417 protein-coding genes, 1 tRNA gene, 14 pseudogenes and 3 riboswitches (2 of these 435 running past the window's edge) are annotated in these 446,708 nt (G+C 64.5%); of the genes and pseudogenes, 238 read left to right on the forward strand and 194 right to left on the reverse strand.

Annotated features, from left to right (window positions below; genetic code table 11):
• Together gmd and P6U27_RS11825 are read left to right on the forward strand one after the other, a co-directional pair.
• Positions 1–199: the 3' portion of a GDP-mannose 4,6-dehydratase gene (gene gmd / locus P6U27_RS11820; protein ID WP_407194084.1), read on the forward strand. It extends 872 nt beyond the left edge of the window; only the last 199 of its 1,071 coding nucleotides appear in the window; the start codon falls outside the window, past its left edge; the stop codon is at positions 197–199.
• Positions 180–1,157: a GDP-L-fucose synthase family protein gene (locus P6U27_RS11825; protein ID WP_407194085.1), complete on the forward strand. Its 978-nt coding sequence runs from the start codon at positions 180–182 to the stop codon at positions 1,155–1,157. Before gmd ends, P6U27_RS11825 begins: the two co-directional genes overlap by 20 nt.
• Before the next feature lie 223 nt (positions 1,158–1,380).
• On the opposite strand, the pseudogene P6U27_RS11830 reads toward P6U27_RS11825, so the two are convergent.
• The 5 genes and pseudogenes from P6U27_RS11830 to tnpA (P6U27_RS11850) form a co-directional block, all read right to left on the reverse strand.
• Positions 1,381–1,916, reverse strand: a pseudogene (locus P6U27_RS11830) (YqaJ viral recombinase family protein); the annotation flags it as partial.
• A 317-nt stretch (positions 1,917–2,233) separates the two neighbouring features.
• Entirely contained in the window at positions 2,234–2,476 is a 243-nt protein-coding gene (locus P6U27_RS11835) for a hypothetical protein (protein ID WP_209296668.1), read from the reverse strand.
• 2 nt (positions 2,477–2,478) lie between these two features.
• Positions 2,479–4,128, reverse strand: coding sequence for an IS66 family transposase (tnpC, locus tag P6U27_RS11840; protein ID WP_407121193.1), 1,650 nt, complete (start codon positions 4,126–4,128; stop codon positions 2,479–2,481).
• Positions 4,129–4,173: 45 nt separating this feature from the next.
• Positions 4,174–4,518 (reverse strand): IS66 family insertion sequence element accessory protein TnpB, encoded by a 345-nt coding sequence (tnpB, locus tag P6U27_RS11845; RefSeq protein ID WP_407194086.1) that lies wholly within the window; start codon positions 4,516–4,518, stop codon positions 4,174–4,176.
• Positions 4,515–4,922 carry an IS66-like element accessory protein TnpA gene (gene tnpA / locus P6U27_RS11850; protein WP_209296671.1) on the reverse strand — a complete coding sequence of 136 codons (408 nt, stop codon included), beginning with the start codon at positions 4,920–4,922 and terminating at the stop codon, positions 4,515–4,517. The genes tnpB and tnpA (P6U27_RS11850) overlap by 4 nt, the downstream gene beginning before the upstream one ends.
• 85 nt (positions 4,923–5,007) lie before the next feature.
• Here tnpA (P6U27_RS11850) and tnpA (P6U27_RS11855) point away from each other — a divergent pair, with 85 nt between their 5' ends.
• The 5 genes and pseudogenes from tnpA (P6U27_RS11855) to P6U27_RS11875 all read left to right on the forward strand — a co-directional run bounded on the left by tnpA (P6U27_RS11855) (position 5,008) and on the right by P6U27_RS11875 (position 8,204).
• Positions 5,008–5,388, forward strand: coding sequence for an IS66-like element accessory protein TnpA (gene tnpA / locus P6U27_RS11855; protein WP_407194087.1), 381 nt, complete (start codon positions 5,008–5,010; stop codon positions 5,386–5,388).
• Positions 5,388–6,262 (forward strand): annotated as a pseudogene (tnpC, locus tag P6U27_RS11860) (IS66 family transposase); the annotation flags it as partial. The gene tnpA (P6U27_RS11855) and the pseudogene tnpC (P6U27_RS11860), both read left to right, overlap by 1 nt.
• 297 nt (positions 6,263–6,559) lie before the next feature.
• The gene (locus tag P6U27_RS11865) at positions 6,560–7,123 is read left to right on the forward strand and encodes an HAD-IIIA family hydrolase (protein ID WP_129144117.1); all 564 of its coding nucleotides are present in this window, start codon (positions 6,560–6,562) and stop codon (positions 7,121–7,123) included.
• 62 nt (positions 7,124–7,185) lie between these two features.
• A complete protein-coding gene (locus tag P6U27_RS11870; RefSeq protein ID WP_407194088.1) occupies positions 7,186–7,581 on the forward strand; it encodes a hypothetical protein in 396 nt (131 codons plus the stop codon).
• A 257-nt stretch (positions 7,582–7,838) separates the two neighbouring features.
• Positions 7,839–8,204 (forward strand): hypothetical protein, encoded by a 366-nt coding sequence (locus P6U27_RS11875; protein WP_407194089.1) that lies wholly within the window; start codon positions 7,839–7,841, stop codon positions 8,202–8,204.
• Positions 8,205–8,392: 188 nt separating this feature from the next.
• On the opposite strand, the gene P6U27_RS11880 is transcribed toward P6U27_RS11875, so the two are convergent.
• From P6U27_RS11880 to P6U27_RS11895, 4 genes and pseudogenes are all read right to left on the reverse strand, one after another.
• Positions 8,393–8,575 (reverse strand): hypothetical protein, encoded by a 183-nt coding sequence (locus tag P6U27_RS11880; RefSeq protein WP_129144115.1) that lies wholly within the window; start codon positions 8,573–8,575, stop codon positions 8,393–8,395.
• Between the two features lie 165 nt (positions 8,576–8,740).
• Positions 8,741–8,929, reverse strand: coding sequence for a hypothetical protein (locus tag P6U27_RS11885; protein ID WP_407194090.1), 189 nt, complete (start codon positions 8,927–8,929; stop codon positions 8,741–8,743).
• A gap of 54 nt (positions 8,930–8,983) precedes the next feature.
• Positions 8,984–9,244 carry a hypothetical protein gene (locus tag P6U27_RS11890; RefSeq protein WP_129144114.1) on the reverse strand — a complete coding sequence of 87 codons (261 nt, stop codon included), beginning with the start codon at positions 9,242–9,244 and terminating at the stop codon, positions 8,984–8,986.
• A gap of 44 nt (positions 9,245–9,288) precedes the next feature.
• Positions 9,289–9,439, reverse strand: a pseudogene (locus tag P6U27_RS11895) (single-stranded DNA-binding protein); the annotation flags it as partial.
• A gap of 578 nt (positions 9,440–10,017) precedes the next feature.
• Here P6U27_RS11895 and P6U27_RS11900 point away from each other — a divergent pair.
• A pseudogene (locus tag P6U27_RS11900) lies at positions 10,018–10,653 on the forward strand (helix-turn-helix domain-containing protein); the annotation flags it as partial.
• Between the two features lie 60 nt (positions 10,654–10,713).
• On the opposite strand, the gene istB (P6U27_RS11905) reads toward P6U27_RS11900, so the two are convergent.
• Together istB (P6U27_RS11905) and istA are read right to left on the reverse strand one after the other, a co-directional pair.
• Positions 10,714–11,577, reverse strand: coding sequence for an IS21-like element helper ATPase IstB (gene istB, locus P6U27_RS11905; RefSeq protein WP_407120139.1), 864 nt, complete (start codon positions 11,575–11,577; stop codon positions 10,714–10,716).
• Positions 11,574–12,833, reverse strand: coding sequence for an IS21 family transposase (gene istA, locus P6U27_RS11910; RefSeq protein WP_122402137.1), 1,260 nt, complete (start codon positions 12,831–12,833; stop codon positions 11,574–11,576). The genes istB (P6U27_RS11905) and istA overlap by 4 nt, the downstream gene beginning before the upstream one ends.
• A gap of 146 nt (positions 12,834–12,979) precedes the next feature.
• On the opposite strand from istA, the pseudogene P6U27_RS11915 reads away from it, so the two are divergent.
• Positions 12,980–13,888 (forward strand): annotated as a pseudogene (locus P6U27_RS11915) (Mu transposase domain-containing protein); the annotation flags it as partial.
• Between the two features lie 11 nt (positions 13,889–13,899).
• A pseudogene (gene istB, locus P6U27_RS11920) lies at positions 13,900–14,644 on the forward strand (IS21-like element helper ATPase IstB).
• Positions 14,645–15,157: 513 nt separating this feature from the next.
• Here the strand turns inward: istB (P6U27_RS11920) and P6U27_RS11925 are convergent.
• The gene (locus P6U27_RS11925) at positions 15,158–16,381 is read right to left on the reverse strand and encodes a phenylacetate--CoA ligase family protein (protein WP_129145992.1); all 1,224 of its coding nucleotides are present in this window, start codon (positions 16,379–16,381) and stop codon (positions 15,158–15,160) included.
• 86 nt (positions 16,382–16,467) lie between these two features.
• Between P6U27_RS11925 and P6U27_RS11930 the strand changes: the two genes are divergently transcribed.
• The gene (locus P6U27_RS11930; protein ID WP_407194091.1) at positions 16,468–17,619 is read left to right on the forward strand and encodes an AGE family epimerase/isomerase; all 1,152 of its coding nucleotides are present in this window, start codon (positions 16,468–16,470) and stop codon (positions 17,617–17,619) included.
• An 11-nt stretch (positions 17,620–17,630) separates the two neighbouring features.
• Here the strand turns inward: P6U27_RS11930 and P6U27_RS11935 are convergent, their stop codons facing one another.
• From P6U27_RS11935 to P6U27_RS11960, 6 genes are all read right to left on the reverse strand, one after another.
• A complete protein-coding gene (locus P6U27_RS11935; protein ID WP_122402325.1) occupies positions 17,631–18,470 on the reverse strand; it encodes an ABC transporter ATP-binding protein in 840 nt (279 codons plus the stop codon).
• A gap of 133 nt (positions 18,471–18,603) precedes the next feature.
• Positions 18,604–19,887, reverse strand: coding sequence for an ABC transporter substrate-binding protein (locus tag P6U27_RS11940; protein WP_129145990.1), 1,284 nt, complete (start codon positions 19,885–19,887; stop codon positions 18,604–18,606).
• Between the two features lie 43 nt (positions 19,888–19,930).
• Positions 19,931–21,004 carry a branched-chain amino acid ABC transporter permease gene (locus P6U27_RS11945; protein ID WP_122402327.1) on the reverse strand — a complete coding sequence of 358 codons (1,074 nt, stop codon included), beginning with the start codon at positions 21,002–21,004 and terminating at the stop codon, positions 19,931–19,933.
• A 3-nt stretch (positions 21,005–21,007) separates the two neighbouring features.
• Entirely contained in the window at positions 21,008–21,901 is an 894-nt protein-coding gene (locus P6U27_RS11950; protein ID WP_122402328.1) for a branched-chain amino acid ABC transporter permease, read from the reverse strand.
• A gap of 223 nt (positions 21,902–22,124) precedes the next feature.
• On the reverse strand, positions 22,125–24,056 hold the full coding sequence (locus P6U27_RS11955) for a long-chain fatty acid--CoA ligase (protein WP_122402329.1): 1,932 nt from the start codon (positions 24,054–24,056) through the stop codon (positions 22,125–22,127).
• Positions 24,053–24,895, reverse strand: coding sequence for an ABC transporter ATP-binding protein (locus P6U27_RS11960; protein ID WP_245163316.1), 843 nt, complete (start codon positions 24,893–24,895; stop codon positions 24,053–24,055). Before P6U27_RS11960 ends, P6U27_RS11955 begins: the two co-directional genes overlap by 4 nt.
• A 314-nt stretch (positions 24,896–25,209) precedes the next feature.
• Between P6U27_RS11960 and P6U27_RS11965 the strand changes: the two genes are divergently transcribed.
• On the forward strand, positions 25,210–25,884 hold the full coding sequence (locus tag P6U27_RS11965; RefSeq protein ID WP_122402330.1) for a Crp/Fnr family transcriptional regulator: 675 nt from the start codon (positions 25,210–25,212) through the stop codon (positions 25,882–25,884).
• A 12-nt stretch (positions 25,885–25,896) separates the two neighbouring features.
• On the opposite strand, the gene P6U27_RS11970 is transcribed toward P6U27_RS11965, so the two are convergent.
• Positions 25,897–27,159: an MFS transporter gene (locus P6U27_RS11970; RefSeq protein ID WP_407194092.1), complete on the reverse strand. Its 1,263-nt coding sequence runs from the start codon at positions 27,157–27,159 to the stop codon at positions 25,897–25,899.
• Positions 27,160–27,451: 292 nt separating this feature from the next.
• Between P6U27_RS11970 and P6U27_RS11975 the strand changes: the two genes are divergently transcribed.
• Positions 27,452–30,778, forward strand: a complete 3,327-nt coding sequence (locus P6U27_RS11975; RefSeq protein WP_407194093.1) for an adenylate/guanylate cyclase domain-containing protein — start codon at positions 27,452–27,454, stop codon at positions 30,776–30,778.
• Between the two features lie 21 nt (positions 30,779–30,799).
• Positions 30,800–31,480, forward strand: a complete 681-nt coding sequence (locus P6U27_RS11980) for a redoxin domain-containing protein (protein ID WP_122402333.1) — start codon at positions 30,800–30,802, stop codon at positions 31,478–31,480.
• 12 nt (positions 31,481–31,492) lie between these two features.
• On the opposite strand, the gene P6U27_RS11985 is transcribed toward P6U27_RS11980, so the two are convergent.
• Positions 31,493–32,332: a uroporphyrinogen-III synthase gene (locus P6U27_RS11985; RefSeq protein ID WP_407194094.1), complete on the reverse strand. Its 840-nt coding sequence runs from the start codon at positions 32,330–32,332 to the stop codon at positions 31,493–31,495.
• Positions 32,333–32,503: 171 nt separating this feature from the next.
• On the opposite strand from P6U27_RS11985, the gene purU reads away from it, so the two are divergent.
• The gene (purU, locus tag P6U27_RS11990) at positions 32,504–33,367 is read left to right on the forward strand and encodes a formyltetrahydrofolate deformylase (RefSeq protein WP_122402335.1); all 864 of its coding nucleotides are present in this window, start codon (positions 32,504–32,506) and stop codon (positions 33,365–33,367) included.
• 112 nt (positions 33,368–33,479) lie between these two features.
• Here purU and P6U27_RS11995 read toward each other — a convergent pair whose 3' ends face one another.
• Complete coding sequence (locus tag P6U27_RS11995) at positions 33,480–33,773, reverse strand: hypothetical protein (protein WP_129145983.1); 294 nt, start codon at positions 33,771–33,773, stop codon at positions 33,480–33,482.
• A gap of 561 nt (positions 33,774–34,334) precedes the next feature.
• Between P6U27_RS11995 and P6U27_RS12000 the strand changes: the two genes are divergently transcribed.
• The 6 genes from P6U27_RS12000 (at position 34,335) to P6U27_RS12025 (ending at position 40,206) form a co-directional block, all read left to right on the forward strand.
• Positions 34,335–35,513, forward strand: coding sequence for an ABC transporter substrate-binding protein (locus P6U27_RS12000; RefSeq protein WP_122402337.1), 1,179 nt, complete (start codon positions 34,335–34,337; stop codon positions 35,511–35,513).
• 187 nt (positions 35,514–35,700) lie between these two features.
• Positions 35,701–36,570 carry a branched-chain amino acid ABC transporter permease gene (locus P6U27_RS12005; protein WP_407194095.1) on the forward strand — a complete coding sequence of 290 codons (870 nt, stop codon included), beginning with the start codon at positions 35,701–35,703 and terminating at the stop codon, positions 36,568–36,570.
• 8 nt (positions 36,571–36,578) lie between these two features.
• Positions 36,579–37,607 (forward strand): branched-chain amino acid ABC transporter permease, encoded by a 1,029-nt coding sequence (locus P6U27_RS12010; RefSeq protein WP_407194096.1) that lies wholly within the window; start codon positions 36,579–36,581, stop codon positions 37,605–37,607.
• Complete coding sequence (locus tag P6U27_RS12015) at positions 37,604–38,359, forward strand: ABC transporter ATP-binding protein (RefSeq protein WP_407119700.1); 756 nt, start codon at positions 37,604–37,606, stop codon at positions 38,357–38,359. The genes P6U27_RS12010 and P6U27_RS12015 overlap by 4 nt, the downstream gene beginning before the upstream one ends.
• Positions 38,352–39,068: an ABC transporter ATP-binding protein gene (locus P6U27_RS12020; RefSeq protein WP_407194097.1), complete on the forward strand. Its 717-nt coding sequence runs from the start codon at positions 38,352–38,354 to the stop codon at positions 39,066–39,068. The genes P6U27_RS12015 and P6U27_RS12020 overlap by 8 nt, the downstream gene beginning before the upstream one ends.
• A 19-nt stretch (positions 39,069–39,087) precedes the next feature.
• Complete coding sequence (locus tag P6U27_RS12025) at positions 39,088–40,206, forward strand: cobalamin-independent methionine synthase II family protein (RefSeq protein ID WP_407119698.1); 1,119 nt, start codon at positions 39,088–39,090, stop codon at positions 40,204–40,206.
• Between the two features lie 135 nt (positions 40,207–40,341).
• Here P6U27_RS12025 and P6U27_RS12030 read toward each other — a convergent pair whose 3' ends face one another.
• On the reverse strand, positions 40,342–42,060 hold the full coding sequence (locus P6U27_RS12030) for a caspase family protein (protein WP_407194098.1): 1,719 nt from the start codon (positions 42,058–42,060) through the stop codon (positions 40,342–40,344).
• Positions 42,061–42,260: 200 nt separating this feature from the next.
• Positions 42,261–43,223: an IS110 family transposase gene (locus P6U27_RS12035; RefSeq protein WP_244607735.1), complete on the reverse strand. Its 963-nt coding sequence runs from the start codon at positions 43,221–43,223 to the stop codon at positions 42,261–42,263.
• A 319-nt stretch (positions 43,224–43,542) separates the two neighbouring features.
• Here P6U27_RS12035 and P6U27_RS12040 point away from each other — a divergent pair, with 319 nt between their 5' ends.
• The 3 genes from P6U27_RS12040 to ahcY all read left to right on the forward strand — a co-directional run bounded on the left by P6U27_RS12040 (position 43,543) and on the right by ahcY (position 47,699).
• Positions 43,543–44,898 carry a hypothetical protein gene (locus P6U27_RS12040; RefSeq protein WP_122402344.1) on the forward strand — a complete coding sequence of 452 codons (1,356 nt, stop codon included), beginning with the start codon at positions 43,543–43,545 and terminating at the stop codon, positions 44,896–44,898.
• 60 nt (positions 44,899–44,958) lie between these two features.
• On the forward strand, positions 44,959–46,155 hold the full coding sequence (gene metK / locus P6U27_RS12045) for a methionine adenosyltransferase (protein WP_122402345.1): 1,197 nt from the start codon (positions 44,959–44,961) through the stop codon (positions 46,153–46,155).
• Positions 46,156–46,277: 122 nt separating this feature from the next.
• Positions 46,278–47,699, forward strand: a complete 1,422-nt coding sequence (gene ahcY / locus P6U27_RS12050) for an adenosylhomocysteinase (protein ID WP_122402346.1) — start codon at positions 46,278–46,280, stop codon at positions 47,697–47,699.
• Between the two features lie 100 nt (positions 47,700–47,799).
• On the opposite strand, the gene P6U27_RS12055 is transcribed toward ahcY, so the two are convergent.
• Entirely contained in the window at positions 47,800–48,969 is a 1,170-nt protein-coding gene (locus P6U27_RS12055; protein ID WP_407194099.1) for an IS481 family transposase, read from the reverse strand.
• 123 nt (positions 48,970–49,092) lie between these two features.
• On the opposite strand from P6U27_RS12055, the pseudogene P6U27_RS12060 reads away from it, so the two are divergent.
• The 7 genes and pseudogenes from P6U27_RS12060 to P6U27_RS12090 all read left to right on the forward strand — a co-directional run bounded on the left by P6U27_RS12060 (position 49,093) and on the right by P6U27_RS12090 (position 55,112).
• A pseudogene (locus P6U27_RS12060) lies at positions 49,093–50,309 on the forward strand (flavin-containing monooxygenase).
• A gap of 138 nt (positions 50,310–50,447) precedes the next feature.
• A complete protein-coding gene (locus P6U27_RS12065; protein ID WP_407194100.1) occupies positions 50,448–51,104 on the forward strand; it encodes an AAA family ATPase in 657 nt (218 codons plus the stop codon).
• Entirely contained in the window at positions 51,073–51,738 is a 666-nt protein-coding gene (locus P6U27_RS12070) for a hypothetical protein (protein ID WP_407194101.1), read from the forward strand. The genes P6U27_RS12065 and P6U27_RS12070 overlap by 32 nt, the downstream gene beginning before the upstream one ends.
• A gap of 181 nt (positions 51,739–51,919) precedes the next feature.
• Positions 51,920–52,075, forward strand: a complete 156-nt coding sequence (locus tag P6U27_RS12075; protein WP_007612486.1) for a hypothetical protein — start codon at positions 51,920–51,922, stop codon at positions 52,073–52,075.
• 131 nt (positions 52,076–52,206) lie between these two features.
• Positions 52,207–53,136 carry an aspartyl/asparaginyl beta-hydroxylase domain-containing protein gene (locus tag P6U27_RS12080; RefSeq protein WP_122402349.1) on the forward strand — a complete coding sequence of 310 codons (930 nt, stop codon included), beginning with the start codon at positions 52,207–52,209 and terminating at the stop codon, positions 53,134–53,136.
• Positions 53,137–53,146: 10 nt separating this feature from the next.
• A complete protein-coding gene (locus tag P6U27_RS12085) occupies positions 53,147–53,605 on the forward strand; it encodes a YybH family protein (RefSeq protein ID WP_407194102.1) in 459 nt (152 codons plus the stop codon).
• Between the two features lie 166 nt (positions 53,606–53,771).
• A complete protein-coding gene (locus P6U27_RS12090) occupies positions 53,772–55,112 on the forward strand; it encodes an MFS transporter (protein ID WP_122402351.1) in 1,341 nt (446 codons plus the stop codon).
• 63 nt (positions 55,113–55,175) lie between these two features.
• Here the strand turns inward: P6U27_RS12090 and P6U27_RS12095 are convergent, their stop codons facing one another.
• The 3 genes from P6U27_RS12095 to galE all read right to left on the reverse strand — a co-directional run bounded on the left by P6U27_RS12095 (position 55,176) and on the right by galE (position 58,849).
• Positions 55,176–55,877, reverse strand: a complete 702-nt coding sequence (locus tag P6U27_RS12095) for a fumarylacetoacetate hydrolase family protein (protein ID WP_122402352.1) — start codon at positions 55,875–55,877, stop codon at positions 55,176–55,178.
• Positions 55,878–55,914: 37 nt separating this feature from the next.
• Complete coding sequence (locus tag P6U27_RS12100) at positions 55,915–57,717, reverse strand: ABC transporter ATP-binding protein (protein WP_407194103.1); 1,803 nt, start codon at positions 57,715–57,717, stop codon at positions 55,915–55,917.
• 118 nt (positions 57,718–57,835) lie between these two features.
• Positions 57,836–58,849, reverse strand: coding sequence for a UDP-glucose 4-epimerase GalE (galE, locus tag P6U27_RS12105; RefSeq protein ID WP_407194104.1), 1,014 nt, complete (start codon positions 58,847–58,849; stop codon positions 57,836–57,838).
• Positions 58,850–58,975: 126 nt separating this feature from the next.
• Between galE and P6U27_RS12110 the strand changes: the two genes are divergently transcribed.
• Positions 58,976–60,013: a glycosyltransferase family 4 protein gene (locus P6U27_RS12110; protein WP_407194105.1), complete on the forward strand. Its 1,038-nt coding sequence runs from the start codon at positions 58,976–58,978 to the stop codon at positions 60,011–60,013.
• Between the two features lie 180 nt (positions 60,014–60,193).
• Here P6U27_RS12110 and waaF read toward each other — a convergent pair whose 3' ends face one another.
• Positions 60,194–61,264, reverse strand: a complete 1,071-nt coding sequence (waaF, locus tag P6U27_RS12115) for a lipopolysaccharide heptosyltransferase II (RefSeq protein ID WP_407194106.1) — start codon at positions 61,262–61,264, stop codon at positions 60,194–60,196.
• 173 nt (positions 61,265–61,437) lie between these two features.
• On the opposite strand from waaF, the gene rfaD reads away from it, so the two are divergent.
• The 5 genes from rfaD to P6U27_RS12140 all read left to right on the forward strand — a co-directional run bounded on the left by rfaD (position 61,438) and on the right by P6U27_RS12140 (position 68,191).
• A complete protein-coding gene (gene rfaD, locus P6U27_RS12120) occupies positions 61,438–62,418 on the forward strand; it encodes an ADP-glyceromanno-heptose 6-epimerase (RefSeq protein ID WP_407194107.1) in 981 nt (326 codons plus the stop codon).
• A 13-nt stretch (positions 62,419–62,431) separates the two neighbouring features.
• Complete coding sequence (rfaE1, locus tag P6U27_RS12125) at positions 62,432–63,916, forward strand: D-glycero-beta-D-manno-heptose-7-phosphate kinase (RefSeq protein ID WP_407194442.1); 1,485 nt, start codon at positions 62,432–62,434, stop codon at positions 63,914–63,916.
• Positions 63,913–65,199 carry an O-antigen ligase family protein gene (locus P6U27_RS12130; RefSeq protein WP_407194108.1) on the forward strand — a complete coding sequence of 429 codons (1,287 nt, stop codon included), beginning with the start codon at positions 63,913–63,915 and terminating at the stop codon, positions 65,197–65,199. The genes rfaE1 and P6U27_RS12130 overlap by 4 nt, the downstream gene beginning before the upstream one ends.
• Positions 65,200–65,283: 84 nt before the next feature.
• Positions 65,284–67,194 (forward strand): SDR family NAD(P)-dependent oxidoreductase, encoded by a 1,911-nt coding sequence (locus P6U27_RS12135; RefSeq protein ID WP_407194109.1) that lies wholly within the window; start codon positions 65,284–65,286, stop codon positions 67,192–67,194.
• A 49-nt stretch (positions 67,195–67,243) separates the two neighbouring features.
• Entirely contained in the window at positions 67,244–68,191 is a 948-nt protein-coding gene (locus P6U27_RS12140) for an NAD-dependent epimerase/dehydratase family protein (protein WP_407194110.1), read from the forward strand.
• On the opposite strand, the gene P6U27_RS12145 is transcribed toward P6U27_RS12140, so the two are convergent.
• Positions 68,179–69,198 (reverse strand): MraY family glycosyltransferase, encoded by a 1,020-nt coding sequence (locus tag P6U27_RS12145; protein WP_407194111.1) that lies wholly within the window; start codon positions 69,196–69,198, stop codon positions 68,179–68,181. The two genes, P6U27_RS12140 and P6U27_RS12145, sit on opposite strands and share 13 nt — an antisense overlap.
• Positions 69,195–70,154 (reverse strand): lysylphosphatidylglycerol synthase transmembrane domain-containing protein, encoded by a 960-nt coding sequence (locus P6U27_RS12150; protein ID WP_407119686.1) that lies wholly within the window; start codon positions 70,152–70,154, stop codon positions 69,195–69,197. The genes P6U27_RS12145 and P6U27_RS12150 overlap by 4 nt, the downstream gene beginning before the upstream one ends.
• Before the next feature lie 206 nt (positions 70,155–70,360).
• Between P6U27_RS12150 and P6U27_RS12155 the strand changes: the two genes are divergently transcribed.
• From P6U27_RS12155 to P6U27_RS12195, 9 genes are all read left to right on the forward strand, one after another.
• Positions 70,361–71,350 carry an SDR family NAD(P)-dependent oxidoreductase gene (locus P6U27_RS12155; RefSeq protein ID WP_407194112.1) on the forward strand — a complete coding sequence of 330 codons (990 nt, stop codon included), beginning with the start codon at positions 70,361–70,363 and terminating at the stop codon, positions 71,348–71,350.
• A gap of 7 nt (positions 71,351–71,357) precedes the next feature.
• The gene (locus tag P6U27_RS12160; protein WP_407194113.1) at positions 71,358–72,770 is read left to right on the forward strand and encodes a mannose-1-phosphate guanylyltransferase/mannose-6-phosphate isomerase; all 1,413 of its coding nucleotides are present in this window, start codon (positions 71,358–71,360) and stop codon (positions 72,768–72,770) included.
• A gap of 183 nt (positions 72,771–72,953) precedes the next feature.
• Complete coding sequence (locus tag P6U27_RS12165; RefSeq protein ID WP_122402364.1) at positions 72,954–73,958, forward strand: Gfo/Idh/MocA family protein; 1,005 nt, start codon at positions 72,954–72,956, stop codon at positions 73,956–73,958.
• Positions 73,959–73,994: 36 nt separating this feature from the next.
• The gene (locus P6U27_RS12170) at positions 73,995–75,146 is read left to right on the forward strand and encodes a DegT/DnrJ/EryC1/StrS family aminotransferase (protein WP_407194114.1); all 1,152 of its coding nucleotides are present in this window, start codon (positions 73,995–73,997) and stop codon (positions 75,144–75,146) included.
• Positions 75,147–75,259: 113 nt separating this feature from the next.
• Positions 75,260–76,786: a murein biosynthesis integral membrane protein MurJ gene (gene murJ / locus P6U27_RS12175; protein ID WP_407194115.1), complete on the forward strand. Its 1,527-nt coding sequence runs from the start codon at positions 75,260–75,262 to the stop codon at positions 76,784–76,786.
• A gap of 361 nt (positions 76,787–77,147) precedes the next feature.
• Positions 77,148–77,423, forward strand: coding sequence for a hypothetical protein (locus P6U27_RS12180; protein WP_407194116.1), 276 nt, complete (start codon positions 77,148–77,150; stop codon positions 77,421–77,423).
• Positions 77,424–77,662: 239 nt separating this feature from the next.
• Positions 77,663–79,972, forward strand: coding sequence for a xanthine dehydrogenase family protein molybdopterin-binding subunit (locus tag P6U27_RS12185; protein ID WP_122402368.1), 2,310 nt, complete (start codon positions 77,663–77,665; stop codon positions 79,970–79,972).
• Between the two features lie 188 nt (positions 79,973–80,160).
• A complete protein-coding gene (locus P6U27_RS12190) occupies positions 80,161–80,607 on the forward strand; it encodes a cytochrome c (RefSeq protein ID WP_122402369.1) in 447 nt (148 codons plus the stop codon).
• Positions 80,608–80,829: 222 nt separating this feature from the next.
• Complete coding sequence (locus P6U27_RS12195) at positions 80,830–82,113, forward strand: cystathionine gamma-synthase family protein (protein WP_122402370.1); 1,284 nt, start codon at positions 80,830–80,832, stop codon at positions 82,111–82,113.
• A 75-nt stretch (positions 82,114–82,188) separates the two neighbouring features.
• On the opposite strand, the gene P6U27_RS12200 is transcribed toward P6U27_RS12195, so the two are convergent.
• The gene (locus P6U27_RS12200; protein ID WP_407194117.1) at positions 82,189–82,605 is read right to left on the reverse strand and encodes a CHRD domain-containing protein; all 417 of its coding nucleotides are present in this window, start codon (positions 82,603–82,605) and stop codon (positions 82,189–82,191) included.
• A 155-nt stretch (positions 82,606–82,760) separates the two neighbouring features.
• Between P6U27_RS12200 and P6U27_RS12205 the strand changes: the two genes are divergently transcribed.
• Entirely contained in the window at positions 82,761–83,687 is a 927-nt protein-coding gene (locus tag P6U27_RS12205) for a cytochrome c (RefSeq protein ID WP_122406558.1), read from the forward strand.
• A gap of 313 nt (positions 83,688–84,000) precedes the next feature.
• Here P6U27_RS12205 and P6U27_RS12210 read toward each other — a convergent pair whose 3' ends face one another.
• Together P6U27_RS12210 and P6U27_RS12215 are read right to left on the reverse strand one after the other, a co-directional pair.
• Positions 84,001–84,246: an Lrp/AsnC family transcriptional regulator gene (locus P6U27_RS12210; protein ID WP_018642903.1), complete on the reverse strand. Its 246-nt coding sequence runs from the start codon at positions 84,244–84,246 to the stop codon at positions 84,001–84,003.
• A gap of 220 nt (positions 84,247–84,466) precedes the next feature.
• The gene (locus P6U27_RS12215) at positions 84,467–86,410 is read right to left on the reverse strand and encodes a PAS domain S-box protein (RefSeq protein WP_407194118.1); all 1,944 of its coding nucleotides are present in this window, start codon (positions 86,408–86,410) and stop codon (positions 84,467–84,469) included.
• A 341-nt stretch (positions 86,411–86,751) separates the two neighbouring features.
• On the opposite strand from P6U27_RS12215, the gene thiD reads away from it, so the two are divergent.
• The 4 genes from thiD (at position 86,752) to P6U27_RS12235 (ending at position 90,817) form a co-directional block, all read left to right on the forward strand.
• Entirely contained in the window at positions 86,752–87,552 is an 801-nt protein-coding gene (gene thiD / locus P6U27_RS12220) for a bifunctional hydroxymethylpyrimidine kinase/phosphomethylpyrimidine kinase (protein WP_122406559.1), read from the forward strand.
• A 252-nt stretch (positions 87,553–87,804) separates the two neighbouring features.
• Complete coding sequence (locus P6U27_RS12225) at positions 87,805–88,617, forward strand: UDP-2,3-diacylglucosamine diphosphatase (protein ID WP_122402372.1); 813 nt, start codon at positions 87,805–87,807, stop codon at positions 88,615–88,617.
• Positions 88,617–89,675, forward strand: coding sequence for a glycosyltransferase family 1 protein (locus tag P6U27_RS12230; RefSeq protein ID WP_122402373.1), 1,059 nt, complete (start codon positions 88,617–88,619; stop codon positions 89,673–89,675). The genes P6U27_RS12225 and P6U27_RS12230 overlap by 1 nt, the downstream gene beginning before the upstream one ends.
• 158 nt (positions 89,676–89,833) lie before the next feature.
• Positions 89,834–90,817, forward strand: coding sequence for a threonine/serine dehydratase (locus P6U27_RS12235; RefSeq protein ID WP_122402374.1), 984 nt, complete (start codon positions 89,834–89,836; stop codon positions 90,815–90,817).
• A gap of 388 nt (positions 90,818–91,205) precedes the next feature.
• On the opposite strand, the gene P6U27_RS12240 is transcribed toward P6U27_RS12235, so the two are convergent.
• Positions 91,206–93,008 (reverse strand): caspase family protein, encoded by a 1,803-nt coding sequence (locus P6U27_RS12240; RefSeq protein ID WP_162500201.1) that lies wholly within the window; start codon positions 93,006–93,008, stop codon positions 91,206–91,208.
• Between the two features lie 167 nt (positions 93,009–93,175).
• Between P6U27_RS12240 and P6U27_RS12245 the strand changes: the two genes are divergently transcribed.
• Complete coding sequence (locus P6U27_RS12245) at positions 93,176–93,616, forward strand: RbsD/FucU family protein (protein WP_122402376.1); 441 nt, start codon at positions 93,176–93,178, stop codon at positions 93,614–93,616.
• Between the two features lie 59 nt (positions 93,617–93,675).
• On the opposite strand, the gene P6U27_RS12250 is transcribed toward P6U27_RS12245, so the two are convergent.
• On the reverse strand, positions 93,676–95,364 hold the full coding sequence (locus tag P6U27_RS12250) for a Na/Pi cotransporter family protein (RefSeq protein ID WP_122402377.1): 1,689 nt from the start codon (positions 95,362–95,364) through the stop codon (positions 93,676–93,678).
• Between the two features lie 293 nt (positions 95,365–95,657).
• Between P6U27_RS12250 and P6U27_RS12255 the strand changes: the two genes are divergently transcribed.
• On the forward strand, positions 95,658–96,017 hold the full coding sequence (locus tag P6U27_RS12255) for a hypothetical protein (protein ID WP_407194119.1): 360 nt from the start codon (positions 95,658–95,660) through the stop codon (positions 96,015–96,017).
• A gap of 196 nt (positions 96,018–96,213) precedes the next feature.
• Here P6U27_RS12255 and P6U27_RS12260 read toward each other — a convergent pair whose 3' ends face one another.
• On the reverse strand, positions 96,214–97,608 hold the full coding sequence (locus P6U27_RS12260) for a hypothetical protein (RefSeq protein WP_162500202.1): 1,395 nt from the start codon (positions 97,606–97,608) through the stop codon (positions 96,214–96,216).
• Between the two features lie 75 nt (positions 97,609–97,683).
• Between P6U27_RS12260 and P6U27_RS12265 the strand changes: the two genes are divergently transcribed.
• A complete protein-coding gene (locus P6U27_RS12265) occupies positions 97,684–98,880 on the forward strand; it encodes a major facilitator superfamily domain-containing protein 6 (RefSeq protein WP_122402380.1) in 1,197 nt (398 codons plus the stop codon).
• On the opposite strand, the gene dgcA is transcribed toward P6U27_RS12265, so the two are convergent.
• On the reverse strand, positions 98,850–99,845 hold the full coding sequence (dgcA, locus tag P6U27_RS12270) for an N-acetyl-D-Glu racemase DgcA (protein ID WP_122402381.1): 996 nt from the start codon (positions 99,843–99,845) through the stop codon (positions 98,850–98,852). The two genes, P6U27_RS12265 and dgcA, sit on opposite strands and share 31 nt — an antisense overlap.
• Positions 99,846–99,979: 134 nt before the next feature.
• Between dgcA and P6U27_RS12275 the strand changes: the two genes are divergently transcribed.
• From P6U27_RS12275 to P6U27_RS12305, 7 genes are all read left to right on the forward strand, one after another.
• Positions 99,980–101,113, forward strand: coding sequence for an ABC transporter permease (locus P6U27_RS12275; RefSeq protein WP_122402382.1), 1,134 nt, complete (start codon positions 99,980–99,982; stop codon positions 101,111–101,113).
• Positions 101,114–101,115: 2 nt separating this feature from the next.
• Entirely contained in the window at positions 101,116–101,886 is a 771-nt protein-coding gene (locus tag P6U27_RS12280; RefSeq protein ID WP_162500203.1) for an ABC transporter ATP-binding protein, read from the forward strand.
• A 39-nt stretch (positions 101,887–101,925) separates the two neighbouring features.
• Entirely contained in the window at positions 101,926–102,795 is an 870-nt protein-coding gene (locus P6U27_RS12285; RefSeq protein WP_122402383.1) for an MlaD family protein, read from the forward strand.
• A 234-nt stretch (positions 102,796–103,029) separates the two neighbouring features.
• A complete protein-coding gene (locus P6U27_RS12290) occupies positions 103,030–103,206 on the forward strand; it encodes a DUF3311 domain-containing protein (RefSeq protein WP_122406560.1) in 177 nt (58 codons plus the stop codon).
• Complete coding sequence (gene mctP, locus P6U27_RS12295) at positions 103,196–104,686, forward strand: monocarboxylate uptake permease MctP (protein WP_407194120.1); 1,491 nt, start codon at positions 103,196–103,198, stop codon at positions 104,684–104,686. The genes P6U27_RS12290 and mctP overlap by 11 nt, the downstream gene beginning before the upstream one ends.
• Before the next feature lie 149 nt (positions 104,687–104,835).
• Positions 104,836–108,381, forward strand: a complete 3,546-nt coding sequence (locus P6U27_RS12300) for a NahK/ErcS family hybrid sensor histidine kinase/response regulator (protein ID WP_407194121.1) — start codon at positions 104,836–104,838, stop codon at positions 108,379–108,381.
• Positions 108,378–109,031 carry a response regulator transcription factor gene (locus P6U27_RS12305; RefSeq protein ID WP_122406561.1) on the forward strand — a complete coding sequence of 218 codons (654 nt, stop codon included), beginning with the start codon at positions 108,378–108,380 and terminating at the stop codon, positions 109,029–109,031. The genes P6U27_RS12300 and P6U27_RS12305 overlap by 4 nt, the downstream gene beginning before the upstream one ends.
• 72 nt (positions 109,032–109,103) lie before the next feature.
• Here P6U27_RS12305 and P6U27_RS12310 read toward each other — a convergent pair whose 3' ends face one another.
• Positions 109,104–114,878 (reverse strand): negative regulator of septation ring formation, encoded by a 5,775-nt coding sequence (locus tag P6U27_RS12310; RefSeq protein ID WP_407119670.1) that lies wholly within the window; start codon positions 114,876–114,878, stop codon positions 109,104–109,106.
• A gap of 396 nt (positions 114,879–115,274) precedes the next feature.
• On the opposite strand from P6U27_RS12310, the gene P6U27_RS12315 reads away from it, so the two are divergent.
• Entirely contained in the window at positions 115,275–115,649 is a 375-nt protein-coding gene (locus P6U27_RS12315) for an Hpt domain-containing protein (protein WP_122402387.1), read from the forward strand.
• Positions 115,650–115,814: 165 nt separating this feature from the next.
• Positions 115,815–116,135, forward strand: a complete 321-nt coding sequence (locus tag P6U27_RS12320) for a 2Fe-2S iron-sulfur cluster-binding protein (RefSeq protein WP_008143731.1) — start codon at positions 115,815–115,817, stop codon at positions 116,133–116,135.
• Between the two features lie 15 nt (positions 116,136–116,150).
• On the opposite strand, the gene P6U27_RS12325 is transcribed toward P6U27_RS12320, so the two are convergent.
• Positions 116,151–116,618, reverse strand: coding sequence for a thioesterase family protein (locus P6U27_RS12325; protein WP_122402388.1), 468 nt, complete (start codon positions 116,616–116,618; stop codon positions 116,151–116,153).
• 182 nt (positions 116,619–116,800) lie between these two features.
• Between P6U27_RS12325 and P6U27_RS12330 the strand changes: the two genes are divergently transcribed.
• The 3 genes from P6U27_RS12330 to P6U27_RS12340 all read left to right on the forward strand — a co-directional run bounded on the left by P6U27_RS12330 (position 116,801) and on the right by P6U27_RS12340 (position 119,176).
• Complete coding sequence (locus tag P6U27_RS12330; protein WP_122402389.1) at positions 116,801–117,829, forward strand: NAD(P)/FAD-dependent oxidoreductase; 1,029 nt, start codon at positions 116,801–116,803, stop codon at positions 117,827–117,829.
• A 105-nt stretch (positions 117,830–117,934) separates the two neighbouring features.
• On the forward strand, positions 117,935–118,525 hold the full coding sequence (locus P6U27_RS12335; RefSeq protein ID WP_122402390.1) for a DUF2147 domain-containing protein: 591 nt from the start codon (positions 117,935–117,937) through the stop codon (positions 118,523–118,525).
• Positions 118,526–118,822: 297 nt separating this feature from the next.
• Positions 118,823–119,176 carry a hypothetical protein gene (locus P6U27_RS12340; RefSeq protein WP_122406562.1) on the forward strand — a complete coding sequence of 118 codons (354 nt, stop codon included), beginning with the start codon at positions 118,823–118,825 and terminating at the stop codon, positions 119,174–119,176.
• A gap of 182 nt (positions 119,177–119,358) precedes the next feature.
• Here the strand turns inward: P6U27_RS12340 and garD are convergent, their stop codons facing one another.
• The 8 genes from garD to P6U27_RS12380 form a co-directional block, all read right to left on the reverse strand.
• The gene (gene garD / locus P6U27_RS12345) at positions 119,359–120,900 is read right to left on the reverse strand and encodes a galactarate dehydratase (protein ID WP_122402391.1); all 1,542 of its coding nucleotides are present in this window, start codon (positions 120,898–120,900) and stop codon (positions 119,359–119,361) included.
• 95 nt (positions 120,901–120,995) lie between these two features.
• Complete coding sequence (locus tag P6U27_RS12350) at positions 120,996–122,444, reverse strand: aldehyde dehydrogenase family protein (RefSeq protein ID WP_122402392.1); 1,449 nt, start codon at positions 122,442–122,444, stop codon at positions 120,996–120,998.
• An 18-nt stretch (positions 122,445–122,462) separates the two neighbouring features.
• Positions 122,463–123,806, reverse strand: a complete 1,344-nt coding sequence (gudD, locus tag P6U27_RS12355) for a glucarate dehydratase (protein WP_122402393.1) — start codon at positions 123,804–123,806, stop codon at positions 122,463–122,465.
• Positions 123,807–123,830: 24 nt separating this feature from the next.
• Positions 123,831–124,775 (reverse strand): 5-dehydro-4-deoxyglucarate dehydratase, encoded by a 945-nt coding sequence (gene kdgD / locus P6U27_RS12360; RefSeq protein ID WP_129145035.1) that lies wholly within the window; start codon positions 124,773–124,775, stop codon positions 123,831–123,833.
• A 124-nt stretch (positions 124,776–124,899) separates the two neighbouring features.
• On the reverse strand, positions 124,900–125,805 hold the full coding sequence (locus P6U27_RS12365) for a LysR substrate-binding domain-containing protein (protein ID WP_122402395.1): 906 nt from the start codon (positions 125,803–125,805) through the stop codon (positions 124,900–124,902).
• Between the two features lie 122 nt (positions 125,806–125,927).
• The gene (locus P6U27_RS12370) at positions 125,928–127,280 is read right to left on the reverse strand and encodes an MFS transporter (protein WP_407194122.1); all 1,353 of its coding nucleotides are present in this window, start codon (positions 127,278–127,280) and stop codon (positions 125,928–125,930) included.
• Between the two features lie 320 nt (positions 127,281–127,600).
• The gene (locus P6U27_RS12375; RefSeq protein ID WP_122406563.1) at positions 127,601–129,550 is read right to left on the reverse strand and encodes a hypothetical protein; all 1,950 of its coding nucleotides are present in this window, start codon (positions 129,548–129,550) and stop codon (positions 127,601–127,603) included.
• 82 nt (positions 129,551–129,632) lie between these two features.
• Complete coding sequence (locus P6U27_RS12380) at positions 129,633–130,715, reverse strand: YbhN family protein (protein ID WP_122402398.1); 1,083 nt, start codon at positions 130,713–130,715, stop codon at positions 129,633–129,635.
• Between the two features lie 426 nt (positions 130,716–131,141).
• Here P6U27_RS12380 and P6U27_RS12385 point away from each other — a divergent pair, with 426 nt between their 5' ends.
• On the forward strand, positions 131,142–131,648 hold the full coding sequence (locus P6U27_RS12385; protein ID WP_122406564.1) for a ferritin-like domain-containing protein: 507 nt from the start codon (positions 131,142–131,144) through the stop codon (positions 131,646–131,648).
• A gap of 57 nt (positions 131,649–131,705) precedes the next feature.
• Here the strand turns inward: P6U27_RS12385 and P6U27_RS12390 are convergent, their stop codons facing one another.
• Positions 131,706–132,926: an MFS transporter gene (locus P6U27_RS12390; protein ID WP_122402399.1), complete on the reverse strand. Its 1,221-nt coding sequence runs from the start codon at positions 132,924–132,926 to the stop codon at positions 131,706–131,708.
• A gap of 271 nt (positions 132,927–133,197) precedes the next feature.
• Here P6U27_RS12390 and P6U27_RS12395 point away from each other — a divergent pair, with 271 nt between their 5' ends.
• Complete coding sequence (locus P6U27_RS12395) at positions 133,198–135,597, forward strand: EAL domain-containing protein (protein WP_122402400.1); 2,400 nt, start codon at positions 133,198–133,200, stop codon at positions 135,595–135,597.
• A gap of 195 nt (positions 135,598–135,792) precedes the next feature.
• Here P6U27_RS12395 and P6U27_RS12400 read toward each other — a convergent pair whose 3' ends face one another.
• Entirely contained in the window at positions 135,793–136,227 is a 435-nt protein-coding gene (locus tag P6U27_RS12400; RefSeq protein WP_122406565.1) for a hypothetical protein, read from the reverse strand.
• A gap of 55 nt (positions 136,228–136,282) precedes the next feature.
• Here P6U27_RS12400 and P6U27_RS12405 point away from each other — a divergent pair, with 55 nt between their 5' ends.
• Complete coding sequence (locus P6U27_RS12405) at positions 136,283–136,873, forward strand: hypothetical protein (protein WP_407119664.1); 591 nt, start codon at positions 136,283–136,285, stop codon at positions 136,871–136,873.
• An 8-nt stretch (positions 136,874–136,881) separates the two neighbouring features.
• Here P6U27_RS12405 and P6U27_RS12410 read toward each other — a convergent pair whose 3' ends face one another.
• Positions 136,882–138,225: a PLP-dependent aminotransferase family protein gene (locus P6U27_RS12410; RefSeq protein ID WP_122402401.1), complete on the reverse strand. Its 1,344-nt coding sequence runs from the start codon at positions 138,223–138,225 to the stop codon at positions 136,882–136,884.
• A 186-nt stretch (positions 138,226–138,411) separates the two neighbouring features.
• On the opposite strand from P6U27_RS12410, the gene P6U27_RS12415 reads away from it, so the two are divergent.
• Positions 138,412–138,648 carry a DUF1127 domain-containing protein gene (locus P6U27_RS12415; RefSeq protein WP_122402402.1) on the forward strand — a complete coding sequence of 79 codons (237 nt, stop codon included), beginning with the start codon at positions 138,412–138,414 and terminating at the stop codon, positions 138,646–138,648.
• Positions 138,649–139,039: 391 nt separating this feature from the next.
• Here the strand turns inward: P6U27_RS12415 and P6U27_RS12420 are convergent, their stop codons facing one another.
• The 3 genes from P6U27_RS12420 to P6U27_RS12430 all read right to left on the reverse strand — a co-directional run bounded on the left by P6U27_RS12420 (position 139,040) and on the right by P6U27_RS12430 (position 141,683).
• Positions 139,040–140,044, reverse strand: a complete 1,005-nt coding sequence (locus P6U27_RS12420) for an IS110 family transposase (protein WP_407194123.1) — start codon at positions 140,042–140,044, stop codon at positions 139,040–139,042.
• 621 nt (positions 140,045–140,665) lie between these two features.
• Positions 140,666–141,091, reverse strand: a complete 426-nt coding sequence (locus tag P6U27_RS12425) for a universal stress protein (protein WP_122402404.1) — start codon at positions 141,089–141,091, stop codon at positions 140,666–140,668.
• 55 nt (positions 141,092–141,146) lie between these two features.
• Positions 141,147–141,683, reverse strand: coding sequence for a histidine phosphatase family protein (locus P6U27_RS12430; RefSeq protein WP_122402405.1), 537 nt, complete (start codon positions 141,681–141,683; stop codon positions 141,147–141,149).
• Positions 141,684–141,907: 224 nt separating this feature from the next.
• Here P6U27_RS12430 and P6U27_RS12435 point away from each other — a divergent pair, with 224 nt between their 5' ends.
• From P6U27_RS12435 to P6U27_RS12480, 10 genes are all read left to right on the forward strand, one after another.
• Positions 141,908–143,383 carry an NAD(P)/FAD-dependent oxidoreductase gene (locus tag P6U27_RS12435; RefSeq protein ID WP_407194124.1) on the forward strand — a complete coding sequence of 492 codons (1,476 nt, stop codon included), beginning with the start codon at positions 141,908–141,910 and terminating at the stop codon, positions 143,381–143,383.
• Between the two features lie 82 nt (positions 143,384–143,465).
• Positions 143,466–143,978, forward strand: a complete 513-nt coding sequence (msrB, locus tag P6U27_RS12440) for a peptide-methionine (R)-S-oxide reductase MsrB (protein WP_407194125.1) — start codon at positions 143,466–143,468, stop codon at positions 143,976–143,978.
• 228 nt (positions 143,979–144,206) lie between these two features.
• The gene (locus P6U27_RS12445; protein ID WP_122402408.1) at positions 144,207–146,459 is read left to right on the forward strand and encodes a flagellar hook-basal body complex protein; all 2,253 of its coding nucleotides are present in this window, start codon (positions 144,207–144,209) and stop codon (positions 146,457–146,459) included.
• Positions 146,460–146,494: 35 nt separating this feature from the next.
• Positions 146,495–148,378: a flagellar hook-associated protein FlgK gene (gene flgK / locus P6U27_RS12450; RefSeq protein WP_122402409.1), complete on the forward strand. Its 1,884-nt coding sequence runs from the start codon at positions 146,495–146,497 to the stop codon at positions 148,376–148,378.
• 21 nt (positions 148,379–148,399) lie between these two features.
• Entirely contained in the window at positions 148,400–150,283 is a 1,884-nt protein-coding gene (locus P6U27_RS12455; protein ID WP_129145040.1) for a flagellar protein, read from the forward strand.
• Between the two features lie 72 nt (positions 150,284–150,355).
• Positions 150,356–151,141 (forward strand): hypothetical protein, encoded by a 786-nt coding sequence (locus P6U27_RS12460; protein ID WP_122402411.1) that lies wholly within the window; start codon positions 150,356–150,358, stop codon positions 151,139–151,141.
• Between the two features lie 53 nt (positions 151,142–151,194).
• The gene (locus P6U27_RS12465) at positions 151,195–152,448 is read left to right on the forward strand and encodes a hypothetical protein (RefSeq protein WP_122402412.1); all 1,254 of its coding nucleotides are present in this window, start codon (positions 151,195–151,197) and stop codon (positions 152,446–152,448) included.
• Positions 152,445–153,944, forward strand: coding sequence for an aspartate aminotransferase family protein (locus P6U27_RS12470; protein WP_122402413.1), 1,500 nt, complete (start codon positions 152,445–152,447; stop codon positions 153,942–153,944). Before P6U27_RS12465 ends, P6U27_RS12470 begins: the two co-directional genes overlap by 4 nt.
• 591 nt (positions 153,945–154,535) lie before the next feature.
• On the forward strand, positions 154,536–154,901 hold the full coding sequence (locus tag P6U27_RS12475) for a hypothetical protein (protein WP_407194126.1): 366 nt from the start codon (positions 154,536–154,538) through the stop codon (positions 154,899–154,901).
• A 180-nt stretch (positions 154,902–155,081) separates the two neighbouring features.
• On the forward strand, positions 155,082–155,618 hold the full coding sequence (locus P6U27_RS12480) for a group II intron maturase-specific domain-containing protein (RefSeq protein WP_244607952.1): 537 nt from the start codon (positions 155,082–155,084) through the stop codon (positions 155,616–155,618).
• 96 nt (positions 155,619–155,714) lie between these two features.
• Here P6U27_RS12480 and flbT read toward each other — a convergent pair whose 3' ends face one another.
• Positions 155,715–156,155, reverse strand: coding sequence for a flagellar biosynthesis repressor FlbT (flbT, locus tag P6U27_RS12485; protein WP_122402414.1), 441 nt, complete (start codon positions 156,153–156,155; stop codon positions 155,715–155,717).
• A gap of 323 nt (positions 156,156–156,478) precedes the next feature.
• Here flbT and P6U27_RS12490 point away from each other — a divergent pair, with 323 nt between their 5' ends.
• The 4 genes from P6U27_RS12490 (at position 156,479) to flaF (ending at position 164,448) form a co-directional block, all read left to right on the forward strand.
• The gene (locus P6U27_RS12490) at positions 156,479–158,749 is read left to right on the forward strand and encodes a DUF1522 domain-containing protein (protein WP_407194127.1); all 2,271 of its coding nucleotides are present in this window, start codon (positions 156,479–156,481) and stop codon (positions 158,747–158,749) included.
• Positions 158,750–159,069: 320 nt separating this feature from the next.
• Complete coding sequence (locus P6U27_RS12495; RefSeq protein ID WP_122402416.1) at positions 159,070–161,334, forward strand: DUF1522 domain-containing protein; 2,265 nt, start codon at positions 159,070–159,072, stop codon at positions 161,332–161,334.
• 219 nt (positions 161,335–161,553) lie between these two features.
• On the forward strand, positions 161,554–163,794 hold the full coding sequence (locus tag P6U27_RS12500; RefSeq protein ID WP_122402417.1) for a DUF1522 domain-containing protein: 2,241 nt from the start codon (positions 161,554–161,556) through the stop codon (positions 163,792–163,794).
• Positions 163,795–164,079: 285 nt separating this feature from the next.
• A complete protein-coding gene (gene flaF / locus P6U27_RS12505; protein WP_122402418.1) occupies positions 164,080–164,448 on the forward strand; it encodes a flagellar biosynthesis regulator FlaF in 369 nt (122 codons plus the stop codon).
• An 85-nt stretch (positions 164,449–164,533) separates the two neighbouring features.
• Here flaF and P6U27_RS12510 read toward each other — a convergent pair whose 3' ends face one another.
• The 4 genes from P6U27_RS12510 to P6U27_RS12525 form a co-directional block, all read right to left on the reverse strand.
• Positions 164,534–164,893 (reverse strand): hypothetical protein, encoded by a 360-nt coding sequence (locus P6U27_RS12510; protein ID WP_122402419.1) that lies wholly within the window; start codon positions 164,891–164,893, stop codon positions 164,534–164,536.
• A 159-nt stretch (positions 164,894–165,052) separates the two neighbouring features.
• Positions 165,053–165,550, reverse strand: a complete 498-nt coding sequence (locus P6U27_RS12515; RefSeq protein ID WP_122402420.1) for a hypothetical protein — start codon at positions 165,548–165,550, stop codon at positions 165,053–165,055.
• Positions 165,551–165,561: 11 nt separating this feature from the next.
• A complete protein-coding gene (gene flgJ / locus P6U27_RS12520) occupies positions 165,562–165,933 on the reverse strand; it encodes a flagellar assembly peptidoglycan hydrolase FlgJ (RefSeq protein ID WP_407194128.1) in 372 nt (123 codons plus the stop codon).
• Positions 165,933–167,057 carry a flagellar basal body P-ring protein FlgI gene (locus tag P6U27_RS12525; protein WP_122402422.1) on the reverse strand — a complete coding sequence of 375 codons (1,125 nt, stop codon included), beginning with the start codon at positions 167,055–167,057 and terminating at the stop codon, positions 165,933–165,935. The genes flgJ and P6U27_RS12525 overlap by 1 nt, the downstream gene beginning before the upstream one ends.
• A gap of 271 nt (positions 167,058–167,328) precedes the next feature.
• Here P6U27_RS12525 and P6U27_RS12530 point away from each other — a divergent pair, with 271 nt between their 5' ends.
• Entirely contained in the window at positions 167,329–167,742 is a 414-nt protein-coding gene (locus P6U27_RS12530; protein ID WP_407194129.1) for a flagellar assembly protein FliX, read from the forward strand.
• A gap of 184 nt (positions 167,743–167,926) precedes the next feature.
• On the opposite strand, the gene P6U27_RS12535 is transcribed toward P6U27_RS12530, so the two are convergent.
• On the reverse strand, positions 167,927–168,298 hold the full coding sequence (locus P6U27_RS12535; RefSeq protein WP_027552655.1) for a helix-turn-helix domain-containing protein: 372 nt from the start codon (positions 168,296–168,298) through the stop codon (positions 167,927–167,929).
• A gap of 141 nt (positions 168,299–168,439) precedes the next feature.
• Between P6U27_RS12535 and P6U27_RS12540 the strand changes: the two genes are divergently transcribed.
• The 3 genes from P6U27_RS12540 (at position 168,440) to P6U27_RS12550 (ending at position 170,874) form a co-directional block, all read left to right on the forward strand.
• Entirely contained in the window at positions 168,440–169,051 is a 612-nt protein-coding gene (locus P6U27_RS12540) for an NAD(P)-dependent oxidoreductase (RefSeq protein WP_122402424.1), read from the forward strand.
• A gap of 217 nt (positions 169,052–169,268) precedes the next feature.
• Complete coding sequence (gene dksA / locus P6U27_RS12545; protein WP_085966600.1) at positions 169,269–169,634, forward strand: RNA polymerase-binding protein DksA; 366 nt, start codon at positions 169,269–169,271, stop codon at positions 169,632–169,634.
• A gap of 460 nt (positions 169,635–170,094) precedes the next feature.
• Positions 170,095–170,874: a 2-keto-4-pentenoate hydratase gene (locus P6U27_RS12550; RefSeq protein ID WP_407194130.1), complete on the forward strand. Its 780-nt coding sequence runs from the start codon at positions 170,095–170,097 to the stop codon at positions 170,872–170,874.
• Positions 170,875–171,142: 268 nt separating this feature from the next.
• Here P6U27_RS12550 and flgH read toward each other — a convergent pair whose 3' ends face one another.
• The 4 genes from flgH to flgF are packed head-to-tail and all read right to left on the reverse strand — an operon-like array spanning position 171,143 to position 174,624.
• Positions 171,143–171,904 (reverse strand): flagellar basal body L-ring protein FlgH, encoded by a 762-nt coding sequence (gene flgH / locus P6U27_RS12555; RefSeq protein ID WP_122402426.1) that lies wholly within the window; start codon positions 171,902–171,904, stop codon positions 171,143–171,145.
• Positions 171,905–171,907: 3 nt separating this feature from the next.
• A complete protein-coding gene (flgA, locus tag P6U27_RS12560) occupies positions 171,908–173,047 on the reverse strand; it encodes a flagellar basal body P-ring formation chaperone FlgA (RefSeq protein WP_407194131.1) in 1,140 nt (379 codons plus the stop codon).
• Positions 173,048–173,057: 10 nt separating this feature from the next.
• Positions 173,058–173,846 carry a flagellar basal-body rod protein FlgG gene (flgG, locus tag P6U27_RS12565; protein WP_129145426.1) on the reverse strand — a complete coding sequence of 263 codons (789 nt, stop codon included), beginning with the start codon at positions 173,844–173,846 and terminating at the stop codon, positions 173,058–173,060.
• A 16-nt stretch (positions 173,847–173,862) separates the two neighbouring features.
• On the reverse strand, positions 173,863–174,624 hold the full coding sequence (gene flgF, locus P6U27_RS12570) for a flagellar basal-body rod protein FlgF (RefSeq protein WP_407194443.1): 762 nt from the start codon (positions 174,622–174,624) through the stop codon (positions 173,863–173,865).
• Positions 174,625–175,007: 383 nt separating this feature from the next.
• Between flgF and fliL the strand changes: the two genes are divergently transcribed.
• The 7 genes and pseudogenes from fliL to P6U27_RS12605 form a co-directional block, all read left to right on the forward strand.
• Positions 175,008–175,505 carry a flagellar basal body-associated protein FliL gene (fliL, locus tag P6U27_RS12575; protein ID WP_407194132.1) on the forward strand — a complete coding sequence of 166 codons (498 nt, stop codon included), beginning with the start codon at positions 175,008–175,010 and terminating at the stop codon, positions 175,503–175,505.
• A 19-nt stretch (positions 175,506–175,524) separates the two neighbouring features.
• Complete coding sequence (gene fliM / locus P6U27_RS12580; RefSeq protein ID WP_209296368.1) at positions 175,525–176,727, forward strand: flagellar motor switch protein FliM; 1,203 nt, start codon at positions 175,525–175,527, stop codon at positions 176,725–176,727.
• Positions 176,724–177,170, forward strand: coding sequence for a DUF6468 domain-containing protein (locus tag P6U27_RS12585; protein WP_407194133.1), 447 nt, complete (start codon positions 176,724–176,726; stop codon positions 177,168–177,170). The genes fliM and P6U27_RS12585 overlap by 4 nt, the downstream gene beginning before the upstream one ends.
• Before the next feature lie 9 nt (positions 177,171–177,179).
• Positions 177,180–177,941 carry a MotE family protein gene (locus tag P6U27_RS12590; protein ID WP_407194134.1) on the forward strand — a complete coding sequence of 254 codons (762 nt, stop codon included), beginning with the start codon at positions 177,180–177,182 and terminating at the stop codon, positions 177,939–177,941.
• 602 nt (positions 177,942–178,543) lie between these two features.
• The gene (locus tag P6U27_RS12595; RefSeq protein ID WP_122402432.1) at positions 178,544–178,741 is read left to right on the forward strand and encodes a hypothetical protein; all 198 of its coding nucleotides are present in this window, start codon (positions 178,544–178,546) and stop codon (positions 178,739–178,741) included.
• A 307-nt stretch (positions 178,742–179,048) separates the two neighbouring features.
• Positions 179,049–182,789 carry a tetratricopeptide repeat protein gene (locus P6U27_RS12600; RefSeq protein WP_407194444.1) on the forward strand — a complete coding sequence of 1,247 codons (3,741 nt, stop codon included), beginning with the start codon at positions 179,049–179,051 and terminating at the stop codon, positions 182,787–182,789.
• Positions 182,790–182,870: 81 nt separating this feature from the next.
• Positions 182,871–183,104: pseudogene (locus tag P6U27_RS12605) on the forward strand (hypothetical protein); the annotation flags it as partial.
• A gap of 21 nt (positions 183,105–183,125) precedes the next feature.
• Here the strand turns inward: P6U27_RS12605 and P6U27_RS12610 are convergent.
• The 3 genes from P6U27_RS12610 to P6U27_RS12620 form a co-directional block, all read right to left on the reverse strand.
• Positions 183,126–183,776: a hypothetical protein gene (locus tag P6U27_RS12610; protein WP_407194135.1), complete on the reverse strand. Its 651-nt coding sequence runs from the start codon at positions 183,774–183,776 to the stop codon at positions 183,126–183,128.
• Positions 183,777–183,946: 170 nt separating this feature from the next.
• Positions 183,947–184,702, reverse strand: coding sequence for a flagellar type III secretion system pore protein FliP (gene fliP, locus P6U27_RS12615; RefSeq protein WP_407194136.1), 756 nt, complete (start codon positions 184,700–184,702; stop codon positions 183,947–183,949).
• Positions 184,699–185,673, reverse strand: a complete 975-nt coding sequence (locus P6U27_RS12620; RefSeq protein WP_129145423.1) for a flagellar biosynthetic protein FliO — start codon at positions 185,671–185,673, stop codon at positions 184,699–184,701. Before P6U27_RS12620 ends, fliP begins: the two co-directional genes overlap by 4 nt.
• Positions 185,674–186,024: 351 nt before the next feature.
• On the opposite strand from P6U27_RS12620, the gene flgB reads away from it, so the two are divergent.
• The 9 genes from flgB (at position 186,025) to P6U27_RS12665 (ending at position 194,438) form a co-directional block, all read left to right on the forward strand.
• On the forward strand, positions 186,025–186,429 hold the full coding sequence (gene flgB, locus P6U27_RS12625) for a flagellar basal body rod protein FlgB (protein WP_407194137.1): 405 nt from the start codon (positions 186,025–186,027) through the stop codon (positions 186,427–186,429).
• A 39-nt stretch (positions 186,430–186,468) separates the two neighbouring features.
• Positions 186,469–186,894, forward strand: a complete 426-nt coding sequence (flgC, locus tag P6U27_RS12630; RefSeq protein ID WP_122402437.1) for a flagellar basal body rod protein FlgC — start codon at positions 186,469–186,471, stop codon at positions 186,892–186,894.
• A gap of 17 nt (positions 186,895–186,911) precedes the next feature.
• A complete protein-coding gene (fliE, locus tag P6U27_RS12635; protein WP_407194138.1) occupies positions 186,912–187,220 on the forward strand; it encodes a flagellar hook-basal body complex protein FliE in 309 nt (102 codons plus the stop codon).
• 168 nt (positions 187,221–187,388) lie between these two features.
• A complete protein-coding gene (gene fliQ, locus P6U27_RS12640; protein ID WP_060736542.1) occupies positions 187,389–187,652 on the forward strand; it encodes a flagellar biosynthesis protein FliQ in 264 nt (87 codons plus the stop codon).
• 17 nt (positions 187,653–187,669) lie between these two features.
• The gene (gene fliR, locus P6U27_RS12645; RefSeq protein WP_122402439.1) at positions 187,670–188,440 is read left to right on the forward strand and encodes a flagellar biosynthetic protein FliR; all 771 of its coding nucleotides are present in this window, start codon (positions 187,670–187,672) and stop codon (positions 188,438–188,440) included.
• 13 nt (positions 188,441–188,453) lie between these two features.
• Entirely contained in the window at positions 188,454–189,533 is a 1,080-nt protein-coding gene (gene flhB, locus P6U27_RS12650) for a flagellar biosynthesis protein FlhB (RefSeq protein ID WP_122402440.1), read from the forward strand.
• Positions 189,534–189,687: 154 nt separating this feature from the next.
• Positions 189,688–192,273, forward strand: a complete 2,586-nt coding sequence (gene cckA / locus P6U27_RS12655; RefSeq protein ID WP_407194139.1) for a cell cycle histidine kinase CckA — start codon at positions 189,688–189,690, stop codon at positions 192,271–192,273.
• Between the two features lie 325 nt (positions 192,274–192,598).
• Positions 192,599–193,600, forward strand: coding sequence for a Tim44 domain-containing protein (locus tag P6U27_RS12660; protein ID WP_407194140.1), 1,002 nt, complete (start codon positions 192,599–192,601; stop codon positions 193,598–193,600).
• Between the two features lie 130 nt (positions 193,601–193,730).
• A complete protein-coding gene (locus P6U27_RS12665) occupies positions 193,731–194,438 on the forward strand; it encodes a glutathione S-transferase (protein ID WP_407194141.1) in 708 nt (235 codons plus the stop codon).
• 28 nt (positions 194,439–194,466) lie between these two features.
• Here the strand turns inward: P6U27_RS12665 and P6U27_RS12670 are convergent, their stop codons facing one another.
• Positions 194,467–195,141: an isoprenylcysteine carboxylmethyltransferase family protein gene (locus P6U27_RS12670; protein WP_209296373.1), complete on the reverse strand. Its 675-nt coding sequence runs from the start codon at positions 195,139–195,141 to the stop codon at positions 194,467–194,469.
• A gap of 119 nt (positions 195,142–195,260) precedes the next feature.
• Positions 195,261–195,434, reverse strand: coding sequence for a hypothetical protein (locus tag P6U27_RS12675; protein ID WP_164937146.1), 174 nt, complete (start codon positions 195,432–195,434; stop codon positions 195,261–195,263).
• 210 nt (positions 195,435–195,644) lie between these two features.
• On the opposite strand from P6U27_RS12675, the gene P6U27_RS12680 reads away from it, so the two are divergent.
• Positions 195,645–196,634, forward strand: coding sequence for an integrase core domain-containing protein (locus P6U27_RS12680; protein WP_407194142.1), 990 nt, complete (start codon positions 195,645–195,647; stop codon positions 196,632–196,634).
• Between the two features lie 153 nt (positions 196,635–196,787).
• On the opposite strand, the gene P6U27_RS12685 is transcribed toward P6U27_RS12680, so the two are convergent.
• On the reverse strand, positions 196,788–197,261 hold the full coding sequence (locus tag P6U27_RS12685; RefSeq protein ID WP_209296374.1) for a hypothetical protein: 474 nt from the start codon (positions 197,259–197,261) through the stop codon (positions 196,788–196,790).
• 97 nt (positions 197,262–197,358) lie between these two features.
• On the opposite strand from P6U27_RS12685, the gene P6U27_RS12690 reads away from it, so the two are divergent.
• Both P6U27_RS12690 and P6U27_RS12695 read left to right on the forward strand, forming a co-directional pair.
• Complete coding sequence (locus P6U27_RS12690; protein WP_245163300.1) at positions 197,359–197,742, forward strand: hypothetical protein; 384 nt, start codon at positions 197,359–197,361, stop codon at positions 197,740–197,742.
• Positions 197,743–197,950: 208 nt separating this feature from the next.
• Positions 197,951–199,606, forward strand: a complete 1,656-nt coding sequence (locus P6U27_RS12695) for a fumarate hydratase (protein WP_407194143.1) — start codon at positions 197,951–197,953, stop codon at positions 199,604–199,606.
• A 254-nt stretch (positions 199,607–199,860) separates the two neighbouring features.
• On the opposite strand, the gene P6U27_RS12700 is transcribed toward P6U27_RS12695, so the two are convergent.
• From P6U27_RS12700 to P6U27_RS12725, 6 genes are all read right to left on the reverse strand, one after another.
• Positions 199,861–200,775 carry an SH3 domain-containing protein gene (locus P6U27_RS12700; RefSeq protein WP_129145428.1) on the reverse strand — a complete coding sequence of 305 codons (915 nt, stop codon included), beginning with the start codon at positions 200,773–200,775 and terminating at the stop codon, positions 199,861–199,863.
• A 117-nt stretch (positions 200,776–200,892) separates the two neighbouring features.
• Positions 200,893–201,189, reverse strand: a complete 297-nt coding sequence (locus P6U27_RS12705) for a hypothetical protein (RefSeq protein ID WP_122402448.1) — start codon at positions 201,187–201,189, stop codon at positions 200,893–200,895.
• Between the two features lie 104 nt (positions 201,190–201,293).
• The gene (locus tag P6U27_RS12710) at positions 201,294–201,848 is read right to left on the reverse strand and encodes an inner membrane-spanning protein YciB (RefSeq protein WP_209296525.1); all 555 of its coding nucleotides are present in this window, start codon (positions 201,846–201,848) and stop codon (positions 201,294–201,296) included.
• Positions 201,849–201,860: 12 nt separating this feature from the next.
• Positions 201,861–202,436, reverse strand: a complete 576-nt coding sequence (locus P6U27_RS12715) for a hypothetical protein (RefSeq protein WP_129145416.1) — start codon at positions 202,434–202,436, stop codon at positions 201,861–201,863.
• 75 nt (positions 202,437–202,511) lie between these two features.
• The gene (locus P6U27_RS12720) at positions 202,512–202,775 is read right to left on the reverse strand and encodes a hypothetical protein (protein ID WP_122406572.1); all 264 of its coding nucleotides are present in this window, start codon (positions 202,773–202,775) and stop codon (positions 202,512–202,514) included.
• A 121-nt stretch (positions 202,776–202,896) separates the two neighbouring features.
• Positions 202,897–204,294: a carotenoid oxygenase family protein gene (locus tag P6U27_RS12725; protein WP_407194144.1), complete on the reverse strand. Its 1,398-nt coding sequence runs from the start codon at positions 204,292–204,294 to the stop codon at positions 202,897–202,899.
• A 104-nt stretch (positions 204,295–204,398) separates the two neighbouring features.
• Between P6U27_RS12725 and P6U27_RS12730 the strand changes: the two genes are divergently transcribed.
• The gene (locus P6U27_RS12730) at positions 204,399–205,127 is read left to right on the forward strand and encodes a TetR/AcrR family transcriptional regulator (RefSeq protein WP_129145414.1); all 729 of its coding nucleotides are present in this window, start codon (positions 204,399–204,401) and stop codon (positions 205,125–205,127) included.
• Between the two features lie 13 nt (positions 205,128–205,140).
• Here P6U27_RS12730 and P6U27_RS12735 read toward each other — a convergent pair whose 3' ends face one another.
• Positions 205,141–205,746 (reverse strand): hypothetical protein, encoded by a 606-nt coding sequence (locus P6U27_RS12735; protein ID WP_407194145.1) that lies wholly within the window; start codon positions 205,744–205,746, stop codon positions 205,141–205,143.
• Between the two features lie 164 nt (positions 205,747–205,910).
• Here P6U27_RS12735 and P6U27_RS12740 point away from each other — a divergent pair, with 164 nt between their 5' ends.
• Positions 205,911–206,489: an SET domain-containing protein gene (locus tag P6U27_RS12740; protein WP_407194146.1), complete on the forward strand. Its 579-nt coding sequence runs from the start codon at positions 205,911–205,913 to the stop codon at positions 206,487–206,489.
• A 204-nt stretch (positions 206,490–206,693) separates the two neighbouring features.
• On the opposite strand, the gene P6U27_RS12745 is transcribed toward P6U27_RS12740, so the two are convergent.
• Complete coding sequence (locus P6U27_RS12745) at positions 206,694–207,092, reverse strand: hypothetical protein (RefSeq protein ID WP_407194147.1); 399 nt, start codon at positions 207,090–207,092, stop codon at positions 206,694–206,696.
• A 29-nt stretch (positions 207,093–207,121) separates the two neighbouring features.
• Entirely contained in the window at positions 207,122–207,352 is a 231-nt protein-coding gene (locus P6U27_RS12750) for a hypothetical protein (RefSeq protein WP_174221571.1), read from the reverse strand.
• Between the two features lie 101 nt (positions 207,353–207,453).
• Between P6U27_RS12750 and P6U27_RS12755 the strand changes: the two genes are divergently transcribed.
• Together P6U27_RS12755 and P6U27_RS12760 are read left to right on the forward strand one after the other, a co-directional pair.
• Complete coding sequence (locus P6U27_RS12755) at positions 207,454–208,275, forward strand: helix-turn-helix domain-containing protein (protein WP_122402453.1); 822 nt, start codon at positions 207,454–207,456, stop codon at positions 208,273–208,275.
• A gap of 80 nt (positions 208,276–208,355) precedes the next feature.
• Entirely contained in the window at positions 208,356–209,021 is a 666-nt protein-coding gene (locus tag P6U27_RS12760) for a DsbA family oxidoreductase (protein ID WP_122406575.1), read from the forward strand.
• 6 nt (positions 209,022–209,027) lie between these two features.
• On the opposite strand, the gene P6U27_RS12765 is transcribed toward P6U27_RS12760, so the two are convergent.
• On the reverse strand, positions 209,028–210,197 hold the full coding sequence (locus tag P6U27_RS12765) for a GNAT family N-acetyltransferase (protein WP_129145410.1): 1,170 nt from the start codon (positions 210,195–210,197) through the stop codon (positions 209,028–209,030).
• Between the two features lie 190 nt (positions 210,198–210,387).
• Between P6U27_RS12765 and P6U27_RS12770 the strand changes: the two genes are divergently transcribed.
• The 3 genes and pseudogenes from P6U27_RS12770 to P6U27_RS12780 all read left to right on the forward strand — a co-directional run.
• Positions 210,388–210,816, forward strand: coding sequence for a YeeE/YedE family protein (locus tag P6U27_RS12770; RefSeq protein WP_407194148.1), 429 nt, complete (start codon positions 210,388–210,390; stop codon positions 210,814–210,816).
• 5 nt (positions 210,817–210,821) lie between these two features.
• Complete coding sequence (locus tag P6U27_RS12775) at positions 210,822–211,289, forward strand: DUF6691 family protein (RefSeq protein WP_122402456.1); 468 nt, start codon at positions 210,822–210,824, stop codon at positions 211,287–211,289.
• A 14-nt stretch (positions 211,290–211,303) separates the two neighbouring features.
• Positions 211,304–211,443, forward strand: a pseudogene (locus P6U27_RS12780) (carboxymuconolactone decarboxylase family protein); the annotation flags it as partial.
• 74 nt (positions 211,444–211,517) lie between these two features.
• Here the strand turns inward: P6U27_RS12780 and P6U27_RS12785 are convergent.
• Both P6U27_RS12785 and P6U27_RS12790 read right to left on the reverse strand, forming a co-directional pair.
• The gene (locus P6U27_RS12785; protein WP_122402457.1) at positions 211,518–211,850 is read right to left on the reverse strand and encodes a hypothetical protein; all 333 of its coding nucleotides are present in this window, start codon (positions 211,848–211,850) and stop codon (positions 211,518–211,520) included.
• 104 nt (positions 211,851–211,954) lie between these two features.
• The gene (locus tag P6U27_RS12790) at positions 211,955–212,359 is read right to left on the reverse strand and encodes a hypothetical protein (protein ID WP_407194149.1); all 405 of its coding nucleotides are present in this window, start codon (positions 212,357–212,359) and stop codon (positions 211,955–211,957) included.
• A 151-nt stretch (positions 212,360–212,510) separates the two neighbouring features.
• Here P6U27_RS12790 and P6U27_RS12795 point away from each other — a divergent pair, with 151 nt between their 5' ends.
• Together P6U27_RS12795 and P6U27_RS12800 are read left to right on the forward strand one after the other, a co-directional pair.
• On the forward strand, positions 212,511–212,735 hold the full coding sequence (locus tag P6U27_RS12795; protein ID WP_407194150.1) for a hypothetical protein: 225 nt from the start codon (positions 212,511–212,513) through the stop codon (positions 212,733–212,735).
• Positions 212,736–212,745: 10 nt separating this feature from the next.
• A pseudogene (locus tag P6U27_RS12800) lies at positions 212,746–214,781 on the forward strand (pyrroloquinoline quinone-dependent dehydrogenase).
• A gap of 123 nt (positions 214,782–214,904) precedes the next feature.
• Here the strand turns inward: P6U27_RS12800 and P6U27_RS12805 are convergent.
• Positions 214,905–215,369 carry a PaaI family thioesterase gene (locus P6U27_RS12805; protein ID WP_129145405.1) on the reverse strand — a complete coding sequence of 155 codons (465 nt, stop codon included), beginning with the start codon at positions 215,367–215,369 and terminating at the stop codon, positions 214,905–214,907.
• Positions 215,370–215,752: 383 nt separating this feature from the next.
• On the opposite strand from P6U27_RS12805, the gene P6U27_RS12810 reads away from it, so the two are divergent.
• A complete protein-coding gene (locus P6U27_RS12810; RefSeq protein ID WP_407194151.1) occupies positions 215,753–216,049 on the forward strand; it encodes a hypothetical protein in 297 nt (98 codons plus the stop codon).
• A 107-nt stretch (positions 216,050–216,156) separates the two neighbouring features.
• Positions 216,157–216,411 carry a hypothetical protein gene (locus P6U27_RS12815; RefSeq protein WP_122402461.1) on the forward strand — a complete coding sequence of 85 codons (255 nt, stop codon included), beginning with the start codon at positions 216,157–216,159 and terminating at the stop codon, positions 216,409–216,411.
• A gap of 25 nt (positions 216,412–216,436) precedes the next feature.
• On the opposite strand, the gene P6U27_RS12820 is transcribed toward P6U27_RS12815, so the two are convergent.
• Together P6U27_RS12820 and P6U27_RS12825 are read right to left on the reverse strand one after the other, a co-directional pair.
• Positions 216,437–216,670, reverse strand: a complete 234-nt coding sequence (locus tag P6U27_RS12820) for a DUF6894 family protein (protein ID WP_122402462.1) — start codon at positions 216,668–216,670, stop codon at positions 216,437–216,439.
• Positions 216,671–216,776: 106 nt separating this feature from the next.
• Positions 216,777–217,026, reverse strand: a pseudogene (locus tag P6U27_RS12825) (hypothetical protein).
• 279 nt (positions 217,027–217,305) lie between these two features.
• Here P6U27_RS12825 and P6U27_RS12830 point away from each other — a divergent pair.
• Positions 217,306–217,614 carry a DUF2798 domain-containing protein gene (locus P6U27_RS12830; protein ID WP_407194152.1) on the forward strand — a complete coding sequence of 103 codons (309 nt, stop codon included), beginning with the start codon at positions 217,306–217,308 and terminating at the stop codon, positions 217,612–217,614.
• A gap of 47 nt (positions 217,615–217,661) precedes the next feature.
• Here the strand turns inward: P6U27_RS12830 and P6U27_RS12835 are convergent, their stop codons facing one another.
• Positions 217,662–217,814, reverse strand: coding sequence for a hypothetical protein (locus P6U27_RS12835; RefSeq protein ID WP_164937144.1), 153 nt, complete (start codon positions 217,812–217,814; stop codon positions 217,662–217,664).
• A gap of 453 nt (positions 217,815–218,267) precedes the next feature.
• Positions 218,268–218,438 (reverse strand): hypothetical protein, encoded by a 171-nt coding sequence (locus P6U27_RS12840; RefSeq protein ID WP_164937143.1) that lies wholly within the window; start codon positions 218,436–218,438, stop codon positions 218,268–218,270.
• A 592-nt stretch (positions 218,439–219,030) separates the two neighbouring features.
• On the opposite strand from P6U27_RS12840, the gene recA reads away from it, so the two are divergent.
• From recA to P6U27_RS12860, 4 genes are all read left to right on the forward strand, one after another.
• Positions 219,031–220,119 (forward strand): recombinase RecA, encoded by a 1,089-nt coding sequence (recA, locus tag P6U27_RS12845; RefSeq protein WP_129145402.1) that lies wholly within the window; start codon positions 219,031–219,033, stop codon positions 220,117–220,119.
• Between the two features lie 174 nt (positions 220,120–220,293).
• A complete protein-coding gene (locus tag P6U27_RS12850) occupies positions 220,294–220,449 on the forward strand; it encodes a hypothetical protein (RefSeq protein ID WP_160118816.1) in 156 nt (51 codons plus the stop codon).
• A 733-nt stretch (positions 220,450–221,182) separates the two neighbouring features.
• Positions 221,183–221,464, forward strand: a complete 282-nt coding sequence (locus P6U27_RS12855) for a hypothetical protein (protein WP_245509643.1) — start codon at positions 221,183–221,185, stop codon at positions 221,462–221,464.
• Positions 221,465–221,522: 58 nt separating this feature from the next.
• Positions 221,523–222,497: a hypothetical protein gene (locus tag P6U27_RS12860; protein ID WP_244607957.1), complete on the forward strand. Its 975-nt coding sequence runs from the start codon at positions 221,523–221,525 to the stop codon at positions 222,495–222,497.
• 123 nt (positions 222,498–222,620) lie between these two features.
• Here the strand turns inward: P6U27_RS12860 and gcvP are convergent, their stop codons facing one another.
• The 3 genes from gcvP to gcvT form a co-directional block, all read right to left on the reverse strand.
• Positions 222,621–225,488, reverse strand: coding sequence for an aminomethyl-transferring glycine dehydrogenase (gcvP, locus tag P6U27_RS12865; RefSeq protein WP_407194445.1), 2,868 nt, complete (start codon positions 225,486–225,488; stop codon positions 222,621–222,623).
• A 154-nt stretch (positions 225,489–225,642) separates the two neighbouring features.
• Entirely contained in the window at positions 225,643–226,011 is a 369-nt protein-coding gene (gene gcvH / locus P6U27_RS12870) for a glycine cleavage system protein GcvH (protein WP_122402466.1), read from the reverse strand.
• Between the two features lie 10 nt (positions 226,012–226,021).
• Complete coding sequence (gene gcvT, locus P6U27_RS12875) at positions 226,022–227,167, reverse strand: glycine cleavage system aminomethyltransferase GcvT (protein WP_122402467.1); 1,146 nt, start codon at positions 227,165–227,167, stop codon at positions 226,022–226,024.
• 145 nt (positions 227,168–227,312) lie between these two features.
• A riboswitch (glycine riboswitch) is annotated at positions 227,313–227,401 on the reverse strand.
• A gap of 220 nt (positions 227,402–227,621) precedes the next feature.
• Between gcvT and alaS the strand changes: the two genes are divergently transcribed.
• The 4 genes and pseudogenes from alaS to P6U27_RS12895 form a co-directional block, all read left to right on the forward strand.
• Complete coding sequence (gene alaS / locus P6U27_RS12880) at positions 227,622–230,303, forward strand: alanine--tRNA ligase (protein ID WP_407194153.1); 2,682 nt, start codon at positions 227,622–227,624, stop codon at positions 230,301–230,303.
• A 6-nt stretch (positions 230,304–230,309) separates the two neighbouring features.
• Complete coding sequence (locus P6U27_RS12885) at positions 230,310–231,542, forward strand: cyclic nucleotide-gated ion channel (RefSeq protein ID WP_209295453.1); 1,233 nt, start codon at positions 230,310–230,312, stop codon at positions 231,540–231,542.
• A gap of 186 nt (positions 231,543–231,728) precedes the next feature.
• The gene (locus tag P6U27_RS12890) at positions 231,729–232,895 is read left to right on the forward strand and encodes an IS110 family transposase (RefSeq protein WP_407119947.1); all 1,167 of its coding nucleotides are present in this window, start codon (positions 231,729–231,731) and stop codon (positions 232,893–232,895) included.
• A gap of 454 nt (positions 232,896–233,349) precedes the next feature.
• Positions 233,350–234,222, forward strand: a pseudogene (locus P6U27_RS12895) (IS110 family transposase); the annotation flags it as partial.
• Between the two features lie 526 nt (positions 234,223–234,748).
• Here P6U27_RS12895 and P6U27_RS12900 read toward each other — a convergent pair.
• Positions 234,749–235,963 carry an NADP-dependent isocitrate dehydrogenase gene (locus P6U27_RS12900; RefSeq protein ID WP_122402470.1) on the reverse strand — a complete coding sequence of 405 codons (1,215 nt, stop codon included), beginning with the start codon at positions 235,961–235,963 and terminating at the stop codon, positions 234,749–234,751.
• A gap of 327 nt (positions 235,964–236,290) precedes the next feature.
• On the opposite strand from P6U27_RS12900, the gene P6U27_RS12905 reads away from it, so the two are divergent.
• Positions 236,291–237,490 (forward strand): TrmJ/YjtD family RNA methyltransferase, encoded by a 1,200-nt coding sequence (locus P6U27_RS12905; RefSeq protein WP_407194154.1) that lies wholly within the window; start codon positions 236,291–236,293, stop codon positions 237,488–237,490.
• Between the two features lie 219 nt (positions 237,491–237,709).
• On the opposite strand, the gene P6U27_RS12910 is transcribed toward P6U27_RS12905, so the two are convergent.
• Positions 237,710–238,681: an IS110 family transposase gene (locus tag P6U27_RS12910; RefSeq protein ID WP_122400484.1), complete on the reverse strand. Its 972-nt coding sequence runs from the start codon at positions 238,679–238,681 to the stop codon at positions 237,710–237,712.
• A gap of 413 nt (positions 238,682–239,094) precedes the next feature.
• Between P6U27_RS12910 and P6U27_RS12915 the strand changes: the two genes are divergently transcribed.
• Entirely contained in the window at positions 239,095–239,397 is a 303-nt protein-coding gene (locus P6U27_RS12915; RefSeq protein ID WP_407194155.1) for a hypothetical protein, read from the forward strand.
• A 199-nt stretch (positions 239,398–239,596) separates the two neighbouring features.
• Here P6U27_RS12915 and P6U27_RS12920 read toward each other — a convergent pair whose 3' ends face one another.
• The gene (locus tag P6U27_RS12920) at positions 239,597–240,244 is read right to left on the reverse strand and encodes a TetR/AcrR family transcriptional regulator (protein WP_407194156.1); all 648 of its coding nucleotides are present in this window, start codon (positions 240,242–240,244) and stop codon (positions 239,597–239,599) included.
• 247 nt (positions 240,245–240,491) lie between these two features.
• On the opposite strand from P6U27_RS12920, the gene P6U27_RS12925 reads away from it, so the two are divergent.
• From P6U27_RS12925 to P6U27_RS12935, 3 genes are read left to right on the forward strand one after another with little or no spacing between them, the layout of a single operon-like run.
• Positions 240,492–241,034 carry an OsmC family protein gene (locus P6U27_RS12925; RefSeq protein ID WP_407194157.1) on the forward strand — a complete coding sequence of 181 codons (543 nt, stop codon included), beginning with the start codon at positions 240,492–240,494 and terminating at the stop codon, positions 241,032–241,034.
• 35 nt (positions 241,035–241,069) lie between these two features.
• Positions 241,070–242,182, forward strand: a complete 1,113-nt coding sequence (locus P6U27_RS12930; protein WP_407194158.1) for an acyl-CoA dehydrogenase family protein — start codon at positions 241,070–241,072, stop codon at positions 242,180–242,182.
• Between the two features lie 52 nt (positions 242,183–242,234).
• Positions 242,235–243,113, forward strand: a complete 879-nt coding sequence (locus tag P6U27_RS12935) for a sulfurtransferase (RefSeq protein WP_407194159.1) — start codon at positions 242,235–242,237, stop codon at positions 243,111–243,113.
• An 8-nt stretch (positions 243,114–243,121) separates the two neighbouring features.
• Here P6U27_RS12935 and P6U27_RS12940 read toward each other — a convergent pair whose 3' ends face one another.
• Complete coding sequence (locus tag P6U27_RS12940; protein ID WP_407194160.1) at positions 243,122–245,047, reverse strand: sigma 54-interacting transcriptional regulator; 1,926 nt, start codon at positions 245,045–245,047, stop codon at positions 243,122–243,124.
• Between the two features lie 160 nt (positions 245,048–245,207).
• On the opposite strand from P6U27_RS12940, the gene P6U27_RS12945 reads away from it, so the two are divergent.
• The 4 genes from P6U27_RS12945 to cynS all read left to right on the forward strand — a co-directional run bounded on the left by P6U27_RS12945 (position 245,208) and on the right by cynS (position 248,931).
• Positions 245,208–246,587: a CmpA/NrtA family ABC transporter substrate-binding protein gene (locus P6U27_RS12945; protein WP_407194161.1), complete on the forward strand. Its 1,380-nt coding sequence runs from the start codon at positions 245,208–245,210 to the stop codon at positions 246,585–246,587.
• 9 nt (positions 246,588–246,596) lie between these two features.
• Positions 246,597–247,436: a nitrate ABC transporter permease gene (gene ntrB, locus P6U27_RS12950; protein WP_122402478.1), complete on the forward strand. Its 840-nt coding sequence runs from the start codon at positions 246,597–246,599 to the stop codon at positions 247,434–247,436.
• 5 nt (positions 247,437–247,441) lie between these two features.
• On the forward strand, positions 247,442–248,374 hold the full coding sequence (locus P6U27_RS12955) for an ABC transporter ATP-binding protein (protein ID WP_122402479.1): 933 nt from the start codon (positions 247,442–247,444) through the stop codon (positions 248,372–248,374).
• Positions 248,375–248,442: 68 nt separating this feature from the next.
• Positions 248,443–248,931 carry a cyanase gene (cynS, locus tag P6U27_RS12960; RefSeq protein WP_122402480.1) on the forward strand — a complete coding sequence of 163 codons (489 nt, stop codon included), beginning with the start codon at positions 248,443–248,445 and terminating at the stop codon, positions 248,929–248,931.
• Here cynS and P6U27_RS12965 read toward each other — a convergent pair.
• Positions 248,918–249,745, reverse strand: coding sequence for an oxaloacetate decarboxylase (locus P6U27_RS12965; protein WP_122402481.1), 828 nt, complete (start codon positions 249,743–249,745; stop codon positions 248,918–248,920). The two genes, cynS and P6U27_RS12965, sit on opposite strands and share 14 nt — an antisense overlap.
• A gap of 11 nt (positions 249,746–249,756) precedes the next feature.
• On the opposite strand from P6U27_RS12965, the gene P6U27_RS12970 reads away from it, so the two are divergent.
• The gene (locus P6U27_RS12970) at positions 249,757–250,818 is read left to right on the forward strand and encodes a LysR family transcriptional regulator (protein WP_244607961.1); all 1,062 of its coding nucleotides are present in this window, start codon (positions 249,757–249,759) and stop codon (positions 250,816–250,818) included.
• A gap of 5 nt (positions 250,819–250,823) precedes the next feature.
• Here P6U27_RS12970 and P6U27_RS12975 read toward each other — a convergent pair whose 3' ends face one another.
• Entirely contained in the window at positions 250,824–251,147 is a 324-nt protein-coding gene (locus P6U27_RS12975; protein WP_122402483.1) for a DUF1476 domain-containing protein, read from the reverse strand.
• A gap of 320 nt (positions 251,148–251,467) precedes the next feature.
• Between P6U27_RS12975 and purC the strand changes: the two genes are divergently transcribed.
• Both purC and purS read left to right on the forward strand, forming a co-directional pair.
• Positions 251,468–252,235, forward strand: a complete 768-nt coding sequence (gene purC, locus P6U27_RS12980; RefSeq protein ID WP_008974302.1) for a phosphoribosylaminoimidazolesuccinocarboxamide synthase — start codon at positions 251,468–251,470, stop codon at positions 252,233–252,235.
• Positions 252,236–252,248: 13 nt separating this feature from the next.
• Positions 252,249–252,491 (forward strand): phosphoribosylformylglycinamidine synthase subunit PurS, encoded by a 243-nt coding sequence (gene purS / locus P6U27_RS12985; RefSeq protein WP_063682443.1) that lies wholly within the window; start codon positions 252,249–252,251, stop codon positions 252,489–252,491.
• A gap of 177 nt (positions 252,492–252,668) precedes the next feature.
• On the opposite strand, the gene P6U27_RS12990 is transcribed toward purS, so the two are convergent.
• Entirely contained in the window at positions 252,669–253,685 is a 1,017-nt protein-coding gene (locus P6U27_RS12990; RefSeq protein ID WP_122402484.1) for a magnesium and cobalt transport protein CorA, read from the reverse strand.
• Between the two features lie 165 nt (positions 253,686–253,850).
• Here P6U27_RS12990 and purQ point away from each other — a divergent pair, with 165 nt between their 5' ends.
• Both purQ and P6U27_RS13000 read left to right on the forward strand, forming a co-directional pair.
• A complete protein-coding gene (gene purQ / locus P6U27_RS12995) occupies positions 253,851–254,552 on the forward strand; it encodes a phosphoribosylformylglycinamidine synthase subunit PurQ (RefSeq protein ID WP_122402485.1) in 702 nt (233 codons plus the stop codon).
• Positions 254,549–255,538 carry a tripartite tricarboxylate transporter substrate binding protein BugD gene (locus P6U27_RS13000; RefSeq protein ID WP_407194162.1) on the forward strand — a complete coding sequence of 330 codons (990 nt, stop codon included), beginning with the start codon at positions 254,549–254,551 and terminating at the stop codon, positions 255,536–255,538. Before purQ ends, P6U27_RS13000 begins: the two co-directional genes overlap by 4 nt.
• Positions 255,539–255,735: 197 nt before the next feature.
• Here the strand turns inward: P6U27_RS13000 and P6U27_RS13005 are convergent, their stop codons facing one another.
• Both P6U27_RS13005 and P6U27_RS13010 read right to left on the reverse strand, forming a co-directional pair.
• Complete coding sequence (locus tag P6U27_RS13005; RefSeq protein WP_122402487.1) at positions 255,736–256,701, reverse strand: DMT family transporter; 966 nt, start codon at positions 256,699–256,701, stop codon at positions 255,736–255,738.
• A gap of 75 nt (positions 256,702–256,776) precedes the next feature.
• Complete coding sequence (locus P6U27_RS13010; RefSeq protein ID WP_407194163.1) at positions 256,777–257,256, reverse strand: PaaI family thioesterase; 480 nt, start codon at positions 257,254–257,256, stop codon at positions 256,777–256,779.
• A gap of 184 nt (positions 257,257–257,440) precedes the next feature.
• On the opposite strand from P6U27_RS13010, the gene purL reads away from it, so the two are divergent.
• Complete coding sequence (purL, locus tag P6U27_RS13015) at positions 257,441–259,651, forward strand: phosphoribosylformylglycinamidine synthase subunit PurL (protein ID WP_407194164.1); 2,211 nt, start codon at positions 257,441–257,443, stop codon at positions 259,649–259,651.
• 158 nt (positions 259,652–259,809) lie between these two features.
• Here purL and P6U27_RS13020 read toward each other — a convergent pair whose 3' ends face one another.
• Positions 259,810–260,997 (reverse strand): acyltransferase, encoded by a 1,188-nt coding sequence (locus P6U27_RS13020; protein WP_122402489.1) that lies wholly within the window; start codon positions 260,995–260,997, stop codon positions 259,810–259,812.
• A gap of 177 nt (positions 260,998–261,174) precedes the next feature.
• Here P6U27_RS13020 and P6U27_RS13025 point away from each other — a divergent pair, with 177 nt between their 5' ends.
• Positions 261,175–261,348 (forward strand): DUF1328 domain-containing protein, encoded by a 174-nt coding sequence (locus P6U27_RS13025; protein WP_007612121.1) that lies wholly within the window; start codon positions 261,175–261,177, stop codon positions 261,346–261,348.
• A 97-nt stretch (positions 261,349–261,445) separates the two neighbouring features.
• Here the strand turns inward: P6U27_RS13025 and P6U27_RS13030 are convergent, their stop codons facing one another.
• A complete protein-coding gene (locus tag P6U27_RS13030) occupies positions 261,446–261,805 on the reverse strand; it encodes a DUF427 domain-containing protein (RefSeq protein WP_122402490.1) in 360 nt (119 codons plus the stop codon).
• Between the two features lie 184 nt (positions 261,806–261,989).
• On the opposite strand from P6U27_RS13030, the gene P6U27_RS13035 reads away from it, so the two are divergent.
• Both P6U27_RS13035 and P6U27_RS13040 read left to right on the forward strand, forming a co-directional pair.
• Entirely contained in the window at positions 261,990–262,226 is a 237-nt protein-coding gene (locus P6U27_RS13035; protein WP_027525381.1) for a BolA family protein, read from the forward strand.
• A 24-nt stretch (positions 262,227–262,250) separates the two neighbouring features.
• Positions 262,251–263,444 carry a low temperature requirement protein A gene (locus P6U27_RS13040; RefSeq protein ID WP_407194165.1) on the forward strand — a complete coding sequence of 398 codons (1,194 nt, stop codon included), beginning with the start codon at positions 262,251–262,253 and terminating at the stop codon, positions 263,442–263,444.
• Between the two features lie 170 nt (positions 263,445–263,614).
• Here the strand turns inward: P6U27_RS13040 and egtD are convergent, their stop codons facing one another.
• On the reverse strand, positions 263,615–264,586 hold the full coding sequence (gene egtD / locus P6U27_RS13045) for an L-histidine N(alpha)-methyltransferase (protein ID WP_162500214.1): 972 nt from the start codon (positions 264,584–264,586) through the stop codon (positions 263,615–263,617).
• A 50-nt stretch (positions 264,587–264,636) separates the two neighbouring features.
• Positions 264,637–265,935, reverse strand: a complete 1,299-nt coding sequence (egtB, locus tag P6U27_RS13050) for an ergothioneine biosynthesis protein EgtB (RefSeq protein ID WP_162500577.1) — start codon at positions 265,933–265,935, stop codon at positions 264,637–264,639.
• Between the two features lie 237 nt (positions 265,936–266,172).
• On the opposite strand from egtB, the gene grxD reads away from it, so the two are divergent.
• The 4 genes from grxD to P6U27_RS13070 are packed head-to-tail and all read left to right on the forward strand — an operon-like array spanning position 266,173 to position 269,651.
• Positions 266,173–266,499 carry a Grx4 family monothiol glutaredoxin gene (gene grxD, locus P6U27_RS13055; protein ID WP_122402493.1) on the forward strand — a complete coding sequence of 109 codons (327 nt, stop codon included), beginning with the start codon at positions 266,173–266,175 and terminating at the stop codon, positions 266,497–266,499.
• Between the two features lie 3 nt (positions 266,500–266,502).
• Complete coding sequence (locus P6U27_RS13060; RefSeq protein ID WP_122402494.1) at positions 266,503–267,057, forward strand: O-acetyl-ADP-ribose deacetylase; 555 nt, start codon at positions 266,503–266,505, stop codon at positions 267,055–267,057.
• Between the two features lie 43 nt (positions 267,058–267,100).
• Positions 267,101–268,387 (forward strand): serine hydrolase, encoded by a 1,287-nt coding sequence (locus tag P6U27_RS13065; protein ID WP_162500215.1) that lies wholly within the window; start codon positions 267,101–267,103, stop codon positions 268,385–268,387.
• A gap of 1 nt (position 268,388) precedes the next feature.
• The gene (locus P6U27_RS13070) at positions 268,389–269,651 is read left to right on the forward strand and encodes a serine hydrolase (protein WP_162500216.1); all 1,263 of its coding nucleotides are present in this window, start codon (positions 268,389–268,391) and stop codon (positions 269,649–269,651) included.
• Positions 269,652–269,773: 122 nt separating this feature from the next.
• On the opposite strand, the gene P6U27_RS13075 is transcribed toward P6U27_RS13070, so the two are convergent.
• The 5 genes from P6U27_RS13075 to murI form a co-directional block, all read right to left on the reverse strand.
• Positions 269,774–270,841 carry a low specificity L-threonine aldolase gene (locus tag P6U27_RS13075; RefSeq protein WP_122402497.1) on the reverse strand — a complete coding sequence of 356 codons (1,068 nt, stop codon included), beginning with the start codon at positions 270,839–270,841 and terminating at the stop codon, positions 269,774–269,776.
• An 88-nt stretch (positions 270,842–270,929) separates the two neighbouring features.
• A complete protein-coding gene (rpsD, locus tag P6U27_RS13080) occupies positions 270,930–271,547 on the reverse strand; it encodes a 30S ribosomal protein S4 (protein WP_122402498.1) in 618 nt (205 codons plus the stop codon).
• 199 nt (positions 271,548–271,746) lie between these two features.
• Positions 271,747–272,514 carry an acyltransferase gene (locus P6U27_RS13085; protein ID WP_122402499.1) on the reverse strand — a complete coding sequence of 256 codons (768 nt, stop codon included), beginning with the start codon at positions 272,512–272,514 and terminating at the stop codon, positions 271,747–271,749.
• A gap of 229 nt (positions 272,515–272,743) precedes the next feature.
• Entirely contained in the window at positions 272,744–273,517 is a 774-nt protein-coding gene (locus P6U27_RS13090; RefSeq protein WP_407194166.1) for an HpcH/HpaI aldolase family protein, read from the reverse strand.
• Positions 273,518–273,592: 75 nt separating this feature from the next.
• Positions 273,593–274,390, reverse strand: coding sequence for a glutamate racemase (murI, locus tag P6U27_RS13095; protein WP_122402501.1), 798 nt, complete (start codon positions 274,388–274,390; stop codon positions 273,593–273,595).
• A gap of 173 nt (positions 274,391–274,563) precedes the next feature.
• On the opposite strand from murI, the gene P6U27_RS13100 reads away from it, so the two are divergent.
• A complete protein-coding gene (locus P6U27_RS13100) occupies positions 274,564–275,205 on the forward strand; it encodes a glutathione S-transferase family protein (protein WP_407194167.1) in 642 nt (213 codons plus the stop codon).
• A gap of 10 nt (positions 275,206–275,215) precedes the next feature.
• Here P6U27_RS13100 and P6U27_RS13105 read toward each other — a convergent pair whose 3' ends face one another.
• Complete coding sequence (locus tag P6U27_RS13105) at positions 275,216–276,022, reverse strand: Crp/Fnr family transcriptional regulator (RefSeq protein ID WP_162500217.1); 807 nt, start codon at positions 276,020–276,022, stop codon at positions 275,216–275,218.
• Between the two features lie 257 nt (positions 276,023–276,279).
• The gene (locus tag P6U27_RS13110) at positions 276,280–276,516 is read right to left on the reverse strand and encodes a hypothetical protein (protein WP_181956135.1); all 237 of its coding nucleotides are present in this window, start codon (positions 276,514–276,516) and stop codon (positions 276,280–276,282) included.
• Between the two features lie 234 nt (positions 276,517–276,750).
• On the opposite strand from P6U27_RS13110, the gene P6U27_RS13115 reads away from it, so the two are divergent.
• Positions 276,751–278,658: an acyl-CoA synthetase gene (locus P6U27_RS13115; protein WP_407194168.1), complete on the forward strand. Its 1,908-nt coding sequence runs from the start codon at positions 276,751–276,753 to the stop codon at positions 278,656–278,658.
• 104 nt (positions 278,659–278,762) lie between these two features.
• Here P6U27_RS13115 and P6U27_RS13120 read toward each other — a convergent pair whose 3' ends face one another.
• Complete coding sequence (locus tag P6U27_RS13120; protein ID WP_407194169.1) at positions 278,763–279,935, reverse strand: M20 aminoacylase family protein; 1,173 nt, start codon at positions 279,933–279,935, stop codon at positions 278,763–278,765.
• Positions 279,936–280,048: 113 nt separating this feature from the next.
• Positions 280,049–281,356, reverse strand: a complete 1,308-nt coding sequence (purB, locus tag P6U27_RS13125; protein ID WP_122402506.1) for an adenylosuccinate lyase — start codon at positions 281,354–281,356, stop codon at positions 280,049–280,051.
• Positions 281,357–281,949: 593 nt separating this feature from the next.
• Between purB and P6U27_RS13130 the strand changes: the two genes are divergently transcribed.
• Positions 281,950–282,537, forward strand: a complete 588-nt coding sequence (locus tag P6U27_RS13130) for a TetR family transcriptional regulator (RefSeq protein ID WP_162500218.1) — start codon at positions 281,950–281,952, stop codon at positions 282,535–282,537.
• A 452-nt stretch (positions 282,538–282,989) separates the two neighbouring features.
• Here the strand turns inward: P6U27_RS13130 and P6U27_RS13135 are convergent, their stop codons facing one another.
• Together P6U27_RS13135 and P6U27_RS13140 are read right to left on the reverse strand one after the other, a co-directional pair.
• A complete protein-coding gene (locus tag P6U27_RS13135; RefSeq protein WP_122402511.1) occupies positions 282,990–283,643 on the reverse strand; it encodes a response regulator transcription factor in 654 nt (217 codons plus the stop codon).
• Positions 283,644–283,650: 7 nt separating this feature from the next.
• Positions 283,651–285,021, reverse strand: coding sequence for a sensor histidine kinase (locus P6U27_RS13140; RefSeq protein WP_407194170.1), 1,371 nt, complete (start codon positions 285,019–285,021; stop codon positions 283,651–283,653).
• A 199-nt stretch (positions 285,022–285,220) separates the two neighbouring features.
• On the opposite strand from P6U27_RS13140, the gene P6U27_RS13145 reads away from it, so the two are divergent.
• The 5 genes from P6U27_RS13145 (at position 285,221) to P6U27_RS13165 (ending at position 289,567) form a co-directional block, all read left to right on the forward strand.
• Positions 285,221–285,991, forward strand: a complete 771-nt coding sequence (locus P6U27_RS13145; RefSeq protein WP_407194171.1) for a MotA/TolQ/ExbB proton channel family protein — start codon at positions 285,221–285,223, stop codon at positions 285,989–285,991.
• Positions 285,988–286,674 (forward strand): hypothetical protein, encoded by a 687-nt coding sequence (locus P6U27_RS13150; protein ID WP_122402514.1) that lies wholly within the window; start codon positions 285,988–285,990, stop codon positions 286,672–286,674. The genes P6U27_RS13145 and P6U27_RS13150 overlap by 4 nt, the downstream gene beginning before the upstream one ends.
• Entirely contained in the window at positions 286,667–287,272 is a 606-nt protein-coding gene (locus tag P6U27_RS13155) for a hypothetical protein (protein WP_122402515.1), read from the forward strand. The genes P6U27_RS13150 and P6U27_RS13155 overlap by 8 nt, the downstream gene beginning before the upstream one ends.
• 117 nt (positions 287,273–287,389) lie before the next feature.
• A complete protein-coding gene (locus tag P6U27_RS13160) occupies positions 287,390–288,130 on the forward strand; it encodes a metallophosphoesterase (protein ID WP_122402516.1) in 741 nt (246 codons plus the stop codon).
• A gap of 6 nt (positions 288,131–288,136) precedes the next feature.
• The gene (locus P6U27_RS13165; RefSeq protein ID WP_122402517.1) at positions 288,137–289,567 is read left to right on the forward strand and encodes a bifunctional serine/threonine-protein kinase/universal stress protein; all 1,431 of its coding nucleotides are present in this window, start codon (positions 288,137–288,139) and stop codon (positions 289,565–289,567) included.
• Between the two features lie 24 nt (positions 289,568–289,591).
• Here the strand turns inward: P6U27_RS13165 and P6U27_RS13170 are convergent, their stop codons facing one another.
• The 3 genes from P6U27_RS13170 to rpe form a co-directional block, all read right to left on the reverse strand.
• Positions 289,592–289,762: a hypothetical protein gene (locus P6U27_RS13170; RefSeq protein WP_164937160.1), complete on the reverse strand. Its 171-nt coding sequence runs from the start codon at positions 289,760–289,762 to the stop codon at positions 289,592–289,594.
• A gap of 144 nt (positions 289,763–289,906) precedes the next feature.
• The gene (locus P6U27_RS13175; protein WP_164937161.1) at positions 289,907–290,050 is read right to left on the reverse strand and encodes a hypothetical protein; all 144 of its coding nucleotides are present in this window, start codon (positions 290,048–290,050) and stop codon (positions 289,907–289,909) included.
• Positions 290,051–290,211: 161 nt separating this feature from the next.
• On the reverse strand, positions 290,212–290,913 hold the full coding sequence (gene rpe, locus P6U27_RS13180) for a ribulose-phosphate 3-epimerase (protein WP_100231273.1): 702 nt from the start codon (positions 290,911–290,913) through the stop codon (positions 290,212–290,214).
• Positions 290,914–290,969: 56 nt separating this feature from the next.
• Between rpe and P6U27_RS13185 the strand changes: the two genes are divergently transcribed.
• On the forward strand, positions 290,970–291,119 hold the full coding sequence (locus P6U27_RS13185; RefSeq protein ID WP_160118817.1) for a hypothetical protein: 150 nt from the start codon (positions 290,970–290,972) through the stop codon (positions 291,117–291,119).
• A 48-nt stretch (positions 291,120–291,167) separates the two neighbouring features.
• Complete coding sequence (locus P6U27_RS13190) at positions 291,168–291,944, forward strand: EF-hand domain-containing protein (RefSeq protein ID WP_122402518.1); 777 nt, start codon at positions 291,168–291,170, stop codon at positions 291,942–291,944.
• A 151-nt stretch (positions 291,945–292,095) separates the two neighbouring features.
• Here P6U27_RS13190 and P6U27_RS13195 read toward each other — a convergent pair whose 3' ends face one another.
• On the reverse strand, positions 292,096–293,094 hold the full coding sequence (locus tag P6U27_RS13195) for a P1 family peptidase (RefSeq protein ID WP_122406582.1): 999 nt from the start codon (positions 293,092–293,094) through the stop codon (positions 292,096–292,098).
• A 59-nt stretch (positions 293,095–293,153) separates the two neighbouring features.
• Positions 293,154–295,976, reverse strand: coding sequence for a PAS domain S-box protein (locus P6U27_RS13200; RefSeq protein ID WP_407194172.1), 2,823 nt, complete (start codon positions 295,974–295,976; stop codon positions 293,154–293,156).
• 233 nt (positions 295,977–296,209) lie between these two features.
• Here P6U27_RS13200 and P6U27_RS13205 point away from each other — a divergent pair, with 233 nt between their 5' ends.
• Positions 296,210–296,593 (forward strand): response regulator, encoded by a 384-nt coding sequence (locus P6U27_RS13205; protein WP_122402520.1) that lies wholly within the window; start codon positions 296,210–296,212, stop codon positions 296,591–296,593.
• Positions 296,594–296,672: 79 nt separating this feature from the next.
• Here P6U27_RS13205 and P6U27_RS13210 read toward each other — a convergent pair whose 3' ends face one another.
• From P6U27_RS13210 to P6U27_RS13230, 5 genes are all read right to left on the reverse strand, one after another.
• A complete protein-coding gene (locus tag P6U27_RS13210; protein ID WP_122402521.1) occupies positions 296,673–297,791 on the reverse strand; it encodes a branched-chain amino acid ABC transporter substrate-binding protein in 1,119 nt (372 codons plus the stop codon).
• Positions 297,792–297,941: 150 nt separating this feature from the next.
• On the reverse strand, positions 297,942–298,685 hold the full coding sequence (locus tag P6U27_RS13215) for an ABC transporter ATP-binding protein (protein ID WP_122402522.1): 744 nt from the start codon (positions 298,683–298,685) through the stop codon (positions 297,942–297,944).
• A complete protein-coding gene (locus P6U27_RS13220) occupies positions 298,682–299,515 on the reverse strand; it encodes an ABC transporter ATP-binding protein (protein WP_407194173.1) in 834 nt (277 codons plus the stop codon). The genes P6U27_RS13215 and P6U27_RS13220 overlap by 4 nt, the downstream gene beginning before the upstream one ends.
• On the reverse strand, positions 299,512–300,831 hold the full coding sequence (livM, locus tag P6U27_RS13225; RefSeq protein ID WP_122402524.1) for a high-affinity branched-chain amino acid ABC transporter permease LivM: 1,320 nt from the start codon (positions 300,829–300,831) through the stop codon (positions 299,512–299,514). Before livM ends, P6U27_RS13220 begins: the two co-directional genes overlap by 4 nt.
• A gap of 12 nt (positions 300,832–300,843) precedes the next feature.
• On the reverse strand, positions 300,844–301,761 hold the full coding sequence (locus P6U27_RS13230) for an ABC transporter permease subunit (RefSeq protein WP_122402525.1): 918 nt from the start codon (positions 301,759–301,761) through the stop codon (positions 300,844–300,846).
• Positions 301,762–302,017: 256 nt separating this feature from the next.
• On the opposite strand from P6U27_RS13230, the gene P6U27_RS13235 reads away from it, so the two are divergent.
• Both P6U27_RS13235 and P6U27_RS13240 read left to right on the forward strand, forming a co-directional pair.
• Positions 302,018–302,188 carry a hypothetical protein gene (locus tag P6U27_RS13235; protein ID WP_407194174.1) on the forward strand — a complete coding sequence of 57 codons (171 nt, stop codon included), beginning with the start codon at positions 302,018–302,020 and terminating at the stop codon, positions 302,186–302,188.
• Between the two features lie 294 nt (positions 302,189–302,482).
• A complete protein-coding gene (locus P6U27_RS13240) occupies positions 302,483–303,007 on the forward strand; it encodes a hypothetical protein (RefSeq protein ID WP_122402526.1) in 525 nt (174 codons plus the stop codon).
• Here the strand turns inward: P6U27_RS13240 and P6U27_RS13245 are convergent.
• From P6U27_RS13245 to P6U27_RS13255, 3 genes are all read right to left on the reverse strand, one after another.
• A complete protein-coding gene (locus tag P6U27_RS13245; protein WP_122406583.1) occupies positions 302,969–303,361 on the reverse strand; it encodes a carboxymuconolactone decarboxylase family protein in 393 nt (130 codons plus the stop codon). The genes P6U27_RS13240 and P6U27_RS13245 overlap by 39 nt on opposite strands.
• Positions 303,362–303,467: 106 nt before the next feature.
• Positions 303,468–304,250 (reverse strand): 3-oxoadipate enol-lactonase, encoded by a 783-nt coding sequence (pcaD, locus tag P6U27_RS13250; protein ID WP_122406584.1) that lies wholly within the window; start codon positions 304,248–304,250, stop codon positions 303,468–303,470.
• 98 nt (positions 304,251–304,348) lie between these two features.
• Positions 304,349–305,704: a 3-carboxy-cis,cis-muconate cycloisomerase gene (locus P6U27_RS13255; RefSeq protein WP_122402527.1), complete on the reverse strand. Its 1,356-nt coding sequence runs from the start codon at positions 305,702–305,704 to the stop codon at positions 304,349–304,351.
• Positions 305,705–305,875: 171 nt separating this feature from the next.
• On the opposite strand from P6U27_RS13255, the gene P6U27_RS13260 reads away from it, so the two are divergent.
• The 10 genes from P6U27_RS13260 (at position 305,876) to P6U27_RS13305 (ending at position 313,818) form a co-directional block, all read left to right on the forward strand.
• Positions 305,876–306,322 carry a carbon monoxide dehydrogenase subunit G gene (locus P6U27_RS13260; RefSeq protein ID WP_018645847.1) on the forward strand — a complete coding sequence of 149 codons (447 nt, stop codon included), beginning with the start codon at positions 305,876–305,878 and terminating at the stop codon, positions 306,320–306,322.
• A 135-nt stretch (positions 306,323–306,457) separates the two neighbouring features.
• On the forward strand, positions 306,458–306,943 hold the full coding sequence (locus P6U27_RS13265) for a (2Fe-2S)-binding protein (protein WP_014494194.1): 486 nt from the start codon (positions 306,458–306,460) through the stop codon (positions 306,941–306,943).
• Positions 306,944–306,970: 27 nt separating this feature from the next.
• On the forward strand, positions 306,971–307,777 hold the full coding sequence (locus P6U27_RS13270; protein ID WP_122402528.1) for a xanthine dehydrogenase family protein subunit M: 807 nt from the start codon (positions 306,971–306,973) through the stop codon (positions 307,775–307,777).
• A gap of 60 nt (positions 307,778–307,837) precedes the next feature.
• Positions 307,838–308,743: a MoxR family ATPase gene (locus P6U27_RS13275; RefSeq protein WP_122402529.1), complete on the forward strand. Its 906-nt coding sequence runs from the start codon at positions 307,838–307,840 to the stop codon at positions 308,741–308,743.
• Positions 308,744–308,852: 109 nt separating this feature from the next.
• Positions 308,853–310,055 carry a VWA domain-containing protein gene (locus tag P6U27_RS13280; RefSeq protein WP_122402530.1) on the forward strand — a complete coding sequence of 401 codons (1,203 nt, stop codon included), beginning with the start codon at positions 308,853–308,855 and terminating at the stop codon, positions 310,053–310,055.
• 10 nt (positions 310,056–310,065) lie between these two features.
• Positions 310,066–310,389: an XdhC family protein gene (locus P6U27_RS13285; RefSeq protein WP_008564652.1), complete on the forward strand. Its 324-nt coding sequence runs from the start codon at positions 310,066–310,068 to the stop codon at positions 310,387–310,389.
• A 2-nt stretch (positions 310,390–310,391) separates the two neighbouring features.
• On the forward strand, positions 310,392–311,093 hold the full coding sequence (locus tag P6U27_RS13290; RefSeq protein ID WP_122402531.1) for an XdhC family protein: 702 nt from the start codon (positions 310,392–310,394) through the stop codon (positions 311,091–311,093).
• Positions 311,090–312,694, forward strand: a complete 1,605-nt coding sequence (locus tag P6U27_RS13295; RefSeq protein ID WP_122402532.1) for an NTP transferase domain-containing protein — start codon at positions 311,090–311,092, stop codon at positions 312,692–312,694. Before P6U27_RS13290 ends, P6U27_RS13295 begins: the two co-directional genes overlap by 4 nt.
• Before the next feature lie 201 nt (positions 312,695–312,895).
• The gene (locus tag P6U27_RS13300) at positions 312,896–313,285 is read left to right on the forward strand and encodes a DUF4189 domain-containing protein (protein WP_122402533.1); all 390 of its coding nucleotides are present in this window, start codon (positions 312,896–312,898) and stop codon (positions 313,283–313,285) included.
• 122 nt (positions 313,286–313,407) lie between these two features.
• Complete coding sequence (locus tag P6U27_RS13305; protein ID WP_122402534.1) at positions 313,408–313,818, forward strand: DUF2000 family protein; 411 nt, start codon at positions 313,408–313,410, stop codon at positions 313,816–313,818.
• 153 nt (positions 313,819–313,971) lie between these two features.
• On the opposite strand, the gene P6U27_RS13310 is transcribed toward P6U27_RS13305, so the two are convergent.
• The 3 genes from P6U27_RS13310 to P6U27_RS13320 are packed head-to-tail and all read right to left on the reverse strand — an operon-like array spanning position 313,972 to position 315,194.
• A complete protein-coding gene (locus P6U27_RS13310) occupies positions 313,972–314,385 on the reverse strand; it encodes a GFA family protein (protein WP_122402535.1) in 414 nt (137 codons plus the stop codon).
• Between the two features lie 15 nt (positions 314,386–314,400).
• Positions 314,401–314,862 (reverse strand): SRPBCC domain-containing protein, encoded by a 462-nt coding sequence (locus tag P6U27_RS13315; RefSeq protein ID WP_122402536.1) that lies wholly within the window; start codon positions 314,860–314,862, stop codon positions 314,401–314,403.
• Positions 314,859–315,194 (reverse strand): helix-turn-helix transcriptional regulator, encoded by a 336-nt coding sequence (locus tag P6U27_RS13320; RefSeq protein WP_122402537.1) that lies wholly within the window; start codon positions 315,192–315,194, stop codon positions 314,859–314,861. The genes P6U27_RS13315 and P6U27_RS13320 overlap by 4 nt, the downstream gene beginning before the upstream one ends.
• A gap of 111 nt (positions 315,195–315,305) precedes the next feature.
• Here P6U27_RS13320 and P6U27_RS13325 point away from each other — a divergent pair, with 111 nt between their 5' ends.
• The 10 genes from P6U27_RS13325 (at position 315,306) to P6U27_RS13370 (ending at position 324,760) form a co-directional block, all read left to right on the forward strand.
• A complete protein-coding gene (locus P6U27_RS13325) occupies positions 315,306–315,998 on the forward strand; it encodes a TetR/AcrR family transcriptional regulator (RefSeq protein WP_122402538.1) in 693 nt (230 codons plus the stop codon).
• A complete protein-coding gene (locus P6U27_RS13330) occupies positions 315,995–316,783 on the forward strand; it encodes an HlyD family secretion protein (protein ID WP_407194175.1) in 789 nt (262 codons plus the stop codon). Before P6U27_RS13325 ends, P6U27_RS13330 begins: the two co-directional genes overlap by 4 nt.
• Positions 316,780–317,712: an ABC transporter ATP-binding protein gene (locus P6U27_RS13335; RefSeq protein WP_209295213.1), complete on the forward strand. Its 933-nt coding sequence runs from the start codon at positions 316,780–316,782 to the stop codon at positions 317,710–317,712. Before P6U27_RS13330 ends, P6U27_RS13335 begins: the two co-directional genes overlap by 4 nt.
• The gene (locus P6U27_RS13340) at positions 317,709–318,872 is read left to right on the forward strand and encodes an ABC transporter permease (protein WP_122402541.1); all 1,164 of its coding nucleotides are present in this window, start codon (positions 317,709–317,711) and stop codon (positions 318,870–318,872) included. The genes P6U27_RS13335 and P6U27_RS13340 overlap by 4 nt, the downstream gene beginning before the upstream one ends.
• A gap of 130 nt (positions 318,873–319,002) precedes the next feature.
• A complete protein-coding gene (locus tag P6U27_RS13345) occupies positions 319,003–320,310 on the forward strand; it encodes an adenylate/guanylate cyclase domain-containing protein (RefSeq protein ID WP_209295214.1) in 1,308 nt (435 codons plus the stop codon).
• A gap of 145 nt (positions 320,311–320,455) precedes the next feature.
• Positions 320,456–320,665 (forward strand): hypothetical protein, encoded by a 210-nt coding sequence (locus P6U27_RS13350; protein WP_209295215.1) that lies wholly within the window; start codon positions 320,456–320,458, stop codon positions 320,663–320,665.
• A 127-nt stretch (positions 320,666–320,792) separates the two neighbouring features.
• A complete protein-coding gene (locus P6U27_RS13355) occupies positions 320,793–321,521 on the forward strand; it encodes a GntR family transcriptional regulator (protein ID WP_209295216.1) in 729 nt (242 codons plus the stop codon).
• Positions 321,522–321,568: 47 nt separating this feature from the next.
• Positions 321,569–322,810 carry an MFS transporter gene (locus P6U27_RS13360; RefSeq protein WP_407194176.1) on the forward strand — a complete coding sequence of 414 codons (1,242 nt, stop codon included), beginning with the start codon at positions 321,569–321,571 and terminating at the stop codon, positions 322,808–322,810.
• A gap of 23 nt (positions 322,811–322,833) precedes the next feature.
• A complete protein-coding gene (locus tag P6U27_RS13365; protein WP_407194177.1) occupies positions 322,834–323,727 on the forward strand; it encodes an amidohydrolase family protein in 894 nt (297 codons plus the stop codon).
• Between the two features lie 118 nt (positions 323,728–323,845).
• A complete protein-coding gene (locus P6U27_RS13370; RefSeq protein WP_407194178.1) occupies positions 323,846–324,760 on the forward strand; it encodes a PhzF family phenazine biosynthesis protein in 915 nt (304 codons plus the stop codon).
• A 101-nt stretch (positions 324,761–324,861) separates the two neighbouring features.
• Here P6U27_RS13370 and P6U27_RS13375 read toward each other — a convergent pair whose 3' ends face one another.
• Together P6U27_RS13375 and P6U27_RS13380 are read right to left on the reverse strand one after the other, a co-directional pair.
• Complete coding sequence (locus tag P6U27_RS13375) at positions 324,862–325,323, reverse strand: DUF488 family protein (protein ID WP_129145759.1); 462 nt, start codon at positions 325,321–325,323, stop codon at positions 324,862–324,864.
• A gap of 9 nt (positions 325,324–325,332) precedes the next feature.
• On the reverse strand, positions 325,333–326,169 hold the full coding sequence (locus tag P6U27_RS13380) for a DUF72 domain-containing protein (RefSeq protein ID WP_129145760.1): 837 nt from the start codon (positions 326,167–326,169) through the stop codon (positions 325,333–325,335).
• A 103-nt stretch (positions 326,170–326,272) separates the two neighbouring features.
• Here P6U27_RS13380 and P6U27_RS13385 point away from each other — a divergent pair, with 103 nt between their 5' ends.
• The 4 genes from P6U27_RS13385 to P6U27_RS13400 all read left to right on the forward strand — a co-directional run bounded on the left by P6U27_RS13385 (position 326,273) and on the right by P6U27_RS13400 (position 329,822).
• Positions 326,273–326,653: a hypothetical protein gene (locus P6U27_RS13385; protein WP_129145761.1), complete on the forward strand. Its 381-nt coding sequence runs from the start codon at positions 326,273–326,275 to the stop codon at positions 326,651–326,653.
• A gap of 87 nt (positions 326,654–326,740) precedes the next feature.
• On the forward strand, positions 326,741–326,944 hold the full coding sequence (locus P6U27_RS13390) for a hypothetical protein (RefSeq protein WP_122402551.1): 204 nt from the start codon (positions 326,741–326,743) through the stop codon (positions 326,942–326,944).
• Positions 326,945–327,185: 241 nt separating this feature from the next.
• The gene (locus tag P6U27_RS13395; protein ID WP_122402552.1) at positions 327,186–328,313 is read left to right on the forward strand and encodes a glycosyltransferase family 2 protein; all 1,128 of its coding nucleotides are present in this window, start codon (positions 327,186–327,188) and stop codon (positions 328,311–328,313) included.
• A gap of 6 nt (positions 328,314–328,319) precedes the next feature.
• Positions 328,320–329,822, forward strand: coding sequence for a glycosyltransferase family 39 protein (locus P6U27_RS13400; RefSeq protein WP_407194179.1), 1,503 nt, complete (start codon positions 328,320–328,322; stop codon positions 329,820–329,822).
• 6 nt (positions 329,823–329,828) lie between these two features.
• On the opposite strand, the gene P6U27_RS13405 is transcribed toward P6U27_RS13400, so the two are convergent.
• Positions 329,829–331,715 carry a CHASE2 domain-containing protein gene (locus tag P6U27_RS13405; protein ID WP_407194180.1) on the reverse strand — a complete coding sequence of 629 codons (1,887 nt, stop codon included), beginning with the start codon at positions 331,713–331,715 and terminating at the stop codon, positions 329,829–329,831.
• 50 nt (positions 331,716–331,765) lie between these two features.
• Positions 331,766–332,290 (reverse strand): FecR domain-containing protein, encoded by a 525-nt coding sequence (locus P6U27_RS13410; protein WP_407194181.1) that lies wholly within the window; start codon positions 332,288–332,290, stop codon positions 331,766–331,768.
• 605 nt (positions 332,291–332,895) lie between these two features.
• Here P6U27_RS13410 and P6U27_RS13415 point away from each other — a divergent pair.
• Positions 332,896–333,996, forward strand: coding sequence for a DUF2778 domain-containing protein (locus tag P6U27_RS13415; RefSeq protein WP_407194182.1), 1,101 nt, complete (start codon positions 332,896–332,898; stop codon positions 333,994–333,996).
• 7 nt (positions 333,997–334,003) lie between these two features.
• On the opposite strand, the gene P6U27_RS13420 is transcribed toward P6U27_RS13415, so the two are convergent.
• Positions 334,004–334,633: a glutathione binding-like protein gene (locus P6U27_RS13420; protein WP_407194183.1), complete on the reverse strand. Its 630-nt coding sequence runs from the start codon at positions 334,631–334,633 to the stop codon at positions 334,004–334,006.
• Positions 334,634–334,645: 12 nt separating this feature from the next.
• Positions 334,646–335,236 carry a cysteine hydrolase family protein gene (locus P6U27_RS13425; protein ID WP_407194184.1) on the reverse strand — a complete coding sequence of 197 codons (591 nt, stop codon included), beginning with the start codon at positions 335,234–335,236 and terminating at the stop codon, positions 334,646–334,648.
• 128 nt (positions 335,237–335,364) lie between these two features.
• Between P6U27_RS13425 and P6U27_RS13430 the strand changes: the two genes are divergently transcribed.
• Positions 335,365–336,198 carry a LysR family transcriptional regulator gene (locus tag P6U27_RS13430; protein WP_209295224.1) on the forward strand — a complete coding sequence of 278 codons (834 nt, stop codon included), beginning with the start codon at positions 335,365–335,367 and terminating at the stop codon, positions 336,196–336,198.
• Between the two features lie 141 nt (positions 336,199–336,339).
• Positions 336,340–336,489, forward strand: a complete 150-nt coding sequence (locus P6U27_RS13435) for a hypothetical protein (RefSeq protein WP_407194185.1) — start codon at positions 336,340–336,342, stop codon at positions 336,487–336,489.
• Between the two features lie 214 nt (positions 336,490–336,703).
• Here the strand turns inward: P6U27_RS13435 and groL are convergent, their stop codons facing one another.
• Both groL and P6U27_RS13445 read right to left on the reverse strand, forming a co-directional pair.
• On the reverse strand, positions 336,704–338,344 hold the full coding sequence (groL, locus tag P6U27_RS13440) for a chaperonin GroEL (protein WP_057029537.1): 1,641 nt from the start codon (positions 338,342–338,344) through the stop codon (positions 336,704–336,706).
• Between the two features lie 46 nt (positions 338,345–338,390).
• Positions 338,391–338,705 carry a co-chaperone GroES gene (locus P6U27_RS13445; protein WP_122402560.1) on the reverse strand — a complete coding sequence of 105 codons (315 nt, stop codon included), beginning with the start codon at positions 338,703–338,705 and terminating at the stop codon, positions 338,391–338,393.
• 377 nt (positions 338,706–339,082) lie between these two features.
• Between P6U27_RS13445 and P6U27_RS13450 the strand changes: the two genes are divergently transcribed.
• Positions 339,083–339,370 (forward strand): usg protein, encoded by a 288-nt coding sequence (locus P6U27_RS13450; protein ID WP_027560138.1) that lies wholly within the window; start codon positions 339,083–339,085, stop codon positions 339,368–339,370.
• A gap of 7 nt (positions 339,371–339,377) precedes the next feature.
• Here the strand turns inward: P6U27_RS13450 and P6U27_RS13455 are convergent, their stop codons facing one another.
• Positions 339,378–341,507, reverse strand: coding sequence for a tetratricopeptide repeat protein (locus P6U27_RS13455; protein WP_407194186.1), 2,130 nt, complete (start codon positions 341,505–341,507; stop codon positions 339,378–339,380).
• Positions 341,508–341,717: 210 nt separating this feature from the next.
• Between P6U27_RS13455 and P6U27_RS13460 the strand changes: the two genes are divergently transcribed.
• Positions 341,718–342,245 (forward strand): cupin domain-containing protein, encoded by a 528-nt coding sequence (locus P6U27_RS13460; protein ID WP_407194187.1) that lies wholly within the window; start codon positions 341,718–341,720, stop codon positions 342,243–342,245.
• 125 nt (positions 342,246–342,370) lie between these two features.
• Here P6U27_RS13460 and P6U27_RS13465 read toward each other — a convergent pair whose 3' ends face one another.
• Entirely contained in the window at positions 342,371–343,621 is a 1,251-nt protein-coding gene (locus P6U27_RS13465) for a NupC/NupG family nucleoside CNT transporter (protein WP_122402563.1), read from the reverse strand.
• Positions 343,622–343,776: 155 nt separating this feature from the next.
• Between P6U27_RS13465 and P6U27_RS13470 the strand changes: the two genes are divergently transcribed.
• Entirely contained in the window at positions 343,777–345,015 is a 1,239-nt protein-coding gene (locus P6U27_RS13470; RefSeq protein ID WP_407194188.1) for an MFS transporter, read from the forward strand.
• 537 nt (positions 345,016–345,552) lie between these two features.
• Here the strand turns inward: P6U27_RS13470 and P6U27_RS13475 are convergent.
• From P6U27_RS13475 to P6U27_RS13500, 6 genes and pseudogenes are all read right to left on the reverse strand, one after another.
• Positions 345,553–346,718 (reverse strand): annotated as a pseudogene (locus P6U27_RS13475) (IS110 family transposase).
• Between the two features lie 201 nt (positions 346,719–346,919).
• Entirely contained in the window at positions 346,920–347,678 is a 759-nt protein-coding gene (locus tag P6U27_RS13480; protein WP_122402564.1) for an SDR family oxidoreductase, read from the reverse strand.
• Between the two features lie 26 nt (positions 347,679–347,704).
• The gene (locus P6U27_RS13485) at positions 347,705–348,463 is read right to left on the reverse strand and encodes a proteasome-type protease (RefSeq protein WP_122402565.1); all 759 of its coding nucleotides are present in this window, start codon (positions 348,461–348,463) and stop codon (positions 347,705–347,707) included.
• 86 nt (positions 348,464–348,549) lie between these two features.
• Complete coding sequence (locus P6U27_RS13490; RefSeq protein WP_407194189.1) at positions 348,550–349,392, reverse strand: transglutaminase domain-containing protein; 843 nt, start codon at positions 349,390–349,392, stop codon at positions 348,550–348,552.
• A gap of 196 nt (positions 349,393–349,588) precedes the next feature.
• Positions 349,589–350,533 carry an alpha-E domain-containing protein gene (locus P6U27_RS13495; RefSeq protein WP_122402567.1) on the reverse strand — a complete coding sequence of 315 codons (945 nt, stop codon included), beginning with the start codon at positions 350,531–350,533 and terminating at the stop codon, positions 349,589–349,591.
• A 4-nt stretch (positions 350,534–350,537) separates the two neighbouring features.
• On the reverse strand, positions 350,538–351,956 hold the full coding sequence (locus P6U27_RS13500; protein ID WP_407194190.1) for a circularly permuted type 2 ATP-grasp protein: 1,419 nt from the start codon (positions 351,954–351,956) through the stop codon (positions 350,538–350,540).
• Positions 351,957–352,238: 282 nt separating this feature from the next.
• On the opposite strand from P6U27_RS13500, the gene P6U27_RS13505 reads away from it, so the two are divergent.
• Together P6U27_RS13505 and gpt are read left to right on the forward strand one after the other, a co-directional pair.
• Positions 352,239–352,976 (forward strand): molybdopterin-binding protein, encoded by a 738-nt coding sequence (locus tag P6U27_RS13505; RefSeq protein ID WP_122402569.1) that lies wholly within the window; start codon positions 352,239–352,241, stop codon positions 352,974–352,976.
• Between the two features lie 36 nt (positions 352,977–353,012).
• The gene (gpt, locus tag P6U27_RS13510) at positions 353,013–353,540 is read left to right on the forward strand and encodes a xanthine phosphoribosyltransferase (protein WP_122402570.1); all 528 of its coding nucleotides are present in this window, start codon (positions 353,013–353,015) and stop codon (positions 353,538–353,540) included.
• Positions 353,541–354,098: 558 nt separating this feature from the next.
• Here the strand turns inward: gpt and P6U27_RS13515 are convergent.
• Positions 354,099–355,264 (reverse strand): annotated as a pseudogene (locus P6U27_RS13515) (IS110 family transposase).
• A gap of 148 nt (positions 355,265–355,412) precedes the next feature.
• Between P6U27_RS13515 and P6U27_RS13520 the strand changes: the two are divergent.
• Entirely contained in the window at positions 355,413–356,042 is a 630-nt protein-coding gene (locus P6U27_RS13520) for a hypothetical protein (protein WP_122402571.1), read from the forward strand.
• Between the two features lie 13 nt (positions 356,043–356,055).
• Here the strand turns inward: P6U27_RS13520 and P6U27_RS13525 are convergent, their stop codons facing one another.
• Complete coding sequence (locus tag P6U27_RS13525; protein ID WP_407194191.1) at positions 356,056–357,078, reverse strand: methionine synthase; 1,023 nt, start codon at positions 357,076–357,078, stop codon at positions 356,056–356,058.
• Between the two features lie 109 nt (positions 357,079–357,187).
• Between P6U27_RS13525 and P6U27_RS13530 the strand changes: the two genes are divergently transcribed.
• Both P6U27_RS13530 and P6U27_RS13535 read left to right on the forward strand, forming a co-directional pair.
• Positions 357,188–357,796 carry a 2-hydroxychromene-2-carboxylate isomerase gene (locus P6U27_RS13530; protein WP_122402573.1) on the forward strand — a complete coding sequence of 203 codons (609 nt, stop codon included), beginning with the start codon at positions 357,188–357,190 and terminating at the stop codon, positions 357,794–357,796.
• Complete coding sequence (locus P6U27_RS13535; protein WP_407194192.1) at positions 357,796–358,773, forward strand: NADPH:quinone oxidoreductase family protein; 978 nt, start codon at positions 357,796–357,798, stop codon at positions 358,771–358,773. The genes P6U27_RS13530 and P6U27_RS13535 overlap by 1 nt, the downstream gene beginning before the upstream one ends.
• A gap of 55 nt (positions 358,774–358,828) precedes the next feature.
• On the opposite strand, the gene P6U27_RS13540 is transcribed toward P6U27_RS13535, so the two are convergent.
• The 4 genes from P6U27_RS13540 to P6U27_RS13555 form a co-directional block, all read right to left on the reverse strand.
• On the reverse strand, positions 358,829–359,719 hold the full coding sequence (locus P6U27_RS13540) for a crotonase/enoyl-CoA hydratase family protein (RefSeq protein ID WP_122402575.1): 891 nt from the start codon (positions 359,717–359,719) through the stop codon (positions 358,829–358,831).
• A 139-nt stretch (positions 359,720–359,858) separates the two neighbouring features.
• Positions 359,859–361,280, reverse strand: coding sequence for an amidase (locus P6U27_RS13545; protein ID WP_407194193.1), 1,422 nt, complete (start codon positions 361,278–361,280; stop codon positions 359,859–359,861).
• Positions 361,273–362,445: a M20 aminoacylase family protein gene (locus tag P6U27_RS13550; protein WP_122402577.1), complete on the reverse strand. Its 1,173-nt coding sequence runs from the start codon at positions 362,443–362,445 to the stop codon at positions 361,273–361,275. Before P6U27_RS13550 ends, P6U27_RS13545 begins: the two co-directional genes overlap by 8 nt.
• 13 nt (positions 362,446–362,458) lie before the next feature.
• Positions 362,459–363,964: a M81 family metallopeptidase gene (locus P6U27_RS13555; protein ID WP_407194194.1), complete on the reverse strand. Its 1,506-nt coding sequence runs from the start codon at positions 363,962–363,964 to the stop codon at positions 362,459–362,461.
• A gap of 221 nt (positions 363,965–364,185) precedes the next feature.
• Here P6U27_RS13555 and P6U27_RS13560 point away from each other — a divergent pair, with 221 nt between their 5' ends.
• Positions 364,186–365,352 carry an IS110 family transposase gene (locus tag P6U27_RS13560; RefSeq protein ID WP_122406392.1) on the forward strand — a complete coding sequence of 389 codons (1,167 nt, stop codon included), beginning with the start codon at positions 364,186–364,188 and terminating at the stop codon, positions 365,350–365,352.
• A gap of 525 nt (positions 365,353–365,877) precedes the next feature.
• Here the strand turns inward: P6U27_RS13560 and P6U27_RS13565 are convergent.
• The 5 genes from P6U27_RS13565 to P6U27_RS13585 all read right to left on the reverse strand — a co-directional run bounded on the left by P6U27_RS13565 (position 365,878) and on the right by P6U27_RS13585 (position 372,535).
• Positions 365,878–367,527, reverse strand: a complete 1,650-nt coding sequence (locus P6U27_RS13565) for an ABC transporter ATP-binding protein (RefSeq protein ID WP_407194195.1) — start codon at positions 367,525–367,527, stop codon at positions 365,878–365,880.
• Positions 367,528–367,683: 156 nt separating this feature from the next.
• Positions 367,684–368,571 (reverse strand): ABC transporter permease, encoded by an 888-nt coding sequence (locus P6U27_RS13570; RefSeq protein WP_122402580.1) that lies wholly within the window; start codon positions 368,569–368,571, stop codon positions 367,684–367,686.
• Positions 368,572–368,590: 19 nt separating this feature from the next.
• The gene (locus P6U27_RS13575; protein ID WP_407194196.1) at positions 368,591–369,532 is read right to left on the reverse strand and encodes an ABC transporter permease; all 942 of its coding nucleotides are present in this window, start codon (positions 369,530–369,532) and stop codon (positions 368,591–368,593) included.
• 178 nt (positions 369,533–369,710) lie between these two features.
• The gene (locus P6U27_RS13580; protein WP_407194197.1) at positions 369,711–371,012 is read right to left on the reverse strand and encodes a D-amino acid dehydrogenase; all 1,302 of its coding nucleotides are present in this window, start codon (positions 371,010–371,012) and stop codon (positions 369,711–369,713) included.
• 68 nt (positions 371,013–371,080) lie between these two features.
• Positions 371,081–371,193: riboswitch (glycine riboswitch) on the reverse strand.
• A gap of 3 nt (positions 371,194–371,196) precedes the next feature.
• Positions 371,197–371,301, reverse strand: a riboswitch (glycine riboswitch).
• A gap of 106 nt (positions 371,302–371,407) precedes the next feature.
• Positions 371,408–372,535: a M20/M25/M40 family metallo-hydrolase gene (locus P6U27_RS13585; RefSeq protein ID WP_407194198.1), complete on the reverse strand. Its 1,128-nt coding sequence runs from the start codon at positions 372,533–372,535 to the stop codon at positions 371,408–371,410.
• Between the two features lie 267 nt (positions 372,536–372,802).
• Here P6U27_RS13585 and P6U27_RS13590 point away from each other — a divergent pair, with 267 nt between their 5' ends.
• Both P6U27_RS13590 and P6U27_RS13595 read left to right on the forward strand, forming a co-directional pair.
• Entirely contained in the window at positions 372,803–374,413 is a 1,611-nt protein-coding gene (locus tag P6U27_RS13590) for an ABC transporter substrate-binding protein (protein WP_407194199.1), read from the forward strand.
• A gap of 226 nt (positions 374,414–374,639) precedes the next feature.
• Positions 374,640–376,226: a glycosyltransferase family 39 protein gene (locus P6U27_RS13595; RefSeq protein WP_407194446.1), complete on the forward strand. Its 1,587-nt coding sequence runs from the start codon at positions 374,640–374,642 to the stop codon at positions 376,224–376,226.
• A gap of 9 nt (positions 376,227–376,235) precedes the next feature.
• Here P6U27_RS13595 and P6U27_RS13600 read toward each other — a convergent pair whose 3' ends face one another.
• The 3 genes from P6U27_RS13600 to P6U27_RS13610 form a co-directional block, all read right to left on the reverse strand.
• Entirely contained in the window at positions 376,236–376,376 is a 141-nt protein-coding gene (locus tag P6U27_RS13600; protein WP_407194200.1) for a hypothetical protein, read from the reverse strand.
• A 54-nt stretch (positions 376,377–376,430) separates the two neighbouring features.
• Entirely contained in the window at positions 376,431–377,681 is a 1,251-nt protein-coding gene (locus P6U27_RS13605; RefSeq protein ID WP_407194201.1) for a multidrug effflux MFS transporter, read from the reverse strand.
• Positions 377,682–377,924: 243 nt separating this feature from the next.
• A tRNA-Leu gene (locus P6U27_RS13610) sits at positions 377,925–378,013 on the reverse strand.
• A gap of 173 nt (positions 378,014–378,186) precedes the next feature.
• Between P6U27_RS13610 and P6U27_RS13615 the strand changes: the two genes are divergently transcribed.
• Entirely contained in the window at positions 378,187–378,606 is a 420-nt protein-coding gene (locus P6U27_RS13615; RefSeq protein WP_209296182.1) for a twin-arginine translocation pathway signal, read from the forward strand.
• 25 nt (positions 378,607–378,631) lie between these two features.
• Here the strand turns inward: P6U27_RS13615 and P6U27_RS13620 are convergent, their stop codons facing one another.
• The gene (locus tag P6U27_RS13620) at positions 378,632–379,834 is read right to left on the reverse strand and encodes an FAD-dependent monooxygenase (protein ID WP_129145786.1); all 1,203 of its coding nucleotides are present in this window, start codon (positions 379,832–379,834) and stop codon (positions 378,632–378,634) included.
• A 19-nt stretch (positions 379,835–379,853) separates the two neighbouring features.
• The gene (locus P6U27_RS13625) at positions 379,854–380,099 is read right to left on the reverse strand and encodes a zinc-finger domain-containing protein (RefSeq protein WP_008562814.1); all 246 of its coding nucleotides are present in this window, start codon (positions 380,097–380,099) and stop codon (positions 379,854–379,856) included.
• 306 nt (positions 380,100–380,405) lie between these two features.
• On the opposite strand from P6U27_RS13625, the gene P6U27_RS13630 reads away from it, so the two are divergent.
• Together P6U27_RS13630 and P6U27_RS13635 are read left to right on the forward strand one after the other, a co-directional pair.
• Positions 380,406–381,542 carry a hypothetical protein gene (locus P6U27_RS13630; RefSeq protein ID WP_209296183.1) on the forward strand — a complete coding sequence of 379 codons (1,137 nt, stop codon included), beginning with the start codon at positions 380,406–380,408 and terminating at the stop codon, positions 381,540–381,542.
• A gap of 166 nt (positions 381,543–381,708) precedes the next feature.
• Positions 381,709–382,464 carry an alpha/beta fold hydrolase gene (locus P6U27_RS13635; protein WP_122402588.1) on the forward strand — a complete coding sequence of 252 codons (756 nt, stop codon included), beginning with the start codon at positions 381,709–381,711 and terminating at the stop codon, positions 382,462–382,464.
• Between the two features lie 154 nt (positions 382,465–382,618).
• On the opposite strand, the gene P6U27_RS13640 is transcribed toward P6U27_RS13635, so the two are convergent.
• Both P6U27_RS13640 and P6U27_RS13645 read right to left on the reverse strand, forming a co-directional pair.
• On the reverse strand, positions 382,619–383,005 hold the full coding sequence (locus P6U27_RS13640; protein WP_122402589.1) for a cupin domain-containing protein: 387 nt from the start codon (positions 383,003–383,005) through the stop codon (positions 382,619–382,621).
• A 311-nt stretch (positions 383,006–383,316) separates the two neighbouring features.
• Entirely contained in the window at positions 383,317–384,675 is a 1,359-nt protein-coding gene (locus P6U27_RS13645) for a hypothetical protein (protein WP_407194202.1), read from the reverse strand.
• Positions 384,676–384,951: 276 nt separating this feature from the next.
• Between P6U27_RS13645 and cysE the strand changes: the two genes are divergently transcribed.
• Both cysE and P6U27_RS13655 read left to right on the forward strand, forming a co-directional pair.
• On the forward strand, positions 384,952–385,776 hold the full coding sequence (gene cysE, locus P6U27_RS13650) for a serine O-acetyltransferase (protein ID WP_122402590.1): 825 nt from the start codon (positions 384,952–384,954) through the stop codon (positions 385,774–385,776).
• A 128-nt stretch (positions 385,777–385,904) separates the two neighbouring features.
• Complete coding sequence (locus P6U27_RS13655) at positions 385,905–386,123, forward strand: DUF3126 family protein (protein ID WP_007602550.1); 219 nt, start codon at positions 385,905–385,907, stop codon at positions 386,121–386,123.
• A gap of 310 nt (positions 386,124–386,433) precedes the next feature.
• On the opposite strand, the gene P6U27_RS13660 is transcribed toward P6U27_RS13655, so the two are convergent.
• Positions 386,434–387,141, reverse strand: a complete 708-nt coding sequence (locus P6U27_RS13660; RefSeq protein WP_209296185.1) for a hypothetical protein — start codon at positions 387,139–387,141, stop codon at positions 386,434–386,436.
• A gap of 222 nt (positions 387,142–387,363) precedes the next feature.
• Between P6U27_RS13660 and P6U27_RS13665 the strand changes: the two genes are divergently transcribed.
• The 5 genes from P6U27_RS13665 to P6U27_RS13685 all read left to right on the forward strand — a co-directional run bounded on the left by P6U27_RS13665 (position 387,364) and on the right by P6U27_RS13685 (position 389,371).
• Positions 387,364–387,693, forward strand: a complete 330-nt coding sequence (locus P6U27_RS13665) for a DUF6949 family protein (protein ID WP_027576733.1) — start codon at positions 387,364–387,366, stop codon at positions 387,691–387,693.
• 83 nt (positions 387,694–387,776) lie between these two features.
• Complete coding sequence (locus P6U27_RS13670) at positions 387,777–388,307, forward strand: gamma carbonic anhydrase family protein (RefSeq protein ID WP_122402592.1); 531 nt, start codon at positions 387,777–387,779, stop codon at positions 388,305–388,307.
• 85 nt (positions 388,308–388,392) lie between these two features.
• The gene (locus P6U27_RS13675; protein WP_407194203.1) at positions 388,393–388,545 is read left to right on the forward strand and encodes a hypothetical protein; all 153 of its coding nucleotides are present in this window, start codon (positions 388,393–388,395) and stop codon (positions 388,543–388,545) included.
• 20 nt (positions 388,546–388,565) lie between these two features.
• Entirely contained in the window at positions 388,566–388,904 is a 339-nt protein-coding gene (locus P6U27_RS13680) for a hypothetical protein (RefSeq protein WP_407194204.1), read from the forward strand.
• A 104-nt stretch (positions 388,905–389,008) separates the two neighbouring features.
• Positions 389,009–389,371, forward strand: a complete 363-nt coding sequence (locus P6U27_RS13685; RefSeq protein ID WP_407194205.1) for a hypothetical protein — start codon at positions 389,009–389,011, stop codon at positions 389,369–389,371.
• 183 nt (positions 389,372–389,554) lie between these two features.
• Here P6U27_RS13685 and P6U27_RS13690 read toward each other — a convergent pair whose 3' ends face one another.
• From P6U27_RS13690 to P6U27_RS13715, 6 genes are all read right to left on the reverse strand, one after another.
• A complete protein-coding gene (locus tag P6U27_RS13690) occupies positions 389,555–390,049 on the reverse strand; it encodes a hypothetical protein (protein WP_407194206.1) in 495 nt (164 codons plus the stop codon).
• A 178-nt stretch (positions 390,050–390,227) separates the two neighbouring features.
• The gene (locus P6U27_RS13695; RefSeq protein ID WP_122402596.1) at positions 390,228–390,959 is read right to left on the reverse strand and encodes an aspartate/glutamate racemase family protein; all 732 of its coding nucleotides are present in this window, start codon (positions 390,957–390,959) and stop codon (positions 390,228–390,230) included.
• A 21-nt stretch (positions 390,960–390,980) separates the two neighbouring features.
• Entirely contained in the window at positions 390,981–391,859 is an 879-nt protein-coding gene (locus tag P6U27_RS13700) for an ABC transporter permease (protein WP_122402597.1), read from the reverse strand.
• 3 nt (positions 391,860–391,862) lie between these two features.
• Positions 391,863–392,822 (reverse strand): ABC transporter permease, encoded by a 960-nt coding sequence (locus P6U27_RS13705; protein WP_129145779.1) that lies wholly within the window; start codon positions 392,820–392,822, stop codon positions 391,863–391,865.
• Positions 392,822–394,111 (reverse strand): PotD/PotF family extracellular solute-binding protein, encoded by a 1,290-nt coding sequence (locus tag P6U27_RS13710; protein WP_162500223.1) that lies wholly within the window; start codon positions 394,109–394,111, stop codon positions 392,822–392,824. Before P6U27_RS13710 ends, P6U27_RS13705 begins: the two co-directional genes overlap by 1 nt.
• Positions 394,112–394,153: 42 nt before the next feature.
• Positions 394,154–395,140 (reverse strand): ABC transporter ATP-binding protein, encoded by a 987-nt coding sequence (locus P6U27_RS13715; RefSeq protein ID WP_407194207.1) that lies wholly within the window; start codon positions 395,138–395,140, stop codon positions 394,154–394,156.
• 260 nt (positions 395,141–395,400) lie between these two features.
• On the opposite strand from P6U27_RS13715, the gene P6U27_RS13720 reads away from it, so the two are divergent.
• On the forward strand, positions 395,401–396,108 hold the full coding sequence (locus tag P6U27_RS13720; protein ID WP_129145777.1) for a GntR family transcriptional regulator: 708 nt from the start codon (positions 395,401–395,403) through the stop codon (positions 396,106–396,108).
• A gap of 41 nt (positions 396,109–396,149) precedes the next feature.
• Here P6U27_RS13720 and P6U27_RS13725 read toward each other — a convergent pair whose 3' ends face one another.
• A complete protein-coding gene (locus P6U27_RS13725) occupies positions 396,150–396,377 on the reverse strand; it encodes a hypothetical protein (protein ID WP_407194208.1) in 228 nt (75 codons plus the stop codon).
• A gap of 127 nt (positions 396,378–396,504) precedes the next feature.
• On the opposite strand from P6U27_RS13725, the gene P6U27_RS13730 reads away from it, so the two are divergent.
• A complete protein-coding gene (locus tag P6U27_RS13730) occupies positions 396,505–398,052 on the forward strand; it encodes an FAD-dependent oxidoreductase (protein WP_245163232.1) in 1,548 nt (515 codons plus the stop codon).
• Between the two features lie 120 nt (positions 398,053–398,172).
• Here P6U27_RS13730 and P6U27_RS13735 read toward each other — a convergent pair whose 3' ends face one another.
• From P6U27_RS13735 to P6U27_RS13745, 3 genes are all read right to left on the reverse strand, one after another.
• Positions 398,173–398,799, reverse strand: a complete 627-nt coding sequence (locus P6U27_RS13735; protein ID WP_122402604.1) for a transglutaminase-like cysteine peptidase — start codon at positions 398,797–398,799, stop codon at positions 398,173–398,175.
• Between the two features lie 331 nt (positions 398,800–399,130).
• Positions 399,131–399,742 carry a PilZ domain-containing protein gene (locus P6U27_RS13740; RefSeq protein ID WP_122402605.1) on the reverse strand — a complete coding sequence of 204 codons (612 nt, stop codon included), beginning with the start codon at positions 399,740–399,742 and terminating at the stop codon, positions 399,131–399,133.
• A 296-nt stretch (positions 399,743–400,038) separates the two neighbouring features.
• Complete coding sequence (locus P6U27_RS13745) at positions 400,039–400,518, reverse strand: GNAT family N-acetyltransferase (protein WP_122402606.1); 480 nt, start codon at positions 400,516–400,518, stop codon at positions 400,039–400,041.
• Positions 400,519–400,697: 179 nt separating this feature from the next.
• Here P6U27_RS13745 and P6U27_RS13750 point away from each other — a divergent pair, with 179 nt between their 5' ends.
• The 4 genes from P6U27_RS13750 to P6U27_RS13765 all read left to right on the forward strand — a co-directional run bounded on the left by P6U27_RS13750 (position 400,698) and on the right by P6U27_RS13765 (position 403,463).
• Positions 400,698–401,849, forward strand: coding sequence for a zinc-binding dehydrogenase (locus P6U27_RS13750; protein WP_407194209.1), 1,152 nt, complete (start codon positions 400,698–400,700; stop codon positions 401,847–401,849).
• Positions 401,850–401,852: 3 nt separating this feature from the next.
• Positions 401,853–402,041 carry a hypothetical protein gene (locus P6U27_RS13755; protein WP_407194210.1) on the forward strand — a complete coding sequence of 63 codons (189 nt, stop codon included), beginning with the start codon at positions 401,853–401,855 and terminating at the stop codon, positions 402,039–402,041.
• Between the two features lie 139 nt (positions 402,042–402,180).
• Complete coding sequence (locus P6U27_RS13760) at positions 402,181–402,603, forward strand: VOC family protein (protein WP_129145775.1); 423 nt, start codon at positions 402,181–402,183, stop codon at positions 402,601–402,603.
• Between the two features lie 347 nt (positions 402,604–402,950).
• Positions 402,951–403,463, forward strand: a complete 513-nt coding sequence (locus P6U27_RS13765) for a hypothetical protein (RefSeq protein WP_407194211.1) — start codon at positions 402,951–402,953, stop codon at positions 403,461–403,463.
• Between the two features lie 23 nt (positions 403,464–403,486).
• On the opposite strand, the gene P6U27_RS13770 is transcribed toward P6U27_RS13765, so the two are convergent.
• Entirely contained in the window at positions 403,487–403,840 is a 354-nt protein-coding gene (locus P6U27_RS13770) for a cupin domain-containing protein (RefSeq protein WP_122402609.1), read from the reverse strand.
• Between the two features lie 126 nt (positions 403,841–403,966).
• A complete protein-coding gene (locus P6U27_RS13775; RefSeq protein ID WP_407194212.1) occupies positions 403,967–404,707 on the reverse strand; it encodes a metallophosphoesterase family protein in 741 nt (246 codons plus the stop codon).
• Between the two features lie 338 nt (positions 404,708–405,045).
• Here P6U27_RS13775 and P6U27_RS13780 point away from each other — a divergent pair, with 338 nt between their 5' ends.
• A complete protein-coding gene (locus P6U27_RS13780) occupies positions 405,046–406,974 on the forward strand; it encodes a DEAD/DEAH box helicase (protein ID WP_407194213.1) in 1,929 nt (642 codons plus the stop codon).
• A gap of 77 nt (positions 406,975–407,051) precedes the next feature.
• Here P6U27_RS13780 and P6U27_RS13785 read toward each other — a convergent pair whose 3' ends face one another.
• The 3 genes from P6U27_RS13785 to P6U27_RS13795 all read right to left on the reverse strand — a co-directional run bounded on the left by P6U27_RS13785 (position 407,052) and on the right by P6U27_RS13795 (position 408,639).
• Positions 407,052–407,348 (reverse strand): hypothetical protein, encoded by a 297-nt coding sequence (locus tag P6U27_RS13785; RefSeq protein ID WP_122402612.1) that lies wholly within the window; start codon positions 407,346–407,348, stop codon positions 407,052–407,054.
• Positions 407,349–407,471: 123 nt separating this feature from the next.
• Positions 407,472–407,978 carry a GNAT family N-acetyltransferase gene (locus P6U27_RS13790; protein ID WP_122402613.1) on the reverse strand — a complete coding sequence of 169 codons (507 nt, stop codon included), beginning with the start codon at positions 407,976–407,978 and terminating at the stop codon, positions 407,472–407,474.
• Positions 407,979–408,084: 106 nt separating this feature from the next.
• Positions 408,085–408,639, reverse strand: a complete 555-nt coding sequence (locus P6U27_RS13795) for a PAS domain-containing protein (RefSeq protein WP_122402614.1) — start codon at positions 408,637–408,639, stop codon at positions 408,085–408,087.
• A 582-nt stretch (positions 408,640–409,221) separates the two neighbouring features.
• Between P6U27_RS13795 and P6U27_RS13800 the strand changes: the two genes are divergently transcribed.
• Both P6U27_RS13800 and P6U27_RS13805 read left to right on the forward strand, forming a co-directional pair.
• Complete coding sequence (locus P6U27_RS13800; RefSeq protein WP_122402615.1) at positions 409,222–409,998, forward strand: rhomboid family intramembrane serine protease; 777 nt, start codon at positions 409,222–409,224, stop codon at positions 409,996–409,998.
• A gap of 191 nt (positions 409,999–410,189) precedes the next feature.
• On the forward strand, positions 410,190–410,618 hold the full coding sequence (locus P6U27_RS13805; protein ID WP_122402616.1) for a CBS domain-containing protein: 429 nt from the start codon (positions 410,190–410,192) through the stop codon (positions 410,616–410,618).
• A gap of 19 nt (positions 410,619–410,637) precedes the next feature.
• On the opposite strand, the gene P6U27_RS13810 is transcribed toward P6U27_RS13805, so the two are convergent.
• Positions 410,638–411,666 (reverse strand): patatin-like phospholipase family protein, encoded by a 1,029-nt coding sequence (locus P6U27_RS13810; RefSeq protein ID WP_129146395.1) that lies wholly within the window; start codon positions 411,664–411,666, stop codon positions 410,638–410,640.
• A 262-nt stretch (positions 411,667–411,928) separates the two neighbouring features.
• Between P6U27_RS13810 and P6U27_RS13815 the strand changes: the two genes are divergently transcribed.
• Both P6U27_RS13815 and P6U27_RS13820 read left to right on the forward strand, forming a co-directional pair.
• Positions 411,929–413,002, forward strand: coding sequence for a hypothetical protein (locus tag P6U27_RS13815; RefSeq protein WP_407194214.1), 1,074 nt, complete (start codon positions 411,929–411,931; stop codon positions 413,000–413,002).
• Between the two features lie 312 nt (positions 413,003–413,314).
• Positions 413,315–413,566, forward strand: coding sequence for a hypothetical protein (locus P6U27_RS13820; RefSeq protein WP_407194215.1), 252 nt, complete (start codon positions 413,315–413,317; stop codon positions 413,564–413,566).
• 573 nt (positions 413,567–414,139) lie between these two features.
• On the opposite strand, the gene P6U27_RS13825 is transcribed toward P6U27_RS13820, so the two are convergent.
• Positions 414,140–414,934: an IS110 family transposase gene (locus tag P6U27_RS13825; protein ID WP_407194216.1), complete on the reverse strand. Its 795-nt coding sequence runs from the start codon at positions 414,932–414,934 to the stop codon at positions 414,140–414,142.
• A 16-nt stretch (positions 414,935–414,950) separates the two neighbouring features.
• Positions 414,951–415,139, reverse strand: a complete 189-nt coding sequence (locus P6U27_RS13830; protein ID WP_407194217.1) for a hypothetical protein — start codon at positions 415,137–415,139, stop codon at positions 414,951–414,953.
• A 487-nt stretch (positions 415,140–415,626) separates the two neighbouring features.
• Here P6U27_RS13830 and P6U27_RS13835 point away from each other — a divergent pair, with 487 nt between their 5' ends.
• From P6U27_RS13835 to P6U27_RS13845, 3 genes are all read left to right on the forward strand, one after another.
• Positions 415,627–416,625 (forward strand): transposase, encoded by a 999-nt coding sequence (locus P6U27_RS13835; RefSeq protein ID WP_407194218.1) that lies wholly within the window; start codon positions 415,627–415,629, stop codon positions 416,623–416,625.
• A gap of 385 nt (positions 416,626–417,010) precedes the next feature.
• On the forward strand, positions 417,011–417,970 hold the full coding sequence (locus P6U27_RS13840; protein ID WP_122406484.1) for an IS110 family transposase: 960 nt from the start codon (positions 417,011–417,013) through the stop codon (positions 417,968–417,970).
• A gap of 687 nt (positions 417,971–418,657) precedes the next feature.
• Positions 418,658–421,120 carry a putative bifunctional diguanylate cyclase/phosphodiesterase gene (locus P6U27_RS13845; protein ID WP_407194219.1) on the forward strand — a complete coding sequence of 821 codons (2,463 nt, stop codon included), beginning with the start codon at positions 418,658–418,660 and terminating at the stop codon, positions 421,118–421,120.
• On the opposite strand, the gene P6U27_RS13850 is transcribed toward P6U27_RS13845, so the two are convergent.
• The 3 genes from P6U27_RS13850 to thrS all read right to left on the reverse strand — a co-directional run bounded on the left by P6U27_RS13850 (position 421,106) and on the right by thrS (position 425,137).
• Positions 421,106–422,374 carry a serine hydrolase gene (locus P6U27_RS13850; RefSeq protein WP_129145235.1) on the reverse strand — a complete coding sequence of 423 codons (1,269 nt, stop codon included), beginning with the start codon at positions 422,372–422,374 and terminating at the stop codon, positions 421,106–421,108. The genes P6U27_RS13845 and P6U27_RS13850 overlap by 15 nt on opposite strands.
• A gap of 63 nt (positions 422,375–422,437) precedes the next feature.
• A complete protein-coding gene (locus P6U27_RS13855; protein ID WP_162500224.1) occupies positions 422,438–423,001 on the reverse strand; it encodes a nitroreductase in 564 nt (187 codons plus the stop codon).
• 93 nt (positions 423,002–423,094) lie between these two features.
• Positions 423,095–425,137, reverse strand: a complete 2,043-nt coding sequence (gene thrS / locus P6U27_RS13860; protein WP_129145234.1) for a threonine--tRNA ligase — start codon at positions 425,135–425,137, stop codon at positions 423,095–423,097.
• Positions 425,138–425,322: 185 nt separating this feature from the next.
• On the opposite strand from thrS, the gene P6U27_RS13865 reads away from it, so the two are divergent.
• Positions 425,323–426,498, forward strand: a complete 1,176-nt coding sequence (locus tag P6U27_RS13865) for an MFS transporter (RefSeq protein WP_122402622.1) — start codon at positions 425,323–425,325, stop codon at positions 426,496–426,498.
• Positions 426,499–426,588: 90 nt separating this feature from the next.
• Positions 426,589–426,966, forward strand: a complete 378-nt coding sequence (locus tag P6U27_RS13870; protein ID WP_129145232.1) for a hypothetical protein — start codon at positions 426,589–426,591, stop codon at positions 426,964–426,966.
• 34 nt (positions 426,967–427,000) lie between these two features.
• Here the strand turns inward: P6U27_RS13870 and P6U27_RS13875 are convergent, their stop codons facing one another.
• Positions 427,001–428,284 (reverse strand): alpha/beta hydrolase, encoded by a 1,284-nt coding sequence (locus P6U27_RS13875; RefSeq protein ID WP_407194220.1) that lies wholly within the window; start codon positions 428,282–428,284, stop codon positions 427,001–427,003.
• 384 nt (positions 428,285–428,668) lie between these two features.
• Between P6U27_RS13875 and P6U27_RS13880 the strand changes: the two genes are divergently transcribed.
• Positions 428,669–430,036, forward strand: coding sequence for an APC family permease (locus tag P6U27_RS13880; RefSeq protein ID WP_407194221.1), 1,368 nt, complete (start codon positions 428,669–428,671; stop codon positions 430,034–430,036).
• Between the two features lie 2 nt (positions 430,037–430,038).
• Positions 430,039–431,253, forward strand: a complete 1,215-nt coding sequence (locus tag P6U27_RS13885) for a hypothetical protein (protein ID WP_407194222.1) — start codon at positions 430,039–430,041, stop codon at positions 431,251–431,253.
• Positions 431,254–431,274: 21 nt separating this feature from the next.
• Here the strand turns inward: P6U27_RS13885 and P6U27_RS13890 are convergent, their stop codons facing one another.
• Positions 431,275–431,832, reverse strand: a complete 558-nt coding sequence (locus P6U27_RS13890) for a helix-turn-helix domain-containing protein (protein ID WP_122402626.1) — start codon at positions 431,830–431,832, stop codon at positions 431,275–431,277.
• A 357-nt stretch (positions 431,833–432,189) separates the two neighbouring features.
• Between P6U27_RS13890 and P6U27_RS13895 the strand changes: the two genes are divergently transcribed.
• The 3 genes from P6U27_RS13895 to P6U27_RS13905 are packed head-to-tail and all read left to right on the forward strand — an operon-like array spanning position 432,190 to position 435,028.
• Complete coding sequence (locus P6U27_RS13895; protein WP_129145229.1) at positions 432,190–433,503, forward strand: MFS transporter; 1,314 nt, start codon at positions 432,190–432,192, stop codon at positions 433,501–433,503.
• A gap of 50 nt (positions 433,504–433,553) precedes the next feature.
• Positions 433,554–434,075: an MOSC domain-containing protein gene (locus P6U27_RS13900; RefSeq protein WP_129145228.1), complete on the forward strand. Its 522-nt coding sequence runs from the start codon at positions 433,554–433,556 to the stop codon at positions 434,073–434,075.
• On the forward strand, positions 434,072–435,028 hold the full coding sequence (locus tag P6U27_RS13905) for a PDR/VanB family oxidoreductase (protein ID WP_129145227.1): 957 nt from the start codon (positions 434,072–434,074) through the stop codon (positions 435,026–435,028). The genes P6U27_RS13900 and P6U27_RS13905 overlap by 4 nt, the downstream gene beginning before the upstream one ends.
• A gap of 1 nt (position 435,029) precedes the next feature.
• Here P6U27_RS13905 and P6U27_RS13910 read toward each other — a convergent pair whose 3' ends face one another.
• A complete protein-coding gene (locus tag P6U27_RS13910) occupies positions 435,030–435,236 on the reverse strand; it encodes a hypothetical protein (RefSeq protein ID WP_122402630.1) in 207 nt (68 codons plus the stop codon).
• Positions 435,237–435,327: 91 nt separating this feature from the next.
• Complete coding sequence (yidD, locus tag P6U27_RS13915; protein WP_122402631.1) at positions 435,328–435,666, reverse strand: membrane protein insertion efficiency factor YidD; 339 nt, start codon at positions 435,664–435,666, stop codon at positions 435,328–435,330.
• Between the two features lie 248 nt (positions 435,667–435,914).
• Between yidD and P6U27_RS13920 the strand changes: the two genes are divergently transcribed.
• Entirely contained in the window at positions 435,915–436,814 is a 900-nt protein-coding gene (locus tag P6U27_RS13920; protein ID WP_162500225.1) for a hypothetical protein, read from the forward strand.
• A 119-nt stretch (positions 436,815–436,933) separates the two neighbouring features.
• On the opposite strand, the gene P6U27_RS13925 is transcribed toward P6U27_RS13920, so the two are convergent.
• Positions 436,934–437,401, reverse strand: a complete 468-nt coding sequence (locus P6U27_RS13925; RefSeq protein WP_407194223.1) for an iron-sulfur cluster assembly scaffold protein — start codon at positions 437,399–437,401, stop codon at positions 436,934–436,936.
• 233 nt (positions 437,402–437,634) lie between these two features.
• On the opposite strand from P6U27_RS13925, the gene folE reads away from it, so the two are divergent.
• From folE to P6U27_RS13945, 4 genes are all read left to right on the forward strand, one after another.
• On the forward strand, positions 437,635–438,327 hold the full coding sequence (folE, locus tag P6U27_RS13930; RefSeq protein WP_122402633.1) for a GTP cyclohydrolase I FolE: 693 nt from the start codon (positions 437,635–437,637) through the stop codon (positions 438,325–438,327).
• 83 nt (positions 438,328–438,410) lie between these two features.
• Complete coding sequence (hisI, locus tag P6U27_RS13935; protein WP_209295898.1) at positions 438,411–438,833, forward strand: phosphoribosyl-AMP cyclohydrolase; 423 nt, start codon at positions 438,411–438,413, stop codon at positions 438,831–438,833.
• Positions 438,834–438,979: 146 nt separating this feature from the next.
• Positions 438,980–439,999: a lytic transglycosylase domain-containing protein gene (locus P6U27_RS13940; RefSeq protein WP_162500226.1), complete on the forward strand. Its 1,020-nt coding sequence runs from the start codon at positions 438,980–438,982 to the stop codon at positions 439,997–439,999.
• A 289-nt stretch (positions 440,000–440,288) separates the two neighbouring features.
• Positions 440,289–441,464: a DUF2336 domain-containing protein gene (locus tag P6U27_RS13945; protein ID WP_407194224.1), complete on the forward strand. Its 1,176-nt coding sequence runs from the start codon at positions 440,289–440,291 to the stop codon at positions 441,462–441,464.
• A gap of 110 nt (positions 441,465–441,574) precedes the next feature.
• Here P6U27_RS13945 and P6U27_RS13950 read toward each other — a convergent pair whose 3' ends face one another.
• A complete protein-coding gene (locus P6U27_RS13950; RefSeq protein ID WP_407194225.1) occupies positions 441,575–442,153 on the reverse strand; it encodes an Hpt domain-containing protein in 579 nt (192 codons plus the stop codon).
• Positions 442,154–442,182: 29 nt separating this feature from the next.
• Positions 442,183–442,728 carry a response regulator gene (locus P6U27_RS13955; protein ID WP_011088265.1) on the reverse strand — a complete coding sequence of 182 codons (546 nt, stop codon included), beginning with the start codon at positions 442,726–442,728 and terminating at the stop codon, positions 442,183–442,185.
• Between the two features lie 129 nt (positions 442,729–442,857).
• Between P6U27_RS13955 and P6U27_RS13960 the strand changes: the two genes are divergently transcribed.
• Positions 442,858–443,100 (forward strand): hypothetical protein, encoded by a 243-nt coding sequence (locus P6U27_RS13960; protein ID WP_407194226.1) that lies wholly within the window; start codon positions 442,858–442,860, stop codon positions 443,098–443,100.
• Here P6U27_RS13960 and P6U27_RS13965 read toward each other — a convergent pair.
• Positions 443,094–443,873, reverse strand: a complete 780-nt coding sequence (locus P6U27_RS13965) for an NAD kinase (RefSeq protein WP_122402638.1) — start codon at positions 443,871–443,873, stop codon at positions 443,094–443,096. The two genes, P6U27_RS13960 and P6U27_RS13965, sit on opposite strands and share 7 nt — an antisense overlap.
• Before the next feature lie 257 nt (positions 443,874–444,130).
• Here P6U27_RS13965 and P6U27_RS13970 point away from each other — a divergent pair, with 257 nt between their 5' ends.
• On the forward strand, positions 444,131–445,702 hold the full coding sequence (locus tag P6U27_RS13970) for a S10 family peptidase (protein ID WP_407194227.1): 1,572 nt from the start codon (positions 444,131–444,133) through the stop codon (positions 445,700–445,702).
• Here the strand turns inward: P6U27_RS13970 and P6U27_RS13975 are convergent.
• Positions 445,692–446,708 carry the 3' portion of a serine hydrolase gene (locus tag P6U27_RS13975; RefSeq protein WP_122402640.1) on the reverse strand. Its footprint extends 369 nt past the window's final position, so the window shows 1,017 of its 1,386 coding nt (coding positions 370–1,386); the start codon falls outside the window, past its right edge; it ends in the stop codon at positions 445,692–445,694. The genes P6U27_RS13970 and P6U27_RS13975 overlap by 11 nt on opposite strands.

The raw sequence follows: 446,708 nt of genomic DNA on the forward strand, positions 1-446,708 counted from the left end.
TGGCAAGACGGTGGTGCGGATCGATCCCACCTATTTCCGGCCGACCGAGGTCGATCTCCTTGTGGGGGACGCGAGCAAAGCGCGTCAGGTGCTCGGCTGGAAGCCGAAGCGGAGCTTTGCCAAACTCGTCGAGGAAATGGTAGCGAGCGATCTAGCCGAAGCAAAACGGGACGCCGGAAGTGGCAAGAGTACCCTTTGAGCTCAGAGGCAAGAGCGTCTATGTCGCCGGCCATCGCGGCATGGTCGGCAGTGCGCTCCTGCGCCGGCTCGCCCGGGAAGACGTCAGGCTCGTGACGGTCGAGCGGCACGAGGTCGATCTCCGCAACCAGGCTGCTGTGTTCGACTGGTTCGCGCAGATGCGGCCGCAAGTCGCGTTCCTCGCCGCCGCAAAGGTCGGCGGCATTGTCGCCAACGACACGTTGCGCGCTGAGTTCATCTACGACAACATCGCGATCGCGACGAACGTTCTCCATGCGGCGCATCAAAGCGGCGTCGAAAAATTGATGTTCCTGGGATCGTCCTGCATCTATCCGAAGCTCGCACCGCAGCCTCTGCATGAAGACGCCATGCTCACAGGCCCTCTGGAGTCGACCAACGAGCCCTATGCGATCGCCAAGATCGCCGGCATCAAGATGGCAGAGGCCTATCGTCACCAGTACGGGAGCGACTTCATCAGCGTGATGCCGACTAATCTCTACGGCCCCGGCGATAATTATCATCCTGAATTGAGCCATGTGGTGGCGGCTCTTATTCGCCGCTTTCACGAGGCGAAGGTGTCGGGCGCGAGAACCGTGGTGGTGTGGGGCACGGGCACGCCGCGGCGCGAGTTCCTATATGTCGACGACATGGCGGATGCCTGCGTGCACCTCATGAAGAGCTATTCAGGTGCGGAGTTGATCAACGTTGGCACAGGCATGGATATTACCATAGCTGAGTTCGCACATCTCGTGGCAGACGTCATCGGCTACATCGGCGAGATTCATTTCGACACCTCTCGCCCAGATGGGACGCCGCGCAAGCTGCTCGATGTCAGTCGTCTCACGAACCTAGGCTGGTGTGCGGCGACGTCGCTTCATGATGGTCTGAAGCGCACCTATGCGGCGTATCTGTCCCACGAGTACAATACTGAGATTGCGAGTAGCACGGGCTCCCTCTAGCTCTATCCAAGGAGGCGCCACAGGCCTCCTTTGAGGCGTTTTAGATCAAGCGTGATCTGATCCATATCCATCAGAGGCTCACATCCCGTGGCACCTATTCCGGAGCTGAGCAAGTAAGAAGTGAGAATTGGATTTGTAGCTTCGCCGCTCAGGACGCTGTAGCGCGTCGATCTGGAACTCTCTCACCTTGATTGACGCGCTCTTCCTGATCGGCGCGCGACAGGACGCAGCGCCAGAACTTCTTCTCGGCAGTGAGGAGGAGATGTGGTAGAGCGGATCGGCATGGATTTTGATCTCGACCCATTTGCCGCCCCCCGATGATGATCGAGAGCACCGCGTTGCGGGGAGCAATCACCCACATGTTGTGCTGCAGCTGCGCCATATGCTTCTCGGCCGCGGCCTCCTCCGAAGGCCCAGGGCCGCATGAATTTGGCTTCGAAAAGGGCGCCGGTCTGTTCGACGGTCCCGTCCAGCGTTGCCGCCATCCATCTGTGCACGGGATGGCGGACGCGCTTTTTGGATGTCTTTGATCGTGTGACCGCTTGCCCGCTGATACCACGCGCGGTTCAAGACCTCAGTAACCGTGCCGAGCTGGACAATGAGATTGTCCTAAAGATCCTCAGGCTCTGCTTCGCCGCGTTTTTCGCGCTAAAGGCGAATAAGGCTCTCCTGGTTGTCCCCGATGATGATGCGAGCGTCCGAGCCGCCGATGAAAAGGCGCCGATCGTTCGGGTTGAATGTGATGATTTGATTTGGCACGTCTGCGCCATTCGTTTGAACGGTTGTCACCGGTATCTCCTACGCAAGAACAAGCGGCTTTACATGCCGCACTGCCCGAAGCCCCGTGGCCGCGAGGCGAGATACCGGCGCTATAATCGCGTTGGCGCCCGGCCAACTCAGTAACGCTCCAATCGCGCCGGATCGCCAGTCCTTTCTGCAGCAACATTGTTGTTCGTTTGTATCCGCCCGGTGAGGGCCGCCTTGCCTAATGAGGCGTATTGTTGAGAACTGTCCTTATGGACAGTGATAGGCGCAGTGCCCAAGGTATCCATCCGGGCTAGACCGCGGACAGGAGCTCACCGATCCCAGCGCTTGAGGAGCTCGGGGTCGTCCTTGTGCATCCTGATGAGCTCGGTCAGGTTCTCGATGCCGAAGTCGGTGAACGCCATGACCTGGTCGTCACCTATGCCGTAAACCCAGATGACGCCATCCTCAGTGTCCATTCCGTTGGCCACGTCCCAGAGCCAGTCCTCGTCTTCGCCGAGGTCTTTTGCGACGCGAGCGATGGTGAAGACGGCGTGAACCTTGTTGACGTGCATGGCTACGCCGCCGGGGCGGAGGACCTCGGCGCAGGAGGCGTCCAGTTCCAGGGCAGCAACTCGCGCAGGCGGTTCTGCGGCATGTCGGCGATGCGCGCGAAGACGTCGGCAAGCCAGGCTTTCGGGTCGATGTCGTTGAGACGCGCCGTCATGAGAAGCGTGGCCATCACGGCAGCCCGCTCGGCGCCGCGATCAGAACCGGCGAACAGCCATGCCTTTCTTCCCAGAGCAAAACCGCGCAACGCTCGCTCCGCTGCATTGTTCGTCATGCAGATCCGTCCGTCGTGGACAAGGCGGGCAAAGCCCTCCCAGCGGTTGAGCAGATAGTTGATCGGCTTAATCACGTTGGACGAGCGTGAGAGCCGGGCAGATTCCGCTCGGAGCCAAGCCTCAAGGTCGGTCAGCAGTGGCGCGCTTCTCTCCCGGCGGATCTGCAGCCGCTCCTCAGCGCTCAGCCCATAGATGTCGCGCTCGATCTCGAACAATTGGTCAATCCGACGAACCGCTTCCAGCGCAATGGGCGAGATCGCGGTCGCCGATCTTCCGCGGCGAGCGTTCTGGGCGATGTCGGCAAGTTCGAAGAACGCCCTCCGTCCATGTGCCCAACAGAAGGCGGGCGTGGCCGGCAACGCCTTGCGTCCGGGATCGAAGAGAGCGTTGAACCCGCTATAGGCATCGGCCTGCAGGATGCCAGCGAAGTTCTGAAGATGCCGCGCGGGATGCTCGCCGCGCCGATCACGTGAGGCGTAGAACAGCGCCGCCGGTGGATCTCGCCCGCCGAATGGCCGATCGTCGCGAACATAGGTCCAAATCCGGCCGGTATCTGCTTTCCCTTTCGCCAGGATCGGTATCTTGGTGTCGTCACCGTGGAGCCTGTCGGCGGAGAGCACATAGGCTTCGATCAGTTCAAAGAGCGGCCTGACCGCAAAGGCTCCTGCGCCCACCTGGTCCGCCAGCGTCGAGACCGACAGGTCGATCCCCTCGCATTTGAAGCGCTGGCTCTGTCGGTTCAACGGCTGATGCTGACCAAATTTGTCGTACAGGATCGTCGCCAGAAGCTGCGGTCCGATATAGCCCCGGGCTGTGGCATGGAACGGCGCCGGCGGCTGCGTGATCGCCTCGCAATCCCGACAACTGAACTTCTCCCGGACTGTGTCGATCACCTTGAACCGGCGTGGGATCTCCTCCAGTGTCGAGGTCACGCTTTCGCCGAGCTTCGACAGCCGCGTCGACCCGCAGCAGGGGCATTGCGTCGGAGCCGGCAGGATGACGCGTTCTCGCTCGATGTCGTCGGGGAAGGGCTGACGCACCGGCCGCTTGCGCTCAAACGAACGCACCGTCTGCGTCTTCTCGGCCGCCTTCTCGGCGGCCAGCTCATCCTCGGTCGCCCCCGCCTCGAGTTCCTCAAGCTCTAGCTCCAGCTGATCGAGCAGCCGCGCCGACCGCTCGGAGCGTGCGCCATATATCGTGCGTCGTAGCTTCTCGATCTCGAGCTTGAGGTGGGCAATCAGCGCTTCGGTGCTCGATTGCTTCGCCTGGGCATTGGCCGCTTCAGCAAGCCTGGCTTCCGCCGCAAGCCTGGCAGCGCGCTCGGCCAGGATCATTGCATGCGCGGCGACAAGATCGGGCGGCAGGTCGGCGCTGGAGTCCATAGCCAGATGGAATCACATTCGCGGCCAAACTCAAATAACAAAGTCTCAGCCCACACTGGTCGGACGCCAGGACTCCTGGGGATTGCGCCAGTCGATGCCGGACAACAGATAGCTCATCTGCGCCTGCGAGATCGACACTACGCCGTCCGCCAGCGACGGCCAGACAAAACGACCTCTCTCGAGTTTTTTCGTAAACAGGCATGCTCCCTGGCCGTGCCAGATCACTTTCAATAGATCGCCTCTGCGTCCGCGGAAGCAGAACAAATGACCACTCAGCGGATCGCGGCGCAGCACCTCTTGCACCTGCAGTGACAATGAGGCGAAGCCTTTACGCATGTCGGTGTGGCCCGTCGCCAGCCACACCCGAACTCCCGTAGGAACCGGAATCATCGCGGATCCAAAACCTCGATGATCCGGCGAAGCGCCTCAACGTCAACGCCCGCATCAACAATGACCCGCCGCCTGCCGGTTAGCTCGATCTCGATCCGACGCTCCGTCGAATGTACGGTCGCGCTCTCCGATGACGCCGCCACCGACGCCGCGGGCACCCCCTCGGCCACAACTGCCCTGACAAAGCCAGCCTCGGATTTGGTCCCCGTCGCCGCGAAGGCTCTTCGCCAGGTCACCAATAGAGAACGCGACAAGCCGTACCGCCGGGCTGTCGCCGCAACCAGGCGCGGCTCGGATAGGCTCTCCAAAACAATCCGCGCCTTCTCTTCCTCAGACCAACGCCGCCGCCGGCCCGTATCAACCACTTCCAGTCGATTCAACGTACTGATCGTATGGCTGTCCATACGTACAGTTCTCAACCATCAGGCCAGCCCGCCGCAAGGCGTCTCTCCTCGGAGGCTTACTGCCCAAGTCGAACGGCTTGAGGTGGTGGACACGGGCCGGCGACGGCGCTGGTCCGAGGATGAGAAGCTCAAGATCGTCCTGGAGAGCTTACAGGGGCCGCGCCAGGTCGCTGCAACCGCGCGGCGGTACGGCGTTTCGCGCTCATTGCTGCTGCGATGGCGACGGTCGTTTCGGCCCGAGCCGAAGGATGCCGCCGATCAACCTGGCTTCGTACCGGCGGTAGTGGTCGCGGAAGCAGGACCGACGTCCTGTCCAGTCGCTCCGGCCAACGACGGCGGGTCGATCGAGATTGAGTTTACGGCCGGGGCTCGGATGCGGATCACGGGCGCGGTCGACGCGGCGCAGGCTCTTTGTGCATTGGCAACTCGGCGATGGCGGCAAGCTTGCCTGATGGGAGCAGGGTGAGGCGAGAGTCTCACGCCCGGTTCTGCGAGAGGCTGGAGGTGAAATCCCTCCGGCCTACTCACCCCACGGTGCCGGTCCTGGCCAAGAGCAAGACCAGGACTGGCCGGCTCTGGACCTATGTGCGCGACGACCTCCGTTTGCCGGCCCAAATCCGCCGGCGGCCGTGTTCTTCTACTCGCCCGACCGTGGCGGTGCGCATCCAGAGCAGCATCTGGCGGGCTATGCCGGACTGATGCAGGCCGACGCCTACGCCGGCTTCGGCAGGCTCTACGAGGCCAATCGCAAGGGCGGCCCGATCATCGAGGCCGCGTGCTGGGCGCACGGCAGGCGCAAGTTCTTTGACCTCGCGCGGCTCAGCAAGGCGCCGATCGCGGCCGAGGCGGTCAAGCGCGTCGATGTTCTGTTCGCCATTGAGCGCGAGATCAACGGTCTTACTGCGCAGGAGCGTTTGCGTGTGCGCCAGGAGCGTAGCCGCCCCCTGATCGTCGAGCTGGAGGCGTGGTTGCGCGAGCAGCGCGCCAAGCTCTCCAGGAACAACGACACGACCAAAGCGATCAATTACTGCCTCAGCCGCTGGGATGCATTTAGCCGCTTCATTGATGACGGACGGCTTTGCATGTCGAACAATGCTGCTGAGCGTGAGCTACGGGCGGTCGCCGTGGGGCGAAAAAATTGGATCTTAGCCGGGTCCGATGAGGGAGGACGGCGTGCAGCTGCCATCTACAGCCTCATCGCCACCGCCAAGCTCAATGACATCGACCCGCAGGCTTGGCTCGCCGACGTGCTGGCGCGCCTACCGGATCATCCCGCCAAGCGCATCCACGAACTCATGCCCTGGAACTGGCGACCTCAGAACGTCGCTCAGGCCGCATAAGCGCGGTCAGCCATGCGTTCAAAATGACCTAACTAGGGGGCCGTCACCGGACGCGTACGTTCGTTTTGGCTGCAAGAATGGCTCTTGTTCTCACGCGCTTAGGGCAGGGATGAGGGGAGGCGGACCAGCATCAAAGCGACAAAACGAAGCCAATTTACGCTTCAACAGCAAACAGCTGCATGCGCAAGAGGCGCAGCGCAGAGAAGGATCATGATGCTGTCCGACTGCGACTTGTTGAAATGGAGCAGTGATTGTCGGAAGATCAGCAGTATTCCTCCGAACGTGGGTGAGTGAGCTTTGAAGCGTCCAGCAGTTTTCTTTGATCGTGATGGCGTTCTCAATGAGGACGACGGCTATGCTTTTGATCCCAACAAAATCCGGTGGGTGGAAGGAGCCCAACAAGCCGTAAAGGCAGTCAATGACGCCGGATATTTTGCGTTTGTCGTAACGAATCAATCGGGTATTGCGCGGGGCTATTATGAGGAGCGGCATGTTCGCAATTTGCACGAATGGATGTCGCGTGAGCTGGCCATCGTTGGTGCGCATATCGATGCGTTCGAGTTCTGCCCACATCACCCTGATGGACTGATTGAGCGATACCGTGTCCTTTGCAATTGTCGCAAGCCGCAGCCGGGGATGATTAGAGCTCTGCTTGAGCGATACCCGGTGGATATCGATGTTAGCTTCATGATCGGGGACAAGCAGAGCGACCTTGCTGCGGCGCAGGCGGCCGGCATTGCAGCCTATCTGTTCAATGGGTCTAACCTCCATACCTTTATCGCTCCGCTGTTAACGACGCGATCCCATAATCGTCCGCATCAAGCACTGTCGCATCGTGGAGGCGCGGGAACAGAGGATTGATGCTGTCGGCTTCGCGATTAGAAGTTCGGTCGATTGCTAGCTGACGAAATCAAGGAGGGAATTTGGCGTCTAAGCAACAGATCGAAGCCAATCGGGCAAACGCAGCCAAGAGTACAGGCCCGCAAACGAGCGCTGGGAAAGCAATATCGAGCCGCAACGCTTGTCGGCATGGTTTGTCTCGTTGGAACGATTCCGATGCTTCTGATTTCGCCGGGTTCGATGCAGTGTTTGCGGAGGAGTTCAAAGGCGCGGGTATGGAGATCGCGCTCCAAGATCTGGCTCAAGCCAGGACTCGACAAGATCGCTTGCGAGCTATTCAGCTTGATCTGATCTTGGCTGTGATCGAGGGCGCCGAACCAAGACAAATGAGACTTCTGCACGGGTTGGAACGTTATGAGAAGGCTGCCCTGTTGCGGCAGCGGCGAGGATTCAAACACATGAAGCGGAACAATGGATGAGACCTCAAGCTTGGCTGGGTATCGAAGCAGGAACTCAAGCATTCCGAGCTCAGCTGGAGAACATCATCCCGACGGCTAGATGCATCACTGCTAGGCATTTAATCCGAAGACTTGGAGGCGGCATCTGCTGGCGGTGGCCGTCACCATCGGCCTTTTCCTGCTCTACGCGATGGTGCGGCCGAACCTGCGTCGATCCCGGCCCGGCGATGAGCTTCCTCGCTGGTCCCATTCAAGTCTGAGATAGGCGACTGAGCTACTTGGGTCGCATTTTTGATTGGCGACCAACTCTCTACCAGGCTCTAGCGGTCGGCGACCTGCGGCGTACCGAAAACCCGAAATGGGAACTTGCATCGTCGGGCAAAACAGTGGTTCATAGGGGGCTGGTTCAGCCGCAAATGGAGCCCAGCGCAATGGCCGAAGAATGTAAGCCGTTATCCGATCTGCCGGAAGTAACTAAGCTTAACGGAGAATTTCGAAAGAATTACGGAAAGATCCTCGGAGCCTTCCTGTATCTGCGCTCAATCAGCGCCGCCCGTGGGCGTTCCTGGTTTTGGACCGCATTGCTTTCGACCGCTTGCTCGACGGCGCTGGCGTGGCTCGGGAAGCGGGGTATGCTGCTGTAAGCTGCCGGCTGATAGCTTTCTGAGCAAGGCCATTGTCCCTCTGGAAGCGCATACGGACCCTCGCTGCCCCGGTCAATCTGGCATGATCTCCGTTTCGCAAGTTGCCAACGGAGGTCGGAATGGCTCAAGTCGCCTCAATTCTTGCCAGGCTGCTCGTCGAACCAGCACCTCGCGAAAGCACGAGAAGGCTAGTCGCGATCACGGCTCGTGGAGGTGAAGTCACGAGCGGCAAGCTCCAATTCGAGGTCAATAATCCGCTCGAAGATATGAGCAGCAATCCTCTCAGATTCCTGAACGGTCAATGACCGGATGCCGATGGACGTGAGTTCGTCTCTTAGGATTTTCGCGACAATCGACTTGACACCGGCCATTGTCGATCGCACCCCCGGACTGCGCTGCTCTGCGACCTGCCAAACTCACTTCGGCAATTTTCGAAATCTATATCGGTTGCTCGGCTAAGCGGCCTTCTTTGAGAAGAGTTTTGCGCAACCGAACGAGCATTTCCTCTTCAGCAAGATCAACGCCCCGCTCCTCGATCATCTTAACGCTGAAGAAGACCTCGCGATCAATGATGGGTTCGATGCAGCCCTCGCTTCGGATCCCTTGTTCAGGCGGATTTTTGACGCGGCCTGCCGTAGCTTCTGGGACTTTCGGTTGAAGATCAGGTTTCCGATATAGCTCTCATTTCTGGGAACAGTGCCAGCCGCGGCGCGGGTCCATGGCACGCCCGTACTTGAGACGAGCCCTTTTTGCTTGAGCTCCCAAGCGATGACTGTCTCCTACACCTCCAGGAACCTTTCGAACATCCACTTCACGACCACGATTTCCATGGGGTCACCTGGTCGAATGCGGATGTGGTCGGTCAGAAGGTACTTCCGTTCCCCCTTTTTCATCACTCGTCTCGTCTGCATTTTTTCGTCGACGAGCTCCCGCACGAGCGCGTAACCGGCACGTCCGCAAGGCTTGTAGCCGAGCCGCGCAAAGCGGCATTGACCGGCGTAGACCTTTGCTGACAGCTCGCGGCTGTACTCGGCGGCCATCACGCGCTTGATGTTCTTGACGATGCAAGTTCGCCCGCCAAAGTCTCATCGCCATGCCAATGCAGCCTGGTGGTGAAACCGGCAAAGTGGGACGGTGAACTCGTCGCTGACCTTGCGCCCGAGCGCCCGCGGCTGGGCGAATGTCAGATGATGGGCATCGCATGGGGTTTGCCGGCACACCCGGCAGGGCTGCGTCGGAGGCCAGTATCGATGCGGAGGCCTTTCGCCATTGCTTGCTTGAGCGGGTGAGATCCATCGCCGGTTGGCTGAACTGAGTTCGCGCCGCGACAAAAACCTGCGGCTGCTTGAGGACTACCGGGCCGGCTTGGCGAGACCAACGCATCCGGCCGAAGGCACCGCTGTCATGATTAGTGGCGACGATGGCGACTGAACGTCAGATCGCGGCCAACAGGCGGAACGCGCAGAAGAGCACGGGGCCGCGAACGGCGGCGGGTAAGCGGCGCGCGGTAGGCAACGCCCACCGGCACGGATACCGGTTTGAGCCGCTCTGGTTTCTGCCATCCTCTGATAGGAGCCGATGCACGACCGCGGCCTGGCGCTCAGCTTCCGTCGCGTGCGGATTCCGCTCGATGTCGCCCAGCATCCGAGATGATCTCGCCCACCTTTCCGATTTGAAGTCGCCCACCCATTCCGAGATGATGTCGCCCACCGTTCCGGGATGATGTCGCCCGGGTGACGAGGCCTCTTCTGGTTCCCTTAGGGTCCCCCTTTCGGCTTGCGAAGGGACCCTGGATGCCACGGAGAGGCTTGCGATGCGCCGTGTGCGCGATGTGATCAGGATGAAGGCGGCTGGGCTGCCGAGCCGCGAGATTGCGCGGCGAATGGGCGCGGCGCCCTCGACAGTGCGGCTGACCATCCGGCGGTTCGAGGCCGCAGGCCTGAGCTGGCCGTTGCCCGACGAACTCACGGACACGGCCCTGGAGGCCCGCCTGTTCGCCAAGACCGGCAACGGTAACCGGCAGGGTCATCGCCGCATCGCCGAGCCCGACTGGGCGGCGGTGCACCGCGAGCTCAAGCGCAAGCACGTGACGCTGTCGATCCTGTGGGAGGAATACGTCGGCGCCGCGCCCGGCGGATACCGGTACTCGCGCTTCTGCGAGCTTTACCGCGCCTGTGAGGGACGCCTGTCGGTGACGATGCGCCAGGCGCACGCGGCCGGCGACAAGCTGTTCGTCGACTACGCGGGCGACGGCGTGCCGGTGGTGGTCGACCGCCTCACCGGCGAGCGGAGGACGGCGCAGATCTTCGTCGCCGTGCTCGGCGCCTCGAGCTTCACCTACGCGCAGGCGACGTGGACGCAGGGGCTCGCCGACTGGATCAGCGCCCATGTTGGCGCCTTCGCGGCGATCGGCGGCGTCCCTGCGCTCTTGGTGCCTGACAACTGTCAACGGCGCACGGAATCTCCTCAGAAGTGGCGCCGCAAAATTCCCCAGTTGGCGGGATGGCGATCAGCCGTCGACGTGATCAGCACCTCCGTCTTTTGGTGGACGGCCCCGCCGTTTCAGGGTCGGGGGAATGGGGTTCGCGGTTGCCTGCGTTTTGTGTCGGATCGTCTCGGGGACGAGATCAGCATGTTCGCGTAGGCGATAGCTCGAGCCCTCGATTTGGATGACGACGGCGTGGTGAAGCAGGCGATCGAGCAGCGCGGTAGCGACGACGGAATCGCCGAAGATCTCTCCCCACTCGGCGAAGCCGCGGTTCGAGGTTAGGATCATAGCGCCTTTTTCATATCGGGCGTTGACGAGCTGGAAGAACAAGTTGCCGCCACCGGGAGTGACCGGGAGGTAGCCGATTTCATCGACGATGAGCAGCGCGAACCGGCAGTAGTAGCGGATCCGCTCGCGCAGAGCGCCGTCACGTTCGGCCTTGGCGAGCGAGGCGACGATATCGGCGAGGGAGCTGAAGTAGACGCTGCGCCCTGCCTTAACGGCCTCCACGCCGAGAGCGAGGCTCAAATGGGTCTTGCCGGTTCCTGGTGGCCCGATGAGATGGACCGCCTCGGCCCGATTAATGAACTGCAATCCGGCGAGCGCCAGGACGCGGTTTTTGTCGAGCGACGGTTGGAAGGCGAAGTCGAAGCCGGCGAGCGTCTTGATGGCCGACAACTTGGCCATTTGAACCGCCATTTTGATGCGACGGTTCTCGCGCATCGTGAGTTCTTCGGTGAGCAAGGCATCGATGGCGTCGAGGGCGCTAATTTCGCCGCGTTCGAGGCCGCGCAGGGTGACATCGAGGATTTCCAGGGCGCGCGGCATCTTCAGACTGACCAGGTTGGTCTTGACGCGCTCGATGACGGAGGAAGCACTCATCATACGATCTCCTGGGCTGCCAGGCGGCGACCGACGGCCGCGTAGAAGTCAAGCGAGCGACGAACGGCGTGGTCACCGGCGCGCGTGAGGGTGACGGGTTCTGCACTGCCTGGACGGCGTCGGCCGAAGCTGGCGAGCTTGCGATGTGCCGGATCGAGCCGCTTCTGGCCCCGACCTTCGAGCGGGGCATGACTTGCCACCAGCACGCTGCCCTCGAAGATGCGGATTTCGTCGGCGAGGACGTGGACGTCGAAGACCCGCCGCCGCGTCGTATCAGGCACGCTGTACAGATTGCCGCCGACGCTCACCATGCCTTCGTGCGAGGCCCGTCGCTCCAGATGCAACACCGCCCGGTAGGGCGCGCTCGGCAAGGCTTGCAGTGCCGCCTTTTCCTCGGCGAAGGCCTCATTGACGACCCGATGGGTCGTGGCATGCACCCGCGGATTGGCGACGGTATCCAGCCAATGGCGGAGCTGGCCGTTGAGGTCGTCCAGATTGCGGAAGACCCCGCCGAGGAAGAAGTCCTCGCGGATGTAGCGGAATGGCCGCTCGACCTTGCCTTTTGTCTTGGGCCGATAAGGCCGGCAAGCGCGCGGCTGGAAGCCATAATGGCGAGCGAGATCGACCAGCGCGCGGTTGTAGACCACGAGCCCCTCGGCGTCCTGGCCAAGGACAGCGGTCTTCATGCGGTCGTAGAGGATCTCGCGCGGAGCGCCGCCGATCGCTTCCAGAGCGGCGATATGGCAGCGAAGCACTGTTTGCAGGTCCTGATGGACAACGAACCGCGCCCAGATCAGTCGTGAGTAGCCGAGCACCATCGAGAACAGCCAGACGATGCGCTTGACTCCTGGCTCATCGACAAACTGGACCTCGAACCTGGCGAAGTCGACTTGCGCCTGCTCACCTGCTGGAGTTTCAAAACGCACTTCGAAGGCTGCCGGCTGGGCAGGCCGCAGCTCGCGCACGCGATCGCGTACGATGCTGTAGCCGCCGACGAAGCCGCGTTCCTTGAGCTCACGCCACAGCCGCACGGCGGTGAGCGCAGGATAGGCAGCCAGCCGCTCACGCAAATAAGCTTCGAAGTGGTCGACAATTCCGGGCCGCACCGCTCGCTTTTTGTAGACCGGCGGCTCCAATCCTTTGGCGATGTAGGCCCTGACTGTCTTTCGATCGACACCAAGTTGCCGGGCGATAGCGCTGACCGACAGACCTTGGCGATGCAAATCCAGGATCATGACAAGTTCCCCAAGTTTGAGCACCGCGCCCTCCCTTCCGCCTGCAGGAGGAACGTCGGCGATTCGACGCGACGGCCGACCGGCCAGGGCATGCCCTGGCCGGTCGGCCGTCGCGAAAACTGGGGAATTTTCAAATGCCATAAGTGGGGAGAATTACTCCGCCACTCACAGACAACACCAAAGTCGCAGTCATCAAGGCGAGCCTCTACGACCCGCAGATCAATCGCACGTATGCGGAGATGGCCGCGCATTACGGCACGGCCGTCTTGCCGGCGCGACCGCGCAAGCCGCGCGACAAGGCCAAGGTCGAGCAGGCCGTCCTCATCATCGAGCGCTGGCTGCTCGGCCGCCTGCGCCACCGCGTCTTCTACAGCCTCGCTGAGGTCAACGCAGCGATCGGCGAGTTGCTCACCAGGCTCAACGAGGAGCGGCCGATCCGACGGCTCGGCGTGACGCGCCGCCGGCTGCTCGAGGAGGTCGACCGGCCGGCGCTCAAGCCGTTGCTGGCAAGCCCCTACGTCCTCGCGGAGTGGCGGATCCGGCGCGTCAGCCTCGACTACCACGTCGAGGTGGAGAAGCATTATTACAGCGTTCCGCATCGCTTCGCGCGTGCCGAGGTCGAGGTGCGGTTCACCGCCCGCACCGTCGAGATCTTCCACAAGGGCGAGCGGATTGCCGCGCATCAGCGCATGAGTGGCAATCACAAGCACACCACTGTGCCGGAGCACATAGCCTCAGCCATCGCCGCTACGCCGGCTGGACCATCGTGCGCATCCGTCAGGACGCCGCCGCGATCGGCCCGGCGTCCAGCGCATTGTGCGACCTCATTCTCGACGAGCGCTCGCACCCCGAACAAGGCTTCCGCGCCTGCCTCGGCATCCTCAGACTCGCCGCCTCCTATGGGCGCGAACGGCTGGACGCGGCGGCTGCGCGGGCGATCGACATCGGCGCGCGCACCTATGGCTCGGTCAAGTCGATCCTCGCCAAACAATCTCGATCGGCGTCCTGCTCACCAGCGCTCCGCGGACGATGCGCCGATCCTGCATGCCAACATCCGCGGACCGCGCTACTACAATTAGGAGACCATCCCTTGCTCACTCATCCGACCCTCGACCGCCTCAACGCCCTCGGCCTCCACGGCATGGCCAAGGCCTTCGCCGACATCGAAGCCGCCGGCGAGGCTGGCAGCCTCGGTCACGCCGAATGGCTTGCTCTGCTGCTCGAATGTGAAGCCTCGCTGCGGCACGACAAACGGCTCGCCACTCGCCTGCGCTACGCCAAGCTGCGCCAGCAGGCGTGCGTCGAGGACATTGACTACCGCACCCCGCGCGGCCTCGACCGCCCACTGTTTGCCAAGCTTGTCGAGGGACGGTTGGATCGACGACCATGCCAACCTGCTGATCTGCGGCCCGGCCGGCGTCGGCAAGAGCTGGCTCGCCTCGGCGCTCGGCCACAAGGCCTACCGTGATAATCGCTCCGTGCTCTATCAACGTGTTCCGCGGCTGTTCGATGACCTCGCTCTCGCGCGCGGCGACGGCCGCCATCCACGCCTATTGCGCGGCCTCGGCCGTGTCGATCTGCTGATCCTCGATGATTGGGGGCTCGAGCCGCTCGATGCCGGCGCCCGTCATGACCTCCTGGAAATCCTCGAAGATCGCTACGGTCACCGTTCCACCATCGTCACCAGCCAGCTCCCCATGGACCAGTGGCATGTGCTCATTGGAGATCCCACCTATGCCGACGCCGTGCTCGATCGCCTCGTCCACAATGCCCATCGGCTCGACCTCACCGGCGAGAGCCTGCGCCGAACTCGGCAATCCGCCCGAAAGACCTGAGCCCGTAACGCTGTGGACATGCCGCTTCGCTTGGACAACGCCAGGCGTTGCCCACATGCCCACAGCAACCGCAACAGAAGCAGAAGAAGTTCAAGCCGCGATTCCAGGTTGACCAAGCGGCTCGCCAAATGCCAGAGAAGCTACCGCCAGAATGCCTCGTCACCGGGCGAGATCAAATCGGAAAGGTGGGCGACATCGTCTCGGAATCTCCGAGCGAATTCATATCGGTACACCCGGGCGACTTCGTCGGAATTCGCACGTCGCGGGGCTGAACAAGGTAAGGGAGCATCCTTGAAGCTACATGCCTGCGCAGAACGAACCCAATCAAGTCGACAAATCAGGCCTTTGAGGTGGGGCACCGCGCCATGAACCCGCTGCGGCGCGCTTCCACCCCGCGTGGTGCGCGCACCAGAAGCGTGCCAGAAATCAACGCTTGCTTTTATGCGATCGGCCGCTCCCCGCGCTGGCAGAAATCCCTGTTCACAAGAAACTGAGGTTTGGGGGTAGGGCCTCTTAGCGCTCGTCCGCGATCACCTTGCCATCGTTGGGCAGCACGCCGGGGCTGACCAGCTCGACGGTGCCGCCGAGTTTCGTCACGGCGCGCAAGGTGCCTGCGATCTCTTCGCGTAGCGCCTCGCTCGCCGCCGCCGTTTCCGCTTTCAGCGTCATTGCGTCGGTCTCGCCCTCTCGTGTGACGACGAGGCGTAGTCTGCCGAGCGCGGAATGACGCTTGCCGATCTCGGCGATCTGCTCGGGACGGACGAACATGCCCTTGACCTTGGTGGTCTGGTCGGCGCGGCCCATCCAGCCCTTGATGCGCATATTGGTGCGCCCGCAGGGGCTCGTGCCGGGCAAGGCCGCGGTGAGATCGCCGAGCGCGAGCCGGATCCAGGGATGGTGCGGGTCGAGCGAGGTGACGACGATCTCGCCGACGTCGCCCGGCGCTACCGGATCTCCAGTACCGGGCTTGACGATCTCCAGGATCAGGTCCTCATTCACGACCATGCCTTCGCGCGCCTCGGTCTCGAACGCGACAATGCCGAGATCGGCGGTGCCGAAGGCCTGATAGGCGTCGATTCCGCGCGCCTTGATCTGTGCCTGGAGCGAAGGCGGGAAGGCCGCGCCCGAAACGAGCGCGCGCTTGATCGAGGAGACGTCGCGACCCGAGCTTGCGGCGGCGTCGAGCAGGATCTTCAGGAAGTCCGGCGTGCCGCTATAGCCGACCGGCCGGTAGGCCTCGATCAGCTCGAATTGTTGTTCCGTATTGCCCGGGCCAGCCGGGATCACCGCGCAGCCGAGCGCGCGCGCCGACGCATCGAAGATGAACCCCCCGGGGGTGAGATGGTAGCTGAAGGTATTGAGGACGATGTCATCGGGACGGAACCCGGCCGCGAACAGCGCCCTCGCGCCGCGCCAGGGATCGGCCTGCCGCCCTTCCGGCTCGAAGATCGGGCCGGGGGAGGTGAAGAGGCGCGCGAACGAGCCGGGAGCTCCCGCGACGAAGCCTCCGAAGGGCGCAGACGCCTTGTGCATGGCGGGCAGTTCCGACTTGCGCAACAGCGGCAGGCCTGCCAGAGCCGCCCTGGAGGTCACGGCGGCGGGATCGAACCCTTTGAGCCGCTCGGCATAGGCCGGGGCGGCCATGGCGGCTCGCAGCACTTCCGGGAGGCGGGCGAACAGGTCGGCCTCGCGCGCGGCTTGCTCACGCGTCTCGCGCGCGTCGTAATGGGCGGTCATGGCTATTTTTTCCGTGTTGGCATCCGTTGCGCGCCGCCACCGGCATGGCTATCAGACCGCCATTGGCGAGGCTTGAAGGGGACCCGATGGCGGACGAAGGAATCATTGCGGCGGACGAGGCGTCGAACGTCGTCGCGCGCCTGAAGCGCCGCATGATCGACGAGGCGCTGCCGCTGTGGTCGACGATCGGCTGGGATCACGCCGCGGGCGGCTTCATCGACCGGCTGCACCGCGATGGCGCAGCGGATGCGGCCGCGCCCCGGCGCGTGTTTGTGCAGGCCCGCCAGATCTGGTGCTACGCCAAGGCGGCACAGATGGGCTGGTATCCTGACGGGCGCACCATCGCGCTGAAAGGGCTGGAGCATCTGCTGGGCAGAGCGAAATCGCCCGATGGCCGGCCCGGCTATGTGCACCGGCTGACGCCGGAAGGATCGGTGCTGGATGCCCGGCGCGATGCCTATGACCACGCATTCATCCTGTTTGCGCTCGCCAGCGTCTATGCGCTCGACCAGGATGCACAGGTCCGCGCCGAGATCGATGCGCTGCTCGCCTTCCTCGACGGCCATCTGCGCTCGCCGCATGGTGGCGTTCACGAAGGCCTTCCGGTCTCGCTGCCGCGCCGGCAGAACCCGCACATGCATCTGTTCGAGGCGATGATCGCGTGCTTCGAGGCGACCCACGATCTGTCGTTCCAGAACCGTGCCGGAGAATTCTTCGCACTGTTCCTGGCCAATCTCTACGACAAGCAGAAGCACGTGTTGTCGGAGTATTTCGAGGAGGACTGGTCGAAGATCGAGCCGGTCAGCGTCGAGCCGGGCCACCAGGCGGAATGGGTCTGGCTGCTGAAGGGATTTGAGCGCATGACGGGTTGTCCGACCGGGCAGCGGCGTGCGGAGCTGCTGGCGACCGCGCTGCGCTATTGCGACGGGGCGACGGGCTGCCTGATCGACGAGGGCGATGCGAGCGGCAACATCCGCCGCAGCACGCGCCGGCTGTGGCCGCAGACCGAGATCGCGAAGGCGTGGATCGCGCAAGCCGAGTCCGGCCAGGCGGGGGCGGCGGATGAGGCGCGCGCGGCGCTGGTGCGGCTCGAACGGCATTATCTCAGCCATCCCGTGAAGGGCGGCTGGTACGACCAGTTCGATCGCGACGGTAAATCGCTGATCGACACCATTCCTGCCTCTTCGTTCTATCATGTTCTCTGCGCAGTCACGGAAGCGGAGCAGGTGCTGGGCTAGGCTCTTGCGGATCACAGCCACCGCTTGCGCCGCTTGAAGCTCTTGAGATTCTTGAAGCTCTTTCGCTGGTCGCCGGCGCCGCCGAGGTAGAATTCCTTGACATCCTCGTTGTCGCGCAATTCGTCGGCGCTGCCATCGAGCACGACCTTGCCCTGTTCCATGATGTAGCCGTGGCTTGCCACCGAGAGCGCAGCGCGTGCGTTCTGCTCGACCAAGAGGATGGTGACGCCGAGATCGCGGTTGATCTTCTGGATGATCGAGAACACTTCCTTGACCAGCAGCGGCGACAGGCCCATCGAAGGCTCGTCCATCAAAATCATCTTCGGGCGCGCCATCAGGGCGCGGCCGATCGCGAGCATCTGCTGCTCACCGCCGGAGAGATAGCCGGCAAGGCCAGTGCGCTCCTTCAGGCGCGGGAAGTAATTGAAGACCATCTCGAGATCGGCATCGATCTCGCGGTCCCTGCGGGTGAAGGCGCCGAGCTTGAGGTTCTCCAGCGACGTCATGTCGGCGACGATGCGCCGGCCCTCCATCACCTGGAAGATGCCGCGGCGGACGATCTTGTCGGGGTCGATGCCGTTGATCCGCTCGCCTTCGAACAGGATCTCGCCGCGCGTCACCTCGCCGTCTTCGGTCTTGAGCAGCCCCGAGATTGCCTTCAGCGTCGTCGACTTGCCGGCGCCGTTGGCCCCCAGCAGCGCCACGATCGCGCCCTTGGGCACGTCGAGGCTGAGGCCGCGCAGCACCAGGATGACGTCGTCATAGACGACCTCGATGTTGCGCACGGCGAGGAGGGGCGGTGCGGGCACGATGCTGGGGGAGGGACGCTCGATGGGAGCCGTTTCAGTCATGCTTGAATACTCTCTCGGTGTCGTCACGGCTCTAGCCCGTCATTCCGGGGCGGTCCGCAGGACCGAACCCGGAATCTCGAGGTTCCGGGTCCGATGCTTCGCATCGTCCCGGAACGACGGACGCACTAGGGCCTCACCACCCCAGCAATTCCGGCTTGCGCGGCAGCTCGACGGTCTTGACCTTCTCGAGCTTGATCGTCCCCTTGGCCATGAGGTCGTTGAGGTCGCCGTCGGTCGCGCCGGAGACCTTGGTGCGATAGAGATCGACCTTCAGCGTGCCGCGGTGGTCCTTGTCGGTCCAGGTCGAGGGATTGCAGACGCCTTCCATTCCGGCCGGCACCCAATCCTTCTTCTGGTAGAAGCCTTTGGCGACGTTCTCGCCGTTGGCGCCACCATTCTTGGCGGCCCAGTCGATCGCCTCCTTCATGTACAGCGCTGAGCAGACGGCCGCGACGTAGTGCACGGGACGATAGACTTTGCCGGTGGGGTCGGACATCTTCGAGATCTCCATCACCGTCTTCATGCCGGGCGCATCGCCGCCCCAGCTCACCGCGGTGCGCAGCGGGAAGATCACACCATTGGCGGCATCGCCGGCGGTCTTGGCGGCGTTCTCGTCCATACCCCAGACATTGCCGAGGAATTGGATATCGACGCCGGCGGTCTTGCAGGCCTTCATCACCGAGATGTTGGAGGCGGCGGTGTTGCCGAGATAGGCGTAGTTGGCGCCCGAGGACTTCAGGCTCAGGCACTGCGCACTGTAGTCACCGGGCGCGAGCGCAAACACCAGCGGCGGCAGCACCTCGAACCCGAGCTCCTGCGCCATGGCTTCACCGGCGGCCTTCGGTGCGTTCGGATAGGGATGGTTGGCTCCCATGTGCACGAATTTGGGCTTGCCGGGCTTGCCTTTGGCCTTCCAGTCCTCGGCTGCCCACATCAACATCGCGCGCAGCGCGTCCGAATAGCTGGGGCCGTAGAAAAAATTGTAGGGAGCAGGCTTGGCCTTGCCGCTGACACCTTCGGGATCGGTGAGGGCGGCGGCATAGGAGCCGGACATGTCGGGGATCTTGTCCTGGGCGAGGAAGCCGGTCAGCGCCTCGGTGTCGGCGGTCCCCCAGCCCATGATCGCCGCAACCTTGCTGTCCGGTGCCGACCACTTCTTGTAGAGCGCGATCGCGCGGGGCACCTGGTAGCCGTAATCGTTGGTGTCGAGGCTGACCTGCTTGCCGCCGATGCCGCCGTTCTTGTTGACCCAGGCGAAGGTGTCGGCGACGGCCTGTCCATACGGCGTGCCGACGTCAGAGGTGCCGCCGGAATAATCGGCGAGATGCCCGATCGCGATCTGCGCCTGTGCGCTTGCCGAGAATGCGGCGATCGCCAGCGCGAGCGATGCGGTGCTCAAAAAGGTCTTCATCGTCATGGGTCGGTTCCTCCTGTTTATTGTTTAACTGCGTTGCCCGCGCTCAATGCGAGAACGGGTAGAGTTTCCAGTACGCCTTGATCTGCCGCCAGCGATGCGCGAGGCCGTCGGGCTCGAACATCAGGAACGCGATGATGATCACCCCGATCGCGATCTCGCGCAGGAATGTGATGTTGTTGTTCAGCGACAGCGCTTTGTCGATCGCGCCACCCTTCAAATACAGGCTGAGGAATTCCATCGACTCCGGCAGCAGCACCACGAAGGCGGTGCCCATCAGCGTGCCCATGATCGAACCGGTGCCGCCGATGATGATCATGGCCAGGAACAGGATCGAGCGCTCGATGCCGAAACCCTCCTGGGAGACCACGAGCTGATAGTGCGCGTAGAGCGCGCCGGCGATGCCGGCGAAGAAGGCGGCGAGGCCAAACGACAGCGTGCGGTACTTGGTGAGATTGATGCCCATGATCTCGGCTGAGAGATAATGGTCGCGTATGGCCACCAGCGCGCGGCCGTCGCGCGTGCGCATCAGGTTGGTGACGAGGATGTAGCTCGCGAGCACATAGGCCAGCACGACGTAGAAATACTGTCTGTCACCCCGCAGCGTGTAGCCGAAGATCGAAAACGGTTCGGCGCTCGCCGGCACCGATCCGCCGGAAAACCATTCGGCGCGGGAGAAGAAGTCGAGGAGGATGTATTGTGCGGCAAGGGTCGCGATGACCAGGTAAAGACCTTTCAGCCGCGCCGCGGGGATACCGAAGATCAGCCCGACCAGCGCGGTGATGACGCCGGCAAGGGGGATCGCGAAGAATACCGGGATCGGGGCGTTGTTGGAGATGTAGGCCGAGGTGAAGGCGCCGAGCAGAAAGAAAGCGGCGTGCCCGATCGAAATCTGGCCGGTGAAGCCGACCAGGATGTTGAGACCGAGCGCCGCGATCGAGAAGATGCCGATCTGGATCAAAATGCTCAGCCAGTAGCCGCTGAAGAATTGCGGCGCGAGGCAGAGCAGCAGAACGCCGGCGATGGCGAAGTTGCGGCTGGTCGTGGTCGGGAAGATCGTGGTGTCCGCCGCATAGGAGGTGCGGAAATCACCAGCAGGGATGAGGGCAGGGCCGGCCATGGGTCAGATCCGCTCGATGTCGTGGGTGCCGAACAGGCCGTAAGGCTTGATCATCAGCACTATGATAAGGACGTAAAACGGCGCGATCTCGTAGAGATTGCCCCAGTGCAGGTACTGGCTGTCGATATATTGGGCGACATTCTCGAGCAGTCCGATGATGATGCCGCCGAGTACGGCGCCGCCGACGGAATCGAGCCCGCCGAGGATCGCCGCCGGAAATACCTTGATGCCGTACGCGGCAAGGCCCGAGGACACGCCGTTCACGACCGCAACGACGACTCCGGCGACGGCCGACACCGTCGCCGAGATCGCCCAAGCCATCGCGAACACGCTCTTCACGGAGATGCCGAGCGACTGCGCGACCTGTTGGTTGAACGCGGTGGCGCGCATGGCGAGGCCGTATTTCGAGGCGCGGAAGAACCAGGCCATGCCGATCATCATGGCGACGGACACCACAAGACTCATGACATAGACGGTCTGGATCTGGAGACCGAACAGGCTGACCGACTGGCTCTCGAATACGCGCGGGAACGGTTGCGGGTTGACTCCGAACATCCACTTCAGCGTCGCCTGGAGCACGGTGGACAGGCCGATCGTCACCATGATCACGGAGATGATGGGCTCGCCGATCATCGGCCGCAGAATCAGGACCTGGATCGCGATGCCGAACACGAACATGAACACCAGCGTGATCGGCATGCCGATCCAGAATGGCACCTGGTATTTGGCGAGCAATGCCCAGCACACCCAGGCGCCGACCAGTAGCAGCTCGCCTTGCGCGAAATTGACGACCTGAGTCGCTTTGTAGATCAGCACGAACGACATCGCGACCACGCCATAGAGCGTACCGACCACGAGGCCGTTGACCAGAAGCTGGATGAGAAAGGCGGTGTTCATGTCGCGGCCCGCGCAAAATGCAAAAGCGATGACGGTGTACCCTCTCCCCTCGCGGGAGAGGGTGGCTTCGCGAAGCGAAGACGGGTGAGGGGGTGTCTCGGCCGGGGAGGCGTGGAGAGAGCACCCCTCACCCGAGTGAGGCCGCGGCTCCCGGCGGAGACGCCCTCTCCCACAAGGGGAGAGGGCACAGCAATCCGAATCACGCTCGTGATTGAAACGAAGTTCACTCCGCAGCCTCCGCCATGTGCCTCTGTCCGCCCAGATCCACGACGCGCAGCGTCGTTCGCACGCGCTGCGTGGTGCCGTCCTGGAAGCGGATCACGGTATCGACGGGGATGTCGGAAACGCCGCGGTAGATCGCGTCGATGATGCCTTCGTACTTCTCGTTGATGACGCCGCGGCGGACCTTTCTCGTGCGGGTAAGCTCGCCATCGTCGGCATCGAGCTCCTTGTAGAGCAGAAGGAAGCGCGAGATGCGCTGGGCCGGCGGCAGCGTGGCGTTGACGGTCTCGACCTCCTTCTGCAGCAGCGCATAGACTTCGGGCCGCGAGGCGAGGTCGCTGTAGGTGGTGAAGGAGAGGCGGTTCTTCTCCGCCCATTTCGAGATGATGGAATAGCGGATGCAGATCATCGCCGCGAGCGCGTCGCGGCCGGCGCCCAGCACCACGGCTTCCGCGATATACGGCGAGAACTTCAGCTTGTTCTCGATGAACTGCGGGGAGAAGCGCTCGCCGCGCGAGGTCTCGGCGAGGTCCTTGATGCGGTCGATCACAACGAGCTGCCCGTCGCCGTTGAAATAGCCGGCATCGCCCGAGCACATCCAGCCGTCCTTGATGTCGGCGACGCTGGCCTCGGGATTCTTGTAATAGCCGAGGAACATGTTGGGATGGCGCACCACGATCTCACCGACGCCGTGGACGTCGGCATTGTCGATGCGGATTTCGACGCTGTCGGCCATCGGCACGCCAGTGGTGTCAGGGTCGACCTTGCCCTCGGGGTGCAGCGTGTAGGCGCCCAAGAGCTCGGTCTGGCCGTAGAGCGTGCGCAGCGGCACGCCCATGGCCTGGAAGAACTTGAACGTATCGGGGCCGAGCGCCGCACCGCCGGTCGCGGCCGACCGCAGGCGGGTAAAGCCGAGGCGATCGCGCAGCGCGCGGAACAGGATCGCGTCGGCAAAGCCGGAGCGCTTGCCCTGTTCGAGTGCGGCGAGCCCGCTCTTCATGCCGACATCGAACAGCCGCTGCTTGAAGGGCGTTGCATCCATCACCTTGGCGCGGACGTCGGCGGCAATGGATTCCCAGACGCGGGGTGCGAACAGCACGAAGGTCGGCGCGATCTCGCGCAGATCGTTCATCATCGTGTCCGGCTCTTCGACGAAGTTGATCTTCATCCGGCACAAGAGGCCTTTGCCGAGCACGTAGACCTGCTCCATGATCCAGGGCAGCGGCAGCACCGAGACGTATTCGTCATCCGGTCCCTTCGGATCGAAGGCGAGATAGGTCGCGCAATGGCCGAGCACGCGGCCGGCTGCGAGCATCGCAAGTTTGGGATGCGAGGTGGTGCCCGATGTCGTGCAGAGGATCGCGACGTCCTCTCCCTTGGTGGCATCGACCAGCCTGTCGTAAAGCTCCGGTTCGCGCGCTGCACGGGCCCGGCCGAGCTCAGCAAATTTCTCGGCCGACATCAGCCTGGGATCGTCGTATTTCCGCATCCCGCGCGGATCGGAATAGATGATGTGCTTCAGCTTCGGCACGCGCTCGGCGAGGGTGAGCAGCTTGTCGACCTGCTCCTCGTCCTCGGCGAAGACCAGCTGTGCTTCACCATAATTCAGCAGATAGGAGGCCTCTTCATCCAGCACGTCGCGGTAGAGCCCGAGGCTGAGGCCGCCGATCGCATGCGTTGCGACTTCCGCCGCGACCCAGTCCGGCCGGTTGTCGCCGATGATGCCGATGACGTCACCGCGACCAAGGCCGAGCTCGACCAGGCCAAGCGCGAAATCGCGCACCCGTGCCTGGTAGTCGTTCCAGGTGAAGATGCGCCACAGCCCGAGATCCTTCTCGCGCAGTGCAATGTCGTTGCCGTGCTCCCTGGCATTGAGCCGGAGCATCTTCGGGTAGGTGTCGGCCTGCGCGACGCGGCCCGCATAATCCATCATGCCGCGCTCTCCTGCGCCTGAGGAGCATCGTCGGGATCGATCAGCACCTCGTCCTCTTCGCCGAGATAGGCGCGCTTGACGTGCGGATCGGCGAGCACGGTCGCCGGATCGCCCTCGGCGATCTTCTTGCCGAAATCAAGCACCATGACGCGATGGGAGATGTCCATCACCACGCCCATGTCGTGCTCGATCATCACCACCGTCATCCCGAACTCCTCGTTGAGGTCGACGATGTAGCGGGCCATGTCCTCCTTCTCCTCGAAGTTCATGCCGGCCATGGGCTCGTCGAGAAGAATGAGGTGCGGCTCCAGCGCCATGGCGCGGGCGAGCTCGACGCGCTTGCGCAGGCCGTAGGAGAGGGTGCCCGCAGTCGCCTTCCGCACCGACTGCAGATCGAGGAAGTCGATGATCTCCTCGACCTTGCGACGGTGCTCGAGCTCCTCCCTGCGCGCGCCGGTGAGCCAGTACAGCGAGCCCGTGAGAAAGTTGTTCTTCAAGAGGTGATGGCGGCCGACCATGATGTTGTCGAGCACGCTCATATGGTGGAACAGCGCCAGGTTCTGGAAGGTGCGGCCGATGCCGAGCGAAGCGCGTGCATTCGGCGTCAAACCGGTGATGTCGCGGCCCTGATAGAACAGCTGGCCTTCGGTCGGCTTGTAGCGGCCGGAAATACAGTTCACGATCGAGGTCTTGCCGGCGCCGTTGGGACCGATGATCGAGAACAGCTCGCCTTCCCTGATGGCGAAGCCGACATCGGTCAGCGCTCTGACGCCGCCGAATCGCAAGGACACGCCGCGCACTTCGAGACTGGTAGCCACCAACGAATCCCTCCCGGTCATGGCGCATTTTAGCGGCGCTCTTCGTCCGTTCTGTCGGGCGATCCTAGTACGGCGGTCGCGGCGAGGCCATGCAACAGATGGTCTCGACCGGAGCCGCACCGCTCTCGTTCCCCGTTTGGGATCAAAAGCCGCATCGCCCGAGGTGGTCCTCAATAGGGGAAAGCGCTATTTTGAAATGTCTCCCGGCTGACAATTCTGCGACAAAGTTTTCGGGCGGCAGCGGCTTTCATCTTTGGTCGAATGGCGGTCGAAACCATCATGTTGCACTGCAACAGAAGGCGGAGTGACGAAACGGTGCGGCTGGCCGCGAGATCATGATTTCAGAAGATCATCTGAAGCGCGTCGCCGCCTGGTCGCGGGAGCTCACACAAGCGGAGATCGAGGTCGCGCGTGCCGGAATCACGGAGCGGTCCTACGGCACCGGCGAGAGCGTGTTCATGCGCGGCGATATTTTTGCCTATTGGGCCGGCATGGTGAGCGGCCTTGCCCGTATGGGCGGGGTCTCGCGCGACGGCAAGGAGACCAGCCTTGCCGGGCTGACGGCGGGGGCCTGGTTCGGCGAGGGCAGCGTGCTCAAGAACGAGCCGCGCCGTTATGACGTTGTCGCGCTGCGCGACAGCCGCGTCGCACTGATGGAACGCAGCGCCTTCATGTGGCTGTTCGAGAACAGCGTCGGCTTCAACCGCTTCCTGGTGCGCCAGCTCAACGAGCGGCTCGGCCAGTTCATCGGTATGCTCGAGGTCAACCGGACGCTCGATGCCACCGCGCGCCTCGCCCGCAGCATCGCTTCGCTGTTCAATCCGATCCTCTATCCGGAATCGACCGCGCACCTGGAGATCACCCAGGAGGAGATCGGCGCACTCTCCGGCATGTCCCGCCAGAATGCGAACCGCGCGCTGAACCGACTGGAGAAGGAGGGGCTGCTGCGGCTGGAATATGGCGGCGTCACCATCCTCGATATCGAGCGGCTGCGCGGGTACGGGGATTAGTGCGGATATTCGTCACCGCGCATTGGCGGGGGCATGTACTGGCCAGAGGTCGGCGCGCCAGCGCACCGCGATCGCCATCATCGCGACGAACCCTGCGACCGCATAGAGCGACCCCGTCGCGGAATAGCCGATGATGTCGATCAGGCTGCCGGCTGCGAGCAGCCCGATCGGCAAGCCGTAGATCACCATCATGCGCACCCCCATGACGCGGCCGCGCAGATGTGCGCTCGCGGCGCGCATCAGGATCACGGCAGCCGAGATCATCGACATGCTCTGGGCGATGCCGGCGAGAACGAGGCAGGCCATGGCCACCGGTAAGGCCCTGATCTCGACGAACACCAGCAGCATGGCGTACCAGGCCAGCGTCGCGCCGATCAGAAGCCGGGCAATGCGCACGCCACTGACCAGGCTTAGCGTGATGGAGCCGATCAGAGAGCCAACGGCGAAACTCGCCGAGAGATAACCAAGGCCGGTCTGGTCGGTATGAAAGATCTCCCGCGCGATGTAGGGCAACAATCCGCCCGTGAAGGGAAATGCGGTAAGATTGGCCAGGAACGCGACGCACAGCGCCGCGCGCATTCCCGGGCCATTCCAGGCATAGACGATGCCTTCCTTCAGATCGCCCAGCAATCTCGAAACGGCGTCACTGTCCGCCGGGAGATCGCTCGTGGTGACAGGCCTTTTCGGCCGTGTCAGGCAGAGCATCAGAAGCGCAGCCGCGAGGTAGAGACCGGCGATCGCCACATACACGAGGCCAATGCCAAGAAGCGCGAACAGCCCGGCGCCCGTCAGTGCTCCGGCGATGCGGGCGCTGTCCTGGGTTGTGCGCGCAACGCTGATGGCGCCCACCAGTTGCTCGGGCGGCATGATCTCGGCCAGCAGCGCGCCCCGGACGCCGAGATCGGAGGGACGAATCAGGCCCATGATCGCGACGATCACCATGACGCTGAGCGGGGACAAATGACCGCTCAGCGCCAGGACCATGATGGTCGAAGAGAGTGCCGTATAGGCGAGACGCATCACGACCAGGAGATCGCGATGACCCATGCGATCGCCGATCATGCCGAACACGGGCGCGACCAGTGTTCCGACGAACTGGAGTGAAGCGAGCACGGTGAGCAGCAGCACCGAGCCGGTCTCTACGATGATGTACCAGCCGAGCACCAGCGTCTCGACCTCGAAGGCCCAGGAGGTGAGCAGGTCGGACGGCCACTGGAAGCGATAATTGCGGATGCGAAATGGCGCGAGCGCGGAAGGTCCTGCGGATGTGCTCAAGATGCGACGACGGGTTTCACGGCGATTCCCTGCCCTTATTCATTTGTTCTTCTGTTTGGGAGGGTAGCCCCGGCGATCGCCCTGTCAATTGACGCTACCGCATGCCACCATGCTTTGCCGACGACGTGCGGTGCGCCAGAGCGCCCGCAGCATTGCTTCGCCGCCCATACTGAGATGTAGGTTGCCGCCGCTTGCTCTTCCGGCGCGCAAAGCCCATGCTGGTCTGCATCCTGGGACCCATTTGGTAGGGCCAGCAGATTGCGCCATCGCGGCTTCCGCGAGGTCTTGAGCCATGAACTGCTCGGGTTGTGGTTTCGAGGTTCAGAGCGGCTTTGCCTTCTGCCCGAAGTGCGGCATGAAGCAGCCGAACGCGTGCCCCGGCTGCGGCTTTCCATGCGCACCGGATTTTGTCTACTGCCCGAAATGCGGCTCCCTCGTCAGCGGGTCCAGCAATGACGGCGGACAGGCATCGGCGCAGACGAGCCCGGCGACACTCAGATCGTCTTCGCCACCGCTCCTGCAGGCGGCTCAAGGCGAATTTCGACCGCCGTCGGACAATGTCGATAGCGAAGCAAACCGCCGCACCATCACCGTGCTGTTTGCCGACCTCAGCGGCTTCACTGCGATGAGCGAGCGGCTCGACCCAGAGGTCATGCAGACGCTTCAGAACCAGTTGTTCGAGGAGCTGACGGCCGCGGTGCAGAGCTTCGGCGGCTTCGTGGACAAGTTCATCGGCGATGCGATGCTCGCGCTGTTTGGTGCGCCGGCTGCGCACGAGGACGACCCCGAGCGGGCGGTCCGCGCTGCCCTCGACATGATCAGCCGAACAGCGCGCCTCAGCGAGCGCGCGAGGGCCTACGCCGGTTCACCGTTGCAGCTCCATGTCGGCATCAACACCGGCCATGTCGTCGCGGGTGGGTTAGGCGTGGGCGTTGCCAAATCCTATTCGGTGACCGGCGATACCGTGAATACGGCGCAGCGATTGCAGTCGATGGCGTCTCCGGACGAGGTGCTGGTCGGGCCGTTGACCCACCGTCTGACGCGACATGCGTTCTCCTATGACTCGCTCGGCGAGATCTCGCTCAAGGGCAAGATGGGCGGCGTGCTGGTCCATCGTCTAAAGGGACCGCTCGATACGCCCCGCACGGCACGTGGCCTCGACACGCTGGGGCTCGATGCACCACTGATCGGGCGCGACGCCGAGCTTGCGCGCGTGATCGGCAGCCTTGATCGCGCCTGCGGCGGTGCGGCTCAACTGGTACGGCTGGTTGGCGAAGCGGGCATCGGAAAAACGCGGCTGGTGAACGAATTCGTCGCCCGTATCCGCGATGAGGATCGCTTCGCAGGCGTAGCGATCCGACAGGCGGTTTGCTCGCCGCTCGGCGAACAATCCTACGGAGCACTCGCCGCCGTGCTGCGTAGCGCCTATGGCATCGCAAAGAAGGCCGGCGCCGCAGAGGCAGAGACGAAGGTTGCAGAAGCGCTATTGGAGCTTGGCCTCGCGGCCGAGGAGGCCGATCGCCTGATGCCTCTCTACTTGCACGTTCTTGGCCTAGGCGATCCCAACGCTGTGCTCAGGCATGTCGAACCGGAACAGCTCCGGCGGCAGATCTTTTTCGCGATCCGTACCATCTTCGAACGCCGCCTCGCCTTGTCGCCACTTCTGATCATCGTCGAGGATCTGCATTGGGCCGACGCGGTGTCGCTTGAAGCGTTGCGGTTCCTGATGGACCGGCTGGAGCGGACACGGCTGATGCTGCTGTTTACACATCGGCCGGTGCAGGTGGATCAGTTCGGTTCGAGCAGGATCAGTCACACGACCATTCGGCTGTCTCCGCTTGACGATGCTGACGGACGAAGGCTGCTTTCGGCGTATTTCAGTCATGGCTGGCGGGAACCGCCGGGACGTTTGTTCACCCGAATCCTCGATCGCGCAGGCGGCAATCCGCTTTTCCTTGAGGAGATCATCCGCGGCCTCATCGAAGGCGGGGCCCTGGAGCGTGATGGCACGCAGTGGCGGTTGAAATCGGATGAAGCCGCCGCCGATATCCCAGCAAGCATACAGGCGTTGTTGCTGGCGCGCCTCGATCGCTTGCCGCATCAGGTGCGCCAGGTGGCCCAGGAGGCTGCGGTGATCGGTCCGCGCTTTGATGCGTCTGTTTTAGGTGCGGCGGCAAACGAGCCGGCAAGGGTCGAGGCAGGGCTCGAACTTCTGTGCGACGCCGAGATCATCGAGGAGGTCGCGGGCTCGAACTCGATGTCGCTGCGGACCTATCGCTTCACCCAGACCATGCTTCAGGACGTGATCTATCAAAATCTGCTTTTGCAGCGTCGGGTCGAACTCCATGGACGGATTGGTGCCGCGCTGGAGCGGCTCTATGGCAAAGAACCCGAGCAGCTCGAAGATCTCATATTGCTCGGACATCACTTCAGTCTGAGCGCGAGCAAGTCGAGAGGCGCGCGCTATTTACGCGCGGCCGGCGATCGCGCACGTGCGAGCTATGCCAACGACGATGCCCTCCGTTTCTATCAGCAATCCCTCGCCGTGCTGTCGACCTCCGGCGAACAGGAGCCGGAACGCCTGATCCTATATGAGCGCGTCGCGGACCTCTGTTGCGTGACTGGCCGCCGAAGCACCGCCGAGGAGCACTATCAGAGTGCGCTGGAGGAACACCGCACGGCAGGGGACCGCATCGGCGAGGCGCGCATTCTTCGCAAGCTCGGTCGATTGTTGTGGGACGCCGGCAAGCGCGTCAAGGCAGAGATGCATTATGCCGAGGCGGCTGAACGGCTTGGCGGGACCGACGCGCCGATCGAGTGGGCACACCTCCTGGAGTGGGCTCATCTCCAGCAAGAGCGCGGCCGTCTTGCTTTCCGTGTGGGCGATCACGTCGGCGCCGCGCGGTGGGCGGACGACGCGCTCGGCTACGCGCAATCGGTGCCGACCGATGCGGACGAGCAAGCCGGGTTCGAGGCGGCGGGCGCTATTGCGGAGGCGCTCAACACCAAGGGAGTTGCGCTGGCGCGGCTTGGGCGACACCAGGAGGCGGTGAAAGAGGTGGAGCAAAGTGTCGCGGCCGCCGAGGCCGCTGGCCTCCTCAACGTGGCGTGCCGCGGCTACACCAATCTTGGCGTGCTCTACACGATCATCGACCCGGCGCAAGCCATGGCGGTTTGCCGGCGCGGTCTCGATGTCGCCAATCGTATCGGCGATCTCGGCTTCCAGGCGCGCCTTCTTGCCAATCTTGCCGTTGCCTGTTGCACCTTCACGGACAGATGTACCGAGGAGGGGGTGCCGGCTGCCGAAAAGGCGATCGAGATCGACCGCGCGCTCGATCAGCGCGAGCATCTCCCGGTACCCCTGATCGTGCTCGGGCAAATCCATCAGTGCCATTTCCGCCCCGACATGGCCGCGCGCTGCTACAAGGAGGCCATCGAGGTGGCGAGCGAGACCGGCGAGCCGCAGCAGCTGTTTCCATGCTATGATGGTCTTGCGACGCTGAACCTTGATCGAGGCGACATGCCCGAGGCGGAGCGATATTTCGCGCTTGCCCACGATGTCTGCGCCCGGCACGGGCTCGATCCCGCAGGGCTGATCGTACTGCCGTTCCTTGACTAGCCAATGTGAGGGAGTTCAACCATGTCCGAAAGTCATGTTGGTGGACCACTTCAGCCGGGTGATCGCGCACCGAACATCGTCCTGGAGGCCATCACACGCGAAGGAAAGATCGCGCTCGAGGATTATCGCGGGCATAGCCCGATACTCGTCGGCCTGTTTCGCGGCCTGCACTGCCCATTCTGCCGGCGCCATATCGCGGCGCAAGCGCAGCTTGATGGCGTGCTGCGCGGGAAGGGGATCGAAAGTCTCACGGTCGTCAACACACCGATCGACCGGGCGCGGCTCTATTTCCGCTATCATCCATTGCCCAATCTGCTGGCCGCGTCCGACCCCGATCGGGTCTCGCACCGCGCATTTGGCCTGCCCAATCTCGAGTTCACGGAGAACGAAACCGAGTGGCCACGCAAGGTCGGCATGGACGTGGTCATGAGCATGCAAGTGGACATGCCCGGCGAATTGCCCAGCCCGATGAACCGGCCGGCAGCCGCGGAGTACCTCAACAAGAAGGACGGTTACGAAATGACCGAAGCCGACCAGCGCATGGCGGCAACCGGCACGGGGCAGCTGTTTGGCCAGTTCCTGCTCGACCGGGAAGGGATCGTGCGCTGGACGTTCACCGAGGTTCCGAACGGCGGCCAGCGCATGTTCGGAGCGCCGAGCCCGCAGGAGTTGCTGTCGGCCGCCTCGCAGGTGGCTGGCTAGGCATCTTGGCGATTAACCCGCCGCGCTCGGTCGTTTCTCGGCGAGTGCCGCAGCCATCGCCGAGATCAGCGGACGCATGAAATACGCTTCATCTGCCGGCGAGACGTCGGTGCGCAGACCGTGCGCGGCGAGCTCACCGGAGACCGCCGGCCCCACCGAGGCGATCAACGTCCGTTCGAGACCTGCACGCAGTTTCGCTTCGCTGCCATGTGCTTTTGCGGCCTCGATCAGGCGGCGGACCTGGCCGAGATTGGTCAGCGCGAGCGAATCGATTCGTCCCTCCGCCATGTCGTCGATGGCGGCGACGATGTTGGCATCAGCGGCCTTGGAATCGTAGACGTAGGGCAGCACGGTATCGACCTCGGCGCCTTGCGCCGCAAGCGCACCGGTCAAGGCGCTGTGGTCCTTGTCCGGATAAAGCTGGAGGCCGAGGCGATGCCCCTTCAGGTCGAGCTTGGCCAGCATCTCGATCACGCCCTCCGTGGTCGGCTTCTCGGTGGTCTGCTGCGCTTCGAGACCGATCTCGCGCAGCGCCTTGCCCGGCTTCGGGCCCCGGGTGAATTTGCGCGCTCTGGCGAGCGCCGCGACAAGGGCGGCGTCGAGCTCGCGGGCGCGGGCAAGCTTCATGATGCGACGCAGGCCTTCGCCCGTCATCAGCACGAGATCGTCAAACGGCTTGTCGATGGCACGGCGAATCCAAGCCTCGACCGGAGTCGGGTCCGGCGCATCACGGATGGTGAACATCGGGCACTGCACGACCTCGGCGCCTTGCTCGAGCAGAAGCTTCGAAAACTGCGCCTCCTCCCGCGTTTCCAGGATCAAGATGCGGTAGCCGTTCAAGCGGTCGGCCATGGGTATGCTCCGGTCAGACAATCGCAATCGTCCGTTCATCCTGACTCCGCGCTTCATGTCGAAGCAAGTCTTGGGATTGGCGCAAGGGCGGGGGCGGTGCTAGAGCAGGGCGCAAATCGCGGATAGTTCCGTTGCACAAAGCTTCATCAAGAGCCAAGCCTGTTCATCAATATGCCCGATCATCAATATGTCCTGACCCTGTCCTGTCCGGATCGCCCCGGCATCGTCTCCGCGGTGTCGACGTTCCTTGCCCACAACGGACAGAACATCCTCGACGCCCAGCAGTTTGACGACGTCGAGACCGAGAAGTTCTTCATGCGGGTGGTGTTCACGGCGGCCGATCTTGCCGTGGAATTGTCGGCGCTCCAGACCGGCTTTGCCGCGATCGCCGAGCGTTTCGGCATGGAGTGGCAGATGCGCGACCGGGCTGCGCATCGCAAGGTGATGCTGCTGGTGTCGAAATCCGACCACTGTCTGGTCGACATCCTCTATCGCTGGCGCACCGGCGAATTGCCGATGATACCGACCGCGATCGTCTCCAACCATCCGCGCGAGGTCTATGCCGGGCTCGATTTCGGCGGTATCCCCTTCCACCACCTGCCTGTCACCAAGGAGACCAAGCGCGAGCAGGAGGCGCAGATCATGGATCTCGTCGGCGAGACGAAGACCGATCTGGTGGTGCTCGCCCGCTACATGCAGATCCTGTCGGACGATCTCTCGGCAAAGCTGTCGGGGCGCTGCATCAACATTCACCACTCGTTCCTGCCTGGCTTCAAAGGCGCAAAACCCTATCACCAGGCGCATGAGCGCGGGGTGAAGCTGATTGGCGCCACCGCGCATTACGTCACGCGCGACCTCGACGAGGGCCCGATCATCGACCAGGACGTCGAGCGCATCAGCCATCGCGACATGCCGGAAGATCTGGTCCGCAAGGGCCGCGACATCGAGCGCCGCGTCCTGGCACGGGCCATCCGCTATCATCTCGATGATCGCGTCATTCTCAACGGCCGCAAGACGGTGGTGTTCGTGGATTAGGGTACTGTCGTTCCGGGACGCGCGAAGCGCGAACGATGGTGCGCAATTGCGCACCAGAGAACCTCGAGGTGCCGGGTTCGCCTGTGAGGCGCCCCGGAATGACAGGTATCCATCAGCGCACCGCGCCAGCCGACGTCGTCCCCGTCGCCCCCTTCTGGGCCTGCTCTTCTTTCTCGCGATCGGCCGCCGGCATCAGCCGCTTGCGTTCGCGTTCCTTCATGTAGGCATCGTATTGCGGTGTGCCCGGTCGCGGCGGCGCATCGGCCGGCAGGCCGCCGGCCCATTGCGGGACGTAGTCGCCCATGCCGGCCGAGAGCTTCTCGTTGACCGTGCCGCAGCCTGCAAGGTTGGACGCGAGCAGGGCGACTGCAGCAGCGATCGAAAGCGAACAGGAACGCATGGACATCTTCTAGGTCGTGCCGATCGGGCGCGAATAAGGGGGGGCGCCGGATGGGCGTCAGCGGCGAACTATAACTTTCAATATGTAAAATTGGTTTATTCCAAGATTGGCGCCTCTGTATACAAAAAGGTATTATGGTGGGCATATTGCGGGCCTTGAAACGTTCAGTCTAGCTGATACGGTATACATCACGTATTCACTCGTGCTCATTCGGTGAGAGCCGCCGGATGTCTCGCCGCGAAGCACGTGAGATGTCCGGATTCTGCAAATGAGAGGCGGAATCTTCCATCAACGAGTTGCGCGGGGCTTCGTAAAATGGGGCATCACCCGACAAGGGCTTCTTCGTTGACAGGACCATGTTATTTGTACAAATGTACAAATCTCCTGCCGTCGTTGAGGCGGATCACGCGGCTTGCGCCGAATGGTCGCCCAACGTCCGATTGACAACGGGGTTGCAGAGGACGCCATGTGGCCGCGCGGCATGGCTTATCCGTGAGTCAAGCGCGGCAAGGACCGGGCACGCGGTCCGGCGCACAACAGGTCAGGAATGAAGGGGAGGGACATCCGATGTTCGAACGCAAGATTTTTCCACGAGCCGCAGCAGCGGCCGTCATCGCGGCCCTTGCGGCCGTCGCCTCCGCCAAGGCCGAGGACAGCATCAAGGTCGGCCTGATCCTGCCAATGACTGGCGGCCAGGCCTCGACCGGCAAGCAGATCGAGAACGCGATCAAGCTCTACATGCAGCAGAAGGGCGACACCGTCGCCGGCAAGAAGGTCGAGATCATCCTCAAGGACGATGCCGCGATTCCTGACAAGACCAAGACCGCCGCGCAGGAGTTGATCGTCAACGACAAGGTCAACTTCATCGCCGGCTTCGGCGTGACGCCGGCAGCCCTTGCCGCCGCGCCGCTGGCGACGCAGGCCAAGATCCCGGAAGTCGTAATGGCGGCCGGCACCTCCATCATCACGGAGCGCTCCCCCTACATCGTGCGCACCAGCTTCACGCTGGCGCAGTCCTCGACCATCATCGGCGACTGGGCCGTGAAGAACGGCATCAAGAAGGTGGCGACGCTGACCTCGGACTATGCGCCCGGCAATGACGCGCTGAACTTCTTCAAGCAGCATTTCACCGCCGGCGGCGGCGAGGTGGTCGAAGAGGTCAAGGTGCCCTTGCAAAATCCCGACTTCGCGCCGTTCCTCCAGCGCATGAAGGATGCCAAGCCCGACGCGATCTTCGTGTTCGTACCCGCGGGCCAGGGCGGCAACTTCATGAAGCAATATGCCGAGCGCGGCCTCGATAAGGCCGGCATCAAGGTGATCGGACCCGGCGACGTCACTGATGACGATTTGCTCAACAACATGGGTGATGCCGTGCTCGGCACGGTCACCGCGCACCTCTATTCCGCGGCGCATCCCTCGCAGATGAACAAGGATTTCGTCGCGGCCTACAAGAAGGCCTTCGGCAATCGTCCGGGCTTCATGGCCGTGAGCGGCTATGACGGCATCCACCTGATCTATGAGGCGCTGAAGAAGACGGGTGGCGACACCAACGGCGACAAGCTGATCGAGGCGATGAAGGGCCAGAAATGGGAGAGCCCGCGCGGCCCGATCTCGATCGACCCCGAGACCCGCGACATCGTGCAGAACATCTACATTCGCAAGGTCGAGAAGGTCGACGGCGAGCTCTACAATGTCGAGTTCGCGACCTTCGAGGCCGTCAAGGATCTCGGCAAGACCAAGAAGTGACGCGCTCTTCTAAACCTCTCCCGCTTGCGGGAGAGGTCGGCGCGCAGCGCCGGGTGAGGGTTCTCTCAATACGGGGATTGTCCCGTTGCGCAGATGCCCTCTCCCCAGCCCTCTCCCGCAAGCGGGAGAGGGAGCACAGTAGCCTACTCCGCTTGGCGTAATATTTTCTCGACAACGACTGTCATCGATGACCGCAATCCTCACCAACCTGTTCGATGGCGTTGCCTATGGCATGCTGTTGTTCGTGCTCGCATGCGGGCTCGCGGTCACGCTCGGCCTGATGAACTTCGTCAATCTTGCCCACGGCGCCTTCGCGATGGCCGGCGGCTATGTCTGCATGGTGCTGGTCAACCGGATGGGCTGGCCGTTCTTCGCCGCGCTGCCGCTCGCCTTCGTCTCGGCCGCCGCGATCGGCATCGTACTGGAGCGCTCACTCTACCGGCATCTCTATACCCGCAGCCATCTCGACCAGGTGCTGTTCACCATCGGCCTGACCTTCATGTCGGTGGCGGTGGTCGACTACATCCAGGGCTCCTCGCGCGTCTTCATCAATTTACCCGCCGCACTCCAGGGCCAGTTCGACGTGTTCGGCATCGGCATCGGCCGCTACCGGCTGATGATCATCGTGATCTGCGGCCTGCTCACCATCGGCCTGCAGATGGTGCTGGCCAAGACCCGCTTCGGCAGCCGTCTGCGCGCCGCGGTCGACGATCCCCGCGCCGCCAGCGGTCTCGGCATCAACGTGCCGCAAGTGTTCGCCTTCACCTTTGCGTTTGGTTGCGGGCTTGCCGGCCTCGGCGGCGCGTTGAGCGCCGAAATCCTCGGCCTCGACCCATATTTCCCGCTGAAGTTCATGATCTACTTCCTGATCGTGGTAACCGTCGGCGGCTCCTCCTCGATAACAGGCCCGTTCCTGGCGTCGCTGCTGCTCGGCATCGGCGACGTCGCCGGCAAATATTACGTGCCGAAGATGGGACCCTTCGTGATCTACACCATGATGATCGTGATTCTGATCTGGCGCCCGAACGGCCTGTTCGGCCGCACGGCCGCCCGTTGAGTTCGCCGATGACTGCTGCTTCCGACGTCGGGTACCACGCCCAGCGCCAGGCGCGCTGGCACTACGGCGAAGTCGCCTTCTGGCTCATCGTGCTGGCCTGTGGCTTTTTGTTTCCGTCGCGCTATCTGATCATGACCGACATCCTGCGCCTGGCGCTGTTTGCGATGTCGCTCGATCTGATCCTCGGCTATGCCGGCATCGTCTCGCTCGGCCATGCCGCCTTCTTCGGCGTCGGCGCCTATGCCGCGGGACTGCTTGCGCTGCACGGGATCATCAACGAGCCCGTGCTCGCGCTCGTCGTCGCGGGCCTTGCCGCGATGGTGCTCGGTTTCGGCACCAGCTTCCTGGTAATCCGCGGCGTCGACCTGACGCGTCTGATGGTGACGCTCGGCATTGCGCTGCTGCTGGAGGCGCTCGCCGAACGCTTCTCCAATGTCACCGGCGGCACCGATGGCCTGCAGGGCGTCGAGATGCAGCCGATTTTCGGCCAGATCCCGTTCGACATGTTCGGCAAGGCCGGCTTCTTCTATTCGCTGGCTGTGCTGTTCGTGCTGTTCCTGCTCGCCCGTCGTGTCGTCCATTCCCCGTTCGGCCTGTCGCTGCGCGCGATCAAGAACAATCCGTTGCGTGCCGCGGCCATCGGCATCCCCGTCAACCGCCGCCTGATCGCGATCTACACGCTGGCGGCGTTCTATGCCGGCATTGCGGGGGCGCTGTTCACCCAGACCACCGCGATCGCCTCGCTCGACGTGTTCGCTTTCGAGCGCTCGGCCGACCTGATGCTGGTGCTCGTCATCGGCGGCACCGGCTATCTCTATGGCGGGCTGATCGGTGCGGTGGTGTTCCGCATGCTGCAGGAATTGTTCTCGACGATCACCCCGCAATACTGGCAGTTCTGGATCGGCCTCGTGCTGGTCGTGATCGTGCTGGTCGGCCGCCAGCGCCTGCATCGCTGGGTGCTCTATGTGCCGAACCTGATCATCAGGCAGGTTGCGGGACGTAAAGCCGTCGTCGCCGTCCCGGAGAGCGACACATGACCATCGCGCTCGAAACCCGGAATCTCGAAAAACAGTTCGGCGGCCTGCGGGTCACCCGCGATCTCTCCCTGAAGGTCGAGCAGGGCGCCCGCCATGCGTTGATCGGCCCCAACGGCGCCGGCAAGACTACCGTGATCAACCAACTCACCGGTGTGCTGAAGCCGAACTCGGGCCGCATCCTGCTCGAAGGCCAGGACATCACCGATTTGCCCGTGCACAAGCGCGTGCTGCGCGGCCTGTCGCGCACCTTCCAGATCAACCAGCTCTATCCCGACCTGACCCCGCTCGAGACCATTGGTCTTGCGGTCTCAGAGCGCCTCGGCCATGGCGGCGACTGGTGGCGGCGGATGGGGACGCGCGGCGACGTCAACGGCGAGATCGCCGAGTTGCTCACGCGCTTCCATCTGCTCGACGTCATGAACGAGCAGACCGTGACGCTTCCTTACGGCAAGCAGCGCCTGCTCGAGATTGCCGTCGCCATTGCTGCCAAGCCACGCGTGCTGCTGCTCGACGAGCCCGCCGCCGGCGTGCCCGAGAGCGAGCGCCACGACATTCTCGCCGTCGTCGGCGCGCTGCCGCGCGAGGTCACCGTGCTCTTGATCGAGCACGACATGGACCTCGTGTTCTCCTTCGCCGATCGCATCTCGGTGCTGGTCTCGGGCGCGCTGCTGACCGAAGGCCCTCCCGAGCAGGTCGCGCGCGATCCGCAAGTGAAGGCCGTCTATCTCGGCGAGGAGGCTGTCAATGTCTGACCTGCTCGCGATCGATTCACTTCGCGCCGGCTACGGCGAGGCCGTGGTGCTGCCGAAGATGACGCTCCGCCTCGCGCAGGGGCAAGTGCTCGCGCTGCTCGGGCGCAACGGCACCGGCAAGACCACGCTGATCAACTCCATCGTCGGCGTCACCCGCCGCTTCGCAGGCAGCATCACGCTCGCCGGCACCGACGTCACGGCCATGCGGCCCGACCAGCGGGCGCGCGCCGGCATCGGTTGGGTGCCGCAGGAGCGCAACATCTTCCGCTCGCTCACGGTGGAAGAGAACATGACCGCGGTGGCGCAACCCGGTCCCTGGACGGTGGAGAAGGTCTACGAGATGTTTCCGCGGCTGAAGGAGCGGCGGAGCAACTTTGGCAACCAGCTGTCCGGCGGCGAGCAACAAATGCTGGCGATCGGCCGCGCGCTCACCCTCAACCCGAAGGTCCTGCTGCTGGACGAGCCCACCGAAGGCCTCGCCCCCATCATCGTCGATGAGCTTCTGAAGGCGATCGGGACCATCACCCGGGCAGGAGGCATCTGCTCGATCATCGTCGAGCAGAATGCCCAAAAGATTCTGGGGCTCGCGGACCGCGTTGTGATATTGGAGCGCGGAACGATCGTCCACGACGCTCCGAGCGCTGCCCTGAAGGCCGACGCCTCGGTCCTGGAGCGCCATCTCGGAGTGGCAGGGGCGGCGGCACACTAAAATTTGCAGGGAGTAATACATGCAGCGAACCAAAGCCCCCTTCCGTGCCGACGAGGTCGGCAGCCTTTTGCGCCCCGCCAAGATCAAGGAAGCCCGTGCAAAACTGGAGAAGGGCGAGATCTCGGCTGACGATCTGCGCAAGATCGAGGACTTGGAGATCGAGAAGGTCGTGCACAAGCAGGCCTCGATTGGGCTCAAGCTCGCGACGGACGGCGAATTCCGCCGCTCCTGGTGGCATTTCGACTTCCTGGCCAAGCTCACCGGCTGCGAGCTGTTCCACCCCGACACCGGCATCCAGTTCACGGGCGTGCAGACCCGTCACGATGCGGTCCGCGTCATCGGCAAGCTCGACTTCCCCGATGACCACCCGATGCTGGATCACTTCCGCTTCCTGAAGAAGGTCGCCGACCAGGCCCACGTCACCGCCAAGATGACGATCCCGTCACCGGCCGTGCTGCACTTCCGCGGCGGCCGGAAGTCGATCTCGAAGGACGTCTATCCCGACCTCGATGCCTTCTACGAAGATCTCGGTAGGACCTACCGCAAAGCGGTGAAGGCGTTCTACGACGCCGGCTGTCGCTATCTACAGTTCGACGACACCGTCTGGGCCTATCTCTGCTCGCAGGATGAATTGCAGAAGGCGCGCGAGCGCGGCGACAATCCGGACGGCCTGCAGCAGATCTATGCCCGCATCATCAACTACGCCCTGGCGGAGAAGCCCGCCGACATGGTGGTGACGACGCACGTCTGCCGCGGCAATTTCCGCTCGACCTGGATCTCCTCGGGCGGCTACGAGCCGGTGGCCGAGACCCTGCTCGCCGGCACCAATTACGACGGCTACTTCCTGGAGTACGACAGCGACCGAGCCGGCGGTTTCGAACCGCTGCGCTTCCTGCCCAAGGGCAACAAGGTCGTCGTGGTCGGCGTCATCACTTCGAAGTTCGGTGAGCTCGAGAAGAAGGACGACATCAAGCGCCGCCTGCAAGAAGCCGCCAAGTTCGCTCCCTTGGAGCAGCTCGCATTGTCCCCGCAATGCGGCTTCGCCTCGACCGAGGAGGGCAACATCCTCTCCGAGGAGGAGCAGTGGGCCAAGCTGAGCTTGGCGGTGGAAATCGCCAAGGAAGTGTGGGGTAACTAGGCCCCGCCGCCGACCTCGCTTGTGTCCCGGACGCGCTGCAACGCTCTTGCGTTGCTGCGCAGAGCCGCGATCCAGAACGCAACGAGCAGCGCACCGCTGAAGAAGCGCTGCGCTGCGTCTGGGCACGAGGCCATCTCACTTCTCCGCCAGATAGACCTCGCCCAGCAACGACGAATTCGACCACGGCACCTGCTTGTTCTTCGTGGTCGAGACCACCTCGGCCCGCACCCGCGTCAGCATCTGCTGCACCTCCAGCCCGGGGGTGCCGATATGACGCGAGAGGGCGGCGGAGAACGGCGAGTTGGCGCCTTCGCCGTCGAGCGCGACCTGGCCCGGCGCGGTCGCGAATGCGATCAGCGTGCCGGCCCCTAAAGTCGCACCGGTGCCGAGACTCGTTGGCGCGGCGAGGCCCGAGGCGCCCTCGATGCCGCGAGTATTTCCGGCAGCTGCGACCTGCTGCGCCATCGGGTTGTTGCGGCAGGCATCGAAGATCAGAATGTTGGTGCGGACCTGGTCGTCGAGGCCGGCCATGATCGTGTCCATGTCGATCATCGCCTCCGTCATGTTCGCGCCCGGTTTGAGCGCGACGTCGACGGGAATGAGATAGTTGCGGCCGTCGACCTGCACGCCATGGCCGGCATAATAGACCACCGCCACCTGCGCCCGCGCCGCCTCGCGCAGAAAGTCGCGCGTCATCTTCTGCATCGCGGCGCGATCGAGATCGACGCCCTCGGACACGCCGAAGCCGATGTCGCGCAGGCTCTTCGCGACCGCACGCGCGTCGTTGGGCGGATTGGGCAGCGCCTTGACGTGCGCATAGGCGCCGTTGCCGATGATCAGCGCCATGCGTGCACCGCGGACGGCCGGAGCTGGCGACGGAATCGGTGCTGAGCCGGTCTGCAGCGGGGTAGGGGATGTCGCCGGCTGCGTCGCAGGGGAGGGCGTATCGCGCCGGATCGGCGCGGCGGCGTCCGTCACCAGCGCCAGCCGAACCTTTGCTGTTGCCTGGCTAGCCTTGCTGCCGGCATCGGACGCAACGATAGCCAGCGTCGCCTTGTAGTCGTCGCGCGCGCGTGCGTAGTCGCCTTTGGCCTCATAGGCCAGCGCGCGATGGGTGTAGCCCGATATCAGCACGCTGTTCGGCGGCGTCATGATGTTGACCGGCGGCTTCTCCTTGGCGAGCTGGATCGCTTCGCTGCCGTCGGCGATGGCGCGATCGAAATCGCCCTTGGCCCGCCAGATCGAGGTACGGGTGATCAGCGGCTGCGGCAGCGAGGGATCAAGCCGGATCGCCTGGTTGACGTCGGCGAGTGCACCGTCGAGATCGCCGAGGGCTTCCTTCGAGATGCCTCGGTTCTGGAACGAGAACGCCGATCTCGGATCTGACTTGATCGCCATGTCGTAGTCGGCGATCGCCTTGGTGTAGTCGCGCTTGCCCCGCCAGGCGTTGCCGCGATTGTGGAAGATGATGCCGCTGGGCGGGCCGAGCTTCAGCGCGTCGTCGAAATCGGCGATCGCGATTTCGTAGTCGCCCTTGTCGAAATAGGCAGATCCCCTGAGGTTGTAGACAGCCTGGCTCGGCTTGAGCCGGATGGCTTCCGTGGTATCAGCGATGACCTTTGCGTAGTCGCCCTTCTTATTCCAGCCCACCGCACGCCAGAAATAGACGGTGGCGAGTTGTTCACCCTTGAAGACCTTCAGCGCGATGATCTTGGTGCAGGCGTCGACCATCTGGTCCGCCGGCGTGGTCTCGGTAGTGCAGAGCGGGCCGAGCTGACTACGCGCCTGTCCGAAGGCGGGCAGGGCTCCCGGCGCGACGGTGAGCAGGCAGAGTGCGACGAGCAGACGGCGCATGGCGATGGTCCCGTGAGGAGAAGCGCTTGTTTGTTGCCCAAGAGCAACTGTGGCGAAGTAGCCCGGCGATCGGCCGGCCTCAAGGCTGGCGCTGGCGCGCCCCCGCCTGCGGCGGCTGACGGCCTTGACCCCGTCCGCTCACCGGTCTGTTGGCTTTGCATGCGCTCGGCCGAGGTCCGAGCGCGAGATAGGCGCGCTCGTCAGGCCACCCTGTATTTCTTCGGATCCCACGTCTCGCCGCGCGCGATCATGGTGTTGAGGATGATGATCAGCTTGCGCATACAGGCGACGATCGCGACCTTTGGCGGCTTGCCCTTGGCAATCAGCCGTTCGTAGAAGGCCTTGAACACCGGATTGTTCAGCGTTGCGGCACCGACACAGGGCATGTAGAGGGCATTTCGCACCCAGCGGCGGCCACCCTTGATGCAGCGTTCACCTCGACGTTTGCCGCTATCATCGTCATAAGGAGCAACGCCCATCAACGCGGCGGCAACTTCGTCGCTCACCTGCCCCAGCTCCGGTAGTCCTCCAAGCAGCGCCATTGCGGTCCCCTCAGCAAAGCCTGGTACGCTCTGGATGATCTCGGCGCGTTTGGCAAAGTCCGGCGTTGTCTTGATCGTCGCCGCGATCGCGGTCTCGAGCGCGGCGATTTCGTCAGCCAGCTTCTTAAGAAGACGCGCGCGAGCCTTCTGAACAAGGGCCGGCGCCTCATGCTCCTTCTGCATTTCCAGGCGAGCCCTGACGTCAAGCAGGCCTTGGCGTCCCTTCACCAGTGCCTTCATCTCCTCGTGAGCGGGATTGTCGACTTGGCTGGGAGCCTCGCCGAATGTCTCGGCGAACCAGGAGATCATCTCCGCGTCGATCTTGTCATTTTTCGCAAGGCGTCCCGCCGATTCCGCAAAGTGGCGAACCCGTTTGGGATCGACGATCCGTACTTCCAGCCCTGCTTGGCGCAACGCCTTGGCCCATACCCGCTCGTAGCCGCCGCTTGCCTCCATCACTGCCTTGCCGACCTGATGCTTGCGAAGCCATGCAATCAAGCTCCGTCGCCCCGCCGCGGTTGTTGGGCAAGTCTTCCGCTCCGTTACGGTCCGAATGCACGCATCAATCTTGTCTTTAGCGACATCGATGCCGACGACAACCAGATCGTCTTGTGTCATCATCCACTCCCTTCCTTGCCTGGTACGGGCTCGCAGCCCTTGCAACTGTTCGGGTTCAGGAAGACACCGGAGCTGTCCCTTGCTCTTTAGCAGGCTCTGTCGCCTTTGGGCGCAACGGGCTCAGTTCCGGCAACGGGCGGTTCTGATCCAACCGCCCGTTGCCACATTCTGGCAGATTTCGGGGACACAAGGGCGTAGGGGTTCACCGCTCCGCCCGCCCTGGCTTGCCCAGGGAAACGCGGCGCCTCGATCCGCTATTCCCTGAGTGGGCAGAATTTGCTAAGAGGTGGGACCCAACCCAGCTGCCCACCGCTTCCCACTTATGAAGAACGACGAAATCCTGAGCCAGATCACCGAGTTCTGCCGCAAGGCTGACATGGCAGAATCGACCTTCGGCCGGCGCGCGGTGAACGATGGGAAGCTGGTGCATCGCCTGCGCGAAGGAAAGCGCATCACCATCGACACGCTGGAGCGGATCCAGGCCTATATGGCCGCATCGATGGCCGGCGGCGTGCCGCCGCCGCGGGGACTTCAGGTGCCGCCGGAAAAGCGCGATCCGCGCGGCAATTTCCGCTTCTTCGAGAACCGTCAGAAATATCTGCTGTTCGTTCACACCTGTAGCGAAAAGCGGGTGATCGCGGACCGGGTTGCGTTGGAGCTTTCATCCATCCACCCGCGCCCGCCGGCCCTGCGTTTGTTCGACGCGGGTGTCGGCGACGGCACGGTGCTGGCGCGGGTGCTGCGCGCAACGCACCAGCGTTTTCCACACATGCCGTTCTATGTCGCCGGCAAGGAGCTCAGCCTGGAGGATCTGCGGCTGACGCTGGAGAAGGTGCCGGACCGCATTTTCGAGCATCCGGCGTCGGTGTTCGTCTTCACCAACATGTTTTACGCGGAGGCGCCATGGCTCACCCCTGCATCGCCTGCGGCGGCGGCTGCCACCGTCTGGCACGAGGTGCCGCTGCGCGGCGCTTCGTCGGGCGAATTCGAGCAGCAGATCGTGGAGCTGAGGCCGTTCTTGGAGCAGAACTGGCGCGCTGCGATAAGCCCACGCACGGCTATGCCGCTCTACGAGCGGCCCGTCGTCCTCGTGCTCTATCGCGAGGACCACAGATTCCTGTTGGATTCGACCATTCCGCGGCCGGGCCAGGCCGAAGCCAATTTCGACCTCGTCATCGCGTCCCAGCCCTATCGGGCCCTGTCCTCGGTCAATTTCCGGGCCAAGCGGATCATTGCACCCCTGGCGCGGGCGCTTCGGCCGGGCGGCAGGCTGATCGGAATCCACTCCCACGGCCATGATCCCGGTATGGAAATGATCCAGGCGATCTGGCCCGGAGAAAATCCTTTCTCGGTCAGCCGCCATGAGCTACTGCGTGCAGTTAAGTATGAACTTGGATCGGTGGGCCGCGACTTAAATTTTAATGCCTATGCGGATAACCGTTCGATCTTCAGGTATGATATGGAAGCGCTGCCCAACGAGGTCACCGGCACCATCGGAACCTCTACGGCCTTTGCAGCGTGGAATGCGGCGGTGTATGTCGCTCAGATTGAGGACGACCGGTTGACGGAAATGACTCAAAACGGCCGCACTCTGGATGCCGCCAGGGACGTGCTGCGAAAGTACAATGGGCTCTGGTTTCTCGACGAATCCTACGTCATCTCGCGTCGGCGTGATTGACATCATCAAAAGTAAACATCGCAAAAGCCCGCCGGCTAGCGGCGGAACAAGGGGTTACTGATGCGCGCGTCCTATCTCTTCACCAGCGAGTCCGTGTCCGAGGGCCATCCGGACAAGGTCTGTGACCGGATCTCCGATGAGATCGTCGACCTGTTCTATCGTGAAGGGCCGAAGGCGGGCATCGATCCTTGGGCCATCCGCGCCGCCTGCGAGACGCTGGCGACCACCAATAAGGTGGTGATCGCCGGTGAGACCCGCGGTCCGAAATCGGTGACCAACGAGCAGATCGAGAGCGTCGTCCGCGGCGCGATCAAGGACATTGGCTACGAGCAGGAGGGCTTCCACTGGAAGACCTGCGATATCGAGATCCTGCTGCATCCGCAGTCGGCGGACATCGCCCAGGGCGTCGACGCACTTCAGCCGGGCGAGGTCAAGGAAGAAGGCGCAGGCGACCAGGGCATCATGTTCGGTTACGCCACCAATGAGACGCCGGATTTGATGCCTGCGCCGATCTTCTACGCTCACAAGATCCTGCGGCTGATCTCCGAAGCCCGACACTCCGGCAAGGAGAAGGTGCTCGGTCCGGATTCCAAGAGCCAGGTCACTGTGCAGTACGAGAACGGCAAGCCGGTCGGCGTGCGCGAGATCGTGGTGTCGCACCAGCATCTGATCGAGGACCTCACCTCCAAGCAGGTGCGCGACATCGTCGAGCCCTATGTGCGCGAGGCGCTGCCGAAGGACTGGATCACGCCGAAGACGATCTGGCACATCAACCCGACCGGCAAGTTCTACATCGGTGGTCCCGATGGCGATTCCGGCCTGACCGGCCGCAAGATCATCGTCGATACCTATGGCGGCGCGGCCCCGCATGGCGGCGGCGCGTTCTCCGGCAAGGATCCGACCAAGGTCGACCGCTCTGCGGCCTATGCCGCGCGCTACGTCGCCAAGAACATCGTCGCGGCCGGTCTTGCCGACCGCTGCACGCTCCAGCTCGCTTACGCCATCGGTGTGGCACGTCCGCTGTCGATCTACATCGACACGCACGGCACCGGTAAGGTGTCGGAAGACCAGCTCGAGAAGGCCGCCGCCAAGGCGATGGATCTGACGCCCCGCGGCATCCGCACCCATCTCGACCTCAACCGACCGATCTACGCGCGCACCGCAGCCTACGGTCATTTCGGCCGCACGCCCGACAACGAGGGCGGCTTCTCCTGGGAGAAGACCGATCTCGTCGAGCAGCTCAAGCGCGCGCTCTAGTTTTCTTGCGTCATTCCGGGGCGCCGCCACGGCGGCGAACCCGGAATCTTGATCCTCCAGATTCCGGGTTCGCTCGTTTTACGAGCGCCCCGGAATGACGAGCCAACAAACAGGAACCCCCTATGAACGCGAAGCCCGGCTTCACCGATTACATCGTCAAGGACATCTCGCTCGCCGATTTCGGCCGCAAGGAAATCTCGCTCGCCGAGACCGAAATGCCCGGTCTGATGGCCACCCGCGAGGAGTTCGGCCCGAAGCAGCCGCTGAAGGGCGCGCGCATCGCCGGCTCCCTGCACATGACGATCCAGACCGCGGTGCTGATCGAGACGCTCGCAGCCCTCGGCGCCGACATCCGCTGGGTCTCCTGCAACATCTATTCGACCCAGGACCACGCTGCGGCCGCGATCGCCGCCGCCGGCATTCCCGTCTTCGCCGTCAAGGGCGAGACGCTCACGGAATACTGGGACTACACCGCGAAGCTGTTCGACTGGCATGGCGGCGGCACGCCGAACATGATCCTCGATGACGGCGGCGACGCCACCATGCTGGTGCATGCCGGCGTCCGTGCCGAAAACGGCGACACCGCGTTCCTCGACAAGCCAGCTTCCGAGGAAGAGGAGATCTTCTACGCGCTGATCAAGCGCCTGCTGAAGGAGAAGCCGAAGGGCTATTTCGGCGAGATCGCCAAGAACATCAAGGGCGTCTCGGAAGAGACCACCACGGGTGTGCATCGCCTCTACGAGATGGCCAATAAGGGCACGCTGCTGTTCCCCGCCATCAACGTCAACGACAGCGTCACCAAGTCGAAGTTCGACAACCTCTATGGCTGCCGGGAATCGCTGGTCGACGGCATTCGTCGCGGTACCGACGTGATGCTGTCGGGCAAGGTCGCGATGGTCGCGGGCTTCGGCGACGTCGGTAAGGGCTCGGCGGCCTCGCTGCGCCAGGCGGGTTGCCGCGTGATGGTCTCCGAAGTCGATCCGATCTGCGCGCTGCAGGCCGCGATGGAAGGCTATGAGGTCGTGACAATGGAAGACGCCGCGCCCCGCGCCGACATCTTCGTCACCGCGACCGGCAACAAGGACATCATCACCATCGAGCACATGCGTGCGATGAAGGATCGCGCCATCGTGTGCAACATCGGCCACTTCGATAACGAGATCCAGATCGCGGCGCTCCGCAATCTGAAGTGGACCAACATCAAGCCGCAGGTCGACGAGATCGAGTTCCCCGACAAGCACCGCATCATCATGCTGTCGGAAGGCCGTCTCGTGAACCTCGGCAACGCGATGGGCCATCCGTCCTTCGTGATGTCGGCATCCTTCACCAACCAGACGCTGGCGCAGATCGAGCTGTTCGCCAACAACAAGGACGGCAAATATCAGAAGAAGGTCTACGTGCTGCCCAAGACCCTCGACGAAAAGGTCGCCCGCCTGCACCTCGCCAAGATCGGCGTCAAGCTCACCGAGCTCCGCAAGGACCAGGCCGACTACATCGGCGTGAAGGTGGAAGGTCCGTACAAGTCGGACCACTACCGGTACTGATTTTCGGCTAAGGGCAGGCTACGGACGTTGCGAGTTTCTGCTCGCAACGAGATTGACAGGGCCCCGCCACAACCCCCACTGTCATCGCCCGGCTTGATGTTCAGCCCGGGGACATGACCGACGGGTGTTCGGGGACATAGCCGACACATTCTCCGCTCGCCAAGTCGATGATAGCGACTTGGTGGGCGGCAAAGAAGATCCCGTATTGCGCATCGTTTGCCGAGGGGCGGATGGCGAGGCGCTCGCCACGGAAGGCCTGTGGCACTTTCCAAAGACGTCCCTTGAAGCTGACATAGGCTTTGGTCGTGGAGACGCGGCGCACGATCTCATGGCTGTCGTATTCGACCTGTGGCAATCGATCGGGCATTGGTCGCTGGCTGGGCCGATATCGACTGGCCGGGACCTGTTGTCCGAGCGCCTCGTGTGGCCGTTCGAAGTTGTAGACTTCCCGCCAGGCGTCGAAGGCACGCTGCGTCTCTGCGAGATCGCGGAACTGTCGCAGTGCGAACACCTCAGCCGCGAGGGTGCGGTGGAATCGTTCATTCTTGCCGCGGCTTTGCGGGTGATATGGGCGGCTGTGGATGACGGCGACGCCAAGCTTGAGCAGCCACACCGAGAACCGTGTCCATCGCTCGCCGGAAGGATCACCCCAGGGCGAACCATTGTCGACGAAGAAAGCCTCCGGGAGCCCGTAGTGGCGAAAGGTCTTCTCCAAGCGGCTGCGCACGGTATCTGTGCGTTGATCGGCACAGGCCTGCACGCACAGATCATAGCGGGAGTGGTCATCCACCACCGTCAGAGGATGGCACTGGGTATCATTGCCGAGCCGAACCCAGCCTTTGAAGTCCATCTGCCACAACAGATTGGGGGCCGGCATCTCGAAACGCTGGCTTGCCGTCGGGCCGCCGATCGGAGGCTTGATGCGGCCAGACCGACGCAAGATCTGATGAACTGTTGAGACTGCTGGCGAACGCAAGCCATTGCGCTCCAGGCAGTGAGCTATCTTGCGAGCTCCCCATGCCGGATGGGCATCGCGTACCGCGAGAATACGTGCCTCAAGCTCGCAATCGGTCTGTCCCGGGCTCGCATGCGGTCGGCGCGAGCGGTCGTCGACATTCTGATCCGCTTGCCATCGTGCAAGCCATTTGTAGCCCGTGTCGGGATGGATATTGAACCGCCGGCAGAGCTCCCGCCGGTTCGCTCCCTCCTGCATCGCAAGCCGCACGAACTCCCGCCGCTGATCCATCACCGACACCTCTCGCCAGGGCATGGACTTGGCCTCCTTTACTGCCAAATCCCTGCACTATGATGTGTCGGCTATGTCCCCGAACACCCGTCGGTCATGTCCCCGGGCTGAACATCCAGCCGGGGCATGACGACGGCGGGAGAGACGATGTCTCAAGAACATTTCGACGTGCTGATCGTCGGTGCCGGCCTGTCCGGCATCGGCGCGGGTATCATTTACAGACCAAATGCCCGGCCAAGAGCTACGTCATCCTGGAGGGACGGGACTGCATCGGCGGCACCTGGGACCTGTTCCGCTATCCCGGTATTCGCTCCGACAGCGACATGTTCACGCTGGGCTATTCCTTCAAGCCGTGGACCGACCCGAAGGCGATCGCCGACGGGCCGCAAATCCTGAACTATGTGCGCGAGACCGCGGTCGAGAACGGCATCGACAAGCACATCCGGTATCTTCATCGCGTCAAGCGCGCGGCGTGGTCGACACCAGACGCGCGCTGGACGGTGGAAGCTGAGCGCATCTCGGGCGAGGGCGCGACCGAGCTCGTGCGCTTCACTTGCAATTTCCTATTCATGTGCTCGGGCTATTATAAATACGAGGCGGGCTATACGCCGGAGTTCAAGGGCGTGGCGGATTTCGCCGGCCGCATTGTGCATCCGCAGAAATGGACCGAGGATATCGATTACGCGGGTAAGCGCGTCGTCGTGATCGGCTCGGGCGCCACAGCGGTGACGCTGGTGCCGGAGCTCGCCAAGAAGGCGGCGCAGGTCACCATGCTGCAGCGCTCGCCGACCTATGTGGTGTCGCGTCCGGCCCAGGATCCCGTTGCCAACAAATTGCGACGCAATCTCCCGACGCGCCTTGCTTATCATCTGATCCGCTGGCGCAACGTGATGTGGGGGATGTTCTTCTTCCAGCTCAGCCGGCGCCGACCTGCCAAGGTGAAGGACCTCATCCTCAAGGGCGTGAGAATCGCGCTGGGCCCCGACTACGATGTCGCCACCCATTTTACGCCACGCTACAATCCCTGGGACCAGCGGCTCTGCCTCGTGCCGAACATGGCCTCTGCCTTCGGCTACACCAATGCGTCCTGGACCCTGAAATGCGATCTCACCTGCGAATATGTCTGCCGGCTCATCAACTATATGGACCGGCACAATTTCCGGCAATGCATGCCGCACAATGACGATCCAACCATCACCGCGCAGCCCTCGCTCGATTTCACCTCTGGCTATGTGCAGCGCTCGATCGCCAAGATGCCGAAGCAAGGCTCGAAGCGGCCGTGGCGGCTCTACCAAAATTACGCGCTCGACATCCTCTCCTTGCGCTTCGGCCGGATCGACGACGGCGTGATGAGGTATTCCTGATCTCCGTATATTGAGGAACCCGCCGATCGCTTGAGGCGAACGGCGACTTGAAGTAGTATTGCTGCGTCGCATGCAATTTACTTCCGACAGCGCCTGAGTTCCGCGTCGCTGGCATTGATGGGAGCGCGGGACGTGCACGTGCTTGCTCTGGTCACGCAAAAAGGCGGAAGCGGCAAGAGTACGCTGGCCGTTGGGCTTGCAGTGGCCGCTATGGAACGCGAAGAGCGCGTCGCTCTCATTGAGGCTGACGCGCAGGGCACCATCTCGAAATGGAAACAGCGTCGCGAGAATTGCTTTCCCCGTGTCGAGTGCGTTGCCGATCCGGCGGAGATCGAGCCGGTGCTTTCCCGGCTCCGGGCCGAAGGGATTGGGCTCGCAATCATCGACACGGCCGCCACGAATAACGCCTTGGCGCTGCGCGCCATCACCAATGCCGACTTCTGTCTCATTCCGGCGCGTCCGAGCCCGGCCGATATCGAAGCTGCCATCCCTACGCTGTTGGCCATTCGCAGGGGTAACCGCCGGTTTGCCTTCATCCTCAATCAGACGCCCACACGGGGGTGCCGGCTGAGTGAAGCTGCCACTTCGCTCAACTCGCTGGGCGTGCTTGCGCTTCCCTTCATTGGACAGCGCAACGATCACCAGGACGCGCTCGGGGTAGGCTTGGGTGTCACGGAGTTTGCGCCGGACGGCAAAGCCTCGGACGAGATCGTTGGGCTGTGGCGGTGGATTTCGGAGCACATCTTCACGGAGTCGAATCATCATGGGCAAGGCGCAGTCGAGACAGCCTGCTGATGGCGCACGCGCCAGACGTCGGTCGCTGGTGGACCTGACTGCGGCGGCGAGCCGTAGCATCGACGAGAGCCTCTTGGAGATACCGCCCGATCCGGTCGCCGTCCCACGAGGCGATGAACTCCGGAGCGAGCGGGCAGCCAAGCGGCCTGCTCGAAAGACACCTGCGCGAAAGACACCTGCGCGAAAGGTGCCTGCAGAGACGACCGTTCCGGCGGCAACCGACAACGTCGCGACTTGCGCACCTACGAAGGTGGAGTTGGCTTCGACGCAATTCCAAAATGCCAGCAGCACCTCCGCTCTCGCCGTGGAGATCGCCAAAGAGATGCAGACGCGTGCCCTCGAGACAATGAAGCTGGGCGTGCATGTGTTCGAATATACGAAGGATATTGCCAGCCCGGAAAGCGACGTCCTGGACGGAGCTGCAGCCGAGTGTCACGCTGTCGTGCTCGAATTGATGAAAGTGAATGCAGGCGCCACCCTGCAGTATACGCGCGAGTTGAGCCGCGTGAGAACGCTCTCGCAGTGGGTCGAGTTGTCGAGCTCGCATGCGCGAAAGCAGTGTGAGTTGGTGCAACAGCAGGCCGAACTGCTAAAATCATTGACACGCAATGCGAGAACGTCCGGCGCCGAATAGCGGCATCGGAATCAGGATATTGCCGTGGTTGGGGCGGGTGGTGCGTCCCGCGCGCGCGAATGTTTCTTGCGTATTCGGCCGCCCGTCTGAATCAGCCATCCCGCCCGACGGTTAACGCCGGATTAACGGATGAGTCCTAGCCTCTCCCGGCCGGGTTACTCGCAAGGCCGAGGTGAGCCCAATGGAAGCCCAGAGAATCGCGGTCGACGCCGTCGTCGCGCTGACCGACTGTGACCGCGACGCCGTCATCGCCTTCATCCGCCGTCTCTACCTCGCCGGCGTCACCGACCCCAAACGTCTGACCTTCAAGGGGCTCCAGGCGCTATCACGGGCCTGATTCGGGCGGTTTCGGCCCAAGTTCCATCCCCTTGCTCTCTCGCGCGTGATTGCAACCCACCGGTGATATCTTGCCGGTGCGGCCCGGCCGGGCTACACGACACCCCGGCTGGGTCACTTGGGATTGGGGAAATGCTGAAACAGCTTTTTGCGCCGCAACTTGTCATTCTTTATGTGCTTGCGGCGTCGACGATCTACGTTCATTTCCGCGGCAAGCAGCGGCTGCGCTTCGCGCGCCAGCTCGGCGACCATTCGACCTATCTCGCGCCGTACAACGTCCTGATGTATGCAGGCTCGGCGGTGCCCAACAAGCCGGTGATCTCGGTCGATCAGTTTCCCGAGCTGAAGCCCCTGAGTGAGAACTGGGAGACCATCCGCGACGAGGCCGTGCGCCTGTTCGACGAGGGCTTCATCCGCGCCGCCGCCAAGAACAACGACTGGGGCTTCTATTCCTTCTTCAAGAGCGGCTGGAAGCGGTTTTACCTGAAATGGTACGACGACTTCCTGCCCTCGGCGCGCACGCTGTGCCCGAAGACGGTGGAGCTGCTCAATTCGATCCCCAGCGTGCATGGCGCGATGTTCGCGATGCTGCCGCCGGGCGGCAAGCTCGGCGCGCACCGCGATCCCTTCGCGGGCTCGCTGCGCTATCACCTCGGCCTAGTCACGCCGAACTCGAACAAGTGCCGCATCCTCGTCGACGGTGTCGAATGCGTCTGGCGCGACGGCGAGGCCTTCATGTTCGACGAGACCTTCATCCACAGCGCGGAGAATGCGACCGACGTCAACCGCATCATCCTGTTCTGCGACGTCGAGCGTCCGATGAAGTTCGGCTTCATGACCGCGATCAACCGCTGGGTCAGCCATCACATCGTCAAGGCGTCTGCGACGCAGAACGTCGACGGCGAGAATGTCGGCGTGCTCAATAAGGTGTTCGGCAAGCTCTACGAGATCCATCTCGCCAGCCGCAAGGTCAAGGAGTGGAACCGCAACGTCTACTACACGCTCAAATACTCGCTGACGGCGCTGATCCTCGGGCTGATCGTGCTGTCGGCGCTGCGGTGAATGGTCCGCGATGGTGTTCTTGCCGATTGCTAACGCGGAGATCACGCAGTTCTTCCGCCAGTGGCTGGAAATCTTCGCGGGCTATGTCCGCGAGGTCGACTACGCCTCGGCGAGGCCGCTCTTCCATCCGGATGTGCTCGCCTTCGGCACGCATAACGATGTCATCCCCGGCCTCGATCAATGGGTCTCGACGCAATGGGACAACGTCTGGCCCAAGACGAGTGACTTCCGTTTCGTCCTCGATCAAACCTCTGTTCTGGCATCACCAGACGGAGCGATGGCGACCGTGATCGCGCCGTGGACGAGTACGGGCTATCACCCTGATGGCAGCGCGTTTCCGCGGCCGGGCCGGGCGACGATGGTGTTTGCAAGAAACGGCGATGGATGGCTGTGCGTGCATTCGCACATGTCGCTCAATCGCGGCGTGCCGCAGGCAAGCCACGCCAATCGGCCGGTGAAGGCCTGGTAGAGCCAGGCCATCCCGGCAGCGGGCGCGGACGGCTTTGTAGGCCAACTAAAGTTCTAGCTTCTCGTTCCAGCTCGGCGGGGAACCCTTGGAACCCAAGCTCGTTTATTCCTCAGCAAACAACCGGTGAAAACGCGCAACCGGGGGGCTGTTCGAGGGAAACGCTCCCATGGCAACACTCGACCTTGATGCCACCCGACTTACTGCATCCGAGCATCAGCGCCAGCTTCGTCGCGCGGTCATCGCGTCCACGGTAGGGACCGCGATCGAATGGTATGATTTCTTCCTCTACAGCACCGTCACGGGGCTGGTTTTCGCAAAGCTGTTCTTTCCAAAGTCCGACCCCTGGGTTGGCACGCTGGAGGCGTTCGCGATCTACGCAGTCGGCTTCGTCGCGCGACCCATTGGCGCAGCAATCTTTGGCCATTATGGCGACCGCATTGGGCGCAAATCCACGCTGATTGCGACGCTGCTCTTGATGGGACTAGCGACCGCCGCGGTGGCCATAGTCCCGACCTATGCGAGCATCGGCATCTGGGGTGCCGTGATCCTGACCGTGCTGCGATTCATTCAGGGCGTCGGCGTCGGCGGCGAGTGGGGCGGCTCCGTGCTGATGTCGATGGAATGGGCCCGCAACGACCGATCGCGAGGATTGATCGCCTCATGGCCGCAATTCGGCGTGCCCTGTGGCCTATTCCTCGCCAACCTCGCCGTGCTGGCGTTCAGCCAGATGGCGGGCGATCAGTTCCTGGCGTGGGGCTGGCGCATTCCGTTCGCGCTCAGCATCATCCTGGTCGGCGTCGGCCTCTATATCCGGCTCGGCATTCTCGAAACGCCTGTGTTCTCAAAGCTCGTGGCCGAACGACAGGTCGACCGCACCCCGATGCTGACCGTGATCCGGGAGTATCCGAAGGAGATTCTGCTCTCGGCCTTCGCGCGGATGTCGGAGCAGGCGCCGTTCTACATCTTCACCGCCTTCGTCTTCTCCTACGGCATCGGTACCCTGCACGTTTCGCGCGACTTCCTGCTGACTGCGGTGCTCTCGGCTTCGGTGCTGTCGTTCGTCTCGATCCCGTTGTGCGGACATATCTCCGATCAGATCGGCCGCAAGAACATGTATATGATCGGCGCTGCCGTGACGGGCATCTTCGGCTTCATCTATTTCGCGATGCTCAACACCGGATCGTCAGTCATCATCTTCCTCGCGATCATCCTGTCGCTGATCCCGCACGACATGCAGTACGGCCCGCAGGCCGCCTTGATTGCCGAGAGCTTTACCGGACGCTTGCGCTACAGCGGCTCCTCACTCGGCTATCAACTTGCATCCGTGATCGCCGGCGGCCCGGCGCCGCTGATCGCAACATGGCTGTTCGGCACGTTCCACTCGGCGACCCCGATCGCGATCTACATCGCGATCTGCGCTGTCATGACGCTGGCCGCGACCGCGATGATGACCGATTACACCGGGAAGGACATCAACGCGGCGGGCGCCCATCAGCGGCGAGCTTGAGGCCGCAAAAAAGCCCCGGGCGCGACGTCCGGGGCTTCGCCTTTCTGTGATCTCGAGCTCAGCCTATTCCGGCTGGCCGATCGCGACCTTCAGCGTGCCGACGCCGTCGACGCCGCATTCGAGCTTGTCGCCCACCTGGAGCTGCGACACGCCGGCCGGGGTGCCCGTCATGATGATGTCGCCGGCGGCGAGCTTCACCTGCTGCGAGAGCTGCCAGATGATCTCGGGCACGTTCCAGATCAGCTCGGTGAGATCGCCCTTCTGGGCTTCCTTGCCGTTGACCGTCAGCCAGATCTTGCCCTTGGCGGGATGGCCGATCTTGGAGGCCGGCTGAATCGCGGAGCAGGGCGCCGAATAATCGAACGACTTGCCGATCTCCCAGGGACGCTCCTTCTTGCGCGAGGCGATCTGGAGGTCGCGGCGGGTGAGGTCGATGCCGACGGCGTAGCCGTAGACGTGATCGAGTGCCTTCTCGGCCGGGATGTTGAGCCCGCCGCTCTTCATCGCGACAATCAGCTCGACCTCGTGATGCAAATCCTTGGTCAGCGGCGGATAGGGGATGGTGGCGCCGTCCGGCACCAGCATGTCGGCATGCTTGGCGAAGAAGAACGGCGGCGCGCGCTCGTCATTGCCCATCTCACGGATGTGCTCGAGATAGTTGCGGCCGACGCACCAGATGCGGCGCACCGGATAACGACCGCTCTCGCCGACGACGGGAAGCGAAGCCTGGGGCGGAAGCGGGATGACGTAGGAGGCGGCGTTCATGAAGCGGTCTCGCGGCTCTTGAGGTTGATAAGGAACTCTATGCGGTTGCGCTGATCGGCGCCAGAGCGCCGGCGTCCCGATGTTGCAGGCGGAAGAACGAGGCGTAACGGCCGGCGCGGCGGAGCAGCTCGTCATGGCGGCCCTGCTCGACGATCTCGCCGCCCTCGACCACCAGGATGTTGTCTGCGTGCATGATGGTGTGCAGGCGGTGCGCGATCACGATGGTGGTGCGGTTCCGGCAGAGATGTTCGATCGCCTCCTGCACCTGCCGCTCGGATTCGGAATCGAGCGCGGCGGTGGCTTCGTCCAAGAGGATGATCGGCGCGTTCTTGAGTAGCGCTCGCGCGACCGCAATGCGCTGGCGCTGGCCGCCGGAGAGCTGCGTGCCGTGCTCGCCGACGGGCGTGTCGTAGCCGAGCGGAAAGCCCATGATGAAATCATGCGCGCAGGCCGCCTTTGCCGCCTCGATGATCTCGTCCTCGCTGGCGCCCGGCTTGCCGAAGGCGATGTTGCTCCGGATGGTGTCGCGGAACAGGTAGACGTCCTGGCCGACATAGGCGGTCTGCGCGCGCAGCGATTTGCGCGAGACCGAGGCGATCGACTGGCCGTCGATCACGATGTCGCCCTGCGTCACCTCGTAGAACCGCAAAAGCAGCGCCAGCACGGTCGACTTGCCGCCGCCGGAGGGGCCGACCAGCGCAGTCACCTTGCCCGGCTCGGCAATGAAGCTCATGCGGTTGAGCACGGTCTCGCCCGAACGATAGGCGAAGCTGACGTCGCGCAGCTCAATCCGCGCGTCGGAGAGCTTCAGCGCCGGCTTGTCGTCGTCGGACTGCTCGCTCGCGGGGCTGTCGACGACCTCGAGCAGCATGCGCGCGCCGACCAACTGGCTATTGAGGTCGATATTGAGTCGCGCCAGCCGCTTGGCGGGCTCGGTTGCCATTAGGAAGGCGGTCATGAAGGAGAAGAACGCGCCCGGAGTGGCGTTGAGCGCGACCACGGCGTAGCCGCCATACATCAGGCAGCCGGCGACGGCGAAGCCACCGAGCATTTCCATCAGCGGGTTGGAGCGGTTGGCGACGCGGGCCATCTTGTTGGCATTGCGCTCGACGATCGCGATGTTCTCGTCGATGCGCTTCTGCATGGTCTCTTCAAGTGTGAAGGCCTTGACGGTGCGGATGCCCTGCAGCGATTCCTGCATCGTCTCCATGATGTCGGCGGTGCCGGTGAACTGGTTGAAGGCGAGGCCCTTGATGCGCTTGACCAGCTTGCGCAGCACCAGCATCGCCGGCGGCACCGCGACGAGCCCGATGAACGACATCAGCGGGTCCTGCCACACCATCACGCCGATCATGGCGAGCAGCATCAGCAGATCGCGCCCGATGGCGTTGACCAGCATATTCAGCACGTCGGTGATCGATTTTGCGCCGGCGGTCAGCCGCGCCAGGAACTCGGACGAATGCCGCTCGGAGAAGAAGCCGACGCTTTCGCGCATCAGTTTTGCGAACAGCTGGCGCTGGTTGGTGGCGAGGATCGCGTTGCTGATCTTGGTCAGGATCACCATGTGGCCGTAGGTTGCCACGCCCTTGATGAAGAGCAGGAGCACCGTGATCCCTGAGAACATCGCGATGCCCGGGATGTTCTTGTCTACATAGGCCTGGTTGATGACCTGGCCGAGCACATAGGTCGCGCATGCGGTCGCGCCGGCGGCCAGCGCCATCAGCGCGAAGGCAACGAGATAGCGCCGCCAGTAGGCGATCCCCTGTTCCATGATCAGGCGGCGAATCAAGACCGCTGCCGCGTAGGGATCGTCGGTGATTTTCTTTGGAAACTGGGCCATCCGGTGTCCATTGACCGCGCAGGACAAAGCCTGCCCGCGCGTCAGGGATCGATGGGCCTCTGTGCCCGCTCAAGCCGGGTTTTTCAAGCCCAATTAAGGGCTTGCGCTTGGGACGATTCTAGGCCGAGGCGGCGTGGCGGAGCTCGCCGTGGCGCTCGCGGTACAGCTTGTCCTCCCAGGCCAGCGCATGGGCTGCGATCGTCTCGAGGTCGTCGTATTGCGGCCGCCAGTCGAGCAGGCTGCGGATGCGGCCGGTATCGGCGACCATGGTCATGATGTCACCGGGCCGGCGTGGGGCGTATTGCACGGCGAAGCTGCGGCCCGAAACCCGGCGCACCGCGTCGATGGTCTCCAACACCGAATAGCCGCGGCCATAGCCGCAATTCAGCGTGGTCGAGGCGCCACCGTTGCGCAAATAGGCCAGCGCGGAGCGATGGGCCTGCGACAGGTCGGTGACGTGGATGAAGTCGCGGATGCAACTGCCGTCCGGGGTCGGATAGTCGGTGCCGAACACGTCGATCTTGGCGCGCTGGCCGGTGGCGGCTTCCACCGCGATCTTGAGCAGGTGCGTGGCGCCGACGGTGGCAAGGCCGATGCGCGCCTGCGGATCGGCGCCGGCGACATTGAAGTAACGCAACGTCACGTATTGCATGCCGTAGGCGGCGGCGACGTCGTGCAGCATGATCTCGGTCATCAGCTTCGACGAGCCGTAGGGCGACAGCGGCCGCGTCGGCGCGTGCTCGGGCACCGGCATCTGGTCCGGATTGCCGTAGACGGCGGCGGTCGAGGAAAAGATGAAGCGGCCAATGCCGCGCTTGACCGCCACGTTGAGCAGGTTGCGCGCGGTCGTGAAATTGTTGCGGTAGTAGCCGAGCGGATCACGCATCGAATCCGGCACGACAACCGAGCCTGCGAAATGGATGATGCTCTCGATGTCGTGCTGGGCGATCACGCCTTCGAGCAGGTTTTCATCACCGGCATCGCCGATGAACAGCGGAACGCCTTCGGGCAAGTAAGCGGAGAATCCGGTGGAGAGATCGTCGATCACGACGACGTCCTCGCCGGCTTCCGCCAGCGCCAGGACCGTATGACTTCCGATGTAGCCGGCGCCGCCGGTGACTAGCACAGTCATGATCTCACCCGTCTTCGATCAACGCGCAAGGCTAGCGCTTGCGTGGTGAAGAGGGGGTATCGGCGGACCTGAACTGGTCACTATGCTTAATGTTGCGTATAGGGACTTTCCGAAACGGAGTGTGACGTGGCGAATTTCCCCGGCGATCTGGAAGTGATCGTGCCAAATCTGCACAGGCGTTATTCCGGGGTCACCGCGACCAACCGGATGGTGGCGCCGCGCCTGGCAAGGCTGTTTCGCGCCGCATGGTTCGGCTCGGACGCGCCGGAGGGGATCGCGCGGCTGAGCGTTGCCGATTTCCTGAAGCTGTGGGGCCGCAAGCGACCCGTGATCTGGCATGCACGCCGCAACAACGAGATGATCGCCGGTGTCGTGCTGCGCGCGCTCGGCTGGCCGCTGAGGCTCGTGTTCACCTCCGCGGCGCAGCGGCATCACAGCTGGATCACGCGCTGGCTGATCCGGCGCATGGACGCGATCATCGCGACGTCAGATCTCTCGGCCTCGTTCCTGAAGGTGAAGGCGACGGTGATCCCGCACGGCGTCGACACGGACGTCTATGCGCCGCCGGCCGATCGCGCTGCTGCCTTTGCCGAAAGCGGCCTGCCGGGCCGCTACGCCATCGGCTGCTTCGGCCGCGTGCGGGCGCAGAAGGGCACCGACGTGTTCGTCGATGCGATGTGCCGCTTGCTGCCGCGCTATCCCGATTTCACCGCCGTCATCGTCGGGCAGGTCACACCCGAGCAGACGGCCTTCGCGAACGACCTGAAGAAGCGCATCGAAGCTGCGGGCCTGCAATCGCGCATCGTCATCACCGGCGAATTGCCGATCGAAGCGGTGCAGCGCTGGTATCAGCGGCTGACGATCTACGCCTTCACCTCACGCAACGAAGGCTTCGGCCTGACGCTGATCGAGGCGATGGCGGCGGGGAGCGCGCTGGTCGCCGCACGCGCCGGCGCTGCCGAGCTCGTGGTGGAGGATGGGGTGAGCGGCGTGCTGATCCCGACGGGAGATGCCGACGCACTGGTCGCCGCGCTCGAGCCACTGATGCGCGATGTGGCTGCTGCGACGGCCATGGGCGAACGCGGGCGCGCGCGGGTGCTCGAACGATTCAGCCTCAATGCCGAGGCGGCGCGGATCGGCGCGGTCTATCGGCCGCTGCTCTGAGCACAGCTCTCGGGGCTGCGAAGCAAAAACTGCGAAAACAACCCCATGCACAGTAGCCGGGGCCAGCAAAATCAAGAACTTGGCGGACAGTCAGATCGACTACGGTTTTTTCGAACAGCGCTTTGACTCGTCGGGCAAAACAGTGGCAGGATGCCATCATCGGCGCGAGCCCCGATCGTCTCAGGTCGTAACCTTCGCCCCCGCCTCACCCAGCACCCTCTGCGCAATCCCCACCACCTCGCTCGCTGCGATATCCCGCATGCAGCGGTGGTCGTTCATCTTGCAGATCGTGCTCTGGCAGGGCTGGCAGGCGAGCGCGCTCTTGTCCTGCACCACCGTTGCCGCGAGGCCGTTCAGCGGGGCCCAGAGGTAGGGGCTGGTCGGGCCGAAGATGCCCATGGTGGGCGTGCCGAGCGCGGCGGCGATGTGCATCAGGCCGGAATCGTTGGAGATCGCAACGCCCGCCGCCGCCATGGCGAGGACGCCGTTGCGCAGATCGTTGCCGGTGAGGTCCCGCACCTTGGGGCCGCCCGCGGCGACGATCTCCTGGGCAAGGCTCTTTTCGGCGGGGCCGCCGACCACCCAGACCTCGAGCCCGCGCTCGACCAGCAGGCGGGCGGCCTCGGGATAGTAGGTCCAGCGCTTTGAGACGCCGACCGAGCCTGGGGCGAGCGCCACCGCGGCGCCGGCGCTGAGGCCATTGGCCTGGCGCCAGCGGACGATCTCTTCAGCCGGGACGCGCAGTTGCGGCACCGGCCATTCCGCCGGCAAGGGGGTGCCGTCGGGCTGGGCGAGGGCGGCGTTCTTGTCGATGAAGCGGGGCAGCTTCTTCTCGCCCCAGCGCCACCGATTGATCAGCCCGAAGCGGAACTCGCCGACGAAGCCGACTCGTTCGGGGATGCCGGCCAGCGTCGGCGCGATAGCCGCCTTCCAGGTCCGGGGCAGCACCAGGGCGGTGCCGTAGTTCCGCTTTCGAAGCAGTTTTGCCAGACCGAACTGCCGGCCCACGGCCAGCCGGCTGCGCGGAAGGTCCCAGACGATCCCCTGCCGGACGCCTGGCATGTAATCGATCAGCGGCGCGCACAGGGATGTGGTCAGCAGATCGACCGGCCGGTTCGGCCACCGCTCCTTCAGGACCCGCACAACGGTGTGATTCCGGACGAAATCGCCGATCCACATGTAGGGAATGATCAGGATCGGGCGCGTATCGTCCCGATCTGCATGTCCGCTAAGTTGCGAATCTCTGTTCATTCGTTAATAGGTCCGAAGGCGAGCTGATGTGGCGGTTCGGTTAGCCGCTCCGGGGCGGGACGTAAAGCAGGCAGAGCGCGAGTGCAAAAGCGGCTGCCCAAAATGCTTACACTTTGGCGGATGATGCGCTACGGCAGGGTCGGACCTTAAGAAAAATCGGGCAGGTAGGTGGAATGTTGCTGGTGACCGGCGGGGCCGGTTTTATCGGATCGAATGTCGTGGCCGCGCTGAACGAGGCCGGTCGCAGCGACGTCGTGGTCTGCGACCTGCTCGGCACCGAGGGCAAGTGGCGCAACCTGGCCAAGCGGCAGCTTGTGGATATCGTTCCCCCGGCCGAGCTGGAGGGCTGGCTGAAGGGCCGCAAGTTGGAGGCCATGATCCATCTCGGGGCGATTTCCGCGACCACCGCGATCGACGGCGACCTCGTCATCGAGACCAACTTCCGCCTGTCGATGCGCCTTCTGGACTGGTGCACGATGAACGCGGTGCCGTTCATCTACGCGTCCTCGGCGGCGACCTATGGCGACGGCACGGCAGGCTTCGACGACGACGCCTCGCTGCCGGCGTTGAAGAAATTGCGGCCGATGAATCTCTACGGCTGGAGCAAGCACCTGTTCGATCTCTCCGTCGCCGAGCGCGTCGCGCGCGGCGATCGGCTGCCGCCGCAATGGGCCGGCCTGAAATTCTTCAACGTGTTCGGCCCGAACGAGTATCACAAGGGCTCGATGATGAGCGTGCTGGCGCGGCGCTTCGACGACGTCAGGGCGGGCCGCGTCGTGCAGCTGTTCAAGTCGCATCGCGAGGGCATCGCGGACGGCGACCAGCGCCGCGATTTCATCTATGTCGACGACGTGGTGCGCGTCGTCCTGTGGCTGCTCGCGACGCCGTCGGTGTCCGGCCTGTTCAACGTCGGCACCGGCAAGGCGCGCAGCTTCAAGGACGTCATGCTGGCTGCCTATGCGGCGCTCGGCACCAGGTCCAACATCGAATACATCGACATGCCCGAGCAGATTCGCGACAGCTACCAGTATTTCACCCAGAGCGAGGTCGATCGTCTGCTCCGCGCCGGCTATAACGGCGGCTTCACGATGCTCGAGGACGCGGTGAAGGCCTATGTCGGGGATTATCTCGACCGGCCCGATCGCTTTCGTTGAGGCCCTTCAGACCATGCCGACGCCCATTCTCGATTTCGATGCCCTCGCGCAAGCCATCTCAGGCCGCACGGTGCTGTGCATCGGCGACATCATGCTGGATGAGTTCGTCTATGGCGAGGTGTCGCGGATCTCGCCGGAAGCGCCGGCGCCCGTGATCGCCGCCCAGCGCAGCGAGATCCACGTCGGTGGCGCCGGCAACGTCGCGCGCAACGTCGCTTCGCTCGGCGCGCGCTGTATCTTCGTCGGCCTCGTCGGCGAGGACGATGCGGGCAAGCGGCTCAAGGCGGCGATCGATGATCAAGCCGGCATCGAAAGCGTGCTGGTGTGCGACCCCTCGCGGCCGACCACGCGCAAAGTCCGTTTCGTCTCCGAGCATTTTTCGACGCACATGCTGCGCGCGGATTGGGAGCAGGCGCTGCCTGCGTCCGATGACGTCGAAACGAAATTGATCGACGCCATCCTGCCGCAGATCGCGCGCGCCGATATCGTGCTGCTCTCGGATTACGCCAAGGGCGTGCTGACGGCGCGCGTGATCCGCCACACCATCGATGCCGCGCGAAAGCTCGGCAAGCGCGTGATCGTCGATCCCAAGAGCCTGAACTGGGCGATCTATCGCGGCGCTACGCTGCTCACCCCCAACCGCAGGGAATTTTCGGAAGCGACCCGCAGCCGCGCCGAGACGGTGCAGAGCATCGTCGAGGCCAGCGAGGATGTGATGCGGCTCGCCGATTGCGACGCGATCCTGGTGACGCAGGGCGAGCACGGCATGACGCTGGTGCCGCGGCAGGGCGGGGCCGTTCACGTTCCGGCTTTCCCGGTGAAGGTGCGCGACGTCTCCGGCGCAGGTGACACCGTCGCCGCTGCGCTTGCGGTGTCGCTTGCGGCCGGCGCGGACTGGGACACGGCGCTGCGCGTGGCCAATGCCGCCGCCGCCGTCGCCGTCGGCAAGCAGGGCACCGCCAGCGTGAGCGCGGCCGAGCTGCGACGAAAGATCCTGCCGCATGCCACTCTCGCGGCGGAGGAGAAGATCGTGCTCGATCCGGCCGCGCTCGATGCGCAGCTCGCCGAGTGGAGGAGGCAAGGGCAGCGCGTCGGCTTCACCAATGGCTGTTTCGACATCCTCCATCCCGGTCACGTCAAGGTGCTGACGGCGGCGCGTGCCGCCTGTGATCGGCTGATCGTGGGGCTCAACAGCGACGCTTCGGTGCGGCGGCTGAAGGGCGCCGATCGTCCGGTGCAGGACGAGCGCGCGCGTGCCGAGGTGCTCGCCGCGCTGGAAGCCGTCGATCTCGTCGTCATCTTCGCGGAAGACACGCCGATCGACCTGATCACCAGGATCAAGCCCGGCGTGCTGGTGAAGGGCGGCGACTACACCCGCGAGCAGGTTGTCGGCCACGAGCTGGTCGAAGCCGCGGGCGGAACGGTCGTGCTGGTCGACATTCTCCAGGGCTTCAGCACGACGGCGCTGGTTCATCGCGCGCGGGGAGGGGACAAGTGACGGTACTCGCCCGGGAGACCCCCGGCCATATGTTGCGGCGACGCCTGCGCAGCCCGGCGGCCTGGCGCGACACAGTCGATCTGTTTGCGATCCTGACCGCGGCCTCGCTGCCCTGGTCGACGTCGCTTGCGGGAATCTTCAACGCGCTGATGCTGCTCTGCGTGGTGCCGTTCCTCGACTTCGGCGCCTTCCTGCAATCGCTGAAGCGTCCGATCTGTGCGGCGCCGATCGCGCTGGTGCTGCTCGCGCTGGTTGGAACGCTGTGGTCGGATGCGGCCTGGGGCGCGCGCTTCTATGCGGTCAATCCGACCGTCAAGCTGCTCGTGCTGCCCGTCCTGCTCTATCATTTCGAGCGTTCGCCGCGCAGCCAGTGGGTCTTCGTAGCCTTCCTGGTGTCCTGCGCCCTGTTGTCGGTGATGTCCTGGCTGGTTGCCTTCTATCCGAACCTCGCGCTCAAGACCGACCCCATGGAGCGCGGCATTTTCGTCAAGAACTACATCGACCAGAGCCAGGAATTCGCCCTCTGCGCCGTCGCGCTCGCCTATCCGATCGTGATGCTGCTGCGCGAGAAGCGCTACTGGTTCGCCGGGCTGCTGACGGCACTGGCGCTGACCTTCTTCATCAACATGGCGTTCGTGGTGGTTTCACGCACCGCGCTCGTCACCATTCCGATCATGTTCGGCGTGTTCGCGCTGCTTCACCTCAGATGGCGCAGTATCGCGCTCATCTCCGCCGCGTTGCTCGTCGGCGCCGTTCTCTCCTGGCAGGCCTCGCCGTATTTGCGCCATACCGCCGAGAGGTTTTCCGACGACTACACGCGCTACATGGAAAAGGGCGAACCGACCTCGGCGGGCCTGCGGCTCGAATTCTGGCGCAAGTCGCTCGGCTTCTTCGCGGAGGCGCCGATCAAAGGGCACGGCACCGGCTCGACCCGCGGATTGTTCGAACGCGTCGCGACGCCCGCCGGTCAGTACCAGGCATCTGCCGAGGTGATCGGCAACCCGCATAATCAGACGCTGAACGTTGCCGTGCAATGGGGCGTGATCGGCATCGCCATTCTCTACGCGATCTGGATATTGCATCTGCGCTTGTTTCGCGGCGACGGGCTTGCCAACTGGATCGGGCTCCTGGTCGTGGTGCAGAACGTCTTCACCTCGCTGTTCAATTCCCATCTGTTCGACTTCCATGAGGGCTGGATGTACGTCATCGGGGTCGGCGTCGCCGGCGGCATGGTGATCCGAGCACAACAGGTCGAGGCGAAGATGAGGGAAGCCGGTTCCTGAGCGGTCGCGCGGCTGGCAAGTCTTGTCCAGATGAGCTATCAGCGCGGTCAGGTTGCATCTAACTGGGTTTTCATCGGTCGGCGGATGACGCGTCTTTCGCATCTCACCTCGCGCAATTTCCTGATTGCGCTCCACGACCTGCTGGCGACCACGGCAGCGCTTTTTGCCGCCTTCTATCTGCGCTTCGAGGGCGGCGAAGGGTTCTTCGAACGCTTGCCGCTGCTGTTCCAGATTCTGCCCTATTTCCTCGCCTTCAGCGTGGTCGTGTTCTTCGTCCTGAACCTGACCACGACGAAATGGCGCTTCATCTCACTGCCGGACGCGCTGAACATCATTCGCGCGGCGACCGTGCTGACGGTCGGCCTGCTCGTGCTCGACTATATCTTCGTCGCCCCCAATGTCCGTGGCGCTTTCTTCCTCGGCAAGGTGACGATCGTCCTCTATTGGTTCCTGGAGATCTCGTTCCTCAGCGCGCTGCGCATGGCGTATCGCTATTTCCGCTATACGCGGGTGCGGCGTCATGCGCGGACCGATGGCGCCGCGCCGTCGCTGCTGATCGGCCGCACCGCGGATGCGGAGGTGCTGCTGCGCGGGATCGAGAGTGGGGCGATCAAGCGGATCTGGCCGGTCGGCATATTGTCGCCCTCGCGCGCCGATCTGGGCCAGCTCATCCGCAACGTGCCGGTGCTGGGCGGCATCGATGACATCGAAGACGTCATTGCCGATTTTGCCAAGCGCAACAAGGCGATCGCCCGTATCGTGATGACACCGTCGGCGTTCGAGCCGGAAGCCCATCCGGAATCGATCCTGATGCGGGCACGCAAGCTAGGTGTGATCGTGAGCCGCATGCCCTCGCTGGAGAGCGGCGAGGTGCCGCGGCTCACCGCGGTTGCCGTCGAGGACCTCCTGTTGCGGCCGAGCGAGAAGATCGACTATGCGCGCCTGGAAGCGCTGATCAAGGGCAAGGCGGTGATCGTCACCGGGGGCGGCGGCTCGATCGGATCCGAGATCTGCGAGCGCGTCGTCGCCTTTGGCGCGGCGCGTCTGCTGATCTTGGAGAATTCCGAGCCGGCGCTCTACGCAGTCACCGAGACGCTCGCTGCGCGCGCCTCCGGCGCTACGATCGAAGGGCGGATCGCCGACATCCGCGACCGCGAGCGCATCACGCGCCTGATGGCCGAATTCAGGCCGGACATCGTGTTCCATGCCGCGGCTCTCAAGCACGTGCCGATCCTCGAGCGTGACTGGAGCGAGGGGGTCAAGACCAACATCTTCGGCTCCATCAACGTCGCCGATGCGGCGCTTGCCGCCGGCGCGGAAGCGATGGTGATGATCTCGACCGACAAGGCGATCGAGCCGGTATCGATGCTCGGTCTGACCAAGCGCTTCGCCGAGATGTATTGCCAGGCGCTCGACCACGATCTTGCGGCCAGCGGTGGCGTCAAGCCGCCGATGCGGCTCATCTCGGTCCGCTTCGGCAACGTGCTGGCCTCGAACGGCTCGGTCGTGCCGAAGTTCAAGGCCCAGATCGAGGCCGGCGGCCCCGTCACCGTTACCCATCCCGAAATGGTCCGTTACTTCATGACCATTCGCGAGGCTTGCGATCTCGTCATCACGGCGGCGACGCACGCGCTCGGACCGGCGCGGCCGGATGTCTCGGTCTACGTGCTCAACATGGGACAGCCGGTGAAGATCGTCGATCTCGCCGAGCGCATGATCCGCCTCTCCGGCCTCGAGCCCGGCTACGACATCGAGATCGTGTTCACCGGCATGCGGCCGGGCGAACGCCTGCACGAGATCCTGTTCGCGTCGGAGGAACCGACCCGCGAAATCGGCGTCGCCGGGATCATGGCCGCGCAGCCGAACGAACCGCCGATGCAGACGCTGCGCAAATGGATCGCGGCGCTGGAGCAGGCGATCGCGCGCGACGACCGCACGACCATCAGAACCATCCTGAAGGATGCCGTTCCCGAATTCGGGTCGACCGCGGCGTGATCGTGCCGATCGACGGATTGTTGCGCAAAGCTCTTCTGTCGGAGCAACAATGAGCGAGACAAAGCCGGTCGCGCTGGTGACGGGAGCGAGTGGCTTCATCGGCCGTCATGTCGTGTGCGCGCTGACACGCGAGGGCTGGTCGATTCGCCGCACCGTGCGCCGCCCGGAAGGCACGGACGGAGAGGTCGTGATCGCGTCGGTCGGCCCGGAGACCGACTGGCAGGCCGCGCTCGAAGGCGTTGACGCCGTCATCCATCTCGCCGCGCGCGTGCATCACAAGAACGACGAGGGCGCGGTCGAGCTCTACCGCAACGTCAATGTCGAGGGCACACTGCGTCTGGCGCGCTGCGCAGCCGTCGCCGGCGTGCGCCATTTCATCTTCATCAGCACCGTTCTGGTGCATGGCCGCAGCAATGACGGTCGTGCGCCGTTCCGCGAGAGCGATGTCCCGACCCCGCGCGGCCTGTACGCCACGTCCAAGACGGCGGCCGAAGCGGGCTTGAGTGCGCTGGCGCACGACAGCGACATGAGAATCTCGGTGATCAGGCCGCCGCTGATCTATGGTGCGGGCGCCAAGGGAAATTTTGCGCTGCTGATGCGTGCGGTCAGGCGGGGGCTGCCGCTGCCGTTTGGCGCGATCCGCAATCGCCGCAACTTTCTTTCCGTGCAGAACCTGTCGTCGTTCATCCTGCACCGGCTCGGCCATTCCGACCCCGCGAGCAAATTCGAGATCTTCCTGCTGGCCGACCGGGAGCAGGTCTCGACGCCTGAATTCGTCAGGTGCCTGGCGAGAGCTTCCGGCAAGAGCGCCCGGCTGTTCGGCATACCGCCAAGCCTGCTCAGCGCGGTTCTCCGCGTGACGGGGCGCCAGGATATGCATGACGGCCTGATCGGCTCGCTCGAGCTCGACATCTCGAAGGCGATCGCAACCGGCTGGCAGCCGCAGGTCACCCTCGAGGAGGGATTGCGCCTGGCGGTGCCGGATCAGCAGCGCTGAGGCCGGGAGAAGCGGCGCAGCACGAATGCGACCGCGAGCGCGCCGGCAACGACTGCGAACGTGGTGATCGCCGGCGCGGCGGCGCGGATGGTGAGGATGGCGAGCCCTACCAGGACGAGGTTGACCAGGAAGACCTCACAGATCACCTGCCGCACCGTGAAGCCGTTGTCAGTGGCGCGCTGGTAGAAATGCGTGCGGTGCGCCGACCAGAACGGCTCGCGCCGCGCGATGCGTCGAAATAGCGTGATGGTGGAATCGGCGAGGTAATAGGCCGGCAGCAGCAGCGCCGCGGCCGTCTGTCCGCGAAACGCGAGCTCCAGCAGGCACCAGCCGAGCAAGAGGCCGATCGGCAGGCTGCCGACATCGCCCAGGAAGACTTTTGCGACGGGACGGTTGAACGGCGCAAAGCCGAGCGTGGCGCCGCACAGCGCGGCGGCGATCAGCACGGCCGGCCATGAGAGATCCCCGAGCATTCCCAGCAGCAGCAGCGCGGCGGTGACCGGCACGACTTCCGCCACCGTCATCAGGTCGAGCCCGTCCATGAAGTTGACGAGGTTCACGAACCAGACACCGGCAAGGACGATGAGGCCGCGCTCCAGCGGAAGCGGCAGCGCCGGCGCGATGCGCGCGGTCTCGGGCGCGGTGAACACCACTGCGCCGACGCAGGCAGCCTGCAGCACCAGCCGCACCAGCACCGGCAGCGATACGATGTCGTCGGCGAAGCCGACCAATGCGATCACGACCGTCGCGGCGACGAGCGCCGGCGGGATCGCGACATTGGTCGTGGCCCCCCAGAGCGAGGCGACGATCAGCGTCGCGGCGATCACGGCGATGCCCGCTCCCTGCGGGGTCGGGATGCGATGCGAGGACCGCGCGTTCGGCCGGGCCAGCGCGTAGCGCTGGAGCAGCGGGCGGCTGGTCCAGGTGACGAGCGCCGAGATCAGCGCGGCGAGCGCAACGGCAAGCAGCACGAGCGCGCCGGTGGGCGCATCGGCGGCCGAGCTCACTCCGGCACTCCGATCGGGGCCGATCCTTGCGCGGCTTTCTCCGCGCTGAGGATCCAGACGAGGCCGCCGAATGCGCCGACAATGAAGAACACGGCGCCGAACAGCAGCGAGACGTTGACACCTTCATTGGCGGCAAGCCCGGCGAAGCCGAACGCAAGGCCCATCGTGGCCTCACGCACGCCCCAGCCGGCGATCGAGATCGGCATCATCGTGATCAGCATCACCGGCGGCACGAGCAGAAAGACGTCGCTGAAGCGAACCGGGGCCGCAATCGACTGCACGACACACCAGGCGATGACGACGGCGAGCACGTGGACGAGGATCGACAGGATTGCGATGATCGGCCCGCGTGTACGGCTGAAGATGACGCGATTGGCGATCACGGCACAGGCGTGAATGTGATGGGTCCCCCACCAGGTCTTCAGCCAGCGCCATTTCAGCGCGCCGAAGATCAGGAAGCCGACACCGCCGGCGAGCGCGAGGAGATCGACGAGCAGCAGCGCGGAGCGCCCGTGTGGATCGGTGATGAGGGTGTAGCTCCAGGGCAGGCTTGCGACGATCACGATCGCGAGTGCGATGAGGCCGATCGCGCGGTCGACGAAGATCGAGTAGGTCGCCGCACGCCAGCCGGCGCCGGCGCGCGCGACCAGCCACAGCCGGACCGCGTCGCCGCCAATCGCCGACGGCAGCGTCTGGTTGAAGAACGAGCCGATCACGTTGTAGCGCATGGCGCGGCCGAGCTCGAGCGGCGCGCTGCAGACGGCGCTGATCTCGCGCCAGCGCAGCGCGCCGATGAAGATCTGCAGGAACGTGACCGCGATCGCGACGCCGATCCAGAACAGGCTGGTCACGGTGAAGCGCGAAAACAGTTCGGACAGGTCGATCTTGCGCAGCGCCAGATAGAGCAGCGCCGCGGAGATCAGGATTTTGGCCGTCGACAACAGGATTCGGCGCATCTCGCCCGCATGGACAGGGTTTGCGAAGATTTGAGGCAACCCGACGCGAGGCGCCGAATTCGGCCGCTTTGGTATGGTTTTGGCGCCGATCTTGCAATAGCCGTCGTTAAGGACGCTGCGAGGAGTCCTCGTCAGGAGCGGCGAGCCTATTGCGACCCCGTCAACGTGGCGGCTAAACAGGGTCGGCACGGATCCTAGGGAACAGGATGACAGATCAGGCGATTTTGGTTACCGGCGCGGCCGGCTTCATCGGCTTTCATGTCGCCCGGCAGCTCCTGGGCGAAGGCCGCGCCGTCGTCGGGCTCGACAATCTCAACAGCTATTACGATCCGGCGCTGAAGAAAGCGCGCCTTGCGCTGCTCAGGGATGCACCCGGCTTCTCCTTCGTCGAGGCCGACCTCGCCGACCGCGAGACGATGGCGGCGCTGTTTGCGCAACATCGTTTTGCCAAAGTCGTGCATCTCGCGGCGCAAGCGGGTGTGCGCTACTCGATCGAGCAGCCGCAGACTTACGTCGATTCCAATCTCGTGGGCTTTCTCAACGTGCTGGAGGGCTGCCGCAACAACGACTGTCGTCATCTCGTCTACGCCTCGTCATCCTCCGTTTACGGAGCCAACACAAAACTGCCATTTGCGGTCGCGGACCGTACCGATCATCCCGTGAGCTTCTATGCAGCGACGAAGAAGGCGAACGAGGTGATGGCGCAGTCCTACAGCCATCTCTATCGCCTGCCGGTCACGGGGCTGCGCTTCTTTACCATTTACGGGCCGTGGGGCCGGCCCGACATGGCCATGTTTCTGTTCGTGAACGCCATCATGGCCGGCAAGCCCATCCGGCTCTTTAACCATGGAAGGATGCGCCGGGACTTCACCTATATCGATGATGTGACCCGGGTCGTATCCAAGCTGATCGATCTCGTGCCTGCGGACGATCCGGCTGCCGCAAATGCGCCGTTTAAGCTCTACAATGTCGGCAATCACCATCCGGAGGAACTGATGCACGTCGTCGGTCTTCTGGAGCGGGAGCTGGGCCGGACGGCGATCAAAGAATTGCTGCCGATGCAGCCGGGAGATGTGCTGGAAACGTTCGCGGATGTCGAGGATTTGATGCGCGACACCGGCTTTGCACCGTCAACGCCGATCGAGCATGGGGTCCATAATTTCGTCACCTGGTATCGGGACTACTTCAAGGTTTGAGATCACGATGGACAAACGCATAATCCCCCTGATCATGTGCGGCGGTGCCGGCACGCGGCTGTGGCCCGCTTCGCGCGAGGTGCGGCCCAAGCAATTCCTGCCGCTGTTCGGCACACGCTCGACCTTCCAGGACACGCTGCTGCGCGTGTCCGATCCCTCGCTGTTCGATCGTCCTGTTGTCATCACCAATGCGGCCTACCGCTTCATGGTGCTGGAGCAGCTCGCCGAGATCGGCATCGAGGCGGACGTGATCCTCGAGCCGATGCGGCGCGATTCCGGCCCCGCGATCGCCGCCGGCGCGGTGTTCGCGCAGAACCGCGCCAGTGAAGCGATCGTGCTCGCGCTCGCCGCCGACCACGTGGTGCAGGACAATGCCGCCTTCGTCGCGGCGTGCCGCGAAGGCCTCACGGCTGCGAGCGCCGGTCGCATCGTCACCTTCGGCGTCAAGCCGGAGCGGCCGGCGACCGAATACGGCTACATCAATCCGGGCGAGGCGATCTCCGGCGAGGTGCATGCGGTGGCGCGCTTCGTCGAGAAGCCGGACGCGGTGAAGGCATCCGATTACGTCAATTCCGGCTATCTCTGGAACAGCGGCAACTTCATGTTCCCGGCCGCTGTGCTGCTCGACGAATATCGCAGGGTCGATGCGGCAAGCGTCGAGGCCGTCACCGGCGCCGTCAACAATGCCGGCCGCGATCTTGGCTTCGTCACGCTCGAGCCCGAGGCGTTCGGCGCGGCGAAGGCGATCTCGATCGATTACGCGGTGATGGAGAAGACCTCGCGCGCCGCCGTGGTGCCGGTGTCGTGCGGCTGGTCCGACGTCGGCTCCTGGCATGCGGTGTGGGAGCTCTCGGAGAAGGACGCGCTGGGCAATGCGGCGCACGGCACCGCCGTGTTCGAGGACTCCCGCAACTGCAACGTCACGACGGATTCCGCGCTGGTCGCGCTCGAAGGCGTCGACGATCTCGTCGTGGTCGCGACCGCGGACGCGGTTCTGGTCTCGCGCCAGAAGGATGCCAACGGACTGAAGCGTCTGGTGACGAAGCTGAAGGCGGTCGCGCCGAAGGTGACCGAGGAGCATCTGAAGGTGCACCGGCCCTGGGGCAGCTATCAGTCCGTCGACAATGGCGAGCGCCACCAGGTCAAGCGCATCGTGGTGAAGCCGGGCGGACGGCTGTCGCTGCAGAAGCATCACCATCGCGCCGAGCATTGGATCGTGGTGCGCGGCACGGCCCAGGTCACCGTCGACGAAACCGTGAAGACGGTGCATGAGAACGAGTCGATCTACATCCCGATGGGCGCCGTCCACCGGATGGAGAATCCCGGCAAGATCCAGCTGGAACTGATCGAGGTCCAGACCGGCTCTTATCTCGGGGAAGACGACATCATCCGGATTGAAGACGACTATCAAAGGTCGTAACCAGCAAACTCCGAATCACGCGACCCGGGCCGAGAAGCGGTATCTTTTTCGGCTTAAGGCCCGGGGAACGTGTAACTTTTTGAATCAAATCGTGTCCCGGCCCGCGGGGGCGGCATTCGCCACAAATGTGGCGTCCGTGCTAGAAGCGGCCCGGGGATTTGGGTTGAATCGGGGTTTGCTCAGATGAGTTCCAAAGGGTCTGCACCGGTAAAGGCCGGCTTGCGCGTCGGCGTCATTGGTGCCGGTGTGATGGGCAGCAACCATGCGCGCGTGCTCAGCGGTCTTCCCGGCGTCAGCCTCGTCGGCGTCGTCGATCCCTCGCCGGCGCATCGCGCGCGGGCCACGGAACTTGCCAATTGCGCAAGCTTCGAGACGCTCGACCAGCTCTTCGCCGAGGGCGTCGATGCCGTCACCGTCGCGGCGCCGACCCATTTACATCACGAGGTCGCGCTCGCCTGCATCGCCAAGAACATCCACGTGCTGGTCGAGAAGCCGATCGCGTCGACGGTGGAGGAGGGGCGCGAGATCGTCGCCGCCGCGCAAAAAGCCGGCGTGACGCTGATGATCGGCCATGTCGAGCGTTTCAACCCGGCGGTCGCCGCCGTCAAGCAGGCGATCGCAGGCGAGGACATTCTCTCCATCGCGATCACCCGCGTCGGCCCGTTCCCGCCGCGGATGTCCAATGTCGGCGTCGTCATCGACCTTGCCGTGCACGACATCGACCTGATCCGCTGGTTCACCGAATCCGACATCGTCGAGGTGCAGCCGCAATTGTCGAGCGCGGTCGCCGAGCGCGAGGACATCGCGCTGTTGCAGTTCCGCACCGAGAGCGGCGTGCTTGCCCACATCAACACCAACTGGCTGACACCGTTCAAGGCGCGCAGCGTCACGGTCGCCACGCGCGACAAATACGTGATGGGCGATCTGCTCACGCGCCAGGTCACCGAGTGCTTCGGCTTCAAGCCGGATGGCAGCTACTCGATGCGGCACCTGCCGGTCGGCCATGATGAGCCGCTCCGCGCCGAGCTGCTCGCGTTCTTGAAGGCGGTGCGTAACGGCGAGACGCCGGCAGTGACCGGCGACGAAGGCGTCGCCAGCCTCGAGATCGCGACGCAGTGCCTGGAAACACCGTCGCGCCCCGCCGCCGCGGCGCCCGCCCGCAAGGCTCCGCGCCGCGTCGCCGGCTGATCTCTCTTCTCCATGTCGACCACTCAAGAAGACGTCATGAACCAGCATCTGCGTTCCGAACCCATTCCCTTCATCGACGTCGCCTCGCAGCGTCGCCGGCTCGGCGCCTCGCTCGATGCCGCCGTCAAGCGGGTGATGGACCACTGCCAGTTCGTCAATGGTCCCGAGGTTTTCGAGCTCGAGAAGCAGCTCGCGGCCTACTCAGGCGCCAAGCATGTCATCGGCTGCGCCAGCGGTACCGACGCGATCCTGATGGTGATGATGGCCAAGAATGTCGGACCCGGCGATGCCGTGCTGTGTCCGTCCTTCACCTTCATCGCGACCGCCTCGCCGGTGGCGCGGACCGGCGCGACACCTGTCTATGTCGATGTCGACGAAGCCACATTCAACATGAGCCCGGAGTCGCTCAAGCGCGGCATCGCGACCGCCCGGAAAGCCGGCCTCAAGCCGGTTGCGGTGATTCCGGTCGACCTGTTCGGCCAGCCCGCCGATCACGACGCCATTGCCGAGATCGCCAGCGCCGAAGGCCTGTTCGTGCTCGACGACGCCGCGCAAGGCTTTGGCGCGAGCTACAAGGGCCGCAAGCTCGGCACGCTGTCGCATGCCACCGCGACCAGCTTCTTCCCGGCCAAGCCGCTCGGCTGCTTCGGCGACGGCGGCGCCATCTTCACCGATGACGACGAGCTCGCAGCCAAGCTGCGCAGCATCCGCGTGCACGGGCAGGGCGTCGACAAATACGACAACGTCCGCCTTGGCCTGACCGGCCGGCTCGACACCATGCAGGCCGCTGTCCTGATCGAGAAGCTGAAGATCTTCGACGACGAGATCGCCGCCCGCAACCGGGTTGCGGAACGCTATGCGCGCGGCCTGTCCAACGTTGTCACCGTGCCGCGCCTTGCGCCCGGCAACACCTCGGTCTGGGCGCAGTACACGATCCGCCTGCCCAAAGGCACCGACCGCGACGGCTTTGCCGCCGCGCTGAAGACCCAGGGCGTGCCGACCGCGATCTATTACGGCAAGTCGATGCATCAGCAGACCGCCTACAAGCACTACCCGGTCGCCGAGGGCGGCCTGCCTGCTTGTGAGAGCCTGTCGCAGGACGTCATCAGCCTGCCGATGCACGCCTATTTGACCGAAGCCGACCAGGAGCGAATCATCGCCGCTGTCCGCGGCGCGCTCGCGGGCTGATTTCTTCACCTCTCCCTACGGGTGAGGTGATCAGCCCCGAGCAGCCGTCTTTTTTGATCACATCGGACTTCAAAGCCTTATCGGCTGCCCGATAAGCCTCTAGAAGAGTCCGCATGCTCGGACGCATCTTCACGGTCGGTGGTTACACGCTGCTCTCGCGGCTGACGGGATTTGCCCGCGACATCATGCTCGCGGCGATCCTCGGCGCCGGTCCGGTGGCCGACGCCTTCTTCGTGGCGCTGCGGCTGCCCAATCATTTCCGCGCGATCTTCGCCGAGGGCGCCTTCAACGCCGCCTGGGTGCCGGCCTATGCCCATGTCCATGGCGAGAGGGGCGAGGCGGCGGCACACTTGTTCGCCGACCGCATCTTCACGCTGCTCTTGGCCTCGCAGGTGGTGCTGCTGATTCTCGCCTGGCTGTTCATGCCGCAGGCCATGAGCATTTTGGCGCCCGGCTTCAGTGAGGATGCCGAGCAGCGTAAGCTCGCGATCGAGCTGACCCGGATCACCTTTCCCTATCTCCTGTTGATCACGTTGGTCACGCTCTATGGCGGCATGCTCAACGTGATGCAGCGCTTTGCCAGCGCCGCGGCGGCCTCGATCTTCCTCAATGTCGCGATGATGACGACGCTGGCGGTTGCCGTCTGGTTTCCAACCGCGGGCCATGCCGCCGCATGGGGAGTCCTGATCTCCGGCTTCCTGCAATATTTCCTGCTCGCCGGCGATCTCGCGCGGCATGGCGGCCTGCCGCGCTTTGCGCCCTTGAAACTCGACGAAGACGTGCGCGGCTTTTTCAAAGCGCTGGGACCTGCGACGCTGGGCTCGATGGGCACGCAGGTCGCGCTGTTCGCCGACACCATCATCGCGACCTTCCTGCCCGCCGGCGCGCTGTCGGCGCTCTATTATGCCGACCGACTCAATCAGCTGCCGATCGGTGTCATCGGCATCGCCATCGGCACGGTGCTGCTGCCGGAAATGTCGCGGCGCATCACCGCCAACGACCATGATGGCGCGATGAAGGCGCAGCGCCGCGCTTTCGATTTCACGCTGCTGTTCTCGGTGCCGTTCGTCGCGGCCTTCATCACCGTGCCCGACGCGATCATGCGCGCGCTGTTCGCCCGCGGCGCGTTCTCCAAGGCCGATGCCGCGGCCGCCGGCGCCACGCTCGCGGCCTATGCCATCGGCCTGATCCCCTTCGTGCTGATCCGCAGTGCGGTCGCGACCTTCTATGCCCGCAAGGACACCGCAACGCCGGTCCGCGCCTCGCTTACGGGCATTGTCGTCAACGTCGCGCTGAAGGTCGCCTTGATGGGATCGCTGGCCCAGATTGGCCTCGCGCTGGCAACCGCCGTCGGCGTCTGGACCAATCTCTTGCTGGTGCTGTTCTTCGCCGTGCGGCGCGGCTTTCTCGTTCTGGACCGCGCCTGGCTGATGTCGCTCGGCAAATTCCTGCTGACCGGAATCATTCTCGCCGCCGCGTTCTGGCTGATCGCACGCTTCAGCGGTTCTTGGCTGGGCACGATGCCCTTCCGGGACGAAGTGACGCTGCTCCTGCTCGCCGTCGGCGGCACGATCGTCTATGCGCTCGCGATGCTCGCTCTGTTCGGCCGCAGCTGGCTGGTCTCGCTGGTGCGCGGCTAAAGCATGATCCGGAAAAGTGCGAAGCGGTTTTCCGGAAAGATCATGCATAAACAACAAGCTAAAGCGCGATGACGATTCATCCAAATCTCATCGCGCTTTAGGCGAGCAGGGTGCTCGCCTCCAGGATGCAGTCGACCTCCGCACATCTCTTGATTTTGTGCGATTGTCGTGCTAACAGCGCCCCATGATTAAATGCTCGCGCAAAGTCAACTTCAACCACATGACCCGCTTCGGCTGGGCCGTGGAAGGAGTCGTGCGCTAGGAATTCGACGACGACATCTTTTCCACCAGGCCCCGCCGGCATCGGACGGGGCCTTTTTCGTGGCCACGCTCCTTGCCGGCTCAACAGCAGGAGCATCCGATGCCACCACAATTGACGAACAGCGCAAGCGAGCCGGAGGTCGATGCCGCGCGGCTTCGCCTCGACTTCTCCATCGTCTTGAGCCTGCTCGATCGCTACTGGCGCGCCTTTCAGGAGCGGCGCCAGAGCCCACGAGTCAACTTGCACGATCTGAGTGACAGGGCGCTGATGGATATCGGCTTGACGCGAGCCGAGATCGACTACTTCACGTCTGCAAGGGCTCTCGACAGGCTGAGAGATCGCGCGATGGATCCGTGGAGGCGCGGTGGCATGTAACTTGTCAGGAGGCCTGGTGGGCTGCGTCTTCGTTGCTGATCCTTCGAGAGGCCCGCTTTTGGCGGGCTCCTCAAGTATGGAGGTGAGGTCCTGCTTCGCGGTGCAATCTAGACGCCGTGGTGACGGGTGCGCGGTGCTTTCCCGGCCTGCCACCAGTGTGCCCGCCTAAACCTGTTTGCCTTGCCACTTTTTCCACGGCAATATGGCTCGCAAAACAACCATGAGAACGGGAAAAGACAATGGCGGCTCCCATCAAGTTCGGCGTTGGCCAAAGCGTGCTGCGCAAGGAGGATGACGCGCTCATCCGCGGCAAGGGCCGCTATACCGACGATTACGCGCCGCAGGCCGCGCTGCGCTGCCTGGTGCTGCGCTCACCGCATGCGCATGCCAAATACACGATCGACGTGAGCCGCGCCCGCGGCCTGCCCGGCGTCGCGCTGATCCTGACTGCCGACGACGTCAAGGACCTCGGCAATCTGCCCTGCCTGTTCAATCTCGAGACCGATCCGTTCACCGGCCCGCCTTACCCGATCCTCGCCAAGGACGAGGTGCGCCACGTCGGCGATGCCATCGCCTTCGTGGTCGCCGAGACCATCGACCAGGCCCGGGATGCGATCGAGGCGATCGAGGTCAAATGGAGCCCGCTGCCGGCGGTGACCGGCGTCGTCAACGCCGTGAAGAAGGGCGCGCCGCAGGTCTGGCCGGACAAGCCAGGCAACGTGCTGTTCGACGTCTCGATCGGTGATAAGGCGGCGACGGAAGCTGCCTTTGCCAAGGCACATGCGGTCGCCGAAATCTCGATCGTCAATCCGCGCGTGGTCGCGAGCTTCATGGAGACGCGCGCGGCGGTGTGCGAATACGACGCCAAGCGCGACCATCTGACGCTGACGGTCGGCAGCCAGGGCAGCCATCGCCTGCGCGACATCCTGTGCCAGAACGTGCTCAACATCCCCACCGACAAGATGCGGGTGATCTGCCCCGACGTCGGCGGCGGCTTCGGCACGAAGCTGTTTCCCTACCGGGAATACGCTTTGATGGCGGTGGCCGCGCGAAAACTGAAGAAGGCGGTGAAATGGGCGGCCGATCGCTCCGAGCATTTCATGGGCGATGCGCAGGGCCGCGACAACGTCACCACCGCAAAGATGGCGCTGGCCGAGGACGGTAAATTCCTCGCGATGGATTGCGACCTGATGGGCGACATGGGCGCGTATCTCTCGACCTTCGGGCCTTACATCCCGCATGGCGGCGCCGGCATGCTGCCGGGCCTCTACGACATCCAGGCCTTCCATTGCCGGGTGCGCACCATCTTCACCCACAGCGTTCCGGTGGACGCCTATCGTGGCGCCGGGCGGCCCGAGGCGGCCTATGTGATCGAGCGTCTCGTCGATGCCTGCGCGCGAAAACTCGATATGACGCCGGACGCCATCCGCCGCAAGAATTTCATCCCGCCCAAGGCGCTGCCGTACAAGACGGCCACGGGCAAGGTCTATGATTCCGGCGACTTCGCCGCGCATCTGAAGCGCGCGATGGAGATCGCCGAGTGGAAGGAGTTTCCCAAGCGTGCCAAGGCGGCCAAGAAGCAGGGGCTGATCCGCGGCATTGGGCTCGCAAGCTATGTCGAGATCTGCGGCGTGATGGGTGAGGAGACGGCCAATGTCCGGCTCGATCCCAATGGCGATGTCACCGTCCTGATCGGCACGCAATCGAGCGGGCAGGGCCATCAGACCGCCTATGCGCAGATCGTCGCGGAGCAGTTCGGTCTGCCGCCGGAGCGCGTGCATATCCACCAGGGTGACACCAATGAGATCGCGACGGGCCTCGGCACCGGTGGCTCGGCCTCGATTCCCACCGGTGGCGTCTGCGTGGAGCGCGCTGCGGGCGATCTCGGCAAGAAGCTGAAGGAGCTTGCAGCGCAGGCGCTGGAAGCGAGCGCCGGCGACCTCGAGATCACCGACGGCGTGATCCGGATCGCCGGCACCGACCGCTCGATCTCCTTCGCCGATCTCGCCAAGCGCCCCGGCGCCGATCCGGCGAAGCTGAACGGCAGCGCGACCTTCGCCAGCGCCGACGGCACCTATCCCAACGGCACGCATCTGGCGGAGGTCGAGATCGATCCGGCCACCGGCATCATCAGAATCGTCAACTACGTGATCGTCGACGATTTCGGCAAGACGCTCAATCCGCTGCTGCTGGCGGGGCAGGTGCATGGCGGCGCCATGCAAGGCATCGGCCAGGCGCTGATGGAGCAAGTGGTGTATGGCGCCGCCGACGGCCAGCTCATCACCGCCACCTACATGGACTACGCGCTGCCGCGCGCGGCGGACGGGCCGGCCTTCGTGTTCGAGACCCACAACGTCCCCTGCAAGACCAATCCGATGGGCGTGAAGGGGGCCGGCGAGGCCGGCGCGATCGGCTCCTGTCCGGCCGTCGTCAACGCCATCGTCGACGCGCTCTGGCGCGAATACAAGATCGACCATATCGACATGCCGGCAACGCCGGAGCGGGTGTGGATCGCGATCAACGAGCATCACCGCCGCCATAGCCTGTGATTCCCCCAAGCAAACGCGGAACGCGTTTTGCGGGGCAAACGCAGAACGCGTTTGCGGGGACATCATCCTCAACGATCATGCAGAGCGCGACGATCTGTCGTCGCGTTCTGGATGGAATGAAATCTGCCAATCGGTGTTGGCCATCGAAGGGTCGGCACGATCCTGCATCATGAAAAGGGGTTTTGCGAATGAAGCGAGTGTTGGTTGTCGGGGGCGCGCTGCTGCTCGGTATGGGGGCGGTTTGGGCGGACCCGGATTCCATCAAGGAGGTCCAGACCCTGATGAAGGGCAATGGCAAGAACGCCGGCGCGATGTCGGCGATGGTCAAGGGCGAGAAGCCCTACGACCAGGCCACGGTGAACAGCGCGCTGGCGCAGTTCGAGGATACCGCCAGGAAGCTGCCGAACCTGTTTCCGGCCAGCGCCAAGGGCGTGAAGCTCGACGGTGACTACTCGACCTCGCCGAAGATCTGGGAGGACAAGGCCGGCTTCGATGCGAAGATCGCGAGCTTCGGCAAGATCGTCGGCGAAGCCAAGAGCAAGATCAAGGATCTCGACTCGCTCAAAGCGAATCTGCCCGCGATCGGCAAGGAATGCGGCGGCTGCCACGAAACCTATCGCGTGAAGAACGGCTGACGGCGAGACTCGTCGTCATCCGAACTACCGGAATCGAAGGGCGGTTGCGCAAGCAACCGCCTTTTTCCGTTCGCAAGGTCTGACGGATCGCGGTCCGAACAGCTATCTTTGAGTCAATGGCCGCGGCGTTGGTGCGAGTCGGCGCATCTCTTCCCGACTGCCTCATGAGATCAGGAGGTTCCAACCGCGGCGAGCACCTGCATCAAGACAGCGAGACAGGCCATGGCAAAACCCTTCCCGTCCAAGACCCATATCGGCAACCATATGCTGCATCCGGAAACGCTGATGCTGACCTATGGCTATGATCCACAATTGTCGGAAGGCGCCATCAAGCCGCCGGTGTTCCTGACCTCCACCTTCGTGTTCAGGACGGCCGAGGACGGGCAGGACTTCTTCGATTACGTCGCCGGCCGGCGCGAGCCGCCGGAAGGCATGGGCGCAGGCCTCGTCTATTCGCGCTTCAATCATCCCAACAGCGAAATCGTCGAGGACAGGCTGGCGATCTACGAGCGCACCGAAAGTTGTGCGCTGTTCTCATCCGGCATGGCGGCCATCGCAACCACGATCCTGGCCTTTGTTCGCCCCGGCGACGTGATTCTGCATTCCCAGCCGCTCTATGGCGGGACGGAAACCCTGCTGACGAACACGCTTGCGCGTCTGTCGATCGGCGCCGTCGGCTTTGCCGACGGTATCGACGAGACGGCAGTCAAGCAGGCGTCGGAGCAGGCCATGGGCAAGGGACGGGTTTCGATGATCCTGATCGAGACGCCCGCCAATCCGACCAACGGCCTGGTCGACATCGCGATGATCCGCCGTGTTGCCGACGCGATCGGAAAGGCGCAGGGACACACACCGATCATCGCCTGCGACAACACGCTGCTCGGACCGGTGTTTCAGCGGCCGATCGAGCACGGTGCGGACCTCTCGCTGTATTCGCTGACCAAATATGTCGGTGGTCATTCCGATCTGATCGCGGGGGCCGCGCTCGGCTCGAAGGCTGTCATGAAGGGCATCAAGGCGCTGCGGGGCGCGATCGGCACTCAGCTCGATCCGCATTCCTGCTGGATGATCAACCGTTCGCTCGAGACGCTGAGCCTGCGCATGGAGAAGGCCAACGACAATGCGCGCCTCGTGGCGGACTTCTTGCGCGGTCATCCCAAGGTCGCCAAGGTCCACTATCTCGGTCATCTCGAGGAAGCGTCACCGGCCGGGCGCGCGTTTGCGAGGCAGTGTTTCGGTGCCGGATCCACGTTCTCGTTCGACATCGCCGGCGGCAAGGAGGCGGCGGTCAGATTCCTCAACGCGCTGCAGATCCTCAAGCTTGCAGTGAGCCTCGGCGGAACGGAATCGCTCGCGAGCCTGCCCGCAACCATGACCCATTCCGGCGTTCCAGCCGACATCCGCCGCAAAATCGGCGTCCTCGATTCCACGATCCGGCTGTCGATCGGCATCGAGAACCCGTCGGACCTGATCGCCGATCTCACGCAGGCGCTGAACGCGGCTTGAGCGCCTCCGGAATCGAAAAGGCCGGGCGCGCCCTCCGTCGCACCCGGCCTTTCCATGACGAAGCAGCCTTGACGCTTACTTCGTCACCTGACCGCGGATCTCGCCGCCCGGGTTCGCCGCGGTGTGGATGTTGATGTAGTACTTGCCGCCGAGCAGATCGGCGGCCTGCGCGTCCGTGAGCGTCGCTTCGCCCTTGACCGGGCTCGAGGCCGCATTCGGGATGGCAACCGCCACGCCGGCGTTCTTGCCGGCTTCGGCAGGCCCATGGAAGTGCGCGGCGGTGGCGGGGCCGGAGAGGCCGGAATAAGTCACGGTCCAGGACAGCTTCTTGCTGGCGGCATCATAGTTCAGATCGGCCGTTCCGGTGCCGCTGGTTGTCGTTGCGGGCACCTCGGACTTGCCGTCGAGCGTTGCTTTCAGCTTTTCGGCACAGGCCGGCCCGGCAAAAGCGACGGCACCGAGCGCGAACACGGCGATGACGGTCTTGTTCATGGCATTCTCCCTGTTGAACCCGTTCGGGCTGGCAAACTTCCAACAGCCGGCATTTCAGTTTATTCCCGTCTCCGGCCAGGGCGGGCTAAATTCTTCGTGGCTGGAGCCGTGACGAGATCGGTCATAAGTTCGCCGCAACGAGTGAATGGGTGCGCATGTTGCAACGAACAATTCTGCTGGCGCTGCTCGCCACGATGGCTGCTTCCGGCATCTATTGGTGGCTCAGCGCGCCGGGGGTGGCGGCGGTGGGCAATTCACCGGCCCATGTGCCCGATCTCGCCAACGGGGAGGTGATGTTCAACGCCGGCGGTTGCGCGTCCTGCCATGCCGTTCCCAACCAGCCCGATCGTCTCAGGCTCGGAGGTGGCGTCGCGATCAAATCGCCGTTCGGAACGTTCTACGCGCCGAACATCTCGCCCGATCCGAACGATGGTATCGGCAAATGGACCGACGCCGATTTCGTCAATGCGGTGATGCACGGGGTCTCGCCGGCCGGACAGCATTACTTTCCGGCGTTTCCCTATACCTCCTATCAGCACGCCAGGCGCGAGGATGTGCTCGATCTCTTTGCTTATCTGAAAACGCTGCCGGCTGTTGCGGGCAAGGTGCGTGACCACGACGTCGGTCTTCCCTTCAACATCCGGCGCAATATCGGGATCTGGAAATTCCTGTTTCTGGACGAAAAGCCATTCATTGCCGATGGCAGCAAGTCGCGGGAATGGAAGCGCGGCGCCTATCTCGTCAACAGCTTTGGCCATTGTGCCGAATGCCACAGCCCGCGCAATGTGCTGGGCGGCATCATCGCCGGCCAACAATTTGCCGGCGGTCCCAATCCGGAAGGCGAGGGCTGGGTCCCGAACATCACCCAGAAGCACCTTGGCGAGTGGAGTGCGAAGGATCTCGCCTATTTCCTCAAGACGGGTGAATTGCCCGATGGCGACAGTGTCGGCGGCGCGATGACGCGCGTGATCAAGAACACCTCGCAATTATCTGACGGAGATCTCGCGGCGATGGCGGAGTACCTCAAATCGCTGCCGCCGGTGGATGGGCCGACGCCACCGAAACGCAAGCAGGGCAGCTAAGGTACGAACGTCGTCGCGGCGGTCCGTGTTCACCTCTCCCCGACGGGGAGAGGTCGGATTGCGCAGCAATCCGGGTGAGCGGCTGTAGCGCCCACTGAGACCTGGAGCCCTCACCCGGATCGCATCTTCGATGCGCTCCGACCTCTCCCTTCGGGAGAGGTGACCTCTTCGGCTTGCATCGGTCCAACCAACAAAACTTTAGTGTTGCAGGTCTAAAGCGCGATGAGATTTGGATGAATCGTCATCGCGCTTTAGCTTGTTGCTTACGCATGATCTTTCCGGAAAACCGCTTCGCACTTTTCCGGATCATGCTCTAGCCCGTGCCGAACGCCTTGAAGGTGATGATGGTGAGGGTGTCCTGGATGCCCGGCAGCACCTGCACCTTCTCATTCACGAAATGGCCGATATCGGTGTCCTTGTCGACGTAGAACTTCACCAGGAGGTCGTATTGGCCGGCCGTGGAGTAGATCTCGGAGGCGATCTCGGCTTCGGCAAGCGCATTGGCCACCGTATAGGACTGGCCGAGCTTGCATTTGATCTGAACGAAGAAAGGAACCATCGCGGGCACTCCGAAAGCGTATCTGGCGGCTAATAGGCCAAAACCAGCCGGATTTAGCAAGCAAACTTGCGGGCGTCCGGGGTGCATTCGGCTGCGGCGCTGAAGCGCGATGCGACCGAGCCAGCTCGTCATCGCGCTTCCGGTGTTGTTTGAGCATGATCTTTTCGGAGAACCGCTGCGAACTTTGCGCTAACGCGGCCCTCCGGGTCCGGATCAGGCTTTAGGACGTGACCACTGCTGTTGCCAACGCATCCCTGAGCCGCTCGGCGAGCTCGGCCTTGCGATAGGGCTTGGTCAGCACGATTGCTTGCGCCTGCGCGCGGCCCTGCTCGACCAGGGTCTCCAGCGCGTAGCCCGAGGTGAACAGGACCGGCAGACCGGGACGAACGCGCCTCGCCTGATCGGCGAGCTCCCAGCCGCTCATGCCGCCGGGCATCACGACATCGGTGAACAGCAAGTCGATGCTGGGATCGCTCCGCAGCTGCTGCAAGGCATCCTTGCCCTTGACCGCGGCAATGACGCGATATCCGAGCGCCTCCACCCTGCGAATGACGGAGGAGCGGACGAACGGATCGTCCTCGACGATCAGGATCGTCTCGTAGCCTCGCGGCGCCGCGGCCTCGCTGTCGGGAAGATCGGGCTGTGATTGTCCGGCGTTGGCGCGCGGCAGGTAGATCCTGACCGTGGTGCCAAGGCCCGCCTCGCTGTAGATCGCGACGTGGCCGCCCGATTGCTTTGCAAAGCCATAGACCATGCTGAGGCCGAGACCGGAGCCCTTGCCGACCTCCTTGGTGGTGAAGAACGGCTCGAAGACGCGTGCGGTGACATCAGCCGTCATGCCTTCGCCGTCGTCGGTGACCGAGATCAACGCGTAGGCACCGGGTGCGACTTCAGGGTGAAGGGCTCGATAGTCGTCGTCGATCGCAGCCAACTCCGTGCTCAGCGTCAGATGTCCTCCCGATGGCATGGCATCCTGCGCGTTGAGCGCGAGGTTCAGCACGGCGGATTCGAGCTGGGCGCGGTCGGCAAAGGCCAGGATCGTGCCGGGCCCGGAGGTCGTCCTGATCTCGATGTCCTCGCGCAAGGTGCGCTTGAGCAGCTTGAACATGGAGTCGAGCAGGCTCCGGCAATCGATCGTCTGAGGTTGGAGCAGCTGGCGGCGGCTGAAGGCGAGCAGTCGCTGCGTCAGCTCGGCTCCCCGTTCGCCCGACTGGCAGATGTCGTCGGCAAAGCGCCTGAGATCGGGCCTCTCCTTGAGCTGCTCGCTCAGGTGCTCGGCATTGCCGATGATGACGGTCAGGAGGTTGTTGAAGTCGTGCGCGATGCCGCCGGAGAGCTGGCCGACCGTCTCCATCTTCTGCGCCTGCTGAAGCTGCTGCTCGGTCAGCTTGCGCGCGGTCAGGTCGTGGACGATGCCGACGAAGATCAACTCGCCGTCCTGTCGCGCCTGGCCCACCGACAGGTCCACCGGAAAGGTCGAGCCGTCCTTGCGCAGGCCGATGGCCTCGCCGCCGGTCGCGAAATGCCTCGCCTGGCCGGCGGGTGCCGCATCAGCGTCGGGCATCAGCATGCCGACGTTGCGGTTCATCACCTCGTCGGCACGGTAGCCGAACATGCGCTCGCAGGCCGGATTGAACAGCAGGATGCGGTCCTGCGCATCGAACAGGAAGACGCCGTCGACCGCGGTCTCGACGATCGCGGTCAGGCGCGCAACGCTCTCGCGCATCGCGCGCTGGGCGTCCCGGACCTGTTGCAGCAGCAGCGTGGCGTCCCGGCTCTTGATTTCCTCCTCCTCGAGCGCGGCCTGGACCTGCCGCAGCTCGAATGGCGAGGGGATCGTCAGGATCTTCGGCAATAGCGGCCAGAGCGCAGCGGCGGTGAGGACCGACGCGACCGCCGTGGCTGCCTTGACGAGGCCCTCGATGCCGTAGACCGGAACCCAGAGCGTATAGATCGACAGCACATGGGTCAGGCCGCAGGCCATGATGAAGATCGCAAACGCCCAATAGACCCAGCCGAACTTGAGGTCGCGCCGCTTGGTGACGAGGATGGCAAGGGCAAAGGGGATCGAGAAATAAGCGGCGGCGATGCAGGCGTCGGAAACGACGTGAAGCCCGATCAGCTCCGGCTCCCATAACAGGCAGATGCCGTGCGGCGAAAGCATGGACGAGTCGAGGAGACGTTCGAAGAAGGCCCACATCGTTCCACCCCAAGGTTCTGTTCCAGGTGGTTTGCGGGCCGCGGCGGCCTGCAACGTCGGTGTCGCTGGACAGTTCCACCACCTGTGTCTCACGCAACCGGCGAAGCACGCTAAGGTTAGAGACTATACCAAGGGAGCGGCAAGGTTGCATTTTTCAAGCCCGCATGATTGCGGGCTCCTGGCCGCGCCTTGCCCGACTGATTCGCGCGCTGCGCGACGGGTTTGCGAATCGGCAACGCTTGCTGCTGTTCCATAGGCGCGCTAGGAGAGGCCATGGCGGCGTCCTCAAGCAAATGTATCCGGCGATGACGACCCCGGTCGCACTCACCATCGCCGGCTCCGATTCGAGCGGCGGCGCCGGCATCCAGGCGGACCTGAAGACCTTCGCCGCGCTCGGCGTCTACGGCGCCTCCGTGATCACGGCGCTGACGGCGCAGAACACGCGCGGCGTCACCGGCATTCACGCGGTGCCGGCCGAGTTCGTCACCGCACAGATGGACGCGGTGTTCTCCGATCTCGAAGTCGGCGCGGTGAAGATCGGCATGGTGGCCCAGGCCGCCAGCATAGATGCGATCGCGGCCGCGCTGTCGCGCTGGGCGTTCCGGCACGTCGTGCTCGATCCCGTGATGGTGGCAACGTCCGGCGACCGCCTGCTGGCCTCCGAGGCCGTCGACGCCCTGCGCACCAAGCTGATACCGCTGGCCACCGTGATCACGCCGAACCTGCCGGAAGCCGCGGCCCTGCTCGACGAGCCGATGGCCGCAAGCGAGGCCGAGATCGAAAGCCAGGGCCGCCGCCTGCTGTCGCTCGGCTGCCGCGCCGTCCTGGTCAAGGGCGGCCATGGGGAGGGCGCGGAGAGCATCGATTATCTGGTCGGTGCCGACACCACGATCGCGCTCGCCGCGCCGCGCCTCCCCACCAAGAACACCCATGGGACGGGCTGTTCGTTGTCCTCAGCCATCGCCGCGGGGCTGGCCAAGGGCGAGGGCCTGGAAAACGCCGTGCGCAACGCCAAGGCCTGGATCAGCGCCGCGATCGGCGCCGCCGACCGCTTCAGCGTCGGGCACGGCCACGCGCCGATCCATCATTTCCACAAGTTCTACTGACGCTGGGGCCCGCGGAAGCGCGCCCGTTCATCGGTTTAGCGCGGCTCGCGTGGGGCTAGTTCACCCTCCCGCTCCGGGGCTCCAGGGGAGGACAGGATTGCTGCCGGCACCGCCTGCGGCGCCATGTCGCCTGATTGTCGCATGCGACTGATATTCGCGGGGCAGGGCGAGGCGAAGTTTGATTCGTATCTGAGGTGCCTCAAGGTTCAATCGGTCATCCCCCTGTCACGGGACATTGTTACAGGCTGGCGCATGGGAAGTTACGATGTGAGTGACGAGAGCCCCGAGCGGCGCTTTCGCACGCTGTTCATCTCCGATGTCCATCTCGGAGCCCGCGGTTCTCAAGCCGATCTTCTGCTCGACTTCCTGCGCTATCATGATGCCGACACCATCTATCTCGTCGGCGACATCGTCGACGGCTGGGCGCTGAAATCGAGCTGGCACTGGCCGCAATCGCACAACGACCTCGTCCAGAAGCTTCTGCGCAAGGCGCGCAAGGGTGCCAAGATCATCTACATTCCCGGCAATCACGACGAGTTCCTGCGCAACTATTACGGCACGCATTTCGGCGGCATCGACGTGGTCGAGAACACCGTCCACACCGGCGTGGACGGCAAGCGTTATCTCGTCATCCACGGCGACATCTTCGATCTCGTGGTGCAGAACGCGCGCTGGCTCGCCCATCTCGGCGACAAGGCCTACGACTTCGCGATCCAGATGAATCGCTTCGTCAACTTCTTCCGGCGCATGTTCGGCGTGCCCTATTGGTCGCTGTCGCAATGGGCCAAGCAGAAGGTCAAGAACGCCGTCAATTATATCGGCGCGTTCGAGCAGGCACTCGCCGCCGAGGCACGGCGCCATGAGGCCGATGGCGTGATCTGCGGCCACATCCACTACGCCGTCATCCGCGACGAGGCCGGCATCCGCTACATGAATTGCGGCGACTGGGTCGAGAGCTGCACGGCCCTCGTCGAACATGATGATGGCCATTTCGAGATCATCACCTGGGCGGATCAGTTGCGGAAGCCGGTGCCGGTGCCACAGGTCGCGGCAAGGGCGGCCTGATGCGCATCCTGGTCGCGACCGACGCCTGGCACCCGCAAGTCAACGGTGTGGTTCGGACGCTGACCAAGCTTGCTGACGCCGCCAAGGCGCTTCGCGTTGAAGGTGTTGGCGTCGAATTCTCGTTCCTGACGCCGCAATCATTCCGCACCTTCGCGATGCCGAGCTATCGCGATTTGCGCCTCGCCATGCCGCGTCCGGCGCGGATCGCGCGGCTGATCGAAGAGGCGCGGCCCGACAGCATCCATATTGCGACCGAGGGGCCGATCGGTCTGATGGTCCGCCGCTATTGCCGCCAGCGCAGGCTGCCGTTCACCACCAGTTTCCACACCCGCTTTCCCGAATATGTCCGCGCCCGCGTGCCGGTGCCGGGTTCGCTGATCTGGCGGGCGCTGCGCCGTTTCCACAGCCCCAGCCGCGCCGTGATGGCGGCGACCCCTGCGCTCGCGCGCGAATTGACCGGGCGCGGTTTCGACAACGTCGTGCTGTGGCCGCGCGGCGTGGACACAAGGCTGTTCCATCCCCGCGTCATTGATCTCTGCCTGCCGGCGCCCGTATTCCTGTCGGTGGGGCGGGTCGCGGTGGAGAAGAATCTCGAGGCGTTCCTGGACCTCGACCTGCCCGGCACCAAGGTGGTCGTCGGCGACGGCCCGGCGCGCGCCTCGCTGGAAGAGGCCTATCCCGATGCGATCTTCCTCGGCGAGAAGCATGGCGAGGAACTGGCGGATATCTATGCGGCCGCCGACGTGTTCGTGTTCCCCAGCAAGACCGACACTTTCGGTCTGGTCCTGCTGGAAGCGCTGGCGAGCGGCCTGCCGGTCGCGGCCTTCCCCGTGAAGGGGCCGCGCGACGTGATCGGCGACGCGCCGGTCGGCGCGCTCGATCATGATCTGCGCAATGCCTGCTTCGCCGCACTCGACATCTCCCGGCAGGACTGCGTCGCGTTTGCCGCCAATTACACCTGGGAAGCCTCGGCGCGGGTCTTCATCGACAGCATCCTGGCGGTCGACGCGGTGCTGCCCGGCCGGACCGGCGCGGAACAGCCGCGCCAGGTCGCCTAGAGCTATTTCGATCCGATGGATCGAAATAGCTCTAGATTCTTGTTTTGACGCGTTTTCTTCACGCGAACCGGTAGCCACTTCGCTCGAAAACGCTGCGGAGAAAATCCTCTCGCGGAGGTGTCTTGCCCGGGCCTGACCGGCCGCGATAACATTCCGCCATGACCGAACAGGCCCTTCCGGTCGGCCCTGCCGACATCGATGCCGCGGCGCGCGTGATCGCGCCTTACGCCATCCGCACCCCGCTGTTGTCCTTCCCCGTGCTCAACGAGCGCGTTGGCGCAAAGGTGTTCCTGAAGCCGGAGATGCTCCAGCGGACCGGCTCCTTCAAGTTCCGTGGCGCCTTCAACAAGGTGTTCTCGATCCCGCAGGACAAGCGTGCCGGCGGCGTCGTCGCGTTCTCCTCCGGCAACCACGCCCAGGGTGTGGCGGCCGCGGCAAAAATTCTCGATATGCAGGCGACCATCGTGATGCCTGCGGATGCGCCGTTGTCGAAGCGCGAGCGCACCAAATCCTACGGCGCCGAGGTCGTGCTGTACGATCGCGACAAGGACGACCGCGAGGCGATCTCGCGCGGCATCGCCGAGAAACGCGGCGCAACACTTGTTAAACCCTATGACGATCCCTTCGTGATCGCAGGGCAGGGCACCGCCGGCCGCGAGATTGCGGAAGACATGGCAACGCTCGGCCTCAGCCCCGACATCGTGGTGGCGCCGGCCTCCGGCGGCGGCCTGATCGCGGGCGTCGCCACGGCGGTGAAGGCGCGCTATCCGTCAGCCGAGATCGTGGTGGCCGAGCCCGAGGCATTCGACGATCACGGCATTTCGCTGACCGCCGGCCATCGCGAGCCGCACCCGCCGGCAGGCCGCACCATCTGCGACGCGCTGATGGCCCTGATGCCGGGCGAGATAACGTTTGCGATCAACAGCAAGCTGCTCGCGCGCGGCGTCACGGCATCGGACAAGGAAGTCGGCGCGGCGGTGGCGTTCGCCTATCGCGAGCTGAAGCTGGTGGTCGAGCCGGGCGGTGCCGTCGGCCTCGCCGCGCTACTCGCGGGCCGGCTCGACGTCTCTGGGAAGAACGTCGTCATCGTGCTCTCCGGCGGCAATGTCGATGCCGATCTGTTCGCCGAGCTGGTGGCCTGATTTCTGACTGAACGTAGCGAGGGAGCTCGGTCCACCTCTCCCCGACGGGGAGAAGTCGGATTGCTATGGCGCGCAATTGCGCGCCTGAGCAATCCGGGTGAGGGGCCGCGGCATCCAGTGAGACCAGATCCCCTCACCTGGATCGCATCTGTCGATGCGATCCGACCTCTCCGTACGAGAGAGGTGGGCAGCTAAAGCATGATCCGGAAAAGTGCGAAGCGGTTTTCCGGAAAGATCATGCGTAAACAACAAGCTAAAGCGCGATGACGATTCATCCAAATCTCATCGCGCTTTAGCCCTTGGCGACCAGACCTGATTTCTACTCCCCACGTTAAGAAGGGGCAGAGCGTCGCCGCCCTGCCCCCTTTCTCATGCGCGCCTTGCGCAATCAGTGCATGAATCCGCCGCGACGGTTGCCGCCGTCATTCATGCTCGGCGCCTGGTTCATCGACTGCCGGAAGTTGTTGCTGCTGTTGGCCATGCGGTTCGGCATCGTGTTGAGCTGCGGACGATTGGTCTGCACGTTGTTCTGCACCTGCACCTTGTTCACCGGATTGCTGTTGAGCTTCACGATGCCGGTGTTGGCGTTGTTGACGCGGACCGGGTTGTTCTGCGTCTGGACAGGCTTCACGTCAACAGTCGAGCCGCCCTTGCCGACATTGACCGGCATGCTGACGATCTTGCCCGGGTTGCCGTTGGCGTTGCCTGCGTTCGGCGTGCTGATGGTCACGGGCAGCGTCACGATCTTGCCGGTGCCGCCAGTGTTGTTGGTCGTGTTGGTCGGCGCAGGCAGGGTGACGATCTTGCCCGGGGTCTGCGATGGCGTGCCGTTCGGCTGATTGTTGCCCGCCGGCAGGTTGACGATCTGGCCGCCATTGCCGAGCTTGCCGATGATGTTGCCGTCGACCGGCTTCTGCACGACCGGCAGATTGCCACTGATCTGCGCGCCACCATTGCCCTGCATCAGCGGCAGGTATTTGGGCTGGCCGAGATTGCCCATCTTGAAGACCGGGGCAATGTTCTGCGGCGCCAGGAACTTGGTCGGCTGCATCAGGGGGATCTGCTTCGGCTGGGCCTCGAGCTTCAGCGCGACCTGCGCATAGGGGCTGTTGCCGTAGCTGTCATAGAAGTTCTTGTAGCCGAGCGGCGAGTTGGCGAGCACTGCCATGTGCCAGGCCTGCGAGATCAGGAGGTTATTGAGCAGCCAGCGGATGTGGTCGCACAGCGGGTCGTGCGGATACATCCGGATGAACTCCTGATAGTACTCCGGCCGGCCCTCGGACACGACGTAGTCATAAGCCTGGCGGGTCGAGCGGCTCGGCAGGTTGGAGGCCATCTGCACCACGGGTGCATTCACCGGCGCACGGTTGGCCGCAACCGCGGTGTCACCGAAGAAGGTGAAGTCGCTCGTCAGCGACGAGCTCTCCCACGGGATCTGCGCGCCGCTGGTGGCCTGATTGACCTGCAGGCGCACGCGCTTGAACAGCTGCTCGATCGGCACGTTGGGTTCGCGAGCGATGTTCAGGAACGCCTGCGTATAAGGGCTGTGACCATTGGTGCCGTCCAACGCTTCGGCGCCCGGCGCGGTCGAGTAGCCGACGATCGAACCGTTCGGCGCATCGACGATGGCAAGGCCGCGGCCGGCGTCGTTGACTTGAGGGAAGGGGTTGTTGCGGCAGGCATCGAGGATGACGATGCGCATGCGGCTCGGGATCGTCTCCAGCGTCGACATCACGTCGACGAGGCGCACCGAATTGTTGACGAGCTCGGTCGGGCTGGAGACCTTCGCATCGACCGGAACGAGATAGTTCTCTCCGGCGAGCTGCACGCCGTGGCCGGCGTAATAGATCATCGCCACCGTGTTCGGACCGCGTGAGGCGACCTTCGCGGAAAAGTCCTGGACCACGCGGATCATGTCGTTCTGAGTCAGATCGGTCGCGGCGACCACTTCGAAGCCGGCGGAGTTCAGGAACTGCGCCATCGATTGCGCATCATCGTCGGGGTTCGCAAGTTGCGGCGCGTTCTGGTAACGCGCATTGCCGATCACCAGCGCCACCCGCTGCTCCGGGCCTTGCAGGGCGGTGGGAGCCGGCTGGGCCGGTGCGACTTGCGCGGAAACGGGCCCGCAGGCGAAACCGAACAGGCTTCCCAGGAGACCCGCAGTCATCAGGAAAGGCTTTAGGCGGAACATGGCGTGCTCCTCTGGCACTCATCTCGATGCGAGATTGGTCGCGAGGAAGCTTGGCCGCGTTCGAGCTTGCGGTCCGTGATCCCTGTCACCATGGTGGCCTTAAGTGATCTGAATCACGCTCGGAACCTGCTATGGTTACCGACTGATTGGGGAGGATAGTCCGTCACATGCTGAAATCGATCGATCCGATCCTGACGCCCGACCTGCTCTGGCTGCTCGCCGCGATGGGCCATGGCGACGACCTCGTTTTCGTCGACGCCAATCACCCCGCGACCCGCATCGCGCATGGCACGACGTCGCAGCGCCTGATCCAGCTGCCGGGCATGAACATGGAGACCGCGGTCCGCGCCATCATGTCGGTCTATCCGCTCGACGATTTCGATCCGGATCCGGTGCGCGTGATGATGCCGGTGGACGATCCCGATCGCGTGCCCGAGGTGCAGCGCGCGGTGCTGGCGGAGATCGCGCGCGCCGCCGGGCGCGCGGTCACGCCCGGCAAGCTCTCGCGTCCGGATTTCTATCGCGCGGCAGCGGCCGGGTTTGGCGTGGTGCAGGTCGGCGACAGCAGGGGCTATGGCTGCTTCCTGATCAGGAAGGGCGTGATCTGAATCGCGATGAGTGGTGCGAACGGTCATCGCGCTTCAGGCTGTTTGAACATATCTCCGCGCTAGCCCTGTCCCACCAGATGAACCGCCGAGCGCCAGGCGTGCTGCGATAGGGCTTCGAGGTTTCGCACCGCCTCGACACGAAGCAGGGCGGCGTCGGCGGTCAGGGTCCCATTGGCCACCGCACCGAGCGTCGCACTGCGATGGGCGCGCAGCATTTCGGCGAGCTGTGTCGTACAACGCTCGAGCTCGGCGATCGCCTCGTCGGGCGGGGCGGCGCGCGGACCGGCCATGGCGTCGCCGGCACGCGAGGCGGGTACGGAGTGCGGCGATCCGTCGGCGCGGGGCGGCGCCGCCACGCCACGCGCAATCGCAGCCGCGCTTCGCATGATTTCGGCACATAGCTCTCCGGCGCGGATGTCCTCCGGTCCGCCTGCCACCGAAGCGAAATTGTTTCCTCCACTTGCGAGGTCCGTCAGCCGGGACGCGTGGTCGAGGGCGTGCAGCGTGCTCGTCAGACGCTGTTGCTCGTCGTCGGTCTCAGGCGGTCCAGCTACATCCGACAGGAATATTTGTGCCTGGCGCACGGCATCGGCCGCCTCCTCTACGGATACAGCGTCCTTCCCCAGGCGTATCGATCCAGCGCGGCGGGCAAGTTTCGCCTCGACCGAACTGCACACCGTCAACAGCACGCGCGCGATCGTGCGCCGTACCGCTTCCACCGCCACGATCGGGGTCCCAAGCGCCGAAGGATCGAGACATCGCGTCAGCGGCGAGCCGCGCTCGGGCAGAATTCGTTCGACCAGTCGCGTGAACGGGTTGATCAGGGGCAGCAGGACCGCGACGCCGACGACGTTGAAGGCCGTGTGGTAGCCGGCCAGCAGGGTGACGCCGTCGATCGTGTCAGAGGCGCGCAGCAGCATGGGCGTTACTATGGGAAAAGCAACCAAAGCGATGAGTGCGGCAATCAGCTTGAAAAGAACGTAGGCGATGGCCAGCCGCTTCGCGGTCGGGCTCGCGCCGATTGCGGCCAGGGCGGAACTCGTCGCTGTTCCGATGTTCTGGCCGATGATCAGGGCGCAGGCCTGGTCCAACCCGATCGCGCCCGCGAAATAGGCGGACAGGGTCACCGCGATCGCGGCCGTCGACGATTGCATCAGCGCGGTCATGACCAATCCGATCACGACCAGCGCCAGCACGCCGAAGAGGCCCGACCACCATGACACCCCGGGACTGCCGAGGACTGCGGGCAGATCCGCCGGGTGCAATCGTTCAGCCAGCCCGCCCATGCCCTGCTGCAGGGTCGTCAAGCCGAACAGCACAAGTCCGAAGCCGGCGAGCGCGGCGCCGACCCCGGAGATTCGTCCGCTGCCGAGAAGCTTGGTCAGCGCGCCGACGAAGATCATCGGCAGCGCCGCGGCCGTGAGCGAGACGCGGACGCCGATCAGCGCGACCAGCCAGCCGGTCCCGGTGGTGCCGATATTCGCGCCGAAGACGAGGCTCAACCCTTGCTGGAAGGTCAAGAGGCCGGCGCTGACGAGACCGATCGTCGTCATGGTCGTTGCGCTGGAGGACTGCACCAGCAGTGTGACCAAGGCCCCCCAGAACGAGCCAACCAGCGGCGTCGACGCAGCCTTGCCGAGCACCGTGCGTAGCGCAGAGCCGGCCAGTGTCTTCAGGCCCTCCGTCATCACGGTCATGCCGAGCAGGAAGAGACCTACCCCGCCGAGCGTCGAGATCGCCGTGGACATGTGTGCTCCTTCCGACAGGGCACCACGAATAGCGAAGCAGACAGTACAGCAACGGAGTGCTGACAGGTCGGATCAATTCTAGCACGATGGTCGGGCTTCCCGCGTTTCGGATGAGCGCGATCAGCCGGGGGACGTCATCAGATCGGTCCAGCCGCCCGATCGCCGCGAGCCAACGCATAACGATTCCGCGAAAGCCGGCATGGCTGTGTGTGCGGGATATTGATCAAGGCGGCGAAAAGCCTCCCACTCGAATTTGAGTGGCCTTCTCGCATCCGCCTGTCTATGGTCGATCCATGTCTCGCCTTGTGTGTCTCTTCGTTGCTGTCATCCTGTCGCTGCTGCCCGCCGTCGCGCCCGCTGAGCCCGTGCAAAAGCGTCCCAAGCCGGTCTGGAAGGGCTACGGCTTCCTGCCGGGCTATCGCCAGCCGCTGAGCAACAGCATTCCGCTCTACAAGCAGAAGGACGCGATGCGGCGTCTCGCGCGCAGCGACCGCCGCCATTGGTACATCGACCCGGTTCCCCAGTATTACCGCTGGGATGGCGAGTGGCACTATTTCGGCCGCCCTGGCTTCGGCAGCGGCCGCTACAATGGCGGCAGCTTTGGCCCGTGCTGGACGCGCACGCCGATCGGTGCGGTGTGGAATTGCGGGTGAGTGGCTGATCGCCGTCATCGTGAGTACTCATCCACCACCGTTACCCCGCGCAACGGCGAAGCCGTTCTCGCGGGGATGACGGAATTGACACGCTCGTCATTGCGAGCGTAGCGAAGCAATCCAGAATCTTTCCGCGGCGGCAGTCTGGATTTGCTTCGCTGCGCTCGCAATGACGGTGTGGAGAGAGCGTAGTCTCTTACGAGAAGAACGCGATCTTCTCAGCCTGGGTCATGCGGCGGATCGGGGCGAGGGGATCGTTGGCCGGCGCGCGGGGCTTTTGCAAGATGCCGCTGGCGAGGATGGTGGCGCCGAGCGAGGGCTCGGGCGAAGACGTGGGCAGGGGCGAGGGCATCGGCAGCGTCGCGGTCGGCCCTGCGGCGAACGTTGCCGTCGCCGCCATGGCTGGGGCCTGCTGCTCCATCACTTCGGCGGCGGCTTCCGCGATGGCGTCGGTGAGGCGCGCGAGCGAGTCCATCGCGATCGGTGCGTCCGCTGCAGGCTCTTCCGCGACGGCCGCGACGACCCGCTGAGTTGCGATCGGCTCCGGAAGCTCGGAGGCAATGGGCGCTGCGACATCCGAGGGCATTGGTTCCGGCTTTACCGGGGCAATCTCGACCGGCTCGATGATCTCGTCGAACTGAGGATCGGGCGCCGCCATCTCCAGCGCGATGGCCTCGAGGATGGCTTCGTCCTCGGCTTCCGCGGCGGCGTCGAGCGAGAACTCGTCCGTGACCTCCAGGACCGCGGCGGGCCCTTCAAGAGCGACGTCTTCAACCGCGACCTCGTCCGGCGCTCGCTCGCTTCCAGCGATGTCCGGCGCGATGGTCGCATCCATGGCCTGCTCGGCCACTGCGAATGCTTCCGCGCTGCCGGCTTTCTCAAGCGCTGCTTCGGCCTCGCCAGCGGCCGCGACGTCCTGCAGCGCCTCCGTAAAGGCCACGGGAGCTTCGCTCGCCATCGCGGCGGGCGCGGCTTGCGCAGGCGCAGCTTCCGCCACGGCGGAGGGCGCTGACTGCACCGGCGCCGGCGAGGGATGCTCTGCCTGCGACGCTGCGCCGCCCTCGGTCTGCTCGATCCGCTCCCTCAGCAGATCGAACGCAGCCTTGAGCTCGGCGCGAGGGTCGAGGGTCGAAATCTGTCCGCAGGCGGCCTCGATCGAGGCGAGCTGCGAATCAATGAGGTCGCAGATTCGCCCGTCGGCGCCGATCTCGCGCCAGCGCCAGGAGATCTCCTTGATGATGCGAACCCCGCGCGGGATCGGCGCGAGGCTCGCCTCGATCGCGGCGGGATCGAATGCCGCGATTGCGATCGTCTCGGCCTCGCGGATGGCGCGGCGGATCTCGACCAGCGCCTCCGGCAGGCGGTCCTCGACAACGGGTTGCCGCTGTGCCGCAAGGGTTTCTTCGATTTTCGCGACCGCGTCCAGCACCATGCGGGTGTCCGCATTGCGGTTGCGCTTGGCATATTCGCCGAGGAACCAGCGGCCGCGCGCGGTCTCCATGAAGGCTTCGCGGATCGCGTCGTAATCCTGCTCGTTCGGCTCGGCCGCGCGGGCAGACATGGGCGAGAGGGCGAATGCTTCGTTGGCCATGACAATCTCGTCGCGCAAATCAGTGCGCGTTACTGTAACGATCACCACGATATCGACCGAATCGCAATTGGTTTGATGCAGCCCGAATCACAAATCCCCATCGCGGCAGCGAAGAAGCGGCGATTTGCCGTGAGCCTCGCGCTGTTCTATTCGGCGGTCTTCGCGGTTTCGGGCACGCATCTGCCGTTCTTTCCGGTCTGGCTGAAGGCGATCGGCGTGGACGCGGCCTGGATCGGTCTCATCAACGCGCTGCCGGCGATCACGCGCTTCACCACGCTGCCGCAGGTCACGGCGTTTGCCGAAAAGCGACGGGCCATTCGCGCCGCCATGATGGTGTCGGTGCTGGCGACCGCGATCGGCTTCACAGCGGTTGGACTACAACAGCAGCCGCTGGCGCTGTTCCTGATCTATGCGCTGACCTGCGTGCTGTGGACGCCGACGATGCCGCTGACCGATGCCTATGCGCTGCGCGGCGTTGCCCGTTATGGGCTCGACTACGGGCCCTTGCGGCTGTGGGGCTCGGCGGCCTTCGCCGCGGGTTCGCTCGCCTGCGGCTATCTCGTCGACGTCATCGCGGCGCGCGATCTGATCTGGGTCATCGTGGCCTGGGCGGTCGTTGCGATCCTTGCCAGCCTGTTGCTTCAGCCGCTCGACGACATCAGGCGCAAGAGCGCCGAAGCGCGCGCCAACACGGCGCTGCTGCGCGATGCCGGCTTCTGGGCCATCATCGCCTCGGCCGCGCTGATCCAGGGCAGCCACGTCGCCTATTACACCTTCTCGGCCATCAACTGGCAGCTCCATGGCATCAGCGGGCTGACCATCGCGGGCCTGTGGACACTGGGCGTGATCGCCGAGATCGTCGTGTTCGCGCTGTCGCCGCGCTTCTCGCTGCATCCCTCCACCATGATGGCGATCGGGGGCCTGGCCGCCGTGCTGCGCTGGACCGTCACCGCCAACGAGCCGCCGCTCGCGCTGCTCGCGATCGTGCAGCTCGGCCACGGCCTCACCTTCGGCATGACCATCGTCGGCACCATGAATCTGCTGGTGCAGCGCGTGCCCCCGCATCAGATCGCGCGGGGGCAGGGCTATTATGCCGCCTGCAACGGGCTCTTGGGCGCTGCGACCTCGATCGCGTCAGGCGCGATCTACGCCCGCATCGGCGATGGCCTGTACTACGTCATGGCGGCGATGGCCGCGGCCGGCGCGCTGGTGATCTGGTCGGCGCGGCACCGATTCTCGGCTCATCCCCAGAGCGAGGCGTCCGGCGGATAGACCAGGCTGCCGTCATAACGCAGGCCGTGGTCGCGGTCGCGCGCGAGCAGAAGCGGGCCGTCGAGATCGACGAAGCGCGCCTGCGGCGTCACCAGCATGGCGGGGGCCATCGACAACGAGGTCGCGACCATGCAGCCGATCATGATCTCGAAGCCGAGCGCCTGCGCGGCATCGGCCATGGCCAGCGCCTCGGTGAGACCGCCGGTCTTGTCGAGCTTGATGTTCACGGCGTCGTAGCGTTCGCGCAGCGGTGCCAGCGAGGAGCGGTCATGCACGCTCTCGTCGGCGCAGACCGCGAGCGGCCGCTTGATCCGCGCCAGCGCCTCGTCCTTGCCTGATGGCAGCGGCTGCTCCACCAGGGTGACGCCGGCGGCGGCGCAGGCGGCGAGGTTGTGCTCCAGATTGGCTTCGGTCCACGCTTCATTGGCATCGACGATCAGCTGGGATTCGGGGGCGGCCCTGCGCACGGCGGCGATGCGTTGGGGATCGCCGTCGCCGCCGAGCTTGATCTTGAGCAGCGGCCGGTGCGCCGCTTTGGCGGTCGCGGCGGCCATGGCCTCGGGGGCACCTAACGAGATCGTGTAGGCCGTGGTGCGCTCGCCCGGCACGGGGCGATCCAGCAGGTTCCAGGCGCGCAGGCCGGCCGCCTTGGCCTCCAGGTCGATCAGGGCGCAATCAAGGGCATTGCGGGCCGCACCGGGCGGCATGGCGGCCTGGAGGGCCTGCCGCGTCAGCCCGCCCGCTACGGCCCCCTGCATGGCCTGGATGGCGGCGAGCGTCGCCTCGGGCGTCTCGCCGTAACGGGGATAGGGCACGCACTCGCCGCGGCCGGTCAGGCCGCCGCGGCTGACCTCCGCGACGACCGTCACGGCCTCGGTTTTCGCCCCCCGGCTGATGGTAAAGCTGCCGGCGATCGGGAAGCGCTCGATTCGCGCCGCCAGAGCCACAAGTTTGCTGGAAGTCATTTTGAACTCTGGCGAAATCTGAACCTGCTAGTTACCTCTAGCAACTAACATTAACCACTTGGGGATACCTTCTCTGGGTAAGGGCGCGTGCGCAACCATCTGATTTTCTCCGCCCCGGCACGGGAGCGGACGTCTTGAGTAGCGATCCGAAGCTGGAGCGGATTGCGAAGGGCAACGCGCTGGCACTCCGCGCCACCGGAACCTGGACCGCGAGCTTTGCGCCGGTCCTGGAACGGATGGTGGCCGACGCCGAGAAGCTCGGCGGCAGTCCGCAAAGCATCTTCATCGACGTGTCCGAGATCGCCAAGCTCGACACGTTCGGAGCCTGGCTGATCGAGCGGCTGCGCCGCAGCCTGACCACGGGCGCGGTCGAGCCGCAGATCGCCGGGCTCTCCGCCAATTATTCGAGCCTGGTCGACGAGGTGCGGCGGGTGCGGGCGACCCCCGTGATCGACCGCAGCCCCATCACCATCACCGGCATGCTGGAGCAGATCGGCCGGGCGGTGGCCGGCCTCGCCGGCACGGTGGCAGGCCTCGTCGACATGCTCGGCGCGGTGCTCGCTGCGGGCTTTCGCGTCCTGATCCATCCGCGCTCGTTCCGCCTGACCTCGACGGTGCATCACATGGAGCAGGTCTGCTGGCGCGCGGTGCCGATCATCGTGCTGATCACCTTCCTGATCGGCTGCATCATCGCGCAACAGGGCATCTTCCATTTCCGCCGCTTCGGCGCCGACATCTTCGTCGTCGACATGCTCGGCGTGTTGGTGCTGCGCGAGATCGGCGTGCTCCTGGTCGCGATCATGGTCGCGGGCCGCTCCGGCAGCGCCTACACCGCCGAGCTCGGCTCGATGAAGATGCGCGAGGAGATCGACGCGCTGCGTACCATGGGCTTCGATCCGATCGAGGTCCTGGTGCTGCCGCGCATGATGGCGCTGGTGCTGGCGCTGCCGATCCTTGCCTTCCTCGGCGCGATGGCCGCGCTCTATGGCGGCGGTCTGGTTGCCTGGCTCTATGGTGGCGTGCAGCCGGAGGCCTTCCTGTTGCGCCTGCGCGACGCCATCTCGATCGATCATTTCATCGTCGGCATCGTCAAGGCGCCGGTGATGGCCGCCGTGATCGGCATCGTCGCCTGCGTCGAAGGGCTCGCCGTGCAGGGCAGCGCGGAATCGCTGGGACAGCACACCACGGCGTCGGTCGTGAAGGGCATCTTCTTCGTCATCGTCATGGACGGCGTGTTCGCCATCTTCTTCGCCTCGATCGGGATGTGACGATGGCAGGCGAAATTCAAAACCCCATCATCCGCGTCCGTGACATCACCGTCCAGTTCGGCGCAACACGTGTGCTCGACGGGCTCAACCTCGACGTCAAGCGCGGCGAGATTTTGGGATTTGTCGGCCCCTCGGGCGCGGGCAAGTCCGTTTTGACGCGGACCATCATCGGTCTGGTGCCGAAGGTCGCGGGCAGCATCGAAGTGTTCGGCGTCGACCTCGATTCCTCCAGCACGTCGCAGCGGCGCAACGTGGAGCGGCGCTGGGGCGTGCTGTTTCAGCAGGGCGCGCTGTTCTCCTCGCTGACGGTGCGGCAGAACATCCAGTTTCCGATGCGCGAATACTTGCGCGTCTCGCAGCGGCTGATGGATGAGATCACCATGGCCAAGCTGACCATGGTCGGGCTCAAGCCCGAAGTCGCCGAGCGTTTCCCGTCCGAGCTCTCCGGCGGCATGATCAAGCGCGTGGCGCTCGCCCGCGCGCTGTCACTCGATCCCGATCTCGTGTTCCTGGACGAGCCGACGTCGGGCCTCGACCCGATCGGCGCCGGCGATTTCGACGAGCTGGTCCGGACCCTCCAGCGCACTTTGGGACTGACGGTTTTCATGGTAACCCACGATCTCGACAGCCTTTACACAGCGTGTGACCGCATCGCCGTTTTAGGGAACGGTAAGATCATTGCGGCAGGGTCGATCGCCGACATGCAGGCCTCGCAGCATCCCTGGCTGAGGCAATATTTCCATGGCAAGCGCGCCCGCGCGGTCATGGGTTAAGTGGCTGGGTTGAGAGCTGGGTCGTAGCCGGAGCACCTGATGGAAACGCGGGCGAATTACGTATTGATCGGCTCGTTCACGCTGGCGGTGATCGCCGCGGCGATCGGCTTCGTGCTGTGGTTTCAGTCGCTGCACACCACCAAGCAGCGCAGCCCCCTGCGCGTCGTGTTCGAGGGGCCCGCAGCGGGCCTGCGCAACGGCGGCAGCGTCAATTTCAACGGTATCCGGGTGGGCGAGGTGGTCTCGGTGAAGCTGGACAACCCGCGGCGGGTTGTCGCACTCGCCATGATCGAGAACAACGCCCCGATCCGCAAGGACACCCTGGTCGGCCTCGAATTCCAGGGCCTCACGGGCGTCGCCGCAATCTCGCTCAAGGGCGGCGACGAGGCCGCGGCACCGCCGCCGCTCGACCAGGACGGCATCCCGACGCTGACCGCCGACCCCAACAAGCTCCAGGACGTCACCGAGGCGATCCGCGCCACGCTGCAGAACATCAACAAGATCGTCGCCGACAATCAGGAAACGGTGAAGAACTCGCTGAAGAATCTGGAGACCTTCACCAACTCGCTCGCCCGCAACTCCGAGAAGATCGACGGCGTGATGGCCAAGGTCGACGGCGTCATGCTCAAGGCCGACAATCTCATGCTCGGCCTCAACACGCTGGCGGGCGGCAAGGATGGCGGCGAGCTGTTTCAGGCGGTGAAGTCGATCCGCGAACTCGCCGAGGATTTCGACAAGCGCTCCGGCGCGCTGATGGCCGACGGCCGCCGCACCCTCGGCGACATCAGCCGCGCCGTGAACAATTTCGACCGCAACCCGACCCGCGTGCTGTTCGGCGCCAGCAACTCATCGCAACCCGCCCCGCCGCCCGAACCGCCGAAGCCGGCGGCGGCCGAGCGCAGGCGGTAGCAGGCGGACGCGTTCACGCACCCTGTGCGTTCGTCATCGTGGGTCTCGTGTCCCGGACGCGCGGCAGCCTGCAACGCTGCTGCGCAGATGTGGGGCCGCTGCGCCAGTACGAAAGTATGGGGGTCGGGCCGAGCCAAGGTAGGGGGAGGGGCCGTCCCTCGTTGTCAGCTATACCGCGCTCAAGGCGCGTCCACGAAAAGGCGCGTCGACTTCACTCACAGGGGAGGAGAGCGCGTGGTACGCCTGTTGCTGTTGTTGCCGTTCATCGGCCTGATGATCGTGCCGTTCTACAATGTCCGGGAGCCCCATCTATTCGGCTTCCCGTTCTTCTATTGGTATCAGCTCGCCTGGGTGCCGCTGACCTCTCTACTCACCTACATCGTCTACAGGAGCGTGCGCCGTGCTGACTGATGTCGATAGCGCGGCGTTCGCCGTATTCATCGCTCTCTTCGTTCTCGTTACCGGCATGGGTTTCGTCGCTTCGCGCTGGCGCAAGCCGGAAACGCTCGCTCATCTCGACGAGTGGGGCCTGGGCGGCCGCAAGTTCGGGACCTGGATCACCTGGTTCCTGGTCGGCGGCGATTTCTACACCGCCTACACCGTGATCGCGGTTCCCGCGCTGGTCTATGCGGTCGGCGCCTACGGCTTCTTCGCGCTGCCCTACACCATCATCGTCTATCCCTTCGTGTTCGCGGTGATGCCGGTGCTCTGGAAGGTCGCCAAGGAGCGCGGCTATGTCACCGCCGGCGACGTGGTGCGCGGTGCCTACGGCTCGCGCGGCCTCGAGCTCGCGGTTGCGGCGACGGGCGTGCTGGCGACAATGCCCTATATCGCGCTCCAGCTCATCGGCATGGAGGTCGCGATCAAGGCGCTCGGGCTTCACGGCGAGGTGCCGCTCGTTCTCGCCTTCCTGGTACTCGCGCTCTACACCTACTCGTCCGGGCTGCGCGCGCCGGCGCTGATCGCCTTCGTCAAGGACATCATGATCTACATCGTGGTGATCGCTGCGATCGCGATCGTGCCCTCCAAGCTCGGCGGCTATGGCGCGATCTTCACCGCGGCGGATGCGGCTTTTGCCGCAAAGGGCTCGGGCGGTATCCTGCTGTCGCCGGCGCAGATCGTGCCCTATGCGTCGCTGGCGCTGGGCTCGGCGCTCGCGGCCTTCATGTATCCGCACACGCTGACGGGCATCTTCGCGTCCTCGGGCGGCAACACCATCCGCAAGAATGCGATGCTGCTGCCGGCCTACACGCTGCTGCTCGGTCTCCTCGCGCTGCTGGGCTACATGGGCCATGCGGCCGGGTTGAAGCTCGCGAGCAACAACGACGTCGTGCCTGAGCTGTTCAAGACCCTGTTCCCGAGCTGGTTCGCGGGCTTTGCCTTCGCGGCGATCGCGATCGGCGCGCTGGTGCCGGCGGCGGTCATGAGCATCGGCGCCGCCAACCTGTTCACCCGCAACTTCTGGAAGGTGTGGGCCGATCCGAAGGTGACGCCGGCGGGCGAGGCGAAGGTCGCCAAGATCACCTCCATGCTGGTGAAGGTCGGCGCGCTGCTCGCCATTCTCCTGATGCCGACGCAGTTCGCGCTCGACCTGCAACTGCTCGGAGGGCTCTGGATCCTCCAGACGCTGCCGGCGCTGGTGTTCGGCCTCTATCTGAACTGGTTCTCGAGCACGGCGCTTCTGGCCGGCTGGGCCGTCGGCCTTGCAGGCGGCTCATGGCTCGCCTGGTCGGACGGGCTGAAGCCGCTGCACAGCATCGACTTCGGCGCCGGCAAAGTCGCGATCTACACCGGCGTCCTGGCGCTCGCGCTGAACATCGTGGTTGCCGTCGTGGTCAACCTGGCGGTCAAGCGCGTGCCGCAGGAGCGGCTGTCCCGCGAGGCGGCCTGAAGTGACCCTCAAGCGGCGGCCGACGATCCTCCGGCCGCCGCTTCTTCGGAGCGAAATAGCCTTCCATGCGATTGAAAACGCTATAGTATCCGCCCGCGATCCGGCCCCGCTCATCGCCGGCCGATCAGACGATCTCGGGTGAGGATGTCTTGCAGGCGTGGTTCGTTCTTGCGGTCGCTGCGGGCTATGTGACCACGTTGTTCCTGGTGGCCTGGTGGGGCGATCGGCGGAGCGCCGGTGGACCGCTGGTGTCGCCAAACTCCTGGGTGGCCGCGATCAGCTATTGCCTGACGCTTGCGGTCTACAACACCTCCTGGAGCTTCTACGGATCGGTCGGACGGGCCGCCACCAGCGGGCTGGACTTTGCCACGATCTATATCGGCCCGACCCTGGTGCTGCTGTTCGGCCAACGGCTCCTGTCGAAGGTGATCGCGATCGCGAAGGCGCAGAACGTCACCTCGATCGCCGACTTCATCGCCGCGCGCTACGGCAAGAGCCAGGCGCTGGCGGCCTTCGTGACGCTGGCATCGCTGCTCGGCGTGCTTCCCTATATCGCGCTTCAACTCAAGGCTGTCGGCAAGAGCTTTGACTATCTGATCCTCCAGCCCGAGCGCGCCGGAGGCGAAGCACTGCGATTCTGGCAGGACTCCGCCTTCGGCGTCGCCGCGTCGATGGCGCTGTTCGCGATCGTGTTCGGCGTCCGGCATGTCCATGCCAGCGAGCATCATCGCGGCCTGATGCTCGCGATCGCCTTCGAGAGCGTCGTCAAGCTGCTCGCATTCCTGATCGTCGCGCTGTTCGTGCTGTTCGGCCTGTCTTGCGGTCCCGCCGCCCTGCTGTCGCAGTTTCAATCGGAGCCGCAACTGGCGGGGATCCTCAGCTTCGATCCGACGCAGCCGGTGTGGCCTGCGACGATCGTCATCTCGGGCATCGCTTTCCTGTGTCTGCCGCAGGCCTTCCATGTCGCCGTCGTCGAGAACGAGGCGCCGGCGCACACGCGCACAGCGGCATGGCTCTACCCGAGTTACCTTGCGCTGTTCAGCCTGCTGATCCTGCCGATCGCCGCGGCAGGGCTTGCGAGGTTCGGCGCGATGATGGACCCCGACACTTACGTCATCTCGCTGCCGATCGCGGCGGATGCGGGCACCATCAGCCTGATCGCGTTCCTGGGCGGGCTCTCGGCCGCCACCGGCATGGTGATCATGACGTCGGTCGCGCTCAGCACCATGCTCTGCAACGACGTCATCATGCCGCTGCTGTTGCGCTCGCGCGTCTTCGGCCTGCGTGCGCAGAGCCGGCCGATGACCTCGGTGCTGGTGGCGGTGCGCCGGCTCTCGATTGTTGGCATCCTGCTGCTCGCCTATCTGATGCACCGCCTGGTCAATCAGTCCTATCCGCTGACCTTGATCGGACTCCTGTCGTTCGTCGCGGTCGCGCAATTCGGTCCGGCGTTCGTCGGAGGGCTGTTCTGGCCGCGGGCCAACAAGGCCGGTGCCTCGATCGGAATCGCGGTCGGCTTTTCCATCTGGGCCTATACGCTGCTGCTTCCCTCGGCCGCGCCGCTCTGGCCGGCGATCGAGGAGATCGTCCGCCAGGGGCCGTGGAAGCTCGCCTGGCTCAAGCCGAACGCATTGCTGGGTCTCGAAGGGATCGATCCGATCTCGCACGCCACGCTCTGGAGCCTCGGCGCCAATCTCGTCTGCTTCCTGATGATCTCGGCGTTGGGGCGGCAGTCGACCGTCGAGCGCAACCAGGCGGCCGCATTCGCCGATGGCGTCATCCGCGAAAAGATCCCGACGCTGTCCTCCCGCGTGGTGGTCCGGCTCGACGATCTCCGCGCGCTGGCGTTGCGTTTTGTCGGCGCGCAGCGCGGCGCAGCGGCCTTCGACAACTATCTCGCGGCGCGTAGCGCCGGCACCGGGCCGCGCCTCGATCCGTCGGGGCTCGTCGATCTCGACTCGATCCGCTTCACGGAGAATCTGCTTGCCGGTGCCATCGGTGCTGCATCGGCGCGCGTGGTGATCGCCGCATCCCTGGAGGGGCACTCGCTGTCGCGGCGGGCGGCGATGGCGATGCTCGACGAAGCCTCGGAGGCGCTGCGCTTCAACCGCAACCTTTTGCAGAGCACGCTCGAAAGCGTGCCGCAGGGCATTTGCGCCTTCGATGCCGATTTCAACATCACGGCCTGGAACGGCCGTTTCATCGCGCTCCTGGACCTGCCGCCGGATTTCGTGCGCGTCGGTCTTCCGCTGGCGGACCTCATTGCCTTCAACGTCGAGCGCGGCGAATATGCCGCGTCCGAATTCGCCGCGCTCCTTGTCAATCGTGACGTCGCCACCCAGAGCTGGCCGTATCTGTACGAGCGCAAGCGGCCGGACGGCACGGTGCTCGAGATCGTCTATGATCGCGTCGCCGAGGGCGGCTACGTATCGACCTACACCGACGTCACCGAGCGTCATCGCGCCGCGGAAGCCCTGCGCCGGGCCAACGAGGGGCTCGAGCTGCGCGTCCGGGAGCGGACCGAGGCGCTCGAGCTGGCGAAGGCGGAAGCCGAGCAGGCCAATCTCGGCAAGACCCGCTTCCTGGCGGCGGCCAGCCACGATCTGCTGCAACCGCTGAATGCGGCCCGGCTGTTCCTGTCCGCGCTCGACGAAAGCCTGCATGCCGCATCGCGATCCGGCGACGTCGACAAGGAGCGCAACCTGGCGAGCAGCGCGATCACGGCGCTGCGCTCGACCGAGCACGTGCTGGACAGGCTGCTCGACATCTCCTCCTACGATGCCGGCGCCGTTCGCGCCGAAGCGTTTGATTTTCCGATCGCGGATCTGCTCGTGCAGTTGAACGTCGAGTTCTCCGCGATGGCGCACGAACGCGGGCTCGTCCTCAACGTCGTCGATTGTCGTGTCGCCGTGCGCAGCGATCCGCATCTCCTGCGTCGCATCTTGCAGAACCTGTTGTCGAACGCGCTCCGCTACACGCCCAGGGGACGCATCCTGCTCGGCTGCCGGCGGCGCGGCGGCGATCTGCGCATCGAGGTCTGGGACACCGGCGTCGGGATCGCGGCGGAGGATCGGACGCGGATCTTCGAGGAGTTCCAGCGTCTGACCCCCGGATCGGAGAAGGGCCTGGGTCTCGGTCTTGCGATCGTGGATCGTATCTCGCGGCTCCTGGGCCATCTCGTCGACGTCCGATCGCGGCCCGGACACGGCTCGTGCTTCGCCGTCACGGTGCCGCTGGCGCGCGGAGCGGGAACGCCGCTTCAGCGCAAGGTGGCAGATGCGCCGCCCGCGGTCGCGGAGCGCACGCTGACGATCCTGTGCCTCGACAATGAGGCGGCCATTCTCGACGGCTTGACGGCATTGCTCGGTGGGTGGGGGCACCATGTGCTTGTCGCCACGGACGCCGATGGAGCGATGGCGGCGGCCGCGGCCCATCCACCGCACCTCGTGCTGCTCGATTACCACCTCGACGATGGTCGCAGCGGCTTGGACTTTCTCGACGATCTCAGGCAGAAGTCGGGGCGCGACGTCCGTGCGCTGATCGTCACAGCCGATCGCAGCGAGGCCGTGCGCGAGGAGGCAAGGGCGCGCGGCTGCGAGATCCTGACGAAGCCGATCAAGCCGGCCGCTCTGCGGCGCTTCCTCGGCAGCGAAGCCCTGAACCGGCAGTTCGAGACGAAACTGGAGACTTCCTGACGATGCGCATCCTGATCGGCGACGATCATCCGCTGGTGCAGGCGGCGTTGCGGAGCGCCTTGTCGAGCGTGCTGCCGGATCTCGACATCATCGCCTGCCAGTCGCTGGACGAGGCGATCGGCGTCCTGACCGCCCAGTCCGACGAGATCGACCTGATCCTCTGGGATCTGACCATGCCGGGCATTCAAGGGTTTGCCGCGCTGTTCATCCTGTCGGCGCAGTTCCCGACCGTGCCGGTGGCGATCATCTCGGCACGGCAGGACGCCGCCACGATCCGCCGTGCGATTGCCTACGGCGCATCCGGCTACATCCCGAAATCGCTCGGCCTGCCCGAGATGGCGGATGCGATCACGAAAATACTCGCCGGTGAAATCTGGATGCCGCCCAATGTCGGCGGGCGCGGCTCGATCCAGAGCGCCGACGTCGAGCTTGCCGCAAGAATGGCTTCGCTGTCGGCGCAGCAGCTGCGCATTCTCGCAATGATCGTCGAAGGCAAGCTCAACAAGCAGATCGCGGGCGAACTCGACATCGCCGAGCAGACCGTGAAGGGCCACGTCTCGACGATCCTGCGCAAGCTCGGCGTCGGCTCGCGCACCCAGGCCGCGGTCGTGGCCGAGCGGCTGTCATTCGGTCAGCCCAACGGCACCTGAGATCCCTCCCGCAAAACAAGACGGAGGCCGTGAGGCCTCCGTCTTCATTCTGTTGTCTTGGAATTCTGCTGCTTATCCCAATCGTCCCGCCGCGTGCGCCAGCAGCGTGTACACCAGCCCCGTCTCCGAGATCAGGTGGCTGCGCAGCTCCTGCGGGCCGCGGCCGTCGCGGGCGACTTCGTCGAGCAGGCGCTCGAACTCGGCGACGTAGCGGTCGACCGTGCCCTTGAAGTTGCGGTCGGCGCGGTACTTGCGGGCGACCTCGTCGAAGGCCTTCTGGCCGGCGGGCGTGTACAGGCGCTTGGTGAAGGCCTTGTTCTCGCCGCGCTGATAGCGGTCCCACATCTCGGCGGCGAGGTTGCGGTCCATCAGCCGGCCGATGTCGAGCGACAGCGATTCCAGCGGATTGCTGCCATCTTGCGGTGCCTGCGGCTGCGGCGCGGCGGCATTGCGGCCGCGCAGAGCCTCACGACCGGTCGGGGCGCCGTGATTGGCGTCCGTGCGGTTGAGCAGGTCCGACAGCCAGCCGTCGCGGCCCTGGTCGCTACCGCCAGGTGCGACCGGCGGCGCTTCGGTGCGGCGCGCGGCCGGCATGCCGAGGTCCGGCGGCGGCAGCGTCGAGGCGCTGCCGGTGTCGCGCATGCGGGTCTCGGGAGCCCGGCCGCCGACGGCCGCGGCCAGCACCGGCTCTTCCTGGCGATGGATGCTGGCGCGGCCCGCCGTAGTGACGTCGAGCCCGCGGCCATGCTGGGCCACGATGCGGTTGAGCTCGGCGAGCGCCTCGATCTGGTCGACGATCACCTTGCGCATCTGGGCCGTGCTCTCGGCAGCCTCCTGCGGCATCTCGAGCACGCCGCGGCGCAGCTCGTTGCGGGTGGCTTCGAGCTCATTGTGCATCTCGAGAGCCATCTGCTTCATGCTGCCGACGAGGTTGGTGAACTTCTCGGTCGACTGCTTGAACATCGCATCCGCCTCGTCCGTGGTCTGGCGGTAGATGTCGTGCATCGCCTCGATGGTCTGGCGGTGCTCCTCCTCGGACGCCGCGCGCACCGCCTCGAACTGGCGGGTGATCGCGGCGGAGCCTGCGCCGGCGGTCTCGGCGACGACGCGGGCGATGTCGCGGGCGCGCTCTTCGGCGGCCGCCAGCGATTCATCGAGGAGGCCGGTGAAGCGCGACAGCCGCTGGTCGAGATCGGCCGTGCGCAGGTCGATCGTGGTGACGAGCGATTCCAGTGCCTGCTTGCGCTCGGCGAGCGAGGCGGTGGTGTTCTTGTTGCTCTGCTCGACGACCTGCGCGGCCTCGACCAGCGCCTTGCCGTGCTTGTCGAACTGGGTCGACAGCTCGCCGAGATCCTGGAGCGCCTTCGTGGTCTTGCTGTTGAAGACGTTGAGCTGCTCTTCCAGGTTCTGAGTCGCGGCGCCGTTGCGCGAGGTGACGTCGTTCATCGCCGAGACGAAGTCGGCGACGCGCGTCACCAGCGCCCGCTCCAGCGAGTTGAGGTTGTCGTGCGCACCGGTCAGCACCTCCTGCAGCAGGATGTTGCCTTCGCGCAGGCGCTCGAACAGGGCGACCGTGTCGGTGCGCAGGATCTTGCTGGTCTCCTGCATCTCCGTGACGGCCGCGATCGAGACCTGGCGCGACTGGTCGATCGCCGAACGCGAGGCCTGCTCGAGGTCCTTCAGCGACTTGCCGACCGCGCTGGTGGCGATCTCGCTCGCCGCGTTGATGGTGCGGGCGACTTCCGAGCCGTTGCCCATCATGGTCTGCGAGAAGGCGTTGCCGCGCGTCTCGATCGACTTCAACGCGTCGGAGGTGACGCGGTCGATGTCGAGGGTGAGCTGGTTGGTCTTCGAGCCGATGGCATCGACCAGCGCGCCGCGCTTGGCGTCGATCATGTTCGACAGGCGGTCGGCCTGCTGCTGCACGTAGGTGACGATCTCGTCAGTCTTGCCGGTCATGGCCTGGCCGAAGCTGGAGGTGGCGGCGAGCACCGAGCGCTCGACGTCGGCCGAGCTCGTCTTGACCCGCGAGCTCGCCTCGTTGGAGGCGGAGATCAGCGCGTTCTGGGCGTTGAGCGCGCTGGTCTGGATGTCGTTGGTCGCGTTGGCGGTGGCCGCGCTCAGCGTGCGCTCGATCTCGGTCGAGATCGTGCGGATCTGGCTCGCGGCGTCGGCCGAGGTCGAGGTCAGCGAGATCTGCGCCTCGCGCGCGCTGTTGAGGATGGTCGAGGCGGTGTCGGCGCCGACCGCAGTCAGCGTGCGCTCGATGTCCGTCGTCAGCGACTTGATCTGGCTCGCCGCATCGCTCGAGGCGGAGATCAGCGAGCCCTGGGCCTCGCGGACACCGCTGGTGAGCGCCTCGATGGTGGCGCCGCCGGCGGTCGCCAGCGCGCGCTGCATCTCGGCCGCGAGCGAACGGACCTGGCTGGTCTGTTCGGCCGAGACCGCGAGCAGGGTGCTCTGGGCGTCGCGCGCGCTGGTGGTGATCGTCTCGGCCGTCGTCTGGCCCACCTGCGAGAGCGAACGATGCACTTCGGCCGCGAGCGACTTGACCTGGCTCGCCGCATCCGAGGACGCCGTGACCAGCGTGCTCTGGGCCTCGCGGGCGCCGCTCATGATGGTCTCGGCCGTCGAGGTGCCCGCCATCGTAAGCGAGCGCTGCACGTCCGAGGACAGCGCCTTGATCTGGTTGGCGGTCTCGGTCGAGGCCGCGATCAGCGCGTTCTGCGCGTCGCGGGCGCCGGCGGTGATCGATTCCGCCGTGGTGGTGCCCGCCATCGTAAGCGAGCGCTGCACGTCCGAGGACAGCGCCTTGATCTGGTTGGCGGTCTCGGTCGAGGCCGCGATCAGCGCGTTCTGCGCATCGCGGGCGCCGGCAGTGATCGATTCCGCCGTGGTGGTGCCGGCCAGCGACAGCGAACGCTGCACGTCGGCGGTGAGCGCCTTGACCTGGCTCGCCGCATCCGAGGACGCCGTGACGAGGGTGGTCTGCACCTCGCGGGCGCCGGCCAGGATGGAGGCCGCAGTGGCGGAGCCGGCCGCCGACAGCGTGCGTTCGACGTCGGCCGCGAGCCCCTTGATCTGGTTGGAGGCCTCGCCCGATGCGGCGACGAGCGTCGACTGGGCTTCGCGGGCACTGGTCAGGATCGAGTTCGCCGCACCGGTGCCGACCGCGGTCAGCGCCTGCTCGACCTCGGCCGAGGTCATCTTGAGCTGGGCGTTGACGTCGGAGGAGACCGTCAGCAGCGACTGCTGGGCCGCGCGCGCGCCGGTCTGGATGGTCTCGCTGGTGTTGACGACGAGGTTGGTGAGCGAGCGCTCGGCGTCCTCGACATGCGAACGGATCGCGGTCGAGATCATCTCGGCGCGGGACATCATGTCCTCGCTGGCCTGGCGTCCGCTGCTCTCGATGCGGCCGGCGACGGCCTCGACGCGCGAGCCGAGCAGGTCCTCGAACTGCGCCACGCGCACGTCGATGTCGCTGGCGACGGAGCCGATCTTGGTCTCGATGGCCTGCTGGATGTCCTGGAAGCGCGCCGTGACCGTGTCGGTCAGATGCGTGCTGCGGCCGTCGATGATCTCGGTGACGCCGGTAATGCGGCGGTCGACCGCCTCGATCGCCTGCGCGGTGCCGTCCGTGAGCGTCGAGGTCAGCAGCGTGAGGCGCGTGTCGATCGACTGCACGGCCTGCGAGGCGCCGTTGGTCACGGCGGTGGTCAGATAGGTGAGGCGGGAGTCGATGGATTCGAGCGCCTGCGACGCGCCGCCGGTGAGCGTCGTCGTGAGGTGCGTCAGCCGGGTGTCGATCGACTGGATGGTCTGCGATGCGCCATCGGTCAGCGAGGTCGTGAGGTGGGTGAGGCGGGAGTCGATCGACTGGATCGCCTGCGCGGCACCGTCGGTCAGCGATGTCGCCAGCGTGTTGATGCGCCCGTCGATGGTTTCGGTCATGGACTTCGCGCGGGTGTCGAACGACTGTTCGAGTGCGGCGACGCGGCCGACGAGCTGCTCGTCGAAGGTCCTGATGTGGCCTTCGATCGTGCCGTCGAGGCTCGCGATCTTGCCGTTCAGCGAGGTGTCGAGGTTGGCGACGCGTTCGCCGATCGTGGTCTCGAACTGCACGAGGCGCTGGTCGAGCACCGCCGTGATCTGGCCGCCGTTCGCCGTGAAGCGGGTGTCGAAATTGTCGACATAGGTCCTCAGCGTCTCGGCGATGTCCTGCGTGCGCTGGCCCATGCGCTCGACGATCTCGCCGCCGAAGGTCTTCACGGTGCGGTCGAACTCGGAGATGTGGCGCGTGATCAGCGCGCCCAGCGTGCCGGAGTCGCGGGCGAACTTCTCGACCAGCTCGGTGCCCTGGTTCCTCACCAGCTCGTCGAAGGCGCTCATCTGCAGCGACAGCGAGTCGTGTGCGGTCTCGGTCTGGCTGACGACCTTGGCGACCAGGGCGTTGACGGTGGCGTCGAGCGCCTCGCTCGCCTTGTCGCCGCTCGTCATGATCTGGCCGGCGAGGCGGTTGCCGGCGTCGTCGATCTTGGCGGAGATGTCGTTGGAACGCAGCTCGAGCTCGAGCAGCAGCGAGTCCGACGAGTTCTTCAGGGAATCGTGCACCTGCTCGGTGCGCTCGGAGATGCCGTCGACGATCGCGGCGGAACGCTGCTCGAATTCGCCGGTGATGCGGTCGATGCGCTCGTTCAGCATCTCATGGACGCGGTCGGCGAGATCGACGAACTCGTCGTGGACGTGGCCGGTCTTGAAGTTGAGGCTGGTGGTCAGCCGCTCGCTGGCGTCGAGCACGGCGCGCGTGGTCTCGTTGCTGGCTTCCTCGAGGCGGTCGAGCAGGTCGCCGCCGCGCTCGCCGAGCGCCAGGATCATGTTGTCACCGGCATTGCTCAGCGCCTGGGTGATGTGGGCACCGCGCTCTTCGAGCGCGCCGGTGATGGACTTGGCGACCTCGTCGACACGGGAGGCGATCGCGTCCGAGATCAGCGCGATGTCGTGGCGCAGGTCGATCTGCACGCCGGAGATGGCGCTGCGGACCTGCTCGGCCTGGCCGACCAGATTGTCGCGCTGATGCGCGATGTCCTGGAGCAGGGCGCGGATGCGCACCTCGTTGTCGGAATAGGCGCGTTCCAGCGCTGCGACCTCGTTGGCGACCAGCGTCTCGAGCTCGCCGGCGCGCGCAATCGCGCGTTCGATGCCGTCGCCCATCGCCGCGACCTCGCGACGGATGGCCTGGCCGACGGTGACCATGGAATCGGAGGCCGAGCCTTCCGGTTCGGAGAAGCGGATCGCGACCTGCGCCATCGCCTGCGCGATCATGCGCATTTCCTGGCCGCGCCAGACGAGGCTCGCCAGGAAGTAGAACAGCATGATCGGCGCGAAGAACATCGCGACGAGACCGGCGATGACGAGCACGCCGCCGCTCTGGCCCATGGCGGCCTGGATCGAGGGCAGGAAGCCGACGGTCAGCGCGGCGCAGGCGGCGAGCCAGATGCCGGCGAAGATGGTGGCGAAGGTGTAGACGCTGCGGGCAGGGCGGCCCTTCTGCAGCGCCTGGAGCAGCTGGCCGATGGTCTCGCGGTCGTCATTGGCGGCGCGGCGCGAGGGGCGCGGCTCCTCGACCGGGTCGAACACGGTCGCCCCCTCGTTGGCGGCCGGGCGCGGCTCGAAGCTCGGCTCATCGAAGATCGGAGGGGCAGGCGGCGGCACCGGGGGCGCCGCTTCGTTGCGCACGGAGACGTTGCGGCTGGTGTCCGCAGCCGTGTCGCTGATGTTGAGGGCTTCCTGGATCGCAGAAAGCGCGACTTCTGTGGGGTCTTTGACCTTTTTCGGAGTGTTCGCCATGTTCAGTCCGAGCCCTCGTTACGTGTACGCGTCCCCCCGCGAGCCCTGCGCGCGGCGCAAGCCCACAGACCGGATCATGCCGCTTGCGCGGATCCCCGAGCCGTCCCCACCCGGACGGCTTGTCCGCCAATTTCTGCAACATCCTATTTGCAGAGCGTCGCGAATGAAATGCCCGCGATTAAGACATTCTTAATCATCGTTAACAGGATCGTGGCGTAACGCCTTAGCAATAAATGCAATTCTCCACCGGACTCGGTCGATTGCGGCAACTTGTTGTCAATAAACAGGCAGATCTACGTCAAATAGCCCAAACATTTCGTTAACCATTTTCATGCTTGGGTGAGGGGAACCTGACCGCCGGACCGGCGGCCGCCGCGCGATGCCGGGGCCTGCGCCATGACGCCTGAACTGCAACGGATGGATTGGATGCCGTCGCCCCCGCTTGCACCCATCGATAGCCCGCTGGATCTCGATCACCTGTCCCGGATGACGCTCGGCGACACTGAACTGGAACAGGAAGTGTTGGCGATGTTCGCCGAGCAGGCGGTCCGCCTGCTGGCGGCGATGGCTGCGATGCCGGCCGAGACCGGCGCGCTCGCGCACAAGCTCAAGGGTTCGGCGCGAGGAATCGGCGCCTTTGCGGTGGCCGATGCCGCAGCCAGCCTGGAGACCGCGATCAGGACCGGCCGTGGCCGGCCCGATGCCCTCGCCGCGCTGAAACAGGCGGTGACGGAGGTCCGCGCCGCCATCGAGGCGATCCTGAAGCCGTAGGCCGATACGGTCAAAGCCGCGCTCTAGTCATTTGTTTTGACGCGTTTTCTTCCCGCAAGATGGGATTCATTTCGCATCAAAACGCTATGGCGCCGGGCTGACCGACCCGTTATAGGACAGCCCGGACCCTCCTTCCTTCCCAGCACCGCGGCAGCACGAGCAGATATGGCCAAGATTCACTTTGTCGACCACAAGGGCGAAACCCGCACGGTGGAAATCGAGAACGGCGCAACCGTGATGGAAGCCGCGATCCGCAACAGCATTCCCGGCATCGAGGCCGAATGCGGCGGCGCCTGCGCCTGTGCGACCTGCCATGTCTATGTCGACGAAGCGTGGCGTGAGAAGGTGGGCAGCCCGACGCCGATGGAGGAGGACATGCTCGATTTCGGTTTCGACGTGCGCCCGAATTCGCGCCTGTCTTGCCAGATCAAGGTTTCCGACGAGCTCGACGGTCTCGTCGTGGCGACGCCGGAACGCCAGGCCTGATCGTCTCCAAACAAACTAGATGCTCGGCGGCGCGACCTCGATGCCGCGCTTGTGCCAGGGTCTGAGCTTCTCGATCACCTCTGCAGTCAGCGGCGCGGGGCGTCGCGTCGCCTCATCGAGCAAGACGCCGACCGACGTCGCCGACGCGATGCACTTTCCTTGCGAGAACACGACCTGCTCGAAGGTCACCGACGTTCGTCCGAGCTTCACCACCCCGAGGCCGAGCTCGATCGTGTTCGGCCAGTGCAGCTCGGCACGAAAATGCATGTCGAGTCGCACCATGATCCAGGCGAGGCCCGGCGGGGTCAGCCCGTATTCGGGAAGCTTCATCAGCGTGACACGGCCCGTCTCGAAATAGGTGGCGTAGACCGCGTTGTTGACGTGCTGGTTTGGATCGAGATCGCCGAAGCGGACGTTGTCGCTGAGGCGGTAGGGATAGTCCTCAAGGCGCGGCGTCGTGTCGGGGCGGGCTGGCGCGTTCACCGATTGATCTCCGTCATATCCATCCTCGTTACAGCCCAGTTATTTTGGCCCGGCAAGTGGGCGCGACTGCGGGGCGATCCCGCTTTTATGCCTTCCCTGTTCCATCCCCGTTGGCTAGACAGGCAGGGTCACCTCAGCCCAAAGGGCTCCGTCTAACCGATAACGATCGATAAAGAGACGACATGAGCGACGTGATCAAAACCGATGTGCTGATTATTGGCGCCGGCCCCTGCGGTCTGTTCGCCGCCTTCGAGCTCGGCCTTCTCGACATGAAGGCGCATTTCGTCGACATCCTCGACAAGGTCGGCGGCCAGTGTGCCGAGCTCTATCCGGAAAAACCGATCTACGACATTCCCGGCATTCCGCAGGTTTCGGGGCAGGGGCTCACCGACGCGCTGATGGAGCAGATCAAGCCGTTTCATCCGACCTTCCATCTCGGCGAGATGGTCGAGACCGTGGAGAAGATCGGCGATCCCGCCTTTCGCTGCACCACCGACACCGGCAAGGTGTTCGAGTGCAAGGTGGTGGTGATCGCGGCCGGCGGCGGCTCATTCCAGCCCAAGCGTCCGCCGGTGCCGGGCATCGAGGCCTATGAAGGCACGTCGGTGCATTATGCCGTGCGCAAGATGGAGACGTTCCGCGACAAGAACGTGCTGATCGTCGGCGGCGGCGATTCCGCGCTAGACTGGACGCTCAATCTGCATCCGCTGGCCAAGCGCATCACGCTTCTGCATCGGCGCGACGAGTTTCGCGCCGCGCCCCACAGCGTCGAGCAGATGCGCGCGCTCGTCGCTGGCGGCAAGATGGATCTGCGGCTCGGCCAAGTCACCGCGCTCTCCGGCGCTGACGGCAAGCTCACCGGCGCGACCGTCAAGGGCAACGACAACAGCTTGAGCGAGATTGCCTGCGAGGCCATGCTGCCGTTCTTCGGGCTGACCATGAAGCTCGGCCCGGTCGCGAATTGGGGCATTGCGCTGGAGAACAACCTCGTGCCGGTCGAGACATCCGCGTTCGAAACCAACGTATCAGGCATCTTCGCCATCGGCGATATCAACACGTATCCCGGCAAGATCAAGCTGATCCTGTGCGGCTTCCACGAGGGCGCGCTGATGTCGCAAAAAGCCCATCGTTATGTCTATCCGGAGAAGCGGCTCGTGTTCCAGTACACGACCTCGTCCTCCAGCCTGCAAAAGAAGCTCGGTGTCAACTGACGGAACGCAGCGGGGAGGCGATGCCCCATGTTTCTGGTGCTGGAACCGTTCGCGAAATCGCCGTAGTCTGCGGCCATTCCGGTCGTGGAATAACAAGGTGATCTAATGCGGAATTTCTCCAGCTTTCGGCAGCTCTCCTTCCTCGCGCTCGCATTGTCGCTCGCGACGGTGACGCCGTGTGCGGCACAGACCACCGAGCCCACGGCGGCGGGCCTCTGGCAGAAGGTCGAAGACGGCAAGACGGTCGGATGGTTCCTCTTCATCGACCACAACGGCGTGTTCGAAGGTGTGATCGCCAAGACCTTCCCGCGGCCAACCGACAATCCGAACGAAGTCTGCTCCAAGTGCACCGACGATCGCAAGAACGCGCCGGTGCTCGGCATCTCCTTCGTCCGCAACATGAAGCGCGAAGGATTGAAGTACGAAGGGGGCAACGTGCTCAATCCGCGCGACGGCCAGATCTGGAAGGCCAATATGCGGGTCAGCCCCGACGGCCAGACCCTGACGCTGCGCGGCTATCTCGGCATCGCGCTGCTCGGCAAGGACGAGACCTGGACGCGCCTACCCGATGCCTACATTGCCCAGGTGGATCCTGCCATCGTCGCAAAATACCTGCCCGCGCAGGCTGCAGCCGCGAAACCGCCCGCACCCGCGGCGAAGAAGGGCGGCGCGATGATGGCCCCTGCGAAGCAGTAGGCGCGCCGCCTCAGCACTCGTAGCTTCGGTGCGTCCTCTTCCCGCTTAGGCTGGGAATCCAGGACGTGCCAGCTTCTCAACGTCATTGCACGGCCCGTGCGGCCACGTTCGCCGAAAGGCGAACACGCGCCGGACCCGCTCCAGTAGTTCCCCGGAATGCGCGCTGGCGCCGGATTTGCATGGCTGCCGGCAAAGCTGCTGGGGGAGCGAGTCGCCGTCTCCACGCCTGCCGCGCACCACGCGGAGGGCGGACGGCAGCGTTTGCCTCGCGGCGATCACTTCGACCGCGGAGACACCATGAAAGCAATATCGTGTGCCGCCACGCTGCTGGGATTGATCGCGCTATTGGCCACATCGGCGCTGGCGCGCGATGACGGCCGCTACGCCAACTCGCCATTAAAACCCTGGTTCGAGAGTCTGCATAGCGAATACGGACAGTGCTGCTCCGACGCCGACGGCTATGTCATCGCCGACGTCGATTGGGAATCCGATCGCGGCCACTACCGCGTGCGCATCGACGACGAATGGGTCGTGGTGCCCGACGGTGCGGTGATCACCGTGCCGAACAAGATCGGCCGCACCATGGTCTGGAAGCACTATGTCGACGGCCATCCGCGCGTGCGCTGCTTCATGCCGGGCAGCATGACTTAGACCCGCGTGTCATTCCGGTCTGCGCGCCAATGTTTCCGGACGGTTTCGCGGAAGCGCCGATGCACCCTGCCTAACGCTCTTGCAGATCAAGCTGCGGAGATTTGACCGGGGCGGCGGCCGCGGGAAAGCGCAAGGGGTAAGAGCGCCTGTCTGTGGAACAGGAGGTCGGTGGTTCGAGCCCCTCACGTCACCGGCGCGGGGTTGAACAGCGTGAGATCATTGTGGATGCCCCAGCGGTCCGACCACGGCTTGACGCGGCCGGAGGCGACATCGAGGATCAGGCGGAACAGATCCCAGCCGCATTCCTCGATGGTCTTCTCGCCGGTGGCGATGCTGCCTGAATCAAAATCGATCAGGTCTTTCCAGCGCCGCGCGAGCTCGCTGCGGGTCGCGACCTTGATGACGGGCGCGGCGGCGAGGCCATAGGGCGTGCCGCGACCGGTGGTGAACACCTGCAGGGTCATGCCGGAGGCGAGCTGGAGCGTGCCGCAGATGAAGTCGCTTGCCGGTGTTGCTGCGAACAGCATGCCCTTCTGCGTCGCCTTCTCGCCGGGCGAGAGCACGCCGGCGATGGCGGAGGAGCCGGACTTCACGATCGAGCCGAGCGACTTCTCGACGATGTTGGCAAGGCCGCCCTTCTTGTTGCCGGGCGTGGTGTTGGCGCTGCGGTCGGCGCCGCCGCGGGCGAGGTAGGAATCGTACCAGGCCATCTCACGCACCAGCGCGCGGCCGACATCCTCGTTGATGGCGCGTCGCGTCAGCAGCTGGATGGCGTCGCGCACTTCGGTGACTTCCGAGAACATCACGGTCGCGCCGGCGCGCACCAGCAGGTCCGCGGCGAAGCCGACGGCGGGATTCGCGGTGACGCCGGAGAAGGCATCGCTACCGCCGCATTGCAGGCCGATGACGAGATCGGAGGCCGGGCAGGTCTCGCGCTTGCGCGTGTTGAGCACCTTCAGGCGGGCTTCGGCCTGGGTCATGATCGCATCGACGATCGCGCCAAAGCCGTCGAAGGCTTCGTCCTGCATGCGCACGATGGCGTCGTTGATGCCTGCCGGCACCAGCCGCTCGGGCGCGAGCTTCTCGCAACCGAGGCCGACGACCAAAATCTCGCCGCCGAAATTCGGGTTGAGCGCGAGGTTCTGCAGGGTGCGGATCGGCACGACCGCGTCGGGCGCGGTGATGGCGACGCCGCAGCCGTAGGCATGGGTCAACGGCACGACGTCATCGACGTTCGGATATTTCGGCAGCAGCTCGGCGCGGATGCGCTTGACCGCATATTCCATCGTGCCCTTGACGCATTGCACGGAGGAGGAGATGCCGAGGATGTTCTTGGTGCCGACCGAGCCGTCCGGATTGCGATAGCCCTCGAAGGTGAAGCCTTCGAGCGGCGGCAGCGGTGCGGGGACGGCGGTCGAGATTTCCAGCTTGTCGAGGGCAGGGGCCTCCGGCATGCGGATGCGGGCCTCGTCCACCCACTCGCCGGCCAGGATCGGCGACAGCGCGTAGCCGATGATCTCGCCATAACGGATGATCGGCGCGCCTTCCGCGATATCGACCAGCGCGGTCTTGTGCCCTTGCGGCACGAAGGCGCGCAGCGTCAGTCCCGATGCAAAGCGCGAACCGGCGGGAAGCCCGAAATCATTGACCACGATCGCGACGTTGTCGCGCTCGTTGAGCTTGATGTAGCGGGGCTGCTCTTTCGCTGCGACGTCCTGGTCCATCTTCGCTTGCCTCAAGAACGGAAGAAACCGTGTTTTCGTTCACCTCTCCCCGGAGGGGAGAGGTGGACACCTGCGCCGCGGCACGACATCACTCGTCAACCCGGATTCGTGTAGGCCGTCTTCACCGTGGTGTAGAACTCGCGCGCGTAGGAGCCCTGCTCGCGGGCCCCGTAGCTCGAGCCCTTCCGTCCGCCGAACGGCACGTGATAGTCGACGCCGGCGGTCGGCAGATTGACCATCACCATGCCGGACTCGCTGTTGCGCTTGTAGTGCGAGGCGTATTTCAGGCTGGTGGTGCAGATGCCGGAGGCGAGGCCGAACTCGGTGTCGTTGGAGATCGCGAGCGCTTCCTCGTAGTTCTTCGCACGAATGACGGCGGCGACCGGACCAAAAATTTCCTCACGCGCGATGCGCATGTTGTTGTTGGCTTCGGTGAACAGCGCCGGCTGCAGGTAATGACCGGGGTTCTCGCGCTTGAGCAGCTCGCCGCCGAAGGCGAGCTTGGCGCCCTCGTCCTGGCCGATCTTGATGTAGCGGAGATCCTGGTCGAGCTGGCTCTGGTCGACGACGGGGCCGATATGCACGCCGGTCTTGAGCGCATCGTCCACCGACAGCCCCTTCAACCGCTCGGCCATCGCCGCGACGAAGCGGTCGTGGATGCCTTCGGTGACGATCAGGCGCGAGGAGGCGGTGCAGCGCTGGCCGGTCGAGAAATAGGCGCCGTTGACGGCGACCTCGACGGCGGTCTTGAGGTCGGCGTCGTCGAGCACGACCAGGGGATTCTTGCCGCCCATCTCGAGCTGGAATTTCTTCATCGGGTTCGAGAGCACGCAGGCCTGCGCGATCTTGCGCCCCGTCTGCACCGACCCGGTGAAGGAGATCGCGGCCACATCGGGGTGCTCGAGCAGGGTCTGGCCGACCACCGAGCCGGAGCCGACCACGAGGTTGAACACGCCGGCGGGAACGCCGGAACGGGTGATGATTTCGGCGAGTGCATGTCCGGAGCCCGGCACCAGCTCGGCCGGCTTGAACACGACCGTGTTGCCGTAGCACAGCGCCGGCGCGATCTTCCAGGCGGGGATCGCGATCGGGAAATTCCAGGGCGTGATCATGCCGACGACGCCGACCGGCTCGCGGGTGAGCTCGACGTCGAGGCCGGGACGGACCGAGGCGCCCTTCTCGCCGATCAGGCGTAGCGCTTCGCCGGCGAAGAACGCGAAGATCTGGCCGGCGCGGGCGACCTCGCCGATCCCCTCGGGCAGCGTCTTGCCTTCCTCGCGGGCGAGCAGGCGGCCGAGCTCTTCCTTGCGGGCGAGGATCTCGGCGGAGATCTTGTTCAGCGCGTCATAGCGCTCCTGCGGCGTCGAGCGCGACCAGGCGGGGAAGGCAGCCTTTGCGGCGGCGATCGCCTTCTCGGTCTGCGCCTTGTCGGCTTTGGCATATTCGCCGACGAGATCGTTGGTGTTGGAGGGGTTGATGTTCTTCGTGATGCCGGAGCCGTCGACCCATTCGCCGCCGATGAAGTTCTTCAGGATCGCAGTCATCGTTTCCTCCAGAGTATTTTAACGAACGAGGCAGGGACGCTTGTCGTCGAAGGTCCAGCCGGGGATCAGGTCCTGCATGGCAATAGCGTCATCGCGGGCGGCAAGTCCATGCTGCTTGTAGAGCTCATGCGCGGCGTCGATAGCGGCCCTGTCGATTTCGATACCCAGGCCCGGCCTGTCCGGGACCGCAATTTGGCCGCCCTTGATCTGCAGCGGCTCTCTGGTCAGGGCCTGGCCGTCCTGCCAGATCCAGTGGGTGTCGATCGCGGTGACCTTGCCGGGCGCGGCTGCGCCGACATGGGTGAACATGGCGAGTGAAATGTCGAAATGGTTGTTGGAGTGCGAGCCCCAGGTCAGGCCGTTGTCACGGCAGGTCTGGGCGACGCGCACCGAGCCTTGCATGGTCCAGAAATGGGGATCGGCGAGCGGAATGTCCACCGCCCCTAAGCGCACCGCGTGGGAGAGCTGCCGCCAGTCGGTGGCGATCATGTTGGTTGCGGTCGGCAGGCCGGTGGCGCGGCGGAACTCGGCCATGATCTCGCGGCCGGAGAAGCCGGCCTCGGCGCCGCAGGGATCCTCGGCATAGGCGAGGATGCCGTGCATGTCCTTGCAGAGGCTGATCGCCTCATCCAGCGACCAGGCGCCGTTGGGGTCGAGCGTGACGCGCGCGTTCGGAAAGCGCTTTGCGATGGCAGTGACGGCCTCGATCTCCTGCTCGCCGCGGAGCACGCCACCCTTGAGCTTGAAATCGGCAAAGCCGTAATGGTCGTGGGTGGCCTCGGCGAGGCGCACCACCGTCTCCGGCGTCATCGCCTCCTGATGGCGGAGGTTGAACCATTCCGCCCCGCCGGTCTCGCCTTCCACATAGGGCAGGCGGGACTTGCGGCGATCACCGACGAAGAAGAGATAGCCGAGCGTCTCGACGCTTGTGCGCTGCTGGCCTTCGCCGAGTAGCGCGGCGACCGGCAGCCCGAGATGCTGGCCGAGCAAGTCGAGTAGCGCGGATTCGATCGCGGTGACCGCGTGGATCATCACCCGCAGGTCAAACGTCTGCTTGCCGCGGCCGCCGGCGTCGCGGTCGGCAAAGGCGGTACGGACGTCGGCGAGGATGTTGTTCATCGCCCCGACGGTCTTGCCGATCACGAGATCGCGCGCGTCCTGGAGTGTCTGCCAGATCTTCTGCCCGCCCGGCACCTCGCCGACGCCGGTGTGGCCGGCATTGTCGGTGAGGATGACGATGTTGCGGGTGAAGAAGGGCGCATGCGCGCCGCTGAGGTTGAGGAGCATGCTGTCGCGGCCCGCAACCGGGATCACCTGCATCGATGTGACGACCGGTGCACCAGAAATCTCAGTCCGGGCCATCGCACGCTCCTCCCTGTCGTCTTGTTATTCTGCAGCCTGTTGTGACGATCGTGCGGCGGGCAGCTTCTTCACCAGCGCGGTCAGTTCGGCGATCTCCTGCTCCGTGAGGTCGGTCAGCGGCGGACGGACCGGGCCGGAATCGCGGCCGATCACCTTCATGCCGGCCTTGATGATCGAGACTGCATAGCCCTTCTTGCGATTGCGGATCGCGATCAGCGGCAGGATGAAGTTCTTCAGGCCGGCGTGGATCGTCTCATGGTCGCGCTTGCGCACCGCGGCGTAGAAATTGGTGGCGAACTCCGGCACGAAGTTGAACACGGCCGAGGAATAGGTCGTCACGCCCATGTCGAGATAGGGCAGCGCGAAAGTCTCCGCGGTCGGCAGGCCGCCGATATAGGTGAGGCGATCGCCGAGCTTGGTGTAGACGCGCGTCATCAGCTCGATGTCGCCGATGCCGTCCTTGTAGCCGACGAGGTTCGGGCAGCGCTCGGCGAGGCGCGCGAGCGTATCGGGCTGGAGGATGGCGTTGTCACGGTTGTAGACGATGACGCCGATCTTAACGGAGGCGCAGACCGCCTCGACATGGGCGGCAAGGCCGTCCTGCTCGGAATGGGTGAGGTAAGGCGGCAGCAGCAGCAGGCCGTCGGCGCCAGCCTTCTCGGCACCGATCGCGATCTCGCGGGCGATTGCGGTGCCGTAGCCGGTGCCGGCGAGCACGGGCACGCGGCCCTTGGTCTCCTCGACGGCGATCTTCACGATCTGCGGAACCTCGGTCGGGGTCAGCGAGAAGAACTCACCGGTGCCGCCGGCGGCGAACAGTCCGGCAACGTCGTAGCCGCAGAGCCAGTCCATGTTGGCGCGGTAGGTCGCCTCGTCGAAGGAGTAGTCCGCCCTGAACGGCGTGACGGGGAAGGACAGGAGGCCCGATCCGATCTTCTGGGCCATCTCCTGCGGGGTCATCTTGCTCACGGGCGCTGCTCCCTTTCGTGCGTGTTGTGGAGGACGCAAGCCTGCGCGTCCATGCGCCGTGGTTTAGGAGACCGTTCGATGCGCGTCCAAGCCAAAGCCTATATCGACCGATGCAGATTGAGCATCAATCCTCCGTCAGCTCCGCGGAGGACAATTCGCCGGCGATTTTGACCAGGGCCGACAGCAGCGGATTCTCGTCGTCGCGGCGCCAGACCATGAAGAGCTCGACGGGAACGCGGGTGCGCAGCTTCAGCGGGCGCAGCCGCACGTCGGAGATCTTCAGGCTCGCGGCTGCGGCCGGCACGATGGCAAGGCCGAGGCCGGCGCGCACCATGGCGAGGATGGAGTGGATCTGGCTGAGATGCTGGACGTAGCGCGGCAGCACGTCGGCCCGGGTGAAGAGAGCCACCAGCAGATCGTGGAAGTAGCGGCTCTCATAGGGCGAATACATCACGAAGGGCTGGTCGTCGAAATCCTTGATGGTGATGCCGTCGGCGTTGGCGAGCGGATGCTTCTTCGGGATCGCGGCGAGCAGGGGCTCGGCGACGACGCGGCGGCTGGTCAGCTCGGGCCGCGCGATCGGCGGCCTGAGCAGGCCGGCGTCGATCTGGCCCGAGGTCAGCGCCTCGAACTGGTCGCCCGACACCATCTCCTTCAGCGAGAAGTCCACCTCGGGCAGCTTGGCACGGCAGGCGGCGACGAGCTCGGGCAGGAAGCCGTAGGCGGCGGCCGCGGTGAAGCCGATCTTGAGCGAGCCGGTCTTGCCGAGCGCGATGCGGCGGGCAACTTGCGAGGCGCTTTCCGCAAGCTTGAGGATGCGCCGCGCCTCCGGCAGGAAGCTGCGTCCCGCAGGTGTCAGGCGCACCGAGCGGCTGGTACGCTCCAAGAGCGGCGCGTCGATGATGTGCTCGAGCACCTGGATCTGCCGGGACAGCGGCGGCTGGGTCATGTTCAGCCGCGCGGCGGCGCGGCCGAAATGCAGTTCCTCCGCCACCGTGACGAAACAGCGGAGCTGGTTGAGGTCGAACATCGATACATGCCTTAGATGAATAAGGCGTTTCGCCGGCACTTCTAGCATCGATCATCCCCAAAACAAAGACGGCGGCCGTGAAGCCGCCGTTGAGTTGCCTGGTCAAGCTCCCATGGGAGCCCTCAGGAGGAACGTTTCAGCGTCACCCGCTCGATCTTGCCGACGATGACGAGATAGGCGAAGACGGCCACTAGCGCGTTGAGGCCGACGAACACCAGCGCGCCGTTGAACGAGCCGGTCGCGGCCAGGATGTAGCCGATCACGATCGGCGTGGTGATCGAGGACAGGTTGCCGAAGGTATTGAACAGGCCGCCGGAGATGCCGCCGGCTTCCTTCGGCGAGGTGTCGGAGACGACCGCCCAGCCGAGCGCGCCGATGCCCTTGCCGAAGAAGGCGAGCGCCATGAAGCCGACCACCAGCGCCTGTCCCTCGACATAGTTGCAGGCGATGATCGACATCGACAGCAGCATGCCGCCCACGATCGGGATCTTGCGCGCCATGGTCAGCGAGCCGGTCCGGCGCAGGATCGCGTCCGAGATGATGCCGCCGAGCACGCCGCCGATGAAGCCGCACAGAGCGGGTAGCGTCGCGACGAAGCCCGCTTGCAGGACCGACAGCCCGCGTTCCTTGACGAGATAGACCGGAAACCAGGTCAGGAAGAAATAGGTCAGCGTGTTGATGCAGTACTGGCCGAGATAGACGCCGAGCATCATGCGATTGGAAAGCAGCTGGCGGATGTGGTCCCAGCCGGAGCCGGCCTCGGGCGCACGCGCGCGCAGCCGATCATCCTTGGGCGCGTCGAGATCGACCAGCGCGCCACCTTCCCTGATGTAGTCGAACTCAGCCTCGTTGATCGAAGGGTGCTCCTTCGGGCCATAGATGGTCCTGAGCCAGACGAGGCCCATGACGATGCCGAGCGCGCCCATCACGAAGAACACGAAGCGCCAGCCGTAGGTGTGCGCGATCCAGCCCATCAGCGGCGCGAAGATCACAGTGGCGAAGTACTGGCCGGAGTTGAAGAAGGCGGATGCGGTGCCGCGTTCATTGCCGGGAAACCAGGCCGCGACGATGCGCGCATTCGCCGGGAAGGAAGGCGCCTCCGCAATGCCGACAAGCAGGCGAAGCGCAAACAGCACGACGATGGCAGCGCCGGCGCTGAGGAAGCCGACCCAGCCCTGCATCAGCGTGAACAGCGACCAGATGATGATGCTGAAGGCATAGACGAGGCGCGAGCCGTAGCGGTCGAGCAGCCAGCCGCCCGGCACCTGCGCCACGACATAGGACCAGCCGAAGGCCGAGAAGATCCAGCCCATGGCGACGGGATCGAGATTCAGCTCTTTCGAGAGCGCGGGACCCGCGATCGAGAGCGTAGCGCGGTCGGCATAATTCACGGTGGTGACCAGGAACAACATGGTCACGATGAACAGCCTGACGCGAGACCTACTCACGTCCGCTGCGGACACCACTGCGCTCATCACGCGCCTCCTCGAAGTCGAAATGTTTTCCTCGACCCGAGTCCTAGAGGTGCGCGCGGCGGGGTGTCCAAGTTCAAGGGAGTATCGATCGATGCCGTTTTTGGATTGATGGAACGGCAGGTGAGGGGACGTTCGTGGTGATGGCGAACGCGCAAGCTTTGATGATGCGCGAGCTCGTGCTCCGCATACCGCTGTCATTCCCCGCAAAAGCGGGGAATCCAGTACGCCGCGGCCTCTCGATTGAATCACTGCTGTCACGGCGTACCAGATCGCCCGATCAAGTCGGGCGATGACACCGAGTAAGTGGAAGGAGCGTCGTGCTACTGCTGCGCGCTCGGCAGCAGCTGAGGCAGAAATCCTCGCGTCACGTTGGGAGGCACCGCGTCGAGCCCGAGCACGGCGCTTGCAGCCGGCAGTGCCGCATCCGCCATCGCGGCGTGGCCTTCGGCGCTCGGATGCACGGCGCCGCCATAAACGGCGGACAGCACGCCCCAGGTCGCGTCGTGGATGTCGGTCGGCTGGCTCGCCGCGGGCAGGCCCTGCGGATAGGTCATCGCAGCAAAATAGCTGTCGTTGGCATCGCGGATCCAGCGCGCGCGGGGCAGGTAGGCGCGATATTCCGAGGCGCCGCGACCGCACAGCATCGGCTGGCTCGCTGCGCTGACGATATCAGGATTGAAGCTCTGGCCGTTCTCGGCAAAGCAGCTGCGGTCGAATTCGGGATCGCTGCCGGAATGGGCGCAGAAGCCGTGATCGGCGAACGCGGCCTGGTGCCCGTCGACGAAGGTCATGCGGTCGGATTCGGGATCGCGGCACAGCGCGCCGCGGGTGCAGGTAGCGAGTCCCTTCAGTTGCGGCAGGAATTCCGTGTCGACGAAGGTGGAGACGCGGGCGAGGCGCTGCGGGTCGGCGTTGAAGGACGGATGGATGTCGAAGCCGGCGCGGCCGCCGCGGCAGGGCACGCCGCCGTCGGCGAGCGCAGGATTGGCATAGGAGACATAGACCACATGCGAGAGGTCGCCGCCGACGAGCGGCTTCAGCGCCTCGCGCAACTTGACGAAGTTCTGCGGCAGCTCGCGCTGCAGCGCATCGCGGGAATCATCGACGCTGGCCATCACGCCGGAGCGGCGGAACAGCGTGCGCTCGGTCGCAGTGTCGACGATGACGTCGGCGACGAGGCCGGAGAAATAGACGTCGTTGGCGCCGACCGACAGCAGCACGAGATCGAGCGTGCGGTCGGGCTGGCGTTTCTTTGCCGCGGTGAGCGCTTCGCGCAGCTCGGCGAGCTGCGCGTTCACGCTGGTGTTGCAGACACCGGTCTTGCCGGGCGGGCATTCGCGGGCGCGCTGTGAGCCGAGCAGCCCGTCGCCAATGCTGGCGCCGGTGCAGGCGAGCGGCAGGAAGGTCACGGCGATGTGGGTATAGCGCACGGCGAGCGCCAGCGCGGTACGCGCCTGATAGCTGTAGAGCGAGCGATGGCAAGGTGCGTTGAACCAGAGCGCGCTGTAACGTTGCCAGTTGGCGAGCGTATCCGGCGCCTCACAGGCGCGACCGCCCTTGAAGCCATGGCGGCTCGGCCGGTAATACTGCGCGCCTGCAGTGCCGAGATAGGAGCGGAAGCAAAATCCTTCATCTGCCAGTGCCAGCGGCCGATCCGGATTGCCTTCGCCGGAGGCGATGCTATCCCCTAGGCCAGCGACGAAGATGTCGCGGACCTGAATCTCGGTCTGGACCCGCTGGGTCGGATCGGAGCCGGCTGAGACGTCGACGGTCGCGACCGTCGGCTTGCCGTAGCGGACGCGCAAATTGATCGGCTCGGCGCAGTCGAAGGTCGAGGCTTGCGGTCCATCGCCATCATCGAACGACCAGGTGCAGATGGCGCCGACCGGCACCGCGCCGGTCAGGCGTACCGTCACCGGATGGTCGATCGGTGTAATGTAGTTCTCTTTGACGTTGTCGCGGGTGCAAGGCTGGTTGACCCGGCCCTGGAGGTCGATGCACAGGCGGTTGACCATGTTGCGGGCCCAGCCGCGGCCCTCGCTCTGGAGCTCCAGTGACTGCTCGGCGGCAAGGATGCTGCGGTTACGCGCGTTTTCGACATGGAGCAGGAAGTCGCGCTCCTCACGGAACAGCCGGAAGCGGTTACGTACCTCCCAGGTGATTTGCAAGGCATCGTCCTGTGCGGCAGCGGGCTCGGGCGGCAAAATCGTCAGCAACCCGACAAGCAGCAGGGCGCCTGCGGAGAGGGTTTTAAGCGATGATCGGAACATGGCCCGCGTCTTCAACGGCAAAGTTGAGGCGGAAATAAGAGAGCATTGCTCACCCGCCTGCAACCTTTGTCTCAGGGGAGACCTAGCGCTTGGCGACTTGGCGCAGCGACCGCTCACGTTCCATGGTCGTCACCTGCTTGGGCAGGTTGGCCTGCGCGCAGGCCTCCGCCAGCCGCCGTCGTTCCTGCCACGGCTTGACCACGTTCATCCAGAGCTCGCGCGCGCCCATGATGGAGATGGCAAGGGCGAACGGGATCACGAAATAGAGAAGACGGAACACCAGCAGCGTCGCCAGCAGCTGTTCGCGGCCGAATTCCGGCAGCGCCACCAGCATGGCTGCATCGAACACGCCAATCGAGCCGGGCGCGTGGCTGGCAAAGCCGATCAGGGTCGCCAGAATGAACACGACGGCGAGCGACATGAAGTCGATCGGCGGGCTGGCCGGCATCAAGAGGTACATGGCGGTGGCGCAGAAGCCGAGATCGACCACGCCGATCAGGATCTGCACCAATGTCAGCGGCGCCGATGGCAGCACCACCTTCCAGCCCTTCTGGCCGAGCTCGCGCCGCTTTGCGCCCATGCAGAGCCAGACCAGATAGGCGCCGATCGAGGCGAGGCCGCCGAGCGCGATCAGGCGGTTGAGCGGCGCGGGCAGCTGGTCCATCGCGGAGGCGGCATCCGGATGGATGGCCATGCCGATCGAGAGCACGAAGATGTTACCGAGCCAGAAGGTCAGGCCCGACAGGAAGCAGATCTTCGCGACGTCGATCGCGTTCAGCCCGTAGTCCGAATAGATCCGGAAGCGGATTGCCCCGCCGGTGAAGACGGTGGCGCCGATGTTGTGGCCGATCGAATAGGACGTGAAGCTGGACAGCGCCGCGATGCGATAGGGCACGTGCTTCTTGCCGATCGTTCGCAGCGCAAAAAAGTCGTAGAAGGTCAGCGTGCAGAACGCAAAGAAGACGCAGATCGCCGCCAGCCCGATACTGCCGCGCGGAATCTCGGTCAATGCGGTCAGGATGACCCCGGTATCGATGCCCTTGAGGGTCCGCACCAGCGTTGTGATCGCGAAGGCGATGATGAAGACGCTCGCGGCAATTCCGAGCCGTCGCCAGCCGATCCATCTTTTGAAGCCGCGCTTCAGCGCGGGCAGCAGTCCGTGCATTCATCCTCCCGGCGGGGGCAAAGACGACCGGGCCAGGCATTGGCCGGTCAGGCGCGATCACGGCCAAAGGCAAGCATCGATCGCTAGGCATGATCCAGCTCATTTAAGGCAAAAACAGCGGCTTGTGCAGCCCTTGACAACATTAGGTTCTGCGTTGGACCGGCCACTTTTGTCATACGCGGTTCACATCGGGTGCGCCTTAAGCATATGAGTCGTGAAACCGGCTCCGCTCGCGCGCTTAGTGTGCCAGCATGATTTCAAATCTTGGCGCCGTCCGCATTGTTCCAGCGCAAGTGGTCATCGGCCTTTTTGGAACGTCGATACCGCGTGCTCGTTAGGCTCGATCAGCAATCGAACATGGCGGAATATGCGGCTTTTCATGCAAGCCGACGCCTCCGTGTTCCCAAAACCGAGAGGACCGGAACGATGGGACTGTTCACAAAGGACATCAAGACCATGAACGATCTGTTCGTGCATCAGCTCCAGGACATCTATTATGCCGAGCAGCAGCTCACCAAGGCGCTGCCGAAGATGGCAAGCAGGGCCACCGATCCGCAGCTGAAACAGGGCTTTTTGACGCACCTAGAGGAAACCAATCAGCACGTCACCCGGCTCGAGGAAGTATTCAAGATGCACGGCGTCGCCGTGAAGGCGGTCGACTGCCCGGCCATCGACGGCATCATCGAGGAAGCCGACGAGACCGCGGGTGAGGTTGCGGACCAGGCGGTGCTGGATGCGGCCCTGATCAATGCGGCGCAGGCCGCCGAACATTACGAGATCGCCCGCTACGGCAGCCTGATCGCCTGGGCCAAGCAGCTCGGCCGCAATGACTGCGCGGCTGTGCTGGCCAAGACGCTCGAGGAAGAGAAGGCGACCGACAAGAAGCTGACGGCGCTTGCGGAGAGCAAGGTGAATCTGCGCGCGGCGAGCTGAGGCGAATGTAGCGGAACGATATCGGCAACGCCGCGCCGTCAGCGCGGCGTTCTCGATTCAGCGATCCGAATATCTGAGGCCGAAGCCGAGCGCGATCACGGCAAAGGCCGCGATCATCGCGGCGAAGACCAGGCTCGCAACACGCGGGCTTGCCAGGGTCGAGATCACGCCGATGCCGATCACCGGCAGGGCGTTGCCGAGAAAGCCGCAGATGAAATAGGCCGAGACCACTTCCGCGCGACGATCCTCCGGCGCGATCTGGTTCACCACCTGCAGGCTGCCGCGATAACCCAGTCCCACCGCGACGCCGCATAGCGCGGTCGCGGCGATCATCAGGGCGAGCGAGCCTTGGAACTGTGCGGCGACGATCAATGACACGCTCGGGAGCATGAGGCCCAGCGAGCACAGCATGGCCGTCCGGCTCGGCAGCGGCCGCGTCAGCGCGATGACGATGGCAACCGTCGCAGCGAGCTCGAGGAAGACGGCCCCCGCGATGGCGTGGCTGGTCTCGTGCAGCTCGTTGGCGAGCACACTCGGCACCAGCGCGGCAAAGAACGCCACCAGAGCCATCGCGCCGAAGCCAGTCACCGCCGGTGCGACGAACGCCGCGCGAATGGCGGTGGGCACGGCTGCGCGCGGACGGAGCGAGACCTGCCTGAGCGCATCGAGAGGCCGGGGAACGGTTTCGCCGGCAAAGGCGATCAGGATGACCGTCATCATGAGAGCCGCAAGATAGGCAATGAAAGGGGTCCGCAACGGATGTGGTGCGTAGTCGGCGAGCAGGCCCGCGATCACCGCACCGATACCGAGGCCAGCGAAGTTTGCGGACGTCGCGACGACGGTGGCGCGGGATTTGTCCGTTTCGTCGATCAACTCCGAAAGCCACGCCGTGCCGGTTCCCGCACCGATCCCGATCGCCAACCCGCTCAGCACCCGCCCCACATAGAGCGCCGCGATGCCGTGCGCGAACAGGAACACCAGCGCGCCGATGATGGCGATGGCCGTTGCGATTGCGGCCGTCCGGCGGCGGCCGATCTGGTCGGAGATGCGCCCGAACACCAGCAGCGCTGCCAGATTGCCGATCACATAGGCCGCGTAGATCAGCGTCAGGGTGACCTGCGCGAAGCCGAACTGCCGCTCGTATATCACATAGAGGGGCGTCACCACGGTGCTGCCGGCAAACAGCACCGCGATCAGGGCGGCGACGGTTGCAAGGGTCGCGGTCCTGCTGAACTCCGACTCGGCGCGTGATGGAACGGAGGTGTGCTTCGTCGCCATGCATGACCCCTGGATGTAGGTTCACGGCACCCAACTCGAAGCAATCATGCGCCGTTCCCTGTGCAGCCGGCGCGGCTGGCCTGCGCGCGTGAAGATTGACTATCCAGGCAGAGCCCATCCCCCGTTGAAAAGACGACAGCGAAGGACATTCGGACCGCAACGAACGGTTGATTCTGGAAGCGCCTGTTCACCATCCGGCAAGCCAGTCCTCCTCCGTTACCCAAAATCCACCACTTGCCCGCTCTGGTAATGGCAGGTTTGGGGAAAGCTCATGTACCAGGTGCTTTACTGTCTGACGGATGAACACGACTGGCGACTGGTCGCGCTTGGCGGCGCGGTTTGCCTGCTCGCCAGTTCGGCTGCAATCAGCCTGTTTCACCGGGCGCGCGCGACGCGAGGATCGGGGCGCCTGGTATGGTTAACGCTCGACGCAGTCGTTGCCGGCTGCGGCATCTGGGCGACGCATTTCATCGCCATGCTGGCGTACGGCCCGGGTGCCGTCGGCGCCTATAACGTGCCGGTGACGCTGCTATCGCTGATCTTCGCCATCGCCGTCACATTTGTCGGCTTGAGTGTTGCGGTTTCGACCATGCGACCCAGCCTCGTTGCACTCGGAGGGGCGATTGTCGGAGGCGGCGTGGCGGCGATGCACTATACCGGCATGATGGCCCTCGAGATCCCTGCGCGCGTCAGCTGGGCAACCGGCACCGTGGCCGCGTCGATCCTGCTTGGGCTCGTCTTCGGTGCATTCGCACTCCATGTCGCTGGACGACGCGAAAGCTTGTCCGGCGCGCTCGGCGCCACTGTGCTGCTGACGATCGCCATCGTCTCGCATCATTTCACGGCTATGGGCGCAGTGCAATTGACGCCGGATCCGGCATTGGCGATCAGCGGACTGTCGATCCCGCCGACATCGCTGTCGGTTTTCACCGCGAGTGCTGCGGCTGCGATCATCGTGATCGCACTGGTAGCAGCGCTGCTCGACCGCCGCGCCAAGGGCGAGCTGGGCCGCCAGCAGATCGTGTTGGACAGCGCGCTGGAGAACATGTCGCAGGGACTGTGCATGTTCGATGCGGACGGCAAGATCATCCTGTTCAACGAGCGCTATGCCGCGATGCTCCGCCGCACCGACATTGCATTGACCGGTCGCCTGCTGGTCGACGTGCTGCGGGAAGAGCAGGCCAAGGGCGAGTGGCAGGGCAATGCCGATGAATTCTTCGCACGTCTCGTCGCCGACGCGCGCGAGGGCCGCACCACGACCGAAATCGTCAATCGGTCGGGCCGTTCGATCCGGGTCGTCAACCAGCCGATGCAGGGCGGCGGCTGGGTGGCCACCTTCGAGGACATCACCGAATGGCTGGAGGCGCAGGCCAAGATCTCACACATGGCCCGCCACGATGCGCTGACCAGCCTGCCGAACCGGGTGCTGTTCCACGAGGAGCTCGAGCAGGGCCTGCGTCGCACCAAGTCGGGCGACCAGCTCGCCGTGCTTTGTCTCGATCTCGATCACTTCAAGGACATCAACGACTCGCTCGGCCATCCCATCGGCGATGCGCTGCTCAAGGAGGTCGGCCGCAGGCTCAAGGCCACCGTCGGCGAGAACGACACCGTGGCGCGGCTCGGTGGCGACGAGTTCGCGGTGGTCCAGATCGGACGTTCCGAGGAGACCGCTGCGAGGTCCCTCGCCGGGCGCCTCGTCGAGGTCATCTCGGCACCCTACGAGATAGACGACCATCAGATCGTGATCGGCGTCTCGATCGGCATCTCGCTGTCGCCGCAGGACGGCAGCAATCCGGATGAGCTGTTGAAGAACGCAGACCTTGCGCTCTATCGCGCCAAGGCGGACGGCCGCGGCACCTATCGCTTCTTCGAGACCGGCATGGATGCGCGCGCGCAAGCCCGGCGCCTGTTGGAAATGGATCTGCGCGCGGCGCTGCAACGCGACGAGTTTCAGGTCTATTATCAGCCGATCCGCGACGTCGCCAGCGGTCGCGTCGTTGCTTTCGAGGCGCTGTTGCGCTGGCACCATCCGCAGCGCGGGCTGATCGCACCCATCAGCTTCATTCCGCTCGCCGAGGAGACCGGGCTCATCGTTCAGCTCGGCGAGTTCGTGTTGCGCTCCGCCTGCACCGACGCAGCCACCTGGCCCGACGATGTCGATGTCGCCGTCAATTTGTCGCCGGTGCAGTTCAAGAGCCCGCACCTGATCACGTCCGTGACCGAAGCGCTGACCGCTTCGGGGCTTGATGCGCGCCGTCTCGAGCTCGAGATCACCGAATCGGTGCTGCTCCAGAACGGCGAGGCAACGCTGACGACCCTGCACGAGCTGCGCGCCATGGGCGTGCGGATCTCGCTCGACGATTTCGGCACCGGCTATTCCTCGCTGAGCTATCTGCGCAGCTTCCCGTTCGACAAGATCAAGATCGACCGCTCCTTCGTGTCGGAGCTGGCGACGCGCGAGGATTCCATGGCGATCATCCGTGCGGTGACCGGCCTCGGCCGCAGCCTCGGCATCATCACCACGGCGGAAGGCGTCGAGAACGACGTGCAGCTCGAGCTGCTCCGGCGCGAAGGCTGCACCCAGGCGCAGGGTTATCTGTTCAGCAAGCCGCGGCCGGCGTCCGATGTGGCGATGATGCTGGACCGCCCGCGGCTGCGCGCATCGGCTTGAGCGCGGTCCGCCGCCCTAGCTTCACCTCTACCCAGCGGGGAGAGGTCGGATTGCTATGGCGCGCAATTGCGCGCCTGAGCAATCCGGGTGAGGGGCCGCAGCGTTCAGTGCCACTGTAACCTCTCACCCGGATCGCATCTTATGATGCGATCCGACCTCTCCCTACGGGAGAGGTGAAGCTAGGCGGCAATCGTGTTAGCCGCGGCGCAGCGCGAAATGCGCGCCGCAGAACGCCATCACGGCACCGAGGCACAGGGCGGCGAGCCCGGCGAGCACGCCCGAGACGGTCGGGATCGGGCTCGGCGCCGAGGCCGCCTGGCCCGCTCCCGCAAGCAAGAGCACGCCGACCGCGATCAGGAATTGCCGCATCCGTTGCGGGATCTGTCCGGAAACGGCGCTCTGCATCAGGCTCGCCGTGAAATAGCCGCCGGAGAAGCCGACCGTGGCGATCAGCCACCAGGCGATCGCCGCGCCCGCGGGGATGAACTCATGCGTGTCGGAGCGCCAGAGCCCGCCGAGGTCGAGACCGTAGCGCGCGCCCAGCATGTGCACCGCGAGCGCCAGCAGCACGCCGGAGATCATTGCGGCGCCGAGAATCAGGTGGCGCGGAAAATAGGTCGTCTCAGCCATGCCTCGCTTGTAGGATGGGCAAGGGCGATCGCGCAAGCCGATCGCGAATGGGATCATGATCGATATGCAGCGAGCTGAAGCTGGTTCGGCCACGAGCTACGCCTACAAGGCCTCGCTGATCGGCTCGGCGCATCGATTCGAGCTGACGGAGCAGGGGCTGTCCTGGCACGTCGCCGGACGCTCCGGCCTGTGGCGCTACGACGAGATCTCGGCGATCCGGCTGTCGTTCCGGCCGGTCTCGATGCAGCAGCACCGCTTTCGCGCCGATATCAGCCGCGACGGCGGCGGCCGCGTCGCGATCCTGTCGACGAGCTGGCAGACCGCGGCCCTGATGGCGCCGCAGGACAATGGCTTTCGCGATTTTCTCATCGAGCTCCATGCGCGGATGGCGAAAGCGGGCAGCCGCGCGGAATTGACCGCAGGCCTCGGTCGCACGACCTATGCGGCGGTGCTGGCGTTCCTGTCGGTGCTGACGCTGGCCATGACGGGGCTGCTGATCAGCGCCCTGATGATCGGCGAGTTCGCGGGCGCGCTGTTCATTGTCGGCTTTGCCGCGCTGTTCGCCTGGCAGATCGGTGGCTTCGTCCGGCGCAACCAGCCGCGGAGCTACAGTTTCGATCAATTGCCCCGGTCCTTGCTGCCGTAGACCGATCGCTACTCCGTCGAATCAAAATCCTCTTCCTTGGTGCCGAGCAGCGAGACGATGGTGCGCAGGCCGGAATCGAGCTGCTCGGGTGAGGGCGGAGCAAGCGCAAGCCGTACGGCGTTCGGTGCATGTCCATGCGCGATCGCGAAGGTCGAGGACGGCGTCAGCGCGATGCCGCGCCTTGCGGCTGCGGCGACGAAGGTCTGCGAGCGCCAGTGCGGCGGCAGCGTCAGCCAGAGATGATAGGACCGCGGATCGGCGGCGAGCTGGTAGCCGGCGAGCAGCCTCGCCGCGGTCTGCTGGCGCCGCGCCGCATCGATGCGTTTCAGACGCGTCAGCTCGGCGACGGTGCCGTCGGCCATCAGCCGTTGCCCGGCCGCCAGCGCATGGCCGGAGGCGATCCAGCCACCGGTGCGGACCGCGCTCATCACACCTTCGCGCAAGTGAGGCGGTGCGACGAGAATGCCGAGCGCAAGGCCCGGCGCGACCTTCTTGGACAGGCTGTCGATCACGATGCAGCGGTCGGGCCCGAGTGCGGCCAGCGGTGTGTCGTCGGCGAGGAAGCCGTAGACGGCGTCCTCGATGATGGTGAGATCGAGCTTCTCGGCGACGCGCATGATGTCGGCGCGCCGCGTCGCGTTCATGGTGACGCCGAGCGGATTCTGGATGATGGGCTGGAGATACAGCGCCGACAGGTGCGCCTCGCGATGCGCCTTCTGGATGGCATCGGGACGCGCGCCGAATTCGTCCATCGGAATCGGGACGAGCGTCACACCGAGCCGCGCGGCGATGCTCTTGACGTAAGGATAGGTCAGCGCTTCGACACCGCAGCGGCCACCGGTCGGAACGAGCGCCGCAAGCGCGGCCGCGAGCGATTGCTTGCCGTTGGCGGTGAAGAAGATCTGCTCGGCCTGAGGCGCAAAATCCTTGCGCGCGAGATAGGCGGCGGCAGCGACGCGCGCGCTCTTGGTGCCGGTGCTGGTCGAAACGCGCAGCGCGGATTCGAGCGCGTCGATGCGCTCGAGCCCCGCGAGGCTCTTGGCGATCATCGCCCATTGCTGCGGCAACAGCGGATAATTGACCTCGAGATTGATGCGCGCATCGGCCGGCTCGCTCGTGGTTTCGACCTCACGCCTGACGTCGCCGGAGATGAACGTGCCGCGCCCGACCTCGCCGACCACTAGCCCGCGGCGGAGCAATTCGGTGTAAACCCGGCTCGCGGTCGAGACCGCGATCCCGCGGTCATAGGCAAAATTGCGCTGGGGCGGCAGCCGATCGCCGGGTCTTAACGTGCCGTTAGTGATATCGGCCGCAATGGCATCGGCAAGCTTCACGTACTCGAACTTGGACATTATTGCACCGAGAGCAATGTTTTACTTGCTCCGAGGAGTGTACTGGAGCATTTAAGTTCCATCAAGTTCCGCGATTGAGCCGAGGGGAGCGAGAGCAATCCGACGGCAAATGAGGTGCAGGCGCTGACAGCGTCCGCGCCAACGGCACCTGCTTCGCCGCGCGGGACAACAGGCCGGAGAAGAAAAATGACCACGATCTCGCAAACTGCCGGGCGGAGTTTACGCCCATCCTCAATGAGCGGATTTTTCACTGCGCTCACCCATAGCGTCTCTGCGTTGTTCAACCGTCTCGAGCGCCGCTCTGCCGTCAAGACGCTGAACGAGCTCGACGACCGCGCCCTGCGCGACATCGGCATCACGCGCAGCCAGATCGAGGATGCTGTTTACGGGCAGTTCAAGACCGAGCTGTCGCGGTATTTGTGAGTCGGCTCAATCACTGCTGTCTCGGAGTACTGGATCGCCCGGTTAAACCGGGCGATGGCAGCGAGCGTGTCGCCGCAGACATGCATATGCATCCTCGCGGCTCATCTCGCCCGAGCTTTGCCTTGATGCCTTCGGCGATCGGCCGGCCTCAAGGCTGGCGCTGGCGCGCCCCCGCCTGCGGCGGCTGACGGCCTTGCCCCCGTCCGCTCACCGGTCTGTTGGCTTTGCATGCGCTCGGTGGAGTACCGAGCGCGACGAGATGCGCTCGTTCAGTTCAGCGCGTAGCGGCTGGGATCCCACTTCTGCCGTCGTGCGATCATCGTGTTGAGGATGACGATCAGCTTGCGCATGCAGGCGATGATGGCAACCTTCGGTTCTTTTCCCTTGGCAATCAGGCGCCGATAGAGGCCTTCAGAACGGGGTTATTCAGCGTGGCTGCGCCGACACAGGGCATGTAGATGGCATTGCGGACCCAGCGGCGGCCTCCTTTGATGTGGCGCTCGCCGCGTCGCTTTCCGCTGTCATCGTCATAGGGAGCAACACCGATCAAGGCCGCGGCGATCTGGTTGCTCACCTCGCCAAGCTCCGGCATGCCTGCGACGAGGTTTGCGGCGCTCGTCTCGGCAAAACCCGGCACGCTCTCGATGATCTCGACGCGCTCGGCAAAATCCGGCGTGGACTTGATTTGGGCGCGGATGGCAGCCTCGAGCTTGGCAATCTCGCTGGCCAGGCTCTTCAAGATGCGGGCATGCGTTTTCTGAGCCAATCCCGGCGCAGCATGTTCGGTTTGGCCAACCAGGCGTATCCTGGAATCGATCAGATCCAGGCGCGCCTTCACCAACGCCTGCAACTCCTCACGTGCCGCATCGTAGGTCTGGCTCGGTGCATCGTTGAACGTCTCGGCGAACCAGGCGATCATCTCCGCGTCGATCGTATCGTTCTTGGCCAGCCGTCCGGCCGACAGCGCAAAACTGCGGACCCGCTTGGGATCGACGATCCGAACCTCAATGCCGGCCTCGCGCAGCACCTTGGCCCAGACGCGCTCATAGCCGCCACTCGCTTCCATCACCGCCTTGCCCACTTGGTGCTTGCGAAGCCAAGCGACCAGCTTGCGGTGGCCCTGGGTGGCGCTTGGGAAGACTTGCCTCGCTCCCAACGAACGAATGCACACATCCACCTTGTCCTTGGCAACGTCGATACCCATGACAACAACATCATTTTGTGCCATCATCCACTCCCTTCCTTGCTCGGTTCGGGCTAGAAGCCCCTGCAACTGTTCGGGTTGAGGAAGACACTGGAGCTGTCCCTCGCTCTCGCACAGGCTCTGGTCGCCTTTGGGCGCAACGGGCTCAGTTCCAGCAACGGGCGGTTCTGATCCAACCGCCCGTTTGCACATTCTGACAGATTTCCGGGACACAAGGGCGCAGGGAAGACCGCATAGGCGTTAAGGTAGCGCGAGCATCGATTGATACGGACGTATTCGAGGAGGCTCGCGCAGGTGCCGCCCAAGCGCTCGCTTTCTGCGGCGAAAGCAACGGATGGTTGGTTGTGGAATGACGCGTTGACCCACCGCTCGCGCGTTTTGCCCGTCAGGCAACACAAGGCCTCGTAGCAGATTGAAGCGAAGCGACATCCGGAATTCGCGGCACGAGCTGTCCCCACAGCGCATCGCCGATTGCGAGCGGGGCCTCGTAGGTCCATTTCCGCCAGAACTGCTTCACGACATTGCTCCGAGATGAGGGGCTGATTGCTACTGCGCGCGTTGACCCACCGCTCGCGAAAGCATCGGATTGCACTCTCCGCTCCATCCGGGCTGTGCAACGATCTGGGGCCTGGCTTGGATCAGACGCACACGAGTGCCAAATCCGGGGCGAGCCAGCGTGCGGAGTCTATTTCCGTTGCGTAAGCACGCTGCAGTCTCGGCAGGCCACTTCCGGATCTGGGGAATGAGCGGACATCTGGAGCACTCGAACCAAGCGCCTGAGTTATGACGGCGCGCCCTGGCGCCCGCCGACGCTCAGTGCCGCACCACCAGCACCGAGCATTTGGCGTAACGCACGACGTGTCCGGCATTCGAGCCGAGGAAGTAGGTGCGCATCGCCGGCCGGTGCGAGGTCATGACGATCAGGTCGGCCTTCATGTGTGCGGCTTCCTCCAGGATTTCGTGATAGATGCCGCCCTGGCGCACTACGCTGGAGATGCGGGAAGGCTCGATGCCGGATTCGCGTGCGACGATGGCGAGGGCTTCTTCCGAGGTCTGGCGCTGCTGCTCGTCGAAATCGGCCGGCACGTATTCGGCCAGCATCACCGGCGTCATCGGCAATACGTTGAGCAGGCGCACCGTGCTGCTCCAGGTCTGCGACAATGTCGCTGCGGTCGCGATCGCCGGCTTGGCGAGATCGGTATCGGCGAGGTCGATGGGCACGAGGATGGACTTGAACATCTGCGCCTCCCTATGAACCAAGCTGACCAACCGGTCGAGACGGCGCCCGCGCGTCTCAGGCCGATCGGAGCAGCTTGGGGCTGACGAACAGCACCAGCTTGCCGCGGCGGTAGGCCACGTCCTCCCAATCCTTGACGTCAAAGTCGAAGATCGCAAGCCCCGCGGTGGGTAGGTTGTTGGCGAGCGCCTCGGCGCCATCAGGATCGCCGCCTCCGATCAGCATCAGGGCGATCTCGTGCATGCCGGGATTGTGCCCGATCAGCAGCAATCGCTTCGGATCGGCCGGGGCGGTTGCAATGCGAATGGAGTCCAGGATCTGCGCGGGATCGGCGCCATAAAGTTCCGGCAAGATTTCGACCTGCGGCGCCGGGACGCGGTCCTTCATCGCCTCCCAGGCGATGTCCCAGGTCTGCCTGGCCCGCACGGCGTGCGAGACCAGCACGGTATCGGGGAAGGGTGGATGGCAGGCGATCCAGTCGCCCATCTGCGCGGCATCCCTGTGGCCGCGGTCGTCGAGCCGGCGGTCCTGGTCTCGGCCGCTCGGTGCGTCGGTCTCGGTCTTGGCGTGACGCAGCAGCATCAAACGGCGCATGGCATTCTCGAATCGTTACACGTCCAGGATAATCTACAGGCGCCTGTTGCGGACAAGGTGACAAGCGCCCGCACAGTCCTTTAAAGCGCGATGAGATCAGGGCAAACCCTCATCGCGCTTTAATTTTTCGTTTTGAGCTTGATCTCGCCGCAAACCCGATTTCCGGGTTTGCCGCCATAGAAAACCGCTGCACACTTTTCCGGATCATGCTCTAAGAAAACTGCATGAGCGAGACTTTCACAAGCGTGTCCCAGGAAGAAGCCGGCTTTCGCGACCGCGTGCGGCTGTCGTTCGATCTCGATGCCGACATTTGTGTGATCGGGGCGGGGCTTGCCGGGCTTTCCATCGCGCTGGAAGCCGCCCGGCTCGGAGCCAGTGTCGCAGTGCTCGAGGGCCGGCATGTCGGCTGGAACGCCTCCGGCAACCAGCTCGGCACCGTGATGCCGGGCTTTGCCCTGCCGCTCGCGGACCTGATCGAGCGCATCGGTTTCGAAGACGCCCGCGAATTGTGGGCGCTGTCGAAGGAGGGGGCCGAATTCGTCCGCGCCAATGCCACCGAGGAGAACATGCCGGGGATCGCCCCCAGCGACGGCGTGCTGGAGGTCTCCAACGTCGATGCGGGCGACCGCCTGATCAGCCGGTTGCAGATGCTGCACGAGGATTTCGATACCGAGGTCGAGGGCTGGCAGGTCGATCGGGTCCGCGAGACGCTGAAGACCGATCGCTACTTCCACGGCGTGTACTACCCCAGAGCGTTCCAGGTCGACGGCCGGAAATATGTGCACGGCCTTGCGGCGCTGGCGCGGCGGGCCGGCGCCCTCATCTTCGAGGAGACGCCGGTGGTCAGCATCGATCATTCCGGCATCCGCAAGCGCATCGTCACGCCCTCGGCGCGGCTGCGCGCGACCCACATCGTGCTCGCCGGCAACATCCATCTCGGCGCGCCCTTGAAGCGCCTGTCGGAAACGCTGCTGCCGGTCTGGCGCTATGCCGGCATCACTGCGCCGCTCGGCGAGCGCCTGCATGAGATGATCGCGTTCAAGGGATCCGTGATGGACTCGGACGGCGTCGACCACTTCCGGATCGTCGATGGCGACCGGCTGATGTGGGAAAGCCCGGAGACCACCTGGGCGGCGCGTCCGCAGCGCTTCGCCGGCGCTGTCAGGCGGCGGATCCGCACGATTTTTCCCGAGCTCGGCAATGTCGAGATCACCGAGATGTTCGGCGGCGCCACCGGCCAGACCGTGCACGGCATGCCGCAGATCGGTCAGCTGCGCAAAGGCCTGTGGGTGGCGAGCGGGTTCGGCCGCCAGGGCATGAACACCTCCGCCATGGCCGGGCAGATGATCGCGCGCAGCATTTTATGGGGCGATGACCGCTGGAAGCTGTTCTCATCGTTCGAACTGGTCTGGGCCGGCGGCACCACAGGGCGCGTCGCCGGCCAGCTGGTCGGGATCTGGGGCAGGGCGGGGTCCGCCGCCGCGGGCTTGCTCGCCCGCTATCGCGAGCGTGCCAGTATCAAGGACAGGGAACGCGAGGCGCGCCTCGCTGAAGCCAACCGGGCCGCCGGCACCGGACCGCGCCGTCCCCCGCCCGGCGTTCGGCCGCAGCCGGTCCCACCGCCGAAACCTGCGGCTCAAGACGCAGAGCAGGGCACGGAACCGGTCTCGCACGAAGTCGGCGTCTCGCAACAAGCCTGAGAAAAATCCCACCCGGACGTGTAACGTCGGTCGTCGGAAGCCCGTATCTCAGGGCGTGGACTCCTCCCGCACGGAGAATGAGATGTTTGACCGCCGCATCCTGCTAACGACTGTCGCCGGCCTGTTTGGTCTTTCGGCCTTCCGCTGGCTGAGGGCATCCCCCGCCGAGGCTGGCGAGAAGGCCGCGGAAAAGTTCGAGATCGTGAAGACGGAAGCCGAATGGCGCGCCCAGCTCACGCCGCAGCAATATGAGATCCTGCGCAATCACGGCACCGAGCGGCCCGGCTCCAGCCCGCTCTTGAAGGAGCACCGCAAGGGCATCTTCGCCTGCGCCGGCTGCGACCTGCCGCTGTTTTCGTCCGAGACCAAGTTCGAGAGCGGCACGGGCTGGCCGAGCTTCTATGCGCCGATCGAGGGCAATGTCGGCAAGACCGAGGACCGCACCTACGGCATGGTGCGCACCGAGGTGCGTTGCCGGCGCTGCGGCGGCCATCTCGGCCATGTCTTCGACGACGGTCCGAAGCCGACGGGCTTGCGCTACTGCATCGACGGTTTCGGGCTGGTCTTCCACCCGGCTGCGGCGTCGGCGACGTAGGTTCGCCGGAGTCATTCCGGATTCGATGCTTCGCATCGCTCCGGAACGACAATTTCTCCCGGCAATTGTTGCCGGTCCCGGCAAATGTGCCCCGGTCGTCAGGCCGGGGCTTTTTCATTAAGTCATTGATTTCCTGAAAATACCCGCATTGGCATAGCCCTTGCGACTGTCTCTTCCGACTGCGGCCATGGTCGACCGGCCGCCGAGACCGGATTTGGAGACAAAGTTATGGGTATCTTCGATGCAATGAACACCTCGGTGGGTGGCCTGCAGGCGCAGTCCTACGCGCTGCAGAACATTTCCGGCAACATCGCGAACTCATCCACCACCGGTTACAAGGGCATCGGCACCAGCTTCGTCGATCTCATTCCGGACGCCGCGGTGCCGAGCAAGCAGGTCGCGGGCGGCGTGACGGCCAACGCCAAGGCGACCATCACCACGCAAGGCACGATCTCCTCGTCCACCGTCGCCACCAACATGGCGATCACCGGCGACGGCTTCTTCTCGATCCAGAAAGCGACCAGCATCGTCGACAACCAGCCGGTGTTCAACGGCGTCACCTACTACACCCGGCGCGGCGACTTCCAGCTCAATGCCAACGGCAACCTGGTCAACGGCGCCGGCTATTACTTGATGGGCGTCACGGTGGACCCGAAGACCGGCAATCCGACCGGCAGCGTGGCGAACGTCCTGCAATTCCAGAACAACTTCATTCCGGCGCAGGCGACCACCTCGATCCAGTACGCGGCGAACCTGCCGACCCAGCCGAACACCGTGGCGAAAACGACCGCGTCGAGCGGCACGCTGCTGGCGGCCGGCGGACTGAACCCTTCCGATTTCGCGGCCAACCCGCTGCCGGTCGGCACGCCGCCGGCGCCCTATGCCAACGCAACGGTGTCAGGCGCGGCTGCAACCGGCAACGTCCGCTCGGCTTACTCTTCGACGACGGGCACGGGCACGGTTGCACTCCAGAACAATTCGTCGGCGGTGGCCTCGACAACCACCTCGCTTGACAATACCGCCGGCACCCATCTTGCCTCCAGCATTCTGACCGCATTGAGCGGTCAGACGCTCACCATCAACGGCAACACCATCACGTTCAACGGCGGCACCACGGTGACGACCGTCGGCAACAACACTACGATCGGTCTCGGCGCAGGCACCACGGCCACGGTGGCCAACATCCTGAACGCGATCCAGACTGCCGGCGGCGCCGGCGTCACCGCTTCGCTCTCGGTTAGTGGCAATATCCAGATCTCGACCGGCACCGGCACCGACGTGGCGATCGGCAGCGGCACGGCGGCCACCGCTCTCGGCATCAGCAGCGTGACGCGCGGCGGCAATGTGCTGTCCTCGCCCGCGATTTCGGGCGCGACGGTGCTGAGTGGCACTGCGACAGCCGGCGGCGCCCAGGTGCTCACATCCGGCTTCTCCGCCGGCGATACCATCACCGTCAATGGTCAGACGCTGACCTTCATGAGCTCGGGCGCTTCGGGCCCGAACCAGATCAACGTCACCGACAACATCACGACCCTGCTCGGTAAGATCGACGCGCTCTCCGGCGCCTCGGGGTCGTCGGTCAGCAGCGGCGGCGTGATCACGCTCAACACCGGCACCGTCTCGAACCTGACGGTGTCCAGCTCCAACAGCGCTGCCTTCTCGGCGCTCGGCTTCACCTCGACGATCACCAAGAATCGCGACGGTGGCGGCACGGCCGGCACCGGCGGCGTGATCGGCAACGACATCGCCACCTTCACCAAGGAATCGATCAGCGGCGGCGCGGTGACGGCCTACAATGCCGCGGGCACGCCGGTGAACCTGCAATTGCGCTGGGCCAAGACCGACAGCGCCTCGCTGGGCGCGGGTCATTCCGATAGCTGGAACCTGTTCTACCAGACCGACCCGAACGCGACCGGCACGACCGTCGGCTGGGTCAACACCGGTCAGACCTTCACCTTCGCGGCCGACGGCTCGCTGACCTCGCCGAGCGGCTCGGGCATCACCATCAACAATGTCACCGTCAGCGGCCAGTCGCTCGGCTCGGTCGCCTTCAACATCTCCTCGGGCGGGCTGACGCAATACGCCAGCACCAGCGGCGCGGTGACCATCAATACCATCACCCAGAACGGCTACGCCGCCGGTCAGCTCCGCTCGGTCGCCGTCAACAACAACGGCCTTGTGGTCGGCACCTTCTCCAACGGCCAGAACCTCGATCTCGCGCAGGTGCAGCTATCGCACTTCAACGGCACCAACTACCTGAAGGCCCTCGACGGCGGCGCTTACGCTGCGACCGAACAGTCGGGACCTGCCATCGACGGCGCCTCGGGCACCATCAGCGGCTCGTCGCTGGAAGGCTCCAACACCGATATCGCCGACGAGTTCACCAAGCTGATCGTGACCCAGCAGGCCTATTCGGCCAACACCAAGGTGATCACGACCGCGAATTCGATGGTGCAGGACCTCTTGAACGTGTTGCGCTGATCGGCGCGTGACGTAACCAAAGGCGGGTCAGTGATATGGGTTTGAGTTCAGCCCTTGCCAGTGCGATGAGCGGCCTGCGTGCCAACCAGGCCGCGCTCTCGATCGTCTCCTCGAACGTCGCGAACTCGCAGACGCCGGGTTATGTCGTCCAGACCCCGAACCAGATCGAGGTCACCACCGGCGATTTCGGCTCGACGGCGATGACGACCGGCGTCAGCCGCGAGCTCGACAGCTATGTGCTGAACCAGCTGCGGACCGAAACCGGCGGCAGCGGTTACGCCGACCAGATGGCCAACATCCTGAAGCAGCTTCAGAATGTCTACGGCACACCCGGCAACGACGGCACGCTCGAAAGCGCGCTGAACAAATTCACCACGGCGCTCCAGGCGTTGTCGACCAGCTCGGGCGCTTCGTCAGCGCAGACCGTCGCGCTCGGCGCGGCGCAGGCGCTGGCGCAGCAGCTCAACGTCACGACCAAGGGCATCCAGTCGCTGCGCTCCAATGTCGAGCAGGATCTTTCCACTTCGGCGCAGGCTGCCAACGCGGCGATGAAGCAGATCGCCGACATCAACACCAAGCTCCAGGGCCTGTCGGCCAACGACCCCTCGGCCGCGACGCTGATGGATCAACGTGACCAGGCCATCAACGCCTTGTCGAAATATGTCGACGTCCGCGTCACCACCGATAACTCGAACCAGGCCAACATCTACACCACGACCGGCATTCAGCTGGTCGGCGCCGGGCTCGCCTCGGAATTCTCCTTCGCCTCCGCGGGCGCATTGTCGGCGACCTCGCTCTACAACATCGATCCGGCCAAGTCCGGCGTCGGCGCGTTCAACATCAAGCTGCCGAACGGCTCGCAGGTCGACGTCGTCGCCAACAACGTGGTGTCCTCCGGCCAGATCGCCGCCGACCTGAAGCTGCGCGACCAGACGCTGGTGCAGGCGCAGAACCAGGTCGACCAGCTCGCCGCGACGATGGCGAGCGCGCTGTCCGACAAGACCGCGGCCGGCAGCACGGTCTCGGGTCCGCCGGCTGGATTCGATCTCGATCTTGCCGGCGCGCAGCCGGGCAATACGGTCAACATCACCTACACCGACACCGCGACCAACACCCAGCGCCGGATCACGCTCGTCAACGTGACCGACCCGGCCGCGCTGCCGCTCCAGAACGCGACGAACGCCAACCCGATGCGGATCGGCGTCAACTTCTCCGGCGGCATGGGAGCGATCGCCGCTGCGCTCAACACCGCCTTGTCAGGCGCGCATCTGTCGTTCTCCGCCGCGCCATCGCCGGCGACCGCCACGACGCTGCGGGTGACCGACGACAACACCGGCCTTGCCAAGGTCAATTCGGCCTCGACCACCAAGACGATCTCGTCGCTGACCTCGGGCAATCCGCAGCTGCCGCTGTTCACCGATGGCGGCCAGGCGCTCTACACCGGCGCGATCACGGCATCGGGTTCGCAGATGACAGGCCTTGCCGGGCGCATCGCCGTGAACACCCAGCTGGTTTCCGATCCGACCCGGCTGTCGGTCTATAACACCTCGCCGGTGACGCCCGCGGGCGACACCACGCGTTCGGACTATCTCTATTCGCAGCTCACCAGTGCGGTGTTCTCTTATTCGCCGCAGAGCGGCCTCGGCTCGGCGAGCCAGCCTTTCACCGGCAGCGTCTCGAACTTCCTCCAGCAGTTCCTGAGCGTCCAGGCCAATGCCGCGACCCAGGCGACGCAGCTCCAGCAGGGCCAGAGCGTCGTGGTCTCGACGCTCCAGGCCAAGTTCGACTCGACCTCCAAAGTCAATCTGGACTCGGAGATGTCGAACCTGATCCAGCTTCAGAATGCCTATGCCGCCAACGCCCACGTCATGTCGGTGGTGCAGAGCATGATGAACACGTTGCTCCAGGCTCAAATGTAACAAGTAACAGGGCTCTGAAAGATGTCGATCAGCAGCATCAACTACTCCTCGTCGGTTCTCGGCGCGCAGATCCGCAACATCAATCAGCAGCTCACCGACCTGTCGACGCAGCTTTCGACGGGCAAGCTGTCGCAGAACTATTCCGGCATGGGCACCAACGAGGGCTTTGCGATCGCCGGGCGCACGCAGCTCTCCAACATCGCCGCCTATACCGATACGATTACCAACGTCAACGTCAGCATAAACCTCGCCAATACAGCGCTGCAGTCCTTGACGACGATCCGCACCAACACGCAGACCGGCTCGGCGAGCACGGCGCAGGACCTCAACGTCAACGGCCAGACGGTCGCGCAGAACACGGCCGCGGCACAGTTCGGCTCGATGGTCGGCGTGCTGAACACGCAGTCCGGCAACCGCTATTTGTTCTCGGGAACGGCGGTCAGCACGCAGCCGGTCGCCGATGCCGGCGACATCATCAACGGCACCACGACGCAGGCCGGCTTCAAGACCGTGATGGCGGAGCGCCAGGCCGCCGACTTAGGGGCGAACGGCATGGGCCGGCTGGTGCAGACGCAACCGACGCCGAGCTCGGTGCAGGTGTCCGAGGACGTCGCGGGCTCGCCGTTCGGGCTCAAGATCAAGGCGGTGTCCTCGACGCTGACGGGCGCGACCGTGACAGGCCCGAGCGGCTCGCCGGTATCGTTCTCGGTCGATCTCAACGGCGTCAATCCGAACAACGGCGACAAGCTGAGTGTCCAGTTCACGCTGCCGGACGGCACCACCGAGCAGATCGATCTGACCGCGTCCTCGGCGACGCCAACGCCGGTCGGCAGCTTCGCGATCGATGCGAGCACCCCCGTCAATCCGAACAACACCGCGGCGAACCTCAACACCGCGCTGAACACCGCGATCCAGAAGCTCGCCAACACCTCGCTTGTGGCTGCGTCGGCCATGACCGCCGGCGACAATTTCTTCAACACCGCCAGCTCCGCGATCGGCACGCCTAAGACCAACCAGGCGGTCCCATCGGCACCGATCAGCGGTGCAACGGCGCTGTCCGGTACGAGCCCCTCGGACTCGATCTCGCCGGGCTTCGTCGCCGGCGACACCATCAACGTCAACGGCACCACGCTGACCTTCGTGGCCTCGGGCGCGACCGGCAACCAGCTCAACGTCACCGACAGCATCCAGACCCTGCTCGGCAGGATCGACCAGATCACCGGGACGTCGAAGCCCTCGACGGTCCATGGCGGCTCGATCACGATCAACACCGACGATGCGGCGAGTCTCAACATCACGACGTCGAACACCGGCGCGCTGAGTGCGCTCGGTTTCAGCTCGACGCCCGTCACCGCCACGCAGCCGCCATTGCGCGTCGGCTCCTCGCCTGCGAGCTCGGCGACCACGCTGGTGAACGGCTCGGCGAACACCGTGAAATGGTACCTCGGCAATGACGGGCCCGGCTCGCCGCGCTCGACAGCGATGGCGCGGGTCGACGATGCCGTCACGGTGCAGTATGGCGCCCAGGCGAACGAGGATGCGATCCGCCGGCAATTGCAGGCGATCGCGGTGTTCGGGACGTTTTCGACGACGCCTGGTGGGCAGTATTCCGGCGGGCAGGTCTCGGCGTTGAGCCTGCGGGTGACGCAGGCGCTGACCCAGCAGCCCGGCCAGCAGCGCATCGAGGACATCCAGACCGACATCGCGATGGCCCAGAACACGATGAAGGACGCGACCACGCGCCAGACCCAGGCCAAGGCGCAGCTGCAGACCATCATCGACCAGGCGGAATCGGCTTCGCCCGACCAGGTGGCGAGCGAGATCCTGGCGCTTCAGAACGCGCTGCAGGCGTCCTACCAGGTGACCTCGAACCTCGCGCAGCTCTCGCTCGTCAAGTTCCTGTAAGGGGACACGTTAAGACGTCGTTAACCATGCCTGTTTACCTCTTGGTGAGGATTGCAGGGGGCGGAGCGATCGATGTCGGACAAGATGCAGCTGGTGGTGGCCACGCCTTGCTTCGGCGGGCAGGTGTCGAGCATCTATGCGAGCTCGATCTTCGCGCTGCAGCGCGCCGTGCACGGCATGTCCAATCTCGAGCTCAAGGTACATTTGCGCGACGGCGATGCGCTGATCACGAGGGCGCGGGCCAACCTGGTCGCGATGTTCCTGGACGACCCCAAGGCAACGCATTTCCTGTTCATCGATGCCGACATCGGCTTCAAGCCGGAGCAGGTGTTCCGGCTGATCGAATGCGGCGCTGACGTCGTCGCCGGCTGCTATCCGATCAAGCGGGTCAACTGGGACAAGGCCGCGCGTGCAATACAGTCAGGTCGGGCCGACGTGCCCGCCGCCTCGCTCGACTACGTGCTCGAGATCGAGGATCCCGACCGCATCGTCGTGGTCAACGGCTTTACCCGCGTGCGTTATGCAGGCACGGGCTTCCTGATGATCCGGCGTCACGTGCTGGAGGCGATGTGCCGCCATCCCAACTACGCCGGCCTGCAATTCTTTCGCGAGCATTCGCATGACACGCTTGCCGCGAGCCAGAACCGGTTCGCGCTGTTCGAGTGCATGATCGATCCGGCGACCGGCACGTATCTCTCCGAGGATTTCGCCTTCTGCAAGCGCTGGACCGATATCGGCGGCGAGATCTGGGCCGACATTCAGAGCTCGCTCGATCACGTCGGGCCGTCGGTGTTCCGCGGCGACATCGCCTCGCAATTCGCGCCGGCGCCCGCGGCGGTGGCCGATGCCGCGGCGTGAGCGGTCCGGGATGAGCGGCTGCTTCGCGGTGAGCTCCGCGTTCGAGGTGTGAGATGCAGCATCCAGCTTCCGCGCCGATCGGTCTGACCGCGGCGAACTATGCCGACCGGGTCGGCTTTGCGCGGCTGACGCGCCAGGCCTTCGAGGGCGTCGATCTGCATCCGTTGCGCAACCAGCTCGTGGCACGGATCGCGGCAGGGACGGCGCTCGCGGGCGAAGGGCTAGATCTGTCGTTGATCACCCAGCTTCTGGGCGACAAGGATCGGGGGCTTGCGATCCAGTCCGAGGTGCTGACCTTCCATCAATTGTTCCGGACGCCCAGCGCCGCTCCGAAGCCGGGCTTGCGCCTGCTCGCGCTGGCTGCCGACATCGACATGGGCGGCAACACACCGATCGATTTCCTGCTCGAAGGCTCCGACGTCGAGCTATTGACCCTTTATGTGGTCAAGGGCGTCGGCCTGCCGGAAACCTTGCCCGAGCACGACGTTGCCATCGTGGTCGCGTCCGATTCGGAGGAATGCCGCGAAGCGCTCGCGCTGATCGAAAAAGCCGCGCCGCACTGGCCGCGGCCGCTGCTCAACCGCCCCGATCGGATCGGCAATCTCGATCGCGACAAGCTGTATCGGCTGCTGGCTGGTGTGCCGGGTCTGGACATTCCCGCGACCATCCACGCAACGCGCGCGCAATTGTCGGATCTTTCGCGAGGTCAGATCGCCTGCGAGGACATCGCAGGCGAACTGCACTTTCCGATCATCGCGCGGCCGCGCGGCTCGCACGCCGGCGTCGGCCTCGCAAAGCTCGATGATGCGGCGGCGCTCGCGGCCTATCTCGCCGGACGGACAGAGCAGGACTTCTTCGTCGCACGCTTCGTCGACTATGTGAGCCCCGACGGGCTCTATCGCAAGTATCGTCTCGCCATGGTCGACGGCAAGCCTTACGCCTGCCACATGGCGATCGCCGATCGCTGGGACATCTGGTATCTCAACGCCTACATGGCGTTCAGCGAAGAGAAGCGCGCGGAGGAAGCCCTCTTCATGCGCGACTTCGACCACGCCTTCGCCTTGCGCCATGGAAACGCGCTCGAAGCGATGAGCCGGCGCGTCGGGCTCGACTATTTCATCGTCGATTGCGCCGAGAACGAAAAGCGCGAGTTGCTGGTGTTCGAGGCCGACAACACCGCCGTCGTGCACAACATGGATTCGCCCGTCGTGTTTCCTTACAAGCCGCCGCAGATGCGCAAGATCTTTGCCGCGTTCACGACGATGCTGTCGCGGCATGCAAATTCGGGCAAGGAGAGCGCAGCATGAACGAGATCATCCGGGGCACGCAAGGCTCCGTCACGAGCACCTCGCTCGATCCGCAGGATTGGAGCGAATTTCGCGCGCTGGCCCATCGCATGCTGGACGAGACCATCGACGGCATTGCCAACGTTCGATCGCGCCCCGTCTGGCGTCCGATCCCCGACGACGCTCGTGCGGCATTCAAGGCCGACGTGCCGCGCGAGGCGAGCGAGCTCGCCGAGGTCTACCGCGAGTTCGCCGAGCATGTCGCGCCCTATGCGACCGGCAACGTCCATCCCGGCTTCATGGGCTGGGTGCATGGCGGCGGAACCGCGGTCGGCATGCTCGCGGAAATGCTTGCGGCAGGCCTCAACGCCAATCTCGGCGGGCGCGACCACATGCCGATCGAGGTCGAGCGCCAGATCGTCGACTGGATGCGCCGCCTGTTTCTCTTTCCGGACAGCGCGAGCGGCATCTTCGTCACGGGCACGTCCATGGCCAATCTGATGGCGGTGCTGGTGGCGCGCACGGCTGCGCTCGGCACGCTGGCGCGGCAGCACGGCATCGGCAATGACGGTGCGCTGCTCACGGCCTACACGTCGCAGGCCGCGCATGGCTGCATATCGAGGGCGATGGACATTGCCGGGCTCGGCACCGATGCGCTGCGCAAGATCGCTGTCGATGCCGATCATCGCATCGACGTTGCCGCGCTGCGTGCGCAGATCGCCGTTGATCGCGAGGTCGGCTTCAGGCCGTTCCTGGTGGTCGCGTCCGCTGGTACGGTCGATATCGGTGCGATCGACGACCTCAGGGCAATTGCTGAGCTGTGCCGCGAGGAAGGAATCTGGTTTCACGTCGACGGCGCTTTCGGCGCGCTCGCGATCCTGTCCCCCGAGCTTGCGCATCTGCTCGGCGGCATCGAGCTCGCGGATTCCATCGCGCTCGATTTTCACAAATGGGGGCAGGTGCCTTACGACGCAGGCTTCCTGCTGGTCCGCGACGGCGAGCAGCATCGGCAGGCCTTTGCGCAGCCGGCGGCCTATCTGCGCCGCGAGGCGAGGGGGCTTGCGGCGGGCGCGGTCTGGCCCTGCGATCTCGGCCCCGATCTGTCGCGCGGCTTTCGTGCACTGAAGACGTGGTTCACGCTGAAGACGTTCGGCACCGACAGGCTGGGAGCGGTGATCGCGCGAAGCTGTGCGCTGGCGAAATATCTGGAAGCGCGCATACTGGCCGAACCGCGGCTCGAATTGCTGGCGCCGGTAAACCTCAACATCGCCTGCTTCCGCTATCGTGCTGATGACGCTGTCAATCGCGAGATCGTGGCCGATGTCCAGGAGTCCGGCATCGCGGCGCCGTCGGCCACGACGCTGGACGGCCGGTTCGCGATCCGAGCGGCGATCGTCAATCACCGCACCGAGGAGAGAGATATTGACGCGCTGCTGGCTGCTGTGCTGGAGTTCGGGGCGCGGCGCAGCAGCGAGAGCGTGATCGAGGTCGAGGCGCCGCCGCTCGCCGCGTTGTGATATCCGGGACCATCTGAAGCAAAAACGCCCCAGACTTGTGTGCCGAGCATGAACGACAGCTTGGAGGTGGAAGTCCTCTATCCAGCCTGATGGCGGCGATGGATTGGCGAAGCGCGAGGGCGCTGCCGCGAGGTGGGGTCTGAAGGAAGCGTGGAGCAAAACCGCGGCTCCATGGACAAGAACCGGATAACGAGGCCTACCCCGTCGGACGAGCGAGCAAGGGATCGCGAAGTCCACAGTCATCAAGTGCCGGGGTGGTAAATCCGGCGAACGCGCTGTGAAGGCGATCGGTCTTACCTCGGGAGGTCTGCGCTGTGTCTCGGCAACGAGACTGAGATCTCCGCAAGGCGATCTGACCTCAGCGTAGAAGTCAGCGGAGGGCATAGTAGGCGGCGGCGCGCTGCCGAAGGCCCGAACGCTGGAAGTGGTCATTAGAGCGGTGATCTCGCGCGCAACATGCGGCAGAAAGACCAGATCGACCTGAACTTGGGAGCGGAGCGAAGGATGAAGCCCTGAATGCCGCCACCCAGGAGACCGAAGCGCGTGCGGCGAAAGCTAGCCTCGAACCCCCGGCGGTCGCAAGGCCGGTCGTTGGAAGCAGTGATCGAGCGTGAGAACCTGAAGCAAGCATTGGCGCAAGTGAAGCGCAACAAGGGCGCGGCCGGCATCGATGGCATGACCGTCGACAACCTGTCGGCCCATCCGAAGGAGCACTGGCCTGCGATCCTGGCTCAGCTGCTTGACGGCACCTACGAACCGCAGCCGGTGCGGCGGGTGGAGATACCGAAGGCGTCGGGTGGCACTCGTGCGCTCGGCCTGCCGACGGTGCTCGACCGCTTCATCCAGCAGGCGGTGATGCAGGTGCTGCAGGCGGAATTGGGACGGAATGTTCTCCAAGAGCGGGTTGCTGACAAGCGCATTCTGAAGCTCATCCGCAGCTTTCTAACGCGGGTGTGATGGAAGGCGGCCTTGTCAGCCCGACGGAGGAAGACACGCCGCAAGGTGGCCCGCTCTCGCCGCTGTTGTCGAACCTGATGTTGGACGTGCTGGACAGGGAGCTGGAGAAGCGCGGCCACCGCTTCGTGCGCTATGCCGATGACTGCAACATCTATGTGCGCAAAGGCCGGCGAGAGGGTGATGGCCGGCATCGAGAAGTTCCTCGGAAAGCGCCTCAAGCTGAAGGTCAACAAGGCGAAGAGCGCGGTCGCCAAACCGCGCATCCGCAAGTTCTTGGGCTTCAGCTTTACGGGCGAGAAAGAGCCACGACGGCGCATCGCGCCGCAGGCCCTCGCTCGCTTCAAAGCCAACGTTCGGGTACTGACGCGGCGCACGGACGGCAAGAGCCTCGCCCAGATCATCAAGGAGCTGTCCATCTACTTGATCGGCTGGCGCGGATACTTCGGCCTCTGCCAGACCCCGTCGGTGCTGCGCACATTTGACGAATGGATCACGCGGCGGTTGCTCGCCATCGACCTGGAAGCAATGGAAGCACGGACGGGCTCGTTTTGCCGAGCTGCGGCGCTGCGGCGTCGGCCGGGACTTGGCGGCACAAACCGCTGGCAGCCCACATGGCCCCTGGCGGCTCGCGAACAGCCCGCGCTTACCGAGGCTTTGCCAAACGGCTTCTTCGGTTCACTCGGCTTGGCTTCCGTCGTGGCCCAGCCGCCCGCATAATCCAGCGAACGGCCGGATACGGACCCGTATGTCCGGTGGTGTGGGAGGGGTCGAGCCGCGAGGCTCGCCCCTATCCTGATTCGGATGTGTGAAGCTTCAGGCGGCCGAGCTGACGTCGTCGCTCGTGACCTCACTCCTCGGATGCGTGGCTTCGTACTGCTCCCGCAGCTTCTCTTCATAGGCGATCAGCTTGCGGGCCTCCTTGAGGGCGCGGTAGAGGTCGCCGTTCATGATGTTGTTGTTGATGCCCTCGATGATCGGCCAGGAGCTCGGCACCGCGGTGACGATGTCGCGGACCAGATTGAAATAAGTGCCGTGCTGTGTCTGCGGATCCGGCGAGATGTACATGAGCTGAACCGCCAGATAGACCAGCTTAGCGGGCGTGTCGGCGGTCTCCGGCGTGAGGATATCGCGCTCGCGCAGGATCGGAACGTTCTCGCCGTCAATCAGAAGGCGGGCGCGCTGGTCGGTGTTGGTGATAACGCAGTTGCCTACGATGATGCGTTCGTGTGGTTTGAGCTCGACCTTGAGAGCCATGCCTGTTCTCCATTAACCCGCTTGTAACGAGCGGCGCGCGCTCCCCGGAACAACGGCTGCCAGCCCTGATTTGGGTCCGATCCTTGCTGAACGTGGTTAACGGGCCGTAAACATTCTCGCGGCGGCCGAAAAGCAGAACGTTGTCAACGCCTTGTCGTTCTGCAAAGGAGCTGGGCGGAACTTTGCCAAGAGCCGTTTCGTGTTCGACGCGGAGAAACCGGCGGTTTCATTTCACGGATTGTTAGAGGCTCGGAGGCACCGTCCGCCGGCCGTTTGATCAATGTCGGTCAAACAGGACGCGTAGCTACCAGAAAGGTAACAGTATGTCCGGTATCGTCCTCTCCGCCTCGGTTCGCCAGAACCTGCTGTCTCTCCAGTCCACCGCCGACCTCCTTGCCACCACCCAGTCGCGTCTGTCGACCGGCAAGAAAGTGAACTCGGCGCTGGATAACCCCACCAACTTCTTCACCGCACAATCGCTCGACAACCGCGCCAGCGACATCAACAACCTGCTCGATGGCATCGCTAACGGCGTGCAGGTGCTCCAGGCCGCCAACACCGGCATCACCTCGCTGCAGAAGCTGCTGGACTCCGCCAAGTCGATCGCCAACCAGGCGCTGCAGACCACGGTCGGCTACTCCACGAAGTCGAACGTCTCGACCACGATCGCCGGCGCGACGGCTTCCGACCTGCGCGGCACCACCACCTACACCAGCGCCAGCGCGCTCTCCAACGTGCTGTTCTCCGGTGCGGCGGGCGGCGTCACGGCGGCAACCAGTTCGACCACGCTCGGCGGCACCATCGGCACGGTGACCGGAACTGCAGTGAACGACAACCAGGGCACGCCTGCCGCCATCACGGCTTCGACCAAGCTCTATGACACCGGCGCGACCGGCGGTCTCAGCACGGCGGCTGCCACGCAGTTCACGGACGGCAGCAGCTTCACGGTCAACGGTCACACGATCACCTTCAAGGCTGGCGCTGCGCCGGCGGCGAGCGCAGCTCCGGCCGGTTACGGCATCAGCGGCAACATCGCTGCTGACGGCAATGGCAACTCGATCATCTATCTGGGTGCCTCCGCAACCAGCTCGACTGCCACGGTCGGTGACGTCCTCAGTGCGATCGATCTTGCCAGCGGCGTGAAGAATGCCGTGGTCTCGGCCGGTGCCGCGACCATCACCACCAACACGAGCCAGACCGCTTCGTCGATCACGGGCGGCAAGATCACCCTCGAGACTTCGACGGGTGCCGACCTCAGCGTCGTCGGCAAGGCCGATCTGCTCGGCGCCCTTGGCCTCACTTCGGCAACGGGCTCCGGCAATGCGACCGTTGCCGCGAGCCGTGTCACCGCTTCGGGCAGCCTCGGCTCCCTGATCGCCGATGGCTCGACCCTCAACGTCAATGGCAAGACCATCACATTCAAGAACGGCGGCACGCCCGCTGCAGCGAACGTCCCGAGCGGCTCGGGCGTCACCGGCAACGTCGTCACTGACGGCAACGGCAACTCGACCGTGTATCTCAACAAGGGCACCGTCGGCGACGTTTTGAACGCGATCGATCTTGCCACCGGCGTGCAGACCGCCTCGATCTCTTCGGGCGCGGCCACCCTCAGCACGGCGACGGGGCAGACCGCGTCCTCGATCGTCGCGGGCGCGCTGAAGATCTCGACCGGCGCCAACTCGGACCTGTCGATCACCGGCTCCGGCAATGCGCTGTCCTCGCTCGGCCTGACCGGCTCGACCGGCACCGGCACCGCCTTCACGGCGAGCCGTACGGCCGCGTCGGGTGGCATCTCCGGCAAGACCTTGACCTTCACCTCCTTCAACGGCGGCACGGCGGTCAACGTCACGTTCGGCGACGGCACCGGCGGCACTGTCAAGACGCTCGATCAGCTCAACACCGCGCTTCAGGCAAACAACCTGACCGCGACGATCGATGCCAACGGCCTGCTCACGGTTTCGTCCACCAACGATTATGCCTCTTCGACGATCGGTTCGGCGACCGCCGGCGGCACGATCGGAGGCACGATCACCACGGCCCTGAGCTGGTCGAACGCGACCGCGCCCGTTGCTGATGCTGTTGCCCAGGCGACTCGTTCGAACCTGGTCAACCAGTACAACAACATCATGACGCAGATCGATACGACCTCGCTGGACGCCTCGTTCAACGGCGTCAACCTGCTCAACGGCGACCAGCTCAAGCTGGTGTTCGACGAGACCGGCAAGTCGAGCCTGAACATCACCGGCGTGACCTTCAACTCGAAGGGTCTCGGTCTCGCCGCACTGGCGCAGGGCACCGACTTCATCGACAACGCAGCAACCAACAAGGTGCTGGCCAAGCTGAACACCGCGTCGAGCACGCTGCGTTCGGAAGCCTCCACGCTGGGTTCGAACCTCTCGGTGGTGCAGGTTCGTCAGGACTTCAACAAGAACCTGATCAACGTGCTGCAGACCGGCTCGTCCAACCTAACCCTGGCCGACACCAACGAGGAAGCGGCGAACAGCCAGGCGCTGTCGACCCGCCAGTCAATCGCCGTCTCCGCGCTCTCGCTGGCCAACCAGTCGCAGCAGAGCGTGCTCCAGCTGCTCCGCTAATAGCGGCTGACATCGCAAAGGAAATGCAGCGGCGGGGTTTCAGCCCCGCCGTTTTTCTTTTGTGGCGGTCATCGAGAGGCGAAAGCCCGCACCGAAAGGTAACTCTTGGTTATGGTTAACGAAGAGCAAACGCCAAAAAAGCTGTGAAATTACAGGCGGATCATTATTCTGTTTGAAGGCTTCGGCCCCTCTTATGGTGAACCGCCACTTACGGTTCGCGAGCGAGTTTCACCCTTTGTTAGCCATGTCCGCGCAGGCTCTGCGCGTCACTCGATCCGAAGCGATCGAACGAAGACGCGTAAACCAGAAGGGTAAGAGTCATGTCCGGTATCGTTCTCTCTGCGTCGGTTCGTCAGAACCTGTTGTCTCTCCAGTCCACCGCCGACCTCCTCGCCACCACCCAGTCGCGTCTGTCGACCGGCAAGAAGGTGAACACGGCGCTGGATAATCCCACCAACTTCTTCACGGCACAATCGCTCGACAACCGCGCCAGCGACATCAACAACCTGCTCGATGGCATCGCTAACGGCGTGCAGGTGCTCCAGGCCGCCAATACCGGCATCACCTCGCTGTCGAAGCTGCTGGACTCCGCGAAGTCGATCGCCAACCAGGCGCTGCAGACCACGGTCGGCTACTCCACCAAGTCGAACGTCTCGACCACGATCGCCGGCGCGACGGCTTCCGACCTGCGCGGCACCACCACCTACACCAGCGCCAGCGCGCTCTCCAACGTGCTGTTCTCCGGTGCGGCGGGCGGCGTCACGGCGGCAACCAGTTCGACCACGCTCGGCGGCACCATCGGCACGGTGACCGGAACTGCAGTAAACGACAACCAAGGCACGCCTGCCGCCATCACGGCTTCGACCAAGCTCTATGACACCGGCGCGACCGGCGGTCTCAGCACGGCGGCGGCGACCCAGTTCACGGACGGCAGCAGCTTCACCGTCAATGGCCACACGGTGACGTTCAAGGCGGGCGCGGTACCGACCACTGCTCCGGCCGGTTATGGCACAAGCGGCAACATCGCGACTGACGGCAATGGCAACTCGATCATCTATCTGGGCGCCTCCGCAACCAGCTCGACCGCCACGGTGGGCGACGTCCTGACCGCAATCGACCTCGCCGGCGGCGTGAAGAATGCCGTGGTATCGGCCGGCGCCGCGACCATCACCACCAATACGAGCCAGACCGCTTCATCGATCACGGGCGGCAAGATCACCCTGGAAACCTCCACGGGTGCCGACCTCAGCGTCATCGGCAAGGCCGATCTGCTCGGCGCGCTCGGCCTGACCACAGCGACTGGTTCCGGCAACGCGACGGTGACGGCAGCCCGTGCGACGGGATCTGGCAGCCTAGCCTCGCTGATCACCGATGGATCTACGCTGAATGTCAACGGCAAGACCATCACATTCAAGAACGGTGGCACCCCCGCCGCAGCGAACGTGCCGAGCGGCTCGGGCGTCACCGGCAACGTCGTCACCGACGGCAACGGCAACGCGACCGTGTACCTCAACAAGGGCACCGTCGCTGACATCCTGAACGCGGTTGATCTCGCCACAGGCGTCCAGACTGCATCTATCGCGTCGGGAGCAGCGACCCTCAGCACGGCGAGCGGCCAGACAAACTCCTCCATCGTCGCCGGCGCGCTGAAGATCTCGACCGGAGCGACTTCGGACCTGTCGATCACCGGTTCCGGCAATGCGCTGTCCGCGCTCGGCCTCACGGGCTCGACAGGCACCGGCACCGCCTTCACGGCAAGCCGTGCTGCGGCTCCTGGCAGCATCTCCGGCAAGACCTTGACCTTCACCTCCTTCAACGGCGGTACGGCGGTCAACGTTACGTTCGGCGACGGCACCGGCGGCACTGTCAAGACGCTCGATCAGCTCAACGCGAAGCTTCAGGCCAACAACCTGGCGGCGACGATCGACGCTAACGGCCTGCTCACGGTCTCCGTGATCAACGACTACGCGTCATCGACGATTGGCTCGGTCGCTGCCGGCGGCGTGATCGGCGGCACGATCACGACCGCCTTGACCTGGACGAACGCGACGACACCAACTGTCGATGCGGTCGCCCAAGCCACGCGTTCGAACCTGGTTGCGCAGTACAACAACATCATGTCGCAGATCGACACGACCTCGGTCGACTCGTCGTTCAACGGGGTGAACCTGCTCAACGGCGACCAGCTCAAGCTGGTGTTCGACGAAACCGGCAAGTCGAGCCTGAACATCACCGGCGTGACCTTCAACTCGAAGGGGCTCGGTCTCGCCGCGCTGGTGCAGGGCACCGATTTCATCGACAACGCCGCGACCAACCGCGTGCTCACCAGCCTGAATGCGGCCTCGAGCACCTTGCGCTCGGAAGCCTCCACGCTGGGTTCGAACCTCTCGGTGGTGCAGGTTCGTCAGGACTTCAACAAGAACCTGATCAACGTGCTGCAGACCGGCTCGTCCAACCTGACCCTGGCCGACACCAACGAGGAAGCGGCGAACAGCCAGGCGCTGTCGACCCGCCAGTCGATCGCGGTCTCCGCGCTCTCGCTGGCCAATACCTCGCAGCAGAGCGTGCTCCAGCTCCTTCGCTAACAAGTAGCTAAAATCAAAAGACAAAACAGAGCGGCGGGGCTTCGGCCCCGCCGCTTTTTTGTTGGTTGGGAAGGCGACGGGAGCCGCTAACCCGGCATTAACCCTATCCCTTAAGTCGCCGTTAACCATACTTTAAAGGACAACCTCTAAGACTCCATCAAAGCCCGCTTTCCAGATCGGCGAGCCCGATTCGTATCCGGTTCAAGAGGAAGACCGCCAATGTCCAACATCGTTCTCTCGGCGTCAGTTCGTCAGAACCTGTTGTCGCTGCAATCAACGGCGGACCTGCTCGCCACCACCCAGTCCCGACTGTCGACCGGCAAGAAGGTCAACACGGCACTGGACAATCCGACCAACTTCTTCACCGCGCAGGGCCTGGACAACCGGGCGAGCGACATCAGCAACCTGCTCGACGGCATCAACAACGGCGTGCAGGTGCTGCAGGCGGCCAACACCGGCATCACCTCCTTGCAGAAGCTGATCGACAGCGCCAAGTCGATCGCTAACCAGGCGCTGCAGACCACGGTCGGCTACTCGACTAAATCGAACATTTCGACCACGATCCCCGGTGCGACGCCGGCGGATCTGCGCGGCACAACCAGCTACACCTATGCAACGGCGACCGGCAATGTCGTCACCAATGGTACCGCCGGCGGTACCACCCCAATCACCGGCGCGACCACGCTCGGTGGCATCTCGCAATCCCTGACCGGCAACGCCGCTCCGGATGGAGCCGGCAACGCCGCGAGCCTTGCGACCAATCTCAAATTGCTGGGCACGCCGAGCGCCACCACCATCGCGGCCAACGGCGCTCCGTCCGATGGCGATGTGCTGATCGTTGACGGCAAGACCATCACCTTCAGGGCCGGGGCTGCGCCGGCTGTCGCCAACGTTCCCGCCGGCTCCGGCAAGAACAACAACGTCGTCACCGACGGCAACGGCAATTCCACGGTTTACCTCGGAACGAACGCCGCCCCGGCCGCAACCGTCCAGGACGTGATGGACGCGATCGATCTTGCAAGCGGCGTGCAGACCGCGGCGATCACGGGCGGCACGGCGACGCTGTCGAACTCCTCGGGTGCGAATGCCTCGATTGCCGGCGGTCAGCTCACCCTCACCACGGGTACCGGCGCCGACCTCAGCATCACCGGCAAGGCCGACTTCCTCAAGGCGCTTGGTTTGACGACCGCGACTGGCTCCGGCAACGTCAATGTGACCAAGGCCCGCCTCACGAACCCGACGACGCTAGGCACGCTGGTTCAGGACGGCTCCACGCTCAACGTCGACGGCAAGACGGTCACATTCAAGAATGCGGCGGTCCCTGCTGCCGCGCCGACGGGGTCGACCAAGATCGGCAATATCGTGACGGACAACAATGGCAACTCCATTGTCTATCTCCAGGGCGCAACCGTTCAGGATTCCCTGAACGCGATCGACCTGGCCTCGGGAGCCGGCATCGTCAGCGGCGGCGCCGTGGCCGCCGCGAGCGGCTCAACGCTGTCCTCGGTCGTCAACGGCGCTCTCAAGCTCAGCACCGGCACCACGGCCGATCTCTCCATCACCGGAACGGGTAATGCGCTGTCCGCGTTCGGCCTGACCGGCCCGACCGGTACCGGCACGGCCTTTACCGCGGGGCGCGCGCCGGGTCCCGGCAGCATCTCGGGCAAGACGTTGACCTTCACGTCCTTCAACGGCGGCAAGCCGGTGAACGTGACTTTCGGCGACGGCACCAACGGCACCGTGAAGACGCTCGATCAGCTCAACAACCAGCTCCAGGCCAACCACCTGACGGCGACGATCGACGCCAATGGCGTGCTCACGATCACCACCGTCAACGAATATGCGTCCTCAACGCTCGGCTCCGTGACCGCGGGCGGCGTCGTCGGCGGCACGATCACCGGCACGGTTGCCTTCACGACCGCCCAGCCGCCGGTGCAGGATCCCGTCGCGCAGACCGCGCGCTCCAACCTCGTCAACCAATTCAACAACATCCTGGCGCAGATCGACACCACTTCGCAGGACTCCTCGTTCAACGGCGTCAACCTGCTCAACGGCGATACGCTCAAGCTCGTGTTCAACGAGACCGGCTCCTCCACGCTCAGCATCAACGGCGTGGTGTTCAACGCGGCGGGTCTTGGCCTCAGCAACCTCGTCAACGGCGTCGACTTCATCGACAATGGCGCGACCAACAAGGTGCTGGCCAGCCTGAACGCCGCCTCCAGCACGCTGCGCTCGGAAGGCTCGGCGCTCGGCTCGAATCTCTCGATCGTGCAGGTGCGTCAGGACTTCTCCAAGAACCTGATCAACGTGCTGCAAACGGGTTCGTCCAACCTGACGCTCGCCGACACCAACGAGGAAGCGGCGAACAGCCAGGCGCTGTCGACTCGGCAGTCGATCGCGGTCTCCGCGCTGTCGCTGGCCAACCAGTCGCAACAGAGCGTGCTGCAGCTGCTCCGCTAATTTCGAGAGCGCAAGTTCGCTGCTCGAGATGTACGGCGGGGCTAACGCTCCGCCGTTCTTTTGAGGGAGATCGCTAAGGCTGGATTAGCCGAAATCGACACGCATCACGCCAGGCGAGTTTACTTGCGTGCATCTAGTGTTTGCGTCGACGAAGAGCTCCGCGCCCCGTAATTGTCCGGAGTGCTTCCAAGCACACACGTAAGCAAATCTTAAGCGGTGCTGCCTAGGGTTGGGAAAGAAATCCTTAAGCGCTTCCAAAGCGCTAGGTAACGTCCAAGGTGATTGATGTCGAATTCCGCTGCCTCGGCTTATGCGCGTGTTGCAACGACCACCGCATCTCCTCGCGACATCGAGGCGCAGACCCTGCTCAAGGCCGCCAACAAGCTCCAGGACGCGGTGAACAACGCCAATCCGCTCAGCGAGCAGACTATGCAGGCCCTGATGTTCAACCGCAAGCTCTGGACCATCTTCTTGAGCGAGGCGATGCGTGATACCAATCCGCAGCCGCTCGACATCCGGCAGAAGATCGCCAATATCAGCGTATTCGTGCTGAGCCAGACCGCCGCGCTGCAGATGAGCCCGCAGTTCGATCACTTCCGTCCGCTGATCGAGATCAACCGCAACATCGCTGCCGGGTTGTCCGGCCGGCCGTAAAGGGGACGTGACGGGGGAGGTCGGCGAACACGCGGCTTGCGCGAGCGGACTCGAGCACGGCCTCACGATGCCGAAGCAGTGATCGTCAGGCGCTGCGGTCCGTGCTGAGCGGGCGCGAAGGCTCGGATTTCATGTCCAGGGCATGGAAATAGGCGCGCCGGCGCAGCATCGCCTCGTCCGGGAACTGGTTCACCACCGTGTCGGTCTTCTCGTTGACGACTTGGAAGACGAAGGAGGCGGCCGCCTGATCGAACACGACCTGGCGTGAGATGTTGTCGTGGTTCGGCAAAGCATTGCGTACCGGCGCGCTCGTGTCGGCCGCGGCGACCGTCCGGCTCACCGGAAGATCCGTTTGCACAGCTTCATTCGCCGCCGCATTGGACGTCGGTACAATCTGCGTGGGCGCCGGAATCCCCACCGGCCTGATGCTGAAATCTGTACTCATGGCAGCCTCCTGGTTGCCTTGCTTGAGTCAAATCCCAACCCCTCTAATAGCGCAACCATGGAACACCAGGTTTGAAGACCCGGTAAGCAAACGTGCCTAACCGCGCGACGATATCGCCGCGCGGTTTTTCCTAAAATTGTCGCTTGTTCCCGTGCGCGCTCAGAGCGAGCGGCTGACTGCGAGCGGGGTGATGTGGCGCGGACCCGGCGCTGCGCGGCGTCCGGCGGCCGTATACGTGTTCGGCACGTTGCGCTTCTGGATCTCGGCATTGACGCCGCGCACGACGCTTTCGGAGACCGCATGCGCGGTCGCGAGCACGGTGAGATTGACCTGGAGCATCGCGCGAAACGCATCGTGGTGGCGGTGCAGCGTCGAAAGCAGCTCCGGCGCGGATTTCGCGAGCTGGGTCTGGTTCGCCTTCAACTGGCTGACGGCGCCGACGTAATTGCGCGACAACTCCTGCTTCTTGCTCTCCAGCGTCATCGCCTCGCGGACCTGGCCGGCGCGAACCAGCTCGGTCTCGCGCTCGATCAGTCCGAGCAGGGCGCTCATTGCGTCCATCAGGTCTTCGGCGAGCTTGCGCGCCTCGGTGCTGCCGGGTGCGATGTTCGGACGCTGGGCAGGCATCGGCTGACGTGAGGCGTTGAAATGGTTCATCTCGTTTGACCTTATGCCGTGCAGATCGTTTTGGCCTGCTGCAGGATGAGGGTGCGGTAGACCTCGGTGGCGACGCCGACGCCGCCGGCCTTGGCGAAGTTCTTCGAGTATTGCTCGGTCAGCATCGAGCGCCACACGCCGGTGCCGGGGGTGTCGCCGAACGGGCCCTCGCCCTTCACGCCCGAGGTCATCTGCGAGAACATGCTGTTGAGGAACATCGCCTCGAAATCGGTGGCGGTCTTCTGCGCCTTGGCCTGTTGCTGCGGCGAGACCTTTTGCAGCGCGGCGGCGAGCTCGAAGTCCGGCCGGCCGTTGCGGCTCTCGACGGAGAAGACCGGGGAGTAGGTCGTGAGGTGCGGGGTATTGATCGCGCCGGTCTGCATCACATCACCTCGATGTCGGCTTCGATCGCGCCGGCGGCCTTGATGGCCTGGAGGATGCTGATCATGTCACGGGGACCGATGCCGAGACCGTTGAGGCCGTCGACGAGCTGCTGGAGCGAGACACCGTCCTTGACGAGCGCCAACTTCTTGCCGTCTTCGCTGACGGTGACGCTGCTGCGCGGCGCGACCACGGTGCGGCCGCGCGACAGCGGGTTGGGCTGGCTGACCTGCGGGCTCTCGGAGATCGTGACGGTGAGGTTGCCCTGCGCCACCGCGACGGTGGCGACGCGCACGTCGCGGCCCATCACGATGATGCCGCTCCGTTCGTCGATGACGATCTTGGCGGCGAGATCGGGATCGACCTGGAGCTGCTCGATCTCGGTGAGAAAGGCGACGACGTTGCCCTTGAACTCCGGCGGGATCGACAGCTGCACCGTCGAAGGATCGATCGGCTCGGCGGTTTTGACGCCGAGATAGTCGTTGATTGCGGCTGCGATGCGCTTGGCGGTCGTGAAGTCGGCATTGCGCAGCGCCAGGCGGACATTCGGCAGCCGATTGAGCGCGAACTCGATCTCGCGCTCGATGATGGCACCGTTGGCGATGCGTCCGACGGTCGGGACGCCGCGCACGATCTTGGCGGCCTCGCCCTCGGCCTGGAAACCGGAGATCGCGAGCGAGCCCTGCGCCACGGCATAGACATTGCCGTCGGCACCTAACAGGGGCGTGACGAGCAGGGTGCCGCCCTGGAGATTCTTGGCGTCGCCGAGCGCGGAGACGGTGACGTCCATGCGCGTGCCCTGGGTGGCGAAAGGCGGCAGGTTGCCTGTCACCATCACGGCGGCGACGTTGCCGGTGCGGATGGTGGCGCCGCGAATGTTGACGCCCATGCGCTCGAGCATCGCTTGCAGCGATTGCTTGGTGAAAGGGATGTTGTTGAGGGTGTCGCCGGTACCGTTGAGGCCGACGACGAGGCCATAGCCGATGAGCTGGTTCTGCCGCACGCCCTCGATATTGGCGAGATCCTTGATGCGCGAGGTCGCGGCCGCTGACGTGACCGTGAGCACCAGCGCTGACAGCGCGGCGCAGGCCATCCCAACAATCCTCACCCAACGAACGCCTGGCATCCTCTGCTCCCCGAGGCCTCTCAAATCGAAAGGACCCTCTGCGACACTCCCATGACGAGCTGGTCCGACGCTGTCCTTGCGAGCGCTGTGCCAACGCGCGGCAGTGGGGTTAGCCGATTGAATAGGTTGAATAATCTGTTTCGACCGGTGCCAGTGGGCGTTGTCCGTGAGGAGCGAAACTGCCGCCTGTCGGCAGATTTTGCCGGGCCGTTTACGCGCCGTTAACCATAAAACGGCGAATGTGGCGCATCGATCACCCGGATTCCCTCCGATGCGCATCTACGGACCGAACGGCACCACGCTTGGAACGCCGGCCAGCCAGGCCAGGCGAACCGCCTCCGGCACCTTCGTGCTGCCGGATACCTCCTCGGCGCAGGAGACGCGGAGCGCTGCGGCACCGAAGGCAACCGCCAACATCGATGCGCTGCTGGCGCTGCAGGGCGTCGAGGAGGATCCGGTCGAGCGCCGCAAGCGCTCGGTTGCCCGGGGCAGGACCGCGCTCGACGTGCTCGATGATCTGAAGATGGGGCTATTGTCCGGCAATCTCGACGCCTCGACCGTGATGCGCCTGCGCGATGCTGCTGCGAATTTGAAATCGTCTTCGGGTGATGCCGGTCTCGATGCGGTGCTGTCCGAGATCGAGCTGCGCGTCGAGGTCGAACTGGCGAAGGCCGCGCGGGCTTGATAGTGATCCGTTACCCTGAGGCGCCGGAGCGTAGCGGAGGCCTCGAAGGCGAGGGTCCCGTCGCTTGCGCGAGGACATCAGTGTTCGGCGCGGCACCTCGGCCGTACATCTCCCGGCGCGATGCTTTGCATCGCGCCACTCGCGCCTCAGGATGACGGGACTCCCTCAGGAGTTCTTCGCGCACTTACGCCGCTTCCTCCTTCTGCTGCGCGTCGTAGCGACGCTGAGCGGCGAGCACGTCTTTCAGATTCTGCTCGGCCCAATCGCGTAAGGGATCGACCGCCGCCGCCAGCGTCAGCCCGAGCTGCGTGATGGAGTACTCCACCGTCACAGGCACGGTCGCGATGGCATGGCGCTTGATCAGGCCGTCGCGTTCAAGCGATTTGAGAACCTGGCTCAGCATCTTCTGCGAGATGCCCTCGATCGTGCGCCGCAACTGATTGAAGCGCATCGGCTCCTCGCGCAGCAACAGCAGGATCAGCACCGCCCATTTGTCGCCGACGCGATCGAGGATCTGGCGCGTCGGACAGTTCGCTGCATAGACATCGGGTTTCATCGTCGGGTCCTCTGAATCCTTGCGGTTGCCTGCCGGTTACTCCTGCGTAATCAGGTAAGCACAAAGTGCTCTCTTAACACCAGCATTCTTTACGATATCTAGTTTCCACTAGTTACCGAAAGTCAAGCAAAGGAACCTTCCATGAAAATCGCAATCGCCGGTGCCTCGGGTCGGGCCGGGTCAGAGATCACCAAGGAACTGTCCCGCCGCGGCCATACGGTCACGGCCATCGCCCGGAACCCGGAGAAGATTGCCGCACTGCCGAACGTGACGCCCACCAAGGGTGACGTGCTCGACCAGGCGGGCCTGGCCCGGCTGTGGGCGGGGCACGACGTCGCCATCAGTTCCGTGCACTTCCTGGCCAGCGATGCGCTCAAGCTGATCGGTGCGGCGAAGGAGTCCAAGGTGGGACGCTATGTCGTTGTCGGCGGTGCCGGCAGCCTGGAGGTCGCGCCAGGCGTGAAGCTGGTCACAACCCCCGGTTTTCCGGCGCAGTACAAGGCGGAGGCCGAAAAGGGTTCCGACTTCCTCGACCTGCTGCGGCAGGAAAAGGACCTGAACTGGACCTTCATCTCGCCCTCGGCCCTCTTCATCGAGGGGGAGCGGACCGGCAAGTTCCGGCTCGGGACCGATCAGCTTCTCGCAGATGCGAACGGGAAAAGCTGGATCACCTTCGCGGACTACGCAATTGCACTCGCCGACGAGATCGAGCGGCCGGCGCATCTGAGGCAGCGCTTCACGGTCGGCTACTGAGCCCGGCAGCTGCCCCCCGAGCCCTCCAGGATAAACCTTCCTGTGCAAGGGCTTGGGGGCGATCGCGGGACCATCAGGGAAATATTGTCTGTCACCGGAGGCCACTATATAAGGCCCGGCTCAACGGACCTCGTTCCGTTCGCGAGTCGTTGCTTAAAAAGATAGGCCGCCCTTGGAAAAGTTGAAAAACTACCGACCGACCGACAAAGAGCCTTTCATGAACGACCGGCAGAAGGAGTACTTCCGTTTGAAGCTCCTCGCCTGGAAGGATGAGATCCTCAAAGAGTCCAAGCTCACCCTGCAAGCTTTGCAGGAGGAGAACGTGAACCACCCCGATCTCGCCGATCGGGCATCGTCCGAAACCGACCGTGCCATCGAACTCCGCGCCCGCGACCGCCAGCGCAAGTTGATCGCCAAGATCGACGCCGCGCTCCAGCGCATCGAGGACAACACCTACGGCTATTGCGAGGAAACCGGGGAGCCGATCTCGTTGAAGCGGCTCGAGGCCCGGCCCATCGCGACGCTCTCGGTGGAAGCGCAGGAGCGCCACGAGAAACGCGAGAAGGTTTATCGCGACGAATAGAGCCCGAGCCGCAGAGTTGCGGCTCTTTGTTTTTGGGACGCAAGGCGCCGCTTGGCGCCGTGATCGGCGTTTGCCTATCGCTTCCCACGCGTGTGAGCACGTGGGTGCGATCGCCAAAAATGAATCGCGATCAACGGCCTAGGCCCGGCTGCTCCGAGCTCACGTGAGTTCGGATGATAAACAGCCTTCACTTCGGGTGCGGGCGATTTTGCGAGTCGCATCAACGAGATCGACTCCGGAGTTGAGACTTTGATCCAGCTGCATCAAGCATCGCCGTAATCACGTCTCGCGCGCATGTTGCGAGAGCTGCCGGTGGCGCGGCTTCATAAAGCCTCCACCCACTCAATATTTCCTTAAACGCGGGCAGAAGGCGGTTGTCCCCGGGCCGGGCGCGCTTGTCAGGGCGGAGCGGGGATGCTGAAGTGCCGCCTTCGACTGTGTAGCGTGGGAGGCGGCGTCGATGGGCAGGATTCTCGCATCCGCAAAGGCGATCGCGTTGGCGCGCCGCAATCGTGCGCCGCTCGCGGCGCTGGAGCGTCCTCCGGTTGATGAAGCGGAGGGCTATCAGGTGCAGCGCGCGCTGCACGATCTCCTGCTGCCGCATGTCGGCCCGCTGATCGGCTACAAGATCGGCTGCACCAGCCAGGTGATGCAGGAGTATATCGGCATCCCGCACCCTTGCGGCGGCGGCGTGTTCCAGAAGGGCGTCCATGACAGCGGCGCCAAGCTCGCCGCCTCCAATTATGTCCGGGTCGGCGTCGAATGCGAGATCGCGGTGCGGCTGCAGCGGGACCTCGCCGCCGGCGAGGCGCCGTTCACGGCCGAATGGGTCGGCGAGGCCGTCGAGGCCTACCACCCCGCGATCGAGATCGTCGACGACCGCTACGTGCAGTGGGAGACGATGGGCGCGCCGACCTTGATCGCCGACGATTTCTTCGCCGCCGGCTGCGTGCTGGGTCCCTCGGTTCCGCGCTCGTCGGTGCCGGACCTGAAGGGCGTCAAGGGCCGCGCCATCCTCAATGGCGAGGAGGTCAGCCATGGCACCGGCGCCGACGTGCTCGGCCATCCCCACAACGCACTCGCCTGGCTCGCCAACCATCTCGCCGCCGAGAGCAAGGGGCTGCACGCGGGACAGCTCGTGCTCACCGGCAGTCTGGTGAAGACGCTGTGGCTGAAGGCCGGCGACAAGGTGCGGATGGAGCTGGATGGGCTGGGGACGGTGGAGGCGGAGTTCAGCTGACCTCTCTCCGCCGGCATTGCGAGGCCCCCTTCGCGACGATGCAATCCAGAGTCTTTTTGCGCGGAGATAGTCTGGATTGCTCCGCTTCGCTCGCAATGACGGAGATCGGGGCGGCGCTTGAGTACGTAACTGGCCGCGAAGTCGAGTGTTCACAGTTGCTACCAGCAAAATACATGCGGCCTCCGGCAGGGGAGCTACCGGAGGCCGCGTCGTACACCGACGTTCGCGCCTAGGTTCGCGAACACGATGTGGGAGCTCTTAAAGAGGCTTAGAAGGGCAGCAGCACGTCCATGACCTGCTGGCCGTAGCGCGGCTGCTGCACGTCGGTGATCTGGCCGCGGCCGCCATAGGCGATGCGGGCCTGCGCGATCTTGGTGGAATCGATGGTGTTGTCGCTCTGGATGTCCTCAGGACGCACGATGCCGGCGACGATCAGCTCGCGAATTTCGAAGTTGACGCGGATCTCCTGCTTGCCTTCGACGACAAGGTTGCCGTTCGGCAGGACCTGGGTCACCACCGCAGCGACGTTGGTCTGCAGGGCTTCCTTGCGGTCGACGCTGCCCTTGCCCTCGCTCGACGAGGTCGAGTCGGCGGTCAGGATGCGGCCGGGCAGGATCTTGTTGGCCTGCGTGATGGTCTTGGCGCCGATGAAGTCGGAGATTCCCGAATCTTCCTTGTTGGTGCGGCTGCGCGAGGTGTCGTTCTCGATGTTGGCCTTGTCGGTGATGTTCACGGTCACGGTCAGGAGGTCGCCGACCTGGCGGGCGCGCTGGTCCTTGAAGAAGGCGCGGCTGCCGTTGCGCCACAGCGAGTTCGGATTGTAGGAAGCGACTTCCGGCTTCGGCATCGGCATCTGCACCGGCTTGTAGCCGGGTTGCGTCGTCGGATTATCGATTGCCGACAGCTTCGGCTGCTCGCCGATCTGCGACAGGCGGTCGATCGAGGAGCAGCCGCCCAATGCGCAAGTCGCCAGCAGCAGGGCAGAGATCGCGATGCGACGAAGATGGGAAGCCGAACTGAACGTGGACATGACTTACTCTGATTTGGCTGGAGCTTGCGAGAGGCGAACTTGCGGGATCTGGGCTTGTGCGACTTGAGCCGGCGGCGCGGGGCTCTGAATCAGGTTCCGGACGAGGGCTGCGGTGTCGACGGGGGCAGGCGCCTCGTCACGCTTGATCGACGAGGTCTGCTCGACCGCCGGCGCCGTCGGTGCGGACTGGCTGGCGCCCTGAACCGTGACCTGGCCGCGGCCGGTGACGATGCCGGTCAGCGTGCGCTTGGACTGCATATTGAGCACGCTGACGGTGTCGCCCTCGGCGCCGCTCTCGATCACCTTGCCGCGCGTGGTGAGATAGAGGCCGGGCACCTGGTAGATGATGGTGACGGCCTGATCGCGCACCACGAAGTCGGGCTTGACGATGTCGGCAACGCGGATCGGCGTGCCTGCCCGCATCGGCCGGCGCAGCTGCATGCCGATGCTGCGGTCGCGCGCGGCGGGCTCGCCGGCGACCTCGGCCTTCGGCCGGCGCTCCAACGAAAGGTCGGAGGATTTCAGAAGCTCGGCGCGGTCGACGTCGCGGGTCAGCACGGCCACTTCCACCGTCTCGATCGCGGTGCCGGTGAAGCGCAGCTTGGTCGGCGCGGGATTGCCGTCGTTGACGATCTCGAAGGCGATATCGAAACGGCCGCTGCGGGCGTCGTAGCGGGTTGCGACCGGCTGCAGCGCGCCGGTGTTGGAGGCGTCCAGCCGCATGTCGGCGACGCCGCGGTCGAACGTGATCGTGATGTTGGCGGCTTCTCCGAGGCCGAAGCGGCGCTCGAGCGTGGCGGCGACCGCAGTCTCGATATCCTTGCTCGCGAGGGTGCGGGCCAGGCGGGTGACCTGGACCTCCTTGATGTCGCCGGTCATGACGCCGATCACCTGTTTTGCCCGCAACACCGACAGCACTTGGCCGACCGTCAGCGTGCCGGTGGTGCCGAGATCGGGCGAGCGGTAGACCGGGATCAGCGCGGCGGATCCGGCGTTGTCGATGAGATCGCCGATCCGCACCACGTCCGAGGTCACGGTGACGCTTGCGCGCAGCGTCGGCGCGGCGATGAAATCGTCGGCGGCCGCTGCCGGCAATGCCAGCGCGAGAAGGGTGGAGATGGTGGCGAGGGTGGCACGGATCATCGTCATCACCTCAGCGGAACAGCGCCGTGGTCGATTGCATCATCTGGTCGGCGGCGCTGATCACCTTGGCATTCATCTCGTAAGCGCGCTGGGCGGCGATCAGGTCGCTCATCTCCGAGACGACGTCGACATTGGCCTGCTCCAGACTTCCTTGCGTGATCTTGCCGTAGCCTTCGGTGTTGGCGGTGCCGTCCTGCGGCGGACCCGAGGACGGCGTCTCGGTGAACTGATTGCTGCCGACCGGCTGCAGCCCCGCCTTGTTGATGAAGCGGGTCACGTTGATCGTGCCGATGATCGAGGAGGTCGACGAGCCCGGCAGCGTGACCGAGACCTGGCCTTGCTCGTTGACGGTCAGGCCCGAGGCGTTCTGCGGGATCGTGATGGTCGGCTGCACCGGGTTGCCCTGCGCGGTGACGACACGCCCCTGATTGTCCATCTGGAAGGTGCCGTCGCGGGTGTACTGGAAGGTGCCGTCCGGCATCAGGATCTTGAAGAAGCCTTCGCCCGAGATCGCGAGGTCGAGATCGTTGCCGGTCTGCGACAGCGTACCTTGCGTCATGCTGCGCGGCGTGCCGACGGTCTTGACGCCGCCGCCGATGTCGACGCCGACGGGCAGGATGGTGCCCTGGTCCGAGGCCTGCGCGCCGACGCGGCGCACGTGCTCGTAGATCAGGTCCTGGAACGCCGCGGTCTGCTTCTTGAAGCCGGTGGTGCGGAGGTTGGCGATGTTGTTGGAGATCACCTGAACGTTGAGTTCCTGTGCCGCCATTCCGGTCGCTGCGGTGTGAAGCGCCTGCATGTCAGTTCTCTCCCAATCAGGCCGGAACGTCGGCGAGCTTCTCGATCGCCGATTTGTGGAGGTCGCTCTGCTGCTGCAGCAGGCTGGCGATGGCGGTGTAGCTGCGCATGACCTCGACCATGCGGGTCATCTCGCCGACCGAATTCACGTTCGACTTCTCGATGTAGCCCTGGCGCACGTTGGATTTGGTGTCGGCCTGCTGGACCGCCGAGCCGGCGTCATAGAGGTTGGCGCCGAGCTTGGTCAGCTTGGCCGGATCGTCGAACGAGACCATGCGGATCTTGCCGCGGATCGAGTCGGTCCTGGCCGTGCCCTCGAGCACCGTGATGGTGCCATCGGGCGCGATGTTGATGTCGTGGTCGGTCGGCTGGAAGGTGATCGGGCCGCCGGTGCCGAGCACGAGGTTGCCGTCGGAGGTGACCAGCTGGCCGGTGCTGTTGAGCGAGAATTTGCCGTCGCGGGTGTAGCGCTCGGTGCCGCCAGCCTGCACCGCGAAAAACGCGTTGCCGTCGATTGCCATGTCGAGCGGGTTGTTGGTCGGCTCCATCGGCCCCAGGCCGACGTCGCGGAAGGTGCCGCGGTCCTGCACATAGGAGACCCGGCGGTCGGAACCGATGAAATTGTCCTCACGCGCGTTCGAGTTGAGGTACTCCTCGAACAGCGAATGGTCGGCCTTGAAGCCGTTGGTGTTGGCGTTGGCGACGTTGTTGGCGATGACATCCATCTGCCGCTCCAACGTCATCTGCCGTGACAAGCCGATCAGAAGCGCGTTCTGCATCGGAAATCTCCCCTGAGTGAGATCTGCCATTTCGCTCTCCCAAGCGCCTTGGCGGACCCCGTGACCGAGACCGTCAGGTTCTCCCAAACCGTGAGGTCTCGACCTCTCTCAGCGAAAGTCGTGCCAACTAAGAAAATGACATAATTTCAAGTACTTATTGATTTTTCGAGGGCGCGGGAGGGCGGCAGAAAGGTTCTGTTAGCCATGTTTGCCCGGCAGATTTTTCCTAGCTGAGGCCCAATCGAAAGATTCCGTTAACCATTATTACCGTAGCGTTTGCGCATCAGAGGAGCGCATTGCGCTGGGGCATTTGTATCGCGTCACTGTCTGCCAGGAGGCTTCGCTCTTTCGACCCCTTTGAGAGATGAACGAGCGCGGCAACCATGGCAGAGAATGAGGAAGGCGGCGCAGCCGCCGACGGCGCGGAAGCCGCTCCGCCGAAGAACAAGCTCAAGCTCATCATCATGGTCGTCGGCGTGCTCGCCGTCCTCGGCGGCGGTGCCGCGACCTGGTTCCTCTTCTTCCGTCACGGCGACGACGAGCATCATGCCGAGGCCGCGCCTCCGCCGAAGCCGCCGGCCTTCATCGACGTCCCCGACATGATGGTCAACCTCGCCGGCGCGCCGGGCGAGCGCGTGCAATATCTGCGGCTGAAGATCGTGCTGGAGCTGAAGGAAGAGAAGCAGATCGAGGCGATCAAGCCGACGATGCCGCGCGTCACCGACATCTTCCAGACCTATGTGCGCGAACTGCGCCCCTCCGACCTCAACGGTTCCGCCGGCATCTTCCGCCTCAAGGAGGAGCTGACCAAGCGCGTCAACGCGGCGGTCGCCCCGATCCAGGTCAGCGCGGTGCTGTTCAAGGAAGTCGTGGTCCAGTGAGCATGACGGACTAGGGATCATGGCGGGCAACGACCAAGTCGACCAGGATGCAATCGCCGCCCAGTGGGAGGCCTCGCTCGATTCCGAGGATCCCGCCGAGGCCGCAAAGGCTGCCGCCGAGAACGAGCTGTCGGAGACCATGGCCCTGCAATGGGCGGCCATGGTCGAGGACGGCAGTCGCGATCTCGGCAACGGCAAGAATTCCGGCGAGCGGGTGCTGTCGCAGGAGGAGATCGACAATCTCCTCGGCTTCACCGTCGGCGACGTCAATCTCGACGACCATTCCGGCATTCGCGCGATCATCGATTCGGCGATGGTCTCCTACGAGCGTCTGCCGATGCTCGAAATCGTCTTCGACCGCCTGGTGCGGCTGATGACCACGTCCTTGCGCAACTTCACCTCCGACAACGTCGAAGTCTCGCTCGACCGCATCACCTCGGTGCGTTTCGGCGACTACATGAACTCGATCCCGCTGCCCGCCGTCCTCACCGTCTTCAAGGCCGAGGAGTGGGAGAACTTCGGCATGGCGACGGTCGATTCCAACCTGATCTATTCGATGATCGACGTGCTGCTCGGCGGCCGCCGCGGCACCAGCCAGCTGCGCATCGAGGGCCGGCCCTACACCACGATCGAGACCGAGCTGGTCAAGCGGCTGGTCGAGGTGGTGCTGTCCGATGCCGAGCAGGCGTTCCGGCCGCTGTCGCCGGTGACCTTCACGATCGACCGGCTCGAGACCAACCCGCGTTTCGCCGCGATCAGCCGTCCCGCCAACGCCGCGATCCTGGTTCGCCTGCGCATCGACATGGAAGACCGGGGCGGCAATATCGAGCTGTTGCTGCCTTACGCGACCATCGAGCCGATCCGGGGCGTCCTGCTCCAGATGTTCATGGGCGAAAAATTCGGCCGCGACCCGGTCTGGGAGGGCCATTTCGCCACCGAGATCGTGCAGGCCGAGATCGCCGTCGACGCCGTGCTCTACGAGGCCGACATTCCGCTCAAGCAGCTGATGCGGCTCAAGGTCGGCGACACGCTGCCGCTGGAGATGCGCGCCGACGCCAACGTCACCGTGCGCTGCGGCGACGTCACGCTGACCGAGGGACGGATGGGCCGGGTCGGCGACCGCGTCGCCATCCGTGTGACGAAACCCTTGCGCAAGCCAAGTACGACACTTGCGATGTTCGAGAAGGTGGACGAGCAGAACAAGATGATGGAGGCCCCATGAACCACTCCCTGGGAATGGCAATCGAGACGCTGGTGGCTATCCTGCTGATGCTGACGATCGTCTACTGCGTCATGCTCAACAAGCGGCTGACGCGGCTGAAGGCGGACGAGCATTCGCTGAAGGCGGTCATTGGCGAGCTGATCACCGCGACCGAGATCGCCGAGCGCGCTATCGGCGGGCTGAAGCTCGCCGTGCGCGACGTCAACGAGAACCTGGGCAGCCAGCTCGCGGCGGCGACCCAGATGTCGGACCAGCTCTACAAGCAACTCGGCGAAGCCGACAACGTGGTGCGGCGCCTGTCCAAGATCGCGATTGCCGCGCGTCCCGTGACGAACCCGGAAACGGTCGCCGCGCCTACAGCAAAACCCTCGTCGGCGAAGGCGGTGGCGGCTGCGGCCGAAGCCTTCTCCGAGCGCCGACGATCCAACGGCCTTGCCGCATGAAGCCTGGGTATGAAGTCCTTCCGTAATATCCGCATCATTCCGGTCGTCCTGGTTGCCGTCGCAGGTCTTGCCACGCTGAAGGTGGCGGGCCTCGTGATCAACGGCGGCTATGTCTTCGACTACAAGCCGAACCAGACCAAGAAATCCTGGGCGCAGGAGAATCTGAATTTCCCGACCGGCCGCGAGGATCCGGATATCACCGGATCGACCCATGGCGCGCCAAAGGAGGCGCCCAAGCCCGCCGCGCCGGAGACCAAGCCCGATGGCATGGTGGTCAAGGTGGAGGAAGGCCAGCCGCAGGTCTCGGCCTCGGAGCGTGCGATCCTGGAACGGTTGCAGGCGCGGCGGCAGGAGATCGAGGCGCGCCAGCGCGAGATCGACATTCGCGAAAGTCTGCTCAAGTCGGCCGAGAAGCGCATCGAGACCAAGGTCGAGGAGATGAAGGCCGTGGAAACCCGCATCTCCGCGACGCAGGCCGAGCAGAAGGCGGCCGAAGCCCAGCGTATGAAGGGCCTCGTGACCATGTACGAGGGCATGAAGCCCAAGGACGCCGCGCGGGTGTTCGACCGGCTGGAGATGGGCGTGCTGATCGAGATCGCCTCGGCGATCGCGCCGCGAAAGATGTCGGACATCTTGGGGCTGATGTCGCCGGAGGCCGCCGAGCGGCTCACCGTCGAGATGGCCCGACGTGCCAATGGCGGCGGCGATCAGTCGGCCTCGGCCGGCGATCTTCCCAAGATCGATGGCAAGCCGACGCAAAAGCCGAATTGAGGCCGCGAGGCGAAGCGCGCCCTTGCGACCCGCGCGTTATCGCGTGGTCGCTCGCATCGGGCCCAGCGGGACGGTTCGTGCGCCTAGGTCGCGAAGGCCTGTTGCACCTTGCGAACAGGCGGACGCAGCTGCTTGTCCACCCGAGGGAGGATATCGAGCTGCTGCTTGATCAGCGCCGCCTTTGTGATGCGCGTCACGAGCTGCAGGGTGCTATGGCAACAAGAGCATTCATATGTTTTCAGGGCATATCCTCTGGCGATGGGAACGATCGCTATGACCGCTCTTGCCCTGCTACACACAATGCAACCGGCTTCTCCGCTCATTGATTACCCCCAAAGCTAACCAATGCGATTCGCATCGCCGAGTTCACATCTGATTCAGAGTCGCGCGTGAACCGCAACGCCCCGAAGGTTGTGAGTGCGCGTGCTCGGCAACTCGTCAAGGCGGCAAATCAGACTCCCGTGGCGGATGTAGCTGAGGCAGGCGGCATCCTCTGAGACTGCGATGAGTTGACGCGCGCAACTGTGAAGTGGCGTACAGTGGCGCTCACGGCACCATCCTACGCTTTCGGCCATTCGCAATCGGCAGCGCAGGAGGAGGCCATGAATTACTCGTCCGCCGCAGAACGAGTCATCGAGGCCGTCAACCGGCTGCTCATAGCGGCGATGACCTCCGCATGGACATCCGCGCTAAGCCACCAGCATGCAGCGCCGCCGGAAGGCGACGAGGGCAACGATCATGAATCTTGTCTCGACGAAGCGAGTTCCCCGGCGCCCGAAGGCACGGGGGAGCAACATTGAAGACGCACTCGGCTTGAGGGCGTCACACGATCAGATCAACACATGGCGGAGAGCTGCACGTGCTGCGCAAAGGGATTGACGAGCCGCGACCGGCACCGCTTGCAGGTGCTAACAACTCCTTAATCCACTGCGTCTCAAATCCGAAAGTTGCGGATCGTCTCCCGCTCGATCCGGCACGGCGCGCTGCCCGCAGCGCAAATCAAGATATAGCATTAAATTAACAAGTCCTTAATTGGCGGGACCTACAGTCGACGGCACCGCCGGCGCCATTGCCGGCATGACCGCCGAACTGGAAGAAATGCCGCCAATGGCGCGAGAGGCTGCCGCTGGATTTGTGTCGCGAGCCCGCGCATTGGCACGGGGCCTGTCGCGACATGTCCGCGGGGCCACCTTGCTGGCGGCCTGTTCCCTGATTGGCCTAGCGGCGCCGGCCCGAGCGGCCGATCCGATCAGGGGCGAGGCGACCTTTTCCGCCGGCGGCGGCTTTGCCCGTCTGGTCATCAAGCTCGGCGAGGACGTTCCCTCCGAGGTGACGACCGCAGGCTCCATCCTCATCATCCGCTTCGACCGGCCCGTCGACGTTCCCGTCGATCGGGTTCCGGAAGGCGCGCCCGACTACGTCAACTCCGCGCGCCGCGACCCTGATGGCGGCGCCATCCGTCTGTCGCTGGCGCGGCGTGTCACCGTCAACACCATGAACGCCGGCGAGCGCACCTTCGTCGACCTCTTGCCCGAGGGCTGGAAGGGCCCGCCGCCGAGCCTGCCCATGGACGTGGTCAAGGAACTCGCCGAGCGCGCACGCGTGGCCGAGCGCGCGCTACGCGCCCAGCGCGCCGCCGCCGAGGCCAAGAAACGTCCGCAGATCCGTGTGCGTGCCTCGGTGCAGCCGACCTTCGTGCGCTTCGCGTTCGAGATGCCCGATGGCGTCGGCGTCTCCTCCGTGCTCAACGAGCAGAAGCTCACGCTCGTCTTCAACGCCAACCTCAATTTCGATCTGGCGGACGCGGTGGTCGCGGCGCCGCCGAACGTCGCCTCGATCAAGCAGAAGGCCGACATCGACCAGACTAATGTCGAGATCGCGCTGATCGGCGATTCCGACGTGCATTCGTTCCGCGACGAGAAGAACTATGTCGTCGACGTCTCCTTCCAACCCGACAAGGGCAAGTCGGCCGCGACGCCCGAGGCGGCGATCGCGCAGATGAAGCCTGCCGGTCAGGGACCCGCGCCTGTGCCGGAAAACCCGGCGGCCGAGAAGCCGAAGGATGTCCATCGCGAGATCGCGCCGCCCACATCGGACACGATCGCACGCGAAGCCAAGATTGACGTGAAGTCCGAGGCGAAGCCGGACGCGCCCGCCGTAATGCCGGTCGCCGAAGCGCCGAGGCCGGCGCGCGCGACTGAGGCTGCGCACGTTGCGGAAGTGCCCAAGGAGACACCCAAGGAAGTCGCAACGCCCGCGCCGGCTGCTGCCGCAGCCCCGGCCGCGCCTGCCAAGCCTGTGGTTGCCGAAGCGCCCAAGCAGGCCGTGAACGAAGCGGCGAAGGAGCCGGTCAAGGAATCCCCGAAGGCACCCCCCAGCGAGACGCCCGCCGCTGCGCAGCAGGTCGTCGCCAGCGTCGATGCGCGCCGCGACAGCGACGGCTTGCGCGTGACGTTCCCGCTTCAGGTGGCAACGCCGGCGGCGGCGTTCCGCCGCGGCGATACTGTCTGGTTGGTGTTCGACACGCCGAAGCCCATCGATGTCGAGGCGATCCGCAGCAAGGGCGGCGCCATGATCGGCGAGGTCGGCCGTATCCCGCTCGACAAGGGGCAAGCGGTGCGCATCCGCCTCACGCGGCCGCTGGTCTACTCGCTGACGAGCGAGGAGGTCGGCAAGGAGACCAATTGGATGTTGACGCTCGCCGACAAGATCCAGGCGACGCCGCTGCCGTTGATGATGTCGCGCAACATCACCGATCCGGCGCTCGCCAATATCGCGATCCCCTTCGCCAATCCGGGCCTCCTGCACAAGCTCACCGATCCCGATGCCGGCGATACGCTCTATGTCGTCACTGCGCAGCGGCCGGTACGCGGCTTCATCAAGCGGCAGGACCTCGTCGATCTCTCGCTGCTGGAATCCGCGCACGGCATCGCGATCCGGCCGAACTCCGATGAGGTCGGCGTCGAGGTCGGCTCCGACAAGGTGATCCTCGGCAAGAAGGGCGGGCTGACGCTGTCGCCGGTCGACATCTCGGCCGAGCGGGCGCCGACCGCGGTGCGCCCGGTGTTCAGCCCCGAAGGCTGGCGCAAGGGCCAGTCGGAAAACTTCATGGCGCGCCAGAGCGAGCTGATGACGGCGATCGCAGCGGTCGAGCCCGCGCTGCGCTCGCTGCCGCGGCTCGACCTCGCGCAGTTCTACATGTCGCGTGCCATGTATCACGAAGCGAAGGCCGTGACCGACGTGATGCTGACCGATCCCCTGAACAAGGAGGAGAGCGGTGCGCTGATCATGCATGCGATCGCGAGCATCCTGATCGGCCGCCCGGCGCAGGGCTTGAAGGACCTCGCCAATCCCGTGATCGGCAACAGCCACGATTCCCAGCTCTGGAAGGCGCTCGCCTATGCGCGGCAGGGCAAGTGGGCGGACGCGCGCGAGAAGTTCAAGAACGTCGAATTCGCCATCGCCTCCCTGCCGCTCGACATCCAGCGCATCGTGACGATGGACGCGATGCGTGCATCGCTCGAGGTGAAGGACTATGCCGGCGCCTCCAAGCGCCGCAGCGAGCTCGAGGTTGTCGGCATCCCGCCTGAGGCTGCTCCGGCCTTCGCCGTACTGCGCGGCCGGCTCGCCGAGGCGCTTGGCCACGACAAGGACGCGCTCGACGACTACAAGTTCGCGGTCGCCTCGAACGACCGTCCGGCTGCGGCCGAGGCCAAGCAGCTCGAGGTCGCGCTGCGCCAGAAGCGCGACGAGATCGGCAAGGAAGAGGCGCTGCGCGAGCTCGAGACGCTGTCAATGACCTGGCGCGGCGACGCGATCGAGGTCAAGACGCTGCAGATGCTGTCGCAGTTGTATGCCGAGAACGGGCGTTACCGGGATGCGCTCATGGCGGCGCGCACTGCGACCAGGCTCCAGCCGAACGCCGAAGCCTCGCGCCTGGCGCAGGATCTCGCGTCCGACCTGTTCACGCAGATATTCCTGGGGCCGAAGGGGGACGAGCTGCCGCCGGTCGAGGCGCTCGGGATGTTCTACGAGTTCCGCGAATTGACGCCGATCGGCCGTCGCGGCGACGAGCTGATCCGCCGGCTCGCCGACCGCCTCGCCTCGATCGATCTGCTCGACCAGGCCGCAGAGCTGCTGCAGTACCAGGTCGATCATCGCCTTGAAGGCGCGGCGCGCGCGCAGGTCGCCGCGCGCCTTGCCATGGTCTATCTCGCCAATCGCAAGCCTGACATGGCGATCACCGCGCTACGCGCGAGCCGCATCAGCGATCTCTCCGGCGAGCTCCGGCAGCAGCGCCTGCTGCTCGAGGCGCGTGCGCAGAGCGACGTCGGCCGTCACGATCTCGCGCTCGACATCGTCTCCAACGTCTCCGGGCGCGAAGTGCTGCGCCTCCGCTCCGACATCTTCTGGGCCGCGCGGCGCTGGCGCGAGTCCGCCGAGCAGATCGAGCTCTATTACGGCGAGCGTTTCCGCGATTTCAAGCCGCTCAATGCGGTCGAGAAGAGCGATATCATTCGCGCGGCCGTCGGCTACGCGCTCGCCGACGACTCGATCGGCCTGTCGCGCTTCCGCGAGAAATACGCGCCGCTGATGAGCGAGAGCGCCGACCGTCTCGCCTTCGATATCGCCAGCAAGCCGGCCGCTGCCTCCAGCGCCGAATTCGCCGAGATCGCCAAGCTCGCCGCCAGCGTCGACACGCTCGACGGCTTCCTGCGCGAGATGAAGCAGCGCTTCCCCGACGCCACAGCGCGCGGACCCAGCACGCCGCAGGCCAAGGACGAGTCCGACCACACCGGCTCGCTGCCCACGATCCCGGTCGTGCGGCAGATCAAGACGACGCGGTAGGGACCCTGCTACCTCTGGATCTCTCGACAGGTGCCCGTCAGGCGGCAACCTAAAGCATCTTCATGCCGCGAGAGGGACGATATGAGCAAGCCTGCCAAGACCGAAGCCGAACTCATCGCCATGGCACGGGCCGAATTGAAGGCCCATGTCGATGGCCCGGATAGCTTCGCCATCTTGATCGTCCGTCACGGCGACAGCTGGAAGTTCCGCGCCGCCGCCGATCAGGCGACATGGGACAAGCCGGGCTTCCCCGAAAGCGTCGCCATGCTGGTCCAGATCGGCGACCACCTCAGCGAGCAGTATGACTTGAAGGGGCAGGGGCGGGTCCTAAGGCCATCAATTGCTGTGCTCAGGCGTGCCGGTAGCGGAAAGCTGTCTCAGAATGCCGATGAGCCTTTCCAGATCTTCAGCGCCAATATCGGTACCGAGATCGCCATGTATGAGCCGATTGCGCTTTTCTGAGAGCAGCCTCATTTGGTCGGCGTCGGTAGGGGTCAATAGCCCCTCTTGACCTAGAACTTCGACGAGGCGGCTAGGCGTCTGCGGACGGTCGAAGCGACCTGCGACCGACGCCCTGCCTTCGGCCTCGAACGTTGCCCATGCAAGCAAGAAGGCGGCACGCAAGGCGTCTATGTCGCGCAGCCTTTCGATCTCACTCAGAGCACCTTCGATTGCCTGACGCGACTGCACCGGAAGCGTTGTACCCAAAGATGTGGGGGCAACAAACAGCACCTTCAACTCCCACTCTCGCTGTTGAGCGAAGCGAGCGGCAACGTCTTTCAGACGTTCGTTCTGTCGCGTCGATGGTCTAGCGACCTCAAGAACGATTTTCTTTCCGTTTCCAGTTGCGACAGCATCGGGAACGAAGTCTCCGAGAAAGTCAGGAACCAGTGGAGCGCGGGGATGCACGAATACGTCGTATCCCTCCGACTCTAAGCGTGCGATCTCCCTCTGTAAAACCTGCTCCTCACTCCCAGATTCGGTCATCGCAGTTCCTCGAAGGGATCGTTGGATACCCTTACATATAGTAAAAACTCTAAGGGAAACTCGATTTCCATCCAGCGAACCCGCGCCCACGCCACGATGTTACCGAGGCGTGCGCCGGTGTCAATTTCACTTAGGGGTAGAAGGAGCCGCGGCCTATCTGGGTTTGCGCCTCACCCCCCGTAGCTCTGCACCAGACTTCCCGCCACCAGCGACCAGCCGTCGACCAGCACGAAGAAGATCAGCTTGAACGGCAGCGAGATCGTCGCCGGCGGCAGCATCATCATGCCCATCGACATCAGTACCGAGGCGACGACGAGATCGATGATCAGGAAGGGCAGGAACAAGAGGAAGCCGATCTCGAAGGCGCGCTTCAGCTCGGAGATCATGAAGGCGGGGACGAGAATGCGTAAGGCGAGATCGTCGGGCGTGGCTGGCGGTGCCTCGCCGGAGAGATCCAGAAACAGCTTGAGGTCCTTCTCGCGCACGTTCTTCTGCATGAAGCCGCGCAAGGGGACGGAGGCGCGCTGGAGCGCATCCTCGACGCCGATCTGGCTGGCGACGAGCGGACGGATGCCCTCGTCGTAGGACTTTTGCAGCACCGGTCCCATCACGAAGAAGGTGAGGAACATCGCCAGCGCTATGATCACCGAGTTCGGCGGCGCAGTCGCGGTGCCCATCGCGGTGCGCAACAGTGACAGCACCACCACGATGCGCGTGAACGACGTCATCATGATCAGGATCGACGGCGCGATCGACAGCACCGTGAGCAGCGCGATCAGCTGGATCGCGCGTTCGGTGACGCCGCCGCCAGCGCCGCCGCCAAGATTGATGCTGATGTCCTGGGCATGCGCCGGCATCGCGAGCGAGGCCGCGCTGAACAGGACAGAAAGGAAAAGAACTCTACGCGGGAGGGCCGGCAATCTCACGAAGACGGCTTCGGACGGCCGAGCAGGGAGGCCATCTCGTCTTCGAGATTTTCAAAGCTGGTCTTTTCCGCGGCCGGCTTTGCAGGCGGGGCCGGCGGCGCCGGCGGCTCGTTGCGTGCGGCGCGCGGGGGAGCGGGCGGCGGTTCCGGTGCAACCGGAGGCGCGACCGTTTCGCCGGCCGGGCGGCGCAGCGCAGCCTCCAACCGCTGCGCCATCTCGGCGAGGTTCTGCTCGGCGCTCGAGGGCGTAGCGGCAGGTGCCGTCGGCGGAACGGCCGGAGCCTGCGGCACGGGCGGAGGAGGCGGTGGTGCAGCGGCGCGCTCGGCGCGCACGGGCGGCATCTTCGTCGGCTCGTTCCCGCGCGGCGGGCGCGGCATCAGCGGCGGCTCGCCGCGGGGGATGCGCGGCGGCAGCGGCTCGGGCCGTGGTTCGCGATCCGGACGTGGCGCGACCGGCTCGGGCGTAAAGCCCCCCAGGGGCGGCTCGCTGCGGCGCTCGGCCAGTGCAGGAGCAGGCCGGCGCACCTCGTCGGCGAAGGATGGGCGCGCGGGCCGCGGCGGCGGCTCGGGCATTTGCGGCTCGGGATGATCGAGCAGTTCGGGGCGCGGTGCTTCATCCGCCCAGCCGCCGGCATCGGGCATGGGGGCGAGGCGCGGCGGTTCGGCGGCGCTCGGACGTTGCGGGAGCTGGTCGCGGCTGGGCGCGGCGCGAACGATATTGGGCTCGACCACGATGTCCGTGGGGCCGCCGATCATCAGCAGGTGCTCGACATTGTCACGCCGGACCAGCACCAGACGGCGGCGGCCATCGACCGCGGCTGCGTCGATCACGGCGAGGCGGGGCATCCGGCCGCGCTGTGTGTTGGCGCCCAGCCGGCTGCTGCCGAATCGACGAACCAGCCATGCAGCGACGCCGATCAACGCCAGAACGACGATGAACGCGACGATGAAGGTGATAGGGCTGCCTTGCATACTTGTCCCCGACAAATGGCGCTTTTCTCGTGCCGATGGTCAGATTCGCCAACCACGGCGGACGATGCCCCAAACTGCGATTAGTTAACGTTCCACGGCAAGTTTTGCCGTCCCCAACTCTTAATAACCCATGAATCGCCCGATCCAAAACGACTTCTTGCCCAGTCCATGCGCCGCCAAACGGTTGGGTTAATGCCACTTTTCGGGGCGTAGAATCACGGGGCCGCAAGATCGTGCCTCGCTTGGGGACATGCGTCACGAGCGTCCTTAACCAGCTGTTAACCATACAGGCGGCAAATTCTGCCTAGCTTCGGACCTCAAGGTCCGCAAGGGGCGGAAGGAGCCGCGACGATGTCCATCAACGACCTCCCGGTGCTGTCGGCGCTTCGTACCAAGATGCAGTGGCACCAGGAGCGCCAGCGCGTCCTGGCCGAGAACGTCTCCAACTCCGATACGCCCAAGTTCCGGCCGCGCGACCTGGTCGAGCCGAAGCGCGACAAGACCGGCGCCGTTACGGGCTCGATGGGCCCCCTGGCGCTGACCGTCACCAGCGCCTCGCACATGAAACCATCAGGCGCGGCCTCGGGCTTCGACCAGAACAAGAATGCCGGCTTCGAGACGCGCCCTGCGGGAAACGCCGTCAATCTCGAGGAGGAGATGATGAAGGCCGCCAGCAACCAGATGGACTACGCGGCGGCGACCTCGCTCTATTCGAAGAGCCTGCATCTGCTCAAGACAGCGATTGGCAAGGGCTAGCGCATGATCCGGGAACAGCAGAGCTAGCGGAGGCAGATCATGGCGAATGACAGCAGCGACTTTGCCCGCTCGATGGCGATCGCGACCTCCGGCCTGCGTGCGCAGGCCGGGCGCATGCGGGTGATCTCGGAAAACATCGCGAACGCGGATTCGACGGCGCAGACCGCCGGCGGCGATCCCTATCGGCGCAAGGTTCCGACCTTCTCCTCCGCGCTCGACCGCACGCTCGACGCGCAGGTCGTCACGCTCGGCAGAATCAAGCCCGACCAGTCCGCCTTCCGCGTCAAATACGAGCCGAACAACCCTGCGGCGGATGCGGGCGGCAACGTCAAGTATCCCAACGTGAACTCGGTGGTCGAGATGACCGATATGCGCGACGCGCAGCGGTCCTACGAGGCCAATCTGAACATCATCAGTGCGACGCGCCGGATGATCCAGCGCACGCTCGACATCCTCAAGAGCTGAACAGGACACCTTAAGCCATGGCATCACCGACAATCGCCGCCAATGCTTACGCCAATCTCGCCCGCGTGCTGGAGAACAGCGGCGCCGGCAAGGGCAGCGAGCCGAGTGGGCAATCCTTTGCTTCGCTGCTGAAGGACGCCGTCGGCAGCGTCATGGATTCCGGCCGCAAATCCGACGCGCAGACTGTGGCGATGGCAGCCGGCAAGGCCAACGTGATGGACGTGGTGACGGCGGTCGCAGACACCGACGTCGCGGTGTCCACGCTGGTCTCGGTCCGCGACCGCGTGATCGCAGCCTATGAAGACATCATGAAGATGCCGATCTGATTTTTCGCGCTGGCGCTCGCCCCAGGCGTCATCGCGAGCGCAGCGAAGCAATCCAGAATCTTTCCGCGGTGGCAGTCTGGATTGCTTCGCTTCGCTCGCAATGACGAGGAGGGAGCGTTCGTTCCTCGCCGTGGTGGCGGGATGAAGATTGAACAAGGAATTCTGACCATGACCGGACCCGAGACCCTCGACGTCGCACGCGATGCGATCTGGACCATCGTGATCGTGTCCTCGCCGCTGATGGTGGTCGGTCTCGTGGTCGGCGTCGTCGTGTCGCTGTTCCAGGCGCTGACGCAGATCCAGGAGCAGACGCTGATCTACGTGCCGAAGATCCTGGCCATCTTCGCCACGATGCTGTTGGCGCTGCCATTCATGGCCGACTCGCTCCACGCCCACATGCTGCGGATCTCGTCGCGAATCATCGGCGGCTGAGGCACAATGCGTGAACTATGCGCATCGACGTCTCGCTGCTGCCGGCGCTCGCCGCTTCCTTCATGCTCGCCTTCGCCCGGGTCGGCGCAATGGTGATGCTGCTGCCCGGCCTCGGCGAGACCAACATCCCGACGCGGATCAAGCTGTCGATCGCGCTGCTGCTCACGCTGATCATCCTGCCGCTGCATCGCAATGCCTATCATGTCGACATGGGGTCGCTGGCGCCGCTGCTGGTGCTGATGCTGCATGAGATCGCGATCGGTATCGTGCTGGGCGCGACCGCGCGCGTGACGTTGTCGGCGCTCCAGGTTGCGGGATCGGTGATCGCGCAGCAGATGGGGCTCGGCTTCGTCACTTCGGTCGATCCGACGCAGGGACAGCAGGGCGTGCTGGTGGGCAACTTCCTGACCATGCTGGGGGTGACGCTGCTGTTCGCGACCGACAGCCACCATCTGGTGATCGCCGCACTGAACGACAGCTATACGATCTTCTCGCCGGGCGAGACCGTATCGAGCGGCGACGTCGCCTCGCTGGCAACGCGCGCCTTCGCGGCCGCCTTTCGCCTCGGCCTGCAGCTCTCGGGACCGTTTCTGGTGTTCGGCCTCGTCTTCAACATCGGGCTCGGTGTGCTGGCGCGGCTGATGCCGCAGATGCAGGTCTATTTCGTCGGCGTGCCGCTGTCGATCTTCGCAGGCTTCCTGGTGCTCGCCGTGGTGCTCACCGCGATGATGGGCACCTTTCTCGACTATTTCATCGGTGTCATGCACCAGATGATGCCGCTCAAGTGACAGGGGTCGATCGATGGCGGACGACAACGATCCCGAAAGTCAAACAGAAGACCCGACGCAAAAGCGCCTCGACGATGCGCTCGAACGCGGCGACGTCGCCAAGAGCCAGGAGATCAACACCTGGTTCATGATGGCGGGCGGCACACTCGTCGTCTCGACCTTCTCGGGCTCGGTCGGCAGCGGGCTGCTGACACCGATGCGCAACCTGCTCGCCAATTCCTGGATGATCAAGACCGACGGGAAGGCCCTGCTCGCGCTGACCCAGCAGATCGAGTTCGCCGTCCTTGCCGCGATCGGCGTGCCCCTGTTGATGCTGGTGCTGGCGGCCATTGCCGGCAACATGCTGCAGCACCGTCTGGTGTGGTCGGCCGAGTCCCTCAAACCCAAATTCAGCAAGATTTCGCCCGGCGCCGGCTTCAAGCGCATCTTCGGCAAGCAGGCGGCCGCCAATTTTCTCAAAGGCATCGGCAAGCTGGTCGCCCTCAGCGTGGTCATGACCATGATCCTGTGGCCGGAGCGGCATCGCATGGAGGCGATGGTCAGGCTCGATCCGGCGGCCATGCTCGGCGCCAGCACCAGCATGACCATTCATCTGCTCGGCGCGGTGGTCGCGGCGCTCGCGATCGTCGCCATCGCCGACTATTTCTTCCAGTACCGCAGCTGGTTCCAGCGGCAGAAGATGTCGCTTCAGGAGATCAAGGAGGAGTTCAAGCAGTCCGAAGGCGACCCGCACATCAAGGGCAAGATCAGGCAGCTGCGGCAGCAGCGCGCCAAGAAGCGCATGATGGCGGCGGTTCCCAAGGCGTCCGTGATCATCACCAACCCGACCCACTATTCGGTGGCGCTGTCCTACGAGCGCGGCATGACCGCGCCGATCTGCGTCGCCAAGGGCGTCGACAACCTCGCCTTCAAGATCCGGGAGATCGCGCGCGAACACGACATTCCGATCGTCGAGAACGTGGCGCTGGCGCGCGCGCTCTACGCCACGGTCGACATCGACCAGGAAATCCCGACCGAGCACTATCATGCCGTCGCCGAAGTCATCGGCTATGTCATGCGGCTGAAGCGCGGATTCGGCGGCGGGCGGGGGTAAAAGACCCGAAAAGTACCGGAAATGGCCGTAATCTGGGAATCAGCGTACCTTTCGCCCCTGCTGCCCTTGCACCTCAGGGTCCGATTCAGGCAGGGAGGACCCCACGCGCCCCGCGGCGCGTTGATTCTCTGCCGACAGGCTGCGCCAGCTCGAGATGACTGCTGAGACCGACCACGACCTCACACGCGAGCCCGTTGCGACGCAAGAGCCGTCGCCGCGCTCGGGCAGCATCGCGCTGGTGCTGCTGGTGGCCGCGGGCCTCGTCGCGGTCGCCGTCGGGCTGATGACGCTCGGGCGCGCGCAGGCGCAGCCCTATATCCTCGGCATCCTCGCCGTGCTGGCGATGGTCGGCCTGTTCAACCTGTTCGCCTTTGCCGCCGGCATCATCCGCTTCGCCGACCGTAATCTCGACGACCCGATCATCGCCCGCATCTCCGATCACGCATTTGACGGGCTCGCCGTCACCGACGCGCGCGGACACGTGGTCTATTCCAACGCGGCCTATCTGACGCTGACCGGCGCCAGCGGCCCGCAGGACGTGCGGCCCGTGGAGCGCGTCTTCATCGGCAACCCCGACGTCTCCGAAGCCGTGTTCCGCCTGCTCAAGGCCGCCCGCGAGGGCAAGCGCCAGCAGGAAGAGGTACGCATCTCCGGCCACGACGGCAGCCAGGGCCGCTGGCTGCGCATGCGCGTGCGCCCCCTCGGCACCGGCAAGCGCGAGGCGAAATATGCGGTGTGGTCGATCGCCGACATCACCCGCGACCGCGAGCGCCAGGAGGACGTGTTCCAGGAGCTGCAGCACGCGATCGAATATCTCGATCACGCGCCGTGCGGCTTCTTCTCGGTCAATCCGGCCGGCGAGCTCGCCTACGTCAATGCGACGCTGGCGAACTGGCTCGACTACGACCTCGCCGAGATCGGCTCGGGCGGATTGAAGTTGACCGATATCGTCTCCGGCGACGGCGCCTCACTGCTGACCTCGATCGTGGCGGTGCCGGGCGAGGTGAAGACCGAGGTCTTCGACATCGACCTGCGCATGCGCACCGGCAAGACCATGCCGGTGCGGCTCTATCACAAGCTCGCCTTCGGCGCCGACGGCGCGCCGGGGCCGTCGCGCACGCTCGTGATCAGCCGCGCCCGCGACGAGCGCAGCGATCCCGACCGCGCCGCCGAAGTCCGCTTCATGCGCTTTTTCGACCATACGCCGATGGCGATCGCGACCGTCGACCGCGCCGGCAACGTCGTGCGCGCCAACGCGCGCTACGCCAAGCTCGGTCAGGCGCTGGGGCTGGACAGCGCCTCGAAGTCGATCTTCCGCGCGGTCAATTCGCGCGACCGGCACCTCTTGATCGCGGCCATCAACCAGGCCGCGGAAGGCCAGGCCGACATCGCGCCGGTCGAGGTGGCGCTGGAGGGGACCAAGGAGCGCTGGGGCCAGTTCTTCGTCACGCCGGTGGATGCCGCCGAGAACGAGGCGGAAGCCGCCATCGTGCACATGCTCGAGACCACCGAGCGGCGCGCGTTGGAGAACCAGATCAACCAGTCCCAGAAGATGGAGACGGTCGGCCAGCTCGCCGGCGGCATCGCCCACGACTTCAACAACGTGCTGTCCGCCATCATGATGGCGAACGACTTCCTGCTGAACGCGCATAAGCCGACCGACCCGTCGTTCCAGGACATCATGCAGATCAAGCAGAACGCGACGCGGGCCGCGACCTTGGTGCGGCAGCTGCTGGCATTCTCGCGGCGGCAGACGCTGCGGCCGCAGGTGCTCGATCTCGGCGACGCGCTTTCCGATCTCACCATGCTGCTGCGCCGGCTGATCGGCGAGAAGGTCAAGCTCGACCTCGTCCATGGCCGCGACCTCTGGCCGGTGAAGGTCGACGTCTCCCAGTTCGAGCAGGTGATCGTCAACCTCGCGGTGAACGCGCGCGACGCCATGCCCGATGGCGGCAAGCTGATCATCCGCACCGCCAACGTCACCACCGACGACGCAGGCAAGCTCGCCTACAAGGGCATGCCGGCTGCGGATTATGTCCGGATCGAGGTCGCCGACACCGGCACCGGCATTCCCGCCGACATCCGCGATAAGATCTTCGAGCCGTTCTTCTCGACGAAGGAAGTGGGTAAAGGCACCGGCCTCGGGCTCTCCACCGTCTACGGCATCGTCAAGCAGACCGGCGGCTTCATCTACGTCGATTCCGAGCCGGGGCAGGGCACCTCGTTCCACATCTTCCTGCCGCGCCATCTCGCCGAACCGGAGGTGCAGGTCGAGCAGCCCGCGGCTGTGGCCAGCGCGACCAATGGTGCCGCGAAGGAAGCAGCGCCTGCGGCGACGGAGGCCAAGCCCCGCACCGACCTCACCGGGCAAGGCACCATCCTGCTGGTCGAGGACGAAGAGGGCCTGCGCGCCTTGAACGCCCGCGGCCTGCGCTCGCGCGGCTACACCGTGGTCGAGGCCGAGAACGGCGTCGAGGCCATGGAGGTGCTGGAGGAGCAGAGCGGGGCGATCGATCTCGTCGTCTCCGACGTCGTCATGCCCGAGATGGACGGCCCGACGCTGCTGAAGGCGATGCGGGAAAAGAACCCCGACATCAAGTTCATCTTCGTCTCCGGCTATGCCGAGGACGCCTTCGAGAAGAGCCTGCCCGAAGGCCAGCAGTTCGACTTCCTGCCCAAGCCCTTCACACTGAGCCAGCTCGTGGCGGCGGTGAAGGAGACGATGACGAAGCAGGGGTGAGGCGAGGGCCGCTTCCGCATTCTCAGTCATTGCGAGCACAGCGCAGCAATCCAGAATCGTTCCGCGGTGGCAGTCTGGATTTGCTTCGTCGCAATTGCTCCTCGCAATGACGTGGCGAGAGAGCCACGCCTCCAATGACGAGGAAAAAGCGGAATTCCGGCCGTATAGCCGCCGGTATCCCTCGACCACCGTTCCCTCGCGCCCCCGGCCAAACCCCCGCGAAATATGGGCTTTTGCCACATCCCCGCGACTGAGGGCCGCAGCCATAAGTTCCGAAACCGGCTTCACTTTTCGGGAAGTCTGCCCATCTTAGGCGCACGTCCCCATGCCGGGGATTTGGGAAACGCACATGACTTTCTCGCTACGCTCCCGCAATCTCTTCAAGATGATCGCCATCGTGCTGGCGCTTGCGCTGCCGACCGCGCTGGCGATGTCGTCCGCCGACGCGCGCGTCGGTGGCGGCATGTCGTCGGGTTCGCGCGGTTCGCGCACCTATTCGGCACCGCCGTCGACCACGACCGCACCGGGCTCGACCTCGCAGTTCAACCGCACCTACACCCAGCCGGGTACGGGCATGAATTCGGCTGCTTCCGCGCCGGCGCGCGGCGGCCTGTTCGGCCGCGGCGGCGGCTTCCTGGGCGGCCTTGCGGCCGGCTTCCTCGGTGCCGGCCTGCTCGGCATGCTGTTCGGCGGCGGCCTGTTCGGTGGCCTCGGCGGCCTGTCCTCGATCCTCGGCCTGATCATCCAGATCGCGCTGGTGGTGCTCGTGGTGCGGCTGGCAATGTCCTGGTGGCAGCGTCGTCACGCCCCGCGGGCGGCCTATGCCAATGCTGACGCCGGCGCAGCGCCCGGACCGCAGACGAACTATCGCAGCGGCCTCGCCGGTGGCCTTGGCGGCTTCGGGTTCGGCGCCAACAACGCCCCGCTCGAGATCAAGCCGGATGACTACGAGGCGTTCGAGCGCCTGCTCGGCGAGATCCAGACCGCCTGGTCGAACGAGGATGTGGCCAAGCTGCACACGCTCGCGACGCCGGAAATGGTCTCGTATTTCGAGCAGGATCTTGCGCAGAACCGCGCGCGCAACGTCGTCAACAAGGTCACCAACGTGAAATTGTTGCAGGGCGACCTCGCGGAAGCCTGGCGCGAAGGCGAGACCGACTACGCCACGGTGGCGCTGCGCTTCGCACTCACCGACAAGACGATCGACCGCAACACCGGCGCGATCGTTGCTGGCAGCGAGCAGCCGGGCGAGGCGACCGAGATCTGGACCTTCGCCCGCCGGCCGGGCACCGGCTGGGAATTGTCGGCGATCCAGCAAACCAACTGATCGCAAGCGATCTAGCAAGGAGGGGCGTCGTGCTCAGGCACGGCGCCCTTTTCATTTGAGGCCACCACTCTCGCCACGCGTCGGCTGCGTGCTAGATTGGTCCGTCGCTCCACGCTCACGGACCACTTCCATGAAATACGAGCTCTACTACTGGCCTGAGATTCAGGGCCGCGGCGAATATGTGCGGTTGGCGCTGGAGGAGGCGGGGGCCGCTTACGTCGACGTCGCGCGCGGCCCGCGCGGAACGGCTGCGATGATGAAGATGATGGATACGCAGAAGGGCACGCCGCCTTTCGCGCCGCCGTTCTTGAAAGCGGGCAAGCTCGTCATCGGGCAGACCGCCAACATCCTGCTCTATCTCGGCGCCCGCCATGGGCTTGCGCCGAACACGGAAGCCGGCAGGCTCTGGGTGCACCAGCTTCAGCTCACCATCACCGACCTCGTGGTCGAGATCCACGACACCCATCATCCGCTCGGGCCCTCGCTCTATTATGAGGATCAGAAGGCGCCGGCGAAGAAGCGCACGGCCGAGTTCTGGGGCGAGCGCGTGCCGAAATATCTCGGCTATTTCGAGCAGCTTCTCGCCGGGGGCGGCGGCACCTATGTCACCGGTCGCCGCCTGACCTACGTCGACCTCTCGCTATTCCAGATCGTCGATGGACTGCGCTATGCCTTCCCCAAGCGCATGAAGGCGTTCGAATCCGATGTCCCAGGTCTTGTGGGTCTGCACGACCGCATTGCCGCGCGGCCGAACATCAAGGCCTATCTCGAAAGCGAGCGCCGCATTCCCTTCAACGAGCAGGGCATCTTCCGGCGCTATCGCGAGCTGGATCATTAGCCGCTTTCGTGCGGACCATGAGGTGCGCTCACCAGACGCCGGGGATGAGGCGATAGTGCACCCGCGCCGCATAATCGGTGTAGCCCGGCAGGCCCTCGCGCAGCGTGCGCTCCTCGATCAGGATGCGGACGGCGAGCAAGGCGATGAAGAGCGGCATCATCGCAAGTCCCCACCACGAGCCCAGCAGCAGCGGCAGGCCGGCGAAGAACAGGACCATGCCGCTGTACATGGGATGGCGGACACAGGCGTAGGGACCGGTCGAGATCACGCGCTGCGCGCGGTCGGCTTGCAGCTTCACCACGGGCGCGGCGAACGAGTTCTCGCGGAAGACCCACATGGTGAACAGCGCGCAGAGCAGGAACAGCAGGAAGCCGAGAATCAGCAAGGCAAGCGGCATCTCGGATGCGAGCGAACGCCGGTCCAGCCCCATCACGATCAGCCAGGCCAGCATCGCGACGATGAACGCGGTGATGAAGGCCTTGTCGGCCGGAGGCTGGTCCCTCTGGATGACCGGACGCAGACGCTCCGCCAACAATGCCGGATCCAGCCGGTAGAGCCACCAGCCGCAAAGCGGACCGAGCAGAGCGGAGGTAATGAGGAACGCCCACGCCGAAGGCCAATCCAGCGTGCCGGCGGCCCCGAACAACAGCGCGCCCATCGCGATGGTGAAGATCGTGTTCTGCAGCAAGAGACGTGCGATCATGCGCAGCTCCCAAGACTCGGGCGCGCATGATATTGGTCCGGCTATCCGGCAAAGATGCGGCCGAGACGCGCGCAACGGCCGATCGACCGGATCGGCCGCTTCGGCTTTGGCAAGCCTGATCAGGCGAGTTGATCGATCCGCGTGCCCTGACCCGGCGGCAGCGGCGCGGGCGGCTGCGGCTTAAAGGTCGGATCCTCGTCCTTGACCTTGGTCTGATCGTCCTGCTGCTTGGTCGTGTCGTAGCTCGGCACCACAATCGCGATCGGCGGCGGTGCAACGGTGGAAACCTTCATCCGCAAATCCTCACACATGAATACAATCGAGCGTGTCCTGCGATGAGCGAAATTTCCTTCAAGGCAATCGTTAAAATGCAAGGGATCGGGCATGGGATCCGTTTTGCTTCCGCAAGCATACGATCGGAGAGGACAACGGCTCTCTCCTCGTCATTGCTGTGCATGTTCAATAATTCGCTGATTGGATCGCTCCAGCGGAGGAACGATCCGATGCGAGACAACAGCTATGACCGAACGGTTGAACGCAACTATCTGCAGAAGTGGCGTTTTCTGATTTCGGAGTATGAGGCGGTGAAGGCTGGCCGATCGCCGCTGTTCAAGCGGGTCGGCGACTTCTACCGGCACCACGGGACCTGCTCGCAGACGTTCCGCAAGTATTACAATCGCTATCTGCAGAGCGGCGAGGACGCGGATCTGCTGCCGCGGCGGCGCGGCCCGAAGTGGCGGGAACGGCGCGAGCCGGAAGGGATCGAGGCGGAGATCGTCGCCCATCGCAAGCGGGGGATGAACCGTTATGAGATTCATGCCGTCTTGCGCGAAACGCGCGACACGGTACCTTCGCCGATCACGATCTACCGGGTGCTGAAGCGCCACCGCCTGAACCGCCGCACGCCGGCGATGCGCGAGGAGAAACGCCGTATTATCAAGGACAAGCTCGGGGAGCTGGGCCACGTCGATCTGCATCAATTGCCGCGCGATATGTTCCTCGCGCCACCCCCGGTCACGGCCTACATCATCAGCCTGATCGACAGCTGCTCGCGTCTGGCCTGGGCCGAGGTCCTGACATCCAAGAAGGCGCTGCCGGTCATGTTCAAGACCCTGAAGATGATCAACACCCTCAACGTCACCTATGGGCTCGTCTTCCAGGAAATCCTGTCCGACAACGGCGCCGAGTTCGCCGCCCGCACCAAGCCGGCCGAGCATCCATTCGAGGCCATGCTGCTCGAGCTCGGCATCAAGCACCGCTACACCAGGCCCTATCGGCCGCAGACCAACGGCAAGGTCGAACGCTTCTGGCGTACCCTCGATGACGACGTCATCGACGGCGCGACCTTCGACAACCTGGACCACTTCGCCAATGAACTGTTCGAGTACCTCGTCTACTACAACAACCACAGACCCCATCAGGCCTTGGCAGGACAAACTCCCAAGGCTTTCGCCGCTTCCAAGACCACCGCGATCCAATCAGCGAATTATTGAACATCGACAATTGCGAGCGAAGCGAAGCAATCCAGAGTCCCTCGGCGGAAAGATTCTGGATTGCTTCGCTGCGCTCGCAATGACCGAGTGTGTGGCGGCCGGCGAGGCGATGCCTCGCGTCGCGAGCGCGTGGCCGAAGAGAAGGCGAGTGTCCTATTCGTCCTTGCCGCGCGTGATGGCGATGGACGCCTCCGTCTTGGTGCGCGTGCATTCCATGTTGAGTCGCCGATAGCGCATGTTGATCTTGTCGCCGCGCAATAGGCCCATCCGCTTCAGGCAGCGCGTCGCGCCCGTCGTGGTGTCGTCCTTGGTCACGGTGAAGACGATCGCCGCCATCGATCCGACCAGCGCATAGAACTCCGGCTTCGGCTTGCGATCACTCTTGGCATAGAGCTCGATCGAATACTTGTCGCCACGGCAGCCCACCGACAGCTCCTTGGCGGCCGGGTGCGAAAGATAGACGATGTTGGCGGCGCGGAAATTCACCTTGAGGCGGTCGATCTGGTTCGCCAGCTCCTTGGCGCTGTCGTCACAGCGATCGGCGTGCGCAGGCGAGGAGAGGGTCACAAGACCGGTGATGGCGGCGGCGACCAGGATCGCGCCGCGGACGTTCAGTTTCAAAATCATGATGAAAAGCCCCTTAGGGCGCGCATTCAAGCGTCGCCGGGTGCGAAGCGCAAGGGCAGGGTCTTCCTTGCTGGCAGGTGCGTGACATAAAGAACACATGAGCAAGGAGCAGGTAAAGGCAATCCTGGACCGCGTTCTGACCTGGCCGCCCGAACGCCAGGAGGACGCAGCGAAGATTCTGATGCTCATGGAGTCGCAGGACTACAGCGTCTATCGGCTAACCGACGAGCAGGTCGAGGAGGTTCGCCGCCGTCGGTCGGATTCCGAATGCGCGACGGCTCACGCTCGAGGAGTTCAAGGAGCGCCTCAAGTAGTACTTCAAGCAGCACCCGGGCGAATGAAGGTCGTCAGTCACGAGTCGGCGGCTCGTGATCTCGATGAGATCATTGACTGGATTTCCCAGGGCAATCCCATTGCAGCCGCCCGTATAGCATCGGGGCGAGGATCGAGTGTCTTGCCGCTTCAGGCCTGCCCAACATAGGTCGTCCGGGTCTGCTTGAAGGGACGCGGGAGCTTGTGGAGGCTCCCTACGCGGTCGATCAGTCAGACCAGGTGGCGAGGGATCGTGAAATCCAGGGGTCCCCATGAGCCGGGCGGGCTTCCCGGGCGCTTCCCTTTGCGGCAAAAAAGCTTAGAACGCTTCTATGCTGAGAGGCCCGCCAGGGCCGCAAAACCCCGAGATTTGCCCCATGAACGCTCCCACCGCTTTCCCCGACCAGTCCAAGCCTGTTCCGCCCTACAAGCACACCCCGCTGTTCCCGCTGGGCAAGGACGAGACACCCTACAAGAAGATCTCGTCCGAGGGAGTCAGGGTCGAGAAGGTCCTCGGCAAGGACATGTTGGTGGTGTCGCGCGAGGCGCTGCGGGCGCTGTCGGAAGCGGCATTTGGCGACATCAACCATTATCTGCGGCCCGGCCATCTGAAGCAGCTCCGCTCGATCCTGGAGGACAGCGAGGCGAGCCCGAACGACAAGTTCGTCGCGCTGGACTTTTTGAAGAACGCCAATATCGCCGCCGGCGGCGTGCTGCCGATGTGCCAGGACACCGGCACCGCGATCATCATGGGCAAGAAGGGCTGCAACGTCATCACCGACGGCGACGACGAGGCGGCGCTGTCCGAAGGCGCGCGCGATGCGTATCTGCGCCGCAATCTGCGCTATTCGCAGGTCGCGCCGCTTTCGATGTATGAGGAGAAGAACACCGCCAACAACATGCCGGCGCAGTGCGAGATCTACGCCGAGGGCGACGACGCCTACAAGTTCATGTTCATGGCGAAGGGCGGCGGCTCCGCCAACAAGAGCTTTCTGTTCCAGGCGACGCCCTCGGTGCTGACCAAGGACCGGCTGCTCGCTTTCCTCAAGGAAAAGATCCTGACGCTGGGCACCGCGGCGTGCCCACCCTATCATCTCGCCATCGTGATCGGCGGCACCTCGGCCGAGCTCTGCATGAAGACGGTGAAGCTCGCCTCCGCCCGCTATCTCGATGCTCTGCCGACCCACGGCTCGCCTGATGGCAACGCCTTCCGCGACATCGAGATGGAGAAGGAAATCCACAAGATGACGCAGTCGCTCGGCGTCGGCGCGCAGTTCGGCGGCAAATACTTCTGCCATGACGTCCGCGTGATCCGCATGCCCAGGCACGGCGCTTCGCTGCCGATCGGGCTTGGCTTGTCGTGCTCGGCCGACCGCCAGGTGCTCGGCAAGATCACCAAGGACGGCGTCTATCTCGAGGAGCTCGAGCACAACCCGGCGCAATATCTGCCACAGGTCGAAGAGTCGCTCGGCGGCGAGGTCGTCAAGATCGATCTCAACCAGCCGATGAAGGACATCCTGGCGACGTTCTCGAAATATCCGATCAAGACGCGGGTCTCGATGACCGGCACCATGATCGTCGCGCGCGATAGCGCCCATGCCAAGCTGCGCGAGCGGCTGGAGAAGGGCGAGCCGCTGCCGGATTATTTCAAGAACCATCCGGTCTATTACGCTGGTCCCGCCAAGACGCCCGAGGGCTACGCCTCCGGCGCGTTCGGTCCGACCACCGCGGGCCGCATGGATTCCTTCGTCGACCAGTTCCAGGCCGCGGGCGGCTCGATGGTGATGGTGGCCAAGGGCAACCGCGCGCCGGCCGTGCGCGAGGCCTGCAAGAAATACGGCGGCTTCTATCTCGGCTCGATCGGCGGCGCCGCGGCGAACCTCGCCGAGCACTGCATCAAGAAGGTCGAGGTGCTCGAATATCCCGAGCTCGGCATGGAAGCGATCTGGCGCATCGAAGTCGTCGACTTCCCCGCGTTCATCATCATCGACGACAAGGGCAACGACTTCTTCAAAGAGTTGAATTTGGGCTAGCTGCTCCATCCGCGCTCATGTGCGGACGATGATGCCCGTGCCCTAACAATCGTCATGCCCGGGCTTGTCCCGGGCATCCACGTTCCTGGTGCGGCGAAGAAGACGTCGATGGCCGGGATAAGCCCGGCCATGACGGCAGGAAGCTGCGACGTTCTAAAGCATGATCCGGAAAAGTGCGAAGCGGTTTTCCGGAAAGATCATGCGTAAACAACAAGCTAAAGCGCGATGACGATTCATCCAAATCTCATCGCGCTTTAACTGCAATTCGTGACTTGATTCGAGCACAGCGCGCGCCACCAGCCGCGGACGCCATCGTGGCTCTCGACGAGACCCCAGAAGCCGCTGCAGGCCAAGATGCGTTTCGGTCCGCCGTCGCCATCAATCGGTCCGCCGAGTTCGCGTTGTGCTGGCGTCCATTTGGCATCGATGAAAGGCGCCTGGAACAGCCCGCCCGCGCGCGTGTAGCCATTGGCGTAATTCGCCCCGACCTTGTTCGACGCGACCCAGCCGCGTCCGGCATAGGGCTTTGGCGCACTGCGCGGATATCGCTTCTCGTCCTCGTAGTCCTTGCCCGGGGGCCTCGCGCCTTCGATCAGAAACCAGCCGCCCTTGAAACCGATGATGCGGAATTCGGTGAGCCAGCCGCCGTCGGGAGTGTTCTCGGCGCCGCCAAGCTTCAGCCGGTAGGGCGGCGGCAGAGTGCCGAGCACACGCGCCGTCGCTGACGGCTCGGCGCGCACGTTGAGGCCGTTGGGATCCTTGTCGATGGACCAGGCGCCGAGACTGCAGGGCTCGGTGCCATCAGGGAGCGTCGTGCGCCTGCCGGCGAGCTCGGCGTGCAGCTTTGCGAAATCGCTGTCGTCGTCATCGCGATCGTTGCGCGGCTTGATCTCGGCTGACACCGCGCGTGTAGCGTCGGGTGTGAGCGTGACGACGAGGGCCTGGCGCGCCGCGAACACGCTCGCCGGTGTCTTCGGATCGTTCGATGTCGCGGGATAGACGGCGAGATAACCGGTCGAACCCTCGGTTCGGTAGGCGGTGCCTGCAATATAGCCTGCCGGCACCATGGCGAGCGCACTTGCGCGCCACGCCGGTTCGGTGTCATCGGCGCGCGCGGCTTGTGCCGCGACAGACAGCACCGCCGCGGCGATGAGACGGAGCGGGCGCATCATGGGGCGCGCGGCGTTAAAGCGCGATGAAATTTGGATGAATCGTCATCGCGCTTTAGCTTGTTGTTTACGCATGATCTTTCCGGAAAACCGCTTCGCACTTTTCCGGATCATGCTTTAGGCCCGCGCGCCCGTGAACGGGAAGCTGCCCATCGGACCGATGCCCATCTCGCCGCTGATGCTGTCGCCGGAGACCGTGCCGGTGAATTCGAGCGTCAGCGGCATCGGGTTGGTGATCGAGACCTTCCAGGAGACGTTGTTGCCAGAGACGGTGCCGTCGAAGATCTCGGCCGTATTACCTTCCGCGCCCTGCGTGCCCGTGAGCGTGCCGTCCGCAGCGGTCAGGCTCAGCGTCGCCTGGCGCTCGCCCATCGGCGTCGTCATGGTCAGATTCCAGTTGCCGTCTACGGCCATTCCCGTCTCCCGAGCAAATTTCGGCGGTCCGCGACCATCCGCGGCCGTCCTGAGCGAGCCTATAGCTCAACTCGCAGTTCCTGCCCAACCCTGCGATAGGGCATTTAGGCGCGGGCGGCGGCGCGCCGCCGGCTGGTGACGACGAGCCGCAGCACCACATACTGCACGGCGAAGGCCAGGATCTTGGCGCCGCCGGCAACCACCGTGATGTAGAACGCCCACAGCTTCAGATCGCCCGTGGAGGCGACCACGATCATGCCGACGCCGATCACGAACATCAGCCCCGCCCAGACGTAGCCTGCAGCCGTGACATATTCCGGAACTGTATCGGCGACGATCGGCGGCATGTAGCGCAGCATCCAGCCGCGCTTGAGCATGATGAGGCCGATCGCGAAATGCGCGATCGAGGGTTTTGCCAGCATGAAGCGCGGATCGTTGGTCAGCAGCGTGACCGTGCCCAGCACGACGACGAGCGCGAGGCTCGCATAGGTCATGTAGTTGAGCGGCTGCCCCTTGACGCGGGCGTAGATCACCTGCGCGATCGCTCCGGCGATCGCCACCGACGTCGCCAGGATGACGTTGTCGGTGATGAGATAGACGGCCAGGAAGACGATAGCGGAGAGGAAGTCGGAGGCGAGGCGGGCGAATACGTCCTTCATCATCGATCCTGTTCAGCGGGCGTCGGGAAGAGCGCGGGCGGGCGTACCGTACTTGATCTGGCGATACTCGGGATACCACTTTGTGAAGTAGATCGCACTGTTGCGGGCGGCGAAGGCGACCGCAAGGCTCGACCAGAGCGGCAGGCCGGGGACGTAGAGCAGCACGAGATTGGCGGCCGCCATCAACAGCGCGGCCGCGGTCCACGCGCCGGTGATGATATAATTGGCGCGGAGAAAGCCGGGCATTGCCGCCGTCTCGGCCGGTACCGATTCGAGCGCATATTGCAGCGTGAAGGGATGGCGGACCAGCATCGAGCCGAGCGAGATCAGGAAGATGCCGATGTCGACCAACAGCTTGATGCGGAGCGTGTCGATTGCCGGGTCGAACAGCGCGAGGGAGAGGCCGATCGCGGCGAACATGACGGCCGAGCCTACCGCGAGGATCTTCACGGAGCGGCCGCGCACCACATCGATCGCGACGGTGACAAGACAGATCGCGCTGGCCGCGAACACGCTGATCATGGCCGAGGTCACCAGCGTCAGGAAAGTGAAGGCGCCGTAGGGCGCGAGGATCAGGAAAATCGTCATGGGCGCCTCGGTCATGCCAATCTTTACGATGTAAAGATCAATAATTCAGAGGCGAAGCCGGGTCAAGCGAAATCTTTACAGTGTCAAAATAACATAGGTAACTTCCAAGAGATGAAGTGCTGCAACGGCTTGGTCGGACACTTCGTCGGCCAATTCCGCCCAGGGCAGGCGCGACAGGAGTGGCAGCGCGGCGGCGGCCAAGAGGCCAAGGCAGAGCAGGACGCCGCCGTTGAAGACGACATGGCGGCTCCGCCGCAACCGGATCATCTGAAAGGCGAGTGCAGCGCCGGTCAAGGCGAGGACGGCAAGGCAGTCTGCGAAGATCGAGGGCATGTGCATGGAAAAGTCCTCTTTCGTCATTCCGGCGCGCGCGTCAGCGCGAGCATCCATCGGGCAGCAACACGTGTCGCGAAATGAATCCCGGGCTCGCGGCAATTGGCGCGCCACGGAATGACGGGAGCTACCCGGCTCCCACCCAATTGCCGTGGAAGCCGTCGGGCACGCGGTGGCCGAGCTGCACCAAGGCGGCGGGGCCAGCCTCGATGTCGGTGGCATTGAACACGGCGAGGTCGCTGCGGTTTTCCCGCGCGCGCCAGATCACCGCGAGCAGCCAGCCATCGCCCTCGGCCGCATCTTTCGACCGCTCGACGAACACCGGCTCGGAGATGGTGTCGCCGGCCGGCAGCAGATAGTGGCCGAGCCGCCTGCCATTGCCGTCGACATGAACGATGCCTGAGAGCGCGCCGAACATCGGCAGCTTCGGATTGGCGCAGGCGTACCAGCCGTGACGGCTCTTCAGCCCGGCGCGACGATCGTCGATACGCGGGAATTCGCCGGTGAGATCGTCGAGATATGTTTGCTGGAAACGGTCGGTATTGCCTGAGAGATCGAAGGTCCAGCGGCAGTGGCGCGCGCGCGATTTTTCCGGATCTGTCGGCCGGCCGTCGGGATGCGGAAACAGCGGCGCCTCCTCGAATTGCATGACGTCAGCGACGATGCGGTCGCCGTCCTCCCACGCATTCATGACGTGGAACACGTAGCAGGCCTCCGCACGAAACCAGACGATGTCCTTGGCCGTGCCGCTGCGCTTCATCACCCCGACATAGGCACCCTTGTCCGGCTCCCTGGCATAGGGCGGGCGTCCGCTCATCGCGCGCTCCATGCTGCCGGTGATGGGCAGGATGGGAAACAGCACATGGTTCGCGGTGACGATGAAGTCGTGCACCATGCTGGCATAGGGGGCCTCGAACCGCTCGAAGCGCGTCGCCTTGCCGGAGGCGTCGATCGATCCGTAGGAGAGAGCGGGCGTCAGCGGACCTGCGGCGTTGTAGCCGAAGAACACGAGCTCACCGGTGAGGGGGTCGATCTTCGGATGCGCGGTAAAACTGCCGACGACGCGGCCCAGATAGTTGTGATAGCCGCGCGTCGCCAGCGTGCCCGGCTCGATCTCGGTCGGCAGATGCGCTTCTTCCAGCGCCAGCAGCTTGCCGGCATGGAAGATGATGTTGGTGTTGGCGACGCCGCCGTCCGTGAGGTTGGCAGGGGCGTGCGGCAGCTTGCGGCCGAAGCCGCCGAACAGCGCGCGGCCGGCGTCGTGCTCGGCGAGCCATTTCGGCGTGCGGACCCAGCGGTTGCGATAGCTCGCACGTCCGTTCTCGATATGGAAGGCGTGCAGCATGCCGTCGCCGACAAACCAGTGCGCGCCGGGCGAATCGAACTGCGGATTGGGGCCGTTGCGATAGAGCGTGCCGTTCAGCTCTCGGGGCAATTCGCCGACGATCTTGAGGAATGGTGCGTCAGCCTCGAACGGGATCGGCGCGATATTGTTGCGGCGCTCGGTGATGGCGTCGTGCTGCACGGCGATCCCTCCTATCTTTACATCGTAAAGATCGAATAGAGCCGATCGCGGCGTCCGTCAAGTGAAATCTTTACACTGTCAATATTGCGTCATATAGCTTGCAAATGGCCAAGACCGACACCAAGAGCGAAACGGCGCGAAGCTCGCGTACCCCCAGAAGAACGATCTCGACCGCGGCATCGCATCCACCACGCCGCGCGACGAGCGCGAAAACCGAGACGCCGTATCATCACGGCGCCCTGCGCGAAGCGCTGCTCCTGGCCGCCGAACGCGTGCTCGAGCGCGATGGGCTTGCCGGCCTGACCTTGCGCGCGGTGGCACGCGAGGCGGGCGTCTCGCATGCCGCACCGACGCACCATTTCGGCGATCTCACCGGTCTGCTCAGCGAGCTTGCGGCGGTCGGCTTCCGCCAATTCAACGCGGCGATGGCGTCGGCCTGTGACAGCGCGACCACGCCGCTGGAACGCGCGCTGGCGCGGCCGAAAGCCTATGTCGCCTACGCGCAGGCCCATCCCGGCATGTACGGCATCATGTTCCGCACCGAGCGCCTCGATTATTCCAGGCCGTCGCTGCACGAGGCGGCCGAAGCCTCTTTCGCCGGGCTTGCGAATGCCATCGCCACCATGCGGCAGGAGCGGATCAGCGGCGATACGCTGACGCTGGAGCAGGGCGCCGCGATCGCGCGGGCCTGGTCGATGGTGCATGGCTTCACCATGCTGCTGCTCGACGGCCGGCTCGAGGATATTTTGCAGCGGCTGCCGGCAGGCACCACGGCGGAGCAGCTTCTGGAGGCGATCTTGAAGTCGACCTACGCCGCGAAATTTCCGACGTAGGGCCGCTGCTCGCTCAGTGCATGGTCGCCAGCTCGATCGCGCGGCCACGCGTGCCGACGATCTTCACCTCGTCCTTGCCGCATGTGAAGCTGCGCGCCAGTTCGTCGGCCGCCTTGCGCGCGAGCTCGTTGGCATCAGCATTGGCGGCGGCATCGACATAGGCGACGTGGCAGACCGGGCCCGGTGGTAGCCGCGTCACGACCAGCATGGCCTTGGTGTTCGGCCTTCCCTGCTTATCGGGATCGGCGTTGTCGGCGATGTGCCAACGCTGGATCATCGCAAACGGCTTTGCGCCGGCCGCGCGCCATTCGACGGTGGTCTCGGACGAATTGAACGGCGCGAACCAGGTCTTGGCCGCCGGTTCCTCGGCGGCTTGCTTGCGATTGCGGCCGACCGACACGGTCTCGCGAAGATCATCCTCGGCAATCAGCACCATCAGACCGTCCTTGCCCGGACACACCCGCATGGTGCTGCCGTCGAGCGTGCTGGGCTTGCCGATTTGGCGGCAATCTTTTGCTGCCGTCGAGGTGTAGGTGCTGCCCGCGGATTGGGCGCCGGCGCCGTTTGGGCCGACGCAAGTCATCAAGACAGCCAAGCCGATGCTGACAATGCGGTTCATATGCGGCTTTCGATGCAGCGGGAACTCGGTACCATCAGACGTCTTGATTGTGGGCAAGGTTCAAACAATGACAGGATATACCTGACAGCGGCGCGGAATCGTTCTAGAAGAGCGGCTTCGCTTTAAGCCGATCCGGCCTTGTTCGCGTTCTCATTCCCTTGATCATGCCAGTCACCTCCAACAAACCTTATCGCGTCGGCCGCTCCAAGACCGGGCTCGGCCTCTTCGCCACCAAGCCGATCAAGAAGGGCACCCGGATCATCCGCTATTTCGGACCAATCCTGGACTCGCGGATTCCCGAGCAGGACGAGATCGAGAACAAATATCTGTTCGAGCTCAACGGGCGCTGGACCATCGACGGCTCCGTGCGCAAGAACCTCGCCCGCTACATCAATCATTCCTGCCGGCCCAACGCCGAGTCCGACGTCCGCCCACGCGAGCGCAAGGTCTATATCCGCGCCATCAAGAACATCGAACCGGGCGACGAGATCAACTACGATTACGGCACCGACTATTTCAAAGCCTATCTGAAGCCGATCGGCTGCAAGTGCGACTCCTGCGAGAAGAAGCGCAAGAAGCTCCGCGCCGAAGCGCGGGCCGAACGGGCCAAGGTGAAGGCGCGCACCGAGCGTAAGGCGACCAAGAAGGCGCCGACAAAAACGGCGAAAAAGAAGAAGCTCAACGGCCACGCCGTCGGCAAGCCCAACGGCCGCGCGCGGGGTAGCCCGCGCTTGCACTTCTAGCTCCGCTGTCATGCCCCGGCTTGCCGCCTTCGCTAAAGCTCCGGCGTGCCGAGCACCTTTGTGGCCCGGCGTAGCCTGGGCGGACACGGGACCAGGGCATCCAGTACGCCGCGGCTTCTCCGCGTACGACTACGGCCTCTGGAATACTGTCGTCGCCCGGTCGAGCCGGGCAACGACAGCGCGTGGTGAAGGACGAGCCGGGTCTCACGCCGCCACCACATCCGCGCTCTTCCGCAATCCCAAAAATTGCAGCTCCGCAAACATGCCGGTCGCGATCGCCTGCGCCACGATCATTAGCGCGCCCGCAAGGTTCGGCGACACCGCGCCAGAGAGCAGCAGCGCGATGCTGCCGACCGTCCAGGCCCCGTTGCCGATCACGACCAGCAGGATGAGAGGTTTCGCGACTGTGGCCCGCGAGGCGAGCCAGCCCACCAGGGCGGTGTAGGCGATCAGGAACAGGCCGGTCTCGCGCAGCAGCGCTTCGGGCAGATTGAACAGCATTGCGACCGCGCTCGCGCCGAAGGCGAAGCCGAGAGCGGCAACGCCGCTGAAGATGGCGTCGGCGAGCAGGGCACGGCGCAGGAAGATGGATGCGTCGATCATCGTAGGTCTCCTTTGGGCTGGGGTGGAATTCAGTGCCGTCCGCGCCACCAGGCGCGGAGCAGGCGGGCGAGGCGGAATGGGCAGAGGCTCTTTCCGACGCCGTGCTCGAAAGCGATGACCTGCGCGAGGACATAGTCACCGGTCGAATGCACCAGCGGCTCGGGCATGTTGAGGCTGCGCGCCAGCATCCGGGCTGCGAACGCCATGGCCCAGGGCAAGACGTGGTCTGCGACGGTCCGATAGAGCAGCAGCGCGATCATGGGTCTCTCCTGTTGCGACCCAGGATGCGCGCGCCGGCGCCCCATTTCGATTACCTCGTGGGTAATGGAAGGACCGAAATCCGCATGTTAGGTTTTCGGTCATGAACGCACATGCATCCACGGCACGGACCGAACGCAGCCAGCCGATCCATATCGGCGATCACCTGCGCGAATGGCGGCAGCGCCGCCGCATGAGCCAGCTGGATCTCGCGGGCGAAGCCGAGATCTCGGCGCGGCATCTGAGCTTCGTCGAGACCGGCCGGGCCGCGCCCTCGCGCGACATGGTGCTCAGGCTGGCCGAACGCCTCGACGTGCCCCTGCGCGAACGCAACGTGCTGCTGGTCGCGGCCGGTTACGCGCCGGCCTTCCCGCAGCGACCGCTGGAGGATCCCGCCTTGAAATCAGCCCGTCAGGCGATCGACCTCGTCTTGAAAGCGCATGAGCCCAATCCCGCGCTTGCGGTGGACAGGCACTGGAACCTCGTCTCCGCCAACCGCATGGTGGCGCCGCTGCTCGACGGCATCCCGCAGCATCTGCTCGGGCAGCCCTTTAACGTGCTGCGGCTCGCCTTCCATCCCGAGGCGTTGGCGCCGCGCACGGTCAACCTCGCCGAATGGTGCGGGCATCTGCTGGAGCGGCTGCACCGCCAATGCGAGGCCACGGCCGACCCGGAGCTGATCAAGCTCTACAACGACTTGAAGAGCTATCCCGTCCCGGCGCGTTCGGCTCCGCTGTCGAGCGACAATGTCGCCATTCCATTCAAGCTGCGTCTTGGCGGGGAGATACTAAGTTTCTTCTCCACCACCATGGTGTTCGGCACGCCCGTGGATATCACGCTCTCGGAGCTGGCGCTGGAGACGTTCTTTCCAGCGGACGAGCGCACCGCCGAGCGGCTGAAGCAGATCGCGGCAGCCATGACGTAGCGCCCTCATCCGGCGCCCTTGCCTCGGCACGGGTTCGGCTTATGTTTGGGCCAACCTTTACCGCCAAGGAGGCGCCTGACATGAGCACGCTGAAGCCGCTGCAGATCGACGTCGTCTCCGACGTGGTGTGCCCCTGGTGCTACATCGGTAAGCACCGCATCGAGAGCGCGCTGGCGCTGGTGCCCGACGTTCCGGTCAAGCTCAACTTCCGTCCGTTCTTCCTCAATCCCTGGGTGCCGCGCGAAGGCATCAGCCGCGAGGAGTATCTCACGAAGAAGTTCGGCTCGGTCGAAGCCTATAAGGGCATTGCCGGACGCGTCGTTGCGGCCGCGGGCGAGGAGGGCCTCGTCTACAAGCCCGAGCTGGTGGCGCGCCAGCCCAACACGATCGACTGCCATCGCCTGATCCTATGGGCGGACGCGATCGGAAAGGCGCCCGAGATGAAGCAGCGCCTGATGGAGCTCTATTTCCGCGACGGCGGCGATCTCACCGACGTCAACGTGCTGGTGCAGGCGGCCGCTGATATCGGTCTCGACGCGGAGGATGTGCGTAAGCGCCTTGCCACCGACGAGGACGTCGCACGCGTTTCGGCGGACGCGCAGGAAGCCGCCGAGAAGGGCATCTCCGGCGTGCCGACTTACGTGTTCGCGCAGAAATACGCCGTCTCCGGCGCTCAGGATCCGAACCTGCTCGCCCGCGCCATCCGTCAGGTCTCGGAAGAGATCAACGCGCAGGCGGCGGAGTAGTTTTGGCTATTTGCGGAGCCGACGGACCACGCGTCGCGCGGTCTGGTGCGCGGCGTTTAGGCCGAGCAGCGCCGCATGAATGAGCGTCACCACCGGATCGTGCCGCCGCAGCGGGATCAGCACGTCGCCGATCGCGAAGCGTCCGCGCCAGATCGGGTTGATCATGGGGTGGTCGGCGCTTGCCGTCGAGTCCGCGCTGGCGATGGCGGGATCGGCGCAGAGATGGCGGGTGAGGTCGAGCGTGAGCTGCACGCCCGGCGAATATTTCGCGAAGCGCTCGTCGATGCCGAGCTTGAAGAAGAAGGCGCGGTCCTGATGGCGCAGCACGATGCCGCTGGCGACCGGCGTCGTGCCGGCGCGAAGCGTGACGATCTCGCACTGCGCGGTTTCTGCCAGCGCCGGCACGGCGCGACGGATGAAGGTCGCATCGCCCGCGTGCTGGACCAGCGCGGTACCGCGCTTGCCCTTCCAGCCGCTGGCTTCGAGCTGCAGGAAATTTTCGAGCGCCCGTCCGATCTCGCCGGAGCTGCGCGCAACCTCGAACGCGACGGGGCCGTGCTCTTCCAGGCGATGGCGCTGGCGGCGCAACTCCTTGAGCTTCTTGGCGCCGAGCGCGTCTCGTAACAGCGTTTCGCCATCCTGCGTCGCATCGAGGCTGGCACGGATATAGGAGCTGAGGATTTTCGGCTTCAGGCCGTCGCGGTTCAGGATCTGCTCGAGCGCCTTCATCGCAGCGCCGTCGAGCGCGACGTCGTTCAGCACGAGCGCATGCGCGCCGGCCTCGCGCGCCTGCTGCAACAGATGCGTGGCCGCCTCCAGCGGAGCGTCGCGGTCGAGCAGCGGGCTGCACAGCGTGCCATAGGGATGCGCGCTCACCAGCGCGGGCAGGGGAATCTTCCAGGCGCGCCAAAGCGAGATCACCGGCATCAAGCCGATCAGCCGGGTCGAAGATCCGTCGAATGCAGGCAGCGCCGAGGCATCCGTGCGGCCGCCCGCGGTTGCGCTGACGGCGAGCTCCCAGGCGGGCAGGTAATATCCGTTGGGCTCGATCGCGCGCTGTGCAAGCGCGCGCCATTGGCCGGTATCGACTGCGGCAAGCGGGATGCGCGCGGGCGCGGCTCCGGCGTGCCTTGCCGATGCCGGATGGATCGTCGCCTGCTGCGCGGTGTCGACCACGTCCCGTTGTCCCCAAGCACGCGGACCAAGCCCGTGCTGCCTAGTCATGCTTAGCGCAAAGAATGGAAAATACAGTTGGGACGCTGCTTCAATTCGAGTGGTAGTATTAACGTCTCGTTGAGCGTCCGGCTGGCAGATCGGCAGTTGGACGATTGATGCGCAGGATCGCTTCTCGACCCGGAGGATCTAGATGATCGCCACACCTTTCACACCGCTGGCCTCACTTCTGGGCGGCGCGATGATCGGCCTCGCCGCCGTTCTGCTGATGTGGGCTACGGGGCGGATTGCCGGGGTCAGCGGCATCGCGGCTCGACTGTTTCCGCCCTATGAGGACCGCGAATTCGCCGGACGCCTCGCCTTCGTCGCCGGTCTCGTCACCGCGCCCGTGCTGGTGCGGCTCGTCACCGGAGACCTGCCGGCGCAAACCATCGCGGCGGGGCCGGCCGTCCTGATCCTTGGCGGATTGCTGACGGGCTTCGGTTCGGTGTGGGGCAGCGGCTGCACCTCGGGACACGGCGTTTGCGGCTTGTCGCGGCTGTCGGTGCGCTCGCTGGTCGCGACCATGACCTTCATGGCGGCCGGCATGGCGACCGTCTTCGTGATGCGGCACTGGAGCTGATCGCGATGGTAATCCTCGTTCAATTCGCGATCGGGCTGATCTTCGGTGTCGGCCTCATCGTTTCCGGCATGTCGAACCCGGCCAAGGTGCTGAACTTTCTGGACATCGGCGGCATTCCGGCGGGGACATGGGATGCGAGCCTCGCCTTCGTGATGGCAGGCGCGGTGGCTGTGACCTTCATCGGCTTCAGCCGCGTCCTGAAACTCGCGCGCCCGTTCTTCGCCGATCGATTTTATCTGCCGACACGGCGAGACATCGATCCCAGGATCGTCGCAGGTCCCGCGATCTTCGGCGTCGGCTGGGGATTGGTGGGCTTCTGTCCGGGACCGGCGCTGACCGCGCTCGGATTCGGGTCGCTCTCCGCGGTCATCTTCGTTGCGGCGATGTGCGGCGGCATGGTGCTGGCCCGTTTCATTGCTCACCTGCCGCCAGTGTCTCGCTTCGTCACGCCGGCCGATCCGCTAGAAACCTGAAGGACAAGCGCTAGCTCGTCAAGCTCGGTGCGACGCGCCAAGAGATCGAGAGACGCTCGGCATGGCCGTCTACATGGACGGCGGGCCATCGCTGTATGCCGCCGACGCGATCGCGGCCTACGAGCAGTTCCAGCAGCACGCTGTGCCCGCCTGACGCTGGTCAGACCGCGCACGTGAACAGGACCGGGCGAATCCGCCCGGTCCCGCTCATCATTCGTCTTGGAGCGACTACCAGCGATCGTCGCCGACACCGACGCCCACGCTGACGCCCGGTGCGCGAATGCCGACACCGCCGCGCGGACCGTCGTCCCAATCGCGGTAGGTGCGGCGCTCGTAGTAACGGTCGCGCGGCATCGTCGCGTAGGAGTCGCGTACGATCACGCGCCCGCCGCGGCGACTGCGATAGCAATTGCCGGCATCGTCACAGACCAGCCGCACCTGCTGGACGAGATCGGGATTGGTGTATTCGCTGCTGGTATAGATATCGGAAGCCTTCGCCCCCGAGGCGGCTGCCAAGGCACCCACGCCCGCCAATAGCGCAACAGTCAACGTCCTCATCATGTCCTCCTCGAATCTGCCCTCGGCGGTAACAAGAAGGGCAGGCGGTGATCGTTCCCGGCCAGGACGCTGGTTTTTCCCGGAACCGCATCGTCAAGGGCAGGTTCCTAGATCGGCTCGTACGTCTCGGTCCCGCAGATGTCGTCGGCTTCCGCCCGCCGGCGGTCCACAACCTTCCCGCCGTTGATGGTCACGATGTAGGTCTGAGCGCCGAGCGGCGAGCCGGTCGCGGAGGTGAGCTGCGCGCGGACGCAGGCCGTCCAGCCCGGTCCTCGCACCTCACGATGGGGCGGCGCGACGTGCACCTCGCGCGGATAGGACGTTGCGAGAAAGACGAAGTCGATCTGCTCGCGCACCACGCGCTTGACGTCGGGAGGCGCCTCGGGCGGCGGCTGCTCCGCCTCTTTCATGCGCATGAACTCCGGCACCGGCGCGCGGCTGTCGGCAAAGCCGCAGCCAGCGAGCGCAAGGGCGCCGGCGAGCAGCGCCGCATGAACAACAATCCGCAACATCCGTGGAGGCCCCCTGCGGGCCAACACATAGGCACGAATGCGATCCGGCGAAGTCCCTGCCGATCAAGATTTGCTGAAGCCTTGGAGCCCGCGGCATTGCTATTCCGCGATTGCCGGCTAGTTTGTGCCCCAGATGAGGGGGATTGCACCAATGAGGATTCTGGTCATCGCGGCCGTGGTCTTGGCACTGACAGCGGCTTCGGCGCAGGCGCAGGGCCGGCGCCAGCCCAGCGACGGAGCCAAGCCGGCGGACACCACGCCCAAGATCGACGAAAAAGCCTACAAGGCCGCGCTCGAGCGCATTCCGGAGCCCAAGGACAAGTACGACCCGTGGGGCGGCGCCCGCCCAAGCGAACCCTCCAGGAAGCCGAAATGAAGTGATGTGGATGTTGCGGACCTGCCTGTGGGGTTCGGCCGCGCTCGCACTTCTGTTGTCTGCAGTGCGGCCGTGCTCCGCCTGGGAGAGTTGGGGCGGCGATATCGGCGGCTCGCGCTTCTCGCAATTGCGGGAGATCACGCCGGACAATGTCGGGCAGTTCGTCCGCGCCTTCGAATTTCACACCGGCGATCTCACCGCGCGCCCGCCTGAACTGATGCGGCGGACCAAATTCCAGGCGACGCCGCTGTTCGTCGAGGACAGCCTCATCTTCTGCTCCGCCTTCAACGAGGTGATCGCGCTCGATCCCGGCACGGGTGCGCAGAAATGGCGTTTCGATCCCAAGATTGCGACCAATCAGCGTCCTGCCAATCGTTATGTCTGCCGCGGTGTCACCTACTGGGTCGATGATCAGGCGCCTGCGAATGCCGCCTGCCGGTCGCGCATCTTCATGGGCACCAACGATGTCCGCCTCATCGCGCTCGATGCGAAGACGGGAATTCCCTGTACCGATTTCGGCAAGGGCGGTGAGATCAAGCTCGAGATCGACATGCAGCTGGAATGGCCTGGCGAATTCCAGATCACCTCGCCACCGGCCACCGGCCGCGGTATCGTTGTGGTCGGCTCCGCGATCGGCGACAACCGCCGTGTCGACGCGCCGAGCGGCGTCGTGCGCGCGTTCGATGCGCGCAGCGGTGAGCCGCGCTGGACCTTTGAACCGCTCCAGCGCGACGGCATTGAAGCCGGCCACGCCAACGTCTGGGCGCCGATGTCGGTCGACGAGACGCGCGGGCTCGTTTTTCTGCCGACGACCTCGCCGTCACCGGACTTTTGGGGCGGCAGGCGGCGGGGCAACAATGAGCATGCCAATTCGGTGATCGCGTTGCGCATCGAGACCGGCGAGCTGGTGTGGGCGTTCCAGACCGTGCATCACGACGTCTGGGATTACGATCTGGCGGCGCAACCGACGCTCACGCGCATCGACACCGGCGAGGGGCAGCGCGATGTCGTGATCCAGCCGACCAAGCAGGGCTTTGTCTTCGTACTCGACCGCGACACCGGCAAGCCGGTCTGGCCGGTCGAAGAGCGCGCGGTGCCGCAGGGCGGCGCGGAAGGCGAGGTGCTGTCGCCGACGCAGCCATTCCCGACGCATGTGCCGGCACTGATGTCGCAGACGATCTCGCCCGATGATGCGCTCTCGCTATTGCCGGGCCTCGGCCGTTCGTCATGCGAACGTCAATTCGCGGAAGCACGCAACGAGGGTCTGTACACGCCGCCCTCGGTGCAGGGCACGCTGGAATTTCCATTCACCGGCGGAGGTGTGAACTGGGGCAGCGCGGCCTTCGACCCGGTCAATCAGATCCTCTATGCCAACACCAGCCGCGCCGCTCATCTCATCAGGCTGATCCCGCGCGCTGAGGCGGCCGGATTCAATCCGCCGCCCGGTCACGATTTTGGCCAGCAGCGTGGCGCGCCCTTCGCGATGTCGCGTGCAGTGGTGATGTCGCCGCTCGGGCTGCTCTGCAACAAGCCGCCCTGGGGTGAGATGGTCGCGGTCGATCTGAGGGCCGGAAAGATCCTCTGGCGTTCGACCGTCGGCACCACCGAGGATCTGGCGCCGCTCGGGCTGCCGCTGCCCTGGGGTGCGCCGCTCGTCAACGGGCTGGCGGTCACCGCCGGCGGGCTCGTCTTCACCGGCGCGATGGACGCTTACTTGCGCGCCTTCGATGCGCGCAGCGGCAAGGAGCTGTGGCAGGGCCGGCTGCCGGTGCCGGGCGTCGCCAATCCCATGACCTATTTCTGGAAGGGCGAGCAATATGTCGCGATCGGCGCCGGCGGCCATTCCGAGGCAGGCACCTCGATCGGCGACAGCGTGGTGGCGTTCCGTCTGGCGCGCGCAGGCGAGGCGCCGTCGCTCTGGTCGCGTACGATCGATCGTCCAGGCGGACGATTTGTTCGGGTTCATCATTGATCACGCTCGCGATCATCACGCTCGTGATCGCAAGTCTGCGCTGGCGCCGCTCTCGTCGTACCACGCAATCATGATCGTGTTGTGCATGTGATGCGAACGCTCGTTCACATCGCGAATGCTTCCTGTCCCGACATGATTGCATCGAGAGCCGCGCTGCGTTTTGCGCTTCCGCGGTTCTCTCATTTTTCAGATCGCGTTCACCCCGGCAGCATCGCGAACGCGCTCGACACCATCGCGACCGGCTTGTTGTCGGCGGCGGAGAGCAGCGTAACACGGCCAAAGCTCATGGTGCGCCCGAGCCGCACCACGCGCGCGTCCGCCAGCACGTCCGTTGAAGCGACCGCGCGCATGAAATGCGTGGTCTGGTCGACCGTGGTCATGGGGCGGTAGCCGCGATTGGCGGCGAGGATCGCGATCACCATCGCGGTGTCGGCGAGCGCCATCAGGGCCTGGCCGCAGACCACGCCGCCGTTCCGGCACAGTCGCTCCGAAAACGGCATGCGCAGCAGCGCCCCCGGTTGCCAGTCCGCTACGTCTGCCGGCTGCGCGTGCTCGACGCGCTCGACCGCGAGGTCGAGGTCCTGGACCCAGGGCGCAAAAACCTCGCCGAGGATGCGTCGGGCGTCGGCGAGGCCGAACTCGGCTTCTGGCTGCATTTGCATTGCTGTCGCGCTCTCCTGTGTTGCCGGATGTTTCGCCTCATTGTGCGCCCATCGGCGCGGCAAAGTCACCCGGTCTCGCGCCGGCCCCCTCGGCTTGAAAATGCCTGACTTGGCCCGGTATGATGCCTCGCTTGGGTACGGGTGGATGATGTTGCGTCGGTGTGTCCTCGTCTTTTGCATGGCCACGCTCGGTCTCGCGCTGAGCGGGTGCACTAAATGCGGTCCGATCTGGGACGACTGGCTGCATGCGCCCAAATCGTGCAGATCGGATCGGCTCTAGCGTGCCCACGCGGCCTCGAGCGGCTCCGGATCGCGACCGGGCTGCGACAAGGATGACACGGCGCGGGACGGTCCGCGCCTCATGGATGATCAAGGAGTTGACGATGAAGCTTTTCCGTTTGGCCGCGGTGCTGGCCGTGCTGGCGGGACCTGCCTACGCGCAAATGCCCAATCTCAATTTGCTGCAGGAAGGCCCGGGCAAGACCCCCGAGGAGAAGGCTGCCGAAGCCGAGCGTGAAAAGGCCTACAAGGAAACGCTGAAGAAGATTCCGGATTCCAAGGCGTCCAACGATCCCTGGGGCGGCATGCGCTCCGATCCGCCGAAGCAGCCGGCGGCACCGAAGGCGTCGGCCGCAACCAGCGCGCCGAAGAAGACCAAGGGCGGCACGGCGGCCAACTGACCGTACGCGCCATTCGGGGGGCGACACACGCCTTTCGGACAGGACTCCTCTTGATCCGGCCCGCGCCCTACATGTGGCTGAGCGTAGCGCGTAGAGGAGGGCATGACATGGCCGATCGTCCGCGGGATCTCGCCGAGCGGATGGCGCGCCGGCGCAAGATGGCCGGCAAGCCGGGCCAGACGGCCGGCGACGGCTATCTGCGCGAGACCTTCACGCTGCCGCGTGCTGAGGCGCGGGAAAGGGCGCAGGCCTTCTTTGCCCGCTACCCCAAGGCCGGCTATATGAGCGCGGTCGAGACCTGGCGCGAGCTGCCCGGCGGCGATATCGAGTTCACCATGCGGCGGCTGCCCAGCGCGGACTGACGCGGGCCTGATCCGAAAGGCCTTGCTAGTCGAAGGTTTCGGCAACGATGCGGATCCGGAACACCGGCTCCTTGGCCTCGTCCAGCAGTTCCATGTGCCATTCGGAATTTTCCTGGAGCTTGCGGGCGATGCCGGCGCTCATGTCGGCGCAGACACTCGTCATCTCTTTCCAGGCCGCATTACGATCGGCAAACTCCGTCGCCTGCTCGGCGCAACCGGAATGACGGCCGTTGCGGATTCGGAAGAAATAGAGCGGCATGGCTGGCACCGATCGCGCACATGGTGCCTCGCCCCCAAGGCCCTGGGCGCGTACAGTGCAATCCCAAACCACCGTCAGATCAATTCCGGGTGGCTACGGACAAACCTCAGAAAACCGCGTGGCGCGCTGCTTCGCTTGGGAGCATTGCCGATCTCTCCCGGCCGGTTGAGGCCGTCTTTCGCGCGATCTCCTTCAGCTCCCGATCGATGCGCAGCTGCACGCGCCGGATCGCCAGCCGGTCAATCTTCGTCTCGGTCCTGCCGGTCTTGACCTGCTCGCCGATGCGGAACTGCCACTGCCAGACTCCGGGAATCGCTTGTCTTGGCCACGGTGAACTCGACGCCCCCGTGATTCATGGTCGCCTCCCACGATTTACCTTTCATGCCTGCAAACATGTTGGGCGTCACAATAGTCACAATATTCCAGAGACAAGCAAAATCTGCCGCAAGCCGCGAAGCACAGCCGGCTAGCGCTGGTATTCCGTGGTTCTCCGACCATGAACAGAGTTCCTGAAATCCGTCCAAAAGCATGCGGGCGCCGGGCAGGGCGTGCCTGCAAGGTGGCGTTCCAGAGCCGCTCGAGGTGACGGCATGTGCCTTGCTTGCCTGATCACGGCAAGCAACCGTGGACGCCTCATGCTCGGCATTCCCCGCCGCTATTCTCATTTCGTTTTCGGAGTCATCCAGTCCGGACTGACCTCGCTGATCGCGGCGGGCATCGCCAGCTTTCCTGCAGGCAGCCCGATGATCTTCGTTCGGCACTGGATGGTGTCGTGGCTGATCGCATGGGCCGCGATGCTGCCGATCGTGCTGCTGGCCGCGCCCGCGATCCGCGCCTTCTCGCTGCGCCTGACCCGGGAGGAGCGAGACCCGCGCGCCGCCGGCTGGCATGAAAAGGCCCCGCCTGGGGAGAGCCAAGCGGGGCAGAGAGTTATTGGAGGCTGAGGTGCTGGGCTGCAACACCATAGCCGGGCGACCCTAGCCGGTTCAGCTTACGGCAGCCTGACAGGCGGCGCGTCCGGATCTGGCCTGGTCTGGCGGCTGGCCGGATCGGCCGCCGTGAAGGTCGCGATCGAAAGGCCGCAGACAGGCCCCGCACCGGTCCCAATTTCGACATCCGCTCGCACCACTGCGGACACACGCATCGGCAAGATCTGATCCGTTCGGCGCAGCCATGGGGGAAACGTGGCGCGCCGAAAACGGGGTGGCATCATGGATAACGTAGAGCGGTCATTCGCCGCCGCGACGGCGGCTGGCTTCGTCGTGCTGGTCATCGGCCTGGTGCTGCTCGCGGTGCTGTAGAGGGGTACGCCCGCCGAGGAATGGAGGCCGCGCCTTCCAATGGACGGCGCTGGGCACAGCGCGACTTTCAAAAAATTGGAAAACAACCCCATGCACAGTAGGGTGCTGGGAAATTTCCTTGATCTGCCAATAGCTTGCAGGTAGTATTTAGATACCTTAAGTGTCCGCGCGCCCGTCTTTTCGACCATGCAGCCCGACGCGCGAGGCCGGATCGAGATCTGGCGATCCCCCTTTGGACCGGCCGCCTGCCGCCCCACCGCGGGGCGGGGCGCTCCGGAGGCCGGTCCTGGCGGAGCCTAGTGGATCTTGAATTCGTTCAGCGGAAGATGGAGCTCGGCGGCGCGCTCTTCACGGTCCTTCTTGCGGAATTCGTTTTCCTTGCGCTCGAACTTCACCATCTCCTCGCGCGCTGCCTCCAGCAGCGGATTGCGCCTGATCGCATCATTGTGCGTGTTGTCGTCGGTCATGGTTACGATCCCCAGAGTTGCGGTCCCATCCCCCAGAAGCCGGAGACCGCGAAAAGGTTCGGTGCCGTAGGATTACGGAAAGATGACGACACGCCGGCCGCGCATTCTTGATGCGGGTCATGGATCGAGCGCCGTCGGTGGCATTGAGGGGGGCCCAATCGGGTACTGTCCTAATTAGGACACCCGCGAGGGCAGACTAGGAGACCCCCACAGCAACAACGTCGCCCGCTTGCAATACGGCGGGCGACGTTGGTCCAGCCCCGGGAGGGAATCGCAAAATCCCGGATGCTGTCACTCTGGCTGATAGCTCCGGAATAGTCTGTTCGATATCCGACACCCGCAGAGGCGGATTAGGACAGTCCGTTATGCGCCAGTCTCTCTGGACTCGTTGTGAGAGGTTAGCCCATCCGTCAGATTTGCAAGACGTTCAATATTCTCGTCTGTTTTGCAGGCAGCATCAGAGTTTCCGAGTCAAGATCGCAAAAGAACATATTGCGAACCTGGAACAAATAGGGTACATTGTTTTTATCGCCGGCCCGCCTCTCAATCGTTTGTCCCCCTAGCGAATCCTCGCCATAAGGAGCACGACCCAATGTCCGCAACTGCCCTGCGTATCGTCGAAGGATCTTCCATGGACAAGAGTAAAGCTCTGGCCGCCGCGCTCTCTCAGATCGAGCGCCAGTTCGGTAAGGGCTCGGTGATGAAGCTCGGCAAGAACGACCGGTCCATGGACATCGAGGCGGTGTCCTCCGGCTCGCTCGGGCTCGATATCGCGCTCGGTATCGGCGGCCTGCCCAAGGGGCGCATCGTCGAGATCTACGGGCCGGAATCCTCCGGCAAGACCACGCTGGCGCTGCATACGGTGGCGGAAGCGCAGAAGAAGGGCGGCATCTGCGCCTTCATCGACGCCGAGCACGCGCTCGATCCGGTCTATGCCCGCAAGCTGGGCGTCAACATCGACGAGCTCCTGATCTCGCAGCCCGACACCGGTGAGCAGGCGCTGGAGATCTGCGACACCTTGGTGCGCTCCGGCGCAGTCGACGTGATGGTGGTCGATTCGGTCGCGGCGCTGGTGCCGAAGGCCGAACTCGAGGGCGAGATGGGCGATGCGCTGCCGGGTCTTCAAGCGCGGTTGATGAGCCAGGCGCTGCGCAAGCTGACCGCCTCCATCAACAAGTCCAACACCATGGTGATCTTCATCAACCAGATCCGCATGAAGATCGGCGTGATGTACGGCTCGCCGGAAACCACCACCGGCGGCAATGCGCTGAAATTCTACGCCTCCGTCCGCCTCGACATCCGCCGCATCGGTGCGATCAAGGAGCGCGACGAGGTGGTCGGCAACACCACGCGCGTCAAGGTGGTCAAGAACAAGCTGGCCCCGCCCTTCAAGCAGGTCGAGTTCGACATCATGTACGGCGAGGGCGTTTCCAAGATGGGCGAGATCCTCGATCTCGGCGTCAAGGCCGGCATCGTCGAGAAGTCCGGCGCCTGGTTCTCCTATGACAGCCAGCGCCTCGGCCAGGGCCGCGAGAACTCGAAAGCGTTCCTGAAGGCCAATCCCGATATCACCGCCAAGATCGAGACCGCGATCCGCCAGAACTCCGGCCTGATCGCCGAGCAGATTTTGGCCGGCACGCCCGAGCGCGACGCCGACGGCGAGGAGCCGGCGGACGAGTAAGCCTTAACGCGGAAAGTTTTTCGCGAGGAGCGGGCACTGAGGACGTTGAGTTGCCGACGTCTTCGGTGCCCGTTTTGTTTTGCAGTTCTAGTCCCCGATACATTCTCAGGTTGCATCGTCACGTCGACCAACACTAGGCTTGGTCAACGCTTGCTAGCGTCAGTTCATGAGTAAATGGGGCAGGTCATGCTTGTTGTTCAAACGCGGCACGCCAAGCGCACGCGCAAATATTCGATGCTGATGGCAATCGTTCTGTTGGGAATCAGTTCGCTCGCCGGGCTCGGCGCGCTTCTCACGCTGCGCTGGGATTCTCTTCCGGGGAAAAAGTAGGACCATCGGGGAGAGGGCAGCGTCATGACACGACGCATTGTCACGACAGACTCGTCCATCGCCGGCGCCATTCAACGAGCCGGCATCGCCGGCCTCGTGATCGCGATCGAGCGCCGGCTCGTTTGGGGACAATTGCCGTCTGATGCGGAGCTTGATGCGTTTTTCGCGCCACGCACGACGCAGTCGCACGGGCTTCATTGGCTTGACGATACGCCGCCCTGGCGCCTCGAGGAATCAGGTGCGAAGGATCGAGGATTCATCGAACTGCTGGGAGAATACGACTCGGTTGAGTTTTGGCGGGGACCAGGGCCAAATGGCCAATTAATCCTGCTCTGGCTGCTCGATCATTGGTGCCGCCGACGCGATGCGAATCCCGCCTTTGTCGTCCGCGCTCTGTTCTTGGGCGTCGGGGACGTCGACCCACCGCGAAGGGAATCCTACCCGCCGGTCGTCCGGATCACACCTCTCCAACTCAAATCGGCCAGCCGTGCATGGCGGGCCTATTGTGCGCCGACCCCGCAAAGCTGGTGCAATCTCACGAATTTGAGCTGGCTGCCTAACCTTGCTCCTGACAGGACAGCTCTTCTCGAAGAGCTGCCGCGCCCGGCTTCGGGCCTTGGAGCCACGGAGCTGCGGATACTCCAGCTCATCGCCCGGGGGCGGCCTGCAGCCCTTCGACGTCTTTCCGGGACATCACAAGCGCAACGAGCGTCGCGTCTTCGACTATTGGGAGGTGGGCGCGCTGCTCGACGGGCTCGCGCGCTGTCCGGTGCCGGCCGTATCCGGGCTGGAGGAGGGGCCGTTTACGCTCGACATGCACAACGATGCTGTCCGTCACGCCCGGTACAAGCAATCCCGCCTGTCACTTACGGATCTCGGGAATGCGGTGCTGGCAGGAGAGGCGGATTTCCTCCAGCACAACCCGATCCATCGCTGGTGGGGTGGGACGGAACTCACCAACGAAAAGCTTTGGCGGTGGGATCCTGAGACTCGCTCGTTGATCGCGCCTCGCTAAGGTGGGTGCGCGTGGCTCTCAGTCTTCGTGAATTGCGCATCAATTTTGAGAGGCGTCCGTGTCCCATTTGATCTTATCCACGAACCATCTTGACGAAGACGTGCTTCGCCAGTCGCGCCTCGCGAATGTCGTGCTTGGATTCTATCTACGCTTCGTGTGGAGGAAATTGCCTCCCGAGGAACAGCTCTTGATGGGGCTGGAGCGCCGTTCGGCAAAGCACGGCAATTCCGGCGATCATTGGCTCGATGATTCCTGTCGTGGTTCGCTCGACGGTTTCGGCACGCGCGATATCGGTTTCTTCGAGCTGTGCGCCAAGTTCGATTCAATTGAAATATGGGTCGATTCTCGCCCTAACGATCAGCTGGTGCTGGTCTGGTTGCTGGACCTACTTCGCCCGTACAAAGAAATCACGACGAAGCTGAGCCTAGTGCACACGGACGATCATGTTGCGCACTATGCTCCAGAATCCGTCGCAAAGTGGAAGCTGCCGGCCTTCGAGGTGACCGAGACCCATTTGGTGACGGCAAGCCGCGCCTGGCAAGCCTATCGGGCTGAAACGCCAAAGCCCTGTTTCGATCTTCTGATGACGGATCTGACGATCCTGCCGAGACTTCGGCCGGCACTCATCGCGTTGCTTGAAGAGCTTCCGGACAGTGTGACGGGCCTAGGTGCGAGCGAAATGGATATCCTGGACTTCGTGAACGATGGGCACACGGACCCAAGGCGTGTCACCGAGGCGTGGTGGATGCGCGATGTGTTCGACGAAAACGACGCGCGCGATGCCTTGCTGGAACTGGGGGCGTATTCGGCGCCGCCGGTCTTGTTAGGCGATCCGGCGTTCGACAATGAGGATCGTTACTTCGGCAGGAGCGAGTGGAAGGTCACGCTGACTGAACTCGGGCGCTCCATCTTTGCGCGCGAGGACGATATGTGGCGCCACAACCGAATCTATCGCTGGTGGGGCGGGACGGAGCTCACCAACGAAAAGCTCTGGCGATGGGATCGCGAAAGCCGATTGTTGATTGCGCCCTAGCGGCGCATTCGATGCCGTAGGGTAGGCAAAGGCGCACTTGCGCCGTGCCCACCATCGTCTAACGCGGCGAAAGGTGGTGGGCACGCTTGCGCTTTGCCCACCCTACGAGACCGCCGTCGCGTCCTACTCCGCAGCTTCCGCGTAGTCGCTCACCGGCGGGCAGGAGCACACCAGGTTACGATCGCCGTAGACGTTGTCGACGCGGCCCACGGGGCACCAATATTTGTCGGTGCGCGAGATGCCGTCCGGGAAGCAGCCTTCGCTGCGGGTATAGGCACGCTTCCAATCGTCGTCGGCGATGTCGTGCACGGTGTGCGGGGCGTGGCGCAAGGGCGAAGCCTCGATTTTGAAGCGGCCGGCCTCGACCTCGGCGATTTCTTTCCGGATCGCGATCATGGCATCGCAGAAGCGGTCGAGCTCGGCCTTCGATTCCGATTCGGTCGGCTCGATCATCAGCGTGCCCGGCACCGGGAAGCTCATGGTCGGGGCATGGAAGCCGTGATCGATCAGGCGCTTTGCGATGTCGTCCACCGTAACACCAGACGTCGTCTTCAGCGGACGCGGATCCACGATGCACTCATGCGCGACGCGGCCCCTCGCATTCTTGTAGAGCACCGGGAAATGCGGTTCGAGGCGCGCTGCGATGTAATTGGCGTTGAGGATCGCGATCTCGGTGGCGCGTTTCAGGCCTTCGCCGCCCATCATCAGGATGTAGATGTAGGAGATGGTGAGGATCGAGGCCGAGCCGACCGGAGCGGCCGAGACCGGGCCGACCGGTGCGGCGCCGTTCGTTGCCGGGTGGCCGGGCAGGAACGGGGCGAGATGCGCCTTGACGCCGATCGGGCCCATGCCGGGGCCGCCGCCGCCATGCGGGATGCAGAAGGTCTTGTGCAAATTGAGATGGCTGACGTCGGCGCCGTAATCGCCGGGCCGCGACAAGCCGACCTGCGCATTGAGGTTGGCGCCATCGAGATATACCTGGCCGCCATGGCCGTGCACGATGTCGCAGATCTCGCTTATATGCTCCTCGAACACGCCATGCGTCGAGGGATAGGTGATCATCACAGCGGCGAGATCGTTGGAATGCTTCTCCGCCTTGGCGCGGAGATCATTGACGTCGACGTCACCGTTCTTCTCGCAGGCGACCACCACCACCTCCATGCCGACCATCGCGGCCGAGGCGGGATTGGTGCCGTGGGCGGAGGAGGGGATCAGGCAGATCTTGCGGTGGCTTTCCCCGCGCGCCGCGTGATAGGCGCGGATCGCGAGCAGGCCGGCATATTCGCCCTGCGCGCCCGAGTTCGGCTGCAGCGAGATCGCGTCGTAGCCGGTGATGTCGCACAGCCATTTTTCCAGCCGCGCGAACAGCGCGTGATAGCCGGCCGCCTGCTCGCGCGGGACGAACGGATGCAGGCTGCCGAATTCCGGCCAGGTCAGCGGCATCATCTCGGTGGTCGCGTTCAGCTTCATGGTGCAGGATCCGAGCGGGATCATGGCGCGGTCGAGCGCGAGGTCGCGGTCACTGAGCTTGCGCATGTAGCGCAGCATCTCGGTCTCCGAGCGATGCGCGTGGAAGACGGGATGGGTGAGGAACGCGGTCGTGCGCTTCAAGCCGTCCGGCAGCGCCTCGCGCGTCGCTGCATCGATCTCGGCATAGGCGAGCGTGCCGCCGAAAGCGCGCCAGACTGCTTCCACGGTCGCGGGCGTCGTGGTCTCGTCGAGGGCGATGCGCAAGGTGCCATGGCCGAGGCCGAGATTGATCTTCTCGGCGGTCGCGCGCGCGATGATCTCGTCGCGCTTGCCGCCGGCATCGACCATCACCGTATCGAAGAAGCTGTCGGATTGCGGCGCGAAGCCGAGCTTGCGCAGGCCGGCCGCGAGCACGGCGGTGCGGCGATGCACGTTGCGGGCGATCTGCATCAAGCCTTCGGGGCCGTGATAGACCGCATACATCGAAGCGATGACGGCCAGCAGCACCTGCGCGGTGCAGATGTTGGAGGTCGCCTTCTCGCGGCGGATGTGCTGCTCGCGGGTCTGCAGCGCGAGACGATAGGCAGGTGCCCCGCGCGAATCCACGGAGAGGCCGACGATACGGCCGGGCAGCGAGCGCTTCAGCGCATCGCGCACCGCCATATATGCCGCGTGCGGCCCGCCATAACCCATCGGCACGCCAAAGCGCTGGGCAGAGCCGATCGCGATGTCGGCACCGAGCTCGCCGGGCGAGGCGAGCAGCGTCAGTGCCAGCAGGTCGGCGGCAACGATCGCGAGCGCGCCCCTGGCCTTCAACGACGCGATCGCGGGCCTGAGGTCGCGCAACGCGCCGGAAGAACCCGGATATTGCAGCAGCGCGCCGAGCACGTCTGATTTGTCGAGATCGGTGAGGGGATCACCGACCACCAGATTCCAGCCGAGCGGCTCGGCGCGGGTGCGCATCACCGCCAGCGTCTGCGGATGCACGTCCTTGTCGACGAAGAAAGCTTTTGCCTTCACCTGCGAGTGCCGCTCAGCGAGCGCCATCGCCTCGGCCGCCGCGGTCGCTTCATCGAGCAGCGAGGCGTTGGCGACGTCGAGCCCGGTGAGGTCGCAGATCATGGTCTGGAAGTTGAACAGCGCCTCCAGCCGGCCCTGGCTGATCTCGGGCTGGTAGGGCGTATAGGCCGTGTACCAGGCCGGGTTCTCCAGGATGTTGCGCTGGATCACCGCAGGCAGGATGGTGCCGGAATAGCCCTGGCCGATCAGCGAGGTGAAGACCTGGTTCTGGGCTGCGAGCTCGGCCATATGCGCGATCGCCTCGGTTTCGCTGAGCGGCTTGCCGAGATCGAGCGGCGATGCCTGCCGGATCGAGGCCGGCAGCGTCTCCGCCATCAGCGCATCGACGCTCTTGGCGCCGACCGTTTCGAGCATTGCGGTGACATCGCGCACTGAGGGGCCGATGTGGCGGCGAACGAAACTGGCGGCGGTGTCGCCATTGGATTTGCGGTGCGCGGTCATCATGGGTCCTCGCTAGGAGTTGCTGTCATGCCCCGCCAAGGCGGGGCATCCAGTAAACGCAGGCGTTTCGGCTAGGGCCGATGGGCCGCGGCGTACTGGATCACCCGCCTTCGCGGGTGATGACACTGAGAATGAGGTTAGAGTTCTCGTCATCTCACGCCGTATGCGCCTTGTAGGCGGCTTCATCCATGAGGCCGCCGAGCTCGCTTTTGTCGGCGATCCTGATCTTGAAGAACCAGGCCGCGCCTTGCGCGTCCGAGTTCACCAGCGCCGGTTCGGCGGCCAGCGCCTCGTTGGTCTCGAGCACTTCGCCGGTAACAGGTGCGTAGACGTCGGAGGCGGCCTTGACCGATTCCACGACGGCGGCGGCTTCGGCCTTCTTCAGCGCGCGGCCGACCTTGGGCAGTTCGACGAACACGACGTCGCCGAGCTGCTGCTGCGCGTAATCGGTGATGCCGACCGTGGCGGTATCGCCGTCGATGGCGAGCCATTCGTGGTCGGAGGTGTACAGCGTCGTGGTCATTGTCTCGTCCTCAGCGTTTGTAGGTGTTTTTCACGAAAGGCATGGCGGCGACTGCGAGCGGCAGTCGCTGACCGCGCACCTCGGCGAAGAGTTTTGTGCCGAGCGCGGCGAGGCTCGCAGGCACGTAGCCCATCGCGACCGGCGCGCTCAGGCTCGGGCCGAAACCGCCCGAGGTGACTTGTCCGATGGGCTCGCCGCCCGCAGCGTCGGCAAAAAGTAGCGCGCCCTCGCGCACCGGCGCGCGGCCCAGGGCGAGCAGTCCGACGCGGCGGCGGGGCGCGCCGCCATCGAAATGGGCGAGGATCTTCTCTGCGCCGGGAAAACCGCCGGCGCGCGTCCCGCCGCTGCGGCGGCTCTTCTGTACCGACCATTCCAGCGCGGCTTCGACCGGCGTGGTCGCGGTGTCGATGTCGTGGCCGTACAGGCAGAGCCCGGCTTCCAGCCGCAGGCTGTCGCGGGCGCCCAGGCCGATCGGCAGCACGTCCGGATTATCCAGCAGCATCTTGGCGAGGCGTTCGGCATCGGCGGCGGGAACCGAGATCTCAAAACCGTCCTCGCCGGTGTAGCCGGAACGCGAGACGAAGCACTTGATGCCGGCAACCTCATGCGGACCGGCGTCCATGAACTTCATCGCCGGGGCCTCTGCACAGAATTTCGCCAGCACCGTTTCCGCCTTCGGGCCCTGCAGCGCGATCAGCGCGCGGCCTTCCAGCGAATCGATGATGCAGTCGCCAGAGAGATTCGCGCGCAGATGCGCCTCGTCCTCAGCCTTGCAGGCGGCGTTGACGACCAGGAACAGGTGATCGCCGAAATTGGCGACCATGAGGTCGTCGAGAATGCCGCCATCGTCATTGGTGAACTGGGCATAGCGCTGCCGCCCCGCGGCGATCGCCACGATATCCTGCGGCACCAGCCGCTCCAGCGCGCGGGCGGCGTCCTCGATCCTCCCGGATTTCGGCCGGAGCGCGATCTGGCCCATATGGGAGACGTCGAACAGGCCGGCGGAGGCCCGGGTATGAAGGTGCTCCTTCAGGACGCCCGCGGGGTACTGCACGGGCATGTCATAGCCCGCGAACGGCACCATCTTGCCGCCCAGGGACACATGGAGGCTGTGGAGGGGTGTACGTTTCAGGGAGTCTTGGTTATTCGCTAGCATCTAAGGGGCCCTCGGCGGTTCCCGGGGAGGATTCCCCGATGGACACCGGTCGAAGCCCCATCTGTCGCTGTGCCTGAGAGTATTATCCCGTCGGCGGACGCAGTCCGGGTCTTATGCCCGTCGGCGCCTCTTTCCAGATGCTGTCAAAGCCACGCGGTCCTTTTGCCTGAGAGTTTCCGGGGCGGTTGCTCCTTCGGCGCCGGCACCAGTGCCGGTCTCTCCCGACGTGGCCGTACGATACAGATGGGTAGAGACCACAGGCCGGCCAAGCCTGTCAACGCGACTTCTGTGCCTTTCAACGGGATTGCGCGCCTGCGGCAACCCTCTGATCTCCTTGCACAGTTTCTGGACAGCGAAGCTGGCCTTGTCTAAAAGCGCTTTGGCCCGCAGATATCAGCCTTAATTTCCGGTTTGGACGGCGGCAGCGGGCCCAAGCATACCCGATTGGATGAACATGAGCGGCGTCAACGAGATCAGGTCGACCTTTCTGAACTTCTTTGCCGAGAACGGCCACGAGGTCGTGCCGTCCTCGCCACTCGTGCCGCGCAACGACCCGACCTTGATGTTCACCAATGCCGGCATGGTGCAGTTCAAGAACGTCTTCACCGGCGTCGAGAAGCGCCCCTATCAGCGCGCCACCACCTCGCAGAAATGCGTGCGCGCCGGCGGCAAGCACAACGACCTCGACAATGTCGGCTACACCGCGCGCCATCTCACCTTCTTCGAGATGCTCGGCAATTTCTCGTTCGGCGACTATTTCAAGGAGCGCGCGATCGAGCTCGCCTGGAAGCTGATCACCTCCGAGTTCGGGCTGAAGAAGGACAAGCTGCTCGTCACGGTCTATCACACCGACGATGAGGCGGCGGGCCTGTGGAAGAAGATCGCGGGCTTCGCCGACGACCGCATCATCCGTATCCCGACTTCGGACAATTTCTGGGCGATGGGCGACACCGGGCCGTGCGGCCCTTGCTCGGAGATCTTCATCGACCGCGGCGAGCACATCTGGGGCGGGCCTCCGGGCTCGCCGGAGGAGGACGGCGATCGCTTCCTCGAATTCTGGAATCTCGTGTTCATGCAATACGAGCAGGTGACGAAGGAGGAGCGCGTGGATCTGCCGCGTCCCTCGATCGACACCGGCATGGGCCTGGAGCGCATGGCCTGCATCCTCCAGGGCGTCGAGAGCGTGTTCGAGACCGACCTGTTCCGTAACCTGATCGACGCGACCGCGTCCGCGCTGGGCAGCGGACCGACCGAGCAGAATGCGGCCTCGTTCCGCGTCATCGCCGACCACTTGCGCTCCTCGGCCTTCCTCGTCTCCGACGGCGTGCTGCCTTCGAACGAGGGCCGCGGCTACGTGCTGCGCCGGATCATGCGGCGGGCGATGCGCCATGCGCAGCTGCTGGGTGCGAAAGAGCCCTTGATGCACCGGCTGGTCTGGGCGCTGGTGCGCGAGATGGGCCAGGCTTACCCCGAGCTGATGCGCGCGGAGAAGCTGATCGAGGAAACGCTGCGGCTGGAAGAGACGCGCTTCCGCAAGACGCTGTCGCGCGGCTTGGCCATCCTCGATGAGAAGAGCGCAGGTCTGAAAAAGGGCGACATGTTCGACGGCGACGTCGCCTTCACGCTGTACGACACCTATGGCTTCCCGCTCGATCTGACGCAGGACGCGCTGAAGTCGCGCGGCATCGGCGTCGACCAGGCTTCGTTCAACGACGCCATGGAGCGCCAGAAGGCCAAGGCGCGCGAGTCCTGGAAGGGGTCTGGTGAAGCGGCTTCCGAGGCAATCTGGTTCCCGCTGCGTGAGAAGCTCGGCGCCACCGAATTTCTGGGCTACGAGACCGAGAGCGCCGAGGGCGTCGTCTCCGCCCTGGTCAAGGACGGCCAGGAAGTTGCCAGCATCAAAGCCGGCGAGACGGGTTCGATCGTGCTCAACCAGACGCCGTTCTATGCGGAGTCCGGTGGTCAGGTCGGCGACACCGGCGTGCTGACGGGGGAGGGCGGCCTCAAATTCCGCGTCACCGACACGCAGAAGAAGCTCGGCGATCTCTTCGTTCACATCGGCGCGGTCGAGAGTGGAGAGCTGAAGCTCGGCGCTGCGCTGCAGCTCGAGGTCGATCATTCGCGCCGCTCCTCGATCCGCGCGCATCACTCGGCGACGCATCTGATCCACGAGGCGCTGCGCCAGGTGCTCGGCGACCACATCGCCCAGCGCGGCTCGCTGGTCGCACCCGACCGGCTGCGCTTCGACTTCGTGCATCCGAAGCCGATCACGGCCGAGGAGCTCGCTCGCGTCGAGGATATCGCCAATGACGTGGTGCTGGAGAACGACGAGGTCACCACTCGCGTGATGGGCGTCGACGAGGCGCGGGAGGCGGGAGCGCGCGCGCTGTTCGGCGAAAAGTATGGTGACGAGGTCCGCGTCGTCTCGATGGGCAAGACCGCGCGCGAGCGCGGCGCCAACGCGCTCGGCTGGTCGGTCGAGCTCTGCGGCGGCACCCATGTGAGGCGCACCGGCGACATCGGCCTGATCACGCTGACCAGCGAGAGCGCGGTCGCCTCCGGCGTGCGCCGCATCGAGGCGCTGACCGGCAATTATGCGCGCAGGCACGCCAACGAGACCATGGCGCTGGCGAAGACCGCGGCGAACGAGCTGCGCACCTCCCTCGACGACGTGCCGGCGCGCATCGCCGCGCTGATGGAGGAGCGCAAGAAGCTGGAGCGCGAGCTCTCCGACGCACGCAAGAAGCTGGCGATGGGCGGTGGCGCTGCCGCCGGCAGCAATGGCGCTGCCGCGAGCGTGCGCGAGGTCGGCGAGGTCAAGCTGATGGCGCGCGCCGTCGAGGGCATCGAGATGAAGGATCTCAAGAGCCTTGCCGATGACGGCAAGAAGCAGCTCGGCTCGGGGGTCGTCGCCATCGTCGGCGTCACCGAGGACGGCAAGGCCGGTGTCGTGGTCGGCGTCACGCAAGACCTCACCGCGCGCTTCAACGCCGTGAACCTCGTGCGCATCGCGTCCGAAGCGCTCGGCGGCAAGGGCGGCGGCGGCCGGCCCGACATGGCCCAGGCCGGCGGCCCCGATGGGGCCAAGGCGGCCGCGGCGCTGTCGGCGATCGAAAAAGCGATGGCGGGCGCTTAAAGCCTCATGTCCACCGTTCCGCGAGGACGTGGGCTTCGCGATCCGAACTTACGGGATCGCCTCTACGAATTGCTGGAGCACGATCCGCTGGCCTATTCGGTCGGGTCGCGCTTCATCCAGCTGATCATCGGCGTGGTCGTGCTCAATGTAGCCGCGATGATCCTCGCCTCGGTGCCGGAGCTCGACGCCCGGTTTGGCGCGCTGTTCGCAGGCATCTCCATCCTGTCCGTGCTCGTGTTCGCGCTGGAATATGCGGCGCGGTTGTGGACGGTGGCGGGGCATACCCAAGGCAGAGGATCGGCGCTGTCGGACCGGCTGGGCTATGCCTTTTCTGCGCTCGGCATCATCGATCTCATGGCGTTCCTGCCAGCGGCAATCGTGCTCGCGACCGGCCGGCACGCGACGCTGGCAGCCCTCGGCGTGCTGCCGTTCTTCAAGCTGATCCGTTATTCGCCGGCGATGCGCTCGCTGCTCGCCGCGGTGCATGCCGAGCGGCGGGCGCTGATCGGCTGCATCGTCATCCTGATCGGCGCGGTGCTGACCTTCGCCTCGCTGCTCTATGCCATCGAGCGCGACGTGCAGCCGGACAAGCTCGGCACCATCCCGCAGGCGATGTGGTGGGCGATCGTAACGCTCGGCACCGTCGGCTACGGCGACGTCGTGCCGCTGACGCCGCTCGGCAAGTTCATCTCCACCTTCGCCATCATCTCGGGCTTCGCCATGATCGCGCTGCCGGTCGCGATCATCTCGACCGCATTCGCGGAAGAGGTGAAGCGGCGCGATTTCGTCGTCACCTGGGGCATGCTGGCGCGGGTGCCGCTGTTCTCGCATCTGGCGGCCGCGGAGATCGCCGACATCATGCGGCTCTTGCGGGCGCGCACCATCGAGCAGGGCGAGATTCTGGTGCGACGGGGCGATCCGGCGTCGTCGATGTATTTCATTACCGCCGGCGAGGTCGAGATCGCGCTGCCGAGCCAGCATGTGCGGCTATCCGACGGCACCTTCTTCGGCGAGATCGCGCTGCTGCACAAAACCAAACGCAGCGGCACGGTAACGGCGACGCGCAAGACGCGCCTGCTGGTGCTCGATGCCCAGGATTTTCACGCCCTGATCGCGCGCATGCCGACGCTTGCCGCCCACGTCCACACCACTGCCAAGGCAAGGCTTGCCGACAGCGGCGATCTCGCGCTCGCCGAGCTGGCGCAGGCGGAGAAGGAAGGCGGGGGACGCAGCGAATAGCTTCGCTGCATTCCTATCAGCTGAGAACGGCGATGAACTCGCCAGTGTCCGTCATTGCGAGGAGCGCGCGACAAGATTGCAAGGCAATCTTGTCGCTGAAGCGACGAAGATTCCATGGGGAGTGGATAGCGACCAGGTCTGAGGCCAGACTGAGGGTTGCTGAATCCATTCAACCTGGAGACGACGATGTTGCTCGATCATCCTTCCGACGGACTGGCCGCTATCCGCACGCAGTTTGGCGCAATTTTTGTGTCATTGGAACTGAGCCGTTCGACATGGCTGGTCACTTCGCTGTCGCCCTGCAAGGGCGAGAAGATGTCCAAACGCAGCATGAAGGCCGGCGACCTTTCGGAACTGTTGAAGCTGTTTGCGGAGCTGAAGCGCAAGGCGCAGGCGCGAACGGGTGAGAGCTATCCGATCATCGCGATCCAGGAGGCGGGGCTGGACGGGTTCTGGCTTCACCGCGCCCTGCAGCAGGAAGGCATCGAGAGCCACGTAGTCGATCCGGCCTCGATTGCGACGCCGCGCCGGCGCCGGCGGGCCAAGACGGACCGGCTGGATGGCGAGACGCTGTTGCGGACGCTGCTGGCCTACAAGCGCGGCGAGGTACGGGTCTGCGCCATGGTCGTTGCGCCCTCTCCGGCAGAGGAGGACCGCCGTAGGCTGTGCCGCGAGCGAGAGACCTTGATCGCGGAGCGGATCGAGCATGTGAACCGGATCAAGGGTCTTCTGTTCGCGCAAGGGATCTTCGACTACGCGCCGCTGCGGCGAGACCGGCGGAAGCGGCTGGAGGCCTTGCGGACGGGCGACGGGCGCGCCTTGCTGGCGCATCTGAAGGCGCAGATCAGCCGCGAACTCGACCGGCTCGAACTGCTGCTCGACCAGATCACGGCGGTGGAGCGCGAGCAGGATGCGTTGCTGGCCGCGAGCAAGGCGGCGGGGGAGAAGACCGTATCGAACCCGGTGGCAATGCTGCTCGAACTGAAGAGCCTGGGCCCGAACTTCACGGCCGTTCTCTGGTCGGAGGCCTTTTACCGGCAGTTCGCCAACCGCCGCCAGATTGCATCCTATGCCGGCCTTGCAGCCACGCCATGGCGCAGTGGCGGCATCGAGCGCGAGCAAGGCGTGTCGAAGGCTGGCAATCCGCGCCTGAGAACCACGATGATCCAGCTCGCCTGGCTCTGGGTACGCCACCAGCCTCAATCGGCTTTGACCCAGTGGTTCAAGGTGCACAGCCAACGCGGCCGCAAGCGCGCGATCGTGGCGCTCGCGCGCAAGCTGCTCGTGGCCCTCTGGAAGTACGTGACCGCGGGCGTGGTGATCGAGGGAGCCGAGATAAAGGCCGCCGCCTGACACCACGCTCCTCAGCCTCAAAGCCAATCCGCCGAGATTGATCAGCCTCGGCCGATCCGGGTGGACGAACCGATGGATTGCATGGCTTCAAACGCCGTAACGAAGAATGGTCTCGTCCTCTCGAGCCTGCCCGCCGCAAGCGGAACTTGGTGCAGCCGCCGCCGCGCGGCGACCGAATGTGAGTTTGATCTGGCAAGCAAACCAGATTGCAAAAACCGGCTCGACCCTTGGATCGCCTGACGAAAAGGAGTTATCCGCCCGCTGCCCCGACTGCCAAAGCCTGATGGCGTGCTCGCTCGAGTCAAGGCCAAGTCGCTTCGCGACGGCCCTACGGGCCGACCTTGACTCGATCTGCGCGCGCCATCCTACGTGCTCCACGGTCGGGACGAAGAGCTGGCCTGCAATCGAACAAAGAGCTGAACAAACCGCCTTGACACACCAAATCCCCATGTGAGGCATCGAGAGCCACGTAGTCGATCCGGCCTCGATTGCGACGCCGCGCCGGCGCCGGCGGGCCAAGACGGACCGGCTGGATGGCGAGACGCTGTTGCGGACGCTGCTGGCCTACAAGCGCGGCGAGGTACGGGTCTGCGCCATGGTCGTTGCGCCCTCTCCGGCAGAGGAGGACCGCCGTAGGCTGTGCCGCGAGCGAGAGACCTTGATCGCGGAGCGGATCGAGCATGTGAACCGGATCAAGGGTCTTCTGTTCGCGCAAGGGATCTTCGACTACGCGCCGCTGCGGCGAGACCGGCGGAAGCGGCTGGAGGCCTTGCGGACGGGCGACGGGCGCGCCTTGCTGGCGCATCTGAAGGCGCAGATCAGCCGCGAACTCGACCGGCTCGAACTGCTGCTCGACCAGATCACGGCGGTGGAGCGCGAGCAGGATGCGTTGCTGGCCGCGAGCAAGGCGGCGGGGGAGAAGACCGTATCGAACCCGGTGGCAATGCTGCTCGAACTGAAGAGCCTGGGCCCGAACTTCACGGCCGTTCTCTGGTCGGAGGCCTTTTACCGGCAGTTCGCCAACCGCCGCCAGATTGCATCCTATGCCGGCCTTGCAGCCACGCCATGGCGCAGTGGCGGCATCGAGCGCGAGCAAGGCGTGTCGAAGGCTGGCAATCCGCGCCTGAGAACCACGATGATCCAGCTCGCCTGGCTCTGGGTACGCCACCAGCCTCAATCGGCTTTGACCCAGTGGTTCAAGGTGCACAGCCAACGCGGCCGCAAGCGCGCGATCGTGGCGCTCGCGCGCAAGCTGCTCGTGGCCCTCTGGAAGTACGTGACCGCGGGCGTGGTGATCGAGGGAGCCGAGATAAAGGCCGCCGCCTGACACCACGCTCCTCAGCCTCAAAGCCAATCCGCCGAGATTGATCAGCCTCGGCCGATCCGGGTGGACGAACCGATGGATTGCATGGCTTCAAACGCCGTAACGAAGAATGGTCTCGTCCTCTCGAGCCTGCCCGCCGCAAGCGGAACTTGGTGCAGCCGCCGCCGCGCGGCGACCGAATGTGAGTTTGATCTGGCAAGCAAACCAGATTGCAAAAACCGGCTCGACCCTTGGATCGCCTGACGAAAAGGAGTTATCCGCCCGCTGCCCCGACTGCCAAAGCCTGATGGCGTGCTCGCTCGAGTCAAGGCCAAGTCGCTTCGCGACGGCCCTACGGGCCGACCTTGACTCGATCTGCGCGCGCCATCCTACGTGCTCCACGGTCGGGACGAAGAGCTGGCCTGCAATCGAACAAAGAGCTGAACAAACCGCCTTGACACACCAAATCCCCATGTGAGCAATCCAGACTGTTTCCCCGGAGGGATCCTGGATTGCTTCGCTTCGCTCGCAATGACAGCGTGCAGGCGGCTTACGCCGCCAGCGCCTTGGTCAGGTTCTCGGCGACCTTATCGAGGAAGCCGGTGGTCGAGAGCCAGCGCTGGTCGGCGCCGACCAGGAGCGCGAGGTCCTTGGTCATGTAACCGGCCTCGACGGTGTCGACGCAGACCTTCTCCAGCGTGGCCGCGAACTTGGCAAGCTCGGGGTTGTTGTCGAGCTTGGCGCGGTGGGCGAGGCCACGGGTCCAGGCGAAGATCGAGGCGATCGAGTTGGTCGAGGTCTCCTTGCCCTTCTGGTGCTCGCGGTAATGGCGGGTCACCGTGCCGTGGGCGGCTTCGGCCTCCACAGTCTTGCCGTCGGGGGTGAGCAGCACCGAGGTCATCAGGCCGAGCGAGCCGTAGCCCTGCGCGACCGTGTCGGACTGCACGTCGCCGTCGTAGTTCTTACAGGCCCAGACATAGCCGCCGGACCATTTCAGCGCCGAGGCGACCATGTCGTCGATCAGGCGGTGCTCGTAAGTGAGGCCCTTGGCGTCGAATTCCTTCTTGAACTCGCGGTCGAAGATGTCCTGGAAGATGTCCTTGAAGCGCCCGTCGTAGACCTTGAGGATGGTGTTCTTGGTCGACAGATAAACCGGGTAATTGCGGAGCAGGCCGTAATTGAAGGAGGCGCGGGCGAAGTCGATGATGGAGTCGTCGAGATTGTACATCTCCATGGCGACGCCGGCGCCGGGGGCCTTGAACACTTCCTTCTCGATCACGGTGCCGTCCTCGCCGACGAACTTCAACGAGAGGGTACCCTTGCCCGGGAACTTGATGTCGGTGGCGCGGTACTGGTCGCCATAGGCGTGGCGGCCGATGATGATCGGCTTGGTCCAGCCGGGAACCAGGCGCGGCACGTTCTTGCAGATGATCGGCTCGCGGAAGATCACGCCGCCGAGGATGTTGCGGATGGTGCCGTTCGGCGACTTCCACATCTGCTTGAGATTGAACTCCTTCACCCGGGCTTCATCGGGGGTGATGGTGGCGCACTTGACGCCGACACCGACCTTCTTGATCGCCTCGGCGGCGTCGATCGTGACCTGATCGTTGGTGTGATCGCGGTACTCCATGCCCAGGTCGAAATAGAGCAGCTCGACATCCAGGAACGGGTTGATCAACTTGTCCTTGATGTACTGCCAGATGATCCGGGTCATCTCGTCGCCATCGAGCTCGACGACGGGATTGGATACCTTGATTTTTGCCATGATCGGGGAAGCCTCTTGGGAACGGCGCTTTTGTTGCGCCACGGGAATATCCGCCGCCTCTTAGCACCTGATAGCAGCGGGCGAAAGCCAAGGGATTATGCACTTTTAGCTCATCCAGCTTCCCCAGGTGGGGAGCGGGGGCGGTGGGCAGGGGCGAGGTTTCAGACGAGATTCAAAAGTCGAATCCAACCCGTTATTTCCCTTGAGAATTTTGTCAGGACAGGCAAACGACAGACCGCGAGGGCGGCCCGGTGCTGGGGACCGCTTGAATCAATTCCTCAGGTGGCCTTGCCAAGGCCTTGAGAGACAGTGTGAAAGCGAAGCGAGATGTCGGGGACTGACAAGAGCAAGGCGGGCCTTTCCCTCGACGGTCCCATCGTCATCCTGGTCGAGCCGCAGCTCGGCGAAAACATCGGCATGGCCGCACGCGCCATGGGCAACTTTGCCCTGAGCCGGCTTCGCATCGTCAATCCCAGGGACGGCTGGCCCAACATCGCTGCCCAGCGCTCCGCCGCGGGCGCCGACCACATTCTCGAAAAGGTCGAATTGTTCGGCACGGTGGAGGAGGCGGTCGCCGACCTCGACCTCCTGTTCGCCACCACCGCTCGCGCCCACGACCAGGCCAAGCCTGTGGTCGGGCCGGAGGCGGCAGCCGCCGAGATCTCGGGGCACATTGCCAGCGGGGGCAAGGCCGGCATCCTGTTCGGCAGGGAGCGCTGGGGCCTGACCAACGAGGAGGTCGGGCTCGCCAACCGCATCATCACCTTCCCGGTCAATCCGGGCTTTGCCTCGCTCAATCTCGCCCAGGCCGTGCTGCTGGTCGGCTATGAATGGTTCAAGCTGGCGACTTCGGGCGCGCTGCCGCACGCCATGCCTGAAAGATCCGAGCGCGCCTCGCAGCACCAGATGCAGGCCTTCTTCGACAATCTCGTGCGCGAGCTCGACAAGGTGGAATTCCTGCGGCCGGCCGAGAAGCGCGATACCATGCTGGTGAACCTGCGCAACATCTTCACGCGGATGGAGCCGACCAAGCAGGACATGCACACGCTGCACGGCGTGATCATGGCGATCGCCGAGGGCCGCAAGGGTCCGGCCAAGGGCGGCGTGCTCGACGGCGAGCAGGCCACGCGCCTGCGCGCGCTGCTGGCCGAGCACGGGCAGGGCGGCGGTGCGTCCGACAGCGCCTCGACGGTGCGCGGCCTCGCCCGCCTGCTTCGCCGCAACCCGACCGACGCCGAGCGGCTGCTCTGGCAGGCCCTGGCCCGCGACCGCCGCTTCGCCGGCCAATTCAAGCGCCAGACCCCCGTCGGCCGCCACATCCCGGACTTCGTCTCCTTCCCGCACCGGATAGCGATCGAGCTGGTGAACCCGGGCGAGGGCGAGGCGATCGCCGCCGACCGCGCGGGACGGCGGGCCTGGCTCGAGGCGCGGGATTATCGGGTGCTCGACATCCGGGCAGTGGATGTGGAGCGCGATCTGGAGGCGGAGCTGGTGCGGCTGCAGGGGATGATGGAGCGGGGAGCGTAGGTTTCGTCGGGTGGAGGTCTCGTAGCAACCATTAGATTCGCCCGATCGCTGAGGGTAGCATGACGCCGTGCTTGCGGCCGTCAAGGCGTGGCCTGGCGGCAGCGGAGATGGAGTTGAGGCCAGGGCGACGGCCAGCCTTTGACGGCCGCGGCGCGCGGCGTCTTTGTGACGGCAGGTCGGGACGAAGAAACGGTGCTTCGGCCGAACAAAGAAACGCCATCAGGTAGCCGGAGCCCTCGCGATCTCGGGCGGTTTTGTCTGCCAAGGCGTGCCGCGGGCGACCACTGTGTTGGCGAAGATTAATAGCTTTCTGGCGCAAGCGATCAATGCGCGCTTGTGTTCCTTGCCTGCTCCCATCAGCCTTCCATAGAGCGTGATGAGCTGCGGATTCCAGCGAAATGACGCCGGCAGCGCCGCAGTAAAGAGCGCACGTCGCAGCCGTTCACGCCCGCCGGCGATGTGACGAACGCCGGTGCGATCGCCGCTGTCGTCATCGTAAGGGGCAATGCCAGCCAGCGCGGCCGCTTGCTCGCGCGTGATCTGACCGATCTCGGGCATCCGCACCAGAATGACCATGGCGGTCTTTAGCCCGATACCATCGATGCTGTTGATCAAGTCGAGCCGCTCGGCAAGATCGCGATGCTCACGGATTGCGGCGGCCAGTGCCTTCAGTTCGACCTTCTCGCGCTTGGCCAGGCGAGCGATATCCTCCTTCCACAGCTTCTGGAGCCGCATATTGCGGCAGCTCTCGATCCGGTTCTTCAGCCGAGCAATGTCCTCGGTGATCTGGTCGATCATCGTCAGGTGCTCGGCAAATGGCAGCAAGCGGGGATCCGGAGCTGCGTGGATCTTCTTGACCGCGGCGGTGCAGGCCGCAATCAGCGCGGCATCGATCTTGTCGTTCTTGGCGCGCTGCAGCTGGAACACGGCATAAGCGCGCACCTGGGCCGGCTGAAATACGACGACCACAAACCGCTGGCGCCGCAACTCGGCGACGACAGCCTGCTCATAGCCGCCGCTCGCCTCGATCCCGACCCGTTTGACCTTGTGGCGCTGCAACCATTCCACCAGCACTTTATAGCCATCCGGCGTGTTATCGGCCTGAAGCCGCTCCAAACTGCCATCAAGTGCCACATCGAGCTTACGTTTACCGGTATCGATCCCGGCACAGATCGTGATACGCTTGGCCATCTTCGTCGACCCTCCCTTGTGTGTGCGAACCTAAAGTTCGTTCAACCATCCGGGTCCCGATGAAGTACCGATCGCGATCCTGCTACGAAAGGCAGCCCTCAAGGCTTCGGTGGGCATCGATCCGATCGATCGGCAGCCCAGCTCGGGCGGCCACCCGAGCTGGGCCATTCCTCACGGAACGAGGCCATTCTAGTCCGGTGCGCTAAAACAAGGGTGGGCAAAGCGAAGCGTGCCCACCATGTCTATCGACGACGCTGAGAGAGATGGTGGGCACGGCGCTGCGCGCCTTTGCCCACCTACGAGACCTTCATCCTCGCCCGAGTTGCGCCTTGTGCCGCAACCAAGGGCTGTGCAGACGCGCAATCGGTTGCTATGAAGTCCCCGGGAATTGAGATGGGGACTGCATGTTTGGAATGGTGGGCCGCACACTCATTTGTGCGGCAGCAGGCTTCGGTGTTTTGGCGCTGACTGCCTTGTTTGAAATATCCTGCGCCCGCGCGGAAATGCCCTTGACCTCCAAGTGCAACGCGGTCGGAAATTTCAGCGTCGATGACAGGATCGCAGGCTGCACGGCCATCATCCAGGCGGCGGGGACGAGCGGCTCCAGGGAAGAGGCGTTGAAACTGTTCGAGCAGGCGGCTGCCGATTGCCCGAGGACCTTTATCGAGAAGCCGGCCGCCGACGTCGAGCTTGCCGCGCTGCGAGCGAGCCGCTGATCGAATGCGCGGGGTCTCGCAGAGTGGGCAAAGCGGAAGCGTACCCACCCTGTCGATCAACGGAGCTGCGATGGATTGGTGGGCACGGCGCTTTTGCGTCTTTGCCCACCCTGGGAGCGTAGCCCGGATGCGCGAAGCGCAATCCGGGACAGTGTCCCGCATTCCGCTGCGCTACATGCGGGCTACGAGACCTGAGCGTTTACACCGCCTCGAGCTGGTCCGCCGCGCGCTTCTTCTTCGCCTTCGCCTGGCCGAGCAGGGGGCCGGCGGTGAGAGCTGCCGTATCGGCCACGCCCGGGTCGCGCGAGATCATCGCGGCGACGATGGCGCCGTCGATGATGAGTCCGAGCTGGTGCGCCAGCACCGCGGGCTCGGCGGAGCCGAGCTCGGCGGCGAGCTTCTCGATGTGGCCGAGCACGATCTTCTTGTGCTTCAGCGCGATGTTGCGGAACTGCTTGGCGTCCTTGTCATGCTCGCCGACGGCGTTGATGAAGGGACAGCCGTAGAACCGCTCTTCGGCGAACCAGCTCTTCAGCGCGGGGAAGATGCGCGCGAGTTTGGCCTGCGCATCGCCGCCGCCTTGCTCCATGGCGCCGATGAACCATTCGCGCCACTGCTTGCCTTCGCTCTCCAGCACGGCGTTGACGAGATTGGTCTTGGAGCCGAACAACTTATAGAGCGTCGTCTTCGCGGTGCCGGCCTCTTCGATGATCGCATCGATGCCGGTGGCGTTGATGCCGTTCTTGCAGAACAGATGCGTCGCGGCGCCCAAGAGGCGACCGCGTGCGGACTCGTCCTCGGCGGCGGCCGCGTGGGGCGAATTCTTTCTCGATGACGTCTTTGCCATGGACTCAAACTTACCCGCAGCCGTGCCGCATCAGCAAGCCGCATCTGTTTCGCGCTGAAAAGATTCGCAAGGGCGGGCCGCTCTGCATCGCGTTTGAGCAAGGACCGGCTGATCAATCCGCAGGCAGGGACGCTTAAGCGGCTCCAAAGCTTCGCCTTTTGTTTTTCGCGGGCTCTGGCACGCTCCATGCAAGGAAACAGACCGTTCGGTATCCTACCGGTTTCCACTTCTGCCAGGGAGAAGATTGATGACTGCCGTCGTTCAAAAGACCGTGCTGACGGGTTGCCTCGCGCCCATCGACAAGAACGGGCTCGAGCAACTGATTGCCAATGGCAAGGCGAACCCGAAGGTCATCAAGACCTTGAAGTGCAAGACCATCGCGGAAGGCAAATTCCGCCACGCCAACTACATCCGCAACCTGCCGCCCTACATCGTCGACGAGCCGCCGGGCCTCTTGGGCGACGACACCGCGCCCAATCCGTCGGAAGCCTCGCTGGCCGCGCTCGGCTCGTGCCTTGCGGTCGGCCTGCATGCCAACGCCGTGCATCGCGGCTGGATCGTCAACAAGCTCGAGCTCGAACTCGAAGGCGATCTCAACATCACCGCGGTCTGGGGTACCGGCGATATGTCGGACAAGCCGGTCGGATTCACCGACGTCCGCGTCAAGGTCGACATGGAATGCGAGGGCATCTCGCCCGACGAGATCAACGCGCTGGTCGCCCATGTGAAGAAATGGTCGCCGGTCGCGAACACCTTGACCCGGCCGGTCAATCTCGAGGTCGGCATTTAGCAGACGGCAATCAGGACAGGGTGCGGGAGACGATCATGGGTTCACTGGCTTTATCGCGGGCCGAATTTCTGGATCAGCCCGCACCGTCCATCGCGGGCGAGGTGGCGCGGATCGCGCGCGAAGAGCTCGCGCCGCTGGCCGCCGGCATCGACGACGGATCGGTCTATCCGGCCGGGGTGCTGCGCAAGTTCGGCACGGTCGGGGCCTGGGGCAGCCACGTGCCGCACGAAGGGCCGGCGGACCTGCGCTGTGCCATTCAGGCGATGGCCGAGATTGGCCAGGTCTGCGGGGCGACGGCGTTCATGGCGTGGTGCCAGAACACGCTGGTCTGGTACGCGGCGAATTCCACCAATATCAAGCTCGCAAAACGCTTCGGCGATGCCTTCTCGACCGGCCGCGTGCTCGGCGGCACCGGGCTCTCCAATCCCATGAAGAGCTTCTTTGGCATCGAGAAACTGAAGCTGAAGGGGCGCAGGGTCGAGGGCGGCTACAACGTGCGCGGCGCGCTGCCCTGGGTCTCCAATCTCGGCCCCGACCATTACTTCGGCACCATCTTTGAGCGCGAGGACGACCAGGGCACTGTCATGTTCCTGGCCGATTGCTCCGACCCCGCGATCACGCTGACGCCGTGCAAGCCGTTCCTCGCGATGGACGGCACCGGCACTTATGGCGTGCAGTTCCGCGAGGCTTTTGTTCCTGATGAGCTGATCCTCGCCGATCCCGCCGCACCCTTCGTCAAGAAGATCCGCGCCGGTTTCATCCTGCTCCAGGCCGGCATGGCGCTCGGTCTGATCAAGGATTGCATCAACATCATGGACGAGGTCGACAATCCCCTCGGCCATATCAACCGCTACCTGCCGCAGCAGCCGGTGCATTTCCGCGAGCTCGCCGCCGAGCTCGAGTCCGAGACCATGGCGCTGGCGCGCGATCCCTACAACGAGGAGGAGACCTATTGGCGCAAGGTGATCGCGCTGCGGCTTCGTGCAGGCGAGGCCAGCGTGGCGGCGGCGCATGCGGCGATGCTGCATTGTGGCGCGCGCGGCTATCTTAGGAGCCACCGCGCGCAGCGGCGCCTGCGCGAGGCCTATTTCGTCGCGATCGTCACGCCTGCCACCAAGCAGCTGCGCAAGATGCTCGCCGAGTCCTGAGTTTCACGAGTCCACCCCGGAAGACCACCCAACCTCAACGGAGAGGCTGCCAATGACGGACGTTCTGATCTCTGCCAGCGAACTTGCCGATCTCTTGAAGCTAGAGCCGTGTGTCGTGATCGACACCCGCAATCCCGATGCCTACGGCGCCGGGCACCTGCCGGGTGCCGTGAACGTGCACGAGATCTTCACCTTTCTCGCGACCTCGACGCCCGAGGGCATCACCGAACTCAAAACGAAATTCGCCGATGCGTTCGGTGCGGCTGGGCTGTCCGGTAACGAGACGGCGGTGATCTATGAGCAGTCGATGAACTCGGGCTTCGGCCAGTCATGCCGCGGCTATTACCTGCTCACTATGCTCGGCTATCCCAAGGTGAAGGTGCTGCACGGCGGCTTCGATGCGTGGTCGGCCGCAGGCTTCCCGGTGACGAAGGACGTGCCGACGCCGGCAAAAGCCACGTTTGCGATCGTCCCCGAAGCCGGCGATATCCTGATCGATGCCAAGACCATGCTCGCCGCCGTCGGCAAGCCCGGCATCGCCATCCTCGACGTGCGCGACGTCGACGAGTGGATCGGTGACAGCTCCTCGCCGTACGGCAAAGACTTCTGCCCACGCAAGGGCCGCATTCCCGGCGCCGTGTGGCTGGAATGGTATCGGATGATGAAGCCGACCGCCGAAGGCCCGCGCTTCAAGTCCAAGGACGAGATCCTGGCCGAATGCGCCACCGTCGGTATCTCGCAAGCGACGCCGGTCTATCTCTACTGCTTCAAGGGCGCGCGCGCCTCGAACACGTTCCTGGCGCTGAAGAACGCCGGCGTGAAGGACGTGCGGATGTATTTCGGCTCCTGGAACGAATGGTCGCGCGATCCCTCGCTGCCGATCGAGCAGGGGCTGCCGATTGCAACGGACGTCACCACCAAGGCGGCGTGAGCGCGCGATCACATGGCCCGCGGACGAGGCGCGATTCCCAGCGCCTTGATCCGCGAGGCGAGCGTTGTCGGCTTGATCTCGAGCATCTCGGCAGCGCCGCCGGGGCCGAACACCTTTCCGGCGCAGGCCTCCAGCGCGGCGAGGATGTTGGCGCGTTCGTGGTCGCGCATTTCCGAGGACGTCATGACGGAGGGGCGCGCGTCGGGCTTCTGGCGGGCGGCGCCGCTAGGCGCTTGCGCGCCTGAGGTGTCGGGCAGGTCGATGCGCAGGCGGCCGTTCTGGGACAGGATCGCGGCGCGCTCGATCACGTTCTGCAGTTCGCGGACGTTGCCGGGCCAGTCGTAGCGGGCGAGCCGCCGTGCATCACCCTCGGATAGGCGCAAGTTCGATTTGAGCGCCTTGCCCTCACGCGTGAGAAAATGCTGGGCGAGCAGCGGAATGTCCTCGCGCCGTTCGCGCAGGGGCACCGTCTCGATCGGAAACACGTTGAGGCGGAAATAGAGGTCCTCGCGGAAACGGCCGCGCTGGACCTCCTGCTTGAGGTCGCGGTTGGTCGCGGCGATGACACGAACGTCGACGGCGCGGGTGCGCGCCTCGCCGACACGCTCGAAATGGCCTTCCTGCAACACGCGCAGCAGCTTGCCTTGCAGTTCGAGCGGAATCTCGCCGACCTCGTCGAGGAATAGCGTGCCGCCATCGGCGAGCTCGAAGCGGCCGATACGGTCGCGGGTTGCGCCGGTGAAGGCGCCGCGGACATGACCGAAGAACTCGCTCTCGAACAACTCGCGCGGGATGGCGGCGCAGTTGACGCGGATCAGCGGCCGGTCGCTGCGGGTGGAGTCCTCGTGGATGGCGCGCGCGATCAGCTCCTTGCCGGTGCCGGATTCGCCGGTGATCATCACCGCCGCGGTCGTCGGCGCCACCAGCTTCACCTGGCGCAGCGTCTTCTGGATCGCCTCACTTTGACCGATGATCCCGCGCGGATTGGTCTCGATGCGGATTTCTTCCTGGAGGTAGGCGTTCTCCAGCTCCAGCCGCTCGCGTAGACGGTCGACTTCGGCGAGCGCGGCGTGCAGCTTCTCGTCGGCTTCGCGGCGCTGGCTGACGTCGCGAAACACCACGACGGCGCCGACCACGACGCCGCGGTCGCGGATCGGGGTGGAGGTGTATTCGACCCAGGCGGGCGAGCCGTCCTTGCGCCAGAAAACCTCGCCGTCGACCTGGTGCACGGCGCCGTCGCGGAACGCCGCATAGATCGGGCAATCATGGTTGTGATAGTGCCGGCCGTCGTGATGGGTGTGGTGAACGATCGGGTGGATCTCCTTGCCGACCAGCTCTTCGGCGGTCCAACCCAGCATGCGTTCGGCTGCGGGATTGACGAAGGTGGTCTTGCCTTCCGCGTTCACGCCATAGATGCCTTCGCCGGCGGCGCGCAGGATCAGCTGGTTCTCGCGCTCGATGTCCTGGAATACGCGCTCGACCCGCTGCCAGGTCGCAATGCCGCCGCGCATGTGGTCTTCGGCAGCCGCATCGACATTGCGGCGGCGGCGCGCTTGGAGATCGGTCAGCGTCAGCAGCAGCAGCGTACGGCCGTCATGCGGCAGCAGGCAGCCGGCATATTCGAGCTGGAGATTTTGCCCCGTCGCATGCCGGGGGGTGAGAGCCGTGGTCCAATAGGCGCCCTTGTGCAGCACGGCCTGGGTGAAGACGGTGAGGGCGGGGAGCTCGCCGGCGTGGAGCGTGCTGGCCCTGGTCTGCCGCAACAGCGCGCGGTCGTAGCCGAGCAGGGCGCAGGCGGCGGGATTGGCGTCGACGATCTGGTCGCCATAGGGATCGACCAGCAGTGTCGCCTCGACGGAGGATTCGAATGCCGCGATGCGCGGGTCGTTGGCGGCGGCCACATCATCGTGGATGGGCATTGGCGTCGTTGCCATTGCGAAATCTCGTAATTGAACTACGAAATCTCGTTTATCACGACTTTTCGTAGTGGCCAAGCGTGACTGAAAGTGGTGCCTTATCAAGGCAATGGCTGGGCTGAAGGCCGTGGCATGCTCCTTGCGTAATTGTTCTTCGCAATGACGCGCAGGAGGGCCGATGTCCACGTTCGACAATCCGTTTGATCCCGATCGCAAGCTTGGAGCCGGCTGCGCCTGTGGCCAGCATCGTTCTGCGGAAGAGCACGAGCAGGCGACGGCGCTGCGTTGCGATCCGTTCGAGAGCGAAGAGAAGCGCTACGAGGGCGTGGTCGCTTCCGCAGTGATGCGCGCGATGTTTCCGCAGGATGTGGCGCGACGCGCGTTCCTGAAGTCGGTCGGTGCATCCACCGCGCTCGCTGCATTGTCGCAATTCTTTCCGATCAAGACGGCGACCGAAGTTTTCGCGCAAGCCGGCACGCCCGAGAAAAAGGATCTCAAGGTCGGCTTCATCCCGATCACCTGCGCGACACCCATCATCATGGCGGCGCCGCTGGGCTTCTATTCCAAGCACGGCCTCAATGTCGAAGTGGTCAAGACCGCCGGCTGGGCGGTGATCCGCGACAAGACCATCAACAAGGAATACGACGCCGCGCACATGCTGGCGCCGATGCCGATCGCGATCTCGCTTGGCCTCGGTGCCAATGCCATTCCGTTCGCCGTGCCCGCGATCGAGAACATCAACGGGCAGGGCATCGTGCTGGCGACCAAGCACAAGGATAAGCGCGATCCGAAGGACTGGAAGGGCCTGAAGTTCGCGATCCCCTTCGACTATTCCATGCACAATTACCTGCTGCGCTATTATCTCGCGGAAGCCGGCCTCGACCCTGACACCGACGTGCAACTGCGCTCGGTGCCGCCGCCGGAGATGGTCGCCAACCTCCGCGCCGACAACATCGACGGCTTCCTCGCGCCCGACAATGTCTGCCAGCGCGCAATCTATGACGGCGTCGGCTTCATGCACCTGCTCTCCAAGGAGATCTGGGACGGCCATCCCTGCTGCAGCTTCGCCGCCAGCCGCGAGTTCAGCACCACGGCGCCGAACAGCTTTGCCGCGCTGACGCGCGCCATCGTCGATGCCACCGTCTATGCCTCGAAGGCGGAGAACCGCAAGCAGATCGCCGAAGCCATCGCGCCGGCCAACTACATCAACGCGCCGGTCACGGTGCTGGAGCAGGTCCTGACCGGCACCTATGCCGATGGCCTCGGCGGCGTGAAGACCGACGCCAAGCGCGTCGACTTCGATCCGTTCCCCTGGCAGTCCTTCGCGGTGTGGATGCTGACGCAGATGAAGCGCTGGGGCCAGATCAAGGGCGATGTCGACTACAAGGCGGTCGCCGAACAGGTGTATCTGGCGACCGATACCAAGAAGCTGATGACGGAGATGGGGCTCACGCCGCCGGCCAGCAGCTACAAGTCGTTCGCGGTGATGGGCAAGACGTTCGATCCGACGAAGCCGGAGGACTATTTGGCGAGCTTCAAGATCAGGAAGGCGTCGTGAGGTGAGGCGATGACCACCTCACTTCGCCTTCGCGCGGGCCTCGTCTCCATTGTGCTGCTCGCCGCTTTTCTCGGCATCTGGCATCTCGCCACGCGCTCTACGGCGCCGGTGGCGACGATGAGCCCGGAATACGCCAAGCTGATGGGGCTCACGGCGACGCAGGGCAAATCGGCGATGCCCGGGCCGCTCGACGTGGGCGCAAAACTCTGGGAGCATCTGAAGCGGCCGTTCTACGACAACGGGCCGAACGACAAGGGGCTCGGCATCCAGCTTGCCTATTCCATTGGGCGCGTCGGCACCGGCTATCTGCTGGCGGTGATCGTCGCAATCCCGCTCGGCTTCCTCATCGGCATGTCGCCGCTGCTCAGCAAGGCGCTCGATCCCTTCATCCAGGTCTTGAAGCCGATCTCGCCGCTGGCCTGGATGCCGCTGGCGCTCTACACCATCAAGGATTCCTCGATCTCGGCGGTCTTCGTCATCTTCATCTGCTCGATCTGGCCGATGCTGCTCAACACGGTGTTCGGCGTTGCCAGCGTGCGCAAGGAGTGGGTCAACGTGGCACGGACGCTCGAGGTCGGCACGATCAGGCGCGCTTTCACCGTGATCCTTCCCGCGGCGGCGCCGACGATCCTGACCGGCATGCGCATTTCGATCGGCATCGCCTGGCTCGTCATCGTCGCGGCCGAGATGCTCGTCGGCGGCACCGGCATCGGCTATTTCGTCTGGAACGAGTGGAATAACCTCTCGATCACCAACGTCATCATCGCGATCCTGCTGATCGGGATCGTCGGCATGCTGCTGGACCAGATCCTCGCGCGCTTCACGCGCATGGTCACGTTTCCGGAGTAAAGGTTGTGACCGACAAATTCATCTCCATCGAAGGCATCGCAAAGCGCTATCCCGGCGCGGGTGGCGCGATGACGACAGTGTTCGAGAACTTGTGGCTGTCGATGGCGCGCGGCGAGTTCGCTTGCGTGATCGGCCATTCCGGCTGCGGCAAGACCACGGTGCTCAACATCCTCGCCGGCCTCGATGCGCCGAGCGAAGGCGCCGTCATCGTCGACGGGCAGGCGATCTCGGGCACCAGCCTCGACCGCGCGGTGATCTTCCAGAGCCATGCCCTTCTGCCCTGGCGCACCGTGCTCGGCAACGTCGCCTATGCCGTGAGCTCGAAATGGCGCAGCTGGGATCGCGCCAAGGTGAAAGCACATGCGCAGACCTTCATCGATCTCGTCGGGCTCACCGGCTCCGAGCACAAGCATCCGTCGGAGCTCTCGGGCGGAATGAAGCAGCGCGTCGGCATCGCGCGGGCGCTGTCGATCACGCCGAAGATGATGCTGATGGACGAGCCGTTCTCGGCGCTGGATGCGCTGACGCGCGGTACGCTGCAGGACGAGGTGCGGCGCATTTGCCTCGAGACCGGGCAGACCGCGTTCATGATCACCCATGACGTCGACGAGGCGATCTACCTCGCCGACAAGATTTTCCTGATGACCAACGGTCCCGGCGCGGTGCTGGCCGAGGTCGTCGAGAACCCGCTGCCCAGGGATCGCGGCCGCACCGAGCTGCACCGCCATCCGCTCTACTATGTCTTGCGCAACCACATCATCGATTTCCTGGTGACGCGCAGCAAGACCTTCGCCGCCGAGACGCCGGATCACGATCCACGCAACGTGCCGATGGTGCACATCGGCAAGCCCGGGCTTTCGATCGCATCCGATGCCAGACCGGAGCCGTCACGGGAGACGTCATGGCCGGGCTTGTCGCGGCCATCCACGTCGTCCTGAGTTGCGACCAAGAACGTGGATGCCCGGGACAAGCCCGGGCATGACGCATAAACCAAGGAGACCCTGACATGAAACGCGAAGACCTCACCGAGAAGCTGCTCGACATCAAGCGCGAGAAGGGCTGGAGCTGGAAGTACATCTGCGAGAAGATCGGCGGCTATTCCGAGGTGCTGATCGTCGGCGCGATCATGGGCCAGATGAAGCTGACAAAGCCGCAGGCGGCGAACGCCGGTGAACTGTTCGGCCTCTCCAAGGCCGAGACCGCCATGCTCAACGAGGTGCCGATGCGCGGCACCGGCACGCCGATGCCGCCGACCGATCCCCTGATCTACCGCTTCTATGAGATGGTGATGGTGAACGGTCCGGCCTGGAAAGCGCTGATCGAGGAAGAATTCGGCGACGGCATCATGTCGGCGATCGATTTCGACATGGCGCTCGAACGTGTCGCCAATCCCAAGGGCGACCGCGTCAAGATCACGATGAGCGGCAAGTTCCTGCCGTACAAATATTACGGCGCCAGCGGCAACGTGCCGGAGTACGGCTTCAAGGAGGACTGATCGACGCGAAAGCGTCGCGCAGCTCCTTGATAGGTGCCATCTCGCGAACATAGGTGAAGGAGCCGTTCTCCTTCATCTCGCGTCCGCTCTTCAGGAACGCGGCCAGCGCATAGCGTGACATGGCTCCGCCGACGCTGATGCGCTTGACGCCGGCTGCCGACAATTGCGCGAGCGTCAGCGTCGGGTCGGCAAAACCCATCACGTGGTTGAACGGCTTGCCGAGCGAGGAGACGAATGTCCGGATCGTGGCGAGATCGTAAAGGCCGGGCGCATACAGGACATCGGCGCCTGCGGCCTCGAAGGCCTGCAGGCGGCGGATCGTGTCGTCGATGTCCCTGCGGCCATGCAGGAAGTTCTCGGCCCGCGCCGTCAGCGTGAACGGAATTGGCAGCGCGCGCGCCACTTCCACGGCGGCCTGGACGCGCTCGACGGCATGGGAAAAGTCGTAGATCGGGCGATCGCGATCGCCGCTGAAATCCTCGATCGAGCCCCCGACCGCGCCGGCCTCGGCGGCACGCCGTATCGCTTCGGCCGCGCGCTTCGGCTCGTCCGCGCCGCAATTCTCGAGGTCCACGCTGACCGGCAAGTCGGTGGCTTCGACGATCGCGCGCGCGTTGGCGAGGATGACGTCGAGACTGACGCCGCCGCTGCCGAGCGTGTTGGCCACCCCGAGGCTCGTGGTCGCCAAGGCCTCGAAGCCCATCGCCGCGAGCAGCTTGGCCGTACCGGCATCCCATGGATTGGGAATGATGAAGGCCCCCGGTCGCGCATGCAGCGCGCGAAATGCGGTCGCCTTGGCCAATTGGCTCGTCATGGTTTACCTCCGTGCTGTCGGTCTGGACAGCCTTAGGCGCATTCTCGTCATCCGCCAAATTTGTTATTCTTTTCAGCATCATCAGCTTTTTGCATGAGGTTGGGATGGACAGCGACGCCCTCAACACCTTTCTGACCATTCATCGCAGGGGCGGGATCTCGAATGCCGCAAAATTCCTGCATCGCTCGCAGCCGGCGATTTCGCGCCGTATCGCTCTCTTGGAGCAGGAGCTCGGCGTGCCGCTGTTCGAGCGGGTGGCAGGCCGCACCCGGCTCAGCGATGCCGGGCGCGTGCTGATCCCCTATGCCGAACGCGCGGTTGCCGCCGCGCAGGACGCCGACCAGGCGGTACGCGCATTGACCAAGCAGAATTCGGGGCCCGTTTCGCTGGCCGTGACCGGCACACTTGCCGACGGCCGCCTCTCGACCATCATGAAGCGGTTTGCCAGGGAGAACCCGGCCGTCACACTGAGCTTGCGGACGGCGACCAGCGCCGAGGTCAGCGGTCTCATCCGGCGCGGCGAAGCCACGATCGGCCTGCGCTACAACACCGACCGCTCCGGCGACCTCGACTGCGAGTTGGTGCTGCGTGAGGCGCTGCAGGTGGTCTGTGCGCCCGATCATCCTCTGGCCGGGCGCCGCGTGAAACACCTCGCCGAGCTTCGCGGCGAACGCTGGATCGCATTCCCGGAGACTCGCGGGCGTCGCGAGGTCGCCGCGGCGCACGTGTTCGCGCTGTTTCTCACGCAAGGGCTCGGCGACGTGGAATGGACGGCCGTGGACAGCCTGACCGCGCAGAAGCGGCTGGTGGAGTCGGGCTTTGGTCTTGCACTGTTGGCGCGAAGCCATTTGGCGGAGGAACTGCGTGCCGCCTCGATCGCGACGATTGCCGTGGGCGACCTTGCCGCCGACCAGGACATCGTCCTTGTCACACGCCGCGGCGGCTTTCTGAGCGCTGCCGCAGAGCGCCTGCTCGAAACCATCCGCCGCACCTATGGCGGGCTGGATGTCTCGGCCAGGCCCAGAAAGAAATCGCCGGCGCGCAAGGACATTGCGCGCCGGCGTGTCGGCTGAATCTATTATTTCCCCGCCTTCACCTCGGCGGCCGCCACCGCGAGCAGCTCGTTCATCTTGGCGCGAATCGTCTGCTCGGTGATGGCGACGTTCTTGGCGGCGAAATCGGCCGTGATCTTGCGCAGGACGTCGGCATCGCCGGCCTCCTCGAAATCGGCCGCGACCACCTCCTTGGCATAGGCGGTGGCGGCGTCACCGGTGATGCCGAGCTCTTCGGCTGCCCACAGGCCGAGCAGCCGGTTGCGGCGGGCCTCCGCCTTGAATTTCTGCTCCTCGTCCAGGGCGAACTTCTTCTCGAAACCTTCCTGGCGTTTGTCGAACTCGCTCATGCCTTTTCCAATTCCCTACTGACTGGACCCGGCGGCCCTCGTTGCGGCGACCCGGCTGCATGCCTAGATAGAGAGCAAGAATCGGCAAAACAACGAGCCGTTAAGCCGCAGGCAAGACGGTATAAGTTGGTGCCGGACGGCCGGATCGATTGTGCTGGGACAGCCAATCGGATAGGTTGCCTAAAGGTTTGGTTCCCGTTCTGTTTCCAAGGGTTATGAATGGGTTCCCGGCCGTTCACGGCAGCTCCGCTGTGGGTCGTAATCCTCGTCAACCGGAGCACACCAAATTCATGGATTTCAACAAAACACGGTACATCCCCATGAGCCGTCGGCGTCGCATTTATGAAGGCAAGGCAAAGGTTCTCTATGAAGGCCCGGAGCCCGGTACCCTGATCCAGCACTTCAAGGACGACGCCACCGCGTTCAATGCCAAAAAGCATCAGGTGATCGAGGGCAAGGGTGTCCTCAACAACCGGATCTCGGAGTACCTGTTTCAGCACCTCAATGACATCGGGGTGCCGACCCATTTCATCCGCCGTCTCAATATGCGCGAGCAGTTGATTCGCGAGGTCGAGATCGTGCCGCTGGAGGTGGTGGTGCGGAACGTTGCCGCCGGCTCGCTGTCGCAGCGCCTCGGCATCGAGGAGGGCACGCAGCTGCCGCGCTCGATCATCGAATTCTACTACAAGAACGACCAGCTCAACGACCCCATGGTGTCGGAAGAGCACATCACTGCCTTCGGCTGGGCGACGCCGCAGGAAATCGACGACATCATGGCGCTCGCCATCCGCGTCAACGATTTCCTCACCGGCCTCTTCCTCGGCATCGGCATCCGCCTCGTCGACTTCAAGATGGAGTGCGGGCGCCTGTTCGAGAACGAGATGATGCGGATCATCGTTGCCGACGAGATCTCGCCGGATAGCTGCCGTCTGTGGGACATCAAGTCGAACGAGAAGCTCGACAAGGACCGTTTCCGCAGGGATCTCGGCGGCCTGCTCGAGGCCTATACCGAAGTTGCAAAACGTCTCGGCATCCTCATGGAGAACGAGCGTCCGGCGGGCTCCGGCCCGGTGCTGGTGAAGAGCTGAGAGAGGATTTGACGTGAAGGCACGTGTTACCGTTACCCTGAAGACGGGCATCCTCGATCCGCAGGGCAAGGCCATCGAAGGCGCGCTGAAGTCGCTCGGCGTCGACGGCGTCGCCAGCGTTCGCCAGGGCAAGGTGTTCGACATCGAGCTCGCCGGCGCCGACAAGGCCAAGGCGGAGGCGGCTCTGAAGGAAGCGGCCGACAAGCTGCTGGCGAATACCGTGATCGAGAATTATCGGGTCGAACTGATCGGCTAAAGCGCGATGAGATTTGGATGAATCGTCATCGCGCTTTAGCTTGTTGTTTACGCATGATCTTTCCGGAAAACCGCTTCGCACTTTTCCGGATCATGCTTTAGGCCGGACTTGGTCGTAGCCCGGATTGCGCTGCGCTCAACCCGGGGTACGAAGTTATTGCCGAGCGGCTTTCGCAGCTCACAGCCATCCGGCGCGCCGAAAACGCCAGTAGAGCGCGCCGCACGCCGTCAGCATCACGCCGAGCAGAATGTAATAGCCGTACTCCCATTGCAGCTCCGGCATGTGCTTGAAGTTCATGCCGTAAATGCCGGCGAGTGCGGTCGGGATGGCGGTGATCGCGAGCCAGGAGGCGAGCTTCTTGGACACCGCGGTCTCGTGGGCCTGGCCGACCAGCAGGCTCGCCTCGAAGGCGAAGGCCAGCACCTCGCGCATGGAATCGATGCGCTCCTGGATGTTGCGGACATGGTCGGTGACGTCGCGGAACAGGGGCTGCATCGTCGCGCGCACCATCGACAGCTCATCGTGCTCGAGACGGCGGCAGACCTCCACCAGCGGCCCGATTGCGTTGCGGAGCCGCAACAGGTCACGCCGCAGCATGTAGAGCCGCTCGATCTGGGTCTTGGTGATCGCATGCGTGAGCACGTCGTCCTCGATCTCCTCGATCTCCTCGTGAATGCTTTCCAGCACGGGCGAGTAATTGTCGACGATGAAATCGAGGATGGCGTAGAGGATGTAGTCCTCGCCGCGCGCGAGCGCGCGCGGGCAGCTCTCGCAGCGTTCGCGCACCGGCGCGTAAGAGGTCGAGGCGCCGTGGCGCACCGAGACCAGATAGCCGTCGCCGACGAAGATGTGGGTCTCGCCGAAGGCGATCCGGCCCTCGATCAATTGCGCCGTGCGCGCGACGATGAACAGCGCCTCACCATATTGCTCGATCTTGGGCCGCTGATGGGCGTGGTTGGCGTCCTCGATGGCGAGCTCGTGCAGGTCGAACTGCTTCTGCACCGCGCCGAGCAGCGCCATGTCAGGCTCGTGCAGCCCGATCCAGACCACGTGGCCGGGCTTGGCCCGCCAGCTCGAGGCCTCGCTGATGGCGATGTTGGCGATGCGGCGGCCATCGACATAGGCGCCGGCGGCGACGACGCCCTCGGTGGACACCGGTTCGGAACGGGATGTGGACAGCGACGCGACGTTCATGACTTCAATCCCGGGCAATTCGAGCGGCCAAATCCGACCGGCTATGGCCTGTGTACAAAGGCGTTCCGCAACGCTAGCACTGGTAAAATTCCCGTCAAATGGTTATGTCTCTTCACGAATTGGCCCTTTGGCCAGCCCGATTCCCACCACCATCGGAACCCTGCCATGAAAGCCGCCATCCTCGTCTTTCCCGGAATCAACCGCGAGCGCGACATGGCGCGCGCATTGAGGCTGATCTCCGGCAGTGAGCCGGCGATGGTCTGGCACGCCGAGACGTCATTGCCGCCGGGCACAGATCTCGTGGTCGTGCCCGGCGGCTTCTCCTATGGCGACTATCTGCGCTGCGGCGCTATCGCCGCGCGGGCGCCGGTGATGGATGCGGTGCGCGACTATGCGGCCAAGGGCGGGCTCGTGCTCGGTGTCTGCAACGGTTTCCAGATCCTCTGCGAATCCGGCCTTCTGCCGGGCGTGCTGATGCGCAATGCGCGGCTGAAGTTTATCTGCAGGGATGTGCATCTGCGCGTCGAGCGGTCCGATACCCCGTTCACCCGCGGTTACAACGCCGGCCAGGTGATCCGGGTACCGGTCGCCCATGGCGAGGGCAATTACGAGGCGGACGAGGAGACCATCAAGCGGCTCGAAGGCGAGGGGCGCGTGCTCTATCGCTATTGCTCCGCCGATGGCGTGGTCGATGAGGCCGCCAACATCAACGGCGCGGCGCATTCCATCGCCGGCATCATCAACGACAAGGGCAACGTGCTCGGCATGATGCCGCATCCCGAGAACCACGTCGAAGACATCATGGGGTGCACTGATGGCCGCGGCCTGTTCGCCGGCCTCGCCCAGCATCTGGAAAAAGCGGCGTGATCTCGCTTGTGGTGAAGCGTGCTCTCGCCGCGATCGCGATGCTGGCGTTCGCGACATTTTCGATCGCGACTTGCGCATCCGCCCAGGATTATCCCAAGCGCCCGATCACCATGATCGTGCCGTTCGCGGCCGGCGGCACCTCGGACGTGATCGCGCGCGCGGTCGCCGAGCAGATGGGCATTGCGCTCGGCCAGACCATCGTGATCGAGAACGTTGCAGGTGCCGGCGGCTCGACCGCACTGGCGCGTGCCTCCCGCGCCGAGCCCGACGGCTATACCATCGCGATCGGCAACGCCGGCACCAATGCGGCGACCTATACGATTTATCCAAAATTGCCGTTCACGCCGGAATCCTTCGTTCCGATCGCCATGGTGGCGAAGACCTTCGGCATCATCGCGCTGCGCAAGGACTTTCCGGCAAAGGACCTCAACGAGTTCATCGCCTACGCCAAGGCCAATCCCGGCAAGATCAATCTCGGCCATGCCGGCGTCGGCTCCTCCAACTATCTGATCTGCAAGAGCTTCGTCAGCGCCGCCGGGATCGACGCGACGCTGGTCGGGTATCGCGGCGCCGCGCCCGCACTCACCGATGCCGTCGGCAGCCAGATCGACGGCGTCTGCGATGCGGCCGCCTCGGTCTCGCAGGCGATCAACGAGAAGTTGGTGAAGGGGCTGGTGGTCGGCTCGACCGTTCGCCTCGCCACGTTGCCGGAGCTGCCGACCTCGGCGGAAGCGGGCCTGCCCGAGTTCGAGGCACAGGGCTGGAACGGCCTGTTCGCGCCCAAGGGCACGCCGCCGGCCGTGATCGCCAAGCTGAATGCCGCGGCGCGCACGGCTGTGGAAACCGACGCGGTGAAGAAGCGATTTGCCGATCTGTCGACTGTCGCACCTGACGACAACGAGCATACGCCGGAGTTGCTGCAGCAGCTCGTCACGCGCGACGTCGAGAAGTACCGGAAGATGCTGGCGGACGACGCCAAGCAATAGCTGTGTTTGGACGTCGTCTTCAACGAGCTGCTGATCCAGATGCGCCGCACGCCATATCTGCGCAAGGCCCAGCCGAATGGCTATCGATCGCGGAGAAGCCGATTTCGTGGTGAGTGGAGCGGGTTCCTCGCCTCTCCCCGGCGGGGAGAGGTGAACCGAGCTATCTGCTCGCATCGATGCAACCAAATCTCATTCCACTACCGCAGCTTCAGCTTCTCCGCCGGCACTGTCATGGCCGCAACGCCAGCCATGACCAACAACAACCCCAGCGCCAGGTTCGACGGCACGCTCTCGCCGAGCAGCAGCACGGAGAGGCCGACGCCGATCGGGATGCGCAAATAGCCTTGCGCGTTGGTGGTCAGCGTGCCGAGCCGGCCGAGGCAGACGTAGAACAGCATCAGGCCTAGCGCGCTCGACACGATGCCCATGACGATGGTGGCGATGATGGCCGTCGGCGTCGGATGCAAAGTCCAGGGCTGGTCGATGATCAGCGAGGGAGGCAGCAGCACGAGGCCGCCGAACAGCAGGGAGCCGGCCGCAACCACCATCGGGTCGTACTCGGACAGCCTGAGGCCGAAGATGGTCGCGCAGGCAAAGGAGACGGTGGCGAGGAGGATTGCGATCTCTGCCACGATCTCGCTACCGAAGCCGCGCAGCGCATCGAGGCCGACAAGGGCGAGGGTGCCGGCGAGGCCGAGGATCGCGCCAACGAGCTTCAACAGCGTCGCCGGCTCGTGCCGCGTGATCAGGGAGGTGATCAGGAAGGCGAAGATCGGCGTCGTCGAGGCCAGCACCACCGTATTCGAGGCCGGCACATATTGCTGCGACCAGGTGATGATCAGGAACGGGAAGGTCGAGTTGATCAATTGCTGGGTCGCGAACAGCTTCCAGGCCTTCGCGTCGGTCGGGATCCTGACCCCGCGCATCCACAGGATGGCGAACAGGAAGGCGGCCGCGATCAGCGAGCGTGCCGAGATGAAGGTGATGGGTGGGATCGTATCCAACGCCAGCTTGGCCAGCGGATAGGTCGAGCTCCAGCAGCAGGCCAGCGCGAGCAGCAGTGCATAGTCGCGCCAGTTGCGCGCGCCGGTGGCGGCGATCGACGGCAACGGCGCTGATCCGGACGCCGTCATGCGACTCGCCTCGGATGTGCTCTGCGGCACCTTATCTCTGCTCCCCGGCGCGAAAGCGCTTAGGGCAACTGTGGGCGAGGGGGCGGCAAAAAGGAAGGTGCCGAGCTATGCGTTTGGCTGAGGTTGCGCCTTCCGCTTCACCCGCTTGATCGTGCCGGAAAAGGTGAACAGCTGCCTGTCGCCGGACATCATCCTGCCACGCATAAAAATCAGCGAACCGCCGGCCCGGCTGACCTCGCCGGTGCATTCGACCAGCTCACCCTCCCGGGCCGCGTCGAGAAATTCACAGGCAAAATTGGTTGTCACGGCCCGTCCATCCAGGACGTGGGTGGCGATCGCAAACAAGGAATAGTCCGCAAAGGCCATGTAGCAGCCGCCATGGACGTTGCCGGAGCCATTGAGGTGCTTCTTCTCGACCCGGAAGGCGCAGCGGACGCTGCCGTCCGGCTCGATCCGGTGCCAGAAGGGTCCGACATGGGACTCAAAACTGTCGCGAATCCAGGTCCGCCAGCCCTTGAATTCCCCCTCTGTCGCGACATGGAGGTCGGGGCGGCGGGGCGGGGGCGCTTTGGTCAATTCGTGCAAGGAAATAGGCCTTCAATTGCGGGTCTTTAGCCCTTAAATCCGATCCGTTCGCGCCGTGCAATTCCCGTTCCCGCGGGGCCCCCGGCGCAAAACGTGGGACAGCGGGAAAATGCGTCATAAAGGGCTTTTCGTGAGCCCCCGATGTTCCTAAGAACGGCCAACCGCCGCCGAAAGCCTCGAATCCATGAAGAATGAACCCAAGATCACCCCCGAACTGGTTGCCGCCCACGGGCTCAAGCCCGACGAGTATGAGCGCATCCTGAAGCTGATCGGGCGGGAGCCGACCTTCACCGAGCTCGGCATCTTCTCGGCGATGTGGAACGAGCACTGCTCGTACAAGTCCTCGCGCATCCATTTGCGCGGCCTGCCGACCAAAGCGCCTTGGGTGATCCAGGGCCCCGGCGAGAACGCCGGCGTGATCGACATCGGCGATGGTCAGGCCGTGGTCTTCAAGATGGAGAGCCATAACCACCCGAGCTACATCGAGCCCTATCAGGGTGCGACCACCGGTGTCGGCGGCATCCTGCGCGACGTCTTCACCATGGGCGCGCGCCCCATTGCCTGCCTCAATGCGCTCAGCTTCGGCGCACCCGAGCACCCGAAGACGCGGCATCTCGTCTCCGGCGTCGTGGCGGGCGTCGGCGGCTACGGCAATTCCTTCGGCGTGCCGACCGTGGGTGGCCAGGTGCGCTTTCACACCCGCTACGACGGCAACATCCTGGTCAATGCCATGGCTGTCGGCCTCGCCGACGCCGACAAGATTTTCTATGCGGCCGCCTCAGGCGTGAACATGCCGATCGTCTATCTCGGCTCCAAGACCGGCCGCGACGGCATCCATGGCGCCTCGATGGCCTCGGCCGAGTTCGACGACAAGTCCGAGGAGAAGCGCCCGACCGTGCAGGTCGGCGATCCCTTCGCCGAGAAGCTGCTGCTCGAGGCCTGTCTCGAGATCATGGAGAAGGGCTGCGTCATCGCGATCCAGGACATGGGCGCAGCGGGCCTGACCTGCTCGGCGGTGGAGATGGGCGCCAAGGGCGATCTCGGCGTCGACCTCGATCTCGATGCGGTGCCGACCCGCGAGACCGGCATGAGCGCCTACGAGATGATGCTCTCGGAGAGCCAGGAGCGCATGCTCATGGTGCTCAAGCCCGAGAAGGAGAAGGAAGCCGAGGCGATCTTCACCAAGTGGGGCCTCGATTTCGCGGTGGTCGGCTACACCACGTCGAGCAAGCGCTTCGTGGTCAAGCATGGCGGCGACGTCATGGCCGACCTGCCCATCAAGGAGCTCGGCGACGAGGCTCCGGTCTATGACCGGCCGCATGTCCCCTCCGCCGCGCTGCCGATCGTGCATGCCCGCGACGTGCCGACACCGATGACGCTTGGTGCCGCGCTCGAGAAGCTGATCGGCACGCCCGACATGTGCTCCAAGCGCTGGGTCTGGGAGCAGTACGACCACGTCATCCTCGGCAACACCATGCAGCGCCCCGGCGGCGATGCCGCCGTCGTGCGCGTACAGGACGGGCCGAAGGGCCTCGCGCTGACCGTCGACGTCACGCCGCGCTATTGCGAGGCCGATCCGTTCGAGGGCGGCAAGCAGGCCGTCGCCGAAGCCTGGCGCAACATCACCGCGGTCGGCGGCAAGCCGCTCGCGATCACCGACAATCTCAACTTCGGCAATCCTGAAAGGCCCGAGATCATGGGCCAGTTCGTCGGCTGTCTGAAGGGCATCTCGGAAGCCTGCCGCACGCTCGATTTCCCGGTCGTGTCCGGAAACGTCTCGCTCTACAACGAGACCAATGGCCGCGCGATCCTGCCGACGCCCTCGATCGGCGGCGTTGGTCTGCTCGACGATTTCACCAAGTCTGCTTCGCTCGCCTTCAAGGCCGAAGGCGAGGCGATCCTGCTGGTCGGTGAGACCCATGGCTGGCTCGGCCAGTCGGTTTACCTGCGCGACATCTGCGGCCGCGAGGAGGGCGCGCCGCCGCCGGTCGATCTCGCCGCCGAAAAACGCAACGGCGATTGCGTGCGCGGCATGATCCATGCGGGCACCGCGACCGCCGTGCACGACCTCTCCGACGGCGGTCTGCTGATCGCGCTCGCCGAGATGGCGATGGCGAGCGGCATCGGCGCCAAACTGCTGGCGGCGCCGAGTGCGCTGGTGCCGCAAGCCTATTGGTTCGGCGAGGACCAGGCGCGCTATCTCGTCACCGTTCCGGAAACGGAAGCCGGCCGCGTGCTCGCCAAGATGCGCGGCTGCGAGGTGCCGTGCGTGCGGATCGGCACCACCGGCGGCGATGCGATTGCGATCGCAGGCGAGGCGCCTGTTGCGATCGACGTGCTGCGGGCCTCGTTCGAGCGTTGGCTGCCGGAGTATATGGGCGGAAAGGCGGCGTGAGGCGCTGCCACGACCTCCGTCATTGCGAGCCAACGGGTCCGCGCGAAGCGCGGCCCGATGACAGGCTTTGCGAAGCAATCCAGGCTGTCTCCTCGGCGGCAGTCTGGATTTGCTTCGTCGCAAGGGCTCCTCGCAATGACGAGTGGAGAGGCCTGGCCTCACAACACCTGCGACGCGCCCGGGATCTGCCGCAACGCTCGCGTCAGCGCCCAGCTCGCCGCGACAGTCAGTACAAACCCGATCGTGGCCTTGACGATCGCCGGCAGGTCATAGTCGAACAGCCAGTATTGCAGCCACAGTGCGATCGGATAGTGCACCAGGAACATGCCGAACGCGTCGCCCTGCATTGGATCGAGCAGCCTGGCTGAGCCTGATTGCTTGAACCTCTGGAAAAAGGCCAGGATCAGAAACATGATGGCCACGCTGAAGACAGTGAAGCAGATGGCATAGAGCGCTTCATACCAGTCCGGTAACGGCGACGGGTTGCCCAGTATTTCGCGCTTGATGAAGATCAGCCCCCACAACAGGCAATACGGAACGATCGCCAGTACCATCCAGTCCCAACTGACCTTTGCCATGCGGCCGTCGACAGCGAGCAGCCCGCGATCCATTTGCGCAACGCCGATGCCGGCACCGAAAAAGAAGTAGGTCGCGTAGAGCATCACGCGCCCGTGCTGGACCGAGAATGGCCCGAACTCGAACCAACTGCTTGGTCCGAAGTGAACCCGCCCGGGAATGTAGAACGCCGCGGTGACGGCTAGCATGACCGCGAAGAACACGGCGGGACGACGGCGACCATGTAGCGAAAGGCGATTGATCGGATCGAGCAGATTGGGTGACAGCCGGTGCAGCAGGCAGGCAACCAGGTCGAAGGCGAACAAGACCCAAAGGAACCAAATCGGCCCGCTCGGCCACGGGCCCTTCGTGACCATATTCCACCAGAATTCCGAAAAGCCGATCTCGGGATGCTGCCGCAGGGAGATCGCGTAGTAGGCGAGCGGAATGACCGTAAGGGCACAGACCGCGAAGGGTAAGCCAAGCCGCAGCAGGCGATCTGCCAAATAGCTCCGCGCTCCCTTCCGGGCGATGCCAGACCAGGCGAACAGTCCCGACAGGAAGAAGAACATCGCCATGAAGAAACTGTCGGTGGCGAGCACGATCATGTCGAAGCCGAAGAAATACTTCGGATCGGTATGACCGAAATAAGTATAGGGGATCACCGCGTGATGCAGCAGCACCACCAGAGTCAGGAAGGTGCGGGCGCGATCAATCGCCAAATTGCGCGCCTTGCTCTTCGGCGCGGCATGCACCTCTGCGCCGATCGTCGCTGAATGTGACATCGTCATCGTGGCCGCCCCGATCCTGATCCCGGCTGGACTGTGCCGCCGGGAACTCGATTCAGCAAGGACAGTTTATTTGGAAGGGTCAGCCCCGACGACCTCTAGGAACCAGTTCCGCGCAGCGAAGTTAGCATCCGCCGAAAACGGCGAGGGCCGCAAGAAAGCGGCAGTTCGGAGCTGGTGATGACCATCCTGAAATGGGCGCTGATCTTCCTACTTGTCTCGATCGTGGCCGGCGTGCTCGGCTTTACCGGCATCTCGGCCGCCTCCGCCGACATCGCCCGCTTCCTGTTCTACGTCTTCGTCGTGATCTTCCTGGTGTTGCTGATCCTGGGGCTCACGATCTTCAGGGCGTAGCGCCGTCGTCATTCCGGGGCGATGCGAAGCATCGAACCCGGAATCTCGAGTTTCCGGGTTCGGTCCTGCGGACCGCCCGGAATGACCATCACCAGAACTACCCCACTTCCTCGATCTTCACCTTGTCCGGATAGAAGGCGAGATGGCCGGAAATCTCGGTCATCGCGGGGAAGGGCGTCTCGTAGGTCCAGATCGCGTTGTCCAACGTCTTGCCGTCGGCCTTGACGCTGTAATAGTTCGCGTCGCCCTTGTACGGGCAGTGGGTGATGCGGTCGGTACGCTCCAGCAGGGCCATGTTGGTGTCCTCTCGCGGCACATATTGCACCGCCGGATATTTGGCCTCCTTTAGGGTCAGCGCCTTGCTGGTCTCGGCGATCACGATGTCACCCGCCGTGACGCGGACGCGCCGGGGATTTGGGGTGATGGTGATGGGGTGGTCGGGCCCTGGAAGCTTCATGATTTCACGCCTTTTCGATCAATCTGCCGCGCACGGCACTTTGTCGTGCCTTTCTCCTGGTGGGATCACGGATATAGTGTCGGAAGACGTGACCTAGAAGGCCGTTCACGCTAAGTTTGAGCCTGCCGGCGAGGGGACCACTGGCCGTGATTCGAACGCTTAGACCAGAAGGAGCAAGACCCGAATGCCCATGGACGCCCACGATATCGAGGCGATGATCAAGGCAGCGATCCCCGATGCCGAGGTGACCATCCGTGACCTCGCCGGCGACGGCGATCACTATGCCGCGACCGTGATCTCGGAATCCTTCCGCGGCAAGTCGCGCGTCCAGCAGCACCAGATCGTCTACCAGTCCCTGCGCGGCCAGATGGGCGGCGTCCTGCACGCGCTGGCGCTGCAAACCGGTGTACCCGGCAGCTGACCTGATCGCGCCACGGGGACGATGATGGCTGCGGACAACCCGCGCGGCGCGATGTTTCGCGTCATCGTGCCGAACCAGCACAGCCGCGTCACCTTTGTCGAGCTGTTCTTCGACCTCGTCTTCGTCTTTGCCGTCACGCAAATCTCGCACACGTTGCTGCACCATTTCACGCCGCTCGGCGCGGTGCATGTCGTGGTGCTCTTTCTCGCGGTGTGGTGGGTGTGGGTCTACACCGCCTGGGTCACCAACTGGCTCAATCCCGAGCTGACGCCGGTCCGCCTCCTGCTCTTTGCGATGATGCTGGGTGGTCTCGTGCTGTCGACGACGATCCCGACCGCCTTCGAGGGGCGCGGCCTGTGGTTTGCCAATGCCTATGCGACCATGCAGGTCGGACGTACCGCGTTCTGGCTGTTCGCAACGCCGCGGCATCGAACGGCCGTGCGGCACAACGCGATCCGCATCCTGACCTGGCTGTCGATCTCAGCGGTGCTGTGGATCGCAGGCGGTCTGTCCGAGGGCGACACGCGGCTATGGCTGTGGATCGCGGCGGTGACCTGGGAATACATCTCGCCGGCGGCACGCTTCTGGGTCCCGAAGCTTGGATTCTCCTCGGTCGAGGCGTGGGCCGTCGAAGGCGGCCACATGGCCGAGCGCTGCGCGCTGTTCGTCATCATCGCGCTCGGTGAAGCCATCGTCGTCAACGGCGCGACCTTCGCTGAACTGGAGTGGACCGCGGGCAATATTCTCGCTTTCGTCGCGGCGCTGGTCGGCGCCATCGCGATGTGGTGGATCTATTTCCACAAGGGCGCGGAGGCGGGCTCCGGGCGGATCTCCAAGTCAGCCGAATCCGGCCGCCTGGCGCGGCTCGCCTACACCTATCTGCACATGCCGATCGTCGCCGGCATCATCCTGACCGCGGTCTCGGACGAGCTCGTGCTGAAGCATCCGACCGGCCATTCCGACATCCGCACGGTCGTGAGCACGATCGGCGGCCCGCTGGTGTTCCTGGTCGGCACCATCCTGTTCAAGCACACGATCCGCGGCTTCCTGCAGCTCTCGCACGGCATCGGCATCATCCTGCTGCTGGCGCTGTGGTGGTTCGCCGCCGATCTGTCGCCGCTCTGGCTGTCGGTCGCAACGACCGTGATCATGATCGTCGTGGCGGTGTGGGAGTCGGTGTCACTGGGGTCGGTGGCGGAAGGGGCCGAGGAGCATTGACTCTTGAGCGGCCTCTGAGCAAGCGCCTCGTCCTTCGAGACGACCGCGGAGCGGTCTCCTCAGGGCGAGGCTAACGGGACGTGGTGCTCCTTGATACTGCTGCCGCGCACTCCGTCCTCATCCTGAGGAGCCCGCCAAGCGCGGGCGTCTCGAAGGATGTCTCGGAGCGCTCACTCAGCGACTTCCAGCGCGTGCACCGAGAACATTTTGGCTGCATCCGTCCAGCTTTCGCGCACGCGCCAACCCGCGCCCTGCGCCAGCGCGGCGAAGCGCTCGAGGCTGTATTTGTAGCTGTTCTCGGTGTGGATGCTCTCGCCGGGGCGGAACGAGAAGCTGGTGCCGAGCAGGCGCACGGTCTGGCTCTTCCTGCTGATCAGGTGCATCTCGATGCGGTGCCGCTCGCGATTGTAGATCGCGCGATGAGTGAAGGCGGAGAGATCGAAATTGCCGCCGAGCTCACGGTTGATGCGCACCAGCACATTGAGGTTGAAGCGCGCGGTGACGCCGGCGGAATCGTTGTAGGCGTCGTGCAGCACGCGCTCGTTCTTCTCGAGATCGGCGCCGATGATCATCTGCGCGCCCGGGCCGAGGATCTCGCGGGCGCTCTTCAGGAAGGCCTGCGCTTCCTGCGGCTCGAAATTGCCGATGGTGGAGCCCGGGAAGAAGCCGACCTTCAGCATGGACGCGACCTGCTTGGGCAACTCGAATGGCGCGGTGAAGTCGGCGGCCACTGGATAGATGCCGAGTGAGGGAAAATCCCGCTTCAGCCCGTTCGCCTGCGCCGCCAGGAAGTCGCCCGAGATGTCGACGGGCACGTAGGCTGCGAATTTGCACTGACCCAGCAGCAGGCGGACCTTCGTTGTTGCACCCGCGCCGAACTCGACCAGTGCCGCGTGCTCCGGAATGATTTTTGCGATCTCGCTGCCGCGCTCCTTCAGGATCGATAGCTCGGTGCGCGTCGGGTAATATTCCGGCAGGTGCGTGATCGCCTCGAACAATTCCGATCCCGTCGCGTCGTAGAAATATTTCGGCGACAGTTTTTTCGGCTGGCGCGAGAGGTCCTCGATGGCCTCGCGGGCAAAGGCAGTGGTCTGCTCGTCGGGGAGATGGGCCTCGGCCAGAGCGCTGGCGTGCACATTCATGATGCTCTCCTGAACGCGCTGTCCGGCGCGCATTTGTCGTCGGATGAGAACTAGTCGTAATAGGCGAGCCGCACTCCGCTGAACTGCCAGCGGTGGTGCGGATAGAAGAAATTACGATAGGTGATACGGCTGTGGCCTTGCGGAGTTGCAAGCGAGGAGCCGCGCAGCACCAGCTGGTTGACCATGAACTTGCCGTTGTACTCGCCGAGCGCGCCTTCGACGGCGCGGTAGCCGGGGTAGGGTGAGTAAGAACTGCGGGTCCATTGCCAGACGATGCCGAAGGCGTCGTTGAGCTGGCCAGCGCGGGCCGCGACCTCCCATTCCATCTCGGTCGGCAGGTGTTTGCCGGACCAGCGCGCGAACGCGTCGGCCTCATAGTAGCTGACATGGCAGACCGGCGCGTCGGGATCGACCGGCTTGAGGCCCGCGAGCGTCATCACCTGCCATGCACCATCGACTTCGCGCCAGTAGCCCGGGGCCTGCCAGTCTTCCTTGCTGGCCGCGGCAAAGCCGTCCATCAGCCAGAGGGTTGCGGTCCGGTAGCCGCCATCCTGCATGAAGTCGAGCCACTCGGCATTGGTGACCAGATTGCGGGCGATCTTGACCGGACCGACGAGGGCGCGGTGCGCCGGCTTCTCATTGTCGAAATGGAAGCCGTCGTCGACATGGCCGACGGTGTGTATGCCTTCGTTGAGCGTCAGCCAGTCATCGCCGCTGCGCGTTGCGGCCGGGAAGCGCCAGTCCGGGTCATAGGACGGGTAGATCGGGTTCTGCGCAAAGGCATGCAGGATGTCGGTGAGCATCAATTCTTGATGCTGCTGCTCGTGGTTGAGTCCGACCTCGACCAGAGGCGCCAAGGCCCGGAGCTTGTCCGCGCTCGCTTCGCGGAAGAATTTGACGACGGCAGCATCGACATATCTGCGGTAGGCGCCGACCTCGTCCGCGCTGGGACGGGTGATGTCGCCGCGATGATTGCGGGCATGTCGCGGGCCGGCGCTGACGTAATAGGAATTGAACAGGAACGCGAAATCGGGGTGGAAGGGCCGGTAGCCCACGGCGTGCTCGCCGAGCAGGAATTGCTCCCAGAACCAGGTGGTATGGGCCCGGTGCCATTTGGTGGGGCTGGCATCGGGCATGGACTGGATCTGCTGGTCCTCCGGCGACAGCGGCGCTGCCCGCCTTTCGGTCTCATTGCGGACGGCGAGAAAGGCGTCCCCAAGCCGCTGGGCGAGGTTGCCCGGGTCCGAGGACCGTGACGAAAGCGGGGGGGCGGCCGTAGCGGAGGCTGGTTTCGTCACGTTTTTCTCCAGACAGGACAAGAGAACGTCGTTGGCGTTGCCCGGTTCCAAAACCAAGGTTCGTCCTAAATAGGGGCTCCGTTACGGTATGAAAGTCCTCTCCGGCGATGATATTGATGTCATCAGCCTATGGACCTGTTGGGCGCTGCACCGCCGCCAGGGGCCCGTCGCCGCCATTTTACTTTGGATGCACAACGGTTTGGGCTACATATATGGCAGGTATCGGGTTAAAACGGCTGAGCCGGCCCGAAGCAATTGGTGAGGGCTCTGCCCCAGAAGGACACGGATATGAGCATCGCGGAATTCATCGACAATGAAGTGAAGTCGAACGACGTGGTTCTTTTCATGAAGGGTACGCCGCAATTTCCGCAGTGCGGTTTCTCCGGCCAGGTCGTCCAGATCCTCGACCATATCGGTGTCGGCTATAAGGGCCTCAACGTCCTGGAATCCGCCGAGTTGCGCAACGGTATCAAGGAATACTCGAACTGGCCGACCATCCCGCAGCTCTACGTGAAGGGCGAATTCATCGGCGGTTGCGACATCGTCCGCGAGATGTTCCAGGCCGGCGAGTTGCAGCAGCTCTTCTCCGAAAAGGGCGTCGCCGTCGCGGCCTGACACGTGACCCTGCCGACGCGCCGGATTGGCAGCGCCGAGCTTGAGGTTATCGTTGCTGACATCACGACACTCGGCGTTGACGCCATCGTCAACGCCGCAAACAGGTCACTCCTCGGCGGGGGCGGCGTCGATGGTGCGATCCATCGGGCGGCCGGGCCCCAGCTTCTCGTTGAATGCCGCATGCTCCACGGCTGCAAGACCGGCGACGCCAAGATCACCAAGGGGTACCGACTCAAGGCCGCCCATGTGATCCACACCGTCGGGCCGGTCTGGAACGGAGGCACCCAGGGCGAGGACGACCTGCTTGCCTCTTGCTATCGACGGTCGATGGAGCTGTGCGGCAAGCACAAGCTGACCTCGGTGGCCTTCCCCGCGATCTCGACCGGCATTTATCGCTTTCCTGCCGCCCGGGCGGCCGATATCGCCGTGCGCACGACGATCGAAGGGCTCGCTTTAGCGCCAACCGTCGCTTGCGTGGTGTTCTGCTGCTTCTCCGAACCGAGCGCCAAGCTCCATGCTGATGCGCTTGCGCGACACAGCGGACCTTGTGCCGATTGAGCTGGCCGGTACACTCCGCCGGATCATGTTCCGGGGAGGGCGTATGATTTCACGATCTGGACTGCGCGCGCTAGCCTGCGGCGCGCTGGTGTCGCTTGGCGCGATCTCGATGGCGCGGGCGGAGGGCACCTACGAGATTCCGGCCGGCGCGCATTTCAATCAGGAGAAGCTCGGCAGGATCACCGAGTTCTTCAAGAACGAGGTCGCGACCGGCAAGATCGCCGGTGCAAACGTGCTGATCCAGCAGCATGGCAAGCCGGTCTATCACGAAGTCTTCGGCGTCCAGGACGTGGTCAGCAAGGCCCCGATCACGGACAAGACGATCTTCCGCCTGTTCTCGATGACCAAGGCGATCACCTCGGTGGTCGCGATGCAATTGATCGAGGACGGCAAGATCAAGCTGGATGATCCCGTCTCGAAATACATTCCGTCCTTCGCCAATGTGAAGGTCGGTGTCGAGAAGAAGGCCGAAGACGGCGTCAAGTCGCTGGAGCTGGTGCCGCCAAAGCGGGCGATGACCGTGCACGATCTGATGACGCACACCTCGGGCATCACCTACGGCTTCTACGGCGACAGCCTGGTCCGCAAGGCCTATCGCGAGGCCAACATCTATGCCGGCGATTTCGATCTTGCCGAGTTCGCCGAACGCATCGCCAAGCTGCCGCTGCACAACCAGCCGGGCGCGCTCTGGCAATACGGCCACTCCACCGATGTGCTGGCACGTGTGATGGAGGTCGCCGCCGGCAAGCCGCTGATCGACATCATGCGCGAGAAGCTGCTCGATCCTCTCGGCATGGTCGATACCGGCTTTTTCGTCACGGACCCCGAGAAGCAGAAGCTTCTGGCGCAGCCGTTGCCGAACGACGCCGATTTCCGCGTCGGCCGGATCAACGACCCGACGGTGAGCAAGAAAATCCAGTTCGCCAGCGGCGGCATGGTGACGACCATGGCGGACTATCGGCGCTTTGCGCAGATGCTGCTCAATGGCGGCACTCTCGAGGGCAAGACCATTCTCAAGCCCGAGACGTTCAAGCTGATGGTGACCGATCAAGTCGGCCCCGGCTCCGGCGTCGATCGTGATTATTTCTACTTCCCCGGCGACGGTTTTGGTTTCGGCCTCGGGCTCGCGGTGCGCACCGATCCCGGCAACGCCAAGCCGCCGCCGCCCGGCGATCTCGGCGAGCTGAAATGGGATGGCGCCTCCGGCTGCTATTTCGTGATCGACCCCAAACAGGACATGTTCTTCGTGCTGCTGGAGCAGACCCCGACCGAGCGCCAGCGCGTGCAGCGAACATTGAAGCAGTTGGTTTATGAAGCCATGGAGAAATGACATGCGCGCGCGCCGCGGGTTCATCGCGGCGCTCGTTGTTCTCGTCTGGGTCGTCGGTGCGCAGGCCGGCTCCGAGCGACGCGCAGTCCGCACACTCTCCACGGAAGGATTGGCGAAGGTTTCCGACTACATCCGGAGCGAGGTCGCGACCGGCAAGATCCCCGGTGCCATCCTGCTGCTCCAGCAACACGGCAAGCCGGTCTATTACGAGAATTTCGGCGTTCGCGACGTGGCCACCGAGATATCGATGGGCGCGGATACGATCTTCCGTCTCTATTCGATGTCGAAGCCGATCACATCAGTCGTGGCGATGATGCTGGTCGAAGAGGGCAGGCTTTCGCTCGACGATCCCGTGTCCAAATACATTCCGGCCTTTGCCGGCATGAAGGTGGGCATCGAGACGAAAGCAGGGGACGGCAAGGTTTCGCTGACGCTCGCGCCGCAGGAACGCCCAGTCACAATCAAGGACCTTTTGCGCCACACCGCGGGGCTGCCTTACGGCTTTTACGGCGGTGGGCCGGTGCGCGAGCTCTTTGCCGCGGCCGACCTCTTCAACAGCGATCTTTCCAACACCGACTTCGTCGCGAAGATCGCCACGCTGCCGCTCGCCGAGCAGCCAGGCACGGTGTGGGATTACGGCTTTGCCACCGATGTGCTCGGCCGCGTCGTCGAGGTGATCTCGGGCAAGACGCTGCTCCAGTTCGAGAAGGAGCGGCTGCTCGATCCGCTCGGCATGAGCGAGACTGCGTTCTACGTTGCCGATCCCGCCAAGTTTGCACGTATCGCCGAACCGATGCCGGAGGACCGCAGGATCAGCCCGACGACCGAAATCCGCGACATCAGGAAACCGGTGAAATGGGAATCAGGCGGAGCCGGCATGGTCGGCACGGTGGGCGACTACGCCCGCTTCGCGCAGATGCTGCTGAATGGCGGCACCATTGACGGCAGGCGCTATCTCAAAGCCGAGACGGTTGCGCTGATGGCGTCGGACCATATCGGCCCGGAGACTGGAATCGCACGCGACCAGAACTATTATCCGGGCGGCAGTTCCGGCTTCGGCCTTGGCTTCGCGGTGCGCACCTCTGTGCCGTCGGGAACGTCATGGCCACTGGGCGAATACCGCTGGGACGGCGTCGGCGGCACGTTCTTCTTCATCGATCCCGAAGACGATCTGTTCGGGATCTTCATGGTGCAGACGCCCTCGCAGCGTGGCCGAATTCAACTGGACCTAAAGACGCTGATTTATCAGGCGATGGGACGGTGAAGCGGTCGCCTCCGGAAGCCCGGATGGAGCGGCAGCGCAATCCGGGGTTCTCACCGATGAAAGACTATCCCGGATTACGCTGCGCTCCTCCGGGTGACGGGAACTCACCTCGGCTACGGGACCTACGCTCCCCGCACGATTTCTCGCACGTATCCGATCGTCTCTTCGATCTGGCTCGCATCGACATCCAGATGGGTGCACGCCCGAATGCGGCCGTCCATCATCGCCAGCGTGACGCCGCGCTGGCGCAGGGCTGAGACCATTTTGTCGCCGGGAATGCCGGCGCCGTCCGGTTTGAAGAAGACGAGATTGGTCTCGGGCTCCTGCACCTCGATTCCGGCGATCTGCGATAGTCCGCGGGCGAGCGCGCGTGCATTGGCGTGGTCGTCGGCCAGGCGTTCGACGTGATGATCAAGCGCGTAGATGCAGGCTGCCGCGCAGACACCGGCCTGCCGCATCGAGCCGCCGAGGCGCTGCTTCCATTGCCACACCGCGTCGATGAAGGCGCGCGAGCCCGCGAGTACGCCGCCGATCGGCGCACCCAGGCCCTTCGAGAAATCGATCCAGGCCGAATCCCATCCCGCGGTCATGTCGCGCGGGGAGATGCCGCTCGCGACGGTCGCATTGAGCAGGCGCGCGCCGTCCATGTGAGTGACGAGGCCGTGCTGCTTCGCGATCGCGACGATCTCGTCGAGCACCGCCTTCTTCCAGATCGTGCCGCCGCCGATATTGGCGGTCTGCTCGACGCTGACGACGGTCTGTGGCGGCTGGTAACGCGTGCGCGGGTGCAGCGCCTTGCGAAGAGTCTCCGGCGTGAACTGGCCATCGGGGCCCTTGAGCTGGGTGACCTGGAAGCCGCCGATCGCAGCATGCGCGCCGCCTTCGCGTGCGATGATGTGCGCGGTTTCGTGCGCGAGGATCTCGTCGCCGGGGCGGCAATGCACCAGCGTCGCGGTGACGTTGCACATCGTGCCCGAGGGCATGTAGACGGCAGCTTCCTTGCCGAGCAGATCCGCAACGCGCTCGCACAGCGCGTTCACGGTCGGATCGTCGCCGACCTGCTCGTCGCCGACCTCGGCGCGCGCCATCGCCTCGCGCATCGCCGCCGTCGGCTTGGTCTGCGTGTCCGAGAGCAGATTGATGCGCACCGGCGGCGCCTTGGGATCGAGAGGGGGAGGGGTGTAGAGCATGTAACGCCTCCTGAAGCAGGACGGCCACTGAAGTGTGGCTCTTAAGTAAAAAGGCCCCGGCGAACCGGGGCCTTTCGATATTCAGTTCTTAGCGCGAATAGAATTCGACGACCAGATGCGGCTCCATCTGCACCGGGAACGGCACGTCGGAGAGGCCGGGGATGCGGGTGTACTTCGCGGTCATCTTGCCGTGGTCGACTTCGAGATAGTCGGGGACTTCGCGCTCGGGAAGCTGGCTGGCTTCGAGCACATGCGCGAGCTGCTTGGAGGATTCCTTGACCTCGACCACGTCGCCGACCTTGAGCTGATAGCTCGAGATGTTGACCTTGCGGCCGTTCACCTTGACGTGGCCGTGGTTGATGAACTGGCGGGCGGCGAAGATCGTCGAGACGAACTTGGCGCGGTACACGACCGCGTCGAGACGGCGCTCGAGCAGGCCGATCAGGTTCTCGCCGGTGTCGCCCTTGAGGCGGCTCGCCTCGACATAGATGCCATGGAACTGGCGCTCGCTGATGTTGGCGTAATAGCCCTTCAGCTTCTGCTTGGCGCGGAGCTGCACACCGAAGTCGGAGAGCTTGCCCTTGCGACGCTGACCGTGCTGGCCGGGGCCGTACTCGCGGCGGTTCACGGGGCTCTTCGGGCGGCCCCAGATGTTCTGGCCCATACGGCGATCGATCTTGTACTTCGCCTCACTGCGCTTAGTCATCGCGTCCTCTTCGGTTGCATGGTTTGAGGAAACGCGCCCTCCTGTGTGACGGGATGATCCCGGCACCGACAGGTCCGATCCCCAAAGCTTAAGGGATTTGACCACGGGTCGCGAAACGCTTCGCGGGCCGAAATCGGCCCGCGAGCAGGCGGCTTTTAGGAGAGTTTGGGGCTGGCTGTCAATGCGATCGGCCCCGGAATCAGCCCCTCACCGCCCAGACGGGCTTGGGGACGGCTGCCTGCAATTCGGCAGCGATTTCAGTGTTCAGGACCTGTTCCAGCCGGGTCAGGACCCTCGCGATCGGGGCGGCGTCGGTGACCCGGTGGTCCCAGCGGATCACGACATGGATCGTCTGATCCGGCTCGACGAGCCCATAGCTGACGATAAAGGGGCCCGGTGTGATGGGGTGGAGCTCGCCGCCGCCATAGGCGGCCACCGAGCTCACCGCGAAGCTACCGAACCAGTTGCCGCGCTGGCGGCCGAAATTCAGGCCGATGGCCCAGGACAGGCGCCGCAGCGGCAGCGGCAGGCGGGTGGCCCGCATGATCTTGCGGAACATCGGGACATCAGCGACCGGGGCTGTCTTGCCGCGTCGGATTTCCGCATCGACCGCTGCCAGCGAAAGGGCCTCAGGAGCGGCGATTCGCTGAGGCAGCACGCATTCCTCGCCATTCTCGATCCGAGCGATCGCGACCGTCGCCACGCTCTTCGGCAGCTCGTAGAGGGCTGGCCAAGGCCATTTGGTGTAAACGGTGCGCAGGATCGGTTCGTCCCGTGCAACCAGGGCGAAAGCCTTGACGAATATCGCGGCCCACCCGGCGGGCGACGTTGCGCTTGCGCGCGCCTCCAGCACAGGACGGATATAGAGCGAACGGGATAGCGAAACGAAGGGCACGCCCATCGATGCATGCATGAGGTCGCAGATCAGACGGCGCCACGGTGAAATAGTCTTGGGCGTCCCGCGCATTGGTCTCCGGTTCCCAGGGATTAAAGATCAAAATATGTGCGGCGAGCGGGGGGCCCGCCCGCTCGCTCTAGCACGAACCAACCCGCTTGGGGCCGGTCGGTTCGCCGCATCAGGACATCGCCAGTCTGGTCTTGATGACGGCGTAAAAATAAACGATGTCAATGATTTAGCTCTTGATTGGGCGATCCCGGCGGCGCAGCAGGTCCCGGCAATGCGTCAATCGGCTTGTTCAGCGCCTGATCCCATCGAAAGCCGCCATGATGCCGCGCTGGAACAGTGACCAGTCGAAGCCGAGCGCGATCGCGCGGTAGCCACGGTCGATCAGGGCATTGGCCTGGTCGGCGGTACGCGCCACGCCGCCGATCGGCACGCCGCTTCGGAGGATGCCGGCCTCGGCGCGCGCGACCAGCTCCAGCAATTCCGGATCGTCCATCTGGCCGCGCTTGTTGATGGAGGTGGCGAGATCGCCGGGGCCGATCACGGCGACGTCGATGCCTGGTGTCGCCATGATCTCGTCGATGCGGTTGACGGCCTCGACATGCTCGATCGTGACCATGCAGATCATCTCGTCGTCGACGCTGGCCATGTAATCCGGCATCGACTGGCCCCAGCGGAACGGTGCGTGGAAGGGCCCCCAGAGCCGGTCGCCGCGTGGCGGGTAGCGTACGCTGCGTACCGCCTTCTCGGCTTCGGCGCGGTTGGTGATCATCGGGAAGTTGATGCCGAACGCGCCGATGTCCATCGGAGCTTTCGCGAGCCACGGCTCGTTCGCGGCGATCCGTACCAACGGCGTGCATGGCGTGCCCGTCGTCGCCGCGATCATCGCATGCGCTTCGGTGAGCCCGATCGGGCCATGTTCGAGATCGACGATGATCCAGTCGAGCGAGCGCGCCATGATCTGCACCATCTGCACGCTCGGGATGGTCGCGATCGCGCCGAAGGCGGGACGGCCCTCGCTCCACATTTGGCGGAGGCGATTGAGCGGCTTTGCGGGGACCGACATGTGATGACCTGCGCAGAGATGACGAGGGAGCCTAGCAGCGCGCCGCCGGGGCGCAAGGTTAACCGGAGCACAAGGTCAGGCGACCGCGCGTCCGCCGAAGAACGGCGTCAGCGTGGCGCTGAGGCCATGCACGCGGTTCGAGGTAAAAATCATCTCGGCGCCGGACTGCGCGATGCCGCAGCTGGGAGTACCGAGCAGGTCGGATACGCGGCGGGCGATCGCGGGCGCCGGATCGATCCAGTCGACCGGCCAGGGTGCCAGCCTCTTCAGCCGATCGAGCAGCAGCGGATAATGCGTGCAGGCGAGCACCACGGTGTCGGTGCGCGCGCCGGCGTCCTCGGCATCGCCGACGAAGCAGGGGGCGAGCTCGGCGAGGATGGCACCGTCGCTGATCGGGGTGCCGCCAAGCGCGGCCTCGGCGAGCGAGGCCAGCTCGGGCGAGCCGACCAGCGTCACCTCGCATCCTTGCGCGAAATCGCGGATCAGTGCCTTGGTGTATTCGCGTTTCACCGTGCCCTTGGTGCCGAGCACCGAGACGCGGCGGGTCCTGGACTGCGCGCAGGCCGGCTTGATCGCCGGCACCGTGCCGACGAAGGGCAGGGAATAAGCCGCGCGCAAGTGAGACAGGACCAGGGTGGACGCCGTGTTGCAGGCGATGACGACGAGGTCTGGATCATGGGTGCCGATCAGCTCCCCCATCAGCGGTACGACGCGGGCGATGATCTCGTCTTCGCTGTGGTGGCCATAGGGAAAAAAGGCGTCGTCGGCGACGTAGACGTAATGCGCGTCGGAGCGCGCCGCCACGACCTCACGCAGCACCGTCAGCCCGCCAAGGCCGGAATCGAACACCAGGATGGTCGGAGAATTGGTCACGTCATTACCCTAGCCCGCCATGGTTACCATTCGGTTTTTAGGGCGATTTTGCGGCGCGAGGCTGGCATCACGGGTCAAAGCGGCAAGGGGGCATCCGCTCGCAGGTTGACACCTCACCCAAGCCGCGGAACAAGACGGCGTCTCGCCGGCAGGCAATCCCGCGGGGAAGCAACATGCTCACAGTCCACCATCTCGGTAAATCGCAATCCGAACGCATTGTCTGGCTCTGCGAGGAGCTCGAAATTCCTTATGAGATGAAGCGCTACACGCGCGATGAGACGACCATGCTGGCGCCGTCGGAGTACAAGGCGCTGCATCCGGCCGGCACGGCGCCGGTCATCACCGACGGCGAACTGGTGCTTGCGGAATCCGGCGCCGTCGTCGACTACATCGTTGCAAAATACGGCAACCGCCGGCTCGTGCTCGGTCCCGATGATCCCGCCTTCGCGCAGTTTCTGTATTGGCTTCATTTCGCGAACGGCACCTTGCAGCCCGGCATGGGGCGGATGATGATCCTAAGCCGGCTCGATCTCGCCAAGGACAACCCGACCCTGCTCGCGATGAAGGGACGCCTCGACCGTGCCTACGATCTTCTCAACGCACGGCTTCGCGAGTCCGAATATCTGGCGGGCAGCGCCTTCACCACGGCCGACATCATGACGGTGTTCTCGCTGACCACGATGCGCTATTTCCAGCCCTATGATCTCGCGCGCTGTCCGAATGTGGTCAAATATCTCAGCCGCATCGGCGCCCGCCCGGCATACCGCCGCGCGATGGAGAAGGGCGATCCCGGCATGGCGCTGCTCTTGAGCTGAGCAGCAGCGATCACGCAATCCTGTTCGCGGTGGCCGCGCGCTCCGCTGCCAGCTGCTTCTGCAGGCGATCGATGTTTTGCAGCAGGCGCTGGCTGGTCAGCACCAGGAAGTAATAGCCGAACTGCGGATCCTGGAAGTAGATCTCGAGCAGCCTGTCATAGGTGATCGTCAGCACCTGGCCATCCTCGATGCATTCGATCGTACCGGTGCGCCGGTTGTCCGGCGTCAGGAAGCCGAGCTCGCCCATCAGCGCGCCCGGCAGGATCTCGACGTTGATCTCCTTGACCAGGAATTTGCCGGTCACCGTGAGCAGCATCTCCTTGGCCGGGTCGCCCAGTTTGAACAGCGTATCGCCGCAGCGGTATTTGCGTTCGGTCATGAACGGCTTGAGCCACTCGATCGACATGTCGCCCTCGGCGGCATGGCGCGCCTTCTTGACCAGCTTGAGCATCTGCCTCAGGCGAAGAGCGTTGATCGGGAGCAGCAAGAGATAGAGCAGGAACGTCGAGACGTTGGCCGAGAGCGCGCCGAACATGGCGAAGAACGCACAGCCGACCATGTTGGCGACGCGCAGCGGCACCATGGTCCGCATCAGGAGCGTGGCGACGAAGAAGACCGCACCGACCGCGGCGAACAGATTGGCCAGCGTGATGTTGTGGACGAAGATCTCCAGCAGGCGATTGAAGATCGCATCATAGGTGACGTTGTTAGGATCGAGCCCCATCTGGACCAGGATCTTCGCGATCCTGAGGTTATCCGTGGCCGCATCGAGAATGCGGTCGAGGATCGACGAAACGTCTGCGCTGCCGGACGGCATGGTACTAACCCCACATAAGGCCTTCAGTCCTGGTCGGCACTCGTATAACCGAAATCGAATGACGACCGCTTGAATGACGCTTCCGGCCGTCATGCCGCAAGAGGCAAATTCTAGCCTGATCGGGCGTTTCGGCAATTGCCCGTTGGTTGCGCGTCGGGCCACCGGCGCTGCCGTGATTCGGGGGCCGCCGTGCGGGCTTCGGTGTCGCGGATCCGGCCTGGACGAGCGATGCGGCGGGGGCGCGGGGCGAGCTTCGCTTACGGCTTGGCCGCGGGTTGCACGACCTGCTGCTCGACGAGGCCGGAGCGTCCCGGCAGCGAGCCGGCGCGCAGCAGCATGGCGACGCTGTTGGCCTCTTCCAGGGCGAAGACGATGCGTGATCCACCCAGCTTCTCCATCTTGTCGGTGATGAAGGCCGCGACCTTGACGCGCACCTTGTCGAGCTGGGTGTCGGCATCGAGAGTGGCAGAGGGCAGAGCGATTGCGGACACCATCGCGAACACGGCGATCAGCCGAATGATGCGGATCCGCAGGGCTTCGTCATCATGACCTCAAGTCTTGCGGCAGGGCGCTGGCGAACGAATTCACGCCACAGCCGGTAGGCAATGGACGAACGCCAAATCATCCATCATTCTGGTCCGGCTCGGCCGGTCATCGGCCGGCCTCGCCGAACCAAGATGTCAAAAGATACGGGGCGGGGACATGCATCTGAGGGAGGACGGAATTTCATGGCGGGTATCCACGCGCTCGATCGGTTGATCGGCAACGACTATCCGGATCTTTTGACGGACGAGGAGGTCCGGGCGTTCGAGCAGGTTCCCTATGCCGACCGCGTCGCGGCCGAGAGCACCTATGACGCCATCAGGCTTGGTGCTGAGCGCAACCTCGACGGCGCGGCGATCCAGTTCCTGCAAAATGCCGATCCCGCCGACACGCCGGTCGCGGTCACGTATCGCGATTTCATCGCGCGCGTCACGCAGGCGGCCAATATGTTTCACGCGCTCGGCGCCGAGAAGGGCGACGTCATCAGCTTCATGCTGCCGCTGGTGCCGGACGCCTTCGTCACTCTGTTCGGCGCGGAGGCTGCCGGCATCGCCAACCCCGTCAATCCGCTGCTCGAGCCGCACCAGATCGCCGAGATCCTGGAGGCCGCGAACACCAAGATCCTGGTGGCGCTCGGACCGATGCCGGGCACCGACATCTGGCAGAAGGTCGAGCAGATCCGCCCGCAGCTGAGGCATCTGAAGGCAGTCGTGCAAGTATTCGGCGGCGGCGATCCGGCCAATGGCATCTTTTCCTTCAGCGACCTCATCAAGCAGCAGCCGTCGGACCGGCTCGTCAGCGGACGGCAGATCCACGGCAGCGACATCGCCGCCTATTTCCACACCGGCGGCACCACCGGCACGCCGAAGCTGGTGCGGCACACCCACGCCAACCAGGTCTATCAGGCCTGGGCCCTCAATCTGCTGCTGAAGGCGAGGCCGGGTGCAAACCTGCTGTTCGGCATGCCGCTGTTTCACGTCGGTGGATCGCTGACGCAAGTGCTGCTGACGCTGTCGAGCGGCGGCTCGCTGGTCGTGCTGTCGCCGAGCGGCTGGCGCAACCCGAATGCGGTGAAGAACATCTGGCAGCTCGTCGAGCGCTTCAAGCCCGAGGCGCTGTCGAGCGTGCCGACGGTGCTCGCCGCGACCCTCGCGGTGCCGCCGGGGAATGCGGATATCTCGAGCCTGAAATATGCGGCAGGGGGCGGCTCGGCGATTCCGGTCGCGGTCGGCTCGGCGATTCAGGAGAAACTTAAGCTACCGGTGATTGAGGTCTACGGCATGACCGAGACCTCGAGCGTGCACACGCTCGCCTATCCCGGCCGGCCGATCCGGCTCGGCTCGGTCGGTCTTCCCATGCCTTACGCGCGGGTGCGCATCGTGCAGCTCGACGCCGAGGGACGCCTGATCCGCGACTGCAAGCCGGACGAGATCGGCGTCGTCATCATGGCCGGGCCCGGCGTGTTCGGCGGCTATCTCAACGACGAGCACAACAAGGGCGCCTTCGTCGACGGGCTCTGGGTCAATTCCGGCGATCTCGGCCGCCTGGATGCGGACGGCTATCTCTGGATCACCGGCCGCGCCAAGGATCTCGTGATCCGCGGCGGCCACAACATCGATCCGGCGCCGATCGAGGAGATCATGTTCAGACATCCCGCCGTCGGCTTCGCCGCCGTGGTCGGCCAGCCCGACGCCTATGCCGGCGAATTGCCGGTGGGATACGTGCAATTGAAGCCCGGCGCCAAGGTCGAGCCGGGCGAGCTCGAAGCATGGGTGCGCGAGCGCACGCCGGAGCGCGCCGCCGTCCCGGTGCAGGTCATTCCGATCGATCCGATGCCGGTGACGGGCGTCGGCAAGGTGTTCAAGCCGCAGCTGCGTTGGGACGCGGCCGAGCGCGTGTTCACCAAGGTGCTGGCGCCGCTGGTCGAGCGCGGCATCGACTGCAAGGTGAAGGTCGGTCCGCACGGCAGCCACGGCTCGATCGCGACCGTGACGCTCGCTGGTCTGCAAGCGGATCAACGCGAGGCGGTTGCGAGGGAGGTGCATACGCTGCTCGCACCGTTCGTGATGCGGCACGAGGTGGTGCAGGCGTAGGTGCTTGCGTGAATTGTAGATCCTACGGGTGACAGGTGGTCAGGGGTAAGTTGAGTTTGCGACCGCCAACTCACCCGGAGGATCTACGAGCGCAGCGTGCGGTCCTATCCCGCCGGCATTCGCGTCTCGACCAGACGGGCCCAGAACGAGGCGCCGTGGCCCAAAATGTTGTCGTTGAAGACGTAGGCCGGGTGGTGGCATTCGTTGCCGTCGCCCATGCCGACCAGCACCATCGCGCCGGGACGTGCTTCCAGCATGAACGAGAAGTCCTCGGCGCCCATCATCGGGATGAACTTGTCATTGACACGGTCGGCGCCGACGATGTCGCGGGCGACGTCGGCGGCAAGGCCGGCCTCGCGGGCATGGTTCATCGTCAACGGATACATCCGCGTGTACTTCGTCTCGGCCGAGCCGCCATAGGCACGGGCGATGCTGTCGGCGACTTCGCCGATGCGGCGCTCGACGAGGTCGCGCACTTCAGGGTCGAGCGTGCGCACGGTGCCGGCGAGTTCGGCGACCTCCGGGATGATGTTGAAGGCCGTGCCGGAATGGAATTGCGTGATCGAGATCACCGCGGACTTCAGCGGGTCGACGTTGCGCGCGACGATCGACTGTAGCGCACCCACGATCTGCGAGCCGATCAGCACGCTGTCGACCGACTTGTGCGGCCCCGCGCCGGCGTGTCCGCCCTTGCCGCGAACGGTGATCTGGATGTTGTCGGATGAGGCGAGCATTGGGCCAGGCGTGGTGGCGAAATGGCCCTCGGGGAGGTTCGGCATGTTGTGCATGCCGTAGACCTCCTGGATGTTCCAGCGCGTCATCAACCCGTCTTCGACCATGGCCTTGCCGCCGCCGCCGCCTTCCTCAGCGGGCTGGAAGATCATCACCGCCGTGCCATCGAAATTGCGCGTCTCGGTCAGGTACTTTGCGGCGCCGAGCAGCATCGCGGTGTGGCCGTCATGACCGCAGGCGTGCATCTTGCCAGGCACCTTGGAGGCATAAGGCACGCCCGAGGTCTCCATGATCGGCAGTGCGTCCATGTCAGCGCGCAAACCGATCGTCTTGCCGGAGGCGGACTTGCGGCCGCGGATCACGCCGACCACGCCGGTGCGGCCGATGCCCGTCACCACTTCGTCGCAGCCGAACTCGCGCAGCTTGTCGGCGACGATGCCGGCGGTGCGGTGGACTTCGTAAAGCAGCTCGGGGTTCTCGTGGAAGTCATGGCGCCAGGTGGCCATTTCGTCGGAGAGGGCGGCGACGCGATTGACGATGGGCATGGGGAATCCGTGTTTTGTGGGCCTTGGCGTCATTCCGGGACACGCGAAGCGTGAACCCGGAATCTCGAGATTTCCGGGTTCGATGCTCCGCATCGCCCCGGAATGACAGGAATTCAGCTCTCCCCGAACACCCGCTTGAAGATCGTGTCGACGTGCTTGAGGTGATAGCCGAGGTCGAACTGCTCCTCGATCTCGGCGTCGGTGAGATATTTCTTCACCTCAGCGTCCTTCTTCAGGAGCTGGAGGAAGTCGCCTTCGCCGCGCCAGACCGGCATGGCGTTGCGCTGCACGAGCTTGTAGGCGTCCTCGCGGCTGGCGCCCTTCTGGGTCAGGGCCAGCAGCACGCGCTGCGAATGCACGAGGCCGCCGAGGCGGTCGAGGTTCTTCTGCATGTTGGCGGGGTACACCAAGAGCTTGTCGATCAAGCCGGCGAGGCGCACCAGCGCGAAGTCGAGCGTCACGGTCGCGTCCGGGCCCATCATGCGCTCGGCCGAGGAGTGCGAAATGTCGCGCTCGTGCCAGAGAACGACGTTCTCCAGCGCCGGCGTCACATAGGCGCGCACCATGCGGGAGAGGCCGGTGAGGTTCTCCGACAGCACCGGGTTGCGCTTGTGCGGCATCGCGGAGGAGCCCTTCTGTCCTTCGGAGAAGAACTCCTCGGCCTCCAGCACCTCGGTGCGCTGCATGTGGCGGATTTCCACGGCAACGCGCTCGATCGAGGAGGCGATCACGCCGAGCGTCGAGAAATACATCGCGTGACGGTCGCGCGGGATCACCTGGGTCGAGATCGGCTCGGGCACGAGCCCCATGGCCTTGGCGACGTGCTCTTCGACGCGCGGGTCGATCTGCGCGAAGGTGCCGACGGCACCGGAGATGGCGCAGGTCGCGACTTCCTTGCGCGCCGCGATCAGGCGCTCCTTGGCGCGGGTGAATTCGGCATAGGCGTAAGCGAGCTTGAGGCCGAAGGTGACGGGCTCGGCATGGATGCCATGGCTGCGGCCGATGGTCGGCGTCATCTTATGCTCGAAGGCGCGCTTCTTCAGCGCGGCCAGCACCTTGTCGAGGTCAGCAAGCAGCAGATCGGCGGCGCGGGTGAGCTGAACGTTGAGGCAGGTGTCGAGCACGTCGGAGGAGGTCATGCCCTGGTGCACGAAGCGCGCCTCGGGGCCGACGATCTCGGCGAGGTGGGTGAGGAAGGCGATGACGTCGTGCTTGGTCTCGCGCTCGATCTCGTCGATGCGGGCCACGTCGAAGACGGCGTCCTTGGCCTTGGCCCAGACCGTTTTGGCGGCCTCCTTTGGGATGGTCCCGAGCTCGGCCAGGGCGTCCGCCGCATGCGCCTCGATCTCGAACCAGATCTTGAACCGGGTCTGCGGCTCCCAGATCGAGGCCATTTCCGGGCGGGTATAGCGGGGAATCATCTGACGGCTCCAGCTAGGTAGGCCGGCGACCCAAGGGGGCTTTGCCGGCCAAAATGCTTTTTACGCCGTGATTTAACAGAGCGGGCAGGGCGAAACAAACGGCTGAGGCAAGGTAGCGGGGGATGACTGGACCGGGCAGGCAGCTGAGTGCCGAAGTAGTGCCCCAAGCCGGCTGGCGGCGGTTGCCCCGCGGCTTGGCCGGCGGGCCGGAGAAATCAGCGGTCAATCACGGATCATTGACTGACAGATATTGAAATCTGTCAGCGAGACGTGTATATCCGTTTCCGGACGCTCCGATTGGGCGTCCCGCGACAGCCCCGGGAAGCCCGACATCCGAACCAAGCTCGGATCGGCGGGCAGATTGAAGAACGGGGACCGTGGACGAATGGAGACTTAAGACAATGACGACCGAAATCCTCAATTTCACCGGCGTGATTGGGCATTGGCTCAATTTGCTGGTGGCGCGACAGATCGCGGCGCAAGCTGCAAAACTGCCTCATTGAGGCATAGGCTTTCCGAACGACCGGCCAGGGCGCTTCGGAAGCAGCCCCAGTGCCGGGTAACTGAGCCCCAACCGGGAACATGGTGCTGGCATGAATGAAGCCGTTGTCTTGACGCCGGAGCGGATCCTCGAAGTCACCGAGGACGTGCTCAGGCGTTACGGACTTGCCAAGGCCACAGTGGTCGACGTTGCCCGTGCGCTCGATGTGAGCCACGGCAGCGTCTATCGCCATTTCCCCAGCAAGGCCTCGCTGCGCGAGGCCGTTGCCAAGCGCTGGCTCGACCGCATCGACGCGCCGCTACGCGCGATCGCCGAGGAGCACGGCCCGGCGCCTGACAGGCTCGACCGCTGGTTGCGCACGCTGTTCGCCGCCAAACGTTCGCGCGTGCTCGATGACCCCGAGATGTTCCAGACCTATCTGACGCTGGCGCGCGAGGCCTGTGCGGCCGTCAAATGCCACAAGGACACCATGATCGACCAGATCGCGGCGATCCTGACCGACGGCGTGAAGCGGGGGGAATTCGCCGTGGGCGACGTGAAGGCGACCGCGCGCGCCATCTTCGATGCCACCGTCCGCTTCCACCATCCGGCCCATGCCGACGAATGGAAGGATGCCGATCTCTCCGCGCGCGTCGATGCGACGCTGGCGCTTTTGCTGCGCGGGCTGAAGGCGGCCTAGATCCGCAGGACCCATTCAGTCCCAGGTGCGGCCAATCAACCTTTCGTCTTGTGGAGAGCGGCGCCATCGCGAAGCGAGGGCGAGGAAACCGAATGTCTTCGCGCGTGGAAGGCAGGATCGGACGATGGCACGACCGGCGGACTATCCGGATATGCATTGACTGCGATTTCGACGGCGTCCTTTGACCGCTTTCGAAGGCGGTAGAATGTGAGCTCCTGATCGAGCATGGGGCAGCGGAAGTGGACGACGGCTGTGTCCGGCAGACGGCAAAGTTCGTCGATGAGCTCGCCCACTGTGATGATCGGGGGGTGGTCGACGACCCTGTGATGATCCTTACGCATGGCGATTTACTCCTCCACTCCACTACTAACCGGGGCTGGATAGCCTCCGTTCCATCCCATTCAGCACATTTACGAGCGCCACCTCGCTCGCGGAATCCGTCAGCTCCGCTGCTAGATCCTCGTTAACCCACAGGTTGCGGCGAGCCGCACGAGCTGCGCATCCGTGCGCGCGCCGGTCTTCGACTTGATCAGATAGTGATAGTTCTGCACGGTCTTGACGCTGAGATTGAGATGGGTCGCGATCTGCTCGGTGGTGGCGCCGCCGGCGAACTGGCGCAGGATCTCGATCTCGCGCTCACCCAGCTGGTCCAGCACCGAGCCGGTTGGCGACAGGCTGTCCGCGGCGAGGACATGCGCGATGTCGTCGCTCATGGCGCGCTCGCCGCGCGCCACGCTGCGGATGGCGTGCACCACGGCTGAGGGTTCGCTGCTCTTGGTGACGAAGCCGCTCGCGCCCGCGCCGAAGGCTGCCTTCACCAGCACAGCCTCGTTGTGCATGGTGAAGACCAGAATCCGCGCTCGTGGGCTGCGCGCGCGGATGTTGCGGATCGCCTCGAGCCCGCTCGCGCCGGGCATCGAGATATCGAGTACGACCACATCAGGATCATGCGCCTTGAACGCGCCGTAGGCCTCCGCGGCGTTGTCGGCTTCCGCCACGACGTGCAGATCGCCTTGGCTCTCCAACACGCGCCGATACCCTTGCCGCACGATCGGGTGGTCGTCGACCAGCAGCACGGAAATGCCTGTTGCTGCAACCTCGCTCATTCCAGCCTCACGCAGCGAGCGGGATGGTGGCGGCAACGCTGAGGCCGCCGCGCGCAGGCATGATCGACAGCGATCCGCCGGCGGCCGTGACGCGCTCGCGGATGCCGGTCAGGCCGAAACCGGCCGATTGCGCGACGCGCTCCGCATCGCCGCCGCCGTCGTCCTCGACGCGGATCAGCAGCGCGCCGTCCTCGCCGGCACGCCGTTCGATGCGCAGACTGATCTCGTGCGCTGCACTGTGACGCAGCGCGTTGGTCAGGCATTCCTGCGCGACACGATAGGCCGTGGTGGCGGCCGGGCCGCTGATGTCGGTGAGGTCGCCCCTGAGATCGAGCTGGATCGTCGGCCGTGCCGCGCTGTGCGAGCGCCAGCTGTCGACGAGATTGACGAGGCTGGCCTCGAGCCCGAGCTCCTCGGGCAGCGGATTGCGCAGCCGCTTCAGTGCATCGCGAAGCGAAGCCATCAGATGATGCGTGGCCTGCGAGATCATGCGCGCATCCTGCGCGATCCCGGTGTCGCCGTTGTCCCTCGTGCTGGCTGTTTCGATTGTGTTGGCGAAGGCGAGGATGGCGGAGAGATTCTGCCCGAACTCGTCGTGCAGCTCGCGGGCGAGCGCGCGGCGTTCGTCCTCGCGGATCTCGATCAGGCGCCGCGTCAGCGCGGCGCGCTGTTCGGTGGCTTCCTCCAGCCGGCCGCCGAGCTCGCCGACGGCGCTGCCGATCATCGCCAGCTCCATCGAGCGGAAGCGCGGCAGCTTGGTGCGATACTGTCCGCGCGCCATGCGCTGCAATGCAGTGACGATCGCACGCGCCGGCGCCAGCGCATGTGCGATCGCGAGCGAGGCCAGCAGCGCGATTGCCGCCGCCATCAACAGCGCGACGTCGATCACGTTGAGGATGTACTCCCACGCCAGCGAGATGGCCGCAGCGCCGTCCGGCGTCGCCACCACCGTCCCGGCGGCCGCCGCGCGCGGGCTGACGGGCCGTACCACCTCGGCGTGGCTGCCGAGGAAGGTGGGTACAATGGCGGCGAACCAGCGCGGCGGCGTCTTGCCCAGCCCCTCGCTCTGGCCGCAGAGCGGCTTCTCGAACGCGGCGGCCGGCTGGAACTCGACGCAGACGCCGGGCGAGATCAGCTTCATCGTCTCCAGCGTGCGCCAATCTGGAACCGGCAAAAGGTGCTCGCGCGCTCTGCTGCTGCGCAACAAAAGCTCACGCCAATACAGCGCCTGGAGCGCCTGCGCGACCCGCTGCGCCGAGGCCGCAGTCGCCCGATCGACGCTGCGATAGGCGTCGAACGTGGCCCACACGGTTGCAGCTCCGAGGCAGAGCACGACGATGAGCAGCAGACGGGCGACAAGCCGAAGCACGAGGCGCATGCGATCATCCCCGACGTTTGGTAAGGTCAGCCTAACAACGCCGCCGCGCCTTGCCAATTGCAGGGAACGCCCGGGCTGCAGCTCGGGCAAATTTCCCGAGCCGGATTGGGCATGGGTCTTTGGACCGGGCGCGGCGTCTTTGATCTAATCGGGCAGGAATCTTTACAGGCCAATCGTTGCGAGCGAGGAGCGGTGCAGCATGAGTTCGATGACGATTGGACCAATCCCGAGCCAGGCTGCCGATCCATCCGAGCGCAGCGCGCTGCTGTTCTGGATGATCTTCACCGGACTGTCGGTCTTCGCCGTCGTGCTGTTGTGGCGCTTCGGCCTGATCCATCTGATGTTGACTTCGGACCGCACCTACATCTCGAGCGTCATCGCGGTGCTCTATGTCGTCACCTGCGGCCACTGCTTCCTGCGGACGCGGGCGATCGCGCGCGAAGGGGCGGCCGCGCGGCGTTGTCGCGCGGTGCTGTCGGCGACCGGTGGCAGCAAGGCGCTCGATGCGAGCGCGGCGGGGCTACCACGCGGTCTGGTGCGCGATCACATCGAGAGCCTCGTGACGAAGGCTGCTGCCCAGGACTATCGCCCGGTCGATCAGACGCTGCTGCTGCGGACGCTCGCCGATCGCTTGCGCGGCTCCAACGGATTCGGGGCCTTCGTCTCGGACACGCTGATGAAGCTCGGCCTGCTCGGCACCATCATCGGCTTCATCATCATGCTGGCGCCGATCGCAGGGCTGGATGCCGCCGACAAGGTCGCGATGCGCTCCTCGATGGGCTTGATGAGCGACGGCATGGCGGTTGCGATGTACACGACTCTTGCCGGCCTCGTCGGCTCGATCCTGGTCCGCATCCAGTACTACATGCTGGACGCCGCGACCCAGCGGGTGTTCTCGGACGCGGTGGTGCTGACCGAGACGTACGTGACGCCGGTGCTGGAGCGCAAGGGTTCTGGTGCGCGGTCATGATGGATGATTTCGGCCTCTATCCGCGTGAGGAGGCGTTCGATCCTCTGGGCGTGATGCTGTTCAAGGCGCTGCAGGTGATCGCGTTCCTGTTTTTCCTGGCGTTGCTCGCGGTGTCCCCGGATGCCAAGGACGGCAAGATCGACTCCAAGGCGGAGTTCATGATCACGCTGGACTGGCCGGACAATCACCCCGACGATCTCGACCTGTTCGTGCAGGATCCCGCGGGCAACATCGCCTGGTATCGCCACCGCGAGGCCGGCTTCCTCACGCTCGACCGCGACGACCGCGGCGGGGCCAACGACTTCATCATGGTCGCCGGCAAGAAGATCGCCTCGCCGATCCGCGAGGAGATCGTCACGGTGCGCGGCATCCTCGCCGGCGAATACACCGTCAACGTCTCGCATTTCGTCGCCACCACGGGCGAGCCCGTGACGGCCAATGTGAAGGTGCAGAAGCTCAATCCGACCGCGCAGGTGATCTTCGACAACAAGTTCACGCTGGACCACACCGGCGACGAGAAGACCGCGGTCAGATTCCGCATCGATGCGGAAGGCAAGGTCGTAAATGTCGATCAGCGGCCGAAATCGCTGCTGGAGACGTTCCGCAGCAGCTGGCGCAACGGCGCCGACGTCGACCCCAAGACCGGTGTGAGCAGGAACGCTGTGAGGGTGCGCCGTGAGTAATCCGCAAACGGTCATCCTGACGCTGTCGGTCGCTTATGCCGTCATCGGCGCGCTGCTGCTGGTCGTGTTGGTCTATGCGCGGCTCCACTGGTCGTTGAAGGCGGTCGCCGTGGTCGTGACCAGCGCGTTCTACGTCGTCAGCTTCACTGAAATGCGCGGGCTGCTCGGCTGGGCCAGCTCCGACCGGCTGCCTGTCACCTTCAAGCTGCTGAAGGCGCGCATCGTCGAGCCGCATTCGCTTCAGGGCGATCCCGGCTCGATCTATCTTTGGGTCGAGGCGTTGGACGAGGACAATCGCCCGAGCGGCATCCCGCGCGCCTTTCGGGTGCCCTACGATGACCGGCTGGCCGACAAGACCCACGCCGCGGAGAACGAGATCGCGGCGGGTCATCCGCAAGGCGGGCGCGCGGCGGATTTCGGCGGCGGCGACGGCAGCCTGATCGACATGGTCCGGGAATATGTGACGCCGAAGACCATTCTGGAGACCAGCGGCGGCGATTCCTCGACCGGCGAGTTCAATGCCCCGCCCGCCGGTGCGCAAGGCGCCGTCTTCACGCCGCTGCCGCCACCCCGGATGCCGCCGAAGGACGAGCAGTAGGCCTTTCACCATCAATGCAGGGCAGCGCTGGTAAACGGCCCAGTGCTGACGCATCTTCTTGACCTCCCTCAATTTGGCCTTATCGGCTTCCAATAAGAATTTGAGGGTGGAGGGTGCGTGCTTCTCGCTGTCTTCTCGGATATCCACGGTAACCGGCAGGCGTTCGAGGCCTGCCTGAAGCTTGCCCGCGCCAAGGGGGCGGAGCGGTTCGTCTTGCTCGGCGATTTCGTCGGCTATGGTGCCGATCCGGAATGGGTGGTGGATACGGCGATGGAGCTGGTTGCGCAGGGCGCCATCGCGGTGCGCGGCAATCACGACCAGGCGGTCAATTCCTCGGCCGAGACCATGAACGCGGAGGCGCAGATTGCGATCGAATGGACCCGCGGCCGCCTCGACGCCGCCCAGCGGCGATTCCTGGCCGAATTGCCGATGCAGGTAGCGGACGGCGATCGCCTGTTCGTGCACTCGGAGGCCTCCAGCCCGCAGCGCTGGCATTACGTGCGCTCGACGGCGGATGCGGCCAAGAGCCTGATCTCGACGCCCGCCCATGTCACCTTCTGCGGCCACATCCACCGTCCGGCGCTCTATTCGATGTCGGTGACGGCGAAGATGTCGAGCCTCGTGCCCAAGACCGATGTCTCGGTGCCGCTGCTGCGTGGACGGCAATGGCTGGCGGTGCTCGGCTCGGTCGGCCAGCCCCGCGACGGCGATCCGTCGGCGGCCTTCGTGCTGTTCGACACGGTGTCGTGCCAGATCACCTATTGCCGCGCGCCCTATGATATCGAGACGGCCGCGAGCCGGATCCGCCAGAACGGCCTGCCGCACTGGCTGGCCGACCGGCTATCGCAGGGACGCTAGAGGCCGATGCCGAAACCCCTGGTCAGGTCAGGCGCGGTGATCGACGGTTACACGATCGGCGAATGCGTGCATGCCGGCGGCATGGCGACGCTGTGGACCGTCACCCATCCCGGCATCGACGTGCCCTTGCTGATGAAGATCCCGCGGGTGTCTGAGGGCGAGGACCCCGCCGCGATCGTCTCCTTCGAGATGGAGATGATGATTCTGCCGCGGCTCGCCGGGCCACATGTGCCTGCGTGTTTCGGCACCGGCGATTTCGCGCACCAGGCCTATGTCGTGATCGAGCGCATCTCCGGGACCACGCTCTACAAGCGGCTGCCCGACCTGCCGCTGCCGTATGACGAGGCGCGGCAGCTCGTTGCGAAGATCGCGACCGCGCTCGCCGACCTGCACCGGCAGAACGTGATCCATCACGACATCAAGCCGAGCAGCATCATGTTCCGCGAGAGCGGCGAGGCGGTGCTGATCGACTACGGCCTCTCGCATCATAACCATCTGCCTGATCTGTTGCAGGAGGAGTTCCGCCTGCCTTACGGCACCGCGCCCTATATGGCGCCTGAGCGGCTGCTCGGGGTGCGCGACGACCCGCGCAGCGACCTGTTCTCGCTCGGCGTGCTGCTCTATTTCTTCACCACGGGCGAGCGTCCGTTCGGTGAGGGCGAGACCTTGCGCGCGATGCGGCGCCGGCTGTGGCGCGATCCGCATCCGCCGCGCGCGCTTCGCGCCGACTATCCGCCCTGGCTCCAGGAAGTCGTGCTGCGCTGTCTGGAGATCGAGCCGGTGTGGCGCTATCCGACGGCATCCCAACTCGCTTTCGATCTCGCCCATCCGGACCAGGTCAAGCTCACCGCGCGCGCGGAGCGGCTGAACCGTGACCCCTTAGGCGTTGTGTGGCGGCGCCGCTTCAATCAGGGCGTCATGCAGCCGCGTGCGAAATCGGACGTCGCGGCGCAGATCGCGTCGAGCCCAATCCTCGCCGTGGCGCTCGATACGGTGGAAGGCACACCGGAGCTGAACGAGGCTCTGCGCGTGACAACCGAGCGCATTCTCGCCACGCTGCCCTCGGCGCGGCTTGCCTGCCTCAACGTGCTCAAGCTGAACCGCATCGCGATCGATCGGACGCTCGACGAGCAGGGCTCCAACAAGCATATCGACCGCCTGGTCGCGCTCCGGCATTGGGCGACGCCGCTCAAGCTGGACGAGAGCCGGCTGTCGGTTCATGTGCTGGAAGCCATCGATCCCGCCGCCGCGATCCTGGAGTTCGCCGAGGCGAACCAGGTCGACCACGTCATCATCGGCGCGCGGCAGAGCTCGTTCAGGCGCACGCTGCTCGGCAGCGTCTCCGCCAAGGTGGCCTCGGAGGCGACCTGCACCGTCACCGTGGTGCGGCCGCCGCGGATGGCTGGGGACGCTGGCGGGTCAGAAATGGCGGGTTAGGCCGTCTGACGTCCTGCGCGTGGATCAGGCCGCTTGCTTGCGGCGGATTGGCCAGGAGAATTGCGGGCCGGGATCGCCGTGATCCGCGCTGCCAAAATACTGGATGATCTCGCGGCAGGGCTCGCAACTGAACAGGGTGTGCGACGCGGACCCCTTGGTCATTTCCTTCAGGCAGTTCGGGCAATGCGGTTTCATGGGACGGTCCGGGAAAAAGGATTCTGAGTGTCGGCCTGCGTGGCGAGGTCGGCCGAAGAAATAAAATCGAGGCTGGGATGCGGGCGGCGTGGAATGCGGCACCTGCGCTTCGGCTAACGCTTCACAGGTGCAAGCTGCATGGCATCATCCCCGGCGGCGATGAAGGTGGATGATGCGGGCAAAGGATGCGGCCTTTACCGGTCGCGCCACGTAGAGGCTGCGAGCTGCAATCGCTGCATTGAACCCGAACCACAACGCTACGGCAGTCCAAATCAGGGTCGTCGTCATGATGTGCTCCCGTCAAAAGCAGGCAGGATCACTTGCGATGATTTGCGCGAATCAGTGAAGTCCGGATGAGTACGGATCAGGATTGCAATTTTAACCTTTGCGCGCTGCAGCACCCGCAAATGCCACGGGTCATCTGCATCCGCTGTGTCGCTCGATCCAGATCAAATCGCTTCGCCGCGGGCCCCCAGCGCCGCGTTGCGGATCGCGGCGATGTTGGTCTTGTAGGATTCCAGCGTGCCGCCCCTGAACACCGAAGTGCCGGCGACGAAGGCGTTGGCGCCGGCCGCGGCGAGCGCGCCCGCAACATCGGGGCCGACGCCGCCGTCGACCTCGATGTCGATCGGACGGCCCGCCGTCATCGCGCGGATGTCGCGGATCTTGCCGATCGCAGAGGGGATGAAGGCCTGGCCACCGAAGCCGGGATTGACCGACATGACCAGCACGAGGTCGACGAGGTCAAGGACGTATTCGAGCGCGCTGATCGGCGTTGCCGGATTGAGCGAGACGCCGGCCTTCTTGCCGAGCGCGCGGATGGCCTGGAGCGAACGGTGCAGGTGGGGACCTGCCTCGGCATGTACGGTGATGTGGTCGCAGCCGGCTTTCGCGAAGGCCTCGAGATAGGGATCGCAGGGCGAGATCATCAGATGCGCGTCGAAGATCTTCTTGGTGTGCGGGCGCATCGCCTTGATGACGTCGGGACCATAGGAGATGTTGGGAACGAAATGCCCGTCCATCACGTCGAGATGGATCCAGTCGGCGCCGGCGGCGTCGACCGCGCGGACCTCCTCGCCGAGCTTCGAAAAGTCCGAGGCCAGGATCGAGGGCGCGATGGCCAGGGGGCGGGGGGCGAAGGCTTGGGTCATGGCGCGTTTTCCCGTGGCGGACGGACGACGAATGGCCTCGCCTAACATGGGCCTCCGTGGCGGGCAATGCAGGAGGGGCGGGCTTCCTGTGGGCGGAAATTTCTGCCGCCGGCGGCATGAATTGCCGACGTTCCCACGGCCTGCAAAGCGTGGTGAATGCGGATTTCATTGAACTTTTCGCGCTGGCACGTCGCTTGCTGATCTGACCTGACAGAACATTGGCCGCGGCATGCCGCATCGGTTGGAGTTGTGCAATGTTGTTCGCCCTTGGTGCCGTATCGAGCGCGCTCGATGCGATCCAGTCGCTGACCAACGCGAAATCGTCGTCGACGCAGAAGACGGGATCTTCGCAGAGCGCGCCGCTCAACCCGTTCGCGATCGACAGCGGCAGCAGCACGACGGGCGGGGCGAGTTCGTCGGTCAATGCGGGCAAATATCCGCAGATCTCGCCGGAGACGATGAACGCGTTGTTTGCTGCGCAGAGCCAGTCGGCGGACAGCTCGGTCTCGTCGAATTCGGCACCCTCGGCGTCGAACGGCCGGGATGCCGCGCTGAAGCACCTGTTCTCGCAAATCGATACCGACGGCGACGGCAGCATCACCAAGTCGGAATTCGAGGATGCGCTCGGCGCCGGCGGCACCAATCTGGCGCAGGCCGATGACGTGTTCTCGAAGCTGGATTCGAATGCGGACGGCAGCGTCAGTCTGGATGAGATGTCGAAGGCGCTGAAGAGCGGTCATCGCGGTCACCACGCCCATGGCGCGGGCGACGCCTCCGGCAGCGGCTCGGATTCCTCGTCGTCGAGCGGCGGATCGACCTCGACCACGACGACCAACGCCGACGGCTCGACCACCACCACCGTCACCTATGCCGACGGCTTCAAGATGTCGACCACGGTGCCGGGCGCCTCCAGCAGCTCGAAGGCGAACGGCGGCGGCAATTCGCCTTATGACTGGTTCGGGCAGATGATGCAGCGCCAGGCGCAGGCCGCCTCCGCGACCGCGTCCTCTTCGACGTCGATGAGCGTGTGAACGAAGAGCGCTCTCCCTCGGCAAATGACGCTGTCATGCCCCGGCTTGACCAGGCTTGACCGGGGCATCCAGTACGCCGCGGCCTTCCGGTTCAATCACAACCGTCTCTGGAATCGCCCGGTCGCCGGGCGATGACACCCGATGTGGGGCGCTAGCCGAACCTGTCCCTCCACGCCGGCTGCGCACCGGGGAACGGCAACGCCGTCGCGCTGTAGACACCGCGGGCGATGGCGCGTGCGACCACATTGGCTGCGATCGTGCCGAGCTCGGTGAGGCCGGCCAGCGGTTCGATCGGCTTTTCGCACGTGGCGGCGGCAAACAGCACGTCACCGTCGGTCGGCGCATGCACCGGATAGATCGCGCGGGCAAAGCCGGTGTGCGCGATCATTGCCAGCCGCTTGGCCTGGGGTTTGGTCAGCACCGCGTCGGTGACGACGGCGCCGATGGTGGTGTTTTCGCGCGCGGTCGCCGCGGGACCGCCCTTGATGCGCATGCGCAGCATGTCGTCGGTGAACTTGTCCGGCAGGCCGCGTCCGCCGAATTCGCCGCCCACCTCGAACGGTGCCGCCCAGAACCACGGCCCGTCGCCGACGGTGACAGTGCCGACCGCGTTGACGGCGACGATCGCCGCGACCTTCACGCCGTCAGGCGTCACGGCCGAGGCCGAGCCGAGCCCGCCCTTGAACGTTGCCGTGGTGGCGCCGAAGCCGGCGCCGACGCTGCCGAGCGCGAAGTCCGCGCTGGTGGCGGTGGCCGCCGCGGCGTAGCCGAGGTCGCGATAGGGCGAGAAGCGTCCCCAGGCCTTGTCACCGGCATTGAGCAGGTCGAACAGGATCGCCCCCGGCACGATCGGGATCAGCGCTTCGCGAACCCTGAAGCCGCGGCCCTGCTCGGCGAGCCATGCCTGTACGCCGCCGCCAGTATCGAGGCCAAAGGCGGAGCCGCCCGACAGCGCGATCGCGTCGACGCGCTCGACCGTGTTGGCGAGATCGAGCAGCGCATCCTCGCGTGTGCCGGGGCCGCCGCCGCGAACGTCGATCGCGGCGATCGCGGGAGAATCGAAGATGATCGCGGTCGCGCCGGAAGCGACTTTCGCATCTTCGGCATGGCCGACCCGGACGCCGGCGATATCGGTGAGAAGGTTCTTCAAGGCGACCCTCGTCGTTGAGAGCAATTCGCGATCTGCGATAGCGCAGCGATGCCGCAGGCTCAACTGGCGAGCGCGGTCCTCAGCATCTTGGCCAGCTCGGACTTGCGGTACGGTTTTGCCAATAGCAGCACGCCGGAATCCAGCCGGCCGTGATGGACGATGGCGTTTTCGGTGTAGCCCGAGGTGAACAACGTCTTCAGGTCGGGGCGGCGCCGGGCCGCTTCGTCAGCAAGCTGGCGGCCGTTCATGTTGCCGGGCATGATGACGTCGGTGAAGAGCAGGTCGATGGTCTCGTCGCTGTCGATGATCTTGAGCGCCTCGGCGCCGTTGGCGGCCTCGAGCGCGGTATAGCCGAGGCTCTTGACCTGCGTCACGACATACTGCCGCACCAGCGCGTCGTCCTCGACGATCAGGATCTTCTCATTGCCGCCGGTGATGGGCGCGTTCTGGAGCGCCTCGAACTCGGTCTCCTGCACTCCGGTCGAGCGCGGCAGGTAGATCTTCACGCTCGTGCCGTGCCCTTCCTCGCTGTAGATCTTGATGTGGCCGCCCGACTGCTTGACGAAGCCGAACACCATGCTGAGGCCGAGGCCAGTGCCCTTACCGACCTCCTTGGTGGTGAAGAAGGGATCAAAGACCCGGTCGATCAGCTCCGCAGGGATTCCGCTGCCGGTATCGCTGACCGCGATCATCACGTAATTGCCGGCCACGACATCGAGATTCATGCTGGCATAGCCGTCGTCGAGGAAGATGTTGCGGGTCTCCAGCACCAGGGTGCCGCCGTCCGGCATGGCGTCGCGCGCATTCAGCGCGAGATTGAGGATCGCGGTGGACAGCTGGCCCGGATCGACCAGCGTCGGCCAGGCATCCTCGGTGAGCTGCGGCATGATGGCGATCTGCTCGCCGAGGGTGGGATGCAGCAGCTTGGCGGCTTCGAGCACCAGCGCGTTGACGTCGATCTCGCGCGGCTGCAGCGGCTGCTTGCGCGCGAAGGCGAGCAGGTGCCTGGTCAGCTGCGCGCCGCGCTCGGCGGCATCGTCGATCAGCTTGGTGATGGCGGCAAGCTCGGGCCGGTCGGCGACCGCGTCGCTGAGAATGCCGATCGTGCCCGTGATGACGGTCAGCACGTTGTTGAAGTCGTGGGCGACGCCGCCGGTCAACTGGCCGATGGAGTCCATCTTCTGGACCTGCCGGAGCTGCGCTTCGGCGGCCTGCTTGTCGGTGAGGTCACGGCCGATGAAGTAGTGGCGCTTCACCGGCTCCGACCAGGTGCCCATCCAGTTCAGCGTGACCTCGTGACCATCGTAGTGGTAGTAGCGCGCCTCGAAACTGCGCTTGACCGCGCCACGACGGGCTGCGCGCATCTCGTTCCGGGTCTTCTCGAGATCGTCGGGGTGGATGAACTCGGTCGCGCTGTGCCCGACCATGTCCTCGGGGCTGTAGCCGAGGATGTTCTTCACGCTCGGGCTGACCTGGACGAAATTGCCATAGCCGTCGGTGACCAGGATCAGGTCCTGCGATGTCTCGAAGATGCGCTGGCGCTCTTCGGTTTCGCGGCGCAGCTTCTCTCTCGCCTGTTTCTCTTCGGTGATGTCATGGGCGATCTTGGAGACGCCGATGATCTCTCCCGTGTCGGTCCGCAGCGGTGAAATGTTCAGAACGACGTCGAGCGGGCGGCCGTCTTTCCGGAGACGAACCGTCTCGTGCTGGGCGATCGATTCGTTGCTGGCGACCCGGTTGAGAATGCTCCTGACTTCGCTCTTGCGATCCGGCGGCACGATGATGTCGATCGGCTTGCCGACCGCCTCCGCTGCGGAATAGCCGAACAGATGTTCGGCGGCCTTGTTCCAGCCGGTGATGATACCGTCGAGCGTTTTCGTGATGATGGCGTCATTGGACGACTCGACCACTGCGCCGTACAGCGCGAGGCGCTTGCCGTAGTAATCGCGTTCCGAGGCCGATTGCTGGCGCAGCCTCCCGACGAGGCCGACCGTATGCGCCTGAAGGCGGACGTTCTCGATGAGAAGCACCGCGAGCACCAAGGTCGCCGCGGCGAGGCCGTAGAGCCGGCCGGCGTAGAAGCCGAGATCGAAGCGCGCGACGTTGACGATCGCCGACAGCGCGATGTCGAACAGCCAGGCGCACATGACCACCATGAGCCAGACGTCGATCACCGTATGCGGCCTGCGGAACCAGAGCGAGACCAGCGCGGCGAAGCTGAGCGACCACACGAAGGACACGACCCCAATCATGGTCGCCGTGTAGTGACCGTCGCGCAACAGGACCGGCAACAGATCGTGCTGTGCAGTCACGATCCAGGCGAAGACGGCGATCGCGGCGATGACGCCGAGCACGCTGGCTGAAATCGCACTGCTTGCCGGACCGCGAATCTGCGGACCACCGTCCTTGTCCTTCAGCCAGGCGTAACCCATCACGCACAACGGAAAACCGGCATGCCAGATCATGTAGAGCCAGACCGTGGTCTGCCGGCCCGCGCCAAAGAGCCCGCTTGGTGCGAACAGTCCGGGGAAGGTGAGGGCGTGAACCAGGGCGGCAGCGGCGGTGAAGAGATAGCCGGTCGCGAGCCACAGCAGTGCGCGGGTCCGCATGACCGCAAATTGCGACAGCAGCAGCACTGCCGTGACGATGTCGCTTACGGCAAGCGCCGATTGATAACTCGCGACGAAGGCCGGGACCGGCTGCAGCGGGGTACCGGCGAACGGCGCGGCCGCTGCGAACAGGAGGGAGGACACGCCGACAATCGTCAATGCTGCGCTGCGGTCGGTCGAAGTGGCCGGCAGGGTCGAAAGAAATGTGCTTCGGTCGATCGTCGCAGGCACGTCCACCTCTCGCGGGTCCGTCTTGAGCAGGGTCTTGAGCATCTCCGCTGGTCTCATTCGGTCGGCAGTTCCGTCATGGTAGCGGGTTCTGGACGCAGCTTGTGAAGGAACCCGGTTACGACTCAACCAAAGGTTACAGCTTACTTAATTTCGGTGGGAACACGGAATTAGGGCAGGTAAGACGCGCTTTACTGGGACGGTGCCATAATGCCACTCTGCCGCGGCGGGTTCCAGGCTGGATCAGGCGATTTGATCAACATCGGGAGTTGTTCCCAATGCCTCGCGTCCTCATCATCGATGACCAGAAGGGCGTCCGCACGATGATGGCGATGGTGCTTCGGGTCAATCGTTTCGAGGTCGAGGAGGCCGAGAGCGGCGCAGCCGGACTGAAGGCCTTCGCGGAAAGCTCCTTCGACGCGGCGATCGTCGACATCTTCCTCGGCGACGCCAGCGGCGTCGACGTCATTGCGACCCTGCGCGAGCGCGCCCCGGCGCTCCCCGTCATTGCGGTGTCCGGGATGACGGCGCTCGATTTCATGGACCAATCGCCCCTCCTCGCCAACGTAGTCTGCCTGCAAAAGCCGTTTCGGCCGAACGATCTCCTGCAAGCATTGCGGAAGGCCCAGGCCGCGGCCGGCGAGCTGCCCGCAGTCGTCTGATCCCTGCCGCAAGAAGAAACGCCCCGGGGTAAGCCCGGGGCGCGGTGATGATTGAGGGGATTGAGGTCCAGGCCAGCGGCTAGGTGCCGCTGCCCGCGATCTCGGCGTAGCCGCCCTTGGCGTCCCACTTGTAGACGACGTAGTCGATCTGCTTGATGTCGCCCTTGGCGTCATACTCGATCGGGCCGATCACGGTGTCCCACTTGCCGGCCTTCATCGCCGCCATGACCTTCTTGGCGTCGGTGGTGCCCGCCTTCTTGGCCGCCTGCGACCACACCTGCATCGCTGCGTAGGTGTAGAGCGTGTAGCCCTCGGGATCGATGCCCTTCGCCTTGAAAGCCTCGACGATCTTCTTCGCGGTCGGCTTGTTGCGCGGGTCGGGGCCGAAGGTGAACAGCGTGCCCTCGCCGGCAGGGCCGGTGATGGAGGCGTACTCCTTGTCGGCCAGTGCGTCGCCCGCCATCAGCACGGTCTTGAGGCCCTGGTCGCGCATCTGGCGCAGGATCAGGCCGCTCTCCTGATGATAGCCGCCGACATAGACGAGGTCGATGTTGTCGCGCTTCAGGCGCGAGACGATCGCGTTGAAGTCCTTGTCGCCCTTGTTGTAGGACTCGTACATCTTCTCGGTGATGCCGGCCTTGTTGAGTGCCTTCTTGGTCTCGTCGGCAAGACCCTTGCCGTAGGTGGTCTTGTCGTTGAGGATGGCGATGTTCTTGCCCTTGAAGTTCTTGGCGATGTACTGCGCGGCGATCAGGCCCTGCTGATCGTCACGGCCGCAGACGCGAGCCACGTTCCAGAGCTTGCGCTCGGTGAACAGCGGGTTGGTCGAGGCCGGCGTGATCTGGAGCACGTTGCCATCGGCATAGGCTTCCGAGGCCGGGATCGACGATGACGAGCAGTAGTGCCCGGCCACGAACGGGATTTTCGCGCCGGCGATCTTTTCGGCGATCGAGCGCGCCTGCTTGGGGTCGCAAGCGTCGTCTTCGATGGAGAGCGCGAGCTTCTTGCCGTTGAGGCCGCCGGCGGCATTGATATCGGCCACGGCCATCTCGGCGCCGTTCTTCATCTGGCGGCCGAAGGCGGACTCGCCGCCCGTCATCGGGCCTGCGACTGCGACGGTGACATCCTGCGCGAATGCCGCGCTCGACAGCGCGATCGATGCGCCGAATGCCAGACCGATGAGCTTCAGTGATTTCATGAGATACCTCGCGGGTGGTCGCCTGTGGAAGTTGCCGGGAATGCCCGGTTCAAACCGCCGCCATTCTTGAATGAATCCGAGGAGAAGTCACCGGCAAAATACGGGCATTGGCGGAGATATCTCGCCACATTGCGCCGCAGATGGCCGGACTCAGCCGTGCCGGCCGCCTTCCAGATAGGCGGCGCGAATCTCGGGGCGCTGCAGCAGCTCGGCGCCGGTCCCCGCCAGCGTGATCAGGCCATTGACCATGACATAGCCGCGATGGGCGAGCTTGAGCGCATGGTTGGCGTTCTGCTCGACGATCAGGACGGTCAGGCCGTCCTGCCGGTTCAGGGTGCGGATCGCATCGAAAATCTGGCGTGCGATCAGCGGTGCCAGCCCGAGCGAGGGTTCGTCGAGCAGGAGCAGGCGGGGGCGGCTCATCAGCGCGCGGCCGATTGCCAGCATCTGCTGCTCGCCGCCGGACAGGGTTCCACCGCGCTGGGCATAGCGTTCCTTCAGCCGCGGAAACAGCGTGAACACGCGTTGCAGCATCGCCTCGCGTTCGGCATCGCTGCATTCGGTGGAGTCCGCCCCCATCTGAAGGTTCTCCGCAACGCTCATGCGCGGGAAGATGCGGCGGCCTTCCGGCGATTGCGCGATGCGCAAATGCGCAATCTCGTGGGTAGGCACGTCGGTGATGTCGCGGCCTTCGAAGAGGATCTGGCCGGCGCGGGCGCGCGGCTTGCCGAAGATCGTCATCATCAGCGTCGACTTGCCGGCGCCGTTGGCGCCAATCAGGGCTACGATCTCGCCGGCATTGATCTCGACATCGACGCCCTTCAGCGCCTCGATCTTGCCGTAGGCGGCGCGAAGGCCCCGGATCGCGAGCAGGGGAGTGGGCGCCGATGTCACGTCCCACTCTCCATCACGGCTACGGCCTCTTCCTCGTCGGCGCCGAGATAGGCGGCGATCACCTTGGGATCGTCGCGGACCTCGCGCGGCGTGCCTTCCGCGATCTTCACGCCATGGTCCATCACCACGATGTGGTCGGAGATCTGCATCACCACCGACATGTCGTGCTCGATCAGCAGGATCGAGGTGCCGAGCTCGTTCCGGATCGAGAGCAGGAGCTCGCTCAAGGCCGCGCTCTCGCGCGCATTGAGGCCGGCTGCGGGTTCGTCCAGGCACAACAGGGCGGGCTCGGTGCACATTGCGCGCGCGATTTCCAACCGGCGCTGGTCGCCATAGGCGAAATTGCCGGCGGCGTCGTCGGCGCGGTCGAGCAGGTTGACCCGCCTGAGCCAGTCGGTGGCGAGATCGATCGCGCGCTTTTCGGCGTCGCGGTAGCCGGGGGCGCCGACAAGGCCGAGCAAGGTGAAGCCGGAGGCGCGCATCAGCGCGTTGTGCTGCGCCACCATCAGGTTCTCCAGCGCGGTCATGCCGGGAAACAGGCGGATGTTCTGGAACGTGCGCGCCACCTTGGCCTGCTTGGCGATGCGGAAATCGTTCAGCCGCTCCAGCGCGATCACTCTGCCGTCGTCATGGGCGAGGCGAATGGCGCCGCCGCTCGGCTTGTAAAAACCGGTGATGCAGTTGAAGACCGTGGTCTTGCCGGCGCCGTTCGGCCCGATCAGGGCGGTGATCTTCTTCCGCTCGGCGTCGAAGGAGAGGTCCTGCACGGCGACGATGCCGCCGAAGCGCATGGTGAGCCGGTCGACGGTGAGAATCTTGTCGCCGCTCATCCGTGCCCTTCCTTGACGAGGTCGGAGGAGATCGCCTGCGCCTTGGTCAGAAACACCGTCGGCGCGCGATGGCCGATCAGGCCGCGCGGCCGCCAGATCATGATCAGCACCATCGCCATGCCGAACACGAGCATGCGATAGGTCTCGAGGCCGCGGAACAGCTCGAAGCCGCCGATCATGGCGAGCGCGGCGAGTGCGACGCCGAGCTGCGAGCCCATGCCGCCGAGAACGACGATCGCGAGCACCAGCGCCGATTCCTGGAAAGTGAAGGATTCCGGGCTGATGAAGCCCTGGCGGGTGGCGAAGAACGCACCGGCGAAGCCGCCGAACATGGCGCCGGTCGCGAACGCCGTGAGCTTGGTGGTCGTGGTGTTGATGCCGAGCGCGCGGCAGGCGACCTCGTCCTCGCGCAAGGCCTCCCATGCCCGCCCGATCGGCAGGCGGCGCAGGCGGATCGTCACCCAGTTGGTGAGGAGCGCAAGCGCCAGGATCAGGTAGAACAGGAAGACGATGCGGTGGGTCGGCGAGTACTCGATGCCGAGCCTGGCGGCAAACCCTTCATCGCTGTTGTCGAGCGGGATGCCGAAAAAGGTGGGGCGGGGAATGCCGGAGACGCCGTTCGGGCCGCCGGTGAGCTCCTGCCAGTTGATGATGACGAGGCGGATGATCTCGCCGAAGGCGAGCGTCACGATGGCGAGATAGTCGCCGCGCAGGCGCAGCACGGGGAAGCCGAGCAGCACGCCCCAGAACGCGGCGAGGATGCCGGCGAGCGGCAGGCAGATCCAGAACGACCAGCCGAAATTGGTGGCGAGCAGTCCGTAGGAATAGGCACCGACCGCATAAAAGGCGACGTAGCCGAGATCGAGCAGGCCGGCGAGCCCGACCACGACGTTCAAGCCCCAGCCCAGCATCACATAGGTGAGCACGAGGATCGCGAGATCGAGGATGTAGCGCTGGTCATAGAAGATCACGGGCACCAGCAGCGTGAAGATCAGTAGCGCCGGCGTGAGATAGCGGCCGATCAAGGACATGCCGCTCTGCAGTGCTGGCGGCACCAGCTTCTCGGCGCCAGTCGGACCGATCCATTGCCGCAGCAGCTCGATCACGATCGAGCCGCCGAACACGATCGCGACCAGGGAGGCGAGCTCGCCGAATCGGGTCCAGTAGGTGAGCTGGCCGGAGGAGCCTGCCTCGGTGCGGATGCCGACCATCAGCGAGAACAGCACCAGCGCGACGAGGGCGTTGATGAAGGCGGTTTTGAGGAGGGCGAGGATGCCCGTTGCAGGTTTGGCCGTATTGGTCGAGGGAGCTGTCACGCGGCCGGTCCGTCAGACTTTTTCGACTTCGGGACGGCCGAGCAGGCCGGTCGGCATGAAGATCAGCACGACGATCAGGATCGAGAACGCCGCGACGTCCTTGTATTCGACCGAGAAATAGGCCGACCAGAACGTCTCGATCAGGCCGATCGCGAGCCCCCCGAGCATGGCCCCCGGCAGCGAGCCGATGCCGCCGAGCACGGCCGCGGTGAAGGCCTTGATGCCGGCGACGAAGCCCATGAAGAAATCGACAAGGCCGTAATAGAGCAGGTACATCAGGCCCGCGACCGCAGCGAGGGCGGCGCCGATCACGAAAGTCATGGAGATGGTGCGGTCGACGTCGACGCCGAGCAGCGCCGCCATGGTCTGGTCCTGCTCGCAGGCGCGCATGTCGCGCCCGAGCCGGGTGCGCGAGACCAGCCAATTGAAGATCACCAGCAGCACGATTGTGGTGATGACCACCATGATCTGGATGTTGGAGAGCTGGATCACGAACCCATCCGGGCTCTCATGCAATGTGTAGCCGCCGGTGATGAAGGGCGGGATCGGCTTGACGCGGGCGCCTTGCGCAACTTGCGAATAATTGGTCAGAACGAACGACATGCCGATCGCCGACAGCATCGGGGCGAGGCGGAAGGAATGACGCAGTGGCCGGTATGCGATGCGCTCGATGGTCCAGCCATAGAGTGCCGTGATCGCCATCGACACTAGCAGCACGACGAGCAGGATCACGGGAATGGCCGTGAGGCCGAGCGAGATCAGGATCAGGAAGGTGATGAGGGCGATGAAGCCGCCGATCATGAAGATGTCGCCATGGGCGAAGTTGATCATGCCGACGATGCCGTAGACCATCGTGTAGCCGATCGCGATCAGGCCGTAGATCGAGCCGAGCACGAGGCCATTGATGAGCTGCTGGGCGAAATAATCCATAAGCTGCCGTTACCCAAACTTGTCGCGGCTCAAAGGGAGCTCTTGCAGAGTTCTTGGGCCCCGGCAGCCCTTGAGCGTTCTTCCCGTTTTGTAACAGGAGGGAACTGGCGGCCGCAACTGGCCAAGTCTCGGTACAAAGGCTTGTACAGAGATCATTTTGCTCGGGTTCCGGACGTGAACGGAACCGGTTCCGGGGCAACCAAAGTGAGTGCTGGCCGTTATCTTGCCCTGACGTCCAACAAGGGAGTTTCCCCGAATGACGAAGCAGCAGAACCAGAATCCGGGTCAGCAGAGTCAGAACACCGGGCAGCGCAACCCGCAACAGCAGCAGGGTGGCGGCCACAAACCCGGACAGCAGCAGCAGGATCCGATGCGCCAGGGCGATCGTCCCGGCCAGCAGCAGGGCGGCCAGCGCGGTCAGGAATAACGAGCCTGGGAGCCCAGGCGTGAAGGAGGCCCTGCCGAGAGGCGGGGCCTTTTTTTGCGCCTTACTCCATCATTCCGGGGCGGCTCGAAGAGCCGAACCCGGAATCTCGAGATTCCAAGGTGCGCAACTGCGCACCATAGTTCAATGCTGCGCATTGCCCCGGAATGAGGGAGGCCGTGGAGGGCAGTTAAGGTAAACAAAGGGTTTAAATTGCCGCCACAGTCCGATGCGAGTTAGCTCCGGCAAAGCCGCTGCCTTCCGTCGAAGGCCTCGGCAAACCAAGCGGGAAGCGGCATGTTCAGGAATTGGCGGATCGGTTCGGTCAACGGCGCGCTGCTGGCGGTTTATTTCATCCCGGCCTGGGCCCTGGTCGCCTTCAACATCTTCGTTGCACCGGTGCACGGCCTCTACGAGCGGCCGAGCGTCGCCGTGGCGCTCTTCCTGAGCGACCATCTGCAGATGGCGGGGATGGATACGGTGCGTGCCGCCTGGCTGTTGGCGCTCGGACGGCTGACGGTGGTGGCGTTTTTCGCGATCCACCTCGCGCAGCTCTGCGTCGCCCGAACCCGCAAGAACGGCGGCAGCGACGAGGCGCTCGGCATTGCGCTGGCGATCGGCAGCCTGATCTCGTTCGCCAGCATGGTGATGGCCTCGAAGGTCGGCGAGATGGCCGCGCTCCGGCTGCACGCGACCGAGCTGCTGCTTTTGCTCGGTGCCGCCATCGTGGTGGTGATCGAGAAGCCGGCGGCCGCGCCCAAGACGGCAGAGATTGCCGCACCGCTAGGTCTTGAGCAGGCCGAGCTCCTGCACAATCGCTGAGGCTTCCTTGACGGCGTGGTTCACCGCCGGCACGCCGCAATAAATCGCCTGCTGGAGCAGGATCTCCTTGATATCGTCGGGCGTGAAGCCGCCCTCGGCGAGCGCCGCACGCACGTGCAGACGGAATTCGTCCCATTGTCCGAGCGCGACCATGGTGCCGATCACCAGCACCCGTCGCGTGCGCTCGTCGAAATGCGGCCGGGTCCAGATCTCGCCCCAGGCATAGCGCGTGATCAGGTCCTGGAAATCGGTGTTGAAGGCATTGCGGTTCGCGATCGACTTGTCGACCCAGGCATTGCCCAGCACTTTGCGGCGCACGTTCATGCCGGCATCGCGGCGCTTCTGGTCGTCCATGGCGTCCTCCTTTTTCGTCATTGCGAGCGCAGCGAAGCAAATCCAGTCTGTCACCGCGGAGGGATTTTCTGGATTTGCTTCGCTGCGCTCGCAATGACGGCTGTGGCTAGCGCTGCGTCAAAAAGCCCACCACCGCATCCGTGAATGCGTGCGGCTGCTCGACGTTGGAAATGTGCGCGGCGTCGATGATGGTCATGCTGGCGCCGGGAATGTTCGCGCGGATCAGCTCGGCCGCCGAGATCGGCGTCGCCATGTCGTGGCGGCCGGCGATCACCAGCGTCGGGCTCTTGATCTTCGGCAGCAGCGCGCGCTGGTCGAGCGTTGAAAGGGCCTCGCAGCAGGCGAGATAGCCCTCGACGGGAGAGGCCAGCAGCATCGATTTCATCTTCGCAGTGATCTCAGGCTCGCGCTCGCGGAAGTCCTGGGTGAGCCAGCCAGCGATCACGGCATCGGCCACCGCTGCGATTCCGCCCTTCTTCACGGCGTCGATGCGCTCCAGCCATTTGGTCGGCTCTGCGTAATAGCAGGAGGTGTTGGCGAGGATGAGCTTGCCGAACCTTTCAGGGGCGTTGGCGCCCAGCCATTGCCCGACCATGCCGCCCATCGACAGGCCGCACCAATGCACCTTCGCGATGTTGAGGTCGTCGAGGATCGCGAGCACGTCGCGGCCGAATCGCTCCATCGTGTAGGGGCCGGGCGGAACGTTGGACTTGCCATGGCCGCGGCGATCGTATCGGATGACGCGGAACATCTGCGTGAGTGCCTTCATCTGCGGCTCCCACATCTGCAGCGTGCAGCCGAGCGAGTTGGAGAGCATCAGGGTCGGGCCGCCATCGCGGCCTTCAACGGAGACGTTGAGCAGGCAACCGTCGGCATCGATCATGGGCATGGCATGCTCCTCGTCATGCGCGGGCTTGACCCGCGTATCCATCTAAAAAGTGGATCTATCCAGGATGATGGATTGCCCGGTCAAGCCCGGCAATGACATCAGGAGAGATCCAATGAATCCAGCAGCCGGTCGATCAGCGCCTGCGACGCCCCTTGATAGGCCATCGGCTCGAACAATGCCGCAATTTTTTCCGGCGGCAGATGTGCGGTGACCTGCGAATCGCCTGACAGCACCTCGCGCAGATGCTTCTTCTCGGCGACCGCGCGCTTGCTGGCGGCCTCGACCAGATGATGTGCGGCGCTCTTGCCGAGCTTCTCGGCGAGCGCAAAGGTGACCGCCTCGGCCATGATCAGCCCGTGCGTCGCATCGAGATTGCTGCGCATGCGCGCCGCATCGACCTCGAGACCCTCGGCGATGTCGACGATGGCGGCCAGCGCGCCAGAGGTGACCAGCATCAATTGCGGCAGCGTCGGCCATTCCGCGTGCCACGGGCCGGCGCTGCGTTCATGGTCTTGCACCTGCGCGGCGAAAATCGTCGCGGCGAGCTGCGGCGCCATCGTGGCCGCGCCGAGCGCGCTCGCAGCGGCGACCGGGTTGCGCTTGTGCGGCATGGTCGATGAGCCGCCGCGGCCTTCGCCGGCGGGCTCGAACGCTTCGGCGACGTCGGTCTGCATCAGCAGCGAGACATCGCGTGCGATCTTGCCGCAGCTGCCGGCAAGGATTGCCAAGCAGGATGCAGCCTCGGCGATGCGGTCGCGATGGGTATGCCAGGGCGCCTCGGGCAGCGGCAGATCGAGCTCTTGCGCCAGCCGTTCGGCCACCGCGAGCCCGTTGTCCCCGAGCGCGGCGAGCGTGCCGGCGGCACCTCCGAATTGCAGCGCGAGGCCATCGCGGGAGAGTCGCCGCAGGCGGCAGCGCGCACGGGCGAGGCTTGACGCGTATTCCGCCGCCTTCAGCCCGAACGGCATCGGCAGCGCGTGCTGGAGCCAGGTCCGCGCCACCATCGCGGTGTTGCGATGGCTGCGCGCCAGTGCGGCAAAGCCCCTGATGGCGCGGCTGAGGTCGGCGTCCAGCGCCGCGATACCGGCGCGAAGCGTGAGCATGGTTGCGGTGTCGATGACGTCCTGGCTGGTCGCGCCCCAATGCACGTAGCGTGCGGCCTCCGCGTCTTTCTTGCCGACATCGGCGGTCAGCGCCTTGACCAGGGGAATCGCGAGATTGCCCGATCGCGTCGCGGCCTCGGACAGTGCGGCCACGTCGAAGGAATCGGCCTTGCACGCGGCCTCGATCGGGCCGACGGCAGATGCCGGAATCACGGCGGTGGCAGCCTCGGCGCGTGCCAAGGCTGCCTCGAAATCGAGCATGTTCTGCAGGGTAGACCGATCGTCGCAGATCGCGCGCATGGCGGAGCTCGACAGCATCGGCGCGAGCAGGGGGGAAAGAGATGTGCTCATCTTGCGCGCGACCTAATCATCATGGCCCGGCTGTGCCAATCCCCTACCGCCAGTACACGTCTTTTTGCAGTTGCGAATATGCATTGCACGTGACCTGGCGCCGCCCTTTCCTTTGCCGCGTCCCTGCGTTACTTGATCAGCACTATAGTTGCGCGATCCGGGAGGCACCTCATGGCCATGACGATGAACGGCGAAGTCCAGCTTGCAGCGCCGCGCGAAGCCGTGTGGGCCAAGCTCAACGATCCCGAGGTCCTGAAAGCCTGCATCCCCGGCTGCGAGGAGCTCGAGAAGACTGACGACGGCGGCTTTCGCGCGACGGCAAAAATGAAGGTCGGCCCGGTGTCGGCGCGCTTCAAGGGCAAGGTCATGCTGTCCGACCTCGACCCGCCGAACGGCTACAAGATCTCCGGTGAGGGCGAGGGCGGGGTGGCCGGATTCGCCAAGGGCGGCGCGGCGGTCAAGCTCGCCGAGAAGGACGGCGGCACGCTGCTCTCCTACGACGTCGAGGCGCAGATCGGCGGCAAGTTGGCGCAGCTCGGCCAACGCCTCATCAACGGCACCGCCAAGAAACTCGCCGACGAATTTTTCGCGAACTTCGCCAAGGCGGTACAGGGCTGAAACCTATCGCCTTTCGGCATGGCGGCTTGCGTCCGGGGTGATGTTGCCCCAGGCGACAATGGCCCATATGATGGGTTGGAATAATTATAAGAACGGCTTCGACGGGACCCGTCGGGGCTCTGATAGAGAGTGCTTATGGCAAAAATCTCCCTCATCGTGAACGGCAATCCTGTGACGGCCAATGTCGATCCCCGCACGCTTCTGGTGCAGTTCCTGCGCGAGAATCTGCGGCTGACCGGCACCCATGTCGGCTGCGACACCTCGCAGTGCGGCGCCTGTGTCGTGCATCTCGACGGCAAGGCCGTGAAGTCCTGCACCACGCTCGCGGTGATGGCCGATGGTCACGAGGTCAAGACGATCGAGGGACTGGCGGCCGACGGCGCGCCGCTGCATCCGATGCAGGAGGCCTTCCGCGAGCACCACGGCCTGCAATGCGGCTTCTGCACGCCCGGCATGATCATGACTGCGATCGACATCGTGCACCGCAAGGGCCACGAGCTCGACGACCATACAATTCGCGAGGAGCTCGAAGGCAATCTCTGCCGCTGCACCGGCTATCAGAACATCGTCGCTTCGATCTCCGCCGGCGCCAAGGCCATGGCGAAATCCGATCTCGCGTAATGCGCATCCCGCGATCAGGACATTCAGATGTACGAATTCAAATATCATCGCCCTGGGACCGTTCGCCAGGCGGCCAACCTCCTGGTGAAGAACGAAGACGCCAAGGTGATCGCCGGCGGCCACACGCTGATTCCCGTCATGAAGCAGCGCCTCGCAAGCCCGCCGCATCTGGTCGATCTCTCCCACATCGAGGGGCTCAACACGATCGAGATGAAGGGCCGCTCGCTCGTGATCGGCGCCACCGCCAAGCACGCCGACGTCGCGACCTCCGCGATCGTCGGTGAGGCGATCCCCGCGCTGGCGAACCTTGCCGGCGGAATCGGCGATCCCGCCGTGCGTCACAAGGGCACGATCGGCGGCTCGCTCGCCAACAACGATCCGACCGCCGACTATCCGGCCGCGGTGCTCGCGCTCGGGGCCACCATCGTCACCAACAAGCGCCGCCTCAAGGCGGAAGAGTTCTTCCAGGGTCTGTTCACGACGGCGCTGGAAGCCGACGAGATCATCACCAAGGTGATGTTCCCGCTGCCGAAGAAAGCGGCCTATGTCAAATTCCGCAACCAGGCCTCGCGCTACGCGCTGGTCGGCGTGTTCGTGGCGCGGCGTCCTTCGGACGTGCGTGTTGCCGTCACCGGCGCCGGGTCTGAAGGCGTGTTCCGTGTCACCGCATTCGAGGAGGCCCTGAAGAAGCGCTTCGCCTCGAAGGCGCTGGAAGGCATCACGGTGCCGGCGGAAGGCCTCAACAGCGATATCCACGGCAGCGCCGAATACCGCGCACATCTCATTGGTGTTCTGACGCGGCGCGCCGTCGACGCCGCCAATGCCAAGGAATGATGGGCCTCACTCATTGGCCCAAGGCTTGCCCGGTGAGGGCGTAAACGAGACTGGCCTTTCATGACTCTAGCGGCCCTGCCGGCATCGGTCGATGCGATGCTCGAACTCCTGACGTCGCGCGGCTATCTTGCCGAGCGATCGCTGGCGACGGTGACGTATCTGTCGCTGCGGATGGGCCGGCCGCTGTTCCTGGAAGGCGAGGCCGGAGTCGGCAAGACCGAGATCGCAAAGGTGCTCTCGGTGGCGTTGGGGCGGAAGCTGATCCGCCTGCAGTGCTACGAAGGCCTCGACGTCTCCTCCGCGGTCTACGAATGGAACAGCGCGGCGCAGATGATCGCGATCCGGATGGCGGAAGCCGCCGGCGACACCGATCGCGAGCAGCTTTCGAGCGACATCTTCGCCGATCGCTACATGATCAAGCGGCCGCTGCTCCAGGCGCTGGAGCCCGATGTCGCCGGCCCGCCGGTGCTGTTGATCGACGAGCTCGACCGCGCCGACGAGGCGTTCGAAGCCTACCTGCTCGAAATCCTCAGTGACTTCCAGGTGACCATCCCCGAATTCGGCACCGTGAAGGCGCCGTACCCGCCGATCGTCATCATCACCTCCAACCGCACCCGCGAGATCCACGACGCGCTGAAGCGGCGCTGTCTCTATCACTGGGTGGATTATCCTGCCGCCGAGCGCGAGCTTGCGATCGTCAAGACGCGCGTGCCCGGCATCTCCGCAAAGCTGTCGCAGCAGGTGGTGCGCTTCGTCCAGGCACTGCGCAACCAGGACTTCTACAAGTCGCCTGGGGTCGCCGAGACCATCGACTGGGCCACCGCGCTGTCGGAGTTGGATGCCCGCTCGCTCACCCCGCAAGTGGTCGGCGACACGCTGGGCGCGCTGCTCAAGTACCAGGACGACATCACCCGCATGCAGGGCGATACCTTGCAGAAGGTGCTGAAGGAAGCGACGAGCGATTAGGCGTCATTCCGGGGCGCGCGAAGCGCGAACCCGGAATCTCATGCCACAACCTCCGGATTCCGGGCTCGTCGTTTCGCGACGCCCCGGAATGACAGAGCGGGGATAGACCATGGCCATCAACCACCTTGCCCCCGAGCAGACAGGGCAATTCGCCGACAACATCGTCGGCTTCGCCCGCGCGCTGCGTGCGGCCGGCATGCCGGTCGGTCCGGGCGCCGTCATCGATGCCATGAGCGCCCTGCAGGTGATCGACATCGGCAACCGGTCCGATGTCTTCACCACGCTGGAGGCGATCTTCGTCAAGCGCCACGAGCATGCGCTGATTTTCAGCCAAGCCTTCAACCTGTTCTTCCGGGCCTCCGAAGAGTGGAAGCACATGCTGGATTCGGTGCCGCTTCCGGAGCAGGCCAAGAAAAAGCCGCAGGCCGGCGCCCGTCGCGTCCAGGAGGCGATGTTGCAGCCGCGCATGACCGAGACGCCGCAGCACCAGGAGCAGGACCTGCGCCTGTCGGTCTCCGACAAGGAAATCCTTCAGAAAAAGGATTTTGCGCAGATGACCGCGGCGGAGATCACCGAGGCGCTGCACGCCATCGAGCGGATGCACCTGCCGCAGGCCGAGCTGCTGACGCGCCGGCAACGACCCGATCCGCGGGGCCTGCGTCTCGACCTGCGCCGCACGCTGCGCGCCTCCTTGCGGACCGGCGGCGACATCATCGACATCCATCACCTCGGGCGGATCGAGAAGCCGGCGCCGATCGTTGCGCTGCTCGATATCTCGGGCTCGATGAGTGAGTACACCCGCCTGTTCCTGCATTTCCTGCATGCCATCACCGATGCACGAAAACGCGTCTCGGTGTTCCTGTTCGGCACGCGGCTGACCAACGTTACCCGCGCGCTGCGCCAGCGCGACCCCGACGAGGCGCTGGCGAGTTGCTCGGCCGCAGTCGAGGACTGGGCAGGCGGTACGCGGATCTCGGCCTCGCTGCACAACTTCAACAAATTGTGGGCCCGGCGCGTGCTGAGCCAGGGTGCCATCGTGCTCTTGATCTCCGACGGGCTGGAGCGGGAGGCCGATTCCAAGCTCGCCTTCGAGATGGACCGGCTGCACCGGTCCTGCCGGCGGCTGATCTGGCTCAACCCGCTGCTGCGGTTCGGCGGCTTCGAGGCCAAGGCCCAGGGCATCAAAATGATGCTTCCCCACGTTGACGAATTCCGCCCGGTACATAATTTGAGTTCGATCCAGGAGCTGATCACGACGCTCTCCCAGCCGCTGCCGCCGCATCACCGCAGCCTGATCCGCTCCGCAGCTTGAGAGGCGCCCCATGCTTGATCGCGACGAGGACATTCTGAAGGCGGCGGAGGACTGGCAGAAGGCCGGCCGTGGCGTCGCGCTCGCCACCGTCGTCGAGACCTGGGGCTCGGCCCCGCGCCCGGCGGGCTCTAGCCTCGTCATCAATGACGAGGGCACCTTCCTCGGCTCCGTCTCCGGCGGCTGCGTCGAAGGCGCCGTGGTCACCGAGGCTATGGACGTGATCGAGAGCGGCAAGCCGAAAATGCTTGAGTTCGGCGTCGCCGATGAGACCGCCTGGAATGTCGGGCTGTCCTGCGGCGGCACCATCCGAGTCTTCGTCGAGAAGGTTGGCTAGCCGTGAAGCTCGCAATCCTGCACGAACTCAACGCCGAGCGCGCCGCGCGCCGGCCCGTGATCCTCGTCACCGACACCGAGACCGGTGAGCAGCGTCTGGTGAAGGCCGCAGACTTTGCCAAGGACCCGCTAGGGGCCGAACTGGAGAAGCAGCTTCGCATGGGCAAGAGCGCCAATGTCGAGGCCGGCGGCAAGAAGCTGTTCCTGAATGTCTACGCGCCGACCGCAAAGCTCGTGATCGTCGGTGCGGTTCATATCAGCCAGGCATTGGCGCCGCTGGCGCGCTCGCTCGGCTATGACGTCACCGTCGTCGATCCCCGCACGGCCTTTGCGAGCCCTGAGCGCTTTCCCGACATTCCCCTGATCGCCGAATGGCCCGACACCGCGCTGCCGCCGCTCAATGTCGACGCCTATACGGCGTTCGTCGCGGTGACGCACGATCCCAAGATCGACGACCCCGCGCTGCTGCACGCCTTCGAGCGCAACTGCTTCTACATCGGCGCGCTCGGCTCGCGGAAAACGCATGCCAAGCGGGCCGATCGGTTGCGGGCGCAGGGCGCGAAGGAAAGCGACATCGCGCGCATCCACGCGCCCATTGGTCTTGCGATCGGCGCGGTCTCGCCATCCGAGATCGCGGTCGCGATCATGGCCGAGATTACGGCGGTGCTCCGCCTGCCTCCCAAAGAGAGAGAACAAGCGGCATGAAGTTCGGACCAGCGAGCCCCAGGGATGCGATCGGCGGGGTGACCGTCCACACCCTGCGTCAGGGACCGCTGGTGCTGAAGAAGGGCACGACGATCGGTCCGGCCGAGGTCGAAGCGCTGGAGCGCGCCGGCATCAAGGACATCGTCGTGGTGCGCATGGAGGAGGGCGACGTCTCCGAGGACGTTGCGGCCGCGAGCATCGCGCTTGCGGTCGGCGGCGAGGGCATCCATGTCGAGCGCGCCTTCACCGGCCGTGCCAATCTGTTCGCCGCGCGGCCGGGCGTGCTGGTGGTCGACCGCGCCGCGGTCGACCGCATCAACAATGTCGACGAGGCCATCACCTTTGCCACGCTCACCGCTTTCAAGCCGGTGGTCGAGGGCGAGATGGTCGGCACCGTCAAGATCATCCCGTTCGGCGTCGAGGGACGTTTGCGCGATGCCGCCGTGCAGGCCGCCGGCAAGGACGTGCTGAAGGTCGGGCCTTACGTGATCAAGCGCGTCGGCGTGGTCTCGACGCTGCTGCCGGGCCTCTCCTCCAAGGTGATCGACAAAACCCTGCGCGTCACCGCCGAGCGGCTCGCGCCGGCCGGCGCCAGCATCGTTGGCGAGCGGCGTGTCCCGCACGAGAAGCAGGCGCTGTCGGCAGCGATCAATGAGGTGCTGGGCCTGGGCGCGGAGCTCGTGATCGTATTCGGTGCATCCGCGATCGCCGATCGCCGCGACGTGATTCCGGCGGCCGTCACCGGCATCGGCGGCGAGATCGAGCATTTCGGCATGCCGGTCGATCCCGGCAATCTGTTGCTGATCGCCCGCGCCGGCAATGTGCCGGTGCTCGGCGCGCCAGGCTGCGCGCGCTCGCCGGTCGAGAACGGGTTCGACTGGGTGTTGATGCGGCTGCTCGCCGGCATCAAGGTGACGCGGTCCGAGCTGATGGGCATGGGTGTCGGCGGTCTTCTGATGGAGATCGTGACGCGGCCGCAGCCGCGCGCCAAGCCCGAGACCGAGGGCAACAGTCAGGTCGCGGCCATCGTGCTCGCGGCGGGCCGCTCGACGCGGATGGGCGGACCGAACAAGCTGCTCGCCGAGCTCGACGGCAAGAAGCTGGTGCGCCTTGCGACCGAGCAGGCGCTGGCCTCCAAAGCATCCGAAGTGATCGTCGTCACCGGTCACCAGGCCGAGCTGGTCGAGCAGGCGCTGCAAGGGTTGAAGGTGAAGTTCGTCCGTAATCCGGATTTCGCCGGCGGCATCGCCGGCTCGGTCAAGGCCGGCGTCGCCGCCGTGCCCGAGAGCTGCGACGGCGCGGTGGTGTGCCTCGGCGACATGCCGCTGATCGATGCAGGGCTGATCGATCGTCTCATCGACGGTTTTGCGCCGGACCGCGGCAATCTCATCGTCGTGCCCGTCAGCGAAGGCCGCCGCGGCAATCCCGTGCTGTGGTCGCGCCGCTTCTTCAAGGAGTTGATGACGCTCGACGGCGACGTCGGCGCGAGGCATTTGATCGCCAAGCATGCGGAGGCAGTCGCCGAAGTGCCGGTTGATGGCGAGAGCGCCTTCCTCGACATCGACACGCCGCAGGCGCTGGAAGCGGCCCGACGGGGATGACGTGTCGTAGGAGCGTAGGAGTGGCAAAGCGAAGCGTGCCCACCCTTTTCGATTTCGGTGGAGATAAATGGTGGGCACGGCGCTTCGCGCTTTTGCGCACTCTACCGCAGCTCCTAGCCTTCCGTTTTCAACTCCCCGTTCACCATCTGGAAACGACCGCCGCTTAGAGTTCTCCACCTGCCTTGGGGGGAGGGGTTTTCCATGGCTTCGAATGTCGTCGCGCGCCGTTGCGCGATGTTTTTCTTTGCGCTGTCGGTTTGTGTTTCCGGCGCCCGTTACATTACCGAAGCCCATGCGGCCGGTGCATTCGCCGTCGGCAAGTGTGGTGCCTATGGCCAGGCCTATGACTACAGCGCCGAGCACGAGGCGCGCGCCGCGGCGCAGAAGCAGTGCAAGGGCGATTGCACGACGGTGACGATGAAGCGTGCGTGCGCGGCGATGTCGGTCGATATGACAAACCCTTGCGGCGCTTACGGCTATGCCGTCAAGCCCAAGATCTCCGCCTCGCTCAATGCCGCCACACGCGAATGCTATAAATACGGCGGCAAGGAATGCGTGATCCGCGCCTGGGCCTGCGACGCCAAGGGTTGATTTTCTGCTCCGTCATTCCGGGACCTCGCGGAGCGACGAACCCGGAATCTCGTGCGATAATCTCCAGATTCCGGGTCTGCGCTTTAAGGCGCATCCCGGAATGACAATTTGTGGAGACATGCATGCAGTTCGACACCAAGATCGCCGTCGTGATCCGCACTGATCTTCAGGCCTGGCAGAAGCTCAACGTTGCGGCCTTTCTCACCAGCGGCATCGCGGCTGCGTTTCCCGAATGCGTCGGCGAGCCCTATGAGGACGCCTCGGGCACGGCATATCACGCGCTGATTGGCCAGCCGATCCTGATCTACGGCGCCGACGGTCCTGCCTTGTCGCGCGCGCTCGACCGTGCGCTCACACGCAACGTCAAGCCGGCCGTCTACACTGAAGACATGTTCAAGACCACGCATGACGCCGCCAACCGCGAGGCGGTGAGGGCGGTGGCGCGAAACGAGCTCAATCTCGTCGGTCTCGCCGTTCGTGCCGAGCGCAAGGTGATCGACAAGATCGTCGACGGCCTCAGGTTCCATGGCTGAGGCGGCCGCGGCGCCGCCATCGCCATGTCACGATGGCGCGAGCGCTTGCGTAGCGGTTTGTCTCTAATCAAGGGTGCGCGGCGAGTTGCCGCTAGAGGCCAAGCCCGGCGAATGGGCGGTGATTTCCGGCGTCGGTCGTCACTCCCTCGCTGCTCACCCCGGCGGCATCCCCTCGAACTTCGGCAAGTCCGGGTCGAGACGATCCCAGCCATGCCCGCGCGCTGCGTAGGTCACCGCCTGCGGCTTGTAGCGGGCGGGCTCGTCGAGGCTCGCGGCGCGGATGGTGAAGATGTCGGGCATCGCGGCGAAGGTCATATAGACGGGCAGGCCGCACTGCGGACAGAAGCCGCGCGTCTTCACGTTGCCGCTGTCGCCGACCATGTCCCAGTGCGTCGCCTCGCCGCTCAGCGTGACGCCGGCGCGCGCGAAGGTCGCGAAGGAGCCGTGGCCGCTGCCGCTCTCCCGCTGGCAGTCCCGGCACTGGCAGTGATTGCTGAACAGCGGCTCACCGACAATCGAATAGCGGATCGCGCCGCAGGCGCAGCCGCCGGTATAGGGCTTGTCCATCGTGATATCTCCCACTCACTTTTCGCCGCTGATCTCGTCGAGCTGACGGACGACCTTCTTCCAGCCGCCGCTCATGATTGTGTAGGCCGACTCGTTCCTGGGCAGGACGAAGCCCGCATGGACCAGGCGGAGCCGCGTGCCGGCTTCGACCGGGGTGAGGGACCACGTCACGACGGTGTCGAGCGGCGCGCCGTAACCGGTGTTGAGCTCATGGCCGCCTTTCCAGGCATAGACGAGACGCCTGAAAGCCACGACCTCGAGAACCCGGCAATGGATCACGCCGTCCCAGTTGCCGCCTGGGGTCGTCTGGAACGTGAAGGCTTTGCCTTCGACGGCTTCAAAGCCGGTCGGCTGCATCAGCCAGCGCGCGATCAATTGCGCGCTGGTCAGCGCCTTCCAGATCGTCTCCGGTGCATGAGGGAGCACCTCGTCGATGACGATGTCCTTTGTTTCGGCTTTCGACGCGGCAGTACTCACGGATCGATCTCCTTCAACAGGTCACGCAGGTTCTGGAAGCGCTCGCGCCAGAAGACGCCGTAGTGATCCATCCAGGTCACCAGCGGCTCGAGTCCCTGCGGCGCGGCGCGGTAATAGACATTGCGGCCCTCTGCACGCTCGGCGACGAGACCGGCCTGCTTGAGAGACTTCAGGTGCTGCGAAATCGCGCCCTGAGTGACGCCGCTGCCGCGCGTCAGCTCGGCGACGCTGATCTCCTTGCTCTCGAACACGCGCTCGAACACGGCGCGGCGGGTGGGATCGGCGAGGGCGCGCATCACGCTGGTGACGGGGTTTGGAGTGGCTTGGATCATGGCCTCAAATTAGCGATCACTAATGCATTAGTCAATACTAATTTGTCCGCGAAGCGGGGGAGCGCCTTTTGCAGACTTGACTATGACTGACCAGTCAGTCATAAATGTCGAATGACGAAGAAGCCGACCAAAGCCGCCTTGCCCTCTGCGGCCTCCCACGCGAACGGCCCTGAGGCTGCTGGCCCCGACGCGGCGCCTGCCTCGAACCGCGCCGCGCGCGCGGCGGAGCGGCGTGCGGCGATCGTGGAAGCGGCGATGGACGAATTCATCGCGCGCGGGTTTGCGGCGACGCGCCTTGACGACATTGCCAAGCGCGCCGGCGTGGCAAAGGGCACGATCTACCTGCACTTCAAGGACAAGGAATCGATGTTCGAGGAGCTGGTGCGCATCGTCATCGTCCCCGTGGTCGCGCGATTGACTACGCTGCCGCCGCCGGCAGGCTCGGTGCGCGACCTGATCGAGGCGTTCGCCGGTAACTTCCTGAAGGAGGTGATCGGCACGAGGCGCGGCGATCTGGTGCGCCTGATCGTGGCAGAGGGGCCGCGCTTTCCCTCGGTCGCCGACTTCTACTACCGCGAGGTGGTCTCGCGTGGGATCGCCGCCATGCGCGCGCTGATCGAGCTCGGTATTGCCCGCGGCGAGATCCGCGAAAAGGATCTTGCTCGCTATCCGCAGATCCTGGTCGCGCCTGCGATGATCGCGGTGATCTGGCAGAGCCTGTTTGCGCGGCATGCGCCGCTCGATGCGCAGGAGATGCTGCGCGTTCATCTGGATTTGATTTTTGGCGAACGGAGGACGACATGAGGTCGTCGCAAGCAATTTTCAGTCTTGCATTGACGATCGTCCTCGCGGCCGGGCTGGCCGGCTGCAACGAGCAGCGCGATCCCGGCTTCCAGGGCTGGGTCGAGGCCGACATGATCTTCGTCAGCCCGGACGAAGCCGGCCGGGTGATCAAGCTCAATGTCCGCGAGGGCGACGAGGTCAAGGTCGGCGATCACCTCTATTCCGTCGATGACGACCTCCAGCTTGCCGATCTCAACCAGAACAAGGCGACGCTGGCGAATGCGCAGCAGACCTATGACCGGGCCGCCTCACTGAGCAAGACCGGCGCGGGTACGCAGGCCAATCTGGACTCCGCCGTTTCGGCTTTGCGGGTGGCGCAAGCGCGGGTGGCGACGTCGGAGACGCGCTTGGCGCGGCGCAAGGGCTTCGCGCCGGTCGCCGGCACCGTCCAGCAGATCTATTTCCGCGAGGGCGAGATGGTCGCGGCGCAGCGGCCGGTGCTCTCGATCATGCCGCCGGGCAACATGAAACTGCGCTTCTTCGTGCCGGAGACCGAGCTGTCCAAGCTTGCGATCGGGGATACGGTGCGCGTCTCTTGCGACAATTGCGCCGCCGATCTCACCGCAAAGATCTATTTCATCGCGACCTCGGCGGAATACACTCCGCCCGTCATCTACAGCCTCGATGAGCGCAACAAGCTGGTCTACCTCATCCAGGCGCGGCCCTCGCGGCCTGACGCCTTGCGGGTCGGACAGCCGATCGATGTCCATCTCAATCCAAAGACCCCGGTGGCGGACAAGCGATGAGCAACGGCAACGGCATCGCCATCGACGTCAAGGGCCTGACCAAATCGTTCGGCGGCCGCGAGGTCGTGCACGATCTGTCGATGCAGGTGAAGCGCGGCTCGATCTACGGCTTCCTCGGACCCAACGGCTCGGGCAAGACCACGACCATCCGCATTATTTGCGGGCTGCTCACGCCGGACAGCGGCGAGGGCACCTGCCTCGGCTACGACATCCGCCGCGATGCCGAGAAGATCAAGCGCCAGGTCGGCTACATGACCCAGCGCTTCAGCTTGTACCAGGACCTCTCGGTGCGCGAGAACCTCGAATTCGTCGCGCGGCTCTATGGCCTCGCTGATGCGCGCGGCGCCGCACGTGACATGATCACGCGGCTCGGGCTCTCGGGGCGCGAGGATCAGCTTGCAGGCGAGCTCTCCGGCGGCTGGAAGCAGCGGCTGGCACTCGGGGCCTGCACGCTGCCCAACCCACAATTGTTGCTGCTCGACGAGCCGACCGCCGGCGTCGATCCCAAGGCGCGGCGCGATTTCTGGAACGAGATCCACGCACTCGCCGCCGACGGTCTCACGGTGCTGGTCTCGACCCACTACATGGACGAGGCCGAGCGCTGCCACGAGATCGCTTACATCGCCTACGGTCATCTCCTGACGCACGGCACCGTGGAGGAGGTGATCGCGAAGTCGGCGCTCACGACCTACACCGTCACAGGCGAGGATTTGAACGGGCTCGGGGCCGCGCTCACCGGCAAGCCGGGCGTCGACATGGTGGCGCCGTTCGGCACCTCGCTGCACGTCTCCGGCCGCGACGTCGCGGCGCTCGAAGACAGCATCGCGTCTTGGCGCAAGAAGGGTGGGCTGCACTGGCAGAAGTCGCAACCCTCGCTCGAAGACGTGTTTATCGAGCTGATGGGGCGCTCCAAGGATAATTTCCAATGAGCGTGGTTGATCTTCCAGCTCCAGCCCGGGAAATTCGCGAGCGCTTCGGCTTCCTGCGGCGCTCCTATGCGATGCTGATCAAGGAGTTCATCCAACTCAGGCGCGACCGCGTTTCCTTCGCGATGATCGTGATGTTGCCTGTGATGCAGCTCATGCTGTTCGGCTATGCCATCAACACCACGCCGCATCATCTGCCGAGTGCCGTGCTGCTCCAGGAGGATTCTGATCTCACCCGCTCGATTCTGAAGGCCCTGGAGAACACAGCCTACTTCCGCTTTCTCTACGAAGTGCACGACGTCGACGATTTCGACAACCTGCTGAAATCCGGCAAGGTGCTGTTCGGCGTCGAGATCCCGCGCGGCTTCGAGCGGGCGGTGCGGCGCGGCGACAGGCCGGCGCTGCTGGTCGCCGCCGATGCCACCGATCCGGTTGCGGCGAGCGCGGCGCTCGGCTCGCTCGGCATGGTCGTGCAGACCGCGCTCAAGCACGATCTCTTCATCGGCGATCCTCCGGAGATGCCGTTCGAGATCCGCGCGCATGCCCGCTACAATCCGGCCGCGGCCTCCAGCCTCAACATCGTGCCGGGCCTGGTCGGTACCATTTTGACCATGACCATGCTGATCTTCACCGCACTGTCGGTCACGCGCGAGGTCGAGCGCGGCACCATGGAGAGCCTGTTGTCGATGCCGATCAAGCCGGTCGAGGTGATGTTCGGCAAGATCGTGCCTTACGTGCTGGTCGGCTTCGTCCAGGCCTTCCTGATCATCGGCATCGGCGTCGGTCTGTTCGGCGTGCCCGTGCTCGGAAACCTCGTCCTGCTGGCGCTGCTCTCGACGCTGTTCATCACCACCAATCTGTCGATCGGCTATACGATCTCGACGGTGGTGCAGAACCAGCTCCAGGCCATGCAAATGTCGATGATGTTCTTCCTGCCGAGCATTCTTCTGTCCGGATTCATGTTCCCGTTCGCGGGCATGCCGACCTGGGCGCAGTATGTCGGCGAATGCCTGCCGCTGACCCATTATCTGCGCATCGTCCGCGCCATCATGCTGAAGGGCGCGACCATGCAGAATTTGCGCTTCGATACGCTGGCGCTGACGGCCCTGATGCTGCTCGCCATGACCATCGCCGTGACGCGCTTCCGCCGCACGCTGGATTGAGGCAAACTGGCCTTGATGTCATCCCGGGGCGATGCGCTAGTATCGAATTATGGTGCGCAGTTGCGCACCTGAGAATCTCCAGATTCCGGGCTCGCGACTGCTTCGCGCCCCGGAATGACCAGGGGGTGAAATGGTCAGGTTTGCGAGCAGGAAGGCGCGGCATCATACCGTGCTATCGGAGGACTTCGAGCGCGAGCTGACGCGGGAGGTGCTGCGCACCGAGCTGTTGCGGGTGCGCGCCCTGATCATGACGGGCTGCGTCATGATGTTGTTCCTCACCGCGATCTACTTGATTGATCCCGCCGTGGTGAACCGGGTTTGGCGCGGGACGAAAGGGCTGATCGAGGTCTACGGCCTTCTCGTCGGCTTCATCCTGTTCGAGGTTTGGGTCCATGCCCAGATCAGGAAGAACCTCCGCCTCGATCGCGACGTGCCGGTGATCAGGCGCTATATCGGCACGCTGATCGAGACGTCGCTACCGACGGTGATGCTCATCCTGCAAATCCGGACCATGGGCGCGAGCCAGGCGCTCGGATTCGCCGTGCCTCTGATGTACTTCATTTTCGTCATCCTCTCCACTCTGCGGCTCGATTTCTGGCTCTCCACTTTCACGGGTTTTGTAGCCGCAGCCGGGCTTCTGGCGATCGCGCTGTACTACAACTCGGCGGGGGAGGCCGACGAACCCCTGATCTATTTCCATGCCGTGCGCAGCATCATCATCCTGATCTGCGGGGTGCTGGCCGGCGCCGTGGGCGCGCAGCTGCGGCGGCAATTTGCCGCCAGCATCGCGGCGGCCACCGCGCGCGACCGGGTGACCAATCTGTTCGGCCAGCACGTTTCTCCGCAGGTGGTGGAGCAGCTGATGGCGACGGGAACGAGCACAAGCGGCGACGTCCGCCGCGTCGCGGTGATGTTCGTCGATTTCCGCGGCTTCACGGCCGGCGCGCAATCGCGCACGCCGCAAGAGGTGGTCGATCGGCTCGACGGCGCCTTCGCCGTGCTGGTCGATATCCTCGACCGTCAAGGCGGCATCGTGAACAAGTTTCTCGGTGACGGTTTCCTCGCGCTGTTCGGTGCGCCGCTGGAGGCCTCCGACGCCGCGCACCGCGCGGTCGCCGCCGGCCGCGAGATGCTGATGGCAATGGATCGCATCAACGCGGAGAGCAGCTGGCCGCTTCGCATCGGCATCGGCATCCATTTCGGCGAGGTCGTCGCCGGCAATATCGGCTCGCCCCGGCGCAAGGAATACACCGTCATCGGCGATACCGTGAACTTCGCCGCGCGCTTGGAGGCGCTGAACAAGGAGTTCGGCTCGCAGCTGCTGATCTCCGCGTCCGTGCGCGAGGCGCTGGGCGCAGACGGTAGCGATGCCGTCGCGCTCGGCGAAGTCGAGGTGCGTGGCTACGGGCAGAAAGTGCCGGTGTTTCAGCTCGGCTAGCCCGCCTTCAAATGTGAGTCGCGCGTCGTTGAAGCGCCGTCGCGCTGCGTTGATGACGCGTGATGAAATATCCCTGCTAGTTTTCGGGTCCTGCACGGTGGAAGCCGAAACGTCTCGGCTTTCATTCGTTATCCGGAGAAAGCCAATGACCCGATCGACCCTTGTTGCGGCCGCGCTGATCGCCACCGCCATCCTTCAAGCCGAAGCCGCAGCCGCGCGCAACGTCACGGCGCGGCACGCCGCAACTCACGTCACGACAGACTGCGTCAGGGCTCCGGCAGAGGGTGCGTTTGTATCTGATCCCTACAAGCAGCCGCCCTGTCTGCCCAACACGGCCTACGCGTCCCCGAACTAGTGCTCGCATTCAGATGAGCGGGCTGGCGAGGTCTGCCAGCCCGTGTCGGGCGGGCGACGGCAGCTTGCCTTCGCGGTATCCTGGTAGGGCCTTGACTTGCGCTTCATCTAGTCATCTATATGACTAAATGAATTCAACGCTCGACGACCGCTTGCCACGCTACCAGCGCCTGCGCGACGACCTCGCGGCGCGCATCAACCGCAATGAGTGGCGGCCGGGCGAGCCGATCCCTTCGGAAGCCGAGCTGGCTGCGCATTACGGCGTTGCCATTGGCACCGTGCGCAAGGCGATCGATCAGCTCGTCAGCGACGGCGTGCTCGAGCGGCAGCAGGGCCGCGGCACCTTCGTGCGCCGCGCGCGGTTCAATTCATCGCTGTTCCGCTTCTTCCGCTTCCAGTCCGAGAGCGGCGAGCGACGCGTGCCGAAGAGCCGGATCATCCGCCGCAAGAGCGTGTCGGCGACATCGGCGGTCGCATCCGCGCTACGCATTCCGGTCGGCGAGCCGGTGATCAGCCTCTCGCGCCTGCGCCTGATCGACGACGTGCCGCTGCTCGCAGAGGAGATCTGGCTGCAGCAATCACGTTTCGCCAAGATCCTCGAGATCGACACCGCCGAATTCGGCGACCTCCTGTATCCGCTCTACGAGGAGCGCTGCGGCGAGGTCGTGGTTTCGGCCGAGGAGATCCTCACTGTCGAGACCGCCAACGAAATGCAGGCGCGCCTACTCAGGCTCGCGCCTCATGCCCCGCTGATCGTGATCGAGCGCCTCGCGCTCGATCTCGAGCGCCGACCGATCGAATGGCGCAGGTCGCGCGGGCCGGCCGACCGCTTCCGCTATCACGTCGAGATCCGCTAGCGGCCTTTCTACGTCATCAAGCAATAACGAGTACAGGGGTAGGAAACATGTCGAACTGGTACAGCGAAAGCTCGCCGCTGGAGCGGCGCACGTTCTGGGCAAGCTTTGGCGGCTGGGCGCTCGATGCGCTCGACGTCCAGATGTTCGGTCTTGCCATCCCGGCGCTGATCGCCGCGTTCGGCATCAGCAAGGCCGATGCCGGTCTGCTCGGCTCCATCACGCTGTTCTTCGGCGCGTTCGGCGGCTGGTTCGGCGGTGCGCTCGGCGATCGCTTCGGCCGCGTCAAGGCGCTGCAGATCACGGTGGCCACCTTTGCGCTTGCGACCTTCGCCTGCGCCTTCGCAATGACCTACACCCAGCTCCTGGTCTTGAAGGGGATTCAGGGCCTCGGCTTCGGCGCCGAATGGGCCTGCGGCGCCGTGCTGATGGCCGAGATCATCCGGCCCGAGCATCGCGGCAAGGCGCTCGGCTCGGTGCAGAGCGCCTGGGCGGTGGGATGGGGCGCCGCCGTGCTGCTCTCGGCGCTGGTCTTCACCTATGCGCCGGCCGACATCGCCTGGCGGCTCTTGTTTGCGCTCGGCCTGTTGCCCGCGCTCCTGATTATCTTCATCCGCCGCGGTCTGAAGGAGCCGCCGCGCGCGGCCGCGGCCGAGAAGACGCCGTTCTTCGCAACGCTCTCGGGCATCTTCCACCGCGACGTGCTGCGCTCCACCCTGATCGGCGGCCTGTTCGGCATCGGAGCCCATGGCGGTTATGCCGCGCTGACAACCTTCCTGCCGACGTACTTGCGCGAAGTCCGGCATCTGTCGGTGCTTGGCTCCAGCGGCTATCTCGCCGTGATCATCGTCGCCTTCTTCTGCGGCTGCGTGACCAGCGGCATCATCAGCGATCGCATCGGGCGCCGGGCCAATGTCGCGTTCTTTGCCACCTCCTGCATCGTCACGGTGCTGATCTACATCTTCGCGCCGCTGACAGATGGGCAGATGCTGGTGCTCGGCTTTCCGCTCGGCTTCTTCTCCGCCGGCATTCCCGCCAGCATGGCGGCGCTGTTCAGCGAGCTTTATCCGGCCGGCGTGCGCGGCACCGGTGTCGGCTTCTGCTACAATTTCGGCCGCATCGTCTCCGCCGCGTTCCCCTTCCTTGTCGGCTTCCTCAGCGAACATATCGGGCTTGGGCCTGCAATCGGCATCGATGCGGCCTTTGCCTATTCGCTGGTCCTGATCGCGGTACTGCTGCTGCCGGAGACGCGCGGCAAAGTCTTCGAACAGACCGCCGCGACGCGCGCCTGACGTGCAGATGGAGAGCAAGTGCCATGACGTTCGTCTCGCGCGGCCTCACACGCCGCCAGTTTGGTGCGGGCCTCGGATCGCTCGCCGCAACGGCCGCCACCACAGCCAGGAGTGAGGCGGCCTTGCCGACGATCGATAGCCATGCCCACGTCTTCCACCGAGGTCTCCAGCTCGCGCCGGGCCGGCGCTATGCGCCCGGCTACGACGCGCCGCTGGCGCTCTATCTGGAGCAGCTCGACCGGAGCAGCATGAGCAATGGCGTGCTGGTGCAGCCGAGCTTTCTCGGCACCGACAATTCCTATCTGGTCGATTGCCTGAAGCAGGCGAGCGGTCGCCTGCGCGGCATCGCCGTGGTCGATCCCGCGGCGACGACGGACGAGTTGCGTGTGCTCGATCGCGCCGGCGTCGTCGGCATCCGGCTCAATCTCGTCGGCCAGCCCTTGCCGGATCTCGCCGCCGGCGAGTGGAAGGCGCTGCTCGGAAGCGTGAGAGCGATGGGGTGGCAGGTCGAGGTCCAGCGCAACGCCTCCGATCTTGCCGTGCTCGCGCCACAGCTGCTCGATCACGGCGTCACCGTCGTGCTCGATCACTACACGTTGCCGGACCCGAAGCTCGGCGTCGGCGATCCCGGTTTCCAGTCGGTACTGAAGCTGGGGGCGACGAAGAACGTCTGGGTCAAGATCTCGGCGCCCTATCGCAACGGTGCGGCCGGCGAAGACTTCGCGAAGCAAGCCTTTCCGCTGCTGCGCGGCGCTTACGGCCTCAATCGCCTATTGTGGGGCAGCGACTGGCCGCACACGCAATTCGAGGCGACGCAGACTTACGCGAAGAACCGGGAATTTCTCGATCTGCTAGTCGTCGACAAGAGCGAGCGTGCGCAAGTGCTCGCGGCGCCACGGCCGCTCTTTCGCTTCTGAATCTCTTCCGCGATTGCTCCGATTGCTCCGAATTTAGGGGCATGACGAGCGATGTTTTCGGCTTGTAGACTGCTGCGTGATGCGGCCCGTCGGCCGCGACTTGCATGGGGAAGTGACGATGCAGCGCCGCTACATCACCGTCGACGTGTTCACCGACCGCGCCTTCGGCGGCAACCAGCTCGCCGTGGTGCTCGATGCCGGCGGGCTCTCGACCGCGCAGATGCAGGCGATCGCGACCGAGTTCAACTATTCCGAGACGACGTTCGTGCTGCCGCCGCGCGACAAGGCCAATGATGCCGAGGTGCGAATCTTCACGCCGGTGAGGGAGCTTCCCTTCGCAGGGCATCCTAATGTCGGGACCGCCTTCGTGCTGGCGAGCCTTGCCAGGGAGCCGAAGTCGCGGCTGCTGTTCGAGGAGAAGGCGGGTCTCGTACCGGTGGACATTGTGCGTGAGCAGGGCCGGGTGGTCAGCACCGAGCTCACCGCTCCGCAGCCGCTGTCGCGGCTTGCACAATGTTCTGCCGAAGAGGTCGCGGCCTGCATTTCTCTGACTGCGGATGACATCAAGACCGATCATCATGGGCCGCAAGTCGTCGGCGTCGGAACGCCGTTCGTGGTTGCCGAGGTGCGATCGCGCGAGGCTGTGCGCCGGGCCAGGCCGGACGCCGCAGCGTTTGGCCGGATGCTGCCGCGCGACGGCGCTTTCTCGGTCTATTTCTACACCCGCGATGTGCCGGCAGCTGAGGTATCTTGCGAGCGTCAGGCGCGGATGTTCTTTCCTGGCGCCAGCGGGCTGATCGAAGACCCCGCGACCGGCAGCGCGACGGTTGCCGCCGCCGCCCTGTTCGCCGATCTCGATCCCGCGCCCGACGGCGAATTGAAGCTCACGATCGGCCAGGGTTTTGACATGGGCCGTCCAAGCATCCTTCTCACCCGCGTCCGCAAGCGGGACGGCAAGATCGTCTCCGCTCATGTTGGCGGCAGTTGCGTGCAGATGATGGAGGGGACGTTCCGGTTGGCTGGGGATTCCTAGCCCGGATGGAGCGAAGCGCAAGCCGGGGGTGCTGCGAGGGTCGAAGGTCCCGATTACGCTTTCGCGCCATCCGGGCTGCGGGATCGGGCTCGCGCGCCCAGCTACATCTGCCGTCCCGCCAAATTCTTCACCGTCACCCCATCGCGCTCCTCGATGATCTCCGCGATCATCCGGCGGTGGCAGTGGGTGTGGTCGCGTTCGTAGCAGAGCAGGCACACCGGGCCGGCCTTGTTTACGAGCGCCGACAGCTCGTCCATCTCTTCTTTCGCCTGCGGCGTCTTCAGGTGCTTCGAATAGATCGTCTCCAGCACGTCATATTGCCCGCTGCGGGCGGCGAGGCGACCTTCCTTGGGCGTGCCGAGCGCGGCGAGATGGACATAGGCGATGCCGCGCTCATCGAGCCCGGCGGATAGCTGCTTCTTGGAAAAGCCCGGCCGGCGCGACGACGTCACCGCGCGCACGTCGACCACGAGCTTGACGCCCGCAGCTTCCAGCTCGTCCAGCACGGCCTTGGGCGGCGTCTGCTCATAGCCGATGGTGAAGAGCGTCTTCGCCTTTGCCATGAACCATCCTCAGCTCACTCGCGCGATCAGTTCCATGGCGCCGTGAGGTGCGCGCACCTTGCCCTCGTGGATGACATAGGCGAACACGTCACGCGGCGCCTTCTTCGGCTTGGCCTTGTCAACCTTCGGCAGGTCATCCGGTTCACCGCCCGCAGCCCAATCCTTGAAGCGCTCCGCCCAGGCATCGAGCTGCTTCGGCGGATAGCAGGTCTTGATCTCGTCATTGCCTTTCTGAAGCCGCGCATAGACGAAATCGCCGGCGACATCGGCGATGGCGGGATATTTGCCATGCTCGGCGAACACCACGGGCGTCTCGAACTCGCGGATCAGTGCGATGAAGTCAGGCGTGCAAAAGCTGTCATGGCGGACCTCGACGACGTGGCGCAGCGCGCGCCCATCGAGCTTGCGCGGCAACAGCTCCAGGAACTTGCCGAAATCGGCGCCGTCGAACTTCTTCGTCGGCGCGAACTGCCACAGCACCGGCCCGAGATGGTCACCGAGTTCCAGCACGCCGGAATCATAGAACCGCTTGATGGAATCGCCGGCCTCGGCGAGCACGCGGCGGTTGGTGGCGAAGCGCGGTCCCTTCACCGAGAACACGAAGTCATCAGGCACCTCGCTCGCCCATTTGCGAAAGCTCTCCGGCTTCTGCGAGCCGTAATAGGTGCCGTTGATCTCGATCGAGGTCAGCTTCGAGGCGGCATAGGACAGCTCCTTCGCCTGCGCGAGCTTCTCCGGATAGAACACGCCGCGCCAGGGTTCGAAGGTCCAGCCGCCGATGCCGATGAAGATGTTGCCGGTTTTTTTGGACGCGGTTTTTGCTTTGGCCACGGGAGGATCTCGCATCGTCGGGGGAGGAGGGCTTCATCCTAATCAAACCAGATGTGATTGGCCAGTTGGCCCGTCCCGTCTAAGCTCGCGGCCGGACCCGCGAAGAAGGAGAACAACAATGCGGATGCTGTTGGTGGGAGCCGCGCTCATCACGATGACATCTGCTGCCATGACGTGTTCTGCCTTGGCAGATGACGACGACGCGAAAAGTGCACAGAAGCTCGCCCAGCAGGGCCGCGACGATTACTGGCATTGCCTGGCGCGGGAATATTCGCGCGACTCCAATCAGGGCCTGTCGGAGCAGGATTTCGGCCGCTCGGTTGCGGGCGCCTGTCCATCGGAGCGGCAATATTACCGCGTGGCGCTGCTCGATTATCTCACCACGCAGTATCCGGATATCGATGCCGGCGCCCATCTCGCTACCGCCAACAGGGCGGTGGAGGCGGCGCAGAAGGACATCGTGATCGCCTTCGTCAAGCACCGGCCGCCCCAGAAGTAGCAAGTCACCAAGGCTGGCTGGCAGCTCTTCCGGCCGCGCGCTCATCCATGGTATCAGTGGGCCCATCTGGAGCAGGGATGGGTTTCCATGTCGTCTGAGTCGGTGGGTGGCGTTCTGGGGGCGATCGTCGCGGCGATCGTGCTTGCGGTTGCCGTCGTGTTCGGGCCGATCGGCCAGTACGGCAAGCCGCCCAAGCCGGCGAAGGTCGAGCCGGCCCCGGCGGCTGCACCGCCAGCACCCGCCGCGCCCGCGCCGCGCGGGCCGATCATCCGGGAAGTCCCCAACCAATAGGGCGCGAAAAATGGGGTTTCCAGCCCCTTGCGAACCGCTTTTGCCGTCCCCATCTAGCCTCTAACGGCGACGTTGAGCGAAGAACTCCGTCGTTGGGACGACCTTGGAATAGCTCAGGCCTGCGCCGGATGTACGCGCGGTCCGCCATTCCGGGGTCGTTGGCATTTTGGGCCCCTTTTTGGGCCGTTCCCCAGAGACCCCGGCTTGGCAGCGCAGGACGCGGCGGATATACGCTGCCGTCATGAATGAAGCGATCAGACCGGGCGTCGACATCCAGGCTCAAGAGGGGCCGGAACTGTCGGTCATCGTCCCCACCTTCAATGAGCGCGATAACGTCACGGTGCTGTACCGGCGCCTGGAGGCGACCCTCGCCAACGTCGCCTGGGAGGTCGTGTTCGTCGATGACAATTCACCCGACGGCACCTGGGACGTCGTGCGCGCGCTGGCGCAGCGCGACAGCCGCGTGCGCTGTGTCCGCCGTATCGGCCGCCGCGGTCTGTCGGGCGCGTGCATCGAGGGCATCCTCGCCTCGAGCGCTCCCTATGTGGCCGTGATCGACGCCGACCTCCAGCACGACGAGACGCAACTGCCCAAAATGCTGTTGCTGCTCGCAAGCGATCAGGCCGACCTCGTGGTCGGCAGCCGCTACATCGAGGGCTACAAGAGCGAAGGTTTCAATAAGCAGCGCGCCGGCGCCAGTGCGCTCGCAACCGAGGTCGCCAAGAAGATGTTGCGGGTCGAGATTGCCGACCCCATGAGCGGCTTCTTCATGATCCGCCGCGACCGTTTCGAGCAGCTCGCGCCAAAGCTCTCCGTGCACGGCTTCAAGATCCTGCTCGATGTCGTCGCGACTGCGCACGGCAGCTTGCGGGCGGTCGAGATTCCCTACACCTTCGGCGCCCGCCAGCACGGCGAGAGCAAGCTCGATTCCATGGTCGCGCTCGACTTCCTCGGTCTCGTCTTCGCCAAGCTGACCAACGACATTGTCTCGCTGCGTTTCATCCTGTTCGCGATGGTCGGCGGCATCGGTCTCGTGGTGCACTTGACCACGCTGTTCATCGCACTTCAGCTGTTCAAGGCGCCGTTCGCGGAGGCGCAGGCCGCCGGCGCCATCGTCGCCATGACCAGCAATTTCATCCTCAACAACTTCCTCACCTATCGCGATCAGCGACTGAAGGGCTTTGCGCTGCTGCGCGGCCTGATCGCCTTCTACATCGTGTGCAGCGTCGGCCTGCTCGCCAATGTCGGCGTCGCATTCTCGGTGTACGACCAGGAACCGATCTGGTGGCTGGCCGGCATGGCCGGCGCGCTGATGGGCGTGGTGTGGAATTACGCGATGTCCGGACTGTTCGTCTGGCGCAAGAAATAGCGCGTGATGGGCGGAGCTGACGCGCGGATCGTCCGCAACACCGCGCTGACGATCCTCGCGCTGGTGGCCCTGCGGCTCGTCGCGGCCGCCTTCACGCCGATCACCTTCGACGAAGCCTATTATTGGATGTGGTCGAGGAACCTGGCCGGGGGTTACTACGACCACCCGCCAATGGTCGCCTATGTGATCCGCGCCGGCACCCTGATCGCGGGCGATACCGAGCTCGGCGTCCGCCTCGTCTCGATCCTGCTCGCACTGCCGATGAGCTACGCGGTCTATCGTTCCGCCGCAATCCTGTTCGGCGGCGCGCGCGTGGCTGCAACCAGCGCCATCCTGCTCAACGTGACGCTGCTGGCCTCCGTCGGCACGCTGATCGTGACGCCCGATGCGCCGCTGCTGGTCGCCTCCAGCTTCGTGCTGTTCTTCCTCGCCAAGGTGCTGGAGACCGGCCGGGGCGCATGGTGGCTCGCGGCCGGTGTCGCGGTCGGCACGGCGCTGCTCTCGAAATACACCGCGATGTTCTTCGGGCCGGCGATCCTGATCTGGCTCGCTTCCGTGCCGAAACTCAGGCGCTGGTTTCTCTCGCCCTGGCCGTATCTCGGCGGCATGGTCGCCTTGGCGCTGTTCTCGCCGGTGATCCTTTGGAATGCGGACCATCAATGGGTCTCGTTCGCAAAGCAGCTCGGGCGCGCGAAGATCGAGGACTTCCGCCCGGTCTTCATCGCAGAGCTGATCCCGACGCAGATCGCGTTCGCAACGCCGCTGGTCTTCATCCTCGGCGCCATGGGCCTGCACGCGCTGACCTGGCAGCGCGCCGGCGCGCTGGCCTCGCGCGTGCTGATCGAGACGATGTTCTGGACCATCGTCGCCTATTTCGTCTGGCACTCGCTGCATGCCCGCGTCGAGGCCAACTGGTTCGCGCCGGTCTATCCGCCCTTCGTCGTGGCCGCGGCCGCCGCTGCCAACCTTGCGCGGTGGAAGCCGCGCCAGCGGCGCCTCGTCGACTTCTGCCTGCGTTGGGCCGCGCCGGTCGGCATCGTGATGTTTGCAGCGTTGGTCGTTCAGGCAAATACCGGCTGGCTGTCGGGCTATCGTCGCGATGCCACCGTGCGCAGCGTCGGTGTCGGCTGGCGCGAGCTCGCCGCAGAGATCGAAGCGGTGCGCGTGCGCGTCGGTGCGACCTGTGTGCTCGCACAGGATTACGGCACCACGAGCTGGCTCGCGTTCTACCTGCCGCGCGGCACCTGTGTGGCACAGCAGAGCCAGCGCATCCGCTGGGTCAACATGGGCGAGCCGGATCCCAAGCTGCTCGCCGGCAAGCTGCTCTATGTCGACGAGCTGCGCCCGGACGGGCATCCCGTCCTCAACGAGCGCTTTGCAACGGTGACGCAAGTTGCGCAGTTGCAGCGCAAGCGCGGGCCGCTCGTGGTCGAGACCTACGGCATCGATCTGCTCGAAGGCGCGAAGCGTGAGGTGCTGGATCGCTCGCCGCCGCCGGAGGCGCGGTAGCGGACTTCAGCCGATCATCTCGGCCTTGGCAGCGTCGTGGCCTGGCCCGCTCTGATCGCGCCAGAACCAGACGGTCACGACACCAGAACGGCCGCGGACATGGGCCAGCAGGGGGCCTGACAGGACGCCGTCGGGAGCACCGTGGAAGTCGGCCGCATCCAGCATCGTATCGCTCAGTGCGAGCCGCGCATCATTCTGGGCGGCAACCTCCATCAGCCGGCTTGCGACGTTGACGGTGTCGCCTGTCGCCGTGATGTGCTGATGGCTTTCGCCGAGCCGCGAGGCGACGATCGGGCCGCAATGCGCGCCGATCTTGAAGCCGAGCTGACCTGCGACTGCCGGCGGCAGCGAGGCGATCCAGCGTTCGAGACCGCGATGCAGGTCGATCGCGCATTTCAGCGCGCGCGCCGCGTCGTCGGGCATCGCGCGCGGCAACCCGAACAGGATCATGGCGCCATCGCCGAGGAAGCCGGTGATCATGCCGCCGCAATCGATCGCGGCCTTGTCGATCAGTGCATGAAACGCCTTCAGAAGATCCCTGAGTTCGTCCGGATCAATCCGCTCGCTCAAACCGGTGAAGCCGGAGAGATCGACGAAGACCACGGCGGCATCCTGCCGGACGGGCTTTGACAGGAAGTCCGGATCGCGCGCCAGCCACTCCTGCAGTGCCGGCGCCTGGAATTGCGCAAGCGACCTGCTCTTGGCGGCGAAATATTGCGTGCGGCGGCCCCCGGCCCACAGCTGCACGCCGGCAAAGACGGTCACCGGCGGCACTGCCGCGGCGAGCGTGGTCGCCGCGTTCAGCCAGACGCCATGCGTGAACGCGAACAGATTGAGTCCGGCCCAGGCGATCATCATCGCGGCCGCCGCCATGATGCCGAGCGCGCTACGCCGCCAGGCGAGCAGGCCGACCAGCAGCATCGGCAGAAGGGTCGCGGAGAGCGCGTCGGCAATACGGACCCTGCGGTCGCGCACGACGGCATCGCCGGCGACGAGATGCGTGATCGCAGTCGAGATCACTTCGAAGCCGGGCATGAGGGAATCGAACGGCGTGGGATAGAAATCGCCGCCGCCGGCGACCGAGGCGCCGATCACGACGATCCGGTTCTCAACCGCCGCCCGATCGAGCGTGCCGTCGAAGATGCTCTGTGCGCTGACGGTACGGATCGTCCGACGCGGGCCGTAATAGGTGATCGGCAACGCGAAGTCGCTGTCGGTCGGCACCGCGCGATTGCCCAGCATGAGACGGTCGGGCGCGACCGTCAGCGGCTGGTCGAGCGCACGGGCGGCGACACGCAAAGGGAACGACAGCTCGACCTTGTCGCGCGTCCGGAACAGCATCGGCACCGCGAGCGGTGAGCCCGATTGTCCCGTCGCGACATTGACGACGCCGACCTCGGCGTGATCGGCGAATGCGGGCAATGGCTGCAAGAAGCGTTCGGCCTCGGGCAACACGGCCAGGGGGCCTTCGCTGGGTGCCACGGTCTCGCTGGCGGAGGGGAAGATCGCCGCGGCGGCGAGCACCATGGGACCGGTGGCGAGCGTGTTGGCCAGCGTGGCATCGCCGATCGCGGCGCTGCGGTCGACGAGCAGGAGATCGATCGCGACAACCTTCGGCTTGAACTGCACGATGGTGTCGACGACGCGGGCAAGATCGGCGCGCGGCAGCGGATAGCTGCCACCGCGCTTCACGACGGTGTCGTCGATCGCGACGATGGTGACGACATCGGGCGGACGCTGCACGCCGCGGGCCTGCGTCCGCCAGTCGGTCAGCGTGGCTTCGAGGCGATCGAGAAAGCGCAGATGGCCGTTGGCGTGCGCGGCATAGATGCCCGCGCCCCACAGCGCGGTGAGGACGAGTGCCACCAGGATCTGAACGCGTCGGCTGCGCATGCGGTCGTCTTGCAATCTCGTATTGTCCAAATAGTCTTGGCGACCCCGACCTACTGCCCGAGTCTTGCCATGAGCGCGTCGACGCGCGGCTGACCCCATGTCTTGATGGTCAACGGGCCGGTTGCCTCGACGTCGACGCCTTCGCCGGGTCCAAGCACGACGCCGCGTCCACGAGCCCGGCGGGTCACGCCGACCGCACCGTCGGCGACGAACACGGAGGTCTTGGCGTCAGCGACATCGACTGCCCATTTCGTGCCGCGCACTGCGGCAATCGCTTGCGGCGTCAGCACCTTGAAGGGGTTGCGCCGCGGCTTCTTGGGCACCTCGATCAGCAGGGCCTTGTTGCTCAACGCCACGGAATCTATATGTCCGTCGCGGTTGGCGTCCTTAAGTTCAAACTTGGCGCCACTTTCCGCAACGATGGTGATGCCGTTGTCGCAGCGCCAGGTCTGCGTCCCAGCGGCCGAGGGCGATGCCGTGCAGCCCGCATTGGCCGCAAGCTGTGCAGTCGCAGATCCAACCAACAGAAGCGACCCTGTCAGGGCGAAAAACCCTGTGCGCGCTATCCCTCTCATGCCAGCTCCGTTTGCGTGCTCGGCACAGTTCAAGGCGGGACGATACGGTACCGTATCACGCGCAGAGGCTGCTGAAAAGTGCCGAGGTGGCAGCTATTTTCTCGTGGCGGCGATGTCCAGAACCGAAACGATCAACTTTCAGTCACGGCGCTGTTGCCGCAATCGGCCAGCGGACGCAGGGCCGTCCACCAGCCTCTCGCAACGCTTCCGCGCTACGCTCAGTGCTAATTTGAGGGTCACGAAAACGGCGTTGTTGAGTGCGTCATGGATGCGGCCGCAAGCGTCGAACAGTTGGCGCAAACCGGTCGAGAAACATGGTTAACAGACGCGTCTAAGTCCGTAGTTCTGCGGGCTTTTTTCTCAAAACGGGACAGCGTTGACGAGTTGCCCCACATCCGCCCGAACTTAATCCGCATTTAACTAAAAGTCGCCTTAATGACGCTCCGACCCTCTGCGAGATGCTGTTCCCGGATCGTGACCAGCGGCACTTCGAAGGGGGACTGAGTGACACCGTCCTGGACGCAAGGCGAATGAGTACGAGTATCGCTGCGCAGAGTAACGCGGCACGGAAGTCCAAGAATTATTCGCGGAAATCTTCCCGGAAAATGACCACGTCCAATTGGCTTGGCGCCGCGGCGATCGGCTGTGTCGTGATGGGCGCCGGCTGGACCATCTACAGCAACGTCTTTGGCGCGAGCGTCTATCCGACTGTCGGCAGCATCGGCTACGACGAGCCCGTGATCAAGCGCGCACGCAAGGTGGCGCTGCGCGAGGCCCGCGAGGCCATTGAGGAAACCTTCGCGCTGCTGCCCGACCGGCTCCAGGTCGCAGCTCCCATCTCGCGCGAGATGTTCAACGAGCGCTTTGCCGCCGCTGCGACGCAGGGTGTGCCGTCGAATGCGGCGAGCGCCGCGCCGGCAACGGAGGTTGCCGTGGCCAAGAACACGCCGAAGGACGCCCCGAAGCAGAGCGTCATCGCCAAGGTCGCGGAAGCGCTGAAGCCGGCAGCCAAGATTGCTGACAAGACCGCTGAGAAGCCTGCGGACAAGGCCAAGCGCGCACCGGATGCCCAGATGCAGCTGGCCTCGGCCGACCCGGCCGAGATCGTGCCGGCGCCCGAGGCGAAGCCGAAATCCTTCGCCGACCGCGCCAAAGCCGCGGTGATGTCGATCACTGCTCCGCGCCAGTCGATGGTCGAAAAGCTCTGGGGCAAGCGTGAGCCGTCCGGCGGGCTGCTCGCCTACGCCTCGGCCGATGCGAGTGTGACCGCGTCCATCGCGCCGAAGGAGCAGAACCCGATGTTCGGCGGCGCGCCGCCCTATGAGCGCGACACCGCGGTCTACGACATCACCGCCAAGACGGTGTATCTGCCCGACGGCACCAAGCTCGAGGCGCATTCCGGCCTCGGCTCCAATCTCGACGATCCGCGCTCCTCGAAAATCCGCATGCGCGGTGTGACGCCGCCGCACATCTATACGCTGAAGCCGCGCGAGGCGCTGTTCCACGGCGTGCCGGCGCTGCGCCTGACCCCGATCGGGGGCGAAAGCGCGATCTACGGCCGCGACGGTCTGCTCGCGCACACCTTCATGCTCGGGCCGAACGGCGACTCCAACGGCTGCGTGTCATTCAAGGACTATTACGCGTTCCTGGATGCCTACCGCAACAAGGGCATCCGCAAGCTCGCGGTGCTGGCGCGGGTGGACTGACCTGCGCTCAAGCGGTCATCTGCTTGCGCAGCGCCATCTCGGTCGCAATCGCCTCCCGCACGCGAGGCCGCGCCTGCATGCGTTCGAGATAGGCTGACAACGATGGCCACTGCGCAATGTCGACGCCGGCAGGCCGAAGCAGCAGCAGGGCCCAGGCGAGGTGGGCGTCCGCGACGGTGAAGCGGTTGCCGACGAGGAATTCGCGGTCCGCCAGATGCGCTGCCGGCACCGACAAGGTCTGCGCGATCCGTGCTCGCGGCTTGGCGAGCGAGCCGTCGTCCTTGTACCAGAAGGTCGGAATCAGGAACGCCTTGTGGATCTCGGCGCCGACGAAGCTCAGCCATTCCTGGAGCCTGTAGCGGTCGGGATCGCCGAGCGGCGGCGCAAGGCGCGTCTCGGGCTTCAGATCGGCAATGTATTGCAGCACCGCCGCGCTCTCGGTCAGCCGTTCGCCATTCTCCAGCACCAGCACCGGCACAGCGCCCTTCGCCGCCACGCCGTGAAAATCGCTGCCGTCGTCCACGATCGTCTTGGTCAAGAGGTGCACCTGATGGTACTGCGCATCGAGGCCAGCCTCCATCAGCGCGATCCGGCTCGCGAGCGAGCAGGCCATCGGTGAGAAATAGAGTTGCAGCATCGCGTTGCTCCGTTACTTCAGCGCATCGCCGCGGGCGATGATCGCGAAGCGATCGGACAGCTCGGCGAGCGCAACCTCGTGGATGGTTCGGGCGTCCAGCGTGCCGCCGCGCCCGTCCGGCAGGTCGCGCGTGGCGCAGGCATCGGCATCGATCGTGGTGCGAAAGCCGAGGTCGAGCGCGGCCCGCGCCGTGGAGCTGACGCACATATGCGTCATGAAGCCGGCCAGCACGATGTTCTTGCGTCCGGTCGCGACAAGGCACGCCTGCAAATCGGTGCCGGCAAAGGCATTCGGCAGCTCCTTCTCGATCACGGGCTCGCTGGCGCGGGGGCTCAGCTCGACGACGATGGCACCGCGGTCGGCGGCACGATCGAACAGGCTGCCGGCCTTGCCGCGATGGGCGATGTGGATGATCGCGGCACCAGCCTCGCGGGCCTGTGCCAGGAGCGCAGCCGCACGTGCGATCGCGGGCTTGGCGTCGGGCAAGGCGAGGGGGCCCGCGAGATATTCGTTCTGGATATCGATCAGCACCAGTGCGGCGTCGCCGAGGCGCGGCGGGCTGAGGTCGGCGCCGGCGAGCTGGAGCAGGGTCTTTGCGGTCATGGTCTTGGAAATCTCCCGGGGTAGAAGGCGCAACAAACATAGCCCGGGAATGCCTGCCGATATGCAGGAATATTGCAGCGGGAGGCTGCGAGATTGCAGGCCATCGGGCGGCGATGTAGCCTCAAGCCATGAACTGGGACGATCTGCGCATCATCGCCGCCGTCAGGGACGAAGGCACCTATGCCGGCGCCAGCGCAAAGCTGCGTATCGACGAGACGACGGTCGGGCGCCGGCTGTCGCGCATCGAGCGTGCGCTCGGCTTGCGTCTGTTCGAGGCCGCCGACGGCGTTCGCAGGCCGACGCGGCAATGCGAAGCGGTGCTGGCGCATGTCGAGGCGATGGCCTCGCATGCGGCCGAGATCGGCCGCCTCAGCGAGAGCCTGGAAGGTCCGGTCGGCCGCCTGCGCATCGCCTCCACCAACACAGTTGCAGAAGAAGTGCTGTCGCCGCGTGCGGGCGACTTCCTGCGGACCCATCCCGGCCTGACGCTGCAATTCCTCACCTCGAGCGAGAACGTCAGGTTCTCGCGCTGGGAGGCTGATCTGGCCATCCGCTTGCGCAAGCCCGACAAGGGCGACTTCGCGATCTCAAGGCTCGGCGACATCAAGCTGTATTTTTTCGAGCCGGTTACGACCGAGGGCGAGCCGATGCTGTGCGTCTATCCCGACGAGCTCGGCGCCATTCCCGAGATGCAATTCCTGCGCACCAGGAAGGCCCGCGCGCGCTGCGTCGCCGATAACGTCCGTGTCATCCGCAATCTGATCCGCGCCCATCAGGCCGCCGGCGTGTTGCCGGAATATGTCTGCGCCGACCTGCTCGGCGACCGCCGCCTGCGCGCCACGCTGCTGCCGAAGCGGCGCGACGTCTGGCTGCTCGTGCAAAACCATCTCAAGCGGGATGCCGCAACGCGCGTGACCATCGACTGGGTGAGGGCCTGTTTCCAGGAGACCTCGCGCCGCTGACGGCGCATCGGGTTGCGATCGGCCCCCAGGGTTCGCCTGTCGTGAACGCGCGAGCGCGCCGGCGCGACCTATCCTGAACAGGGTTTTCACGGGCGCAAAGGTTGCGTAACGTCATGCCGGTTGCAGGCTGAGCAGAAGGCGATGACGATTGTTCAGGACACCATCGGGCCGTCGACGGCGCAATCGCGGGAGCGGAAGGCGATTGCCGTCCTGATCCTGCTGATCCCGCTGCTGTGGTGGCCGATGATCTTGTTTCGCTTCGTCCTGTATCAGCCGTTCAACATTTCCTAAAGCGCGATGAGATTTGGATGAATCGTCATCGCGCTTTAGCTTGTTGTTTACGCATGATCTTTCCGGAAAACCGCTTCGCACTTTTCCGGATCATGCTTTAGAAGGCCCACTTGGGCGCGAGCCCGGAATGACGGGTGGAGAGAAGTTATTGCAAACCAAAACCCCGGCATCGCTGCCGGGGTTTCGCATTTCGTATCGTGCCTGAACGGCTGGATCAGAAGTCCATGCCGCCCATGCCGCCGCCGGGGGGCATCGCCGGGCCGGCGCCGCCCTTCTTGGGCAGCTCGGCGACCATGGCTTCCGTGGTGATCAGGAGCGCGGCCACCGAGGCAGCGTTCTGGATCGCGGTGCGGACCACCTTGGTCGGGTCGATGATGCCCTTCTTGACGAGGTCGGCATATTCGCCGGTCTGGGAGTCGAAGCCGTAATTGTAGGCCTTGTTCTCCAGGATCTTGCCGACGATCACCGAACCGTCTTCACCCGCATTGATCGCGATCTGGCGAGCGGGAGCCGACAGCGCCTTGCGCACGATCTCGACGCCGGTCTTCTGGTCGTCGTTCTTGGTGCGCAGGCCCTTGAGCTGCTCGGAGGCACGCAGCAGGGCGACGCCGCCGCCCGGGACGATGCCTTCCTCGACCGCCGCGCGGGTCGCATGCATCGCGTCATCAACGCGATCCTTGCGCTCCTTCACCTCGACCTCGGTCGCGCCGCCGACGCGGATCACCGCGACGCCGCCAGCGAGCTTGGCGAGACGCTCCTGGAGCTTCTCACGGTCGTAGTCCGAGGTGGTCTCCTCGATCTGCGCCTTGATCTGGGCCACGCGCGCCTCGATGTCGGCCTTCTTGCCGGCGCCGTTGACGATCGTGGTGTTCTCCTTGTCGATCATCACCTTCTTGGCGCGACCGAGCATGTTGAGCGTGACGTTCTCGAGCTTGATGCCGAGGTCTTCCGAGATCGCCTGGCCGCCGGTCAGGATCGCGATGTCCTGCAGCATGGCCTTGCGGCGATCGCCGAAGCCCGGAGCCTTGACGGCCGCGACCTTCAGGCCGCCACGCAGGCGGTTCACGACGAGGGTGGCGAGGGCCTCGCCTTCCACGTCCTCGGCGACGATGACCAGCGGCTTGCCGGTCTGCACCACGGCCTCGAGCAGCGGCAGCAGCTCGTTCAGCGAGGAGAGCTTCTTCTCGTTGATGAGGATGTAGGCGTCGTCCATCTCGACGCGCATCTTGTCGGCGTTGGTGACGAAGTAGGGCGAGATGTAGCCACGGTCGAACTGCATGCCCTCGACGACGTCGAGCTCGGTCTCGAGCGACTTGGCTTCCTCGACGGTGATGACACCCTCGTTGCCGACCTTCTTCATGGCGTCGGCGAGGAACTTGCCGATCTCGGCATCGCCGTTGGCCGAGATAGTGCCGACCTGGGCGATCTCGTCGTTCGAGGTGACCTTCTTCGAGTTCTTCTCGAGGTCGGCCACGACGGCCTCGACCGCGAGGTCGATACCGCGCTTGAGGTCCATCGGGTTCATGCCGGCGGCAACGGACTTCGCGCCTTCCTTCACGATCGCCTGGGCGAGCACGGTGGCGGTGGTGGTGCCGTCGCCGGCCGCGTCAGCGGACTTGGAGGCGACTTCGCGCACCATCTGGGCGCCCATGTTCTCGAACTTGTCGTCGAGCTCGATCTCCTTGGCGACGGTGACGCCGTCCTTGGTGATGCGGGGAGCGCCGAACGACTTGTCGAGCACGACGTTGCGGCCCTTCGGACCGAGCGTGACCTTCACCGCGTTGGCGAGAACGTCGACACCGCGCAGCATCTTGTCGCGCGCTTCAACCGAGAATTTGACTTCTTTGGCTGCCATCTGGATTTTTCCTTGAGGATGTTTGACTGGAGGGAGGAGAGGGCCCTTAGGCCGCCTTCTTCTTGGACTCGGTGACCTCGAGAACGCCCATCACGTCGCTCTCCTTCATGATCAGCAGGTCCTGGCCGTCGATCTTGACCTCGGTGCCGGACCACTTGCCGAACAGCACGCGGTCGCCGACCTTCAGGTCGATCGGGATCAGCTTGCCGGACTCGTCGCGGCCGCCCGGGCCGATGGCGACGACCTCGCCCTGCGAGGGCTTTTCCTTGGCAGTGTCGGGAATGATGATGCCGCCGGCGGTCTTCTCTTCTGCGTCGATGCGCTTGACCACGACGCGGTCGTGAAGCGGACGGAATTTCATGCAGTCCTCCTAAGTAATTGGACGAGTTGAGGATTTTGATATTGTTAGCAGTCGTTGCCCGCGAGTGCTAGCACGAGCGAGGGTGAAATAGGACAGGAATTTTGCGGGGGCAAGGGTTTGTAGCAGAAAAATTAGCACCCGAAAGCACGGACTGCCAGAATCTCTTTGGCATCGTTAACCGACACCCGAGACCGTATTAGCACGGAGTCTTGTCTGCTGCTAACGCATTGAATTTCAACAGCTTGTTAAACTTTTGGGCTTGAGATGGATTGTCGGTTTGCGTCACATATCTCTCATGTGAGCGCATCGTTTCCGGGTGGCTCCCGGGGCACGGATCAAGCCACCCCCTGCATGCGCTCCTGCAAAGGAGGTTTGGCATGGGACTGCGCGTTGGGGGCGTTTCCGAGGACTTCCGGAAACAGATGCTGGGCTACGGGCTGACGACGGCACAGATTCTCTATCGGATGCCGGATCATCCCTCGTTGCTCCAGACCTATGTCTGGCAGAACTACGACATGTTTCCGAAATTTCCGGCGCTGACCGATTTCCTGGCGTTCTGGCAGGAGAAGCTCGATGGCCCCCTGCATTCGGTCACGGTGGCGCATTCCAAGCTGATCAAGCCCGCCGAGCTGCGCGCCGTCGACGGCGTGTTCCGGCTGCATTGAGCAGAGCTCAGACGCCGCCCTTGCAATAGCGTGTCCACATCGCGCGATAGGCGTCGTCCACGGCTCGCGCATATGAGACAGGGTTGCCGGCGGCCGCAGCGCTGATCTGTTCGGGCAGCTCGCGGCGCAGTTGATCGAGCTCGGCGACCCGCGCCGCGCGGCCGGCTGCAATCTCGACATACGCATCCTCGCTGTCGGCGATCCAGTCCGGCAGGCCGAGCGCGGCGAGGATGGCGCCGGCGGCCCGGCTGGGCAGGCTGTTTCCGAGCTTCGCCACCACGGGCACGCCCATCTGCAGGGCTTCCCATGTGCTGACGCCGCCGTTCTGTGGGAACGGGTCGAGTGCAATATCGATGCGATTGAACGATGCCAGATGTTCGTGCCGCGAGGTCGCTCCGAGCAGATCGACGCGTTCGGCCGGCAATCGGCAAGCCGCAAATCGCGCCAGCAGCTTGTCGCGGACGAGTTGATCGTCGAGCGCAACATCCTTGATCAGCAGTCGCGAGCCCGGCACCCGCTCGAGGATCCTGGACCAGACTGCCGCGGCCTCGTCGGAGATTTTGCTGATGCGGTTGAAGACACCGAACGTGATGAAACCGTTCGAAATCGCAGGCGTCTCCGCTCGCGCAATCCCGGCCGGCAGCGGCGTCAGCGTCACAAAGCACGGCAGGTCGACGACGGTCTCCGCAAACAGATGCCGAACCGCCAAAGGAATCGCGACAGGATCCGAGAACAGATAATCGATCGTCGGCAGCCCGGTGCCGGTGCCGTGGCCCCAGCCGTGCGCCTGGATCGGTGCCGGCTTGCGCGCAAATACGCCGAGGCGGTTTCCTCTGGTGTGGCCGGACAGATCGATCAGGATATCGACGCCATCGGCGCGAATCTGTGCAGCGAGGCGATCATCGGTCCATTGCGAGGCGTCACGCCAGCGATCGGCGAGCCCCTGAAATTCGCTTGTCGTCCCGTCCACTTTCGACGAACACGAGTAGCACACGATCTCGAACTGTGCCCGGTCATGGTGTTGCAGGACCGGCTTGAAAATGAACGCGGCCGAATGCGCGTTGAAGTCCGACGAGACGAAGCCAAGCACCAGGCGCCGGTCCGGGTCGCGGCTGTTGTCATGCGGTGCTGCCGCTTCTGAAGCGATTTTGGCCCCGATCTGCTCCCACCACACGCGACGCGCTTGCTGATGCCGTTCGACGCTGGCGTCCGCCACAAAATCGAGCGTGAATATCTTGCTGGAGATCGCGCTCTGAAGGTCAGGCCGGATGTCGAGGGCCCTGTCGAAGCTGGCGAGCGCTTCGTCGACCCTGCCAAGTCCGGCGAGACAGAGGCCCAATACGAAGTGAGCTTGATCAGAATCGGGCGCAATCGCGAGAGCTTTCTCGCAATCGAGCAATGCTTGGGCAATTTGCTGGGTCTGGAGCAAGACGTTGGCGCGCCAGAGCCACCCATTCACGTCGTCGGGTGCGAGGGCGATTGCCCGATTGCAATCCGCCATGGCTTCGTCAAATCGCTGAAGCTCCCGGAGTGCAGCGGCGCGGTTCGCCAGCGCCGCGGCATAGTCAGGCTTGATCGAGAGCGCGCGGTTCAGGCTTGCGAGAGCCTCGTCATAGTTGCGCAGACGGCAGAGCGCAGAGCCGCGGCCGTTGTGGGCTTCGGCCAGGTTTGCGTCAATTGCGAGCGCCTGATCGTAGCTCTCGAGCGCTTCTTGGTGCAGATCAAGGGCCGCGCTCGCGTTGCCGAGATTGGACAGGGCGAGGGCGTAGCTGGGCCGCAAGGCGAGAGCCTTTCGATAGCTCTCGCGGGCCTCGTCGTGACGTTTCAGCCCGTTCAGCGCCACGCCCAAGCTCATGTGGGCTTCGGCAGATCGCGGGTCTGCGGCAACGGCCCGGCGCAGCAGGATTTCGGCCTGGTCATAGTTCCTGGCATCAGACTCCAAGGCGCCGAGCATATGCAGGGCGATGAATTGGTTGGGCGCGAACTGCAGGAGTTGGCGATAGGCAGCCCTGGCCTCGGGGAGGCGTCCCTTCTTGTGCAACTCGAGCGCTTGCCCGAGCAATGGCAGCACTTCGGCCTTTTGCCGTTTCTGGAGCCGGGCATTCTGAAATGCACGCTGACCGACGCTGTTGCCCATGAATCAATTCCCCCAGATCTCCTGCCGAGACTAATTCAGGGAGAGAACGAAGACGAGACGATGCTCGCTCGCCACGACAGCTTGGGACAAGCTACGACCGATCGCGTGACCGGCCTCAGCTCCGCAATTGCTGCCTCGCCCAGGACTGGGTAATCTGCCCTTCGGGTCACACCCGTGCGACGGGCGCGGCTCGGAACAGGGAGGCAGACAATGGCCAAGCAGAAGGCATCGAGGCCCGCAATGAAGACCGCAGTGAAGAAGCGGAGCGGGACCAAGGCAGCGGCGCGATCCTCGGCACGAAAGGCAGTGAAGGCGAAGGCGCGCACCGTCGCTCCGAAGAAGGCCGTGCGGCCGAAGCAGCGCATCGCCATCAGCCATCACCGCGAGGAAGACTTCAAGGCCGACGGCCTGCGTGCCTATGCCAGATACCGCGATCTCGGCATCGCCGAGGCGACCCACGGCCTCGCGCAGGCGCATGTGATCCGCTTGCAAGGCCCCTGCAACCCGGCCGAGGTCTCCAAGCTCCATTATCACGACGTCGAATTCCAGATGGTCTACGTGCTCAAGGGCTGGGTGAAGACCTATATGGACGGGCAGGGCGAGACCTTGATGAAGCAAGGCAGCGCCTGGACCCAGCCGCCGAAGATCAAGCACATGATCCTGGACTATTCGGACGACGGGGAGCTGCTGGAGGTGATCCTGCCGGCGGAGTTCAGGACGGTGGAGTTGAAGGCGTAAGGGCTTGCCCGCGGGCTTGTAGCCCGGATGCGGCGCAAGCAAGATCCGGGAAAGTTTCTCCGTGGAGAAGATGGCCCCGGATTGCGCTGCGCGCAATCCGCCCTCTACGGCTCACGACGGGTGTCTTAACTCAACACCCCCACCATCGCCCCCATCAAGCACGTGGTCAGCGTCCCCGATACGATCGACTTCAGCCCCAGCGCGTTGATCTCCTCGCGCCGCTCCGGGGCCATCACGCCGAGGCCGCCGATCATGATGCCGAGGCTGGCGAAGTTGGCGAAGCCGCACATCGCGTAGAGCATGATCAGGCGCGAGCGCGGATCGAGCGCGTTGGCTGGCAGCTTGGTGAAGTCGACATAGGCGATCAATTCATTGAGCACGGTCTTGGTGCCCATCAGGCTGCCGGCGGTGATCGCCTGATCCCATGGCAGCCCCATCAACCAGCATACTGGTGCCATGACGAGGCCAAGCAGCCGCTGTAGCGAGATCGCGGCACCGCCGATATCAGGCAAGAGGCCAAGCATGGCATTGACCAGATAGACCAGCGCCACCAGCACCAGGAGCATGGCGACGATATTGAGCAACAGTTCGAGGCCGCCGGTGGTGCCCTTGACGATGGCGTCCATCGTGCTGGACACGTTCATCTCGGGATCTTCCAGTGCACCGCCGGTACGCTTGTCGGATGTCTCGGGCACCATGATCAGGCTGACAAGGATCGCGGCCGGCGCGCCCAGCACCGAGGCGATGACGAAGTGCGCGGCCGCGTCGGGGATGAGCGGGGCAAGGAGCGTCGCATAGAGCACCAGCACCGTGCCGGCGATGCCGGCCATGCCTCCGGTCATCACCACGAATAATTCGCTGCGGGTCATCTGTGCCAGATACGGCCGCACGAACAACGGTGCCTCGACCATGCCGAGGAAGATGTTGGCGGCGGTCGAGAGGCCCACGGCGCCGCCGACCCCCAACGTGCGTTCGAGCAGCCAGGCCATGCCGCGCACGATCGGTGGCAGCACGCGCCAATAGAACAGCAGTGTCGTCAGCACGCTCATGACCAGCACGATCGGCAATGCCTGGAACGCCAGGATGAAGTCCGCGCCCGGCACCTTCAGATCGAACGGCAGGGGGCCGCCGCCGACATAGCCGAACACGAAGGCGGAGCCGGCGCGCGAGGCCGCCGAGATCGCGCCGACCGCGTCGTTGATCGCGCCGAACGCATGCGCGACGACCGGCAGCTTCAGCAGCACGACCGCGGTGACGAAGGTCGCGGCGAGGCCGATTGCCGCCTGACGCAGCGAGACCGCGCGGCGATTCTCCGCCAGCGCGAAAGCGATCAGGAGCAATGCGAAAATGCCGAGTGCCGATTGCAACCGAAGCATGATGTCCCCAAACCCTCAATGATTATGGCCGCGTGTGCATTGCAAAGGCAATGCCGGGGGCCACGGAAGCGGCTCGTTGTTGACAAGCGGGCAAGCCTGGGCCACGCGGGCCCATCAGGATCAGGACCGGACCGTCCGAGGTGACCGAAGCGACGATGCCAGAGCAGCCAATATCCGACAATCTGCCGGTCAGCGCCGGCGCGCTGCTCGGCCACCGCGCCTTCCTGTTCTTCCTGCTCTCCCGCAGCCTGTCGCGCTTTTCCAGCCAGATCGCGGCGGTCGCGATCGGCTGGCAGATCTACGATCTCACCGGCTCGGCGTTCGACCTCGGCATGGTCGGCCTCGTGCAGTTCCTGCCCACGGCGCTGCTGGTGTTCGTCGCTGGACACGCCGCCGACCGCTACGAGCGCAAGCGCGTGGTCCAGCTCTGCCAGCTCGTGGAAGCCGCGACCGCGCTCTATCTCGCAACCATCACCTATCTCGGCGCGGTCGGCGAGGTGCAGATCTTCATCGCGACCTTCGTGCTCGGCATTGCAGGCGCGTTCGAGAGCCCGACCACGGCGGCGTTGTTGCCGTTGATCGCGCCGCAAGGGTCGCTGCAGCGCGCCACGGCCATCTCCAGCGGCGCAGCGCAGGTCGCGACCATCACGGGGCCGGCGCTCGGCGGATTCGCATATGCGGTCGCCCCGCATCTCGCTTATGCCGTGATGGTGCTGTTCTGGGTTTTGGGGATGATTTTGACCGGCTTCATCCGGCCGCGTCCGCAGGCGATCGCAAAGGAGGGGACGAACTCGGACAATATCTTTGCCGGCGTCCGCTTCATCCGCGGCAACCCCGCGATTCTCGGCACCATCTCGCTGGACCTGTTCGCCGTGCTGTTCGGCGGCGTCACCGCGCTGTTGCCGATCTATGCCCGCGATATTCTTCAGGCCGGCCCGGTCGGACTCGGCGTGCTGCGTGCCGCGCCCGCGGTCGGTGCGCTCCTGATGACCGTGGTGCTGGCGCGCCACGCCATCTCGCGGCATGTGGGCTTACGCATGTTCCAGGCGGTGATCGTATTCGGCCTCGCCACGATCGTGTTCGCACTGTCGCCGTGGATGTGGCTGTCGGTGCTGTCGCTCGCCGTGCTCGGTGCGGCCGATACGATCAGCGTCGTGATACGCTTCTCGCTGGTGCAGCTGTCCACACCCGATGAGATGCGCGGCCGGGTCGGTGCGGTGAATTTCCTCTTCATCAACGCCTCGAACCAGCTCGGCCAATTCGAGAGTGGCCTCACGGCCGCGCTGTTCGGCGCCATGCCCGCCGCCGTGCTCGGCGGCGTCGCCACCGTCGCAGTGGCGCTGCTCTGGATGAAGCTGTTTCCGAGCCTGCGAAAGGTGGAGAGTTTGGAATAGGGCAACGCTCTCTCCACGTCATTGCGAGGAGCTCTTGCGACGAAGCAATCCAGAATCTTGCCGCAGTGGCAGCCTGGATTGCTCACATGGGGATTTGGTGTGTCAAGGCGGTTTGTTCAGCTCTTTGTTCGATTGCAGGCCAGCTCTTCGTCCCGACCGTGGAGCACGTAGGATGGCGCGCGCAGATCGAGTCAAGGTCGGCCCGTAGGGCCGTCGCGAAGCGACTTGGCCTTGACTCGAGCGAGCACGCCATCAGGCTTTGGCAGTCGGGGCAGCGGGCGGATAACTCCTTTTCGTCAGGCGATCCAAGGGTCGAGCCGGTTTTTGCAATCTGGTTTGCTTGCCAGATCAAACTCACATTCGGTCGCCGCGCGGCGGCGGCTGCACCAACATTCCGCTTGCGGCGGGCAGGCTCGAGAGGACGAGACCATTCTTCGTTACGGCGTTTGAAGCCATGCAATCCATCGGTTCGTCCACCCGGATCGGCCGAGGCTGATCAATCTCGGCGGATTGGCTTTGAGGCTGAGGAGCGTGGTGTCAGGCGGCGGCCTTTATCTCGGCTCCCTCGATCACCACGCCCGCGGTCACGTACTTCCAGAGGGCCACGAGCAGCTTGCGCGCGAGCGCCACGATCGCGCGCTTGCGGCCGCGTTGGCTGTGCACCTTGAACCACTGGGTCAAAGCCGATTGAGGCTGGTGGCGTACCCAGAGCCAGGCGAGCTGGATCATCGTGGTTCTCAGGCGCGGATTGCCAGCCTTCGACACGCCTTGCTCGCGCTCGATGCCGCCACTGCGCCATGGCGTGGCTGCAAGGCCGGCATAGGATGCAATCTGGCGGCGGTTGGCGAACTGCCGGTAAAAGGCCTCCGACCAGAGAACGGCCGTGAAGTTCGGGCCCAGGCTCTTCAGTTCGAGCAGCATTGCCACCGGGTTCGATACGGTCTTCTCCCCGCCGCCTTGCTCGCGGCCAGCAACGCATCCTGCTCGCGCTCCACCGCCGTGATCTGGTCGAGCAGCAGTTCGAGCCGGTCGAGTTCGCGGCTGATCTGCGCCTTCAGATGCGCCAGCAAGGCGCGCCCGTCGCCCGTCCGCAAGGCCTCCAGCCGCTTCCGCCGGTCTCGCCGCAGCGGCGCGTAGTCGAAGATCCCTTGCGCGAACAGAAGACCCTTGATCCGGTTCACATGCTCGATCCGCTCCGCGATCAAGGTCTCTCGCTCGCGGCACAGCCTACGGCGGTCCTCCTCTGCCGGAGAGGGCGCAACGACCATGGCGCAGACCCGTACCTCGCCGCGCTTGTAGGCCAGCAGCGTCCGCAACAGCGTCTCGCCATCCAGCCGGTCCGTCTTGGCCCGCCGGCGCCGGCGCGGCGTCGCAATCGAGGCCGGATCGACTACGTGGCTCTCGATGCCTTCCTGCTGCAGGGCGCGGTGAAGCCAGAACCCGTCCAGCCCCGCCTCCTGGATCGCGATGAGCGGATAGCTCTCACCCGTTCGCGCCTGCGCCTTGCGCTTCAGCTCCGCAAACAGCTTCAACAGTTCCGAAAGCTCGCCGGCCTTCATGCTGCGTTTGGACATCTTCTCGCCCTTGCAGGGCGACAGCGAAGTGACCAGCCATGTCGAACGGCTCAGTTCCAATGACACAAAAATTGCGCCAAACTGCGTGCGGATAGCGGCCAGTCCGTCGGAAGGATGATCGAGCAACATCGTCGTCTCCAGGTTGAATGGATTCAGCAACCCTCAGTCTGGCCTCAGACCTGGTCGCTATCCACTCCCCATGGAATCTTCGCTGCGCCCGCAATGACGATTGTGGAGATGGCTCGCGGACTTAACTCCCATCACCCTGTTAGGCAGCAGCAGGCGCCACTTGACGCCTACTGTGCATGGGGTTGTTCTCGCGCTTTTTGTTCAACCCCGCCCCACGAACGGCATCTTGGTCGCCATCACCGTCATGGTCAGCACGTTGGCGTCGAGCGGCAGGCTGGCCATGTAGGCCACGGCATCGCCGACCGCTTTCGCGTCCATGCGCGGCTCGTGCTTGGTGGTGCCATCAGGCTGAAGCACGCCGGGGCCGTTGACCATGCGGTCGGTCATCGGCGTTGCCGCATTGCCGATGTCGATCTGGCCGACCGCGATGTCGTACATGCGGCCGTCGAGGTTGGAGGCCTTGGTGAGGCCGGTGATCGCGTGCTTGGTCGAGGTGTAGGCCGCCGAGAACGGCCGCGGCGCATGCGCCGAGATCGAGCCGTTGTTGATGATGCGGCCGCCGCGCGGGGTCTGGTCCTTCATGATGCGGAAGGCGTGCTGAGTGCACAGGAACGGGCCGGTGAGGTTGGTGTTCACCACCGCCTGCCACTGCTCGAGGCTGAGATCCTCGAAGTTCACCGCCGGCGCGCCCATGCCGGCATTGTTGAAGAGCACGTCGAGGCGGCCATAGGTCGTCTTCACCTTGTCGAACAGCGCGGCGATCTGCTCCGGCTTGGTCATGTCGGCGGTGACGCACAGGCTCTTCCCCGCGGGGCCGAGCTTCGCGGTCTCCTCGAGCATGTCGAGCCGGCGCCCTACGAGCACCACGGTGAAGCCGGTGTTCATCAGCGCCAGCGACGCCGCGCGCCCGACCCCGGTGCCGGCGCCCGTCACCACTGCGATCTTTTTCGCTTCACTCATCGTTTCCTGCCTTTTCTCTTGAGCTGTCAGGTTTTGGATTCTTTTTCGTTCTTGTAGGGCGGCCGCGGAATGTTCTGGTGCGCGGCGCGCAGCGCCGCCGACCAGCGCGAGCGCAAATCGTGGAAATAGGGCTCGCCCGCCTCGATGCGGTGATTGAGATCGGCCTCACAGGCATCGTTCCGCACCACCAGCACGTCGATCGGCAGGCCGACGCCGAGGTTCGAGCGCATGGTCGAGTCCATCGAGATGAGGCCGGTCTTCAGCGCCTCGTACAGCTCGACGTCGTAATGCATGGCGCGGTCGAGCACCGGCTTGCCGTATTTGTGCTCGCCGATCTGCAGGTAGGGCGTGTCGGTCGTGCACTCGATGAAATTGCCGGCGGTGTAGACCATGAACAGGCGCATGCGCGCGCCCTTGATCTGGCCGCCGAAGAGGAAGGAGACGTCGAACGACACGTCCTCCGATTTCAGCGCCGGCCCTTCGGTCGCATGCACCGCCCGGATCGCCCGGCCAATGCGCTGGGCGGCCTGGAACATGGTGGGCGCGTTCATCAGCGTCTCGACCTCGCCCGTGTTGGGGTCCTCCAGGCCTTCGGTCAGGGTGGAGAGCACCGACTGGCTGATCGCGAGGTTGCCGGCGCTGGCGATCGCCATGATGCGCTCGCCGGGCTTGGAGAAGATGTGCAGCTTGCGGAAGGTCGAGACGTTGTCGAGGCCGGCATTGGTGCGGGTATCGGCGATCATCACCAGACCATCCCGAACCAAGATTCCGCAGCAATAGGTCATTTCCAGTCCTCGACGCGAGCGTTTGCGCGCAAGTACTAGCCAATTTCAGGGGCCGGTCCAACCCCCGATTGCAGGCGGTGACGGAGTTAGCTCTGTCGCTGCGATTGCGACTGCCCGCCGCGGCCGGCCTGCTCGATCTTCACGGCCACCGCCAGCGTTTCCGTGCCACCGCCATAGCGGGTGCCACGCACCGGGGCTGCGCCGAGATAGTCGAGCCCGATCGCAACGCGGACATGGGCGTCGGTGGCGCAGATGCTGTTGGCGGGATCGAACCCGACCCAGCCGAGATCGGGCACGTAAGCCTCCGCCCAGGCGTGCCCGGCGTCCTGATGCACCATGTCGTCTGCACGCAAGAAATGCCCGGAGACGAAGCGCGCGGGCACGCCGCCGGCGCGGGCGCAGGCGATGAAGATGTGCGCGTAATCCTGGCAGACACCGCGCTTGAGCGCGAATGCCTCCGCCGCGGACGTGCCGCTGTTGGTGTGGTCCTGGTCGAACGTCATGTGATCGGCGATTTGCGTCATCAGCGTGTGCAGGAAGCCCAGCGTGTCGCTCTCGGCTTCGCTCCGCAACTGGCGCGCGACCGCCGTCATCGCCGGATTGACGGAGGTGAGGTCGGTGGAGCGCAGGAACATGCCGGCCGGGAAGCGCTCGTCAGTGCCGCGCAGCACGCCGCCGGTGTCGTGGGTCTCGATCAGCCCCTCGGCGGTGATCTGGATGTCGGCGACAGGTCCGCAGGACAGCACGTGTATGACGTTGCCGAACGCATCCTCATGCATGTCGAGCTTGGTGTCGGTGGAGACGTCGATCTGCCATTCCGCGACGTACTGCCCATCATGGCTGCCCGGCGTCATGCGCAGGATCTGGATCACGCCCGTGACCGGCGGCTCGTAGCGATAGGTCGTGGTGTGCTGGATTCGCAGGCGCATGGTGGACCGTGCAGTTAGTGGTTAGCCCGACTGCTCCCGCGAAGAAGCTCGTCATGCCCGGGCTTGTCCCGGGCATCCACGTTCTTCCTCGTCGCGTGAAAGCAAGAACGGTGGACGGCCGGGACATCTAGCGCGAAGACGCGCTTCGCGCTTTTGCCCGGCCATGACGGTATCCCATTTCGTCAGTCGGGGGACATCAGATCAAATACTGCTTCGTAATGATTTCGCCCAGCCTGGAATTGTCCGCGATGAATTCCTGAATGAATTCATGCACGCCATGCTGGAAAATGTCGTTCATGTTGCTGTGTTCCAGCCGGTTGCGGATGCCGCGGGCGTGGCGCTGGGCCGGGCCCTGGCGGCCATAGGCGACGCCGATCTGGTCGAGGTTGCGCACGAGGTTGCCGTAGCAGCTGGCGAGCGAGCGCGGCAGCGTGTCGTTGAGGATCAAGAGATCCGCGATCAGCCACGGCTTCAGCGTCTCGCGATAGACCCAGTGATAGGCGGTCAGCGCCGAGACCGAGCGCAGGATCGAGCTCCACTGGTAGAAGTCGAGCGGGCCGCCGACGTGCTCCTCCTCGGGCAACAGCACATGATATTTCACGTCGAGAATGCGCGCGGTGTTGTCGGCGCGTTCCAGATGCACACCCATCCGCGAGAACCAATAGGCATCGTTGCGCAGCATGGTCCGGTAGGCCGAGCCGTCGAACCGCAGCGAGGTCTCCTGCACGAAGCGGAGGAATTTGGCGAGGTCCTCGCGCGTCGAGGTGCCCTTGCTCCAAACAGCCTGCAGCTCGATCCAGGCCGAGTTGATGGTGTCCCACATCTCGCTGGTCAGCGCCGTGCGCACCGAGCGAGAGTTCAGCCGCGCCGCTTCGATGCAGTTTCTGATCGAGGACGGGTTGTTCGGCGAGAACGAGAGATACTCGACGACATTGTGCTCGTTGGCTTCCTCATAGGCCTGATAGAAACTGGCGGCGACGCCGGCGGTGAGCAGCGCCGAGTCCCATTCGTTGGTCTTGCCGATATAGGCGGCGGGAAGCGCGGTGACGCGCAGCGTCGCATCGATGGTGCGCGCGAGATATTCGGCCCGTTCGACGTAGCGGGCGAGCCAATAGAGGTTTTCGGCGGTACGCGACAGCATCTCTCTACTCGTCCAGAATCCAGGTGTCCTTGGTGCCGCCGCCCTGGCTCGAATTCACCACCAGGGAGCCCTCCTTCAGCGCGACGCGGGTGAGGCCGCCCGGCACGATCGTGGTGCTCTTGCTGCCCGTGAGCACGAAGGGGCGAAGATCGACGTGGCGCGGGGCGAGGCCGGATGCGGTGCAGGTCGGGCAGGTCGACAGCGCCAGCGTCGGCTGGGCGATGAAACCTTCCGGCTCGCGCTTGAGCTTGTCACGGAATGCCTCGATGGTCGCTTTGGTCGCGGCGGGTCCGATCAGCATGCCGTAGCCGCCGGAGCCATGCACCTCCTTGACGACGAGCTCGCCCAGATTGTCCAGCACATAAGCGAGGTCCTTCGGCTCGCGGCAGCGCCAGGTCGGCACGTTCTTCAGGATCGGCTCCTCGCCGAGATAGAATTTCACGATGTCAGGCATGTAGGAGTAGATCGCCTTGTCGTCGGCGATGCCGGTGCCGACGGCGTTGGCGAGCGTGATGTTGCCGGCGGCGTAGGCCGACATCAGCCCGGGCACGCCGAGCACGGAATCGGGGCGGAAGGTGAGAGGATCGAGGAAATCGTCGTCGACACGGCGATAGATCACGTCGACCCGCTTCAGCCCTTCCGTCGTCCGCATGAACACTTCGTTGTTCTTGACGATGAGGTCGCCGCCCTCGACCAGCTCGATACCGAGCTTGTCGGCGAGGAACGAGTGCTCATAATAGGCCGAGTTGTAGACGCCCGGCGTGAGCAGGGCGACGGTCGGCTCGCCGGATGCGCTTTGCGGCGCGACCGAGCGCAGCGCCGAGAGCAGTTCGTCCGGATAGCGTTCGACCGGCGCCACCTTGTGGCGGGCGAACAGATCCGGAAACAGCCGCATCATGATCTCGCGGTTTTCCAGCATGTAGGACACGCCCGACGGCGTGCGGGCATTGTCCTCCAGCACGATGAAGTCCTCGGCATCGACCCGGACGATGTCGATGCCGGCAATGTGCACGTAGACGTCGTGCGGCACGTGCTGGCCGTTCATTTCGGGGCGGAACACCGGGTTCTGGAAGATCAAATCGTCGGGCACGACCTCGGCGCGGAGGATGTCGCGGCCATGATAGATGTCGCGCAGGAACATGTTGAGCGCGCGCACCCGCTGCTTCAGGCCCTTCTCCAGCAGCGCCCATTCCTTGCCGGACATGATTCGCGGGATCACGTCGAAGGGGATCAGGCGCTCGGTGGACTCGGAATCGCCGTAGACCGCAAAGGTAATGCCGATCCGACGGAACAGGAGCTCGGCTTCCTGGCGCCGATATTCGAGGGCCTCGGGAGGCGTCTCCTTGAGCCAGCGCGCCAGCTCCTGATAGGCGGGGCGAAGCTCCCCGCCGGGAATATTCATTTCGTCAAACGCGACTGGCATGGATTCCGACTGTTCTCCCCCAGGCCTTGCACCATCGGTCAGGTCGCTTGGGCCTTGCTGAAGACCGCAACGTCCTGTGGCCATGCCGTGAGAGTGCATGACTTCCGTAGGAGGTAGCAAGGGCCGGGCCAGCGCGATAAGCATGGAGAAGGGGCATTTGCCGGGGATGGCCGGCGGCTTGCCTGAAAAAATGGCTGAGGACTGCTTATTTCAGCAGCAAAACCGCGTGACTTCAACGCGTTACCTCGGCAGAGTCGGCGTCACAGGTGAGGGACTTAAGGCATGAGCGAGATCGTCACGGCGGGCATTCTGGTCATTGGGGACGAAATCCTGTCCGGCCGGACCAAGGACAAGAACATCGGCTTCATCGCCGAATACCTGACCAATATCGGCATCGACCTGAAGGAGGTCCGGATCGTCTCCGACGACGAGGCCGACATCATCGCCGCCCTGGACGCACTCCGGCATCGCTACACCTATGTCTTCACGACGGGCGGCATCGGGCCGACCCATGACGACATCACGGCCGACAGCGTTGCCAAGGCATTCGGCGTCGGCATCGATCATCATCCGGAGGTGGTTGCGCGTTTCCGCGAGCGCTGGAGCGAGCAGGACCTCAATGAGGCCCGCCTGCGCATGGCCCGCATTCCCGACGGCGCCGAACTGATCCAGAGCGCAACCATCCTCGCTCCCGGCTTCAAGATCGGCAACGTCATCGTGATGGCCGGCGTGCCATCGATCATGCAGGCGATGATGGACATCGTCTCGCCCAAGCTGAAATCCGGCGTGCGCATGCTCTCCGAATCGGTTCGCGCGAACGCCCGGGAGGGCGACATCGGGAGTCCGTTGCGGGCAATCGCGGCCGCCCATCCGGAGACGATCATCGGCAGCTATCCGTTCATGGACGAGGAGCAGAAGCCCAACACCAATCTGGTGGTGCGCTCGCGCGATCCGGCGAAGCTGGCCGCGGCGATGGCCGCCGTGAAGGAAATGCTGGCGGGATTGAACGTCACCCGCTAGCAGGGACTTTGCCGGCAGACGAAGCAGGAGATGACAATGGCTGGTGAAGCACCGGAACTGAGCGCGCAGGAGCGGGCGGGCAAGGCCTTCCCGGTCTCGTGGGACCAGTTCCACCGGGATTGCCGGGCGCTGACCTGGCGGCTCAACGAAGTTGGTCCGTTCCATGCGGTGATCGCAATCACCCGCGGCGGCCTGGTGCCTGCTGCGATCGTGGCGCGCGAACTCGGGGTGCGCGTCATCGATACGGTTTGCATTGCGAGCTACGACCACACCAAGCAGGGCGAGCTGCAGGTCCTCAAGGGCATTTCCGAGGCGGCGATGAAGCTCGGCGGCGGCACCGGCAGGGGGCTGCTCATCGTCGACGATCTCGTCGACACCGGCAAGACCGGCAAGCTGGTGCGCGAGATGCTGCCCGATGCGCATTTCGCCACCGTCTACGCCAAGCCGAAGGGCCGCCCGCTGGTCGACACTTTCATCACGGAAGTGTCGCAGGACACCTGGATCTTCTTCCCCTGGGACACCGCGCTGTCCTACCACCCGCCGCTCCGTGACGGGGCGGCGTGACCGTCCCCGTCATTGCGAGCCAACGGGTCCGCGCGAAGCGCGGCCCGATGACAGGCTCCGAGAAGCAATCCAGAGATGTATCCGCGGAAACAGTCTGGATTGCTCACATGGGGATTTGGTGTGTCAAGGCGGTTTGTTCAGCTCTTTGTTCGATTGCAGGCCAGCTCTTCGTCCCGACCGTGGAGCACGTAGGATGGCGCGCGCAGATCGAGTCAAGGTCGGCCCGTAGGGCCGTCGCGAAGCGACTTGGCCTTGACTCGAGCGAGCACGCCATCAGGCTTTGGCAGTCGGGGCAGCGGGCGGATAACTCCTTTTCGTCAGGCGATCCAAGGGTCGAGCCGGTTTTTGCAATCTGGTTTGCTTGCCAGATCAAACTCACATTCGGTCGCCGCGCGGCGGCGGCTGCACCAACATTCCGCTTGCGGCGGGCAGGCTCGAGAGGACGAGACCATTCTTCGTTACGGCGTTTGAAGCCATGCAATCCATCGGTTCGTCCACCCGGATCGGCCGAGGCTGATCAATCTCGGCGGATTGGCTTTGAGGCTGAGGAGCGTGGTGTCAGGCGGCGGCCTTTATCTCGGCTCCCTCGATCACCACGCCCGCGGTCACGTACTTCCAGAGGGCCACGAGCAGCTTGCGCGCGAGCGCCACGATCGCGCGCTTGCGGCCGCGTTGGCTGTGCACCTTGAACCACTGGGTCAAAGCCGATTGAGGCTGGTGGCGTACCCAGAGCCAGGCGAGCTGGATCATCGTGGTTCTCAGGCGCGGATTGCCAGCCTTCGACACGCCTTGCTCGCGCTCGATGCCGCCACTGCGCCATGGCGTGGCTGCAAGGCCGGCATAGGATGCAATCTGGCGGCGGTTGGCGAACTGCCGGTAAAAGGCCTCCGACCAGAGAACGGCCGTGAAGTTCGGGCCCAGGCTCTTCAGTTCGAGCAGCATTGCCACCGGGTTCGATACGGTCTTCTCCCCGCCGCCTTGCTCGCGGCCAGCAACGCATCCTGCTCGCGCTCCACCGCCGTGATCTGGTCGAGCAGCAGTTCGAGCCGGTCGAGTTCGCGGCTGATCTGCGCCTTCAGATGCGCCAGCAAGGCGCGCCCGTCGCCCGTCCGCAAGGCCTCCAGCCGCTTCCGCCGGTCTCGCCGCAGCGGCGCGTAGTCGAAGATCCCTTGCGCGAACAGAAGACCCTTGATCCGGTTCACATGCTCGATCCGCTCCGCGATCAAGGTCTCTCGCTCGCGGCACAGCCTACGGCGGTCCTCCTCTGCCGGAGAGGGCGCAACGACCATGGCGCAGACCCGTACCTCGCCGCGCTTGTAGGCCAGCAGCGTCCGCAACAGCGTCTCGCCATCCAGCCGGTCCGTCTTGGCCCGCCGGCGCCGGCGCGGCGTCGCAATCGAGGCCGGATCGACTACGTGGCTCTCGATGCCTTCCTGCTGCAGGGCGCGGTGAAGCCAGAACCCGTCCAGCCCCGCCTCCTGGATCGTGATGATCGGATAGCTCTCACCCGTTCGCGCCTGCGCCTTGCGCTTCAGCTCCGCAAACAGCTTCAACAGTTCCGAAAGGTCGCCGGCCTTCATGCTGCGTTTGGACATCTTCTCGCCCTTGCAGGGCGACAGCGAAGTGACCAGCCATGTCGAACGGCTCAGTTCCAATGACACAAAAATTGCGCCAAACTGCGTGCGGATAGCGGCCAGTCCGTCGGAAGGATGATCGAGCAACATCGTCGTCTCCAGGTTGAATGGATTCAGCAACCCTCAGTCTGGCCTCAGACCTGGTCGCTATCCACTCCCCATGGAATCTTCGTCGCCAGCGCAAAATTGCTTCGCAATTTTGTCGCGGGCTTCTTCGCAATGACGCGCGGAGGCACCCATGCCCCTGCAAAACCGCGTCACTCCGACCGGCGACATCATCGCCACGCCGCACCGGGGCATGTTCACCGGCAACCGCGGCATCATCCACGATCCCGCGACCAAGACGCTTCTGAAGAAGCGCTGGTCGACACCGGCCTGGATCACATGCCTCTGCGAATTCCGCGGCTGGCGGCGCCCGGTGATGGCACGGCGGAGCTGGACCGAGCTGTTCTTTCTCGACGAAGCCACCGCCTTTGCAGCCGGACACCGTCCCTGCTTCTTCTGCCGCCGCGATGATGCCAACCGCTTCCGCGCGGCATGGGAGGGGGGAAATGGGGTGAGCAAAGTGAGCGCAAAGGCGATGGACGCCCGGCTGCATCTGGAACGTCTGGATCGTGGCCGCAAACGCCTGCACGCGCTGCCGGGGCCGCTCGCGGAATTGCCCGATGGCGCGATGCTGCAGCAGGGTGAGCAGAGCTTTCTGATGATGAAGGGCCGGCCGCTGCTATGGTCGCCAGCCGGCTATGCCCGTGCCGCGCACGAGCTGGAGAGCCCGATGCTGCTGACGCCCCCGTCCACACTGCGGGCGCTCGGCGCCGGATATCAGCCGGCACTGCATCCGACGGCTCTGGACCAGCCGAGGGACTAGCGGATCGCCGCCATCAGCCCAGCTTCTCGCGCGCCAGCGCAGCACCCGCACCGAGCGCTGCCAGCTTTGCTTCAGCGATCTCCCGCCGCATCGGCGCCATGCCGCAATTGGTGGTGGCGATGATGTTGCTCTTGGGCACGAATTTCGACACCGCCTCGATCACCTTCATGACGTCCTCGGCAGTCTCCACCGTGTCGCTGGCGACGTCGATCACGCCGGCTTGCACGATCTTGGTCTCGAGCAGTGCCAGCAGCTCGAGCGGCACCTTCGAATTGCGGCATTCGATCGCGACCTGCTGGATCGGGCTCGCGTCGATCGCCGGGAAGATCTGCTCATACTGCCGCCATTGCGTGCCGAGCGTTTCCTTCCAGTCGGTGTTGGCCTTGATGCCGTAGCCGTAGCAGATGTGCACGGCGGTGGCGCAGGTCAGCCCCTGCGCAGCGCGCTCCAGCGCCTTGATGCCCCAATCGTTGACCTCGTCCATGTAGACGTTGAAGGCGGGCTCGTCGAACTGCACGAGATCGACGCCGTCGGCCTGCAATGCCTTGGCCTCCTCGTTGAGCAGCTCGGCGAAGGCAAAGGCGATCTTCACGCGGTCGCCATAATAGCGATCGGCAATGGTGTCGATGATGGTCATTGGCCCTGGCAGGGTGAATTTCAGCTGCTTCTTCGTGTGCGTGCGCGCGACGCGCGCCTCGAAGTCATGGACGCGGCCCTTGAGGCGGAGCGGGGCGACGACCTGCGGCACCATCGCCTTGTAGCGGTCCTTGCGGATGCCCATCTCGACCTTGTGGGCGAAATCGATGCCTTCGATCTTCTCCAGGAAGCCGTGGACGAAATGCTGACGCGCCTGCTCGCCCTCGGTGACGATGTCGATGCCGGCGTCCTCCTGGATCTTCAGCCAGATCAGCGTCGCATCGCGCTTGGCGCGCAGGAGCTCCTCGCCCTGTGACTTCCAGGGCGCCCAGAGCATGTTCGGCTCGGCGAGCCATTCCGGCTTCGGCAAGGAGCCGGCGATCGTGGTTGGAAACAGCATGGCGGCCCTCCCGGCAGGTTGTGTTGCGCCCCTTCCTGCCATGACTTAACGTCGAGGTACAGAACAACAAAAGTCGTCCTGAAACCCGCGACGCCGGATCGGAAACGCCATGATCGAATTCTTCTTCGACTGCTCCAGCCCCTGGACCTATCTCGCCTTCCACAACATCCAGCCGCTCGCGAAGGAGCTCGGGGCGGAGATCGTCTGGCGGCCGATCCTGGTCGGCGGCATCTTCAACACGGTCAATCCGAGCGTCTATGCGCAGCGGGAGAAGCCGGTGCCGCTGAAGGCGCGCTACATGCTGAAGGATCTCAATGACTGGGCTCGCTCGGCCGGCCTGTCGATCAAGATGCCGCCGACGGTGTTTCCGGTGAACAGCGTCAAGGCGATGCGCGGCTGCATCTGGCTGGGCAAGGACATGCTGCCGTTTGCGACCGCCGTGTTCGAGACCTATTGGGGCGCGGACGAGGATATCTCGCAGGACGCCGTGCTCGCCGGGATCTGCAGGAAGGTAGGTCTCGACGAACAGAGATTCTTCGCCGGCATTTCGGAACAGAGCATCAAGGATCAGCTCAAGGCCAATACTGAGGAGGTGGTCGCGCGCGGCGGCTTCGGCTCGCCGACCATCTTCGTCGGCAAGACCGACATGTATTTCGGCAACGACCGCCTGCCGCTGATCCGCGAGGCGCTGCTGCGCCGCAGGGCGAGCGCAGCCTGATGGTACGCGCCGTCATCTGCCGTGAACTCGGCGCGCCCGAGCATTTGCTGCTGGTAGAGTTTCCGTCGCGCGCGCTGAAGCCGGGCGAGGTCCGCGTCGCCATCCGCGCCGCCGGATTGAATTTTCCCGACGTGCTGATGGCCGCCGGCGAATATCAGCTCAAGCCGGAGCTGCCGTTCACGCCCGGCATGGAAGCCGCCGGCGATGTCACCGAGGTGGGCGCGGAGGCGAAGGGCGTCACCGTCGGCGACAAGGTCATCGTCAAGATGCGCCATGGTGCCTTCACCGACGAAGCTGTGGTGACGCCGGCCCAGCTCACGCCGATGCCTTCCACGTTCGACTACGCCGAGGCCGCAACCTATCTCGCGGGCCACGGCACCGCCTATCACGCGCTGATCGACCGCGGCCGGGTCGCGCCGGGTGAGGTGCTGCTGGTGCATGGCGCCGCTGGCGGCGTCGGCCTTGCCGCCGTCGAGATCGGCAAGATGCTGGGCGCGACCGTGATCGCCACCGCCTCCAGTGACGAAAAGCTTGCTGTCGCGAAATCGCGTGGCGCCGATCACCTGATCCGCTACGACCGCGAGCCGTTTCGCGACGCGGTCAAGCGCATCACCGACGGCCGCGGGGCCGATGTCGTGTTCGATCCCGTCGGCGGCCAGGTCTTTGAGGACTCGATGCGTTGCATCGCCTGGGGCGCGCGGCTCCTGGTGATCGGTTTCACCGGCGGCATCGGTTCGGCCAAGACCAATCTGCTGCTGATCAAGGGCGCCAGCGTGCTCGGCGTGCGCGCCGGCGAGGCGGCACGGAGAGATCCCGCGCTCGGAGAAGTGCGCCTGAAGGCGCTCTTGCGATGGGCGGACGAGGGCAAGCTGCGCCCGAACGTCTCGCACCGCCTACCGCTGCAGGATTACGCGAAGGCGATGCGGTTGTTGATCGACCGCAAGGCGATCGGGCGCGTGGCGCTGGTGATGGAGTGACGCTGCCGCAGGTGGGCAAAGGCGCTCTTGCGCCGCGCCCACCATCTCTAGAGCCTCACTTATACTCCCGCTCCGTCCACCACGGGAAATAGTCCGGCATGTCCGTCGACACCTTGTTCTTGAACTGCGCCGGACGCTTCTCCAGGAACGACACCACGCCTTCCTTCACGTCGTCCGAGCGGCCGCGGGCATAGATGCCGCGGCTGTCGACCTTGTGGGCTTCCATGGGATCGTCGGCGCCCATCATGCGCCACATCATCTGGCGGATCAGCGCCACCGACACCGGCGCGGTCTTGGCGGCGAACTCCTTTGCCAGCGCACGTGCGGTCGGCAGCAGATCGTCCGGCGGGACCACCTTGCTGACGAGGCGCCCCGCAAGCGCTTCCTGGGCGGGGAAGACGCGGCCCGAATAGCACCATTCCAGCGCCTGCGAGATGCCGACGATGCGCGGCAGGAACCAGCTCGAGGCTGCCTCCGGCACGATGCCGCGCTGGGAGAACACGAAGCCGAAGCGTGCGGCCTCGGAGGCGATGCGGATGTCCATCGCAAGCTGCATGGTGACGCCGATGCCGACTGCGGGCCCGTTCACCGCGGCGATCACGGGCTTCAGGCACTTGAAGATGCGCAAGGTGACCTGGCCGCCGCCGTCGCGCACCTGCGGATCGCTGTAATCGACCTTGCCGTCGGCGAACCGCTTCACCGGCCCGCGCCGTGCGTCGCGATCGAACGTGTCGGCGCCGGACGAAAGATCGGCGCCCGCGCAAAATCCGCGGCCCGCGCCGGTGACGATGATGGCGCGGACGTTGTCGTCCTTGTCGGCGGCGTCGAACGCATCGATCAGCTCTGCCTGCATCTGCGCGTTGAAGGCGTTGAGCTTGTCGGGCCGGTTCAGCGTGATGGTGAGGATCTGCTCGGCGACCTCATACTTGATCGTCTCATACGCCATGGTGGTTTCCTTCCTTGTCATTCTTGAATCAATTCTGTCATTGCCGGGCTTGACCCGGCAATCCATCTTTTTTGAAGAGGATGGATGCGCGGGTCGAGCCCGCGCATGACGATTTGTGCTGAGACGCTGGAATGCGAGTCTATTGCGCCGGCGGCTTGGGCCAGGGGCGCTGCGGGCCGCGCAGACCTTCAAAAGCCTTGGCCATGCCGAGCACGCCGATGTCGTCGAAGCGGCGGCCGACGATCTGCACGCCGATGGGAAAGCCCTTGGCGTCGAAGCCGCCATTGATCGAGACCGCTGGATTCTCCGACATATTCCATGGCACGGTATAGGCGATGTGCTCGAACGGCTTCATGGGATCATTGGTCGGCGAGGCCCACTCCGCCGGAAAGTTCACGTTCGGCGCGGTCGGCGAGATCACGTAGTCGAGCTCGCAGAACAGTTTTGACGCTGCCGCGCGGATCGCCATGGTCTGGTTGAAGCCGCGGATGACGTCGACGCCCGAGAGCTTCGCGCCGGACTCGCCCCATTTGAAAATGTAGGGCAGCACCTTTGCCTGCTCGGCCGGCGTCAGCTTCGACAGATCGTCCCACATCCGCGCGCGCCAGAAATTGTCGAGGCCGTCGAGCATCTCGCGGGTGAGAATGCCGTCGACTGCCGTCACGACCGCGCCCGCGGATTCGAATGCCTTTGCCGCCTTCACCGCGACCTCGCGCACCGGCTTCTCCAGCGCCAGGCCGCAGCCGGGATCGAGCATCAGGCCGATACGCGCCTTTCGCGGGGACTTCTCCAATCCCTTCCAGTTCAGCGGCTCGGCCGGCAGGCTCATGCCGTCGCGCCGGTCGGGCTTTGCAATCGCGCTCATCATGAGCGCGCAATCATCGACGGTGCGGGTCATGGGACCTGCAACGCGGCCGATATAGGTGGGATCGATCGGCACGCGGCCGAAGCTCGGCTTCAGGCCGACGAGGCCACACCAAGCGGCGGGCAGGCGGACCGAGCCGCCGATATCGGTGCCGAGATGCAAGGGACCGTACCCGGCCGCGGCAGCGGCGCCAGCACCGGCGCTGGAGCCGCCGGGGTTCTTGCTGAGGTCCCAGGGGTTGCGCGCGAGCGCATGGAAGCTTGAGAGGCCCGACGACAGCATGCCGTAATCGGGCATGGTGGTTTTGGCGAAGATGATCGCGCCGGCTTCGCGCAGCCGCGCGGCGGGTGGCGCGTCCTTCTCGGCCGGCACGAGCTTGACGCTGGCCGCGCCGAGCGGCACCGGCACACCCTTGGTTGCGATGTTGTCTTTCACCGTGACAGGCACGCCGTCGAGCGCGCCGGAGGGCTCGCCGCCGGACCAGCGCGCGGTCGAGGCCTTTGCGGCCTCACGCGCGGCGTCGGGGTCGAATGCATAGAGCGCCCTCAGATGCGGTTCCCACGCAGCGACATGCGCGAGCACGTCCTCCAGCACCTCGCTCGGCGAGAACTGTTTTGCGCGATAGCCCGCGATCAGATCGACCGCGGACAGATCGTGCAGCGAGGTGACCGCCTCTTCGGCACTCTTTTTATGCATTGCCACCTACCGGCATGCGCGTCTCGATGATGCGGGCGAACATGCTCGCGCCGATCGGCAGGATCTTGTCGTCGAGCACGAAGCCGGGATTGTGCACGGGCACAGAGCCGTCATGGCCGACCCAGAAATAGGCGCCGGGCACGGTCTGCAGCATGTCGGCGAAATCCTCGCTGCCCATCTTCGGCTGGGCGCGGGTGATCACGTTGGCAGGATCGACGATCGTGCGCGCAACCTCCTCGACCACCTTGGACTGCTCGACCTGGTTGACCAGGACGCCAAACGTGTCGCGGATGTCGGCTTCGATCGTGCACTGGAACGCAGCCGCGATGCCGGCACAGATCGCGCGGATGCGTTCAGCGACCATGGCGCGGACTTCATCCGAGAAGGTGCGGATGGTGCCGCAGAGATGGGCTTCGCCGGGGATGACGTTGTAGGCGGAACCCGCGTGAATCTGCGTGATCGAGATGACGGCAGCCTGCAGCGGCTCGACGTTGCGGCTGACGATGGTCTGGATTGCCTGCGCCAGCGTGGTCGCGATGATCACGGCGTCCTTGGAGCGCTCGGGCATCGCGCCATGCGCGCCATAGCCGGTGATGCGGAGGTCGAAGAAGTCGGCGCTGGCCATGGCCGGCCCGGGCAGGATCGCGATCTCGCCGTGGTTGAGGTCGGGCGCGTTGTGCAGGCCATAGAGCTCGTCGCAGGGGAATTTTTCGAACAGGCCGTCCTTGATCATCGCGCGGGCGCCGCCGAGACCTTCCTCGGCCGGCTGGAAGATCAGGTGCACGGTGCCGTCGAAGTTCCGGGTCTCGGCGAGATAGCGCGCGGTGCCGAGCAGCATGGTGGTGTGGCCGTCATGGCCGCAGCCGTGGAAGCGGCCGGGGATCTTCGAGCTCCATTTCAGATTGGTGTTCTCCTCCATCGGCAGTGCGTCCATGTCGGCGCGCAGGCCGATGCGCTTGGTGCCCGAACCCTTGCCCTTGATGACACCGATCACGCCGGTGCCGCCGAGACCGCGATGCACCTCGATGCCCCAGCTCTTCAGCTTGTCGGCCACGATGCCCGAGGTGCGCACCTCCTCGAAGCCGATCTCCGGATGGGCGTGAAGGTCGCGCCTGATGGCAGTGAGTTCGTCGGCATAGCCGTCGATGCGGTCGATCGTGGGCATGTGTCCTGTCCGGTTAGCGTGAAGGAGGATTGAAAACGGGGCCGTTCGGCTTGATGCGGATGCCCGGCCGCAGGCGCGTCCAGGGCAGGGAAGCAGTGTCGGCCGGCATCGCGCCGGGCGCGGCGCAGATCATCAGCGCCTCCGCGATCGGCTCGAAATCGGCACGGAAATGCACCGAGCTCTTGTTGACGAGGATCTTCTCTCGTGTCGGCTCGATGCCGACATAGCGATACATCGCCTGGTCGGCGAGCTGGGCCTTGTGCGAGGAGACGACCACGCGGACATCGCCGATGCGCAAGGCTGCGGAGGGACCCATCTCCATCTCGCGGCCGCCATAGTAGGGGCCGGGCGCGATGAAGCGGCCGTCGGAGAGCTGTTCGACCACAAAGGTCTCGCGATAGGGCTCGTCGCCGGGAATCCCCGACTTGCCGCCGAGTGACAGCGTCACGGTGGCGCCGATGCCGGCTTCGTGCGCGGCCTTCGCCGAGACCGGATCGTAAATTGCGCCGGTCGCGGCGCTCGCCTTGTTGCGCACCAGCGCGCGCAGCATGCCCGTGGTGTCGGAATCGCCGCCGGCGCCGGGATTGTCCTGGGTGTCGGCGATGATGATCGGCTTGCTCGCGTTCTTGGAAAGCTCCATCGCATGGCGCACGCCATCGTCGGGCGTCCAGATCTTGCCGTCGAAATCGTCCTCGTGGCCTTCGATCAGCTTCACCATCGCATCCGCTGCGCGGTCGGCATCGGCTTGCGTCTTGCCATAGGCGAATACGCTCGGACCGCAATGGTGGAAATCGGCGGCAGGGAAGCCGGGGGCGAAGGAGAGCGTCGGAACGGCGTCGCCCTCCAATGCGGCGAGTTGTTCGTAAATGCCTTTGGTGGGCTGGTCGTTGGTGCATTGCCAGCTGATCGGGATCAGGAAGGGCAATTGCCGGAAAGCCTTTGCGAAGCGTTGCTTCGTCCCCAGCAGCAGCGCCAGATGCTTTGCGCAGGCACGGCCGGTCTCGGCCATGTCGACGTGGGGATAGGTGCGGTAGGCGATCAGCGCATCGGCATGCGCGATCATCTCGGGCGTGACGTTGGCATGGAGATCGAGGCTGGTGACCAGCGGAACATCCTTGCCGATGACCCGGCGCACACGCGCCAGGATCTCGCCTTCACCGTCGTCGAGATGCTCCGTGACCATCGCACCATGCAGGTCGAGATAGACCGCGTCGATCGGGCCCGCGGCTGCGATGCCGTCGACCATCACCTTCACGATGCGCTCGAAGGCGTCCTTGGTGACATGGGCCGAGGGGCTCGCCCCGCAGGCGATGGTCGGGATGAGTTCCCAGCCGTTCGCCTCGGCGCTGTCGACGAAGCCGGCAAGGCCGACATTGATGCGGCGCATCACCTTCAAGACGTCGGCACCTTCAGTCATCGCCGGCCAGCCGCCGCCATGCTGGAAATCCGCGAAGGTCGCCTTGGTCGGAGCGAAGGTGTTGGTCTCGTGCAGGAAGCCGCCGACGGCGATGCGTGTCATCAATTCAAGTCCAGCATTGGAAAGTGCGCGACGTTAGCCTTGGCCCGCAGCCGAGGGCAAGGCGGGAAGCAATCGCGCCGCGCATAGGGTCAAGCTGTTTTGGGAATGTGTGCCGCGCACACCGTCATTGCGAGCGTAGCGAAGATTCCATGGGGAGTGGATAGCGACCAGGTCTGAGGCCAGACTGAGGGTTGCTGAATCCATTCAACCTGGAGACGACGATGTTGCTCGATCATCCTTCCGACGGACTGGCCGCTATCCGCACGCAGTTTGGCGCAATTTTTGTGTCATTGGAACTGAGCCGTTCGACATGGCTGGTCACTTCGCTGTCGCCCTGCAAGGGCGAGAAGATGTCCAAACGCAGCATGAAGGCCGGCGAGCTTTCGGAACTGTTGAAGCTGTTTGCGGAGCTGAAGCGCAAGGCGCAGGCGCGAACGGGTGAGAGCTATCCGCTCATCGCGATCCAGGAGGCGGGGCTGGACGGGTTCTGGCTTCACCGCGCCCTGCAGCAGGAAGGCATCGAGAGCCACGTAGTCGATCCGGCCTCGATTGCGACGCCGCGCCGGCGCCGGCGGGCCAAGACGGACCGGCTGGATGGCGAGACGCTGTTGCGGACGCTGCTGGCCTACAAGCGCGGCGAGGTACGGGTCTGCGCCATGGTCGTTGCGCCCTCTCCGGCAGAGGAGGACCGCCGTAGGCTGTGCCGCGAGCGAGAGACCTTGATCGCGGAGCGGATCGAGCATGTGAACCGGATCAAGGGTCTTCTGTTCGCGCAAGGGATCTTCGACTACGCGCCGCTGCGGCGAGACCGGCGGAAGCGGCTGGAGGCCTTGCGGACGGGCGACGGGCGCGCCTTGCTGGCGCATCTGAAGGCGCAGATCAGCCGCGAACTCGACCGGCTCGAACTGCTGCTCGACCAGATCACGGCGGTGGAGCGCGAGCAGGATGCGTTGCTGGCCGCGAGCAAGGCGGCGGGGGAGAAGACCGTATCGAACCCGGTGGCAATGCTGCTCGAACTGAAGAGCCTGGGCCCGAACTTCACGGCCGTTCTCTGGTCGGAGGCCTTTTACCGGCAGTTCGCCAACCGCCGCCAGATTGCATCCTATGCCGGCCTTGCAGCCACGCCATGGCGCAGTGGCGGCATCGAGCGCGAGCAAGGCGTGTCGAAGGCTGGCAATCCGCGCCTGAGAACCACGATGATCCAGCTCGCCTGGCTCTGGGTACGCCACCAGCCTCAATCGGCTTTGACCCAGTGGTTCAAGGTGCACAGCCAACGCGGCCGCAAGCGCGCGATCGTGGCGCTCGCGCGCAAGCTGCTCGTGGCCCTCTGGAAGTACGTGACCGCGGGCGTGGTGATCGAGGGAGCCGAGATAAAGGCCGCCGCCTGACACCACGCTCCTCAGCCTCAAAGCCAATCCGCCGAGATTGATCAGCCTCGGCCGATCCGGGTGGACGAACCGATGGATTGCATGGCTTCAAACGCCGTAACGAAGAATGGTCTCGTCCTCTCGAGCCTGCCCGCCGCAAGCGGAATGTTGGTGCAGCCGCCGCCGCGCGGCGACCGAATGTGAGTTTGATCTGGCAAGCAAACCAGATTGCAAAAACCGGCTCGACCCTTGGATCGCCTGACGAAAAGGAGTTATCCGCCCGCTGCCCCGACTGCCAAAGCCTGATGGCGTGCTCGCTCGAGTCAAGGCCAAGTCGCTTCGCGACGGCCCTACGGGCCGACCTTGACTCGATCTGCGCGCGCCATCCTACGTGCTCCACGGTCGGGACGAAGAGCTGGCCTGCAATCGAACAAAGAGCTGAACAAACCGCCTTGACACACCAAATCCCCATGTGAGCAATCCAGAGTCTTTCCAAGGAGGGATTCTGGATTGCTTCGCTACGCTCGCAATGACGAGGGGAGAGAGCTACGCCGTAGCCCCCACGCCTTCCGCCACCGGCCGGAAATTGGCGAAGTCCCAGTTACGCCCAGGCGCCGCATCCAGCAGCGCCTTGGTGTAGGCCTCCTTCGGATGCGTCAGCACTTCGGCGGCCGGACCCTGCTCGACGACGCGGCCGTGCTGCATCACCACCACCTCGTCGCAGATCTGCGCGGCGACGCGCAGATCGTGGGTGATGAACAGGATGGCGATGCCGAGCCGCTTCTGGATCTCGTCGAGCAGTTCCAGCACCTGCGCCTGTACCGAGACGTCGAGCGCGGAGACCGCTTCGTCCGCGACCAGCACATCCGGATCGAGCGCAAGCGCCCGGGCGATCGCAATGCGCTGGCGCTGGCCGCCGGAGAACTGGTGCGGGTAACGCGACACCGCATCGGCTGGCAGGCCGACGAGCTCGAGCAGCTCTCGCGCCCGCTTCATCGCGTCAGGGTGCGCCACGCCGTAATTGATCGGGCCTTCCGCGATGCTCTCTCCGACGGTGACGCGAGGATTGAGCGAGCGGTAGGGATCCTGGAACACGATCTGGATCTTCTGCCGGTGCGGCTGCAGCAGGCGGCGCGAGATGTCGGCGATCTCGCGGCCGGCAAGGCGCACGCCGCCCGAGGTCGGATCGATCAGGCGGACGATGCAGCGCGCGACCGTCGACTTGCCCGAGCCGCTTTCGCCGACGATGCCGAGGGTGCGGCCCTTGCGCAAGGTCAGCGTGACCTTGTCGGCGGCGACGACCTCGCGGCCTTTGCCGAAGAAGGCGCGCTCCTTGTAGATCTTGCTGAGCTCGTTGGCTTCCAGCACGATCGGCTCGCGGGTCTCCTCGCGCGGTTGTCGCGGCACCAGGCTCGGCACTGAAGCCAGCAGGTTGCGGGTATACTCCATGGTCGGGTTGCGCAGCACGGTCTCGAGCGGGCCGGTCTCCACGAGGCGGCCTTGCCGCATCACCGCGACGCGGTCGGCGATCTCGGCGACCACGCCCATGTCGTGGGTGATGAACAGCACGGCGGTGCCGTGATCGCGCTGGAGGTCGCGGATCAGGGTCAGGATCTGCTTCTGCGTGGTGACGTCGAGCGCGGTGGTCGGCTCGTCGGCAATGAGGAGCTTCGGCTCCAGCACCAGCGCCATCGCGATCATGATGCGCTGGCGCTGGCCGCCGGAGAGGCGGTGCGGATAGGAGGCGAAGATGCGCTCGACCTGGGGCAGGCGAACCTGCTCCATCATGTCGAGGATGCGCTTCTTGCGCGCTTTGGCATCGAGATCGGTATGGGCGCGCAGCACCTCGTCGATCTGGCGGCCGACCGGCACCACCGGATTGAGCGCGGTCATCGGCTCCTGGAAGATCATGGCCATCTGTGTGGCGCGGAGCTGGCGCAGGCGGCGGTCGGTCGCGGTGAGCACCTCTTCGCCGACCAGCTTGATGCTGCCGCCGGTGGGAACCAGCGTCCCCTTCGGCAGCAGGCCCATCGTGGTGAGCGAGGTCACCGACTTGCCCGAGCCGCTTTCGCCGACGAGACACAGCGTCTCGCGCTCGCGCACCTGGATCGAGATGCCATCGATGATGTTGGCGCCCTTCGGCTTCTTGCCGACGGAGACGACGAGATTGTTGATGTCGAGAACGAGTTTGGTCATCAGGTCACTCCGTCGTCATTGCGAGGAGCCCGCGACAAGATTGCAGAGCAATTCTGCGCTGGCGACGAAGCAATCCAGAATCCTTCCGCGGAGGCAGACTGGATTGCTTCGCTTCGCTCGCAATGACGGAACAAGGGGATGGGCCGGGGAAACAAATCACTTGCCCTCCCGCTGCTTCATGCGGGGATCGAGGGCGTCACGTGCGGCGTCGCCGATCAGGTTGATGCTGAGGATGGCGATCGAGAGCAAGAGGCCCGGCCAGAAGATCAGCGACGGCTTGATCTGGAAGTACTGGCGACCCTCGGCCATGATGTTGCCCCAGGTCGGCGTCTCCGGCGAGATGCCGGCGCCGAGGAAGGAGAGGATCGCCTCGGTGAGGATCGCGCTTGCGCAGACATAGGTGCCCTGGACGATCAGCGGAGCGATCGTGTTCGGCATCAGATGCCGCCACATGATCTTCGGCAGGCTCGAGCCGACCGAGATCGCGGCCTCGACGTAAGGCTCCTCGCGCGCCGACAGCACGACGGAGCGGACCAGGCGCGCCACGCGCGGGATCTCGGGAATGGTGATCGCGATCAGCACGGTCCAGAGGCTGGCGCCGGAGAGCGAGACCACGGCGATCGCGAGCAGGATGCTCGGCATCGCCATCAGGCCGTCCATCACGCGCATCAGGACGGAATCGATCAGCTTGAAGAAGCCGGAGACGAGGCCGATCGCGAGCCCGATGGCGATCGACAGGATCGCCGAACCGATGCCGATCAGAAGCGAGATGCGGCCGCCATAGATCACGCGCGACAACAGGTCGCGTCCGTAAGCGTCGGTGCCGAGCAGGAATTGCGCCGAGGACGGCTTCAATCGCTGCGACGGCGCGAGCTGGATCGGATCATGCGGCGCGATCAGCGGGGCGACGATCGAGACCACCACGATCAGGGCGAGCAGGACCGTCGCCGTGGCGATGATCGGCGTCGAGGTGAGGAATCCGAAGCGCGGCCGCAGTGGCGACGTGATCGGAATGGACGACTGGGGAAGGGTATCGACCGACATGTGTGTTCTTATCCTTGCCTCAGTACCGGATCCGGGGATCGAGCAGGGTGTAGGCGACGTCGATGAGGAGATTGACGACGACATAGATCAGCGACGTCAGCAGGATCATCGCCTGGATCACCGGATAGTCGCGCGCCAGCACCGCATCGACGGTGAGGCGGCCGATGCCGGGGATGTTGAACACGCTCTCGGTGACGACGACACCGGAGATCAGCAGCGCAAAGCCGGTGCCGATCACGGTGATCACCGGCACGGCGGCGTTGCGCAGCGCATGCCGCATCATCACGGCAACCTCGTTGATGCCTTTCGCACGCGCCGTTCGCACGTAATCCTCGCCGAGCACGTCGAGCATCGCCGCGCGCGTCATGCGCGCGATCAACGCGATGTAGATGAAGGACAATGCGCAGGTCGGCAGGATGATACGCTCGAAGAACGGCCCGAAGCCGTTCGAGATGCTGCGGAAGCCCTGCACCGGCACCCAGCGCAAATCGATCGCGAAGATCTCGATCAGGACATATCCGACCACGAACACCGGGACCGAGAAGCCCAGGACCGACAGGCCCATCACGAAACGGTCGATCCAGGTGCCGTGCTTCCACGCCGCGATCACGCCCAGCGGCACTGCGACGATCACGGCGAGGACGATGGTCGACAGCGCGATCGAGATCGACGGCTCGACGCGCTGGCCGATCATCTTCATCACCGGCAGGTTGGAGATCAGCGAGGTTCCGAGGTCGCCGTGCAGCAGCTTGCTCACCCAGGTGATGAACTGCACGATCAGCGGCTCGTTGAGGCCGAGCGAGGCGCGGATGCGCTCGAGCCGTTCCGGCGTCGCGTTGTCGCCGGCGAGGATCGCGGCGGGATCGCCGGGCGTCAGCCGCAGCAGCAGGAACACGAACAGAGCGACGACGCCCATCACGGGCACCGCGGCCAGAACGCGGCGAATAAGATAACCCAGCATGCACCTATCTCCGGCTGCGGAACTTGTGGCGCCTCGAGGCACCCGGGAATTCTGTCGTGTCTATCATGCCTATCACTTGGACTGAAAAGGCTGCCCGGAGACGCCATCCTCTTGGGGCAAATTGTGTGCCAAGGGCTGCCCTGTAGCAAGAGGCCGGCATGTCCCCGGCATCGGCCACTCAGGATGCATGTCGCAGTTCATGCTCACCCCTAAGTGAAGGCACGGTCGGCGTCGCATTGAGCCCGCGCCAGCCGTCGATGGTCTGGGCAATCATCTGCGCCGTCGCCGCCGACAGAGTCCAGCCGAGATGGCCATGGCCGGTGTTGAAGAACACGCCCGGTATCCGTCCCGCGCGCACCACCGGCATCATGTTCGGCATCATCGGGCGCAGCCCGGCCCAGGGCACGACGCGCGACGTTTCGACGGCGGGGAAGTTGCTGCGCACCCAGTCGATCAGCGGCTGCACGCGGTCGGCGCGGATGTCGCGATTGAAATCGTTGAACTCGGCGGTGCCGGCGACGCGAAAGCGATCGGCCCCGAGCCGGCTGGTGACGATCTTGGCGGCCTCGTCGAGCAGGCTCACGGTCGGGGTGGCGTTGCGGCTCTCGGCGGTGTCGAGCTGCACGGTGATCGAGTAGCCTTTCACCGGATAGACGTTGACGCGCTCGTCGAGCAGGGCGGCGAAATGACGGCTCGCAACGCCCGCGCAGACCACGACGCCGTCCGCCTTCAGCATGCCGCGTTGAAACGCGTCAGCATCGCTCGTCGCGAGATCGGCCCAGCCGATGACAAAGCCGCTGCCGGTCCGTGCGATCGAATCGATGTTGGCCTCATGAATGAAGGTCGCACCACGCCGCTTGCAGGCTTCCGCCAGCCCGCGGGTGAACTTGTGGATATCGCCGGTCGCATCCGACGGCGTGAAGAAGCCGCCATAATAGTCCTTCCGCAGTGTCGGCTCGATCGCGCGGATTTCCTCCGGCGTCACCGGGCGGCGGTCGAGGCCACCTTCCTGCAGTAGCGCATTGACGCGCAGACCGGATTCAAAGCCGGCCTTGTCACGATAGATGTGGAGGATGCCGCGGCGCTCGAGATCGAAGTCGATGCCTTCGCGCGCAGCAATGTCGAACAGATGCCTGCGCGCTTCGATCGCCAGCCGCGTGGTCTCGATGGTGTTGGCGCGGTAGTTGCCGATATTGGCGACGAACTCGCTCATCCACGAATATTTGTGCCAGTTCGGCCGCGGATTCATCAGCAGCGGCGCATCGCGCCGGAACATCCAGCGCAGGCCCTTCAGGATCGTCGCGGTAGAGTTCCACACCTCGGCATTGCTGGCGGAGAGCTGTCCGCCGTTCGCAAACGAGGTTTCCATTGCGGCATAGCGGTGCTTGTCGAGCACCGTCACCTTGTAACCGCGTTCCAGCAGGGCATAGGCGGTCGTTACGCCGGTGATGCCGGCGCCGATGATGGCGATATGAGTCATGATGAAGTCGGGGCTCCCGTGAGTTAGAGATGGCTGACCGCCGGCTCGAAAGCCGTTGGCGGCGCCCCATCTGTCACGGTTACCTGAGAGCTTGATCCGGCGCGGACCTCGGAAGGTCAGCCTCGGACTATCCCCTTCGGTGGACGTCACGATGATCAAATCGTGCCGTCTCTCTCCAGATCGTCCTGTCGATACAGTCCTTTTGCCTGAGAGTTTCCGGGGCGGTTGCTCCGTCGGCGCCGTAACGAAAGCAGCATGCCTTCGTTGCGATCTCTCCCGCATCGTCGCGTGCACAAGCCGAGCAGTACGATACGCCTCATTTTTGGACAAGGCTAAATTTCGACCCCGATTGCCAATGCATTGTGCAGTGCGAAGCCTGCGTCGTCGCTGCGCCGTTACTCCAACGTCGCCAGCAATCCCGCCATCAAGCGTCCCCGCTCGACCAGGCTATCGACCTCGATGAACTCCTCGAGCGTGTGGCCGTTGCCGCCGCGGACGCCGAGGCCGTCGAGCGTTGGGATTCCCATCGCGCCGGTGAAGTTGCCGTCGGAGCCGCCGCCGGAGCTTGCATGCGGTAATTCCGCGCCGAGGGATTTGGCGATGCGCGCCTTTTCGTACAGCGCCATGGTGCCGGCATCCGGCTCCCAGACCGGCCGCGTCACGCCGCGGGTCACCTTGAACGTGACGTCGTTGTTGGTGCCCGACAGCGCCAGCATCCGCTCGACGCCGCGGTCGAGATCGGCCTGACGCTTGGCCATCGACAGCGCTTCGCCGGTGGCTGTCGTGGCAACGCAATTGACCCATTGTCCGCCGTGGACAACGCCGACCGAGAAGGTGCAATCCTCCGTCGTCATCGCGTCGATCGCGAGGATCTGCCGCGCCATCTCGCGGATCGCCGAACGTCCCGACGACAGCGTCGCGCCGGCGTGGCTCGGCCGTCCCGTCGCTTCGAGATTGAAGCGTGCGATGGCGTAACGTCCGGTGGTGACGCCGTTGTCGGCGCGGCCGGGCTCCGGCACCAGCACGTATTTGTTGCGTGCGGCTTCGGCCTCGATGATGTCGCGCGTGGAGGGCGTGCCGACTTCCTCATCCGGCGTGAACAGCACGGTGATCGGCAGCGGCGTCGTGAACGAGGCGCGCGCCAGCTGGCGGATTGCTTCCAGCGAGAGATAGTTGCCGCCCTTCATGTCGTAGATGCCGGGGCCGTAGCATTTGTTGCCCTCGCGCCGCCATTTCAGCTTCTCGATGGTGCCGATGGGGTGAACGGTATCCATGTGTCCGGCGATCAGGATTCCCGGCTCGCCCTGCTTCGGATGGGGAAAGCGCGCGCGGATGACGCCGCCAAAGCCCTGGCGGCCGGCGATGCGCTCGATGGTCGCACCCATGATCGCCATATCCCGCGCTGCGATATCGAGCATGCGGTTAACGGCACCCGCGTCCCAGGTCGGACTCTCGCATTCCACCCAGGTGCGCAGGCCCTCGAGCATGGCCTCGGAATCGAGGGGAAGATTGGCTGGATTCATCTCAATGTCTCTCAAGCTGCGAAGATGGAACGCGCATTGCATCGGCGCGGGGCAGGACAGCGGAGAGCGTTGTAGAGCTAAACTGATCTTTGTGGAGCCCGTGCGCGCGCCGCGAGGGCTTGCGACGAAACCGGATTGACGCGCTCAACACTGTCTGCAAGTCTCGAAAAGATAAAGGCATTGCATGAGGTTAGTTCGCTCAACGAACGAACCGCATGCTCAACCAATAACCTGCCTTTGAACAGTTTCACGTCAGGAGAACCCTCTATGTTCCACTTCACGCGCCGGGGGCCTCGCGCATTCGCCTCCAAACTTGCGCTGACGGTCGTCGCGCTTTCGACCGCGCTGGCTTCGCCAGTGCTGGCGGCCGGCAAGACCCTCACGGCGGTGATGCATTCGGATCTGCGCATCATCGACCCGATCTTCACCACGGCCTACATCACGCGTGACCATGGCTACATGGTCTACGACACGCTGGTCGCTCCGGATTCGAATTTCAAGATCCAGCCGCAGATGGCGGACTGGAAGATCTCCGATGACAAGCTCACCTACACCTTCACCCTGCGCGATGGCCTGAAGTGGCATGACGGTGCGCCGGTGACGGCGGAGGACTGCGTCGCCTCGCTGAAGCGCTGGGCTGCGGTCGACGGCATGGGCCAGAAGCTCATGGACTTCACCGCGAGCCTCGAGGCGACCGACGCCAAGACCATCACGCTGAAGCTGAAGGAACCCTACGGCCTCGTCCTCGACTCCATCGGCAAGCCGTCCTCGCGCGTCGCCTTCATGATGCCGAAGCGTCTCGCCGAGACGCCGCCGGACAAGCAGATTCCCGAGCAGATCGGCTCGGGTCCCTTCAAGTTCGTGCAGGGCGAATTCCAGCCCGGCGTGAAGGCGGTCTATGTCAAGAACACCGACTACGTGCCGCGCAAGGAGCCGGCGAGCTGGACCTCCGGCGGCAAGGTGGTGAAGGTGGACCGCGTCGAGTGGATCACCATGCCGGACTCGCAGACCGCGGTGAACGCGCTGCAGTCGGGCGACATCGATTTCATGGAAAATCTGCCATACGACATGCTGCCGGTGCTGGAAGCGAACAAGGAGCTCACGATCGAGGTCTCCAATAAGTTCGGTTTCCAGACCCTCGGCCGCATGAACTTCCTCTATCCGCCGTTCGACAACGTGAAGGTGCGCCGCGCTGCCTTGCTGGCGATGAACCAGAAGGACGTTCTCGACGCGCTGGTCGGAAACCCGAAATATCAGAAGATCTGTGGTGCCTTCTTCGTGTGCGACACGCCGCTCGCAACCGAGGTCGGTGCCGAGACCCTCGTGAAGGGCAACGGCATGGCCGAAGCGAAGAAGGCGCTCGCCGAATCCGGCTATGACGGCACGCCGGTCGTGATCATGGCACCTGGCGACGTCACGACGCTGAAGGCACAGCCGATCGTTGCGGCCCAGCTGCTGCGCGAGGCCGGCTTCAAGGTCGACCTGCAGGCGACCGATTGGCAGACCGTGGTGAGCCGTCGCGCCAGCCAGAAGCCGCCGAAGGAGGGCGGCTGGAACATGTTCTTCACCAACTGGGTCGCGGCCGACGTCTCCAACCCGATCGCCAATCTCTCGATCGGCGGCCAGGGCAAGAAGGGCGGCTGGTTCGGCTGGGCGGAGGATGCCAAGATCGAGCAGCTCAAGGATGCGTTCGTCCGCGCAGCCTCGCTCGACGAGCAGAAGAAGATCGCGGCCGACATCCAGAAGGAAGCCTATGAGCAGGTGATCTACATCCCGCTCGGGCAGTACCTGCTGCCGAGCGGCTGGCGCAAATCGCTGACCGGCGTGCTCGACGGTCCGGCGACGCCGCTGTTCTGGAACATCGACAAGTCGGAATAGGGCGAGAACCCCTCTCGCGGCCTTCGGCCGGACCCTCGCACGGCGCCGCTGTCATCAGCGGCGCCGTTGCCGTTTGATGGCCTTGCGCTGGTTCAGAGGCGGCGCCCTTTAACTTTTTCAATTGCTAATCGTTGCTATTTGTTTCCAAGCTGAAATAGATGCTGCGTCTTCGCGTATCATTTTTTCAGATTTGCTTCCCGTGCCGATCGATTTTGCATTCCAGGCGATGGCCGAACGGTCCGACCGCGCGCCGGCGCCCTGGCGCCGGCCCTTCCTGCGCTGGCTCGATGCCGTCGAGGGTGGCTGGGCCGTGCCGCTTCTCATCGCCTGCTTTGTCGTGGTCTGGACCCTCTATCTCGCTATCGCCTATGCCGGCGGCGGCCTTCATCCCGATACGCTCGAAGCCTGGACGCTGGGCCGGAATTTCGCCTTCGGCTATCACAAGCATCCACCGTTGATGGGGTGGGTGACGGCGGCGTGGACCTCGGTGTTTCCGCTCAGCGACTGGTCGTTGCAATTGATGGCGATGGCCAATGCCGGGCTCGCGCTGTTCTTCGTCGATCTGATCTCGCGGCAGTTCGTGACCGGACACAAGCGCATCCTGGTGCTCCTGCTCCTGATGCTGACGCCGGCCTACCAATTTCATGCCCAGCGCTTCAATGCCAATTCGGTGCTGCTGGCGACCTGGCCGCTGGCGACCTGGTGCTTTCTGCGCGCGTTCGAGACGCGCGCTTGGCCGTGGGCGATCGCGGCGGGATGCACGACCGCGCTGGCGATGGTCGGCAAATATTATTCGATCTTTCTCGTCGTGAGCTTCGCGTTTGCCGCGCTGGCGCACCCGGCGCGGCGCGCCTATTTCAGCTCCGCTTCGCCATGGATCTCGGTCGTCGTCGGGCTCGCGGCGCTGTCGCCCCACCTCTACTGGCTCGCGACCACGGGCGCGTCGACCTTCACCTACGCACTGGCGCATGCCAGCGGCAACGTCTCGAGCTCACTCGGCGAGGCGAGAAACTTTGTGCTGGGGTTGGCCGCCGCGATGAGCCTATCGGCCTTGCTCTGGGTGCTGATCGCGGGAACGCGCTTGAAGCAGTTTCCGGCCGACTTCGCGGCCATGAGCCCGGGCCTGCGGTTACTGTTCTACGTCACGATCGGTACGATCGTGCTGCCGGTGCTGACGTCGCTTGTGTGGGGCACCGATCTGCCGTCGCTGTGGGCCTTGCAGGGGCTATTCCTGTTCGCCGTTCTCGTGGTCTGCGGCACGAGCTATCCGATCGAGCGTTTCCACACCGTGAACCTCACGGTGATCGTTGCCGGCGCTGCGCTTGCCGCCGTCCTGATCGCGGCGCCGATCCATGCCAGCAACAAGCACGGCTATGAAGAGGGACGGAGCTTTTACGCGCAGGCGGCCGGCGAGTTGACGCGCGAGTGGCGCGAGCAGACCGGTGAGCCGCTGAGTGCGGTCAGCGGCGACGACGCGCTTGCCTTCGCGACGGCGTTCTACAGTCCCGACCATCCGCATTACGCGCGGCCGTTCGAGTACCAATACACTTGGGGTCTGCCGCACCAGACGACGCTGGACCGCGGCTGGGCCGCACTCTGTTTTCGCGGGCAGGAATATTGTAGCCGCTGGATGGAATGGGTGTCCGCCCGCGGTGGACATTTCGTCAGGCGCGAGTTCACCGTGCGCGCTTCCCTGTGGGGCCAGCCTGGTTTGTCTCGGGACGTGATCGTGCTGATGGCGCTGCCGCAGGGAAGCCCGGTGCCGGCCAGCGCTGCGGATGATTTCAGCGCCAGCCGGCGGGGCACCGAATAGGCGGCGTGCTCAGCAGTGGCTGTCGCGCACCTGCTCGAGCCCCTCGCTCGCAAGCGGCGTGGTGAACGCGGCCCGCTCAGCGCGCGGTTCGGAACGTTCCGTCTTCTGCCGTTCTACCTCGCCGCGCTCTTCGCGGTGTTCCAGTTCCATTGCAGCATCCTCTGGAATTGCTGCAGGACAACATCGAGGCCGCCGCGTGGTTCCTCAGCCGACCGGACGATGATGCGGCCTGAACAACCGGCCCTTCTCGACCACCAGCACGATCGCGAGCGCAGCGAGGGTCGACAGGAAGAAGCCGACCGAGAAGGGCAGCAGCGTGCCGTCGAAGCTCTGCCCGATCGCCATGCCGACCACGATTCCGATCAGCGTCGTGATCGAGCCGTAAAGCGAGGAGGCGGTGCCGGCGATGTGTCCCTGCGGCTCCATCGCGAGCGCGGTGAAGTTGGCGACCATCATGCCGAACGAGAACATCATCAAAGCGGAGAGCGCCATGAACAAGGCGAGCGGCAGCACGCCGAGGCTTTCCGTCAGCAGCATCACGCCGGCCACCACGGCGTAGAGCGTCAGCGCCCCGTGCGAGATCACGCGCATGCCGAGCCGCCCGACCAGCCTCGCATTGAGAAAGCCGGCGATGGCAGTGCCGGCGGCGATCGCCGCGAAAGCGAGCGGGAAGTAGTGGCCGAGATGATAGATGCCGGTGAAGACCTGCTGGGCGCAGAAGACGTAAGCGAACAGTGCGCCGATCACGCTTCCGGCCGCCGTCGCATAGCCGATCGTCTGGCGATGGGTCACGGTCTGCCGGAAGGCCGCGAGCACGTCGGCAGGCGCCAGCGACCTGCGCTCGGACTCGGGAAGGGTTTCAGGCAGCCGCAGCACGCACCATGCGAGCGCGAGCAGGCCGTAGAGCATCAGCACCACGAAGATGCCGCGCCACGCCGTCACCAGCAGCACCGCCTGTCCGAACGAGGGGGCGACCACGGGCACCGCGATGAACACCATCATCGCGAGCGACATCACGCTCGCCATGCGGCGGCCGAGATAGCAGTCGCGCACGATCGAGGTCGCGATCACGCGCGTCGCCGAGGTGCCGAGCCCCTGCAGCGCACGCGCCAACAGCAGCGTCTCGAACGAGGGCGCCGCGACCGCCAGCACGCTCGCCACCGCATAGACCGCCATGCCGCCGAGCAGCACCGGCCGGCGTCCGAAACGGTCCGACAGGGGACCCATGACGAACTGGCCGGCGCCGAAGCCGATCAGGAAAGTCGACAGCACCAGCTGGAGATGGTTCGCGACGGGAATCTTGAAGGCGGTGCCGATATTGGGCAGCGCCGGCAGCATCATGTCCATCGCGAGCGGATTGAGCGCCATGATGGACGCGATCACGATGACGAATTCTGGAAAACCCATCGGGCGGTGTCCGGAGGACACCCAATCGTCGGCATTGACGTCAGACAAGAAACTCACCCCTGCAATCGAGCGACTTATCTAGCGCTGATGCTGCATCGCACAACCCATGTTTCGGGATGGCTGGCAGGCGGGGCAGGGGCGGTCAAAAACCGGTGAGGGAGCGTGCAAGGATGATGGTTTTCGCTCGTGCCTCAGGCCGGGTTACTCGGCATCGTGAAGGCCTTCGAGCTGGTCCTCTGTCCCGTTCTGACAGTGCTGTATTTCTTGCCGAGGTGGCACCGTCAGCTCTCGTGGTGCGGGCAGCCGGGGTCGAACCGGCACAGCGCTTGCGCACCGAGGGATTTTAAGTCCCTTGCGTCTACCAATTCCGCCATGCCCGCTTGATCCAACGAGATCAAATATTTAAGTCCATCCCGGCCGTCTGGAATTGGCGCGGTGCATAGCCGAGGGGACGGTTCTTCCTTAAGCGAGCCGGGCGCACAAGGCAAAGCCTCAATCCAGACATCTGTTGCTGCTTTAGGCATTCTCAATCCACGGGGGCTATTCATCCGGCATGGCTGTTTCGTCTTGCTCTTCGCTGCGCGGCTTTTGCGCGCTCATCGCGCTGCTTGCAGCTGGCGTCGCGCTGTCCGGCTGCGCCGGCATGAGCGAGACGATCGCACCAGCCTTTGCCGATCCCGCCAAATACGAATTGTACGATTGCAAGCAGCTCGAGACCGAGCGCAAGAACCTCGCCAATCGCACCGCCGATTTGCAGAGACTGATGGACAAGGCGCAGACCGGGGCTGGCGGGGCCGTCGTGTCCGAGCTCGCTTATCGCAACGACTACGTCGCGGTGCGCGGGCAGGCGCAATTGGCCGAGGACGCCTGGCGCCGCAACAAGTGCCGGGAGACGCCGCCTGAGGCGACACCTGCGGCATCGCCCGCGGCCACCGCCAAGCCGGCATCGAAATCCGGGAAAGCGGCCCGCTGAGGCATTGTGCCGGCGGCGCTTCGCATCAAGGCCGCCAGTTGTAGATCCAGTCCTGCCGCGCCAACATGCGCTCCGGGCCGAGCGCGCGGATCGCCAGATCGCGTGCGAACGCGAGCGGCCCACTGAAGTGATAGATCCGGCCCTGCTGCCGTGCGGTCCGCTGCACCCGCCGCACGCGGGCCCGGCGCGCAGCTCCATATTGCTTGAGCGCGGCGGTGATGCCCGCGGTGCTCTCGGCGGCCTCGAGGCTCAAAAGCCGCGCCAGCACGGCGGCATCCTCGATCGCCATGCCGGCGCCTTGGGCTGCAAAAGGCAGCATCGCATGCACGGCATCGCCGAGCAGCGCCACCGGACCTTTGCTCCAGGGGCAACCGTCGGGCAGGCCGAACAGCGCCCATTTCCGCCAGCTGTCGACCGGGGCGAGCATCATCCGCGCCGCCGGCGGCCAGCGTGGCGCCGCGAACGCGTCCATCACCTCGCGCGGATCGCCGGGCGTGCTCCAGCCCGGCCGGTTCCAGGTGCCGGGCAGCACCGCCACCACGTTGATCTGGCGTCCGCCTGCGATCGGATAGGCGACCAGATGAGCGTTCGCCCCCATCCAGAGCTGTACCCGGCGTGCGGTATACTCCTTGGGCAGCTGCGTGGCCTCGAGCGTGCCGCGCCAGGCGATCAACCCGGAGAAGCGCGGCTGCACCTCAGGAAACAGATGCTGGCGTACCGTCGACCAGATGCCGTCGGCGCCGATCAGGGCGCTGGCAAGATCGCTGCGGCGGATCGTGCCGCTGCGGTGGACGACGGTCAGTCCCTTGGCGTGGGGCGCGACGTCCTCGAAGACCGCACCCAGCTTCAGGTCGATATCGGGATGATCGGCAACAGCGCCGGCGAGTGCCGATTGCAGGTCGGCACGGTGCACCACCCAGTAGGGGGCGCCGGCCCGCGCGGAGGCTGCTTCACCGAGCGGCATGCGCAGCAGCTCGCCGCCGGCGCGCGCGCTCATGATCGAGACCGCCTCGGGGATCACCGCGCGCAACTTGAGGCGGTCGGTGAGGCCGAGCTCGACCAGCACGCGGCTGGCATTGGGGGAGAGTTGCAGGCCGGCGCCAACTTCCTCGAGGCGCTCGGCCTTTTCCAGCACGACGATGCGGAAGCCGCGGGCGGCGAGCGCAAGCGCGGCCGTCAGGCCACCCATGCCGGCGCCGGCGATGACAATCGTTCGGGAGAGCGCCACCCCAGACCGACGGAGGCGGTCAGGCCACCTTGTCCTTCAGGACGCATTCCGGCGGGCGGGCTTCGCCCGGCTTCAGGTCGGCCGCGAAGCGGTACAGCGTCGAGCAGTAGGGGCAGATGATCTCGTTGTCGTTGCCGAGGTCGAGGAACACGTGCGGATGATCGAACGGAGGATTGGCGCCGACGCACATGAACTCTTGCGAGCCGATCTCGATGACGGGGACACCGGCATCGTTATGGAAGTGCGGGACGACATGGTCGGACATCGTAACTCATCCTGGAGTGGCAATGGCGGCAGACACAATCAACGACTGACGCGGCATCTTTAAGGCGCCGCGGACCATACTGGCGGGTGCAGATGATTGCTAGTCCAGCGGAACCGAAAGCTTGCAATTGCCCCATGCTCGTTTGCTCATGCAAATTCGACACAATCTTGAGGCCAGAGAGAAGCCCTTCTTTCGTCGGGGACGTTGTGTCGCAATTTTGGCACACTATGTCTGGGGACGCGTGCAATTTGTGACGAAAGACGAGTCATCAGGCACGAGCGATCCGAGAGTGTCCAGGCTTTCCGCATGAAGTGGCTGCGAATCAGCACAGCGTTGACCGGTATCGCGGCTTGCAGCTTCATGCTCGCGCAGGTCGCGCCGCACGCCCGTGAGGCAGGCGCGATTCTCTCTGCCCAGGATGATCCGGCCGCGCTCTCCGAGCTGAAGCTCGGTGCACTGCTGAGGCAGAACGACCGCCTGGTCCAGGACAATATCGAGGCCGCGCTTGCATCAGGCGATGCCGATCTCGCCGACAGTTTCGTCGCGCTGGCGCGTGACCGCAACATCGCGCTCCCCGACGACCTCCTGAGCCGCGTCGAGGACGCCGTGAAATCGGCGAATTCCACCGCGCATTTCGCCAAGCGCTTCGCCACCGGTCTCGTCACCGGCAACGCGGACGATGTCGCGAGCCTGTCGGGAACGGTGGCCGGCGATCTGTTCGTGATCGGCGACATCAGGGACGTGGTGCGCGAGGGCAAGCATCTGGCCATGGGCGAGGACACCGACCGCCTCGTGCTCTGCCTTGCGGCGGCCGGCCTTGCGGTGACGGCGGCAACCTACGTGTCCGTCGGCGGTGCCGCGCCGGTGCGCGCCGGACTGACGCTGGTGAAGGATGCGCGGAAGGTCGGACGGCTCGGCGAGGGGCTCGCCGCATGGGCCGGCCGGTCTGCGCGCGAGGTCGTCGACACGCCGGCGCTCCGGAACGCGGTGGCATCAGGCTCGGTGCTGCGGCCGGGTCAGACCGTGAGCGCGATCAAGGCCGCGTTCCGGGCCGAGAAGGCCGGCGCGTTGGTCCGGCTCGGCAAGGATGTCACGCGCGTCGCCGAAAAGACCGGCACGCGCGGCGCGATGGACACGCTGCGGATCGCCGAAGGACCGAAGGACGTCGCGCGCGCGGCGCGGCTTGCGGAAGCGCAGGGCGGCAAGACCCGCGCGATTCTGAAGCTGCTCGGCCGCGGCGCGCTGCTGCTGATCGGCGGCGCGTTCGATCTGACGCTCTGGCTGCTCGGTGCGGCACTGACGCTGTTCGGTCTTCTCTCCTCCATCAAGGCGACTACCGAGCGCCTGACCCAGGCCTGGTGCGATCGCCGGCGCGCGCGGCGGCTCCGCCGTGCGCAGATCGCAGCCGAAGCCGCGCTGGAACGTGCGGCTCTCGAGGCCTAAAGCGCGACGAAATTGGGGTAAATCGTCGGCGCACTCCGGGCTATTGTTTGAGCATGATCTCTGCGCAAGCGCGGTCCGCGTTTGCCGCGAGGAAAAACCGCTGCACACTTTTCCGGATCATGCTCTAAGATCGAGCTTTCCCCCTCGAAACCTCCGGAACTGATTGATGCCGAGCTTCCACAACGGCGCCGTTGAAATTGCCTATCTCGATGAAGGCGAGGGCGATCCGATAATCCTGGTGCACGGTTTTGCCTCCAGCAAGAACGTGAACTGGGTCTATCCGACCTGGGTTTCGGAGCTGCGCAAGAACGGCCGCCGCGTGATTGCGCTCGACAATCGCGGCCACGGCGAAAGCGCGAAGCTCTACGAGCCCGGGCAGTACTCGATTCCCGCGATGGCCGGCGACGTGCTCGCGCTGATGGACCACCTCGCCATTCCGCAGGCCGACATCATGGGCTATTCGATGGGCGGGCGGATGACGGCGTGGCTCTCCCTCAACGAGCCGCAGCGCCTGCGCTCGGCGATCCTCGGCGGCATCGGCATCGGCGGCCTGATCGAGGGCACCGGACCCGGCGAGAACGTCGCCAAGGCGCTGGAAGCACCCTCGCTCGATGACGTCACCGATCCCGTCGGCCGCACCTTTCGCGCTTTTGCCGATCAGACGCGCTCCGATCGCCGTGCGCTCGCCGCCTGCCTGCGCGGCACGCGCGAGCTCATGACCAGGGACGAGGCCGCGCGCATCGAGGTGCCGGTGCTGATCGCGGTCGGCAGCGCCGACGACGTCGCAGGAAGTGCCAGCGCGCTCGGCGCGATCATCCCTGGTTCGGAAGTGCTCGATATTCCCAATCGCGATCACATGCGTGCGGTCGGCGACAAGGTCTACAAGATCGGCGTGCTCGATTTCCTCTCACGCCGCGGCTGAGGCAATGCTGTCTGAGGCGGTCGGGTTGTCCTGAAATGTCCCATCACAAGGGGCCATCCACTCGCAAAGGGCCAAAAGCCGACGTTCACTCGCCCTGACTCCTCTCAGGGGAGCGGAGAGACCGCCCGCACAATGCGGTCTCCCGCGGGTCGATCTATTTCGCAGGAGGTTTGTCGTAGAGAGGCTTACCTTTGTCGACGATATGCACCGTGAGAAGCTTCACGGTTTTGTCGCCGACGACCTTGAAAGCTCCGTGGGGCACTTCGCGGACGTTAACGGCAGCTATACCGGTTGGGAACGGCACTTGCTTCCCATCGGGAAGTTCGATCGTGCCTCCCTCTAAGACGTAGAATGACTCCTCTCCGTGGTGAATGTGGAGGGTTGAGACGTCACCCGGTTTGATCTCAGAAATGCTGGTGATGACTTCCATGTTTGTGCCTGAGAGATCAGCGCGCTTCAGCTCCTTACGGAATGGAGAGTCCTGCGCCTTAGCGGGTACGGCCAAAAGAAATGCAAACAGCAGTCCGATTATCATCTTCATCGCAATTCCCCGTTTTCCGATCGGCGGAAATCGCAGATCGCGAAAATTAAGCCCGATCAGCGGCCGCGACTCAAGATTGATTTTCTGTGCGTTGCACCACGTCCGCTCCCTCCCCACTCCCTCAGGGAGGTCGCGCAGAAAATAGGGGATGTCAGCAGCGAGCTACGAGCAAACGTGCAAGAGCGCCTGGAGTTCGCCACGGGCTGTCATTGGACTCTCGTTCTTTGCCGAGGCGGATAGGCTGCTGAACGCCAAGTCAAAAGCGATCGCTGCTCGGACGAAACCAAGCGCGATGACTCGTCATCCCAATCTCATCGCGCTTTGACGTCCTCGCCCAGCCGCCGCGCCGCGGCCATCAGCACCACGAACGTCGCCACCCACACCATCCGCGCGCCGTAGCGGTCGTGCGGGCCGGAGATCACGCCGCAGATGAACGCGTTGCCGAGTAGCGCCAGCGTCACCGTCGCCGCCAGCAGCGTCAGATCGTCCAGCCGGCGTTTCGCCAGCGCATCTGCGAGCAGCAGAACCAGCGCCAGCATCGAGGCCAGCGCGACGGGGACATGCAGCCAGTTGACGTCGTCGAAGTTGATGTCCCAGTGCTGCTGCCGCGCCGCCCGCATCGGAGCGACCTGTGCGGGGATGTAGCGCTCGATGATGCCGTAGGTGTGCGGGATCCAGCCATTGATGCCTTCGCCGGTCGCCACATGCAGCAATTGCTGGCCCATCGCGCGCAACGCCGCGCCGGCCTGCCAGGCCGGATAATCCGCGAGCGAATGCACGACGATGTAGCCCATCTCCTCATTGAGCCCATCGAACCGGCCGAGCGTGTTGAACATGCTCTTGCCCCACAGGAACTCATCGGCGGTCGCCGGGAGCTCGTTGCGATAGGGGCAGAGCTTGTAACGTTCGCGCAGGCAATGGTCGTTGAGATATTGTGCGACGATGCCGTCCTGCATCATGCGGCCGAAGGCGACGCCGTAACCGCCGGGAGTCCAGGCCAGCTTGCCGGACAGTGCGTAATTGGCCGACACCAGCATCAGGCCGCCGGCAACGATGGAGAGGCTCGCCTGCGCTAGTCCGGCAAGCGGCAGGCGTTTGCCCATGAACGGCCGCACCATCAATCCGGCGACGCACAGGCCGAGCAGCACGCCGAGCGTGGCGCTGTGGGTCGCCGCGGCAAAGGAGGTGAAGGCGAACAGCGCGACCTTTTCCTGCGTCGATGTCCTGCCGGCGCCGACGACCAGCAAGAACAGCGACAGGACCGAGAGCCCGGCAAAGATGTCGGTCAGCAGCATGCTCGCAAGCCAGGGCAGCGCGGTCGACAGGATCAGGCCGAGGCTGATCGCGACGAAGCGGAAGGTCTGCATCATCGAGAGGACACGAAGTGTGAGCTGCAGCAGCCACAGCGTCGCCAGGGACTGGACGGCGAGATTGATCCAGAAGCCGAAACCCTCGCCATAATGCAGATAGAGGCCGAACACCGTGGAGCGGCTGGGCACGAGATAGCCCTCATACCAGCGCGCCAGATAGCCGCCGGTATCCCACTGCAACAGCGGATAGCCGTTCCAGACCGCCGGCGCGATCATCAGGAGGGGCAGGGCCACCGCCGCCAGCCGCAGCCAAAACGTATCTGCGGCGTGCGCGCGCAATTGTTCGGTGGTGATGCTCAAATCCGCTCCCGTCCTCGCTCGGACATGACCGCAATAAAGGCTCAGAGAGAATTCACCAATAGTTTGACGCCGCCCCGCTTGAATTTGGCAAAACTCTGACCACTTTGAGCCGACCTTGCACTTCGGGGCGTCAGAAGAAACTGTTGTGTTTCAAAGTCTTGGCGTGCCCCCGTGGGGCGAGGTGCTGTTCACTCTCAGGCAAGCCCGTCAGGACTTTGTCGCCTAGACTGTGCTATACAGCCCGCAAAAGAAGCCCATTCGAGAGAGCAAATTCCCATGGCAGTGCATCAGGTCAATCCGGGAGGAAAGCTCGCATCGCTCGATCCGATCTGGGACCGGATCCGGAGCGAAGCGGAGGACATCGTCCGTCGCGAGCCGGAGCTTGCGACCTTCATCTATTCGGCGGTGCTGCATCATGGCCGCCTGGAAGATTCGGTGGTCCACCGCGTCGCCGACCGGCTCGATCACTCCGCACTGTCGGGCGACCTCGTGCGCCAGGCTTATATCGAGGCGCTGCGCGACGACCCTGATATCGGCAACGCCTTCCGCGCCGATCTCGTTGCCGTCTACGACCGCGATCCCGCAACCTCGCGCTTCATCGATCCCTTGCTCTACTTCAAGGGCTTTCACGCCATCCAGACCCATCGCCTCGCGCACTGGCTCTATCTCAAGGGCCGCAAGGATTTCGCATACTATCTTCAGAGCCGATCGTCGGCGGTGTTCCAGACCGACATCAATCCCGCCGCGCGCATCGGCCGCGGCATCTTCCTCGACCACGCCACCGGTTTCGTCTGCGGCGAGACGGCCGTCATCGAAGATGACGTCTCGATCCTGCACGGCGTCACCCTCGGCGGCACCGGCAAGGAGAACGAGGACCGTCATCCCAAGATCCGCCATGGCGTCTTGATCGGCGCCGGCGCGAAGATCCTCGGCAATATCGAGATCGGCCATTGCGCCCGCATCGCTGCCGGCTCGGTCGTGGTCAAGCCGGTGCCGCACAACGTCACGGTTGCAGGTGTGCCCGCCAAGATCGTCGGCGAAGCCGGCTGCGCCGAGCCGTCGCGCACGATGGATCAAATGATCAACGCCATGGGACTTTAATCTCCGCTCGACCGGAACGGGGCCGGTTTTCCGGCCCTTTCCGTTCCAAATTTCTTTGGCAATTCATGCTGGCGGTTCGCCGCGTCTCGTCGTAAACCCCGCCAACCCATTTTCGATTGGAGACTGCCGTGGACGTCAAGGAAGTGAGAAAGCTCGACGCGTATCTGAAGCGCGTATTCGGCAATCCCAAGATTCGCGTCGTGCCGCGGCCGAAGAAGGACGATTCCGCCGAAGTCTATATCGGCGAGGAATTCATCGGCGTGCTGTTCGTCGACGACGAGGACGACGATCGTTCGTTCCAGTTCCAGATGGCGATCCTCGAGGACGATCTCGTCGATCAGGAGTAGTTGTCGCTACGCCGCCGTTGCGGGCGAAGAAACCTTTGCCGTGTGCGGCGCTATCGTGTCCCGGACGCGCTGCAACGCCCATGAGCGCGCTTGATCTCTTCAGAGAGGCGAATGTCGAGATCGATGCGCTGCATAGTTCGCGCACGTGTCTGTTAGAGCCAACCCCGGCGGCTTCAGGAAGCGCATGATGGCATCATGCTCCCGTTTTGCCCGACGGATCAAGTCTTGTTCGAAAAATACGAAGTCGTGCCAGGCACTTGGCTACTGTGCATGGGCTTGTTTTCGAACTTTTTGTTTTGGAAGGCCCCGCTCAGCCCCGTGGCCCGCGCAACTGCGCCGTCAGCTTCTCCATCGCCTCCGCCACGTCGCGCCATTGCGACAGCCAGCTGCGGGGAAAGCGGAAGGTGAGGTCGGCGCCGCCGACGCGGCGCTCCGAGAGGCACATGCCCGGGGTGGCCGCATCGCGGGTACAGCGCGCCGTCAGCACGGGGCTTGCAGCGGAATAGAGGTCCTCGCTGCCGTAGGGCGTGTCGGTGCGGAACATCCGCATCGTCAGGCCGTCCACAGGCATCGCCGCGGCCTGGTCGAGATAGCGCGGATAGATCGTTGCGGTTCGCTGCTCGGGCGAGAGCGCCTCGTGATGGGCCGCGATCGACAGGAAGATGCGGTCGATCGATTGCATCGCCGCTTCCGCCGTGTCGGCGGTGACGTGCCTGGGCGCGCCGGGCGGCTCCAGCGAGGGGTAGAGGAAGTCGAGATCGATGCGTTCCTGCGGCCCCGAGTGCCGCTGGATCTTCATGCGGATCGCGGTCACCGGCAGGTTGAACAGCGTGCCGCCGACGCTCACCGGCAGCTTGTCCGGGGCGTCCGCGCCCCGGCTGCCCCAGGTCGGCCACAACAGGTAGGCGACGAGCGCGACCGCGCATGCCGCGGCAGTGCCGGCGAGCGCGATGGGGACGACATGCGCCCGGGGGCGCGTGCGGGGGGACCTGAGGGGAGCTGCCGAGAACACCGTCATGAATTGCGCAAGTCGAGCCGGAGGTCGGCCGATGGCCGACGAATCAGCGCCGAATATGCCACGCGACGGCGAGTTCGCGCAGCGTTCGCGGCTGCGGGAAGCGGGGACGGCTCTGCGCGGACCGGCCGGTCGCGTTAACCTTCCCTTAAGGATAATGTAGCGTTAACCGGCACTTTTTGTCACAGGATGGCACCTCGCGTTGCGTAAGGGCGGACCGTTCCGATGACACCTGAAGCTCTCAACACTTTCTTCTCGATCTGCATCGGTTTTGCGCTCGCGGGCGCGCTCGTGAACGGATACCAGGCGCTCGCGCAGCGGCCCGCCGGCTTCGGCCTGTTGCAGGACGGTGTGGCGCCGAAAACCTTTGCGGCGGTTCCGTTCCTGGTGTTCGCCGCGCCCTTCATCATCATGCGCAACACGCTGCGCGGCATGCGCGTGGAAAGCCGCCGCGTCGAATTCGTGATGATGGCGACCCTCATCGCCGGGTTCTGGAGCATGATGAGCGGCACCTTCTTTCTGATGACGCTGCGCGCGGCCGGCCTCCTGGTCTGATGCCCGCGTCTTGATCGCGGCCGGCCCTTTGCGTCCAGGCTGCCGTTTGGCTATGCCAGTGGTCAACGCGACAGGAGACCTCCATGGCGATCTACGAGCTCGATGGGCAGGCGCCCGACCTTCCCGCCGACGGCAATTATTTCATCGCCGAGACTGCCACCGTGATCGGCCGGGTGCGCCTGAAGCCGGGCGCGAGCGTCTGGTTCGGCGCGGTGCTGCGCGGCGACAATGAGTGGATCGAGATCGGCGAGGGCGCCAACGTGCAGGACGGCTCGACCTGCCACACCGATCTCGGCTTTCCGCTTGTCATCGGCAGGAACTGCACGGTCGGCCACAACGTCATCCTGCACGGCTGCACCATCGAGGAGGGCGCGCTGATCGGCATGGGCTCGATCGTGATGAACGGGGCAAGGATCGGCCGCAACAGCATCGTCGGCGCCGGCTCCGTCATCACCGAGGGCAAGGAGTTCCCCGAGCGCTCGCTGATCATCGGCTCGCCGGCGCGCGTGATCCGCACGCTCGACGACGCTCAGGTGCAGAAGATGGGAAGTGCGGCGAGGTTTTACGTCGCCAACGGTCCGCGCTTCAAGCAAGGCTTGAAGCGGATCGGCTGAGAACGTGCCGGCGCGGCCCGCCTCCAGGCAGGGCTCGGTACGGTAAAAATACCGGCGCGTCCTTTAATCGTGAAGCAGTTCGCGGATGAAGAGCGAGGTGCCGCATCTGCACCGTCACGACGAGACCGGACATCTTGCGCGCGCCAAAGGGATCGCGATCGGTCATCGTGATTTGCCTCTCTCCCTTTCAAGCTGTGACGGCATTTGTTCCGGAACAGGTCTTGATCGCGGCCGTTGACCGGCAAAGGAGCATTTGCAATGGCCAGACCGTCCGCAACCGGCTCAATCAAGACCACGATCATGATCCTCGCACTCGCGGCGGTGCCGACCGTCTCATTGGCGCAAGCGACCGGCGGCTCTGCCGGATCGAGCGGAGGCTCGGTGGGAACGACCGGAGGTTCGATGGGATCGACCGGAGGCGTTGGCAACTCGCCCGCTCCGCCGCCAGGGACCAACAGCCTGGGTACGGCTCAATCATCCGGTCCGGGATCCGGAGTCACCACCGGCGCCGGCACAGGTGGGGAGACTGATGCCACCGTCAACGCCGAGAACCGGCGGCTCGACAAGAAAATGAACAGCATCTGCCGCGGCTGCTGAATGCTCGCGCGGAAGTGAGACAGTGTGGCTGTCCGGAATGCCTGGGTGACGTTAGCTTGATCCTGCTTTGAAGCGTGGAGCGTATCCGCGCGGAGGATCGAGTCATGTTACGCAAGATGGTGACGACGGCGCTGACCGCCGCGGCAGTCGGGCTGTCAGCGCCGCAAGTGGCCGAGGCGCGGGGCGGTTTCGGGCATGGTGGAGGCTTCCATGGCGGTGGTTTCCATGGTGGGGGCGGTTGGGGGCACCGGCATTGGCATGGCGGCGGCTTCTGGCCAGGGTTCGCGATCGGGGCGGGTTTCGTCGGTGCCGGCTACTACGGGAGCTATTACGGCTACGGCTACCCCTACTACGGTGACTATTATGGTGCCGGCTACGACGACGGTTATGGCGGCTGCTATGTCGCACGGAAGCGTGTCATGACGCCATCGGGATGGCGGTACCGTCGGGTCGACGTCTGCGAGTGAGGCGGTACGCCTGCTAAAGAACAAGGCCGTTGACGCAGTATACCGTCAACGACCTTGCCAGCCCCGGATATTGAAATCGGCTCACGCCATCCGGTAACCGCGAGCATCGCGCGGAATCATACGAGCGAATGTGATCCAGTTCACAAGTGGCGAAAATAAAGTTCCCGTCGCGCCCTGATCAGGTCAGCCGCGCGAGTTCTTGCGTGCGCTGGCGTGGACGCGGGATCGGGTAGGTTTCCTGCGGGTAACCGACGGCGTTTCGACCTCGGTCGACCGTGCACTGGCAAAGGACTGCCGCAGGCCGTCAATGGATTCGTTCAGGCTTGCGACCTGCTCGGACAGGCGCTTGGTGTCGGCCTGTTGCGCCGCCATCAGCCGCTTCATCGTCTGGAGCTGGTCCTGCACCACCTGAAGCTGGTCGATTGATTCCTGCTGGGTCGCTTCGAGCCCTTTGGTTTTCTCAACCAGCTGCTCGGATGCCTGGACCGTGCGGGCCTGGAGCTGTCGCGATGCCACCACCCGGTCGGTCTCGGGGGCGGCGCCGGTATAGGCACGCCAGAGCGCGATTGAAGTCACCCCCGCGATCAGGAGCAACAGGGCTGCAGCGGTCAGCGCGATGGGCTGGGCGCCAAGACGAAGGAGGGGGTTGGACGGTGTGTCCTGGGCGAGATCGATCATCGCTGACAAAACCCAACAGAAACTTGGCGAGTGGCGAAGACCGGCAACTCAGAGGGGTCACCGGGGGCGTCCCGAAAACGCTACGTTTCGGCAAGGAATGGGACCAAAAAGAGGCTGAGAGCCAAAAAACCAGTGATCAGCGGGCCTTGCGGGCTCCAGGGCCCCGTAAGGCGCAGGATCAAGGCTGAAACTGCGAAAAGGGCCCGGAATAGCTCTTCGCGCGCGGCGCTGCGTAGGGGCCGAGGCGGGATGTCTTCAGTCCCAGCCGCACCAGTGATTCCGCCAACGTCACCGCGGCAGCGACGCCGTCGACGACAGGAAGGCCGTGTGTTTCGGCGAGCTCGCTGGCGAGATCGGCCATGCCGGCGCAGCCGAGCACGATGACTTCCGCGCGGTCGTCGCGGATCGCAGCCGTGATCTCCGCAGAGATCTTGCCGAGCGCATCGGTGTTGCGCTGCTCGAGCGCCAGCACCGGCACCTCGGCGGCGCGGACCCGGGCGCAGCGATCAGAAAGGCCGTATTTCCGTAAGTTATGCTCGATCGGCACGATGGAGACGCCGAGCGTCGTCACGACGGCAAAACGCGCGGCGATCAGGCTCGCGATGTGGAAACCGGCTTCACCAATGCCGATCACCGGTGCCTTCGCCACCGCACGCGCCGCATCTAAGCCGGTGTCGTCGAAACAGGCGATGATGTGCGCATCCGCACCATCGCGGTCGGCCTCGCGGATACAGCCGAGCATGCCGGGAACGGCGAAGGCCTCATCGTAAAACCCCTCGATCGAGACTGGGCCCATCGTCGGCTGACGCGCGTCGATCACGGTGCCGGGGAGGGCAACGCTGCGCGCCGCAGCGGCGATCTTCGCGGTCATCGACGCGGTGGTGTTGGGATTGACGACGTGCAGTCGCATCGTGATCAGACAAGTCCCTCGTCAGACGAGCCCTTTGCCGGCGTCCGAACCCTTGGCCGCCTGCCGCTTGTTGAGCATGTGGATGGTGCCGAGCGCAAGCGTGATCACCGCGAATGACACTGCCGAGATCACGGTGCCGAGCGCGTAGATGTCGGGGTTGGTCACCGTGGTGGTGAGGCCCTGCAGATCCAGCGGCAATGTATTGACCGCGCCGATCGCCTGGCTGGAGCGCGCGAGCTCGTCCCAGGACAGCGTGAAGCCGAACAGGCCGATGCCGATCACCGAGGGCAGGATGATCGGCAGCACGACGTGTCGGAAGGTCTGCCACGGCGTCGCCCCGAGATCGCGCGCGGCTTCCTCTAGGCGCGGGTCGAATCGGTTGAAGATCGCAAACATGATCAGCAGGCCGAACGGCAGCGTCCAGGTCAGATGTGCGCCCAGCCCCGAGGTGAGCAGGCCCATCGAGGTCTCGAAATTCTCGTTCCAATGCGCCTTGATCAGATCGTCGATGATGCGGAATTCGAGCGAGATGCCGAGCGAGGTGATGATCGAGGGCACGATCAGGCTCGCAATCGCCGAATAGAACAGGATGCTCTGTGCCTTGAATTTTCTGCGGAAAGCCATGCCGGCCGCGACCGACAGCACGACGGTGACGATCATCACGATCACCCCAAGCAGCAGCGAGCGGCGGAAGGCTGCGCCGAGATCGACGATGCCGGTGCCCTGGAACAGTTTTGCGATCCAGAAGGTCGACACGCCGTTCATCGGGAAGGTGAGGCCGCCTTGCGGTCCCTGGAACGACAGCACGTAGATCGCGATCATTGGCCCATAGAGAAACAGCACATAGGCCGCGAAGAAGATCGCGAGCACGTAGAAAGAGCGCGGACGTCCTTCCTTCATGCGTTAGAGCTCCTTCTTGATGTCGACGATGCGCGACATCATGGTGATGATCAGGAAGGTGATCGCGAGCAGGATCACGGCGTTGGCCGCGGCGGCGGGAAATTGCAGCGCATTCACCCGCGTCTCGATGATCTTGCCGGCCGCCGCGATCTGCTGGCCGCCCATCACGCCGATGGTGATGAAGTCGCCCATCACGATGGTGATGACGAAGATCGAGCCGATCACGATGCCGGGCTTCGCCAGCGGGATGATGACGTTGACGAGGGTCTGGAAGCCGGTGGCGCCGGCGTCATAGGCCGCCTCGATCAGAGACTTGTCGATGCGCACCATCGAGTTGAAGATCGGCACCACCATGAAGAAGGTGAAGAGGTGCACCAGCGCCAGCACCACGGAGAATTCGGAGAACAGGAGCCATTCCAAGGGATGGTTGATCAGTCCCGTCTTCATCAGGCCGGAGTTCACGAGGCCGTTGCGTCCGAGCAACGGGATCCAGGCGATCATGCGGATCACGTTGGAGGTCCAGAACGGGATCGTGCAGAGCAGCGACAAGCCCATCTGCCAGGTCTTGGACTTGACGTGGAAGGCGAGGAAGTAGGCGACCCAGAAGCCGAGGAAGAGGGTGATGGCCCAGACCATGAAGCAGAGCTTCAGCGTCATCACATAGGTCTTGCCGATCGTGCAGAGGTCGGGAAGCTGCGCGATGCAGCCCTCGAACGTATCGGTGTAGCCGCGGCCGGAGAAAGCCGGCAGCAGCTGATATTCGTTGTAGTCCCAGAACGAGACGATGACGACGAAGACGAGCGGAATGAGGAAGAAGGCGAGAAACACCAGCATCATCGGCCCGGCCTGGAGCCAGGAGATGAATGACGGCGACAGGCGCGTCGGCTTTGCGGCGCGCGCTGTGCCCGACCCCGGGAGCAAGCCCGGGGTAGCCTCTTGCAGGACTTCTTCCGACATGTCCATTACGCCGCGATGAACTCGTTCCACTTGCGGACCATGTAGTCGTTCTCGTCCATCACGGCGTTCCAGCAGGCGACCGCACCCATGCGGTCTTCGTAGGAGCCGCCGTCGCGCACCGCGCCGGCCTTTTCCAAGAGCGAGCCGTCGGGCGCCTTGATGTCCTTCTCGGCCGGCTTGCCTTCCATCCAGTACGCCCACTCGTAGGGCTCCATGTGTGCCTTCGCGGTGGAGAGCACTGCGGAGTAATAGCCCTGGCGGTTGAGATAGGCGCCGGCGTAGCCGGACAGGAACCAGTTGACGAACTCGTAGGCCCAGTCGAGCTTCGCGCCCGACACGCCCTTGGAGACGCAGAAGCCGGAGGCCCAGGAGCGGTAGCCTTCCTTGAGCGGCTGGAAGGTGCAGGGGATGCCCATCGAGCGGACCTTGGTGACGGCCGGCGACCACATCGACTGGATGACGGTTTCGCCCGAAGCCATCAGGTTGACGCTCTCATTGAAGTCCTTCCAGAAGGCGCGGAACTGGCCGGCTTTCTTGGCCTCGGTCATCACCTTCATGGTGAGATCGATCTCCTCCTTGGTCATGTTGCCCTTGTCGGCATATTTGTACTTGCCGGAGGCTTCCACGACCATGGCGGCATCCATGATGCCGATCGAGGGGATATTGAGGATCGAGGCCTTGCCTTTGAATTCGGGATTGAGCAGCTCGGACCAGGAGCTGATCGGCCGCTTGATCAGGTCGGGGCGGATGCCGAGCGTGTCGGCGTTGTAGACGGTCGGGATCAGCGTCACGAATTCGGTCGCCGACGTCGCGAACTTCTTGGAGTCCTTGCCTTCCAGATAGAGCACCTTCCAGGGTGCCGTGCCCTGGCCGCCGATCTTCTTGCCACCGGGCGTCTCGCCTTTGGTGAAGACGGGCGTGATGTTGTCGAACTCCTTGATCTTCTTGGCGTCGAGGGCGAGGATGTTGCCCGACGGCACCAGCTTCTTCAGCGAGAAATATTCGGTGTCCAGCACGTCGAAGGAGTTCGGCTGGGTCATCACGCGCTTGGTGACGTCGTCGGTGGTCGCGGTGATGTATTCGATCTTGATGCCGGTGTCCTTCAGGCACTGCTTGGAGATGTCGTCGCCCTCGTTCACGGCGGTGCCGAGATAGCGCAGCACCTTCGCGTCGGCCGATTTCACGTAGGGAAAGCCGGTGATCGCACCGGAGCCGGCGGCAAGGCCCGCGAGACCCGCGGTGCCCTTGAGTAGCGTGCGGCGGCTGACGCCGGTCGTCCTGGTGGTCTCGCTCATGTCAGTCACTCCTCTGTTGCGCATTCCAGTGATCGATCGGCGCTATTGCAGGCGTTGCGCCTTGGCGGGATCCCAGGTGGCCAGCACACGATCGCCCGGACGGAACGGGTGGACGTCGAAGGTGGCCTCGGGAACATGGGAAAACAGGGCAGTGCCGTCGTCGAGCGTGAGCGAGACGGCGATATAGGAGCCCTGGTACTCGGTCTGGGTCAGCAGCGCCGGCGCACCGAAGGCGCCATCGGCCAACGGCACGATGCCGAGCTGATCGGCGCGCACGGCGATGAGATTGCCGGCGTCGCTGAGGACGTTGTGGCCGCCGATGAAGCGCGCCACGAATTCGGTGCGCGGATGGTGGAAGATCTCGCGCGCCGTGCCCTGCTGCTCGATCCGGCCGTGATTCATCACCACGATGTGGTCGGCGAGCGCCATCGCCTCTTCCTGGCCGTGGGTGACCTGGATGAAGCTGATGCCGAGCTCGCGCTGCAGCCGCTTCAGCTCGCCGCGCATCTTCACCCGCAGGAAAGGATCGAGCGCCGACAGCGGCTCGTCGAGCAACAGGATCTGCGGCTCGGTGATCAGCGCGCGGGCGAGGGCAACGCGCTGCTGCTGACCGCCGGAGAGCTGCGCCGGCAGACGGCCCGCATATTGGCTCATCGCGACCAGCTCGAGCAATTCACCGGCGCGCTTGTGCCGCGTCGGCTTGTCGATGCCGCGCATCTTCAAAGCGAATGCGACGTTGTCGAGCACGGAGAGGTGCGGAAACAGCGCATAGGACTGGAACATCATCGCGGTGCCGCGCTTGGCGGGCTCGAGGTCGGTGACGTTCTGCGCGCCCAGGATGATGTCGCCCGCGCTGACCGCCTCGTGGCCGGCGATCATGCGCAGGGTCGAGGTCTTGCCGCAGCCGGAGGGGCCGAGCAGGCAGCAATAGGTGCCGGCCGGAATCTTCAGATTGACGTTATCGACCGCCAGCGTGGTGTCGTAGCGCTTGGTGACGGCGACCAGTTCGAGAGCGGCGGGAGTGGCCATGGCGTGTCCGAGGAGGGGCGATGCGTCTCGCCTCTCTCCGCAAGGTCCGTGCCAACAGCCCGCGGCTGTGCGAATTTCCAAAACTGTGCAGCGGAGTCAGATCGTTAGGTCAGTTCCGGCCCCCGGTTGGCTGGCCACCACCTGCGCAGTCATCTGCACACAAAACGGGCGAAGATTGTATAAAGTTTCGCCTGTGATTGGATACAGCTCGTCGACTAACATTCGAGGCCGAACGCCTGTCGATCGAGCTCCCGCCCCCCATGGCCGCCAAGACCCGCCAAAAACCCGATGCGCCAGATGCGAGCGATCGCGTCAGCCGTATCCGGGAGGGCGTGACCGCGGCGATCCTCGAACATCGCCTGCTGCCCGGCACCAAGCTCGGTGAGGACGAGATCGGCGAGATCTACGGCGCGAGCCGTACGCTGGTGCGCACCGCGCTGCAGCAGCTCGCACATGAGGGCATCGTCAACATCGAGAAGAACCGCGGCGCCTTCGTCGCGCGGCCGACGCCCGCCGATGCCCGCGAAGTGTTCGAGGCGCGCCGCCTGATCGAGCCTACCATCGTGGACCGCGCGATCGATGCGGTTTCGCCGGCCTGGCTCGATCGCCTCGGCCAGCATCTTGCCGAGGAGCGCGAAGCGGAATTGCGCGGCGATGCGCGCGCCTCGGTGCGGCTCTCCGGCGAGTTTCATCGTCTCGTCGCCGAGATGAGCGGCCACGGCATCTATCTCGGCTTCCTGAAGGAGCTGATCGCGCGCTCCTCGCTCATCATCCTGCTCTACCGCCGCCACGACACGCCGGCCTGCGGCACCGATCATCACGCGGGAATCGTCGCCGCGATCCGCAAGCGCGACAAGGCGCGCGCGGGGGCCTTGATGCTGTCGCACCTGAACGAGATCGAGGCGGAGCTGTTCCTGAAGGATCCCGCCGCCGACGAGCTGCGGCTGGCGGATGTGCTCGGCGCCTGACCGGTACCGCGCGGGGTTGCGGTCGCGCCCGCGACGCCGCATCAGCGGCTGAGTTCGTTTTCAGCGGCGAGCTGCCCGTCAGGCGTGATTTCGTATTCGCCGTCGTGCTTGGTCATCCATCCTGACCTGACCATCTCTCGTGCAAGCTGTATGGAGCAGATCGGATGATTGCCTCCCGGGTGATACAGCCTGTCATTGCGGACGAGCAGGTGCCCGTACAACTGAGCCTGACGCAGCGCCCTGCGCATTCCGGGTGATGGAGTTTTCATGCGATTTCATGCGCGAGCACGATGAAGGTTCCTAATCGATGAGGTGAGCACGGTCACGTTCCGCTCGCCGGCCGCCGACAGGAACCCTGATCGTACCACATCGTTTGTTCTTCCGAGGAGAACTGCCATGAACGTACGGGACGAGCACACCCGATCGCCTTGGATGGATATCTCGGTCGCAGACGCGCCGGCGCTATCCGGGACCGTGGGAGCGGACGTCGCCGTTGTCGGCTCCGGAATTTCCGGATTATCGGTCGCCTATGAGCTTGCCAGCCACGGACGTTCGGTCGTGGTGCTGGACCGCGGCGGCATCGGCAGCGGGATGACGGCACGTACCACCGCACACCTGGCGACGGCGCTCGACGACGGTTACGACGAGTTGTTGAGGGTGCGAGGCCCCGACTGTGCCCGCCACTACTATCAGAGCGTCGTGACCGCGATCGATCGCGCCGAGGCCATTCAGCGCATCGAGCACATCGATTGCGATTTTCAACGCGTGGACGGTTACTGGGTGCAGGCGCCCGAAACGCCAGCATCCGAGCTGGACGAGGAATTGGATTGCTGTCTCAGGCTGGGGATTCCCGTCGAAAATTACGTCGAGCCGACCCCGTTCCATGCCAACGGCCAGATGCGTTCGCTGCGTTTTCCGCGCCAGGCGCGCCTGCATCCGACCAAATATCTCGCTGGTCTCGCGAGCGCACTGGAGCGCCGGGGCGCCAGGCTCTACGCCGACACCTGTGTCGAGAGCATCCGTCAACGCCAAGGCGACATGGTCGTGACGACCGCCTCAGGCCACGAGGTCCACGCCGCCGACGTGGTGGTCGCGACGAACTCGCCCGTCAATGTGCAGGTCGCGATCCACACCAAGCAGGCGCCTTACCGCACCTATGCGCTCGCCGCGAAGATCGCGGCCGGAGCGCTGGAGGACGCGCTCTATTGGGATACGCTCGATCCCTATCACTATGTCCGACTCCAGCCGTTCTCCACCGACGAGCATCTCGTGATCATCGGCGGCGAAGACCATAAGTCAGGCGAAGCGAACGACGGCGCACAACGCCTTGATGCGCTCGAACGCTGGGGGCGCGAGCGATTGCCGGACCTGCGCGAGGTCACTCATCGGTGGTCCGGCCAGGTGCTGGAGCCGATCGATTTCGCCGGCTTCATCGGCCGCAGTCCCGGCGAAGAGCATCTCTACGTCGTCAGCGGCGATTCAGGGCAGGGGATCACGAACGGGCTCGTTGCCGGCTTGTTGGTGACGGATCTGATCACGATTGGCGCGAGCCCGTGGGAAGAGGTCTACGCTCCGACGCGGAAGATCCACAAGAACATCGGCGAGTTCATCAGCGAGAACATCACGCCGCTGAAGAATTTCGCGGAATATCTCACCGCGAGTGAGATCGCGAGCGTCGAACATTTGCGGCCGGGCGAGGGGCGCCTCGTCCGCAGCGGCCTGAAGAAGATCGCTGCGTGCCGCGACCGGAACGGGCAATTGCACTTGCATTCGGCAAGCTGCACCCATCTCGGCTGCGTCGTGCACTGGAATTCACTCGAACAGTGTTGGGATTGCCCGTGTCACGGATCGCAGTTTGCGCCCGACGGCACCGCGCTCAACGGCCCCGCAGTGTCGCCGCTGGGCGAGGCCGACAAGCCCGCCAATCTTGAAGCCGCAGAGTGAGTGGTCATCCCCCCGAAAAAGTTGCGGCCAGCCATTGGGGGATGGCTGGCCGCGCGCGAACCGGTCTGGGACGGGGAGGGGTGGGGATGTGACCGGGCCGCGTAACTCGTTGTCTCGTTCCTACTGATCCTTCGCGCTGGCGGTGGAGACCGCCGGCTTGGTATCGCCCAGCGAGACCCACACGTTGGGATCGCTCTGCGACTGGCGCTTGACGAAGCGGTAGCCGGTCTCCGTCCAGGCGACGACGTTCTCGTTCTGGTTGTCGAGAATGAACTCGCCCTTGTCGGTCTTCACCGTCAGCACCGCGTGGCCTTCGCCCTTCTTATCGCGCACCACGGTGATGAGCAGGGCCTGGCGCGGCCATCCGGCATCCATCAGCATCTTGCGCTTCAACAGCACGTAGTCTTCACAGTCGCCGTAGCCGTCGGTCGGCAGCGACCACCTCTCGATCACGCCCCAGTGCTCCTGGTCGGTCAAAGGCTTGATGGTCTCGTTGACCCAGCGATTGACCTTGACGAGGTCGCGCCACGCGGCCTGTGACATCACAATGTCGCGCGGCTGCATCGGCGCACCCTGGCACTGGGCAGCATTGTCCGCGCAGAACTCGACCCAGCCGATCGGTGCACGCGTGGTGTCGCCGAGGCTCGCGTAGAGCAGACGGCCTTCGCCGGCCTGCGCTGCCGCGCTGATCCCGAAGAGCATGGCGACAATCGCCAGCCTCTTCCCCTGTCCCTTGAAGTCAAACATTGCGGCCCCCGTTTCTTGTTGGGACCACGTTTGGCACGGAGCTTTTGAGTTGCCGCTAAGTCAACCAAGTCAAGTCGAGACGAATGCAAGTAAAAGGCGCGGCGAATTCGATCTATACTTGAATCGAATTCAAATAAAATTCGATATGACTGCAATTGATTCAAATTTTATCCATTAACGGGGAAACGCCGGCGGAAGCGTTGTTTGCGGGCATCTACAACCCACGCGTTAACCGCGGGGCGGCTTGCCGCAAGACATGAAAAAGGCGGCGTCCGCATCGCGGAGGCCGCCTTCGAGCCTGGAAATGCCGAAGTTTTCGCGTCCTTGCGTTTTACCGCGCGGTAACGCTCTCTTCGAGTGTCTCGGCCGGCTGCTCGTGCATGAACTCCAGCGCAAAGCCGTCTTCGAGGTTTCGGACCACGCGGCCCTGGACCCGGCCGAGCAGAACCGTCGATTTCAGCGGCGGCCGGTTCTCCGCGGCGATGGCCGCGCCCGACAGCGAGAGGTCGATGATGCGGCAGGTCATCTTGGTGCCGTCCTCGAGCGTCAGCACCGCGATCGGGTTGCGCGGCACGATACGGTCGTGACGGCGATCCTCAGGCAGATTGAGGATGTCGCGGTTGGCGAGCCAGGTCAGCTGGGCCGCGAGCTTGTCGCGCTTACGCGGCGTCGCCCCGATCGTCATGGCAAAGCCGTTGTCGATGATGCGGGTGATCTTGCCCTCGACGCGGCCGATATGGTCGAGATAGGCAACCACGCGGTCGCCGACATTGCCGATGCCGGGGGCGAGCAAAGCAAGGCCGCCCGGCGACATGTTGATCACCTGGCAGGGGAATTCCCGGCGGTCCGGCAGCATGTAGCGGCCGAGCAGGTGCACCTTCACCCGCTGGAAGCGCCTGCGCTCCTCGGTGGCAGGAAGAAATTTTTTGTTCGCCAACGCCATTTCCAACACCCGACCCCCCGCCCGGGCGGAGTCCGGCACGACCCTAAAGTGCATAGGGTTAATGCCGCGTTAGGATCGGGCGCGGCGGTAACGGACAGACACAATGCGCTCGAAAAGCCACATCAAGGGCGGGCAGGCCGATACAGTCGCACCCAGCACGCGGGCGGCCCCGCTCATGATCGGGCCGGCCGGATCGCCGTCGATCAGGCCGATCAGGGCCATAGCCTGGATGGACCAAAAGCGAAATCCGGGACCGCTGTCTCCGCATTGCGCTGCGCGCCATGCGGGCTACCAGACTACCCGAGCGACTTCACGTAAACCGCATACGGCACGCCGGAGATATCCGGCGCCTCATGCACCTTCTCAAACCCCATGCGCAGATACATCGGCAGCGCAACCGTCATGATCGTCGTCGTATGCAGTGCGATGACCGGGGACTGATCGCGCTCGGCGCGGCGCAGACATTCTTCGGTCAATTGCCGGCCGATGCCCTTGCCGCGCGCGGAAGGATCGACCACCAGCATGCGGATGATTGGCCAGGACGGATCGAAGAATGCCGGCTTCGGGGCTTGTGGGCCGACATAGGCCACGGCGCCGACGATCTGATCGCCGTTTTCGGCAACGATGATCTCGCCGGTCTTGGCAAGTAGCGGCATCTTCGCGACATTGGCCGTAAACAGCGGCCAGTCGGAATAGTCATGCTCGAATTGTGCGAACGCCGCGAGAGCAACGCGCACGATCGCATCCGCATCGTCGGACCTATAATCGCGCAGCATCGGCGTGATCCTTGTAGATCCGGATGGAGCTGCGTAATCCGGGGCCGCTGTCCCCGCATCCCGCGTTGCTCCATGCGGGCTACGCGTTGCCGCACCACCTTGGCATGGCCGCGCATCTCACATACGCTTCCCATCAGCCCGCACAACCAATCATAACAGACGGGCAGCGAGGACACACCATGGAGCAAATCCGCGTCTGCACCCACGCAGGGCCGGGCTCGGAGCCCGTCATCAAAACCGTGCCGTGGCCGCAGGTCGGGCGCAAGGCTGCGCTGATCAAGGTCGGCGCCTGCGGGGTCTGCGGCACCGATCTGCATATTCTCAAAGGGCATTGGCCGAAGCCGCTGCCCTGGCCGTTCACGCTCGGCCACGAGCTTGGCGGCGTCATCGTCGAATGCGGCGATGAATTCACCGAGGACTTCATGAGCAAACCGCTCAAGGTCGGCTCAAAAGTAATGATCCCGCCGCTGATGCCGTGCGGACGCTGCTATTACTGCATCCATTATCCACAAACCGCCAACAAATGCCTGACGCCGGTTTATTACGGCCGCTATCTCGGCTTCGACAAGGCGCCGCATCTGTGGGGCGGCTGGGCCGAATATGTCTATGTCGATCTCGACATGTTGCCGGGCACTAAGATCTACAAGCTGCCCGATGACATGTCGCTGCGTTTGGGGGCGCTGTCGGAGCCGCTCACCTCCTGCATCCGCGCCTTCAATCGCGCGACCCGCGCAGGCGGGTTCAGCTGGGGCGACACCGTGGTGATCCAGGGCTCGGGCCCGATCGGCATTCTCGCGGTCGCCGCCGCAAAGGAGATGGGGGCAGGGCGCGTCATCTGCGTCGGCGCGCCGGAGGAGCCGCGGCTCAAGCTCGCCCGCGAATTCGGCGCGGCGGCGACGGTCAACATCGAGGAGCTGAAATCACCGCAGGAGCGCATCGCGCGCGTGCGCGACATCGTCGGCGGCTTCGGCGCCGATCTCGTGATGGACTGCTCGGGCCATCCGACCGCCGGCCCCGAAGGCATCGAGATGCTGCGCGATGGCGGCACCTATGTCGAGATGGGCCAGTTCACCGACGCCGGCTCGATCGAGACCTCCTGGCATCGCATCTGCACCAAGGACCTCAACGTGCTGGGATCCTGGGGCTTCACCGGCAACGACCTGCCGCTCGGCGTCGACATGCTCTATCGCACGCGTGACAAATATCCGTGGCTGAAGATGCAGACGATCTATCCGTTCACGGAATCGGGCGTCGCGCAGGCGGTGAAGGACGCGATGGCGATGAAGACGGTGAAGTCGACCATCGTGCCGTGGCCGGAGCTGGTGGAATAGGCGATGCCGTCCATCCCGCCCGATCTCGCGGCATTCCTGGTCGAGGCCAAGCGACGCACTTATGCGGGCCTCGACGACGACGCGACCATCGCCACGCCGCTGCTCACCGGCTCGAAGCAGCTCGAGCACCGCGCGCCATCGGTTTCACGGCATCGAGACAATTGCGCGGCACGATGGTACACCGCTTTATGAGCTGCGTTATGGTGGCGGCCTGCTGCGATAGATAAATCCGTAGCCCGGGATGGAGCGGAGCGTAATACGGGGACGCCTGGTCCCGCATTCCGCTTTGCTCCATGCGGGCTACAAGTCGGAGCCTTGAACGAGTGACGAAATGACCGACGAAAAGACACCCGAACCGGCCCGGCGCTCCCCCTTCAACTCCATCCGCGCAATCGATTACACCGTCATCTTCGTGCGCGACATGGCCGCGATGCGGCGCTTCTACGAGGACGTCCTCGCCTTTCCGCTCTCGCGCGAGCTGTCGCCGAACTGGATCGAGTACGGCCTCGGCAGCAACACGCTGGCGCTGGCAAGACCGAGCCGCACCGCCGCCGATGCGCCGATTCCGGCGGGCAGCGCCTCGCTGCAGCTGGCCTTTAGGGTTTCCGTGGCCGAGGTCGATCAATGCGCCAATGAACTCGCGCGGCATGGCGTGGCGCTGCTGTCGCCACCGACGAACCAGTCTTTCGGCCACCGCACGCTGTTCTTTCGCGATCCCGACGGCAATCTTCTGGAGGTCTATGCGGAGATATGAGGACGTTGGTCTGACTTCACCCTCTCCCCTTGTGGGCCCCCTTGTGGGAGAGGGTGGCTCGCCGCAAAGCGGCGAGACGGGTAAGGCATATCTCTCCGCGCCTGAGCCTCTTTCGGTCGTTGTTCCCAGAGATACCCCTCATCCGGCGCCACAGCCGAAGCTTCGCTTCGGCGTTCTCAGGAACGGCGGCCGAAGGCCGCCTATCCCACCTTCTTCCACAAAGGGAGAAGGAAGAGCGCAGTTGGGGCGCCCTTCGCCCAAAAAGGTCCACCAGGAATTCGCAAGTTATTCACGTCGAGGTGAAACTTAGGCCCCAGTTCCGGCTTTCAGTTCGCGGGAGAGGTATCGTGAAGCGAATCCTGAAACCCGTCACTTACATCCTGGCTGCGGTCTACCTCCTGGTGGATGCGGTCTTCATGGCCGTGGCACGGCCCATCGCCCGCTGGATTGGGCGGCATTTCGAATTCAAGCGGTTGCGCGACTGGATCAGGGCGCTTCCGCCTTATCCGTCACTCGCCTTGTTTTCCGTCCCCGTCATCATTCTCGAACCGATCAAACCGGTCGCTGCCTACCTCGCTGCAACGGGGCAGTTCGTGACCGGTGCGGTGACTTTCATCATCGGCGAACTGCTCAAGCTCGTGCTGGTGGAGCGCCTGTTCCATCTCACGCGGGACAAGCTGATGCGGATTCCGGCCTTCGCCTGGACCTACGGGAAGGTCGCGGCGATGAAGGCGTGGCTGCAGGCGACCGAAGCCTGGCGCGCCGTCCGAGCCTTGGCCCGCGCTGCCAAGGACACTGTTGCGCGGGCAAAAGCCAAGCTGGTCGGCAGCTTCACCAGGCTGGAGACCTCGAGGGACTAGACCAGAGACAACGGCGTTGCTCGCTAGGCGAGCTTGCGCGCAGCGGCGGTCGCCGTGTCGCCCGTATTTGGCGTGCCGGTCGGTTCGATCAGCATGAGATGAACCTCCTCGCGGGCCACTGGGCGATGCTCGACGCCTTTGGGCACGACATAGAGCTCGCCCGGACCGAGCGTCACCGTGCGATCCCGCATTTCGATGTCCAGATGGCCCTTCAGGACCAGGAAGAAATCGTCGGTGTCGTCGTGCTTGTGCCAGGTGAACTCGCCCTTCACCTTCACCACCATCACGTCGCAATCGTTGAAGGTCGTGATTGTGCGCGGCGACCAATAGTCCCCAAAGGTCGCCAGTTTGTCGGCAAGCGATATGCTGTCGGCCATGTTTCACCCGTTGCTCCCGCTTGGGGCACGATTTGGGGGCGCGTGGCGGGCGCGACAAGGCCGTACGCGTTCATCGGTCGATCCTGCCCTGTGGCGTGGATTCGGAGATCTCACGACAGCCGGCTTCTATTTGACGTATCCGGACAACATCGCCTGCGCCCATTCCGGGCGGTTGTTGGCGAGCGCGCGTGCCGAGGCGGCCTCCCAGTCGTATTCGAGGGCGAGAAGTTCGACTTGCCAGCCCCTTTTTCCCTTCGTGATGATCGCATACCGGGCGTGAGGCGAGCGGTGTTCCAGTTTCGCGGCAAAGGGAATGTCCGCGAAGACCGGGCATCCGACGCTTCCGGGATTGAGGACCAGACACTCGCGCGGACCGTGAATGACGGCTTGGCGGTGGCTATGGCCACACAGCACCACGCGCGCCGTCGGCTCGCTCGCAAGGCGCGTCGCCAGAACTTCGCGGCGTGCCGGCACAAAGCGGCCGTCGTCGAGCGTTTCCTCCATCAGGCACGCCGTATCGTCTTCGGGCGTGCCATGGCAGGCCAGGATCCCTTCGTCCAGCCGATTTTGGGGAGGCAGGCTGTGGAGCGCGCGCCGTTGCTCCGCAGTCAGTGCGCGACGCGCAAACAGGCCTGCCGGCGAGAGCTTGTCGTCCGGAAACTCCTCAATCCAGCGATCATGGTTTCCGCGCACGGTCGGCAACGCCAGCGACTGGAGGGCTTCGAAGGTTTCTCTCGGCCACAGCGGGCTGGTGACGCAATCGCCGAGGTTGACCGTGCGGTCGACGCCCCGCGCCTTGATGTCGGCCAGCACCGCCTCAAGCGCAGCAAGATTGCCGTGGATATCGGAAATGACTGCCAACCGCATCGTCGTGCTCCCTATTCTGTTTTATCTGAACTTAGCTCTGCCGGGTCGCAGGAGGATCAGCCGATGGCCGCAGGTGCGTTTGACGGACGGCGTCACTTGGTCATTCCCATCCGATCCGGTGGGTCTCAGGTTAATGGAGGTGGCCGTAAAAATCCGCTGCAACCTTCCGGCGCGGTGCTCTCCATCAAGCCATGCATCATAGGCATGGTGATTTCCGACCCTTTGGCGTAAAGAGCGCCCAGATCAAATCAGCGTGCGGCCGGGCCGTTTGCCGCGCACGCAGCTCAGGTCCGCAGGATCACCGTTCCGCGCCTGAATCAACCAAGGTTCTCCATCCCGTGTCTTTTCCGGCCCTGACCCCGCCGCTCGCCCGCGCTTTGGCCGAGCGGAACTATGATTCACTGACCCCCGTCCAGCTCGCCGTGCTCGCCCACGAAGCGACCAGCCGCGACCTCCTGGTGTCGGCCCAGACCGGCTCCGGCAAGACCGTCGCTTACGGATTGGCGATCGCCAAGAATCTCCTCGATGACGCCGAGCAGTTCGGACCTGCGGCCGCGCCGCTCGCCCTGATTGTGGCGCCGACCCGCGAGCTCGCGCTTCAGGTTCAGCGCGAGCTCGCCTGGCTCTACGGGCATGCCGGCGGGCGCGTCGTCTCCTGTGTCGGTGGCATGGACCCGCGGCGCGAGCAGCGCGAGCTGGCCGCCGGTGCGCACATCGTCGTCGGCACGCCCGGGCGGCTGTGCGATCATCTGCGCCGCGGCCGCCTCGACATCTCCCAACTCGCCGCCGTCGTGCTCGACGAGGCCGACGAGATGCTCAATCTCGGCTTTCGCGAGGACATGGAGTTCATCCTCGAGACCACGCCGGAGACGCGCCGCACCCTGCTGTTCTCGGCGACCTTTCCGCGCGGCATCGTCGCGCTTGCGCGGCGATATCAGCGCGATGCGTTCCGGATCGAGGTCGCCGGTGACGAGGGTGGTCACGCCGATATCGAGTATCGCGCGATCCGCGTCGCGCCCGCCGACGTCGAGCACGCCGTCGTCAACGTCTTGCGCTTTTACGAGGCGCCGAGCGCGCTGGTGTTTTGCAGCACGCGCGATGCCGTCAGGCATCTGCAGGCCGCGCTGTTGGAACGCGGTTTCTCTGTGGTCGCGCTATCGGGCGAACTGACGCAGAACGAGCGGACGCTGGCGCTGCAGTCGCTGCGGGACGGACGGGCCCGCGTCTGCGTCGCGACCGACGTCGCTGCCCGCGGCATCGACCTGCCGAGCCTCGACCTCGTCATTCATGCCGATCTGCCCAACGACGCCGAGGTCATGCAGCACCGCTCCGGTCGCACGGGACGCGCGGGCCGCAAGGGGACGAGCGTCCTCCTGGTGCCGCCCGCACGTCGGCGGCGCGCGGAACTGCTGCTCGATCTCTCGGGCATCGATGCGGCCTGGGGTACCGCGCCGCAGGCGGACGAAATCCGCAAGCTCGATCACGAGCGCATGAAGGACGTGCTGTTCACCGAGGAGACGACTGCCGACGACCTCGCTCTCGCGCATGCACTATTGGCCGAGCGGTCGCCCGAGGACATCGCCGCCGCGCTCGCGCGGCTCTATCGCGCGCGGCTGCCGGCGCCCGAGGACATCATCGATCCCGGCGAGCGAAGCGGTAAGCTGCGCGAGGAGCGCGGGCGTGACAGATTTGAAGGCGGCGACGATCGCGTCAAGGCGCGATCGAAGCCGGGGAAAGCCTCCTCGAAACACGCCATGACGGAGGGCAGCGTCTGGTTCCGCGCCGCGATCGGGCGGCGCAAGAATGCCGAGGCACGCTGGCTGCTGCCGATGATCTGCCGCCGCGGCGGCATCGACAAGCGCGACATCGGCGCCATCAAGATCATGGATACCACGACCGAGTTCGAGATCTCCGAGCGGGTCGCAGATTCGTTCGCCACCAAGATCAAGCGTCCGGACAAGGAAGACAGCATTCGCATCGAGCCGATGGCGGACGTGCCCCGCCGGCGGGAAGATTCGGAGGCGCACCCTCACGCCTTGCAGCGCGAGGCCGGCGATCATCGTGAACGGCGCCACGATCGCCCGCGCGAGGCAAGTGGAGCCAAGCCACGCAGCAGGGCTCATGGTGAGCGCGTGCCGAAATTCGCCGATGCTCCTTCCTTCGGGAAGAAGAAGAAGGACAGGCCGGGCCACCCGGAGCCGTCGGTCACGCCCTGGCGGGTGAAGGGTGCATCGGGAAAGAAGGCCAAGAAGAAGCGTCGCGGTTGAGCTTCTGTCGTTCCGCGCTGACAGGAGCGATGCCGCCGGACTGCACCGGCGACATCATCTGAAAGTCGGGTGTGAGTTCAGCGGCCGCCGCCGCCACCGCCACCACCGCCGCCACCACCACCGCCGGCATCGCGCATCGACGAACTGTAGCGCGGGTCAGTCTGCTTCATGTAGGTCGGCGAGGTATCGTCGGTGAGGCGAACGACGCGGCGTGCACGGCCCGGGTTCGTCATTTCGACGACGCTGCCGCAGCTTTCGAACAAGGCAAATTCGCAGCCGTAAGATCGGGCCTGCGCCGCATTGGCACCGGTCGCGGTGAGCGCGGCCGTTGCAACGCATGCAAGGAAAGCAACTTTCGACAATGTGAGTTTCATGGACATTCTCCAGCCTCGGTTCGGCGAGACCGGAACGGCTCGCACATACCTTCGACGGAGGCTGATCCGGCCCGGTTCGAGGGAGCGGCTTCACGCCCACGTGAGCCGACCGGGAAGGGGGCGTCACGTCGCGGCGAGGTCGCGCAGCATGTATGTCGTGCCTTCGCCGTACGATTCGAGCTTTGTACGCAGCTCCGCATCCGCAGTGACGGCCCGAAAGCCGACACGTTCCCACAGCGGCCGCGTGGCGTAGACCGAGACCAGCGCCAGCGTCGCGATGTGCGACGCGCGCGCCAGCCGCTCGATCTCGGCAACATAATCGCGTGCAACGCCGCCGCGAAAGCCGGACAATACGGCGAGGTCGTGCAGGTGGAGGCAATCCGCGCGATCGGGCAATTCGTGCAGGAAGCTGTCGAGCGGCGGAATCCGGTATTGCATCCAGGGATGCGTCAGTCCGTAGCCGACGATGCCTTCATCTGCGCCGAGCACGCGGCAGCCAGCCGGGTAGAGCCGCATCTTCTCCGCGAGCACCTCGGCGCGCTCAGGCAGCGCAGGGTGGATGCGTGCCGCAAGCGCGCTGATCGCAGGCAAGTCGCAGGTGTGCGCGGGACGCCAGTGCGTCTTGCTCATGTCGGTCCGTCGTTCCGTCTGGTTAGACCAGTTTATTCAGTTCCGCTGCCGTGCCGCTATCTCGGATACGTCTTGCGCGCGATGCCGCGCATCGGGGCCGCGGAGGCTATCTCAGCCCCTCATACACCATCAGCCCGCGTGCGACCTGCAATTTCCGGATGGCGCGCGGCAAGAGCTTCTCGGGCTGGTGCAGATAGCGCCAGGAGGTGAGGGTGAAGGCGGAAAGCGTGCCGCATTCGTCGTCGAACGGCGCGAGCACGCCGGTCACGCTCACCGGTGTGTGCGGACGGGCGTTGAAGGGGAGCAGCAGCAGTTCGAGATGCGCCTTGCTGCCGTCCTCGCGCGCCGCGGTGATGCCGGCGATCGCACCCAGCGTCTCGTCGGCGACGATCGTCGCAATCTCCTCGATCTCGCCTCGGCTCGCATCAGCGAATAGCGCCGCAAAGCTCTGATCCTTGAGGTCGCGCCCTGCCAGCGCGCAGACGCGCGTGCCGGCGACGCGAAACGGGAAGCCGAGGCTCGGCTCACAGGACAGCACGAAGATGTCGCCGAGCAGGCCTCGGACCGCGGCCGGGTCGATGTCGGCCCGGTCAGGGGCCCGCGCAGTGCCGCGCTTCTTGTCCCAATACGCGAAGAACGTGCGGCTCGACGGATGTTTCATGACTGAACGCTCGCCCGGGGTGCAACCTCGAAGGGACAAACCTGTCCCGCTTCAGTGCACCCGCGATCCCTTCTGTTGTTGTGCAGGAGGGGATTTGCAGCGTCCATGCCGCGCGCGCGTTTTCGGGCCTCTTATGCCAGCTTTTGCGTCGTTAACGTTAAATTAACTATGCGCTTGGTGTCGGCCGCGCGCCTGCTATGGTGACCGCGGTCGCAAGCCTCGCCGCTTTCTCCAGGTTCTCGGCGGGGCCTGTACTTAGGGGCGTCAAACAGCTTGGTCACGATCGCGGGGAGGGGTGGGGATAGCCTTATCTCTCCGGCCACCGGAAGACCGACACGGACAGGCAGGGCTTTCCCAGGGCCCTGCCTTTTCCTTTTTAAACCCTTCGTGTCCCGGACGCGCTGCAAACGCATAGCGTTGCTGCGCAGAGCCGGGGCCCAGCGACGGATCGGGCCGGACATCTCGCAGCTTGTCCCTTTGTGCACTTGCGCAGGGGCGGTAAAGGCGACTATCTCCAAGCTGTCGCTCCGATTGCCCGAAAGCGAAGCCGCCTTGGATTCCCCGCAAGATTCGTCACCGAACATGCCGGCCGCCGCTGAGGAGGCTCCGCGCGAGCCGATCTTGACGCTGCCGGCGGCGCTGACCGCCTATATCGCCCTGCTGGCGCTGATCCATCTGCGGGTGCTGCTGCCGCCGGAGCTCGAGAACTGGACCATCGACGTCTTCGGCTTCATTCCGAAGCGCTACGATTCCTCGCTGCTCAATTTGCAGATTCCGGGCGGGGCGGGAGCGAAGGTGTGGACTTTCGTCACCTATTCGCTGCTGCATGCCAATCTCACCCATCTCGGCTTCAACGTGCTGTGGCTGCTGCCGTTCGGCAGCGCGCTGGCGCGGCGCTTCGGCGCGGTCAGGTTCTTCGTCTTCCTGGCGGTGACGGCGGCGGCCGGCGCGCTCGCCCATCTCGTGACCCATGAGCATGCGGTGGCGCCGATGATCGGCGCTTCGGCCTCGGTCTCGGGCGCGATGGCTGCCGCGATCCGCTTCGCCTTCGCCCGCGGCAGCTTCTTGTCGTTCAGCCGATCGGATGCCGATACCGCCGCGAAGGTTCCTGCGCTGCCGCTGTCGCGTGCGCTGCGCGACGGGCGGGTGGTCGGCTTCCTCGCCGTGTGGTTCGGCGTCAACATCATCTTCGGCGTCGGCGCGATCGGCATCGATGCCGAAACCACCAGCGTCGCATGGCAGGCGCATATCGGCGGCTTCTTCGCCGGCCTGTTGCTGTTCGCGCTGTTCGATCCGGTGCCGCGCGTGCGAAGCGATGCTGCGGATGCGTCATCACGGGACGTTTCTGACCGTGCTTGAAGGTGTACTTGCAGCGCGGCCCGAATTCATCCATCATTCCCGGGAAGAATGTTCCGGAGCGACAAGCCCATAGGGGCAACGTTTCGACAAGCGCGCGAGCGTGAAACCCGCGCCAAAACTGTTAGTTGAAGACTCGCAGATCAAAGTTCGGACCGCCACAAGGCGGACGGCTCCGATTCAGGGAGGCGACAATGACGGTACGTTCCATTCTGAATACCAAGGGCCACCAGATCGTGAGCGTCGAGCCCGACGTCAGGCTGGCGGCCGCGATCAAGCTGCTCGGTGAGAAGAAAATCGGCGCAGTGCTGGTGATGAACCAGAGCCGGCTCGAGGGCATCCTGTCGGAGCGCGACATTGTGCGCGTGCTCGGCGAACGCGGCGCCGGCGTGCTGGAGGCGCCGGTCTCGGAGGTGATGACCCGCAAGGTGGTCACCTGCAAGGAGACCGACACGGTCGCCGAGCTCATGGAGATGATGACGACAGGCAAGTTTCGCCATCTGCCCGTGATCGAGAACGGCAAGGTCGTCGGCCTGATCTCGATCGGCGACATCGTCAAGCGCCGCGTCCAGGAATACGAGGCCGAACAGGAAGCCCTGCGCGACTACATCAAGACCGCCTGACCGGCGTTACTGAGCGGCCTTACTCGGTGGCTTTGGGCGCGGCGCCCTCGGGCGGCGGCGCCAGCACATGGATCGCTTCCTGGATCGAGTCCAACGCGCGCTCTGCCGCGCGTACGCCGTGCGCGATCAGATCGTCGGCGCGGTGGAAGTCGAACCAGCCGAACTGGCCGACCCGGGGCGTGATCAGCATGTCGGGCGGATCGCCGGCGAGGCGGGCGCGGGTGATGCGGTCCTGCATGATGTTGAAGGCATCCACCATCACCGAGGAGATGCCGGGGCGTCCGCCGCCGCCGAAGAACTCACGTTTCATGGTCTTCTCGGGCGAGAACAGCCGCGGGAAACGCCGTTTGGCGGTCGTCTCCTCGGCCACCGGCGCGACCGGTGTGGGCATCGCGCCGTGCGAATAGATCGTCGTGGAATGGGTGAAGATGTCGCTGGAAAGGTTTGCCGCGATGACGATTTCGGCGCCGAGCGCGCGCGCGGCCGAGACCGGCACCGGATTGACCAACGCGCCGTCGACCAGCCAGCGGTCGCCGATCAGGACGGGCGAGAAGATGCCGGGCAGGGCATAGGAGGCGCGCATCGCGTCGACCACGCGGCCGCGGGTCAGCCAAATCTCATGGCCGGTACGGACTTCGGTCGCGACGGTCGCGAATTTGATCGGCAGGTCTTCGATCAGGGTCTGGCCGATCGCCTCTTCCAGCCGGGTAGCCAGCTTCTCGCCGCCAATGAGGCCCGAGCCGTTGAGGCGGATGTCGAGATAGCCGAGGATGTTGCGCATGCCTTGCAGGCTGCGGCCCCATTCTTCGAACGTGTCGAGCTGGCCGGTCGCATAGGCCCCGCCGACCACGGCGCCAATTGACGTTCCGACCACGACGTCGGGCACGATGCCGTTGCTGAGCAAGGTCTTCAGGATGCCGATATGGGCAAAGCCGCGCGCCGCGCCGCCGCCGAGCGCGAGGCCAACGATCGGCCGGCGGATGCTGCCGAGACCAATTTTCTCGCCGTTCGAGCCGTTCGCGCTCCGACCTTTCAAGATGTCCAGCACCGAAACTCTCCTACGCCGGGCCAGCCCCAACCAACCACCAGACTAGGGACCGTTCCTGGACTTCGCCATCTCGCGGGCGAAGCATGGTTTATGTCGCTTTGGGAAGCGCACAGGGCAGGAGTATGGCAATGGACGGTTGCTGCAGGGATAATCACGCAGGCGTCAACCCAGTTCCAGGGAAAGAAGGGGCCGTAACAGAGGCCGTATTTCTTGGGGTTTCAGAGGCTTGAATTTGCCGCGTTTTCGGTGAAAAGCAGGGAACATGACACGCGGGGGTGACGGCATCATCGGATCGCGGCGCAGTGGCAGGCTGCTGCCGGCGCTGATCCTTGCCGCGTGCCTCGTGACCTCGGGCCAAAATGCGGCGCAGGCGCAGCTTTTCTCCGATCGTCCGCCGCCGGTGCCGCCGGCATCGGTGCCCGACCCCGGCGGCGCCGTCAGCCTGGCACCGCCCTCCGGGCCGGGCGCCGGAGTCCCGAGCCTGCCGCCGACGCTGATGCAGCCCGCTACGCCCAGCATGCCGCCGCCCGCAGTCACGACCGTGCCACCGGCCGCGCCGCTGAATGCGGCCGTGCCAGGGCAGGGTGTGCTGTCGCTGACGGCGAAATACGGCAAGGACTCGGCCCCCATTACCAGCGGCCTGGTCTGGCGCGTGTTCGCCGACCGTCCCGACGAGAACGGCACCTTCAAGCTGCTCCGTGAGGATCGCAACGCCGCGCCGAACATCGTGCTGCCGCCGGGCAATTACGTCGTCCACGTCGCCTTCGGCCTCGTCAGCGCGGTGCGCACCGTCAGTCTGAAGGCCGAGACCGACCGCCAATCCTTCGTGCTGCCGGCCGGCGGTCTGCGCATCGAGGGCCGGGTCGGCACCAGCCGCATTCCGCAGAACCAGATCTCGTTCGCGATCTACAAGGGCAGCCAGTTCGAGTCCGGCGATCGCGCTGCGTTGGTGCCGAATGTCGCCGCCGGCGATGTCGTGCTGATCCCGGAAGGCACCTACTATATCGTCTCCAACTATGGCGACGCCAATTCCGTGGTGCGCTCCGACATTCGCGTTCAGGCCGGCAAGCTCACCGACGTCACCATCACCCATCGCGCCGCCGTCATCACGCTCAAGCTGGTCAGCGACAGGGGCGGCGAGGCGCTCGCCAACACGGCCTGGTCGGTGCTGACTCCGGGCGGCGACGTCATCAAGGAATCGATCGGTGCTTTCCCGCGCGTCGTGCTCTCCGAAGGCGAATACCGCGCCATCGCCAAGAACGAAGGCAAGGTCTACGAGCGCGGTTTCAACGTCGTCAACGGCGTCGACGGCGAAGTCGAGGTGGTCGCGCGCTAAGCCGCCCGCAACGAGACGTTCGGCACAAGAATTCTCATCGCGCGCATGGGTGTGCATCTCCTAATACCGCCGCTTCCGGTATGGGTTCTGCCAAGCAACTGCTCTTCAACCGCTGTGTTCTGTCTTGTCTTGGCAGCGCTACCAGCTTGGAGCCAACAAACACCGGCGGCATCGCCTTATTCCAGCAGCGGCGCGCCTGCCGCCCACGACCGGTGGAAGATACGCATTTGCTGCAATCAAATCTTATTCTCTTTCCATTCTGCTGCGCTATATGTCGGGCGTCCGTCTAACGGGGAAGGCCGGAGCAGGCGCATGCCTTGCGAGACCGGCACGGAGCAGGGGACCAGGCTCGTCGGCATGTTCGAAGTGATCCTCACCAGGCGCAAGCGGTTTGGCTGGCGGTGGCAGGTGCGCGACCAGTCCGGCAAGATATTTGCCGACGGTTTCGAGCGCACGCGTCCGTCCGCCAAATATCAAGGCGAGCGCGCGTTGTTCTTCCTGTTGTCCCAGGCCTATTTGCGCAACCGGTCAGCGGCCTCCAGCGAGGATCAGCGGCGTCCGTAGCCCCGATGGAGCGCAGCGCGATCCGGGGCTGGTTTGTCCGCTTGGATGGATTCCCGGATTCCGCTGCGCTCGATCCCGGCCACAATCCCTTGCGTTGACCGTCGGGCAAAACACGCGAGCCATGGGTCAACGCACCCGGCCAAAAATATTCCGCTTTACCGAAATTCGGAAACGACGTATGTCTCGCCGCAATCCGGCCCAAGGAAGAGGGGCGTATCGCGATCGTCACGAACGCGGGCCGGACGGCGGTGGACGTGGGTTGCACCGGCGCGAAGGGTTTTGCGGGGCGGGCAACCGTGAGCGAAGACCTCGCGCCAACGACGGGTGCGGTTCGCGTACGGCAAAATCGTGTGGTCCTGGCGCCCGGGGTCTGTGCGCCAAGTGTTGCGGTGATGTGGCGGCCCGACCGGGCACGTGCATCAGCCATCCGCAAGGCGACGGGGGCAATAGTGCATCGCTCCCCGGGGAGCAACTGTGTTGAAGTAGCCCGGCGATCGGCCGGCCTCAAGGCTGGCGCTGGCGCGCCACCGCCTCCGGCGGCTTCCGGCCTTGACCCCGTCCGCTCGCCGGTCTTCAGGGCGTGCAAGCGCTCGGCGGAAGCCGAGCGGAGTTGCTCACTTCGTACCGGCCGGCGTCCCATTTCTCGCCGCGTGCGATCATGACGTTCAGGATCACGATCAGCTTGCGCATGCAGGCGGTGAGCGCAACCTTCGGCTCCTTGCCTTTGGCGATCAGGCGATCGTAAAAGGCCTTGAGCACGGGGTTATGCCGGGTCGCGGCTCCCATGGACGCCATGTAGAAGACGTTGCGGACCTTGCGGCGTCCGCCCTGGATATGACGGACGCCCCGACGTTTGCCGCTGTCGTCGTCATAAGGCGCAGCACCCAGCAGGGCCGCGGCCACTTTGTTGCCTATCTGGCCGAGTTCCGGCATCGCCCCGATCAGTCCGGCGGATGTGCCCCCGGCAAGACCTGGTACGCTCTCGATGATCTCGGCGAGTTCGGCAAAACGCGGTGTGGTCTTGATCAGGGCTGCGATCGCTGCTTCCAGCTTGGCAATTTCGGCGGCGAGCCGCTTCAGCAGGCGATTTTGCATCTTCTGCACGACGTCAGGAGTGGAATGCTCCGTCCTGTTTCGCAAGCTCGTCTGCACGTCAATCAGAGCCTGGCGCGCACTCACGATCTGCGCCAGCTTCTCGCGTGCCGCATCGTAGGCTTGCCCCCTTGCCTCAATGAAGGTCTCGGCGAACCAGGCAATCATCTCCGCATCGATCGGATCGTTCTTGGCGAGCTGTCCAGCCGATTTGGCGAAGTTGCGCACCCGCTTTGGATCCACCACCAAGCCTTCGATACCATCCTGGCGTAGCACCTTGGCCCACTCCCGCTCATAACCACCGGAAGCTCTCCATGGCGGCTTTGCCGACCTTGTGCTTGCGAAGCCAGCGGATCAGCGCTCGCCGACCTTCTGGGCTGCTCGCGAACGTCTGCCGTTGTGACAATGAGCGAATGCACACATCCACCTTGTCCTTGGCCACGTCGATGCCAGCGACAAGGACGTCGTTTTGTGCCATCATCTACTCCCTTCCTTGCTCGGTTCGGGCTCGAAGCCCATGCAACTGTTCGGGTTGAGGAAGACCACCGGATCTGTCCCTCGCTCCCCGACAGGCTCAAGGCCTTTGAGCACGAACGGGCTCAGATCCAGCGACGGGCGGTTTTGCGAGAACCGCCCGTTCGCACATTCTGGCAGATTTTCTGGACACAAGAGCACGACATAAGCCGTCAAACCACTGCGCAGGAAAGGCCGGGATGTCTCCGGTTGCCCTGTTTCTCCGCCGTGCATCAAGCATACGCAATCTGCTCTTGGCATGGCGGTCGATGGGAGCCAACCGGCTCCCGGTCTTCCCCATAGGCGTTAAGTTTGTTCTTGAGTGTTGGAATCACACGTGATTCCAAGGCGGGATGGCAGACGAATCGCTTCTGAACGAGGACTGGACGAGAGTGGTTACGCAGCTCGGCGGGGCTGCGCAGCTTTGAATAAGTGCGCGCCAGACGAAGGCTTTCGTGCGGCGGCGCCAAATTCCAGATGCGGTGTCGTTACTTCGGCTGATGCTGGCCTATTGTCTGGGTGAAAGAGGGTTGAGATCGACAGCCGCGTGGGCCGCTTCTGTTGGCCTTGCCGACCTCAGCAGCGTGGCGTTGTTCTATCGCCTGCGTCAATGTGGCGATTGGTTTGCAGTGCTGGTGGAGGGCTTGCTCGCTGCGGCAGCCCCGAAAGCGAGCCGAGGCCGCCTGATCCGCATTATCGATGCGACGACAGTGCCTCAGGCAGGACCGGCTGCGCGCAGGAACAGTGAGCTTTGGCGCGTTCATAGTGCATTCGATCTGCCATATGAGCGCTTTGGTCACTTCGAGCTGACAGATCAGCAAGAAGGCGAAACGTTTGACCGGATACCGGTGGTCAAGAACGAGATCCGCATTGCTGACCGCGCTTATCTACAACCTGACCGCATCGCCGCTGTGCGCGACGCCGGGGCAGACGTTTTGATCCGAGCGGGCTGGAAGAACGCACGTTGGCTTGATGCCAAAGGCCTTGCGTTCGATCTGATGGCCCAATTGCGTGCGGCGAAGGCGCACGGACTGATCGATCGGAGGATTTGGATCAAACGCAAGGACGGTGCGCCTCTGGCTATGCGTCTGGTCGCAGTCAAGAAGCCCGCCGGTGCAGTCGCGGCTTCGCGCCGTAAAGCCCGGCGCGACGCACAAGACGAAAACCGCGTCATCTCCAAAGAAACTCTGGAAGCCGCGGATTGGGTCATTCTGGTCACGTCGCTCGCGCGGGACGAGTTCTCCACCAAGGATGTACTCGCGCTCTATCGACTGCGATGGCGCATCGAACTTGGCTTCAAGCGACTGAAGAGTCTGATTGGTCTCAAGACGCCACCTGGAACCGATCCGCGCTCCGCCAAGCCCTACTTGCTGGCACACCTCTTGATCATCCTGCTGCTCGAGCCGCTTGCCCGCGACTTCGAGGACTCTCCCCGCTGGACGCAGGCCGCCTGACGGCACCTGGCGCTTGGCGTGTTTTGCAACAACTCGTTGCATCCTTGCTACAAGCGATCATTCCACAACCAACCATCCGTTGCTTTCGCCGCAGAAAGCGAGCGCTTGGGCGGCACCTGCGCGAGCCTCCTCGAAAACGTCCGTATCAATCGATGCTCGCGCTACCTTAACGCCTATGCGGTCTTCCCTGCGCCCTTGTGTCCCCGAAATCTGCCAGAATGTGGCAACGGGCGGTTGGATCAGAACCGCCCGTTGCCGGAACTGAGCCCGTTGCGCCCAAAGGCGACAGAGCCTGCTAAAGAGCAAGGGACAGCTCCGGTGTCTTCCTGAACCCGAACAGTTGCAAGGGCTGCGAGCCCGTACCAGGCAAGGAAGGGAGTGGATGATGACACAAGACGATCTGGTTGTCGTCGGCATCGATGTCGCTAAAGACAAGATTGATGCGTGCATTCGGACCGTAACGGAGCGGAAGACTTGCCCAACAACCGCGGCGGGGCGACGGAGCTTGATTGCATGGCTTCGCAAGCATCAGGTCGGCAAGGCAGTGATGGAGGCAAGCGGCGGCTACGAGCGGGTATGGGCCAAGGCGTTGCGCCAAGCAGGGCTGGAAGTACGGATCGTCGATCCCAAACGGGTTCGCCACTTTGCGGAATCGGCGGGACGCCTTGCGAAAAATGACAAGATCGACGCGGAGATGATCTCCTGGTTCGCCGAGACATTCGGCGAGGCTCCCAGCCAAGTCGACAATCCCGCTCACGAGGAGATGAAGGCACTGGTGAAGGGACGCCAAGGCCTGCTTGACGTCAGGGCTCGCCTGGAAATGCAGAAGGAGCATGAGGCGCCGGCCCTTGTTCAGAAGGCTCGCGCGCGTCTTCTTAAGAAGCTGGCTGACGAAATCGCCGCGCTCGAGACCGCGATCGCGGCGACGATCAAGACAACGCCGGACTTTGCCAAACGTGCCGAGATCATCCAGAGCGTACCAGGCTTTGCTGAGGGGACCGCAATGGCGCTGCTTGGAGGACTACCGGAGCTGGGGCAGGTGAGCGACGAAGTTGCCGCCGCGTTGATGGGCGTTGCTCCTTATGACGACGATAGCGGCAAACGTCGAGGTGAACGCTGCATCAAGGGTGGCCGCCGCTGGGTGCGAAATGCCCTCTACATGCCCTGTGTCGGTGCCGCAACGCTGAACAATCCGGTGTTCAAGGCCTTCTACGAACGGCTGATTGCCAAGGGCAAGCCGCCAAAGGTCGCGATCGTCGCCTGCATGCGCAAGCTGATCATCATCCTCAACACCATGATCGCGCGCGGCGAGACGTGGGATCCGAAGAAATACAGGGTGGCCTGACGAGCGCGCCTATCTCGCGCTCGGACCTCGGCCGAGCGCATGCAAAGCCAACAGACCGGTGAGCGGACGGGGTCAAGGCCGTCAGCCGCCGCAGGCGGGGGCGCGCCAGCGCCAGCCTTGAGGCCGGCCGATCGCCGGGCTACTTCGCCACAGTTGCTCTTTCAATTGAGGGTGAGGCGACGAAGCAAAGCTCGGGCGAGATGAGCCGCGAGGATGCGAAGGCGTGTCTGCAATTCAGATGCCGGCCGCAGAGCGACGCCGGCGCCACTTGCTCCGTCATTGCGCGGAGCGAAGCAATGCAGAGTCATTCCGCGGATGCATTTCTGGATTGCTTCGCTCCGCTCGCAATGACGATGTTGAGGCAGCTGTGCGCGACAAAATCCGCTCTCGTGCCCCGGACGCAGCGCAGCGCCCCTCTAGCGATGCACTGCAGAGCCGGGGCCCATGCTGCAGCAAATGCCGCGGCCTGCTGGGTCCCGGCTCGGCGCCGCGACGCTTGCGCGCTGCGTCGCGCCCGGGACACGAGGGCATCGCCTTTGCACAACCGTCATAGTCTCTAACGCGCACTAACCAACACCTGACTTAAAACTGTCATAATTGCCGAACGGACCCCGCGCCTGCGCGCTTTTTACACGTCGTTAAGCGCGCCTGCATTGGATGCGCCCGGAAAGCGCGTTGGGGATTACGATGACTGCCGCGAAGAAGACGTCGGGGAAACCGGCCGCCGAAATGTTCGACGACATCCCGGTGCTTCAGCGCAAATGGCGCGCGGCGTTGAAGCCGGGCGAGCGGCTGCCGCGCTACGAGGACGTGATGCTCGGCAGCCTCGGGCGGCTCGCCGACCACATCGCGCTGTTGAAGCACGACGGTGCGCTCGAGCTGTCGCGCAGCGGCCGCTACGTGCAGAAATGGCTCGGCGAGGAGCGCTGGGACATTCCCGTCGCCGAGCTCTCGCCGGACTGTGCCACGGCGCTGTCGGAAGCGGCGGCGAGCGCGCTTGCGACCGGACGGCCGCACCAGGCGAGCGCGCATTGCGTGCGCGACGGCATGGTCAGGACCTACGATTTGCTGGCGCTGCCGACGTCCTCGCGCTGGGGCGCGACGCTGGTTGGCGTCTATGTCAACGAGCGCGGCGCGCAATACAATCTCCTCGACGCCATCTTTTCCTCGACCGACGACGCGGTGGTCTCGCTGGCGACGCTGCGCGATGCGGGCGGCAGGCCGTTCGATCTTCAGGTCGTGCATCACAACAGAAGCGCGGGCGAGCTGTTGAAGGTTGCGAGCGGAAGCCTGTTGTGGCGGCGGATCGGCGAGGGCAGCACGCTCCTGACGTCGCCAGAGGTGATGGAATTCCTGCTCAAGGCCGTTTCGGGCGGCCGCGGCGAGCAGCTCGAGATCGAGAGCGAGGGGCGCTATCTCAGGTTCAGCGCCACCGCTTTCGCCGACGTGGTCTCGCTGACGATCTCCGATATCACCGCGTTGAAGCGGCGCGATGCCTCGTTCCGTCTGCTGTTCGACAACAACCCGATGCCGATGTGGGTGTTCGACGCACAGACCAAGCAGTTCCTCAGCGTCAACGACGCCGCGGTCCAGCATTACGGCTACAGCCGCGCCACTTTCCTGCGCATGAAGCTGCACGAGATCTGGCCGGAGGACGAGTGGGACAGCCACGCCGAGGCGCTGGAGCGCGTCGGCGATGCCTATCACTCCTCGCGCAACTGGCGGCACTTGCGCGCCGACGGCAGCGAGATCGAGGTGCTCACCTTCGGCCGCCGCGTCGCCTTCGATGATCGCGACGGCTACCTGGTTGCGGTGGTCGACATCACCGAACGGCGCAAGGCCGAGGCCCGCATCGCCTATATGGCGCACCATGACGGGCTCACCGATCTGCCGAACCGCGCACACTTCCAGGAGCGCCTGAAGCAGGCGCTGGGCCAGGCCGACGGAAAACGGGTCGGCGTGCTCTACATCGATCTCGACCTGTTCAAGAACATCAACGATTCCTTCGGCCATCCGGTGGGCGACCGCCTGCTGAAGCAGGTCGCCGAACGCCTGACCGCAGCGGTCCGCGGCGCCAATCTCGCGGCGCGGCTTGGTGGCGACGAGTTCGCCGTGATCCTGGCGGCCGACGTTTCGCCGAACGAGGCCAGCGCCTGCGCGAGCCTGCTGATCGACATGCTGAAGGCGCCTTATGATCTCGACGGGCAGGAGATGGTGATCGGCGCCAGCATCGGCATCGCGCTGTCGCCCGGCGACGGCACGACGCCGGAAGAGTTGATGCGCAATGCGGACATGGCGCTGTACCGGGCGAAATCCGAGGGCGGTGGCGTGCACCACTTCTTCGCGCGTGAGATGGACCTCCAGGCGCAGAGGCGCCGCGACATGGAGCTCGATCTGCGCCGCGCGTTCGCCAATGGCGAGTTCGAGCTGCACTATCAGCCGCTGGTGTCGATCGCCTCCGACCGCATCTCCGGCTTCGAGTCGCTGCTGCGCTGGCGTCATCCGGACAAGGGCATGATCTCGCCGGCGGAGTTCATCCCTGTTGCCGAGGATATTGGCTTCATCATCCAGCTCGGCGAATGGGTGCTGCGCGAAGCCTGCGCCGAGGCGGTCAAATGGCCTGTCGACGTCAAGGTCGCGGTCAATTTGTCGCCGGCGCAGTTCCGCAGCCGCAACCTGGTTCAGGTGGTGATTTCGGCCCTGGCGCAGTCCGGCCTGTCGCCGAAGCGGCTCGAGCTCGAGATCACCGAATCGGTCTTTCTGGCCGAGACGGATGCCAATCTCGCCATCCTGCACCAGTTGCGCGAACTCGGCGTCGGCATTTCGATGGATGATTTCGGCACCGGCTATTCCAGCCTCAGCTATCTCCGCAGCTTTCCCTTCGACAAGATCAAGATCGACCGCTCCTTCGTCAAGGATCTGGCGCAGCGGCCCGACTGCAGTGCGATCGTGCGCGCGATCTCCGGGCTTGGCCGCAGCCTCAACATCACCACGACCGCGGAGGGCGTGGAGACCGAGGATCAGCTCGACTGGCTGCGCGCCGAAGGCTGCAACGAGGTGCAGGGATTTCTGTTCAGCGCTGCGCGGCCGGCAGCCGAGATCGGAAAGCTCCTGGCCGATTTCGCTCAGCGCACTTCACGGGCGGCGTAGTGCGGGCGGGTAACAGTCGTAGACCAGCGCCTTGAACGCGGGTGTGATGCGGCTGCGCTCGTTCTGGGTCTGCTGCATCATGAGGTAGACCATGTCGAGCTTGGGATCGACGCCGAAATAGGTGCCGCTCCCTGAGTCCCATTTCAATTCGCCGAGCGAGCCCGGCGGCGGTGGTTTCGCATTGCCGGGATCGGTCCGAACCGCAAGGCCGTAGCCATAGCCGAAGCCGTCGCCCGGGAAGTAGAAATAGTCGCGTCCGACACCGGAGCCCGGCCCGATGTGATCGGTCGTCATGGCCTTGAACGCGGCCGGGCTGAGATAGCGCCTGCCTGCGAACTCGCCGCCGTTGAGCAGCATCTGCGCGAAACGCTGATAGTCGGTGATGGTCGAAAGCAGGCCACCGCCGCCGGACTGCCATTCGGGATGATCGAGCCGCTCCCGCTCGCCGGCGAGCAGGATGAAATCGTTCGGCAGCGGCCGCGCCATCCGCGCAAGCTCGTCCTCTGTCGCGAGCGCGAATTTGGTGCTGCTCATGCCGAGCGGATCGAGGATGCGTGCTTTCAGGAATTCATACAGCGTCTGGCCCGAGATGATCTCGATGACGGCGCCGAGCACGTCGGTGGAATGGCCGTAGCGCCACAGCGTTCCCGGCTGCCGCGCCAACGGCAGCTTTGCGATGCGATCGGCGAATTCCCTGTTGTTGAACTGACCCTCGAAAATATTGGCGGCCTTGTAGGCCTGCTCGACCCATTTGCCGCCGATATAATCGTAGCTGATGCCCGAGGTGTGCCGCAGCAGATCCTCGATGTTGACGGGACGGACCGGTGGCACGAGGTCAAGCTCGAGCTTGCCGTCAGGTTCGGTGACCTCGAGGCCCACCTTGGTCTCGGCAAAGAGCGGGATGTATTTCGAGACGGGGTCGGTGAGCGCAAGCTTGCCTTCGTCGATCAGCATCATCGCGCCAAGGCACGTGATCGGCTTTGTCATCGAGTGGATCGCGAAGATCGTGTCCGGCGTCATGGCGAGGCCGGTTCTGGTGTCGCGCACGCCGAAGCACTTCAGATAGACCGGCTTGCCGTGCTGCTGGACCAGGATCACCGCGCCCGGCAGTCGGCCGCTTCCCACTTCGTTGTCGAAATACGCCGTGATGCGGTCGAGACCCTCGGACGAGGGGGCGGGAATATCGGCAGCACGGCTTCGCATCATCGAGCCGGCGAGCATCGCGGCCGCGACAAGAAATTCACGCCGTCTCATCCGGGCTTCCTCCCTCGGCGGGATCAAAGCCGCAGGATATTCAAACCGTCAACAAGCCTTCGATTAAAAACGCGTGACCTTTTCCGAAAGGCACGGTCGCGGACGGTCCTCGCTCGGTTTGGTCGGCGTGCCGATATGGACGAAGCCGGCAAGCTTCTCGTCCGGCTTGAGGCCGAGACCGTCAAGCACGTCACGATCGAAGGCAAACCAGCCGGTCAGCCAGCAGGCGCCGTAGCCGAGCGCGGTGGCGGCCGTGACGATGTTCATGGCGCTGGCGCCCGCCGACAATTCCTGCTCGAACGCCGGCACCTTCGGATGCGGCCTGGTGAAGCTGACGATGCCGATCACCAGCGGCGCATCCATGAGGCGCTTGCGCTCGGTCTCGACGTCGGCGGCCGGCGCGCCGGGATTCTTGCGGGCAAAGACCCTCGCGATGACTTCGCCCGCGCGCTGGCGGGCATCGCCCTCGAAGATGATGAAACGCCAGGGCGCGAGCTTGCCGTGGTCGGGTACGCGCGCGCCGATGGTGAGGATCGTCTCGAGCTCGGCCGCCGACGGGCCGGGTCCGGTCATCTCGCGCGGCTTGACCGAGCGGCGTGTCTTCAGGAGTTCGATGGCGTCGGGCACTGCGATATCCTCTTCAACGGGTCGACGGGCGTGCCATGCCGAGATAGGCATGCACGCCCGCAACCGGAAGCGAGTTTAGATCGATTTCAGGGATCAGACGATGCCCCGTGCCCGCTTGACGTCGGGCGGGGTCGCCTCGTCGACCAGGGCGGCGATCGCCTCGGCCGTCGACATCACCTTCTGCCCGTCGCTGCCGAGGCGGCGAACCGAGACCGAATGCGTCTCGGCCTCCTTCTTGCCGACCACGAGCAGGGCCGGGATCTTGGCCAGCGAGTGCTCGCGGACCTTGTAGTTGATCTTTTCGTTGCGCAGGTCGATCTCGACCCGAAGCCCGGCGCGCCGCGCCTGTTCCAGCACCACCTTGGCGTACTCGTCGCCTTCCGAGGTGATGGTGGTGACCACTGCCTGCACCGGCGAGAGCCAGAGCGGGAAGTTGCCGGCATAGTGCTCGATCAGGATGCCGATGTAGCGCTCCATCGAGCCGCAGATCGCGCGGTGCACCATCACGGGCGGTTTCTTGCCGCCGTCATGGTCGATGTAGAACGCACCGAACCGTTCCGGCAGGTTGAAGTCGACCTGCGTGGTGCCGCACTGCCAGTCGCGGCCGATGGCATCGCGCAGCACATATTCGAACTTCGGCCCGTAGAACGCACCTTCGCCCGGGTTGATCTCGGTCTTGATGTGATTGTTCTGCGACTGGATCTCGCGCAGCACGGTCGCCATCACGCGTTCGGCGTGATCCCACATCGCATCGGTGCCGACGCGCTTGTCGGGGCGGGTCGACAGCTTCACCGTGAGGTCGCCGGTGAAGCCGAAATCCGCGTAGGTCGACAGGATGAGATCGTTGATCTTCAGGCACTCCTCGGCGAGCTGGTCCTCGGTGCAGAAGATGTGTGCATCATCCTGGGTGAAGCCGCGCACGCGCATCAGGCCGTGCATGGCGCCGGAGGGCTCGTAGCGATGCACCACGCCGAACTCGGCGAGGCGCAGCGGCAGGTCGCGGTAGCTCTTCAGGCCATGCTTGAAGATCTGCACGTGGCCCGGGCAGTTCATCGGCTTCAGCGCAAACCAGCGCTTGTCCTCGGCCTCGTCGCCGGCCGACTGCGCCGCGAACATGTTCTCGCGGTACCAGCCCCAATGGCCCGAGGTCTCCCACAAGACCTTGTCGAGGATCTGCGGCGCGTTGACCTCGTTGTAGTCGCCGGTCAGGCGACGGCGCATATAGGCGATCAGCTGCTGGAAGATGGTCCAGCCCTTCGGGTGCCAGAACACGACGCCCGGACCTTCCTCCTGGAAGTGGAAGAGGTCGAGCTCGCGCCCGAGCTTGCGATGGTCGCGCTTCTCGGCTTCCTCGATCTGCTTCAGATAAGCGTCGAGGTCCTCCTGCTTGGCGAAGGCCGTGCCGTAGATGCGGGTCAGCATCGGGTTATTGCTGTCGCCACGCCAATAGGCGCCGGCCACCTTCATCAGCTTGAAGGCATTGCCGACCTTGCCGGTCGAGGTCATGTGCGGGCCGCGGCAGAGGTCGAACCAGTCGCCCTGGTAGTAGATCTTGATCGGCTCGTTGCCGGGAATGGCGTCGACCAGCTCGACCTTGAATGCCTCGCCCTTGTCGCGGAACACCTGCTTTGTCTTTTCGCGATCCCAAACCTCTTTGGTGAAGGGTTTGTCGCGCGCGATGATCTCGCGCATCTTCTTCTCGATCGCGGCAAAGTCTTCCGGCGTGAACGGCTCGTTGCGGAAGAAGTCGTAGTAGAAGCCGTTCTCGATCACCGGACCGATGGTGACCTGGGTGCCCGGCCACAGCGTCTGCACGGCTTCCGCCAGCACGTGCGCGCAGTCGTGGCGGATCAATTCGAGCGCGCGCGGATCGTCGCGGCCAACCAGCTCGATCTTCGCATCATTCTCGATGGGATCGTTGAGATCGGCGAGCGCGCCGTCGAGTGCCATCGCAACCGTGCGCTTGGCCAGCGACGGCGAGATGCCCTTGGCGATGTCGAGACCCGTGATGCCCTTGTCGAACTGGCGCTTCGCGCCGTCGGGGAAGGTGAGGGTGATCTTGGGAGCGGGGGTCACGGGCTTCAGATTGGACAGGCTGTACTGGAAGCCGGACTCGGATTTGGGCTGGTCGGTCATTGCTTTCTCCTGAGGCTCACTCCTGCGAACGAGCGCAGGTAAGCGGGAACGAGCGATATATCAGGCGATTCGGCCTGTGCAATCCGGCATTTCCAAGAAAGTGGCGCGCAAAAGCCGGGGCGGTGGGCCAACTATTTGGTGCCGAGCCCTTTAACTCGTCACATGCCGCCGCTACATGCGATTGCATGGAAAATGCCCCAGCCGCTGGCCGTTTCGCCCCCACCGCCCTGATGCTCGGCAATCTCGTCACCGGCTGCTCGGTTTTGGCGCCGGCGGGTATGCTGCCGGAATTGGCGACGGGGCTCGACGTCAGCATCCATGCGGCCGGCCTCCTGATCACCTTCGGTGCCGTCACCCTGTGCATCGGCTCGCCGCTGACGGCCTGGCTCACCAGCCGTATCGAACGGCGAACGCTGCTTGCGACGACGCTGGCGGTGCTCGCCGCCGGCAATCTCGCCTCGGCCTTCGCACCCGACTACGTCAGCCTCCTGATCATTCGTCTCGTGATGCTCGCGGTCGGCGCGCTCTATACGCCGCAGGCCGCCGGCACGGCAGCGCTGATCGTGCCGGCGGAGCGACGCGGTAGCACCATTGCGTACATTTTCCTCGGCTGGTCGTTGGCAGCCGCCATCGGCCTGCCGCTGATCACTTTCATCGCCAGTCGCTATGGCTGGCGCGCGGCCTATGGCGGCATCGGCGCGCTCGGCTGTATCAGCTTCCTGCTGCTGTTGCTGCGACTGCCGGCGGGCCTGAAGGGCGCACCAGTGGATCTGAAGACGTGGGCCGCCGTCGGCCGGAGCAGGACGATCCTGCTGCTGCTTGCGATCACGATGCTGCAAATGTCGGGACAATTCGTCGTGTTCACCTACATGGGCCCGCTGCTCAACAAGCTCACCGGCGCCGGTCCCGATGCGATCGGCATGGTGTTCGCGCTTTATGGCGTCTGCGGCTTCCTCGGCGTTGTCGTCGCAACCCGCATCGTCGACACTTCGGGGCCCTATCGCACCTCGCTGCTGTTCACCTGCCTGTTGCTTGCCGGGATGACCGGCTGGACGCTCGGCGCCGGCTCGCTCGTCTTGATGGCGGGCGGGGTCGCGATTTGGGGCCTTGGCTTCGCCTCGACCAATTCGATGCAACAGGTGCGGCTGGTCGCGGCCGCGCCGCCGCTGGCCTCGGCGACCGTCGCGCTCAATACCTCGGTCCTTTATATCGGCCAGGCGGTGGGCTCTGCCGTCGGCGGGCTGCTGTTTGCCCACGAGCTCCTGCATGCGCTCGGCTTCGTCGCGGTCGGCTTCGTCGTGCTGGCACTGATGCTGGTGGTGCTGACCCGGCCCCGGCCGGCGGCTGCCGCAACCGCCTGAACGCCGCGTTTCGTCTACGCAAGGCGCTTGGCAAACGGCGCGCGGGAGCGCTAGAAGGCCGTTCATGGGGATCAAAGAGAGTTGACCGAGATGAGGATGATTTTGGCGGTTGCCGCGGTGCTTTATTCAGCCTCCGCATTTGCGCAAACCGAGAAGCCACCGATGGTGGGGGACAAGCCGCTGGTGCAGGTCAAGCCCAAGGGGACCAAGGAGGCCGCGGCCAAGCCTGCCGCGGCAGCGAAGGGCAAGCCGCAATCGGTCGCCGTTCGGCTCCAGGCCTGCCTCGATATCGACGACGGCACCAAGGATCGCCTCAACTGCTACGACGCCGTGATCCCGCCGGCCCCGAAGCCGAAGCCGGCGAAGGCCAAGGGCTACGCCGATTGCCGCTTCTTCAAGGAAGAGGACGAGCGGCTGGCCTGCTTCAACGGCTTTGCCGAGAGCATTCCGAAGCTGCCCAAGAACTAATATTCAACTTATCAGGCCAAGGCTCACTATCGGCCTAGCGGCTCGATACGGATGGATTGGTGGCGGCGACGCGCGTGAGCGCGAGCGATGGCGTCGCCGACATCTTCACCAGCACGTCCTTGAGCGGGTCTCGCGTCCAGGCGCGGGTCACATAGTCGCGATGGGTGATGCCCTCGCCAGTCTCCACGAACACCACGCTGCCGGGCTGTAGCGGTCCATCCATGTCCTCGGCGACGCTGATGCCCTTCTGCCTGAGCATGCTCATGAGCTCGCGGTCGCGCCGCGCCGTGTAGCGGGTGTAGGAGCTGACGAAGAAGCCGGAACGGTGGCTCTCGATCCAGGAGGCGAACTTGTCCATTTCGCCGTAGATGGCGTCGAGCAGCACCACGCCGCGGACGCGGTCGCTGATGCCGCCGACCTCCAGGCTCCAGGCCGTCGGCAGGAAGCCGCCGCTATAGCCGACGATCACGATCGGCATGTTGGCGAAGGCGCGCGCGCTGTTGGGATCGCCGGTGAGGCGCGCGAGATGGTCGGCCGATTCCGCCATGAAGCGCTTGAATCCGCCCGGTTGCCAGAACTTGCCGGCGCTGGAATCGGCGGCATCGACGGCCATTTGCGGCGCAAGGAGCACGGCATTGGCCCCGGAATCGGTGATCTGCTTGGGCACCAACTGGCGGTCGCGCACGTCGCGCTCGAGCGTCGCGCCATTGCCGTGGAAGAACACCACGATCACGCCCGGCTTGCGCACGTCGAAATGCTCGGGCACGTGCACCAGCACGCGGCTGTCATTATAGGTCTCGTCCTGCCAGTAGACGCGTCCGGAATAGCTGCGATGACCGCGACGGTCGCCCTTGGAGATGTTGAGGAAGGGCGCGTCGGAGGCGGGGTTGTTGCCGAAATAGGGAAAGGCTGACGACTTCATGCTGACCAGCGTCGTCAGGTCCTCGCGGCCGGGGCGCTTGTAGGGGACTTGCGGCTCGAGCGACGCCACCTTGTAGGGTGATTGCTCCCGCGGTTGTTGCTGGACCGCGCGCTTGGGCGAGAAGTCCGACATCTGCCGTTGCAGGAAGCTCTCACTTGCCGAGGGAAAGCGCTCCCCAAACTGCGGGGCCGGAAAGCGGTCCTCGAACGTGTCGCCGCTTGCCACGCGCGAAGTTTGCGAGTTGGTTTTGGCGACGACCTGGACATTCGCCTGCGAGTTCGCCGCCAGCGCAGCGGGATCGGGCGCCTTGCCGCATTGAACCAGCGCCAGCGACAACGGCACCAAGCCTGAGATCAGACCGACCCGGAGCGCACGACCGTGCGGACCGGACCGCATCCGATCGGCACGAAAGTCAGCCCCTAATGTCGGAACGGCCCCGAACATCCACCCATGACCCCAAGCCACGACATCAGTCCGTCGGCATACTTTATGACAATATGACAATTGCGCCGACTGGCGTTTAGGCGGCGTTAAGCGTCCGGAGAAACTTCCCCACATCCGGAACGCTCAAAAAGGACCACGCAATCGTGTCCTGATTGTGGGGAAGGGGAATGGGAAATTCCGGGCAAATCCAGCGTCATCGTCCCAAAGCGTGCTTAGTCGGTGTTTTGGTACCTGCTAACGTTTGCCTCATTTAACCCTTGTTAACCCTGCTTGAATTGACTGGGCCAAACTGCACGATGGGCCCACGAGGCGAGATGCCTGAGATGAAGGACCCCGATGACGGCCTCAGATGCGGGAACCGCAGCCTGGACTAGCCGGCTGACCGGGAGCGGGGCCGGGGTCTCCGTTCCGGTCGCAACCGCCATCGTTGTGGCCGACATGATCGGGGTCGGCGTCTTCACCAGCCTCGGCTTCCAGGTCAAGGACATCCCGTCCGGCTTCTCGATTTTGCTGCTCTGGACAGTCGGCGGCATCGTCGCGCTGTGCGGGGCGTTCGCCTATAGCGAGCTGGGCGCGATGTTTCCGCGCTCGAGCGGCGAGTACAACCTCCTCGGCCGCACCTATCATCCGGCTTTCGGCTTTCTCGCTGGCTGGGTGTCGGCGACCGTCGGCTTTGCAGCGCCCGTCGCGCTCGCCGCAATGGCGTTCGGCGAATATGCCAAATCGGTCGCGCCCGATCTGCCGCCGATCCCGCTCGCCATCGGCGTGGTGTGGCTGGTCTCGATCGTGCAGCTGACCGGCGTCAGGCACTCCTCGACCTTCCAGCTGATCTCGACCATCCTCAAGGTCGTGCTCATCGTCGCCTTCCTGGTCGCCGGCTTCGTCATCGGCGTGCCGCAGCCGATCGCCTTCACGCCGCAGCCGGGCGACCTCGCCCACATCGTCAGCGCGCCTTTCGCCATCGGCCTCGTCTTCGTGATGTATTCGTTCTCGGGCTGGAATGCCGCGACCTACATCATCGGCGAGATGAGCACGCCGCAGCAGAGCCTGCCGCGCGCGCTGCTCGCGGGCACGCTGATCGTGCTCGTGCTGTATGTCGCACTGAATGCGGTGTTTCTCTATTCCACGCCGGTCGGTGCGCTTGCCGGCCAGCTCGACGTCGCCAGTGTCGCCGGCAGCGCGATCTTCGGCAGCCTCGGCGGCCGGATCGTCGGAGCCATGATCTGCGTCGGCCTGATCTCCTCGATCAGCGCCATGATGTGGATCGGCCCGCGCGTGATGATGACGATGGGGGAGGACATTCCCGCCTTGCGCGTCTTCTCGAAGCGATCGGTCAGCGGTGCTCCGGCCTACGCCATCCTGTTCCAGCTCGCGGTCGCGACGCTGCTGCTGTTCACGCGCAGCTTCGAGGCGGTGCTCGACTTCATCCAGTTCGCGCTGTTGTTCTGCTCGTTCTTCACGGTCGCCGGCGTCATCAAGCTGCGCATCACCGATCCCGATCTGCCGCGGCCCTATCGCGCCTGGGGATACCCGTTCACGCCGCTCGTTTTCCTGCTCGTGACCGCGTTCATGATGTACTACCTCTTGACCGAGCGGCCGGTGCAGTCGCTCTCGGGGATGCTCGTCATGCTCTCCGGCCTGTTGATTTATGCTGTCTTCCGCAGGCGGCCGGTCGCCGCTGTCGCTTCACCACATCCCGAATAGACATGGTCCGACCCCTGAGAATTGCGGCCGTTGCTTTCGCCCTCCTGGCTGCGGCCGTGTCGTGTACGCATGCCACAGAGGTCACTTTCGACGACACCGCGCGCTTCCTTGCAGGCATGCAGCCTTCGGCGGAGTCGCCGCTGGTGCCGCTCACGAAGGATCCAGGCTGGCAGCGTCACGCAAAATTCTTCGACGGGGCCTTCGCTCAGCTCGAGCAGAGGCAGCTCTCGAAGATCCGCAGTTGGGCCGACGTCAATCTCGCCGCGCCGCGGCCGACCATGTTCTACATGTTCAGCGGGCCGGATTTCCTCTACGCCAATGCCTTCTATTCAAAGGCCGGCACCTACGTGCTCGGAGCGCTCGAGCCGGTCGGTGCGGTGCCCGATCTGACGCGGCTGCCGCGCGGTTCGGTCGGCGCCGCGCTCTACAATGTCGAACGCTCGCTCGGCTGGATCCTGAGCTTCTCTTTCTTCATCACCAAGCAGATGAAGGTCGACCTGCACGCCGACCAGGTCAACGGCACCTTGCCGATCCTCTATGTCTTCCTCGCCCGCTCCGGCAAGACCATCCGCAATGTCGAGATGGTCGCGCTCGACAACAAGGGCGGGATGCATGCGGGAGGTGACAATCCGGGGCCGAACGCGACCCGCGGCGTCCGCATCAGCTTTGCGGGTAGCGATGGCGAAACGCGCACGCTGTATTATTTCTCGACCGATCTTTCCAATTCCGGTGCGCGCGCGACCGGATTCCTGAAATTTTGCGAGACGCTCGGCCCCGGCAACAGTTTGCTCAAGAGCGCGTCCTATCTGCTGCATTCCGACAATTTCACCGTCGTGCGAGACTGGTTGCTCGCCAACAGTGCCACCATCATCCAGGATGATTCCGGCATTCCGCTCGCGAACTACAATGCGCGGCAATGGCGGTTCTTCCCGTTCGGCCGCTATCTCGGCCCCATCGACGAATTCCCCGGCCGCTACCAGGAGCGCTACGCCGAGTTGTTCACGCGTGCCCAGCCGATCGATTTTGGCGTCGGCTATCGCTGGCGGATGCACGAAACGAATTTGCTGCTGGCGGTGAAGGTGCCGGGCACCGAGAGCGCGCCGGCGGCGGAGACCACTTCGGCCGCCGAGCCGGCGCCAAGGCCGTCGCGCCCGAAGCGGCTGCGGCCGCCGGAGTCGATCCCGCCGTCACAGGGACTTTTTTTCTGGTTCCGTTAGGCTCTTTGCAGAGGTCGGGCCTCACGAGATCTGGGCTACGACGACCAGCACTTCGGCTTTCTGCCGGCCGAGGCTTCTGACCTCATGCGGCGTCTCGCCTGAAAAATACAGGCAATCTCCCTTGCCGAGGACGAGCTCTTCGCCGTCGAGCTTGATCGCGATCTTGCCGTTGATGACGAACAGCAGCTCCTCGCCCGCATGCGAGGCGCGCGTCGCCGCCTTGTGCGGTGGGCTCAGTAGAAATGGCTCCATCATCTTGCGGGTGCGACCGGTCGCCAGCGGGACCACGCCAAACGTGTCCTGGAACAGCGGCACATTGCCGTCCTGGCGGCGGAACAGCGTGTAGCGCGGCGCCGGCTCGGCGTTCGGGTCGAAGAAGTTGGCGACATTGACCTCGAGGGCGGCGGCCATCCGAAGCAGAGCGGCAAGCGAGGGGATCTTGAGATTGCGCTCGACCAGCGAAATGTAGCCTCGCGTGAGATCGCTCTTCTTCGCAAGCTGGTCCAGCGTCAGGCCCTTGGCGATCCGCGCCGCGCGGATGTTGGCCCCGACCGCCGTGGCTTTGCTGATGTCAAGCACGCATGAATCTCCCGAACAGCTCAGGCCTTTTTTGCAACAGATGGCGCCGGACTGCCAGCCCGGCGGCCGGCAAGCCGCCCCGCCGGTGGGCGGCATGTGTATTCCACAGGAAAACGTATGGGCGGAAATTTCAGGCAGAGGCGCAGATAATATGAGCAGATGAACTGGCATATCGCGGAAAATAGCCGAATGTGAGTGCAATTCGTCGACTTTGCCGCGATCGTCGGCATTTGCCGTGTTTCGTTGCGTTGATTTCTATTAGTAAACATGATCGATCTTTACCGTCGTGGCCGCCGATGGGCGCCACGGACCGAACCAACTGCTTTTCCCAGGCGCCGGTACCTTTTGGAGAGATCGATGACCGTAGCAGACGACGTAACCCTGAACGTGGCGCCGGACGAGGCGGCGAGCTTGCGGCGGATCGTGTGGTCGAGCGTGATCGGCACCGCGGTCGAATGGTACGACTTCCTCATTTACGGCACGGCAACCGCGCTGGTGTTCAACAAGGTGTTCTTCGCCGCCGGTAACGCCACGCTCGCTACCATCGCGGCCTTCGGCACTTATGCCGTCGGATTTCTGGCGCGGCCGCTTGGGGCTGCGATCTTTGGCCATTACGGCGACAGGGTTGGCCGCAAGGCGATGCTCGCGATCACGATCATGGTGATGGGCCTCGGTACCTTCTTGATTGGCTTGCTTCCGACCTATCAGCAGATCGGTATTGCAGCGCCGGTGCTGCTGATCGGATTGCGCTTTCTCCAGGGTATCGGCCTCGGCGGCGAATGGGGCGGCGCCGTGCTGATGGTGGTGGAGAATTGCCCGACGCACCGCCGCGGCCTGCTCGGCAGCATGGTGCAGGTCGGCAATCCCATCGGCAATCTGGCCGCGATCGGCATGTTCGCGCTGGTGGCGAGCCTGCCGGAAAGCGACTTCATGGCCTATGGCTGGCGCATCCCATTCCTGATCTCGATCCTGCTAGTCGGCGTCGGTCTTTATATCCGCCTCAACATGGAAGAGACAGCGGCCTTCCGTCAGGTCCAGGCCAAAAAGGAAGTCGCAAGCCTGCCACTGCTCGAGATCTTCAGGCATCACCGGCGGCCATTCTTCACCGCGGTCGGTCTGAAGATCTCTGAAATCGCCTATGCCAGCATTGGCGGCGTGTTCGTGATGTCCTACGCCACCGCCAATCTCGGCTTGCCGCGCGCGGTGGTGCTGAACGGGGCGTTCGCCGCGTCGCTGGTCGCGCTGCTTGCCATCCCGCTGTTCGGCTGGCTGTCCGACCTCGTCGGCCGCAAGACTATGTTCTATGCGAGCTGCCTGTTCTCGGCGCTGTTTGCCTTCCCTCTGTTCTGGCTGCTCGACACCCGCGATCCGGCCATCGTTGTGTGCACCATCGTGGTCGCGATCACCTTCGGTCAGATGGTCATGTTCGGCATCGGCGCGCCCTGGTACTCCGAGCTGTTCACCGCGCGTCTGCGTTACAGCGGCGCTTCTCTGGGGTTCCAGGTCGGTGCGGCGCTGAGCGGCGGATTGACGCCGTTGATTGCAGCCTCTCTGATGGCCTGGAGTGGTGGAGCAACCTGGCCGGTCTCGCTGCTGCTGATCGCCTGCGCCGCCATCACTGCGATCGCGACCACGTTCGCGCCGGAGATGGCGAACAAGGAACTGACCTGATCCCCGCGGCGCCGCTGCCGGCGGCGCCACACCTTCTCAAAGGATTTGTCATGCTCGATACAATGAGCGCCGGTCCGGCGCAGGGTGCAGCACAGCTCGGTTGGACCGGCGTGGTGCGCTTCCTCCATCTTGCCCCGCGCGCGTTCCTGCCGATGCGTGCAGCCGAGACCCTCACCCTCGTCGCCGGCAAGGGGATCGAGGGCGACCGCTACATGATCGGCAAAGAAGAGGGTTTTTACTCGCACAAGCCGGAAGAAGGCCGGCAGGTCACGCTGTTCGAACTCGAGACGCTGGTCGCGCTGAAGCGCGACGCGGGGATCGAGCTCGGCCCAGAGGAGCATCGGCGTAACGTCACGGTGGAGGGTGTGCCCCTCAATCATCTCGTCGGCCGCCGGTTCTGGCTGGGCGAGACCCTGCTGGAAGCGACGCGCCTGTCGGTGCCGTGCCGGCATATCGAGGAGATCACTGGCAAGGCGATCTTCGACCCCTTGATCAATCGCTCCGGCCTCAACTGCAAGATCCTGCGAGGCGGCATCGTCAGGGTTGGCGACATCGTGCGGAATGCGGCATGAGCGCGCGCCCGATCACGACAGTCAAGACGGTCGTTACCGGCATCGAGGAGGCTGGGGCAGGTGTCAAGCTGTTCACGCTGGCCGATCCTGACCGATGGGAATTGCCGCCGTTCAAGCCCGGTGCGCATATCGATCTGCATCTGCCGAACGGGCTGGTCCGCACCTATTCGCTGTGCAACGAGCCCGCGGAAAACACGCGCTATGCCATAGCGGTCAAGCGCGAAGCGGATGGACGCGGCGGTTCGCGGGCGCTGCATGACGAAATCGGCATCGGCGACGTCATCGGCGTGTCGTTGCCGCGCGGCGGCATCGAGCCGCAAGCTCACATCGCGCGTTATGTGTTTCTGGCCGGCGGCATCGGCGTGACGCCGTTCTTGTCCATGGCGAGGCATCTCGAACGGACACAGCAAGCCGAGTTCACGCTGCATCTGATCGTGCGTGAGGAGGTTCCGCTCGCCGCGCAACTCGGCTCGCTGGTCGAACAGGGGCGCATCATCGTGCATCGGACATCCCGGACTGGGCGTCCCGATCTCGCCGCGCTCGTCGGAGAGGGCGGGTCTGAGACCGTGGTCGCCTGCTGCGGCCCGGAAAGCATGATCGAGAGTTTCGAGCGGGTGACCGCAGCGTGGCCCGCGGCGAGTGTCCACATCGAGCGGTTCACCGCACCGTCACCCGTCATCGATCCCGACGCCAAACCGTTCACCCTGTCACTGGCGCGCTCGGGCGCCGAGATTCACGTGCGGGCCGGCCAGACCATCCTCGCCGCATTGCAGGAGGGCGGCATCGACGTCGCGGCGTCTTGCTGCGGCGGCATCTGTGGCGCCTGCAAGGTTGGATGGATCGAGGGCCAGCCGGTGCACCGCGACCGCATCCTTTCGCCCTATGAGCGCGAGCGCTATCTCATGGTTTGCGTGGCGGGCTCGGACGCCGAGCGGCTGGTGCTGGACCTCTGAGCTACCAATGCACGCTCTGGCTCGGCACGATGAACGTCGTCGCGCTTGGCTGTGTCGCAAGGCTCCTCGCCAGATACCAGCCTGAGCCGAGGACGAGCGCGAGCAGGGCGATGATGGCGAGCAGGTCGATGGTTCTGGGATCGTGTCCCCTGTGACTGAAATTCGGACCAGGCTTGAAGTGAAAATGAGGGCTGATTTTCCAGCGCATTGTTGTTTCCTCCCGTGGGAGCATCAAAACAACGCGAGCAGAAAGTTCCGGTTCCGGTCAGGGCAGCGATGCACAAAGCACCGCGCAAACGTCAGGATGCATTGACCCCGCGCCAGCGGCCGTACCGCCACGGCAGATACCAGCGTGCGCCGTGCGGCGCGGTGAGGGGCACGTTGTCGATGCCGGATGTGCCGAACGGATTGCAGCGGAGCAGGCGCGCGAGCGTCATCCAGCCGCCGGCCCAGAGCCCGAACCGTTCGATCGCCTCATCGCCATAGACCGAGCAGGTCGGCAAATGCCGGCAGTTGTAACCGACCAGGGGCGACAGCGTGTGGCGATACAGCCAGATCAGCGCGCGGCCGAATCTGCGCGGCAGCCGGAGCACGCCTTCGATGGAACCGGAACAATGCTCGCAGGCTGAATGCTTCATGTGCGTTTTGCTGCGATGTTGATCGAGGTGTTGCACGGTTCCGGCGCAGGGAACCGTAAGCTGTTGTTTGCGCGCCATATTTTGCGTGCTTTTTGGGAGCAGTGCAGCAAGTATCTGTGGACGATCTGTATTCCCACGGATACCATTTTCGTGACGCCCATGTGTAGAAACATACGCCTGTATGATGGACTCAGAGGGCGCTACCGGGGATTGTTTAGGGACCTTTGGGGCTTGGGGAAGGAACCAGATTGAGACTTCTGAACTCCCTTGATCTTCGCGGCTGGTTGCTGGTGGGAACCGCCGTCTGCGGAATCGCGTTGGCTGGCGCCGTCGCGACATTCGGATCGTCGGCTCGAGCTGGCGCTGCCCTCGAGGAGCGCAAGCTGCCGATGAAGTTCAGCTGGGTCGCCTGCGAGCCCAACTGCCGCGGCTGGATCAGTGCAGTCGGCATCATCACTGCCGATACGCCAAAAGCATTCGAAGAGTTTTCGCGTGGACGCCAGCTCGGCGGCGCGACCGTGGTGCTCGACTCCAGCGGCGGTTCCGTCAATGACGCGATCACGCTCGGCCGCCGCTTCCGCAATCTCGGGCTCTTGACCACTGTCGGCGTAAGCCTCCGCGGCGGGCAGTCGGCTCGCCCGACGGTCGCGCCGGAAGCCTATTGCGAATCCATGTGCGTGTTCCTGCTGCTGGCCGGCCAGAAGCGTTACGTGCCGGAAGCCGCCCATGTTCGCGTCCATCAGATCTGGATGGGCGACCGGGCCGACGATGCCAAGGCGGCGAGCTACAGCGCGCAGGACCTGATGATCGTGGAACGCGACATCGGCCGCCTCGCCAAATACACCTTCGACATGGGCGGCGCCGGCGATTTGCTGTCGCTTGCGCTCAGCGTTCCGCCTTGGGAAGACCTGCACGAGCTCGATGCCGGCGAGCTCAAGCTCACAAATCTGGTCACGACCGATCTCGTGGCGGATGTGCTTCCGCATGTGGACATCTCAGCGCCGGCAATGGCGGAGCTTGCACCGAAGACGCAGGCCAGGTTCGGCGCGGAACCGCAGCAGGCGCAGCCTGCCAAGTCGACCAAGACGGCGGAAGCCCTGGTGCCGACCGGCAGCGCGGCAGCGCCGGCTACGGCGGCGCAGAAATAAGCTCTTAAATTCTGGCAGTCATTCCGGGGCGCGCGTGGCGCGACCCCGGAATCTCGCGCTGCAATCTCGGGATTCCGGGTTCGATGCTGCGCATCGCCCCGGAATGACGGAGAGGGGTTTCAGCCCTGCGCTGCGGCCGGCTGCTTGGGCTTGGCCGTGATCTTCGCCTCGATCTGACCGATGGCATCAACCACGGCATCGAAGGTGAGAAGCGTCGAGGCATGGCGCGCCTTGTAGTCGCGGACCGGCTCGAGGAACTTGATCTCTTCCCATTTGCCTTCAGGAGGCGCGCCATTCTCCTTCAGCATCTTACGAACGGTTTCGCGTAACTCACGGAGCTCGCTCGCAGTCGAGCCGACCACGTGACTTGCCATGATGGATGAAGAGGCCTGGCCCAAGGCGCACGCCTTCACGTCATGGGCGAAGTCGGTGACGGTGTCCCCGCTCATCTTGAGATCGACCTTCACGGTCGAGCCGCACAGCTTCGAGTGGGCGGTTGCGGAGGCGTCCGGGTCCGACAACCGTCCGAGGCGCGGAATATTCCCGGCCAGTTCGATGATCCGCTTGTTGTAGATGTCGTTCAGCATGTGATGGAGTCCAGCACTTCCGCACCCGATCGGCCTTGGCGGGCGGCGTCCACGGTCCTATATAGGGGCGGAACCGGCGGAAAAACAGTCCAGCGGGGGGCAGACCCACGCGGCCGACGTTAGTGGTGAGGATATTTTCCACCGGCTTCAATTGTTCTCTTCAGGCGTCCGGCGGCTTGGCCGCCCCGTCTGCCGGTGACACTCCGGCCGTAAGGCCGTCGAACGGAGTCGAAATGGACGCTGCAATCAAATCCATCCGCCCCAACAAGCCCTCCGACCGGCAGCCCGAGAGCCGCCCGGCCGAGCTTGACCCTGCCGAATTCCTCGAAGCCGCCGTCCGCGCCGACCAGCCGCGCCCCGCGCGCGCCGAGGCGGAAGCGGCGGTGAAGACACTGCTCGCCTATATCGGCGAGAACCCCCAGCGCGAAGGCCTGCTCGACACGCCGCGCCGCGTCGTCGAGGCTTTCGACGAACTCTATCAGGGCTATCACCAGTGCCCGGCGGAGGTGCTCGACCGCACCTTTGGCGAGACCGCTGGCTATGACGATTTCGTGCTGGTGCGCGACATCGAGTTCACCTCGCAGTGCGAGCATCACATGATGCCGTTCTACGGCAAGGCGCACATCGCCTACACGCCGGTGGAACGCGTGGTCGGCCTGTCCAAGCTTGCCCGCCTGACCGACATCTTCGCCCGCAGGCTCCAGACCCAGGAGCACCTGACCGCGCAGATCGCCGCGGCCATCGACGAGATCCTCAAGCCCCGCGGCGTTGCGGTGCTGATCGAGGCCGAGCATACCTGCATGTCGGTGCGTGGCGTCGCCAAGCATGGCGCCTCCACCTTCACCAGCCGCTTCACCGGCATGTTCCGCGACAATCCGGCGGAGCAGGCCCGTTTCCTGTCCCTGGTGCGAGGCACGACGCGCTGACCTCGCGAGGCTTTATTTTTTGAGCATGATCTTTCCGGAATACCGCTTCACACTTTTCCGGATCATGCTCGCGCGAGGGTCCCGTGTCCGTTCACTCCCATGAGATCGAGGAAGGTCTTGCCTTCCTGCCCAGGTTCGACGCCAGCGGCCTCGTGACCTGCGTCGCGACCGATGTCGCCACCGGCGACGTGCTGATGGTCGCGCACATGAACGAGGAGGCGCTGCGCAAGACGATTGCGACCGGCGAGGCCTGGTACTTCAGCCGCTCGCGCAATGCCTTGTGGCGAAAAGGTGAGACCTCAGGTCAGACCCAGCGCGTCATCGAGATGCGCACCGATTGCGATCAGGATGCGATCTGGATCCGCGTCGAGCAGATCGGCGCGGCCTGCCACACCGGGCGGCGGTCGTGCTTCTACCGCAAGGTCGAGGCCGAGGGCGGGGGAGCGAAGCTGGTCTTCACGGACGCCAAGCGGCTGTTCGATCCCGACGCGGTCTATAAGAAGTGACGTCCGTCATTCCGGGTTCGCACCGTCTCGCCCCGGAATGACCATTCGCGTCCAATTAACCCCGCATTAACCATACCTGTCCCACGGTGAGACGACGGGCGCCGAATTGCCGGTGCCGCAACGCCGCACGGGGCGGGCACTTCATCATGTCGATCGACAATTCCAGTGCCACGCAGGCGGCCGGACTCGATCCGTCGCGGGCGCGCGTCGCCGGCGCGATCAAGCAGGCCTCGAATATCTCCGGCGTCAGCTTCCAGTACATGCTGACCACCGCCAAGATGGAATCGGATTTCGACCCGACCGCAGGCGCCACCACCTCGTCCGCGCACGGGCTCTATCAGTTCATCGACCAGACCTGGCTCGGCACCGTGAAGGAGGCGGGCGCCCAGCTCGGCTATGGCAGCTTCGCCGACGCCATCACCAAGACATCGTCGGGCACCTATACCGTCAGCGACCCCGTCATGAAGCGGTCGATCATGAAGCTGCGCGATGACCCGGAGGCCGCATCCACCATGGCGGCAGCGCTGACGCAGTCGAATAGTTTCAAGCTCACCGGTCTGCTTGGCCGCAGGCCAAGCGACAGCGAGCTCTACATGGCGCATTTCATGGGCGTCGGCGGGGCCGCAAAACTGATCGCCAATGCCGAGGACAATCCGCAAGCGGTCGGCGCGCGGCTGTTTCCCAACGCGGCTGCCGCCAACCGCTCGATCTTCTACGCCAGGGACGGCCGCGCCCGCAGTGTCTCCGAGGTCTACTCGGTGCTCGACGCACGTTACGCCAGTGCAGCGAATTCGAAAGTCACGCGCAGCGCGATGGCGATGTATGGCGGCACGCCGTCGACAACTGAGGTCGCGAGCGCGAACGGCGTGCAGCCGACTGCACCGGTGATCGACAACGCCGTCTATCTTCAGACCTTCCCGAACACACGCGCCGTGACGCCCGTCAGTGCGACTTCGCCAAGCTCCGTCGCGGACAACGTCCCGAGCACGCCGGTGTTTCGTTCGATCTATCAGCCCGGCGACGCCACGCAGCCGGTCTCGGCGACGGTGCAGAAATTGTGGGGCAACAATGCCTCTCTTACGTCAGTCGCATCAGTGACGCCGGATGTGCGGCCGCCGCAGCCGCTCGATCTCTTCAGCGATCGCAGCGGTACGTTCTCGAGCTAGTGTCCGCGCTCGTGTCCCGGACGCGCTGCAGCGTGAAACGCTGCTGGCAGAGCCGGGACCCGCGCAACAAGCTCCGCTCTCTGAACTCTGGGCATCCGGCTCAGCAGCGCATTACTTGCATGCTGCGCAGCGTCCCGGGGGCACGGCTCGCGGGCGCCTTTGTTCCCTTAACAAATCATCAATAAAACCAGCCAGTTATGGTGAACGCTTTGTTAAGCGTCGTGGTTTATTTTGTGTTGCAAGTGACGAGCCGTCACCATTTTCGTTTGTTGTGTAAGCCGGAAGCAGCATGATTGTTCGGCAGTTCATTCATTGGATCAGGACGGCGCCCGCCGGCGAGCGGGCCGAGGCAACACGGGCGTTGGCGCGGGCCTGGCTGATCTCGGACCTTTCTGCAGACGACCGCATCGCCGCCGAAGGCGCGCTTCTGATGCTGCTCGACGATCCCTCGCCGCTGGTGCGGCAGGCGATGGCCCAGGCCTTTGCCCGCAGCCTTGATGCGCCCGCCGCAATCGTGCGGGTCTTGTCGGCAGATCAGCCGAGCGTCGCGCTGCCCGTGCTCGAACATTCTCCGCTGCTGATCGACGCCGATCTCGTCGATATCGTCGCGACCGGCAACGAGGAGGTGCAATGTGCGGTGGCCCGCCGCATCGCGTTGCCGGTATCGGTCTGCGCCGCGATCGCCGAAGTCGGCTGCGCGGCTGCCGCACTGGAGCTGATCGAAAATCCCCACGCGGAGCTGGCTCCGTTCTCCTGGCACCGCATCGTCGAGCGTCACGGCCATCTCGCAGCAATCCGCGAGGCGATGCTGGTGCTGGAGGACCTTCCGGCCGCAACGCGTGCCGCGCTGGTGGCAAAGCTCTCGGAGACGCTGGCGCAATTCGTCGTGGCGCGGAACTGGCTGAGCGCCGACCGCGCGGACCGCATCACGATCGAGGCACGCGACCGCTCCACCATGAACATCGCGGCGCGCTCGCGCGGCGAGGACATGCAAGACCTGGTCCGGCATTTGCGCATCACTGGCCAGCTGACCGCGGGGCTGATCCTGCGCGCACTGCTGTCGAGCAATCTCGATTTGTTCGATGCGGCTCTCGCCGAGCTTGCCGACCTACCGCTGGCACGCGTCACCGCGCTGCTGCACGACCGGGGCGGCAACAGCCTGCACGCGCTGCTGCGCCGCGCCGGCCTTCCCGAGGCGACGTTTGCGGCATTCCAGATCGCGCTCGATGCCTGCCACGAGCAGGGCTTCGTCGATAGCGACGACGGCGCGGTGCGGCTGCGCCGGCGCATGGTCGAGCGCGTGCTCACCCATTGCGAGACCGATCGGGGCGCCACCGAGCCGCTGATGGTCCTGCTGCGCCGCTTCGCCACCGAATCCGCGCGCGAAGAGGCACGGCTGTTCTGCGACGAGCTGGTCGCGGATGATTCGATCGATCCGGTATACGACGATCTGATTGCAGCGTAGCCGGATCCGCAAACTCCGTCATTGCGAGCGCAGCGAAGCAATCCAGAATCCCGCCGCGGGGACAGTCCGGATTGCTTCGCTGCGCTCGCAATGACGAGAGGAGAGAGGCTTCAATCCACCGGCGCGATGGTCGGGGCCAGGATCACCTCGAGATGCTCGGGGCGGTCGCGGTTGACCTGGGTGAGATAGTCGTCGGCGACCTTGCGCAGGCGGCGGCTGAGCTCGGCGGAGACGCTGATCCTGTCGAGCCTGGTGTTCTCGTGCACGATGGCGAGAATGGCGTTGATGTGGTGCGTGAACAGCTCGGCCGGCACCTTTTCCAGATCAGGCGCGTGCTCGATGACGCGGCACAGGCTCTCGGCGATTCCCGCTGCCGAAGGAAAGCCGAAAGTCGCGGCATCGCCCTTGATGTCGTGTGCGGCGTGAAACAGCTCGTCGCGCAGTTCCTTGGTGAAGCCATGCTTCTGCACGGCAGTCCAGGCGGCCGACAGTCTCTCGATCTCGATCGCCATCCAGTCCTTGAACTCACCGGCCAAGCTTGCGAGCGCCTGCTCGGCGCGGCCGACCGGATCGTCCATGTCCTTTGCTTCGACGCGGCGCAGGACCTTGCGCAGCGGGTTGGGCTGCGTGATGATTTGATGCGTGGCGAAGGCCTTGACCTCGATGTCCTTTGCGCTGTTCTTCGCCATGATACCTGCCTCGTCTGAAGGACGTTGCGCTAGATGGTGGAGCGGGCCTTGTCGAGCAGTGAGGGCTGCTGCAGCACCTCGTGCTTTTCGCCGACGCGGCGCTCGGGACCCATATAGGCGGAGTTGGTGTTGCGGCGCCGGTCCGGACCGAAATAGGTCTTGGTCTTGATGAAGGGGCGGGGATTGGCGACCACGTTGAGGATGCGTTGATAGAGTCCCTTGGCCGAGATCGGCTTGGCCAGGAATTCGGTGACACCGGCATCGCGCGCGACCGTGACGCGGCGCTTCTCGGAATGGCCCGTCAGCATGATGATCGGCGCGTAAGGGTTGCCCTTGGATTCCGGCTGCCGGATCATCTGCGCGAGCTCGAGCCCGTCGAAGATCGGCATTGCCCAATCGGTGATGACGATGTCGGGCACGTAATGACTGTACATTTCGAGCGCGGTGGCGCCGTCCTCGGCTTCGTAGACCTCGCGCGCGCCGAAGGAATGCAGCAGCGTCCGCAGGATGCGGCGCATGTGCGGATTGTCGTCGCAGACGAGGAAGCGCAGCTTGTTGAAATCGATGCGGAACATGACGCCTGGGCCAAAGCGGTCAACTTTCGTTAACCATATCGCATTGGCGGTTAACGAAGGGTTGCCGGTGCGTTTGGAGGCGCCTTCGGAGTAGCGCACGTCCCGTTCAACTCAAGACTGGAGAAGTCCGTGATGAACCGCCTCGTGCGCGTTCTTGCGAGCGCGGCTGCGCTCACACTTGCCGGTTGCAGCTCGGTGCCGCTGACATCGATCCCGCGGCTTGCCCGCATCGATGCCAAGACGACGGATCTGTCGATGTTGCGCGTCGCCGTGCAACTGCCCAAGGTGCTGCGGCCACGTTCGGGCGGCGTCAAGCTCGACGTCGTCACCAAGCCGGCGGTGCGAGCAATGACGCGCTGTCGGGCTCAATAGCCGAACTGCTCGCGCAGGATGCGCTCTTCCAGGCTGTGGCCGGGGTCGAACAGCATCCGCATCGCGATCGTCCTGTCGGACAGCACCTCGACGCGGCGCACGTCGCGCACCTCGTCGTGGTCGGCGACGGCTGCCACCGGCCGCTTGTCGCCCTCCAGCACCTCGATCACGACATAGGCCGTGTTGGGCAGCAGCGCACCGCGCCAGCGACGCGGGCGGAAGGCGCTGATGGGTGTCAGCGCCAGCAACGCGGCGTTGATCGGCAGGATCGGTCCCTGAGCGGAGAGATTGTAGGCGGTCGAGCCGGCCGGCGTCGCCACCATGATGCCATCCGCAATCAGCTCGGACATGCGCTCGCGCTCGTCGATCAGGATTCGCAGCCGCGCCGCCTGGTAGGTCTGTCGGAACAGGGCGACCTCGTTGATGGCGTGGTGCAGATGGACGTGGTCATTGACATCGGTCGCGCGCATCAGCAGCGGATTGATCTCGGATTCATGGGCCGCCTCGAGCCGCGCGCGCAGATCGTGCGTCGAATACTCATTCATCAGGAAGCCGACGGTGCCGCGGTGCATGCCGTAGATCGGCTTCCCCGTGTGCATGTGCTGGTGCAGCGTCTGGAGCATCAAGCCATCGCCGCCGAGTGCGACGACGACGTCGGCCTCCTTGGGGTCGCAATTGCCATAGTCCCTGGTGAGCTGGCCGAAGGCGACCTGCGCCTCGTTACTCGGGCTGGCGACGAAGGCGATCCGGTCGTATCGCGAGGGCTTGGTCATGGCTTCTCGGCAGGGCCGCCTTGCTGGAGAAAAGTTCCGCCGGGCTCGTCTATACGACCTAAGCATCCATTGTCGAGGATGACCGCCCGCCAAACCTAACAGGGACTGTGCAACCGGATTTAAGCACAGAACCGGGCGATTTGAACCTGGCCGGCTTCTTCAGGCCCCTCCAGACCAATGATCCCCCAAACCGTCGCAATTCCGCGCTAAGCTTTCCGTTCTCACCGGCTGTCAGGGCCGGGCAGGGAGAACGGATCATGGTCACGAACTTGCCGGTGCTCCGTCACGCGAGTCTGGTGCTGGCGGTCGCGGCTTTCGCGCTCGCGGACTTTGCGCACGCGGATGATCCGCCGCAGCCGCGCTCCGATACGGCATCGCCGGCCGGACAACAGAAGGGGGGGCGCGGTGGCGGCGCGCAGAGCGCATCGCAGACATCGTCATCGACCGCCGAGCTACACCGTCTGCCGCCGGATTCGACCACGAAGCAGACGCTCGATCTGCCCGGCCGGACCCTCAATTTCGCCGCGACCGCCGGTTCGATCCGCGTGTTCGATGGCAAGGGCGAGCCGCTGGCCGACATCGCCGTCACCTCCTATGAGCTCGACGGTGCCGACCGCGCGACGCGCCCGGTGACGTTCCTGTTCAATGGCGGGCCCGGCGCGTCCTCGGCGTGGCTCCAGTTCGGCACGGCCGGTCCGTGGCGGCTGCCGCTCGATGGCGAGGCCCTGTCGCCCTCGGCCTCGCCCGAAGTGAAACCGAACGCGGAAACCTGGCTCGACTTCACCGATCTCGTCTTCATCGATCCCGTCAGCACCGGCTACAGCCGCTTCGTCGCGAGCGGCGAGGACGCGCGCAAATCCTTCTACTCCGTCGACGGCGACGTCAATTCGATCGCGCTCGTGATCCGGCGCTGGCTCGAAAAGCACGACCGGCTGACCTCGCCGAAATACGTCGCGGGCGAGAGCTATGGCGGCATTCGCGGGCCGAAGGTCGTGCGCCAGCTGCAGCTTCAGCACGGTATCGGCGTCAGGGGACTGATCATGGTGTCGCCGCTCTTCGATTTCCGCGAGTTCACCGGCACGAGCCTCCTGCAATATGTCGCGACGCTGCCGAGCTATGTCGCAGTGGCGCGCGAAGCCAAGGGACCGGTCAAGCGCGCCGACCTCGCCGACGTCGAGGCTTACGCGCGCGGCGAATTCCTGACCGATCTCGTCAAGGGCGAGGCGGACAAGGAGGCAACCAATCGTCTCGCCGACAGGGTCGCCGAGCTCACCGGGATCGACCAGGCGGTCAGCCGCAGGCTCGCCGGGCGCTTCGACGTCGGTGAATTTCGCCGCGAGCTCGACCGCAAGAACGGCAAGGTGACGGGGCGCTACGATGGCTCGGTCCGCGGCTTCGATCCCTATCCGGATTCCGGCAGCTCGCGCTTCGGCGATCCCTCGGGCGACGCGCTCCAGGCGCCGCTGACGAGTGCGGCCGTCGACGTCCTGACGCGCAAGCTCAACTGGCGGCCGGACGGCTCCTATGAAGTCCTGAACGGCACCGTGGAAGGCCACTGGGATTTCGGCCGCGGCATCAACCCGCCGCAATCGGTCTCCGAACTGCGCCAGATCCTCGCCACCGATGCGAAGCTGAACGTGCTCGTCGCGCACGGCCTGTTCGACCTCGCCACGCCCTATTTCGGAACGAAGCGAGTGCTCGATCAGCTGCCGGCCTTCGTGACGCAGCGCGTGAAGTTCGTCGTCTATCCGGGCGGCCACATGTTCTATTCGCGCGACGGATCGCGGCAGGCGTTCCGGAGCGAGGTCGAGACGCTGATCAGGGAGTAGGCCTTCGCTTGCGCGGCGGATACCGGCGCGCGATCTCGCGTGCCACGGCGTTTTCCGGCTTCACATTCGCGCCGGCGATCCAGATGTCGCTGATCTTGCCGCGCTTGTCACGGACCCGGCGCACCGGCTCGCCATGGCTGGAATAGCCGGCAGCCCAGGCGAGCTTGCCCGTGTCGCGGCCGGTGACTTCGATCTCGGCGGCATCCATGAACGGATTGTTGAACTGCGGATTGGCGACGAGCACGCGGTTGCCCGCGGGCACGAGATCGGTCGCGCCCCAGATCGTCCACCATCGGCCGGTCCAGTCGCGCACGCGCCGGTCGGGCGCGCCGCGGGTCTGGAAGACACGCAGGATCTGCATCGCGCCATCCATCCAGAACGGGGCCGCGCCGTCGATGGAGTTGCTGAGGATGCTGATCGAAAGCTCGCAGGCGGGAATGGCGCAGGTCCGGGAGATGTAGCCCTGGAAACCGCCGCCATGGCCGAACCAGTCCCAGCCGTCGGTTTTGCCGGCATTGACGCCCAAGCCATAGTAGGCCTCGAAGCTCTGCGGGATGCGCCAATGGTGTCGCGTCATCTCGCGGCGGCTCGCGACCGACAGCACGCTCTTCCTCGCATTCGGTGCCAGCTGCGCGAAGAAGCGGGCGGTGTCGGAGGCGGTGGCGACGAAGCCTGCGGCGGATGCCATCGCATGTGCGGGATTGTCGCCGGGGATCACGCCGCGCTCGCCCAGCGGCACTTTGCGCGTATGACCGCACGCGAACGGCGTGCCCTTGGCAAGCGGCGTATTCGGCTCGGTTTCGCGTAAGCCCGCGGGTTCGATGATCTCGCGCTTGATCCAGACCGGGTAGGGCTCCTTGGTCACGGCCTCGATCACGAGGCCGATCAGCCCAAAGCCGTGATTGGAATATTTGAAGCGGGTGCCGGGCTCGATTGCGGTGGCCTGCTTCAATTCCGCGAGCAGCTCGTTGGCATCGAGATAGGGTCGGCTGTCGATGAACTGGCC

The organism is Bradyrhizobium sp. STM 3566, assembly GCF_045571445.1.
GTDB classification, from domain to species: Bacteria; Pseudomonadota; Alphaproteobacteria; order Rhizobiales; family Xanthobacteraceae; genus Bradyrhizobium; species Bradyrhizobium vignae.

What these genes read in the sequence shown, in the direction of transcription:
- P6U27_RS12435 (WP_407194124.1), top strand. Translation starts at nt 141,908, where the DNA reads ATGAGCGAGACTTTCACAAGCGTGTCCCAGGAAGAAGCCGGCTTTCGC.
- P6U27_RS12055 (WP_407194099.1), bottom strand. Translation starts at nt 48,969, where the DNA reads ATGCCCTGGCGAGAGGTGTCGGTGATGGATCAGCGGCGGGAGTTCGTG.
- flbT (WP_122402414.1), bottom strand. Translation starts at nt 156,155, where the DNA reads ATGGCTCTCAAGGTCGAGCTCAAACCACACGAACGCATCATCGTAGGC.
- P6U27_RS13415 (WP_407194182.1), top strand. Translation starts at nt 332,896, where the DNA reads ATGACCACGTCCAATTGGCTTGGCGCCGCGGCGATCGGCTGTGTCGTG.
- P6U27_RS12160 (WP_407194113.1), top strand. Translation starts at nt 71,358, where the DNA reads ATGGACAAACGCATAATCCCCCTGATCATGTGCGGCGGTGCCGGCACG.
- P6U27_RS11940 (WP_129145990.1), bottom strand. Translation starts at nt 19,887, where the DNA reads ATGACGATGAAGACCTTTTTGAGCACCGCATCGCTCGCGCTGGCGATC.
- P6U27_RS12915 (WP_407194155.1), top strand. Translation starts at nt 239,095, where the DNA reads ATGGTGGGCCGCACACTCATTTGTGCGGCAGCAGGCTTCGGTGTTTTG.
- P6U27_RS13680 (WP_407194204.1), top strand. Translation starts at nt 388,566, where the DNA reads ATGGCCAGACCGTCCGCAACCGGCTCAATCAAGACCACGATCATGATC.
- P6U27_RS12745 (WP_407194147.1), bottom strand. Translation starts at nt 207,092, where the DNA reads ATGATCGACGCATCCATCTTCCTGCGCCGTGCCCTGCTCGCCGACGCC.
- P6U27_RS13465 (WP_122402563.1), bottom strand. Translation starts at nt 343,621, where the DNA reads ATGCTTCGGTTGCAATCGGCACTCGGCATTTTCGCATTGCTCCTGATC.
- P6U27_RS12965 (WP_122402481.1), bottom strand. Translation starts at nt 249,745, where the DNA reads ATGACGAGCCAATTGGCCAAGGCGACCGCATTTCGCGCGCTGCATGCG.
- P6U27_RS12840 (WP_164937143.1), bottom strand. Translation starts at nt 218,438, where the DNA reads ATGACCGACGACAACACGCACAATGATGCGATCAGGCGCAATCCGCTG.
- flgH (WP_122402426.1), bottom strand. Translation starts at nt 171,904, where the DNA reads ATGTCCACGTTCAGTTCGGCTTCCCATCTTCGTCGCATCGCGATCTCT.
- P6U27_RS13695 (WP_122402596.1), bottom strand. Translation starts at nt 390,959, where the DNA reads ATGCGACTGCACGTCGTCAATCCCAACACCACCGCGTCGATGACCGCG.
- P6U27_RS12390 (WP_122402399.1), bottom strand. Translation starts at nt 132,926, where the DNA reads ATGGCGACGAAGCACACCTCCGTTCCATCACGCGCCGAGTCGGAGTTC.
- P6U27_RS13615 (WP_209296182.1), top strand. Translation starts at nt 378,187, where the DNA reads ATGGCTGTTTCGTCTTGCTCTTCGCTGCGCGGCTTTTGCGCGCTCATC.
- P6U27_RS13230 (WP_122402525.1), bottom strand. Translation starts at nt 301,761, where the DNA reads ATGGATTATTTCGCCCAGCAGCTCATCAATGGCCTCGTGCTCGGCTCG.
- P6U27_RS13875 (WP_407194220.1), bottom strand. Translation starts at nt 428,284, where the DNA reads ATGCGGTCCGGTCCGCACGGTCGTGCGCTCCGGGTCGGTCTGATCTCA.
- P6U27_RS13795 (WP_122402614.1), bottom strand. Translation starts at nt 408,639, where the DNA reads ATGAAACATCCGTCGAGCCGCACGTTCTTCGCGTATTGGGACAAGAAG.
- grxD (WP_122402493.1), top strand. Translation starts at nt 266,173, where the DNA reads ATGAGCATCGCGGAATTCATCGACAATGAAGTGAAGTCGAACGACGTG.
- P6U27_RS13940 (WP_162500226.1), top strand. Translation starts at nt 438,980, where the DNA reads ATGTCGATCGACAATTCCAGTGCCACGCAGGCGGCCGGACTCGATCCG.
- pcaD (WP_122406584.1), bottom strand. Translation starts at nt 304,250, where the DNA reads ATGCCCATGATCGATGCCGACGGTTGCCTGCTCAACGTCTCCGTTGAA.
- P6U27_RS12795 (WP_407194150.1), top strand. Translation starts at nt 212,511, where the DNA reads ATGAGGATTCTGGTCATCGCGGCCGTGGTCTTGGCACTGACAGCGGCT.
- P6U27_RS13490 (WP_407194189.1), bottom strand. Translation starts at nt 349,392, where the DNA reads ATGCGCCTGCGAATCCAGCACACCACGACCTATCGCTACGAGCCGCCG.
- P6U27_RS13120 (WP_407194169.1), bottom strand. Translation starts at nt 279,935, where the DNA reads ATGCCCATCGTCAATCGCGTCGCCGCCCTCTCCGACGAAATGGCCACC.
- P6U27_RS13570 (WP_122402580.1), bottom strand. Translation starts at nt 368,571, where the DNA reads ATGTCGGTCGATACCCTTCCCCAGTCGTCCATTCCGATCACGTCGCCA.
- P6U27_RS12600 (WP_407194444.1), top strand. Translation starts at nt 179,049, where the DNA reads ATGGCGCGAGAGGCTGCCGCTGGATTTGTGTCGCGAGCCCGCGCATTG.
- P6U27_RS13070 (WP_162500216.1), top strand. Translation starts at nt 268,389, where the DNA reads ATGCGCGCGCGCCGCGGGTTCATCGCGGCGCTCGTTGTTCTCGTCTGG.
- P6U27_RS12810 (WP_407194151.1), top strand. Translation starts at nt 215,753, where the DNA reads ATGAAGCTTTTCCGTTTGGCCGCGGTGCTGGCCGTGCTGGCGGGACCT.
- P6U27_RS13450 (WP_027560138.1), top strand. Translation starts at nt 339,083, where the DNA reads ATGGGACTGCGCGTTGGGGGCGTTTCCGAGGACTTCCGGAAACAGATG.
- P6U27_RS13905 (WP_129145227.1), top strand. Translation starts at nt 434,072, where the DNA reads ATGAGCGCGCGCCCGATCACGACAGTCAAGACGGTCGTTACCGGCATC.
- P6U27_RS13205 (WP_122402520.1), top strand. Translation starts at nt 296,210, where the DNA reads ATGCCTCGCGTCCTCATCATCGATGACCAGAAGGGCGTCCGCACGATG.
- P6U27_RS12495 (WP_122402416.1), top strand. Translation starts at nt 159,070, where the DNA reads ATGTCCGGTATCGTTCTCTCTGCGTCGGTTCGTCAGAACCTGTTGTCT.
- P6U27_RS13865 (WP_122402622.1), top strand. Translation starts at nt 425,323, where the DNA reads ATGGAAAATGCCCCAGCCGCTGGCCGTTTCGCCCCCACCGCCCTGATG.
- P6U27_RS12480 (WP_244607952.1), top strand. Translation starts at nt 155,082, where the DNA reads ATGGCCGGCATCGAGAAGTTCCTCGGAAAGCGCCTCAAGCTGAAGGTC.
- gudD (WP_122402393.1), bottom strand. Translation starts at nt 123,806, where the DNA reads ATGGCCCGGACTGAGATTTCTGGTGCACCGGTCGTCACATCGATGCAG.
- P6U27_RS12380 (WP_122402398.1), bottom strand. Translation starts at nt 130,715, where the DNA reads ATGCACGGACTGCTGCCCGCGCTGAAGCGCGGCTTCAAAAGATGGATC.
- P6U27_RS13705 (WP_129145779.1), bottom strand. Translation starts at nt 392,822, where the DNA reads ATGGACATGTCGGAAGAAGTCCTGCAAGAGGCTACCCCGGGCTTGCTC.
- P6U27_RS12155 (WP_407194112.1), top strand. Translation starts at nt 70,361, where the DNA reads ATGACAGATCAGGCGATTTTGGTTACCGGCGCGGCCGGCTTCATCGGC.
- P6U27_RS12035 (WP_244607735.1), bottom strand. Translation starts at nt 43,223, where the DNA reads ATGATGACACAAGACGATCTGGTTGTCGTCGGCATCGATGTCGCTAAA.
- P6U27_RS13210 (WP_122402521.1), bottom strand. Translation starts at nt 297,791, where the DNA reads ATGAAATCACTGAAGCTCATCGGTCTGGCATTCGGCGCATCGATCGCG.
- P6U27_RS13115 (WP_407194168.1), top strand. Translation starts at nt 276,751, where the DNA reads ATGGCGGGTATCCACGCGCTCGATCGGTTGATCGGCAACGACTATCCG.
- gcvH (WP_122402466.1), bottom strand. Translation starts at nt 226,011, where the DNA reads ATGACCACGACGCTGTACACCTCCGACCACGAATGGCTCGCCATCGAC.
- P6U27_RS12265 (WP_122402380.1), top strand. Translation starts at nt 97,684, where the DNA reads ATGCAGCCCGAATCACAAATCCCCATCGCGGCAGCGAAGAAGCGGCGA.
- P6U27_RS12790 (WP_407194149.1), bottom strand. Translation starts at nt 212,359, where the DNA reads ATGTTGCGGATTGTTGTTCATGCGGCGCTGCTCGCCGGCGCCCTTGCG.
- P6U27_RS12230 (WP_122402373.1), top strand. Translation starts at nt 88,617, where the DNA reads ATGCGCATCCTGGTCGCGACCGACGCCTGGCACCCGCAAGTCAACGGT.
- P6U27_RS12690 (WP_245163300.1), top strand. Translation starts at nt 197,359, where the DNA reads ATGAGCAAGGAGCAGGTAAAGGCAATCCTGGACCGCGTTCTGACCTGG.
- P6U27_RS12135 (WP_407194109.1), top strand. Translation starts at nt 65,284, where the DNA reads ATGACGCGTCTTTCGCATCTCACCTCGCGCAATTTCCTGATTGCGCTC.
- P6U27_RS13385 (WP_129145761.1), top strand. Translation starts at nt 326,273, where the DNA reads ATGCGGATGCTGTTGGTGGGAGCCGCGCTCATCACGATGACATCTGCT.
- P6U27_RS13365 (WP_407194177.1), top strand. Translation starts at nt 322,834, where the DNA reads ATGACGTTCGTCTCGCGCGGCCTCACACGCCGCCAGTTTGGTGCGGGC.
- P6U27_RS13380 (WP_129145760.1), bottom strand. Translation starts at nt 326,169, where the DNA reads ATGCGAGATCCTCCCGTGGCCAAAGCAAAAACCGCGTCCAAAAAAACC.
- P6U27_RS12415 (WP_122402402.1), top strand. Translation starts at nt 138,412, where the DNA reads ATGACCACGATCTCGCAAACTGCCGGGCGGAGTTTACGCCCATCCTCA.
- P6U27_RS12335 (WP_122402390.1), top strand. Translation starts at nt 117,935, where the DNA reads ATGCGGAATTTCTCCAGCTTTCGGCAGCTCTCCTTCCTCGCGCTCGCA.
- P6U27_RS13525 (WP_407194191.1), bottom strand. Translation starts at nt 357,078, where the DNA reads ATGCTGTTTCCAACCACGATCGCCGGCTCCTTGCCGAAGCCGGAATGG.
- P6U27_RS13360 (WP_407194176.1), top strand. Translation starts at nt 321,569, where the DNA reads ATGTCGAACTGGTACAGCGAAAGCTCGCCGCTGGAGCGGCGCACGTTC.
- P6U27_RS12785 (WP_122402457.1), bottom strand. Translation starts at nt 211,850, where the DNA reads ATGATGAGGACGTTGACTGTTGCGCTATTGGCGGGCGTGGGTGCCTTG.
- P6U27_RS13285 (WP_008564652.1), top strand. Translation starts at nt 310,066, where the DNA reads ATGCTTGATCGCGACGAGGACATTCTGAAGGCGGCGGAGGACTGGCAG.
- P6U27_RS12445 (WP_122402408.1), top strand. Translation starts at nt 144,207, where the DNA reads ATGGGTATCTTCGATGCAATGAACACCTCGGTGGGTGGCCTGCAGGCG.
- flgA (WP_407194131.1), bottom strand. Translation starts at nt 173,047, where the DNA reads ATGATCCGTGCCACCCTCGCCACCATCTCCACCCTTCTCGCGCTGGCA.
- P6U27_RS12775 (WP_122402456.1), top strand. Translation starts at nt 210,822, where the DNA reads ATGGTAATCCTCGTTCAATTCGCGATCGGGCTGATCTTCGGTGTCGGC.
- flaF (WP_122402418.1), top strand. Translation starts at nt 164,080, where the DNA reads ATGTCGAATTCCGCTGCCTCGGCTTATGCGCGTGTTGCAACGACCACC.
- fliR (WP_122402439.1), top strand. Translation starts at nt 187,670, where the DNA reads ATGCGCATCGACGTCTCGCTGCTGCCGGCGCTCGCCGCTTCCTTCATG.
- rpe (WP_100231273.1), bottom strand. Translation starts at nt 290,913, where the DNA reads ATGACCCAAGCCTTCGCCCCCCGCCCCCTGGCCATCGCGCCCTCGATC.
- recA (WP_129145402.1), top strand. Translation starts at nt 219,031, where the DNA reads ATGTCCGCAACTGCCCTGCGTATCGTCGAAGGATCTTCCATGGACAAG.
- P6U27_RS13805 (WP_122402616.1), top strand. Translation starts at nt 410,190, where the DNA reads ATGACGGTACGTTCCATTCTGAATACCAAGGGCCACCAGATCGTGAGC.
- P6U27_RS13485 (WP_122402565.1), bottom strand. Translation starts at nt 348,463, where the DNA reads ATGACCTATTGCTGCGGAATCTTGGTTCGGGATGGTCTGGTGATGATC.
- P6U27_RS12770 (WP_407194148.1), top strand. Translation starts at nt 210,388, where the DNA reads ATGATCGCCACACCTTTCACACCGCTGGCCTCACTTCTGGGCGGCGCG.
- P6U27_RS13550 (WP_122402577.1), bottom strand. Translation starts at nt 362,445, where the DNA reads ATGCCCACGATCGACCGCATCGACGGCTATGCCGACGAACTCACTGCC.
- P6U27_RS13575 (WP_407194196.1), bottom strand. Translation starts at nt 369,532, where the DNA reads ATGCTGGGTTATCTTATTCGCCGCGTTCTGGCCGCGGTGCCCGTGATG.
- P6U27_RS11945 (WP_122402327.1), bottom strand. Translation starts at nt 21,004, where the DNA reads ATGGCCGGCCCTGCCCTCATCCCTGCTGGTGATTTCCGCACCTCCTAT.
- P6U27_RS13435 (WP_407194185.1), top strand. Translation starts at nt 336,340, where the DNA reads ATGACGATTGTTCAGGACACCATCGGGCCGTCGACGGCGCAATCGCGG.
- P6U27_RS12090 (WP_122402351.1), top strand. Translation starts at nt 53,772, where the DNA reads ATGGCAACACTCGACCTTGATGCCACCCGACTTACTGCATCCGAGCAT.
- P6U27_RS13400 (WP_407194179.1), top strand. Translation starts at nt 328,320, where the DNA reads ATGGGCGGAGCTGACGCGCGGATCGTCCGCAACACCGCGCTGACGATC.
- P6U27_RS13535 (WP_407194192.1), top strand. Translation starts at nt 357,796, where the DNA reads ATGGTACGCGCCGTCATCTGCCGTGAACTCGGCGCGCCCGAGCATTTG.
- P6U27_RS11930 (WP_407194091.1), top strand. Translation starts at nt 16,468, where the DNA reads ATGGCGGACGAAGGAATCATTGCGGCGGACGAGGCGTCGAACGTCGTC.
- cckA (WP_407194139.1), top strand. Translation starts at nt 189,688, where the DNA reads ATGACTGCTGAGACCGACCACGACCTCACACGCGAGCCCGTTGCGACG.
- tnpA (WP_209296671.1), bottom strand. Translation starts at nt 4,922, where the DNA reads ATGGACAGCCATACGATCAGTACGTTGAATCGACTGGAAGTGGTTGAT.
- P6U27_RS13585 (WP_407194198.1), bottom strand. Translation starts at nt 372,535, where the DNA reads ATGAATCCAGCCAATCTTCCCCTCGATTCCGAGGCCATGCTCGAGGGC.
- P6U27_RS12510 (WP_122402419.1), bottom strand. Translation starts at nt 164,893, where the DNA reads ATGAGTACAGATTTCAGCATCAGGCCGGTGGGGATTCCGGCGCCCACG.
- P6U27_RS12670 (WP_209296373.1), bottom strand. Translation starts at nt 195,141, where the DNA reads ATGATCGCACGTCTCTTGCTGCAGAACACGATCTTCACCATCGCGATG.
- P6U27_RS13085 (WP_122402499.1), bottom strand. Translation starts at nt 272,514, where the DNA reads ATGCGCGGGACGCCCAAGACTATTTCACCGTGGCGCCGTCTGATCTGC.
- P6U27_RS13845 (WP_407194219.1), top strand. Translation starts at nt 418,658, where the DNA reads ATGACTGCCGCGAAGAAGACGTCGGGGAAACCGGCCGCCGAAATGTTC.
- P6U27_RS12760 (WP_122406575.1), top strand. Translation starts at nt 208,356, where the DNA reads ATGAGCACGCTGAAGCCGCTGCAGATCGACGTCGTCTCCGACGTGGTG.
- P6U27_RS12420 (WP_407194123.1), bottom strand. Translation starts at nt 140,044, where the DNA reads ATGTGCAAACGGGCGGTTGGATCAGAACCGCCCGTTGCTGGAACTGAG.
- dgcA (WP_122402381.1), bottom strand. Translation starts at nt 99,845, where the DNA reads ATGACTTCCAGCAAACTTGTGGCTCTGGCGGCGCGAATCGAGCGCTTC.
- P6U27_RS13730 (WP_245163232.1), top strand. Translation starts at nt 396,505, where the DNA reads ATGAACGTACGGGACGAGCACACCCGATCGCCTTGGATGGATATCTCG.
- P6U27_RS13900 (WP_129145228.1), top strand. Translation starts at nt 433,554, where the DNA reads ATGCTCGATACAATGAGCGCCGGTCCGGCGCAGGGTGCAGCACAGCTC.
- P6U27_RS13850 (WP_129145235.1), bottom strand. Translation starts at nt 422,374, where the DNA reads ATGAGACGGCGTGAATTTCTTGTCGCGGCCGCGATGCTCGCCGGCTCG.
- P6U27_RS12685 (WP_209296374.1), bottom strand. Translation starts at nt 197,261, where the DNA reads ATGATTTTGAAACTGAACGTCCGCGGCGCGATCCTGGTCGCCGCCGCC.
- cynS (WP_122402480.1), top strand. Translation starts at nt 248,443, where the DNA reads ATGAAACGCGAAGACCTCACCGAGAAGCTGCTCGACATCAAGCGCGAG.
- egtD (WP_162500214.1), bottom strand. Translation starts at nt 264,586, where the DNA reads ATGAATGTGCACGCCAGCGCTCTGGCCGAGGCCCATCTCCCCGACGAG.
- P6U27_RS12430 (WP_122402405.1), bottom strand. Translation starts at nt 141,683, where the DNA reads ATGCGCCGTTTGATGCTGCTGCGTCACGCCAAGACCGAGACCGACGCA.
- P6U27_RS12750 (WP_174221571.1), bottom strand. Translation starts at nt 207,352, where the DNA reads ATGATCGCGCTGCTGCTCTATCGGACCGTCGCAGACCACGTCTTGCCC.
- fliL (WP_407194132.1), top strand. Translation starts at nt 175,008, where the DNA reads ATGGCAGAGAATGAGGAAGGCGGCGCAGCCGCCGACGGCGCGGAAGCC.
- P6U27_RS11950 (WP_122402328.1), bottom strand. Translation starts at nt 21,901, where the DNA reads ATGAACACCGCCTTTCTCATCCAGCTTCTGGTCAACGGCCTCGTGGTC.
- P6U27_RS13910 (WP_122402630.1), bottom strand. Translation starts at nt 435,236, where the DNA reads ATGCGCTGGAAAATCAGCCCTCATTTTCACTTCAAGCCTGGTCCGAAT.
- P6U27_RS12940 (WP_407194160.1), bottom strand. Translation starts at nt 245,047, where the DNA reads ATGGCAACGACGCCAATGCCCATCCACGATGATGTGGCCGCCGCCAAC.
- P6U27_RS12590 (WP_407194134.1), top strand. Translation starts at nt 177,180, where the DNA reads ATGAAGTCCTTCCGTAATATCCGCATCATTCCGGTCGTCCTGGTTGCC.
- P6U27_RS12010 (WP_407194096.1), top strand. Translation starts at nt 36,579, where the DNA reads ATGACTGCTGCTTCCGACGTCGGGTACCACGCCCAGCGCCAGGCGCGC.
- ntrB (WP_122402478.1), top strand. Translation starts at nt 246,597, where the DNA reads ATGACCACCTCACTTCGCCTTCGCGCGGGCCTCGTCTCCATTGTGCTG.
- P6U27_RS12465 (WP_122402412.1), top strand. Translation starts at nt 151,195, where the DNA reads ATGCAGCATCCAGCTTCCGCGCCGATCGGTCTGACCGCGGCGAACTAT.
- P6U27_RS13165 (WP_122402517.1), top strand. Translation starts at nt 288,137, where the DNA reads ATGCCGAAACCCCTGGTCAGGTCAGGCGCGGTGATCGACGGTTACACG.
- P6U27_RS12085 (WP_407194102.1), top strand. Translation starts at nt 53,147, where the DNA reads ATGGTGTTCTTGCCGATTGCTAACGCGGAGATCACGCAGTTCTTCCGC.
- P6U27_RS12080 (WP_122402349.1), top strand. Translation starts at nt 52,207, where the DNA reads ATGCTGAAACAGCTTTTTGCGCCGCAACTTGTCATTCTTTATGTGCTT.
- P6U27_RS12365 (WP_122402395.1), bottom strand. Translation starts at nt 125,805, where the DNA reads ATGTTCGACCTCAACCAGCTCCGCTGTTTCGTCACGGTGGCGGAGGAA.
- P6U27_RS13685 (WP_407194205.1), top strand. Translation starts at nt 389,009, where the DNA reads ATGTTACGCAAGATGGTGACGACGGCGCTGACCGCCGCGGCAGTCGGG.
- purQ (WP_122402485.1), top strand. Translation starts at nt 253,851, where the DNA reads ATGAAAGCCGCCATCCTCGTCTTTCCCGGAATCAACCGCGAGCGCGAC.
- P6U27_RS13970 (WP_407194227.1), top strand. Translation starts at nt 444,131, where the DNA reads ATGGTCACGAACTTGCCGGTGCTCCGTCACGCGAGTCTGGTGCTGGCG.
- P6U27_RS11995 (WP_129145983.1), bottom strand. Translation starts at nt 33,773, where the DNA reads ATGTCCATGCGTTCCTGTTCGCTTTCGATCGCTGCTGCAGTCGCCCTG.
- P6U27_RS13870 (WP_129145232.1), top strand. Translation starts at nt 426,589, where the DNA reads ATGAGGATGATTTTGGCGGTTGCCGCGGTGCTTTATTCAGCCTCCGCA.
- P6U27_RS13260 (WP_018645847.1), top strand. Translation starts at nt 305,876, where the DNA reads ATGGCCATGACGATGAACGGCGAAGTCCAGCTTGCAGCGCCGCGCGAA.
- P6U27_RS12660 (WP_407194140.1), top strand. Translation starts at nt 192,599, where the DNA reads ATGCCGGGGATTTGGGAAACGCACATGACTTTCTCGCTACGCTCCCGC.
- P6U27_RS13750 (WP_407194209.1), top strand. Translation starts at nt 400,698, where the DNA reads ATGGAGCAAATCCGCGTCTGCACCCACGCAGGGCCGGGCTCGGAGCCC.
- P6U27_RS13700 (WP_122402597.1), bottom strand. Translation starts at nt 391,859, where the DNA reads ATGAAGGAAGGACGTCCGCGCTCTTTCTACGTGCTCGCGATCTTCTTC.
- P6U27_RS12935 (WP_407194159.1), top strand. Translation starts at nt 242,235, where the DNA reads ATGACGGACGTTCTGATCTCTGCCAGCGAACTTGCCGATCTCTTGAAG.
- P6U27_RS13690 (WP_407194206.1), bottom strand. Translation starts at nt 390,049, where the DNA reads ATGATCGATCTCGCCCAGGACACACCGTCCAACCCCCTCCTTCGTCTT.
- flgF (WP_407194443.1), bottom strand. Translation starts at nt 174,624, where the DNA reads ATGCAGAACGCGCTTCTGATCGGCTTGTCACGGCAGATGACGTTGGAG.
- P6U27_RS12385 (WP_122406564.1), top strand. Translation starts at nt 131,142, where the DNA reads ATGGGACTGTTCACAAAGGACATCAAGACCATGAACGATCTGTTCGTG.
- P6U27_RS12500 (WP_122402417.1), top strand. Translation starts at nt 161,554, where the DNA reads ATGTCCAACATCGTTCTCTCGGCGTCAGTTCGTCAGAACCTGTTGTCG.
- P6U27_RS11880 (WP_129144115.1), bottom strand. Translation starts at nt 8,575, where the DNA reads ATGGCCGGTGTCAAGTCGATTGTCGCGAAAATCCTAAGAGACGAACTC.
- P6U27_RS12075 (WP_007612486.1), top strand. Translation starts at nt 51,920, where the DNA reads ATGGAAGCCCAGAGAATCGCGGTCGACGCCGTCGTCGCGCTGACCGAC.
- P6U27_RS12610 (WP_407194135.1), bottom strand. Translation starts at nt 183,776, where the DNA reads ATGACCGAATCTGGGAGTGAGGAGCAGGTTTTACAGAGGGAGATCGCA.
- P6U27_RS13035 (WP_027525381.1), top strand. Translation starts at nt 261,990, where the DNA reads ATGCCCATGGACGCCCACGATATCGAGGCGATGATCAAGGCAGCGATC.
- P6U27_RS13020 (WP_122402489.1), bottom strand. Translation starts at nt 260,997, where the DNA reads ATGACGATGTCACATTCAGCGACGATCGGCGCAGAGGTGCATGCCGCG.
- P6U27_RS13340 (WP_122402541.1), top strand. Translation starts at nt 317,709, where the DNA reads ATGAGCGTGGTTGATCTTCCAGCTCCAGCCCGGGAAATTCGCGAGCGC.
- P6U27_RS12140 (WP_407194110.1), top strand. Translation starts at nt 67,244, where the DNA reads ATGAGCGAGACAAAGCCGGTCGCGCTGGTGACGGGAGCGAGTGGCTTC.
- tnpC (WP_407121193.1), bottom strand. Translation starts at nt 4,128, where the DNA reads ATGGACTCCAGCGCCGACCTGCCGCCCGATCTTGTCGCCGCGCATGCA.
- P6U27_RS13425 (WP_407194184.1), bottom strand. Translation starts at nt 335,236, where the DNA reads ATGACCGCAAAGACCCTGCTCCAGCTCGCCGGCGCCGACCTCAGCCCG.
- P6U27_RS13295 (WP_122402532.1), top strand. Translation starts at nt 311,090, where the DNA reads ATGAAGTTCGGACCAGCGAGCCCCAGGGATGCGATCGGCGGGGTGACC.
- P6U27_RS13545 (WP_407194193.1), bottom strand. Translation starts at nt 361,280, where the DNA reads ATGCATAAAAAGAGTGCCGAAGAGGCGGTCACCTCGCTGCACGATCTG.
- murJ (WP_407194115.1), top strand. Translation starts at nt 75,260, where the DNA reads ATGCTCGGACGCATCTTCACGGTCGGTGGTTACACGCTGCTCTCGCGG.
- P6U27_RS12190 (WP_122402369.1), top strand. Translation starts at nt 80,161, where the DNA reads ATGAAGCGAGTGTTGGTTGTCGGGGGCGCGCTGCTGCTCGGTATGGGG.
- P6U27_RS13100 (WP_407194167.1), top strand. Translation starts at nt 274,564, where the DNA reads ATGCTCACAGTCCACCATCTCGGTAAATCGCAATCCGAACGCATTGTC.
- P6U27_RS13235 (WP_407194174.1), top strand. Translation starts at nt 302,018, where the DNA reads ATGACGAAGCAGCAGAACCAGAATCCGGGTCAGCAGAGTCAGAACACC.
- P6U27_RS12530 (WP_407194129.1), top strand. Translation starts at nt 167,329, where the DNA reads ATGCGCATCTACGGACCGAACGGCACCACGCTTGGAACGCCGGCCAGC.
- P6U27_RS12700 (WP_129145428.1), bottom strand. Translation starts at nt 200,775, where the DNA reads ATGCGCCCGCTCCGTCTCATCGCCGCGGCGGTGCTGTCTGTCGCGGCA.
- P6U27_RS13090 (WP_407194166.1), bottom strand. Translation starts at nt 273,517, where the DNA reads ATGTCGGTCCCCGCAAAGCCGCTCAATCGCCTCCGCCAAATGTGGAGC.
- P6U27_RS13245 (WP_122406583.1), bottom strand. Translation starts at nt 303,361, where the DNA reads ATGGACGACCAGAAGCGCCGCGATGCCGGCATGAACGTGCGCCGCAAA.
- P6U27_RS12260 (WP_162500202.1), bottom strand. Translation starts at nt 97,608, where the DNA reads ATGGCCAACGAAGCATTCGCCCTCTCGCCCATGTCTGCCCGCGCGGCC.
- P6U27_RS12040 (WP_122402344.1), top strand. Translation starts at nt 43,543, where the DNA reads ATGAAGAACGACGAAATCCTGAGCCAGATCACCGAGTTCTGCCGCAAG.
- purL (WP_407194164.1), top strand. Translation starts at nt 257,441, where the DNA reads ATGAAGAATGAACCCAAGATCACCCCCGAACTGGTTGCCGCCCACGGG.
- P6U27_RS12540 (WP_122402424.1), top strand. Translation starts at nt 168,440, where the DNA reads ATGAAAATCGCAATCGCCGGTGCCTCGGGTCGGGCCGGGTCAGAGATC.
- P6U27_RS13445 (WP_122402560.1), bottom strand. Translation starts at nt 338,705, where the DNA reads ATGAAATTCCGTCCGCTTCACGACCGCGTCGTGGTCAAGCGCATCGAC.
- P6U27_RS13390 (WP_122402551.1), top strand. Translation starts at nt 326,741, where the DNA reads ATGTCGTCTGAGTCGGTGGGTGGCGTTCTGGGGGCGATCGTCGCGGCG.
- alaS (WP_407194153.1), top strand. Translation starts at nt 227,622, where the DNA reads ATGAGCGGCGTCAACGAGATCAGGTCGACCTTTCTGAACTTCTTTGCC.
- P6U27_RS11925 (WP_129145992.1), bottom strand. Translation starts at nt 16,381, where the DNA reads ATGACCGCCCATTACGACGCGCGCGAGACGCGTGAGCAAGCCGCGCGC.
- P6U27_RS12370 (WP_407194122.1), bottom strand. Translation starts at nt 127,280, where the DNA reads ATGAGCGCAGTGGTGTCCGCAGCGGACGTGAGTAGGTCTCGCGTCAGG.
- P6U27_RS13785 (WP_122402612.1), bottom strand. Translation starts at nt 407,348, where the DNA reads ATGAAACTCACATTGTCGAAAGTTGCTTTCCTTGCATGCGTTGCAACG.
- P6U27_RS13580 (WP_407194197.1), bottom strand. Translation starts at nt 371,012, where the DNA reads ATGACTCATATCGCCATCATCGGCGCCGGCATCACCGGCGTAACGACC.
- P6U27_RS13950 (WP_407194225.1), bottom strand. Translation starts at nt 442,153, where the DNA reads ATGGCGAAGAACAGCGCAAAGGACATCGAGGTCAAGGCCTTCGCCACG.
- P6U27_RS13640 (WP_122402589.1), bottom strand. Translation starts at nt 383,005, where the DNA reads ATGAAGATGATAATCGGACTGCTGTTTGCATTTCTTTTGGCCGTACCC.
- P6U27_RS12820 (WP_122402462.1), bottom strand. Translation starts at nt 216,670, where the DNA reads ATGCCGCTCTATTTCTTCCGAATCCGCAACGGCCGTCATTCCGGTTGC.
- P6U27_RS13275 (WP_122402529.1), top strand. Translation starts at nt 307,838, where the DNA reads ATGACTCTAGCGGCCCTGCCGGCATCGGTCGATGCGATGCTCGAACTC.
- P6U27_RS12195 (WP_122402370.1), top strand. Translation starts at nt 80,830, where the DNA reads ATGGCAAAACCCTTCCCGTCCAAGACCCATATCGGCAACCATATGCTG.
- folE (WP_122402633.1), top strand. Translation starts at nt 437,635, where the DNA reads ATGGACGCTGCAATCAAATCCATCCGCCCCAACAAGCCCTCCGACCGG.
- flhB (WP_122402440.1), top strand. Translation starts at nt 188,454, where the DNA reads ATGGCGGACGACAACGATCCCGAAAGTCAAACAGAAGACCCGACGCAA.
- rfaE1 (WP_407194442.1), top strand. Translation starts at nt 62,432, where the DNA reads ATGCCGACGCCCATTCTCGATTTCGATGCCCTCGCGCAAGCCATCTCA.
- P6U27_RS13660 (WP_209296185.1), bottom strand. Translation starts at nt 387,141, where the DNA reads ATGACGGTGTTCTCGGCAGCTCCCCTCAGGTCCCCCCGCACGCGCCCC.
- P6U27_RS12245 (WP_122402376.1), top strand. Translation starts at nt 93,176, where the DNA reads ATGCTGAAATCGATCGATCCGATCCTGACGCCCGACCTGCTCTGGCTG.
- P6U27_RS13310 (WP_122402535.1), bottom strand. Translation starts at nt 314,385, where the DNA reads ATGGACAAGCCCTATACCGGCGGCTGCGCCTGCGGCGCGATCCGCTAT.
- P6U27_RS13395 (WP_122402552.1), top strand. Translation starts at nt 327,186, where the DNA reads ATGAATGAAGCGATCAGACCGGGCGTCGACATCCAGGCTCAAGAGGGG.
- P6U27_RS12460 (WP_122402411.1), top strand. Translation starts at nt 150,356, where the DNA reads ATGTCGGACAAGATGCAGCTGGTGGTGGCCACGCCTTGCTTCGGCGGG.
- P6U27_RS12470 (WP_122402413.1), top strand. Translation starts at nt 152,445, where the DNA reads ATGAACGAGATCATCCGGGGCACGCAAGGCTCCGTCACGAGCACCTCG.
- P6U27_RS13760 (WP_129145775.1), top strand. Translation starts at nt 402,181, where the DNA reads ATGACCGACGAAAAGACACCCGAACCGGCCCGGCGCTCCCCCTTCAAC.
- waaF (WP_407194106.1), bottom strand. Translation starts at nt 61,264, where the DNA reads ATGAACAGAGATTCGCAACTTAGCGGACATGCAGATCGGGACGATACG.
- P6U27_RS13110 (WP_181956135.1), bottom strand. Translation starts at nt 276,516, where the DNA reads ATGGTGTCCGCAATCGCTCTGCCCTCTGCCACTCTCGATGCCGACACC.
- P6U27_RS13770 (WP_122402609.1), bottom strand. Translation starts at nt 403,840, where the DNA reads ATGGCCGACAGCATATCGCTTGCCGACAAACTGGCGACCTTTGGGGAC.
- P6U27_RS12240 (WP_162500201.1), bottom strand. Translation starts at nt 93,008, where the DNA reads ATGTTCCGCCTAAAGCCTTTCCTGATGACTGCGGGTCTCCTGGGAAGC.
- P6U27_RS12535 (WP_027552655.1), bottom strand. Translation starts at nt 168,298, where the DNA reads ATGAAACCCGATGTCTATGCAGCGAACTGTCCGACGCGCCAGATCCTC.
- flgJ (WP_407194128.1), bottom strand. Translation starts at nt 165,933, where the DNA reads ATGCAGACCGGCGCGATCAATACCCCGCACCTCACGACCTACTCCCCG.
- P6U27_RS12525 (WP_122402422.1), bottom strand. Translation starts at nt 167,057, where the DNA reads ATGCCAGGCGTTCGTTGGGTGAGGATTGTTGGGATGGCCTGCGCCGCG.
- P6U27_RS12280 (WP_162500203.1), top strand. Translation starts at nt 101,116, where the DNA reads ATGGCAGGCGAAATTCAAAACCCCATCATCCGCGTCCGTGACATCACC.
- P6U27_RS13530 (WP_122402573.1), top strand. Translation starts at nt 357,188, where the DNA reads ATGATCGAATTCTTCTTCGACTGCTCCAGCCCCTGGACCTATCTCGCC.
- P6U27_RS13300 (WP_122402533.1), top strand. Translation starts at nt 312,896, where the DNA reads ATGGCTTCGAATGTCGTCGCGCGCCGTTGCGCGATGTTTTTCTTTGCG.
- P6U27_RS12015 (WP_407119700.1), top strand. Translation starts at nt 37,604, where the DNA reads ATGACCATCGCGCTCGAAACCCGGAATCTCGAAAAACAGTTCGGCGGC.
- rfaD (WP_407194107.1), top strand. Translation starts at nt 61,438, where the DNA reads ATGTTGCTGGTGACCGGCGGGGCCGGTTTTATCGGATCGAATGTCGTG.
- flgC (WP_122402437.1), top strand. Translation starts at nt 186,469, where the DNA reads ATGGCGAATGACAGCAGCGACTTTGCCCGCTCGATGGCGATCGCGACC.
- P6U27_RS12925 (WP_407194157.1), top strand. Translation starts at nt 240,492, where the DNA reads ATGACTGCCGTCGTTCAAAAGACCGTGCTGACGGGTTGCCTCGCGCCC.
- P6U27_RS13965 (WP_122402638.1), bottom strand. Translation starts at nt 443,873, where the DNA reads ATGACCAAGCCCTCGCGATACGACCGGATCGCCTTCGTCGCCAGCCCG.
- P6U27_RS13175 (WP_164937161.1), bottom strand. Translation starts at nt 290,050, where the DNA reads ATGACGACGACCCTGATTTGGACTGCCGTAGCGTTGTGGTTCGGGTTC.
- istB (WP_407120139.1), bottom strand. Translation starts at nt 11,577, where the DNA reads ATGATGAGTGCTTCCTCCGTCATCGAGCGCGTCAAGACCAACCTGGTC.
- flgB (WP_407194137.1), top strand. Translation starts at nt 186,025, where the DNA reads ATGTCCATCAACGACCTCCCGGTGCTGTCGGCGCTTCGTACCAAGATG.
- P6U27_RS13470 (WP_407194188.1), top strand. Translation starts at nt 343,777, where the DNA reads ATGCCAGAGCAGCCAATATCCGACAATCTGCCGGTCAGCGCCGGCGCG.
- P6U27_RS13885 (WP_407194222.1), top strand. Translation starts at nt 430,039, where the DNA reads ATGGTCCGACCCCTGAGAATTGCGGCCGTTGCTTTCGCCCTCCTGGCT.
- P6U27_RS12350 (WP_122402392.1), bottom strand. Translation starts at nt 122,444, where the DNA reads ATGACTGCGATCCTGAAGAACTTCATCGGCGGCGAATGGGTCGACGGC.
- P6U27_RS13130 (WP_162500218.1), top strand. Translation starts at nt 281,950, where the DNA reads ATGAATGAAGCCGTTGTCTTGACGCCGGAGCGGATCCTCGAAGTCACC.
- ahcY (WP_122402346.1), top strand. Translation starts at nt 46,278, where the DNA reads ATGAACGCGAAGCCCGGCTTCACCGATTACATCGTCAAGGACATCTCG.
- P6U27_RS12910 (WP_122400484.1), bottom strand. Translation starts at nt 238,681, where the DNA reads ATGGCCAAGCGTATCACGATCTGTGCCGGGATCGATACCGGTAAACGT.
- P6U27_RS13505 (WP_122402569.1), top strand. Translation starts at nt 352,239, where the DNA reads ATGAGCGAGATCGTCACGGCGGGCATTCTGGTCATTGGGGACGAAATC.
- P6U27_RS12005 (WP_407194095.1), top strand. Translation starts at nt 35,701, where the DNA reads ATGACCGCAATCCTCACCAACCTGTTCGATGGCGTTGCCTATGGCATG.
- P6U27_RS12315 (WP_122402387.1), top strand. Translation starts at nt 115,275, where the DNA reads ATGACGCCTGAACTGCAACGGATGGATTGGATGCCGTCGCCCCCGCTT.
- P6U27_RS12165 (WP_122402364.1), top strand. Translation starts at nt 72,954, where the DNA reads ATGAGTTCCAAAGGGTCTGCACCGGTAAAGGCCGGCTTGCGCGTCGGC.
- P6U27_RS13670 (WP_122402592.1), top strand. Translation starts at nt 387,777, where the DNA reads ATGGCGATCTACGAGCTCGATGGGCAGGCGCCCGACCTTCCCGCCGAC.
- P6U27_RS13430 (WP_209295224.1), top strand. Translation starts at nt 335,365, where the DNA reads ATGAACTGGGACGATCTGCGCATCATCGCCGCCGTCAGGGACGAAGGC.
- groL (WP_057029537.1), bottom strand. Translation starts at nt 338,344, where the DNA reads ATGGCAGCCAAAGAAGTCAAATTCTCGGTTGAAGCGCGCGACAAGATG.
- P6U27_RS12675 (WP_164937146.1), bottom strand. Translation starts at nt 195,434, where the DNA reads ATGAAGGTTTCCACCGTTGCACCGCCGCCGATCGCGATTGTGGTGCCG.
- P6U27_RS12285 (WP_122402383.1), top strand. Translation starts at nt 101,926, where the DNA reads ATGGAAACGCGGGCGAATTACGTATTGATCGGCTCGTTCACGCTGGCG.
- P6U27_RS12180 (WP_407194116.1), top strand. Translation starts at nt 77,148, where the DNA reads ATGCCACCACAATTGACGAACAGCGCAAGCGAGCCGGAGGTCGATGCC.
- P6U27_RS13600 (WP_407194200.1), bottom strand. Translation starts at nt 376,376, where the DNA reads ATGGAACTGGAACACCGCGAAGAGCGCGGCGAGGTAGAACGGCAGAAG.
- P6U27_RS12715 (WP_129145416.1), bottom strand. Translation starts at nt 202,436, where the DNA reads ATGACGATTTTCCTGATCCTCGCGCCCTACGGCGCCTTCACTTTCCTG.
- P6U27_RS13170 (WP_164937160.1), bottom strand. Translation starts at nt 289,762, where the DNA reads ATGAAACCGCATTGCCCGAACTGCCTGAAGGAAATGACCAAGGGGTCC.
- P6U27_RS12620 (WP_129145423.1), bottom strand. Translation starts at nt 185,673, where the DNA reads ATGCAAGGCAGCCCTATCACCTTCATCGTCGCGTTCATCGTCGTTCTG.
- P6U27_RS12255 (WP_407194119.1), top strand. Translation starts at nt 95,658, where the DNA reads ATGTCTCGCCTTGTGTGTCTCTTCGTTGCTGTCATCCTGTCGCTGCTG.
- P6U27_RS13345 (WP_209295214.1), top strand. Translation starts at nt 319,003, where the DNA reads ATGGTCAGGTTTGCGAGCAGGAAGGCGCGGCATCATACCGTGCTATCG.
- P6U27_RS12945 (WP_407194161.1), top strand. Translation starts at nt 245,208, where the DNA reads ATGTCCACGTTCGACAATCCGTTTGATCCCGATCGCAAGCTTGGAGCC.
- msrB (WP_407194125.1), top strand. Translation starts at nt 143,466, where the DNA reads ATGTTTGACCGCCGCATCCTGCTAACGACTGTCGCCGGCCTGTTTGGT.
- P6U27_RS12215 (WP_407194118.1), bottom strand. Translation starts at nt 86,410, where the DNA reads ATGCTTTCGCCGCACGGCATCTGCCTGTTATGGGAGCCGGAGCTGATC.
- thiD (WP_122406559.1), top strand. Translation starts at nt 86,752, where the DNA reads ATGACGACCCCGGTCGCACTCACCATCGCCGGCTCCGATTCGAGCGGC.
- P6U27_RS13555 (WP_407194194.1), bottom strand. Translation starts at nt 363,964, where the DNA reads ATGACACGCATCGCCGTCGGCGGCTTCCTGCACGAGACCAACACCTTC.
- flgG (WP_129145426.1), bottom strand. Translation starts at nt 173,846, where the DNA reads ATGCAGGCGCTTCACACCGCAGCGACCGGAATGGCGGCACAGGAACTC.
- P6U27_RS12975 (WP_122402483.1), bottom strand. Translation starts at nt 251,147, where the DNA reads ATGAGCGAGTTCGACAAACGCCAGGAAGGTTTCGAGAAGAAGTTCGCC.
- fliE (WP_407194138.1), top strand. Translation starts at nt 186,912, where the DNA reads ATGGCATCACCGACAATCGCCGCCAATGCTTACGCCAATCTCGCCCGC.
- P6U27_RS12920 (WP_407194156.1), bottom strand. Translation starts at nt 240,244, where the DNA reads ATGGCAAAGACGTCATCGAGAAAGAATTCGCCCCACGCGGCCGCCGCC.
- purU (WP_122402335.1), top strand. Translation starts at nt 32,504, where the DNA reads ATGCCCGATCATCAATATGTCCTGACCCTGTCCTGTCCGGATCGCCCC.
- P6U27_RS13040 (WP_407194165.1), top strand. Translation starts at nt 262,251, where the DNA reads ATGGCTGCGGACAACCCGCGCGGCGCGATGTTTCGCGTCATCGTGCCG.
- P6U27_RS11835 (WP_209296668.1), bottom strand. Translation starts at nt 2,476, where the DNA reads ATGCACGTCAACAAGGTTCACGCCGTCTTCACCATCGCTCGCGTCGCA.
- P6U27_RS13375 (WP_129145759.1), bottom strand. Translation starts at nt 325,323, where the DNA reads ATGGCAAAGGCGAAGACGCTCTTCACCATCGGCTATGAGCAGACGCCG.
- thrS (WP_129145234.1), bottom strand. Translation starts at nt 425,137, where the DNA reads ATGACCGACCAGCCCAAATCCGAGTCCGGCTTCCAGTACAGCCTGTCC.
- P6U27_RS13500 (WP_407194190.1), bottom strand. Translation starts at nt 351,956, where the DNA reads ATGCCAGTCGCGTTTGACGAAATGAATATTCCCGGCGGGGAGCTTCGC.
- P6U27_RS12850 (WP_160118816.1), top strand. Translation starts at nt 220,294, where the DNA reads ATGGGGCAGGTCATGCTTGTTGTTCAAACGCGGCACGCCAAGCGCACG.
- P6U27_RS13925 (WP_407194223.1), bottom strand. Translation starts at nt 437,401, where the DNA reads ATGCTGAACGACATCTACAACAAGCGGATCATCGAACTGGCCGGGAAT.
- P6U27_RS13460 (WP_407194187.1), top strand. Translation starts at nt 341,718, where the DNA reads ATGGCCAAGCAGAAGGCATCGAGGCCCGCAATGAAGACCGCAGTGAAG.
- P6U27_RS13335 (WP_209295213.1), top strand. Translation starts at nt 316,780, where the DNA reads ATGAGCAACGGCAACGGCATCGCCATCGACGTCAAGGGCCTGACCAAA.
- P6U27_RS13895 (WP_129145229.1), top strand. Translation starts at nt 432,190, where the DNA reads ATGACCGTAGCAGACGACGTAACCCTGAACGTGGCGCCGGACGAGGCG.
- P6U27_RS13710 (WP_162500223.1), bottom strand. Translation starts at nt 394,111, where the DNA reads ATGAGCGAGACCACCAGGACGACCGGCGTCAGCCGCCGCACGCTACTC.
- P6U27_RS11985 (WP_407194094.1), bottom strand. Translation starts at nt 32,332, where the DNA reads ATGGCCGACCGCTTGAACGGCTACCGCATCTTGATCCTGGAAACGCGG.
- P6U27_RS12805 (WP_129145405.1), bottom strand. Translation starts at nt 215,369, where the DNA reads ATGCAAATGCAGCCAGAAGCCGAGTTCGGCCTCGCCGACGCCCGACGC.
- P6U27_RS11980 (WP_122402333.1), top strand. Translation starts at nt 30,800, where the DNA reads ATGTCCGAAAGTCATGTTGGTGGACCACTTCAGCCGGGTGATCGCGCA.
- P6U27_RS13200 (WP_407194172.1), bottom strand. Translation starts at nt 295,976, where the DNA reads ATGCTCAAGACCCTGCTCAAGACGGACCCGCGAGAGGTGGACGTGCCT.
- P6U27_RS13455 (WP_407194186.1), bottom strand. Translation starts at nt 341,507, where the DNA reads ATGGGCAACAGCGTCGGTCAGCGTGCATTTCAGAATGCCCGGCTCCAG.
- P6U27_RS13330 (WP_407194175.1), top strand. Translation starts at nt 315,995, where the DNA reads ATGAGGTCGTCGCAAGCAATTTTCAGTCTTGCATTGACGATCGTCCTC.
- P6U27_RS13820 (WP_407194215.1), top strand. Translation starts at nt 413,315, where the DNA reads ATGCCTTGCGAGACCGGCACGGAGCAGGGGACCAGGCTCGTCGGCATG.
- P6U27_RS12680 (WP_407194142.1), top strand. Translation starts at nt 195,645, where the DNA reads ATGCGAGACAACAGCTATGACCGAACGGTTGAACGCAACTATCTGCAG.
- P6U27_RS13240 (WP_122402526.1), top strand. Translation starts at nt 302,483, where the DNA reads ATGTTCAGGAATTGGCGGATCGGTTCGGTCAACGGCGCGCTGCTGGCG.
- yidD (WP_122402631.1), bottom strand. Translation starts at nt 435,666, where the DNA reads ATGAAGCATTCAGCCTGCGAGCATTGTTCCGGTTCCATCGAAGGCGTG.
- P6U27_RS13565 (WP_407194195.1), bottom strand. Translation starts at nt 367,527, where the DNA reads ATGACCAAACTCGTTCTCGACATCAACAATCTCGTCGTCTCCGTCGGC.
- P6U27_RS12395 (WP_122402400.1), top strand. Translation starts at nt 133,198, where the DNA reads ATGTACCAGGTGCTTTACTGTCTGACGGATGAACACGACTGGCGACTG.
- P6U27_RS12755 (WP_122402453.1), top strand. Translation starts at nt 207,454, where the DNA reads ATGAACGCACATGCATCCACGGCACGGACCGAACGCAGCCAGCCGATC.
- P6U27_RS13190 (WP_122402518.1), top strand. Translation starts at nt 291,168, where the DNA reads ATGTTGTTCGCCCTTGGTGCCGTATCGAGCGCGCTCGATGCGATCCAG.
- P6U27_RS13255 (WP_122402527.1), bottom strand. Translation starts at nt 305,704, where the DNA reads ATGAGCACATCTCTTTCCCCCCTGCTCGCGCCGATGCTGTCGAGCTCC.
- P6U27_RS13790 (WP_122402613.1), bottom strand. Translation starts at nt 407,978, where the DNA reads ATGAGCAAGACGCACTGGCGTCCCGCGCACACCTGCGACTTGCCTGCG.
- P6U27_RS13815 (WP_407194214.1), top strand. Translation starts at nt 411,929, where the DNA reads ATGACACGCGGGGGTGACGGCATCATCGGATCGCGGCGCAGTGGCAGG.
- P6U27_RS12020 (WP_407194097.1), top strand. Translation starts at nt 38,352, where the DNA reads ATGTCTGACCTGCTCGCGATCGATTCACTTCGCGCCGGCTACGGCGAG.
- P6U27_RS12830 (WP_407194152.1), top strand. Translation starts at nt 217,306, where the DNA reads ATGCTCGGCATTCCCCGCCGCTATTCTCATTTCGTTTTCGGAGTCATC.
- P6U27_RS12455 (WP_129145040.1), top strand. Translation starts at nt 148,400, where the DNA reads ATGTCGATCAGCAGCATCAACTACTCCTCGTCGGTTCTCGGCGCGCAG.
- P6U27_RS13075 (WP_122402497.1), bottom strand. Translation starts at nt 270,841, where the DNA reads ATGCTCTACACCCCTCCCCCTCTCGATCCCAAGGCGCCGCCGGTGCGC.
- P6U27_RS13405 (WP_407194180.1), bottom strand. Translation starts at nt 331,715, where the DNA reads ATGCGCAGCCGACGCGTTCAGATCCTGGTGGCACTCGTCCTCACCGCG.
- P6U27_RS13880 (WP_407194221.1), top strand. Translation starts at nt 428,669, where the DNA reads ATGACGGCCTCAGATGCGGGAACCGCAGCCTGGACTAGCCGGCTGACC.
- P6U27_RS13145 (WP_407194171.1), top strand. Translation starts at nt 285,221, where the DNA reads ATGAGTTCGATGACGATTGGACCAATCCCGAGCCAGGCTGCCGATCCA.
- purB (WP_122402506.1), bottom strand. Translation starts at nt 281,356, where the DNA reads ATGATTCCCCGCTATACCCGCCCGGAAATGGCCTCGATCTGGGAGCCG.
- P6U27_RS12835 (WP_164937144.1), bottom strand. Translation starts at nt 217,814, where the DNA reads ATGCGTGTGTCCGCAGTGGTGCGAGCGGATGTCGAAATTGGGACCGGT.
- P6U27_RS13625 (WP_008562814.1), bottom strand. Translation starts at nt 380,099, where the DNA reads ATGTCCGACCATGTCGTCCCGCACTTCCATAACGATGCCGGTGTCCCC.
- P6U27_RS13590 (WP_407194199.1), top strand. Translation starts at nt 372,803, where the DNA reads ATGTTCCACTTCACGCGCCGGGGGCCTCGCGCATTCGCCTCCAAACTT.
- flgK (WP_122402409.1), top strand. Translation starts at nt 146,495, where the DNA reads ATGGGTTTGAGTTCAGCCCTTGCCAGTGCGATGAGCGGCCTGCGTGCC.
- P6U27_RS13775 (WP_407194212.1), bottom strand. Translation starts at nt 404,707, where the DNA reads ATGCGGTTGGCAGTCATTTCCGATATCCACGGCAATCTTGCTGCGCTT.
- dksA (WP_085966600.1), top strand. Translation starts at nt 169,269, where the DNA reads ATGAACGACCGGCAGAAGGAGTACTTCCGTTTGAAGCTCCTCGCCTGG.
- P6U27_RS12720 (WP_122406572.1), bottom strand. Translation starts at nt 202,775, where the DNA reads ATGCACATGCCCTCGATCTTCGCAGACTGCCTTGCCGTCCTCGCCTTG.
- P6U27_RS12595 (WP_122402432.1), top strand. Translation starts at nt 178,544, where the DNA reads ATGAATTACTCGTCCGCCGCAGAACGAGTCATCGAGGCCGTCAACCGG.
- P6U27_RS12170 (WP_407194114.1), top strand. Translation starts at nt 73,995, where the DNA reads ATGAACCAGCATCTGCGTTCCGAACCCATTCCCTTCATCGACGTCGCC.
- gpt (WP_122402570.1), top strand. Translation starts at nt 353,013, where the DNA reads ATGGCTGGTGAAGCACCGGAACTGAGCGCGCAGGAGCGGGCGGGCAAG.
- P6U27_RS12900 (WP_122402470.1), bottom strand. Translation starts at nt 235,963, where the DNA reads ATGGCAAAAATCAAGGTATCCAATCCCGTCGTCGAGCTCGATGGCGAC.
- P6U27_RS13350 (WP_209295215.1), top strand. Translation starts at nt 320,456, where the DNA reads ATGACCCGATCGACCCTTGTTGCGGCCGCGCTGATCGCCACCGCCATC.
- P6U27_RS13305 (WP_122402534.1), top strand. Translation starts at nt 313,408, where the DNA reads ATGCAGTTCGACACCAAGATCGCCGTCGTGATCCGCACTGATCTTCAG.
- P6U27_RS13945 (WP_407194224.1), top strand. Translation starts at nt 440,289, where the DNA reads ATGATTGTTCGGCAGTTCATTCATTGGATCAGGACGGCGCCCGCCGGC.
- P6U27_RS12070 (WP_407194101.1), top strand. Translation starts at nt 51,073, where the DNA reads ATGGGCAAGGCGCAGTCGAGACAGCCTGCTGATGGCGCACGCGCCAGA.
- P6U27_RS13720 (WP_129145777.1), top strand. Translation starts at nt 395,401, where the DNA reads ATGGCCGCCAAGACCCGCCAAAAACCCGATGCGCCAGATGCGAGCGAT.
- P6U27_RS13635 (WP_122402588.1), top strand. Translation starts at nt 381,709, where the DNA reads ATGCCGAGCTTCCACAACGGCGCCGTTGAAATTGCCTATCTCGATGAA.
- P6U27_RS13265 (WP_014494194.1), top strand. Translation starts at nt 306,458, where the DNA reads ATGGCAAAAATCTCCCTCATCGTGAACGGCAATCCTGTGACGGCCAAT.
- P6U27_RS13560 (WP_122406392.1), top strand. Translation starts at nt 364,186, where the DNA reads ATGTTGCTCGATCATCCTTCCGACGGACTGGCCGCTATCCGCACGCAG.
- P6U27_RS13320 (WP_122402537.1), bottom strand. Translation starts at nt 315,194, where the DNA reads ATGATCCAAGCCACTCCAAACCCCGTCACCAGCGTGATGCGCGCCCTC.
- P6U27_RS12405 (WP_407119664.1), top strand. Translation starts at nt 136,283, where the DNA reads ATGATCGATATGCAGCGAGCTGAAGCTGGTTCGGCCACGAGCTACGCC.
- P6U27_RS12185 (WP_122402368.1), top strand. Translation starts at nt 77,663, where the DNA reads ATGGCGGCTCCCATCAAGTTCGGCGTTGGCCAAAGCGTGCTGCGCAAG.
- cysE (WP_122402590.1), top strand. Translation starts at nt 384,952, where the DNA reads ATGGCAGTGCATCAGGTCAATCCGGGAGGAAAGCTCGCATCGCTCGAT.
- P6U27_RS13105 (WP_162500217.1), bottom strand. Translation starts at nt 276,022, where the DNA reads ATGCCGTCCGGCAGCGCAGACGTTTCGTCGATCCTCGACCGCATTCTC.
- P6U27_RS12400 (WP_122406565.1), bottom strand. Translation starts at nt 136,227, where the DNA reads ATGGCTGAGACGACCTATTTTCCGCGCCACCTGATTCTCGGCGCCGCA.
- P6U27_RS12490 (WP_407194127.1), top strand. Translation starts at nt 156,479, where the DNA reads ATGTCCGGTATCGTCCTCTCCGCCTCGGTTCGCCAGAACCTGCTGTCT.
- P6U27_RS12310 (WP_407119670.1), bottom strand. Translation starts at nt 114,878, where the DNA reads ATGGCGAACACTCCGAAAAAGGTCAAAGACCCCACAGAAGTCGCGCTT.
- P6U27_RS12885 (WP_209295453.1), top strand. Translation starts at nt 230,310, where the DNA reads ATGTCCACCGTTCCGCGAGGACGTGGGCTTCGCGATCCGAACTTACGG.
- tnpB (WP_407194086.1), bottom strand. Translation starts at nt 4,518, where the DNA reads ATGATTCCGGTTCCTACGGGAGTTCGGGTGTGGCTGGCGACGGGCCAC.
- P6U27_RS13140 (WP_407194170.1), bottom strand. Translation starts at nt 285,021, where the DNA reads ATGCGCCTCGTGCTTCGGCTTGTCGCCCGTCTGCTGCTCATCGTCGTG.
- garD (WP_122402391.1), bottom strand. Translation starts at nt 120,900, where the DNA reads ATGGACCAGGACGTCGCAGCGAAAGAGCAGCCCCGCTACATCAAGCTC.
- P6U27_RS13135 (WP_122402511.1), bottom strand. Translation starts at nt 283,643, where the DNA reads ATGAGCGAGGTTGCAGCAACAGGCATTTCCGTGCTGCTGGTCGACGAC.
- P6U27_RS11935 (WP_122402325.1), bottom strand. Translation starts at nt 18,470, where the DNA reads ATGACTGAAACGGCTCCCATCGAGCGTCCCTCCCCCAGCATCGTGCCC.
- P6U27_RS13630 (WP_209296183.1), top strand. Translation starts at nt 380,406, where the DNA reads ATGAAGTGGCTGCGAATCAGCACAGCGTTGACCGGTATCGCGGCTTGC.
- purC (WP_008974302.1), top strand. Translation starts at nt 251,468, where the DNA reads ATGAGCCGTCGGCGTCGCATTTATGAAGGCAAGGCAAAGGTTCTCTAT.
- P6U27_RS12340 (WP_122406562.1), top strand. Translation starts at nt 118,823, where the DNA reads ATGAAAGCAATATCGTGTGCCGCCACGCTGCTGGGATTGATCGCGCTA.
- P6U27_RS12515 (WP_122402420.1), bottom strand. Translation starts at nt 165,550, where the DNA reads ATGAACCATTTCAACGCCTCACGTCAGCCGATGCCTGCCCAGCGTCCG.
- gcvP (WP_407194445.1), bottom strand. Translation starts at nt 225,488, where the DNA reads ATGACCGCGCACCGCAAATCCAATGGCGACACCGCCGCCAGTTTCGTT.
- fliM (WP_209296368.1), top strand. Translation starts at nt 175,525, where the DNA reads ATGGCGGGCAACGACCAAGTCGACCAGGATGCAATCGCCGCCCAGTGG.
- P6U27_RS12200 (WP_407194117.1), bottom strand. Translation starts at nt 82,605, where the DNA reads ATGAACAAGACCGTCATCGCCGTGTTCGCGCTCGGTGCCGTCGCTTTT.
- P6U27_RS12425 (WP_122402404.1), bottom strand. Translation starts at nt 141,091, where the DNA reads ATGTTCAAGTCCATCCTCGTGCCCATCGACCTCGCCGATACCGATCTC.
- P6U27_RS12730 (WP_129145414.1), top strand. Translation starts at nt 204,399, where the DNA reads ATGGCCAAGACCGACACCAAGAGCGAAACGGCGCGAAGCTCGCGTACC.
- P6U27_RS13715 (WP_407194207.1), bottom strand. Translation starts at nt 395,140, where the DNA reads ATGGCCACTCCCGCCGCTCTCGAACTGGTCGCCGTCACCAAGCGCTAC.
- P6U27_RS11965 (WP_122402330.1), top strand. Translation starts at nt 25,210, where the DNA reads ATGATTTCAGAAGATCATCTGAAGCGCGTCGCCGCCTGGTCGCGGGAG.
- P6U27_RS13740 (WP_122402605.1), bottom strand. Translation starts at nt 399,742, where the DNA reads ATGGCGTTGGCGAACAAAAAATTTCTTCCTGCCACCGAGGAGCGCAGG.
- P6U27_RS12210 (WP_018642903.1), bottom strand. Translation starts at nt 84,246, where the DNA reads ATGGTTCCTTTCTTCGTTCAGATCAAATGCAAGCTCGGCCAGTCCTAT.
- P6U27_RS12990 (WP_122402484.1), bottom strand. Translation starts at nt 253,685, where the DNA reads ATGAACGTCGCGTCGCTGTCCACATCCCGTTCCGAACCGGTGTCCACC.
- P6U27_RS12095 (WP_122402352.1), bottom strand. Translation starts at nt 55,877, where the DNA reads ATGAACGCCGCCTCCTACGTCATCCCGCTTCCGCCCCAGGCTTCGCTT.
- P6U27_RS12100 (WP_407194103.1), bottom strand. Translation starts at nt 57,717, where the DNA reads ATGGCCCAGTTTCCAAAGAAAATCACCGACGATCCCTACGCGGCAGCG.
- P6U27_RS13495 (WP_122402567.1), bottom strand. Translation starts at nt 350,533, where the DNA reads ATGCTGTCGCGTACCGCCGAAAACCTCTATTGGCTCGCCCGCTACGTC.
- P6U27_RS13220 (WP_407194173.1), bottom strand. Translation starts at nt 299,515, where the DNA reads ATGAGCGGCGACAAGATTCTCACCGTCGACCGGCTCACCATGCGCTTC.
- P6U27_RS13065 (WP_162500215.1), top strand. Translation starts at nt 267,101, where the DNA reads ATGATTTCACGATCTGGACTGCGCGCGCTAGCCTGCGGCGCGCTGGTG.
- P6U27_RS13540 (WP_122402575.1), bottom strand. Translation starts at nt 359,719, where the DNA reads ATGGCGTATGAGACGATCAAGTATGAGGTCGCCGAGCAGATCCTCACC.
- P6U27_RS12150 (WP_407119686.1), bottom strand. Translation starts at nt 70,154, where the DNA reads ATGCGCCGAATCCTGTTGTCGACGGCCAAAATCCTGATCTCCGCGGCG.
- P6U27_RS12025 (WP_407119698.1), top strand. Translation starts at nt 39,088, where the DNA reads ATGCAGCGAACCAAAGCCCCCTTCCGTGCCGACGAGGTCGGCAGCCTT.
- metK (WP_122402345.1), top strand. Translation starts at nt 44,959, where the DNA reads ATGCGCGCGTCCTATCTCTTCACCAGCGAGTCCGTGTCCGAGGGCCAT.
- P6U27_RS11955 (WP_122402329.1), bottom strand. Translation starts at nt 24,056, where the DNA reads ATGATGGATTATGCGGGCCGCGTCGCGCAGGCCGACACCTACCCGAAG.
- P6U27_RS13725 (WP_407194208.1), bottom strand. Translation starts at nt 396,377, where the DNA reads ATGAAAACTCCATCACCCGGAATGCGCAGGGCGCTGCGTCAGGCTCAG.
- P6U27_RS13520 (WP_122402571.1), top strand. Translation starts at nt 355,413, where the DNA reads ATGCCCCTGCAAAACCGCGTCACTCCGACCGGCGACATCATCGCCACG.
- P6U27_RS13830 (WP_407194217.1), bottom strand. Translation starts at nt 415,139, where the DNA reads ATGATGGCACAAAACGACGTCCTTGTCGCTGGCATCGACGTGGCCAAG.
- rpsD (WP_122402498.1), bottom strand. Translation starts at nt 271,547, where the DNA reads ATGACTAAGCGCAGTGAGGCGAAGTACAAGATCGATCGCCGTATGGGC.
- fliQ (WP_060736542.1), top strand. Translation starts at nt 187,389, where the DNA reads ATGACCGGACCCGAGACCCTCGACGTCGCACGCGATGCGATCTGGACC.
- P6U27_RS12000 (WP_122402337.1), top strand. Translation starts at nt 34,335, where the DNA reads ATGTTCGAACGCAAGATTTTTCCACGAGCCGCAGCAGCGGCCGTCATC.
- P6U27_RS11890 (WP_129144114.1), bottom strand. Translation starts at nt 9,244, where the DNA reads ATGGCCGCCGAGTACAGCCGCGAGCTGTCAGCAAAGGTCTACGCCGGT.
- P6U27_RS12930 (WP_407194158.1), top strand. Translation starts at nt 241,070, where the DNA reads ATGGGTTCACTGGCTTTATCGCGGGCCGAATTTCTGGATCAGCCCGCA.
- P6U27_RS13595 (WP_407194446.1), top strand. Translation starts at nt 374,640, where the DNA reads ATGGCCGAACGGTCCGACCGCGCGCCGGCGCCCTGGCGCCGGCCCTTC.
- P6U27_RS12740 (WP_407194146.1), top strand. Translation starts at nt 205,911, where the DNA reads ATGCCAGTCACCTCCAACAAACCTTATCGCGTCGGCCGCTCCAAGACC.
- P6U27_RS12665 (WP_407194141.1), top strand. Translation starts at nt 193,731, where the DNA reads ATGAAATACGAGCTCTACTACTGGCCTGAGATTCAGGGCCGCGGCGAA.
- P6U27_RS13755 (WP_407194210.1), top strand. Translation starts at nt 401,853, where the DNA reads ATGCCGTCCATCCCGCCCGATCTCGCGGCATTCCTGGTCGAGGCCAAG.
- P6U27_RS13665 (WP_027576733.1), top strand. Translation starts at nt 387,364, where the DNA reads ATGACACCTGAAGCTCTCAACACTTTCTTCTCGATCTGCATCGGTTTT.
- P6U27_RS12250 (WP_122402377.1), bottom strand. Translation starts at nt 95,364, where the DNA reads ATGTCCACGGCGATCTCGACGCTCGGCGGGGTAGGTCTCTTCCTGCTC.
- P6U27_RS13840 (WP_122406484.1), top strand. Translation starts at nt 417,011, where the DNA reads ATGACACAAGACGATCTGGTTGTCGTCGGCATCGATGTCGCTAAAGAC.
- P6U27_RS13325 (WP_122402538.1), top strand. Translation starts at nt 315,306, where the DNA reads ATGACGAAGAAGCCGACCAAAGCCGCCTTGCCCTCTGCGGCCTCCCAC.
- P6U27_RS13270 (WP_122402528.1), top strand. Translation starts at nt 306,971, where the DNA reads ATGTACGAATTCAAATATCATCGCCCTGGGACCGTTCGCCAGGCGGCC.
- P6U27_RS11960 (WP_245163316.1), bottom strand. Translation starts at nt 24,895, where the DNA reads ATGACCGGGAGGGATTCGTTGGTGGCTACCAGTCTCGAAGTGCGCGGC.
- P6U27_RS12330 (WP_122402389.1), top strand. Translation starts at nt 116,801, where the DNA reads ATGAGCGACGTGATCAAAACCGATGTGCTGATTATTGGCGCCGGCCCC.
- P6U27_RS13355 (WP_209295216.1), top strand. Translation starts at nt 320,793, where the DNA reads ATGAATTCAACGCTCGACGACCGCTTGCCACGCTACCAGCGCCTGCGC.
- P6U27_RS12030 (WP_407194098.1), bottom strand. Translation starts at nt 42,060, where the DNA reads ATGCGCCGTCTGCTCGTCGCACTCTGCCTGCTCACCGTCGCGCCGGGA.
- P6U27_RS13410 (WP_407194181.1), bottom strand. Translation starts at nt 332,290, where the DNA reads ATGAGAGGGATAGCGCGCACAGGGTTTTTCGCCCTGACAGGGTCGCTT.
- gcvT (WP_122402467.1), bottom strand. Translation starts at nt 227,167, where the DNA reads ATGCTAGCGAATAACCAAGACTCCCTGAAACGTACACCCCTCCACAGC.
- P6U27_RS12815 (WP_122402461.1), top strand. Translation starts at nt 216,157, where the DNA reads ATGGCCGATCGTCCGCGGGATCTCGCCGAGCGGATGGCGCGCCGGCGC.
- P6U27_RS13150 (WP_122402514.1), top strand. Translation starts at nt 285,988, where the DNA reads ATGATGGATGATTTCGGCCTCTATCCGCGTGAGGAGGCGTTCGATCCT.
- galE (WP_407194104.1), bottom strand. Translation starts at nt 58,849, where the DNA reads ATGACTGTGCTAGTCACCGGCGGCGCCGGCTACATCGGAAGTCATACG.
- P6U27_RS13735 (WP_122402604.1), bottom strand. Translation starts at nt 398,799, where the DNA reads ATGTTTGACTTCAAGGGACAGGGGAAGAGGCTGGCGATTGTCGCCATG.
- P6U27_RS12705 (WP_122402448.1), bottom strand. Translation starts at nt 201,189, where the DNA reads ATGGCCGTAGACGGCAACTGGAATCTGACCATGACGACGCCGATGGGC.
- P6U27_RS12890 (WP_407119947.1), top strand. Translation starts at nt 231,729, where the DNA reads ATGTTGCTCGATCATCCTTCCGACGGACTGGCCGCTATCCGCACGCAG.
- P6U27_RS12410 (WP_122402401.1), bottom strand. Translation starts at nt 138,225, where the DNA reads ATGTCCAAGTTCGAGTACGTGAAGCTTGCCGATGCCATTGCGGCCGAT.
- P6U27_RS13745 (WP_122402606.1), bottom strand. Translation starts at nt 400,518, where the DNA reads ATGCTGCGCGATTATAGGTCCGACGATGCGGATGCGATCGTGCGCGTT.
- P6U27_RS12375 (WP_122406563.1), bottom strand. Translation starts at nt 129,550, where the DNA reads ATGTTCCGATCATCGCTTAAAACCCTCTCCGCAGGCGCCCTGCTGCTT.
- P6U27_RS12585 (WP_407194133.1), top strand. Translation starts at nt 176,724, where the DNA reads ATGAACCACTCCCTGGGAATGGCAATCGAGACGCTGGTGGCTATCCTG.
- P6U27_RS12695 (WP_407194143.1), top strand. Translation starts at nt 197,951, where the DNA reads ATGAACGCTCCCACCGCTTTCCCCGACCAGTCCAAGCCTGTTCCGCCC.
- P6U27_RS12550 (WP_407194130.1), top strand. Translation starts at nt 170,095, where the DNA reads ATGGGCAGGATTCTCGCATCCGCAAAGGCGATCGCGTTGGCGCGCCGC.
- P6U27_RS12735 (WP_407194145.1), bottom strand. Translation starts at nt 205,746, where the DNA reads ATGAACCGCATTGTCAGCATCGGCTTGGCTGTCTTGATGACTTGCGTC.
- P6U27_RS13025 (WP_007612121.1), top strand. Translation starts at nt 261,175, where the DNA reads ATGACCATCCTGAAATGGGCGCTGATCTTCCTACTTGTCTCGATCGTG.
- P6U27_RS13675 (WP_407194203.1), top strand. Translation starts at nt 388,393, where the DNA reads ATGAAGAGCGAGGTGCCGCATCTGCACCGTCACGACGAGACCGGACAT.
- P6U27_RS12225 (WP_122402372.1), top strand. Translation starts at nt 87,805, where the DNA reads ATGGGAAGTTACGATGTGAGTGACGAGAGCCCCGAGCGGCGCTTTCGC.
- P6U27_RS13370 (WP_407194178.1), top strand. Translation starts at nt 323,846, where the DNA reads ATGCAGCGCCGCTACATCACCGTCGACGTGTTCACCGACCGCGCCTTC.
- P6U27_RS13955 (WP_011088265.1), bottom strand. Translation starts at nt 442,728, where the DNA reads ATGTTCCGCATCGATTTCAACAAGCTGCGCTTCCTCGTCTGCGACGAC.
- P6U27_RS12235 (WP_122402374.1), top strand. Translation starts at nt 89,834, where the DNA reads ATGACCGAACAGGCCCTTCCGGTCGGCCCTGCCGACATCGATGCCGCG.
- P6U27_RS13420 (WP_407194183.1), bottom strand. Translation starts at nt 334,633, where the DNA reads ATGCTGCAACTCTATTTCTCACCGATGGCCTGCTCGCTCGCGAGCCGG.
- P6U27_RS13800 (WP_122402615.1), top strand. Translation starts at nt 409,222, where the DNA reads ATGCCGGCCGCCGCTGAGGAGGCTCCGCGCGAGCCGATCTTGACGCTG.
- P6U27_RS12710 (WP_209296525.1), bottom strand. Translation starts at nt 201,848, where the DNA reads ATGAAGGACGTATTCGCCCGCCTCGCCTCCGACTTCCTCTCCGCTATC.
- P6U27_RS12320 (WP_008143731.1), top strand. Translation starts at nt 115,815, where the DNA reads ATGGCCAAGATTCACTTTGTCGACCACAAGGGCGAAACCCGCACGGTG.
- P6U27_RS13480 (WP_122402564.1), bottom strand. Translation starts at nt 347,678, where the DNA reads ATGAGTGAAGCGAAAAAGATCGCAGTGGTGACGGGCGCCGGCACCGGG.
- P6U27_RS13280 (WP_122402530.1), top strand. Translation starts at nt 308,853, where the DNA reads ATGGCCATCAACCACCTTGCCCCCGAGCAGACAGGGCAATTCGCCGAC.
- P6U27_RS11975 (WP_407194093.1), top strand. Translation starts at nt 27,452, where the DNA reads ATGAACTGCTCGGGTTGTGGTTTCGAGGTTCAGAGCGGCTTTGCCTTC.
- P6U27_RS13030 (WP_122402490.1), bottom strand. Translation starts at nt 261,805, where the DNA reads ATGAAGCTTCCAGGGCCCGACCACCCCATCACCATCACCCCAAATCCC.
- P6U27_RS12905 (WP_407194154.1), top strand. Translation starts at nt 236,291, where the DNA reads ATGTCGGGGACTGACAAGAGCAAGGCGGGCCTTTCCCTCGACGGTCCC.
- P6U27_RS12205 (WP_122406558.1), top strand. Translation starts at nt 82,761, where the DNA reads ATGTTGCAACGAACAATTCTGCTGGCGCTGCTCGCCACGATGGCTGCT.